Raw genomic sequence first — 461,373 nt, 5'->3', positions numbered from 1 at the left:
TTAGATAACGTAAGAAATTTTTATGCGAAGCTTTGGCAGACAAGCGCGAGAAAAGATACGCGCTTCCGATTTAATTTAATGCAAGTTAGTACGATTAAAGAAAACTCAATAACCAAAAATTAAGAGTCTGCTTTTTAGCAAAAAAAAGCGCGAGCTCTTAATCACTCACGCTATTTCATCGCTAAGCTGAACGATCCTCGTCAGTGGGATCTAAACAACTTAGTTTCTCCTAGTGCTTTGCTGTCTAATTTGACAATCTTCTATAATTTTCTAAGCACTTATTCGTTTCTTTCAATGATTTCAATTGCATTTCCTGCTGGGTCGCGCGCAATAACAATATTTAACCCTGGAGTTTGCGTTTTCACTTTACGGTAACCATAGTTTTCTTCGTCAAGCTGTTTGATGACATTAGCAAAATCGTTGGTGTAAATTGCGGTAACCGCAAAACGACTTTTTGGAAGTTGTGGTTCAGCCAAAGGTTCAAACAATGCCAAGAATGGCCCTTCACCAAATTCCATGAGCACTTCATCATAAACATTTTCAGCCTGATAAACCTGACCAGATTTCGCACCAAATACTTTTTTGTAAAATGCTTCTGCTTTATGACGATCCGTAACAATCAACTTGGATCCGCCAACACGATTTTTACCGGGGGCACCGTAAATTTCAACTCTATTTCCACTTGGGTCAGTAGCAATCGATATCTTCATTTTCTCAGTATCGATAAAGCGACGAATACCATAGCCTGCTTTTTCAATTCGAGAGGTAATGGTTTCCCACTCGTTGGTATAAATAAGCACAACAGGAAATTGGCTTTTAATAATTGGCAGTTCTGCTTTAGGGTTCGCGGCAAACAAGGCAATTGTTGGACCGCCATCTTCAAAGCCCATAATAGTTTCTTCGAATGTTTCTAAATCGTAATCGTAGCGGCGGACTTCTTTCATGCCGAGCATTTTTTCGTAAAACGCTTGAGTTTTTACCAAATCAACGACATTCAACTTAGCCGCGCCAATTATATGCTTTTGTTTTTTCGCATCTTCAGCAGTGCTGCTGGCGCTGTAAGCGAACACACTCACAAGCATTAAGAGTGATACGAAGTATCGATAGTTAAAAATTTTCATGGGCTCGATTCCTTTATTAATTATTCTCTAGTAAGTGCTTGAAACGTAAAAACAGTATAAATAATTCGCTTCAAACGTTTTCTACTTCATACCGTTAGCAACAAACTTACTTACGTCATTAATTTGTTGCTGGGTCAGCATAGTTTGCATCGGTGGCATTTCTACACCACCTTGAACAATCGCTTTTTGAACTTGATCAAAATTAGTCAAACCTTGCAAAGGTGGCGCGCTAGTGCCCGCAATACCTTTGCCATCTGCACCATGACAAACGGCGCAGGTATTTGCAAAAACTTGTTTGCCATTTGCGAGCTCCATCGCCGTTGCATTGATGGCTATCACCGATTGAGTAGCGCTCGTCGTTCTGTTAAGTATGGCGGCATTATTACTTTCGCCTTTTTCAGGCAAAGCAAGAGCGACCAACTCCGCTGGATGTTCTCGAGTCGCCACCGCGACAACAATATATTGTTTACCCTCATGCATATAAGTCATCGGTCCGCCGGATACTTTCGCTGGCATTTCGATTTCTGCAATCGTTGCTCCAGTCGCCTTGTCATATGCTCGGAAAAATTTACCGCCTGGATCACCGCTCAAGTTGCCGCTTTCAGACATAAACATTAGTGTCTTCGTCGTCATCGGCACTGGTCGCACACCCACAAAGCCCATATTGTCGAAATCCAGATCCAAGCCCTGTAAGGCTGGATGATTTTTTATGTTGTCGTCTGCACCACCGATAGAACGCCACCAGACGTGCTCACCTTTATTCATATCGGTACCCGTCACTTTGCTCCAAGGCGGGCGATTGACAGGTAAACCCTGAGGGCCCTGAACGCTAGCGGTAGTTGCACGAATATAATCCCAATCCGTAAGATTTGGATCAGCAATCTCAAGCCGTGAAATCATTGGGTTATTTCGCGTCGGCACGTACATCATGCCGGTCTCGGGATCAAAGGCGCCGCCATTCCAATTTGAACCGCCACCATAACCCGGCATTACCCAAGTCCCTTGTTTACCACCTTCGATACGACGACTCGTCGGTGTATACATTGGCCCGGTAACATATTGGCTCGCAATTTCGACGGCTTCGGCTCGAAGTTCTGGCGTGAAATCAATTAAGTGATCTTCGTCATAACCTAACAATTCATAAGGTGCTGGCTTTGTAGGAAATGGTTGCGTTGGTGACGTTCGCTCGCCAGGTACATCAGATTGCGGTACGGCTTTTTCTTCAATAGGCCACACCGGCTCACCCGTTACGCGATTAAAAACAAATGACATTCCCTGCTTGGTTAATTGCGTTACCGTCTTAATTTTTTTGCCGTCAACAGTTAGATCACCAAGAATGGGCGCCGCCGGTGGATCGTAATCCCAAACACCGTGATGAACCATTTGAAAATGCCAAACCCGCTTACCGGTTTTTGCATCAAGGCAAACTAAACTCTGTGAAAATAAATTATCGCCCAAGCGTTGGCCGCCATAAAAATCATGGGAGGGTGCTTCTACGGGAAGATAAACGTAACCAGTTTCTAGGTCCGCACTCATCATGGTCCAGACACCGGTGTTACCAATGTATTTCCATGAATCGTTTTCCCAGGTTTCGTTACCGAACTCGCCAGCTTGAGGAATGGTGTGGAAGGTCCACAATAATTTTCCAGTATGAACGTCATAACCACGAATGTGTCCCGGCGGTGCGGTTTTCATTGGCGAAGTAATGTAAGTCACGACTTGAGCGATCACTACGTCACCGACAACGATGGCGGGCGATGAAGAGCCGACAAAAGGTACATCTCGATCTGCTAAATTTTCTTTTAACCAAACCGCGCCTTGTTTGCCAAATTTCAAATCCGCTTTACCGGTTTTCGCATCAATGGAAATTAAACGACCATCGAGGGTGTTATGAAATAAACGTTTTTCTTTTCCATCAGTCCAATACGCAAGCGAACGACTACTAGAAGTTGGCGCACGTCCACCAATATCGGCCGGAGTCGGTGAAAAAGTCCAAATAGTTTCGCCGGTTTTTGGATTAATAGCCGCCGCTTGATGCACACCAGTTGGTGTATACAACACACCATCAATCATTAGCGGCGTCGCTTTTAAGTTGCTATCTTGACGATCACCGTGAGGCAACGATTGCCAACGCCAAGCAATTTTTAAGTCTTTAACATTATCTTTATTAATTTGATCAAGAGCCGAATACCGGGTAGAACCTGCGTCACCACCCCAATAATGCCACTCACCCTCAGGTGCACCATACTGTGCAAATGCGCCAGCTGTAAAAAACGAAGCGCCGGCAAAAACAGCACTTACATACAAATTTTTATTCATTATTATTTTCCAATTCTTTAATACGAATTTTTTAATTTCACGTTTTTCAATTATTAGTCTTCGAAAAATATTGTCTGGAAAACTATTCTGGGAAAGCCGGATACCCAGGCTCTACTTGTATCCCAAAACTATTAATTGCCAAACCTGTCATGGTATAACCGCCAGATGTATAAATGATTTCGACTAATTGTTTGGCATCATAATATTTTTCCAATGTCTGCCAAACGTCATCAGTAATAAATGCTTCGCTCCGCAACTGATCAACAGCCATAAGCACCGCTGCATATTCTTCACTCCAGCCCTCAGCTTCTGGGCCTTCCGCAATCCGTGCTATTTCTTCGTCCGTCAATCCTGCTTCTTTCGCAATGGGCACATGGTGTGACCATTCGTATTTAGCGCGAATTAAATATCCTGTGCGCATAATAATAAGTTCGCGAGTTTTTGCGGGTAAGCCGGAGTCGCGCAACAGGTAACTACCAAACAAATAGCGTGGACCATAAAGCTGAGGATGATTAATTAAGGTCGCATAAAGATTTAAAAAACTGCCGTCTTCATTAATTTGTCCCGCCGCTATTTCTCGTTGCTCTTCGCTAAGATCCGCAACCGCAAGAGGCGGCACGCGAGGAGTGCTTAAGCGCGGAGAGCTAGGAGTAGAAGCAAGTGCGGGCGCCGGAACATCGCTGGGTAAACGATATTCAAGATTGGGATCGAGTTGAATGCCAATACTATTTAACACCATTGACACCAATTGATATTGTGCTGCCGTAAATAATGCGTCCATGGTTTCTTCTACTGTGTATTTTGCCCGCAGTTTTTCCCAGGTCGCATCACTGATCATGGTGTCATAACGTAGCTCATCCACCATGTCCATCAAGGTTCTTTCAAAATCAGTCCACGATTCTGAATCCGGATCGGCAGCAATACGATGAATTTCTTCAGCTGTCATACCGATATTGTCAGCGCTTGCGATGCGTGCGTGCTGCGCCCATTCGTATTCCGCTTGGCACAGCCACCCCATCCGCAGCATGACAATTTCGCGATCTCGCGCCGGTAAGGTCGACGCATTCAACAGCACTCTGCCGAGAGGGCTCCAACGATTATAAAGTTCAACGTGGTGAACCAGTGTTTTGTACAAGTTAATGTCAGAGCGACTTTCTAGCATAGCGACTTGTGTCGCGTTCAGATTGGGATCATCTTTTGTCGTTGGCTGTATGCGGGGTTCGGATAGACGCTGAGAAAATCCAGTCATCGCAGTGCTTGCATCTAAACCCGGTGTAGCTGGTGCACTACTCGTATTTGAGGCAGCAACAGTATTTTCGGCAGGCGCGCTCGCCACCCCGTCGCTTTCAGAATTTTGTTGACTACATGACGCAAGACTTAAAGCGACAAGGCCAAGAGACATTCCAAGTGTACTTATCCTACTTAACGTTATTATTTTCATACTTCCCTCAAGGTAAGAGTCCTCTGGTTTAGAGTCCTCGGCGCTAGGCTGCGCGATGGTTTAATCGGACATTTGATTTTCAAACGATAAAATTAGATCTAGGCAAATTATTAGAATTAGATACTCGTGCAGATCGTGATCCCGAGAACAACGTTTAGCAAGTGGTAAAACTCACTTGAATCAATAAATGGGCGCCAATGAGCAACAAGCTGGGTGAGATTATCACTGCAACAAACTTGTTGGTCAACAAGCTTCTTTGTTCGCCATCTCTCTGACAAACAATGACCAACTCTGGCATTCTAGTCGCAAATACTTTATAGGTAGGTCAACCTATCTACACCGAGTTCTTTAAAGGGAATACACAAACACAAAACAGCAGAAGATTTTGCAGGAGAGACACAATGAAAACCCTATTAACATTACCACTGATCTTGTTAGTAAGCTTGAATGTACAGGCCGCTGATCGTGCCGATGGTGCGCGTAAGCACGCCAGAGTTGATGGTGCTCATCGCGCGCAAATGGATCGACGAGCACATGTGCAACGCTCACGCGAAGTTAGTCGCGAACGGCCTAACGGTTCTAGTGTGACTCGCGAACGATCTCGGGAGCGAAGCGATGGTGTTCTGACTCGCACAAACTCCCAAACACGAACTAACCCAGAGGGTGATACTCGTCAACGCACAGCGGTAACAACTCGCGACAGGGAAAATAAATTGCGTACTAAAGAAGTGACTCACACTAATCCCGAAGGTGAAACTCGCTCACGTAGCAACAATGTGCAACGCACCGAAGACGGATCGATTCGCACACAAAGCAGAACAAACTTTGACGGTGAAACTAGAGAACGAAATGTTGAAACCATTCGCGATCAAGAAAACCAAACCATTACCAAGAATGTCGAGCTTATTAATCCAGAAGGTGAAACTAAGGAATTTACTATCGTTAAAACACGCCCTTAGTCCTTTAATTCAGCAAAAAAATAGCAGCGTTTTAGGCGCTGCTATACTTAGTCTACACATTCTTTCGGAACATATTTTTAGAGCGCCAATGGATGCATGATGTTACGACGCCAAGCACTATCGATTCGTTTCTAGCTAATACTGAAAAACGCGCTTTTCGTATGGCGTTATTAGCAACGAAAGACAAATCAGAATCGTTAGATATCGTTCAAGATTCAATGATGAAACTTGTCGAGTATTACAGCGATCGAGATGCAAGTGATTGGGGTCCGCTATTCCACAAGATTTTGCAGAACAATATTATCAAGTGGTATCGACAGCAGCGGCGAAAAAAACGTTGGTTTTGGCAAGCACCACCTAACGATGACGAAGATAGCGAATTTATAGTACAAGTAGAAAGTCCCGAATGGGAAATCCCCGATGCAATTTGGGAGCGTAGTGAAAAAGTCGACGCGGTGGTTAATGCGGTCGAGCAATTAGCTATTCGTCAACAACAAGCTTTTTTGTTGCGCTGTTGGGAGGGCTACGACACAAGCACCACTGCAGAAATAATGGAGTGCAGTGAAGGTAGCGTGAAAACCCATTATTTTAGAGCATTGCAAAATTTACGCGCGCTCTTGGATGATCAAGAATTAAGAGACGTCGGTTAACTAAGGTTTTTAATTAAGCATACTTTGAAGGAAGCATGAACGTGTCAGACAAAAAATCTTCATCAAGGCCATTAACAAAACAGGATAAGTTTGCCCGAAATATCGCAAATAGCCTGGATGACAGCTTGTTATCCATCGACAGCGACACCCTAAAAGAGCTGAAAGAAAAACGAGACATCGCTTTAGCTCAAAAAAAGTCGCCGCGAATTAACTCGCCTTATGTTTGGTCGGGAATAGCCGCCGCGGTTATCGTAGCAATCGCGCTGCCAATTTATTTTAATCAGTCTTCCCAAAATGAACTAGAACATGACATTGCGAGTTACTACGATGTCGACCCTGAAATGCTAGAGATGATGGACATGTTACTGGTACTAGGTGATTTAATTGAAGAAGACCCGGATGCGATTTAGAAAAAATTTAGCCTTAGCTTCTATTCTCTGGATAAATGTTGTTTCGCTATGTCATGCTGCCGAAGAGAAAATTTCTGCAGAATTTTGGCAATGGTATTTGAAGTATGCCGATGAGAACGGCGAGGTTTTTGATCCTTTGGCACTACAAGAGCTCGACATAATGACGGCAACACTTAGCTCGCAAGAAGATTCACAAAACAAACAGAACGAGAACGCCAGGCAAGACAGCGAGCAGACGCAAAAATCAAATGAATCGCAAAAATCAACGAGTGAGCAAGATAAATTGAAACAAGAGAAAGACGAAAAAGAGACGAAAGTAGCGACTCAGGAGTTATTACAGCCATGATTAACCAGGATTTACTAGTGAAGAATAAGCATTATTTATTGTTTGCCTTAGTCCTTACGAGTTTAGTTTGGATTAGCGATGCCCACGCTCAAAACGCATCATGGCAGGATCTTAGTGACAGCGATAAAGCAATGTTGCAACCTTTCGCTCAGCAATGGGATAGCTTCGATGCAGACCGCAAGCAACAATTGTTAAAGCGCGCGCAACAATTTCAACAACTCAGCGCCGATGAGCGGGAGAGCTTAATGAAGCGGTTTCAACGTTGGCAGAATTTAGACACGACTCAACGTCGAGACTTAGAACAACGCTTTCAAAACTTTCAACGCCTACCAAGAACTCAGCGCCGGGAGATTCGTCGCAACTATCGTCGTTTTCAATCGCTCAGCGAAGTGCAACAACAAGCCTTAAGGGACAACTGGAACGATCTTAATCAAGCAGAACGGCGTGAACTACAAAATCAAATTCGCCGCGCTAATCAGGCTGAACGTAGAATTATTCGCAATCGTTTACTGCGAGAAAGAACACGTCGCCGTTAATTTACTATAGGGTAAAAGTTGTGATTCATTTACGAAGGTTCTACTTAATTTTTTCTTTTCTATCTATATATGGAATCGGACTACAAAACGCCAATGCTGAACTGAGCTTCGGCACTATTATTAGTGCTAGCTATGACTACCAATCTTTAGGTGACGATTATGCCGACCTTTCCACTTTGAGCTTGTCGCCGAACATGAGCGCAGGAAATTGGTATTTCGCAATTGACATTCCTTGGCAAAAAGTCGATGGGGATATCAGCCAGAATCAACGACCACGCCTTGATGAAATTTGCTCGCTACTAAATACAGGAAGACAATTACCTCCTAGGCTATCGAATTTACGGAATTCAATTTTACAGTATTGTACTACTCAATCGCTAAGCGACGGTTCCGGATTGAGTGATATCAGCGTAGTCGCCAGTTACGGTTTAAGTCACGGTCCAAGTTCAGCTTGGTTTTCATCATTCAGTTTTACCTACCAAGGCGACAACGGGGAAACTCAAAAAGGCTTAGGTAGCGGCACACAAGACGGTAGTTTCGAATGGACCTTGCAAGGCGATCACAGCTATATCAGTTCAAGTTTTAATCTTGGCTACAACTTTATATTAGGTGGTGAATATAAGGACTTCTACGATGATTATGCTTTTGCTTCTTTTTCTTTGTCATCACCGATACACAAACCCCTGATATTCGGCGCGAGTTACCAATTTCAACAAAGCTCGGCGGAACATATTGACGACTTGAGCTCATTGGATTTTTTCGGCGAATTTAATTTCTCGAAACGCTATGCCTTACGTGTATCCTATTTAAATTATTTGGATGCTGATTTTTATCCTGACTATAGTGTTAATACGGCTTTATATATAAGTTTTTAAATCAAGTTTCAGTAGTCATTTTCCACCAGCCTTTGTTAAAGAATCGATTAACCTATGTTAAGCCCTTTGTCACATATTAGTGCTTGGGGTAACATCTGCGTTCAGCTATTCACTCTCCTTATAGAATTTTGGATGTAGATTTATGTACACAAAAATAATCAACACAAGATTTTCGTTTTTCCTGTCGCTATTCTTAACAGTGTCTTTTTTAGTAGCAGGCTGTACGACGAACCCTTCTACCTCACTCACCAACCTTGCCTACTTAAGCGAACAGACCAAAGGCGAGGGTAGCTATCAAGTAGAAAGTTATAGTGATTTTCCAGATGCAGAAGAATATGGCGAAGCAGTAATTTATTATCCTGCAAATAAATCGGAAACATCAGGCGGTGTCGCTATTGCGCCAGGGTTTCGTGAATCAAAAGACAATATAGATTGGTGGGGGCCGCGTCTCGCGTCTCATGGTTTTTCGGTTTTGGTGTTAAGTACTAACACTTTAAATGACCGGCCCGACGTTCGGGCAAAAGCTTTAATGGCAGCGATAGACACATTAAGAAAAGAAAATCTTCGCGACGGTAGCCCACTAAAAGATAAGATTGACATCGATAGAATGGCCATCATGGGACATTCTATGGGCGGAGGTGGAGCACTACTCGCTGCTAATGAATTTAGTTCAGAACTAAAAGCGGCAATCCCGTTTACCCCATGGCAACCTAATGCAGATTTTTCGAACATTAGTATTCCCACGCTAGTGATCGCTGGAGAAATCGATAGGATAGCGGCTGCGAATACTCATGCCCTACCCCACTACGCTTTGATTCCGGAAGGTACGAAAAAAATGTATTTGGAATTTAAAGGCGGCAATCATTTTATCGGCAACAATATTATTCCCGTGAGTGAGCGCCTTGCTCCCAACATCGATGTTCACGAAGCGATTAGTTATTTTTCGGTATCTTGGCTTAAGTACTACCTTGACGGCAACGAAGCTTATCATGAGCTAATTTATGGAGAGCAATCAAAGCAATTTTCTGATCAATTATCAAAATTCCAGTACGCAGATTAGCAATCTCCAATAAAAATGTAATTGTTTGCTCCACCTTTTTTACCAAACACTAAAACAGGTGGAGCCATGGCGAAAAATGTTTTCTCTTAGGAATTATCTTCAAGGTACTGAGTCGTTGTTCGTCTGAACACTATTCTCGAATAAGGATATTTTCAACAATATCAGCTCGATCAATACGCGTATTGTTTGCCGGTACTGTTGTATCTTCGTAACCGAAGGCAATGCCAAAAAGAATTTTATTGTCATCGTTTAATTCAAACTCTTTCCGCACTAAATCCGGATAACTGCGCATCGACCCCATCGCACAACTGTGTAGACCGAAAGCGACTAAGGTTAGCATAAAATTCTGCGCCCACATGCCAACATCTAACGCTACTGTTGTTCCAAAATTCTTATCCATTCCGACGAATGCCATATAGGGCGCATCAAAAAATTCGTAATTCCGTAAAAAGGCCTGCTGTCGCTTTTCCTTATCGCCACGCTCAATGCCCATATTGCCGTAAAGTTCATAAGCGCAATCAACCTGCTTACGCCGATATTCGCCGACAAAATCTCCACGATAGTCATAATCTTGACTGTGGGGCACCTCGGCTTTTATATTTTCGATCATCGCGTGACTGATTCTCTTTTTAAGGTTTCCTTTTGCGACATAGACACGCCAGGGCTGAACGTTGCAATTCGAAGGGGCACGTTGGGCAATATCAAATACCCGTTGTAAAGTCTTCTCTGGAATTTCTTTGTCTAAAAACCCGCGTACCGAACGCCGTGCATAAATCGCCTCAATTAAGCTCATATTTGAGTCTTCGGTTTTAACAGCTGTTGTCATCTTAAAAAGAACCTCGCGCTAACACATTAATAAGAGTAGAAAATGCAAATTATAGCGGAAAGTTGTTAGCGCAGCGGTCTCCATTTGGTTGACGCTGATGAGCTTCTTTGGCTTTTTTGAATCAATATCTGGATTTGATACCCGATACTATGTTAAAAATATCGAGCACAGCGACAACAAAATTAATAATAAAGACGTGGGCATTGGGACGATCTTGTGGAAACAGCGGCTAATAACGAATTTATTCACCTTCAAACTGAAGAAACTCCACTTAAAAAGATTCGTGGTTCCCATGAACAACGCCGCACTGCGACCTATAACAAAGTTATTTCCGCTGGGATTTCAATCCTTTATAACCACGGGTATCAGGCAACAACTACCACATCAGTGGCAGAGAAAGCAGGCGTTAGCAGGGGCGCCTTGCTTCATCAATTCCCAACCAAAACTGAGCTAATTGTTGGTATTGCTGAATACCTTGTCGGACAATATGCAGAAGCAAGAAATGATGTTTTTACTGAAGCCTTATCTCCTCTAGAGCGCTTTAAGCGATTAACGGATTTACTTTGGGAAAAATCCAAACAAGAAAATACCATTGCACTAATAGAAATTCGCTTAGCTTCTAGAAGCGACCCAGAATTAGCCTTGGGTTTAAAAAGTCGCGTCAATGAAGCAGTACGAAGTCAAATGGATGATGCCTGCGAGTTGGCAAAACTTGCTGGCATCGAAGACCAAGATGCAGTCAAGACACTCTCAACGCTAACCACCGCCAGCGTTTGGGGCTTAGCGATTCTTAGGCTGGAATCGAGCTATCAAGAAGATATTGAAGATGCCTTTGAGTTAATGAAAAAGAATCGCGACCAACTCATTGAAAAATTAATAAAATAAATACCCTAGTCGCCGCTCATTAAAAAAGAAAAAGCCCAAAATTGGGCCTTTTCTTTTAGGTTGTCAGTGCGGACATCTAAACAAGTAACTCATTTAAAAACTATAATTCATCGATACACCAAAAGTACGTGGCTCCAAGACAAAGATATTCGTGAACAAACCCGCTGTCGAATCCGGGTTATGGTGTCCGGTAACATAATCGTCATCTTTAATATTTTTAATCCAAAACTGTAGATTCCAATTATCCGCGGGATTGCGAAGAGTAAATTGCGCATCGATCATACTCCACGAATCAATCGTATCTTTCTTGGTGTTAAAAATTCTCGAAAAATATTCATCTTGCCAGTAATACTGTAAGCGACTCGATAAACTATATCCGCCGCCCCAATAAAAAATATATTCAATATTGGCATTCACGCTAAACTCAGGAGAATTTGGCAACGAGTGCCCTTCTAGATCGATGCTAACACCAGGACTACTGCCGACGCACGAAGGTGTAACGATGTCGACTATCGGCGGCAAACAGTTACTACCCGCTATACTCACAACGCCTTGTGCGCTTCCTGTTTGCGCAGGATCTGAAGGATTGAACGTTTGAAAATCGCCGATTTCGGCTTTTAGATACGCAATGTTTAAACCCCCTCGCCAATTTTCATTTGGAGCGAACATCAATTCCACCTCAAAGCCATTGATAGTTGAATCAATATTTTCATTGATAGATGTTTGCTCAAAAATTTTCGATACTTGCAAGCCTTCATAATCATAAAAAAATGCGTCGATGTTCACTTGTACAGTATTATCGAACAAGGAATTTTTTGCCCCAAATTCAATCGAGTTAACATATTCTGGTTCAAAACTATTAGCAAAAACCGTTGCACCTGGCGGGTTAAACCCACCACCTTTATAACCCCGTGCGAAAGTCGCATACAATAAAGTGTCGTCAGTGAAGGACAGGTCAACGTTTGAATCGATAGCAATCTTACCTGTCACTTCCTGCCAGTCATTACGTTGATGGGCAAATGGATCAGTGAGACTTGACCTCCTGTCCAAAAGAATTTGTCTAGAATCAACTTTTTTCTCCTCATCTGTATAACGCAGGCCAAAGGTTAATTTTGTCGCGTCGCTCAGCTGCCAATACCCTTCACCAAACAATGCCCAGGTTTTAACTTGGTAGGATTTAGTATGAAGATCAAATAAAGACTGCTCTTCTGGTATCGCTATTAACTGTCCGAATTGGAATGCCACAGGAAATCGAATTGTGTAATGATTTTCGGTTTCAAAATTCATAGCGAATAAACCGACAGTAAAATTAAATAGGCTATCGCTATCGGAAGTAAGTCGAAATTCTTGGCTAAACTGTTCGTGATCATCCGAAGCGGTGTCAGTAGGAGCATCGCGCACTACGTCTAATCGTCGAACACCATTAAAAAAATTAACGACGGGATAATTAAAATCAGTACTTGGTACCGTCCAATCATAATCCGTCATGGCTTCAATATAGGCGTTGCTATAACCCGTTAACGACGTAAATGTCAGCTCCTCAAAACGCCAATTGAATTCCAGCGACGCCAGTGTTTCCTCTACAAAATAACGCGGATCGAAGTCGGTATATATTTTCCGAAAATCTGCTGGATTAATTGCGCTGGCAAACTGATCTACACCTGGGTCCAGTAAGCCAATGAGACCCGCGATAGCACTGCTTGTGGTCGCAGTGCTATTCGTCACATCGAAGCCTAAACCCGTTGGTAAACAGCCCAATACGCCGTCGGGATCTTTAATACACTGCTGCTTTGTCGCTCTGCTACGACTGTCATCCTCACGAAATTTCGAAACCATTAAGGTCGCATCTATATCTTCACTCAAATTAAACAAGGTCGTGCTTCGAACCGCGTACATATCACGATCGTCGACATCGTTACCGGTGAAAATATTGTCGGTATAACCATCACGGTCCAAAGAAAACACGGCGAAGCGCTGCGAAACTGATTCACTTAATGGAAGATTAACCATACCGTTAAGCTTAACGGTATTGTAATTCCCGAAGGTCAAACCAATATCGGCACCAAATTCTTCGTCTGGTTTCGCGGTAATAACATTTAATACACCGGCAGTGGTATTTCTGCCGTATAGAGTACCCTGTGGTCCACGCAGCATTTCAACACGTTCAACATCAAAAAACTCCGTTTCGAAAATTCGTGGTGCATTTAAATACACACCATTAACATGTACACCAGCGCCACTATCAGCACTCACGCCAACCGCCGAATTGCCAACACCCCGAATAGCTAAGTTAGCATCTGTAAAGTTGCCCCGAGTAAAGACTACGTTTGGAACAGAAAACTGAATATCAAGCACATCATCAATACCCGCACTCTTTAAAGTGCTCGCATCAAATGCGCTAATCGCAATAGGAATATCTTGAGCATTCCCCACACGCTTTTCTGCAGTAACTATTATTTCTTCAATTTGCGCATGTGCTGAGATGGGCAATACGAGGCCAGAGAAAAACGCCAGCAAGGTAAGCGAAATATTACGTACTCGTTTGCAAAAATAGTTCATCAAACTTCCCATTTATTATTAAATTTTTAGTTTCTCGACATCCACTATAAGCGGTCACTTCGATAACCCGCTTATCAACATCCGTGTTTTATAATGTTTACTATATGATTTCGAGGTAAATAGTAGACTGACTACAATATACAATTATGAATGAGTTATAAAACAAGAGTATTATTATTATTATTTTTTTTCTTATGAAGCTCTTTGATTTTATGGCGTAGATATTTTTCGCGGAGTATCTCTATTTTTCGGACATGGAGTCAAGCATTTCACTGATCATAATAGAAGAAAAATATCTCCATTAAATTGATGCTTAAAAATATCATTTAAAATTTACATCGTTAATATTCTAGCGAAAAACTAACTATCATTAATTCGACTGATGGTTTTCGATTAGGGTTTTTGAAATAGAATAAGAAAGCGATCTGTATTCCTGCCTAGTGAAGGGTCAAAAATTGGCCGTCGCTGCGAATCATTTTTATTTCTGAGTAAATCGCTCTCCTTAAGCAAAACAAATCCCTCGTCGACAAATGCGTTCGTAACATAATTTTTTGGGATTCTATGTAGACGAAGATTATCTCGATCTATCAAACCGTAGTGATCAATTAATCCTACCGTCCCACCAGGCTTTAAGAGATTTTTAACTTGTTTCAACATTTGCGCAGCGCGTTCTGGATCGCGATTAAAATAATCATGAAAGACCTGAAAAATTACAAGCATATCTAGTGATTCTGGCTCAAAGTGAATATCATTGAGTCTTTCATTAATTCTAATAACATTTGTTATTTCCAAAGCAGAAATTTTTTGGGTCAGGGCTTCGCCAGCTGTAATTTCTGCGCGATCTTCTTCGAAACGTAAAGCTCTTGGGGAATTCTGCGCAAATACCACACCTTCGTCACCAACAGCCGTGGAAAGTATCACGGTGTAATACCCACCTGCGGCGTAGAGTTCAAGAATTTTCATGCCCGGCTGAATGTTTAGAAACTTCACTACCTGCTCAGGCTTGCGAAATCGGTCGCGAATTTTATCTTCTACTTCCCGGCGCGAATCCACTAATAGTTCGGGCAACGTCGCCGGAGCTTCCGCTGACACCAGCGAAGTATTTGCAATAAGAATCAGTAACACTAAAGACGTGAAGATTTGTTTCCGTAACATCGATTTGACCGCTCTAATATTTTAGTAATGAGGAGGTTTTTCGTCATCATCGCTGCGCGGATCAGTTTCAGCGGAATCATTAATCTCCTTAGATTTATGCTCCAGTGCTTGAACACGTCGACTCAACTCATCAATAACAGTTTGCTGCCGCACAATGACTTTATCTAATTGCTGAATCGTATCTTCTTGAAACTGTAGCTTCATTTCGATATCGATTAATTGATCTTGCACCTGTTGTTTCATTATTTGACTTCCCGAATACACAATAAATCTTTTGATCAACGAAGAACGCTTCGCATTAATTGCGTTCGGTATTATTTAGAGGGCGCGTTTCAAATGCAAGGGAAAGCTAGACGTTAAAGAATACGGGCAAGGTGTAAGCGGAAGATGAAGTTTTTTTAAATTAAAGGATTTAATCGAAAATGCGTCACTACTACTCTATTAATTTAATAGTGGTGCTTTTTGTTGTTGTTCTTTTCTCAGTGCATCTCTTTGAATCTGCATGATACTGCGCTCCAGTTGGCGCGCTTCTTGGCTGGGGAGGTCAGCAAAAGCAGCACCAATTCTATAGGGCATTCCGGGCTCCACCTTTGTCTGCACGGTTTTTACAATAAGATCACACTCTAGATGGGCTCCAGCAAACTCGAAGGCCAAATCCAACAAGGTATCATTCTCCTGGAGATCACGAACGAAGCTTTCACGACTCTGCAAGCAAATACCACCAATCGAAATATCCGCAAGCCGACCACTGTGCTGACAGTGATCAGGAGCAAAAAATTGCAGATTAATGGCTTTTCTCGAATCAACTGGAATTCGGTAAGAGGCACGACGTTGATCATTGTTGAGCGAATGAGGCATGGCAATCACATAGACCGGTGTCCCATCGATCGAATGACGCTCCAAGATCGCGGATTCAAAACGGATACTGCGACCGCCTTTTTGACGCAAACAAAACTTTAATTTCTGCCCTGGCAAACCAAGAAATCCACGCGGGAAGAATTCATCAATGAGAATAGTTTTTTCATCGGGATCTATTTCTAGAATCAGGCTTTGCAAGCTGGTATTTTCACCGGGGATTTGAACGTCTAGAAACTGACGATTTCTCTGTAATTGGTTAAGCTCCAAATAAACGCGATTCAGCAGTAGATCTGTTGGTACAGGTTTATTCTTTTTAACGCTAAACAGAGACCCAAGCATAATTTTCCTCGGCTAAACAGATTATTAAAGTCACTCTGATGTTTATCGACAACTCAAAGTGAAACTTTAGTCAATCTTTAGCCTACTCAAGCGTCACACCTAGTGGCCAAACAAGGTTAGCTGAGGAGCGACAATCTGCGAAAACGAGAGCCCTACAAACTGTAATACGCCGTCCGCCACAGGAGCCAACTGCTTATCGACATAATGCTGATAATCCAACCCGTGGGTTTGATACCCAAGTGGCTCAGGACCACCCAGCGTAATAACGTATTCAATCCACTCGCCACGTTTAATCGTCGTACCTGTCATCTTTTGTAGTTTTCTCGCAGCTTGCACATGAGGAGGTACATTCTTTTGATAATCCTCCAATTTGCGACGTAAGCGTTTTCGATAGATGAGGTCTTCATCCAGTTCGCCCGCCATCACTTGCTCGGCCCTGGTTAAAATAAACGCTTCCAGCTCCTCTTCAGCAAACACTCGGCGATAAAGCTCTTCTTGAAACTGCTTTGCTAGCCGCGTCCAATCGGTTCTAACATTTTCCAAACCTTTAAATATTAGCTTAGCTTTGCCGTTTTTATTCACGATCCCTGCGTAGCGTTTTTTACTCCCCATTGTCGAGCCACGAATAGTCGGCATTAAAAACTGTAAGTAGTGGGTCTCGAATTCCATTTCTAGTGCGCAATCGATACCGAATTCTTTATCGAGCTTTTTTTGCCAGAATTTATTGAGCTGTTCCGCTATTTTATTGCCAATTTTACCCGCATCTTTTTCAGAAACTTGATTGCCAATCCAAACAAACAATGAATCGGTATCACCATAAATAACTTTATACCTTTGCGCTTCAATCCATTGTTTACTGGTTTGAATAATGTCGTGACCGCGTAAGGTAATGGAGCTACAAACACGGGGGTCGTAAAAACGACAACCGGTTGAACCAAGCACTCCGTAAAAGGAATTCATAATTATTTTAATCGCTTGCGACAAGGGCGCATTCTTTTCTTGCTTGGCACGATCACGGGCTTGCCATAAGGTTTCAATAATATTGGGCAACAGATGTTCATGTTTTGAAAAAGAAGCCCCTCGATACCCCTCAACAATATCTTCTGCTTTAAGGTCCTGATGCTGAGTCACACGATAACCGTAAGGGTCAATTCTAAAAGTGCGAATAATACTTGGGTACAAGCTCTTGAAATCGAGAACGAGTACATTTCGATAGATTCCCGGATCAGAATCAAGAACGTAGCCGCCAGGGCTCATTAACTCGGACTCAAACTCACCCAAGTTTGGAGCCACATATCCTTTACGATGCAATTTGGGCAGATATAAATAATCGAAAGCGGCGACAGATCCGCCGATTCTATCCATTAACAGACCGGTCAATTGACTCCGCTCTAAAATAAAATGAATGAGAGACTCCTGCTGAAAAATATCCCACACCAACTCACAATCTTTGATGTTATAACGAGCGAGTTTATTTTTATCTTCGGCGAAGAGTTCCGAGATCAGCTCGCCTCGATCGTTTCCTTTTAACAGCTTACCGTCATCGAGTAGAGAACGTGCGACATTTTCCAAGGCATAACTACTTAATTGATAAGTAGCCGCTTTTAGCACTTCTATACCGTCTAGAACAATCCGTCCTGGCATTTGCATATAGCGTCGGTTGTTATCATCTTCTCGCCAATGAACTTTCTGTTTGTTGCGACCAAAATTTGCAGCAATCTCACAACGCTTGCACAGTGTTTCCAATACCCAGAAATCAAACTGAATTACATTCCACCCAATAATAATGTCCGGATTATAATCATCGAACCAAGCAATTAATTTTTCTAGGCATTGTTTTTCATTTTCACACGCAATGGTCGTAAGCCCATCTTCTTGGCCATCGACACCACCAATCATAAATACTAAAGCGAGCTCATCGCTAAAAACTGCAGCCGAAAATAAAGTGGCTGCATCCATAGTTGTTTCTATATCAAGCGAAACAACCTTGAGCTGAGGGCGATATTCATTGGCTTTTAACTGCGGAGATTTCGCATGGAAATAACTTTCTTTTTTCTGAACTTCGCCCTGTATATCCACACCGCCAGTAATAAACCTCTCCATCAAATACCGTTGTGGTGGGCGAATATCTGCTTCCCAAACTGTAATATTTACTCCTGCGAGTTTTTGCTCATACTCCCTAGCAACACGCTGACTTGTAAAATAACAGGGCACAACGGTGTCATTATGAAAATTTAGGAAGCGTGCATCACCCACTCGAACAAAGGAAGCGTGCGTTTTTTGGATAATTTTTTTGAAACGAAGAACATCGGCTTCACGAATAAAAAAAACGGATTCCTGCTTTGGAATCTCCACCAGGACAGGCCCGCACTCTCCGGCAAACCAAAGTTCCAGCGTGATACCTTGAGGAGTGTCTCGCCATTGCCGGGTGAGCAAGAATGCTTTCATAATTAAAAACCCAGCACCAACAATGAGTACACAACGACGTTCGGAGACTTGTTAAAAAAGGAAATTTTCTAAGTTGGGAAGGCGAGAATATTATTAATCAAGTGCAACAACCTCTAACCTTGGGACAGTAATTCACGCAGATCTATAATCCCAGCATTCGCGCGAGAAATATAAGATGCCAAAACTAAAGAATGATTGGCAAGAAAACCAAAACCATCACCATTCAATATCATTGGACTCCAAATAGTAACTTGCGTCGCTTCAAGTTCGCGAATGATCTGTTGCAAACTAACAAGCGCATTTTTGTCTTCGAGCACATCGGCAAAATCTACTTCAACAGCGCGCAAAAATTGCGCCAAAGCCCAAGCCGAACCCCGTGCCTCATAAAAAACATTATCAATATCCATCCACGGGGTCTGTACGAGCTCATCTCTCGGCGCTGAAATCGAAGAAATTTCACCACTCGAACCTGAACTTATATCTAGATTGAGCCGTCGCTGCCCAACACTTGCGCTTAATCGCTGCGAAAGACTTCCTAGGCGAGTCTCTACATTACTCAACCAATAACGCAAGTTATCGGCGCGAGAAAAAAACTGTGCATTGGTTTGGTCAGCGTCCCCGAGTCTGCGTAAATAATTCTCAAGATATTCCGCGGCTTCCGCGTATTCAGCCTCGGGACGAGGGAAAAGCCAAGCAGAATTATCGACGTTAAATCTATTTTCAGCTAAGGCTAAATCTTCATCTTCAATTGATTGTGATTGCGAGCGGCTGAAACGCTCTCTCATCGCTTTACTGAGATCGCGAATCTGAATTAACGCACCATATTCCCAACTCGGCATATTATCCAACCAAAGTCCAGGCGGCATCACATCGTTACTAAGAAAACCACCCGGTTTATCGAGCAGGTATCGAGTTGTTACAATCATCGTTGCGGTCGTAGTCGTTCCGATAACAACTTGATGACCATTTTCTGTTGCATATTCTTCGGCGACAACTCTCACATCAAAAGGGTCTGGCTCAGAGCTCCAATACATTCCAACGCCAACAACAAATAAAAAGCAAAACAACAAAAAATAAATGATGAGCTTAGCTAGCCAACCGCCGCTTTCAATATCATCATTTATCTCGGCGGTATTGTCATTCACCGAACGACGAAATCCGAGCCATTGCCGTTTAAAAAAATTTTTAGCCATGTTGACAACTCTTATTTATCTATCTTAAAGATTAAGGAACCTTAGAATTCTTTTCTAATACTACGACTTAATTTGCACAGAACTATTCTATTGGCGGCAAGACAACAATCTTCGGTGTTTTTGCTAAACGAATATCGCCACGAAGACGATATCCCGGAATTCCTTCACTCATGGTTTTATATATCCAGCGGCCTTCTGAATCATTGCGCGCATAGATGAGTAATGATTCGTCAGACTCTTTTATATGTAAAGCTAAGATCTGTAATTGATTGACCACCTGCTCATTTCGTTGACTAAGAATGTAGGGGTCTAGAGAGATTTCTTTATCGTCAGCTTTTGGAATTTCGACGACGCGTGTTTCATTTAACCGCTGTTGCGCAATTGCGACTTCTTTTATCAACTGAGAGATTTCTGGGGAATTTTTGTCGACAAATTTCGCTCGCTCAATATACTCGCGAGCCTGATGCAGTTGACTAGATGCCAAGGCACTGCGAGTTAAGGCTGCATAGCGAGCAAATATCTGCTGTAACCCTGTCTTCGCTTGCTGATTGTTCGGTCGCAATAACAACACCGCTTGAAAGCGATCAAATGCGTTGTCATGTAGCGGTGTCGTTAATTTGTTGCTCGCTAAGGCTGCCTCAGCATCACTCAACAGTTGCCGCACATCATCTTCTAAGGTTCTTTTAGCCGGGGTCGATTGAAACGATTCAGCACTAAGCTGCGCTGAACTCGAAGTGCTAAACAAGACCAGGGGCACAAAGGAAAACAGTATCAACGCGAAACAAAAAAAATGCCTATTCAAAATCATCTTTTCATACCTATCTAAATATCCTGCTGACTTCCTACTAGGGAGAAACGCCATCACGTCATGGTCAAGCGCTTGAGTTGACAGCAAAAGCCACTTCCTCTAAAAGTCGCCAGTATATCGGGGCTTAAAGGCAATTTTTTGTGTAAGCCTACGCAAAAATCAGCTCCCAGACCGATAAACGCTCCAAAAACCAGCCGATAGGTTACACTTTCCAGAAACTAAACCTTTAGAATTAGGTCTATTCCGCACTAGCGAGTTTGCGACTAAATCAGCCAAAAATAGGCCATATGCAATAATGCGACTCGCCGCTGCCGTAAAAATTTAAGGTGAATCATATCATGCGCTCCCATATCGCAACCATTCTCGCCACGCTGATCATTGCACTAATGGCGCTCCCCACGACACTGCATGCGCAAGATCCATTGGCGAACGGTTCGTCCGCAACTAGCCCAGATCCACTTAGCTCTTCGACCAGCAACTCCCTTTCGAGTAATGGACTCGATCAACAAGACGATGAATACCTTGATCCTGAAGTAGCCTACCTCTTGTCTTTTGATTTGCAAGAGAATGCGATCGCGCTGCACTGGGACATTGAGCCAGAATATTATCTCTATCGAGACATGTTCAAGTTCAGGGCATATAGTGACGGGAAAGAAATTTCAATCCGGCCAGATTATTCAAAAGGTAAAGTTAAATACGACGAGTTTTCAGAAAGAGATCGAGAGCTGTATTACGTCAGCGCTGATGTGAACTTTACTGTTCCCGCCGATATCCGCTCACTGGAATTAGCCGTCGGCTTCCAGGGCTGTGCGCCAGGTTTATGCTTCCCCCCGAAAACCAATTATTTCGAGATCGACCTAGACCAAGGCACGGCGCAGAGCATTGCGGCATTAACGGCGAAACCTGAATCTTCCGGCGGAAATGGCAACGGCTTAATCAACTCGGGTGCAGCCAACAATAACTTCGAGGGCTCAACTTTTTCACTCTACACCCTGCTTATCGCCTTAATTGGCGGCGTGATATTAAATTTAATGCCCTGTGTATTCCCCGTATTGTCTATTAAAGCGTTGAGCTTTATTTCCTCTTCCGGCTCTTCTCATAGTCATCACGTTCACGGTTGGGTCTATACCGCTGGCGCGGTTGCTTCGTTTTTAGCAATAGGCGGAATCATTATTGGTATTCGTGCCCTAGGTGGAGATGCGGATTGGGGCAAGCAACTACAGTCGCCAATATTCGTTGCCCTGATGTTTTATCTATTTTTAGTCATGGGTTTAAGCTTGTCGGGTTTCGTTCATTTTGGCAGTAGCATGATGGGTATCGGTCAATCCCTTACAACACGCCAAGGTTTGCAAGGCTCATTTTTTACCGGTGTACTCGCCGTAGTGGTAGCAAGCCCTTGTACCGCGCCGTTTATGGCTCCCGCCTTAGGTGTCGCCCTGACTCAATCACCCCCAATAGCTCTATCGGTATTCGCCGCACTTGGACTGGGTATGGCGCTACCTTTCTTGCTATTGAGCTACAGCCCAAAACTCGCTGCCTTGCTACCTAAGCCCGGCGCATGGATGGAAACCCTGAAGCAATTTTTGGCCTTCCCTTTATATATCACTGCGGTTTGGTTGTTATGGGTATTGGGCAGACAAACCAGTGTCGATGCTGCAGCTGTAGTGGTGTTGGGTGCAATCGCGATTGCCTTCTCTATTTGGTTGATGCAACGCAAACCAAAAAATAACACAGCAAAAATGTTTGTTTACTCGCTCACACTTGTATCTGTTGTCACCGGTTTTGGTTTGGCCGTCAAAGCCAAAGAGTTTGGTAAAAGCGAATTTTGGCAACCATATTCAGCAGAACTGGTAGCGGATTTAAGAAATAGCGGACAGCCAGTATTCGTAAATTTAACAGCGGCGTGGTGCATCACTTGCCACGCGAATGAGCGCGTCGCCCTGAGTCGTGACGCCGTAAAAGAAGCGGCGAAAGAATTAAATATCGGCATGGTGAAAGGAGACTGGACAAACGAAGACCCTCGCATCACAGCCTTAATGCATGAGTATCGTCGCAGCGGTGTTCCACTTTACCTAATGTTCCCTGCCGACACCTCTTTACCCGCAGAAGTTTTACCGCAATTTCTAACCCAAGACACCGTGTTAGAGGCGATGCAACGAGCAGCTAATAGCTCCGTCGCCTCGCGTTGAGCAATTTTTGTTTCTAGACGTCTCGCCCAAGCCCCACTCGAACTCTCTGTTATCGTTGAATTTCTAATAGATAAAACTGAGTCGAGCCGGGCTTTAGGACCTTCCTTAAATTAGACTCTTTCCAGTTTTTCCGGCAAACTTCCCGCAATCAATTTCTCTGCTTGCGAGTATCGGGTAGTAATTTACTCGCGGTCAGATCTAGGGCAAAAGCACATGGCAACAATTTTAGTTTTGCACGGACCTAATCTAAACCTACTCGGTAGCCGCGAGCCTGAGGTTTATGGCGCAACAAGCCTAGAAGACATTAATCAGCGCTTAACTGATTTATGTTTAGCCGCAGGGCATCATCTGCATGTTCTGCAAAGTAATGCGGAGTATGAATTGATTGATCGAATTCATGAGGCTGCTAGTGACGGCGTCGATTTCATTCTTATAAATCCCGCCGCGTTCACACATACAAGTGTCGCCTTACGCGATGCGCTATTGGGTGTAAATATTCCCTTCATCGAAGTGCATCTTTCAAACGTTTATGGACGAGAGTCATTTCGTCACCAGTCTTTTCTATCGGATGTGGCGGTAGGTGTTATTGGTGGCTTTGGTGCACTCAGCTATGAGCTCGCGTTAACTGCTGCCTTCACGCAACTAAAAAAATAAATTCAACCTCGCCTTAACCTGCGCTGTTTTTTTCTATTTTCGGAACGCTCTTACCAATGTCCTGGTTACAACTTTTCGTCGATACTGACCCGAGCCATGCCTCGGCAATCGAGTCCGCCATTTTGAAACTTGGTGCTGCATCGGTGACTTTTACCCACAACGCCGACCAACCCATATTGGAGCCCGCCTTGGGGGAAACTCCCTTATGGCGAGCAACTCGGGTCACGGGTTTATTTGACGCTGGTGTCGATACATCCGAACTCGACAAGGTCTTAGCGCCGGTGATCGCTACCACCCAAGCGTCCTTCAAATGGGAGCAACTTGAAGACAAGGATTGGCAGCGAGAATGGATGAAACATTACCAACCTATCGACTGTGGTAACGGTGTGTGGATATGCCCCAGTTGGTGTCCGCCACCAGACCCACTGGCCCTGAATATTCTCCTCGACCCTGGTATGGCGTTTGGAACCGGCACTCACCCCACTACACTGCTCTGCTTACAATGGCTCGCCGAACAAGAGGTGAGCGAGCTGTCGGTTATCGATTACGGATGCGGCTCTGGAATCCTCGGCATTACTGCGCTTCGTATGGGCTCTGGTCCGGTAGATGCCGTCGACATTGACCCTCAAGCACTCATCGCGACTCAGGACAATAGTCGGCGCAATCACCTTCCCGAAAACAGCGTGAGAACTTTTTTGCCTGAACAATTTAACGATAAAAGTGCCGATCTCGTTTTCGCCAATATCCTTGCCGGCCCTTTAGTAGAACTCGCCCCTAGAATTACCGCACTAACCCACCCCGGTAGCTTACTTTGCCTATCCGGCATTCTCGACAGCCAGGCCGAGGCGGTTATGTCGGCATATCGGGAGCATTTTGACTTCGCTCCCATAAGAGAATTGGATCATTGGGTACAATTGGCTGCCACCCGTCGATAGCTAAAATCACGCCTATAATCAGAATGATTGTTGTCGCTGAGAAAGCGAAAGACTACACTTACAAGTTAATAATCAAGCTGTTACGTAATTTTCCTAAAGCACTATGGAAACTTCATTCAAAACAATATTTGCTGGCTATTAAGATTTCCCTATTGACGAGTGATCAAAGCTGAATGAATAGACCAGCGCGATAGATTGAAATCTGGGAAAATCGAAAACTTGAGATTGGAATTCAACGCGACATGACCGACATGATTACCCGCTGCCCATCTTGCGAAACCTCTTTTCGCATTACCGAAGCCCAGCTAAAAACTGCTAAGGGATCGGTGCGCTGTGGCTCATGTCTACAAATATTTAAAGCCGCCGACAACTTAGTGTTGAGAAAGAAGCCCGCAGCTGCGGCGGCTCCAGCAGCAGAGCCCACAGCGAAACATCCAAAAACTGACAGTGAAACAAGCGATACTCAAACTGCGAAGCCCGCGTCCGCCGAACCAGCAACGATAGCGGTCGCGCAAGCCCCTGAACCCACCCCTCAAGAAGAACACGAAGACCCTGAACCGAATAGTGAAAACATCGGTGAAGCGGAGTTCTCAAAGATGTTCGAATTTGAAGGCGAAGATCTAGCAGAGAATTCTGAAGCTGAGATTTCACATGACTTCCCAGTTGAAGACTTTGGGGCAGAAGATTCGACGGCCGAAGAAATTGATCAAGAACAGGCTCCGATTCAATCTGCGCGGGTAGAAGATTCCACTCCCATCTCTCGTGTTACAGAGGCATCCCCAACAATCAGCGAACCACCAGAAGATGAGCTCATCGACCAACCTTTACCAGAAGCGCAAGGCGAAGAATTTGCGACAAGTTCCGACCAAATCGACGATGATGATCTCGTTTTCGATGATGAGGAAGATAAAGCCGAGCCAATAGGAGAGCCTGGCCCTAAAAACACCTTCTTATTTGATCAGTCCGCTATCGACAATGACGAGGTAAGCGGTCCACAGACCTCCCTTGACGATGACAATTTACTCATTAGCGATGAGATGGAATTCGAAGATGACGAACCGCCAAAAAATAAGAGTGCCTACGGTGAAGATCTTGTCGAGAGTTTCTTAGATCTGGATTCTTGGCAACCTAAAAGCTCTTCGCTATTTGATCGTGGTGAATCATCAAAAAAGAACAAAGATGATGATGAAGACGAAAAAGATCCGGATGAATCTTGGGCCATCGATCTTTTGGAAGACGACGACGATGACGCCTACCCCGCATCGGCAAAGTCCATCGATTTAGAAAACCCCGATACAGAAGAAGATGCCATCGATTCCCTCGGCATGATTGGTGTTGTTGACGACCTAAAACGCAGCACTGACGATTATTCACGCGTTAATACCGGCAGTTTTGCAGCAGTAGAAGACGAAGACTTTGACGATTACGAACACGAAGACCACCTAGGGGAACATCTCAGCGAGCACGTGGAACCGAGCATCAACGAAGATGAAGTCATCGATTTTCAAGCGCCCTATTCGGAGCCGGATGAAGATGACTATGACGGTTACGATGATGAATATGATGATTATTCCGACGACCCTAAAAACCGAGGTGCTCTACTAAGACGCATTCAGCCTGAGCCTGTCGAATTCGCTTTTTATCAGGGTGGAAATCAATGGGGCAAGCGTCTTCTATGGGGGGGCGCCGTCAGCCTTGGGGTCTTAGTGTTGATCCTGCAAGTCGCCTGGCTTCAGTTCGACACCCTAAGTCGCCAGGAACCCTATCGCGCTTGGTACACCGCTTTTTGCCCTATCTTCGGCTGCACTGTACCAACACTCGATGCGCCGCAACTCATTCGCACTTCAAACCTCGTGGTTCGCTCTCACCCAAGTGTTGCCAACGCGTTGATGATCGATACGATTTTGCGTAACACTGCCCCCCACAAGCAACCATTCCCAGACCTCGTGTTGACCTTCAGTAACTTGCAAGGTGATACGCTTGCCGCTCGCCGCTTCACACCAGCTGAATACCTTGGCGGTGAACTGGCAGGCAAAACAAACGATATGCCCAGCAATCAGCCTATTCATTTATCACTCGAAATTGCTGACCCCGGCCCCGAAGCGGTTAACTACAGCGCCTATATTCCAAACTAGATCCCAAACTGATGATCGCGAATTCAAAACCCCAATTCAGCGACGAACCCCGTTTATTAACGATCTCGTCCTGCTCTCTCGGTTTATAAAAAATAAGTGGCGACATGTTGATTGAAAGTTAATACACACTTTCAATCAACACCACTAGAAATATCGAACTATAACCAGCAAGTAAATCAAATAATTTTTTTAGCACTTAAGTGTGAAGTCGCGATATGCACCTTGGCAAATTTAAATTACGTCTACTAATTCACCTATTTGTGCAAAATCCACTTCCCCAAGCCAAGCCTCAACGGGTATCATAGCCGCTCTTTACGGGATCATTTTGGGACGCACAATTCTATGCGATTGTGCAAAAAGGCGTAGATCGTTTGGGGGAAACTCTTGTTTCACATCGGCCACCACTGTTTAACCGGCCGGGTTTTACTCGCGCCAATGGCGGGAATTTCCGACACGCCCTTCAGAGCAATTTGCCAAGGAATGGGCGCAGCCCTTACCACTTCAGAGATGATAACGGCAGATACTCGCTTGTGGCATAGCCGCAAGTCGAGATTACGTTTGCTAGAAGAAACAGCCTCTGACTCAGAACAAATAATCCCAAGAAGCATACAAATTGCTGGTAGTGAGCCTGAGATGATGGCTTCTGCCGCTATTGCTTGCGCTGAACAAGGCGCAGAAATTATCGATATAAATATGGGTTGTCCCGCGAAAAAAGTATGCAGTAAAGCCGCTGGCTCTGCCTTACTTCGCGACGAAGACTTGGTTACAAATATTTTACGTGCAGTCGTTAAAGCAGTAGAGATTCCTGTAAGCTTAAAAATTCGTACCGGCTGGTGCCCGCAATCGAGAAACGCAACGACCATAGCAAAAATTGCTGAGGACGCAGGAATACAAGCGTTGACGGTTCATGGAAGAACTCGAGCCTGTCACTTCAAAGGTGAAGCTGAGTACCAAACCATCGCAGATATTGTCAACACAGTGTCCATTCCTGTGATTGCCAACGGTGATATTACTTCTCCTGAGAAGGCGGAGAGAGTGCTAAAGGAGACTGGCGCCGCGGCAGTGATGATTGGCCGAGCGGCACAAGGTCAACCATGGATGATTAAGATGATTGACGACTATTTAAAAACAGGCCTGCAAAGTGAAATGCCAGCGCTTGAAGAAATACAACTAATTGTCGAACAGCACTTATCAGCTTTACACGAATTTTATGGTGATTATTTAGGGCCTAGAATCGCAAGAAAACATATCAAATGGTATTTACAAAACTTGCCTCTAACGAAGCCAACAGATAGCGAATACCATAGAAAAAGCATAAAAAAAACAACAGTAAAATTTCAGCAACAAATTAACTCAACCGAATCAACTTCAACACAACATGCACTCGTTCAGGAATTATTTGAACGCTTAATAACAAGAGAGGATATTGCCGCATGAACTCAGCAGACACGCTTATTGCAGAAGATACATCAATGGAATTGGCTCCGACCAGTAACGTCACCAGCTTTTCAACAGTTAGTAAGAGCCAGTCTCTGCGAGATAGCGTTGAACAATCGATGGATAATTATTTTAAATTGTTGGATGGCCAGCCCGTCACCAATGTTTATGACATGGTACTCGCCGAAGTAGAAGCACCAATGTTAGAAATCGTTATGAAACACACTCGTCATAATCAAACAAAAGCTGCACAGGTTCTTGGTTTAAACCGGGGCACTTTACGCAAGAAATTAAAGCAGTACGGATTACTGTAACCGATCTGTACAATACTCAAACGCAAGTCGGCGGTTTTCACCGCCGCATTATTTTCCAAAAGCACTATCCGATACATTAAATCTAGGGAGCCTATCCGAGATAACAGCGGTGAATTTCACCTCTGTTGCTGAGCAGTTCAGAATGCCTCGGTAGAAAGTGTTTCATTGGAATTTTTTATCGAACCCATTTTTTATCGAACCCAAAGTATTCACAGCAAAACGTTTAATACCTTTCCGAGTAATTCTTCATGAGTAAAAATTCCGACAGCGGTCTCGTTAAAATCAACCGCGCATTAATCAGTGTTTCCGATAAATCTGGGGTTGTTGAACTAGCGCAGGCCTTACAAGAATTCGGAGTCGAAATTTTCTCCACCGGCGGCACATTTAAGCTGCTCAAAAGCGAAGGTATCCCGGCTATTGAAGTAGCAGATTACACTGGCCATCCTGAAATGATGGATGGCAGAGTTAAAACGCTACACCCTAAGATCCACGGCGGTATCTTAGGTCGTCGCGGCACCGATGACGACATCATGGAACAACACGGTATTAAAGCCATCGACATGGTGGTTGTTAATTTATACCCCTTTTCGCAAACCGTTGCCGATCCGAACTGCTCTTTAGAAGATGCTATCGAAAACATCGACATTGGTGGCCCAACCATGGTTCGTGCCGCAGCAAAAAACAATAAAGATGTCGCTATTGTCGTCAAGCCCAGCGCTTACTCAGAATTAATTAGCTCGATGAAAGAACATGACGGTTGTCTATCACAACAACAACGTTTTGATCTCGCCATTCAAGCGTACGAACATACGGCGGCTTACGACGGCGCTATTGCAAATTATTTTGGTCGTTTAGTTCCCGGTGGGAGCGAGCAATTTCCACGAACTTTTAATATGCAATTCGAAAAGAAACAAGAATTACGCTACGGAGAAAATCCGCATCAACATTCTAGTTTCTACGTTGAGCCAGGCATTAAAGAAGCATCGATTAGCACTGCAAAACAACTGCACGGTAAAGAATTATCCTATAACAATATTGCCGACACCGACGCCGCGTTAGAAGCCGTTAAACAATTTTCTGAGCCCGCCTGTGTCATAGTAAAACACGCCAACCCTTGTGGCGTTGCCGTTGCTTCATCAATTTTAGATGCTTATGAATTAGCTTTTGCTACCGACAGTGAATCTGCTTTTGGCGGCATACTAGCATTCAATCGAGAATTTGATGAAACCACCGCTCAAGCGATTTCACAACGCGGACATTTCGTCGAGGTGATTATCGCACCTAGCGTTAGCGATGCTGCTTTAGCGATCTGTGCACAGAAAAAAAATATACGCGTACTCAGCTGCGGCCAATGGCAAGCCAACCAAACTGCTTTGGACTACAAACGTGTTAATGGCGGACTATTAGTACAAGACCGAGATCTAGCGGTAATTAATGAGAGCGATCTCAAAGTCGTCAGCGAGCGTAAACCTACAACCGCGGAAATTTCCGATTTATTATTTGCCTGGAAAGTCGCTAAGTTTGTAAAATCAAACGCTATTGTTTATGCGAAGAATTTACAAACTATTGGTGTCGGTGCTGGACAAATGAGCCGAGTAAACTCCGCTCGAATTGCCGCAATTAAAGCCGAACACGCAGGCTTAGATGTTAAAAATTCCGTTATGGCATCTGATGCTTTTTTTCCATTTAGAGATGGCATCGATAATGCAGCATCGGTTGGCATTAGCTGTGTCATTCAGCCCGGTGGCTCAATGCGTGATGATGAAGTTATTTCTGCGGCCAATGAACACGAGATGGCCATGGTATTTACCGGCATTCGTCATTTTCGCCATTAACAGAAAATTGTTAACTGAATTAAATAACAAACAAGATAATCGAAACAAAGAATTTTTATGAAAATACTTATCGTTGGTAGTGGTGGTCGCGAACATGCTCTTGCCTGGAAATGCGCGCAATCTGAACGAGTTGAAAATGTTTATGTCGCGCCGGGAAACGCCGGTACAGATCTCGAGAAAAATATTGAGAATGTAACAATAGATGTAATGGATTTCGCCAACCTGGCAAAGTTTGCCAAAAAAGAAAAAATAGATTTGACTATCATCGGTCCCGAGGCACCCCTTGTCGCAGGTATCGTTGATTATTTTCAAGAACAAGGCCTTCGTTGCTTTGGTCCAAGTAAAGCTGCAGCACAGCTTGAGGGGTCTAAAGCATTCACCAAAGATTTTTTGGCCCGGCACAATATTCCGACCGCTGACTACCAAAGTTTTACCGAGATAGAACCAGCCCTTAAATACATCGATGAAAAAGGTGCACCGATAGTTATTAAAGCCGATGGGCTAGCGGCGGGTAAAGGTGTTATCGTCGCCGAAACTGTTGCGGATGCGAAAGACGCTGTCGAAGATATGCTGTCAGGGAATTCTTTCGGCGAGGCCGGTTGTCGTGTTGTCATCGAAGAATTTCTGGAAGGTGAAGAAGCGAGCTTTATTGTTGTCGCCGATGGTGACCATTTTCTTCCGATGGCAACGAGTCAAGATCATAAGCGAGTTGGCAACGGTGACACCGGATTAAATACGGGTGGCATGGGTGCCTATTCACCGGCTCCAGTGGTTAATGATGAAGTGTATGATCGCGTTATGAATGAAGTCATTGTTCCAACCATTAAAGGCATGGCAAAAGAAGGAAACTCTTTTACCGGATTCCTTTATGCTGGTTTAATGATATCTGCCGACGGCGCCCCAAAAGTTATCGAATATAACTGTCGACTCGGAGATCCCGAGACTCAACCAATATTGATGCGTTTAAAGTCTGATTTAGTCGAAATTTTTGAAGCAGCAATCGATAAATATCTGGATGAGATGCAAAGTAACTGGGATCCTCGTCCAGCTGTTGGTGTAGTTCTCGCTGCCGGTGGCTATCCTGCAAGTTACAAAAAAGGTGATGTGATTATTGGCTTACCAAAAAAGGAAATTTCGGGAGAAAAAGTTTTCCACGCAGGAACTCAGAACGACGGTGATAACATAGTCACCAATGGTGGTCGGGTTTTGTGTGTAACTGCTTTGGGAAATTCCGTAACTGAAGCGCAACAGCGAGCCTACAAACTAGCTAACCAGATCAGCTGGCAAGGTTACTTTAAAAGAGATGATATTGCCTATCGGGCAATTGAAAGAGAACAAAACTAGAGAATTCTAAGATTTAGAAATCGACATAAAAAAAGGGCAAGAATTAACTTGCCCTTTTTTTATGTCACCCAATTTATCTAAGCAGCGTCTTTCTGAACATGAACATCCATTTGTGGAAACGGAATTTCAATACCTAGGTCATCAAAACGGTTTTTAATTTTCTCATTCAAATCGAAGGTAGTTGGCCAGTAATCACCACTCTTCACCCAGGGACGAAAAACAAAATTAATCGAAGAGTCCGCAAGCTCTGCCAAACCAATAGTGACGTCACGAGTGGTTAACACTCTCTCGTCCGCCGCTGCGATTGCATTAAGTTCATCTTTAACCTGCTGAATATTAGAACCGTAGCCAACCCCAATCACCATATCTATTCGTCGTTCAGCTTGCGTCGAATAATTCACGATATTTCCGCCCATCAAAGAAGAATTGGCAACAGTAATAGTTTTATTATCACCGGTTAAAATTGTCGTTGCGAAAATGGAGATATCAGAAACGGTGCCTGTAGCGCCGCCCGCCTCCACGAAATCGCCCACCTTACAAGGGCGGAATAAAATTAACATTACGCCAGCAGCAAAATTCGATAACGAACCTTGCAACGCGAAACCAACGGCCAAACCAGCGGCACCAATAATGGCGACGAAAGACGCAGTTTGAATACCCAACTGACCTAATGCCGCAATACAAACCATCACAAGGAAAATGTAATACAGCAAATTTTTAATAAAAACAGTAATTGTTTTGTCGACAGATCGAACATCCATCGCTTTTTGAATCAATCCCGTTGCCAATTTGGCTAGCCATTTACCAATAAGGAAAATTACCAACGCCAAGGCGATTTTCGTACCGTAAACGATCAAAAGCTCAGGTGCCTGCTCGGCAAGCTTACTAATATCAAAATCCATTACTCTACCCCTTTATCTAATGTCATTCGTCTCACAAAATTGTCAACCGAAACCTGACGAGATGATATGTTCATTTGGGCATCTATTCAAATAGTTAACGATTGTAAAAAGGGCATGTTAGCCATGCCCTTCAAACGAACAATCAGTATTTTAGAATACTACTGGCGGGTTTCTACAGTCGCGCTGACAACTCCAACTACACGACGGTTACTTGCTCGACCTTCCGCTGTATCGTTCGTTGCGATAGGGCTTACTTCACCTTTACCAATCGCCGAGACGCGATCACTCGCGACACGAAGCTGATTAACCAACACTGCGGCTACCGCTTGCGCACGACGTTCCGATAATTGCTGGTTATAGCTTGCTGCACCACGATCATCGGTATGTCCTTCAACAACAACTTTCGTCAGTGGATATTCTCGCATGAAGTTAGCGACTTCTTGGATCTCAGGAACATATTGGGGCTGAATTTCCGCGGAGTTATTGGCGAAATTGATTTCCAGTTCAATCTCTCTGGTTTCCGTCAAAATAATATAACAGCCACGTTCATCGACCTTTGCTCCAGCACTTGTGTCTGGGCAATTATCCGCACTATTTACGACGCCATCATTGTCACTATCAAGTTCGCAGCCAGTGCTGTCTACTTGCCGACCGCTCGGTGTATTTGGACAGCGATCTGCCGAATCAAAAACACCATCGCCATCACTATCTACCGGAGCGGCAGTCGCTGGAGTCGAAATCGCAGCTGGTGCGGAACGACGAGCGCCAAAAATATAATTTAGACCAACACCAAGCCATACATCTTGATCTTCTTCATCAAGGCTATCGAAGAGTCTTACATCGCCGCGCAAAGATAATCGCTCAGTGAAAAAGTATTTTACGCCGCCGCCTATTCCCACAACGGTTTCGTCGTAATCTGTTCCGTTATTGTCAAACCTATTTTCACCAACACCTGCGGCGAGAAAAGGTTGAAATTTAGTATCAGTATCAAAGTTGTACAGCATATCGATTCGAATTTGATCGAGGTCAACGTCATTACCATTGCTGGCATCTACCTCTGTGCCCAAGGTTAGATAATTTAATTCGCTCGCCCAATGCTTATTAAATTGATAACCGACGCCCAAACCGAGTGTTCCCTGGTCCTTTAAATTTCGGTCAGTGCCAAAGGTGTAATAGCCGATATTGGGATTTATATAGACGCCACTATCAATATCTTGAGCACTCACACCTTGTGTGGCTAATACAGGTAAAGATAACGCGATTAAATAACAGCCTAATTTTTTTGATGCGTATTTCATTTTTAATTCCTCTGTTGAAGCAAATTTTTTCGGGGCGATTCTAACCCACTCGATGCCACAACAGCGATTATCTTCGATCGAAAATGAGAAGTGTGTAAAACATTGTCAAATCCACTGAGAGATTATTGATAAGACCTGGCATTCGTTGCTGGTAACTTTTACACCTGGTAAACGAGGGGACTTTGGCGGATGCTAATACTTTTTTCCAGTTCTGTGCTTGCCGGTATGAATTTAATGAAACCTGGCTTTTATTCTAGGGAATCAACTTCGACTAAAAGAGGGAAAGTAATGGTGAATTCTGTGCCACGACCAAAAACACTTGATACATTTATCGTTCCACCGTGCCTTTCAACAACCAAATGTACGAAAGCCAAACCCAAGCCCATACCACCGGGGTTTCCTTGCTTTATCGTTTCAAATCGCTCAAATAGCTTTGGCAGCAAGTCGTCGTGAATACCCACACCATGATCACGTACCGACAATTGAACTACATCCCCTGCCCCTCCTAATCGTTGACAACTTAGATCAACCTCAGACCCCTGCTCGCTAAACTTTATTGCATTACTCAGTAGATTTGATATCGCCCGCTCGATCAATTCCGCGTTACAACGGATTACAAAATCTTGTTCTGTACCGTGAACACGAATATTAATACCTTTGTGCTGAGCTAGCGGATACATTTGTTCTGCAGCATTTGCAACAATGTCACTTAAATTACTAAGCTCAAAATCTTCTCGCTGACTATCTTCCGCTTTTGCCAAGTGTAGAAATTTGTCGGCGTATGACAAATTTTTCTCTACATAGCTTTCAATTTGTTTCAAAATATTCTCAAAGCTAGTTTTATCTACCCCGTCACGGCCGATAGAACCATTGTCAACTTCGTACCTCGCCTTCTCTATCAAGGCCAATACCGAGGTCATCGGCGAACGCATATCGTGAGACAAAAATTGCAATGTATTCAACCTGGCACGCTCTATAGCTCGTAATGTAGTAATTTCTGTGAATGAAAAAACTAAAACTTGATCCTGTTCCGACGCTAGTGCCAGGCGTTGAGCCTGACAGACAAAAATCCTTTCACTTTGTGGCTGTACAACCTCCGTAGTAATCGCCAATCCCTCTGTCGCCAGCTTGTGTAATGATTCCGACCATGAAAAATCCGAAGATGTCCGCAGATCTAATAACGGCGATGAGATATTTCGACTGCTTTCAGGTGAGACGTTAAAATTTTGTTTAGCCTTTTGATTGAAATTCAAAAGTCTACCGGATAGATCACAGATCATTATTGCCTCAGGCAACTGATCAATACTTTTCTGTATCAACAGCTGTGCTCGCCATGCGCTATCACTGGCGTTCTTTAAATCAAGCACTGTTTGTTCTACGACTTCAACACCGTAATGGCGAGCCCTGCTAGCATCAACAGAGCGCATAATGCAACGATCCAATTGATCCTCTAATTTCGGAGCGGGTTTTTCAGAGCGGTAAACTTGCAACTCAAAGGAAGTCGATTTCGAACGAAATTGCCTTTTCGATAATTGTTGTGGTTTCAAATCATCCTGTTCGCTTAGCCGCGCCCACAACTCTAAGTCGTCGCCACTTTTAGCAACCGCCTCATTGGTATCGAGATTCAGAATTCGCCAATTGATCTCAGGATATTGAATTTCTATAAAAGGAAGAGCTGCAATAACTCGATCCACCAAATGAACTTTTTTTGCTCGATACATACGAGCAATAGTTTTTAATTCGAACTGCAAAAATCCCAATGCTTTCTCTAAGCGCTGCCAACTCCAAAAAGGGTAGAAAAGAATAATCGCTGCGACAACACCGCTAGGTGCGAACCAATACCGACCGATACTTAGGGCGGCAAAACAGGTCAACAGAACCGCTGCCAATACAGCCCAGGTATAAATTAAAAAGCGACGTGGTGATAACATACTAAGTAAAGCGATGAGCACGAAAATGATGACACCCGTTAACAATTGATGGGTTACGTGACTCGAAGGTGAGATAAACGCTTTCGTTCTTAACGCTTGAAAAATATCGACATTTATTTCTACGCCATTCATTCGACCCACCGGCGTCGCGAACATATCCCCAAGTCCAGTAGCCGTCATCCCAACAAAAATAATTTTATCTTCCAAAAAAGACTGAGGGAAATTACCATTTAAGACATCGACGTAAGAAAGCGTTGTTACACTGCCAGAATTTCGAAAAAACGGAATTAAATTATAGTAATTTCGAACAATCAGCATCGGAGATGTTCCCGTCGACAAGTTTTCCGAACTTACACCAACTCGCTCGATCGACCTACCTTCGATGGCCTCTAATAAACTCAAAGAAATATGTGGCCAGTAAGCTTGGCCAACACCTTCTTGCAAAAACAGCGCTCGACTTACACCATCTTCATCACGCTCGATATGAACGTGACCCAAAATTCCCGAGGCATAGGCGAATTCCGCGAGCGGCATTCGCTCAAGTACTTGGCCTTCATGTTGAATTTGTTCAAATATTACTGGTAGGGCTACTTTGTTGCTGTCGGATATTGCTTTTGCAAAAAGCGCATCATCGTCAGCGTATGCAGGGTCTTTATCAATAAAAATTACATCAAAAACAACCGCTAGAGAGTTCGCTTCCGTCAATCGATCCAGGAGGGTGGCGTGATAAGATCGGGACCATGGCCAGCGCCCCAAAGCTTGTATACTCCTGTCATCAATCGCAACAATAACAATATCTTCCGGTACAGCAGGTGATTGCCAATACATAAATCGATCGTAGATTAGGCGATCAAGTGGAAGCAACCAATTCCAACGTACAACACAAACGCCAAAAATTGCGATTAATAAAAGTAAGAATCCATGACGAAGATATGCGCGCATGAATTAATAAACTACAACATGCCAACGATAATAAAAAAAGTCACGATCAACGATAGTTTTTTATCCCATTGACTGGGCGACCACTCGCCTACTTTTCCAGGCAGGCTGCGAGCGCCAGCAGAGTTTACGCCGCGCACTCGTGCAAAATATTTCGATTTTTCTGACACTGGAATATCAACAGTAGTTGATGATGTTTCAAGCATAGTCACCACGTTTTTAAATTCTGCATCTGTAGCAAGCTCTATTTCATAGCTCTCCGCGCGATCGACCTTCTGCCACGACATACGTAATATTTTGTCGTCAACCATTTTTATTTTGTCATTCACATCTGGCCCTGCAAACAATGCTTCAATACAAACACGTTTTATCGCAGGCAAACCATGTAAGGTCTGCCGGTCAATGGCGCTGACGGAAATTCTGTAGCACTGCTCTCTTAAGTTGCTCCACTCGAAATTCGTCGTCGTTAAAATATGCGAATCAATCAAATCTGCGCTTTCAGTATCGGATAGCAGATCTAATTTGTAAGTAATCGCCCCCTCGACCGCAAGCCATTCGCTTCGCAAATCTACCATTTGAATATCTAAAGTGTCCTTCCATTCAGGAGCAGATAATAACTGGATGGGTGGAGGTGCAGGTTGGTCGCGATTAACGATAATCCCAAAGCCTCTATTTACTAGCTGATTATCCACACTCGAGGCAACATCGACCGCCCCTTCAATCACCTCGGATTGCAATACCTCCACATTGTCGTCATCAATTTTTGCGCTAACCCTAAAGTTTGTTCCGCGCACCGCCGCAACCGCACCAGGTGTTTCAATTTGAAAACGAATCTTATTTGTTTCTCGTTCCGGAACCCGGGTGGTTGCCGAGCCTTTTTTTAGTCGTAATCGAGAATCCACCATACCGGTCGCACCGTTCGCTGATAGCGCATTCAACTCTAACTCACTATTCTCCTCTAAAATAAGTATGGAGCCATCTGCGAACCTCAATGTTGCCGAGCTTTTCTCTCCAACGATAATACTTGTTCCGATGGTAAGTTTATCGCCCGCGACTGCAACACTTAACTCTGGGCTAGAAAATTTTCGATAGTGAACGACACCGCGAAAGAATGTAATGGTGACCGGATCAGGAACCGTTTTTAACCACTCAATAGGAAATTTGATAACCGTTCCTGGGGGGATTTGACGTTCATATTGAACATTATTGGCCCTTCCTATTTCTTGCCAGCAACTTGCGCGATTAGTATATTCAAGACACAAGTCCCAAAGCGTATCTCCTGGCCTAACTGCATACAGCCAGTCTTGCGCCTGTGAAATCATTGGCAGTAAGATTAGAAAACTATAAACAAACAATATTTTAATGCGATTCACTCATGCCCCCTGGCGAAATTCTTAGTTTACCCGCCGACAAGTAACTTAATCCTGAATTTAATTTTTAGACTATAAACAACAAACTTTAACGATATATTTACTTACAACACGAATCATATTCAAGGTGAAAAATATCAGAATTCGTAGCAGTTAATGTGTTTTTTCAAACCTGTAACCATGCTGATAAATTGTTTTTATTCGATAACCCATCTCGGGACCAATTTTTAACAAGCGTCGCACCTTACTCACGTGGCTATCGACAGTACGCGTATGAATAGCGGCGGAAACTCCCCACAATGTTTTCAACAGATAGTCTCGAGAAAATAATTTACCTTCATTCTGCAGCAGAAAACATGCAACCTGAAATTCTTTATCCGTTAATTTTATCGTATCGTCTGATACAGTGACTGATTCGGTTTTTTTATCGATCTTAATTGGGCCAACTTCTATTAGATCACTGGATTGCTCCAACCCTGCGCGCCGACTTAATGACTTAATTCTCGCCATCAACTCACCTTGACGAAGAGGCTTGACAAGATAATCGTCCGCCCCTTCCGTAAGTGCTTTAATAATATTTTCTTCGCTATCGCGCTGAGTCGCGAAAATTATTGGTGTTTTTAAAGATAATTCCTTACGCACATGGCGCAACACCTCGACACCATCTTTATCCGGCAACTCCCAGTCAAATATCATCAGATCAAAACAATCACTTCTCAATGCGTCCAGTAATTCATTCGCGGTTGCGAAATGACTCACTTCATAGCTCTCAATCTGTAACCAATTGCTCACCATTTCCGCTTGCGGAATATCATCTTCCAGTAGCGCTATATGAATAGCTTTATCCATTGCATTAGTCCCAAAATGTATATTTATTCAGCTGGCCTCGCGGCCTCGAAAATTCTTTAAATTTTAATTTGCACTGACTGTTCTACCATCGGCCCATTGTCGTAATCCCGCGATTTTTTCCGCCATCACAACCGAAAGCGGCGAAGTATTTCTAATTTCTTCCAAGACTAAAGAACAGCTTAAATCCTGCCCCTGGGCGGCTGAAGTATAAATTGCTGCAACAACCGCTTGCTCAATCTCTGCCCCAGAAAAACCGTCCGATGCTTCTGCTAGAACAGTTAACGCATCTGCATCCATCGAGTAGTCACGTTTAGCCAAATGAATAGAAAAGATTTCTCTACGCACATCAAGACTGGGTAAATCAACAAAAAATATTTCGTCTAAACGACCTTTTCTAACCAGCTCAGGGGGCAAGCGTGTAATGTCATTACTGGTCGCTACCATAAACACCTTCACTTTACGTTCCATCATCCACGTTAATAGAGTGCCTAATACTCGTTGCGAAGTGCCGGTATCATTCTGATCTTGAGAAATACCTTTTTCAATTTCATCTAACCACAATACACAGGGCGACATCACTTCGGCGAGCTTTAAAGCTTCGCGTAAGTTGCGCTCTGTTTCGCCAAAAAATTTATTGTACAAGGCACCAAAATCCATTCGTAGCAAGGGCAAACCCCAAACGCCAGCAATGCATTTCGCGGCAAGGCTTTTCCCTGACCCTTGTATTCCCATCAACATAATTCCTTTCGGAACATCAACGCTCACATCACCGTCTTTTAAAAACGGTTCTCGACGTTCTTCTAGCCACGCTTTTAATCGTGTTAGGCCACCAACGTTAGAAAATTTATCGGTATCGTATTCAAAACTTAATACGCCATCCATTTCCATCAAGTCAAATTTCGCTTTATTTATCTCGGGAATATCTTCTTCAGAAATCGCGCCATCATCAACAATGGCTCCTCGCGCTAAACGATGTACTTCGGCATGACTCATGCCACGAAGGTTTGCGACCAGCTTATCGATCGTTTCGGCATCAGTTTTTACGCGCTTATTTGCATGAGTCTCCGACCAATGTTTCGCCTCTTCTCTCACGATAGCCATAATTTCTTCATCGCTAGGCAATGACATTTTAACCACCGCACTATAGCGAGATAGTTCAGCAGGTACTTTTAATTGATGACTCAAAAAAACCAAAGTGTTGGGTATATGTGAGTGATGCTGAGCAATATCTTTTAACAGGCGAACATGGAGTGGCTCATCATTCAGGTAGGGGTGAAAATCGCAAAGCACGAAAATGGCGGGCGTTAGAGATGCCTTTATATGTTCGAGAATAGCCTTCGGATCCGTGTGCTCAGCGACGGAGGCGACTTGCGGTCCAAAGTTTAAGCGTATTAAACCATCGGTAACAGACCAACGAAATATATTTCGTTTTCGCTTTTTGGCAACTTTTATTATGGTGTCGGTCGCTCGTTTTTCATCGTAGGTTTCGATTACGATAAGTGGGACACGTGAATCCAGCATCAAACCTAAATCATATGTATCTTTCATTGCTTCACATTTTATTGTTGATTATTTTGATTCTTGGTTTTCGAGATAAGTGAGCCACACGTCGAGTCCTTGTGCATTTAGACGCAAATCTCCTTCCAGCAATTCTCTCTGTCGCTGAGCGGATAAAGAACTTCCAAACTCCATCAATTGTGTGAGAGTGTAATTTGTTAAAGCATGTTGAATTTCCATTTGACGATCAGGAAGACTTTGACACTGCAAAGCAATATCCACGTAAGCATCAATATGCTCTTTAAATTGCTGCGCATGCGCTTGCGATGCTTCAACCATTCCGTAATGGGTCAAGAAAAAATATTCCGGATATAAACCCATTAGCAAGTCGACTGATGCTTTCAAAGCATTGGGTTCAAACTGCACAGGAGTTGTGGTTGGGAGAATAAAATTTTTCCCATTTTCGCATAGCTCTTTATACACAACCCCCATTGTATCGCCAGAAAAAACACCTTTACTTAAGCTATCGAAAACACAAAAGTGGTGGAAAGCGTGGCCGGGAGTATCAAAAAACTTTAATTGGCGATCACCTAAACTCAATGTAAATTGATTATCTGCAATAATTACACGCTCTTCAGGAACCGGTATTAATTCTCCGTAATTCTCTTGAAAATATTCGTTACCATAAACTGCGATAGCTCCTGCTTGTAGTTTCGACGGCTCAATCATGTGGCGCGCACCGCGAGGATGAACAACAAGTTTTGCATTGGGCAATGCTTGTATCAATGCGCCCGCACCCCCGGCATGATCTAAATGGACATGGGTAACAATAATGAAGTCTACGGCTTCGCGCTCATAACCATGGGTTTGAATAAGATCAAGAATCGCAGGTACAGTATGAGTCGTTCCGGTTTCAATGACTGCGAGTCGGCCTTGATGCTCCATCAAATAACACGCCGCTAGACCAGGCCTGCCGAGACCGGTATCGATGCTACTTATTCCGTGAATTAGGCTTTGATATCGAGAGGTGTCCATTGCGACCCTTTTTGCGTCTTGGTATTCGGATTTTAAATTGCGAACTGTTATTCGCATCTATTTAGAGAATCAAGCTCTGATAATACGTGGATTATTACTGTCGATATGTTTTTTATATTGAAGGAGCAATAGTAACCAAGGCATCTGAGCGTGCCAAGAACTAGTGATAAGTTTTTAAATCGCAACCCAACAAAGAAAGGCACATGTAAGAGTTACTTTCAGGCGCTAAAAAGATTCCATATCCCACGAAAAGCTTATATACCGCTCCACCTTGATACTATTTCCCGCTTTTCAAATGGTTAAGCGATCAGAATTCAAGTAAACTCCTCCGTACCATGAATGAAGCATCTGACAATAACGCTCTGCGGCATAAATCTTTTCTAGATCGTGTGATACTCGAAGTCGATCACGCCTTAAAAACCATTGCGCCTCAAACGAGAAACAACTCTCGCCCTACCCCCACTCCTATTGAAAGCTCTCAACCACTTGATGATTGTGAAACAAATCACTCTGCTGGTTTAATGCGCGTCAACCACACCGGCGAAGTCTGTGCACAAGCGCTTTACCAAGGACAGGCTCTCACTGCTTCACTACCTGATGTGCGAGAAGAAATGAAATTAGCGGCGGAAGAAGAAATTGATCATTTGGCTTGGTGCGAAAATCGTTTAACTGAATTAAATAGTAGCCCCAGCGTCTTAAATCCTTTCTGGTACAGCTCTTCTTTTGTCCTCGGCGCCATGGCTGGATTGATTAGTGACAAAGTCAGTTTAGGATTTGTCGCAGCGACCGAAGAACAAGTTTGCGAACATTTGGAGGGCCACCTGCAAAGCCTTCCCGAAAAAGACCTAAAAAGTAGGACTATTGTGACGCAAATGCTAGAAGACGAACGCAAGCATGGTCACTCAGCACTAGCTGCCGGGGGAATTGAGTTTCCGAAACCCATTAAATCTGCGATGACTTTAGTTTCAAAAGTGATGACGACGATCAGCTATAAAGTTTAAGGCCTCTGAATAAAAGAGTGTGTTTTCACGCTAGCGCCGTGCTCGTATTCTCATTTACTCTTCGTAAACTCCGGTTCTCCGCGCCTTCCTGGCTAGCGTAAAAATCTCTCCTAACTCAAAGAACCCTTTGGCCTTTTAAAAAAAATTGTCATAGCGCGAGATAAGCAAAATTTTCATTTTTAGCTATTAGCTGCTTCCCAACAGAAATTAAATTCTTATTCTGATTCAACAATTTTATAGTCATGACTCAATTCAACGCCGGCGGCTTCTAGCATAATCGACGCGGAACAATATTTGGTTGCCGACAATTCCACAGCACGCTTAACCTGAGCCTCTTTCAGGGCTGAACCTTCAACAATAAAGAGCATTTCAATTTTTGTGTAGACAGCGGGAATGGCATCGGCGCGGGTCGCTTGGATTTCCACCTTACAGTCACGCACTTTCTGACGCGATTTTTGCAATATGCTCATTACGTCGAAAGTTGCGCATCCGCCCAAGCCTAAAAGAAACATTTCCATAGGGCGAACACCCATATTTCGGCCACCGTGGTCTTCAGGGCCATCCATCACCACGCTATGTCCACTACCGGACTCGCCAATGAACATCGCCCCATCGACCCACTTAACTGTTGCTTGCATCTCGCTTCCCAATAACTAATTTGTTGATTTTTGTGACAACATTGGCATTTCGCCTTTTTATCGCCCCAATTTGTATGGTTTATTTCGACAGATTTTTCAAATTGGCTAGAATAACATACCCGGCTTGGCAGAAAACAAGAAACCTAAGCGGTGTAAGTGGCATCAGAATACTCCAGTAAGTTCTTGTTTTTATTGTGGACAGACTGGATTCCCTACCCAATACCGGACATAATGCCGCACTTAAATCGACAAATAACTAATAATTTTAAAGGGCAATAGTAAAAAGTACGTAAGAGCAGCGCCGATACATTTCACCGTTATCGACATTGTCACAGCCCGTTGAAATTTACTTGAGGAACTGCACTTTGGTCGCTGTATCACTCACACCACATATTCGAAACGTCGAAGATTTTTTGGCCCATTGCCATAGAAGGCGTTATCCAGCAAAAAGCACGCTCATATACGCGGGCGATAAAAGCGATTCCCTTTACTACATCATTAAAGGCTCCGTCACCGTATTAATTGAGGATGACGAAGGTCGAGAAATGATTGTCGCCTACCTCAACGATGGCGATTTCTTTGGTGAGATGGGTTTATTCGGAGATGAAGACCCACGTAGTGCTTGGATTCGCGCCAAGACTGAGTGCGAAGTGGCGGAAATCAGCTACAACAAATTCGAAGAACTCACCGAAGAACACCCTGAATTCTTATTTGCCTTGGGCACGCAAATGGCCCACCGCTTACGCAACACGACCCGGAAAGTGGGCGATTTGGCGTTTTTGGATGTGACAGGACGAGTAGCAAGAACCTTGCTCGATCTTTGTAAAGAACCCGATGCGATGACTCACCCAGATGGCATGCAGATCAAAATTACTCGTCAAGAGATCGGAAGGATAGTGGGCTGCTCTCGGGAAATGGTTGGGCGAGTCTTAAAAACCCTTGAAGATCAAGGACTTGTATCTGTAAAGGGCAAAACAATGGTGGTATTTGGGACGCGTTAGCGTTGATTGAAAATTTCACCGAGAATTATCAGGCAATATCTTAAAGAGCAGTATGATGTCGCTCTTAAGCCCCCCAAAAAATCTTTACTGCGAAATTTTTACTGCAAAGTTCTAAGCTTCAGAACCCCGCAAGTTTCAAGGTCTGAGCTCCTCAACTAGCTACTTTCCTCAACAATAAGTGCCGCATTGGCATACCAACATCGTCTTCTACAACTTCAAAGCCGTGCTGATTAAACAATTCATTATTAGCGACCTTGTGCCAAGAATCGAGAAAAGGTTCGTGGATAAAACGCGCAACAATACAAAAATACAAAGCCTGCAAACCATACTTTTTACGCATCTGCCAAGCACCCTGATAGCGCTGGGTCGGAGAGGGCTCACAAACCGCCACCAAGCCACCCGGCTTCAAGATGCGTTTAAACTCATCAAGCGCCATGCGGATGTATCGGGGGGGAATTTCATGCAGCACAAAACAAGCTGAAATGCCTTCAAATCGCTCATCTTGGAATCCCGTGTCTTCGACTAATCCCTGGGTAAAACGAATCATAGGGTGATCTTTAGCGGCATGCTGTAATAGATAAGGCGACGCGTCTAAGCCCCACACATCCTTGACCCCCTCCTGATAAACTGCCTTGGCCGTTGGCCCCCCTGCACAGCCAACATCCAGTACCGAGACACAGTGCTTTAAACTATCCGCTATTCGCTTTCGCGCTGGCGCCATGGCACCCAACATGGAACGATCGAAACCCGTGATGTAACCGCGAGTAATTCGCTTGGAGTAATTGCCATTCGGCAAACCATGGAATTCTTGTAAAAGATATTTAGGTAGCTGGTACTTATCTGTGAGCTGCGGAGGGACACTAACGGGAGAGCGCTTGGAGCCTAAAAGACTGCGAATAAGCTGAAAAAAGTGATTGGGGCGCCACAATTGCAACTGGTCCGCCCATGAATCAGGCAATTCAATATTCGCCCAATCGGGTACATCCGGATCTGTGCCCGTAGTTGTAATGGAGTTCATCCTCAGCCCCAAGCCTTCCCAATCAATAAAGTCATTAGCTATCACAAATCACGAGGTCAAAATTTTCCATATTATAGCAACGTTCTATTTCATGCTGGAACTATGCTGATCAAGATCTTTAGCCGATCGTCCCCGTTATTTCACAGCCCGATAGAGCTCACGCCTTGCTCACTAAGGTTTAAATTTGTCAGGGCTTACCAACCACACTGCCGATCTTTATTTTGCTCGTCTAACCAGATTTTTAAAGGCGCAAAATAATCAATAATCGCAGAGGCATCTAACTCCCGTTGACCCGTTATGGCTTGCATCGCTTCTTGCCAAGGTTGACTGGATCCCATCTCTAACATTGCATTTAACTTCGCCCCAGCTTCTTTATTCCCATAGATAGAACAGCGATGTAAGGGGCCCTCATGTCCCGCCGTGTCGCAAAGTGCTCGATGAAATTGAAATTGCTGAATAAAAGCGAGGAAGTAACGCATATAAGGCGTATTCCCAGGGATGTGATATTTAGCACCGGGGTCGAAATCGGCTTCGCTACGTGATACTGGAGCGGCAACACCTTGATACTCTTCGCGCAAGTTCCACCACGCTTGATTGTATTCCGCCGGTGTCACTTCGCCGTTAAATACCTGCCAGCGCCATTTATCGACCATCAAACCCCAAGGTAAAAAAGCAATTTTATCTAAGGCCATTTTCATTAAATAACCCAAGTCTCCGCTTGCATCGGGCTGCTTATCCAACCAACCAATATCAACTAAATATTTGGGTGTAACTGATAAGGAAATCGTATCGCCAGTGGCTTCGTGAAAACCGTCGTTCGCGCTACCTTGAAATAATACAGACTGGTCTTTATAGGCACGCTGATAAAAATTGTGGCCTAGTTCATGGTGAATAGTTTCAAAATCTTCCGCGGTTTTGTCGATGCACATTTTAATTCGCAAATCGTCTTTGCCATCCATATTCCACGCGCTGGCATGGCAAACTGCTTTGTGGTCGACGGGCTCGACAAACATTGATCGCTCAAAAAAAGTTTCTGGCAAAGGATCAAAACCGAGTGAAGTAAAAAATGCCTCAGCGATTTTTACCATTTCTACTTCGTCAGTAATATTTTCTCTGACCAAGGCATCGAGATCAAAACCCAAATCTGTATTTTCTGGCTTAACTAGATCGTAAATGTTACCCCATTGTTGTGCCCATTGATTGCCAAGTAAATGCGCGGGAATTGGACCGGAGTCCGGAACAACTTCATCGCCATAATGCTCATTGAGTTCGGCACGAACATGGCAATGTAATGCGTCATAAAAAGGTTTAACTTTTAGCCATTGGTTATCGGCATCTAAAGCAAATTCATCCGCGCCCATATCGTATTTAGATCGCCAAAACACACTGAGATTTTCGTAACCGAGTTCTTGCGCGCCTTCATTTCCGATTTCAACTTGACGCTCATACAAGGGCTTCATTGGGCGAGAAATTTTTCGCCAACCTACCCAAACATCTTTTAGTTCTTCTGGGTCACGACTGGTGCTCATAATATTTTCGAGTTTGTCGCCCGACAAACACTCTTCTTGCTCGCCGTTTTGCCGACAATATTCTCCCGCACCATACATAGCATTCATTTTAGAACCGATTTCAGCCAGCTCTTTTGATTTCTCAGAGTCTTGTGGGGCAGGGAAAACCAATACTTGTTTTAGCGCTTCTAACTTTCTGCGGTCCAACGCATCAAGATCTAAGTCATTAAACTTCGCCGCTTGGCTTGCCAACTCTATCGATAGGTCGGTAAATCGCTGACTAGCAATGGATTCAACGATTTGACTATCGTAGCTAATATTAGTGTTGGCAAGCCAAGCAGCGTGAGATAGCTCTTCTCCAGCTTGCGCCAATCTCGTTTCTGCGTCAGCCAAAAATGCCACAGCCTCTTCAACAGTGGGCACCGGAGTATTCGAAGATGCATCAAGTTCCGCTTCATGCTCACCCACCGACCCGGAATCTTGTTCACAACCGACCAATAACGCAGCTAAAAAAACTGCTGAGAAATAAGCTAGATTTTTCATATAAATCCTCGCGTGATTTAATCGCTCAAATGTAAAAGACGAACTGGATCAGACAAACCACAAAAATTATTATTAGCATAACTTTAATCCTGAAGTTTGCTAACTAAACATTTCCATTAGACGCATGCCTGGGTCATCAGCACGCATTAGCTCTTCACCTACCAAGAAAGAGTGGACGTTATGGCCGCGCATTGCCGCCACATCATCGATAGTGCGAATACCGCTTTCAGTGACAACAATTTTATCTTCAGGAATCTTTCCCAACAAACCAAAGGTTGTTTCTAGGCTGGTATCAAAGGTCTTTAAGTTACGGTTATTAACGCCAATCAATTTATTAGAGACTTTTAGCGCTAGCTCTAGTTCGACGCTATTGTGAACTTCAATTAGCACGTCCATGCCCAACTCATGAGCGAGATCATTTAGGCGCTGCATTTGTTCAAACTCCAAAGCAGCAACAATTAACAAAATACAGTCCGCACCAATCGCTCTCGATTCAATGATTTGGTATTCATCAATCATAAAATCTTTTCGTAATACGGGCAGCTTACTCGCAGCTTTCACTTCTTTTAGAAAACTATCTGAACCTTGAAAAAAGTCTACGTCTGTCAATACTGACAAGCAGGCTGCATTGCCTTTTTCATAGCTTTTTGCTATTTCGGCAGGAAAAAAGTCTTCTCGTATAACCCCTTTACTCGGCGATGCCTTTTTTATCTCAGCGATTACCGCCGCATGCCCATTTGCTAGCTTTTTTTCAATGCCTCGAACAAATCCTCTTGGTTCAGCTTGCTCCGCAATTAGCGCGTATAACTCAGCGATGGATTTATTTGCCTTACGCTCCGAAACTTCTTCGTGTTTACGATTAATAATTTTATCTAATACCGTCGCAGATTTGCTCACGTTGTTTTCCCTAATCAATTATTCTTTGAAACAAGCGGTCAGTTCGACTAACTCGTTGAGTTTACCCAGCGCTAAACCGCTGCCGATTGCATCTTCTGCCATCGCGACGCCTTTTTGTAAATCATCCACTAAACCACTCACATAGATCGCCGCACCGGCATTTAGTGCAATAAGATCTGCCGCTTTTTGAAATTGCGAAGTGTTGCGTTTACCCAAAGCCCCTTTTATCAGTTTAAGTGACTCCTCAGCATTAGCCACCGATAAACCCTCTAAATCTTGACTATGTATGCCAAGATCTTCTGGACTCACTGAATACTCTTTTATTACACCATTATTGAGTTCAGCAACGTTGGTCGGTCCGGCAAGCGAAAATTCGTCAAGGCCGTCGTTAGAATGCACCACCAAAACATGTTCACTGCCAAGTATTTGTAACACTTCTGCCAGTGTTTTACATAAGGCTTTGTCGAATACACCTATTACCTGTCGCTTCACGCCCGCGGGATTTGTCATTGGCCCAAGTACATTAAATATTGTCCGTAGTGCTAATTCTTTTCGAGGACCAATTGCATGCTTCATCGCACTATGATGAGAAACCGCAAACATAAAGCCAACGCCAATTTCTTCGACACATTTTGCAACTTGCTCGGGAGAGATCGCTAAATTAACTCCCGCACACTCAAGTAAATCTGCACTACCGGTAGAACTTGTAACCGAACGATTGCCATGCTTTGCAACATGGGCACCGGCTGCCGCTGCAACAAATGCCGAGGCGGTCGACACATTAAACAAGTGTGAACCATCACCCCCTGTGCCGCAGGTATCCACAAGGTGCTTAGATTTTATTTCAACTTTGGTTGAAAGCTCTCGCATCACTTGAACAGCACCAACGATTTCTTCAACTGTCTCACCTTTAATTCTCAAGGCAACTAAAAAACCGGCGATCTGTGCCGGCGTAGCGTCACCCGTCATAATCTGACGCATGACGATTGCCATATCATTGGTACTTAAATTCTGAGACTCAACGAGCTGCGTAATGGCAGTTTGAATATTCATAAGGTAATCCAATTATTATAGTTTTATCAAACATCAAAGAAAAAATTCCTAGATGGTGATCGAATAATTTAATTTAACTTCATCTCCATGAAAGCCGCGAAAACCCCAATTACAGGGCACACTCTCATAAATGCAGATTTCAATATCTTGCTGCTTAATACCGACTTGCTCTTCGATACGATCAAAGAGCAAACGAATCAACTTTTTACGTGTTGATTCATTACGCCCTGTCATCATCGTAATTTCAATTATCGTATAAGCGTCACTTCTGTCTGCGGGATACAGCATGTCGTCTTTATCCATCGCAAATAAACGATGGGCGCGTTTGTCCTTCGGAAATTGCAAAGCCTCCACAATACAGTCATGAATAACCTGCGACAATTTTCCGCGATGTTTATTGAGTGATTCTTTAATTCCGTACACTTTAACTTGAGCCATAATGCTAGCCCTCGTTAATTAGACATGTTTAAGAAATTTCTCAATAAGTCATGACCGTGCTCTGTCAATATCGATTCGGGATGGAACTGCACCCCTTCAATTGCCAGTTCTTTATGTCGCACCCCCATGATCTCGTCAACTTCACCTGCTTCGTTTTGCGTCCAGGCGGTAATTTCCAAGCAATCGGGCAGGGTTTCTTTATCAATAACCAAAGAATGATAGCGAGTCGCCTCAAACGGATTATTAAGCCCCTCGAAAACCCCCGTATTGCTGTGATAAATCATCGACGTTTTACCGTGCATAACAGCACGTGCGCGAATAATTTTCCCGCCAAAGGCTTGGCCAATGCTTTGATGTCCTAAACAAATCCCTAACAGCGGAATCTTTCCCGCGAAAGTTTCTATTGCAGCAATTGATACGCCCGCTTTATCGGGCGTACAGGGGCCGGGGGAAACAACAATTCGCTCAGGTTTCAATGCAACAATTTCTTCAATACTTAATTCATCGTTGCGAATCACTTTTACATCAGCTTCTAGTTCACTTAAATACTGCACGACGTTGTAAGTAAAAGAGTCGTAATTATCGATCATTAATAACATGCTAAATCTCCTGAATGCCTATTGGACCATATCGACGGCGCGAAAAATCGCGCGGGCTTTGTTCATGGTTTCTTTCCATTCCAATTCAGGAATAGAATCTGCAACCACACCGCCACCGGCTTGTAGATATAAGACTTCGTCTTTTACCACCGCCGTTCGTATTGCAATGGCAGTATCCATATTGCCGTTCCAAGAGAGATAGCCAACGGCACCACCATAGATGCCACGTTTTTCTGATTCCAATTCATCAATTATTTCCATCGCCCGAATTTTGGGCGCGCCAGATAAAGTACCCGCCGGTAAAGCAGCACGCAGTATGTCCATTGCACCTAAATCTGGTTTTAATTTTCCTGTTACATTTGAGGTGATGTGCATGACGTGAGAAAAACGCTCTACTACCATTTTTTCCGTCAAGGTAACGCTGCCGGTTTCTGCGATCCGCCCCACATCGTTGCGGCCCAAATCAATCAGCATTAAATGTTCAGCGATTTCTTTGGGATCTTCAACCAACTCTTTTTCCATTGCCAAATCTTCTTCCTGTGTATGGCCGCGTCGGCGAGTTCCGGCAATCGGTCGCACGGTTACTTCGCCGTTTTCTAAACGCGCTAGAATTTCCGGACTGGAGCCCACCACATGGTGATCATCTAAATCTAAGAAATACATATAAGGTGAAGGATTTAAACAACGTAAGGCGCGATAAAGATTGAGTGGATCCGCATGAAAGGGCAAAGACAAACGCTGTGATGGCACCACTTGCATGATGTCTCCCGCCAAGGCGTACTCTTTAATTTTTTCTACCGCCGCAAAATACCGCTCTTGTCCATAATGAGAACGAAATTTCTGCTCCGAATTTCCATCCGGCTCTAACTTCATCGCCTGCGTTTTTGGTTCAGCACTTTGCAACTTGCTTTCTAATTCATCCAGACGCGCTTCTGCGTTCTCTAAAGCGTTGTCGTTCGCCGGATCAGCATGCACGACGATGCTTAACTTGCCCGCCAGATTATCAAAAACCAAAACCTCGTCCGATACCATCAACAAAATATCTGGGTTGCCGATCACATCTTCTGGTTGCGAATGTTTTAATTTTTCTTCGACGTAACGAACACAATCGTAACCAAAATATCCAACCAAACCGCCATTAAACATTGGTAAATTTGCTAATTCCGGAACGCGAAATCTTGATTGAAACTCTTCAACAAAAGCTAAGGGATCGCTCATTGTGTGAGATTCGATAAGATCGCCATTCTTCAACACCTGAATTTCTTCACCGAAGACTTTGATAATTGTTTTCGCTGGCAATCCGATCATTGAATATCGACCCCATTTTTCACCACCCTGAACGGATTCGAATAAATAGGAGTATGGGCCGCGAGCGAGCTTGAGATAACTAGAAAGGGGGGTTTCAAGATCGGCAAGTACTTCTCGCACCACGGGGATACGATTAAATCCTTGCTCTGTTAACTGTTTAAATTGTTTGGCATTCATTTTACTTCCTCATCACTCAATAGCCTTGCAATCACAGGAATGCAATTAGGTATTGAACGGCTTCTCTTAAAAAAGAGAGTTTTATATCGAGAGTTTTCGCATCGAGATTCGCTGCCTATTGTTAAGGGCAAAGTTGATGCGTACAAAGATGGGAGCCACGGCGGCGTCCCGAACAGTACTAGCGTCGCCAACGCCAGCGGATAATCGGAGGAAGGTCTACACTTGTGGTTATTGTTGAAAATTTCATTTTCATCACAGTCGTTATTAAACACTTGCTTCACTCGTTGTCTGAACGCTTATTTCTTTAGCTGAAATACAGAGCCAATTCGAGTGGGCGGCTATTTTAACCAAGCTTTACCGCTTTGACTAGCCCAATTCCCCGCTTGATCCGTTAAGCCTGATCTAACTCTGAACGCATCTCTTTGATCACGCTCGCGTAATCCTTCTGACCAAAGATCGCGGTTCCAGCAACGAAGGTGTCTGCCCCTGCCGCAGCAATCTCGCGGATATTGTCGATTTTGACCCCACCATCTATTTCCAAACGTATCGGCTTATCGATCGCATCGATCAACTGTCGAGCCTCACGGAGCTTGTCTAAGGTATAGGGGATAAACGATTGGCCACCAAACCCGGGGTTAACTGACATGAGAAGCAGCATATCCAAGCTGGGTAGAACATGCTTAATTGACTCCAGACCCATAGCAGGATTGAGTACCAAACCTGCCTTGCAGCCTGCTTCGCGAATCAGCTGCAGGGAGCGATCGACATGCTTGGAAGCATCAGGATGGAAAGTAATATATGAAGCGCCAGCCTTAGCAAATTCGGCAATCAGGTTGTCTACCGGTTCTACCATTAGATGAACATCAATCTCTGCGGTGATGCCGTAATTTCTCAACGCCTTACAAACGACAGGACCAATCGTTAAATTGGGTACGTAATGGTTATCCATCACGTCGAAATGAATCATATCCGCACCAGCCTCTAAGACCGCTTTCGACTCCTCGCCTAGACGCGCAAAATCCGCCGCCAATATAGAAGGTGCAATTTTAAAATCCGACATTTGTCTCACCACCCGAAAAAAAACGCCATTGTACTGAATTAGGCTCGGCGGAGAAAACTTTCGCTACTTTCTTTCATCACTAAGCGCTCCGATTCAAGTTTTGGATCTCGACTTGAAAATTGCCGTCTATACTCAAAGCATGATTAAAGGTATGCAAGAAAAACGGGACACCCTCTATAAGCCGCTACTGGCGCTCGCTACCGTGGCTGTCTTGCTTTTCGTACCCAGTGTTTTTGCCCAGACGACAAGCCCAGAATCAGATAATGCCGACAAGAGCCCAGTGGCTACGGCTCTAGAGAAAGAAAAGAAACATGCCAAGTTATTGTCTAACTTCTTCAAACCTGGCGTAGTCGTCTGGATAAAAAATGCCGACGAGCAATTTTTAGCACTGCACGAACCTGCACTTCAAGGTCAGCCAAAAGGAGTGGTGCTGTTAATACATGACGCCGGTCAACACCCTAACTGGCAGGGCCCACTTTCAACTCTGCGGGAATATTTACCTGAAAAAGGCTGGTCCACGCTCTCTATCACCCTGCCCGATCCCGAGACCCCCAAACCCCCTGCTCCACCGACAGCGGAAGCTTTGGCTGCGGCCGCGACTAACATCGGCACAGAAATTCAACCCACACCCGGGGAAAACGAAAGCAAGGAAGTCTTTAACGATCAAACCAACAGTATTGGCGACGGCACGTTTGTTCCCACCGGCCCTGGCGACATAACAACACGCGAACCGAGTGAAATCGAGAGTATTGCTAGCGATAGAATAATCGCCGCAATTGAGTACCTCCAGCAACAGCAAATAAACAAAGTCGTCATTTACGGACAGGGCATTGGCGCAACGAGAGCGGCCGCCTATGTGCAAGAAACCGGTGCTTTAAATGGTTCTATTCAAGCGATAATCATGGTCGATGCTTACAATACGACACCACTCAAAGAATATAATTTGCTCCTTGCGCTCAACAATCCAAGCCTTCCAGTATTAGATATTCAAACACTCGATACAGAACCATTACGCCGAGACGCAAAGTCACGTCAAAACCAAGCACGCCGCAATGATCTCGAAGCCTACCAACAAATTATCCTTTCAAATGATGATTCGGAATTAATAGCAAAAAGAATTTACGGGTTTTTATCTCGGCATTTTGACTAAAGAGTTTTTTAAAGAACATACTGTAAGAAATCGCTCCGCAATTTTTTGCGCTTAGTTCAATTTTAGAACAATCAAATCTATTCCTGAATGGAACAGTATTGCAATTCAGCGGAAATATTCGCAAAATGCCTCACATTCAGCCGTCATTGGAAGCGCGCAAAGGAATCTCTCATGCATATCATAATTGGACTTATAACCGCAGCTGCAGGGCTTATTTGGGCGATCGTCAGATTACAAAACTCCGGCTTTAACTTAGTTGGCTTTCTAAATGCAATAAACCCATTTTTTTGGTGGCGCCGAAAACAATGGCAACAAAAAGTCGGTGCCCGCCCTTTACATCAGATACAAAAACCAATGGAAGCGGTTGCAGTTTTATTAGTAGCGAGTGTAAAAACTGAAGGAGAAGTGAGTCGCGAACAGAAACAAGAAATCATCCAATTATTTATTAGTGAATTTAAACTCACCAATCAAGATGCGCAGGATTTATTTGCCGCAAGCGCTTTTATGCTACAAGACGTCAACGACATGGTTGCCGAAGTGAAAAATATTTTAACGCCCAACAAAGCGAGCTTTACCCAAAACCAAGCTGAATCTGCAATCGAGTTATTGCAAAAAGTTTCCATGCTCGACGGCGAAGTGTCCGCGATTCAACAAGCAATTATCGATGGCACTCGGAAAGAGTTAATAAGCGAAACCAAAACTAAAGATAAATGGGATTAACATTTTCTTCCAAAACTACCTAAGCACCAAAAATACAGCTACCAAATTATTCAGAAAGAAATTCTACCCAAGACCATGCTTCAATTAAATTCTAGTCATTATGTTGGCAAAGGCCTGCACCGCGTTTGTTATGTCCATCCAGACCAGCCTCGCCTCTGCGTTAAAGTTGTTGTAAATGGTAACAATCAAGAAACAAAGCGCGAGTATGATTACTACCAACACCTTCAAAAACGCAATATCGACTGGACTATGCTTCCTCAATTTTACGGTGAAACCCCCACAGATCAGGGTAATGCTGGAGTGTTTGATTTAATTCGCGACTACAACGGCGAAGTATCAAAAACCTTGGCAAGCTATCTCAGCTCAAATGATATATCCGAGCAGGAAGCAAGCGCTATCTGCGAGGCCTTCATGACCCTTAAAAGCTATCTACTGGATAATCGAATTGTCACGATGACAATTAAGCCTAAAAATATATTATTTCAAAAGAGTAGCGCTACCAGCGGCAAGCTCGTCATTGTCGACAACATTGGAAATTCCGATTTTATCCCTATAGCTAACTACCTCACCTTTTTTGCTCATAGAAAAATTATGAGAAAATGGCGCCATTTCGAGACCAACATTTTAAGCGCTTACAAAGATAGCCTGATCTCTCAAAAGATCGCCTTAAGCCGCTAATCTTTCCGTCTTCATTGAACACCATAAATCATTTCAAAATGTTATTCCGACCATCTACGGACGCGAGTATTTTTCGATACCCGTTTAGCGTGCTAGTATCCCTGCCATCAAAGGCTTTTAGATCAAACGTACTTCGATTGTGAATACCAACGTTGTATCAGTTCCCCATCACAAGAATAAATCACACACTATAAAAGATAATTAGAGGTCGCCCATGTCCCTAGAAAATCTCTTGCCACAATTTCTACCCGCCGCTAAAAAAAATTCAAAGCTTTCATGTGCGTGCTTCCTCGGTCTTTTTTACTTTGACCTGAGCCTTGCACAACCCATTGCCAGCGAAGGTTACATCGTTGATACGCTCGTTGCAGGATCGGAATTTTGTGGCGTTCACGGACTCGGCATCGATAGCGAAGACAAACTCTATGCAGGCAGCGTGGTCGGTCAGCGCTTATACAGTGTCGACCTCAGCTCAGGAAAAGCCTCAGTTTTCGCTGGGCCACCCAAAGGAATGGCGGATGACATGGAATTTTTGCCCGACGGTACCGTCGTTTGGACCAGTATTAGTCAAAACGCAGTCCGCGCAAAAAGCCCCAATGGCGAAGTGCGCGACCTCGCAACCAATCTAGCCAGCGTCAATTCCATTGCGTTTCGGGAAGCCGACGAAAAGCTATTCGTTGCTCAAGTATTTGGTGGCGATGGTTTATGGGAAATCGACACGAAGGGCGAAAAACCTCCACGCAATATTCTTAAGGATATGGGCGGCCTCAACGGTTTTGATATCGGCCCCGATGGAATGATCTACGGACCGCTATGGTTTAAAAAACAAATTGTGAAAATCAATCCAGATGATGGCGAACTGACGGTGATCGCCGATGGTTTTCATACCCCCGCTGCGGCAAATTTTGATTCCAAATGGAATCTCTACGTACTGGATACCGCAACCGGGAAAATTTTTTTGGTCGACTATAAAACTGGAGAGAAATCTGTCTTCGTCCAATTAAAAACCTCCCTCGACAACTTGGCTATTGACTCCAAGGATAGACTTTATGTTTCTAACATGGCTGACAATAGCATTCATGTCATCGACACAAAGACTAAAAAAACTGACCTTGTCGTTAAGGGTGGTCTATCCTGTCCCAACATGATCAGCGTTGTCGGCAATTTTGGTCAAAGCAAACAATCCAGCGAAAGTATTTTTGTAGCGGATATTTTTGCTTTAAGAAAAATTGATAGTGACACTGGGGTAATTACCGACATCAGCCGGGCTCATGATAAGGATGCCACGAGCGCTTACACTTCGGTTGTCGCCGCGGGCGAAAATTATTTCTACACGCTCAGTAATGGTGCTATTCAAACTCTGGATCGCAACACCAACAAAGTGGTTAACACCTGGCGCGGCATCAGGGGCATCCAGAACCTGCTGGAACTGGCCAATGGGGATTTACTCATCCTTCATAGTCGTGGATCCAAACTAACGCGATTGAATAAAAATAATTTCGATGAACAAACGGAAATTCAGCATTCTATCAATAACATTGCAGGAATAGCGGTGAGTGAAAAAGACGTCGTTTACATCACAAGGTCTGATGATAATAAAATTTATCAGCTTAACCTACGAAACGGCAGCATCGAAGTGTTCGCCGACAATCTCGACAAACCCCATAGCATTGCGCTAACCAGCGACGGAGAATTAGCCGTACTTGAGAACGGAAACCAAGCACTTAGACTAATCAATCTAAGCGACACAAAAGACTCAAAGATAATCGTCACCAATATCCCTCTAGGACGCTTCGGCAATAGTTCAAGCTCTGTAAGTTTGGGATTGGCTGCTGGAAACAATGGCAATCTATATGTTTTATCCGATAAAGAAAATTCGATTTATCGAATTAAAAAGCAGTAACCATTTAACAAAATGAACATTAGGATTCGCAAAGAACAGAACCGAAACACCCTGATTTGCACTCGTACAGATGGAAGCTACACCGTCGCCAATTTAGGGCTATCGCTTCCCCATCATGATTTAGCGCACTTCGTCATGGAAAACTTTTTACAACTAAATGAAGGTTTTTTGGCAACCTTGAACGAGGCTATTCGATTCAACAGCTATCTGACAAGGAATTCATTAAAACTCTCGGTTGGTAAACATGGCTAGCGGAAATCTCAGCGCGAGCGTTGCAGGCACTCGCCAGCGGATCATGCGCGCTCAAGGAATTTTCTGGACTTATTAACAGCGAACTCAGCGTGATGGGAATCACTAAAAAAGTGAATATTTATCAATCGATGGCGCTATCTCTTAGGCAGAAGCTCCTGGAGCTAAACCAGAATTTTGAGAATTTAGTCGAGGGTGAATCTTTAGAGTTAATATTCCAAGCAAAAGAATTTAACGAAGAAAGTAGGACTTACATTTCATTTTGATAAATTTTATTTTTTAATCTGCTTAACAAGCGCTGCTACGATGCCCGCTACGACACCCACCAATACTGTGGGCGCAAGATGAAGTTTTAATACATGCATAGGTTCGTACATACAAGCGAGCTGCATTAACACTGCAGGAATTAACGCTGAGGCGAAACCTACCACTATTCCCACCTGTAGCCAATGAGAAACATAACCTCTGCTCACCAAATAGAAACCAAGCAGAATCGAGGGCAAACTCAACAACAACACTTCGGTAGTACAGTGCTCCCTCTTACCGTGCATACTTGGCTCCAAAGCCGGGGAATTTAAACCGTAGATGTAACTTAGCAACCACAACCCCGCAACTGAAAAAGTGATCAGCAATAAAAAACGATTTTTCAAGCCCGGCACAGCCAAGCGCAAAGCAAGCGCGCCGAGTAATAAGCTCACCGCAACGCCCATCAAAGTTTCAATAGCAAAGTGAGGGGATTGGCTGAGTTGCTCTAAAGCATTTGATCGGAATGGGGCCAATACAAACATGAGGGCGGTGACTACGGCCCACGCAATAACACTCCAGAAGACCCAAAGCCTTGAAGCATTAAAAAGTTTGGTGCCCGAATGGTTGTCTGCCACCAACTGATCTATTAATTTTTGCCGAGATTCAGACATTAAATTAAACTCTAACAACGTTTATCATAGACGCCACGCATTGTTTACTCATCATTTTCTATTCATCTGCGTTAATAAAAACAAATTTTTAAATTGCTATAAATCTATGCATTTTTTATGAGACTTTCATATCTTTTTGCACTGCATTTATTGCGCGATGAACTCTTACCTTCATAGCCGCTTCAGAAATACCGGTTTCGCTCGCGGCTTCTCGTACACTCAAACCCAAGACTTTGGTCATAATGAGGGCTTGTCTAAAACTCGGTTTTAATTGACTAAAAATATCTTCTCTTTGCACAAGTTCATCAGCACGACTACCACTGCCGGTTGCGACCGGCTCATGTATTTCAATATCTACATGCTCATGCTGTACCGGTGTTGTGTAATGGCGCCGCCTCAACAAATCGATCGTTTTATGACGAACAATGGCAAAAAGCCAAGGTCGGAAAGGTCGATGAGATTGATAGGTGTGGCGACCTTGGTGAATAGCTAACAAACATTCCTGCACACAATCTTCCAAGAAGCTTAGCGCACCAAATCGTGTGCGCAAGTATGCAGTAATTGCATTCCCCAACGAATCCAAGAGCAAGTGATAGCTTTCATCGTCGCCCTGTTGTGCTGCATGCATCCAGCGCGACCATAAAATCTCATCATTTAATTTTGTTTTAGGAACTGTAGTCCTTTTATCTTCCGTCATTCCCGCCAGCAGTATTATCATCGCAGCAAGCGAGCATACAACAACTTGCTCTACCTTGCTGCGATACATAAAAATTATTTCAAGCGTGTGACAGTCACCAAGGCTACTGGGTTCCTCCAATCGTATGTTAGGGGGCCTAAAATTTCGTTACCTTCTTCATCCTCCGCTCCCAAATCATGAAAGCCGTTACTAACATAGGCGAAACCTTCGTCGCCCACGTTAGGACCTTCTGAAAATCCTTCACCTTGACAACGTGGCCCGGGCATATTGATACATTTTTGGTCATTCAATTCAGTACCTGCATCATAGGCAATTGCGACGTATGTTTTCGATCCACGAAAAGGTAAATTCACGCCTTCAAGCGCCACAAAAGTATCATTAGTTGGAATCAACATTGCCATGACACTCACTTTATTTTGATACCGTCCCGCCTTTACGACGATAGAAGATGTTTCTCCTGGCCCTAACAAACCACCTATTGTCTTGATGTCAGAAACCTTACGGCCTTTCGCCTCCAATTCTGAGGTTAGCGGTGCTGTGTTACCGTCTTCAGCAAGAATCTCAACACCTAAGCTAACTGGCGACCCTAAAGTAAACAATTCCACATTGGGGCTGTGTGTTGTCACCAGTTGCGGAGTAAACGTTTGCCCCTTTGTTATATTGGTGATTGTTACTTCATATTCTCTACCTCTATCGGCAAATGTTAATGATGATAACAACAAAGTGGAGGCCGCCAAGGCAAGCCTAAATGTGTTTTTTGCTGATATTTTTTTGTATGTTGGCATTGTATAGTTCCTTTAAGTTTTTATTCTGAAGGTTATTTTGAGTAGATAACTACGTGACGAGAATTGAAAAAGTTACGCTTTAAACCCTTCGCTCTAAATTTTCTTACTAGCGCGATTAAATAAATTTAAACTGATAAGACCGAAAGCTTTTATATTGTTTGTTGCTAATATGTCACTTACTTATTATTCGATAAAAGTATTAACAGGTTATTGAAATACATGTTTCCATTGCAAATATATAAAAAGAAAACTATCTCTGTAATAAAATTTAAATTTAGGATCCAAGAACGAAACTAAAACTCTGCCTCTAACTCTGATCCAAAAATCGTAAGAGAAAAACACATGACAAAGACCAACTCTCCAAACATAAAAATGCAGCGCGAGTTTTTTCAACCCGCCGTACTTTTTCTCGTCATTTCATGCTCGGTAGTTGGTGCCATCTCTTCCTGTTTTGCGGAAGAAGAAAGTGTATTCGCTAGCGGTGAAGATCGCGTTAAATTAATCGAACTCTATACTTCTGAAGGTTGCTCTAGCTGTCCGCCCGCCGACTTTTGGCTCAACAAATTGATCGACAATGAGAAGCTTTGGACGCGATTTGTCCCCCTCTCTTTTCATGTTGATTATTGGGACTATCTGGGATGGAAGGATAGATTTTCTCGCGCAGAGTTTTCACAAAGGCAAAGAAGATACAATTCACTTGGGCAGGCTCAAGGCGTTTACACACCCGGAATGTTTTTGAATGGCTTAGAATGGAGAAATTGGCGCAACATAAATACCGATGACCTGGCTAACGATACTGAAGACTCCAAAACTGGAAATTTGAAACTTCGCTACTCCGCAAAAACCATCAATGTCGAGTTCACCCCAACATCAGAACAAAAAATTGATCGTGTTTACATTGCATTATTAGGATTTGAATTAGCATCCTCTATAAAATCGGGGGAAAACAAAGGTAGAAATTTTACTCATAACTTTGTTGTACTTGAACTCTTGACTTCAGACCCTCAGTTTCAGCAAGGCAAATACAGTGCTAATTTCAACACCTTCGAACCAAAGCTTAACGAACAAAGCTATGCAATTGCAGCTTGGGTAACACATGAAGACGATAGTAAACCTTTACAATCTACCGGTGGTTGGCTACCTAATAACGACAAATAACACTTGGTAGAAAATACTGTCGGTTTTTCGCAAAGCTCTTAACTGAAAAGTGGCACCCTCTTTGCGAGTGTATTATCATCCACGCTCGTACACCTCGCTTAGAACCCACATGCACACGTCTTTTTTAGATACACTCAATTTCGCACTTGGCATTACTGCACCAATATTTCTGCTTGTGCTACTCGGCATCTTGCTTAAAAAATACCAATCAATAGATACTAATTTTATCGATATTGCCTCGAAACTCGTTTTCAATTTCGGCTTACCCACGCTCCTCTTTACGACGATTATCAAAACCCGTCACGATGATCTTATCAACCTGAAAATGTTACTAGTCGGCGCAGCTGGAACAATACTTTTTTTTCTGCTTTGCTACGTCGTTTCTTTATTGTTTGTAAAAAACAAAAGAGATCGCGGGGTAGTCGTTCAAGGGAGCTTTCGAGGGAACTTAGGCATCGTTGGCCTGGCGTTTAGCATTAATGCTTTTGGTGATATAGGATTAGCGACGGCTTCTCTATATATGGCGATATTAACTGTACTCTACAATGTGCTTTCGGTGCTTATTTTAACCCAAAGCCTTAACACACAAACTCACAATATCAGTACAACCATCTTTCTCAATATATTAAAAAATCCGATCATTATTTCAATTTGCGCAGCGCTAGCTTTCGTATACCTGGATTTTTCTTTGCACCCCATTCTAGCCGACTCGGGAGATTACATTAGCGCTTTGACCTTACCATTGGCGTTAATTTGCATTGGCGGCAGCATTAGCCTAAGAGAATTAAAACAATCATCGCTAATTTCATTCATTGCCGTCACCATGAAATTAATTATTGCGCCGGTGGTAATGGTCGCATTAGCTATTCCCTTTGATTTTAATCCGGTTGAACTAGGCGTGATATTTTTAATGGGAGCGGCGCCCACAGCGACGGCGAGCTACATCATGGTTCAAGCGATGAAAGGAAATGGTATTTTAGCCGCAAATATTGTGGTTCTTTCGACTTTGGGCTCGGTAATTTCCGCAAGTGCGGGGATTGCGATTCTCAGAAATTTTGGAATGATTTAATACAGAAAAAGCTTTGAACGAGCTCTACGAAACATACCCGATCAAAGCTTTTTTCTTTTTATAAATTTAATTTTTAAAATATCTACAGCTAATTAAGAAGACCATAAGCGCCAATTGAATAAGCGCGTTTCTTAGCCTCGCCCAACAAAGAAGATTTGCGAATAGAGCCACCTAATGATACATCTCTCGTCAAATAACGTACATCACTTGTGCCTTCATCAAAAGTTACACCAGCCACATCTGGGAAGTAATAACCCAAATAATCGCCCTTCTCAATTCCAACAGTCACAGGAAAGTTAACTTTATTTAATCCGGAAGTCCCGTTAATTGGTTTGCTTTCCCAAATGACGACCAATTGATCTCCAGCGGGGCGCAAAATTTTCACAACGAAAGGTGAAGGCTGTGTAATAAAAGCGCCAACACCCGTTAAGGTGCCATTGCGTGGAACCGGGTTTGCTAGATCAACAAGAAAAATTGATTTTTCTTCCACTAGAGAACGCTCTACCAATTCGCCCCCAACATAATCCAAAAGATCACCCAAGACCAAAAAGTTTTTTAAGGAATCTATTTGCTCCTGAACAAATTTTCTTACCTGCCCTCGCAGCACTGAGGACTCCTGGACCCGCGACGTTTTCTCCACATCAAGCACACCCAAAACTCGCTGTAGCTCTTCAATGTCCTGTTGTTTAACACGATTATCTGCTTCAAGCTGACCTATTTTAATATTGGTTTCCGCCAACTGTTCTTGTAAGACTTTATTTTCATTCATCAAGTCTTGAGTTTGCGGCGCAGATTGACAAGCAGTTATAGCAATTACAATAGCGACCAAAAATCCAATTTTTATATTCATAAATTCACCTTTAAAAACATTTTACTGATCAGATAAATACTCAATCAGCTTACAACTACACAACAACTAGGAACCGGCACTGGTAGTGCGAAGTTGTTCCACCTGAAAAGGTAGTGTTCCCAATGCATCCTGATTCAACATCAAATCAATATTGTAAATACCCTCACTAAAACCTTCGACAGGGCGATCAATTTGAAAATACTTTGTCCCTTCTGTTCCGCTAACCACAACCGGCACCTGAGCGATTTGCACGGTGCGGGTACCGTCATACAATATTGCCTGTACGACAGAAGTCTCCGGCGTAAAATTCGCATAGCTGAACGCGATATAAATGGTTCTATCAACCGCCAATGACTCAGCTTGCACAAGATTAATATTCGTTTGCTGCTTATTGGTGACTAATATACGTGGGATTTTTGGTTGGCTCGCGATAAAGTCCGCTTCGATTGCTCGATCTAAACTAACCTGTAAAGCCAAAAACCGATCACTAGTTGGGAACACTTCCCTAGATTGCAGCAATATATTACGAGCCTCGGCAAAATTGCTCGCATTGATTTCAGCTTCAACGTTCTGCGCCAATTTGCGCTCTATATCCAGCAAGCCTTTGTTTGCTCGCGCGTTCTTACTGTCGAGTTCTAGAATCTTTTGATACAGGTCGTAAGCACTCTCACCACGAGGAGAGATATATTTTCCTTCATCTACTTTTAACACCGCTTGCTCAAACGCTTTTTCAATGTTTTTTCGACGATCGATTTGTTCTGTGGCTTGGCTCAAAAGTTTTGCCAATTCCACGTGAGAGGCGTCAATACTCAAGCCTTTATCGGCGAGATTCTTTGCATCAAGGTATTCATTCTTGCCGATCTGTTCCCGCGCAAGGTTTGCATACCGATCAGCAATTTTAGCGATACCCTCGGCGGCCAATGGATTGTTCTGATCAATCGCCTGTGCAGCGCGATACTCTTCAAGTGCATTAGCACCTTCAGGAGACGTTAATGCATTTTCAGCTAAATACTGATTTCCTTTTTCTATAAAAACTTGGGCTTCAACAATATTATCGTAACGGCCAACTAGGCGTGTGTAACGCTCATCCTCTCCAACTTCTGGTAAGCTTACAATTGCCGAGTCCAAAAATGATCGCGTCAATTCCAAATCTCTCGCGCGCAATCCACCGCGAATCGATCGCAAATAAAACTCTTCTAAATCTTTGAGCCCCCAAGCAGCGTTTTCGTCTTCAGGGTTATCAATTAACATGTCTCGATACATTTGCGCGAGACGTGGGGCCACCGATAAGTCCGATTCCAAAGTTTCGCGTAAACTTCTCGCTTGCCCTAAAGGCGATTCATTCTCAGTATTAATCGAGTTGCTGTCTTGCTCTTCAAGCGCATTCGAATCTTGAATAGCCAATTCTTGATTCGGATTGACGGGATTAGTTTCCACCGTATCGGCTGCGACGTTTTGCGAATCGGCGTTCTCTGCCGGTGAACTTGCGTCTGAATTATGTTGAAGATTGCTATCTAAACTATTTTGTTCGCTAGGAGAATTCGCTATAGCATTAGGATCTGAATTATATGCATCGCGATCAACTTTGATTACCCCAAGTTCTTCAAACTTACCAAGTAACTTTGTTTTTGTGTCTTGGGTAAGGACAATCGCCTGATCAACAACACGCGCTGCTTCAGGTGGCAAAACGTCTTTAAAATAAACACTAGCACTTGCCGAAACGACCACCGCTGCCGCCAAACTCCAAGGCCAAATCCGTCGAGCCTTTTTTTCCTGGCTGTGATCTAAACGATCTTCTTCATCAATGCTAACAACAACCTGGCTATAACCCGTACTCATGTTTTGCGAGTCAGATATAGCCCGCATTTTCCCAGAGTTTTTTTCTTGCGAAGAAGTCTTTTTATTTTGAGAAGAGACGGTTTTATTTTTCTGAGCTGTTTGGACACCACTATTTCTTTTCGATGTCACCTTGTTTGCGACAATCATTCCGCTGTGCTCTTCACCGCTAACCGACTGCGACTGACCAGAAGACTTTTTATCTAATGCTTCAGTAGACACTGTCGTAAAATCTGAATTCGCCTGGGATTTATTGATTGCCTGTACACTTTGGCTAACAATGGTCGGCGCTTCGGTATCGTGAGTATCAACACGGGTGGTAAATTGTTTTGCACCGATACGCTGAATTGCTTCAATATCTTCATCGGTAATTTTTTCAATCGCTGCAATTAAGTCCGCACCATCTTGATATCGCTCATCCGGATCCTTAGCTAGCACCTTATCAATAATCGGCTGCAACAAAATTAAATTTTTCGGCATCCGCGGAATATCTTCTGATACATGCTTTATGCCGACAGCGACGGCTGAATCAGCATCAAACGGAACGTGCCCAGTTAGCAACAAGAAAAGTACAACACCCAGACTATAAATATCGGAACGCGCATCGACCGGGCGACCTTTTGCTTGTTCCGGACTCATATAATGCGGAGTCCCAATTGCCGTTCCCGTTTGGGTCATGCCGGAGGTCGAGTCCGCCAAACAGGCGATACCAAAATCCATCAGTACAGCTCGACCATCATCTTCGTGCATCATGATATTTTCGGGTTTTACATCACGATGTACGTAGCCCTTTTTGCTCGCAAAATCCAAGGCTCGAGCGACATCCTTTATGGCTTGTAAGCTTTGTTGTGGCGTTAAGAATCGGCGCTTGTATTTGAGGTCTCGTCCTGGGATATATTCCATTGACAGATAGTGCTTATCTTCATGCACGCCGACATCGTATACAGTAACGATATTCGGATGAACAAGCCGGCTAACCACTTTTGCTTCATGGAGGAAACGCTCGGTAAACTTCACGTCTTCCGCTAAGGAGGGATTCATCACTTTGAGTGCGACTTCACGCTCAAAGCTTTCCTGGATCGCGAGATAAACAGAGGCCATGCCTCCTTTTCCCAGCGGTCGAATTATCTTGTATCCAGTAATTTCAATCACAGTTATATCGTATCTATTCGTTGTTAGCGGTGATTTTGCGGCAACCTAAAAGACATCCTCATGCACTTTTAGCACTCACACCTTAATATTTAGACTATCACGCGAAATTTACATTAAATGACAGCGTCGCACTCGCCAGGTTCGACTCACGGAGCAGCAACCCGACCACTAACTATTCCATTGTTTTATAAGTGTTATCTCCAGCCGCAAACTCTGTCTTTCGCATCCATTTGCGGTGAACACCCACTCTCGTTTTGAACAAGCCATAGACAATTTGACTGGCAAACATCCAGACCTGGCAAGAAGTTGACGTCATAAGTCGCACGTCTTCTGCGGTGAACTCTCTAAATATCGTGAGTAATTGGCGATATTTAGAATTTGAGGGCTAACTATCTTGTCGTCGTGGCGTAATATTTCGCAGCGCCTTTATGCCCCTTTTGTAAAGTTTAGTCAACTCGAAAGCCCTGCTCAGCCAAAGCAATAGCGCACTTTTAGCCTGAAAGCCTAGGGCCAATTATGGTCAGGAACGTCGAGCTTTGCGCCGCCCTAAAGCCCAAATGATGACCCCAGATACGGCGGAGATCATGAACAAGAGAGCCATCAAGTCAACCAAGATAACGCCAAGTCCTCCCCCAATTCGGCCGCTGTGTAAATCTAAAATCCAGCGCTCCCAAGTGATAATTTGGCTACCTTGTCCAACCTGATAAAAAGCTTGGTCCTCCGCGCTAAGAACAACCGGCTGCAGCTCAGCGACTGAAGCGCGGGCCATTTCTACCCAAGCCAAAGTTTCGACATCGAGCCCATAACTTTTTTCTTCACTAATCCAACACAGCCGCTCTTCACAGTCTCCAAAGGCGTCTATGGGTATGGGTAAGCCAAATGCGGGGCCAAGGCGCTCAATAATCTCGCCTTCTTCGGTCACTTCAATCAACTCTCGCTCGCAGGCCAAAAAAACCTGCTCAATGAGCACAACAATACCGACAAGCTTGCCCTGACATTCGCCTAAAGATTTTCGATTCAAGAACAGTCGCCCACTATCGTCTTGCACAGCGACAAGGTCACTGAACTCATAGGCTAATATTTCAGGGAGTTGAATTCCGTAAAAAAATTTACTCGCGCTTGAAGAAAGAAATTTTTTGTCGAGGTCTAGATTTGATGTGTGATTTAACAGTAAACCGCTAGTCGCCAAGACAATAACAAACAGCGCTGAAACTATACCAATCCAGCGATGCCAGCTCAGGATATTCCGACGAGTTTTTAAAAGGGAGGAGTTGTTATTCGCTTGCTGTCGAGAGCTGTTCATTCAGGCGGCCATCAAATTCAATTTGCTCATGAAAATACAGCGCCAGTGTAGCGATTTTTTTCGCCGCTCGCACGGATAGCGTAGCGCCAGTAATTCCATCAATTGAATTGGTCAGACTCGCTTTAGATTTACTCTGATCTAAAGAGGCATTTATAAATTGTTTAGTGAAGAAGGGATAGCGGATTTCACCACCACGGCTTTCCCTGAATTCCAATACGACGACATCCAGTATTTGGCCATTCTCAACGGAGACCCCAAAGGTAATAGGATGCTCTTTGCCAATCTCATCAAGGACCCACGCCGTTCGCTTGCCATTAGTCCAATACCGAACACGCAAAGATGAGTATTTATGATGAAGAATTTCTTCAACTTTTTGCTTACGCTCTTCGTTTAGCCACAGCTTTTTTTGCTGAACTAAGGTGTGCGCTCCGTCGTTAAGTTGTTCGTCTTTTATTTCGAAACTTTGCGAAATAAAGTGTTGCGCCGTCATAAATACGCCTTTTTCGGCGTAAATATGCGGCGCAAAAGCGATAAATACAGCAATTGCTATAAAAGAAGAACGTCTTTTTAATTTATCGCTATTCATAATAGTTTTAGAAGGCCCAGCCAATTCCAAAATTGAAACCATCGAACTCATTTGAACCCGTTGGTGCTTTTTGACGCTGGTAGTCCGCCTTTAAAACCACGCCTTCCGTTAGCATGTAATTGATTCCAAAATCAATTTGATCATATTCACTGTCATTGCTCGCGCCCGCCTGTGTATCCCACTGACTGACTCTCACAAACAAACCGATCTTATCGTTGACATCAAAAGACGGCTCTACATACCACCCCTTTTGTTTGTCGGCGCCGACCGTAAGCATTTCGATATCATCATCAATATCCCACATTGCATATAAGGCTCGTATGCTAAAAGGACCGGTTTCGTAGATAGCATGCACCTCAGCAAGCAATGCAGATACATCGCTTGCACCACCAATATTTTCCCCCTGCAATACGTCCGTTTGCTGCTGTAAGGTTGCTGAAAGTTCTAAACCTGCGATTCCCGTGTAGCGAATTCGTCCGGTTGCTGCGAAGTCGTCAGCTTTTGCTTCCGATACTTTTTGACGCCCGCTACGCACGCTGCCATTTTCCATAAACAAACCAGAATGTAAGGCGAAGTCAAAACTTAAACCGGGAGCAATTTCTCCAGAAACTGCGCCACCCGCTTCCCACCATGTGGTTGGAATAATATTTTTTTCTACACTATTCCGCTCAACGCCATAAAAAGTATTTGGCTCATGAGTTTCATTCAAGATCCCAACAGGAATCAAAAACAAACCCGCCTTCGCACTAAGATCTTTGTTTATATCCCACTCAATATAAGCTTGCTCTAGCTCGATCTCACCATTTTGGCCTTCGCCAGCGATGCTGTGCTCAACTTCCAATTCTGAAAACATTCTTACTGAATCAGAAAATTCGTGGCCGAGAAATAAAACGAAACGATGGAAATCTATTTCGTCTTTATCTTCTCCGCCGCTAAGGTCGTTATCCAATTTGTTGTAGTGAAGTTCCGCATACCCACCCAGAGTCGTGGAGGAATTGCCCGAAGCTCCAGCGAATGCGTTACTAGAAATATTCTCAACAGCATCTGCGGTAATCGATACCTTTTCATCGTTATCGCTAATCTTTTCGTTAGCCTCATCTAGCCTTTCTTTTAAGCCTTCAATTTCAGCTTTTTGTTGCTGAAGAATTTCCCACATCTCTTCCTGGCTCGGTGCTTGTTGAGCCGAGACACTTCCGGACATGAGCCACATAGCGCCTGCGATGGCCCCGATGGATCGAACTAAACTTAGTTTCATAGTATTTCTCGCGTTATCTTAGGGTGTAGAAGTCGCGCAATATAATCTAAATGATAATTATTATCAATACTATTAGTAAAAATGATAGACTGCCGCCGCCTTGCTCAGGAGCCATTGAAAGTGTTTTATGGAGGGGGACTATCGGGGGTTACGTATTGAGGACACTCCAGCAACATGCCGACAAACCGATATAGCACGATGCTGGGTGGGATGTAGATGAACTAAATTTTGTTAGCGAGACTGAGGCACCTTTCGGAATCCCAAGCACTACTCCGCTTGGGATTCCGCTCCAGCAGCAGCATCAACAAGGGGCTTTAACTCACCTTTTTCATGCATCTCAGTGATAATGTCGCAGCCGCCAATTAACTCACCATTGACCCAAAGCTGGGGGAAAGTCGGCCAATTTGCAAATCCGGGTAATGTTGCTCGAATCTCAGGGTTAGCCAAGACATCAACATAAGCAAAACGCTGTCCGCAGCCCATCAGTAGCTGTGAAGTTCGCATTGAAAATCCGCACTGTGGGGCGGTTGGTGAGCCCTTCATGTATAAAATAATTTTATTGTCTGCAAGCTGTTGCTTGATTGTGTCCAAAGTATCCATAACGTGTAAAAACCTCTTTCAATAATTCTGGGGATAAGTGCGAATAATATCTATGTTGGGGTGTCTGCAAAAAATCCAAGGGAGGAAGTAAAGGCCAGACATTCTAGCGCAGCGCACTAGCCTTGTAATCAAGAGCGTCACCATTGACATGAAAACTGCCTCCATAACGAAGACAAATCGCAGCTTTATTCACTTCCCCCAACCGCCGCCGCCCGGTGTTTTCAAAGTTAATCGATCGCCAAGCTTCATTGATAAGCTCACTTTTCCCGCAACGACTTGGCCATTCACCAAGTTCTCCCCCTTCATGCCCGCCTCGCCACCGGATAACCCCCAGGGGGCTAGTGCCCTTCTTTCTGTTAACAATGTGACTTCGGCATCAGCCAAAAACTCATACTCCCTGATAATCCCGTCGCCGCCTCTATTTGCGCCGCTTCCACCTGATCGATCGCGAATCTGATAACGATCGATACGCAAGGGATAATGAAGCTCCAAGCTTTCAACGGGCGTATTCAAAGTATTTGTCATATGCGTCTGCACTGCACTCAAGCCATCATTATTAGCATTCGCTCCCATACCACCGCCGACGGTTTCGTAATAGTCCCAGGCTTGACGACCTTCTCCAGCATTCACCCCCATCGCAATGTTATTCATTGAGCCATGACTCGCGGCAGGGATCTGAAGTGGGATTGCTTGGCTCAAGGCTCCCAAAACGACATCAGTTATACGTGTAGACGTTTCGACATTGCCTGCAGCCACGGCTGCCGGTCTTAACGCATTCAACAAACTCCCCGGCTCAGCAATAATTTTGATTGGGCGAAATATCCCTGCACAACCTGGCGCTTGTGCGGGCAATAAACAACGAATCACATAAAACACTGCCGCAGCGGTTACGGGTAAAGGGCAATTGATATTCCCCTTTACCTGATCGTGGGTGCCGCTAAAGTCCGCTGTCACGCAGCCGTTGTTAATGTTGAGCTGCACTTTTATCGATATGTTGTGAGTGCCAAGCCCATCATCATCCATGAAGTCTTCGAAACTGTATTGACCATTTGGGATTTTCTTAAGCGCCTGAACCGCTAAGCGTTCAGCGTAATCGTTTAGCGCTTTCACCGAATTATCAAAAACCCCAGTGCCCAATTCTTTAATCAGTTTTTTTAGTCGCTCTACTCCCAAAGCATTGGCGCTAATTTGCGCCTTAAAATCTCCTGCTGATTGAGAATTTTGTTCAGCTCCACCGCAAAGCTGTTCAAATACAGCTAAGTCTAATTTGCCACATTTTAAAATATGGGTAGGAGGAATAATTACGCCCTCTTCATCTAGTCGACTCGAAATAGGCATTGATCCCGGAGTATCAGATCCGATATTGGCGTGATGAGCACGGTTCGCAACAAAGCCCATCAATATTTCATCGACGTATATTGGCGCAACAACCGTTACATCTGGCAAATGTGTACCACCAAGAAAAGGATCATTTACGACCAGCATATCGCCAGGTCGCCATTCACACTGATTAACGATATCGGCCATTGCATAGGCCATACTGCCGAGATGTACAGGAATATGTGCAGCTTGCGCGCTCAACTCTCCGGCAGAGTCAAAAACCGCACAGGAAAAATCTAAGCGATCTTTAATGTTGGGCGAAAACGCCGTACGTCTCAGCAACGCCCCCATCTCGTCACAAATAGCTTCGATACGATTGGCAAATAAACTGAGCTGAATTGGATTCACAATGACCTTTCTCTTTTCAATCTAAAGAAACTCGGAATATGGGAAATCTTTGCGGGTTCCCTAAGGAATTGCCAACACAATAATTTACTTATACTATTAATGTCCAAATATTTGGACAAATTTGATTTTTTCACAGGCAGCAAACGCTGCCTGTTTTCTTTTGGAGCCTATGATGAACGTACCAGAGCTAATGAACGCCTTTGCAAGAGGAGACACCGTTTTTGTAAAGGGTGAAGGCGCTCGGCTGTGGGACAAAGAAGGCAATGAATACTTAGACGCACTGGCCGGAATTGCGGTATGTGGCTTAGGTCATGCGCACCCTGGCATCACTCAAGCGATTTGCGATCAAGCGCATACGTTAACGCATTGCTCTAATTTGTTTTATAACGAGCCGCAGCAAAGTTTGGCGAAAAAACTTTGCGATCTATCTGGGATGGATAACGTGTTTTTTAGCAATTCTGGTGCCGAAGCGAATGAAGCAGCTTTGAAAATTGCACGCAAGTATGGGCATCAAAAAAACATCGATGTGCCTACCGTTATCGTCATGGACAACAGCTTTCATGGCCGAACCATGGCAACACTTTCTGCCACCGGTAACGCAAAAGTGCGCGAATGGTTTCAGCCGTGGGTCGAAGGTTTTATTCATGTGCCCTTTAATGACTTGCAAGCAGTGATTGACGCAGGAAAAAACAATCCCAATGTCGTTGCGGTTTTTGTTGAACCCATCCAAGGTGAAGGGGGTATCAATATTCCCGCAGAGAACTATCTTTCTGAATTACGCAAACTCTGCGATAGCAACGATTGGCTCTTGATGCTAGACGAAATTCAAAGTGGCATGGGGCGTACGGGAAAGTTTTTCGCCTACCAGCACAGTGATTTTTTCCCAGACGTGGTCACTGTAGCCAAAGGTCTGGGTAATGGATTCCCAATTGGCGCTTGCTTAGCAAAAGGAAAAGCATCTCGCGTTATCGAACCGGGAAATCACGGCACCACTTTTGGCGGCAATCCTTTAGCTTGTCACACTGCCGAAACGGTTCTCGATATTATCGCTAACGAAAACCTGATGGAACGAGCCACTGTGCTTGGCGATAAATTAATTAAGGGATTTAGAAAACGCCTTGCCAACAACACCATAGTCGCCGACATCCGCGGACATGGTTTATTAGTAGGTATCGAATTATCAAAAAACTGCGCTGAGCTAGCACAACGAGGTTTGACGCAAGGCATTGTTATCAATATTACCGCAGGAAAAGTGGTGCGTTTACTGCCGCCGTTAATAATTTCTGACGAACAAGCCGACATCATTGTTGAAAAAGTCTCTTCATTAATTGACGATTTTCAATAACCTAAAAAATCAGTTGTCGAAATCACCGGATTTTTACAACTGATTTAATACACAATCAACACACTTTTTTGTTTACTCGGTCCATTCAAATGACCGAATGCAATTTATTTATAATTGGTGATAGCTATGACACCCCGACACTTTTTGACTTTATTAGACTTGAGCGCCGACGAATTAAAAACGTTAATCAAACGAGCCATCGAGTTAAAAGCCTTACGGAAACAGGGCAACGAACCTAAACCAATGCAAAATAAAGTGCTTGGCATGGTGTTTGAGAAATCTTCAACGCGAACACGGGTTTCTTTTGAAGCGGGCATGGCGCAACTAGGTGGCCAATCAATATTTTTGTCTCCACGAGACACGCAACTTGGTCGGGGCGAACCCGTTGAAGATTCAGCTCGCGTCCTTTCCCGCATGGTCGACGTCATTATGATAAGAACCTTTGGACATGACGTTGTTGAAACCTTTGCGAAATACTCCCGTGTGCCCGTTATCAACGGACTCACAGATGATTATCACCCCTGCCAATTACTAGCAGATTTACAAACTTACACCGAGCATCGAGGTAACCCGCAAGGAAAAGTGGTTACCTGGATAGGCGATGGCAATAATATGTGCCACTCTTTTATCAACGCCGCGCGATTGTTAGATTTCGAACTACGCATCGCTTGCCCCGAAGGTTATGAACCTAATGAAAAACTAGTAAAAGCAAACGCTAATCGCGTGTCTGTGATGACTGACCCTAAACAAGCCGCAAAAGATTCCGACTGGATTGCAACTGATGTTTGGGCCTCAATGGGCCAAGAAGAAGAACAAAAAATTCGTTTAGCGAAGTTTGCAAAATATCAAGTGAATCATGATCTCATGGCGGTGGCGAATAGCGACGCTATTTTTATGCACTGCTTGCCTGCGCATCGCGGCGAGGAAGTTTCTGCGGAGTTAATGGATGACGAGAACAAATCCGTTGTTTGGGATGAAGCGGAGAATCGATTGCATGCACAGAAAGCCTTGCTTGAACTTTTATTATCCTAAACTCGCAAAATATTTCTTAACTTAAAGATGATGCTGGCGACAAAATAAGAAAGAATTTTTAATAAATCGATCCTTTAGTGCCATCAATTTTTCGCCTAATGCTTCTTCGTTAACAATTGATGGAATGTCGTTTTCAAATTTTTCACTGCGAAATAATATCAATTGATTTTTTTATTTCAGTTATTCATTTGTTCTGCCGCCAGCTCACAATAAAAACGCAAACTCGTTCGCAATTACAGCCGAAACACTCCCTCCCTGACTATCGATTCTCAAAGCTTAACGTATACTCGGCGGTTCTTTTTTTGAATCGGCTCAATAAATATTGATTCACAGCACCAATATTTTGACGGCGTTAGTATACGGAGAGACAGTCGTGTTAATTCTCAGTCGTCGAAATGGCGAATCTTTTTTTATCGGTGATGATGTAAAAATAACCATTTTGTCCCAACGCAGTAATCAGGTACGAATTGGCATCGACGCGCCTCGTTCCACCCCTGTGCATCGCGAAGAAGTTCTTCTCCGCAATCAGCAAAAAAATGCCGTTCCTGAACCGACAACTAAGCCCCGCGCTACAGAAACCAAAACGACTATCAAGAAAGTCGAGCTAGAAGAAAATTAAGGAGAAGCTGAAAGGACTTTGGAAGAATTCGATGTGGATAAATCGAGAGAAAACTCATCTAAAGAGGCTAAGTCATATCAACTATCCACAATATGTAAAAACAATCTAAAGTATAAGTTTTAACCACATGCCGAACTGGGCTTTTAATTGCGGTAAGCATAGGATTAGCGGCTACTGACAACGGACTTTACCCACATTTTATCCACAAGTAACTCAGTCATTTTTAGTCTTGCATTCCTCCCAAAACCGCATTATCTTGTACCACACTTTTTCAAAACCCCTATATATAGCGTTTTTCCCTAAATTAGCTTCAATTTAGGGAGCGGCTCTTTTACCGCAAATTTACGCATCAGCTCATAGCCGTATAGGCATCTCCAGGTTTTCGGGGGAATGAGCCTTATTCAGTAGTTTTGAAAGTCGAAAATACGAGCTTGGCATCAAAAATAGAAGACGAATGTTTCAATTTGATGAATGAACTGACTCAAAATAGGTAAACCCAGAGAATCGCTATTTAAACAAATGGACACTAAGCCAAGGGCCCTCTGGAAGAGGTATAAGAATCACTACACATAAAAATAATAATTTCGCTGTAAATTTTTCTGTCGGTACTCTTTTAACCGAAAACTTAATGTAAACCTTATTTTCTAAGCAGTAAGTGTTCTAGACATTGAGATCATATCGGGCTAACCCGCCTATATCAGCTCAGGTTCTGAAAGCTCGCAAGGATAGAGAAAGCAGGGTAAACACCGAATAAGTAACAACCATGTATTTTGACCAATGACGCACTTTGACCAACACCTAGTTTGACTAAATATAGAAACTCGTAAAAAACTAAAAACTAAAAACCAAAAATATAGCCACCGCACTTACCACCGGAGACCTGACATAAATGCATACAGAGCATTCGCAAACTGAGCAACTCGCTGAAACACGTACCCAATCTGCCCCTCAAAAAGCTACTCAAAGTTCAACCATTTCTGCAACAGCACCTGGCCAAATTCGCGTGATAAAACGCAATAGCACAGTGGTCCCCTATGATCACAGTAAGATTGCCGTCGCCGTCACTAAAGCTTTTTTGGCAGTAGAAGGTGGTACCGCTGCAGCATCTGGTCGCATACATGAATTGGTAGAATCCATCACGGATCAAATTACGGCTATTTTTAAGCGTCGTATGCCTTCCGGTGGCACGATTCATATTGAGGAAGTACAAGATCAAGTCGAACTGGCATTGATGCGATCGGGTGAACACAAGGTGGCCCGAGACTACGTTCTTTATAGAGAGAAGCACGCGCAACTTCGTGCAGAAAAAAATCAACAACAGGGCGTTGATACAGCGGGAATACCTTCGATAAATGTCACATTGGCTGACGGTTCAATTGCGCCATTAGACATGAATCGTATTCAAATCATTGTGAATGAGGCTTGTGCCGGCTTAACAGATGTAGAGCCTCAGGCCATTCTCGACGAAGCCATGCGCAATTTGTATGACGGCGTTTCAATTACTGATGTCAACACCTCCTTAGTCATTACCGCGCGGACTCTCGTTGAAAAAGAACCCAACTATTCTTACGCAACTGCTCGCCTCTTGCTTGACAAGTTACGTGCCGAAGCACTTAGCTTTTTAGAAATTGCCGAATCAGCAACACAAACTGAAATGGAAACCTTGTACGCGAAAGCGCTGCCCTCCTACATTCGCAAAGGCGTTCAACTAGAATTATTGTCTCCAGAATTATTGAATTATGATTTAGATAAGTTAGGTAGAGCTTTAGATGCTAGCCGCGACTTACAATTTGCCTACCTAGGCTTACAAACACTTTACGACCGTTATTTTATTCATAGCAATAACGTTCGCATTGAATTGCCACAAGTATTTTTTATGCGCGTGGCGATGGGCTTAGCTGCAGAAGAACAAGATAAAGAAGCGCGAGCAATAGAATTTTATAAATTATTGTCTTCTTTCGACTACATCAGCTCAACACCGACATTATTTAACGCCGGTACTTTACGCCCACAATTATCTTCGTGTTATTTAACGACTGTTCCCGATGATCTCCACGGTATTTATGGCGCGATTCAAGATAACGCGATGTTATCGAAATGGGCTGGCGGCCTTGGGAACGACTGGACACCAGTTCGAGGTCTTGGCGCTTATATCAAAGGCACTAACGGTAAATCTCAAGGTGTGGTTCCTTTCTTAAAAGTTGCAAACGATACTGCCGTTGCGGTTAACCAAGGTGGAAAACGCAAAGGTGCGGTTTGTGCTTACTTAGAAACATGGCACATCGATATTGAAGAATTTTTAGAGTTGCGCAAAAACACCGGCGATGATCGTCGTCGTACTCACGATATGAATACCGCAAATTGGGTTCCCGATTTGTTTATGAAACGTGTATTTGAAGATCAAGAATGGACCCTGTTCTCACCGAACGACACACCAGACTTGCACGATCTTTATGGTACGGCGTTTGAACAACGCTACGAAGAATACGAGCGCGATGCAGCAGCGGGCAAAATTAAACCCTACAAAAAAGTTAAAGCTTTAGACTTGTGGCGAAAAATGCTCGGCATGTTGTTTGAAACTGGGCACCCCTGGGTAACATTTAAAGACAGCTGTAATTTAAGAAGCCCACAACAACATGTTGGCGTGATTCACTCTTCAAACCTGTGCACTGAAATCACTTTAAACACAAAAGCTAATGAAGAAATTGCAGTGTGTAATTTAGGTTCTGTGAATTTGGCTCAACATATTGAGGACGGCGAATTAAACCTTAAGAAATTACAGTCGACAGTCAAAACTGCAATCCGCATGTTAGACAATGTTATCGACATTAATTACTACTCTGTTCCAGCAGCACGTACTTCTAACCTTCGACATCGCCCAATCGGTTTAGGGTTGATGGGCTTCCAAGATGCTTTGTATAAAAAACGAATCGCTTACGGCTCAGACGAAGCAGTGAAATTTGCGGATGAATCGATGGAAGCGATTAGCTACTACGCTATCGACTCTTCCAGCAATTTGGCGAATGAGCGCGGCAGTTATTCAACTTTCGAAGGATCACTTTGGAGCAAGGGTATCCTACCTATCGATTCATTAGAGCTTCTCGTTCAAGCTCGAGGCGAAAAGTATATCGAAGTCGATCGCGGCCAAACCTTAGATTGGGCAAGCTTGCGTAACAAAGTTAAAGCGCAAGGCATGCGAAATTCTAATGTTATGGCAATTGCTCCAACCGCGACGATCGCAAATATAGCCGGCGTTTCACAATCGATCGAACCGACGTACCAAAACTTGTACGTTAAATCGAATCTGTCAGGAGAATTTACCGTCGTTAATCCTTATTTAGTTCACGATCTTAAGGAACGAGGCTTATGGGATAACGTAATGGTCAACGATTTGAAATATTACGAAGGTTCAGCGCAAAAAATCGATCGCATCCCAGCAGATTTAAAAGCTTTGTATGCAACTGCCTTTGAAGTTGAACCACGCTGGATTGTGGATGCCGCTAGTCGCCGCCAAAAATGGATTGACCAAGCACAAAGCCTCAATCTTTATATCGCTGGCGCCAACGGCAAAAAACTAGACATTACTTATCGCATGGCTTGGTTCCGCGGATTAAAGACAACGTATTATTTACGTGCTTTAGCTGCAACAACCACAGAAAAATCAACGGTCGACACTGGCACCTTGAATGCGGTTTCATCTGGCCCTGCGGGTCCAGCGGAAGTCCCTCAAGCTTGCTCACTGGATGATCCAGATTGCGAAGCTTGCCAATAGTTCTGATATACAAAGTCGGCGAGCAAAGTTCAAACATGAAGTTGCTCGCCGCAAAGAACAAAGGCAAAAGCGATAAAAATGGAAAATACGAAAGAGATAAAAGAAACGAAAACCATTTAAATAATTTTCTCACGTTATAAGCCAGCGCGAATAACGTGAAACAAGCAATAGGAATTTATCACCATGTTGAATTGGGACGATTACCACGAAGACCCTGTACTTTCCCAGGCCAAAGCAAAGCCACAAGTTGACGAAAACTTTCCCGAGCCGAAAGCACCGGCACCGCAGCAAGCAGCATCCCCTGCACCAGCGGCTGAAACGAGCAGCGCCGAACCCATCGCCACAAAAAAACCAGCTGTTAGCACAGCAGCTGAAGAGCCCGCAGCGAAAGAAGACACTCTCATTGTAGAGAACACTAGTGCCATCGAAGCGGCCCGTGCATCTTTGGAGAATTTAGATCCGGCACCCGGATTGGCTGAATTAGAAATGGGCGCCGCGCGAGTAGAAGTCGACGATAAAGCGATGATTAACTGTCGCGCTGACTTGAACCAACTCGTTCCTTTTAAATATGACTGGGCCTGGCAAAAATATTTAGACGGTTGTGCGAACCACTGGATGCCGCAAGAAGTGAACATGACGGCAGACATCTCTGTTTGGAAAAATTCAGACATTCTTACTGATGACGAACGCCGTATTGTACTGCGCAGCCTAGGTTATTTTTCTACAGCAGATTCATTGGTCGCCAACAATCTTGTACTAGCAATCTACCGTTTAATTACAAACCCTGAATGCCGCCAATACATTTTGCGGCAAGCCTTCGAAGAAGCTATTCATACTCATGCTTATCAGTATTGTATTGAATCGCTAGGTATTGACGAAGGTGAAGTCTTTAACATGTATCGCGAGCTTCCATCTGTCGCCAACAAAGCCAGTTGGAGTTTGAAGCACACGCAAACACTGGGCGATCCCACCTTCACTACTGGCACTCCTGAAACTGATCAAGAACTCTTACGCAATCTTGTTGCTTTTTATGTTGTGACTGAAGGTATTTTCTTTTATTGCGGGTTCACACAAATTCTTTCAATGGGACGTCGTAACAAGATGACCGGCGTTGCCGAGCAATTCCAATATATTTTGCGCGATGAGTCTATGCATTTGAATTTTGGTATCGACGTTATCAACCAAATCAAATTGGAAAACCCTCATCTTTGGACTGAAGACTTCAAACAAGAAGTCATTCAAATGATCCTTGAGGGAACCGAGTTAGAAGTGCAATTCGCTCGCGATTCAATGCCACGTGGTGTGTTAGGAATGAACGCCGCGATGATGGAAGAATACTTACACTTCATCGCTAACCGACGCCTCGCACAATTGGGTTTACCTGAGCAATATGCTGGAACTCAAAACCCATTCCCTTGGATGAGCGAAATCATGGATTTACGTAAAGAGAAAAACTTTTTCGAAACTCGCGTTATCGAATACCAAACTGGCGGTGCGTTAAGCTGGGAATAAACTCGTTTTTAACTTTACGGATACAGGCGACATCTATAGCAGAGAAGAAAAATTGGGGACTTTTATCTCGTTCAACCGAAGGTAAAAGCCCCCTTAATAATTAACCTTGAGGTTCTAATCAAATATCCCAAGGTACGACTATCAGGAAAATAATATGAACGATAAGAAAAATAACTCAAACCCTGAGACACTCATCAAACAATTAGATCAGACTATGGTGGAGATGCGCCAAGCGATTGCGCGGCTACGCCACTGCGCCGAGCGCTCCAACGCCGCGCTAACAATTCAAGCGCAACAGAATGAAGTTCAACTACCGAAAGAAACTGCGATTCTCAATGGAACATTACTAACCGCGAAAAATGACTCTGCGATAGTTTTACACTAATTTCGCAGCTAACTTAATTTCTCAGCTAATATAGACCTCTGAAAACGCTGATTCGGATTAAAACATGTCTCCGATTACGCCAATTACATTTAGAAAACTCAGACCTCAAGAAACCGAAGCCTTGAGCGCGGCCAACGACGTAAATTTGCCTAGCTCGGCAAATATGCCCGCTCGTTTAAAACAATTGGCCAGTATAATCTGTCATTTACGTGACGAAATGCACCGTGAAAACCCCAAGATCGCGGTGCCGACGCGGTGGATGATTCACGCATTGTTGTATAACGTTATAGATGAATGCGATGCAAGTGATGATGATTGGCATAAACAGGTGGTTGAAGTTTTACAAAGAATCAAAAAATCCTGTCAGGACAGCTTTAAAAATCCTAGCAACTTCCTTCAAGTTGACGGTGAAAAGCCCCTATTCCCAAACCATGAGCTATTTGATGAATGGGACAGTTATCGATTTTGCCAAGCAATTCTTACTTACATCAGCGAACAATAAAGCTTCTACAGCTTTTTTGCTTCACTCTTTCTAGCTAAATCACGGCAGTCTCTCAAAACAAATTGAACCAAGCAGCCCTTACTCACCTCCTCTACCAGCTCGAAGCTTGTCAGGCGAAAAATTTACTCGCCGCTTGCAACACATTACCAACAACGGTCAGAAATTGGGCGACGAAGAACTTTTGCAAACTCGAATTAATTGGCGCTTCTGCTACTTTAGAGAATCTCGGGCGATTCGATTTAATAATGGTTGCCGATTATTTAGAAACGCTAGACAAAAAAGTAGCGATGCAGCATTTAGCTCAGTTTCGCAATATCCACGGCTCGAAAATATGGGTTCAAATAAACAAGAGTAGTGCGTTGTCATTCAATGATTTTATTGGCTTAGGATTTAAACGCTTAACTATAAATAATGAAGACGACGTTTTGGACGAAGCGTATTCTTACTTTGGTTTTGACCTCGCTTCTTACAATCATAAACGCAGCTGGAACAATTCTAAGTATTGGGCAAACCCAGAAAACTGGAACAAATTCAGATGGTAATAACGCCCTAAAACCACCGTCCTGCCGCAGTATTCCTTACTAACCAACTTGCCCTGTACCGTTCATACACTGATTATTCGTTTTTATCCTGTTTTGGCAATCAGTGCATCTTAGCGACTACTATGCCGAAAAATCGCTGCTACACTTCTTGGTAATTAGACGGCAATTGGTTTTGATATGACTGCCTCACTCAAATTCGATGGAGCGACACCAGGAGTAGTAAGGTCAAGGACAAAGGATTAACGACCAATTTAGTAAGAAGTAAAAAGGCCACATCGAGAGATGTGGCCTTTTTTAATATTTCGAATAAATTATTTTTTTCGAGATTAAATTTTATCGTTCCTATCAAACCACATGATTACAATCATCAAACTCCGCACTACCTAATCGTATTCTTCTGCTGATCCTGTGGCTTATCGCTATAGTGTGTATTACCTTCCGCATCGGTCCAGGAATACACCTTAGGTGGCGCCTTCTCTGGTTTCTTGGTGCGGTTCCGCAGTCGATCTAATAGCGATTCTGAACTTCCAGGATCAAGATCAATAGAGTTAACTGACTGCATTTCTACCTGTTGATTTTCTGCTGTCAAAATTATTTTGGCTAAGGCGATAAATTTATCGTTACTGAGTAAGGTCGTCGGATTTTTCGATTGCAATAGTAATTGGAACTCTGGATCTTGTAATATTCTTTGCGCTTCGGGGTTGGTTTGAACCGCTTGAACTCTATTCCATAAAGTCCCTATCTGCCCGGCCATTACCAACTCGTAATCTTCATCGCTATCGATCATTCCGGTAGACTCAACCAGATCTCGCATATCGGGGTTCTCGATGAGTTCTTTAAATGCAGGGAGCCGAGCAATTGCCTCGGGATGATTACGGCTCAAAACCATTTGATTGGCTTCAGATTGAAATAAGGTTTTGACCTCAGAACTTTTACTAATCGCCTGTAATTGAGCGATTACCTTGCCAGGATCTCGCGCAATTGCTGCACTGATTTTACTCGTTGTTAAATCCATGTCAGCCGCATTCGAAACGACTTCGACCACGTTCCCCGCAATAGATCGCGATAACGTTTCTATCGATGAAGGTTTCTTTTGCAACGCAATTTCCGTATCGTTTTTCGTCGCCAATACGTCTCTAAAATAAGCGACCATGAAAACCGCAACAAAACCAACAGCAACACCAAAACCTAATCCAGTTACCGCGCCAAAAGCTGATGAAAGCGTAGAAGGTTTTTCACCTTTTTGAATAAATTTCTTCAACAGCCAAAAAATAAAACTTACCACCAATCCCGTTCCAAAAAATAACGCGAGTCCGGCAACCAAGTATGAAGCGACGCCAAGGATTGCGAATTTATGAGAGACAAAATCCGCGACATCGGGAACGAAAAAAATCACCATCACATAACCAGCGACTAAACCGACCATTCTCGATAAGGCAACGAGCACACCCTGTTTGTAACCACGGTAGGCAAACACCAAAGACAATACTGCAAAAATCACCCAGGAATAATCCATTTTTAATCACCATGTCTTGCAAATTTCATTCGTTTGTTTAATTCCTATTGAGGAATACCCGTCAACACAAGATCAATCATCAGTAAATTCGTCTTAGCGCGCCGTCACCCATAAGACCAAGGCATCTTTGCGACTGACGGACACCAAGCAGTGGCCCATTGCTGCATCGTAATACATGCTATCGCCCTCGCTCAGTCTCACCGGCTCATAATATTCAGTGTAGACATCAATCTTACCTTCCAGTACCAACAAAAATTCCTCGCCAGCATGACGAACCCAATCATCAAAATCCGCAAAGGAGCGGGCCCTGACCCTGCACTTAAAGGGCATCATCTTTTTGAAGCTGATATTAGACGCTAAGAGCTCATGTTCGTAAGTTGTCGTCGGATGAGGCTGCCCTTCGTCGACACGAGTGATATCACGACGCCCGCTAGCATTCTGGCCGGGGGTAAGCGGTTGAAATAATTGAGGAATGTTGACACCAAGGCCAGCGGTCAACTTTTGAACAGCCTGAAAACTGGGAGAAATTTGCTCGTTTTCAATTTTCGATAAAGTGGATCTTGCCAAGCCGGTTTTCTTGCTCGCCTCTTCCAGAGTCAGCTGTAAAGACAAGCGTATTTCCTTCAACTTCTTGCCAAGTTCCAAGGGTGCCGTCTGCACCAAGCCGTCTTGATCACTAGAGTTAACCCCTACTTTCAGCAAGGGCGCTTTGGGGATTTTAGGTTTTTCGCTCACGTGCAATCTCTCTTAGTATCTTCTCTCGTCTACTCTCAAAGGCTGACTTATTGCCTTATACCAAGCTATGGGAGACGCTCAAACTTTCTCTGGGAGTCAGCCTCGGCGCCCAAAATCTCGCTGTGTACTTTGCCCTATTTTTCCCTTACAGGAAACATTTGTTTCTTATAAGAAATTTTTATTGGTGTCTCGCTCGCTTATTGGTAAACTTCACGCTTCCTTTTTTAGGCAATTCCATCTCCTAAATGCTCAATTTAGGTGCTTGCCAAATAACTCTTTACTCCACATTAATGCCGCCAAAGGGCGTCATTATCTGCATTATTAAAGGTCTTAATATGAGTTCATCGTCACCACTATCAGGCGTCCAAATTGATTCCCTCAAAGGATTCGCCCAACGCCACATTGGGCCAGACACCTCAGAAAGCGAAGCCATGCTAAAGAGCCTGAAATTGAACTCTCTCAGTGAACTCATCGCGGCGACAGTACCAAGCACGATTAGAAAAACGTCAGCCTTGGAGTTAGATTCACCTTTTAGTGAGCAAGAAGCTCTGGCAGCGCTCAAAACCATCGCTGAGCGAAATCAAATATTTAAATCTTACATAGGCATGGGTTACCACGACACCTACACACCACCGGTGATTTTACGCAATGTACTCGAAAATCCCGGCTGGTATACCGCGTATACACCATACCAACCAGAAATATCTCAAGGCCGCCTCGAAGGTTTATTAAATTACCAACAGATGATTATTGATCTTACGGGTTTACCGATGGCGAACGCCTCTTTACTCGACGAAGGCACCGCTGCCGCCGAAGCGATGGCCCTAAGTAAACGACAAGCGAAGAAAAATAAATCCAATGCATTTTTTATTGCCGACGATGTCCACCCACAAACAATTGCCGTGGTGAAAACCCGCGCTGAACATTTTGGTTTCGACATCATCATGGGCGACCCAGAAACAGATCTAGATAAGCATGAATATTTTGGCGTACTGCTTCAGTACCCCGGCACCACAGGGAAAATCCGCGATTTAAGCGTATGCGTAGAAAGTGCTCATCAAAAACAAGCTTTGGTTACCGTGGCCTGCGATTTAATGAGTTTGGTTTTATTGAACTCGCCAGGAAAAATGGGCGCTGATATTGCGGTGGGTACGAATCAGCGTTTCGGCGTACCGATGGGCTTTGGCGGTCCCCACGCTGGATTTTTCGCCTTTCGAGACGAATACAAACGTATCGCTCCCGGCAGAATTATCGGTGTCTCTATTGATAAAAAAGGTAAGCAAGCTTTACGCATGGCTATGCAGACTCGCGAACAACATATTCGCCGCGAAAAAGCGACATCAAATATTTGTACATCACAAGTTTTGCTCGCACTGATTAGCGCATTCTATGCGATGTACCACGGCCCGGCCGGGCTTAAAGAAATAGCTACAACAATTCATCAGCGTACCAAGAAATTAGCAACCTCATTGCAAGACAGCGGTTTTAATTTAGTGTCGAAAAGCTTTTTTGACAGCCTTGAAATTTTAGTCGGTACTCAACAAGAAAAAATCTACCAAAACGCGTTAAGCAAGAAAATTAATTTGCGCAAAATCGATGACGACAAGATAGGCCTTAGCTTAAACGAAACGACGAGCGAAGCAGATTTATTGGAACTGCTTTCCTGTTTTGCCGAACAAGCTCAGCTAGCAAATGATTTTGATATCGAATTAGGGATCCCAGAAGCGGCTGAACGAAACGAAGCATTTATGACTCACCCCATGTTCAATAGTTTTCATAACGAAACTGAAATGATGCGTTATTTAAAACGTCTGGAATCTAAAGACGTCGCTTTGAACCAATCAATGATCCCTCTCGGTTCTTGCACAATGAAACTCAATGCCGCGGCAGAAATGATTCCTGTCACCTGGCCAGAATTCGGACGCATGCATCCATTCGCACCTATCGAGCAAGCTGCAGGTTATTCGCAATTATTTGAAGAGCTACAAAAAATGTTAGAAGCCTGTACCGGCTATGCTGCTATTAGCTTGCAGCCCAACGCAGGCTCACAAGGTGAATACGCTGGGCTAGTCGCCATTAAAAAATATTTTGAAAGTCGCAACGAAAGCCAGCGCACGATTTGCTTAATCCCCTCCTCCGCTCACGGCACCAATCCCGCATCTGCACAAATGGCGAGCTTAAAAGTTGTCGTCGTTAAATGTGATGGCGAAGGAAATGTTGATATTAAGGATTTGAAAGCGAAAGTGGAGCTGTACCAAAATGAAATCGCTGCCTTGATGGTAACCTACCCTTCAACCCACGGCGTTTATGAAGAAGGCATTATTGAAATTTGCGAAATTATTCATTCCGTCGGTGGCCAAGTTTACATGGATGGCGCAAATTTAAATGCCCTCGTAGGCGTCGCGGCGCCAGGTGAATTTGGCAGTGATGTCTCTCATTTAAATTTACATAAAACTTTCTGCATCCCTCACGGTGGTGGCGGCCCCGGCATGGGCCCCATCGGTGTTGCTGAGCATTTAAAACCTTTTCTCCCCGGCCATCCCGTGCAAGCTGTGCCCAATACCGATGTGAGCAACGGCACGATTTCTGCTGCTCCCTGGGGCAGCGCAAGTATTCTTCCCATTAGTTGGATGTATATAAAAATGATGGGCAGCGAAGGCATGCTCGCCGCAACCGAATACGCAATTTTGAACGCAAACTATATTGCCAAGCAGTTAGAACCTTATTATCCCATTCTCTATAAAGGCAAAAACGGATTCGTTGCCCATGAATGTATTTTAGATTTACGTCCACTAAAAGAATTGAGCGGCATATCCGAAGAAGACGTTGCAAAACGCTTAATGGATTTCGGTTTTCACGCACCCACCATGTCATTCCCCGTTGCCGGTACATTGATGATTGAACCGACGGAAAGTGAATCAAAAGCGGAAATGGATAAATTTATCGAAGCGATGATTACTATTCGCCATGAGATTGATGAAGTAATAAAAGGTAATTACTCCGCCGATGATAACCCGCTAAAAAACTCCCCTCATACCCTGCAAGATGTCTTAAGCGATAACTGGGAACATTGTTATAGCCGAGAGAAAGCAACTCGCCCCGCAAGCTACCTAAAGGAATTCAAATACTGGCCCAGCGTCAATCGAATCGATAATGTTTACGGCGATAGAAATTTAATTTGCACCTGCCCGAGCATGAGTGATTTTGAAGATGAGACAATCTAGGCGATAGATTTGAGAAAATAAAAGGGGCTCATGTCGAGCCGTTTTTATTTTAATTTTTTATGTCCAGCATCAAACAAAGATTGTTGATTACGCTAACAATAACTTTCTCGTCTTTATCGATACGCGCTAAGAGCATAGCGCCTTCCATTGCAGAGAGGATCGTTGTCGCCATACTTTTTGCCTCTGTCTTCCGCCAGCCTTCTTCCACCAAGATTTCCACGATGATTTTTCGCCAGGCATCGAAGGAGTTTTTTATTGCTGCTTGAAGCTTTGGCAGCCCCGGAACGGAGCCCACTGCAGTGCTTGCCAACATTGTGCCCTGTTGCCATTTGGATTTTTTGCACCAAACAGCCATGTCTTTGGCGAGCTTTTTAAGAATTTCCGTGGCGGAAAGTTGGCGCTCTCGAAGCTCGCTAACATAGAGTAAAAACTCTTCACGAATAATTTCAACGGCGGCGATTGCAATTTGTTCTTTACCTTCAGGAAAATGGTGATACATCGACCCTTTCGGTGCTTTCGCAAGCGTTAAAATTTCTGCCGTACCAACAGCAAAATAACCTCGTTGTTGAAATAGCTCACGGGCCGCTTTTAAAATACGATCTCTCGCCGTCTTATTAGAATTATTTGATGTGCTCACAGTCGCTTTATTCGCTTATTCATTGGGTATTATTATTTTTTGAATTCTAACCAGATTAAAAGCGAAAGACCATTGGCAATGAGCTTCTATGTACCTCCCCTTGGCATCCTACTCACTGCCACGTAAACAGAAGGATCACACCAGGCTTCATGCGCTAGATCGAAGGGGAAAATTTTTGGATAAATTGCACTAGGATCAAACCCATTACTTGCACAGCAAAGCATCGCACCGTCTAAACCATGGCGACAGTTAGGACGACCCACTTTATAAGTGATTCCTTTTTGGTACAAAGCTAACATCGGGAATTCAGGACCTACAAAGGCTGGCGCAACAGAAATTACAAAGGCATCTGCCGCAGTACGATGCAAGCCCTCCAATAATTGCGCAGCGCTACCACTGGCATCTACGACAATATCGTAATCGCGACAATCACTTTCTTCTATATGATTAAAAACTCGTGCGCCGTAATTACACGCAAGATTTTTTCTCTCTGCGTCTTCATCAATATAATCGACAAGCTCAGCCCGCAAACTTACCGCCATACCCGCGCAGTAGATCCCAATTACCGGCGTCATACCTCCAAGCACTAGTACTTTCGCTTTCGGCCTCTCTTGCAACGCGGGACCAACTGCGCGCCAAGCATCGGTCGACATATCGGCGAGACCTATAATTGCGCATGGATCTGCGGCGGCAGGTAATGGTACGAGCATCGCTGAGGCAAAAGGAATACGCATAAGGTCAGCGAGCGCGGCCCCAAAATTTCCTTCACGCCCCATTCCATAACTCGCTGCAAACGGAACTCGCTGACAGCGTCCGGTTTGGCCACGCCGACACATAACACATTCGCCACAGCAAATTTGCGCAGAAACTAAAACTCTTTGACCGATATAAAAATGTCTCGCTGCCAGCTCTCCTAGCTCAACTATTTCAGCAATCACCTCGTGACCAATAGGCTCGCCTTCTTTTAAAGGCATTTGACCACTAACGAATAGAGAATCTAAATCACAACGTCCAACCACTATCGGTTTCACTATAGCTTGGTGGTCATTCTGCAGCGTCGGTGTCAAACACTCTCGCCACGCCAAATTTTCCGGTGAGACAAACACCAGCTGCTGCATCATTGATCTCCTTTATCTTCTTGCTAAAAACATAAACTGAATCTTCTCGAAAGCAAAAAACTAGAGTTTGAATTATTCGTTATCTAAACAAACTCTCTCTGCTTTTTGTAGACGTTTTTCAAACGAGGACTACAATATCCTGAAAAATATTTTGTTATACATCGTTAACTGATTTGTTTAGCTGAAAATTTCTAGTCGTCACTAAACCTGTCGCACACAATGTTTCTCTTCCGGTTTTAATCGCAAAGACATCAGCCGCGCCCACCGAAACTGTTTTCCCCGAAGATACGGCACGCCCGCGTGCAACAAATAATTCGCCATTTGCTGGAGCCAATATTTTGGTAGTGAAATCAATTGTTGAAAACGCCCAGTCAGACGGAAGTTTTGTCCCAATGGCACTACACGCAGCAATATCCATCAGCATACCGATTGGCCCTGCCTGAAAAGAACCTGGAGCAAAAGAAAGCTCCTCTCTATATGGAATCATGATTTCCACGCTACCATGGTTCAATTGCGTAAACTTCATTCCGATAAATTTTACGGCAGGCATTGCAAGCACTAATTTTTCAATTGCCTCCTTGAAATTTGGGTTCGCTGGTAGTTCTTCCATTTCTAATTCTAACTTTCTTATTACAAGAACGATTGCACGTGTTTTATTTTTGAAGCCGCACACGAAACGTTGCGTTTGCGCGAGCGATAGCTGTGTCCCCACACTGAACAAGCGCTTCGCAAAAACCTATATTGTTTCCTGCCCGTATCACTGTCGGCTCAATTAACACCAGCTCGCCAATATTGGCAGAGCCAATAAAATCTACGGACAGGTTAATCGTTACAATGCTAGGACGTGCACCCTCAAAACAAACCGCCAAAGACATACCCATGGTGTTATCACACAAGGCGGTTAACACTCCCCCATGTAAAAACCCTCGGGAATTACAGTGCGCGTCTTTAACCTCAAACAGCAAATCTATTGCTCGATCTCGTCGCCTTGCATAAAGCGGTTCCCAAGGTTTGGTAACTGGGCTACTGCGATCATGTACTTTGAAATTTTCAGGGATATTATTCATAGGCGAAACATACCACCACTAGACCTATCGGTCTAGCTGGTAAAAACAACAGGTGATTTGTTTATAGTTAGAAATAAAGGGAGTATTTAGATAACAAATGGAAAGCGCGTTGTGCTAGATGCTAGGCACATCTTTCACGGAGGTCCTGAACCGAATGGCCTAGGCTACTGTATTGATGGTCTCGAGCTAAAACCTATGCAAGAACGGCAAAGATAAACAGAACTAGTGGTTGCGATAAAACATATCCAGTTGTCTTTGTTGGCGATTAACCTGCAAATCAACAAGACGAACTCCCAAACCCAATAAGCGAACGGGTCGCGCGCCACGCTCATAGGCCTCTCGACATAAACTTTGATAGTCCGCCAATGCTACTCCTGTACCAAGCCGCTCCATCGTCGTGGTAGAAAAATCAGAAAATTTGACCTTAACGAAACCTTTTACCACCTGATAGCTTTCGTCTAAGCGGCGTAATCGGCTACGCAACTGTGCATACAAGGTAGGTAACTCTGCAAGACAACGTTTCACGTCCGGCAAATCATTTGGATAGGTGTGCTCGACACTCAAAGACTGGCGGCGCCAATTCGATTCAACTTCCCGTTCGTCTTCTCCTCGACTGAGCTGAATCAAGCGGCTTCCCATTGAACCAAATTTTTTGTACAAATCCAATTCATCGATTGATTGAATATCTTTACAGGTGTGCACCCCCATGGCCTTTAGTTTTTCTGCCGTCACCTTGCCAACACCAAAAATCTTCGACACCGGCAAACACTCTACGAATTCCTTTACCGCATCTGGCTTAATGACCGTTAAGCCATCCGGTTTTTCCCAATCACTGGCAATTTTGGCGAGAAACTTATTAGGCGCTACACCGGCAGAAACGCTGATACTAATTTTCTGACGAATTTTTTCTCGAATCTCTCTCGCAATTAAAGTTGCACTGCCTTTGCAGTGGGGTGAGCCGCTAACATCAAGAAAAGCTTCATCTAAAGACAAGGGTTCGACTTTGTCGGTATAGAAATGAAAAATCTCCCGCATTTGCAAAGAAGCTTCGCGGTACAAATTCATATTCGGTGGGACAATGATTAAATCTGGACAAAGCCTTTTTGCGAACGCCGAAGGCATAGCTGAACGGACACCATAAGATCTCGCTTCATAATTACAAGTAGAAAGAACACCGCGGCGTTGCTCAGAACCGCCCACTGCAATCGGACGATCGCGCAAGCTAGGATCTTCTCGTGTTTCCAAGGCCGCGTAAAAACAGTCAGCATCACAATGAATGATTTTACGGTCGTTTTCTTGGCTCAATGTCCCCCCCAGATTACCGTGCTTGTCTTTTGGTCTTCACTCTTCTTCATCGTCACGAAATTCGATGTATTCCTGAAGCAAATGAAGACATATAAAAATTTTAGCTAATCAATCAACAATCAAGCAGCTACTCAAAAACCAAGTTGAAATGTACTGTATCTTTATACAGATTTGCAAGTATTCAGGGCGAAAAATTCCCATAATTTGCGCAACGAAATCAACAGATAAACCATGATATTTTTTTAGATACAGATCAATCCAACACCTTAAACCGATGAAAGGACTTTTTAACTTAATTTATAAGATTAACAATTGCGAAAACTATCGGTATACTCGCCGCGAAATTATAGGTGTTGCCTATATTGTCGTAGGGCAAAGAAAATTTTTATCCGTTTTCGGGTCCGAATGTAGCGCCAAACTGATTCAATCTAGCGAAGTTTTGCACTTATATTTTGCAAACAACCAAGATCGAAGCGTTTTAGCGGGCGATACTTTGCGACGGTATTATCAACACCCTATAAGTTAGCACTTGAATCCACCGATAAACGTTTTACCTATTACTATCAATGACTAATTAAAGGATCAACAAATGGCTGCACGTAAATCTGCTAAATTGAACCCCGTTGCAAAGTTAGAGAATGAACTAGCGAAAGTTAAATCAGACCTCGCAAAAGCAAGAAGCAAACAAGAAGCTGAAGCAAAGAAATCACTTGCTAAGTTAAAAAAAGAAGCTGCTTCAGCTGCTGCTAAAGCCAAAGCAGCGCAGAAAAAGCTTGCCGCAGCACGCAAAAAGAAAGCCTCTAAGGCCCAGATTTCAGCCGCTTCAAAGGCACTTAGCTCAGCTAAAGCGCTTGCAAGCAAAGCGAAAGCATCAATTAGCGAGGCTGCTAGCCATTTAGGAAACCTTAAGGCGGCGAGTAAAAGAGCCTCTGCAATAGCGAAAATCGTTGCTAAAGAAGAAGCGAAAGCAGCCAAAAAATTATTGGCGCAAGAGAAAAAACTCGCTGCGAAAGCCAAGGTACTAGCGAAAAAAGCAGCTGCACGAGCAAAAGCACAAGAAAAGAAACTTGCCGCACGCGCTAAGATCGCCGCCAAGAAAGCCGCTGCAAGAGCGAAGGCAGCGGAAAAGAAAGCTGCTGCAAAGCTAAAAGCGAAAGCTAAAAAGCTTGCTCAACAAGCCAAGGCGTCTGCGAAAAAAGCAAAAAAAGCAGTAAGCAAGAAAAAACCTGCCGGTAAGAAGAAAGCTGCTGCGAAAAAACCAGCCGCGAAAAAGAAAACCGCGCCTAAGAAAGCCGCACCCAAGAAAGCAAAGGCGAAAAAAGCAGCGGCCCCAGTAAGCCCAGCACCTACCACAGAAACCGCACCGGCAGTATCTGCTTAATTCTGAATATGAATTAACAGAACAATGAGAAAACCCAGCAAGCATCTGCCCTCTGACGCTTGCTGGGTTACCTCTTCAACTTGCCTACACTTCAAATATTTCAGCTGGAAAATATCTTTCTACTGCTTATTGTTTTGCATCTTCAAGCACGGGCTCAGAATCAGGCTCGGGATCCAATACTAAATCTGTCTTTGCTTCCCGCTCGGTAATGAGAACGGGCTTCGCACCTTTGGAGTTTCCCAAAACCTCACCTTCAAGCGAGCTCTCGTCGATTTCTATGTGTTCGTCTTCAGGCGATACTCTTGGCATCAAGTTGCGAGCACGAATTTCGATTCTCTTCTCGTCTCCCTGAAAGTCGCAGTGCGCTCTAAACTCCAGTTTTTCACCGCTATCAGTTCGCGCGTTAAAGTCTACGTGGAATAGCAGCGAGGATTCAGTTTCTTCAACCGGATCAGGTTGCTCCTTATGTAACCACTCCAGAGATTTTAGCTCCCGAGACCTTTTTTCGACTTGAGAAAAACATAGCTGCCAAAATTTATCGCGTTTCGCTTGTCGAGCTTGCTGCTCAATTTCCGCAGGCGTTAGTTCCGCCTCTGGCTCAGGTTCTGCTTCGACGGGGGACGGTGGCAAATTCAAAATTTCGTTAGTGAACCCATCGACAACAGCAATGAAGGATATCCGGTTATTGTCACGACAAGTAATTTTAAAAATGGGATGTTCGATATCGCTTTCACTTTCACTCAAAGAAGCCGCGATAACTTGTGCGCAACGATCATGCTGTTCAACCGTGTTCGCGGCTCGATACAGGGTTTTGTAGTGGTGATTATAGTTTCGTGGCAACCATAAGAGCTCTGGGTCCACGTCGGCTACTAAGGGCATAGATGAATTAAATACCACCAAGGCCAGCAAAGCCTTTCTCCATTGAGCAGCGAAATTTTTAACGGGATTTAAACATTTAAGGTCGAACACACAGAATACCGATATCGAAATGGCGACTTTTAGTTAAGGAGGTTCTGATTAAGTGTAGTCTTGGGCGGGGATGATTCAACTCAAAAGCGATAGCATTTGAGTTGAATTTCTAATTGCGCACTGAGGTGGAATAAATTGTTATAAGTAACTTTGTTTCCAGAACGAGGCTTCAAAAATCGCCTTACTGACAACATGAACTTGCCAGCTGTTGTCGCGTTATTGTTCTTTAGGCCGATTTCAGTTCAGAGCCAGCTTTAAAGAACGCGAGAATATCTTTAATCAAACGCTTCAATCGCTGCGGAAACAACAGAAGTACGGGTGTCAGCAACAAAGTCAATAAGGTTGAAAAGGCCAGACCATAAACAATGGCACTCGCAAGCGGCACCCATTGGGTTGCAATCGGTCCACCATGTGCGATTGAGCGTCCCATCAAGTCGACACTTAATCCAAGGGCCATTGGCAACAAGCCTAGAATGGTCGTCACTGTCGTCAAAAACACGGGGCGCAAACGCTGCACACTTGCCATCACCGCCGCCTTCGACTGAGACATGCCAGGGTTTTCCAATCGCACAACATTATAAGTATCGATAAGAACGATATTATTGTTCACCACAATCCCTGCCAGTGCCACGATTCCCGTTCCGGTCAAAATAATACTGAAGGTTGAGCCAGTTAATAGTAAGCCTAGCAACACACCGATTGTTGACATAATAACTGCTGACAAAATCAAAATGCCCTGATAAAAACTATTGAATTGAGTCACCAACAAAATGAACATTAAAAATAGAGCCAACAAAAACGCTATCGCCAAGAAAGCCTGGGAGCCTTGTTGTTCTTCATTGCTGCCGCGGAATACCGCTCGCACCGCTGGGTGAAGCGGGTTCTCGTCCAAATATGCGGTGATCTCATCAACCATGGCGGTTTCTAGAACGTCTTTTTCGACGTTGGCTTTAACCGTCATGATCTGAATACCATCCACTCGACTCACTTTGTCGACACTGGGTCGAGGAACTCTCGTCACGAAAGTGCTCAGCGGGACAGGCCCTTGCGCCGTATTCACTCGCAGTAAGCCGAGCGCATTTACGCCGCGATATTGCTCGGGAAAACGCACCCGAATATCAACCGGATCGTCTGCATCATTGGGACGATACTCACCTATTTTTACACCCGTTGTAATCAACTGCACCGAGCGACCCACTTCGGTAATACTTGCCCCCAACTGCGACGCCAGGGTTCGATCAACTTCCAATTCCCAGGTTATGCCCGGCAAGGGCGTGCTATCAACAACATCAATCAAACCTGGAATATTGCTTTCCATGTGTCGCATCAAGCGTCGAGTTTCTGCAATCAGTAAGTCCGAATCGTTCGATTCCAGCTGCACATTGATAGGGCTGCCCACCGGTGGACCACCTTGCGGCAAATTAACAGCAACTTTAATTCCAGGGATACTACTGGTGGAATCGCGAATATCCAAGATGACATCCGCCGCCGAACCTGTTGGTGTATCGGCGCTGTCCGCTAACTCAACTTGAATGCTGCCGATAAGATCTTTCGCGGCACTGCCGCCACCGCCAAATCCACCGCCACCACCAGAAAAGGCATTCGTTACCAGTACACCAGGTACAGTAAGGATCCTTTGCTCAACCTCTTGTACCAATTGTCTTGATTCCGCCACTGACAAATTGCCCTGGGCACGAACAGAAACTTGAGCGTACTTTGGTTCAGACTCACCAAAAAAAACGCTTCCCTCGTTATATCTAATAAACAATACGAATATTGTGACTAGTACGATCATTCCCGTTAAAACGGTTCGACCTACCCTTTCGAGTAACCACGTTAATAAGCGACCATAGGCACCCGTCACGCCGCCTAATTCTTCTGGTGGTTTAGATTCTATATCACTGAGTCGCTTGCTCATTTCGATAGCGTTTTCATCTTTCGCCGCGCGACCAAACAAAGTACCAATCACTGGGGCAAATAATAGTGCGTAAAACAATGAGCCCATCAATACTGCAAAAACAGTGACGGGTAAATAACGCATGAACTCGCCCGCGACGCCAGGCCAAAACATAATTGGTAAAAAGGCAGCGAGCGTTGTCGCGGTCGAAGACAACACCGGCCAAAACATTCGTTTGACAGAAACAGAGTAAGCTTCTCGGCTCGTCATCCCTTCCGCCATTTTTCGGTCAGCAAATTCGGTAATCACAATAGCACCGTCAATCAACATACCCAGTGCCAACAACATGCCGAACATCACCATCATGTTGAAAGAAAAACCAACGGCATAAAGAAAGATTAGCGAAAACAATAAAGAGAACGGAATACCAAAACCAACAATGATGCCAGAGCGCAGACCTAAAGCCGCGACCACAATGATCATCACCAAGGCCATCGCAGTGAGAATATTCCCCTGCATTTCTGAAACCATACTTTTAGTAAATTCAGATTGATCGTTAGTAAAACCAAGCTCAACACCGTGAGGAATCGTTGCCCGTTCTGCCTCCACTAAGGCTCGTACGGTTTTTACGACTTCGATATCGTTTTCGCCGGTGCGTTTTACCACTTGAATAGCAATCGCCTTATTACCGTTCACGCTGTTAAAACCGCGAGGATCTTTAAACGTTCGACGAACATCAGCAACATCGCTTAACTTGACGGTGCCCGTTGATGTTGATTTCAAAGGCAAGCTGAAAATATCTTCGGCGGTTTCAATTAAACCCGGTACCTTTACGGAAAACCGACCCTGACTCGCTTCTAATTCGCCAGCGGGGACTAGGCGATTATTATTTTGAATTGCGCGACTCAACTCATCGCTAGTGATGCCGTATTGAATTAATCGGGCAGGATCAACAATGGCTTCTGCCACCTCTTCACGATGACCGACCATATCGGCGGAAAGTACTGTGCTAATAGAATCTATTTTTCGTCGTAAATCTTGCGCAACGTTATAAATAGTTCGTTCACTTACGGAGTCTCCGCCAATAGTCACAGTTAATGAAGGAAAGTCTTGCGCGGATATTTCGTTAATAACAGGCTCTTCAGACTCTTGTGGCAATTCCGCCTTTGCGCGGTTGACCGCTGCCCGCACATCTTCCAAGACGTAATCGAGATTAGCCGATGGTAAAAACTCAACAGCGATAGACACCATCGATTCACTTGCGGTAGCCGCTATTTGATCGACATCGTCTAAGGTTTGAAGCTCTTTTTCCAAGGGCTTTACTATCATGCGAGCGCCATCTTGTGGCGAAATTCCGTCATGAAAGACACTGACAACGACAACCGGAACGCTAACTTCAGGGTTTGCTTCGGTTGTCATCGCCAGACGTGAAGCCACACCGGCGACAATGATTAGAATCAAAATACAAAAGGTACTTCGCGAACGCGAAACTGCTTTTCCTAAAAAACTCATTCTGTATCACTCAAAGTTGGCACTTCTAACTCAAGTGTTGGAACTTCTATTTCAACAGCTGGCACTGCTATCTCAAGTTTTGGTGCTTTTTTTTCAAGGACTGGTGCATTGTCTTCATAGGCCACTTTCACCTCATCACCTTCACCCACGTATTGATGGCCTACAGTAATCAAGGTTATTACTTCGGGTAAACCGGTAACCCATACACCATTGGGTGCATCTCCGATTAGTTCAACAGGGCTGAATACAACTCGATTCGCGGAATCTAAAATTCGTATGCCGAGATCTCCATCATCATCCAAAATTAATAATGAAGCCGATATTAAATGTGCATCGACATCTCGTGTATATAAATTCATGTCTGCGGTAACACCATCGAATAGATTCATATCGTCGTTTTCGATTTCGGCCTCGATTCTAAAAGTTCGAGTAACGTCATCAGCACGTCGAGAAATATATTTCACCGTGCCGGACACCTGGTGACCGCCAACCAAGGTAGCTTGGACTTTTCCACCGACGGCGATTTTTACAACTTCGTCTTCAGATACTTGTCCGCTAACGATTAACGGATCCAAATCTAAAACCGTTGCGCAGATATCTCCTGCTCTGACAAGATCTCCAATTTCAACCGGGCGATCATCGATCACTCCATCAAAGGGTGCAGTAATCGCTGTTTTAGCCAGGTCTATTTCTCTGCGTAACAAATTCGCTTTCGCAGACTCCAATCTGGACTTTGCGGATGCAATGGCCGTTTCAGATTGGTAGCCGCCGCTTTTTAATCGCACCGCACCGTCATACTCAATTTGCGCTTGATCAGCCGCAGCCTTCGCTTCACTTACTCTCAATTCGCGATCTTCTACCGCTAGGCGACAAATCACTTCACCAGATTTTACTGTCGAGCCTTCGGACAAAGGTAACGCAACTATTTGACCACTCACTTCAGCGCGAATATCAATTCGGCGATTAGCTTCGGTTTGGCCTTTAACTGAAACAATGAGGGGGTAGGATTGAGCTTGGATTTGTCGTGCTCGCACTTCCGTTAATGCTTCGCTTGCTTGCTGCGCCGCTGCATCTTTATCTTCCGAGCTATTATCGCTTTTAAATATTCCACTCAATAACCACAGAGCGACTAAGCCCCCAATGATTATTGAGATACGATAATTTTTGTTACTCCAAATTTTTTCCATGGTAGTTCATCAACTTTAAAATTTTAGGTGAAAAAGAAACGCTTTTTGGCGAAGCAAAGCATAGTAAATCGATTACAGGATTTTGATTGCGTGTTTAGCCGAAATTTTTCACTAGATAAGTCACTTTGCTATAAATCGCGTCATCGCCAACAACGAGGCACTATGTGGCTGAGGGCTATTGCAAACAAGTTAAATAGTGTTAAAAACGAGTAGATTAATAGAGAGCTAATAACGAGAATATTCGGTTATTGAAGCGCGCGAACAGATGCATTCACTATCTTCAGTCTCTACAAGGAAAAGTCTAGCAGCTAAATGCCGCTACACAATTTGTATTCGGCCCATTGCAAAACATGGCCGCCAAACTGATGGCGGGCATTTTAAAGCTCCCAAACGTCGATCTCAAGCACTTTCAAACGAAAGACCAACGAGACTTCGACTTATAAATATACTCTTGGAAGTTTCTACGTGAGAGATTTAATTTAGCTCACAAAAAAGAATTTTCTAAGCTCATAAATACATAAATATTACAAAACTAAACAAAAGTTAAGCGGGCGCTTAAGCAAGCTGAATATGCGGTCGCCTTACGAAAAATTGACCGCTTTTTATCATTCAACTAATTATTCCACGTGTGCGACAAGCTTCGGATCAGGCACGGAAGTGTCAGCAGTCTCGACGGAGCCAAACTCAGAATTCCAATCAATCAATAATTTCGCCAATTGCACCGCTTGTTGATGCAACGAAACCAGTTCTTCATAACTGCCTTGCACACCACTAAACAATCTCACCTTATGATGATTTGAAGCTAATCGGTAATTGGAATACTTCATCCTGTAGACTTCCAATTTCCAACGTAGGCTGTGCACCGTGTTGCGGTAATAGGCTAATTTGGTTTGTAAACTGATCGCCCGAAAATCATCTATTTCACCAAAGACGGTGAAATCAGTAGCGAAGGCTGTTATTCGACGACAATTGGAGTCAGCGATTAAGGTGGCGGTTCGCGGCTCGCCCACCAACATGGCTAAATCACCGAATACTTCCCCAGGCGTGACGTAATTAATGATATTAGAGTCATCAAGATTATTACCGACATATACCGCTAATTGACCCTTTAATAAAAAATACAACCAACTGTCTTTGTCGCCGTTTTTTAAAACGATTTCTCCAGGGGAGAAATTCACTATCCGTGAATGCTGAAGTAATACCTCAAACTGCCACAGATCCTGCATTTTCACGGTTTTGTAAAATGGAATGGCAGCCAGCAGTTGCTCTACCGCGCTACGTGAAATTTGGTTGATTTGTTTAATGTCCATCAATTCCCCAATTAATAAAATCACCTGATTATGTTTCAACAACGGAGCAATATTTTGCCGTCGATGCGGTGATTGCATCCCCCCAATAGAATGGCAATCAATCTTGTTTATTCTAGCGGTATTTTTTCATTCGCCCTATGCCATCGCCGGGAACTGAGAACCAGTGCTTACTATTGGACCGGCATTTTTTATGCGAAACTCACGGGTCAAACTACTCGAGCAGACACTATGTTACATAGTGCGACGAGTGGCTTTTTGTAAAATTCCACTAAAATAGTGCATAAAAATAGTAAATATACTCACAAAATAGCTATTTATTAATAAATATTGAATTCTAGCAGCTTAAAATTGGTCTATTTTTATACAGAGGGTTGAGAAGTAAAACGCTTCTCTAATGACTCACTTTTCCCGCGGTTTACTCCCGATTGCAATTGATCTATAACATTTAACATTAAGCGTTGTAGAACTACTGGTAACTCGCGAATTTCAGCAAAAACTCGCATGTGAATGTGATTTTCGTGAACATCCTAAGCGTGATTTGTCGAACATTATTCTCATGCATCGTTCTGTTTCAATTACGACCGCGAACTTAATTTTTATAGGCGATTGAACGTTATGAAAACCCAAAAAACTTCCCGAACAGGCATCACTCTGATTTGGATTTTATCTTCCGCCCTCGCTTCTTTTTCGGCCAGCGCTGAACTCTTGTTAAATGGTTTATCAACTAGCTCTGAACTCGGTAAAGAACGCTTTGTTGCCGGCCTTTATACCGATCGTTTAAGTAGCGATGCCAACGATCTTTTAGGTCTAGATGGCGAACGAAGAATGGAACTCAAAATCACGGCTTCTCGGTTCTCGGCGAGAAATTTAAACAGCATGTGGATTCAGGGAATGGCAATCAATAACCCTGACTCAGTGCTGCAGCAACAAGGCGAGAACATCACACAATTTAGTAACATGATCCGTAAAGCATTAGTTGAAGGCGACGTATTAGTTCTCGATGCAGCACCCGGTAAAGGTCTTACCGTAACCTTAAATGACACGGAACTCGGAAATATCGAATCGGATGAGTTTTTCAGTGTTTTATTACGCAGCTGGATTGGCAACGTGCCTCTATCTTCAGAGTTCAAAGAAGAATTATTGGCAGAAGGGAAAGTAGACTCTTCTCTTTCAGGGCGCTATTCAGCGATAGCACCCAGTGCAACCAGAATTCAAACGGTTGCCAGTTGGGTGGCTCCTCAAGCTGCACCGCCGCCTCCGGTAACCGTGGCTAGAGCACCCACCCCTACTGTTTCTCGACCAGCGATTACGTTACCGAACCAGCCTGCGTTAAGACCCAGTGAAATTGCGACGCCAGCGATCGAAGCTATCCGCGAAAACCCTGAGCGTATTGCCTCTGCGTTACCCAGCCAGCGTGCTACCGATGCAGATAAAGATCAAAGCACCACTGCATCAGCGCCGGCCGCAATAGCAGCGAACAATCCGAATACGAATGCTCCCACACAAACACCTTCAACAACTGCATCAACGCCAGCGCCTGCCCCAGTAACAGCGCCTAATCAAGTAGCTGTCGCGAGCCAAACACCGACGGCGCAACCACTTGACGCTATTGAGGACGACGAAGAGGAGGAAGCTCTATTTACAATGGAAGCGATTTTGGGACAAACACGCTACATTAATGAAGTCGTCAGACACGCGACTAAATTCCAAGAATATCCCGCAGCGGCGGCGCGTAGAAATCAGCAAGGCAACGTGCGCTTATCTATTACCGTAGATCGCAGTGGTAATGTAGTAGATGTTCAAACTATTGAAGAATCTCGATACAGAGCATTAAACAAAGAAGCGCTCTCCCTCGTAGAAAAAGCCAGTCCCTTCCCAGAAGTACCAGCCGGCGTCGGAAGTGAGACTTATACATTTTCACTTCCCGTAGTATTTAGATTGCAGTAAGCCAAGGAGTGCCGACCCAATAGAGGACCCGGCCTCTTTAAATGATAAAAAAAGCCGCTATTTGTAGCGGCTTTTTTGTGAGTGAATTTGTATCTAAGACTCTATTTAATCGACGCCATCCGATCAATTATTACTTTGCGAATGCTTTGTTGTTCTATATTTGACAAGCTACTTAGCTTATCAAGATCAATTGAGTGAAGATGCAGGCAAGGCGTCGTCGCATTCAATTCTCTTAAATCACCTTTCATCAGGATCGGCAATAAGGGTTTTTGCGGCGGCCGTTGTTGATTGATAATGCGTAGGCCTACTTGAATCGGAACCGGGCGATAAGTTGTCTTGCCGCGCTTAAATGGAATCGTTAAGAATGCACCTTTTTTGTTGAGCATTTCTCCCGGTACGATATTTAACCCAGTCGCAACGATGGCTGATTCGGGAATGCCATTGTAATTATCATGATGGGCATATGGATTAGGAAGGATAACCAATTTTCTATTTTCTTCTTTCGGAAAAAATAAATTGTAATTTGTATACAACTGATTAACTGAATTTGAAAAAACACATAGTTTGTTTTCGAAGCCCATCACAAAATCAATAGCCAATTGTCTTTGCTTAAAGGTATCAAGGTCCCAAACCAAATCCCGATTTTCTGTGGCTAACTCCACTTTCTCTCCCCACCCAGACATTACTCACCAAGAATTCAAATTGTTGATCCATTCAACTACTCGTTTCGTGCTTCCTTCTAATCACCATTCTCTGATAATACAATCTTCGGCGATGACATTTACTGAGGAGCTAATTTCGAAAAATAAGTTGAAGCGACGCAGTATAATCCGCTGCTGGGGCGCTATCATCGCTCAATTATTCTCTAAAGTGCAAGCCTCTTACGCACCTAAAATTGATTCGTGCTTAAGACTTTGCGACATCGCTCAAATTAAGTGCAGCATTACTTAATTTCAGGCCTGATAAATTGCAGTTTTTGTTGGAAATTGGAGAAATCTAAATACAAGGATCATTAACACCCGTCGAGCGCTCAGTGCGGAGACGGTGTAATTTTTGACGTACCACCTTGGGCTGAAGGCCTGCCAAGTAATTCAGGCTGGTCAAAGTTTTCAATTTTTTCTAATCCCGTGAGCAAAAAACCATCCTGAAGATGTCTGTGGGTTTCGGTTACACAGTCTTGCATCAATTGCTCCAAGAAAACCTCGTGCTCCTCGCTCACTACCAATTGCGGGATTCGTTCCTTCACCAACTCTGCCATATCCTCAACAATGGTGGTAACCTCGTGCGCTACAATTGAATAAGCTTGTTCAATATTCGCGATAGTAATTCTTTGATCCTCAACCTGCGCACTCAATCGCAAATTATCTTCGCTTAAGTGTCGATGCGAATCTAAGAAATTTAACCTGGCATTCACGCCTTGTAATAAAGCAGGCAAATAATTTCTTATCGCATCATAACGCTTATCCTCAACTATCGGCATATCCCTTACCAGTAAACCGACATTTCCACAATTAAAGATTGAACGGCGACCGAAGGGAGTAAAATTGCCAATATGGCTGAGTTGAGACAAAAGCTCCGACTCCAAATCTTTTGCCATTCCATTTGCTTCCATATTCTTTACGCCAAACTGACTACGCATTTGTAAGCTGCAACTCAATTCGTAACGATCCAAAGCAACAAAAAACATTTGGCCTAGTTCATCAATATTTTCGCAAGTGTTGATATCTAAAAGAAATTGGATATGTGAACCCAAATCATTGTTATCAGCGAGTACTGATGTCGCTGTTTGGCTAGCCGTACGTAAACGACTTTTTAATTGCTCATTAGCAATGCTATTGAATATAGATTTACTAATTCTCGCCGACACTTCTTCCGGATTATCATCGAACGCAAGAACATCATCACAACCTAATTCGAACGCACGAAGTTTATCGGTAAGAAATTTACTAGGAGACAACAGTATGATCGGCAAGTCATCAACGCCCTCCTCGCTAAAAAGGAACTCTAGATTATCGAAATTCAATTCTTCTTTCGCCAAAAAATCGATAACAAGCACTTTGAACTCATCTCCCGCTGCTAGTGCTAGGCAACCGTCTTCGCTGTCAACAATCACTTGCGGAAAATCACCGCTTAAACCTTCGACCAAAGCCGAAGGACCAAATGGTTGATAAATTAAAATTTTATATTGCACATTAATCTCATTTACAAAAAGGCGAAAAGTTGTTTACCAGCAAAAATGAATCGCTTCCCTTAACAACCGCTTTTATGGGGGGTTCGCAAAAAAACATTATCTCTATTTAGTTGTAGACGAAATTCAGAATCGCTTCCATTTCAAGGGCAACTATCACGACGGCTTTAGTCATTTCGTAGCAATAAGTTCATCTCGTTCTATAAAATCATGCTTTTATGCTGATTTTGATTCCAAAAATAGCGGAATTTGAGTCTTTTATGGCATTTTCCTTCTATAAATTCTTAGCTCGTCTAGACTTTATTTAACGATGGCGATCAATCTACATTCACGAGTAAATGCGATAACCAATGGAAAATATTAAACAATCTACAGATTTTCAGCAGGTATACGACGAGCTGCAACGGTGCATCAGTGAGGATTCTCTAGCGGTTCCGATGTTACCTACCGCTGCGCAGCGCGTTATTGAACTGGTACAAAATCCCGACTCCGATGCCGCCGAACTCGCCCAACAGATTCAAAGCGATCAAGGCTTGGCTGCTCACGTTATGCGCGTCGCGAATTCCGCCGCTTACAGCCCCGCCTCGACATTAGTTTCTTTGCAGCAAGCAATTACGCGATTAGGAATGAACTTAATTGGCGAAATTGCCTTAACCGTTTCGATCGGCACGAAGGTTTTTCAGGTTCCAGGGTTCGAGAAATTTGTTGATGGCGTCTGGCGTCATGCCCTGCTAACCGCATTGTGGTCGAAGGAGATATCTAGAGTTTGCAGAAAAAACGTTGAGGCAACGTTTTTGTGCGGCCTTTTACACTCGATTGGACGCCCCGTCACCCTACAACTGCTTAAAGACTTCGAAAAATCACTGGGACTCTCGTTGACCGCAGATGAAAAAATTACTTTGGTGGAAGACTTCTCTCAAGCTGCCTCTATTGCCGCGGTAACTCAATGGTCAATGCCGGCGCTCATTATTGAAACTGTTAGCCATTTTAACGACTTCGAAAATGCTGAAAAATATTCAGAGCAAGCAGCGACGATAACAGCTGCTGCGGTTTTCGCTTCCTTCAGTATGGATTCGAATTTAACGCCTGAAGAAACTCTGCGCGAAGCTTCAGCACTAGAGATACTTAATATCTATCAGGATGACGTCACGGAATTACTTAAAATGAATTCGACAATCTACAATGCAATGGAATCTATGCTGCAATGAATGATACCCATACTGCCACAAACGACTTTGATATTATCGTTATCGGCAGTGGCCCTGCCGGACAAAAAGCAGCGGTACAGGCTGCAAAAGCAAACCAACGTGTCGCGCTAATCGAACGAGACAAATTTTTGGGCGGCGCCTGTGTCCATCGCGGCACTATTCCATCCAAGACGCTTCGTGAAAATGCCTTGCGTGTTAACAATATGCGACGTAACGCTAGTCTCGCGAATTTTAAGTTAGGTGAAGACGTTGAGATGTCTACCCTGATTGATCGCTTGGATATTGTCATCAAGGCTCATGACGAATACATGCAAAAGCAAATTAAACGCAATGGTATTGAATGTATTCACGGCCGTGCCCAATTTATTGATGCGACGACCTTAGAAATAACGCCGGTTAAAGCCGACAAATATCGTTTGACTGCTGCGCACATTATTATTGCCAGCGGCTCCTATCCTCGCACGCCAAATAATATCCCCATTGATCACGAACATATTTTTGATAGTGATTCGATCCTCTCGATACTTTACCTGCCAAAAAGCCTGACGGTGTTAGGTGGTGGGGTGATCGCCAGCGAGTACGCTTCTATTTTTCAAGCTCTGGGCGTTAAAGTCACCATGATTGACAAATACCCTTTGCCGCTCGGTTTCCTCGATCAAGATCTCACTGAAAAATTTATTCACTCTTTTGAAACCGCGGGCGGCACCTGGGTCGGCAACACTGAGGTTATTTCGGTTGAATGGAATGGAGTTGATTCGGTCGACTGCCGTTGTGGAGATGGCAGTATTATCAGTAGCGAAAAATTACTCTGTGCTGCGGGTCGAATTGCGGATGTTAAAAATCTGCAGATAAAAAATGCAGGCCTCAAACTCAATAAACAAAGTTTGATTAGCGTCGACGAAAATTTATGTACGTCTGTGCCCTCCATTTTTGCTTGCGGCGATGTGATCGGTCCGCCCTCTCTCGCCTCAACAGCAATGGAGCAAGGTAGAAGATCTAGTTGTAACGCTATTGGCTTAGATACAGGACAAATGGGGCAAGTTATTCCCAGTGGGATTTATAGTATTCCCGAGCTATCGGCTGTGGGTTTGAGTGAGCAACAAGCTCAAAAACAGCACAACAAAGTTATCGTCGGACGTGCCTTGTTTGAAGAAATCGCAAGAGGACAAATTTCTGGCATCCAAGATGGAATGTTAAAACTTATCTGCGATGAACAAGGGAAAAAAATTCTTGGGGTAATGATTGTGGGAGAAGGTGCTACAGAATTAATTCACATCGGCCAAATGGCCATGCTTCATGAAGCCGACGTTGACATATTTGTTGATACTATCTTTAATTTTCCAACCTTGGCTGAAGCTTATCGCGTAGCCGCTCTCGCCGTTATTGGCCAACGGAACGCGAAGGCTTAGCGAAATATCTAGCTAATTACGTTTTTTGTCCGAATGTTTTTTGTTTATTGATATTTGGGGTGACGTGCGACAAAGGTTGTTCGGCAAAACTGATGCAGTTCTTCCGCATCTGCATCGTAATCGCCGGTTGGCATCATAACTCTTGAAAATATAATTGCTTTTTTCTCGTAATCAAACCCCACCACTATCATCGGAACATTGGCTGCATGGGCCATGCGTGCGAATCCGGTTTTGAATTTCTTAACTTTTTTTCGTGTTCCCTCAGGGGTAATAACCAACCACATTTTTTCATGTTCTTGAAATTGCTTCGCTACTTGATTAATGACATTGGTTGGTTGTTTACGATCTATTGGAATTCCACCAATCCAAATCAGCCATGACTTAAATGGCCAAAAAAACGCTTCTTTTTTCATAATGTAAGAAGCTTTTAGTTTTAAAGCGAATTTGGCGAAACAAGCGATAAAAAAATCGATATTTGACGTATGTGGAGCAACGATAATAACGGCCTTTTTCTCATTTGGTACATCACCCAAAAAACGCCAGCCGATCAAACGAAATACGAAGCGAAAAATCCGGCTACTAATAGGATTGTTAGTCCTCGGCATATTTTCCGGTATCTCAGAATAGAAATTATGATTGGGATCCGACATAAAAATACTGCTCTAGTTTTTATTATTAAAGCAATTTCTTTAAGGACGCCTGAACGGCAGACGAAACCTTAATGCTCTCTCGTGGCTTGAAACCGCACTTCCTTGTGTCGCTCTTCCGACAAACTTAAATTGACACGCGTGGGAGCCAAATACGACAAATGGCCACCGCCGTCTATCGCGAGGTTGTCAGCGCATTTTTTCTTAAACTCTTCAAAGGCTTTAGGATCGTCACTATGAACCCAACGAACGGTATTGACGTTAATATTTTCATAAATCGCTTCGACTTTATATTCATCTTTAAGACGATAAGCAACCACTTCAAATTGCAGCATACCTACTGCCCCAACAATGATGTCGTTATTTCGCATCGGGAAAAATACTTGCGTCGATCCTTCTTCGGCTAACTGCTGCAAGCCTTTTTGCAATTGTTTGGTTTTCAATGGGTCTGACAAACGGATACGTCTAAATAATTCCGGCGCAAAATGTGGGATCCCAGTGAATTTTAGATTCTCACCTTCCGTAAAAGTATCACCGATTTGGATCGTACCATGGTTGTGCAGGCCGATAACATCACCAGAAATTGCCTCTTCTACCTGACTGCGATCTCCCGCTAAAAAAGTAACTGCGTCGGCAATTTTAATATCTTTATTCACTCGCACGTGACGCATTTTCATGCCTCGGGTGTAGCGCCCGGAACAAACTCGCATAAACGCAATTCGATCTCGATGTTTTGGATCCATATTGGCTTGAATTTTAAAAACAAAGCCACTAAATTTCTCTTCTTGTGGAGACACCACACGCTCGTCAGTTTCTCTACTAATAGGCTCCGGGGCCCATTCAACAAAACCATCAAGCATTTCCCGCACCCCAAAATTTCCCAGGGCAGTACCAAAAAATACCGGCGTTTGCTTACCTGCTAAATAAGCATCGCGATCAAACTGATGTGTCGCACCTTTCACCAATTCGATTTCATCTTTAACTTCGTCAGCATAAACGCCCAACAATTCTTTTGCTTCAGGGCTATCTAAACCTTTTATTTGTACATCTACCATCATTTCATGGCCGTGGCCTTTTTCGTACACATGAAATGTATCGGTATATAAGTTGTAAACGCCCTTGAATTCTTTACCCATGCCTATGGGCCAATTAATTGGTGCGGTTTCTATATTCAAAACATTTTCAATTTCGTCTAGGACTTCAATGGGATCACGAATATCTCTATCCATTTTATTGATAAAAGAAAGAATAGGTGTATCACGTAAACGACAGACCTCCATCAATTTTACGGTTCGATCTTCTACGCCCTTAGCACCATCAATTACCATCAACACGGAATCAACCGCCGTCAATGTGCGATAGGTATCTTCAGAGAAATCTTCGTGGCCAGGCGTGTCGAGCAAATTGACCGTGCGATTTTTATAAGGAAACTGCATCACCGAGGAAGTAACCGATATTCCTCTCTCTTGCTCCATCGACATCCAATCAGATTTTGCGTGGGGGCCACGTTTACCTTTAACGCTGCCGGCAATTTGAATCGCGTTACCCAACAATAATAATTTTTCTGTGATCGTAGTCTTACCAGCATCCGGGTGAGAAATAATCGCAAAAGTACGGCGGGTTTTTACCTGATTGAGAAAACTGGCATCTGCCATGGTTTTGATTCCTGAACAACACAAATACAATGCACCAATGGTACAAGCCAATGGTTACGAACTTTAAAAAGCCGGTAATTATACACGGGATACCCAGATGCGTTGCCGATTCTTTGTCGAATTGGTCTAGAACGATAGCCTAGCGCAGTGATGAGTACAGTTACTTAAAGCTAACTCCCTGAGTGTCGTATCAAGCCTTCCTGCGCAACACTCGCGACCAGTTCGCCCTCTCGAGTATAAATGCTGCCACGATTCAGACCGCGAGAATTTGCAGACCAGGGGGAATCCATAACATACAGCAGCCATTGATCCACTCTAAATTTTGACGAGTGTATCCAAAGCGCATGATCAATACTGGCCGTCGTCATCTCTCGATGCGTCCAAGTCAGACCATGAGGACGTAGGCAGGTACTCAACAAAGTAATATCCGAAGCGAACGCCAAGATCGAGCGATGCAAAGCAACTTCATCTCCCAACGACTCTTTCACTTTAAACCACAAAATTTGTTGCTGGCTGGGTTCGGCATCTAAAAAATGTGCCTCTCCTTTTAAAGGGCGGACTTCGATTGGACGATACTGACTAACAATGGAATAGATATCCGCTGGCAAATCATTTTTATGTTTTTCTATAAGCTGGCTTTCATTCAATAAATTTTCCGGCCCCTCTACACTCGGCGCCCCTTGTTGATGATGCAGCCCAGAAGACGGCGCTTGAAATGATGCTGTAAGATTTAAAATCGGCTTTCCATTTTGTGTCGCCACCACCCTGCGATTACTAAAACTACGGCCATCTAAATCTAGCCAAACTTGATAATCAATTGGCAGTGCGTTGTCGCCAGGGCGAATAAAATAATTATGCGCAGAATGCACTAGACGATCGACGGCGACAGTTTTCGCAGCAGCCATCAACGCTTGCCCAAGCACCTGCCCCCCAAAAACTCGTCCTTTTCCATGATCAAGTCGGTGACCTAGAAAATGAGTATCGTCAACTTGATCAACATCTAACAAGTCTTTTAATTGGTACTTCTCATTTGAATCACTCATACAACACCGTAACCGTTAATATATTTTAATTTTATTTCGAAAATTTTTTTGAATTGATATGCAGCTAGACTTCTAAACTAATAAACGCTTTTCTTTTGACAATGTAGTTTTTAACCAAATAAACGCAATGCAGCCCACGATTAAATTTGAAAACGCCGTCGCAACAAATAAACCCGTTAAACCCCAAAGCCAGTTTCCTAACAAAGCTAAGGGAAGATAGATGGCAATCACGCGAAAGAACGAAATCATCAACCCGGGGAAAGGTAAACCTAAGCCGTTAAACATCGCATTAACTGACATTACTAGGCCGTACAACCCGTAACTGATGGGAACGATCGACAAATAAGTAACGGCAACCGACAAAACCTCGGGTGACTGACTAAAAAAACGCGCAATGTGTTCGTTTACAAACCAAAAAATAATTGCCACAACAATTCCAAACATCACACAAAATTTTGTCACGACACTGAGTGCTTCAAATAATCGGTCGTATTTTCCTGCGCCTTTGTTCTGGCCACAAAAAGGTCCAACCACGCCGGATAGCGCATAAAACACAATAAGAGAAATGGGTTCGATGCGAACGGCGATTCCAAAGCCCGCAACCGCTAGGTCTCCGTGTCCTGAAACCAGCTTTATGACTATAGCGCTAGAAACCGGAATAATTAAATTACTGAGCATAGATGGCAAACCCACATGCGCCAAGGCCTGCCAAGATTTTTTAATCTTAGCCCACTCGACGAGAGGGTTAGTCAACATTTGCATACGGCCCTGAAGCACGTAGACAGCGACAATCAACGTAACGAAACGCGATATCAATGTTGCATACGCCGCACCTTCCATTTCTAAGCGCGGCAATCCAAACCAACCAAAAATAAGTATGGGATCAAGCACGCCATTTAAAAATGCGGCCACAATCATTAAGGAGCCTTGAATTTTTGCAAAGCCCAAAGCTCGCAAAGACGACAAGCTAATCATTGGAACCATTAATAGTGGCGCACTAAAATACCAAATAAACATGTAGTCATGGATCAATGGTAACAATTCAGGAGAAGCACCAAGCAAATCAACAAACACCCAGTCAATGGTCAACAAGCCGACAACAGAAACTATTAGAGAAATAATCGTCGCCAAGCTCATCGAATCGGTGGCAAGTCGCTTTACACCTTGTTCATTACCGCTTCCCATTGCTCTGGCGATTGCCGAAGAGGCGCCTGCTCCCAAGCCAATCGAAATACTAGTAATAATGAGCACCACCGGAAAGGTATAACTCATTGCCGCCAGCGCACGATCGCCCAAGCCAGGGCTTGAAACATTATCGAGAAATGTATTTCCCAGTTGAGAAACGAAGTATGTATCGGCAGCGTTAAACGACATCGTCGCTAATAAACCCCATACCATAGGCAATGCCATGTCACGCAAATGAGGCGCGACCGGCCCACTGGTGAGTTTTGCTTGCAAGGGAGAGCTCACAGATTATCAACCAAAAAAATTAGCAGGAAGTTTATAAAAAATTAAGTTTTAAATAATTGTATAAGCAAAAATAAGAGCATCTTCTCGCTCTGAAGACGCGTCACTCTTTGGGTAGTAATTAGATCTCAAGCCAACTTGATTAAATCCAATCTCATCATAAAGTGCAATTGCGGCTCGATTGGACTTGCGCACTTCAAGAAATAAATTATCTATTTTACCCGCAACAGACTCGATAAAATAATTAAGGATACTTTTTGCAATACCTTGTTTTCGCGATTCTTTAGCGACGGCGATATTCAATACCTCGGCTTCTCCACCACCAACAGAAAAAACTGCGAAGGCCAAAATCTCACCACCAATGCCTAACTTTTTATTTGCATTGTCTTTTTCTATCTTTGGCGACGATTCAGAAACCGCCTCCGCCACTAAGGTTTGATGACTACTACCAATGCTATTGATAAAATCACCAACACTCCAAGGGGACGCATTCGCCGAATTTTCTATCATAAGGATTGCGTCAAGATCATCCGCAGTCATTTCTCGAAATAAAATTTTTTTTCTCGAAGCCAACTCAATGACATGAGGCAAAGAAATTAACATGCAAACTGAAACCCTGAAATAGCATAGCGAAACATCATTTTGAAAAACCAAAGAGTTTATAAGACGACCAAATTAAAATTTTACACACAAATTGTTAAAGCCCACAACTCGCCGATTATCTCAAACAACTTGCAAGCTACCTGTAAATATTTCATGAACGACTAAACAAGCAAGGAGATACGCTAGCCAGAAGAACCGGAATTACACGAAGCAACAGAGAATTTATGAAAGCCATCCTGGTTTTCACCCTCCGAGTTACATTGGCAATCAAAAGTGTTCGAAACACATTTGTCGAGTAAGGAGCAGACACTGTTAGGTTGAAAATATCTGATTATTTAAGGGGTTCTTAGGCTTTTTATAGCTTGCCAGGTTATCGCTTTTAACTCCGGCTTCCGCAACATGGCCGCCAAACTAGGCACCACAATAGCTTTTTGACTCGTCGACAAATCAAAAACCTTACCAAGAAGATCCGCTTCTTTCTTGGGATCTTCTCCTGCATCCGACCATTGTTCACTCGACAAACCATATCGAGCCGCATGTGCTCCCATCAATAACACTATTTCGCTTGGGCGCTTTTCGAATTGGGCTTGCAAATATGCCTGAAAAAATCCTCTTGCTTCTTCTTCACTACTGCTCGTATTTCGACTGCGATCACTTGCCAAGGGCCAACGAACAGTATCAAATTTCGGCAGCGGATCAGCATAATCAATTGCCATCAGAATATTGGCTAGCAACGTTGTCGTTGGCAAGGCTAAGCGTGAGTTACGGCTATCAACAATCATTAATTTACTGCTCAAACGCCAAACCGCTAAAGAAAAATGGTGGACTACTGCTTTATTGTTTTGTGCAGAAACTAAAGTTGATCCGATATTGGCAAGTCTAGGTTTAGCACCCACATCAAAGTCTATTGGCACTTTAGCTACGCTTGAAGCCTTAGCTTGTTTATCTGACGATGGCTTGATTGCGTTCTCTACATCACCATCGAGATTTTCGATGCTTATTCTTGCAGACTGCTCCGCCTGACTTCTCGTCGTTGACTCAACATCTGCATCATCAAAAAATTCATTCTGGTCAGCATAAATAGGCGAAACCGCAGCACCCGGCAATTGATTGCGCGGAAAGTAACTATCGATGCCAAGATTTTGCAAATAATACTGGCGTGTTTGTTGAGAAATCATATCGTCATTTGTTTCGACTTATTAAGTAGAGAGTATTGTCGTGCGTCATTCTTCCGAGGCAAAAATAAACGCGAGCGTGCATTGGCAGACTTTGCACGCTTGCGTTGTCAGACCCCAGTCAGAAATCAAACGCCGTATTCCTGCCAGTGTACTTTGCTCGCACCCGATCGCAATAAATTAAGTGCATGCATGTAAGCTTTCGCTGAAGCGCAAATGATATCAGTATCGGCACCTACACCATTAACTATTACACCGTCTTTTTCCAACCTAACAGTGACGTCCCCCTGGGAATCAGTCCCCTGGGTGATAGCATTTACCGAATACAATTGTAAATCAGCACCGCTTTTGGCAATTTTTTCAATCGCTTTGAAGACTGCATCCACTGGGCCGCCGCCTTCTGATTCGGTCTGGAATGTCGTCGAGTCCACCGTCATTTCTAATTTAGCGAGAGGGGCCGTTCCGGTTTTCGAAATGACCTCAAGATTATTTAATTGATAGGTTTCACCCACTTTGCTTTCTTCAACATGGCCCACAATCGCCTGAAGATCCTCATCGAAGATTTCCATCTTCTTATCTGCCAACGCTTTAAATCGCTCAAACACAATATTCAACGCTGCCGGAGAATCGAAAGTGACACCCAAATCTTCAAGGCGCGCTTTCACCGCCGCACGGCCAGAGTGTTTACCAAGAACGATGCGATTGTTTTTCCAGCCGACATCTTGGGCACTCATAATCTCATAGGTTTCGCGATGCTTAAGAACGCCATCTTGATGGATTCCCGCTTCATGAGCAAAAGCATTGGCGCCGACAATGGCTTTATTTGGCTGAACCGCAAAACCAGTAATTGTCGATACCAAGCGTGAAGTCGGCACAATATGTTCCGTCGCAATCTGGGTTTCAACAGGAAAGATATCTTTCCGTGTACGAACGGCCATAACTATCTCTTCAAGAGAAGCGTTGCCGGCTCGCTCACCAAGTCCATTGATCGTGCATTCAACCTGCCGCACACCATTCATCACCGCCGATAAAGAATTCGCCACAGCCAAACCTAAATCGTTATGGCAATGAGTCGAAAATATCGCCTTGTCTGAGTTGGGAATATTCTCAATCAAGCGTTTAAACATCGCGCCATACTCCCCGGGTTCGCCATAGCCAACCGTGTCGGGAAGATTAATCGTACCCGCCCCGGCATCAATAGCAGCCTCAATAATGCGGCACAAGAACTCAAACTCTGATCGACTCGCATCCTCACAAGAAAACTCGACATCAGGAACATAGTTACGCGCATGCTTGATCGCGTCCACCGCTTGTTCGAGCACACGTTCTGGCGGCAAATTTAATTTGTACTTCATGTGAATCGGCGACGTTGCGATAAAAGTATGAATGCGCGGCGCATTAGCTGATTTTAATGCCTCGGCAGCGCGAATAATGTCAGGACCCACCGCTCTTGCCAAACTACAAACAGTTGAGTCCTTCACAACTTTCGCCACGGCTTCTACAGACTCAAAATCACCAGGGCTCGCGATCGCAAAACCCGCTTCGATTACATCGACACGCATTTTTTCTAACATTTTTGCAATGCGGATTTTTTCATCTTTAGTCATTGACGCACCGGGACTTTGTTCACCGTCACGTAAGGTGGTGTCAAATATAACTAATTTTTCTTTGTTACTAATCGTGCTCATGAGAATTTCTCCACGTAAATTTCTCAACTTCAATAAGTATCGAGACGAGCCAACTCATTTTGGACGCCACGGTAATGTGTAAATTTTTTAAAAGGAAGAATTAGCCGCGCAGCGGCAGCAGACCAAAAAGCACAGCTGGCAGGGGGATAGGAAAAACTAAACAAGACTGAACTAACAAATAACTTTTCATGGTGGCTGGAATGTAAATTCCTAAATCAGTGGCTAAATTAATCGATACCAGTTAGATCGACAGGCGCGTTCTATCTTCTATCTTATCTATCGCTTTACCTTTGATGCTGCTCAATTCAACACCAAGAAACGACGCCCAGATCTCAACAAGAGCTTGGCGGATACTATAGTTGCGCGAACCGCTCTAGTCAACAATCATCCTAACTTATTAATAATATTAGTATTATTTTCTATTTTTTTCGATTTTCAGTCTTATTTAGCTAATTATATACCTGAAAAACAAAAATATTAGGACAAATATTTCTCCGGATCACCTTGGCTAGGACATACTCAAGCTTTCGCCACCCTACTCACCCGAGTCGGCGCCGAAATTACCAAAACTCGACTACACTAATTTAAGGACAAATGACAAACAACCCTAAGTGATGGATGACGAGAGAATGCCGCTTTCACCTCCGTATCCATCGCAATATTACGGCTAAAATGCCCTGAGATTTCGTAATGTCACAATTTAGACGCCGCTCGGATGGCCCGACACCACTATCGATGAATCGCAGTATAAACCCAATATTTGGCGGTCTCGCAAAACGCTCGGAATCTCGCTGCAGCGCAGAAACTCCCAAGTCAAATTCGGAAAAAACACAAACCAGACCTTTATTTACTATGGGTGGTCATGACCAAGTCGACCCAAGCGATCTACATCTGGACATCACCAAGGGAATCAGAACCTTAATCGTAGAGGACAATCCAGTTGATCAAAGGATTATCGAAGATATTGCGAGCCGACTGGGCCTCCGTATTGAATTGGTGGATAACGGTAACGATGCAGTAGAGTTGTTGAAAAAAGCAGACGGCGGAGATTATTTTGATCTAGTGCTGATCGATTTTTCAATGCCAGAACTTGACGGTTTAACCGCCAGTAAGTACATCAAGCAAGAGCTAAAATTACGTCACTTACCCAAAATCATGATGCTCTCTGCATACAAGCAAGAAGACATTTTTCGTGGCTCTGTCGACAAGCAAAGCGTTGACAGGTACTTAGAAAAACCCATCCTTATCGAGGAATTAAACGAAGCGCTATTTGATCTATCTGAATCACTTGACGACGGCGAAATTTGGCCCAACCCACACCGACTTGACGACGAAATACTAGCCAACGCTCGTGTACTACTGGCGGAAGATAATATTATTAATCAGCGTGTTGCCGTTGGCATGCTGAGTTTGAAAGGTATTGATGTCACCATCGTAAATAACGGACAAGAAGCCGTTGATAAATTATTCGGCCTGCCGCCCAATACTTTTGACATTGTGCTCATGGATATGGACATGCCTAAAATGGATGGATATGAAGCAACCAGAATTATCAAAAATAACGACGCTTACTTAACTTTGCCCGTTGTCGCACTAACCGCACACAATAAAACCGAAGATAAGATAAAAAGCCAAACATCAGGCGTTTCTAAACATTTAACCAAGCCCGTTAAACCAGCGATCTTGTATGACACCTTATTAGAATTTTTAAGGGATGAAAATCAAAATTAGAAAACAGAATTTTTCTATAGACAATAATTCACAATTAAATTCACGCACGCAGATATTTTGCGCAAAGTTAAAAAGGGGGGCGAGATTATGAGTAATGATACATTGTTAGCTGCGCCTCCACTTTCTCAACCCGCTTCCTTTGAAAGCCGCGTACTGGATCTAAGTGAATTACTTTTGGTCGCCGACACCTTCAAAGAATTGCACCGAGTAAGCGCTTTCTGTAAATCCCAACTAAACATATCAGAATTTGTGATTCTGAACGTAGACCTCACACGGAAAGAACTATCCACGCTGTTTGATTCAAAAAATCCAAAATATGAAAACCCTGAAGATCGAAAAACACTTGCGATAGATGATTCGAGAATCCATGAGTTTTTTCATGGAGAATCGGGACACTCAAATGAACGGCATAAGACCTTAATAAATATAATGGAAGAACTTTTAAATACAGAATTGGCTGGGAATGATCACTATGAAATTGTGTCGTATATAGACAACAAAATTGACTCAGGAATTTGTCTATTTGAATCTAGTAAGGCCAATAAACCGCAACAACCCGTAGAAATCATAGAGTCACTGTGCGAAATATTATTCTTAAACATCCGTAGAATATCAAACAGTGAATCTAATCAATATTATTATGGATTATCTAAAAAATTACTGGAAAATTCCGGATCAATCTATACGAGCTGGGATCAACAGAGAAGCTGGCAATATCATAATTTTGATCGGCTTAGCGATATCGGACATAGAAAAGATAACATAAGCTTATACGCCGAAAATGAAATCAATCCGATTCATCCAGACGATCGTCTACCGATATTAACAGATTTTAAACGCGGCCTCGAAAGCGGCGAGAGTTACGAACACGATTATCGATTAATTGGGCCAAAAGGCAACGAATCTTGGTTTCACGCCAAATCTACTGTCGTAGGGAAAAACAAAGATGGCTCTGCGAGAGAAATCGTTTCTATTTCGAGAAATATCGAATCCATCAAGTCCGCCGAGCTTACTGCCAAGCTTGCCGAAGAATCAGGAAGGTGGCTATTAGAGCAAACTCAAAATATTTTCGATTGCAATAATTTCACCTCTTTAAACCGTTCACTGAAAGCAATAGCGAAAAATCTTGGCTTACAGCGAGCCAGTATACGAGTAGTGGACCCTGAAACACTCTACTGCAATCTAGTATCTGAATACCATGACAGCGAACTAGAATCCGTCGAGTCCCTATTTCCCAATCTTATCTCTTCCACTGGAACTGGTTGGATAGGTCGACTTATCGAACATGGTGACGCTTTCGTCTGCAATGATATCCACAGTGAAATGCCAAAAAAAATATCCGATCACTATAAGGCGATGGGATCTTCATCCGTAATCATTCAACCTATGCTCGAAGCTAAGGTCCTAATAGGCTTTCTTGTATTGATACACGAACAACCTCATGTTTGGACCGATGAAGAAATTAGCAACAGTAAAATCTTTTCCGATGCCATTCACTTAACCATTCAGCGTAACCGAGTCCTCGACGATTTACGCGCGTCAGAAGAAAGATTTCAATTGGCGATGGAGAACTCCACCCTTGGGCACTGGGAACATTGCGCAAAAACTAACACGATGACTAGAAGCCATCATTTAATTGAAGCACTTGGATACAAAAAAGAAGATTTTACGCACCAACTGCCATTGTATGAGCTTGTGCATCCTGATGATCGTCATTTAGTTCTCGATATTTTTTCAGATTGGTATCAGAGCCTCGATGATTTTAGAGAAAAAGAACTTCGGGTGATTAAAAGTAATGGCGAGTATATTTGGATCCTGGCGAGAGGAAAAATAATAGAGCGTGACGAAGATGGCCAAGTGTTACGTTCTGCAGGTGTAATTATGGACATCCACCAATTAAAAGGAGCTCAAACCAAGTTAAAGCAGGCCAGAAAAAAAGCCGAACAGGCCAACAGTTCTAAAAGTGAATTCCTTGAACGTATGAGCCACGAAATTCGTACGCCAATGAACGCCATCGTTGGCATGTCCTACCTAGCGCTAGATACCGAGCTTGATAGCGATCAAGAAAGCTACCTCCAGGATATAGAAGGCGCCGCTAAATCCCTGCTTCATGTCATCGACGATATTTTGGATTTCTCTAAGATTGAATCCGGCGAATTAGTCATTGTTAACGAACCTTTTAACGTCCGCAACGAACTCAAAAGAATCATGAAACTGTTTTCCGTTCGTGCTCAACAAACGGGGAATGAAATGCTGTTGTCGATCGGTGAGGACATACCCGACCTGTTAATAGGTGACCCCTATCGACTTAGCCAAGTCATCACCAACCTGCTGAGCAACGCGGTCAAATTCACCAAAGACGGCACAATCACTCTATCCGTTCAAAATGCGGATTCCAATCTGACCTTAAATACCTTAAGTCTTCTGTTTTCGGTGCAGGATTCTGGAATAGGGCTCAGTAAAGACCAAGCAAAAAATTTATTTGAGCCTTTTACTCAAGCGGAAATATCGACTACGAGAAAATTTGGCGGCACTGGTTTAGGTCTTTCGATCTGTAAACATTTAGTCGAAATGATGGGTGGCTCGATTCATGTGATTAGTTTGCCAAAAGTCGGGACAACCTTTCACTTCACGGTAGTCTTTAAACAACAGGAACACACTATACCCAACGAAGAGAACAGCGGCTTACCGCAAATCATTCCATCAAAAGACTTAAACACGAGCTTATTTGAAGGAAAAAAAGTTTTATTAACTGAAGATAATATTGTTAATCAACGAGTTGCAGCGGGAATTCTTGCCAAATTTGGCGTCATTGTAGTTACGGCAAATAACGGCAGCGAAGCTCTCGATATACTCAACCTAATGAGAAGTAAAGAGTTCGATGCGATTTTAATGGATATCGAAATGCCCGTGAAAGACGGTATCGAAACGACAAAAGAGATCCGAGAAAATCCTGACTTCGACCAAACCCCAATCATCGCGATGACTGCACACGCTATGGTGGGTGACCGAGAAAAATGCTTGCAGGCTGGCATGAACGACCATATTGCAAAACCCGTTAACCCCGGAAACTTGGCAGCGATTCTCGCGCGAGCATGGCAGATAAAATGACTCCGAGGGATCCAGAAATATTGATACCGGGAAATAAATTACCGGACGCCATTTCTAAGCAGAACCGTACTCACCTGCCCGATCAAGATACATTTGCACACGACGCGGTAACAAGTGCCAGCCAATTATCACGTGCAACTAGTTTTGCAAGCTTGCGCTCAACGCTATCTACCCTAGAACAACTTGGCGATAGCAGCTCCGTCAAAATATACGCGCCTCTGGGCAGAAAAAATCAGCTGATCGATTTGGAATTCTTATTTCAAGATACACTCAACGAATTCAGCATTGCGAGAAATAAAAGCGAAAAGCAGAACCTTCCCGAAAATGTACTCAGAATTTATCGCGAGTTATTGCAAGCTGAAACAGAAAATAAAGAAGAGTTCGCGCAAGTTTCTTTCGCCACAATGCAACCAAGAATAATTGAAGAAAACATTTACTGGCCAACCATCAATAACAAGAGATTCTTATGTCTGGTTGTTTTTAACAAGACAGCGAAAAATAACCAAGAAAGTTTAACATTTCAAAATAACTGGGAAATATTGTCTCGAATTATATGTCAACTGGTATCGACAATTTACCGACTGGGCAAACAGTACAACCTAGAACAGAAACAAAATATTTTAGCAAAATTGGTTTCAACAACCGAAGAAGCGTTTTCTACCTGGTCTCCTAAAACAGCGTGGGTCGAACACAATAAAACTATTTACTCACGTATAGGTTATCCGGAACCATCAAAGGCCGATGGAGAAAAATTCGATTACACAGACATTATTATTGAAGAAGATCTAGATCGATTCCTTAAAAATCTAGACAATTGCTTTAGTAATGGCGAGGCACACGAACAAGAATACCGTATTAAAGATCCCCAGGGGAACATACGAATAATTTCTTCAAAATTCAAATGCCAACTTAACGATGATGGAGAAGTCGAATTAATTACTGCGATCTCTGTCGACATAAGCGACAACAAACAAAAAGAAGTCGATATTTTAGCGCGGGCCGACTTAGATCACTGGCTACTTAAACAAACAAGTATTCTATATCACAGCAGAGATAAAATAGCAGTCACCTCGACCCTACAGGAGCTTGCGCAACGATTTGATTACTCGCGCTGTATTTTGCGTCTTTTTGACGGCGCAAACATCTACGTGTATGCCGAGTGGCACCAAGCAAATCAAAAATCTATTCACGAAGTTATCCCTAATATTGTCGTTCAACATGATGCACCAAGGGATCCAACTTACATATTTGACACCGAACAACTAGCTAAAAATCATCGAATGATAGAGCGAAGCCGACTCGCTAATTTTCGTGCGCAGATGATTATTCCACTCAAAGGAGACGAACAACTACTCGGGTATCTGATTTGCCAAAAAACTAATCCCCATCACTGGCAAGATCTAGAAAAAAAGGCAGCAGACGCAATCGCTGAAACCTTGACAAAACTCATCATCAAAGAAAGTCTTCTTCAAGAACTTGAAGTCAGCGAGAAACGCAATGATGTCATCTTGGATGCTGCGTCATTTGGCGTTTGGGAATACAACATCCTTGAGAAAACTGTTTTTATCGGCCCGCATTATTTCGAAATGCTGGGTTTCGATGCAGATAAAAATCGTGGTTTTGCGCCCATTCACTTTAAGAACGTTCACATCGACGATCGAGAGTTACTCGTCGATAACGAGAGAAAATTGGCCTCAGGAGAGGTCGACGAGTTTTCTTTGGAAGTAAGACACTTATCAAAAACAGGGGACCTAGTCTGGATATTAATGAGGGGTCGAGTAATCAAATGGGATGATACCGGGAAACCGATTCGCGCGACGGGCACCATGACCGATATCACCACATTGAAACGAACTGATGCAGACTTACAAATTGCTTACCAAGAAGCCGAAGCAGCGAATATTGCGAAAAGCGAATTCTTAGCTAGGATGAGCCACGAAATACGCACCCCCATGAACGCGGTTATCGGTATGTCTTATTTAGCTCTGCAATCTCCGCTAACCGACGAGCAGAGGGGCTACGTAGAGGATATCGATACTGCCGCAAAATCTCTATTACAAATTATTGATGACATTTTAGATTTTTCGAAGATCGAAGCGGGGAAATTAATTTTAGAACATCGTCGATTCAATTTTTCAAAACACATTGAGCGAGTGGCAAATCGTTTCAAGTCAATTGCTCAGAGAAAAAACCTAGTATTAACGACTTCCGTTGACCCAAATATTCCCGCATTTATTGCCAGCGATTCAACTCGTTTACGACAAATATTAGCGAACTTGCTCGACAACGCTTTTAAATTCACCAAAAGTGGTTCTGTCATATTAAGCACCAAGCTACTTGAAAATAAAGCGGGTAAATTAACGATAGAATATACCGTTGCCGATAGCGGAATTGGTTTAAGCAAAAAACAAATTAAAAATTTATTTGATCCCTTCACTCAGGCCGACGGCTCCTCCAGTAGAGAATATGGCGGCACCGGCTTAGGTCTCGCCATCGCCAAACAATTAGTCAACTTAATGGATGGCGAAATAGGCGTAGAAAGCTCGCCAGGAAAAGGCGCACGATTTAAGTTCACCATTGTTTGTAACGCGGAAAATGAAGAAGAAGAGCAACAGAATATTCGAGCAAGTATTTCCGCACCAATCGTCGACCAAGAATTTAAAGGTAAGAAAATTTTACTGGTGGAGGATAATAGGGTAAATCAAAAAGTTGCGACGGGAATTTTAAAACACAAAGGTTTGGATGTGACGCTTGCCAATAATGGGACTGAGGCTGTGTACATAATGAAAGCAAGTCACCCTGGACAATTCTCTGCGATTTTAATGGATATAGAAATGCCTTATATGGATGGCTTTGAAGCTACAGAGGCTATTCGAGCAATCAGTCAACATGCCAACATCCCTATTATCGCGATGACCGCTCACGCAGTACAAAATGAGAGTCAAACATATATCGACAAAGGAATGTCGAGCTGTATTTCAAAACCCATCTTACCGGCTGAGCTCTACAAAACGCTCGAAACTTATTTAAAAGAACAGTAGGCGCTCATCGAGTGATTATAAGCACCCAGAAAAATAAAACTAAATCGATACTTTTTTACCCAACGTTAAATATTCACCGTTGTAATACAAAAGCGCTTCGCTATTCTCATTTACCATAACTTCTTTTACATCACCAATAACAATTAGATGTGTACCATAGTGAATAGTTTTTTTAATCTCGCAGATAAAATTTACCAAACCATCAGACAAGTAGGGAGTCTTATTCACGCCAAAATCTTGCCACGCACCCAACTTCAACCGATTGTCATCTTCAGGCACAAAAGCACAACGCTGAGAAATATCAGCCTGTTGGTCGTTGAGGATGTTTAAACTAAAGTCATCACCGAGAGTCAGTGATTTGCAAGTCATCGAGTCGGAATGCAAACAAACCAAAAGAGAAGCCGGATCATCCGACAAGGAAGTAGTCGAAGTAACCGTCATGGCATGAGCTTGATCATTTTTATCACGAGAAGCGACCACGGTAACACCGCTCGCTAAAAATCGCATACCCGCTTTCATAGCCACCGCTAGTCTATTTTTTTCTGTCATTATCATTCAATCTTATTTAAAAATTTATATCCGATTAACTAAACGAACTTATCCGAATAGATGGTCCTACATTTATTTTAAGTGTAGCCTTTGCCGCCGAAAATTCGCTTCAATAACCCGATAAAACTACACGTCAGAACTATAGCGGTCGATTCTATCACAGACATACTCCCCTATCGGAAGACTTGATGTCGCTGCGGGAGAAGGTGCGTTGCAAACCAACAAACTACGGCGCGAACTCAAAAATAAAAAATCATGGGCCAAGGTACCATCTGGTAAAACCGCTTGTGCTCGAATTCCTGGTTTATAAGGTAATAAATCAGACGGCCCAATTGAGGGGCAATATCGTCGAACAAGACTCAAATATCGGCGCTTGGCCAGGGAATTCCACAATTCGGACAGCGCATAGCGCCAGTTGCTGCCGAACATTTTCCAAAAGCCGAAATAGCTAATACTTGACCAACAATCTTTAATGCTGAACTGGAATCCCGCATAGGCTTCGCGCTTCATCGACATGACTGCATTGGGACCAACAGTAAGATCCCCACTCATCATCGGCGTCAAATGGATTCCCAGAAAAGGCATCTCAGGATTCGGGACGGGATAAATAGCGTGCTTCACTACGTTTTGTTTTTCTGGCGGCAGACCGTAATACTCTCCTTTAATAGGAATAATTCTAAAATTAACAGGGATTTTTAACATCTTAGCTAAACGATCAGCTTGCAATCCACCGCAGACAACGAGAAACCGAGTAAAAAAAATTCCAGTTTTGGTCCGAACATCCACGCAACGATCAGATTCTGTCAACGCCACAACCTCAGTTGACAGTTTAATTTCTCCACCTAACGCCAAAAAATCTTCGGCAAAAGCCTTCGACACGGTGGCGTAATCAACAATGGCTGTAGACTTCACGAGTATGGCTTTGAGCCCGACAATATTTGGCTCTAACCGATGCAATTTTTCTGCAGGTAATAATTCACAATCAATATTATTTTCTTTACTTCGCTCAAACAGATTATGCAGACGCTCAAGTTCCGATTCTTCTGTAGCAACAATTAGTTTTCCTGTCGTCTTAAAAGGAATATTTTTTTCACGACAGTACGCTTTGATTTTTTGCTCACCAAGACGACAAAATTTAGCCTTCAAACTGGAGGGAGGGTAATAAATCCCTGAGTGGATCACACCACTATTTCGACCACTCTGGTGAAACGCCAGCTGGTCTTCCTTCTCGACCAGAAGAATTTTTTTATCGGGGTGACGTTCTTGTAATTGCTTGGCGGTTGATAGCCCAACTATTCCACCACCAACAATTAAAAAATCATACATAGTTTGCAAACCGGGGGAGCCATTCATTAATAAGTGGGGCGCTGCGCAGGTAATCGTTGTATGCATTCGAACGAATAATGGCTATCGACGAAAAATAACTGTTTTATTGCCATTCAACAAAACTCTGTGCTCAGCATGCCAACGTACGGCCCGCTGCAACACAACAGCCTCAACATCTCGCCCTATTGATACCAACTCTTCCGGCGAATTGGCGTGACTCACCCTCTCAACTGCTTGCTCAATGATGGGCCCCTCATCTAAGTCGCCAGTAACAAAGTGTGCGGTGGCACCGATCAATTTCACCCCTCGCTCAAAAGCTTGATGATAGGGTTTTGAGCCTTTAAAACCAGGCAAAAATGAATGATGGATATTAATTATTCGACCTGAAAAATCGTCACAAAAAGTGTCGCTAAGAATCTGCATATATCGTGCTAAGACCAAGAAGTCTGTATCAGTGTCAGTGAACAATCGGCGAAGTCGCTCTTCTTGTTCAATCTTCTGACCATTCACGATTTCTAAGTAGTGATAAGGCAAGCCATACCATTCAACTAGAGATTGCATATCCCGGTGATTGGAGACAACTCCGACAATGTCGATTGGCAAGGATCCCAGCTTCCAGCTATTCAGTAAATTATTCAAACAATGTCCCCATTTAGAGACTGCAATTATCACCTTGGGTCGGTAGTTCAGGTCGTGCATCTCCCAACGCATTTCATATTTATTAGCCAAACCACAAAACTCATTTCGCAATTGCTCAATCGAAAATCTTGGTGGCTGCTTAGCGGTTACGTTGAACACCGTGCGCATAAAAAATTGTTTCTTTTGCACATCTTCAAACTGAGATGACTCGCGAATATTAAATCCAATATCGTTAAACAAGCTTGCGACAGCCGCAACTATCCCAGATTGATCAGGACAACTAAATTTTATAACCAAATCCGAAATGTTATTGAGTTTACCGCCTGACATTATTTTTATACCTTTGTAATTTCTAACCAGTTTATATTTTACTTTTAATAAATATTTTCACGAGCACCACACCCTGGCAAATTCATCACTTTTTTAATTACTGAATGAACTGCACAATGCTCGATCGACGGGGTACATAACAGGATAATTCAAAGCACGAATCATTGAGCTACGCATTCATCGGAACAGGTTCACACAGAATCATCATCAAAAAAACAGTTCTGACGCTAAATTGACCGACTCAGTCATTAAGCAGGTATGCAAGCTAGATTATTTTGGGATAAAACCACGCGGACTTAGAAATATTATTCGCTCCTGAGCCCCCTTCACCGAGCTCGCCATTACGCCCAATTTAGCAACGAGCGACTTAAGTCATTGTTACTGCAATTTAATCTGCTCTGTAAAGCTAGCTACTCAGCTGCACCATCGACGAACAGAAATATGTAAAGATGGATTATTGCTTATTTTTATAATACTTCCCAGATTCATTCAGGATCAAACATAGGGAACGACAAGAGTTTGGCTATACTGAAAATAGCAGCCACTTCTCCAGTCCAGCGACCCTTTTCAATTCGGCCATGAAGACTAGGTACAAGCTAGAAAGCTGAAGTGTGCCCCGCTTTCGAGGCTTGCGCCCTTTTGTGACACGAAAATTGCGACCAAATGGTAGAAAACGGTGAATAGAATCAACTTTCCCGACTTTGGAAACGGCTATATTGGAAAGAAGAAAGCTAGCTGAGGTAAATGTCTACTTTTTATACTTTTCAAAGAATATTCACCAAACACCCTGCTTCAGCCTTAAGAAAAGTTACAGTCGTATGAAAGCATCGCAAACTTTTTATTGCCTACTTTGTTTTTTTAAATTATGCCCTTTAAGGCGTTATGTACAAGGAACTGAAACTAAATTAACCACTCTTACGTAGACTGTGCAATGGAATCACTATATTTTACACCGCTAAAGTCAATTCAAGGCTGTACTACATGGCTAAACAAAATATCGTTTAGCGCTATCGGTACTGCAAAACTAAAAGAAGACAACACTGTGCATCGGTTGAATACAGCATATTTAGTCACCTTCCTAGTTATGTTTACGGCAGCGTCACCAGTGTTGTCGCAGTCAAACCCGCAAGATTCCAACACTAAGCTTAAGCTGCCGGCAAATGAATCTATAGCGCTAGCGAGTGGAATGGCGGAAACGCCCACAATAGACACGGCAATTCCGGCATCGAATTCGCGACTAAGACCCTCTCCGAAAATCGAAAACTATCTTCGAGAAATCCAAGAAATTGAAGCCGAGAATGGCCCATGGAGCGACAACCTCTCAGAACAGCTGGGCGGTTTAGGGGCAGCTTATCAATCGCGTGGTCAACACAATGACGCTATTGAAGCTTTTGAGCGAGCAATCCATATCAGCCGAATTAATAATGGGCTTTACGATCTTGGCCAAGTCCCTATGGTCGAAAGCATGATAGACAGCCTATTGGCTAGAAATAGGCGTGAAGACGCTTATGATATGTTCGATTATCTCTATTGGTTGCATAAGCGCAGCTATGGCGAGAGCGACCCACAAATGTTGCCGGTTATAGATAAGCTGGGAAACTGGTATTTAAACGACTATGCGCACAATCCATCACAACGCCATTACTCTGAATTACTTGCCGCTCGAAACATGTTTGATAATGCCGATGCAATTGCCAACGCAACCTATGATGAAAATGATTTGAGGCTGATTTCCCCTTTGCGCGGTGTTGCCGTATCCAGTTGGTTTTTTGCCAATTTAAATTCTCATACCTTAACAAGCGCCATTGAAAAACGAAGACGCGAAAATGAGACAGGGCCAGAAATAAGCAAACGAGGCTTAGAAAATATGCTGTCTTCGGGGGCGGTTCAAGGCCCTGGGGTTTATTACCCAAACAACCCTGAATTGCCTAATCGATTGCTTCGTTATATTCGCACCAGCTATGTAGACGGTAAAGATGCCTTAGGACGAATGATCGACATTTACTCCAACAACCCGGAATCACCTCTAGGCGCCGCGACAATCGCAAAAATCGAGTTGGCAGATTGGCATCTACTTCACGATAGAAGACGCGAGGCAATGGACCTATACAAAGTAGCCTATAGCGCATTCCTCACGGATGAAGCCACCCAGCCTCTAGCCGAAAAAGTTTTTAACCATCCTGTTGCCCTGCCTGATTTAGCATTAGTCGATTCCTTAATCGAACAACAAAGCGATGATCCTGAAGTATTGGAGTTAGAAGATAGCGCAAACGAAATTCAATATGTCTTAGTGAGTTTTGATATTAACCGCTTTGGGGATGTCAAAAAGGTCGATATTATTGAGTCACAACCGAGTGACGCTGCTGGATTGAGATCAAGAGTTAAAAATGCGTTGGCTTCGACACGATTCAGACCTCGATTCGTCGACGGGGAACCCGTAGACACTGAAGGTTTAGTCCATAAATACATCCAAACAAATAATTAATATAAAGCAGGTTATTTTGGGACAGAGACAGCGAAACAATCTCGTTATTAGACACTCAAACAAGATTAGAGCTTGAGCGGCCACTGAGAAAATTAGCAAATAAAACGCCCAAGTTTGTTTGGGTTGTTAGTGCTCATATTGAAATTCAATACCAAGTAACGGCAGTGCTAAAGCCAAAAAACAATTTGGGTAAGTAAATTAACTTCCATAACTCATAGATTAACGGCGGGTGCCACCATGAAAATCGGTCAAAACGTTAGGCTTTATTCAATCGCCTTTGTTCTTGCGGGTTCATTGTTGAGCGCATGTAAATCCAGCACTTCTCAACCGCAAACACAATCAACTGCACTTCCGTCACCCCCAAGCAGCCCACAAACAAGCAGTACAAGTCCATCGACTCCATCAACACCCAGCAGCAATTCACCCAACACAATACCGACGTCTAACGGCTCTCCAAGTTCGGGAATCCCAAGCACCGGTGCTCCGAGCAGCGGGCTGCCAAGCCCAGGCAGTGGTTCTACAACAAGTGCAGGATCAACACAGCCGAGAGTTACCGTATCTTCATCTAGATCAAATGGCATTCCTGGTCTTCCTGGGCCGTCGATACCATCACCTTCCAGATCAAACCCCGGAAGCACGACGCCTGGAGGCTCATCATTACCCAATACAGGAAGCACTGGTCAAGCTGGCGGACTTCCTGGCTCTAGCTCCACCTCCTCTGCTCGTCCCTCTGACTCCAATGGTTTCCCTTCAACGGCAGGAACGGGGCTACCAGGCGATTCTTCAGTATTCGATACCGCCCAACCGGGCCAGCAAAATGGTGATGTGGACTTCTCTGAATCTTCGACGCCAAGCGGCTCGCCAAACGGTACAGCCCAAAATGGGACATCTCAGAATAGTGGTACTCAGAACGGCAGTTACGGCAGCGGGCCTTATTTACCGGGCGCGACAAGTCGAGAAGAACAAGTCGCAGTACTAGACGGCGAACTTGACGGATCTATGGGCGAATACGATGGGATGATATTACGTGAACGCAAGTATGTACTTGCTCGCGGTAACGAGGCCGGCAGTGAAGAAGCCGTTGAAGATTTCGATCGAACTTTAGCTTATTACGATGAAGGCGACGAATCTGGTGGCATACCTCAAGCCCCAGGAAACCCTTCTGGTGATGGCACTCAAAACACCGGTGGCACGGAAACTATTGAAGGCAGTGGTAGCGGCTCTGGTTCAGCCAGAGGAGGTCCAGGAAATGGCAAAGATGGACCCTTCCCGCCTCCCGAAGGTATCCCCAATGGCAACGATGATGACGTCGTCGCTCGGCAAATGAGAGAGGCGGCCTTGTTTGAACCAGACCCACAACTTCGAAAAGACTTGTGGGAAGCGTACCGAAAATATAAAGAAGATACTCGATGACCGCATTTCAACATTATTCTGCGATGAAAGCTTGTGCTCTTGCTTTAACTCTCAGCGCACTGACTGGGCTTATTGGCTGCTCAAGTCAAACAGTCAAAACAGCGAATCACGCCCCTCTCCAACGTGAGACAGCGGAGTTAAGAGAAGAGTACTTGCTGGACGTCGGCATTCAAGTATTCGACCCGGGTTTAGACAGGGCGGTCAATAACGAAGATCTGCTCATTTTTCCGGAAGTGCGTAAAGCTGAATCACGCTACATCCCCCTGCACCTTATGGAAGCTCTACAAAACAGTGCTGCATGGGGTGCTGTTCGTGTCGTTCCGAATGAAAAAACGATGTCCGATGTACTTGTTAGCGGCGAGATTCTGCAGTCGGATGGCGAGCTATTGCTGATTCATGTTTCGGTCAATGATGCGAGCGGTAGACACTGGTTCACAAAAGTTTACCAAGGCCTCGCGAGCAAATATTCCTATGACCGACAACGCTCCCACCAAGACCCCTTTCAAGGCATATACAATCGTGTTGCCAACGATATGCTGGAATATCGCAAGAAGCTGTCTGAACAAAACATTGCAGAAATTCGCACTATCGCCGAATTGCGCTTCGCGCAAAGTTTTTCTCCTGAAGCCTATGACCAACACCTCGTGCTAGACAAAAATGGCCGCTATGAGATAAGTCGTTTACCAGCAAGTAATGATCCAATGCTGGAAAGAATTCATCGTATTCGAGAGCGGGATTATATTTTTGTCGATACCTTGCAAGAATATTACGGAAGCTTTGTCCGAGACATGGATCGCCCTTACCAAGAATGGCGCAAACAAACCTACGAAGAAGTCATCGATATGCGTAACTTGCAACGCTCCGCGCGCAATCGCACGATCGCAGGTATCGCAGCGATCGTTGCAGGGATAGCGGCTTCAGGAAGCAGCAGTGGCGCATCTCGAGCGGCAGGCCAAGTCGGTATTGTAGGTGGAGCTTATACTGTAAAAAGTGGTTTCGATAAAAGAGCTGAATCGAAACTCCAAATTGAAATATTACAGGAACTCGGTGATTCTCTAGAATCCGAGATAGAACCACGCGTAGTTGAATTGGAAGATCGCACCATTACCTTGTCGGGAACGGTTGAAAATCAATACGATCAATGGCGAGATATATTACAAGAGATTTATCTTCTCGATACGCAAGGAACAATAGAGCAACAGTAAACCCAAGACATGAAACAATAACTATTATTGATCTCTTGGTTTGACCAAAAAAGTGCTGCTTCCCTAACTATCTACTTTTCTTCGCTCGTAGAAACCAGCTCCGCAATGAACATTTCAACCCTCAGACTGGTTAAGTTTTATTCAAAAATAAGACTATCTCATTGTGACAGTGAAATTCATTGCAACTATTTAATATTCTCGGCGTACTAAATTAAGGCCCAATAATCTTTGACGTACTATTATGTCGACTAGAATTAACGCATAACTAAGTGAATATCCACCGATAAACTAGCAAGATCCCGCAACCACTAATGAATAAACAAAATCAACATAGCGATGACGAGCAAATAATCGCACCGGCCCAAATTACCTTGAATGTTGCACCGCAAAATTCTGCGAGCATGCAATCTCAATCCGCTTTTTGGCGACGACATCTGTTTTTAATTTTTAGTCTCTTTTTGGCTGTAACAGTATTACTCGCCGTGGTATTTATATTACCCAAAAAGATCAGCGGTAACGCTGGAAACACCCAAGCGCCGCTGCTTACTAACGATACCAGTGACGGCGAAGGTGCAGCCGGCGCTTCCCCACTCCCAACAAGTAAAACGAGTAACTCAGCGCCAAACGAGTCGCCCTGGCAAGATGCCCAGTTTGCAAAAGAACGACGCGAAACCCAGGACGTTCTTGCCATCATGCTGGATCGGCAATCCCGCTTAGAAAAAATTCGAGTCGAATTATGGGCGCTAGAAGAATATGAAGCTGCCCAACAATTAGCTGTTGAAGCAGATCGACAATATTCGCAACAAGACTTTTTAAAATCGTCTCAACTATATAAGCAAAGCCTAGACAAGCTCGACGCCCTCTTGGAAAAAAGCGAAGCCGTATATGATCTAGCCCTTTTTGAAGGCAACGAAGCAATTTTGGCCGGGAACCAACTAGCCGCCGAACAGAACTTTCAGCTGGCTCGCCATATAAAACCGCAAAGCCCCGAAGCATCTAAAGGTTTAGCAAGAACCGCTGTATTGGAACAGGTACTAGACAAAATTAATCTCGGCAAAGCCGCGGAAAGAAATAAGCAACTCCGCGAGGCCCAGGAACACTATCAGCAGGCATTGGCTCTAGACACGCAATCTGAAATTGCCCAAGAAAACCTGAGTCGAATTAACCAAAGTATTATTGATGAAGATTTTCGTAAGGCGATGTCAGAAGGCTTTGCCGCCATTGCAAACGGGAACAACAATTCAGCAATCAGCGCCTTTAAAAAAGCCTTAACAATCAAGCCCAACGCCATTGATGCAAGTAAAGCGTTAAGCCAGGCACAAAACCAAGCAACCGAGATAAATATTCAAACGCATATTGAAAACGCCGCGAAACATGAAGCTAAAGAAGAGTGGGAGCTAGCGGTTTCAGAATATAAACTTGCGGAAAAATTAGATAAAAATGTGGTCGAAGCCAAAGTGGGACTCATTCGCGCTCAGACTTTTGCCAACTTTGATAACAAAATGAAAGCCATATTGGCAAACCCCGAACGCTTAACCAGCGCGAAGGTACATAATGAGTATCAACAATTTTTAGACGATGCGAAAAAAATAAAGAACCCTGGTAAGCGCCTACAACAACAGACCCAACAGTTAGAAGTCGAACTGCGCTATGCACTAGAGCCAGTCTCAGTTGCCTTCGTATCTGACAATGAAACAGAAGTAACACTCTATCAAATCGGCAATCTCGGCAAATTCGAAGCGACTGAATTATCTTTACAACCGGGCACTTATACTATCGTAGGTAGTCGTAATGGATATCGCGATGTCAGAGAAAACTTTGTCGTCTCAGCAAAAAAAGACCAGCCCACAACCGTTACCATTCGTTGTACTGAGAAGATATCGAAGGGATGAATAATAAACCTGAAAATACCGATGATGAGAATACTCAAGTGCGAGCGAGCGACATTTCCTTGTTTTCGAATTCATCCGTCAACGATCGAACGGATCCAATAAAACCTAGCGAGTTTGTGCCGCTAAAAGGTCTCCACACACGCTCGAAAAAAACCATTCGGCCCATCCATTTTGCGATCGGTATTCCGATGATTTTTTTAGCCGCAATCGCTAGTTTTTTATTCATCTCGAAGTCCGTGCTTATCACTACTGAACCTTTGGCATCAAATATAAATGTTAATGGACCTCTTGCCTTTAAAGTGGGGGGAAATTATTTACTTCTTAGTGGTGAACATGAAGTATCGATACAAACTGAAGGGTACTATCCCTTAACACAGAGCTTTAATGTAGGCCCTGAACAAAACCAAGAAGTCAATTTCGAACTAAAACCCTTACCAGGGAAGCTAACCGTTGTCAGCAATGTAAGCGAAGCAGGCGAAGTGTGGATCGACGGTGAAAAGGTTGGCTCACTAAACAAAGAAATTGATGGCATCGACGCCGGTCAACATGAATTACAAATTGTCACTAATCGCTACCAAGAATATTCTCAACAAATAGATATCGAAGGAAAAGAAAAATCACAGGCAATCGATATCAACTTGGTTCCAGCCTGGGCAGAAGTACAAATTTCTACCGTGCCGAATGGTGCCAGCATAATGGTGGATGGTGAAGAAGTCGGCAACACGCCGACGACGGCCGAGATCCTCCAAGGCGAACGAGAAGTTGTCGTCGCACTTACCGGCCATAAGACACACAGTGAAACATTATTAATCAAAGCCGGTGAACATCTAGATCTCGGCTCAATAATATTAGAAAAAGCAGACGGCTTAATTCGGGTTCAGTCAAAACCCGCCCAGGCTAGTATTACTATCAATGGTGAATACTATGGTCTTACGCCTCTCGATATTCCTTTGGCCTCAGGCAGTAATTATCAAATCACTTTATTCAAAGATGGCTATCAGCAAACGCAAAAAAACATCACCATTCAGTCAACTGACAAACAGATCGTTAATGTCGACTTAAGCGCTAACCTTGGCGAAATCACTTTTCAAACAAACCCCGAAGACGCGTTACTCTACGTTGATGGGCGCTTGATGGGGCGCGCTAACAAATCGCTCACTTTACCCACATCACAAGTTCAAATAAGTGTTAAAAAAGAAGGCTATGCCGATTATCAGACGATGGTGCTACCAAAAGTTAACTTTGACCAAATCATTTCAATTAACTTAAAAACTATAGAAGAAGCGAAGTGGGAAAATATAAAACCGCTTATATCCACTAAATTTGGGCACACACTAAAGTTATTCAAACCCAACGACACTTTTGAAATGGGCAGCTCTCGACGCGAACAAGGTAGGCGGGCAAACGAATCGCTGCGCACGGTAAAATTATCGAGGGCTTTTTATCTTGGCACAAAAGAAGTCACCAACGCACAATTTCGTGAATTTCAAAATGAACACTCGTCTAGTAATGTAAAAGGTCAGAGTCTCGATGGAAACAGCTACCCAGTAACAAATATTAGCTGGCAACAAGCGGCGTTATTTTGCAACTGGCTATCGGAACAAGAAAACCTTCCCGCATTTTATTTACTCGAAGAGGGTCTCGTGACCGGATTTAATCCGCAATCGCATGGATATCGATTACCCACTGAAGCCGAATGGACTTGGGCTGCCCGTGTCGAGCAAGGAAAGATGCTGAAATATTCATGGGGAGAACAATTACCACCAACAAAAAATTCGGGCAACTTTGCTGATAGAAATGCCGCACCTCTCGTTGGGCTCGTGCAGGTCTCCTATGATGATGGCTACGCTGCGACAGCGCCAGTCGGTAGTTTCCCACCGAATCAAAAGGAAATTTATGATTTGGCAGGCAATGTATCTGAGTGGATAAATGACTTTTACGACATTACAACTGGCCTATCGGTAAAAGCGGATGTCGATCCTCTAGGTCCGAGCGAGGGTGATTTTCATGTTATTCGTGGTTCGAGTTGGGCTCACGGAAACATTACTGAATTGCGCTTATCATTTCGAGATTATGGTGAAGACAAAAGAAATGACGTGGGCTTCAGAATTGCTCGCTTCGTTGAATAAACAAAAGCTGTATGAATACTAAATAACTATTTGTGGGTAAAACATCACGTGTTGACCTTTAAAAGAAAACCAAACATTGTTTTAGTCTTGGGACTAGTAGCGATTAGCTTAGTTTTTACTTGGCCCAGCTTGGCGCTTGCCCAGAAAAGCAGCGACGATGAAGCCGCGCAAAAAAAAACTTCTACAGAACAAAACGAAAACAAAGAAAGTTCAGAAAATGAATCATCAAACAACCAAGCATCAAATAATCAACAACAAAGTAATACGTCTACGCCACCTAAGTCGCCAGAAATATTTATTCCTTCAGAAGAAATATCGAAGGATCTTTCTGTTTCTTTCCCAGTAGACATTTAGAGTTTTGAGCCCCTTTTAAGGAAAGTCGATGACCAAATCAACTCACAAAGAATTTATCTATCAACTTTTTGCGTTGATTATTTCTTTTATTATTGTGCACGCCATATTTGTTGCGGTAATTCGCCCTAACGCCAATGCGATATTACAAGAGCAGCTGGAAAAGGAATCATCGGGTGAGCCATATGTTGTGCAGCGTTCTATTTACGTCGTAATGAAAGATTACGAGCAAGAAACGTGTTTTGTATTAATGTTTTGGGCTCTAGCCATCATGGGATTCAAAACCCGACGTGCCTTAGAAGAACGGAAAATGTTGTCAGAACCAATCATTAATATCAGCGAAGGAACCAGCGTTTTACCGGAGGATGCACGAGAGTTATCGCGGCCTGTGCAGGCCCTGCCCGAATCAAAACAACATTTATTAATACCGCGAGCACTGATCGTCGCGCTACAACGATTCGGTTCAACCCGAAACATCGGCGACGCAGGCCAAGCTATTAAAGAATTGTGTGATACCGAATCGGAACGTCTGGATAGTGAATTAGCCATGGTTCGCTATCTTGCTTGGGCGATTCCTTCAATCGGCTTTATCGGAACTGTACGAGGTATTGGTGAAGCCCTGGGACAAGCGCACAAAGCTGTCGAAGGCGACATCGCTGGCGTAACCGTTAGCCTTGGTGTCGCATTTAACTCGACACTCATCGCCCTCGTTATCAGTATTATTGTGATGTTTTTCAGTCATCAGCTGCAATTGCTGCAAGAGCGAGTTGTGCTAGACACACAGGCATATTGTGACAATAAATTGGTTCGCCACCTGCGTGTCAGAGATAAGGTCAGCCACAGTTAAAACTTTTAGAAATTATTCAGAGTGATAAATTCATGACGGTAGGCGTAATAGAATTAAATGATGCGGGCTTACGCTATGGCGTTGGCGACAATATCATTATCGAAAGCCCAGGCGTTTCACTCGTCAGTGAAAAACAAATTTTGCTGGGCGCCCAAGCTATGCAACAAGCGCGTTTACATCCCGTGCAAACCAATAATTTATTTTGGCATCGTTTGAGCGCAGAACCGCTCAACACCCACAGCAATTTTTGTCGACACCATGCGGATCTCGCTTACAGTCAACTGTTAGAAATTCACCAAGCGAAACCGGATTGCAATAACATTATTTTTGCGATCCCCAGCAGCTTTAGCCGTGAACAAATGTCCTTGCTACTTGGAATTGTCGGGCAGTGCCCATTTAAAGCTATTGGCATCGTTGACAGCGCTTTAGCAGCAGCTTCGCTTTACGCTTCGCAACAACATTCTCTTCATATCGACCTACAATTACATCAAAGTGTTTTCACCCAACTAACAATTGAGCAAGAATCCGGAACACCGCGTTTAAAACGAGGGCAAGTCGAAGTCTTGCCCAACACCGGCATGATTTCCATCCTCGATCAGTGGGCAAAAAAACTCGCTGATCACTTTGTCGACCAAACTCGCTTCGATCCTTTTTACAGTGCCGAGACAGAGCAATCGCTCTACGATCAGATTCCTCGCTGGTTGCAATTGTCGCAACAAAGTAACGAGCTAGTACTTGAGGTTAATGCAAAAACAATAAAACTAACGCGGGAACAATTTGTTAGCCCATTACTTCCGATTTACCAATCTATAACGTTTAAAGCGGAGCAATTGTTGCAACTAACCGGATCCACGGGTCAAGTTCAATTACTCATCAGTGATCGCCTCGCGACATTACCTGGCTTATTAGAAAGTTTAAACGCCAATCCAAAATTTAGATCAATTGCTTTGCCTAACAATGCGGTACTGCGTGGCGGCCATAGTCATGCGGACTTAATAGGCAATAATGGTGAACACCTGCAATTTGTCTTAAGCCTGCCAGCGCAATCGTCCCCAACAAATATTGAAGAGAATGTTAGCCCAACCGAGCTTGAGAATTCCCCATCAGAAAAAACCGCAACGCATTGCTTAATCGCTCACTCTGCTCACCCAATTGACGAATCTTTTATTTTTGTTAACGAAAACACAAACCACCTCGATCATTTAAGCATTAGTAAAAATAAAGAAAGCTCTAGCCTCTTTGGCCTTCAGAAAGATGCACAAGGAATATTGCTCACACCTTTTTCAGCGGATCGAATCAGCATCAACGGAAATGTAATTAACGACAATTGTAGCCTGAGTCTTGGCGATAAAATTTCGATTTCGAATCACGACACTCTCATTTCACTAATCAATGTAACAACTGACAATGGCGCGTAAACGACGTTTTACAACTTTTAGTTTATCTTTCCTAGACATTATGTCTTGCGGCTTTGGTGCGGCCGCTTTAGTTTTTTTGATTATAAAACACGAAGTAAACACGCGGGTCGAAGATGTTAACCAGGAACTGATGGCGGAAGTGAGTCTACTTGATGAGGATATTCGCGATGGCGAAGCGCAATTAGTACGCGCCAGAAATACGGTTTCGGAACTAGATCAGGAACTCGCCACCGCATTAGGGCTGGCACGAAAAATTAATGACGATATTCTTGCGCGTCGAAATAAGATTAGTGAGCTGGACAGCAATGATATCGATCAGCAAATTTTATCGCTTGAAGATCAGCTAAGGACTACGCAATTAGAAAAAGAAAGGCTTGAAAAAGAACAGGAACTGCGCGGCAACAACAATCGACGCTTTGTTGGCAAAGGCGAACGCCAATATTTAACCGGGCTTAAGTTAGGTGGTGCAAGAATTTTGATCTTAGTCGATGCATCAACCAGCATGCTTGACGAAACCATCGTCAATATAATTCGCAAGCGGTATATGTCGGACGAAGTAAAACTCAACTCACCAAAATGGTTACAAGTTTTAAAGATCGTCGAGTGGCTTACCGCCCAACTTCCTCGCGAAAGCTCTTACCAAATTTACACATTTAGCTCTGAATTTAGCGCCGCCATTCCAGGTACCGAAGCAACTTGGCTCAGCGTTGGTGATCAAGAACGAATGGAAGAATCCATCCTCAACTTACGAAAAGTTATTCCTGCTGGTGGCACGAATCTAGAAAACGTTTTTTCAAGCACGAGTCAATTTACTGTGCCACCGGACAACATCTACATCATCACCGACGGCTTACCGACCTTGGGGCCAAAGCCACCTCGTTCCGGCACGATTACAGGGAAAGAAAGAGAAAAACTTTTTTACCAAGCGCTTGAAACACTCCCTTACAACGCCCCAGTGAATGTGATTTTGCTTCCTTTAGAAGGCGATCCTATGGCTGCATCGGCATACTGGAAACTCGCGCAACGTTCGAACGGGTCTTTTCTGACACCTTCCGAGGATTGGCCATGAAACGGAATCGTCGCGATGACAATGAGATAAATGTTTCATTCTTGGATGTGGTCTGCTGTGGTTTCGGCGCGATAGTTTTATTGTTGATGATCACAAAAACAGTTGAACCCATAGTACTGGAGCAATCAGCCATAAACTTAGATGGTCAAATTGCCAACCTGCAAAAACAACTGTTCGAAATTCGTGGTGAAACCCGCGTCTACAATCGAGACATGAATGCAAAACACGAACAACTATCCCTCGAAGAGCAGCGTATAGCAATATTGAAAACAAGACTCGCAGAACTCGAAGCGAAAGAGGCAAAAGAATCACGCTCCACTGCATCAGACAGTGAATACCAAGGGCAACTAGAGATAGCGCTACAATCTTTGACCGCGGAAATGGAACGACTTTTCGCTGACAGCAAAGTGAAACAAAACGATTTAATTGGCGGGATTCCCGTCGATAGTGAATACATTATTTTTATCATCGACACTTCCGGCAGTATGTATCAATATGCATGGTCGCGCATGATGGACGAATTGGTGAACATCCTTGACATTTACCCGGAAGTTAAAGGGATTCAAATCATGAACGACATGGGAGAGTATATGTTCTCCACCACTCGTAATGAATGGATTCAGGACACCCCTGGTCGTCGGAATGCCATCGTCGAACGCTTACGATCATGGAGTCCATTTTCGAATTCAAGTCCGGTTGAAGGTATTCAAAACGCCATAAGAACTTTTTACGACCCCGATAAAAAAATTAGTCTTTACGTTTTTGGGGACGACTTACGAACCAACGCGTCGATCACGGAAGTCGCCAACACCATTGATCGCCTGAACCGGAGACGTAGAGGCAATCAAGATGAGCGTTTGGTGCGTATTCATGCTGTTGGTTTTCCCGTTATTTTTTTAGAAGCGCCTAGACAAGCAGACACCGCAAATCAATTTGCGGCATTAATGCGAGAAGTCACTCATCGCAATGGTGGCACCTTCGTTGGATTGAGCGACTATCGAAAAGAATGAAATGATTCCGCTAAATTAAATATGCTTTTTTGATATATGCAACAAACACATTAAAAAATAAATCGTGGATGGCCGAGCGAACTCAGGACACAAATATGAGTCAAAAAAAAATCTTATATCAAAGTTTGATAGCAATCCTTTCGCTGATATTTTTAAATGCTTGTACAAGCACGCTGGTGGTTGATGGGGATTTTCCCAGCCCTTTAATTTCGAAGCTGCCTTATAGTGTCGGTGTGCATTATCCTGAGAATTTCAAAAACTATACTTACAAAGAGGCAAGCAAAGACCGTCAAAAGTGGATCATTATCGCTGGCGATGCGCAGACAGAATTGTTTCAAACAGTATTACCTGGAATGTTTGAATCGGTTAGTCAATTCGACTCGCTACCACCCTATGAAATCCCAACCGACGTGGACATGATTATTTCGCCCACCCTAACGGCATTTGAATACACATTACCCACTGAGACCAGCATCAAGGTTTACGACATTTGGCTTAAATACAATATCCAAGTCTTTAGCAACCAAGGGAGCTTAATCGCTGATTACAACATGACTGCCTACGGGAAAACCCCAGTTGGCGGAATTCTTAGCACCAACGAGGCAGCGCTAAACTTAGCTATTGTTGCTGCGTTAAGAGACGCTGGCGCAAATTTAATTCTCGATTTTGCAAAGGTTCCTGAGATCAGAGCGTGGCTGGAACAGCATTAAGAAGCTATATTTATAAAGATCGCAAACCCCCAAAACAATGGAATACAAACCTTAAAATTTGCTTGCTGAAATAGAAATGAGAAACTAAGCGACTGATTTACCAACACATTTATCACCACCCTCGGTGGGAGACGAAACCCATGAAGAACGATTCGATAGTCACTCATATTACTAAGTTGTTCGCTAGAGACATAAAACACCTGTCCCACACCCCTAAGCTCTTCATATTAGGGATGATGTTTCTGCTACCCGCTTGCACTACGGTCACAATAGACCATTACACCAATGGAGATATCACCATTGAAGAAGATGAGGCGATAGTCGTATTGGGGCGCCGTTTTGCCGCCAGTTATGATACTGAGGTCGACCTCATCTCATGCGTTGGCAATTCACTCGGTAGCTCATCTGGTGGAATTAACGTTGTTCCCGAACAGCAGTTCATCGATAAGTTATACCCGTGGTTCGAACCTCGCTTAGCCCCGGTTCACACCAAGGCCCTAGAACGATTGGTGAAACAGGAAGAAGTTGCCGCCGTGATGGACGAGTACAACATCAGCCACATTGTTTGGATCGACGGAAAAACCGAAACAACCGGAAGCTCCGGCTCAATTGGATGCTCCATAGGAGCCGGTGGTGCGGGTTGTTTTGGCTTCGGCACCTGGGATGAAGAATCAGAATACGAAGCCACCATTTGGGATTACGAAGATCACGCTCTACTAGGCAAAGTAAGTGCCGACGCGTCAGGCACTTCCTACATGCCCGCTGTGATAATACCAATACCCATAATTGCCAATGTACAAAAAAGTGCCTGCAAATCGATGGCCGAACAATTGAGGATCTATTTCGAACCTACAGAACAAATTAGCCAACAATAAGTCTTAATTTGGTAAGGTATATCGCGGATGTCATACAAGTGTCGTATACAGGTGAGCATTCAGGCTTAACAATTCTATTTTTAGTTTGTTAACGTTAAGGAATGCAAAATGGATATGAAAATAGATTCGACCAAGATTATTAAGTTACGACGTCAACACGCATGGAGCCAGCAGCAACTGGCAGAAATTGCTTGTGTCAGCATGCGTACTATTCAGCGAATTGAGTCAACAGGTCAAGCGTCTCACGAATCTGCAAAAGCAATTGCTGCGGCGTTCGATACCAAAGTTCAAGAGCTGCTTAAAAAGGATGTACCCAAAAAATCCAGCGCAGTATTGAAAATAATTACCGCTCTTTTACTTGCTAGTAGCTTTTTAAGTTCAGTGCTTTTTATTGCAAAGGTAAGCGCCGAACCACTAATGATTAAGGTGCAGGTCACATCGAGCGACAAAGTAACAAATCTGCGCTTACTGCAAGACTCCGGTCAAAAAAGCGAAATGATTTTTGATGATGAGTTCCGAGTAGAAATAACGCCCAATATATTGGCAGACAAAAAAATACATATTCAGACACAAATCTTTGAGACAAATGAAACGGGCGATCCCAGATTAATCGCATCGCCATCAGTGATTACCGAGCATCGCACTAAAGCAACAATCACCTTCGATGCCAGCAATCTAGCTCACTATGAAATTGATCTCATACCGCATTTGTAACTGGCCCTAGATTAAAAATAATTTAGGTTTTTTAAATCGCGACCGCACGATATTTAGCTAATGGCAAAAAGCAGCCCATGAAAACTTACTTTAACAGCAGCCAAATCACTCGTGGCAATTTTAGAATTCACTCCGAAATTGTCTTACTTTCATTTTTGGTGTGTTGCTTTTTACTTTCGTCTTGCGCCGTAAATCCCGCCACGGGTTCAGCAGATTTCGTTTTGATGTCGGAATCACAAGAACTAAAAATTGGCAAAGAACTGCACGAAAAAATTATCGAAAGCTCGCCTATTTACCCAGACAAAGAATTGCAAGAATACGTCGACGGCATTGGCCAGCGAGTCGCCAAAACTAGTGATCGACCAGAGCTCACATACACTTTTACAATAATCGACAGCCCTGATATCAACGCCTTCGCGCTTCCCGGTGGTTATATTTATATTAATCGAGGATTAATAAATTATTTACAAACCGAAGCCCAACTCGCGGCAGTGTTATCACACGAAATAGCCCATGTAACAGCACGTCATGCAGTCAGGCGCGACGCTAGACAAAAAGGTTCTGGATTTGGCACAGGATTTTTGTCGATTCTATCAGTCATCGCGACGGGCTATACCGTTGTTGGAGATGTAGCAAGTTTGTACTCAACGGAAGCGGTTTTGGGCTATGGTCGTGAACTAGAATTGGAAGCAGATAAATTTGGCGCGGAATACTTGTTCAATAGTAATTACGACCCGCAAGCAATGGTCGAAGTAATTAGCGTACTTAAGGATCAAGAACGTTTTACACGTTTAAAAGCGAAGGACCAAGGTAAAAAACCTCAAGCTTACCACGGCGTTTTCTCTTCGCATCCTCGCAATGATCAGCGCTTGAGAGAAATAGTGAGTGAAGCCGGTGCTTTTGATAGCGCGAACACGGAAATTAATTCTGCGGAATTTAGAAAAAAAACCGAAGGTTTAGTGTTTGGAATTAACTATGACGCCCCACCTCCGTCCAAGAAAGATATAGAACCCAACCGTTACATCCATACCGGACTTGGATTTACATTATTATTTCCTGAAGGATGGACATTCACCAGCGAAAAAAATGCCATTACGGGGCAACCAGACAATGGCAACGCGCAATTGCAACTTACGGTATCGACCTTAAGAAAAAATATTTCCCCTCGCGATTACATTCGCGACGCGCTTGGTATCCCCTTGCTAACTAAATCGGAAGCGTTCAATCAGTTTGGTTTAATCGGACACACAGGAATAAAACCTGCTGAGAAGGGTGGACAACCAGAAAGAATCGCCGTTTTGTTTCAAGCAAACCGTGTGTATATTTTTTCTGGAACGATAAAAAAAGTAGAGAAAGATGTCGATTTCGATAGTTTATTTCTCGCCAGTATTCGCAGTTTCCAACCCGTCCGCGTTAACAACACCACCGCATTAAAAACGAAAACCATTCACTACGTCAGGGCTAACAACAACACAACCTTTGCAGCTCTCGCGCGTTTATCGAGTATCAGGCCTTATCCCGAAGAAGAATTACGCTTACTAAATGGCTATTACCCAAGAGGCGAACCAAAGCCAGGGGAGTGGATTAAGATCGTCCAGTAACAGAAATTCTTTATTCGCCAACAACTTATCCGCTTTCTATGTCCCAGCCGATATAAAAACTGAGCACGCGTGGGCTTGTCCTTCCTGACTTCCAGAAATTTTATCTATATACTTTCGCGAAGTGAAAAATGGGTAAACCTCGACTCAACTGTCAGCGAAACTCATCATTACTCATAAGCCAAAATGATACTTATTAAGCAGCGCCGCGATATCATTGGCCGAGAACTTTCACGTCCTTGCTTGTTTAAAACGTCAATATGCTTAATGAGCAGCGCATTAAAATAATTAACAAGGGTTATGAATTCAGGACCCCGCCTTGAAAAAGATTTGGAGATATTCATGCACAGCACAATGATGGACACCCCTCTCGTCCTCTCTTCGATAATGAACTTTGCCGAAAAAGTTTATGGGACGTCCGAAATCGTATCAGTTACCGCCGACAACCCGCTCCATCGCTACACCTACAGTGACGCATTCAAACGAGTGCGGAAATTAGGGAATGCGCTCAATGCAATGGGCGCTAAATTGGGAGACACAATCGGTACTCTTGCTTGGAATGATTACCGCCACTTTGAAATGTATTACGCGCTAGCGGCATCAGGCATGGTTTGTCATACCGTCAATCCACGACTCTTCGAAGACCAACTAGAGTTCATCATTAATCACGGCGAAGACAAATGGTTATTTCTTGATATTGCTTTCGTTGGCTTAGTCGAAAAGATTCAAGACAAACTACCCAATGTTCAAGGCTTCATTATCTTAACTAACGAAGCCAACATGCCCAAGCAAACCTCTTTGCGCAATGTCGCCTGCTACGAGAGCTTACTTGACGCGCAGAACGAAGACATTGACTGGCCCGAATTTGGCGAGAACCACCCTGTTGCAATGTGCTACACCTCGGGCACAACTGGCAATCCGAAGGGTGTTGTTTATAGCCACCGTTCAACCGTTTTGCACGCCTACGCCTCAGCACTCCCTGATACGCTGGGGATTTCCGTCCAGGATGTAGTGATGCCCATCGTACCCATGTTTCATGTCAACGGCTGGGGCTTGGTTTATTCTGCCCCAATGGTTGGCGCCAAAATGGTAATGCCGGGGCCGAAGATGGGCGATGGAGAAACCATCTGTTCGCTGATAAATGGAGAAAATGTCACGATTTCCGCCGCCGTTCCCACCGTGTGGCTAGCTTTAATCAATCACCTCGAAAAAACCGGCGGCGACGTCGAGAGTTTGAAGCGAGTCACTGTCGGTGGTGCGGCTTGTCCCTTGTCGATCATGACTACACTCAAGGACAAATACGGTGTCGAAGTACGACACGCCTGGGGTATGACGGAAACCAGTCCACTCGGCACCTACAACACCTTCAAACCGAAGATGGATAGCTGGACAGAAGAAGAGCGCAATGCCGTGCGGGTTAAACAAGGTCGTCCTATTTACGGTATCGAAGTAAAAATTGTCGACGACAACAATAAGGAATTGCCTTGGGACGGCGTAGCTTCCGGCGCCGTTAAAGTGCGCGGCCCCTGGGTAACCGGCAGTTATTATAAGCTCGACAAAAAAGCGACAGATGAAGATGGCTGGTTTGAAACCGGCGATGTGGCCAGCATGGACAGTGAAGGCTACATGCAAATCACCGACCGCACTAAGGATGTTATTAAGTCCGGCGGCGAATGGATCTCTTCCATAGAATTAGAAAACTGCGCAATGAACCATCCGAAGATTGAAGAAGCGGCAGTGATCGGCGTTTATCATCCCAAATGGACTGAGCGGCCTTTGCTTTTAGCCATTGTCAAAGCCGGTGAAACAATTACCAAAGAAGAAATGTTGGCGTGGTTCGAGGGTAAAGTCGCGAAATGGTGCCAGCCTTCTGCCTGTGAATTTGTCGATTCTTTACCCCACACCGCTACCGGCAAATTGAGCAAAAAAGATATGCGTGCGCAATTTGAAAACTACCAATGGCCTGATGAAAGCGCCTAACATTAAAAAGCCGACACAAAAATTTATTAGTTGAATTTACACTCTCTCGAATTAAGAAAGATACTCGGAGCAAATAATGACAGCACTCGTACAATCAATTAACAAAGAAGTATCAGCGGAAGAGTGGCAAGTACGCGTCGATCTTGCCGCGCTTTATCGCATCGTTGCGATGTTTGGCTGGGATGATTTAATTTTTACCCACCTCACCGCTCGTGTCCCTGGTGGCGACCACCACTTCCTCATCAATCCCTACGGCTGCTTGTTTGAAGAAATCACGGCATCAAGCCTGGTAAAAATCGACTTGCAGGGCAACAAGATTATCGATTCTCCTTACGACATAAACCCCGCTGGTTTTACCATTCATTCGGCTATCCATGAAGCACGTGATGACGCCAACTGTGTCATGCACTTACATACGCGCGGCGGTATCGGCGTTTCGGCACAAAAGAATGGCCTCTTACCAATTTCCCAGCAGGCTTCTATCGTTTTGCAGAACCTGACTTACCACGACTACGAAGGATTAGCCTTAAACCCAGATGAAAAAGTCAGATTGGTCAACGACCTTGGGGATAAACGTTTAATGATTCTTCGTAACCACGGCACCCTGGCACTGGGTAAAAGTATTCCTGGCGCATTCCTTGGCATGTATACCCTAGAAACAGCCTGCCAGGCGCAGATCGCCGCACAATCCGGCGGCGCTGAGCTAACCTTAATCAATCAAGAAGTCATTGATGGCGCGAGTGAAAATAGTAAAACAACCACCAAAGGCATGGGCGGCAGTCTCGCTTGGCCAGCGTTACTGCGCAAACTTGATCGGCTAGACCCCAGCTACAAGACCTAAACCACCACAAAATCTAAGGCGCAATCTAAGGTGCGCCAGAATCCTATACTGCCAGGGCTCAGATACTCTTAAACTAGGCATTTCACCAGCGACAATTCAAATCGCGCGGGTGATTTGCCCGTTGGCAGATTTAGGCGTCAAAATCTGTTGGAATTCTGAAAAAACAAAGGCTTAGTCCCCTAGAATGGGGGGCAATACTCGTTGACTAGAGCAATTAGCCCGATATAATCAGACCAGCTAGAAAGTACGTCTTATATTTATGCACACCTTTTCGATGTCCAGTAGTTAGTCCTCGTCCGGTTCTTCATAAGTAATAGCAACACTTCCAGCTACATTTGGCCCTAAAAGGCCGCAATTACTCATGAAAAAAGATAGGAATTACTATGTCTACTACTACCGGCACCGTTAAATGGTTCAACGAATCTAAAGGATTTGGCTTTATTTCTCAAGAATCTGGTCCAGACGTATTTGTACACTTCAGTGCAATCACTGGTTCAGGTTTCAAGACTTTAGCTGAAGGCCAAAAAGTTGAGTTCACTGTAACTCAAGGTCAGAAAGGTCCTCAAGCAGAGAATATCGTTCTGCTTTAACGGTCAAACTGCTACAGAAGGTGTAAAAAACTACTTCACGCCTTCGTTTCTTCCTCTTTGAGGACGATAGCAAGAAAAAGGGTAGGGTCTCCGGGTCCTACCCTTTTTTGTTTTACAGCGTATGACTTACTCAGCGTTCGCAGCAAATTGGTTTTGGCTCAGTTACTTTAGCGCCCTCAAAAGTTTCACCCATATTGCTCATTAAGCCACGCTTGATCACGCGCCCCCATTTAAAACTAATACTCAATATTGAAGAACCGCTGAGCATTAAACCCATCATCTTTCTTCGCGTTGATAGCCAAGCAACAAGCGCGAGGAAATTTTAATTAAAGATATAAATTTAGGAAATCAAAATGACTTTACTCGTAGGAGATAACTCCGTAGTTGCCATGCATTACAAACTAACCGATGGCGAAGGCCAAGTAATCGACAGCTCTGAAGGTGCGGAGCCATTAACTTATTTGCACGGTGCGGGCAATATTATTCCCGGCCTAGAAAAAGCATTGGTTGGAAAAGTAGAAGGCGCTAAGGTTGAAGTTGAAGTCCTGCCTGCCGAAGGTTACGGAGAAATTGTTCCGGATCTCATTCAATCGATCGACAAATCTGCCTTCCAAGGCGTTGAAACTGTAGAAGCCGGCATGTCTTTCGAAGCACAAGGGCCTGACGGTTCGATGCAACGCGTCGTGGTTAAAAGTGTCGAAGGCGATATGGTAACGATTGATGCGAACCACCCACTCGCGGGCATGACATTAAATTTCGACGTTCAAATAGTGTCGGTAAGAGAAGCGACTGAGCAAGAACTTCAGCACGGTCATGTTCATGCACACGGTCACGATCATTAAAAACTAGAAAAATCAAAGCGTCGTTTACGGCGCTTTTTCCTTATTTTTTGGAGATTGGTTTTTAGAGATAGGTTTTCAAGCGTTAGTTTTTATATATTGTTTTTTAAAGTGGGTTTAAAGGCAAACAAGATATGAAAATCGATAACAAAGAAAAGTTACGTGTACTTTACGATTTCCCCAAAGGGCGCAGTGAGGTAAAAGTACTTCCCACTCTTGAAAAGCACTCTATTCACTTCATCAACACCTCCCCTTTCCTGACACTCGCGACCATCGACGCAGAAGGTAAAATGGATTGCTCTCCCCGCGGAGGAACCCCAGGCTTCGTTAAAGTTATCGACAACAACACAATTATCATTCCAGACTCGAAAGGTAATAATCGCCTTGATAGCATCGTAAACATTATTGAAACGAATAAAGCGGGCTGTCTATTTATAATCCCAGGTGTTGATGAAACCTTACGTATCAATGGTAGCGCCTCTATTTCGACCGATGAAAACTATTTAAGAATGTACCCGAACGAAAAGAACCCACCTAAGTGCATCATCGAAATCAAAGTAAACGAAGTTTACTTGCATTGTGCCAAGGCATTTATGCGCTCAAAACTTTGGGCAGAAGAAAGTAAAATTGACAGAAAATCATTCCCCACCATGGGACAAATGATAAATGATCAAACTGGCGATCAAAGCGAAATAGAAACACAAGAAACTATGATCGAACGCTACAAGGAAAACCTGTAAGCGCAAAAGTGAATTTTTGAACGATGTTTTTTTAAATAGCCGGTTTAATCGTTAACCCGACAATAAACCGGTCAATTCGCACTCGAGAAAATCAATGATAGATCAAGGATTTGAAATTATTGAAAGCTTCATATCGAAGGAATCTAACGAGAAGATAAAAAACGAAATTGAGAAATACCCTATCCCATCAGGTGCTGGCGGCATTAGAAATGCTAACAAAAAGATTCCGGCGATCGATCAATACATTCACTCCCCGATACTACAGAAAAAAATTGCACCTTATTTTTCAAGAACACCACAACTTGTTCGAGCAATCGTGTTTAACAAAACTCACGAAAATAATTGGCTGGTATCGTGGCACCAAGACAAAACCGTTTGCGTATCCCAACAATTCAACAAACTCGGATGGGGCCCTTGGACGACAAAAGACAACACCTTGCATGTACAAGTGCCCATATATGTCTTAGAAAAAATGTTCACGTTTCGGATACATCTCGATACCGTGAGTAATGAAAATGGCTGTCTGAGAATTTTTCCGCACAGTGACCAGAATGGAATCATGACTCAAGAAACGATTGCATCTTATACTAAATCCAATATTTTTCTTGAATGTACCGGCGATGAAGGAAGCGCTTTAGTCATGCGCCCTCATCTGTTGCATTCCTCCCTAAAAAGTAATCGACCTGCGCAGCGAAGAATTTTACACTTAGAATTTAGCGACTATATATTGCCACCAGGAATTACATGGGCGTAAAGTCTCTGGCTTCACAGGTCGTTTTCTACGAATCTTAATCAAGCTCATCCAACTACAAAATTAAATCTCTCCGTTGCAATAACATCTTCCCTAGATTAAGGTTCATGCCTTGCAGATCACGGGCAGTGACGCTGTGTTCTGAAAAAAGCGGAATCATTGTACAGAGAATAAATGATGGAAATTTGGGTTGATGCCGATGCTTGCCCTGTCGTCATAAAAGAAATTTTGTTTCGCGCCTCCGAGCGCACGGGAATACATATTACCTTCGTCGCAAACCAAGCAATCCGCGTTCCTCCTCTCCCCAGCGTTAAAAGCCTTCAAGTGTCTTCTGGATTCGATGTCGCCGACAATGAAATCGTAAAACGTGTTGCACGGCAAGATCTAGTCATCACTAGCGATATCCCTCTTGCCGCTGAAGTGATAGAAAAAGGTGCGCTTGCCTTAAGTCCACGCGGAGAACTCTACACAAGCGAAAATATTAAAGGCCGACTCAATATGAGGGATTTTCTCGACACCATGCGTTCGAGTGGTGTACACACCGGTGGACCCTCACCTCTGGGGCAAGCCGAACGGCAGGCTTTCGCAAATAAACTTGACCAACTAATCACAAAGCATTCGAAATCCAATCAAACGAGAGAACAGTAAGCAATGTCACTTATCCAAAATTTTAAATTGAGTAAAACACTATGATCTGGGATATCGATCCTGTACTACTCAACTTGGGGCCCCTACAAATTCATTGGTACGGCGTTTTCTTTGCTACCGCTATTTTGAGTGGCTTTCAACTAATGAAATGGATTTATAAAAATGATGGCCGATCAACGGAATCTCTCGACTCACTTTTTATTTACGTCGTTGTAGGCGTTATTGTCGGCGCTAGACTCGGACACTGCTTGTTTTATGACCCCGTCTATTATTTATCAAATCCTTTAAAAATTTTAGCCATTCGAGAAGGCGGTCTCGCCAGTCATGGTGGTGGGCTTGGCGCCATTTTGGCGGTGATGCTTTACCAGAAAAAACATAAGGAGGAATTCCTTTGGGTGCTGGATCGACTCACTTTACCGACCGCATTATTTGGATTTTTTGTGCGCATGGGAAATTTTATGAATTCAGAAATTTTAGGAAAGCCCAGTGACGTGAGCTGGGCAATTACTTTTTCTCGCATCGATAATTTGCCGAGACACCCCACTCAACTTTACGAATCGATCAGTTATTTGCTGATATTTTTTGTGATGTTGATCCTCTACAAGACTCAAAAAATCAAAGAAAGAACCGGGGTTTTATTAGGCGCTTTCTTGTGTTTAGTTTTTAGCACTCGCTTCGCAATTGAATTGGTAAAAGAAGCGCAAGCTACTTGGTCAGCTGGGATACCTTTAAACACTGGGCAATTACTTAGCATTCCATTCTTATGTGTAGGATTATTTTTAGTTGTAAGATCGATAGGAAAACCCGAAAACGTTGCGAAATAGATACATGCCAGTATTTAAACCAACCCTTTCAATCATCGCCTTAACTATCGCGAATCTTCTGCCGCTACTTGGAGTGATCTATTTATCCTGGGACGCGACGATATTAGTTCTACTCTATTGGGTAGAAAATCTGATTATTGGTTTTTACAATCTATTAAAAATCGCCTGCCTACAAGTAAAATCTCCTCGGTTTAGCCTCGGAAAAATCTTTTCCATGTTATTTTTCAGCTTGCACTTCGGCGGATTCTGCGCGGTCCACGGCCTATTCTTGCTAGTATTTTTAAATGTCGGCGGAGAAGATGTCTCACTGTTACCTGAAGACTCGTGGCCACTTTTTTTAGTGTTTTTTCAATTATTGTTTTCTGTCATTACCGCACTATGGGAGAGCCACCCACCTGGAATGGAGTTAGCTTTTGTGGGACTCGTCATTAGCCACGGAATCTCTTTCGTCCAAAACTATATTATCGGAAAGGAGTTCCAGTCCTTGACTATTCCAACGCTCATGCAACAACCCTATAAGCGTATCGTCATTATGCACATCGCTATTATCGCTGGTGGTTTTCTTATCGCTTTCTTTGGCTCGCCCCTTGCGCTTGTTTTCGTGTTGGTTTTTCTTAAAATCACTATGGATATCTTTTTGCATATCAAAGAACATCAAGCGAAAGCGATGGTTGATAATCAGGAGCCCATAAACCTCGCTTAGTATTCCGTTGATATCCCCACTAATTTAATTTTTCCCTAGTAGATAGGGTATTAGTCCAGGAGATAGCATGTCGTTTATCGAATTTAGCAAACAAGAAAAAGAAACTATCGCCAGAAAAGTACAAATGTATTTCCGAGAAGAGCTAGAACAAGAGATCGGACAATTTGATGCAGAGTTTCTTCTCGATTTTTTTGCCGAAGAGATCGGCGCCTATTTTTATAATCGAGGTCTACAAGATGCCAACACTGTGTTAATGGATCGCATCGACAGCATTACCGAGGCAATTGACGAAATCCAGAAACCCACCGACTTCATTAAATAACGCTCGACCGCAAGGAGAATCAGCCCATGGCTACAACAAAAGGTATCAATCATCTCGGCCTAGCCGTTTCTAACCTCAATCAAACTAGAGACTTCTTTATCGAACTGCTGGGCTGGAGCGAATCAGGTCGAGATGATAGCTATCCAAGAACAGCGGTATCCGATGGTCACGTAAGATTAACCTTGTGGCAGGTCGACAAGAATCTGGATATCGAAGAATTCGATCGTCGAAAGAACATTGGTCTTCATCATCTCGCCTTGGACGTTCAATCGGAACAACAACTTATCGATATCTATGAAAAACTAAAGACCCAAGACGATGTCAACATCGAGTTCGCGCCAGAGTTAGTTGGGCAGGGGCCTCGCAAACACATGATGTGTAACGAACCAGGAGGAATACGAATTGAATTTATCTGGCAGGGAAGTTGATTTATGGGGTAAGGCCGACGGAAACTTACCTAGTAAAATTTTCTATCTTAAATTCGAAGACCAAACTAATACTTGAACAATTACATTGAGCTGTTTATAGTCGACGTCACTTTCGGAACAGCTTTTATTTTCAAACCCACTCGCTGAGTAACAATACAATGTTTTGCATAGCAGCTAAATTCAAGAACAAACCTTGCAAGTCAAATTTGGCTCCGGTTGCTATGTGTAGATAAAATATAAACTAATTTCATATACACAAAAGCCCGGTCGCTAGTTGCTACCGGGCTTTTTTTATCCCAACTTTTTAATCATTCACTAAACAGCAGGAAAAACCATGTACTCTGGATCTTATACGGCACTGCTCACCCCATTTAAAAATGGCGATCTCGATGAGCAAGCACTTCGCAAGATGGTCAATTGGCAGATAGAAAATGGCACTCAAGGGCTGGTGCCTGCAGGCACAACCGGAGAATCACCTACCCTAAACTCTAGTGAACATAAACGTACTGTCGAAATTGTTGTAGAAGAATCTAAGGGACGCGTCCCAGTTATTGCCGGGGCAGGATCAAACAATCCTGTAGAAGCCCTAGAATACGTGAATTTTGCCGAAGGTGTTGGCGCTGATGCCGTGCTTTGTGTCGCTGGTTATTACAACCGCCCCTCACAACAAGGATTATATGAGCATTTTAAAATGATTCATAACTCTAGCAGTATCCCCATTATTATTTACAACGTTTCACCAAGGACAATTGTCGATATCAATCCGGACACCATGGCTGAACTTTCGAAACTCCCACGAATACTGGGTGTGAAAGACGCGTCCGCAGATTTATCAAAAATTAGTTTAGAACGACAAAAAATAATAAAACAATTTAGCTTTTTTTCTGGTGAAGATATTACTGCACTCGCCTATAACGCTATGGGTGGTACGGGTTGTATTTCTGTCACCGCAAATATTGCTCCCAGACATTGCGCCGTATTCCAAAACGCCTGTGCAAAGGGAAACTATAAGCTCGCATTAGAGTTCCATGAAAAATTGGTACCACTACATCAAGCTTTGTTTTTAGAGCCTAGTCCTGCAGGAGTAAAATACGCAGCATCACTGTTAGGTTTATGTACTGAAGACGTGCGCTGCCCAATTCTTCCCTTGCAAGACAAAACCAAAAAACATATCAAACTATTAATGTCCGAACTCAATTTAATAAGTTAACACATAGCCAGGCCATTATTTCTATCTGTGATGATGAAGATATAGCGACCTTACTGGGTCGAAAAATTCCAAGGAGTTAGCCTATGCCAAAAATACTGATATTCGGGAATTCGGGATCTGGGAAATCAACTCTAGCCAAAAAATTAGCGTCTGAACACAAATGTGAACACCTTGACCTTGATATATTGGCCTGGCGCCAAACTATGCCGCCGGAAAGAAGTGATATTAAAGAGGTCTCTAAAAAACTCACTATTTTCTTTGATAAAAATTCTGATTGGGTTATCGAAGGTTGCTATAGCGACATCATTTGTTTGGCGACCAAACATGCAAGCGAAGTAATTTTTATGAATCTGAGCATTGAAGACTGCATAGAAAATGCAAAAAACAGGCCCTGGGAAAAACATAAATATGAATCAAAGCTAACTCAAGATAAGAATTTACCTATGCTTCTTGATTGGATTAAAAACTATAACAATAGGGAGGATGATTTTTCATTCACATCACACAATCATGTTTTTGAAACTTTCCCTGGCAACAAAAAAATGATCAATAAAAACAGCTCACTAACTCCCGCACTTAATATTAACAATAAATAGCTCGCACAAAAAAGGCGGCTTTGAAAGCCGCCTTTTTTACAAGAAAGTAATAATTAATTGTTTTCTGTTTTATCAATGATCTTATTGGCTTTAATCCAAGGCATCATCGAGCGAAGCTTAGCACCCACTTCTTCAATCTGGTGCTCTCCAGAAATACGGCGCTTAGCTTTCAGAGTTGGCGCACCGGCCTGGTTATCCAAGATAAAATCTTTAGCGAATTTACCTTGCTGAATATCAGTCAAAACACGCTTCATTTCTTTCTTAGTTTCTTCTGTAATAATACGCGGACCCGAAACATAATCACCGTACTCAGCAGTATTTGAGATTGAGTAACGCATATCAGCAATACCGCCTTGATACATCAAGTCGACAATTAATTTCAATTCGTGCAAACACTCAAAGTATGCCATTTCGGGCGCATAACCTGCTTCGACCAAGGTTTCAAAACCCGCTTGTACCAACGCAGAAGCACCACCACACAATACCGCTTGCTCACCGAACAAGTCTGTTTCGGTTTCTTCACGGAAGTTGGTTTCAATAATTCCAGAACGTCCACCGCCATTCGCAGAAGCATAAGACAGGGCAGTTTGTTTCGCCATGCCCGATGCGTCTTGATAAACCGCGATCAAACTAGGTACACCACCGCCCTCTAAATAGGTAGAGCGAACTGTATGACCAGGACCTTTTGGTGCAATCATAATTACATCAATATCTTTTGGTGGTTCAATCAATTGAAAGTGAACGTTGAAGCCATGCGCAAATGCTAGCGCAGCACCCGATTTTAAATTTGGTGCAACTTGCTCGTTATAGATTTTTGCTTGATGTTCATCCGGCGCTAGAATCATAACTACATCGGCGTCTTTAGAAGCACCTTCAATAGTGTCGACGTTCAAACCAGCTTTCTCAACTTTCGCCCAGTTTGCCGAACCCTTACGCAAGCCCACCACGACGTTTTTAACGCCTGAGTCTTTTAAGTTCTGTGCATGAGCATGGCCTTGTGAGCCGTAGCCAATAATGGCGACTTTTTTTCCTTGGATGATGGCAAGGTCGCAGTCTTTGTCGTAATAAATTTGCATGGGTCAGTCCTACTTACTGGGTTTAATTAAAAAATAAAAGTTAAAAACTAAAAAACATAAAATCATTTTAAAGGCTAAGCACTTTCTCGCCACGGGCTATACCGGAAATTCCAGTTCGCACAACTTCTAATATTGCGGCTTCACCTACGGCTTGCTGAAAGGCGTCGAGCTTGTCACTCGCACCGGTGATTTGTATAACATAAACATTCGCGGTCACGTCAACAATTTGTCCACGAAAAATATCAACACAACGCTTGATCTCTTCGCGCAATGCGCCGGAGGCTTTCACTTTAATCAACATCAACTCTCGTTCAATATGAGCACCTTCCGTTAAATCGACTAATTTAACAACGTCGATAAGGCGATTAAGATGTTTGGTAATTTGTTCGATAATATGATCATCACCGATAGTTGTTAAAGTTAAACGAGACAATGAAGGATCTTCTGTTGGCGCAACGGTGAGCGATTCAATGTTGTAACCGCGCTGCGAAAACAAACCAACGACACGAGACAAAGCACCGGGCTCATTTTCCATTAAAACTGAAATGATTCTTTTCATTTAAGTCCGCTCCTCCTTGCCCAACCACATATCGCGCATGGATCCATTCGGCGCGATCAGCATAGGATAAACGTGTTCTTCTGGGTCGACCATTATATCCATGAATACGACTCGGTCTTTTAAGCTAAAACATTCCTTTAATTTAGCTTTTAATTCTTCACGTTTAGTAACGCGAATACCAACATGGCCATAGGCTTCAGTGAGTTTCACAAAATCAGGCAGGGAATCTTCATACAAACTTTCTGAGTAACGGCTGTCGTATTGCATGTCTTGCCACTGCTTAACCATGCCCAAACTTTGGTTATTTAAACAAATAATTTTTACCGGCAGATGATATTGAGTGCAGGTCGACAATTCCTGAATACACATCTGAATGCTACCTTCGCCAGTAACACATGCAACCACCGCATCACGATCGGCAAATTGCGCGCCCATCGCTGCGGGCAAGCCAAAGCCCATCGTCCCAAGACCACCGGAATTAATCCAACGTCGTGGCTTATCAAATTTATAATATTGCGCGGCAAACATTTGATGCTGACCGACATCGGAGGTTACGTAAGCTTCACCTTTCGTTACTTCATACAACGCTTGAATAACTTCTTGCGGCTTAATGAACTCACTCTTGGTATCGAAGCGATCTTTAGTATAAATACCGTGCTTATCTCGCCATTCATTGATCTGCTTCCACCAATCCGTTAAAGCGGAAACATCTGGGCCCTTGTTCGCGCCCTCTATCAATTCCAACATATCTTTTAATACGCTAGAAACAGAGCCGACAATGGGAACATCAGCGGTCACGGTTTTAGAAATCGAGGCAGGATCAATATCGATGTGAATTATTTTTGCATTCGGACAAAATTTATTTGGGGTATTGGTAACTCGATCATCAAATCGCGCGCCCACCGCAAGAATAACGTCACTGTGATGCATCGCAGTATTTGCTTCAAATGTACCGTGCATGCCAAGCATGCCAAGAAATTGTTCATCGGTTGCCGGAAAACTACCTAGCCCCATCAAAGTATTGGTCACTGGGTAATTCAAACCTTTAGCCAACTTAATGAGTAAGTCGCTAGAGTTCCCCAACACGACGCCACCGCCGGCATAAATCACCGGACGCTTCGCGGATAATAGTAATTGCGCTGCTTTTTTTATCTGACCGCTGTGGCCTTTGCCTGCAGGTGTGTAGGAACGAATTTTTATTTTCTTTGGATATTCGTACTCAAATAAGTTTTCAGGTGCAGTAATGTCTTTGGGAATATCCACGACCACAGGGCCTGGCCGCCCAGTAGCAGCAATGTAATAAGCTTTTTTTATCGTCTCAGGAATTTTGCGGGCGTCCGTTACCAAGAAGCTATGCTTTACGATTGGTCGCGAGACGCCAACCATGTCGGTTTCTTGAAAAGCGTCTTCGCCAATTTTATTGGTTGGAACCTGCCCAGAAATCACCACCATTGGAATTGAATCCATATAGGCAGTTGCGATGCCCGTTATCGCATTGGTCGCGCCAGGGCCAGAAGTGACTAAGACTGTACCAACTTTACCGGTTGCACGAGAGTATCCATCGGCAGCATGAGTAGCGGCCTGTTCGTGACGAACTAATATATGCTTTACGTCTTTTTGACGATAAAAAGCGTCGTAGATATGCAATGCTTGGCCACCTGGGTAGCCAAAGACAATATCTACACCTTCATCTTTAAGGGAGCGAACAATCATATCGCCACCCGATAACATCTCCACGCTGTATCCTCTTCTCTAAAACTTTAAAAATAGTTGTTTTGGCACCGAGCGATTACTCAGCTCATTATTCCTAGCAAATTGGATGCTCTTAAAATGCCTAAATTCGCCCTTTAGCGCTGCCGTTTCGCGCCCTCATATAACTCAAAATCGATGAAGTGAGCATAGTCTAGGGAGTTACATGAATTGTCAGGCGTATAGCGCTACGCTAAGCACATTGCTTTTATAGCCTGATCGGGAAACGTTGATAGACGATTCTCTGATGGATTGACTCCAAGGTTTTGACTTGGGGACAGCTTGGCCTTAATTTTGTCAGCAGGAGCTAATGGTCCGAATAGGAAATTAGCCACCAAATTCAGCTCTTCATGGAGGTTTACTCACTGGAGACTGAGCGCTGGGAGGATCAGAGCAGGTAAATCAATGCTGATTCCCTTTTCACGACCAAAATCTCAATTTATACAGGCGGTTTACCACCCATCCAGCGAACCCGGCATTTTGGCAATTTTGTGTGGTTTGTCAAGGTTTTACACTGTTAGACTGGGAAAATAGTCAATTCGGCTGGCCCTGGCTTATTTTGTGTTTATAGTGAGAACTTAATCACTAAGCCGAGTTCTCAAATACAAGAATTCAGGCCCCCAAGCCAACGCCTGCTACACTTAGCTGCAGTGTAATCGCTCAAAGCGACAAGAATGTCGAAACAATACAATTCCATCACAAATAAGGTTTTTAGGTATGAATAGGGTAAAAGTTCTCACATTAGCAATTGCTCTTACCAGTGTCGTTGGCGTAACCGGCGCAATGGCTGCCAAGAGTTACTACAAGTGGACGGATGAAGATGGCGTCACCCACTATTCCGCTCAAAAACCTCACGACAAAGAGTCTGAAAAAATCAGTGTAAGCACCGGTCTTCCTACACCAACGTCGACTGAAGGACAAAAAATACCAGCGAAAACTACTGCGAGCGACCCTGCTCCTGCGCTGCCAAAGAAAGATTATGTTAGAGCGAAAGACCCTGAGCGTTGCGCTGCTGCGACTGAAAGACTAAAAACCTTAACTGATTACGAACGCGTTAGAGTTGTTGGAGAAAACGGTGAAGCGCGGATTTTGAGCAAAGAGGAAAAAGCGGAAAAAACAGCGGAAGCCAAACAAGCCATAGAAGAAGATTGTTAAACCCAAAATTGCTTCCAAATAAACATCATTAAAAGGGCTCACCAAGAGCCCTTTTTTGTGGATAAAATACTACGTCATATTGGTTACAGAAATTCTATTTTGTCGTCCACCAGGTTTCCTTGAATTGTTTCGCCTGGCGCAAACTTTCCTGCCAAAACCTGCTGAGCCAAAGGGTTTTCAATAAATTGCTGAATCGCCCTCTTTAACGGCCTGGCACCATAAACAGGGTCAAAACCCGCTTCAACTAATTTATCCATGACTGCTTCACTGAGTTCTAAATTTAAATCCTGTTCAGCTAAGCGTTTTTGTAATATTTCTAATTGAATATTGGCAATACCGCGAATCTGTGATTGCGCGAGAGGATCAAATACCACAACCTCATCAATACGATTAATAAACTCGGGGCGGAAATGCCCACCCACGATTTCCATCACTGCATTTTTTACCGACTCTTGTCGCGCGCTTTCGGAGTCAAAACCAGCAGATTTAGTGAGCTCTTGAATCACGTCTGATCCCAGGTTTGACGTCATTACAATAACCGTATTTCTAAAATCAACAGTACGTCCTTGGCCATCAGTTAAGCGGCCATCTTCCAACACCTGTAACAAAATATTAAATACATCCGGGTGCGCTTTCTCAACTTCGTCGAGCAACAAAACGGAATAAGGTCGACGCCTTACTGCCTCGGTTAAATAGCCGCCTTCTTCATAACCAACGTAGCCCGGAGGCGCACCAACCAAACGAGAAACCGAATGTTTTTCCATAAACTCGGACATATCAATGCGCACCATCGCGTCATCGCTATCAAATAAAAATTCCGCGAGTGCCTTACATAATTCAGTTTTACCAACACCGGTAGGACCTAAAAACAAAAATGATCCGTTAGGTCTGCGCGGGTCTGAAAGACCCGCCCTTGATCTTCTTACTGCGTTCGCGACGGCTTTTACTGCCTGCTCTTGACCAATCACTCGGCGGTGTAAACCCTCCTCCATACGCAATAATTTATCTCGCTCGCCTTCGAGCATTTTTGACACGGGTATGCCCGTCCACTTCGAAACCACTTCAGCAATTTCCTCATCGCTAACTTTATTGCGCAGCAGTTTCATTTCTTTGACATCAACATCACTCGCCGTTTCGAGCTGTTTTTCTAAATTAGGAATAACACCGTATTGCAATTCAGACATTCTTGCCAAATCACCTGCGCGTCTTGCGGATTCCATATCTAAACGAGCTTTCTCCAAGTTGGATTTAATATCGTTGGAACCTTGCAGAGTTGATTTTTCTGCTCGCCAAATCTCTTCTAAGCTCGCAAATTCGTGCTCTGCTTTTTCAATTTCAGAATTGAGTTTATCTAATTGTTTTTTAGCGGTTTCAGAATCTTCTTTTTTAACGGCTTCTCGCTCAATTTTTAATTGAATTAAACGCCTCTCCAATCTATCCATTTCCTCAGGTTTGGAATCAATTTCCATGCGAATACGACTCGCTGCCTCATCGATAAGGTCAATTGCCTTATCCGGTAATTGGCGATCAGTAATATAGCGTTGCGATAGTTTTGCTGCAGAAATTATTGCTGAGTCAGTAATATCAACACCATGATGAACCTCATAACGCTCCTTCAAACCGCGAAGGATCGCAATGGTATCTTCTTCGTTTGGCTCATCCACCAACACCTTTTGAAAGCGTCGCTCAAGCGCAGCATCTTTCTCAATAAATTTTCGGTATTCATCTAGGGTAGTCGCACCAACACAATGTAATTCGCCGCGTGCTAATGCGGGCTTTAACATGTTACCTGCATCCATCGCCCCTTCCGCCTTGCCAGCGCCAACCATGGTATGAAGCTCATCGACGAACAAAATAATTCGGCCTTCTTGCTTACCCAATTCATTTAACACTGCTTTCAGGCGTTCTTCGAATTCTCCTCTGAATTTTGCACCCGCCAGTAACGAGCCTAAATCCAAGGAGAGTAGTCTTTTATTTTTTAATCCCTCTGGAACCTCCGCATTCACAATGCGTTGCGCCAAACCTTCAACAATCGCGGTTTTACCAACACCGGGCTCGCCGATTAATACCGGATTATTTTTAGTTCGCCGTTGCAACACTTGAATCGTACGTCGAATTTCATCGTCGCGACCAATAACAGGATCGAGTTTTCCCGCCTCCGCACGAGCGGTTAAATCGATCGTATATTTATCTAAAGCTTGACGGTTTTCTTCCGCATCAGGGCTTTCCACTTTTTCGCCGCCTCGCAATTTTTCAATTGCATCTACAAGTCGTTGAGAATGGCCAAATTGTGTCAACAGCTTGGCCATCGCGGTGGCTTTGTCGTTTAATGCTGCCAACAATACTGTTTCGCTAGAAATAAATTTATCGCCACTTTTCTGTGCCTGCTTGTCCGCCAAATTAAACAGACGTGCCATGTCTTGAGACATGTGAATGTCGCCGGTAGGGTTTTTTACGCTAGCTAAATTTTCAAGCTCCTTATGCAAAGCGTTGCGCAAACCATTAACATCAAATCCACTTTGCGCCAATAATGGCCGCACACTACTGCCTTCTTGATCGAGCAGTGCAAGCAAAAGATGCACCGGCTCAATTTGACTGTGGTCACGACCAACAGCCAATGATTGAGCATCGGATAATGCAGACTGTAATTGGTTGGTAAATTTGTCAAAGCGCATGATCACCTCAGCTTCAAAGTTATTACTATTGCTTCGGATGATTTTGGGACGAAAGTTGGAAATTCAACTGATTCAAATCAAGTTTATGTACAAATTGGAGAAAGGCTCTTTCAGTATTTTTAAATTATTACTCTATCCAAACCAAACTTGCCATTCGGCCGGTGACACCTTCTCTTCGATAAGAATAAAAGTAGTCGCTTTCTTGAAATACGCAGCGGTCACCACCAAAAACTCTTGTTACGCCAGCGAGTTGTAGCTGAGCTTTAGCAACAGCATAAAGATCAAGTAGATAATGATTTGGCTTGCCTGCAACAGCCTGACTTACGGAGAAACTTGGCGCCGTTTTCGCCAACGCCAACTCAACATCAGCGCTCACTTCATAGTATTTTTGACTGATAGCCGGGCCTAAATAAACGATAAGCTCCGCGGGATCACAATCAAAATGTTTTAATGTTTTGCCAATCAAGCCAGCGGCCAAACCTTTCCACCCACAATGAATTGCGGCGACCTGGCGCCCAAACTCGTCCGCAAATAACAACGGCAAGCAATCGGCGGTCATCACCACACAAGGCATACTCACCCCAGTCGCGATGCAACCATCGGCTTTTAGGGCGGGTGCATTTTTTAAATATAGGTGTTGTGTATTAATGTCGAGTGTCACCAACTCAGTACCGTGCACCTGCTCTAGCCAAAGTGGATCTGTTTTTAATTGTAGGGTTTTAGCAAGAGCCTCTCGATTCTTTATAACCTGTTCAGGATCATCACCAACATGTAAAGCAAGATTATTACTTTGATAGGGAGCACGACTGTGGCCGCCCGTGCGATAGGTGACAAATGACTTTACCTGCGCCGGAACAGGCCAGTCGGGAACAAAACCAACCTCACTCATCAAATGCTCCAGGTGCACACTTAAAATCTGTAGCAACCGACGCCAAACTATTTATTCGCGATTTACCCAGCACCCTAGCTTTCATCTAAGTCAAAGTCCTCGCTCTCAGCCAGTGCGTCCAAAAGTGTTTTTAGATCCGCAGGCAATCCAGCCTCCCAAGACATCGATTCACCGCTGTGCGGATGATTTAAACGCAACCGTTTTGCGTGTAAGGCCTGCCTGGGGAATTCAGTTAAGCACTCAAATAGCGCTGCAGAACAGTTTCTCGCGACTTTGCTCTGGGGGGAGGGTTTCCGGTAACCGTAGCTACTATCTCCCACCAATGGATGGCCTAAGTGGCTCATATGCACCCGAATTTGATGGGTGCGGCCAGTTTCCAGCTTGAGCTCTATGTGTGAATGATCCGAGAACTGCCTTAGTGTTTGATAGTGAGTAATCGCTAGCTTGCCGGCATTTTTCACTACGGCCATTTTCTTACGTTGCTGCGAGTGGCGGCCTATTTGCGTACTTACCGATCCTTGCGCTGGCTTGAGAGTCCCAGACACTATCGCCTCATATTCTCGTCCAACACTGCGTTCTTGCAACTGAGATACTAGGTGTTGATGGCTTTGAAGTGACTTTGCGACAACCATGAGGCCTGTGGTGTCTTTATCCAAACGATGCACAATTCCTGCTCTAGGCAATTTAATCTGTTCGGGGAGGTGGAACAGCAAAGCGTTTAGTAGAGTTCCATCCCAGTTACCTGCGCCTGGGTGAACAACGAGATCCGCCGGCTTGTTAAGCACTAAAATGTGTTCATCTTCAAACACTATATCGAGAGTAATGTCCTCTGGTAACCAGTCTCCCTGCGCTAACTCCTCGGCATTGAGCTCTAACTTCTCCCCGCCAAGCAACTTGGACTTTGGCTTTTCTGACTTACCATCCAACAATAAATCTCCGGCACGTATCCAGTGCTGAATCTTCGCCCTAGAATATTCCGGAAACAAAGAACTAGCCGCCTGGTCAAAGCGCTGGCCAAAAAATTCGGCGGGGACAATAGCGACGTGATGAATAGCTTTTTTAGTAGCTAAGTTGCTCATAGACACATAGGAGTTGATGGGGGTTTTCGCGCTTAGCGCTGTTTCACTAGAATCTCTTTTCTCCGGTGCATTCGCCCTGTAGCTGTGGAATAATGCGCGGCTGTCTGACAATTCGTTTTGACGAGTATATCAGCGATTAATTAAAACGATTAACTAGGTTTCATCTTTATGCGTCTTTTGAAGTTACCCTGCTCCACTTGGTTGTGCGTCCTGTTCATCCTCGCCTCAGGCTGCGCCTCGAAGAAGGAGGAAGATCTCTCCGAGTTAATACGAGAAACAGAAAGACAGCTCTACGAGTCAGCTCAAGATAGGTTGCGCTCGCAGCAATGGGATCTGGCAATTCAAAGCTTACAAGCATTAGAGGAAAACTTCCCTTTCGGCACATATGGTGAACAAGCGCAATTAGAGCTTATCTACGCTTTTTACAGAAATCACGAGTTTCAAGCCGCCATCGCTAACGCCGACCGCTTTATTCGTTTACACCCTCGCCACCGCGATGTCGACTACGCGTACTACATGAAAGGTTTGGCATCGTTTAGCAGTAGCGGCGGTTTGTTTGAACGTTTTTTACCATCGGATATCAGCGCTAAAGACCCCGGTGCAGCGCGCGAGTCATTCGCTTTTTTCAGTCAATTGTTAGTTTTATTTCCCGACAGCGAATATGCACCTGATGCGGAAAAACGCATGATTTACTTACGTAACTTACTGGCGCGGAGCGAAATTCATGTTGCCAACTATTACTTTAAACGCGGCGCGTATTTAGCATCGGTTAATCGCGGTCGTTACGTCGTAGAAAATTTCCAAATGACTCCAGCGGTTCCAGATGCCTTAGCGGTGATGGTTCAAGGCTATAGCTTGTTGGGTCTCGAGGAGTTAATGCAATCAACTCTAAAAGTCCTTAAAGAAAATTACCCTCAGCATCCTGCGCTTGATAAAAACGGGAATTTTAATTTCCAATTTAGCTCCAGGGAAACCGGCCGCACTTGGTTAAACAAAATGACTTTAGGTTTGTTTGACAAAAAAGAACCTCCTGGCTTTGATAGCCGAAAGGTTTTTAATCCGCAGTACAGAGCAGACAATAACGAGTAAGTTTGTTACCCGCGACTTTCAAACTGACTAGTCTCCAATCTTCCAACCTGATGTGATCGGATAACGCCGATCACGACCAAAACCCCGCTTTGTGATCCTTGGCCCTATTGCTGATTGTCTACGCTTATATTCATTTAGATCAACTAGCCGCAAAACTTTTTCCACATCGGCGCGAGAAAAACCCTTCGAAATTATTGTCTCAGCACTTTCATCTTGCTCAATATAAGCCGCAAGAATTTGATCTAAGACCTCGTAAGGCGGCAGGCTGTCTTCATCAATTTGATCCGGTGCCAACTCTGCAGAGGGCGGCCGGTCAATAACGCTCTGAGGTATCACGTAACTCACGCTGTTTCTGTATCGAGCAAGGTCAAAAACCGTTGTTTTTGCAACATCTTTAAGAACATCAAAGCCACCGGCCATATCCCCATAGAGCGTTGCATAGCCCACCGCCATCTCACTTTTGTTGCCGGTTGTGAGAACGAGATAACCTTTCTTATTTGAAATAGCCATCAAGAGGTTGCCGCGACAACGCGCTTGCAGGTTTTCTTCTGTGGTATCTTTTTTCAAACCTTCGAACTGTGACGACAGAGCCTCGGTAAATGCATCGACTATTTTCTCAATGCTAATCGAATCATATTCAACGCCTAACAAATGAGCTTCTTCTGCTGCATCGTTTTGACTCATCTCCGAGGTATAGTGAAACGGCATCATTACTGCGTGAACACGGTCTTTGCCAAGTGCATCCGCAGCAATTGCGAGTACCAGCGCCGAATCGATACCGCCAGACAAACCTAAAACAACTCCGCTAAAACCATTTTTTTCAATATAGTCCCGCACTCCCAATACAAGCGCCTGATATATTGACTCTAGTCTTGTTAACGATGGAGGAATGTCTTGTTGCTTTATCGAAACTCGGCCGGTATTGCTAGAGATTTTATTTTCAATCTCAACCGGATATAAACCCACCTCGTAACTGGGAGCCTGGAAACACAATTGACCATCTGCGCCCACTGCCATCGACCCACCATCAAAAACCAGTTCATCTTGACCGCCGATTTGATTCACATAGATGATACCGATCTGACTTTCGTCAACTCGTTGAGATAACACGCTAATTCGTTCACTTTGTTTTTCCACATGGAATGGCGAGGCATTTAGGCTAATTACTAATTCGGCACCAGAAGCTTTTGCTTTTGCAATAGGCTCCGGCTCCCAGAGATCTTCACAAACGAGAATTGATGTCGGTATGCCCTTAATGTCAACGATGCAATTAGAATCGCCCGGTGTAAAATACCGCTTATCATCGAAGACGAGATAATTCGGCAAGCACTGTTTCGCGTACTCCGCTATTAACTTCCCGTTCTCTATCACCCCAACCGCATTAAATACTTTTTTGCCATCGACTCGGGGGTAGCCAACGATAACTGTGATCTCCAATTGAGCCGCAATGATTTTATCTATGGCATCTGAAATACGATGCTCAACACTACTTCGTAACAAAAGATCTTCAGGTGGATAAGCCATTAGCGTCAATTCTGGAAAAACGATGACATCAGCACTCATTTCAGTTTCGGCTCGCTTTGCCGACTTAATGACTAAATTAGTATTCCCCGGAATATCGCCCACCAAAGGATTAACTTGTGCAATGACCACCGTTAAACTTGACATACTTATTTCTTACTCCACTATTAACTTTCTTTGCGATAAGGAATAATTGCGCTCTTATTTTCCCAAGCGTTCAAACAGCTATTCGAACATTTAGCTCAATATGATGACCAAATGAATAAGAATTCCAAGGGCCTCAATACGACACCGAGTAAACATCTAGGTGCCGACCTCTCGTTTGAAAGCAATTATAAACTGTTAAAAATATATGCCTACTACCGAACACTTCTAGGCAGCCTTTTATTATTGATGTTTAGCTCTCAGTGGGCCGATCGAATATTAGGCGTTACCTCGGCAAAACTATTTGCCTATTCAGCATTTCTGTACACGCTCATCAATGTCGCCACTTTACTCGTTCTATGGAAAAAACAATTCGAGCCCAAAACTCGCCAAATCCTTGTCATATTATTTATCGATATTTGCACCATTACGATCTTAACCCATGCAACCGGCAGCATGGACAGCAGCATTGCGTATCTATTATTAATTTGTGTAGCCGCTGGCGGGGTTTTTCTTCGCAGCCAACTAACCTTCGCTCTCGCGGGTTTATCAACAATATTACTGTTGGCCGAAACAATATTCAGCATCACTATCGACTTGATCGAGATTAAAGCACTTTTTAAAGCTGGGACACTCGGTTTACTATTGTTCGCCACCGCCTACATTTTTAACGTTTTAAGTGAAAAAATTCGCAGCTCAAATATCCAAGCGCTGCTCCAAGCACAACAAGCAGCCTACTTAGAAAACTTATCACAGCTCATACTCGAGCGAATGCGTACGGGCATCTTGGTCGTAGACAATGATAATAACGTCGTTTTAGCCAATCACTCTGCCAAAAGCCTTCTGGGATGCGCCGAATCAGACAATCTCGATTCTTTGCTAGCCAAAAAATTCCCGTCCATTTCTGAACACTTGAAAATTTGGCGAGCATATCCTCACACACGATCACCTCACTTAAAGATCAATGCCGATGAACCAGAGATTCGATTAAGCTTCGCCAAACTAGAGGCGTATGATGATTCCGACACGCTTATTTTTGTTGAAGACAACAGAAAACTTTCTCAGCAAGCGCAACAATTAAAACTAGCATCATTAGGTCGACTGACTGCGAGCATTGCCCATGAAGTTAGGAATCCTCTTGGTGCAATCAGCCATGCGGCGCAATTACTTGGCGAATCTGAACAAGCTCAAGACGACGACAAACGACTCAGCCAGATAATACAAAATCATTCAAGGCGCGTTAATCACATCATTGAAAATGTTTTACAGTTATCGAGTCGTCAGGCGGCACGACCTGAAACCATCGACCTTGTCATCTGGGTAAATGAGTTTCTAGAGGTTTACAAGCAGAGCAAAAATGCGAACATTCTCATTGAGTGTAATAGCGATACAATTAAAACAAGAATTGACCCCAGCCAACTCCAACAAGTTCTCACAAATTTATGTGATAACGGATTAAGATACAGTCTTGAGCGCACTGGTGAAGAGACCTTGAGCATTCAAGCAGGTATTGATCTAGACAGCGAACTTCCCTATATTGAGGTCGTTGACGATGGCGCCGGTGTTCCAGATCAAGATGTCGCGCAGATATTTGAGCCCTTCTTTACGACAGAAACAACTGGATCTGGTTTAGGTCTTTATATATCAAGGGAGATTTGTGAGGCCAACCAGGCCACGCTGGATTATAAAAGAACTGATAAATATAAAAGCTGTTTTCGAATCACTTTTGCTCATCCCGATCGGATTTTTTAAATTTACATTTTAGACTAACAAGCAGACGTAAAATAAATTATGGCGAAATCTCTTGCGCTCGTTATTGATGACGAACCTGACATACGCGAACTACTTGAAATCACTTTGGGACGCATGGGTATTGACACCGATAGCGCGAGCGATCTGAAGCAAGCTAACGCCATGATAAGCGAAAAAAATTATCATCTTTGCCTCACAGACATGAAATTACCCGATGGCAATGGGATCGATTTCGTTAAAAAAATTCAAAAAGAATATCCTCACATTCCTGTCGCCGTTATCACTGCGCACGGCAATATGGACACCGCAATTGATGCAATGAAGGCTGGCGCATTTGATTTCATCTCCAAACCAGTGGAACTTGAAGACCTCCGCAAAATCGCTGCCGCCGCACTAAAATTACAACCCGGCGAACAAAGCAAACCCTCACCCAACTTATTGGGGGAAGCCGTAAACTTTCAGAATTTAAAAAAGAAAATTTTTAAACTTGCACGCAGCCAGGCGCCCGTTTATATCAGTGGCGAATCAGGAACAGGAAAAGAACTTGTCGCTCGCGCTATTCACGAACAAGGTCCTCGCGCTAATGAAGCGTTTATCCCTGTCAATTGCGGCGCCATACCTAGCGAGCTCATGGAGAGTGAATTTTTCGGTCATAAAAAAGGGAGTTTTACCGGAGCGAACACAGACAAACAAGGTTTGTTTCAAGCTTCAAATGGTGGCACTTTATTTTTAGATGAAGTCGCGGACCTTCCTTTAGACATGCAAGTAAAATTGTTACGCGCAATACAAGAAAAAGCAGTGCGCCCTGTCGGCTCTCAACAGGAAGATCGCATCGATGTTCGTATCCTAAGTGCTACGCATAAAGATCTGAATAACGAAATCAGCAGTGGCAGGTTCCGGAGTGACTTATTTTATCGCATTAATGTTATTCAACTCGATATTCCGCCACTCAGAGAAAGGCGAGAAGACATCGCAATTTTGGCTACACACTTCTTAGAAAAATTTGCTTTGGAACTCGACCTACCTGCAGCAACCCTATCTAAAGAATGCCTCAAAGATTTACAAAACTACCCTTTCCCTGGCAACATTCGAGAATTAGAAAATATTTTAGAGCGTGCTTACACACTTTGTGACAACGATGTAATTGGCAGTGAAGACTTGCAGTTACCTGATCCCAACCAGGAATCAAGTAACTCTTCCGGATCCAATAGACCTGGCGCATTAACAGGATCGCTCGATGACTTCCTCGAAGATATTGAACGTGACGTAATTACCAAGGCACTGGATGAAACTCGCTGGAATCGAACAGCGGCAGCAAAAAAACTAGGTGTTTCCTTTCGATCGCTACGTTATCGATTAAAAAAACTTGGCTTAGAAGACGGCGAAGATTAGTAAAGCAATAAGTCATCTCTTTTTCCTACAGTAATTGCAGTCGATCTCCCACAATTACCGATGTATTTCGCGTATTTTCATTACCGAAGAATGATTTTAGACTCATTGAAAACCAAAAATTAAAATCTATTTAAAGGACTTCTTATGAACGTAAAAGGATTTACGTTAATCGAATCTTTGATGGTGCTGGCTATGATAACGATTATTTTCGGTCTCGCGCTCCCATCATTTCACGTCTTTTTTTCCAGACACCAATCTAGAATCGTTGTCAACGAAATTGCTGGCAACTTTAATTTTGCAAGATTATCTGCGGTAACGACAGGCAGTACAGTCACCGTATGCCCACGCTCAAACAATGATAAAGAATGTGGTAAAGATTGGACAAAAGGAACTATGTCATTTACAGACAAGAATACCAATGGCGTATTGGATGAAATGGAAATGGTATTACGGGTTACCAAAGTTTTACCAAAAAATAGCGCAGCAAAATGGGTATCTTTTGGCAGCAACAACTACATTCGTTTTAGAAATGACGGTACGACAGTAAACCAAAATGGCAGTTTTACTTATTGCCCCCCGGACAAAGACCCAATCTACGCAAATCAGATCATTGTCAATCGAAGTGGAAGGTTACGATTTGCAAAAGATAATGACGGGAATGGAATCAAAAACACCGCTCGCGGCGGTGATATTAGATGCAACTAAATTGAGGCTACCAAGTTCCATTTGCCCAGAATCTTACACCAGCGGAGTTGAGCGTCATATTCCCATCGCCAGCTTGCGCATTCACAGGTGTTGCTTGGAGAGTATAAGAGTTTGCAGTCATCGTGCTTATTGTGAGCTGGTAATACGTCTGTGCTCCATCAACGGGGGACTTAGTAGAGAATATGGTGGGTGCACCGGAAGTGGCGGTCCCCCCGGCAGCACCAATATATGTCCCATTTTGAGTGTAAAATCTCTCCATTGCCTGTGCGAAACTTTGCAGAGTTCCTTGAGCATCCGATCGACGACTAGCGGTAATTTGATTTTGATAACCCGGAACCGCGATTGCGACTAATATCGCCACAATCACAACCACGATCATAACTTCAATTAAGGTAAACCCACGCATTAATTTCACAGTCAAATCTCCAGGCTAAAACTAAGCTCAAATAAAAACGCCAATTCGATAATATCTATTGACGATAAACTTCTTCCCAGGACAGCCGCCCTGCGACACCACTACCACCAGCATCAATTGCCCTACTGGTAATACTGCCGTCACTACCAGGAGTATATTGACGCTCGCCTAAAAGACCGGATTTAGCAGGTAAGCTCTCGCCAAAATATTCACCGACATAACTCAAATCGCTCGAATCAATTTGACCGTCATCATCAGCATCAAAAACCCCGAAATTGACCGGCGCCAAACCTGTGTCGTAGTCAAGCGACATTAACCAACCAGTACCACCAGGAGAGCAGGTCGAATCATCTGGGATAATTGAGTTGAAAAACACAATTTCCCCTCTTACCTGCGGATCAGCGACAACTCTCTCTCCAGACGAAGGTAAATTCATAAACCAGCCTTTGGTAGTTCCATCATATGTAAATGCAGTACCACTGACTGTTCTAACGTCAACCTCATTGGGCAAACTCGCATTGAGCGTGGTTTGCGTTAAGGTTCTGGGTGCTAGATCAGCACGCTCCAAACCGGAAGCACCAGCGTCCCAAACAGAATAAAAGGATTGCAAGTCAGTTGTATCTGGGTCAGTCGGCTCTAGAAATTGTCCAGTACCAAAGAGAACCAATACGTTTGGCTCATTTCCCGTCGTCGTTGTTGAAGGGTTCCTCACCAATATTGGCGCAGAGGTAATCGGCTGGCGATTAAAGGAAGTACAAGGATCACTATCACAAGCGGTAAATAACGGAGCACCAGAAAAATCAACCGCCCATGGCGTTACCGTAGGGTCTGTCGAAATATCGAAAACCCACATATTGCCGCGCAAATCACCCGCATAAACCCTATCTGCAACAAAGTCACCGTCGGTATCGGCTACTCTTGGTGACGTTAAACCATTATTCAACTCAGTCCCTGCCTGAATAACCAGATAGTCAGTTCCTAAGGTCCAAACACCGTCTACACCACCATCCAAGAAAATAATGAATAATTGAGCGTACCCCGTATTGCTGTTGTATCCATTACCCGTAATGGCGGCCCATCGTCCATTTGCCATTTTTACAATGGTCGGCTGGCTAAAAGTATAGCCAAGTTCAGGGTGCGTAAACTCCCACAGAACAGTGTCTGCTGCTCTGGTGTTGGCGGGAGTAGCGACATTCCCATAAACAGCCGGATCAGTAATATCCAAAGCAAATAGCCCGCGGCCACCGCCACGCAGACCGCCGACTAAGACCGTACGCCAATCTGTTGTAGTTCCATTGGTGATAAATACATCCGACACTGTCGGCGTCAGATCAACATAAAATTTGTGAGCATAGTCATGCTGAGCTAAGTAGTGCAGCCCTTCGTCCACATTAGAAGAAAATATAGTGCTAGGCATATAAGCAAACAACTCTTCCCCAGAGCCCGCAAGGTCCGCGTTGAAACCATGCAACATTCCATCATTAGCGCCGACATAGATCACCGGTGTTCTGTTGGCAATATTTGATCGATTGCGAAAATCAGAATAGCTATTACCTGAAGCCCCAAATTTAATGGGCGCACTAGCGCTCCAGCCAGGCCAATTCAGCTCGGGCGCGCCGACGAAAACAGGGGTTGAATTAACGATATCCCCTAATCGATTTCTAATCGCTAAGCCACCGCCATTGGGGTGCCCAACTGGAGTTTGTTGTCCGGTGTCTCTCACACGGTAATTGGTTCCAGCGGCACCTTCGTTTGAATTATCGCCCAGCAAGTATTGCAATAAGAGCATTGCCTCCGGATCATCTGCAGCATCTGAATCACCATCAATGTCTAAACCAGCATATAGATCGGCCTTTAACTCGTGGGGCAAATTCGCCCAATTCGCCAATGCTAGAGACGTACCATCTGCGGCGCCAGAACCGGGGGTGGGGTCGTAGGTAAATACATTCCTCCCTTCAGTTGCAGTGAAGGCTCCGGCAGGATTTGCTCGTTGATCCAAAGTAACAGCGGCGTCCCAAATGAACGGGGTTTGAATCACACCTGTAATATCATCTAAGTTAAAGGCGACTAAATTTCCTGACCAAGGATTAGTATTAAATTTCGCCTGGAATACCGCGCTATCACTAGCTAGCTGTCCCGAGTTGAACGAGACTGACGCAACCGAGCCTTCTTGCGCAAAAATATCAGCAATAATCTGCTCAAAAGACGTGTTTAGTTCATCTAAACTGGTTGGGAAATAAGGGCCTGTCGCACCACCACTACCCGCATTCGCTGTATCTAAAAATAGTTGTGAATTTTGAATACCTGGGTCAGCAAAACCAATTAAATAAGTTTTTATGTTATTCAAGTATTCTTGGGTTTGAGTGAAATTATCAACATCGGGGCGTATATCCATCTCATAGAGCGCTTGCGCAACATCATCCATATGCTGATCGGTACCCCCATCATTCAAATAGTTTTGAAAGACGGAACCAATATCAGTTGAGTCATTGGTCGGCAAACCATCGGTCATAGCAATAATAAAATTTTTCTCGCAAAATGCTGCCTGCTCTATCGGAGAGGGCAATGAATTATTTCGACCACGCTTAAAAACATCGGAAACATCACGGACTTGCTCACTGGGCGTGCCAGGGTGAGTGATTAAGGGGTTGCTATCAGTACTGGGGGTGGCAGGACTTTGCCCATATGGGCCAAGAAAATATCCACCAATATCAATCATTGACTCGGCAATTGGTGTATTGCCATCAGCAGTAAAATTATTCATCGCCGCCTTCACTGCACCTTTGTGTCCAGTACTTGGCGACGGTGTGGGCGTGCTTGAAGGCCCAGTCAATAGACTAATCCCCTCTACTATGAGTGCCCCGTTATTGTTAGGGTTAAAACGAGTGATACCCAGATTAATTGAGTCATCATCTCTGGCATCAATAAAATTGTTGATGACTGTTTTTCCCACTTCAACTCGTTTTAGTTGATCGGGGTGAACACGGCTTCCGATTGTGTCCTCAGCGCCATTAACCCAAGAACCATCAAGCTTCGACCCAAAATAATAATTCAAATAATGGCCAGTATAGGACGCGCTACCTGTCGGATAACTCGTTGTTGTTAACTCAACATTGGTATACGTGACATTAGGATCAAAACAAGCTTTACGCTCCGTCTCATACGAAAATATGGTTTGGCCACGTCGATTTACTCGAGAACCAGTTACAAAGGATCGATCTCGGGCGCTATTGGTATCTGCAGAAACCGAGTTCTCATCATCAGAGTAAAAATATTCACTACCGTCAACATCGATTCTTGGGTACCCGCCGCTGGTAATTTCCAAACGTATTCGATCCCAACTATTTAAACCAACAACATTTGAAGATGAGCTGGGGCATGTATTCCAAGTAGAGTCATTAGAATCATAAGCTCCTCCAGGCGTAACATGTTGCATCGACCCAGAAGTATCAAAAAGAATCATGATATTAGGTGGCGCCACCTCAGCCACCACCAAGGGCACCTCAGTTAAATTCACTGCGCTGACGCAAGTCGAGAATGCTAATGAACCCGCAAAAGTTGCTACTGCGGCTTTCTGAATTAATTGAACCTTCATGATTTACTACTCCTCTCGTAGCTATACAGCCACTTACAAACTTTTGGCGTAATAAGCGATAACTATCCGCTCCGCTGTACCACTAGTACCCATCGCTCTGGATACCACTCTAAAACCGTAAATATTGCTACTACCGGAAGTAATCCCGTAACCACCCAGATTTAGATCTTCTACGCCACTTGCGGATTCCGGAATCACACCAACAGATTCGATAAAATATTTAACTTCATTACCTGCGATCGTAACTGTCGCCACATTACTGGAATTCCAGGTAGCGGAATCCCAGAGGTCAGCAAGACCAGTATTTTCAGCATAAAGGCCGTTGGTGCCATCAAAGCCAGTTAAACCAACAATCCCGCCAAGGCCGTTGGCGCCATAAAGCACGGTTTCCGCTTGCTTTAGGCCCGCCTCCGCACCCTGCAATGAAATATGAGCGTCTCTTACCGCCGAGGCCATCCGCTCTTGAACAACAACGTTTTGCGTTGAAGACACAACAACCAGAGTCAAGACCAATAAGATGATCAATGAAATCGCTAAGGCAACTCCAGACTGTCGTTTTAAATTGCTGTATTTGTTTCTCATTGTGTTATTTCCTAAAACTGCTATTCAGGTGTTTACTCGATTGATTTATTACGAATATTAGCGGTCGCAAAATAGGTTCGCTGTAAAGGCGCGCCGCCATTCAAATTATCTTGACTATCCAATGTTAGCTGGACGCGCATTGAAATAATCTGTTCAAATTCAGCAGCTAACGGAGCATCAATAAATTTACTCGCCGAACCATCAGTACCGACACCATATGTCACTTGCATATCCGTTACGTTTCTCACGAGTTCATCTGCATTGGGGTCGTTATTACGAAGACGAAAAAGCGAAGAGCCACCAGCATTATTGTCGGCGATAAAAAATTCGTGAGTAAATGGGATAGCAATACGAGAATTCGCGGTATACACGCCTCGTAAATTAGCAGCATGTGAAATCGTGCCGCTGTTTTCAGTGTCAAGCTCTGTATTTGCAAAAATATCAGCGCCGGTACAATCGCTAATGATGATCTCTGTACCCGCCGGTATGCTTGTCGACCCCGTATTAATAATGATGTCGGATGCGGTACTACCTCCATAGGGCTGCCGCACCTGGGCGTTTCCGACCCCGTAGGCACCATGAATCTTGAATCTATCGGTTCCTGCTATTGTGGTTTTACCACCAACCGTTGAGCTTGCTGCGTTATTAAAAGCTTCAACACTGCTTCTACCCCAGTCTGCTTTTACACCCGTAGGTGCAGAATGCAGTTGGAGATTAGTGCTTGAGCTCGTATCGACGCCTTGAACATAGTAGCAACCCCAAGAGCCCGCCATTCGTATATCACGGGTCAGCATTTCAACGGCGATACGGCCGCCTTCTTGGACCTCGCTAAACCCCGCTTGCATACGCGAGCTCTGACGATTCGAATCAAAAATTTGCAAGACGCCAAACAAAAGGCCTGCGCTTAAGCCAACCGCAATAATTAATTCAACCATGGTAAAACCTGACTGAGACGCTTTTGATTTACTGGCCAATTTTCTAGTTACCTTCATCGGTGACACCATTTTTACATTTCTACCGTAAGAGCAAAGGATTCATTACTAATGCCAGCCACAGCTGCATTCTGATCTTGTTCGTCCCAAGTAATTGTTATAGTGAATACCCCACCATTGTTTGAAACAGTGCCATTGCCGCTTGGCAAAGACCCTTGGTCAACACTGCCATTCACGCCAGTCTTTATTAACTGATTCCATTCATAAGCATCTTTTTGAGCGACAACACTTGGTATACAAACTGAAACACAAGAAACTGCTGTTTCAGTCCCTGTAATATTGTCGTAAGCACCGGACTGAACCCCAGCTTGATTAGAGCGCATACGTTCCGCCATATCATAAGCATATAGAGTCGCCAAACTTCGAAACTGAGTGTTATTTATGTTCTTCATTGAAGTAAGTTGCAGGGCACCGAGCCCCAGCAGACCGATTGAGGTAATGACGATCGTTATCAATACCTCTACCATTGAAAAACCTTGAGACCCTCTATTCTTCATATCATCAATCCACTACATAAATTTACTAAGAGCACGGGAAATCAGCACGCGAAACACTGCCTGAAAGTAACAGGGTATATTGACTACCTCGCTCTCCTGATCGGTCATCGCAAACAGTGATTGTGTCGTTGGCATTAACTTCTCCAGTCCCGCGGAATGCATAAAAGGTTCGTGCGTTACCAGAAGTAATTGAGACAGACGCAGCAGAAACTGGCCAGGTGCGAAGAAGCTCTTCAGTCGGATCCCAATCATTGCCACCATCTGCATCAATCCAAACAACGAAGTCAGTAGTGGCGTCACCAAAACCAACATGAACCGTACCGCCTCTTTTAACGGCTTCGGTGCGAGCGTAACCGATTGCACTCGCCACACCATTTGATGTAGCGACAATTCGATTATTCTTAATGGTCTCCTGAAAACTAGGTATCCCGATCCCCAACAAAATACTGGCGACCACTAAAGTGAACATAAGCTCAATAATCGTGAAGCCCAATTGCCGCTCAGAAGCCATTCGTCTATTGCCGCGTTTTTTATAGCCAAGTTCAGTCACGTGAATTCTCTTTTTAGAAATTCGATATGCTTAGACTATCGTACGTTTTTTGACTAGTCGCCTCGGTAGGGATAAACGGGCGGCTTGTTCGACTAGGTGACGAAAAGTGTCGGAGGGGGTGACGATTTGTGTCTGATCTCTCAGAAGAAGGTATGACTAATTCGATTTTTTTTGAGCGTTTTGTTTAAAAAAAATTTCAAAACAGAAAGCGCTTTAAGTTAAGTTAGCTAACTCACTGATTAGTTAAGAGTAATAAAAATTAAGGGGGTATGAACGGTCGTTAAGAGCGAATCACTTGTCATTTATCTTACTTTTAGTGCCACGCTTAACAATTTTTTAGCGCAAAGTTTTTGGCAAAGAAAAACGAATGTTTTCAACTTGACCATGCATTTCTTCTGGTGGCAGCGCGCCTAATACTTTTAACTTATCTACGACTTTTTGCACTAAAACTTCGGGCGCAGATGCGCCTGCGGTTAAACCAATAACTGAAATTCCTTGCAACCATTTACTATCAATATCTTTTTCATCATCGATCAAGTACGCCATTGTCCCACAACGTTCCGCAAGTTCTCTTAAGCGGTTTGAATTAGAACTATTAGGTGATCCTACGACCAACACTAAATCACATTCCAATGCCAATTGCTTAACCGCGTCTTGTCGATTTTGAGTTGCGTAACAAATGTCGTCTTTACGTGGACCATGTATCGCGGGAAATTTATTTTTTAAAGCAACAATAACTTTTGCAGTATCGTCAACGGATAAAGTTGTTTGAGAGACGTAAGATAATTTCTTGGGATTTTTAACACTTAATGCTGAGACATCGTCTTCGTTTTCAACAAGATAAATTTCCCCGCCGTAACTATGGTCGTATTGCCCCATGGTACCTTCGACTTCTGGATGACCTGCATGACCAATCAAAACACACTCTTGACCTTTGCGACTGTAGCTCAATACTTCCATATGAACTTTCGTTACCAAAGGGCAGGTAGCATCAAAAACATGAAGCTTACGAAACTCTGCATCATTTTTTACCGCTTGTGAAACACCGTGAGCGCTGAACACAACAATTGCGTCGGAAGGTACTTGCTCCAACTCGTCAACAAAAATCGCGCCGCGCTGGCGTAAATTTTCGACAACGGTTTTATTGTGGACGACTTCATGGCGCACATAAATGGGCGCGCCATGAATATCCAAAGCACGATTAACAATGTCAATTGCACGATCGACTCCAGCGCAGAAACCGCGAGGATTAGCTAACTTAATTGAAATAGACATAAAGAATAACTTTTAAGTGCTGTCAAAAAATCTTAATGAGTAATGGCTGGTTCTACGGAAAGAATTTCAACATCAAAAATAATATTCCTACCTGCCAATGGATGATTAAAATCGACCACCACAATGTCATCATTAAATTCACTAACAACACCGGGGAGCTCTTGTTTGTTCGCATCAGCAAAAGACACCACAAGCCCTTCGCTTAACTCAACATCGTCTGCGAAGTCTTCACGCTTTAGCTCTTGAATATTGTTTGGGTTGCGCTGACCAAATGCGTCCTCTGGGGGAACAGTGAAACTATCTTTGTGGCCGGAATTCAATCCGATTAACAATTTTTCAAATCCGACTAGCAAGTTTTCATCACCAACCACAAACGTGGCAGGTTTCGCATCAAAATTTGAATCAACGATAGAACCATCTTCTAACTTTAGCGAGAAATGCAAAGTAACTTGTGTGCCTGGACCAATACTTAAGGGATTCATCAGTTCTATCTCGCCATCACTTTGTCGATTGCTGATCTGCGTTATTGCTATTCTTCTCTTTTTGCAAAAACAGCATGTCAAAAATTAAAATTGCCGCCCCTAGACTAATTGCCGAGTCAGCAATATTAAACGTTGGGAATTGATGATGTTCGTAATGCCAAACAATAAAATCCACGACATGTCCCAGAAAAATACGATCATAGACATTACCAATCGCACCTCCCAACACCAAACTCAACGCCAATAGCTCCCATTTTTTACTGCTGTCTTTGAGGGCTACTGTTTTAGCAATCCAATAAGTAATGCCCGCGCTTACAACCAAAGCAATGATGCTAAAAAACCAGCGTTGCCAGCCACCTGCATCCTGCAAAAAACTAAAGGCGGCGCCGGAGTTGTAGGCCAATTCAAACTTAAAGAATGGCAACACAACAATAGTTTTGTACCCAACTAAGCTCGCCTCAGCCCATGCCTTGGTTAGCTGATCAATAATAATGACTACGATCGAAATGCAATACCATCGCAACAGACTGCTTGTGTTAAAAAGTTTCAATGAATTCCACCACGCTCTTGTTAATAATACCGTTTTGCTAAACGAACTTTCTGACTTCACCCGCACCGTCAATATTGTCGATACAACGCCCGCATATCTCTGGATGTGAATCGCTTGCACCGACATCTTCAATAAAATGCCAGCAACGTTCACATTTTTTACTCGCAGACTTTTTAATAGCTAACTTAATACCAGGAATTTTAGTTTCTTTTGCGGCTCCTGTCGCAGCTGATAAAGGTTCCACCAATGCTTTAGAGGTTATTAGCGCAAAGCGTAGCTCTTCTCCCAAAGTGTTCACACATTCAAGCCACGCATCGTCGCAATAGAGAACCAATTCGCACTCCAGAGAACTGCCAATCTCACCGCTTTTACGCAAACTTTCGATGACGATATTCACTGCTTCTTTTACTTCTACAATTTTCAGCCAGTATTTTCGTCCGAGCTTTTCATCAGCAGGTAATTTTTCCAATGAATGCCAATGCGCCGTAAAAACCGATTGTTGACGATCGCCGGGCATGAACTGCCAAATTTCGTCAGCCGTAAAACTTAAGATAGGCGTAATCCAGCGCACAAAAGCTTCAGCAACATGAAAGATTGCGGATTGCGCTGAACGTCTTGCCAAGCTATCTGCCTGCGTCGTGTACTGCCTATCGCGAATAATATCCAAATAAAAACCACTTAAATCTACTACGCAAAAATTATGTAGCTTCTGATAAATACTGTGGAACTGGTATTTGTCATACAGAGCGATAATTTCTTCTTGCAATTGCGCGGTACGATCAACCATCCAGCGATCCAGCGCTAGCATCTCTTTATTCGCGAGAAGATTTTTATCGGGATCAAAACCTTCCAGATTCGATAACAAGTACCGCGTTGTATTACGGATACGACGATAAGAATCCGCGGCACGATCTAGAATTTCCTTCGACACATGCATCTCAGAAGAGCAATCAGTGCTCGCCACCCACAAACGCAAGACATCAGCACCGGATGTTTTCGTCACATCATCGGGAACAATAATATTACCGAGAGACTTCGACATTTTTCGGCCGTTTTCATCAACGGTGAAGCCGTAGGTCATGACTTCTTTGTAGGGTGCTTCACCGTACATTGCCATCGCGGTTTTCAGAGAAGATTGAAACCAGCCACGATGCTGATCCGAACCTTCGAGATAAAGGTCGGCGGGATATTGCAAATAATCACGGCGCTTGAGCACCGCATAATGAGTCACACCCGAATCAAACCAAACGTCTAAGGTGTCAGTTACTTTTTCGTACTGATCAGCGTCTGCACCCAGCAAGTCCGCAACATCTAACTCGAACCACGCATCCATCCCTTTAGCTTCAACAAGTTTCGCAACTTCTTCAATCAAACGCGGTGTTTCTGGATGTAATTCTTGTGTATTTTTATTGACAAGCAAGGCGATAGGCGCACCCCAGGTTCTCTGCCGAGAGATACACCAATCTGGACTCGAATCGACCATCCCTTCAATTCGTGCTTCACCCCAAGCCGGAATCCAATCAACACCTTTAATCGCTTCTTTAACGGATTCTGCCAAATTATTTTTTGTCAGACTGATAAACCACTGTGGCGTCGCGCGAAAAATTAATGGCGTTTTAGTTCGCCAACAATGGGGAAAGCTATGATTGATTTTTCCCTGATGGTAAAGATTGCCGTGCTCCTGCAATACTTCAACCACTGGCTCATCGACTTTGTAAACATGCTGCCCTGCAAACAATTCAACAGCATCGCTATAAATACCGTTTGCATCGACATAATTCAGCGTGCCAATGTCATATTTTTGGCCAACCAAAAAGTCGTCCATGCCATGATCAGGTGCCGTATGAACACAGCCGGTACCTGCTTCAGTGGTCACGTGTTCACCTAAAATAACGGGAACCGTGCGAGAATAAAACGGATGGTTTAAGTATAAATTTTCAAGCGCCGCACCTTTACAGCGACCCACAATTTCAGAGTTCTCCACACCACCACGTGAAAGCACAGATTCTGCTAATGCTTCCGCAACAATAATACGTTCACTCTTCTCGCCTTTATTTGAAGACTCAATTTGCACGACCACATAATCTAATTCGGGATGCAAACTCACCGCCTGGTTGGCCGGTAAGGTCCAAGGCGTTGTAGTCCAAATTAATACGGATAAATTTCCTTCGCCTGCCAAATCTGGAATCGCTTTTTTAAACTCAGACTCATCAACAACAGGAAAGCGAACATCTATTGAATAAGACGTTTTATCTTGATACTCGACTTCCGCTTCCGCCAAAGCCGAACCACCAACCACGCTCCAATAAACGGGTTTAAACCCCTTAACCAGATGACCATTCTCAGCGATTTTTCCAAGGGCTCGAATAATGTCCGCTTCGAATTTAAAATCCATCGTTAAATAGGGATTATCCCACTCGCCGAAAATGCCTAAACGAATAAAATCTTTTTTCTGACCTTCAACTTGCTTGGTCGCATATTCACGACATTTTTTTCGAAAAGTCGGGTAATCAACTTTAACGCCAGCTTTGCCAATTTTTTTCTCAACCTGATGCTCAATTGGCAAGCCATGACAATCCCAACCCGGCACATAAGGCGCATCAAAACCACTAAGCGTTTTAGCTTTAACGATCATATCTTTTAAGGTTTTATTAACCGCGTGACCCAAATGAATATTGCCATTCGCATAAGGAGGACCGTCATGCAAAATAAATTTTTCGCAACCTTTTCTAGAATCACGGATTGTTTGATAAACGTTTTCCTGCTGCCACTTTTTTAAGATGCCCGGCTCACGCTGGGCTAGATTCGCTTTCATTGGAAAGGCAGTTTTAGGAAGATTGAGAGTAGATTTGTAATCAGTCATAAAATACTTATTTTGGCGTTACCGTTCTAAAGTGTCGAAAAATGATTTTGTTTCACTTACATCCATTTGGATTTGTTTTTTTAGTTCATCTAACGATGAGAATTTTTTTTCATCTCGCAGTTTTGTTAAAAAATCTACGGAGATACGGCGACCGTACAAGTCGCCTTTATAATCTAGTAAATGGGTTTCTAACAATGGCCGCAACTCATCGTTTACCGTTGGACGCAGACCCACATTGGTTACCGCATCAAACACTTTATCGCCGAGATGCACGCGCGTTATAAAAGTGCCTGTAATTGGTGACACATTGCGACGCATAAACAAATTCGCAGTGGGAACACCCAACTGCCGTCCCAATTGTTTTCCAAAACACACTTTACCCGCTACGGTAAATCGTCGTCCCAACAAGCGCGCTGCTTGATCGAAGTTATTCGCCGCAAGCAATTCGCGTAGCCTTGTACTGCTAACTCGATCACCATCAACATCAACCGTATCAGCACGACTTAGCGAAAATCCTTTTAGCTTTCCCTGCTCATTTAAAAACTCAAAATCACCGCAACGATCATGGCCAAATCGAAAATCATCGCCGATGACTAAATGTTTGACACCGAGCCCCGAGAGCAACACATCATCAACAAAATCTAATGAGCTTGCCTGGCTAAATTTTTCGTTAAACCGAACACACAACACTCGGTCAATACCCGCAGCAAACAACGCGCTTAATTTTTCACGAAAAGGCTGCAAGCGCGGAATTCCTTCCCCGCATTGAAAAAACTCTCTCGGCAGCGGCTCGAATATTATTGCCGCCGAAGCAAGATTTAACTCCCTCGCCTTGTCCGTGACTTGTCGGATAATCGCCTGATGGCCGATATGCATCCCATCAAAGGCGCCAACGGTAACCACATTCCCGCCATTGTCCGGGCCTTTATGTTCAGGCCGTAAATTAATTAATCCACGTATGAGGTTCCGCTGACTCACAATCCTTAGCTCTTACTCAATTTAATTTGCTCTGAGTGAATTTAGTTTATTTCGTTAACTTCGCACCCGAATTCTTACTGCCTAAAAGTTCTATCCAGCGCTAAATACAAAAACATTCGAATGAGCCGTATTTGGCTTCAGACAGGATTTTTATCGAGCAGGGAGACTGAGCAAATAACAAGGGCGGGAGTATACCGCAGGGATGTGACAAACCCTACCCAATAAGGCTTTACCAGGCACTTTCACTCATTAACCTGGGTGTGGAGATCGCATATCCTTTATCCGCAAACCAAACACGAAAAGCGCAATCAGGTAGCTCGCCATGCCGGCGGCGCAAACCGCAAGTAAATGATAACAACGCTGCCAAATACTCCAGTCCGCCCATGCCACCCACACCTGCATGAAAACAATCAACACCAGCGCCATAACCAATGACGCGACACCCAAAATAAGAGAGAACTTAAGCCACCCTGACTGAGGCTTAAAGACCCCGGCTTTACGCAAACCGAGAAACAACAAACCCGCGTTGATAAAAGCAGACAGTGAGGTGGCAAGAGCCAACCCCATATGGCCGACCTCGTATCGCATCAACGGCAGCACCAACGCGATATTCAAAATCATATTCGACACCATCGCAATAATGCCTATTTTTACCGGTGTTTTTGTGTCTTGACGGGCAAAATAACCAGGCGCAAGCACTTTGATCAACATAAAGGCCAGCAAACCCAAGGTATAAGCACGCAAGCTAAAACTTGCCATAGTGATGTCGTGGACTGTCATTTTTCCCGATTGAAACAAGGTCATCAAAATCGGCTCAGCCAAAATAAACAAGGCCACGGCAGCGGGTACGGCGACGAGAAAAATCATTCGCAAAGCCCAGTCCAATGTCGCAGAAAAATGCTGGGGGCTTGAAGCGCTATGCTGCCTAGACAAGGTGGGCAAAATGACTGTTGCGATCGCAATACCGAACACCCCCAAGGGCAACTCCGACAAACGATCTGAAAAGTACAACCAGGTAACACTGCCCGTCGGTAAAAACGTTGCCAAAATTGTATCTATCAATAAGTTAATTTGACTGACCGAGACCCCAAAAATTGCCGGCAACATTAGGGTGAGGATTCTCTTAACGCCTTCATGCTTCCAATCAATTACTGGAGTTGGCATTAATTTTAATTTCAACAAAAATGGCAACTGGAACATCAGTTGCGCGACACCTGCCGCCAATACGCCCCAGGCTAATCCCAAAGCAGGAGGATCAAAATAAGGAGACACCACTACCGCCGTGACAATCAAACACACATTCAACAATACCGGTGTCATTGCAGGTACAGCGAAACGTCCGTAACTATTCAAAATAGCGCCGGCGAAACCAGTCATCGAAATCAAAAATAAATAGGGGAAGGTAATACGCAAAAACTGACTGGTTAGCTCGAACTTATAGGCATCTGCAACGAAACCCATAGCAAAAACTGCCGTGACTAAAGGTGACGCTAATACCGCAAAAATTGTTACCACCAAGAGTATCGAACCAAGGCAGCCCGCTACGCGATTTATTAATTCTTGAACAGCGGCTCGCGATCCTTGTGTACGATATTCAGAAAGAACTGGCACAAATGCCTGGGAAAAAGCACCTTCCGCGAACAGGCGGCGGAGAAAATTCGGAATTTTAAAGGCAACATAAAAGGCATCTGCATCAGCGCCTGCGCCGACAAACTTTGCAAACACGATATCACGGATCAGCCCCATGACCCGTGAAGCCATCGTCATTGATCCTGTCACTGCACTAGATTTCAGTAGCTTGTGAGAACGCTGGGAAGATTCAACTTCAGAGGGCGACATTAATTATCCAAAATAACGGTAAAAGTAAATTCGCTGGAGCAGCCTTCATTGACCCACAGCACCAAAGCGCTAAGTCAATACTCTGCGCAATTGTAACGCTTACAACGCTGAATAAGATTTTTCGATGAGATCAGTAACCGAACGAAATTCGAGCAACCACAATCGCAAGCAAGTGCGAATGATACGCTGTTTTAGTAAAGAAAAGTTGGTCTTCGCGAGCAAGTGATTGAATTGTGTGGCCGCAGTAAGCTTGGCTCAATCGCGGGGTGTGTTTATGCTTGAATGTTCCAAAAATGTGGTTTAGTCTCGATCTCCTCTGGACCCATTACGATAATAAATAAGGGCCTTCTAAGAGGATTCAAAACAAGCCGACGGGCTTCGAAAACCAGCTTAATCACACCAACAAAACTTTCATCCAGCTTTGCTAAGCTGCGCTTGTTGCAAATAGAAGCTGCAAAACAACGTATCGATTTAAGATTGATTCAATAAAAAGATAGAACCTTCAGCACTTGGGATAGCGAATCGTTTCATTCTCGCTAAAAAGCTAATCAACATAATAATATGAGGTTTTGTAGATCGTGAATGAGAAACTATCACGCCGACGCTTTATAAAAGGGGTTATTGCCTCTAGCGTTACCGTCTCCACTGCATCGCTTTGGTACTCTGCGACTTCAAATGCACAGGCAAAGCCCAACGGCGTTGTTGAGCGCTTACTGTCGATCGAAGTGAACGGCAGAACTCGTCGAGTTGATGTCGCCCCCCAAGAAACACTTGCTCATACCTTACGCTACAAACTCGGCCTCACCGGCACCAAACTTGGCTGCAATCGCGGTGAGTGTGGCGCCTGTACCGTAATGGTAGATGAAGTCGCGGTATACGCTTGCTCGATGCTGACTCACAGCGCTCGAGGTAAAGCGGTAGTAACCGTTGAAGGTTTGCAAGGTCCAAACGGTGAATTCCATGTCGTCCAGCAAGGCTTTATTGATGAACTAGCGCCTCAGTGCGGCTACTGCACACCAGGGCAAGTCATGTCAGCGGTGAGCTTATTAAAGACCAACCCAAAACCCAGCCGCGAAGAAGTCAGAATGGCTTTGTCGGGTAACATTTGTCGCTGCGGCGCATACGAGTCCTACATCAATGGCGTAATGCGAGCGACTGGACAGACCGAAGAATTGACAACATTGGTGACGGGAAATTCGGACGTTTCTTAGTTAACAAACCCGCCGTTAAACAGTGGGCAACTCATTCATAAACCAATAAATAGCACCAGCGAATTACTGGGATAAAAATCATGAGCTACATGCATATCGGTAAAGACTATGTACCCGATGACGCCCTCGGCAAGGTCACAGGTAAAGCGAAATACGCCGAGGATTACGGATTCCAAAAAGACGGCACCGTTTACGCACGCCTCTTAACCAGCCCGGCTCCCCACGCTCGAATTACTAACATCGACGCGACAGAGGCCCTGGCAATGGAAGGCGTCGTGGGAATTCTCACTGCTGATGACGTTTACGGTGATGAGCACCCAACCAATGTCAGCCTGCCCATTCTTACCAACCATCCCACTTTAGTCGGCGAGCCCATATTGGCAGTCGCTGCAATAGACGAAAAAATCGCTGAAGATGCCATCGCGAAGATTAAATTCGACATGGAGTTTCTTCCCTTTACCGTCGACCCGCTGCATAGCTTAGATCCCGATGGTCCCAACGCTTTCCCCGAAGGAAATTATTTTGCTCGCACCCGAGAAGGTGGCGAATTCAAAACCATCAAATGGACCAAACAGCAAATAGAAGCCTTTCGGAACGGACAAGACCCAGAAGCAGAAGTGTCTTCTGAATCAGATTACGGCGATCTCGACGCTGGCTGGGCCAACGCAAAGGTCGTTGTAGAACAACCTTTCACCACTGCCGGCTATCCGCACATGTCGATGGAGCCACGTAGCGCTTTTGCCTACTGGGAAAATGGGAAATGCTATCTTCACTGCTCATCCCAAAGCCTTACCAACATGATTCCTGGCATGGCTCGCTTAGTCGGTTGTGAAGCGAAAGATTTAATTCTTATCAATGAATGTACCGGCGGCGGCTTTGGCCAGAAGGCACGCTCTAGCGCGATGTCCACGGTAGCAATCCCAGCCCACTTCTCGAAAAAACTCGGCCGCCCCGTCAATCTACGAATTACTCGCGAAGAAGAGTTCACCATCGGCGGTGCTCGTGTTGGTTTCCAAGGCTGGATAAAAGTGGGCTTCCGCGAAAATGGCATTATGTCTGCGGTTGATATGTTTATCGTTGCCGATTCCGGCGGCCACAACAGTTCAACCGATGCCTCATCAGCTGCAGGCTCTATCGCAACACTTTATCAAGCTGAATCTATGCGCCTACGTTACGTCGCGCTTAACACCAACACACCACACCGCGGCGCCCAACGGGGGCCGGGGCAAAATCAGATTGCTGCCATCATCGCTCCCATCGTCGACAAAGCCGCCCGCGAACTTAATTTGGATCGCCTAGCGATTCGTAAAATTAATGCGCCGGACAGTGATGAAGGCGATACCGAGGGGATGCGACGCACACCTTTTACCAGCGCTTATATGAATCGCGCTCTCGATCAAGGTGCCGCGCAGTTTGGCTGGACAGCAAAGCAAAGCGCCAGCGGCCTAAAGTCCGCCACCGGCAACAAAGTTAGAGGCATCGGTATCGGCCAGGGTTATCACAACGCAGGCCGCAGCGGCAAAGACGGCTTGATTGTCTTGGCACCCGATGGACGCCTTAAATTACACAGCGGGGTCGGCAATCTCGGCACTTATTCATACTCTTCTACAACCCGAGCTTCTGCCGAAGTATTAAAAATGCCGTGGCAGAAATGCGATGTGGTCAGCGGCCGCACCGACCGACATCTACCCTGGGCGGAAGCACAAGATGGCAGCAACTCAATATTTACCCATACTCGAACCAGCTGGTTAGCAGCGGAAGATTTGCTCGCAAAAATGAAAGCTATCGCCGCAATGGATTTAGGTGGAACAGCCGATGACTACAATATCGGCGACGAACAAGTCTTCAACAAAAACAATAACGCCAGCTCCATGACTTATGCGCAAATCGCGACCCGTGCGATGGAGCTGGGCGGGGCTTACAGTGGCCAAGAGTATCCGGAAGAAATCAACGACATCACCAAACGTGCTGTTGAAGGTCTCGCAGGAAGCGGCTTAATCGGCGTTGCGAAAGATCCCAACTTACGCGGCATGGTACCACCGGGGCTGGGGGTGTCTTTCATCGAAATCGAACTCGATCTAGAGACCGGCAAGTACGACATCCTCGACCTTGTCAGTATTGCTGAATGTGGCACTGTTGTTCATCCGCAAGGCTTGGTGGGTCAACTTCGCGGCGGCGCAGTGTGGGGCATCGGCATGGCTTCCCATGAACGCCACCTATACGACCCACAAAATGGCTTACCGGCATCGGCGGGCTACTGGCAAAGTAAAATCCCCACTAATCTCGATGTGCCTTCGCAGATGGCGACCGGCGCAACAAACATTCCAGATCCGCAAAACCCAGTGGGAGCGCGAGGTATTGGCGAACCAGCAATGGGCTGTGTAACCGCTGCATTGCTTTGCGCGATTTCCGACGCAATGGGCGGACATATCTTTAGTCGCGCTCCGGTCACCCTGGACATGATCGTTAACCATACTGCCGGTATCTCAACGAAAGCTGAGAAACTCGCACAAAATAATTATTGAGGTTGGTAGACATGGCAATTTCACATGACGTAATGCCCAGCGTAGAACTGTATCAACCGGCTAGCGAAGAAGACGCTCTCAGTATCGCCAAAAAACAAGGTAAAGATGGCTGGCTAGTAGGTGGCGGACAAGACACTTATGGCTGGCTAAAAGACCGCGCGAAATCTCCTGCGGCAATGATTGAAATTACTCATATCGACGCTTGGAAAGGCATCAAAGAAATCGATAGTGGTGTGGAAATTGGCGCTACTACAACGCTTTCCGAAATCGCTGCTCACCCGTTAATTCGCTCGCGCTACGATTTGTTAGCGACAGCAGCGAACAAAGTGGCGAGCCCACAAATTCGGAACATCGGCACCATTGCCGGCAATGTTTGCCAAGATACACGTTGCTGGTATTACCGTCGCGGTTTAGATTGCTATCGCGCTGGCGGTAATCTTTGTTATGCAGACTCTCCAGAAGGCCTTAACCGCGAACATGCCTTATTTGGCGCTAGCCGCTGTGTTGCTGTGAGTCCTTCAGACACCGCACCCGCGTTAGTTGCGCTCGACGCATCAATGGTTATTTCCAGTGAAGGTTCTCAACGTGTTGTTAAAGCCGAGAAGTTTTTCGTCGGCCCCGCCGTCAACATTACTAGCATGACCGTATTGAAACCCGGCGAAATTCTTACCGCCATTCGCTTGCCAAATGAATGGGCTAACGCGGAATTTTATTTTGAAAAAGTTGCCGACAGAAACGTCTGGGACTTTGCACTCGTCAATCTCGCAGCAGCAATAAAAATGAATGGCGACACCATAGAAAATGCACGTCTAGTTTGTGGTGCGGTTGAATGCGTACCACGCCGATTGAAGCAAGTTGAAAGTGCCTTGCGTGGAAAGCCGCGTTCAGAAGCAACCGCAAACGAAGTCGCCGCACTCGCTAGCCAGAATGCTAAACCCCTCAACTATAACCAATTTAAAATGCCGCTGATGGACAACTTGGTTCGTCGCGCCATTCGGGGAGCTTAAACCATGGAAACTATTGCAAGTTACAAACACGGAGTCTGGGGACAAGAAGTTCTTCTCGGTGTGTCTTGGGATAAATTATGGTTGGTCTGCACCACCGTGTTAGCCCTTATTATCATTCACGCCATTGTCATGGCAGTGCTGCGGAAAAAAGCTCAACCATCCGCTGAAGGCAAGCGCATACGTCGCCATGATGCGTTCGATCGCGCTTTTCATTGGATTATGGCCGCCAGTGTTATCGTCTTACTTATAACCGGCGTACTGCCCATCGTAGGCATTCACTTTAACTGGTTAAATCTGCATTTGATTGCCGGTTTGATTCTTACCTTTGTGATCGCTTTGCACATCATTCGCGCGGTTATCTGGCAGGATTTCAAATCCATGCTGATGGGGCCAAGCGATCTCGTCGAACCCTTAGACGCAAGTAAAAAACCCGGGAAATATTCTTTTGCACAAAAAGGTATGCACTGGACAATGACAATATTAGTGCTTGGCGTTATTTACACCGGCATTATATTGTTCCTACAAATCCAAACGCCTTGGTGGGAGCGCACCAACGCCATGCCCGAAAGTGAATTAGGTATGATGTTTTTTCTACACGGCTTAGCAACACTCGGTTTGATAGCGCTTAGTGCCATTCATGTGTACTTTGGCTTGCGGCCAGAAAAACGTTTTTATACGCGCTCGATGATTAAAGGTTGGATTTCAGAGAATGAATACACCGCAAATCATGACAGCAGCAAATGGGCGGCAGAAGAATCCAGCAAATAATTATTTTGTGGCCTCGAGTTTGAGGCCACAAAACAAGCAACCTGAAAAATCACTATAAGTAATTTAATAAGAGAGAATACGTGAGCCCAGAAGTTTCCCAAGCCATTGAGGCTGTAGAATCCGGTTATGAATATTTACTCGCTTTCGCAGCACAGGGGCGCGAACCGTCTTCCGACGACAGCGGCCCAAGTCAACAGATCCGCAATACTCTAAACGCCATGCATGATTCAATGACCGTCATCATGACGACACTGATGCAAGGTGTTAGCAGTAACGGCTTCAATGAATTACTCAGCGCCGACTTAAAAAAAGCGCAAACCATTCTATCTTTTGTTATCGATCAAGAAAAAATTGGTTCTGAGCTTATCGACAATCTCAATGCGTCTAATCATCTTCGAACCGCGCTGACAGATTTGTTTTTACTGAGCGAAGCGAAAGATTCCTGAGCAATAACGAAAGGCACCACGCGGCAGAGTAAATTAATCTAGATCAACACATAAGTAATTGATGAGCTAGATAGCGTCTCGTCACTAGACGACGACAGTTATCTGAGTAAACTAGAAGCTTTCTTACTTCCCACTTCAACTCAGAAACTTAAGTGAGTCTCTTATGCCTAGCGAAGCTTCCTACGCCAAAAAACTCGTTGCCAACGCAATGCAAGATGCCGAAAACGAAAAAACTTTCGACAAAGATTCTATGGGCCGCGCCATCATCCACGCTGTTATTGAAGAATTCGCTCAGTACCGGAAGATTTCAGACATTGCCAGTGAACTACAATATACCGTCGACAATTTAGACGAAGACGAGTTTGTCATCACCCGTGGCTGCTAAGCTAGAAGATCTAATTTCATAGAAATGAAATAACACAATCCAGTTCAAAATATATTTCGAATCTAAAAGCAACAATGAACATTAGAGCAACGAACATTAGAACAATGAATATTAAAACAATAAAAAAAATCTTAGTTAAAACAATTGCTGCAAGTGCGCTCGCCGTTGCACTCACGGCTTTATCAGTATCAATTTATGCTTACGAACCACCGCGTATGGCCGACGGCAAACCTGAACTACAAGGCTTATGGTCGAACTCTTCAGTCACAGATCTTGAACGTCCATCGGGAATTAATAAATTAGTTCTTAGCGAAGAAGAGGCCTTAGCAATGGCCGCGGGTGACGACTTGGTTGGACGAGTGATCAGCGATGCTCGTCCCACCGATCCAAACGCAGGTTTACTCGATGGTTCCGATCTACTTGCAGGCCGGGGCTACAATACTTTTTGGATCGATCCGGGCATGCAAGTTGGAAAAGTAAAAGGCGAATATCGATCTTCATGGATTGTTGATCCAAGTGATGGAAAGATTCCTTATTCGAATGATGGAAAAAAAATCGCCACACAATCTCGTTCTTATCGAAACAATTTTGACGGCCCAGAAATTCGCCCTCTCGGTGAACGTTGCTTGGCAACCACAGGCAGAACCGGTCCACCAATGATTAACGGCTTGTACAACAACCACTATCAAATCGTTCAAGCACCGGAGCATATTTTAATTCTGTCAGAAATGGTTCAGCACGCACGCGTAGTAACGCTAAAAGGTGAACACCCACCCAAGGAAGTAAAATTTATGTTTGGCCACTCTATTGGCTGGTGGGAAGGCGACACCCTAGTAGTCGAGACGACTAATTTTCATCCCATGCATTTGCGGTATGCCCACCCTCTTTTTCACACAGAAGATTCAAAAGTAATCGAACGTTTTACTCGCTATTCAAAAGATCAACTGCTCTATGAATTTACGATCGAAGATCCAAACCTCTATACGCAAATATGGCACGGCGAATCTCGATTTAATCAATTGGATAAGCCAATTTACGAATACGCTTGTCATGAAGGAAACTATTCCATGCCCGGGATACTTTCTGGAGCGCGACGCGAGGGGAGTTAGAATAAAGCGCACAGCACTAACCGCCTTGAGATACATAACAAATAGGTGTGGCAGTTAAAAATTTCGATTAAACGAAAATTTTTCCATCTCTTTTTTAAGGGCCTTATAGTACAAGGGTATTCCTACCCAAGAATATACCACTAGAATTAACCAAGCGTTTGAAACCAAGCCTGCCAATCCCGGATTCCCGAAATCTCGTGTTATTTGAGAAGCCAAATTAAAAAATAGAAAGCCGCCAATCAACACAAGGCTCGCTTTTGTATCGCTAAGCGATGCCATCTTACTGTTGAAGCGCCACCACAAACCAAGGAACCAGTTTCTTCGCATCTTGATGTTTGAGAATAAACGCAGAGCTTCCCTAGATTCTGGGTTTTGGGAGATCACAAACTTAGCATGATATTCCGCCTCATCAACATTACCCTTCGCCAACTGCACTTCGCCCATCAAGATATTTGCTTCTTCGTCATGAGCGTCAACCCCTAATGCTGACTCAGCATAAGCTAAGGCATCCTGTAGGCTCCCAATCGCATAATAATATTTGCCGTAGGCACTAATTATCTCGGCACTATCAGGCTCTATACGTGCTGCATCGTGGATGAAATCCAGGGCTTGCTTGCGCTTACCTTCCAACAAAAAAACCGAACTTTTCAACAAATATGCGTCAGAAGAATTCGAATCCAAGCGGAGCGCCTGATCACAAAACTCGTGAGCCTTTTTGTAACGCGCTTTAAGAAGGTTTAATCGAGCAAGGACAAGAAAAAAATAAGCTTCACTAGGATCCAAATTAAGTGCGATTTTGATTTCAAACTCAGCGGCATTAAGACGAAATTTTTCTATTAAACATGATGCCAGAAACCCATGATAAATAGCTTTCTGAGGATCTCGCCCCAAAAGCTCTTTCAACTTCTCAATCGCCGAATCAATTTGACCTCGATCAAGAAATGCTTTGACTTGCTCTAATTGATACTCACTCATCGAGTTTGCCCCTGTTCTTTAATATAAATGAACAACTCATAGGGCACCATTTGTTTAAAAACGATTAAATACAAGGTAATAAAAAATTCTGCTTGCATCACTATTCGCAAATAGGGAACAGCAGCATTAGTATATTCCTCAAATCCAAAGGCTGAACTTGCGAATACAAATATGTATGGCAACGCAAAATACAAAGCTAAACCAACAATTGCGAATACGAGCTCTCGAAAAAAGCTAGGGCTGCCAATTAACCAACTGTTTACTATCAACCACACCAATGGGATCCAGAGACGACCGTAAAAAGGAGGAGTCCAAACGAAAGGTAGCAACATTGCGAGCAACAAAATCCCAATGGGATTGAAAATAAGAGAATCCCAAGGCTTTGGTTTTGGCTCATCGATTATTTGATAACTAGAATTATTATTTTCCATGTTTTTTCAGAAACTCAATTACGTCATTATATCGACCACCATCATTTGCGTATCGCGCATAATTTCGAGCCGTTGTCAGCCACTCGCTTGTGGTCGCCTGACTATCTTGAACGCTTTGCTTAAAATGCCTCATCCCAATTAAGACTTCCTGCTCATTCTCAATCGATTCATCTATTGCCTCATCCGCAGCCATTTCAACCAAATTAGCGAGATCAGCGCCAGAGTACCCTGAGGTTTTGCTTGCTAGCATTTTGAAGTCTATATTGTCTTCACAGGGCCGCCCTTTCATATGATGAACTAAGATCGACTGCCTGGCTCGCTGATCAGGGGGAGGAACAAAGAACATTCGATCAAAGCGACCAGGACGTAAAAAAGCAGGATCGATAGACCAAGGAACGTTAGTTGAAGCGAGCACCAGTACGCCCTCGTTATTCTGGGAGAAACCGTCAAGTTCCGTTAAAAACTGGCTAATCGTATTACTTATCGAACTATTTCTCGCGTGCTCTCGCTTACCAGCTAAAGCTTCTAATTCATCGAAAAATAATACACTTGGAGTTTCCGCTCTTGCTTTCTCAAAAATCGCGCGTAACTTCTGTTCAGACTCACCAATATACATATCCAACACATCGGCGATTTCGATATTGTAAAATGAAGCCTTACATTCACCGGCCGTTGCACGAGCCAACAAGGTTTTCCCACAGCCGGGCGGCCCAAATAATACAACCCCTCCACCAACTTTCTTTTTAAATTTTTGAAACAAACTAGGTTTTTGAAATGGCAATATGATTTTTTTACTGATTTGTTTCTTTATTATATCTAGCCCAACCACATCCGAAAAAGTAGTGGTAGGTTGTTTATAGCGTGTTAGCTCAACAACTTCTGAAAAATCGATTTTCTCAACTACTCGCAATTTTGGCTTCGAATCGATCGCTTCACCAGAAAAAAAATTTTCTAAATCCGCACGCTTTAATGAGGGTTTCTCTTTCACAATTCTTCGATAAATTTCACGAGCTTGCTGATCCTGGTTTTCGGCCAAAAGAATATCTACCAATAAAATCTCCTGATCTATATTTTCTTGGTCGATGAGTTTTTTAGCCGCATCTCGCTCGTCAATTTCGAGCAAAGATGTAATAATTTTCAACAAATCCATATCGCCTAATGGCAATGAAAGTGACTCCAAAAAAACTAATTTGTCTGCCAGCGACCCATTGTCAGCATGAGCTAACACAATGATTTTGGCCAGCTCCGGCGATGGGGCAACACCAAACGCCACTTCCAGGTCTGTTAAAGCTTTGCTATCCATTTATCGACTCCGTCATTCTTTTTCTGCGCGACAACTAATTCGGCATCTTAGCACGGAAAATAAATATGTTGGCGTCACTTAGGAAAAAACCATGAAGAAATTTTCGCGGGAAAATAATAATTCATTACTTGCCTGAGCATGCATGCGGTGGGACTCACAACCCAAATCGCTGGGCGGTTCTGGCCCACGGATTCACGGGTTTTTCTATTTTAGTGTTAACTATACTTTTCGTTACGATCCGAAAAGAAGAGCACTAAATAAATATTTACGTAAAACAATAAAAATCCAACGACGCCTGAATGTGCGAGCAAGCGTCACTGGATTTGGGCTTACTGAACTTACACCATGCAAAAAACAGCGAGTTTATTCCCGTCTAAATCACGAAAATAAGCACCGTAAAAATTATCGGTTCGATTTCCTGGCGCACCTTCGTCTGTACCACCTAACTCCAGCGCCTTAGCATGAGCGGCATCGACCATGGCGCTATCGCTTGCAGGTAAAGCTATCATTGTTCCGTTCCCCACTGTCGCCGTCTCTTTATTAAATGGCGTTCCGACACCCAGCATTGGTTTACTCATATCGACGCCAAAATAAACCTGCTCGCCGAATGCCATGAGCTGCTTTGCACCGAGCAAAGCTAACACTTGCCCATAAAACGATTTTGCTTTTTCTACATCGTTACTACCTAAAGTCGCGTAACCAATCATCTTTTTTACCCTCTGCTAATTTATTTATAAAATTATTCGTTTATAAGCTTACCCTGTTCGCCTTCTCCAAATTGGGCTGAACGGCCACCAAATTCGAAATGATTTAGCATCTATATCTGCTTTACCTACAACTGTATTAAAATACAGTTGTAGCGAGATTACACGAACCTCATTTAGGGCGTCAAGCTATCAACTAAAATAAACCTCTAGCCCCAATGTTGATCCCAGCCAAATTTTAGACAAAAAAAAGCCGCGAATTAATTCGCGGCTTTTTTATTTTTCAAAGTGTAGATTTTATTAAACAGTAAAACCTTCTTTGCTCAATGGGAGAGTTTTAACACGATGTCCAGTAGCGGCATAAATCGCGTTACACACCGCTGGCGCCAATGGGGGAAGCGTTGGTTCACCTAAACCCGTTGGAGAGTTATCGCTTTGAATAAAGTAGGATTCGACTTCTGGAGTACTTCTCATTCTTAGAGGCTGATAGTTATGGAAATTAGATTGCTCTACCATGCCGTCTTCAAAAGTAATTTCCAATCTCGCCATAGTGCTTAAACCATCTACAACACCACCTTGAGCTTGGTTTTCCGCACCACTCATATTCACGATGGGTCCAACATCCGCTGCAAGAACAACTTTATGCACGGTGACTTTCTTATTCGCGTCAACGCTCACTTCAGCAACTTCGGCAATATGGCCAGCATGGCTGTAATGGAAGGCAAGACCTAAGGCACGACCTGCGGGCATTGTTTTACCCCAGCCAGCTTTTTCAGTCGCCAATTTGATAACGTCAACCGCGCGCTGAGCATTCAGTCCGCCAGTGTTGTCATCAAACTTCTGCTCCATTAAATCGATTAAGAAATCTCGGTGATCTTTTCCAGCAGCTACAGATAACTCATGAATAAAACTTTGTGTTACCCAACCAAAACAGTTGGCACCGGGTGCGCGCCATGCATAACAAGGAACGCCCAATGGCAATGCCGTCTGAGTTAGTTTGTAGTTTTCAACATTTGGCCCAGGAAATTCTGTCGGCCGCAGTGAACCACCACTGACTGGGCGCTTACCATTGTTGCTGAAAGTGATGAAATGATTTTGCCAAGCAGAGACTTTACCGTCAGCATCAAGCCCAGCTTTAAACGAATGGAAACCACCAGGACGATAAAAATCGTGGGCCATATCCATTTCACGAGTCCACTGTACTTTCACCGGCCCGTCAACTTTTTGCGCAATGGCTGCCGCTTCACAGGCGTAATCGTTTAATAAACGTCGGCCAAAACCACCACCGATACGTAATTGATTTAGGGTGATTTTATCGGCGGACAAACCTGTTACCGCTGCGACTGAAGCGATTGCACTGGTTGGCGTTTGCGTTGGTGCCCACAATGTAAGCTGACCATCTTTGAATTCCGCCGTACAATTTTGTGGCTCTAAGTTAGCGTGAGATGCGAATTGGTAAGTGTAAAGAGACTCAACCGTTTTAGATGCGCTAGCAAAAGCGCCCGCGACATCACCAGATTCTTTTACAGAATCTTCGCCATCTTGCTTAGCCAATTCCTGCGCTTGCTTGACGATACCAGTCCAACTATCGGTGGCACCACTTTGATCCCACTTAACTTTTAACTTTTGCTTAGCTTGGAAAGCAGCCCAGGTTGAATTGGCGATAATAGCGACACCAGAAGCGAGTTGTTCTTGGTTGCCGTTACCTTCCAAAATAAATGCGTCTTTAACACCTGGCATTTTCTTAACTTCTTCGAGGTTTGCACTCACTGCCTTCGCGCCAAAAGCGGGGCTCTTGGTATAAGTCGCGTAAACCATGTCAGGGAATTGTTGATCAATACCAAACAGTGGCTGACCAGTAACGAGCATATTGTTATCAACACCGGTGATACGCTTACCCAACAAACGAAATTCGCTGGTTTCTTTCAACTTCAAGGAGCTTGTTTCGGGAACGGATTCTTTTGACGCAGCCAAAGCTAGTTCGCCATAACCCAGGCTCTCACCATTACCATTGATAACTTTTGAATCTTCAGTGCGAAGCGTATCAACAGAGACACCCCACTGTTTGGCAGCGGCGGCTAACAACATGGCGCGAGCTGCAGCACCCGATTGACGCAAGGCATCCCAGTTACTTGGAATCGACCGAGAACCACCGGCGAACTGAGCACCAAATTCACGACCAATTGGGGATTGCTCAACCACAACATCTTCCCAAGCGGCATCTAATTCCTCAGCGACAATCATTGGCATAGATGTCTTCACGCCTTGGCCGATTTCGGGGTTTTTAGAATAGATATAAATTTTGCCTTCAGGAGAAATACGAATGTAGGTATTAACCTTCATCAAGGCTTCACTTTCCGCATCAGCGCTCAGGCTCATCGGCCCCACGCTCATTGCTAAAGTCAAACCACCGCCAGCAATACCGGCTAATTTAAGAAAAGAACGGCGATTCACGCCAACGGCGCCTTGCTTGGCCCACTCAGACTCAGCCTGAGCAAAAATGTCGTTCATGATGTCGTCCGAATAGGACTCAGAATTTGTGGCTCTCATGCTTTCTCTCCTTTCTGAGCGTCAGCGGCTGAATGGATAGCAGCTCGAATTCGGGTATAGGTACCACATCGACAATAGTTGCCGGACATAGCGGCGTCGATATCAGCATCAGTCGGAGATGGATTCGCCTTTAAAAGTGCAGTAGCAGACATGATTTGCCCAGCCTGACAGTAGCCACATTGAGGAACGTCTAGCTCAACCCAAGCTTCTTGAACTGGGGTCAAATCGCCATTAACCGCTAAACCTTCAATTGTTGTGATTGCCTTGCCTTCAACAGCGGAGATAGGCGTTGAGCACGAACGTACTGGTGAGCCTTCAAGGTGGACTGTACACGCGCCACATTGAGCAACACCACAGCCATACTTGGTGCCAACTAAGCCTAGATTGTCTCTTAAGGCCCAAAGTAGAGGTGTAGTTGGATCGATATCTTGAATAGTTTCTTCTTTACCATTGACGGTGATTTTAATTGTCGACATGAGAGAGTCCTGTTCTATCGCTAGCGGGATAAGCGCACTGTTCTAAACCCCCCGGTCATCAAAGTCAAGCAGCTAAACACATCCTAACAGCAGACAGCAAATAGCGAATGATTCGAGGAGAAAAACAGTGCTTTTTTGAAATTATTTGTGCTGCATTCTCGCAAAATACTGGGGAATTGTGAATGATAAATGTAAGAATTTTGGCAGTATTAACTCAGCTAATGATCCATCAGCAACAGAGCTTTGAGCGGAATTTTTGTAGGGTCGGATTATTATCTCGCCACAAGTGTCATTTCAAAACAAAGTTGATCGTCCACAATGAATAATTTAGCGACAACGGACTCTTTTGTGGCAGCCCCTATTAACTATTTATGAATCCGCGAGCTTTCTGAAACATCGGACAAAAACCCCACTAAAAGCATTGATTAAGCATTCCAAATAAAACACGAAAAACATTTGCCGTGACCCATTTGGAAAACTCAGTTAGGGTATTGCTCCGAATTCAGAAGCCACTAGAAAACCAAGTAATAAAGATGATCAAACTAAAATTCGACACCCCCAGCGACTGGACAAAAAAAGTTATTGGAGATTTTGACGCCTTCCTTATCGATCACGCCGCAGCAGAAAAAAAAGCATCAGGAATGGCGATGTCAATGTTGTCCCACTACCCCGATCGTCCTGCACTCGTCAAAGCCATGGTCGATCTCAGTATTGAAGAAATGACCCACTTTCGAGATGTCATACGCCTCCTTCAGCAACGAGGCTTACAGTTGGCTACTGATGAAAAAGATCCTTACATTAATCAATTTAGAAAATTAATGCGTAAAGAAAGTGATGAGTATTTGATGGATAGATTACTTGTCGGCGGTATCGTTGAGGCACGCGGCTACGAACGCTTTAGTCTCGTTGCTGAAGCCCAGGATGATCCAACCTTGAAACGTTTTTATACCGCAATCAGTAACTCGGAATCTCGTCATGCAGAATTATTTGTAGATCTTGCGGCGAATTACTTCCCCAAAAATATCATCGAAAATCGCCTCGAAGAATTGTTAGAAGCGGAAGCGCGCATCGTCGCGCAACTGCCGATTAGAGCCGCTCTACACTGACATGCCAAGGCAAACCACTGCGTTAGGAATTTACCAACACTATTTGGACAATTATGCCGAAGCGGAAAGTCAGTACGCGCTAGAAAACATCAACGTCATTACTTTTGATCACATAGTCGCCGTACCTGCGTATAACGAAGACATCGCCTTTTTAAAACGTTTAAAAGTTCACTGCGAAAACGAAACCAAGGTTTTAGTCATTCTTATTATCAACGAACCTGACGACCCCGAAACCAAGCAAGTAGCGCAATGCCAATTAAACTCTGAGCTTTTTGACTACGGGCTTAACTCGGGAAAGCTACACTGGCAAAACAAAAACTTGAGCCATATACGTTGGAAAAATAATTGTCATTTAATCCTCATCGATCGTTTTAGTGAAGAACGAAAGATCCCCTACAAACAAGGCGTTGGGCTCGCAAGAAAAATCGCTTGCGACGTTGGGGTTGCGCTCATCGCCAAAAATAATTCGCAACAATCAAAGCGAACTATTGTTATTCACAGCACCGATGCGGACGCCGCTTTACCAGCCGACTATTTTAAGCGCACTCTGGATGTCGAATCTCATAGTGCCGCTACTTTTCCATTTGTTCACCGGGGCGAATGTGATGAGATTACAGCTGCAACATATTTGTACGAACAATCACTACACTATTACGTGAACGGCTTACGCTGGGCCGGATCGCCTTATGCCTTTCACACAATAGGTAGCTGCCTCGCATTTTCCGCAACGCACTACTGCCAAGTAAGGGGCTTTCCAAAACGTTCTGGCGGTGAAGATTTTTATTTACTCAACAAGCTCGCTAAACTCGCGCCCATAAAATTATTAGATGGCGAAGCAATTATCTTAGCATCTAGAAATTCAAACAGAGTTCCCTTTGGCACCGGTCCGGCCGTTGACAAAATATTAAAATTAAAACGTCAGAGTGAGTTCCAAAGTTATGACCCGATTGTTTTTAAAGAGCTAGCGACGCTACTTAAACAATTCAAGCAATATTGGAATTTACGCAAAAGCCCTTCTCACTGGCTAGCGCAATTGACACTCCCAAGCCGAAACACACTAAGCAACTTAGGCATTCACCGCCTGTTCGAACATATTGATAATAATGTCACTTCCGAATCCCACTGCAGACAACAGATTCAATTTTGGTTTGATGGGTTCAGAACTTTAAAATATATTCATGAACTGCAAAATAATTTTTACCCATCAATTACCTTAAACGAAGCTTTGCGTCGTGCGCGTTTTCTACTTGAAGATGGAGAAAACGAAGCCTAGTCCATCCAAAGTTAATTGCATGACCCAGGTCTAAGCGTTAAAGTCGAACTGCTCAAACATACCTGTAAACATTGAAATTTTGATATTGAGGAAAGCAACATGAGAAGAAACTCTGTTTTAGCGTTTATCGCTTCTCTTTCCATAGTATTTACTGCATGCCAAAGTACACCCGCGGACTCTGAAGATAAAATCGCCAAAGCACTGGATGATATGAATCTAAGCGTTGAAGGCAGCAAGGCAGAGATCCTTGTCTATCGCATTAACGGCTGGCGCTATGTCGATAAATACAATGTCATTTTAACCTTGGGAAACCGAGATAATTACCTTGTAGGTTTACGTCACCCTTGCCCCGGCCTGAATGGTGCATTCAAGATAGGTTTTACTAGCACTGGAAATAAAGTCACTAAATTTGACGATATCGTTGTGAGCAACCGAGGACCTGGCGCTATGGACGAACGATGTGGAATAAAAGACATAGTGCTGTTAAAGCCTAGAGAATAAAGTTTCTAGGCGTTTACTTGTCATATAGCACTGCTCACAAAACGCAGAAAAGAATTATGAAAAATCTACTCATTACTGTGCACTGCCCATCAGAGAATACAAAATTACTACGCGACTCACTTGTTCGCGGCGCGTCTCATGAAGACATGAATGGAATTGAACTTCGTGTGACGGAACCATTACAAACAACTGCTGAAGATGTTCTTTGGGCAAATGCAATCTTACTGGGAACTACCGAGAACTTCGGCTATATGAGCGGTGCAATGAAGGATTTTTTTGATCGAATTTATTATCCTTGCCTCGAAAAAAAACAAGGTCTCCCCTATGCCATTGCAATTCGTGCAGGACTTGATGGCACCGGTACAAAAATAGCCATGGAAAAAATTATTACTGGTCTAAAATGGAAAGCGATCAAAGAGCCTTTAGTTTCAAAAGGTGATTTCTCAACCGCGTTTTTGTCTGATTGGGAAGAATTGGGCTTAACAATGGCAGCGGGGTTAGAAGCTGGAATCTATTAATCGCGAGAAGCGCCTATGGATGCCTTAGGGCGCAAGATATTTATTTTTTCAACCACTAAACGAGTTGCTTATAATCCGCCAACAGACCCACCAAGTGAGTTAGAAAACGTCCCGCGTCTGCGCCGTTTACCGCACGATGATCATAAGACAAACACAGCGGAAGCTGCGTACTTGGTACAAAATTTTTGCCGTCCCACTCTGGTTTAATCGCCGCTTTAGAAATACCGAGAATACCAACTTCAGGAGTATTAACGATGGGGGTGAAGCCTCGCCCGCCGATAGCGCCCAAACTAGAAACGGTAAAACAACCACCTTTCATTTCTCGAGGCGTAAGCTTTCCATCGCGGGCCTTCGTCGCCAGACTTAATGTTTCTTCTGCAATTTCCCAAATATCTTTTTTATCGACATCGCGAATAACTGGCACCATTAAGCCAATAGGTGTATCAACGGCCATACCGATATGCACATAATCTTTTTCAATCATGTGCTCGCCGTCCGGATCGATCGAAACATTAAAACTGGGCTCTGCGCGCAAAGTTAATGCGCAAGCTTTTAAGATGAAAGGAATTGGCGTTAGTTTTACACCACGCTTTTCTGCTTCGCCTTTTTGTTTTTTACGGTAACTTTCTAATTCAGAAATATTCGCGTCATCAAATTGGGTAACGTGGGGAACGTTGAGCCAACTCCGATGCATATTCGCAGCTGTTAATTTTTTAATTTTGCTGAGCTTTACTTTTTTAACATCGCCAAACTGAGAAAAATCTACCGCAGGAACCTCAGGAATAGCGGCACCGCCACCACCTGCAACTATTTCCTTCACATAATTACGCACATCATCTTTCGTGCAACGACCCCGGGGACCAGTCGCTTTTACCTTGCTAAGATCAACACCGAGCTGTCGCGCCAACTTTCTTACTGCGGGACCAGCATGTGCATTGCCATCAGCTGGGATAACGCCTGAGCTTGCGGGAATTGGGCGCGGCGATTGCGTCGCGGTAGTTTTTGTCGGTACAGGCGTAGGAGCTGCTTCAGTAGATTTAGTTTCCTCAGGCGCTTTTTTTGCGGTACTCGTTCTCGCCGTTGCGCTTTTTTTCGTTTGGAGAACAACAATATTTTGGCCTTCGTTGACCTTGTCGCCCTCTTTAATTAACCAACTGCTGACAACACCGGCAGTGGTTGCGGGCACTTCCATCGAGGCTTTGTCGGATTCTAAAACGAGGAGTGAATCACCTTCTTCAACACTGTCACCAACCGCAACACAGAGCTCGATAACTTCAACATCGGCTGAGCCACCAATATCAGGTACGGATTCAATGATCTCCCGACTAACTTCCGGTGCTTCAATTTCATTTTCTACTTCTTCTGAATCACTTGTATTGCTCGCGTCCGTCGAAGCTTCCGCGGAAACCGCTTCGCTATCATTTTCTGCAACTTCATTGGAACCTGTTTCTAATTCCAAGATTGGCGCACCAGTCTTTAATTGATCACCTTCCTTCACAAGCAGTCCGACAACTTTTCCTGCATGACTACAAGGCACTTCAACCGAGGCTTTGTCGGTTTCCAAAACAATAATAGATTGCTCAACTTCCACAGTGTCGCCAACTGCGACGCACACCTCGACGACTTCTGCCGGGTCATCGGAACCAATATCTGGAACAACTATAGTTTGTTTTGACACAGTATTTCCTTTCTCAAAAAACCGCTATTTTCTGGTATGAAATTTTAGGTATCGCTTTTCAATTACAAATGGATTGGATCAATTTTTTCTGGGTCAATTTTAAATTTCTTCATCGCGCCAATAACCACCTGTACATCAAGCTTGCCTTCATCCGCTAATGACTTGAGTGCCGCAATAACAATATAGTGACGATCAACCTCAAAGAAGCTTCTTAATTTTTCACGGCTATCACTGCGTCCAAAACCATCGGTCCCCAACACTTTATAACGACGCGGGATAAAATCACGCAACTGCTCAAAATAAAGTTTTATATAATCTGACGCGGCGACAACCGGTCCTTCATGGCCTTTTAGCTGTTGCTCGATATAACTTTTTCGTGGTGTCTGGTCTGGATGCATCAGATTCCAGCGTTGCACGCTTTGACCTTCGCGGGCCAATTCGTTCGCGCTGGTGATGCTCCACACTTCCGAGGTCACTTGAAATTCTTGTCGCAGAATTTCCGCGGCGTATTCGACTTCGCGCAAAATAGTTCCAGAACCCATTAACTGAACGGTTTTATCTGATTTCACATCACAGCGATGTAATAAATAAGCGCCTTTAATAATGCCTTCTTCCGCACCCACTGGCATCGCAGGATGCTCATAGTTTTCATTCATCGTCGTGATGTAATAAAAACAATTTTCCTTTTTCTCATACATTCGATGCAGACCATCTTGAATGATCACCGCCAACTCATAACTATAGGTAGGGTCATAAGTACGGCAATTAGGCACTGTGTTCGCGAGAATGTGACTATGGCCATCTTGATGCTGCAAGCCTTCGCCGTTTAAGGTAGTTCGACCAGCAGTCGCGCCGATCAAAAATCCTCGCGCCTGACTATCCCCTGCGGCCCAAGCCAAATCGCCAATTCGCTGGAAGCCAAACATCGAATAGAAAATATAAAATGGCACCATTGGGCAAGCAAAATTACTGTATGCAGTTGCCGCAACCAGCCATGCAGACATAGAACCCGCTTCATTAATTCCTTCTTCTAGAATTTGGCCTTTTTTATCTTCCTTGTAATACATTATTTGGCCAGAGTCCTGAGGGGTATATTTTTGACCTGCGGAAGAATAAATCCCGAGTTGACGGAACATACCCTCCATACCGAAGGTTCGCGCTTCATCAGGGACAATAGGCACAACGCGCTCACCCATTTTTTTATCTTTCACTAATGTCGATAACAAACGGACGAAGGCCATCGTGGTAGAAATTTTTCTGTCGCCACTACTTTTTAATTGCGCACTAAACGCGTCTAGCTCTGGAACATCAAGTGCTTTAAATTCGCTTTGGCGGGAAGGCAAAGGCCCGTTAAGTTCAGCGCGCTTCTTGCGCATATAAGTAATTTCAGGAGAATCATTTGGTGGACGATAGTAAGGTGTAGATTTTAATTCTTCGTCGGAAATCGGCACTCCAAATCGATCGCGGAATCGCTTTAGCGATTCCATATCCAACTTTTTAACGGAGTGAGTTTCATTCTGCGCTTCACCGGCATCACCCAAACCATAACCTTTAACGGTATGGGCGAGAATCACGGTCGGCTGCCCCTTATGTTCGACCGCTTGCGCATAGGCTGCGTAAACTTTATAGGGATCATGTCCACCACGATTAAGATACATAATATCTTCATCGCTTAAATCTTTAACTAGCTCCAACAATTCTGGATATTTTCCAAAGAAATGTTCGCGAGTATAGGCGCCGCCGTTAGCTTTATAGTTTTGCAACTCGCCATCGCAAACTTCGTCCATGCGTTTTTGCAATAAACCGGTCGTATCTTTTTCCAACAAAGGATCCCACAGCCTACCCCAAACAACTTTCAGGACATTCCATCCTGCGCCGCGGAAGACACCTTCCAACTCTTGAATAATTTTTCCATTGCCGCGCACCGGGCCATCGAGTCGCTGCAAATTACAATTAACCACAAAAATTAAGTTTTCGAGCTGCTCTCGACCCGCTAAAGAAATTGCACCTAAAGATTCCGGTTCATCACATTCGCCATCACCAAGAAAGGCCCACACGTGTCGATCGCCTCGCGGTGCCAATCCTCGCGCTGACATATACCGCATGAAGTGTGCTTGATAGATTGCTTGAATAGGACCAAGTCCCATAGAGACGGTTGGGAATTGCCAATAGTTAGGCATCAACCAGGGGTGAGGATAAGAAGACAAACCCTTGCCATCGACTTCACGTCGAAAATTATCAAGCTGCTCCTCGGTTAAACGGCCCTCCAAAAAAGAGCGCGCATACATTCCCGGCGAGCTGTGACCCTGAAAATATATTAAATCGCCCAAATACCCTTTGTCGTTACCGTGAAAAAAATAATTGAAGCCAATATCATAAAGTGTCGCCGCTGATGAAAACGTGGCGATGTGGCCACCCAAGGCATCGTCGTTATCATTTGCACGCATGACCATTGCCAGTGCATTCCAACGAATCAAAGAACGTATTCGACGCTCCATGAATAAATCGCCTGGCATACGTTTTTCTGCGTGGAACGGAATGGTATTTCTAAAAGGAGTGATTATCGCCGCTGGCATCGAGACATTTTCAGTGATCGCACTGTCAGCTAGCTGTTTAATTAAATATGCCGCTCGCTCTTTGCCGGAGTGTCGGATGACCGAATACATCGCATCAAGCCATTCTTTGGTTTCGAGGGGATCAATATCCTCTTGCATCCAGGTCTCCTTTAGAGCGGAAAGGTTTTTAATTTAAGTAATCGAAGAGTAAGCGTGAATTCCGTAATTGTAGTACTAAGATGAATCGAAAAAAACATTTCAACGTGAAATGTTTTGAAAAGATTAAATATTCTTAAGCTTTGATATATTTTCTACATCCGCCACAAGAAGAAAAACCACGAAATTACTAACCAAGGTGGTGCAGAATTCTTGTAAGCAACTGATCTATAGCGAAGCATAAGTGCTGACAACATCCATCAAGACAAAAAGTTATACATACACAAAAAGATTCCGCTCGAAGGAATCCTCGCTACAATTCTTTAAACGGTATCACCCTCTGCTGGCTTAGCATCTTCTGCTTCTCTCTCATGATAGTGTAGAACTTGCTCACGAGTTGGCCAGGCAGTAATAATTGCCTTGGTTAAGGTTGCTAAAGGGATCGCAAAAAACACACCCCAGAAACCCCAAATACCACCAAAAAATAAAACTGCCAGAATTATTGCAATTGGATGTAAATTTACCGCTTCAGAAAAAAGTAAAGGCACTAAGACATTGCCGTCTAGCATTTGAATGACACCGTACACAATGATTACCGTCATTAATTCCGAAGACCAACCCCATTGAAAGAAACCAATAAGTGCAATAGGAATCGTCGCAACCACAGCACCGATATAAGGAATTAAAACAGACATACCCACAGTAATAGCCAACAATAGTGCGTAGTTTAGCCCTAACAAGGCAAAAGACAGATAGCTAACGCTGGTAACAATTAAAATTTCTATCGCTTTCCCGCGCACATAGTTTGCGATTTGAATGTTCATCTCAACCCAGATTTGTGTCATCACCGGGCGGTTATTCGGCAAGAACCTTCCCAACCATGACAAAATTTTCTTGCCATCCTTAAGAAAAAAGAACACCAAAATCGGGACCAAGACAATATAAATTGCTACTGCAATTAACAACGGCAATTTCGCGACTGAAAACGACAATACTGAATTACTAAAAGTGCTCAGCTGGCGGTTGGTGTTAGTGATAGATTCATCCACAAAGGATTCACTAAAAACATTTGGATATTGCTCTGGCAACAACAACGCGACACGACGCATTTCCGAAACCATACCCGGCACTTCCGCCACCAGATTTGAAATCTGATTCCACATACCAGGCAAAAGCACAAATAACAAAACTATAATTGCACCAACGACGACCAACAAGGCAATAACCACCGCAACAATATGCGGTACGCCAATACCTTTTAAGCGCGCCACCATCCCTTCCATAAGAAAAGCAATAATGACACTAGCAATAATGGGCGCAAGAATATCCCCGAGCGTCATCATTAATACGACCGCTGCGGCTAACAGTATTACAACCAAAACCGCCTCTTCGTCGGCGAAGTAACGATTCATCCAATTGCGAAAAATATTTATCATAACGAGAAATTACTCAATGTTTATTACGAAAATCTTGCTAGGTGCTTCTTTAACAAATACTTTATTCAAGCCTTCTGTAAAACGAAGGTATAAATTTCACCACTCTCATTAAATTCCAACAAGCGATTACCGCTCAACTCCGCAAAAACTTTAAAATCTTTTACTGATCCCGGATCTGTGGAAATGAGTTTCAGGCACATCCCACTTTGCAGCGGCTTTAATCCTTGCTTTGCTTTCAATAAGGGCAAAGGACAAGTCAATCCCGACGCATCTATTGTTGTATCGATTGATTTAACATCATTATCCATCGTCGAATTAACTCTCTCTTCTATTAATATCTTGTTATGTTCACGCTGCCACGCCCAAACTAGCTAGCCGGTTTCGATCGCTACTTGTACCAAGAGTTTTATTTACCGTTTCGCGAAGTAAAAGCTTTACAGATTTAAACAAACAACGCTTTGCTCAAAATTAGCACTAAAAACTACAGCAGGAACTAATTCGGCCTCAAAACCTCGAATTGCTAACGAGGATATTTGGGAAGCCGGGCACTTAATGGTTAGAAAATGGGTCCACAGAGTCATCCAAAAATAGACTAAGGTCTCTGATGACTATAGATTATTTCGATCTTCCCTAGCATACTTTGATCCAAGCGATTTTGGCTCCCGCCGCTAAAAACGTTAGATGATACTCATTAGGTTGGTAATTTGTGACTAAATTCTTCAAACTCTTCTCTGGCGTCCACCCAGAATATGCGCAGACTCTGATATCGATGTTTCTGATCTCGGCGCTGTTAATTCCTTCTCCAGCGAGCTATTCCGCCGAGATTGAAGTACCTGAGCTTGGTGATACAAGTTCATCGGTTATTTCCAGAGAAGAAGAATATGAACTGGGCCAAAAAATATTGAAATTGTACCGCAGTCAGGTGCCCACGTCCTCAGACCCTATCATATATAGCTATCTAGAAAACTTAATTACCGAACTAGCCGCCTACAGCGAACTAGACAACAAAAGCTTCGACCTCATAGTGATCGAAACTCCCGTCTTAAACGCATTTGCGGCGCCAGGCCGAGTGGTAGGAGTCAATACGGGAGCATTTTTGAAGGTTGAATCTGAAGACCAGCTTGCTTCAATTCTAACTCACGAACTTGCCCATCTAAGTCAGCGCCATATTGCCAGACAACGAATTGCCCAAAAAAACGCCACCATTCCTACCATGGCGGGCTTACTAGCGGGTATTGTTCTAGCGGCTGCAGGCGGTGGTGATGCTGGCATTGCGGCAATTTCAGCTACTCAGGCCTTAGCCTTAGATAATCAACTGCGGTATAGCCGATCTTTCGAACAAGAGGCCGATCGAGCCGGTATCCAGAATCTCGTGAAAGCAGGGAGAAATCCTGAAGCCGCCGCTGAAATGTTCGAAGTAATGCTCAAGCAATACCGCTACACGCGTCGCCCTCCCGAGTTTCTTTCTACCCACCCTGTTACCGAGAGCCGAATTGCCGACGCTCGCTCACGAGCAATGCAATATCCCGCAAAAGAGTACGCGGACAATCTAGACTTTCACTTAGTCAGCGCCCGAGTTCGCTTGCATTACGAAACCACCCCTCAACAAGCAGTGAAGCGATTTCAGAGTGAAATCGATGGGCAATCTTTGTCCCAAGAAGCAAGCCGCTATGGTTTAACATTAGCCCTCATTGCCACCGGAGAAACAACAAAGGCACGAAAAGAACTCGATATTTTATTACAGCAGCGCCCCGAAAAAACAATTTACCTGCTAGCAGCTGCACAACTCGACGCCAAAGAAAAAAATTACACTACCGCTATTAATAGCCTGGAAAATTTACTCAAGTATTACCCCAATAACTACGCCATTAATATTCAATTGGCAGAAATACTCATGGAAGCCGGTGAATATCGTGCGGGTGAAATTTTATTGAATCGCCTAGTCAGACTAAAACCGAAAAGCGACTACGCATGGTATTTACTTGCGGAAACAAACGGGCTTGTGGGTAACATCCTTGCCGTACATTTATCTCGAGCAGAATATTTTATTCTTACAGGAATCTACGATCGAGCGGAGCTTCAACTACAAAATGCTCTACGCCTAACAAAAGATACGCGACAGGTAGCGCTTATAGAACAACGCTTAATAGACATAAGAGCATTACAAAAAGATTCTGATTTTTAACTATTCCTTATTTGTCTTTTACCGCTTCGTCTAGGTTTGGGAGCTTTACGCCACAAAAACGACAATAATTCGCATCCATTTCATGCCCAGAACGATTACAGTTCTGGCAATTTTTTATCGTCCGCGTGCGCTGCATTTCTGTTGCCAACTCTGCCGTCAATATTCCAGTTGGCACCGCAATAACCGAATATCCGATTAACATCGTCAGCGCTGCCAAGGTCTGCCCCAATACGGTATGGGGAGTTATATCACCATATCCGACCGTTGTAATTGTCACGATTGTCCAATAGACGCTTTTAGGGATGCTGGTAAAACCATTTTCGGCACCTTCGATGAGATACATAAAGGAACCGATGATAGTTGCTGCAACAAGTATCGAACTAAAAAACACCAATATTTTTCGTCGCGAAGCCAATATCGATCGAATCAATATATTTGCCTCACCCGTTAACCTGACGAGTTTTAGAATTCTAAATATTCTCAGCACACGCAGTAAGCGTATTATGAGCACATAACTGGTTCCCGGGAAAAAGAAACTTAGGTAGGTTGGCAACACGGAAAGCAAATCAATAACACCATAACCACTGCGCATATAAGCAATAGGCTTTGGAGAACAATAAATTCTCACCCCATACTCGATGGTGAATGCGAGTGTAAAAATCCATTCGAGCACCGTTAAGTATACGCCATAGGATGCTGAGACTGACTCAATTGAATCCAGCATGAAGGCGGCAACGCTGAGTACAATTGCACAAATAAGCATTAAATCAAATCGCTTTCCCGCCGGCGTATCAGTGCCAAAAATTACGATATAAATTCTCTGTTTAAGATCTGTTTCAGTCATATTTAAGGCTACTCACAGCTTCTTCAATCGTTCGCGATTGCTTTCACTTTAATCGCAATTATCAAAAACTTTACACTCAAGGCCACAAAAAAGTTACTTGCAGTCGCACCGGCCGCAAAGGACAATACCACATTATTTATGTAGACGTGAATTAGCTATATTGGCGAACACCAAACTGTAAACTAAACGCGTCACATTCAACTTACTTCAGGCAAATAATGAGCAAAGATTCACGACTCGTATACTCTACAGAAACGGGCAGAGTAAAAGCACCAGCAGACAAATCACAAGCGTCGCCCGCTGGCGATGGCATTGTCCGACTGAGACTAGAAACCAAAGGCAGAAAGGGTAAAGGCGTAACTACTATAAGCGGCATCGAAGAAACAGAATCATCGTTAAAAGACCGCGCAAAAAAACTAAAACAGTTTTGTGGCACCGGTGGTAGCGTTAAGAATTTCGTCATCGAAATCCAAGGTGATCATCGTGACAAATTGAAGACTCATCTCGAAGGTCTGGGCTTTAAGGTCAAGATAGCCGGTGCTTAGTTCGCCTCCCTCGTCAATCACGCTTCGCGCGTCGTCAAATTTCCGTCGTATTATTGCCTTTCCCTGCTCTCTGACTTTTTCGCAAAGGTACCCTCCTCCTCAGCGAACTAAGTCATCAACTCAGCACTCGACGCATTTAATTTACTTGGCCTGAGTATTGCTTTTCTTCAGGTAATACAAGAATTTGACGGTTTGTTGACAGCAAATGAACCAGAGGAACAATTTATGGAACAAGATACTATTTGGCAACTAATCGACGCCACCCTGAAGATCGGCCTCGGAGCCTTAATCGCGATGTTCTTTAGTTGGATTATCACCACCAAACGATCCACAGCTCAGTCGTACCCTAGACTAAATCGCCGCCTAGAGTTATTCGAAGGTATTTCAAAGGATGTTGGCAATGTTAATCACGCTTTTGCAAAATACTCTTCCCTAATTATCGAGTCGACTCGCTTTGGAATTCGTTGGCCGCAAGCGAGAAAAGATGAGCTGGATCGAATTAATAATGAATTGGTCGCGGCGTTTAACAAAATTGCCGATGCTGAATCTAACTTATTAATGCTCGGCGAAAAGACTATGGAAAAGACCCTACGTTTATACGGAGCTAAAATAGCCTATTTTCGTAAACACGTTTATGTCGGACGCCAGGATATTAGCGACGAAGAGATTGGGCAAATTAAAAGAGAAATCACCCGATTACGCGAGCAGTTTTACGATATATTGAGTCGAAAATACGATCGTTTGTTGGCGGCAGCTTGAGGCAACTGCTTAATACGAAGTTATTCATTCACAATATTGTGAACAACTCGGATAAATTTCTAATTCGGTATCGTGCGCCGGTAAAGTCATGAGTTTTCGTAAATTCATTATCGACAACGGCGCAATCAATTCCAGCAGCAATTGCGGAACGTAAACCCCGCGCAGAGTCCTCAACAACCAAGGCTTCATTTTTAAGAACAGAAAATTTTTCTAAGGCTTTTAAATAAGGCTCAGGATGCGGCTTTGCATTTTCATAATCTTCGAGGGTCAAAACAAAATCCATATACTGGACGATGTCTCTATTGTCATGAATTAATTCGAAATCCACACGTTTGGAGGTGGTAACAATAGCCATTCGATATTTTTCCGACAATTTCTTCAATACTTCGAGAACATCTGCAATTTCAATTTCTTCAGTTTGCAAATATTCACGGTAATAAAGATTTCGTTTTTCGCGCTGCTCGGCGATGACCTTCGCACTGTATTCTTTACTTATAAATTCCCAAATACTTTCGCCTCGCGCCATAAAATCTAGATAAGGTTCAAGTTCAAGATCAAGCCCAATCTCGCGGAACGCTCTTTTATTCGCCAGAAAGTACCATTGCTCGGTTTCAACGAGAACACCGTCATGATCAAATAAAACAACTTTTTTCTTCATGAATCGAGATACTCTCTTATTACCGGTTTTAAATATCTAGTGCAGCATCGATGAATATTCGCGGCCGTTAGTGACGCAGATGAATCATAGCAAATGAGCCGCAGGCGTCGCCCCCTCCCTGCTCCGAGTTAAAAAACTAAGCCATATTTTTTCGTGAAAATAAAAAGCAACCGTATTGATGGCGGGTTCCACTAAAGCAATTGCACCCCCTAAGACCAAACTTCCCGTCAAAATATAAGTCACTGTGAACGCGACACTAAAGTGTAATACCGCGAATGTGAATGTCTTAATCATAATAAACCTCATGACCGATCAATATTTTTGCGAATGATAATTATTCTCAAAAAATACTAACAGCCATTAATGACAATGATCTCGATAGCCAAGGACAATCATTATTAATAAAACTTGGCTATCGAAGTAATAAACATAGTTATTTTCTATAAATCTCGAATTTCAGATAGTCTTTTAGGCGTTTTTAGATTTATTCAATACGTACTTCATTGGGAGGCACTATGAGCAATATCGACCACATGGGCATCAACAAGAATGAACGCGAAGAGATTGCCAATGGTTTAAAAATCCTTTTGGCAGACTCCTACACGCTGTATTTGCAAACGCATAATTTTCATTGGAATGTTACCGGCCCTCAATTCAGAGAACTGCATTTGATGTTTGAAGAACACTACACGGAATTAGCTTTGGCGGTTGATGAAATCGCAGAGAGAATTCGAACTTTGGATGTATTCGCACCCGGCACTTACAAAGCTTTTGCCCAGCTAAGTCAGATTAAGGAAGTTGAAAACATTCCAACCGCCGCGGAAATGATAGAAATTCTGACTGTAGGCCATGAGCAAGTCGTGAAAACCTGCCGCGAAGTGTTGAAGCCGGCACAAAAAGCAGATGATGAATCAACAGCGGCGCTGGTGTCAGACAGAATGAGGATTCATGAAAAAACTGCTTGGATGCTACGAGCGCTAAAAGCAGCATAAACTACTCACTAGCTCTCGCAATGTCCGAGTGGAGAAATAAACAACGCGCTGGGAAATACAAAACTAGCGCGTTCTTTTATTTTATATAGTTTTATATTGTATGGTTTGAGTTGCATCTCGTTTAGAAACCGGGGTTCAAATAGCTTAATTTCAACTGGCTATGCTTCGAGTATTTTTTGCATTGGTATACAATCTATGCGCAGGTTTTTATTTCTAGATGGGTAAGCCTGAATCTTGTCACCAACAAATCCACACGCTCTGTAGAAAGGTGCGGCATTAATTGTTGACTCTAACCATAATTTTTTAAGCCCAATACTTTGGGCGATACTATCTACATGCAGCATCAATTTTTTTCCGATACCTTGTGCCATAAAACCTGGCTCAACAAACAGGCCATCCACCCTCCCATTCGAATAGTCGAGTTTGACAGTACCAATAATTTCACCCTCAATTTTTGCGACATAACACCCTTCATCGACGAATTGCGTGAATGTAGCGGGCATTGCACTGCCTATCCAAATAGCTAGCTGTTCGTCTGGATAAACATTTTTACAACCGACCAAAATGGCCTTGCGCCGTATTTCCCAAGCTACATGTGCATCGCTGGTGCACGCTTTAGCAATTGTTACGCGAGCTTCTAGAAAAGTGCGGTTTGTCACAGCGCCACCTGAATGCAATAAATAATGTGTTTTAAAACTTTATACGCGAGCGCATACTGACGGTCAATTGCCCACACAAAGTGCTTTTGTTTATCGCTATGGAATTTTGGTTATCATTTACTGCAATCGTCATATCACTGGCTTCAATGTTTGCCGTACCAATCATTATTATTTATTTGCCAACCGACTATTTTACGAAGGAAGAACGGGGGAGATTATATTACTTTGATCTACACCCGGTCTTTCATTACGTTTTAGTTATTGCAAAAAATCTCTTGGGGCTCGTATTGTTAGCGATAGGAATAACCTTGCTAGTGTTGCCAGGTCAAGGCCTACTAACGATGTTAATTGGTTTGCTGATGATGGACTTCCCCGGAAAATATAAAGTCACGCGGATATTAGTAAGTAAAAAAGTTGTACACGAACCCATTAACTGGCTTAGGTCCAAATTTAATCGCGATCCTATTTTACTTGATCAGGATTCTTAGTAAGACTTACAAAATGATTTCTAGATAAGCACTCTACCGCGACGATCTAGAAACTAATCGTCAATAATAAAACGTGATAAGCGTTGCTTTAATCGCAAGTTTTCTGCCTGTATCCGTTGTTTTTCTTTCAATAAATCCAATGTTAAAGCAATACCTGCCCAGTTAATTTCAAGATCCCTACGCATACGAATTGCCCGCTGTGCGATTTCCACGGCAGACTCATCAAACAACCACTCATCAGGTGCTTCACCTTGAACATCAAGTATTCCATGCTCCACGATCTCAATCACCGTATCAGTTGTTTCATTAATTTGCTCACACAACTCAAGGGTCGTTATTTGGATCAACAAGGTTGAATTCATCCGCCTGCGCTCCACTCTTTTCTCGGGTCAAATTTGACTTTGGTGGCCAGCTCTTGCCAAAGCTTCTCGGTAGTTTCATTTACTTCCGGCGGCATAACGACATTAAGCACAGCATAAAGATCGCCATACCCAGTTTGAGTTTTCAAACCTTTGTTTTTTATTCGCAGACGTTTACCCGACTGGCTGTTTTTAGGAATCGTCAGTTGAATTTTACCGGACAGTGTCGGCATCGTTATTTTCGTCCCCAACGCGGCCTCCCAAGGAGCAAGGGGAACAGTAATTATCAGATTATGTCCCTCGATATCAAACAAAGGGTGAGGAACCAAACGAATTCGTAAATATAAGTCACCGTTTAATCCCTCGCCTATGGCGGGACCACCCTGACCCTTGAGGCGTATGCGCTGGCCATCGACAACCCCGGCTGGAATTTTTACATTTAGATTTTTTTTAATATCTGCGAGGCGACTGCCATTCAGATCATAACGAGGTAGTTGATAAGCTATTTTTTTTGACTCGGTCGATAAAGTGTCCTCTAAAAAAATGGGCATTTCAATTTCAACATCTTGACCGCGACCACCAAAACCAGATCCCTTACTAGATTGACGGGTACGTTGACCACCACCAAAAATCGATTCAAAAAAATCTGAAAAATCACCTGCCGAAAACTCTTCACCACCTTGCGGCTGCCAGCCCGGTGGAGGACGAAAGGATTGCCCCTGTTGTCCACCATACTTTTTTAATTCGTCATATTCCGCGCGCTTGTTAGCATCATGAAGCACTTCATAAGCTTCTGTTACTTCCTTAAATTTATCTTCAGCATCGGTTTGGTCGCTTACATCTGGATGATATTTACGCGCGAGCTTTCTATAAGCGGTCTTGATCGCCTTAGCATCCGCCGTTTCTGCGACACCTAAAATTTTATAATAGTCTTTGAATTCCACGCCTAAATCCTATACGCCCGAACATTTTAACTTTATATTATTGGAATCAAGAGAATGTCAGAACAAACCTGAGAAGTTGTTATCAGAATCCCGAACAAGGTGATTAATACTATTAAAAATAACGACTCATTGTCTTTCTAGATTTGAATCAGGTCCATAGATCTAGATCAAATCCTGACGCTAAAATCTAATTTTGAACAGATTTATAACTGCTAATTTCTGCGGACTTACGCCGCTCATAATCTCGCGCTGCGCCTGCTACTCCGCCGCTATTTCCCGTGGTGATCCAGCGCTTAACTCTGCCCGCGTCGCCTATTGGTGTCATTTTTCCAAATGAATCTAGCAAAACCATGGCGACTGGCTTACCTTCTATTTCGCTAATCATCACAAGGCAACGACCAGCTTCATCGAGATAACCTGTCTTACTCACTTTTACTTTCCAGCTTTGACGGTGAACCAAGCGATTCGTGTTTCCGTAACCCAGTGTGTGGCGTGGGTTTTTAAATCGCGCGGTATAGTTTCCCGTCGTCGTGAACTCTTTGATTTGTTCATAAGCGTACGCGGCAACTAGCATCAAGGTGAGATCCGAGGCAGTTGACACATTGTCGATGGACAAGCCACTCGCATCGACAAATCGCGTTCTGTGCATTCCTAAGTCTTCGGCTTTTTTATTCATCGCTTGAATGAAAGCTTCAAATCCGCCTGGATAGTTATCCGCTAAAGATGACGCAGCTAAATTTTCGGATGCCATAAGAGCGAGGCGAATTAAATCTCCGCGACTTATTTGTGCACCTACTCGCATCCGGGAATAAGCGTTTTTACCGCTTTTTCTTTCTAATGTTAGGATTGTAATCAACTCGTCGAGTGGTTGATTTGCATCGAGAACAACCATCGCGGTCATTAGTTTTGTAATTGACGCAATTGGTCCAGGGATATGAGCGTTTTTAGAATATAGCGTGACATTTTCAGTTGGATCAAAAATACTGACTCTCACCGAGCCCAATTGGATCTTTGCTGGATCTAATCCTTCGGAGTAGCCTATCGACGAGAATAACAACAACGACCCAACGAAGATAACTTTCAACATTCGAACAACTGCCAATTCTCTAACCCGCATAATACTCTCTCATTTTTTATTTGTGATCCGACTAAAGCTCTATACGTATCTTGATAGAGATCTGCAAAAGTTCGGATCTTATAAAACCTGCGAGTTAATTACAAATTTGTAACCAGCCTAGAATCTACAAGAAGATGGCAACAAGGAAAGATCGGCGTCGGTTTTATTTTCGCCGACAAACTCCATCCCCGCAGGCGCTTCTGAGTTTCCACACACCCAAGAGAAGGGACTTGCCGGTGAGCCCGTAACAACAATCGGACGAACTGTTAAATACTTCCCAGCTAACTGAGCGTTACTTTTGTTGCCAAAACGTATGTGAAAGGCGCCATTTTCCATAGCGATTGAATCTACGTAGTTACCTAACAACAAATTTGCTTCAGGGATTCCGGCCGCCTGATTCGTCGCGGGAAACCTGCCTGAGTATTTATATTGCTCGGCGACGGAGTTCTTAAGCTCACCAACAATAACCAGTGATTCTACAACTTGCGCTCGAACCACATAAGATTGATAAGCTGGCAAAGCGACAGCTGCGAGAATCCCAATAATCGCGACCACTATCATCAACTCTATTAAAGTAAAACCCTTATCATATTTCATATCTGCTCCCTAAATGACAGAACCTATACTAAAAATTGGAAGATACATGGCAATTATCACGGTACCGATCAGTAATCCTGTTGCAACTTGAATACCTATAGTCATGTTTTCTCGCAATCGAACCACCTCAGTGTTAACCAAAGCAATGCTATTTTTACTTTGAAACTCGACTTCTTCCGTCAAGCAATTCATCAGGGTTGCCGCTTTCGCCGCCTGGTACCACGTATTAAAGCGACTCAATCTTCTCTCTTTGAGGCCAGATAAATCTGCAGCGGCCTGAAAACTTACTTCCTCTTTAACACCAGAATTTACCAATGCCTTAACGTAATGGACAAACAAATGATACGCATAAATTTCTGAAAAGGTTTTAACACCAGGAATGTAAAAACATACGGGATGTAAGGCCGCAAATCGTGATATGCAGCGCTTAATATGTAAGGACGATATAAATGAAACAATAACAACGATCAGCAATAAAACAATAACGCCGACAAATATTTCCTTATTCCCGAAAACAAAACGAGTAAACTCAGGAAGATCTGAATTCATCTCGGAAAAAAACCCAGAAAAAACGGGTGCCACTTTAAAAATAAAAATTGGTAATACTATCGCAGCAATTATACAAATTGAAGAAACGTAAGTTAATATACTATTAAACCCGCTCCAAAACTCCTTCGCAGTAATAATTGCTTCTTTTATTTGGTTTTGCGTTTCCAAGAAAAGTTTTTCTAGGCTTGCGTTTTCTTTTTCGACGCAGGCCGCCAATTTTGACATCGCTCCAGACAAACGAGACTCCTGGCCATGCGCAACTCTGTTCCCGCTTACCAGCATTAAAACAGCATCAATATCCTCGGAGTAATCCACAGGAAGCGCATTTTTAATTTTACTAATCGCATCGGCCGTTTCGACATTATTTTTGCGTTGATAAGATAATAGCCTACTGACCGTTGACATTCGTTCAATGGTGTTTCCATTTGCGGACATTCACTTTCTCCTACAAAGGGGATCAGTTATTAATTGGGGAATCTCGCTATAACTATCATGTGCTTTTCGATAAGGCGATGGATTTTCTGCCCCGCCACAACGCCAACTATGAAATACAAAACCCTGCTCTGTAACATACTGATTCAATACGAAACTCAGCGCCTTACCATCTAAATCTGAATAGCGAGACTTTAATATTATTTTTATATCGCCATCTGAATCGATTACCGCGGTTTTCACTGAAGGCTCAAATTGATCGACATCGCTTTCGGAAAGTAGTACCTCGTCGGGCCAACGTCCTGTAAATGCGTAGTGGGACGACATGTCGACGCGAAGGTGCAGGGCATAAAATGCAGGCTCAACTAGGGATACCGCACGAAAATAAACTTTCGAATAATCCAAAAACAAAGCGGATGACACTCCAACAACAAGCATTACCAGTAATAATTCTATGTGAAAACGCTGCCCAAAATTCATTTCTTACAATCCACCCTAAAGAACTAAACTCGCACAAACCAAATCGTTCACACTTACGAGACAAACACCTTATAAAGGCACTAACAAAAAAGGCTAGTACGTTACCGTACTAGCCTTTTTTGTCAGAGAACAAAGATAACACAAGTTAGCTGCGCTCCCGTTATCAAATGTATTCGAATCGCTTTATTTTTTTGCAAAACCCAGCTCTTCGAATGCATCGAGCATATCCTTGCCGGCTGAATTTGGTTTAACCTTCTGATCGATTTTCTGCACTACTCCCTCCTTGTCGATATAGATCGTCCAACGATTCGCAAAACCGCGTGGAGAAAGCACACCGTAGGCTTGCGTCATTTCTTTTGCCGGGTCACATAACAAAGGAAATTTCGCTTTTTGCTCTTTGGCAAAACGTTTGTTATCCGATTGCGTATCTACACTAGCCATAAAATAAGCTACGTCATATTTTGCAAGTTTTCTACCACTGTCACGCAGCGATTGGACTTGCAGACTTCAGCCACCGGTAAATGCTTTCGGAAAGAAAGCGATAGCAACAGCTTGCTTTCCTTTGTAATCAGAAAGTGAATATTGCTCACCATCAGAGCCAAGCAATGTGAAGTCTGGCGCCATATCTCCCACTTTAAGAACCGCATCTTGGGCAAAAGCAGACAACGCAAAAAGCATTGAAGCAAGGCCTAGAAGAGTTCTCGATAGCATACGATTCATAATAAACTTCTCCTCTTTTATCAACATTTTCATTGAGACCGTTGAGATCAACGAATAAGTTTAGTGCATCCGTTGAAAATCGCCTGGCCGATTCTACACGAGCCGTCCTTTCAACACTAATCGCTGTTAGATATTAAAACAGCTCGCAATATTATGGCCGGTTTTGCAGCATCGCCCTCTCATGGAATTCCCAAATACCCGGAAATAGGTCGACACTAGGAATGGCGCCTCGCTTAGTTTCGCTATTGAACTCGATATAGTTCCTGTTATCTTTTTTGTATGGCTGCCATTCAGGTAATTTTTTTGAATTCGGGGTACCGTCGTAAGCAAACGAGACCCAATAATCAGACATTATATTAGCCATTTTCTTTTCGTATCTTGGAGAGCTGGGGTAATTATTAAAAACATAAGATATTTCTGCGGCATGATAGGCACCTAAGGTATCCTGATCTGGCCCAGAAGGGCGATGAGAAAAATAATATAAATACGCGGGTTGATTGACGTTGGCTGTCATCATTGCCCAAGACTGCATACTCCAGGTTACAAAGCCGTCTCGAAAGGAATCAAAAGTCGATTTCTTTAAATTTTCCGCAGGATACAATGTTAAAAAATCTTCAGCCATAGAACCGTATTGAACTTTCACCGTTTCTAAATATTTCTCTACACTCTCGGGGATTCGAGCTGCAACACCCAGTGTCGTTCCCTCGTCTGCATTAAAACCAACAATCACGGGAACGGCGTTTTGTTTACCTTGTTCAAATATAGAATAAATTTGTTGCGGGAAAAGCCAGCCATCGACCACCGCAGCACTTCGGAATCGGCTTTTACTTGAAGCAGACAAAATTTCATGAGCCGGTAAAGCGCGTAACTCTACTAAAGAATTTACACCTGCAGCTTGCATAAAACTGTTTCCCGACATTTCCGCAGACGGCAATGCATTCAAAGGACGCGTTAGTTCAGGCATAACGCCCAACACTGTTCCACTCTGACCAATCGCCTTATGAAATAAATTTTTCGCCAAGGGTGATGCAACGAGATGCGTCACACTCCAGGAACCAGCGGATTCACCAAAGATAGTGACGTTGTTTTTATCGCCACCAAAGGCACCGATATTTTCTTGCACCCATTTCAGCGCTTGAATCTGATCAGTAGTAGCATAATTACCCGATGCCTTATTCGCAGACTCTGCAGACAATTCGTTGTGAGCAAGATGACCGAACACATCTAAGCGATAATTAATTGTTACGACCACAACATCTTTTTGCGCTAAAGCCGCACCATCATAAGCGGGCGCATCACCGCCCCCTCGCGTTAATGCCCCACCGTGAATCCAGACCATCACCGGTAGTTTTTTCTCACTCTTTGTAGGAGCCCAAACATTTAAATACAAACAATCTTCACTCATTGGTAAACTTGGGCGATAAAAAAATCCACCTTCTAGACGGGGTTCTTGCATACAATTAAATCCAAACTGTGTCGCTCTGCGAACACTTGTCCAGGCAGGCGCGGGTTCTGCTGGCTTCCAACGGCGCTCTCCAACAGGTGGTAAAGCATAAGGAATCCCTTTAAAAACCTGAACGTTATTTTTCGCGACGGTTTCACCCAGCAATTTACCCTGAGGAGTATTTAGGGTGATCGGATCGGCGATCCCGATAAAAGACATCGAGAATAAAATAATGGCGACAAGAAAATATTGCATAATACATCCCACTTTTTAGAAAATTATTATTAAGAGTAATGATTAAAAAGAACGAGTAATTCCCAGAATAAACTTACCCTTTATTGAATACGTTGTTGAAAATTTGTTTCTAATTCATTGACGAACTCCGACCAAGGTTGCTGGGTCAGTATAGGATGAGGTCTCTCCCCAGATCGTATCGCTGGCATTCTCGTTTCAAATAATTCGTGGGGATGGCCATTTAAATAAATGTCAGGGCTTATCGTTTTCAAACGCTGGTAACCCAACAGGGTATCTTCCACTAAATTCGGAAATTTTTCGTTGTCAGTAATTTTCACGCCGTTGTTCGGTCCGCTACACCCAAAAAAAGCCAGCTCAAACGTTTTCTTATTATCTTCAACGTTCATCGTCCAAACTGTGCAACCCTGGGTGTGCCCCGGAACGTTGATAGCAGTTAAGCTCGTCGCTCCGAGACTGACGACATCGCCGTGTTTTAAAACGGTATCAATTTCTACCGGATCCCAACCTTCGAAACCCAAGGGCGACAAATCTTTGCCTTCCTGCAAAGCCTTAGCATCGTCTCCGACGGCCATCACTTTCGCTCCGGTAGCTTTGCGCATCTCTTCATGCCCTTGAACATGATCAAAGTGGGCGTGGCTCGATAAAAGAATTTTTATGTCACGAGGCTCAAAACCAAGTTTCTTTATATTTGATCGTATCGAATCTCCCATTTCCCTCACACCGGTATCCAGTAAAAAGTGGCCATCGGGCGTTGTAATTAAGTATGAAGCAATATTTTTTGCACCAACATAGTGAACATTGTCGATGATTGTGAAGGGCTCTACGGATTCACTGTGCTCTAAGTGAAATGGCTTTGCTCTGTCGATTTTCTCCGCCATCGTTAATTGATCCAGAGAACGCGTTGACTGAGCAAGTGAGAGGCAGCTCAACAAAGGTACACAGATGCCGAGCATGAATGTGAGGGTGCTGCAGGGTCTTATCGACCTAGCTGCCGTATTTAAGCGAAATATGATCATTAGAACATCCTGAGTGTGAAGTGCGAACTCGCTCTAGGAGAGAGTGTTTGTCGCCTAAATTCTCCTGAAGATCGCGAATTAGGCGCATGAATCTACGTTTTTATACCATTATTCATGTTAATTATGACAAGTATCACATAAACGCGAATAAGTCGTCGCCAGCTAATTATTAAACTTTGTATATTCAATACAACTACTTAAGGCGAGTGGCTCAGATATCACTCAAAATAACCGCGCTAAATCAGCTAGTTATTTTTTGATCAACAGTGATTGCAGTCACACTTTTTACGCTATACTTCGTTTTATGACTGAGAAACGGACTTGAATCCCGTTTTTGATTACTTCTAAGCTTTCCCAGGATGGCAAGATAATGAAACAAATTACTACCCCAAGCCAAACCATACAGTGCCGGCAGAATGAAGAAGCCAAAGTTTGGTATCGATCCCGCCGATTCTTCACCATCAATAACGAGTGGTTTTTTTCAACTCGGGAAAACATGGATATCGGCCCTTTCGAGTCTGAAGAACAAGCAAGAAGTGGTATGCAATTATTTGTTGATAGCATCAAACAAGATAACGATTACAACCGTGCAGAGAACGTCGCAAAGAATGGCCAATGGGCTGTAACTTACTACCATTAATTAATCCCCGCGAAAACATCGTTCTCTCCTTTATTATTCTAAGGTCATTTTAGTTTCACACTAAAATGACCTTTTTGTTTGCACCTTTAGTTTTTCTTTCTTGTCACGACAAAAGTTTCATCATTAAACCAAAGCGAACCGCGCTTATTCAAGATCTCGCGCGTCGCCTCCAAGTATTGTCCGGACTTCACCGCCCCCTCCAATTGATCATCTTGGATTTGATTCACATAAATAGCAGCATTCCACGCCGCAAATAAAGTCGAACTACCGATATGCTCGCCGATTTCTGTCGGCAAGGTGTGCATTTCATAGCGGAAAACAGACTTCGCATCGCTCATAGTATTGAAACTAAAGTTACGGGATTCTGGGCCCAGCTCATCTTTAAGTACTTTCAATAAGATATGTCGATTAATGGTAAAAGGATTTTCATTCGGCCAAATACGCTGAACGATTTCTTGAGCGGGATCATCACCATAACTTTGCACGCCGAGCATCCGCCCTCCACTCGCCAAACTTTTAGCTAGCGGTGCAAGAATTCTTTTTATTTTAAATTCCGCGGAGACTCGCGCCTGCCAAGGTTGTGCCGCCAAAATAAAATCATACTCGCCTTCAATCGCTCCAACTTGCGGAATAATATTATCCAGCATGAATTGATGATCTCCCCGATAGAGAACCAAAACTGAAGGCGTCTCATACAAAGGGTTACCCGTTTTATCACTCAATTTAGTTCGCCAACCTTGATCCAGTACGCTGTGTAAACCTTCGATCTGCTCTCTATATTCATGGGCACAATTCCCATGGAGTGGCACAGCATGCCAGTTTAATGGCAGCTGTTGCTTTGGTGATAACCAGGGCGCTTCGTCATAAGCCATATTACTAACAACAAACACCGTCGCTGGATGCTCCACGAAACGATCAGGTAATTTTTCTAAGCCTAAACGAACATCTTCAACACTCATTTCTTTTGCGTTTATAAACAATGGAACGGTTGGAAACTGACGATGCAAGTTTTGCATGATGTAAGTTAGTACCGTGCCATCACCCATCCCCGCGTCGAAAATTCTGAGCGCAGGAAAGTTCGGTTCCAAATGTTTTATTTCACGATCAGCCCGTTGCGAAATCGCCCATTTTTCATTGCAGGTATGCACGAAAAATAAATACTTTTGACGATTTTCATAAAACCTAAAAGGTCGTCTTGCATGAGTTATAGAATTATTGTTGTCTTCTGACAGTAGGTTAGTGTCAGCTTGGGGAGCCGGAGCAGAAACACTTGGCTGGCTATATTCTGAATCTACCAACTTTAGAGTGGCGTCCTTCTCAGAAATTGAATCGGGGCCTGGAGGATTGTTTCGTATAAATGTTCGTGTTTTATTTAGAGTTTTTAAGGTAACGCCTTTACCATTTCGCAAACGACTGACGAACTTCCCATCATTAACGACTTGACGACCAAACGTAGATTCAGAAATTTCTGCCTGTCTACAGTAGCCTTCTATTTCAACGATAAGTTCAGCGATTTCATCCATAGGATAATGACTGCATTTAATTGAACACGAGTTAAAAAAAGTTCGATGGGAGATAGTGGTCTTTACTAGTACATCAAACTAACGGATTCTCGCCCATACGTTTCTCTTAATCTTTGCACCAGTTCTTCAGTTGGCTTTACACGCCATTCTTCTCCTAGATAGATTTGTCCGCTTGCGTCTTTTCGAGAATAATCAATTCGAACCGGGCAGCCCTGATTAAGATAAGGAGTAAGGATGGTAGAAAGCTTTGAAGTAAAGCTATTATCTATACTCGCCGAATTTACTTTTAAACAAAGGCTTTTTACGAGGTTTTGTCGCGCCTCATCTATCGTCATAACATTTTCAGCGCGGACTTTTAAACCACCACTATAATCGTCATTACTGACATTGCCTTCAATCATCAGCAATGTATTTTTAATTAATTTTTCTCGGTATTCATTGTAGGCATCGGAAAACATCGCCACCTCGATGCGGCCGGTCCTATCATCAAGTGTTAGGATCGCCATCGTGTCGCCGCGCTTCGTTTTCATTACCCTCATACTGACAAGTAAACCAACGACCTTTTGATTACCTTTATCAGACTTTAAATTAGCAATGCGTGCAGACACCAAATGCTTTACTTCGCCCTCGTACTCATCAATAGGGTGATTCGTTAGAAACAAACCGAGAGTTTCGTTTTCGCCCTGCAAGCGTTCTTTCATACTCCACATGCGGCAATGGAGATACGGTGCATAAACATTTTTTCCCGCATCATTACTCGGCACTAAAGTGCCGAACATATCTTCCATGCCGGCGGCTGTATTCGCACTTTGCTGCTCCGCAGTTTTTACTGCTTCACCTAAAGCTGAGAACAGCACCGCGCGAGTATGATCCAATTTCTTTTCTTCTTGATCAGCGTCTGGACCAATCGTGTCCATTGCGCCGCTGCGCACTAATGCTTCTAAAGCACGCTTATTCACTTTCTTTGGATCGACTCTCGAACAAAAATCAAATAAATCACTAAAGTTTCCGCCGTCACTTCGAGCAGCGATAATACTACCCACCGGACCTTCCCCTAATCCTTTGATTGCACCGAGCCCATAAATAATTTCACCTTTATCTACTGTAAAGGCAAAAGCTCCTCGATTGACGTCTGGGGGCAACAAGGTCAATTTCATTTCACGGCATTCTTCAATAAAGGTAACGACTTTATCTGTTTTGTCCATATCCGATGACAACGTCGCCGCCATGAAGTGCGCTGGGTAATGTGTTTTCAACCACGCTGTCTGATACGACACAAGCGCATAAGCAGCGGAGTGCGATTTATTAAAACCGTAACCAGCAAATTTCTCTACCAGATCAAAAATTCGCGTAGCAAGTTCTGGATTAATTCCTTGCTCTTGTGCACCTGCCGCAAACGTTTCTCGCTGCTTTGCCATTTCTTCGGGTTTTTTCTTTCCCATCGCGCGACGAAGTAAGTCTGCTTGCCCCAATGAATAACCAGCGAGAGCCTGGGCAATTTGCATTACTTGTTCTTGGTAAACGATGACGCCGTAGGTTGGCTCGAGAATTGGCTTCAATCTGTCGTGTTGATATTTTGCATCGGGATACGCCACTTTCGCACGACCATGTTTACGATTAATAAAATCGTCAACCATTCCCGATTGCAATGGACCCGGACGGAAAAGCGCGACCAAGGCAATCATGTCTTCGAGATTGTCAGGTTGTAGACGTTTGATGAGATCGCGCATACCGCGAGATTCCAACTGAAAAACCGCAGTAGTTTCTGCACGCTTTAACAATTTAAAAGTGGCCAAATCATCGAGTGGAATTTTTGCAATATCAATTGGATCTTGACCTTCAAGAGCGCGCTCTTTATCGATCATTTGAATTGCCCAATCGATAATTGTCAGCGTCCGCAAGCCAAGAAAATCGAACTTAACAAGGCCCGCATCTTCAACATCATTTTTATCAAATTGAGTAACAAGATTGTTGCCCGCCTCATCGCAATATAGCGGCGAAAAGTCAGTGAGTTTTGTCGGTGCAATAACAACACCACCGGCATGTTTACCCACATTACGCGTCATGCCTTCTAGCTTTAACGCCATGTCCCAAATTTCTTGCCCATCGCCATCCGACTTTAAAAAATCACGAATAATTTCTTCTTGCTCGAAAGCCTTCGACAGCGTCATTCCGACATCCATCGGAATCATTTTGGAAAGTTTATCGGCGAGGCCATAACTTTTTCCTAATACTCGCGCTACATCGCGCACCACCGCTTTTGCGGCCATGGTACCGAAAGTAATAATTTGCGAAACAGCATCGCGCCCATAATTTTCTGCCACATAGGCAATAACGCGATCACGCTTTTCCATACAGAAATCGATATCGAAATCAGGCATAGAAACACGTTCCGGGTTGAGAAAACGTTCGAAAAGTAAATCGTATTTAAGTGGATCCAGATCGGTGATATTTAATGAATAGGCGACTAACGATCCGGCACCCGAACCGCGACCCGGCCCAACGGGTACATTATTCTTAATTGCCCAGTGAATAAAATCCATAACGATAAGAAAATAACCTGGAAATTCCATTTGATTAATAATATCTAATTCAAAGCGAATCCGGTCTTCATAGACTTTTCGTTTTTCTTGATAACGGGGATCGTCTTTATCAAGAATATTAAGCAAACGTTTTTCTAAGCCCTCTAGCGAAACTTGCTCAAAAAATTCTGCTTCCGTCATTCCTTCGGGGATAGGATAAGCGGGTAAAAAATTCTTCCCCAAGGTGATCTCCAAGCTGCAACGCTTGGCGATTTCGACAGTGTTTTCTAATGCTTCTGGAATATCGCTAAATAAAGCCGACATTTCTTCCGGGCTACGTAAATATTGTTGTTCGCTATAACGTCGCTCGCGGCGAGGATCATCAAGAGTTCTCCCCTCAGTAATACATACCCTCGCTTCATGAACTTCGAAATCATCCCTGTGTATGAAACGCACATCATTTGTCGCGACAACTGGGCAGCCATACTTTTCAGCTAGCGCTACGGCTTGATGTAAGTAGTCTTCTTCATTATCTCGACCGGTACGATGTAACTCCAAATAAAAACGATCGGGGAAATCTGACATCCACTCCTGCAACAAAGATTCTGCTTCCGGTTGTCTTCCGCCGAGAATCGCTGCGCCAATATCGCCAAGCCTGCCACCAGACAATACGATCACATCACTGCTCGCTTGTTTTAACCATGCTTTTTGGATCGTCGCGAGACCTAAATGCTGTCCCTCTTGATAAGCCTTTGAAATCAAATTGGTTATATTTCGATAACCCACTTCATTCATCGCCAGCAAGGTTATTTTGGAAGCCTGTCCTTCACTATCAGAATTATCTAGCCAAAAATCGCAACCGCAAATAGGCTTAATACCGCGGTTTTGCGCGGCCTTATAGAATTTAATCAGCGCGTAAAAGTTGGTTTGATCGGTAATCGCACAGGCAGGCATGCCCATTTCAGCCGTAGCAGCAACCAAAGATTTTACGGTAGCAATGCCATCGACTAGGGAATAATCCGTGTGGACGCGGAGATGTACGAATGAATGTGTCGTCATTATTGTGAGTCAATTAATATTTGTCGGAGGTGAGATTCTAGCCGAAACACCGCCAAGCTACCTAGGCTGAAAGCCATTGCTTTCTGCCAACTTTGTAATTAAGTTACGGATCACTCACTTCCCCCGATCAAATCAGATCACTAATTGGCCTTCAGCCTCAACCGAATCCAACGGGACTTCTCGGAATGGCAACAGACAATATGAAAATCGACATGATGGAAACGACGGCACAGGAAAACCCTGCGAAGCGATATAAATACTACGATTTCGTCATGGTCGGCTTCGTCGTGGTCCTTCTGTGTTCCAACTTTATTGGCCCCGGCAAAACTTGCGTCTTAGATTTAAGTTGGCTCCCGTTAATTACCGGCCCTTTAGTATTCGGTGCCGGTAATTTATTTTTCCCTATCGGCTATATTTTTGGTGACATCCTCACAGAGGTTTACGGATTTGCCCGCGCTCGAAAAGTGATTTGGGCGGGTTTTGGCGCGATGATTTTTGCCAGCGGCATGGCTTACATTATTATTAATCTTACGCCCGCACCTCACGAATCTTATAACGATGTACTTCAACCTGCGTTAGAAGTTGTGTTTGGCAACGCTTATCGGATTGTTATCGCCTCAATCATAGCGTTTTGGGCTGGTGATTTTGTCAACGCATACATTCTCGCAAAAATGAAAATTTGGACTAAGGGAAAGTTTTTGTGGATGCGTACCATCGGTTCAACCCTGGGCGGACAATCAGTCGACAGTCTAATTTTTTATCCACTGGCTTTTTATGGGATATGGGAAGGAAAAACAATCCTTGCAGTCATCGTTTTTAATTGTGCCTTCAAAATTTTAGTGGAAGTATTTATGACACCAATAACATATCTCATTGTCGCTTTTTTGAAAAAACATGAGCGGGTTGATTATTATGATACTGAAACCAACTTCACTCCTTTTTCATTAAAAGACTAAACCAAAAAAGTAGCAGATGAATCTTTTTTCTTCAAAACGCACGCGCTTACTAGTCAACGCTTTCGGTTCTGCAATCGCTTATGGCTTGTGGACCTTATTCGTCAACTACGACACCTCGATGTGGCTGATGTCAACACTGGTTCAAACTTCGAGTAGTTTCTTTGCCGGATTCGCCGTCGCTTATTTAGTTGAATTAGTGTTTGGCAAACTTAATCGCCCTTGGCGTTTTTGGGTCGCTTCGTTGCTGCCCTATTGGGTCATTCTTTGCATGATTGCAGTGTGGCATTACACGATAGGTACGGAATACATACTCGCGACATTAGCGCCAAACTTCTTCTTCGGTACCGGTTGGCTTTTGTATTACTGTTCTCAACTTGAAAAGCAAGAAACCCAGCCCGACTCGGAACCAATCTAAATTTCTTCAGCGTGAACTTGAGGGCGACGAAGCCACTCACCGCAACATTACAGATAGTGCTAATCGCCACAGCTCTGGTAACCGGCGGATACAGGCACGTGAAAAATGTGAAAGACTCAGCAGCCCTCGGTGATCCTCACGAAGAGTCTAGCGGTTCCATCAAGCGCTGCCGATCGCTCAAACGAGTGAGATGAATAGTTAAGTCTTTACCTGGATTTAGCACAGCATGACTTCACGCTTCAAACCTAGCGACTTATTTTTTATTTTTGTTAAAATCTGACAACCCAACCGTCTAATCTCACCGACAGTGGGTGGAGGCTAGCGCCGAAATGGTGCTAGAATCGGCCTGTTTTTCCGTAGAAAAAAGGCTGCTGAATCGCGGATTCAGTAAGCCTAACTCTTAAACACCGACCATCGAATGGCAATGTTTTAATACATGCTCAATATTGAATCGGTAATGAATTTACAGAAAGCCAATTTTCAACGAGGGAGTGACACATTATGAAACAAATTCGAACTCTAGGCGCAGCCGCTGCTTTGATCAGCGCAGTGACCTTATCCACAACTGCCATAGCACAATCAACTAAAGATCTAGTAAAAGAAGACGGCGTTTACACTCTCGTCAACTTACACCCAGATGAAGGCAATCGACGTCTTTACGCGGTTAATTATCAACAGCCCGGCCTTATTCCGGTGTGCACCCAAGTTAAAATCACCAAGATGTCTCGCAAAGCCATTATTTTCGAAATTCCAGAAAGAAATAATCGCAAGTACGAGTACCTACACTACAAGAAGCTGCCGGAATCTTTAGATGAACATGGAACACAGATTTTTGGCAAAACTTGCCCCAAGGACGCGATTGCCAAAATGTCCAAGATCGACCAAGAGGGAATCAAAGAAGGTATTGCGAAAGTCGGGATGACAAAAGCTGGCGTATTGATCGCAATGGGGCCTCCTCCAAGCCATGCGACTTATTCACAAGATTTAGATGAGTGGATGTACTGGCAACACAAATTTGCCCGGCTACGCGTCGACTTCAAAGACGGCAAAGTTTCTGAGGTTGTCGACTAATAATTTTTTAAGACTTTCATTTTGCATAATAAAAAGGGCGCCGCACTCCAATGCGCGCCCTTTTTTATTAGCCAAAGAAAATGACAATAATTGCTTAAGCAAGCGTAAGCGCTAGACACCATAGTTAATTCAAAAAATGAGTGTGATAACCACTATTCACCAAAGATATATAGGCTCACATAATAATAGTTAACTTGAATTCTATAATGCCTCGGTGACATAATAGCGCCCCCTTGATCAAAGGCGGTGAGCCTCTTCATTTGAAGGGCTAGGGTGATTCGGCAGAAGCGATTGCGCCACTCGATACGTTCACTAAACCCAATACCATGTCATCGATTGCTTGAGCTCTGTCGAGCGTATTCGCGATTTAGTCCTTTCTCGCTAGCAGCGAGATAAACCGGACATTATCATGGCTGCCTTTACTAATTTGACGCGCTCCTAAAAGAGCTCCGAATGACTTTCTGCATTATTCAGAACTGAGATTGTTTCTTTATTTTTAATTGTCGAGTGCTGCAGCTCCACACATACACGAGGTATTTATAATGGCGACCAATAACAAAAATCTACTGAAGTGGGTAGATGAGATGACCACACTTTGCCAACCGACGAAGGTGGTATGGTGCGATGGTTCAGATGATGAATACAACGCGATGTGGGACCTCATGGTCAAAAGCGGCGCCGCCAAGAAACTCGACGAAGCCAAACGCCCTAACAGCTATTACGTTCGTTCCGTTCCTGAAGATGTTGCTCGGGTAGAAGATCGCACCTTTATATGTTCTGAATCAGAAGAAAATGCCGGCCCCACCAATAACTGGTGTGAACCCAACGAAATGCGCGGCACTTTAAACGGTCTTTTCGAAGGCTGTATGAAAGGGCGCACTATGTACGTCATCCCTTTCAGTATGGGTCCTATTGGATCGCCCATTGCTCATATTGGTGTCCAGCTTTCTGACTCACCTTATGTTGTCACTAACATGCATATCATGACCCGGGTTGGGGAGAAAGTTTTAGCGCAGCTCGGCGAGGACGGCCGCTTTGTTCCCTGCGTTCATTCAGTGGGTGCTCCACTAGAAAATGGCGCTAAAGATGTTGCATGGCCTTGCAACCCCGATAACCGCTACATCGTTCACTTCCCAGAGTCTCGTGAGATTTGGTCTTTCGGCTCTGGTTATGGTGGCAACGCACTCCTGGGTAAAAAATGTTTTGCCTTACGTATCGCATCAGCTATGGCAAGAGATGAAGGCTGGCTAGCAGAGCACATGCTGATTCTTAAATTGACTAGCCCCGAGGGCGAAGCGAAATATGTTGCCGGCGCGTTCCCGAGTGCTTGTGGAAAAACCAATCTCGCGATGCTAACCCCAACACTTCCCGGCTGGAAAGTTGAAACTGTCGGCGACGATATTTGCTGGATGAAGTTTGGTGATGATGGCCAACTTTATGCGATAAATCCTGAAGCTGGCTTCTTTGGTGTTGCTCCAGGAACCGGCATGGATTCAAACCCAAATGCAATGCTTAGCTTAAAAGAGAATTGTATTTTCACCAACGTTGCCGAAACAGATGATGGCGATGTGTGGTGGGAAGGTATGACTGACGAAAAACCTGCTCACCTAATTGATTGGAAAGGCAAAGACTGGACTCCTGAATCGAAAACCGCTGCGGCTCACCCCAATGCACGCTTCACGACTCCCGCTAGCCAATGCCCCGTTATTGCTGACGAATGGGAAGCCACGCAAGGCGTTCCTATTAGCGCAATATTATTCGGTGGCCGTCGTGCTTCGGTTGTTCCTCTGGTTAACGAAGCGAGAGATTGGACTCACGGAACTTTCTTAGGAACAATTATCGCAAGTGAAATGACCGCTGCAGCATTTGGAAAAATCGGCAAGCTGCGTCGTGACCCGATGGCAATGTTACCTTTTTGTGGTTACAACATGGCTGACTACTGGGGCCACTGGTTAAACATCGGTAAAACAGCCGGCGCAAAATTACCAAAAATCTTCTACGTAAATTGGTTCCGTAAAGATGACCAAGGCAAATTTATGTGGCCTGGTTTTGGGGAAAACTCCCGCGTACTGAAATGGGTTTTCGAACGTTGTTCGGGTACAGCCGACGCAATCGAAACACCAATTGGTAACTTACCCGCTATTGACGGCATTGACTTTAGCGGCCTAGGTTTAAGTGAAGAACGCATCGCTGAATTATTACGCGTTGAGGTTGATGGTTGGTTACAAGAAATTCCGCTAATCAAAGAATACTACGCAAAATTTGGCAACCACTTACCCGCCGCGCTAATGGACGAGGTAGAAAAACTTGAGCAACGCTTGCAAGAAGCGAAAACAAACGTAGCCTAAAATGTTCGTTAGTAGGAAAAGCAAAAAAGGCCGGGTTTATTTAGATCCGGCCTTTTTTATCAACCATCCCTTACTTTACACAATAATTTTGGCTCTTCAGCTTTCGCAATATGAACAAGACAAGCTAGTTCAACACCAAACTTCGTCGCAAGTTATTCTCTAGTTCTCGCGCATCGTAAACTTTAGTCGGGTCGTCAGGCTCGCCCTTCCCCAAAATTATTTCCATACTCGTTTGGTAGCGATCAACATAACGCTCACTGTCAAGCCTAACACCCGTATACCAACGCGAGCCTATCACTCGACAACCGAATGGATGGCAGCCAGTTGCAACACCAATTGAAATTCTCGGCTCGGTATTTCGAGATCTACCAATCGTTTCTCTATCGACAATCTGAAACCATTCATATTCATTTAATAAAGTAAGTTCAGCTGCTCGCAACAAGGCCAGATTTTTTACTTTGTTACTCGACGTGCTTGCCTGACCGACAAAACTTACTCGATACCGTGTGTCTGTTAGTTTAGTTTCGGAATATCCCGGCCCATCAGCACGAGTGGCAGGAGAATAGATTGGCTGACTTGTACAAGCGGTCAACGCTAGCAGCATCCCCGCCAAAACTACTATTTTAAAATGTCTCATAACCACTCCTAATATTTTTGGATATCTTGGGATACTGCGCAACAACACATCACTAAGCAATGACTTACATCAAGATTCTCTCAGATTTGAAAACGGTTTAAAGCTTAACTCTTCAGGAGTAGTATACGAACAGCTACAACAAAAAATGCACAAGTAACGCTACTAAAACTCTTCGATCGCTGACTATCAAAATAATTTACTGATCTCAGGAAGGGTTATATTGTGAAACTATTACTGCGCTGAAAAATAACCAACTTGATGAAATAGTTTTCCAAGATACCTATGTTGCACTTCCAGAGTAAATTTAAATTGCTGATTTCTCTCTGCGGATTGACTCACGATTGTTTTACCCGGAGTCAGCAAGTCTGGGATAGGAATTTTAAATCTACCTAAAGTCCAAAAAAATCCTTTGCTCTCGAAAAATAATGCGGAATTCTCTTCAGACAATTTCAAATACATACCAAAACCGAAACCAACGACCTCAATCAAACCTGATTCTTGCCGTATACACTTGGTTGATCTAACTCGATCAACGGAACCATTAGGAAAGAAATAAAATCGATCCCAGGTCATCCCATCTAAGATCTCATCTCTATAAACTCTTACGGTAATCGGAATATTTTCACCATCATGTAAGGCTAAAGGTGAACCGATTAATCGAAAACAATTTGCCAATATCTTGCCAAGAAAAGAAGCCCGTACTTCTTGCATAACTCCCCGGTAGGTAACGTCCCTGTGAACATTTTTCTCCATAAATCGTTCCCGAATATCGGGGTGAAGGTTTTGCCAGGCATGCTCTCCAAGCAAAGTCCTGTAAGTTGATCTTTCTAGAGCAGGAATGGGAGGTGGATTTCTAGTCATATGGCCTCCTTTATTTAATAGACTTTCGAATAACCTAAAATATTAAAAAAACTATCTGCAAAACACTTCTGGATCTTAAAAGTAAACAACTTACATATCGTCTCGTCGCACTCAACGACAATAGGAGGGTTAAATCAAAACTTCGAAACCTCTAATTCACCGCCATACCCAAGCACAAAACCGATCAGATGCATTTTTACTTCAACTTGGAAAAAGTATTTATCCTCTCTCGCCTCTTCGTAAGCCACGATTATCGGCGAAAGTAATCTTGGCATAGGAACACCGAAAAACTTAGTTCCAAAAAACTCATACACTAACGTTCCGCCTTTTGAACGCGCCTTGGTTGCCATGGCCAAGGGGCCTAATTTTTCAACGAGGTTGTCGTTTTCTAAATAGAAACTAGATTCCATAATTAACCCGTCAAAATTCCTAAGCCAGCCCATTGAATCCAGGTCATGGCGGCAGTCAACAATCAAATGGCAATTAGAAAGTTGTTTGGGAAATTTGAAAATTCTACATATAATTTTGGCCAGTAAATTTCCGTTCTTCACTTGAACGAAACCCTGCAGACGGGTACTGCCATCGTGAACTCGCTGAAGCAAGGGTGGCAAGGTAAAATAATCTCTACCCATATGAACCTTCATGATGCTGTCAAGCTCGTTCATTATTTAGCTCGCTTTTTTCAAATTTAGTGTTAGCGTTTCTATAAACCGTATTTTTGCTAATCTGCTGCTTACCGAGCAGCTTTAACAATATTTTTCTTAAAAAAACCAGGATTGGATTTACCAATTTAGCTAGGCGGGGATATTTAAAAATACGACCGATAACAAAACCAATCGGACCTGGAAAATGTTGCCTATTCACCAATTGAACCATCGCGTCTTCGGCAAAATAAAAACTTTCTCCAACGACGAGAACTATTCCATTATTAACATCGAAGTTTCGATCTGCTGCTCTCTTCAATATTGCACTTTGTTCTCTCGCATTAACCAGCTCTATATGATCATTTGTTAGCTCATATGTATCTGCGAAATAACGGCATACAGGGCACTGGCGGTCGTAAAGCAAACATATCTTTTCTTCGGTTCGATTTTCAGGGGTAAATTTTTCATTGCTTTCTAATAACATTATTACCTTTCAGCTATCAATAGCTTGCCTCGACAAGATCTTAATAAAGCACAGTGCATCTTTAGCTACTTTTCCCCGGTAACAACTTGGCGACGGCGGAACCCATTTTCATTAAGTTAATTAGTGTGCTTTTAGGTAGCGTTTTTACGCGATCAAACCAATCCGTTAGTGTCGTAACGAAGGTCAGCATTGATGAAATTTTTATCTTTACCTCTTTAGGGGTTTCGGTATCGTCTTCCATTTCTAGCACACACTGTCTCAACAAAGTCAGCGTTGGTTCTAACTCTCGCTTTTTGCGCTCTTCCATTATCGTCATCAACATTTCCCAGGTATCTCCTTTAGCAGTAAAGAAGTCTCGCCGATCTCCCATTACTGGTGTCAAAGAGATCAAACCCCAGGCTTGCAGTTCTTTGATGCTGGTACTGACGTTAGAGCGCGCGACAGACAACATTTCTGAGATGTCTTCCGCCGTCAAGGCAGTCGGGGACAGATATAACAAAGCGTGAATCTGGGACACAGTTCTATTCACCCCCCACCGTGTACCCATCTCTCCCCAATGAAGAATATATTTCTGCATTACGGGCGTAATTGTCATGGTCACTATCTCCAATGGAAACCGAGTTATATTTCAGTAATTTCTGTATTTACAGAAATTACTGTAGTGACTAGCGGAAGCATTGTCAAGCTGAATAGTATTTATTCACGGGGTACGAGAATGGTCGAGAGTCACCAATTGATTTGGCGCTGAATTGACGGCGGAAAAAGCGCTAAACTAGAGTTAGCGAGAACTATTGAAATCCAACATGCGCTGTAACGGAACCATTGCTCGCCTTCCTAGCTCAGGATCAACATGGATCTCATCACCCCCGAACTCCAGCACGTGAGCAAGACGCTCGAGATCATTCATCGCCATCCAGGGGCAATTTGCGCAACTCCGGCAGGTGGCGCCGGTTCCCGCAGTGGGCGCAATATAAAATTCTTTGTCAGGGCAAGTCTGCTGCATTTTGTAAAAAATGCCCTGATCAGTTGCAACAATAAATCGTTTATTCTCTAGCGTTTTCGCGGCATTAATAATTTGCGAAGTTGAACCGACAACGTCCGCCATATCCACAACCGCTGCCGGAGATTCTGGATGGACCAAAATTGCGGCATCAGGATATTGAGCTTTTAAATCGATAATACCTTGCGCCTTAAATTCTTCATGAACAATACAAGCGCCATCCCAAAGCAAGACATCTGCACCGCTTTGCTTTTTAACATAGGCTCCGAGATGCTTATCAGGCGCCCAAAGGACTTTCTTACCTTGGCTATCGAGATAATTGATTACATCTAGTGCAATGCTTGACGTCACTACCCAGTCTGCACGTGCTTTCACGGCAGCAGAAGTATTCGCATAAACAACGACGGTACGATCTGGATTCGCATCACAAAAAGCGGAAAACTCATCGATGGGGCAGCCCAAATCTAGTGAGCAGGTTGCCTCCAAAGTCGGCATGATAACCCGCTTCTCTGGGCTCAGAATCTTGGCGGTTTCACCCATAAATTTAACCCCAGCTACCACTACGGTTTCGGCATCGCTATTCTTGCCAAATCGCGCCATTTCTAGAGAATCAGAAACACAGCCGCCCGTCTCTTCCGCCAGCTCTTGAACCAAGGGGTGGGTATAGTAGTGAGCGATCAACACGGAATTGTGCTCTTTTAACAATCGCTTTATTTTCGATTTATACGCTGAAATCTGCTCCGGCGAATAATGAGTCGCATGCGGATTCGCAAAAACCACCGCCGAGGTGGTTTCGATAATTTCAGTTTCTGGGCGTTCGCTTGTCTGGGGCATATTCGCTTGTCTGTGGGATAAGAGGTAAGGCTACAAAATTTCTAAAGAGCTAAGGGCCGGAAATATTACCACATTATTAAAGCCGGTCGAAATTCAATAACAACTATCACAAACACCGCGGAATCTCGTTCTTAAACAACCTATGATTTCTTTAGCAGTATTAAGCAGGATCTGACCAAACGGCCAATTCATTTCCACTGGGTTCCGCAAATTGAAAACGCCTACCACCGGGGAAGCTAAATATTGGTTTGATTATTTTTCCTCCTGCAGACTCAACTTTTGCTAGGGTTTCTTCCAGGTTACTGCTATAAAAAACCACCAAGGCACTACCTTTGTCGACCGAAGCCTTTAAGTCAGATTGATAGAAACCACCGTCCAAACCTTGATCAGAAAAAGCTGTGTACTCGGGGCCGTAGTCGACAAACTGCCAAGAAAAGACTTTCTCGAAAAATGCTTTGGTTGCCACCAAATTCTTAGCTGGAAATTCAATATAATTTATTTTTTCATGTTGATTCATCAGTTTTCCCTTATTTATGGATTACATACAGCATGACTTCACCTTGAAAAAGCAAAGCGTTAAAAGCCTAAATTTTTCGACAGGAGGAATATAACGCAGCTAAGTTGAGGAGCCAAATAACAAGACGAGAAAAGCGTATGAAGAATCCAAGATACTCTAGAAAGTTGAGCATCTTGGTTTTAGAGAAAAGATTATTTAATGGTGATGATTATCCAATGAATTTCCTTCAGCGTCGTAAAACCCTGAGGCCCCATGCTCAACAAAACCCAAATGAATCATTTTTAAAAAGAAAGGATCGGATTCATTATCTCCGATGTCAATATAATCGGTTGTTTGGTAAGACGACAAAACAGAAAAATATTGATTCACGACCTCCTGAGAATCTATTAAATCGCGTAGCTTCCATTCGATCATTAGTTCTCCTTGTCGGTAGCTCAAATAACTGAAGAAACTTTGCTTCGGTACCCAAGTAAGCTTTCGCGTTTTGTCAGAGGAAATATAGTGTTGCGATTCAATACAATTTTCTTTCTTAGTTGAAACTAAATTTAGCTTCGAAATAAAAGCTTTCGAAATGAGTTGATTCTTAAGATCCCAATCACTTTCACCACGCCCTTCATTGATCTCGCTAGGCTGGTATTCAATACCGCGCCGATCCGTTTCAAAATATCGCACTAAGCGAAGTTTCCCAACAGAAGTTTTCTCCCATAGCTCAGCAACTCCAATATCGGGATATTGAATAGCAACCTGCTCACCATTTCTCCACAAAACAACGGTTCTTTCACTGGTCTTTCCGGACTGACTATCAACAACTTTTTGAAGATAATTAATCGCAAGCTTATCCTGATTTTCAATACAATCGGACTCGGCAGCACTTAGCGCCAAAGAAAAAAGAAAGAGCGAAAAAATCATTCCCAAATAAATAGTTTTCATATGTACTCACATCAATTTATTTATAAAGCGCCAACAAAAATACGGGCACCCTTGAGACGCCCGTATCAGTTTTGCCTAGACAATTTATTTCAATCGTCGAGCTGCAGTTTTTTCTAACAAACCAACTTTATTCATAATATGAAAAATAATACTTTGCTCGTTGGTACCGCTAACGAGATACGAACCAGGTCCTTTACCGTAGATTGCCACATCTTCACCTGAATGGGTTTCGGAACCGAGAGGAACCAAAGCTTCCTGATGATAACCGCTGGATTCTGTATCCACACCAGACAGATCAACACGCCCTGCATCAGCCGGTAATCCATAAGACGCATCAGCATCAGTTTCGTTGCCTAAATCGCGAAAACCTAAACCGTTGGCATAACCCAAAGTCGTATATGGCATACCATCACCAGCCAGCGCTGGGCTATCCGCTCCGACACCAACAACCTTACCCAAAATTGGATTTCCTCGCTTAGGGTAACCCGCAATCGTAAATACGTGGCCGTGATCAGCTGTCACAATGATAAGTGTTTCGCGCATATCAACAGAATCAACCACCGATTGAATTGCATTTGCAAATTCAATTGTGTCCGTCAAGGCGCTGTAAGCACTGCCCGCATGATGCCCGTGATCAATTCGGCCAGACTCTACCGTTAGAAAATATCCTTTGCGATTTCTCCGGAGAATATCAATTGCTTTGTCCGTCATTTCAGTCAGTGAAGGTTCTCCAGCAATATCGTTTTCTCTATCCTCTTCATACTGCATATGGGATTCATTAAACAATCCGAACACCTTTTCTGCTCGATAAGGATTTATTTCATTGAATCCAGCCTGATCGAATACGTATTTTCCTTTAGGGTATTTTTCTTGCCACTCTGCCGTTAAATCTCTTCCGTCGGTACGATCCCCTTCAACACTGCTCACTGCATCAGGACTGTTATAAGCAGAATCTTTTGGCAAAAAATGTCTGCGGCCACCACCGAACACGACTTCGATTCCGTCAATTTGTTTTGCGCCAGGAAATCGCATTTGCAAATTCTCTTCAAAATTCACCAACTGGGAAGCGATATCTTCGCAACCGGCCTCGACTGCAGCAGCAGGCATATCTGATACATCTTCCCAATTTCTGTCGGCAGATTTTGCATAGGTTGCTGCAGGTGTTGCATGAGTGATTCTTGCGGTAGAAACAACACCCGTTGATTTTCCAGCGAGCTCAGCCAACTCTAAAGCGGTGACTAATTCATTACCAAATACTGTTGAACAATCCCCACGTACAATATCTTCATCGACGCCAATAACACCAACGTCAGTCTTAACGCCCGTCATCATTGCAGTCATAGTCCCGGCAGAATCAGGTGTTTGCGCGTCGACGTTATAGGTTTTGGCTAAACCCGTGAATGGGAAAAGATCAATACTTAAATTATTTTCTTCACCTTCCATGCCTTTCTGCTGCCCTTCCAATATTCTTGCAGCCGTAACGGTGGACACCCCCATTCCGTCACCAACAAACAAAATGACATTTTTGGCTCTACTGGGAAAAACTGTTTTCGAATCAACACTTGTTTCACCATCTAAAAACCAAGGGCTGTTTAATTGATAACTAGGAAGCACTTGTTTTTTGGAATAATACTTATAGTGATTTCCGCCAGCATTTGCGTTGGCCAAGGTAAGCAGGGTGAAACTTGCAGCAACTATTGTTTTAGTAAACTTCATCAATAAGACTCCTGCCAGACATTCGTTGTCTAGCGACGCGGTAAATTTATCGTTAGGGGTTTCAAAAATTGAAACTAAGCGGACTTTACCGGGAAGTTCTTACATTTAGATGGAGGGAAAATTTCAATTTTGTTGCAGTAAGAAGTCTTAGAATTATTATTAAGTTGATCGAACACTGCCTGCTAGACAATGTGAACAAATCTTAGCTAGCGAAGATTAATCGCCCACTACACTTTCGCAATAGTACCCTGAGCTACCGCTACCAATACCTCACCTTTATCGCCTTGCGCATAAACTTTACATTCGCAGACTGCTTGTCGTTTTCCTGACGACAAAACCGTAGCCTTAGCGATCAGAGCATCGCCAATTGCAGGACGAAGATAATTAATTTTGTATTCAGAAGTCACCGAATTGCCCAAGGTTGAAGCACCTGCAAAAGTGAGACAATTATCCGCCAAATAGCTAACTGCTCCACCATGAACAAATCCGTGTTGTTGTTTTAACTCTTCACGAACTTTCAGTGCAAGCTCAGCACTGCCCTCTTCCCACGCAATGAGTTCAGCGCCTAACAAAACGCTAAACGGTTGTTCTCTAATTACATCTTTGCCGCGCTTTAGTAATTCACTCATCGAAGGAATCCTTTAGATATTTATGTAGGTAATGTTTTTCTCGAATCCGTACTTGAACACTGACGGCAGCGAAAATAAATAGAATTTATAACCTTGTTGATGATAAAGATTTTATACCGAGCCACAAAAAAAGGCGTACTAACAAGTAGTACGCCCTATTCAAACTCGACTTTAGAATTCGATACTTCACACGTTCAAACTAAGGGGCTGGGGCTGGTGGAGGCACAGGTACAACGGGGAAAATTAGTTGGCTTTCGCAAGAATCCTGTGCAATAGCAGGGTTAAAGTCTGGCCCTACAATTCCGGAGGTAAAACCAGAATTACAAAACAGGGCTAATTGGGTATTAACACCAAAATTAGGCAATCCAAACAAACCCACACCATCGTCGCTCAAAGCCAAATCAGTTGTGGAATTGGTTGTATTAACAATACCAATATTATTCCCAGAAATTTCATTACCTGCAATCCGCGCTGATGCGGTTCGAGCAATCACAACACCAATATTGGTATTGTTTATAATTTGATTGCCGGAAATATTTGCAAATGCGCGAGCTATTGTAATACCGTTATTGTTATTTTCAATCACATTTGGCAGCAACTCGTTAGCCGCCATCGATTTAAAACCAACGCGAAGTGTGGACGTTTCAACAGCAAATACACCAGTTCCATTATTGTAGATGTTGTTTCCAACGATAGAGGCGGAACTCATATCAAAAGCTGCCACACCATAAATAGTCGCGTTGCCAATATTATTATTTTCAATTGTTGCTAAAGAACGGTCAGTAATTAATATTTGCGTACCTTCTTTGGGTGCATCAATTGTGAGGCCTTTAATTGTGGCATTTCTAGCAGAAACACGAATTGTGGGAGCAAGTGAATCTGCCGGAACAATAACTCCAACGCCGTTACCGTTAAGTGTTACGCCTTTGTTTAAATCCACATTTTCGAAACAAGTACCGCGAATCAAAATAGTGTCGCCTGGATTAGATTTATTGATTAGCTTATTAATAGTTTTATTATTGTTGCCGTCACAGTTAATCCTGCGAGTTTTGGAATCTTGTGCAGAAACAGATGTCGCCAAAAACATCGATAATAAAACTCCACACCCAACAATTTTCTTAGCCAGCTGACTTTTTCTTGTAGTAAACATAAACTTTCCCTTTAAAGTATTAATTATTTTTTATACCTTTCTACAAAAAGAATCCGGTGGATTCAGAACAGGTACGCCAACATATCGCAAAAACGCATAATAGAAAGTCTAAAAGCTTGAGACACGCTCACGGAAACTAAGGCTTTCTGATAATCTCAGAAAACTTACCAGCGCTTCAGCTTTTTAGAATGCGCAGTCGATTATGAATATCGAAATAAGGCTTACAACAGGGGAATTTTTATCGAGACCAAAAACGAGAACTAGATCACAATTTGACTTGCTAAGACATCAACAAACGCCCGTCTCTTCACCTCAAAAGCAGCACAAATAGAAACTGAATGCAGAAAGCGATTAGTCCACAATCGAATATAGGCATTTACACCCTTCTCATAGCAACTGAACTTGCTGGCAATAGCCTTAAAAAACTTAATAGAAAAGGTAAGTGCTAGCTTCTTAATTAAGATGCTAAATCATCCTTAATTTAGAATTAAAAAAGGGGTAGGCATTCCATCAAGAATTCATCTTATCGTTAGCGCATAAAACATTATTTTGACCTTTAATATAACGTTCTACAAACAATGGCTTAAGACATTTGACGTCAATGTAGCTCAGGAATCACACCAACTTGCGGCATATTCGCCAGTCCAATGTCTCTTGCATGCTGCTCGAAGCCTTTGTTTTTCCAAAAGAAAGCGCCGGGCATAGTCGTGGGAATGACTAATATATAAAAAAGCGCTCGGCCAACGAGCGAAGCAACGACGCCAGTTACCAACAATAGAGATACCATTACCAGCGACAGCGTAGATGGAAACTCTGCAAACACTAGAACGCCCGCTAATATTACTGAAATTAGCAAAAGCGCGTTACGTAGATAGTAAGTTTTGCCAAAGGTTGTACATTGAATGTAATGTGCTGCGGCACCCTCACCGGCTTCAGAATCCAAGTACTTCGCATGAAACAACAAGCCGATACTTTCACAGGCATACCCGATGAACGCCAAAGCCCCAATTAATGCAATCGCAGTAGGTAGCATTTCATTTGCATTGAGCAGAATCGCCGGAATTAAAAACACCCCTAATAAAATCCCACCAAAACTAAACATCGTTCCGAAGAAGCTAGTGATAACTTGCCAATGATTCCAAAACGGCCGCGCCTTAATGCGGTAAATATTGTGCATAAACCACATGCCAACAACACCGGAAATAATGGCGAGGGATGCCGATACGTTTGCAAACACGCTCAAAATCTTGATTTCTAACCAGCCATTTAAAATAGAGAAGAAGGTGTATGCACACAACATAGCGAGGAACATGGCAACGCCCAACGCCTCTCTACTCAAGGGCGAGTGACGTAAATTATTAAAGCCCCGATAAAAGCGCAAAGGTTTACCGAGATGAATCGTCGAAAGAATTAAACCGCCAAGCTGCAAAGCGATAAGCGCAACTAAAAAGAAGGGATACCAAGCAGTAAGCTGAAAACTGGCAATACTACTCACCCCAAACCAAGGTGCTAAAAAGGCCATCATAAATGCACCGATAACGCCTTGAGTTGATAAGGTAAAAAACACTAAAGGATTTTCTCTAGAACTTAATTTAGATAGATTCCAGAAAGTTTCTTTACCTTGCTTTTCATCTACCACCGAACGGAAGTTTCCCTCATCATCCTTCGCATACTTTAAGGGCATAGAATCAGTTCGAGTTACCTCATTGGGCATGGTTTTAGTTTGTTGAAATCGGATATTGGGCTGGGTGATTAAGGGATCGGGGAAGCCGGGGATTTTCGTTAGAGTTTGTTCGCGATTTTGTGGGGTGTTATCGACAACACCAAAATCTAATGCATTACCTAAACAAGCAGAAACGCAAGCAGGCTTTAAACCCTCTTCGAGACGATCAACACACATATTACATTTTGAAACTTGGCCTTCTACTGGGTCGAGTTGCGGCGCATTGTAAGGACATACCCAAGTGCAATAACCACAACCAAAACAAGTATCTGGATCTTGTAACACGGCGCCATATTCCAAATGTTTTGTATAGGCTCGCGTTGGACAACCTTTTAAGCACACCGGATCATCACAATGATTACACGCCATGGAAATATTCATGCGTTTGTAATCAGGAAAAGTTCCGCCCTCAACATAACCGACGGAACGAAAACTGATGTGCGCCGGGTTGCCATTTTTTTCACTACAAGCCGCCTCACAAGCATGGCAGCCGATGCAGTTGTCCGCGGTAAAGTGAAAACCGTGTTGCTTATATCGATTAGGGTTTTCACCAATGGCGGGGTTTGCGTTAATAAACAGTGCTTCGTTCGCGGGTAATTTGTGGCCCGTCAATTCCAACAAATCAATTTTTTGTCCATAACAATTTGCTTCCTTTGTTGTTGGGTCATTTAGCTTCGCATAGCTTTGCTCATTGGGGCGATGCTCCCACAATTTTTTGGGTTCTGTATAAATCGGATCTGGCTCTCGACCAATATTGTCTAAACGATCTCGAACCGAACGAAGCAAAGCTAACATCTGCAACCTCTAACAAATTATTTACTAAATATATTTCAAATTAAACCGCAAAATAACAACGACAAAATTTAGTACGTTCTACGCTGTGCATTTAATTTTGCAGCAAAAGTCTGATCAACATGCTCAATCCGCACTGAACATTGTTTAAATGCAGGCTGGCGAGAATGGGGATCTAACAAACCCAAGGACAAACGATTAACGCAATCATAAAAATGAAAAGGAATAAATACCATTTCTCGTGATACGCGTTGCGTAAGCTGTACCATGACAACCGCATCACCACGACGAGAAACTAAACGCACGTAGCTTTGGTGTTTTACTCCAAGTTCCGCTGCGGCATCTGGGTTCATTTCCATGTAGGGAGTTGGACTAAACTTATTACAGTTGCCCAGTTTCCCGGTTCGCGTACGAGTGTGAAAATGCTCAACGACACGCCCACTGTTCAACCAAAAAGGATAATCATCACAAGGCTTTTCATTGTTATCGATAAATGGCAAAGGGATTAAATTTGCTTTCCCATCACTGGTTTGAAACTTCCCATCAACATAAAGTCGCTGATCGCCTTTTTCATTACTTGTTCCTTCGCGATATGGCCACTGGATGCCACTTTGTTTTTCAATGAGATCATGACTCATGCCGGAAATATCTAAAGTGCGATCATCGCCTTTAGAAAGCAATTTCATTTCATCAAATGCCTCTGAGGGTGTTTCAGGAAATTTAATTTTTTCTCCGTTGGGGAAACGCTTCGCCAATTCAGAGAAAATCCAAAAATCAGGTTTTGATTCTTCGTGTGGTTTTACTACCGGACGAATCAGATTCACTCGCCTTTCCGTATTGGTAAAACATCCAGTTTTTTCCGCCCAAACAGCAGCAGGAAAATAAACATGGGCATATTGATTTGACTCGACATCTTGATACGAATCTTGCACAACGAGAAACTCTAACTTTTCAAGCGTTTTGCGAATTCTCGGCGTATTAGGCATTGATGTCATCGGATTCGTAGCGACCAACCACAGACCTTTTATCTGCCCGGTTTCAATAGCTGGGAAAATATCCGTCATCGCTAAGCCACGCTGTGTTGGGAAAAAGTCTTTTTCAATGCCCCAAAAATCCGCAATCTCTTCGCGATCACTTTCATTTTCTAAATAGCGATAACCTGGCAAACCGGAACACGAAGACCATTCCCTCGTTCCCATCGCATTACATTGGCCAGTAATCGACAAGGAGGTTCCGCCTGGCTTACCAACATTGCCGGTAATTAAATTTAAATTATTAATGCCCACAACACCGTCGGAACCATGAGTACTCTGATTGATTCCCATTGTCCAAATACCCATTGCGTTATCGGCTTTTGCATAGAGACGGGCAACGTGGCGAATCGTGTCTTCGTCGATGCCGCAAATTTTTGCAGCACTGGTGGGGTCAAAATCTTTTACGCAGGCTTTTAGCTCTTCTATACCGTTGGTATGCACATCGATATAGTCTTGATCTTGTAAATTCTCAGCGAGAATCACATGCATTAACGCATTTTGCAGTACCACATCTGTGCCGGGAGTAATTGCCAAATGAATATCAGCGAATTGCGCAAACATTGTCACTCGTGGATCAACCACGATGACGGGGAATTTGCGTTTTTCTAACGCTTCCTTCAATCGCCAATAAATGATCGGATGCTGTTCCGGTAAGTTTGAACCCCAAGCCATTAGGCAATTGGTATGTTCAAAATCTTCATAACAACCAGGGGGGCCATCGGAGCCGAAGGATCGTTTATAGCCTGAAACCGCAGAGGCCATACATAGAGTGGTATTGCCGCAGTAATTATTGGTGCCGATACAACCGCGCACTAATTTGCCCAGCGTATAAAATTCCTCAGTCATGATCTGACCAGTAGAAACGACGGCGAAGGCATCGCGACCATAGGTACTTTGAATACGTTTTATTTCACTGGCGGTTTTATCCAGCGCACTATCCCAATCTGTTTTTTGCCAGGGATCCCAAAACTTATCGCGAATAATAGGCGTAGTGCCTCGACCCGCCGCGTCAAACAACTCGTGTTCAAAAATTCCCTTGATGCACAGCTTGCCTCGGTTTACATCGGCATCAGCTTTCCCGCGGGTAGCAACAGCTTTTCCCGCCTTATCTAGGCCAACTTCTATCGAACACCCGGTAGAACAATAGCCGCAGGTGGTGTACTTCCACTCGACAACTTTTTTATCAAGTATCTTAATTTTGTTACGGTCACTACGGCCAAAAAGCATTATTTTGGTTCCTTTGTGAATAAATTGGCGTTAATTTGGTGCGAAAAAAAATGGACTCAAGCACTTTTTGGCACCTAGGCAGTGCGCATTCACTAAAATTTGCTTAAATTTGATGTTTTTCTACATTTTTACTCGGCTTTCATTCAGCTTTCACACAGAGATAACAAGAAATATGCCATCACAACACCACACTTTATAAGTGTTTGGTGTAAGCGCTAAAAATGGAGGGTTTTTGGCAGCAGACGAGCAATAGAAAGCTCGATCGGAGGTGTATCAGTCGGCCAATTTAATTGCACTAGTATCGGGTGGAGGGGGAGGAGGAGGTTTTTTCTGCTGGTTCATATCACTACCAACTGGAGCAAGATCAAACTCGCCGACTTCGATCTCAACACTTGCTAATGGCAGCTTATCCGCGGGATCAATCATATCTGACCCCACTTCAGCAATATCAAAAACCAAATCATCAAGCTGAACCGGTACAACCTGTTTACGCTCTTCTTGCTTCAACAAATCTGACCCCGCTTCAGCGAGATCAAAGTCTGCATCCGCAACCTCTGCTTGAGGAACCTTAGGCTTCTCGGACTCTTCGAGCAGATCGCCACTCATTGGCTTAATGCTAATTCCACTGGTATCAATCTCTAGCGGCACTTGATGCTTTTTATCTGCACCTTCTAATAGATAGGAGCCAACCGGCGCCAAGCTCAAACCTTCAGACTCTGGCGGTTTGTTTGCCGATGATTGCTGTGGATTGCTTTGAACAAGAGATTCCTCTGGCTGGTCTTGCCGAGGTGGTTTTGGGGTCGGTGTTTGCGAAGCATCTTGATGCAGCTTGGGTTTCGGGGCTGGCTTGGGCTTGGCAGCGGCTACCCCCGCTGGCCGTATTTGAACTTGCGCTCCAGACTTGGTCAGCACAGCTTTATACTTTTCCGCAGCTGCGGCATCGACGTTACGCTTCAAGGACACAGCCCCGCCGGTAAACAGAGCGTCAATCTTCGCTGGATCCGTTTTAAACAACTGACCTAAACGTTGTTTTACGTCCTGAATATTGTGACCAAGAACGATGTCGCCACGAAACACAATGTCAAATAATGGTTCTGCCACCAATTACCGCCTTTCAAGCAAATTTAATCGCCACAATCCTAACGTAATTTTTTTAAACTCGCGATTACGGAGCTTACATTTGAGACAACTAATTGACGATCGACGCCTGATTAGTCTTTGACGGTAAGTTTAGTTCAGAAAACATTAACTGGTGCCATTATTTTGGCCGAAAGCATTACTTGCATCGTCGCTTTTTTTATTCGCTAAATAGTGTCTTACAGGTTTTTTGCATTGTAACTGGCTTTCTTTATTCGCAGATATTCCATTGGATAGACGAGGGTCTGCTAGGGTAAATATATAAGCGTTAAATGTGCTCACAGATCTTATGTAATGGAGCTAAGCGGAGTAAAACGATGTCCTCAGCGCAACCTAGTAACAAAGCAAATCGGGAAGTCATTCCACACGACAATGACTCTATGGCAAAAAAAGTGTTATCTGATATAGCCTTTCTTGAAGATCGACTTATCCAGCTAGAAAAACAAAGAACCCCAAACACCGTTGTCATTAAAACCTACAAAGATATGTTACAAAGCCGACAAAGTGTTCTGAATTGGCTAAAGGAGCATCGTGCTTCAAGCTTGAAAAACATCCAATAACTGCCTTCCAATTTATATTCAATTCCCCAAGTATTTTCCAAACTCTGAGAAATATTATTAAGATTCTGAGAGTTTAATCACAATCCATTTTTTTCCAAAGATGTTGCATCGACAATGCAGGCTGCTGCTCATTGGTTTGCCCAATTATTTGCGCCGGGACGCCGGCCACCGTTGTATGTGGAGGGACATCAGCAAGTACCACACTTCCGGCACCAATTTTAGCGCCGGCGCCGATCACAATATTTCCGAGAATTTTTGCGCCGACACTGATCAGAACACCATCGCCAATTTTTGGATGACGATCGCCTTGACTACAACCGGTTCCACCTAAAGTAACCGAATGCAAAATTGAAATATCATCGCCAATCACGCAAGTTTCACCAATAACGATTCCCGTTGCGTGATCCAACATGATGCCGCTACCCACCACCGCACCGGGATGAATATCCACTGAAAAACTTTCTGAAATTTGATTCTGTAAATACAAAGCCAAAAATTCTCGCCCCGCCAACCAAAGCTCATGAGCGATACGATGTGCTTGTAATGCGTGAAAACCTTTAAAATAAAGCAAGGGGGTTAGAAATAAATGGCATGCGGGATCCCTTTCCTTATGTGCAACAATATCTCGAATAATCGCGCTTTCAATACTCGGATTTTTTATCATTATTGCAGTAACAATCTCACGTATCGTCATCGCCGGTAAGGTGTCACTATCTAACTTATTCGCCAGTAAAAAACTAATGGCATCCAACAAAGAGTCATGCTTCAAGATCGCCGCATAATAAAAGCTGGCGAGCGCCGGCTCTTCTTTTACAACAAGCGAAGCCTCATCACGAATTTTTTGCCAAACTAATTTGGTTTCCATTTTTATATTCTCAATTATAGTGTCGATAGATCAGATCTAACATTATAGCTAAGCGCAAAAAAATTTATAAATTGGCGCTCAAGTTACATTCTATGTTTGTGCTTTCGGTGGCCTTAATAACAATAAGAATGGAAAAACAAACACACAAAGCCACATGATGAACCTGAAATCCTGTAAATACGCCAATAAAAAAGCCTGCTGCGACACGCCGCCATTCAATGCCGCCAAACCTTGCACCGTTGACAGATCGACAGAACCCGCCTCAACCGCTTGGCGCAAACCGATATTCGAGAAATTTAAGTCTTCAACAAAAACAGCGTGATTACTCTGAGTGTTTCGCGACAGCAAAGTAATAACCACAGACACGCCGATACTGCTTCCCAAATTTCGAATCAGATTATAAAGCGAAGTAGCCTCATTTCGAAACTTCGCCTCCAGTGTCGAAAATGTCAGCGTCGATAAAGGAACAAAAATACACCCTAAACCCAAGCCCTGCAGGAACCCAGTGGTGAATATTGCCGTACTGTCGACCTCATGAGTAAATCTAGACATTTGCCACAGCGAAACCATGATAGCCGCTAGACCAATGAAAATGTAAATCCTCGGATCTGTCTTCGAGATGACTCGTCCCATAATCATCATGCTTATCATGGTGCCTAATCCTCGAGGCGCCAACAAAATACCCACATCTAGAATCGGATACCCCATCAGCCCTTCCATAAAAGGCGGTAACAAGGTCATCACGGTCATTAAAATAACGCCAACGACAAACATAAAACCAATACCAACAACAAAATTCTTATCCGCAAACATTCGCGGATCGATAAATGGCTGATCGGTGAGAAAGGTATGGCTTAAAAACAAATAAAAGAACAACAAGGACATCAATCCCTCGATAATAATCTCTCCGCTATCAAACCAGTTTAGAGAATTCCCTCTATCCAGCATCATTTGCAGCGCGCCGATAGCAATTGCTAGATAAAAAAATCCCATACCATCAAAGTGTTTCTTTTTATCAACGGCGGTTTCTTTTACGAACATCGTCAAGCCAAGCCAAGTCAACAACCCAATGGGTAAATTAATATAAAAAACTGCACGCCAGGTAAAATATTCCGTCAGCCATCCACCCAAAGTAGGACCGATAATTGGCCCCAACATCACCCCCATTCCCCAAGCAGCCATTGCCGACCCATGTTTTTCTTTTGGATAAGTATCTAACATGATTGACTGCGACAATGGAATTAACGGCGCGCCGAATACCCCTTGGATAAATCTGAAAATTACAATTTGATAAATATCTTGCGCAGCACCACAAAGCATTGACGTCAGCGTAAACCCAATCACCGCAGTGATAAAAACACGGCGACGACCAAAGCGGCCAGATAAAAAACCCGTCAGAGGAATAAAAATCGCGGACGCGAGAATATAAGAAGTCAGCACCCATGAAATTTGATCTTGAAACACCCCCATCGATCCTTGCATCTGCGGCAAAGCAACGTTAGCAATAGTGGTATCTATCGCCTGCATAATCGTGGCTAGCATGACCGATAAGGTAATTAAAACTCTTTGCTTGTTATTAAAAGCAGAAGATGGATGCTCATCAACGAATGTCGATGAAGAAGAGTGGTTTGATGATGGTCCAGGTTCGTCAGCCATCGCTCACTACCAATGAAACCCTAATAACTCTCGTTGTTTTTTCGTATCAACTCTAACAACTGCGCTAAGACCTGATCGCAAGCCCGGCGAATCTTCTGTATTTTTAATTTTAATTTTAACCGGTACCCGTTGTGCCACCTTTACCCAATTACCGGTCGCATTTTGTGGCGGTAAAATTGCAAATTCTGCGCCTGTCGCTGGGCTGATACTTTCAATAGAACCTTGCCACCTCGCGTCGGGATAGGTATCAACTCTAATCGCGACTTCTTGCTCCATTTCCAAATTTGTTAAATCTTTTTCTGTAAAATTAGCTTCAACCCAAAAATTATCGTCGGCAACTAAAGCCATCATCATATTCCCTTCACGAACATACTGACCTGATATCGGCACATTACTAACAACTCCTGAACTCGGCGCTAGAACCTCAGTGTAAGTTAAATCGAGCTCCGCGGAATTTAATTCCGCCAAGGCTGCTTTATAGGATGGGTGTGCGCTCAGTGGCGCATTTATATCACCACCAAGTGAAGCCAAAATTGTTTTTAAATCTAGATTGAGCACATTAATTTGTTGTTCGGCAGTTTCCACCGCATGACGCAAATTATCCAATACAGAAGCGGAAACGAAATTTTTACCTTGTAAATCAATCTGTCTTTGCAATTCTCTTTGTGCAAACTCTAAATTTTTTTCAGCGAGAACAATGCCAGCTTGTTTTTCTTCGTAGCTGCTTCTCAGCGATTCCAAATGCGCTTTGACTTCGCCCAGTTTCGCGTCGGACTTCGACACGGCCACTAAATATGGTTGTGGATTAATTTGAAACAACAAATCGCCCTTATCGACTCGCTGATTCTCACGTACGGCTAGAATATTAATAATTCCAGATACTTCCGCGCTGATTGGGATAATATCAGCGCGCACGTAAGCATTATCAGTTTCAACATAGCGCCCACCACGCAAGTAAACGAATACGCAAAGTAAAATAAAAACGACCGGGACGATCCCGAGTAAGGTTATTTTTTTTATTTTTTTATTTTTCATAGCACATCAAGTCTTTAGTTGTAGAGAGTATCGATTTGCTTTTTTTCTGTTAGCCGTCCTGCAAGTTATCACGCATCCGATGGAGTACGTTGAACACCATATCAACTTGCTCAGGATTTAAATCCGCCAATGCATCTGCGCGAATCCCAGTAATAACGCGTTCGATATCAGTAATATAACGATCAGCTTTTTTGGTTTGATAAAGTTTATAAGCACGGCGATCGCTCGGATCTGGCCGACGCTCAACAAGACCAGTGCTTTCTAGTTGATCGATAAGCCGCGCAACCGTAATTGGCTGCAACTCTAATACTTCCGCCAATTCGACCTGCCTTAAACCAGGTATACGAGATAGATACAGCAAAGCCCTTGCCTGCGCGAGAGTCAGCTCGCTGCCGATAATTCTCACTTGGAATGCATGCCGCAAGCGGCGAGATACGTCGGTTATTAAGAAACCCAAACCTTCATGGTCTTTGTAATCTAACACTCACCACCTCTGCTATTTATTTATCTGTCTTGTTGCTATTTGGAAGAGCGAGCTCATGGACTTATAAATTAATAAGTATTACTCACTATAAGCGTAGTAGAGCAACTCTAAACGAGCGAATCAGAGAAGGAAAGGTGAGATTTTTAAAGGTTTATTAAGGACAATTTAGTCAGGAATCAGTGCAGGTTGATAGATCACGCTAAGTTAGCGCTGATATACCGCTGGTGAATCTCAGGTAAGTTCTTCAGTACCTCATCACCAAGAGATAAATCCGCTTTGCTTATCGCCTTCCATAACAAATCGGCACTGAGGGCTTTCTCGAATTGTTTTGCCACTGGCTTATAGCTAATGTGCCAAGGCTCGCAAGCAACACCACCCCTGTCTACGGCATAAGGACGCACAAAATCGCAGGCTTGCTGACTATCGATTTGCGCCGTTAGCCATTGGTGAAACCTAACGAAAGGACCGCCGTCTTTAGTCTCGGCAGCCGTTAGCTGTAATTCATACCCATTGACCATAGCGGCCTTATCGTAAACATCAAGATCCGTCCCCCAATGATGGCGAGAAGCGCCAGGCAATGCGGACCACCGTAGAATTGATTGAACCAGGGACCAGCCATTAAGCCGGGAGATATCGACTTCCCGCTCTTCATCATCCAACACTGGTCGAGAACCTGTGGCTTTCGCATTCCAAATGTCTCTTTGACGATCAAAGCTTCTGAAGCTACTTGCTACTGCCAGCTCGAAACCCGCCTTTTTGGCCAAACTTGCCAATTGTCGCAGCGGGGAGACCACATCGATATGAAGCAAACAATCAAATTCAGGGACAAAGACCAAATGATCTTCAGATTGCCCCAATACCTGGACATCAGTAATTGCTGTCATCATAAATAAAACGCTGGAAAATTAACGAAGGCTGCATTTAATCACTAGTCCGCACTCCTGTCATTGTCGTTAACACTCACCTATATAAGATAAAAGTCGGAAAGTTCAAACAAACCCGCAAGGTCATACAACTGGATTCGACTCCATCAATGTTACCGAAGTACACATGGGCGACTGAATTTCATACAAATTAAAAAAATGATTACCGCGCCAACTTTAATATGATTAAGTAGTGAACCGTTTCATAAAAACAAATTGCAGTCGTTAAACGATCATGTATTATAACCGCTGGCTATATGCAGCCTCTGAGTAATGAATCAGGAGTGTATTGACAATTGGTATCCTCAACAGGGCCAACATCAATATGTTCATTTGTTTGGGGACTCGAAGTTTTGGCTGAAGTTGATAGTGACCTACTTCAATTAAAGAACCTTGGCGTTGCGTCGGTGAATATCCTGCGCGCGGTCGGAATTAGCAGCTACGCAGATCTGAAAGAAGTGGGATCTGTTGAAGCTTATACCCGTATAAAACGTCGCGGTATTAGCGTTTCAAAAGTGATGTTATATGCGCTTGAAGGAGCGCTAATGGACACGCACTGGAAGGAACTTGAACCCGATCTGAAAAAGCGTTTAGTCGCTGAATCGGAGGCAAAGTCGAGCGCTGAGCTCAACGAGAATTAGCGTTTATTTGCAGTTCATACATCGCTGCGCTAAACAAAGTGAGCTAGGCACACTAGCTCACTTAAGAACGCATGTTCTCTGCGTGCGGTCGTAACAGGCCTTTCTTATTAAACCACTCCAAATAGGCATAATCTCGCAAAGCCCTGCGCCAAGGCCACGGATTTTTTGCCAAACAATTTAATTAGCCTGTGAGCTAAGTCACGCCTCTTCAACTCCTCCAATGTTTTGATCCCTGCTAAATCGCTCAATCACGACTACACTCTTTCTCCAAGAAGCGACCATAAAACCGAGCGCAAATACCAACCGTCGGGATTCCCTTATGAGACCGGCACAAAGCGCTTTACCATCGTTTATCGAATTCGAACCACTATTTTTTTAACAGCTGGCTGACGTAATACATCATGCGACTTCCCGACAAACAAAACGCCTCTCTATCCCATATCGCTGAACAACTTCGCGGCCTTACCAAAGAGCTGCTTCAGGGCCTTAAGGCTAGTGGCGATGCGATAGAAGTCAGCAATAAAAACGACGTGTTTGCGTCACTTGCCGCTACCCAACTGTTTTTAGTGGAAGAAGGTCAGCTACTCTGCGAACAAAACCAAAAAAACATCTGCATTATCGAAGCCGGCGATCTCATCGGACTCGGTAGATCATTGCAACTTCCTGAAGGTCTGATCCGCGCGGAAGACCCGGTCCGCTTGATCCCTTACCATCGTGACGAGTTATTTAAACACGTCAACAGCAGTGAATTACTACAAAAACATTGGGCGTTCTATTTGGTGTGCCAGGCCGCTTATTATCGTGAAGCGCTAGCTCAAGAAATGCCAAAACAATTTAAGCCGGCGACGGGATTTTTAAATTTCGATGATGGTGATGTAATTATTTCTCAAGGTGACGAAGCAGAGTGTGTTTATACCATGCTGGAAGGCAGCGCTGACGTTTTCCATGATGACATCAAGGTCGGAGAAATCGGCAGCGAAGAAATATTTGGTGCGATGGCGGTATTCACTCGCCAACACCGAAATGCAACGGTAAAAGCGACCGGTAGCTGTAGCGTTTTAGCCGTTAAAAAAGGGGAGTTTTTAGATTTAGTTGCTCACCAACCGCAGGTTTGCCTAAGCCTCGTTGAAGAAATGGCAGACAAAATAAATCAATTAAATAAACAAGTTTTGAAGCTACAAAAATAATAAAGCATTCTCCCTTCATCGCCATATGAGCCTACCAAACGACGCCGATTTAATTCTTTGCCATATTTCAGACATTGATCCGAAGACAGGCAAAGGCTTCGACCAAAATGGCCTGCAATTATTTGCAATTAAAACTCAAAAAGATTTTCAAGTTTATCTGAACCGCTGTCCTCATGTAGGGCTACCATTAAATTGGGTCGCCGATCAATTTATGGATGCCGACGGAGAACTCATCCAATGTAAAAGCCACGGGGCTCTATTCAGAATCGAAGATGGCCAGTGCGTGGCCGGCCCATGTATTGGACAATCATTACAAAGAATTGAGAGTCACACCAATGCCGATAACTTTCTATGCGTAAAAGAAAATTCCCTTCAAAAAGTAAAATAGTTGCACCGCCTTATTTATTCTTAAACGGAATGGCCTCTTTAAGTACTATTTCATTCGCTGAAAGTGTCGCCCGATAAGCATAAACTTCGACACCGGCATCCACTGCTTCGTGAAGTGACGCCGCATAGCTAGGATCAACATTCGCGGCGACCTCTACCCATTCGATTCCAGAATGCTGAACACAATATAGCAACACTGCACGCTGCCCCTGCTCTGCCATCGACTTTAATTCACGCAGGTGTTTCTGGCCTCTCACACTCACAGCATCGGGAAATAACCCTTGGCCACTCACTTCACCATAAGTAACATTTTTAACTTCTAGGTAACACGCGTGGTGGTTGCGTGTGGGATGGCCTGACAACAAAAAGTCGATGCGGGAATTTTCCTCACCATAAGGGACTTCTTTGGTAATCGAGGTATAACCTTGTAACTCTTTTATCAATCCTCTATCAAGCGCCTCTGCGACAAGGGCGTTTGCGCGGCCGGTATTTACTCCGGCTTTCTTCCCTGCCAGTACTGTCGCAATTTCCCAGGTATAGCGATATTTTCGTTTTGGATTGTCCGACGATGACAACCAACAATCGCTGTTTTCAACTAAACAATTTTTCATCGATCCTGTATTGGGGCAATGAACTGTCACAATACTGCCATCGTTAAATTGGACGTCAGCCAAAAACCGTTTGTAGCGTTTTAATAATTTCGCCTTAATCAATGGCGGATTAAATTCCATAATTTTCCTAAATACTCGCTAACCAATACCCTGACATTCTTTGGCGAAATATTGACGGTTCTCCCCGCCCAAGAGCCTTGCAAGACACTATTAACATTTTTCTGAGATCCATAGCTAGTTTCGATAAATAAAGACTATCTTGGGTAGTTTGGACACCAAAAATCGCTGGCACAGGGATAAGAGTTCTGGTAGGTTGCACGGTTCAAAAACCGGGGTCCCGAAGGCATACTATTTGGCCTCTGGACCACTAAAAAATATTGTGTTGAGAAAGAGGCCTGCTCACATGCCCAAGTCTGCAACTAAAGCGGCTCCTAAAAAAACCGCAGCAAAGACGACTAAAACTGAAAGCTTTAGCATGCATGGATTCACCCCCTACAAAGAAAAAAAGGGTGAGGAATACATGAGTGAGACCCAGCGAGAACATTTTAAGGGTCTATTGCTTGCGTGGAAAAAAGAACTTATGGAAGAAGTCGATCGAACCATGAGTCACATGAAAGATGACGCCTCCAATCCCCCAGATCCGGCAGATCGGGCTAGCCAAGAAGAAGCTTTTAGTCTTGAGCTCAGAACTCGAGATCGCGAACGTAAACTAATCAAAAAGATCGATAGCACCATAGAACTTATCGATGCTGATGATTACGGCTTCTGTGATGCTTGTGGTGTAGAGATTGGCATTCGGCGCTTAGAAGCGCGGCCAACTGCCACGCTTTGTGTGGACTGTAAAACCCTCGACGAAATCAAAGAACGGCAAATAAGCGGCTAGTTCTTGATTTACCCGACGAATACCTACGGCTAAGCAGCTCGCTTAGCCGTAACCCCCCCCACTTAAAATTAAACGGCAACTTCGACCGCAACCTTACCTGTATTCTTCTCACCAAATTTATCTCAGTAATCCAAGTACTTTAATTTTTGCGCTTGCATCTAACACTCGACCAGCCAAAATAGCGCAACGACAATAACTGTACAGAGCAACAATGGTCGAACAAGAATTACCGACACAACCACAGCAGGCAAGCCCTCAGTACATAGGTCGCTTTGCGCCTTCTCCTAGCGGACCATTGCATTTTGGCTCCTTGGTCAGCGCAGTGGCGAGCTACCTAGACGCAAAATCAGAAGGGGGAATATGGTTAGTGCGAATGGAGGACTTAGACCCGCCCCGCGAGATTCCAGGCGCCGCGAACGAAATATTAAACTCTCTTGACGCCCATGGACTTCATTGGGATGGCGACATTCTGTACCAAAGTCAGCGCAACAGCGCATATTTAGACGCAATTAAATTTTTACAACAACAAGGTTTACTTTACCCCTGCTACTGCACCCGTAAGGCAGTCGCCGCACAAGGCAACATCTATTTGGGTAAATGCAGAGACAAAACCGACCCACTGGCATTTTTAAAGCAAGATCTAAGCTTGGTGAAAGAATCCGAGAAAGCATCTGCCTTACGATTAAAAGTGAGTGACTTAGGGGATCGATATAAAAACATTCCTACGACGATAAATTTCTCAGATATATTTTTTGGCGAGCAAGCGTTTGACCTTAAAAAGGAATCTGGGGATTTTATTGTTAGGCGCAAAGACAGATTGTTTGCCTATCAACTAGCCGTCGTCGTTGATGATATTTTTCAAGGAATAACCCATGTGATTCGAGGAAGCGACTTACTCGACTCAACACCACAACAACTTTTTTTATTTCAATTACTGGCCGCAACACCACCTCGTTTTGGTCATGTGCCAGTTGCTACTAACGATCGCGGCCAAAAACTCAGTAAACAGCATGGTGCAACATCCATCAGCGATAAAGATGCGGAATTAAATTTAAAGCGCGCATTAAAATTTCTCGGGCAAACACTACCTGACACCGACGATCAGCTAAAGGTAAGCGAATTATTAACCTGGGCTTGCAAGCATTGGAATAGAAAAAATATTCCACAAACAATGGCAATACCTGTAAAAGAATAAGTGAACCCAAATAGCACTCATTTTAGCAATCTTAAAAACAACACCGAGCAATAAAAAATATGAAAACTCGTCCGCTCATTTTGTTGCTGTTAGCGCTTTATATTTTCTCGCCCACTTTATTTACCTGGATGATCGATCCAAATGGTGCATGGTACCGACCTTATTTAATCTGGGTTGTCGCGATCATTGTTGCTTACTACATTCAAACACGGCAAAAAAATAATGGCATTTAATATTTGGGCCATCGCCTTAATTTGCATCAGCTATCTATTGGTCTTATTTGGTATCGCTTACATTACCGAAAAAGGCTGGGTGCCCAATTCAGTGGTTCGACACCCTATTACTTATATTTTATCCCTAGGTGTATTCGCCAGTGCCTGGTCATTTTATGGCGTGATAGATTTAGCATCTGAATACGGTTACGGCGCACTAGCCTACTACCTAGGAACCGGCGCAGTTTTTCTATTTGCACCTGTCGCGCTTTCACCTTTAGCAGAAATTGCGCGACGACATCAAATTCATTCCTTAGCGGATCTATTAGTCTTTCGGTATCACAGCTTGACTGTAGGCACGATCGCCACACTGGGAATGTTACTAGCAGTTTTACCTCTACTCGGCTTACAGCTGCAAGCGATTGCAAACAGTTTTAATTTACTCACCGCAAATCCCGCATCTACACTCAGTCTTGAAAATACAGGTTTCACTTTCCGCGAAGTTCTCGCCTTAGCTTACTGTTTAGTGCTGGCAATTTTTACCATTTTATTTGGCTCAAAACGTGAAAAACATCGCGGCTTAGTTACCGCGCTAGCTTTCGAATCACTAATAAAAGTATTTGCGATATTATCCATAGGAATATTTTCTTTATGGGGCGTGTTCGGCGGCTTCGATGGTTTAGATAACTGGCTGCTAGAAAACCCCGAGAATTTACAATCGTTACAAACGCCCGTGCGTGAAAGTTCTTCACATACCCTGCTCCTCGTATTTATTGCAACCGCTGTGGCAATGCCCCACGTCTTTCACATGAGCATTGTTGAAAGCCCCGGGAAAAATGCAATGGACAAAGTAAGCTGGGCGTTCCCGCTGTTTTTATTGTTTTTAGCCTTACCTATTTTTCCAATCTTGTGGGCCGGCATAGAATTAAAAAGTTTAGTACCCAAAGAATATTTCACTATCGGTGTACCGCTGCAAGCTAATTCAATGAGCTTAACCCTACTCGCCTTTATTGGGGGTCTTTCTGCTGCTACCGGCGCTCAAGTCGCGATAACTTTATCGATCACCACCATGGTGTTAAACCATTGGTTGCTACCTGTATTGCGACTAGATTCCCGGCAGGGAATTTATTCAACAGTATTGTGGTTGCGACGATTTTTAATTTTGGCGATATTTATTGTCGGCTATTTGTTTTTCTTATTGCTCGGCGACAAATACTCCTTAACGAATTTAGCCTTACTCGCTTTTATCCAAGCGCTACAATTTTTACCCGGCATCATCGCAATCGCTTACTGGCCGAGGGGGAACAGCCTAGGTTTTATCGCAGGTCTAGCTGTTGGCACCGGTATTTGGTTTTTTGGTCTATTGGCACCGATGCTGTCCGGCACTAAATTAATTTTGATTCCCGGAATCGAAACACAAATCCCCCTGGGTTTTGAATATTGGAATCAAATTACGCTATGGGCACTCGGACTAAATGTATTAACTTTTATCTTATTTTCCTTAGCTCGAAAATCCAGCCCAGAAGAACAATACAGTGCTGAATTGTGTACCGCAGATGAAACCATTCATCACGTGCGCTCCATTCTAGATGTTCACAAAGTCAGTGAATTCAAACAACGTCTCGGGGATGTAATTGGTAGCGATACCGCCACTCAAGAAGTTGATCGCGCTTTAAAACAATTAAACTTACGGAACAATGAAAGACGCCCGTATGCATTGCGTCGCTTACGCGATCGCCTTGAAGCAAATCTCTCTGGCTTACTCGGCATTTCTGTGGCAACTGAAATTATTGAACAAAGTCTTCCTTATAAATCGCCTTCAAGTTCAAGAACCGCAGACATTAATTTAATCGAAACACAATTCTCAAACGAACGTGCTTTTAGTGGTGTCGCCGCAGAATTAAATAACTTGCGATTGTATTACCGAAAAACCTTGCAAGAATTGCCCATGGCAATTTGTTCTCTCGGTCCTGATCACGAAATCCTCATGTGGAACGACGCAATGGCCGAACTCACCGGCATTAAAAGCGATGATGTCAGCGGCTCCCACCTGAAAAATTTACCTGAGCCCTGGCAAACCTTAATTACGGAATTTACAAAAAATAAGAACGCACATGCACGCGAAGAATCCGCAACGATTAATGATGAGTCTCGTTGGTTTAGTTTGCATAAAGCCATTATTGAAGGACCAGTGCTTAATAGCGCTGATGGCCAAGTCATCATGGTGGACGAAGTTACCGAAATTAAAGAATTAGAAAATGAATTACTTCATAGCGAACGTCTCGCTTCTGTTGGTCGTTTAGCGGCGGGAGTGGCACACGAAATTGGTAACCCGGTTACCGGCATCGCCTGTTTGGCGCAAAATATTTTGTACGAAACAAAAAACCCAGAACTTTTAGAAGCAGCGCAACAAATCGTTTTCCAGACCGAACGAATCGATCGCATTGTGCAATCATTAGTGAGCTTTTCGCATTCCGGCCGACAACAACGCGGAGAAATGGAAACGGTTCAAGTTCACGCCTGCGCTGACGAAGCAATTCACCTCCTTTCCTTACAAAAAGATAAAACCAGTGTCCGCTTCGTAAACCAGCTTTCGCAACAAACGACCATGCAGGGCGATAGCCAGCTAATGATTCAAGTGTTCATTAATTTATTGTCCAACGCCCGAGATGCAAGCCCCGAAGATTCGCCCGTAACAATCGCCGCAACAAGTAATGAAGAGTCGTTATTTTTAACCGTGACGGACGAGGGTGACGGTATCGACCCCTCTCAAATCGATAAAGTCCTTGAGCCTTTCTTCACCACCAAAGAACCCGGTGAAGGAACGGGACTGGGCTTATCGATGGTGTACAGCATCGTCACTGATCACAATGGCTTGGTAGACATTACTAGCCCTGTTGATACCCACCGTGGCACAGGAACCCGCTTCACCTTGCGTTTCCCACGAACTCCCTCCTAGCCTATGCGCTATCGCGAGCACTATCTGCGCTCGCTGTTCTAGGCTCACCATAACTAGAATCGGCTATTTTCCGATACCGAACGAAAGCCCCCGCTGGCACCTAAAATAGCTTCTTCGAGAAATTGTCCTTGGATACCACGGATTGTTACCGGTATTATGTTACGCCTCTACACGCCTACACGACTTAGAATGAGTCCTGTGGAAAAACGTAACGAAATCTGTATTTTAGTCATGAATAGAATTCTAGTTGTTGAAGATGAGATTATCATTCGAACCGCACTGCGAAAGTTACTGGAGCGCAACAAGTATGAAGTTGCCGTCGCCGCGTCTGTAAAAGAAGCCTCTAACAAACATGTCTTAAGCGATTTCGACCTAATTATTAGTGACTTACGTTTACCCGGCGCACCGGGAACCGAGCTAATAGGCCTTGCAGAAGATGTCCCGGTTTTGATCATGACCAGTTACGCGAGCCTGCGATCGGCCGTCGATTCAATGCGCATGGGGGCTGTCGACTATATTGCCAAACCCTTTGATCATGAAAAAATGATCGCCGCCGTCAAACAAGCCATCGGTAAAGCCACTGCCGCGGCGCAGAAAAAGCACAAATCAAAAACATCCAGCGCTGCCATCAACGGTATGATCGGCAACAGCAGCGTCATGAAAGACATCTACAACCGCATTCACAAAGTCGCCCCGACAGGTGCTACCGTGCTGATTCAAGGTGAAACCGGCACAGGTAAAGAACTCGCCGCAAAAGCAATCCATGCCGAAAGCCCCCGCAAAGACCAAGCAATGATTTCAGTGAATTGCGCAGCGATTCCAGAAACACTGATCGAGTCTGAATTATTCGGCCATGAAAAAGGCGCTTTTACCGGTGCTGCCAGTACTCGAGAAGGCTTAGTGGCAGCGGCGGACAATGGAACCTTATTCCTCGATGAAATTGGCGAACTCCCACTTGAGGCACAAGCCAGACTATTAAGGGTGCTACAGGAAGGCGAAGTACGGCCGATTGGCTCAGTCGAGTCACGCAAAGTTGATGTACGCTTAGTTGCCGCAACACATCGCAATCTCGCAAGTCTCGCCCGCGAGGGGAAATTTCGAGAAGATCTGTTTTATCGGATCAATGTTATCCAGCTTTCCCTACCCGCCTTGCGCGATCGAGGCCGCGACATCATTGCGCTAGCGGAAACCATGCTCCAGCAGTACTGCAAAAGATTCGAAAAGCCCTCTCTGCGACTTTCTCCCGAAGCCATTCAAGCCATTACCACTTATACCTGGCCGGGCAACGTCCGAGAAATGGAAAACGCAATTCAGCGAGCCGTCATTCTCTGCGAAGATGACAATGAAATTAGCTATGATCTGCTCGGAATTGACTTAGATCTAGTCAATGTTGAAGAAGATGACAGCAACCCTTTCGCTCAAGCCAAAGACCAAGTAAAAACCAAGCCCTCCTCCCCCAGCAACTACGATACCGACCCCACCGAAGACTTATCACTTGAAGATTACTTTCAGCGTTTTGTTCTTGAACACCAAGATTCAATGAGTGAAACCGAACTTGCCAGGAAATTAGGGGTAAGCAGGAAGTGTCTTTGGGAACGTAGACAGCGTTTGGGCATACCTAGAAACAAAGCAGGTAGCACAGATATCAAATCTGTCAGTTAAGACTCACCCACCTTCGAACGAAATTCGTACAAGCGGTAATTTTTGCCGATAAGCTGTTACCAATTTCGACTTACGTAACGTTTTTTGACACCATCGGTAACGAAAGCAAATAATTAGCTCGCGCCGAGGAACTTTCGAAATTACTTAACTTGTTGTTTTGCATGCCCTTTCTTAACCTGGCACACACCGTGCTTTATCGATCTTTACAATAAAAACAACAAATAATAATTAAAAAGCAAAAACAGAAAACAACAACAAAAAACAATAAAAATAAATAAGAAATACTGACTTAATAAGTTGGAGAGGGTTTGCCAGTTAGCAAATTCAAGCAAGGAAGCCGACTAATAACAATATTGATTGAATGTAACAACAGTTAGATGTGAAGTTACAATTGACGGGAAAGCCTAGGCTTTCCCGTTTTGCTATCTGCGATATGCCATTCACCCCCCCCCCCTTCAACCACCCTACCTTGTTCAACCTAGTGCGTACTTCATCACGGATCATTGCCACATCGAGCGCATGGGACGAGGATTCACCGACGTGCTAGAATCCCCCACTTTGCGCCAACTGGGCGCCATACCCTGCGTCCGTTATTTATGCTTAAAAAGCTGTTTTCGAAGAAATCCCCCGTCACAGATCTCGCTCCCAATCTTCTGTCAGCATCAGATCTGGGTGTGCACTCTTATCAAGTCAGCTCCAGTGCGCTGCAAATAATTGAGCAGCTAGAAAAGGCCGGCTACCAAGCGTATCTAGTCGGGGGCGGCGTCCGCGATCTTTTGGTTGAAGGCAGACCAAAAGATTTCGACATTGCCACCAGCGCAACACCTGAACAAATTAAAAGTCAGTTTCGCAGTGCCCGAATTATTGGTCGACGATTTCGTATCGTGCATGTCCGCATGGGTCGAGAGGTCACCGAAGTCACCACGTTCAGAGCCCATCATGACGATGGTAACAAGTCGCAAGCAACGCAAGCCGCCAACGGCATGTTGATTCGCGATAACGTCTACGGCGATATTCAGTCCGATGCCTTGCGTCGTGATTTCACCATGAACGCACTTTATTACTCGCCAGGGCGAGATGAAATCATCGACTACGCCAACGGCATCGACGATGTGAAAAACGGCTTGGTAAGAATGATCGGCGACCCAGAAACTCGCTACCAAGAAGATCCCGTGCGAATGCTAAGAGCGGCAAGACTCGCCGCAAAACTTGGTTTTACTATTGAAGCTTCAACGGCGAAACCCATCGAAGCCTTGGGGCAACTACTCATTAATATCCCCCCGGCACGCTTATTTGATGAGTCGCTAAAATTGTTTATGTCCGGCTATGCCGAGGTAACTTACCAAGAACTGAAACAGCAGCGGCTATTTCGCTACCTGTTTCCAGCGACTGCCCATTTACTCGACGCAAAACCGAATGAAGCAGAAAGCGAGCTACCTATAAGCCAGCATAGTGGCTATATCGACCAACTCATTCAGCAAGCAGCGGCAAATACTGATTCAAGAATTCATACCGGTAAAAGAGTCACCCCCGCCTTTATTTTTGCCGTCATTCTCTGGCCAGCGGTCGCTCGCGAGCAACACCAGCTCAACAAACAAGGCGTGAAAGGCTTGCCCGCCATGCAACAAGCGGGGCAAATAGTATTGCGAGAGCAAGTGCAGCGAGTCGCCATCCCCCGCCGCTTTACCCAAACCATCAAAGAGATTTGGGATATGCAGCTGCGCCTGCCAAGACGTGCCGGGAACCAAGCCTATCGCGCACTTGAACATCCTCGCTTTCGTGCCGCCTATGACTTTTTGTTGTTGCGCGAGCAAGCCGGAGAAGATCATCAGGGTTTAGGGCAGTGGTGGACGGACTTCCAAGCAGCGAACGAAGATCAACGCGCTGCTCTGGTCAGCGAACAAGACGCGCAGACCAAAAATAATGGCGGCCCAAACCGAAAGCGACGTTCAAGACCCCGTCGTCGCAAGCCCGCCAGCAGCGAATAGTCTGCTCAACTGAAGAACTTTGAATCATGACAGTTGATGCCTACATTGCCCTCGGCAGTAACCTCGATGACCCAATGCGTAAGGTATGCGACGGCTTAGATGCCCTGAATAGCATCCCGGATACACAACTCGTCGCGCAGTCATCCTGGTATGGCAGTAAGGCCATAGGCCCCGGAGAACAGCCCGACTATGTCAATGGCGTCGCAAAAATCACAACCGCTTTGAGCGCGCAGCAATTATTAACCGCACTACAAGCCATTGAAGCTAAGCATGGCAGAGAGCGACGAGTACGCTGGGCGGCGCGAACATTGGATCTAGATATCCTGCTTTTCGGTAGCGACACCGTCGCTGACGAAAATTTAAGCATTCCTCACCCTCGCCTAATGGAGCGCAATTTTGTACTCTACCCACTGGCGGAGATTAGCCCGGAATTAACACTTCCCAATGGCCTATCTCTTCAGTCATTATTAGCGCGCTGCCCTGCTGAGGGACTCGTTAAAATTAGGATTTAACCGTGGCCACCGCTCTCAATTTACAAATTGATCACGACCCAGATTCAATACCCCGTTACATCGCTGTAGAGGGTCCGATTGGTGTTGGCAAAACAACACTCGCAAAAAATCTCGCCAAAAGTTTTGGTTATGAAACCTTATTAGAGAGCACCGAAAACAATCCTTTTTTAGAGCGCTTTTATGAAGATCAAAAAGCTTCTGCACTTCCTACCCAATTACACTTTTTATTTCAACGCGCCAAACAATTACAAGAATTACGCCAAGGCGATATGTTCGAACCTGTGCGAATTGCCGATTTCTTAATGGAAAAAGATCAGCTGTTTGCACAAGTCACTTTAGACAACGACGAGTTTCGACTTTACCAACAAGTTTATGATCAACTCACTATCGATACCATCACCCCAGACATCGTTGTCTATTTACAAGCGCCCATCGAAACCTTGTATGAACGTATTCGCAAACGCGGCACACCCATGGAACAGCAAATCGACTTCGATTATTTGCGCAAACTAAACGAAGCCTACACACGTTTTTTTCATTACTACAATGAATCTCCCTTACTCATCGTCAATTCAACCGATATCGACTTGGTAGATAATCCCGATCACTATAAAAAGTTTGTCGCTTATTTATTGAAAATAAAAAGCGGCCGACATTACTACAATCCTGCTGTTATTTAAGCTCTTCTGATTTTTCATTTGTTATAGGAAAACTCCCATGCCCTACGGAAAAATTTCCTCAGAATCGGCACTCGATAAAGTTATCTCAATTAATACCTTGCGAAAAATGAAAAGCGAAGGCGAAAAATTTGTCACCGTCGCACTCTACGACGCGCCCATGGCCGCGATGGCGCAAAAAACTGGTGTCGAGGTTTTATTAGTCGGCGATAGTTTAGGTATGACAGTCCTCGGCTACGACAGCACCATTCCCGTCACCATGGAACAGATGATTTATCACATCGAAGCGGTAAAACGCGGCAACAATAAATCATTAATCATGGGTGACTTACCTTTCATGACCTACGCCACCCCCGAACAAGCACTTAGCAATGCAGCAAGAGTCATGCGCGCCGGTGCGAACATGGTAAAAATTGAAGGCGGCGAATGGCTTGCCGACACCGTGAGAATGTTAGGCGAACGTGGCATACCTGTTTGCGCACACTTAGGCTTAACGCCACAGTCAGTAAACAAATTCGGCGGCTTTCGCGTGCAAGGAAAAAATGAAGAACAAGCCGATAAAATTTTACGCGACGCAAAACTTTTGGACGAAGCCGGCGCGGATTTATTAGTCCTCGAATGCGTACCCATCGCGCTCGCAAAAAAAATAACAGAATCCGTAAAAATGCCAACAATCGGAATTGGTGCAGGTCGCGATACCGATGCTCAAGTCTTAGTAATCAACGACATCCTAGGCTTAACTCCACAACCTCCAAAATTCGCAAAAAACTTTTTGGCTGAAGCGGATGATATTCCAAATGCCTTACTAAAATATGCAGACGACGTTAAAAAAGGAACTTTCCCGAGTGATGAACATCACTTTGGTTAAGGGTAAAAATGTTAATCAATAAACCTTTTTGAAAATACGTCGCATGGGCATGTAGGTATTCTGCCTACATGCGCACATTTATATCTAGATGTAGGAAGAATACCTACATCTGACCATGTTATTTATTAAGTTGTTAAAGGTAAGGGTATGCCAAACTATTTGCCAACATCTGTTCCACCAAATAGCAGATTCATGGTATTCGTTGATGGCGAGAACTTAGCTATTAGATATAAAAACTATATCTTAAAAAATGGAATTGAAATTCCTCAACATGTGAAACATCTAGAAAATATTTATGTGTGGTCACAATACGCAAATAGACATAATCATAGGCATTGCACATTAATCAGAAGTTTTTACTACACCTGTGCGCGAGGCGACCTGCAAAAAATTGAAAGCATTGAAGATGAACTTCTAGCGTTGGGTATATCAGATCCTAGAGTCTTCAAGAAGAATAGTAATAATCGCTCTAAACGTGTTGATATAACGTTAGCTACTGAAATGCTTAGCAATGCCTATTACAACAATTATGATGTGGCTATTTTAGTTGCTGGTGATGAGGACTATGTTCCGTTGATTCAGGAAGTAAAACGGACAGGGAAGCAAGTTGCAGTATGGTTTTTTTCGTCAGGGTTAAGTAAGTATTTGCGAAAAGAGTCCGATGTGTTCCTTGATATCGAATTTTTTCTATGTCGGAAATCAGATGATATTACAAAATACTTTTAACAATCCAATCTTGGCCGACACAACAAGCATCGGCCTTAAAAAGCGGGCCTATCAACTACGCTCCCGTTTGTCGCCGGACCTCGCGAAGCTCCCGGTTATTGGGGCATTATGCATCAATTAGCATGAAGATAATCGCATTTCTCTTACTATCGTTTTATTCAATATTCGTGTTTTCACACCAAGATACGATACTTACATTTGAAAATAAAAATTTGCTAGGGTTACCAGATAAGTTTTCTCCAAGCATGTTTGATATAGAAAAAATGGAACTGTCCATCGGTGGCAAGTCTCTTGTATTTCCACCTTGCGTATCTAAATATTTTCTAGACAATGACGATTACATATTGGAGATATCAGCTTCTTGGTATCATGATTTGAGAAATATCCCCCCATATATTAGCTTTTATTTAAAATTTACTAATAGAGATTACGCTTACAATCTGCTTTTTAGCCTAGATACTTTGGAGGCAATCGAGTTTGAGGTGCAAACCTACGCAGATAGTGGATTATTCTTGCATACAATAGAAATAGGAAGTTACTGTATGGAATCAATTAGAAAAAATCTAACAAAAGCCAAAAGTACCTAACAAGCGACTGTGGTAAAAACCAAGCCCAAGACAACGATGGATAGGAGACAGATTTAAGCTGTTATACACACAAGGAGAAACCATGGACTTAATATCATACATACATCTTACATTTGCAATTACAGGACTTCTTAGTGGACTTACAGTTCTCATAAGGAAAAAAGGAGATGTTTTTCATACTTGGCTAGGAAAGATATTTGTAGCAAGCATGATACTGGTTAACCTGACGGCATTTGCGTTTTGGCCAGAATATGGTTTTACTTTTTTTCAGCCTCTCGCTGTTTTAAATTTAGTTTGGGTGCTATTGGGTTATTACTACGCTGTTAAAAAGCCACATAAAAAATGGCTTACCTATCATTACTACTTTTTTACCTATGCATATTTAGGAGTTCTTGCTGCTGCGACTGCTAGAATTCCAATAGTCTTGGGGCTTTCGCTCGGTATATCTACTCTTATCGCAATGGTGGCTGTTTTTGGTATAGGTGCATTTTTTATAGAAAAAAATGCGAAAAAAATTGCTGCTATCAGTGTATAACAATGCAATCGTGCGAACTTTTATAAGCTCTGGCTTCGCCTGCACTTACAAAACCCTTACATCGCGGCGTTAGACGTATCGGTACAAAGTTTCGCGACAACAGGACTGGTCCTTGCTGAAATGGACATTAAAATATTTAGTCTGAAAGATGACTTAGAAAAAGTCGCTTCAGAAATAAATAATGCTGCCTGGGATGCTGCAAATGAAATCCCAGAGTACACAGCGACGGCTTTAAAAGCTTATCTATTACGAGAGGACACTATATTTCTTGCTTGTTATGAGACAACAAGGAATCGATCTACATTACTAGGTATTGCGTCTTCACGAATTGAAATTAAACCCTATGGTGAGGAGCTTTGGCTTTACGTTGATGAGATTGACGTTTGCGCAGATCAAAGACAAAAGGGAGTCGGCAAGTTCATTATGCAGAAGTTGTTGGAAATAGCGACAAAGCAAGAATGTGAAGAAGTTTGGCTAGGCGCTGAAGCGGAAAATCGTGCGGCCAATGCGCTTTATAGATCTCTTAATCCAGACGAGATTACAGACGTTGTTGGCTATACCTATGAGACGGAAAATTAGCTAAGCCTGTTGCCAAAAGAAGCGCCTAACAAGCCATCAAAAATCGGCTGAGAAAAACAGAAGCTTAAGACCTGTTAAGACTTCATTTGCGAAATAAATTTATCCGCTTCGCTAATCGCTTCTTCCATCGCCGCTAACAATCTATCGACATCACGATTTATGGTAACAACCTCACCTTTAAGTGACTTAATGGCGCTCGCATTTAGATTATGTTTTAAAAATAAAACCTGGTCGCGCATGGCGTCTAAGACTGGATCAAGTTTAGCTTCCGCGCTACGCATTGCAGATATTAATTGGTCGTACTGACGTTGAGTCGCGTTGAGTTGTTCTTGGCTCTGTCGTCGCAAACTTGCGCTTGAATATTCTGCTAGCTCACTCTTCCATTCTTTAAAAAGTGCTTTGGCGACTGACTCGATTCCATCCACTCTTTCATGTATTTCTTCAGCGGAATCTTCACTGGCTTCGAATTCTTTGTTCAATTTGTTGTAACGTTTTTCGAGATTACCGCCATCAAAATCCACTACAGACTTAAATTGCTCTAACGCTGATCGGAACTGCTTTTGAGCATCTAACTGTGACTCACGTCCTTCTTGAACACGGTCAACCAAAATGTCTCGCTTGTGAACACCGACTTGTTCCATTGCACTGTAATAGGTTGTTTCGCAAGCCAATAAAAAACAAGTAAGGGGGATAAGGAATAATTTCTTCATAGGGCTCTCTCAGCTTTGGTTGCTATTCAACGTCAGTCCGTTTCTGCGCCGGATAATAACATAATTACCCCGCAAATTTATTAGTCCGGAATGAAGCAATTGTGGAACTGGACCAGTATTGTGCTTAGGGAAAATCTGCTAGGCTAAGCACTTTTTGGATCTACGGGATGCTCCGATTAGATCGGAGACGGGCATTAACCTTATGGTGAAACAAAAAGTAGATAGCTGGCTTGTTCAGATCGACACCTGGATGTGGCAGGCAGAAACCGAGCGCAAAACTCGCCTATCCAAAGCCCTGTGGCACGCTGTTCGCGTGGGATTTGCCGTAATCCGCGATGTCCTTAGCGGCCACATCACACTCCATGCAATGAGCCTGGTCTTCACCACAATTCTTTCTCTTGTCCCTTTTCTCGCATTAACCTTTTCAGTCCTCGTCATTTTTGGTATTACCGATACTCTGGAGCCGATTCTCGAACAGTTTGCGGCGCCGCTAGGGAGTGCCGGCCTTGAGTACGTCGAGAAGATTTTGGGCTTTGTGAATAATATTCGCAGTGGCGCTTTAGGTGTAACAGCCCTCGGTCTCGCTATTTATACGGCAATCTCTTTAGTACAAAAAATAGAGCGCTCTTTTAACGAAATTTGGCGTGTTAACCAAACGAGAACATTTGGCCAACGCTTCACTAACTACCTCAGTATTATTACCTTTGGACCCGCTTTGGTGTTCGCTGCGCAAAGCCTTTTTGTTTCTTCCGACATCGTGAAGCAGCTAGTCGAGATACAACCCTTAGGATGGGCGTACGGAATTCTATCCCGCGTGATGCCCTACATTGTGATTATGGGTCTGTTTACTTTTCTCTACGTGTTTATTCCTAACACTAAAGTGAAAGTTAAATATGCATTAATCGGCGGGGTAATAGCTGGTCTAGGATGGCAAACCAGCGTTTGGGGCTTCACACTTTTTGTGAAATTTTCTACCACCTATACAGCCATTTATTCTAGCTGGGCGGTGGCTTTATTTTTTATCATTTGGCTCAATCTTTCTTGGCTTATATTACTGGTCGGTGCATCGGTTTCTTTTTACGCGCAACACGCCCATCAAATTACCAGATCCCGCCGATACCTGCCCAGTGCTGTGATAGATGAATATACCGGATTAAATATTGTCTACCGCGTTGCCAAGCAATTCGATAACGATGGCGGTGGCGCATCTATTAGTGAGATGGAATCTCGCCTATCTGTTGGCCCCGAAGTTATCCAACGGATCACCAATAAACTTATTTCTCACAAGATTGTCACAGTGTCCATCGATGGCGACCAGTTATTACCTGCTAGATCACTCGACAAGCTACCGCTGACAGAAGTATTGGCAATATTGCGCGCACCCGAATCAAGCATGCCTGCCTCCTTGATGACAGATGCTAAGGTCGTCAAGGTGATGACGCAATTAACAGATTCATTTGATCAGACCATTAAGAATAAAACCGTAATGGATTGGATAAGAGAGAATGAATAGCCTCGCGAAATTAATTTTCTCAAACAGTGTTTAATTAGACTTACTGAAAGATCCAAAAGGAGTTGTCATGGAAAATTCAAAAAAAACAATTGCTAAATTTATCAAAACCTCGCTACCCTGCCTATTTGCAGTCTTATTCTGCAACTCAAATTACGCAGCAGAAACCAAGATCCAACCTGGATTTTGGCAACACACTTTTAAAATTACTAGTCAAAGCGGACAAATTGAAGCCGCGATTGCCCAGGCAAAACAAATGTTGGAAAGTATGCCTGCAGATCAGCGGGCGATGATCGAAAACATGATGGCCTCGCGAGGCATCAATCTAAACTTACAAAGCTACACCGCCAAGGTTTGCATCACTGAAGAAGAGGCAAAAAATAACATCCTGCCAAAACCCAGCGATGGTTGTGAACAAACAATTACGGAAGAAACCGCTGATGGCTTTAAGGTAAATTACAGCTGTTCTGGCACCCCTCCCGTTACTGGAAGCGGCGAGCTAAAAATAATTGACAGCAAAAATTTCACGATTAACGCCACGATCAATACTGTTATGAACGGCCAGAACGAAGAAATGACTGTCGACCAAAGTGGGAAGTGGCTGCAAACCGAATGCACCAGCCAGTAACTTAGAACATCTAAAAAAACAATAGCATCAAGATCAATATGGATACGACACTTCCGTTAGAGAATTTGACATTCGCCGTTAGGAATTAATGATCAGCTCATCAAACATATTAGAAAATCACCCTGCACTCAAAGTAGACCAATTACAAAAGCAATTTGGTAAAACTGAGGTATTGCGCGGAGTAAATCTAACTATTGAAACCGGCGCCATTCACGGCTTGGTGGGACTCAATGGGGCAGGCAAAACAACTGCGCTGCAATGTATCCTAGGCCTACAAGCGTATAACTCTGGAGAAGTACGGGTTCTTAACTTCAAACCAAATAAACTTTTTCAATCGAATGGACGCGTCGCTGTTGTTTTTGATGAACCCTGCCTTCATGGGCACTTAACGGTGAGTCAAGTGCTAGAACTTGCGCAAATATCTTCTGGTTTATTGCCTACCAAATACGATCGCAAGAAAAACTCTAGCGAGCTCGAAGAATTACTGGGCATTACTAAATACCATAACTTCAAAATTCGTAATCTTTCCTTAGGCAACCGCAGACGAACATCAATTGCTCAAGCCTTGGTTGGCAATCCAAAACTTATTATTCTGGATGAACCTTTTAATGGCTTAGACGCAGGCGGAGTCGATGATGTACTAGCGTTAATTAAACAATTAAACCAAGAAAAAGGCATAACTTTTTTACTCGCGAGCCATCAATTATCTTATCTGGAAAAAATTTGTAGCCACATGGCGTTTTTACACCACGGCAAAATCATTATTTCAGACACTGTATCAACATTATTAAGTTCGAAACGAACCCGCATCACCTTAAACACTAACGACAACGAACGGTGCTGCACGATATTGGCGAAATTACCAGGTGTCCGAGAAATAAGTCTGCAGGATTCTCTCAGCTGCGAACTCGAAGGCAAAAGCAGCGCAGAGGTAAACCGCTTCTTAATCGAAAATAACATCGACGTATTTGAATTGGTACAGCAAAAAACGTCGCTTGAAAATTTATTCCGAGAACTTACGCGGGATAGTTAGTTTGGTAACCATGAATTTAACTCTCAGCCTGGCTAACAAAGTATCGCCAAATCTCTAAATCAAAAATGTAGATACCACAACGATGAACAATGGATTTCTGACAGCCATACGGACTGAGTTTTATGTGATATGCCGCGGAACCGGGCTTTGGCTTTTAATCAGCCTTCCCGCACTGGCTGTACTTGTTCGCCTTACTCTCGTCAAACTCAGCACCCTATCAAGTGCATTGCAAAATTCCGACGGTGAATCTGCCAACGCATTATCTGGCTACGGCTTCATGGTGGATGGAATGTCGACAGGATTGATGTTGCTGTATTTAATCTTTGTCGCTTATGCGGCTTATGTTTTTGCCATCGATCGAGATTCAGGCGTATTGCGGCATTTAATTATTCGCCGGGTCAGCCGACGCGCACTAATCGCAGCGAAGTTCGTCATATTATCTGGCTTAGCTTTTACATCTGCGGCTATTGTTATTGCGGTCGCGGTTTTTTCTAGTTCATTCTTTTGGGAATTAGGCCCCGTTGTCGAAGATAGTTATGAATTAATTAGCGTGGCTGAAATCCATCAAGAAATTTATCTTGGCCTTAAACTCGCTCTTTTGTCGCTGCCTGCTTGTCTGAGTTTAGGGCTACTTATTTCTGTCATTAGTGGATCCGCCACGCAAGCGGTATCTATCGCCATTGGCGTTTCGCTCGTATTCGATGTCTTCAAAAATGTATTTGGTGATTTGGCGAATTATTTTTATGCCACCTTCCAACCATCATTGATTGACCAATCTTATTTAAAAGACGTCGCGCAAATTGTTCGCGGCTTTTCGGATGTGCTTATCGACGAGCGCGTGTATCAACTGAATCTGTGGCTGCCTCTGCCGCAAGCCTTGCTATTTTTTGTGCTCACTTTATTTGTCGTCAGCCGGAGACAGTTATGACAAACATTCTTCAGCGGAAACTTGAATTACTATTATTTCCAGCCTTGCTGTTGAGTTCCCTGCTAACTGGGTGTGTTAGCACTGAAACTCTCACTGCGCCTGCACATATTAATTTATCGCCAGAAAATATGACCTTTACGAGCAGCTCAGACGATCGTCTTGATTTCGGCTTCGATGTTTCGCCGAATGAAAGTGATTCATTGGACAATCTAGAAATTTTACCAGGTGTGCGCGTGCGATCAGTAAAAAGCAACAGTGTTGCGGAGCTTGCCGGAATTCGTTCGGGCGATGTGCTGTTAGAAATGAACGCTATAAAAACCAATTCCCCCGATGTTATCGCTACCATCGCAGAAGCCGAACCAACGGCAGATATTTTTGAGCTACTTGTCCAACGAGGTACCACAGTATTCTCCACCAAGATGGCCAAGCCCAAGGTGCTTAATCGAGCCACGCCTGAAGAACGTTACCGCGTCGACGCTATAAAAACGCGTGCCGGATACCGCAGCGAGTTAATAGGCAGCTCTAACCAAGTCGAACCGCAAAAAAGCGTCGCACGAATCGTTGAAATTTTTCCAGATAGTCCGTTTTTAGAAAAGAACATAAAAAAAGGGGATGCGATAATCTCAATCAATGGTACCGCAATCACTTCTGCGCAATCTCTGGTCACTCAACTCAGTACCGAGTTTGATTTTGGAGAAAAGGTCACACTTGAGATGTTGCGCGGAAATGAATCCGACATGCTGACAAGTGAGCGAGTCACCGTTACTTTGTGGCAACCAGAACGCAAGATTACAGGGCTCGGCTTATGGCCATTGTTTAATTACAAAGCAAGCGTAACGCCGTCAAGCAGCAAACTAACCGTATTCGATTTAATACTTTTTTCCTTGTTTTCATACGAACGCGTTGAAGGAGAAAAAATTTATCGTTTATTCAGCATATTTGAGTTTTCTTCGGGATACGGAGAGCTCGTGGATGAATCAACCAGCGACGCACGGCCATGAAACTAGATTACATTTTTTTGAAAGTGGACTTAAAAAAATTCTTTTTCTTTTTAACGGCGCTTATTACCAGCCTTGGTAACCCCGCACACTTAAGCGCGAATGTAAATTACACTGCAACGGTCATCGAAGCCAAGGAAGATATACAAGACATTCTCCAGGCTGATTTCAATGGCGATACCCTTGGCGATATCGCACTTATCGTATGGAGTGACGATTTAGGTCGCGAACTACTGGTTTATTTTCAAAGCGCTAGTGGTCAGTTTTCTTCAACGCCATCTCGACGAATCGAGATAAAGACCGACATTATCGCAATGGCAACAGGGGATGTCCGAGAACAAGCGGGTGATGAAATCATTTTTTTTACTCGATCTGCGAGCTACAGTTTTTCCACCACCAGCCAGGATTACGGCAATAACCTTAAAAAGTTATTTAACTCTGAACTCATCAACACCGTTCCCCATCGAAAAGAAACTTTGTTCCTTGGGCAACTTCAAGATTACAACGCCGACGGTAAAGTAGACATATTATTGCCCGGAGCGGAAAGCTATGCTGTGTATTTTGGTAAGGGCTCAGATACTTTTACTGAAGCACAAACATTACCAAAGGCCTTTCACAACCCAACCAAAGCCAATAAACGGGCTGGCGGATTAACCTTAACAATCGACGGAGAAAATGGCTTAGCATTTTCACGATCAGCACCACCAAGCGCATTTGCAGACATCCTAAAAGATCATCCCGCGCAACAGAGCGACGCACCACGAAACGGTGAGACCAACGAAAACATTCTTGAGCGCAGAAACTGGATACCCGCCGTTTTACCCGTAAAAATAAACCAAGACGAGCTTATCGATTTTGCTTTTATCGATGACCCTAAAGACAATAAGTTAGCGCTACAACAACTGAACTTGCTCAGCGCGACTAAAGACGGCAGCTTTAGTCGAGAAAATCATTGGAAAAGTGAGTTTGAGCTGAAAGACACTTTCTTCTTTGTCGATTTTACCGGCGACCAGCTCGATGATATTTACGGCATGGAAACGAGTGGTAATGATCAGATTAGTTTTTATTTTTATGTCAATAAGGGTGGCCGCTTCAACTTATCGGCGCCAGATCAGGTTATAAAATTTTCTGGTTACGCCCCAACAGCGAAATTTTTAGATCTCAATGGCGACGCTATTCCAGAGTTCGCTCTCAGCTATTACGCAGTTTCCAGCGTTGAAGCTTTGCGAGGCGGAAGCTTGATTAGGAATCTAGTCGTCTATCTCGGTGAACACTCAGGTGAGGTTACCAACGATGGAAAAAACGCCTCAGTATTTTCAAGACGCCCCAGCTTAAAGCACGAAGAGAAGTTTTCTTCCAATGCATTTAAAGGCTTGTCACAGCCTTTAATTATGGATGCAGATATCAATGGTGATCAGATTTACGATGTGGTTTCCATCGATAATGATGGAAAACTTGTTGCCCACAGCATCGACTCTGCGCTGCAGCGATCTAAGGATCCTTTTTGGCAATTTGTTCCGTCTCACGTCGTCCAGGAAATCATAACAGCAACACTAAATACCGACAGATCCAGTGATTTTATTTTGTCTCACCAGAAATCTATAACCGTATTGGTATCGAGACCATGAATATGCTTCATTCTTTAAAAGCAACGATCAGTAAAACATTGTCTTCACCATTTCGAGTTTTTGTACTGTCAGCGATGTTACTGTGCCAATCGAACGCTCTGTGGGCACAATCAAACGCTACAGTTTTATCTAACTATCTTTCACTCCCCTTTACCCTCAACAATACGGTCGATCGCGTTACTACTGCCGACCTAAATAAAGATGGCTTGGTAGACATATTGACGGCTAACACAAAATATTTATCGGTTTATTTACAAAAAAACAATACATTTAATTTCAATAAAGCCGATGGCGAGATTGAATTGCCGGGAGTGGCAACCGGATGGGGTGTAGAAGCAGGTCGTATATACGCCTTGGTAGATGGCAAAACATTACTTGCCTGGTCATTCGAGAATGCTAAGTTATCCGTAGCGAAAACAATTCTTGAATCATTACCTGGACATCTACCGAACGGGTTTTACCCTCTAAAACTACACCAAGATATAAATGATGACGGATTGCCTGATTTAATGATCCCCGGCACAACTTCGATTTTTACTTACTTGCAAACCTCCATCGATAACTATGAGCAAGGATTTGAAATTCACTCGCGCATACGAAATTATTCACGTCTCGTTTCCGATGGTGACCTCTCCAACAACGTCGGCCAAAGTATCGTCATTCCCACTATGGCAATCAGGGATGTAAACAATGATCAGCGCAAGGACTTAATTGCGCGCAGTGACGAACGCCTGGAGGTTTTTATTGCTGATAGCGAAGGTAATTTTGCCTTACAAGCCAGTTACAACATTGATCTAGAAGAGATCGAAGAACGCGTTGGCGAAGTTGATTTTGATACGATTGATTACGGTAATCTTAGTGGTCTTTTAGCTCACACTTACGATGTCAACTTGGAAGATACGGATGGCGACGGAATCGAAGACTTGTTGCTAAGAGAGGCTGGAAAGATTTCCGTTTTTTCTGGAACGAAATACGGCATGAATCTAGATAGACCCAAACAAGTTCTAAAATCCGGCGGCAATGTATTAACTGCCCTCCTCATTGACGAAGATGGAGATGGTCTTAAAGAACTCTGCCTAATGCGACTCGAAGAAATTTCCATCGGCAACTTATTTGTTTGGCTAGCGATATCGGGCTCCGTCGATATCGAAACATTTATTTATAAAAATAATGGCAATAAATTTTCCAATCGACCACATAGAAAATTAACTCTGTCGGTCAAGTTTCCGTCCATATTAAAAACATATAACTTGGTGACGGAAACCAGAGAAAATAGCGCGGAGAGTATTGTACGTACCGCGCTCGGCAACAGCGACGAAAACACTCAGCAGTTAGACGTGTTCGCGCTGGGGAAAAAACACATATCCGTTTATCTAAACGGACTACAAAGACCCGCTGCGGTCGCGCCCGATATCGATTTTGAAGACATAGGCCACAAGGGATATTCGGCCAAGCGTGATAACTACGAACTGGACCTCGGCGATTCTTTGCGAAATACCAGTATCGGCGATAAAAAATCACTGCAGGTTATCAACAATCAACAAGCATCTTTCAACATCGCGATTGCGCCACAGACCGAAATCGCGATAGATACTGAAATCGCCGACCTCATCGTAGGCGATTTAAATGGCGATAAACGCGATGACATAATGGTGTTTAACGCGAGAAGCGAATCTAGCGTGTCCGGATACTTGCTGCTATCACAGTAAGACTTATAAAATAGACAAATTTCATTGCGCCACTGAAGTGATTGCGCCTAAATCTAAAGTCGAGAAGCCTCTAATGAAAAGTCGCGCTTTACTATACTCAATGGTCGCTGCACTGGCAGGTCTGATTATTTTAGAATTATGGATGCGAAACTCGAACGACGGCGAAACAGACAAAGAAGAACTTGCCTATGCAACAAGTGATGACGTAGAACTGCAAGCCGCATTTGATCAAGCTCGATCAACACTAAATTATTTTTTTAAGACCGCGAATAATCCCCCGCAAGACACACAGGGCTTTTCTGTGAAGATTGCCCTCAGCGATGAAAACGCTACTGAATACTTTTGGGTCTACCCCTTTTCTCCCGAAGCCGAAGGCTTTAGTGGAAAAATTGTTGCTGAGCCAAAGCTAATTAGCAATACCTTCAAAGGGGAAATCGTTCAATTTAGACAGGAACAAATAGTTGATTGGACCTTTGAAGACAATGCCACGGAAAAAATGCACGGCAACTTTACTGCCTGTGTAGAACTCGCCAGAGTAGCGCCGGAAAATTTCGAGCAGTTCCAAAAACTCTATGGTCTAGATTGCAGAAAGTAGTCGGCGTGACCCGCAAAAACCTCAATGTTACGAATGTTGCAGACCACGATTTCTTCTTACCTGACCTTTCGCTTGCGTCTTTTTTAGCCGAAAACGTTGTTGTCAGAGGCGTTTTTATCTATTATCCGTCCAAGATGACTCTGACGCTAAGTCATGCTAACGCGTGTTCGAGCGTTACTTGAGCTCTACGAAAATCAATTGGGCTACACAACAAAAACACCTAGACACGAATCGCTTCCACACATAAGTCACGATGTTTTAATAATGATCACATATTCACAAACGACAACGGTATTACAATGACTATAAACGCCTACGAATCGCCAGAGAGTTCACCGCAAGATATTAATCAGTACTCTCAAGAACCCACCCAGTGCGGACTGGGGATTTCCGCATTCATACTCACCATTCTTGTATTTACTGGGCTCATCGGCTTCATCATATTTGCTGCGTCTCTTGGCATGAACAACCCAGAAGCTATGAATGAATCATCTCCGCAAATGATCATGGCGGGACTCGTTATTATTGTTTCTTTAATATTATTACTAGTGAGCCTTGTTTTGAGCCTCATTAGCGTATTTAGGAAAAATAAGAAAAAGATTTTTGGAATATTATCTTTGATCTTAAATATCATTTTAATTTTATTGGTGGGCACAATAATGCTGGTCGGCATTCTCGCCGGATAATCAATCAAGCAAATTATTATTCCTCAAATGACTACTCTTCAAGTAAAAGAAGCGAACACATATTCGCTATTTTGACGGAAGATCATCTGCTTAAGAAATATCGACAATTATTTAATAATAAATAACCAGAAAAATAACGGTATTACAATGACTATAAACGCATACGAATCACCAGAAAGCTCATTACAAGAAAACTTTCAACATTCACCTGAGATTACACATTGCGGTATTGGAATTTCAGCGTTCATTATGACGATGCTTTTATTAATAATTATCATTTGCCTAATCGGCTACGCCGGCTATTTAGAGGTGACCACACCCGGAGGCGTAGACGAGACCTCTCCTCAGGCAATCATCGCGGGTTTAGGGTTAATATTATCCGGCGTATTAGTGCTGGTAAGCTTAGTTTTAAGTATTGTGAGCATCTGTAGGAAAAATAAAAAGAAATTGTTTGGGATTTTAGCCTTATCCTTGAACATCATTTTATTTTTATTGGTCGCTGGGTTAATGGTAATAGGAAGCCTTGCGAGCTAAGTTCTCGCGTTCTACATTTTTAAACAAAAATGTAGAACGCCCAGTTAAATTTACTATTAACACACCCATTCTCTTAATTACTCAAATAATACTCTGGGAAATATCTACCATTTGAGGTTTTCCCTATAGTTATATACCTCGCCTATTTGACCGACCGATCTTCCACCGTACGGCTCCTCAGGTAAATTTTTGTCAATATCGGTAAAGTCTCCTGTCACGCTATATCTCTTCGTTCCTATTTTTAGTTCGAAGCCTTTGAATTTATTTAACTCTTGTTTGCTTAAGGCAAATTAATTTTTTTGGCTTGTAGCGATATAGATAATGCACTCTTGTTTTGTATGCTTCTTGGCGGCAGAATACGCGACTACTAGGTTTCAAAACAGGACAACACCATGGCCAAACTAAAATGGTTAAGCGCGACTTTACTGAGTTTCGCGTTAATTTCTTTGCCTGTCTGTTTCGCGCAGGCCGCAGACAACTACACGGTGCCCAAACTCGCGGACGGCACACCTGACATGCAAGGAGTCTGGACGAATGCCTCTCTTACTCGCATGACGCGTAACAATGAATTCAAAGATCTTGTTATTCCTTCCGAAAAACTAGAAGAACTCAACTACAACTCTTACTACAATCGTCGCTTACGCGAGGACAATAAAGTCACCGACCCGAATGCTCCAGCGCCAGAAGTTGGCGGTGATGTAAAAGGCTATAACAACTTTTGGATTGATCCCGGTGATTCTTACGGGAAAGTGAAAGGTGAATATCGTTCTTCTTGGATTATTTCACCTAAGTCTGGACAAGTTCCCTATTCTAAAGAAGGGCGTGCTGCTCGCATGCGCGCATTTCGACAAGGTGGAAGTGAAGAATCGGGTAGTGGCGGTGCATATGATGGCCCTGAAATTCGCTCTTTAGGTGATCGTTGTTTAATTAGCTTTGGAAGCTCTGCGGGGCCGCCAATGAATAATGTTATGTACAACAATCATTATCAATTTGTGCAAACTCCCGATCATGTGATGATAAATGTTGAAATGAATCATGATGTGCGCATTATCGACATTAATGGCGAGCACAATCCTGCTGAGATTAAGGAGTGGTTCGGTAGTTCAGTCGGTCATTGGGAAGGTGATACGCTTGTGGTAGAAACAAGGAATGTGCATCCCATTCAAGCATCTAAAGGTGCATTTCCTTTGTCGGAACAAGGGCGGGTCATCGAAAAATTTACACGAACTTCTGAGAGCGAAATGCTTTACGAATTTTCCGTTGAAGATCCAAAATATTATTCCGAGACATGGAAGGGTGAAATGAGTTTCACCAAAGATGATGAAACCATTTATGAATACGCCTGCCACGAAGGTAATTATGCTCTGGAAGGTATTCTTGCTGGCGCAAGGCGACAGGAAGCAGATGCAGCCAAAGAAGGAAAATAGGCGCCTACTTAATCATTTACCAAAAAAAAGGGCTTCATAGCCCTTTTTTATTGCCTGGTAATTTTGTAGGCTAAACCACACATATTTCGACACTGTATTGGTTCAGTACAGCTCTTGTAAATCAACAGAGATGACTTTACGTGGATTACCAAGCAACTAAGAATTATTTACTTAACAAACCGAATGCCCTACTTGATTTTCCTTTTGGTCCACAAGCGGCAGTTTTTAAAGTCAAAGGGAAAATGTTTGCGCTTCTCACTGTCCAAGACGGTGTCGCAAAAATGAATTTAAAGTGTGACCCAGACGAGGCGCTAGCTTTACGCGATATTTTTCCGTCGGTCATACCGGGGTATCACATGAATAAAAAACATTGGAATACAATTATTCTCGATCAAACCATCCCAAGTGGAGAGATAGAACGAATGATTGATCGATCTTATGGTTTGGTGGTTAAAAGTTTAAAGAAATCCCTACGCTTATCCTTGGAATTAAGCGTAGGAACTGAAGTGCTTTATCGATAACGCCTTAATTCACAAGAGTAATTAATATGTCTGAAGATAGCTTCGCAATATCGATACGACTCATCGATAAATTTATGTTTGAAATAGACTTTGGAGAATTTGGCGACTTAATTACGGATGAGCCTCCACCCCTAGGTGAAGGTGAAGGCCCAAATCCTTCACAGCTTTTAGCCGCCGCCGTCGCAAATTGCTTATGCGCTAGTTTATTATTTGCGGTACGAAAATTTAAAGAAGATCCGGGTGAAATTAAAGCTAATGTCACCGGTTTGATGACACGAATCAACAAGCGACTACGGATTGAAAAAATTCAAGTCGATATTTACCTGTCTGCAGAGCAATCGAGTATTCAACATTTAGAACGCGCGGTTTCTCAATTCGAAAACTTTTGTGTGGTGACGGAAAGTGTTCGCAATGGTATCGAGGTTGATGTAGCGATATATGATGGTAAAAATGAAAAAGTACCGGGAAAGAAAGATTAAGCGAAAAAAAGCAATCTTCCCACCGCGAAATTAAATATTTCTTCAGTTGTACGATTCGATAACATTACTCAGTTGATGTTCGATAATTACCGCACTCACCAGCTTCCCTTTATACATAAACACTAGTAACGCATCCTCATTTGGATTTATTTCCGTAGCGTCATCGCCACTGAGCTCAATATAAATATTTTGTCCTAGTGGTGACACGAGACGCTTGGCTTCCAGTGGAAACGATTTCGAGGGTGTCCGCAGTATTATAGATTCCACGCGTTCTGTTTCTTCCGTCTGAATCAGAATTTGATAACTGATGACCCGTTCTCGACTAAGGCTGGCGCCATCATTTACAGCGCCTCGACTCGCTGGCAATACGGCAGCTCTCAAACTGAGGGTGGCTTTACGGCTATCAAAAAAAAGCGCGGACTCTCTATACTGAGGCTTCTCGACATTCTTTTTTATCCATTCTTCCTGACGCCTTTGTTGCGGAGACTCCTCGACACTCGTCGATATGACTGGCTCGCTTACGAATACTGTGCGGGTTACGCAAGCACTGAGCGAACTGCAGATCACTATGATGAGAAAAATATTTCGCATTTTTCCAATACCGGTATTTTTTGATTTTGCTTAAGAACAGCAAGGGCGAGAAAGCTACTTCAAGCTTATTATTCTAGTACAGCTAGCACGCTTATCAATCTACACAGTAAGCGTATGACCGTTGAGCTTTAGCCAAGTTTGGTGAGATTTATAATCTGGGAAGAGTTTTTCTACATGCCGCCAAAATCGCACACCATGATTGGCATGCACAAGGTGACTCACTTCATGGGCGACCAGGTAATCCACGACCTTTTCTGGCGCCGCAATGATTTGCCAATTGAATTGAATGTAGCCTTCGCTGGTGCAATGTCCCCATTTGCTCTTAGTCCGACGCAATTGAATTCCTTGACATTGGCGCTTAATTCGCGCCGTTAAATTATTCGTTTTTTCAGTGAGAATTTGCAAGGCCTGCTCTTGATACCATTGCCATAATGCTTTTTTAACGCGCTCTGCCTTATCTGTTTTGGCGCTGGCTTTGATACCAACATAGAGCGAATCATTCAACAATTGCACGCTGGCCTTTTTCGCCAGGTATATTTTTAAAGGATAGCTCTTCCCTAAAAACTCAAACGGCTCGCCTTCTTGATAGCGCTTCGGGACTATCTCATTTTCATGCTGCTTATGCTTTGCAATGGTTTGTAGTATCCAATCTTCCTTGTCTCGAACAAAGGCTTTCCCTTCCGCATCGCCTACACGCGTGGGCAACATTAATTGCACTTCGCCAGTGCGAATGATAATTTCTATGGTTTTGCGGCGCGGCGAGCGCTTTATCACTAGGGGAAAGCTGAACTCATCTTCGCTGTTATTATCCGCGGAAAATAAGGCAAGTTGAGCATTTGCTGGGGGTTTAGGCTTCATAGTAATTTTGGCGCTAGTTTTTTAATTCGATAAAACTGACATCATCGTAGAGGTAAACACCGGTATCAATGAAATGCATGTTACCTATTTGCTGAGGTTTTTTGACGATGGTATGACCGTGGAAAGTTTTATCCACACCTCGAACCTTGTTATTTTTACGCTGGCGAATTATTTCTCGACTCCACATCGCTTTCCATATTTCATCGCCAGTCAGACGCTTGTCATCAATCAAACGACTCCAATCCATAATAGGAGGCTGTGCGTGGCTAATCCCGACGCGCTCTCCCCATCGCGTTTCTACAATGCATGTAATAGGTAGCGAAGATATTAACGGTAGTAGGTCTTTAACTAACTTAAGCTCATTTTTTGAAAGCTTGGAATACCACTTCCCGCCGTTACTCATCCAACCAAACCAGGAATCGGAGTCCTCTCCGGCGCGCAAACTTGCCAACATCATGTTCTCATGATTCCCTTGCACGGCATGAAACCACGGCTCACAGAGCAACTCTAAACACGCTAAGCTATCATCGCCGCGATCAATCAGATCTCCCACCGAAAAAACGCGATCAATTTCTTTATCAAAATCAACGGCTTTCATCGCACGCTTCAAGGATTTATAACATCCATGCAGATCAGCTAAGACGAAATCGCGGCCATAAGGATTGGCGGAGACCTGCTGACAGTGAACATATTTAGGCATTGATTCGTCTATCCATAACTTCAAAAAAAAGCAGGCGCTATTTTTACATTTTTTATAGCTGATACAAAGTCCAAATGCCGATAAAAATAAAACCAACACCGGCTATACCTGTTAACACTTTGGGGTTTATGTAATGCGCTAAGACACCTCCAGCCATAATTCCCAGTGCCGTCGTCGCCATTAACGCTAAGGAGGCGCCAATGAATATTGTCCACTTACTGGTGTTGGAATCACTCGCAAACAACATTGTTGCGATTTGAGTTTTATCACCTAGCTCTGCGATAAAAATCGCGGCGAAAACTGTTGCCAATACTTTTAAATCCATAGCTCTCATCTTCTTGAAAAATATTTAAAAGATTAAATAAATAACCCTGTGGAGTAGTTTCTTGAATATTATCTTCTGCGTATAATCACACAATTGTAACGTCACCAACATCTTCTCGTGAATCTTCTGTTACAAATCATTCAATTTAAATAGTGTCTGAGGTAAATACGTGTATCTAGAGCAAGCTGATTTGGCGCAATGCCAAGCGTGGGAAAGCGAATTACTTAAAGAATATCAAAACCTAAAAGGCCAAGGTCTCAACTTAGACCTCACGCGGGGTAAACCCTGCTCTGAACAATTGTCACTGTCTGATAAATTGGACGGTATCCTCGCGGGTAAATATATTAGTGCCGATGGCACTGATTGTCGAAATTATGGTGGACTTGATGGCCTGCCAGAAGCTAAAACCCTGGGTGCGCTACTTCTCGGCACCGAAGCAAGCAAGGTGCTCGTTGGTGGCAACAGCAGTTTGACTCTAATGTTTTACGCCGTACTTATTGGCCACCAGTTTGGCTACGGTGATTCGAGCACCGCTTGGAGCAAGCAAGGCACAGTGAAGTTTTTGTGCCCTGTACCGGGTTACGATAGGCATTTTTCAATCTGTGAGAAATTAGGCATCGAAATGATTTCTGTTGCGATGACAGATAGCGGTCCCGATATGGATGCAGTAGAAAGGCTAGTTAAACAAGATCCATCAATTAAAGGCCTTTGGTGCGTACCGAAGTATTCCAACCCAACGGGGGTAATATACAGCGATGAAACCGTCGATAGGATTGCCAAACTTGGATTGATAGCAGGAGACGGCTTCAAAGTATTTTGGGATAACGCTTATTCCGTTCATGATCTCGAATCTTCAAGCGCTACGACGCTGGCAAATATAGAAAGTTTTTGTCAGCGCTATGGCACCGAGGACTCTGTCATTCAATTCGCCTCGACTTCAAAAATCACACACGCGGGCTCTGGTTTGTCATTTTTAGCAAGCTCAGCAAATAATCTCGCCGCCATCAAAAGTGTACTGGCAATTATCACGATCGGCCCGGACAAAGAAAATCAATTGCGACACTGCTTATTACTGCCCGATCGTGAAGCAATTAGCCAACTCATGATCGCTCATGCCGCAATCATTAAACCGCGTTTTGATACCGTGTTGTCACAACTTCACGAAGCGTTTGCAGAGAGCGATCTCGGTCAGTGGCAAAAACCTAAAGGCGGATATTTTATCGCATTTGATACCGCACCCAATTGTGCAAAAGACGTGGTGAAGTTATCTGCAGAAGCCGGTGTGAAATTGACACCAGCAGGAGCAACATTCCCCTACGGTAAAGACCCTGAAGATCGCAATATCCGCATAGCGCCGACAGTTCCTTCGGTTGCGGAACTTGAAAAAGCAATGGCGGTATTTATTTGCTGTGTAAAACTCGCGTCGGTACAACGAAAAATTAGCACCTTATAAATCATCTACCAACCTCTGCAAACGCCGCCTTGCACATATAAACAACGCGCACAAAAAAAGCCCGATAGCGAAAACGCTTACCGGGCTTTTTATTAGCTTGTTTAACTCTTATGTATTAAACCAATTCACCTAATTGTTCTTTATCAAAAGATTTGAGCTTGGTCATATCTCCTGCTTGTACTACGGCGGGCCAATCTGGGTTTGCTATTAATGCACGACCTACTGCGATTAAATCAAACTCCTCCGCTTCCATCCGCTCAATCAAATTATCTAGACTCGCAACTTCCGCTTCGCCGCCAGAATACGTCGCAATAAACTCTTGGTTTAACCCAACACTACCAACACTAATGCAAGGCTTGCCAGTGATTTTTTTTGTCCAGCCGGCAAGATTCAACGTCGAACCTTCAAACTCTGGTTCCCAAAATCGTCGCGTACTGCAATGAAAAATATCAACGCCGGCATCACTCAGTGGTTTCAAAAAGCGTTCTAGCTCTTCAGGTGTTTCCGCTAATTTCGCCTCGAAGTCGGTTTGCGTCCACTGGGAATACCGCAAAATGATGGGGAAGTCTTCGCCGCATAATTCACGGATCTTCTTGACAATCTCCACGCCAAATTGTGTTCTCTTTTCGATACTGCCGCCGTATTTATCATCTCGTTCATTAGTACCGTCCCAAAAAAAGGTATCAACTAAATAACCGTGGGCACCATGAATTTCAACACCATCAAAACCTAATTCTTTTGCAGAAAGTGCAGCTTCTGCATAGGCAAGTATAAGTTTCTCAATTTCTTCAACACTCAGTGCCGGTAATTTCTTCTTACCTCTTGCCACCAAGCCAGATGGAGATGCGGTGACCGCATCAGGTTCGTGCCCTGTTCCCGGCTTACGCATAGAACCCAGATGCCAAATTTGCGGGACCATTTTTCCGCCTTCTTTATGCACCGCGTCAATGACTTTTTTCCAACCCGCTAAACTTTCTTCACCCCAGTATTTTGGGTAGTTGGTGTTATCAGTCGCAGAAGGATGATTAATCGTCGTGCCTTCAGAAATAATTAAACCCACTCCGCCCGCTGCGCGACGTCGATAATATTCTACGACATTATCTCCGGGAACCCCGTTGGGAGAAAATCCCCGCGTCATCGGCGCCATTACAATTCGATTTTTCAGTTGTAGTTTCGAAGATTCAAAAGGTTTAAAAAGTACATCATTAGCCATCGTTATTGCTTCCCAGTTTAATTAGTTAATCTTTTCTATTACTAAAATTAATCGGCGTCAAATTTATGATTGTAAAAACTCGATGACTAAATTAGAAAACTGCTCCGGCTCCTCCGCATGCAACCAGTGAGAGGCACCTAAAATAGTATCTATTTTTGCATTTGAAAATTTGGTATGTATCTCTTGATAATTTCGTTCTTGAATGTAATTTGATTTTTCACCACGGATAAATAATGTCGGCACTGAACAACTTACGGTTCTTTCTCCGCCATCTGACTCACCAATGGCCAATCGCAGACTATCGTAATTTTCAATAATTGCTGGAACGTTGAGTCGCCAGTAATAATTTTGATTTTCATCTCTGGCCAAATTCTTGAGGATAAACTGCCGCACTCCCAGTTCTTCGACATATTCAGACAGCAAAGTATCTGCATCTTTTCTCGATTTCACTTCAGCTAAAGAAATCTTCGCAAATGCATCGAGAATGGCATTGTGGTGTTGTGGGTAGCTTACCGGTGCGATATCAGCAACAATTATTTTGTTCACGCGTTCCGGATGAGACCAAGCCAACTCCATTGCTACTTTGCCACCCAAGCTGTGACCTAAAATATTTGCCTTGGCTAGATTTTGCGAATCCATTAATTCGACAATGTCATCGGCCATTTCAGCAAAGGTCATCGTGCTCGCGTGAGGTGAACGGCCATGATTGCGTAAATCAACACGATAAAGACAATAGTGATCCGCCAGGATTCTACATACCGCGCCTAAATTTTCTAGAGAGCCGAACATGCCATGCATGACGATAAGCGGCTCACCTTGACCCAAAATTTCGAAATGGAGTTTCATACGGGAGGCTTACTTCTCGAAAAGTTTATTTCTAGTAATGAAAATTTTAAAATCAGCAGGCACCGAAATACTTGCTGATTTTTTAATGCGGGAGTTTTCTTTATATCGGTAATTAATTACGAATCGCTAGTCGGTTTCGGCGCAAGACCTTTAGAAAGCGGAAAATGCGCAATCTTATCGCTAGCGGAAATCTCAGAAATCTTACCTGGGCCTTCTTTCGCTACTTCATCAATCCGGATAACAGAGTGCATCGGTATATAAGAGCGATTGACCTTGCTGAATTCACTTTTAAGCTTTTCTTCACCGGGATCGACGATCATTTTTGAGCGCTCGCCGAAAACAAATTCCTCTACTTCGATAAATCCATACATCTCACTTTGATAAATGGCTCGTGCATAGACCTCATAGACCTGCCCTTGGTTGTAGAAGATAACCTTATAAATTGGATCTGACATAAATCGTACTCTGAATTTCCTAATGATGTGTTGATGTCACTTCGTTCATGGCTTGGCCATCTAAGGGAAGTGGGGACCAAAACGTTCTCAAATCGCCCCTAAATCTGTCGACGAGAATAGCATAGGTGGGGACAAAACCACGAAAAACAAGCGTTCGGGGCTTTAGATCATTTTCTGTAAGCCCAAGGATTAAGGCCGAGATCGATAGGAATTATGAAGCCTGATCGCTATAATCCCGCCCCACGATACGGTAGGCAAAAAGGCGCTCAAGCCCCTACTCTTCCCGTGGCTTTACTCTCTTTACGAGATATTTACTTTCCCCTTTTATGACAGACAGGTACACGACCAATGACCGCTCCTAAAGCCGTCAAAAAGCTCTACATCAAAACTCACGGCTGTCAGATGAATGAATATGATTCATCGAGAATGCGTGACCTATTGGGCGAATCCCACCAAATGATCGCCACCGATAGCCCAGAAGATGCTGACGTATTACTCGTAAATACCTGTTCAATCCGAGAAAAAGCCCAGGAAAAACTCTTCCACCAACTCGGTCGCTGGAAAAAACTAAAAGACAAAAACCCGGACTTGGTCATTGGTGTAGGTGGCTGTGTCGCTTCCCAAGAAGGCGAGGCAATTGCCGTGCGAGCGCCCTATGTTGACTTAATCTTCGGCCCACAAACTCTGCATCGCTTGCCAGAAATGCTCGAAACCCCCAAGCAAAACGGCGCTGTGGTTGTCGATATCAGCTTCCCAGAAATCGAGAAATTTGATCGCCTGCCACAACCAGAAAGCGACGGAGTCAGTGCCTTTGTGTCGATTATGGAAGGTTGCTCAAAATACTGTACTTTCTGCGTCGTCCCCTATACTCGCGGTGAAGAAGTTAGCCGTCCACCGGAAGACGTATTGAAAGAAATCGCCCACCTTGCCAGTCAGGGCGTTAGAGAGGTCAACTTACTCGGCCAAAACGTCAATGCTTATCGCGCCGAAGATGCCAACGCAAACTTAGTTGATATGGCGGATCTGATCACCCTGGTAGCAGACATCGAAGGCATTGACCGAATACGCTTCACCACCTCTCACCCGGTAGAGTTTACGGATAGCTTGATCGAGGTCTATGGCAAAGTACCGGAACTCGTAAGTCACTTACACCTGCCAGTACAGAGCGGTTCTGATCGCATACTGTCAGCGATGAAGAGAGGCCACACCGTTCTTGAATACAAATCGAAGTTAAGACGACTAAAAGAAATACGTCCCAACATCTGTTTTTCTAGCGACTTTATTATCGGCTTCCCCGGTGAGTCTGATGCCGATTTTGCGGCAACCATGAAACTGATTGAAGACATCGGTTTCGATATCTCCTTTAGCTTTATTTACAGTCCAAGACCAGGTACGCCAGCGGCGGACTTGCCCGACACAACCCCTATGGATGTAAAAAAGCAGCGCCTGCAAATTCTACAAACCCGTATCAATCAACAGGCGATGATGATCAGCCGCGGCATGGTCGGGAAAACATTCTCTGTCCTAGTGACAGGCGTATCCAAAAAACAGCCAGACCAACTGTCCGGTAGAACCGAGAATAACCGGGTAGTGAATTTCCAATGTGACGACATTAAATTGATCGGCACCTTCGTCAACATCCTTATTGAAGAGGCTCTCCCCAATAGCTTGCGCGGCACCCTGATTCAGTAACAATTTGGCCGGTAACTTTTGGCCAGTAAGGTCTTGGATCATGATGCGCCCACATTGGCTTGTTAAGTGAAAGCCTCCACCTCGGCCCTATTTTTTTCGTACGCGATGATCACTTCTAGACTTGTCGACGCCTGAATACTCACATGTCACAAAACTCCCCTAGTATGAACTCAGCGTTTAGCTATAAAAGATGTAGGTTTTAGTACCAATTTCACATACTCCAGGGTTCCAAGATTCTTGGTATTGGAGTAGGCTTAGCACAAGTTTTCGACTCAAAAGGTATTTTTTAAACACTTGGACAGCAACCCGATACGTCAAGATTCCACGCAAATTCAGACTGATTCCTTCAGGATTTTCCTCGAACCTAATAGCGCTCGCCGATTAGCTAATCTCTGCGGGCAATATAACCAGCATCTGCGACAAATCGAAAAACGCCTAAACATCGAGATACGCAATCGTGGCAACGCCTTCGTCATTGACGGCACGGAAGACGATAAGCGTGCTGGCGTCGGCGTGCTTGAATATTTATATCGCGAGACTGAGAGCGATTCGGAATTAACACCAGACAAAATTCATTTGGTTTTACAGCAATCTGGGATGGAAGTATTAATGGAAAGCGAACAGAAAAAAGCGGACTCGGGCAATGCGCAAGAAAGTAGTGCGAGCGCAGATAATGTAGAAGACCTGACGCTCATTCGCACAAAAAAATGTTCGGTAAAAGCCCGCGGGCGAAACCAACAGTATTATGTAAGAGCCATTCAAACCAACGACATTAATTTTGGCATTGGACCCGCGGGAACAGGGAAAACCTATCTCGCAGTCGCATGCGCGGTTGAGTCCCTATTAAACAATCGTGTAGAAAGAATTTTATTAGTTCGCCCAGCGGTAGAAGCCGGGGAAAAATTAGGCTTTTTGCCCGGTGACCTTGCACAAAAAGTCGATCCTTATTTGCGTCCACTATATGATGCGCTTTATGAAATGCTCGGCTTCGAAACTGTAGAAAAATTAATTGAACGTAATGTTATCGAAGTAGCGCCGCTCGCCTACATGCGTGGCCGCACCTTAAATAATTCTTTTGTCATTCTTGACGAAAGTCAGAACACGACGCGCGAGCAAATGAAAATGTTTTTAACCCGTATCGGCTTCGGTAGTACCGCTGTCGTGAACGGAGATCCAACGCAGATCGATTTACCTCGTGACCATGCATCAGGACTTAACCATGTCGCAACCGTACTGAAAAATGTCGACGGTATCTCATTCACTCACTTCACCGCTAAAGATGTCGTTCGCCATCCATTGGTACAACGTATCGTCGAAGCTTACGAGAAATTCGAAGACGATTCTTCGCAAAAAAACAAATGAATATCGTAGTTGACACACAAATAGCGAGTGAAGACGACGACGCACCCGACCCGGCAACGGTTACTCATTGGGTCAGTCAAGTTATTCAACACTTAGCAATCTCTGGTGATATCGAAGTCAGTGTAAGAATTGTCGATCAAGAAGAAGGTCAGCGACTTAACTCCCAGTATCGCCAGAAAGATTACGCCACCAACGTCTTATCATTCCCTATCGAAAAAAATGATGACATTCCCTTTCACCATCTAGGTGATATCGTCGCTTGCCATCCGGTTATAAAAAGAGAATCTGCAGAACAAAATAAAACCCTTGGACAACATTGGGCGCATATGATTATTCATGGCAGCTTACATTTACTTGGCTATGATCATATTAACGACGATGAAGCAGAAATCATGGAAGCAATTGAAATTAAAATTTTATCAGAGCTTGGCTACGGCAACCCCTACACCAGCCAAGAACAACTGGCCTCCAACTTACCTTACTAGACAAAACTAGAGATCAACAAAAACTTTGAACACAAAAAGCGAGAACAGAAAAATGGGCAGCGAAGACTCCGAAAGTAGCAACTCTACCAACGGTAATCGACACGAAAAATCATGGTTAACAAAGATTTTGGACGGCTTTTCAGCGGAACCAAAATCCCGAGATGAATTACTTGAAATTATTAAAGAAGCTGCCGCCAATCAGTTACTTGATCAAGAAGCTTTATCCATCATTGAAGGTGCTCTTGATGTAGCGGATCAACAAGTGCGGGAAATTTTAATCCCTCGATCGCAGATGGTAGTCATTAAGATCGAACAAGAACCAAAAGATTTCTTACCTATCGTTATTGAATCTGGGCATTCACGCTTCCCCGTGATTGGAGATTCTATTGATGACGTAAAAGGGATTTTGCTTGCCAAAGATTTAATTAGTTTACTAGTCAACGGAACCGACAATTTTGTCTTAGCTAACATTATTCGCCCCGCGAATATCATCCCCGAAAGTAAACGCCTCAATATTTTATTACGCGAGTTCCGCGAAAACAGATACCACATGGCAATGGTTATAGATGAGTACGGTGGAATTTCTGGCTTAGTTACGATTGAAGATATTCTCGAAGAAATAGTTGGCGAGATCGAAGATGAAACCGACGAAGACAATCATGACGCTTTCATTCGTACAGTATCGGACAATGAATTTGTCGTTAAGGCGCTGACGCCGATAGAAGAGTTTAATGAATATTTTACGTCGGGTTTTAGCGATGAAGAATTTGACACCGTCGGTGGCATTGTCACCAAAGCTTTTGGGCATTTACCGCTAAGGAACGAAACCACGGAGATTGACGGCTTTCAGTTTCGCGTTTTATATTCTGACAATCGACAAATTCATTTGCTGCGTGTCATTAAAGTCGAATAAATTTCTATATCAACTCCAAGAAATTAAACAATCGATAAAGAATAAAAATAACCTGCTCAGGAAATTCACAGCCAGTGTCGAGCGCCGCCAGCCAGAAACAAATACACTTATCTAGAATAACTCAGTCCCCGCTGGGTTATTTAGTTTCGCTAGCGGCTGGCGCCTTAGTTCCACTTTCATTCGCCCCCTACAATATTTGGCCCGCTGCAATTTTAGGTATCGCGGTTTTGTGTGCGCTTATTCAAAACCAAAATGCCAAACGCTGTTTTTTCCTAGCCAGCATGTTTGGCTTCGGCATGTTTGGTTTCGGTATTTCGTGGGTATTCGTCAGTATTAATGTCTACGGTAATCTTGGCGGCTTGCTCGCAGTTGTCGCGACTTTTCTTTTTATATGGCTAGTAACGACAGCGTTCGCGCTGCCCTTTTCTATTTACGGACTTTTTTTAAGGCAACATCATCTCGGTTTATTACTAGGTATCCCAGCACTGTGGGTATTGAGTGAATGGATTCGCACTTGGCTTTTTACTGGCTTCCCTTGGTTGTTTTTAGGTTACGGTCATTTACAAACGCCACTTTCTGGTTGGGCGCCTATCACTGGCGTTTTAGGTTTAAGTTTTGCTACGGTCTTATCGGCTGCATTGTTGGTTTATTACTGGCAAGTTAGACAAAACTATAAACTTTTTTCCTTCGCAGCACTTTTAATTGCCAGTCTTTGGGCTATTGGTTTTGTATTGCAAACAGTGCAATGGACAAAAACCTATCGAGAACCGGTCAGCGTTGGTTTAGCTCAGGGAAATATTCCTCAAGAAAAAAAATGGGCGCTCAGCTTTCGGCAAGAAACCTTGTCGCGTTATTACGGTATGACCCAGCAACTCTGGGGACACGATTGGATTATTTGGCCAGAAGCGGCGATCCCCATGCTTTACAACGACCCTGCCGCAAAACCAGTCATTGAGTCTTTGCAAGTTGAGGCCGCAAAAAATAATGCTGGTTTGATTACCGGGATTCTTTATGACTCACCCATATTGTCACAAGCTGCTAACGAATTAGTTGTGTTTAACAGCATTATCGGCCTTGGCGCTGGGAGCGGTAGTTACTATAAACAACGCTTAGTTCCCTTTGGTGAATATCGTCCATTAGAAAAATGGACGGGGAAAATTTTCGATTTATTTAATATGCCGGAATCGATTACCAAGGGTTCATCTGAACAAAGAGGTATTCAAATTAAAGACGCTATGCTCGCGCCCTCTATTTGTTATGAAATTGTTTATCCCGATTTAGTCGCTCGGGGTGCGCGAGATGCTCATGCTTTAATAACCATAAGCAACGATGCCTGGTTTGGTTCTTCAATTGGGCCTCTTCAGCATATGGAAATTGCACAGATGCGCGCTTTAGAAACTCGACGTTACTTAATTCGTAGTACCAACAACGGTGTAAGCGCCCTTGTTGACGACAAAGGTAATATCCTCAAGAAAACTGAACAGTTCGTCATGCAAACACTCAGTGGCGAAATTGAATTGCGACAAGGCATGACGCCTTTTATGCGCTTTGGCAGCGAGCCTATTGTTTTTCTTTGTTTAGTTATCGTCGGATTTATCGGATGGCGAGGACGGCCGGCACGCAATTAACTGTACGCGTTTTGGTTTTGGTTTTGGTTTTGGCAAAAAAAATGCCGGACATCTTTCGAAATCCAGCATATAAAGGTTCTAGCGCTTTTAGGACTAGAGAGGAATACTTTAGCTTACGCCACTTCTCGCGCAGTAACTTGGTCTTGCAAGTTAACGCTTTCGGTAGCATCAAGAATTTTTGAAACACTTTGTAGGTCGTCTATGTTCGTCAACATTTGAAACTTGTAGCTCGGCCCCGCTTGATTTTCCCAATCAACATTAAACTGCCCAAATAAACTGCCCATTTGTTCTTGGTAAATATGGCGAAAGAATACAGAATTTTTGTCTTCTAAATTCAAGCGCTTTGAAATCTTAGCGAAGTAATAAACGGCGTCTTGTGCCAATTTAGAAGTACCGAGCTGATGAGTATCACTCAAAAACACATAAATCTGTTCATCTGACTTTCGCACTTCAATCCACATCGCGAATTCTTCGCCTTGGCGATCAGTCATTTTTACTTTACGCATGTTCGGTAATAAATTCTTTTTCATCGTCTTCCCTCACACAATACTTGTCTAGCTCAATATTTTTTGATTGCTGGCTGTTGGCACTGGCTGAATTCAGGTTTCTGACTACAAATCAATCAGAGGTTTCGTGAATCAGTCTTCCTTAGCAACCGGACTTGCGTCACATAATACGGTTTTTATTTTACTTGCCAAGACTAAGCAGTGACCTGGAAATAACCAGAAGTCATTAAAATAAGGGGCATTTTCCTAAAATTGTGCTTTTTTTGGCCAAAACCGCTGTTTTTAAAATGAAAATTGAAAGGGTTTCGTAGATCTAGAGGAAAAAGCTATTAAAAACTACTTTTTTGAGAATAAAAAGGAGCAAAACTATACAAACATATTCTAATGCTTTTGTATTATTTTTCTGTGTCAGAGCGTGTTTCGAAGCAAAACCGTCGATTTTCCGAGATGGGCGTACCAATGGCTCCTTCTAACACCTTTTTACCCTAACGAAATTGCCGCACCAGCATGGCGACTATCGCGAAAACACAAAGACACAGAGTGCCGATACGCATGGGTCTCTCTTTTATATGGCTACTAAAGCGGTAACCCAACCATGTTCCGAATACGGAACCCAGTAGCAAAGGTATAGCCAGCCTTATCTCCTGCCAGCCCAAATAACCCATGGGCAAATAGATAATCAGGGAAATTAAGCAGGAAAATATGAAAAATGCGGCGAGATGGCTACGGATGGAATTCGCCGCTTGGCTCTGCATCAAAATTGCCATGGGCGGACCTCCGATTGACGTAGAGGTACCCATCACACCAGAAAGAAAGCCCGCAATGCCCAGGTTGCGCCGATTGACCAGAAAGGGCGTTCGAAGATAAGTACTGGCAAGCGCCAGCAAGATGACCAAGCTGATAAATATTGCCAGTAATTTGGTCGAAACAACTAGCAATAAAGCAGCACCTACAATACTGCCTGGAACCCGCCAAATAATCGCTGGCCACAAACCCCGTAGCGACAAATGCGAACGGTATAGCCACGCCATCATCGCGCAATTACTCAAGGTCGCCAAAATCATAGGCGCGGGTACATAGCTAGGATTCAAATAAAACAAAATCGGCGCCGCTACCACTGCCATACCAAAACCAATACTGGTTTGTACGAAAGCGCCTATGCACGCTGCAAGTAATGCGATTAATAAATTTACTTCGATAATGGAATTTTCTCCCGCCGACACCGAATTAATTTTTTTTTATTTACTCTCAATACAACAAGCCACAAATTGATCATTTGCGATCACATTAAATTTAACTTCGATGCTCACTTCATTTTTTGATTATAAGAACTCAAGTTTATAGCACCTGAAAACCTTAAGAAAGAATTCACTTACTTGCCAACCATGCGAGCTTAACTACGCTAGATGAATAGGACTGTAAAAATTAGATCAAAACATGATGTTAAAAATTTCCTCTTTCAGCATTTCGTGGCGCTTGCGTTTACTTATCGCCATTCTATTGCCAACGATTGTTGCAATAGGCTCCGTAGCGCTCACAGCGACAACAATATCTAAGCAGAATGCTAACCTGACCGAGCAATTGAGTGCGTCAGAATTACGACAACAACGTGCAACGCAAAGCTTGGTGTCAATTTTAGAATTGCAGAGAAGCTTAGAAACTCTCATTGCCGTATCAGACGAGCAGGCGATCCGCCGTGCGGCCATCGCTACTATCCGAACTTCCTCTGCGCTAGATGAAGCCATTCAATTAATGGAAGCTGAGCTAGTCGATGACGAAAATGTTGCCCGCTTAAAACAAGAGCTTAGTGAAATTCGCCCTTTGCAAATGAAGGTAATCAGCCTTGCAAGAAGCAACAATGACAGCGAAGCTCTAGAAACAGTTGAAAGTATTTCCAATCAAGCAACTAATATTCTAGATCTCGCACGATTAATTCTTACCTTAGAGCAGGAAGCTCTACAAAAACTCGCTGCTGAAAATACATTGCGCGGTAAGCAAGTCACGCAATCAGTTATTCTTTGGACAGCTCTGGGGTTAATTTTCAGCGGGATACTCGCATTTTGGCTGATCCAATTATTACTTAAGACGCTGAATGAAATTCGCCACAGTATGCAACGTTTTGCTGCCGGCGAACTCAACGACCACTTGTTAAAAACCAGCAGCGATGAATTAGGGAAAACATCAGCCGCAATTCAGCATGCTGTTAACGAAACTAGTCATTTTGTTGGACAAATTCAAAAACAAGCCCTGCACTTAGAAAGCACTGCAGATAAAGTCAGTCAATCATCACAACAATCGTCTCAACAATCTGATCAGTTAAAAAAACGTATTTCCTCCATCGACGGAAACCTCAACGCGATGTTAGAACACGCGGATTCAGTGGAGCAGCTTCTGAATTCCAGCACAGAAGGCGCTCAAGCAACTGCCGATGAATGTATCTCCGCCGGGGAACGAATACAAGAATCTCTCAATCAATTTGCAAATTTCCGTGAAAGCATGGAAGACCTATCCAAACAGATTAACAAGTTCTCTAACTCAGCAAACTCAATTACAGAAATTACACACGCGATTCGAACCGTATCCGATCAAACCAACTTACTTGCACTCAATGCTGCTATTGAAGCGGCGCGCGCCGGTGAGCACGGAAGAGGTTTTGCAGTTGTGGCTGACGAAGTTAGAACTTTAGCAATTCGCAGTGGAGACGCGGTTCAAGAAATTTCTGATCTGGCGACAGAGATGCGTGACAGCGTTGAAGACGTCGTCTCGTCACTAAATTCAGCCAGCGATTTAATTGAAAGCGGTATTCAAAACTTTAATACAACAATGGAAAAAACGCTGGCCGCGAGCGAGTCCTCCGTATGTACAAAAGAAAAAATGCTGGTTGTGAATAAAACCAATCAACTACAAAAACAAAGCGTCGAAGAAATTCACGAGTTAGTTGTTGATCTCAACAAGCTATCTGTCCAAGCCACCGAAAGTGTCCAATCCATGGACGAATTGGCCAATGGACTTTCGCAGTCTTCTAAATCGCTTACCGAAGTCGTTAATCATTTTAAAACTGGATAAAAAAGTCATGAACATGAAAGCCTCCATAGCTTGTGCCGTTTTTTTTATAAGTGCTTTAGGCGTTCTGTCATTTGCCGGAGCGTCTGAACAAGAATATACCTATAAAGCAGGACACGAATCACTACAAGTATGGCTAATGCCAAAACAAGTTCCCGCACCTGAAAACAACAAACTATCAGACGAACGTGTAGCGCTTGGCAAAATGTTATTTTTCGATACTCGCCTTAGCGGTGATGGCAATATGTCATGTGCAACTTGCCACAACCCACTATTCGGTTGGTCTGATGGTCTACGAACCGCTAAAGGTTTCAAGAGTAAGGTATTACCGAGAAGCACACCCACTATAATCAATACAGCTTACAACCCATTTCAAATGTGGGACGGTCACTTAGATTCCTTAGAAGCTCAAGCCATTGGACCCATGCTCAATAGCAACGAGATGAATATTGCATTAGACCAAGCGATAGAATTCTTAACTACCTCGCCAGACTATCAAAAAGCTTTTTCAAAGGCTTACCCAAACGAAGAAATTAGCGTCGACACACTGGCTAAAGCCATTGCTAGTTTCGAGCGAACTGTTGTGAGCCGTAATTCACCATTCGATCGTTGGGTTGCTGGCGATAAGAAGGCACTTAACAAACAACAGGTTCAAGGCTTCGAGCTTTTTGTTCGTGCCGACAAGGGAAATTGTGCTGTATGTCATTCCGCGCCTAATTTTACCGACAATGGTTTTCATAACGTTGGTCTAGATTCTTTTTATAAAAATGATCCAGATCTTGGTCGCTACTCAGTAAAACCCATTGGCATAATGAAAGGGGCTTTTAAAACGCCAACCCTACGCGATATAAGCCTGACTGCTCCTTATTTTCATGATGGTTCAGCTAGCACGCTAAGCGAAGTTGTCGAGCACTATGCAGAGGAAAATTCACACAAAGAAAACCTCTCTCCGAACATGAAATCAATAAAATTATCTGATGAAGAAACACTTGCCATCGTAGAGTTTATGAAGGCGCTCAGCTCACCTCAACAACCTTTTTTACTACCTATACTTTCAAACCCGGAGGACGGATATGTATCTAACAAATAGGATTTGGGGAGTATTATCTAGACTTCTCCTGTTAAGTACTTGCTTTCTAGCGTTTACTACAAGTGCAGAAGTTATCGAAGTCGCTCAAAAAGATAAAAAATTCACTAAGACTACGATTGAGATTAAAAAAGGAGATACTGTTCGATTTGTTAACAGCGACCCGTTTTTTCACAATGTTTTCAGTCTGTCAGATATAAAATTATTTGATCTAGGATCATTTCCACAAGGCGAACACCGCGACGTAGTATTCGACACGGTCGGTAAAGCGCAAGTCGAATGTGCATTACATCCCTCGATGATTCTCGACATTACGGTAACAGAATGATATGAAATTACTCGAAAAAACTATTGTCGTAAGTTTCCTACTGTTGTTAAGCGTGTATAACTTCGCTTATGACAACAACAATCCAACACCAACCTTGGAGCGCGGCGCAGAAGTTTTTTCTTCTTACTGTATTTTATGTCACGGAGCGAGAGGGGAAGGAGATGGTATTTTACCCTTGAATATTTCTGATTACCCCGATACGAATTTACGGGGCAAGGGAAACGAGAAGAAAAATAATACTCTTTTGGAAACGATAATTTATGGCGGCATATTGAAAGATGTGTCTACGTTCATGCCGCCTTACGGAAATGAACTCTCTTGGTCCGAAGTCGAATCAGTTGCAAAATTTGTCGTCACACTGCAGAACGATACGGATCAAGCCCTAGCGTTACTGGATACTGTTAGTCACTCAGAATCTACATCATTAAGAAACGGCAGCCGTCTGTTTTCTTATCGCTGTGCGCTGTGTCATGGTGAAGTTGGCGAAGGCGACGGGCGAATGGCAAAGGTTATTCGTAGCCCCCCACCGGCTGACTTGACCGCAAGCCGAGTACCGGATGATTATTTAAGAAAAATTATCATGGGCGGTGGTGTTAGCGTCAATCGGTCGCCACAGATGCCGCCATGGCAAGATGAGCTCAATAGCGCCGAGCTAAATTCAATTATCATTTTTATTAAATCAATTCGAGATTAATCTAAATCGACTTCGTTTAACCAAGAAATATTTTTTGAAGAATAACGCTGCCAAAGCTCAGGTATCGTCAAATTTTCTACGGGATGAATCAGTTTAGGGGCTAATTCGCTGAATGGTTTTAATACGTGTGGGCAATCAAGAATATCCCTATGCGGAAAAATTTTCCCTTCAACTTCGCCAAGCAGATCACCATAAATCAAAACATCCAGATCGATAGTTATTCTCTTATTGCCGTCACTTTCCTTTTTTCCCAAGCCTTCAGAATCCCTCGTTTTTGACTCAGACTTTACTCGCTCTCGGCCTAAACTATCTTCAATAGTCTTTAGAAGTTTCAATAGGTCACCGACGTGTCTATCTGTATAAAACGAAACAACAAGATTTAGGTAGTTCTCGCCCGGGTTTTTCATCGGCGGGCTGCTATATACTGGCGACTGCTTCAGCTCACCAAAATATTTACGCAGCTCGGTTAACGCAGACTTAATGTTTTTCACGCTATTCGTATTGCTGCCAAGTCCCAGAAATACTTGAACACTGCGGTTATTCAAACGATTCGACCTTGATTTTATTTTCTAGACAAGATAATTGGGTATTGCAAGAGCGGGAAATAATATAATATACATCGATAAAATATTATGCCTAATAATCTAAAAATCTAATGATTATATATTTATCAGGGCATGGCAACCTCTTAAGGATTACGCTGAAAACGTTATGATTCAACTTCTATTCCAGGGACAAGTTACGCTTTTCTTACTCATCGTTATTGCCATCATCATTTCCCTCTCATTTCATGAGTTCGGCCATGCTGCTACGGCGAAAATATATGGCGATGACACCGCGGAAAAAATGGGACGACTTACTCTAAACCCACTTGTCCATATTGATCCCGTAGGTTTGTTAATGGTCGTACTCATTGGTTTTGGATTCGCGAAACCCGTACAAACCAACCCAAGTAAATTTAATTCGATATGGGCCGACCTATTTGTGTCAGCGGCTGGTCCGGGAATGAATCTAGTCCTCGCAATATTATCAGTGAACTTCTATTTATTTGGCATAAATCAAGGATGGGGGTTTTTACAAAGCGAATCGGCTAGCTTCTTTTTTATCTACTTGGCTTTAATTAATTTATTATTGATGATATTTAATTTACTACCAATCGGTCCTTTAGACGGCCATTATATTCTGCCCTATTTCTTACCTAAAAAAATGGCCCGGACATATCGAGAATATAACTACCGGTATGGAAGTTATGCACTACTTGGATTGGTTGCGTTAAGTCTTATGGGAGTCCCTATATTTAGCTATGTCATGAGCTTTGGTGAAAGCATCTTACCTTATATAAGCTTTTTATAACTTTAATAAGACTGGAGTAATTTTTTCATCTCAATCTTCTGCTTTATTTAGTCGCCAATCATAGTCCAAATATTCGATATCGATCTGATTATTTTTCAATTTTGTCGCTTGGCTCTGTGACAAACCCAAGGCGTCTTTATAAGACAGTAGAAATTCTTCCAAACTTTTTCCACCCCGCCAAGCGCTTTCAAAATCGTCGCGATACCATTTAAAAATACTAGAAACGTGCAACTCATCATCTCGTATTCGATTTCTAGAAATGTCACTTAAAAAACTGTTGGTCGCTTCTTCGAGCTGCTCCTCAAGCTTTTCTCCTTGATAAGCTTCGGAGCGCAGTGCAGGACAACCAATGCTCGCGCAATTTACCGCAAAATGAATTCTCGGTTCGTTGTAGCGACCCGAGCCCCGTATCAAGTTATGTTCAATGTCGTCTAGGGACCGAGTTTCCCCCAATAAAACAACAAACTTCTTTTTCCAAGGCGACTTGAATATTGACCCCAAATCTTTTATTGATTCAAGGTCAGGGTATTTCGTCAGAATTAACTCCACCGTCCACGCGTTGTAGGCATTGATTAGAAATGCCAACTGCTCAGGTTTAGCCCAAGTGTCAAACTCCTCCTGCTGAACCGCTGATAATAAATCAAGATAGCTTTTTAATTTTTTTCTATCTTTTAGAAAACCTTCATAATCTACCCCAGTACTTGCACCTTCATTTATGGACAGCACATACTCGCCCAACATGCGATCCCAACTGAGGTGGCTAATGTTTTGCGCGAACGCGTCTATTGAAACCATTAGAAAAATTAAAACTGAAGTAATTAATTTCATCTTACTTTCTCATCCAATCGTGATAACGTTTTGCATACCCTAAAAGTTTTTCAGGCTTATTCGCTTGCTTCCAAACCCCCGCCGCGAATTTATTCGCTTCAGCCAAAGTCGGGTAAGTATGTATCGTACCCAGGATTTTGTTTAATCCCAGACCATGTTTCATCGCCAACACGTATTCCGCTAACAAATCGCCCGCGTGTGCGCCAACAATAGTGACTCCCAAAATTTTGTCCTTTCCCGGAGGCGTCAGCACTTTTACGAAACCCGCAGTCGTGCTGTCTGCAATCGCCCTATCTAAGTCGTCAAGAGGATAAGTAGAAACTTCATAAGGAATATCTTTTTCTTTCGCTTCTTGCTCATTGAGCCCGACACGCGCAACTTCGGGATCAATAAATGTTGTCCAAGGAATAACTGAGTAATCCGCTTTGAATCGTTTAAATTGGCCGAACAAAGCATTTACCGATGCATACCATGCCTGATGTGATGCGGTATGAGTAAATTGATAGGGTCCAGCGACATCACCTGCCGCGTAGATATTGGGATAAAGCGTTTCTAAATAATCGTTGGTAACAACGGTACGCTGAGTTTCTATACCCAGCTCTTCCAAACCGTAACCTGACAGTCTTGCGCTACGACCCACAGCACACAACAATTCATCAAACTCAATCCGCGATTCCTGGCCTTGATGCTCAACAACGAGGATTTTTTTCTCGCCTTCTTTTTCGCAACGCAATGCTTTGTGATCGGTTAAGACATTTATGCCGTCTGCTCGAAGTGATTCTTCCGCTAGCGCAGCCACCTCCTCATCTTCGCGGATCATTATGCGCGGCAACATTTCGATCTGGGTGACTTGTGAGCCCAAGCGCGCAAAACTTTGCGCTAATTCGCAGCCTATCGGTCCACCCCCTAACACGACTAAACGCTTTGGAGGCTGTTCAAGTTCAGAAAACTTATCCCATAAAGTATCACTAGTGACGTATCCAACTGCATCAATACCGGGTAACGGAGGAACGAAAGGTTGCGCGCCCGCAGCGATGATAATGTTCCGACTCGTTAATTTTCGAACACCGCCATCTTCGCAAGTAATTTCTACAGTCCAGGGGTCAACTATTTTCGCGTACCCTTGCACAACACCCACTCCCAAGCCGGTATACCTCTCAACGCTATCATGAGGCTCTATGGTTTTAATAATGTCATCTACTCGCCGCATAACTTGTTTAAAACTAAATTTTGCTTCTGCTGAATCAATTCCGTATTTTTCACCATTGCGCATTTGATTGACGAGTTTCGCGCTCTTGATCAAAGCTTTACTAGGCACGCAGCCGTAGTTCAAACAGTCACCGCCCATCTTATGAGCTTCAACTAGGGTGACCTTCGCTTTTACTGTTGCCGCGATAAGCGCACTTACCAAACCTGCTGCCCCGGCGCCAATAACAATCAAGTTACGATCGTAAGATTTAGGGCGTGTCCATTTAGCATAGACTCGGCGCTTTTTAACAAAATCGATAATTCGTTTCGCTATAAGTGGGAAGAAACCTAAGAGAACAAACGAAGCGATTAAATTGAAACTCAAAATATCACCAACGCTTTCTAATTGCCCTAGTTGCGTTCCAGCATTGACGTAAACGACAGTTGCCGCAAACATCCCCAGCTGACTAATCCAATAAAATGTCGTGGCTTTTATCTTGGTTAAGCCCATCAGTATATTGATAACAAAAAATGGAAATATCGGCACGAGGCGTAATGTAAAAAGGTAAAAAGCCCCTTCTCTTTCGATCCCTTCATTGATTGCTTTTAGTCGATTACCGTACTTCTCTTGCATGGAATTTCCGAGCACATAACGCGAGACCAGAAATGCACACGTCGACCCAATAGAAGACGCAAAAGAAACCAGTACGGTACCCAGGACTAATCCAAATAATGCGCCCGCTGCGAGAGTAAGTAAGCTTGCCGCAGGAATTGAAAATGCGGCCATCAACACATAAACAATAAAAAAGGTCGAAGCAATTAACCAAGGGGACTGCTCAAACAAATCTGAAAATTTTTCCTGGCTCGCTTTGAGGTTGTCAAAGGTAAAATAGTCGTCAAAACCTAAAACGAAAAACATAGCTATTCCGACGATAAAGACCAGAAGGATTAACAACTTCTTCATAAATTTTCCTAATATTGATGGCAAATTAGCATCGGTATTCATTAAAGACTTAAAATTAAATTTCCAAATGCTTTAACACTAAACAACCAACTGACCCAGCAGTATTCACCACACAAGTCAATATGAAATTATTTGTAACTTGGCGGGGGAGCACCCTTTGAGCGGTGATAGTCATCCTGATCATTACGCCGCATTTAGACAAAGGGTTACAAACTATCATCACTAAGTTAATGAAGACTATATAGAACCGCTATGGGATAGACGAGAGGACAAAAAGAAATACCCGTCGCACTTGAACACATTGACGGGTATTTTGTATGAAAACCGGTAGCTATATCTCCGTTGCGCTTACTGTTTCTGCGCCGCTTCTAAACGCGTAGATACATTGCGACCCCATTGACGAAATTGCTCAGCAAAACTATTGGCTTGATTAAACTCCGTGTTTTCCTGGTATTGATCACCAACCTGCTGAACTCCTTCATACATCGCTAGCAGATCACCGGTTTGCGCATCTCGTAATTGCGCTTCAAAACTGAGCTCGCCGTAACCCTTAGTAGTCAGGTTCTTATCTCTCGGCGCGTATGGCGACAAAGACACGATCTTTATTTCTAACTGCAATGTTCCATTTGTTGCATTTCGCACCACGTTAAACTTGCCGCCTTCTTCTAGACCAACTCTCATGGCCGCTCGAAACGCTACTTTTAAAAACTCTCTATTGCTTTCACTCAACACCCATTGGCGGGGGTCGGGATTGTCTACCCAAGCCGGTGGAACAATTCTGGTATCCGAAAGATCGAGCGGTCTAATTATAAACTGATCATACTGGCGCAAATTAATATTCGGTTTTAAATAAGTCGTTTTTAACTCATCCGTATTTGGTGCAACCTGCGCAAACAAAGTATTTGATAATAAGGTCGCTAAGAAAAATGATATAGCAACTGTAAACGAAAATCTTTTTTGAATTTCAAACATCATAAACCCCTTATTAAAATTAAAAACAGTTTAATGCGTCACCCTATTGATCGAGAATGACACTAATCAATCGAATTAGAATCTTCGAGACCTAATTGCTCCAGTAAAACTCTTACTTGGCTTTCCAGTTTTTCGACTCTCTTTTCTAGATCATTCTCTTCACGAGAGTTATGAGCTTCGGCTTTCACAGTAGAAGAGTGGCTGCTGACTGGGTTGTTGACGGAAGGCTTTAACTCGACATCCGGTTCGCCACAGAGTAAGTGTGTATACCTATCCTCTCGCTGCCCAGGCCGCCGAGGAATATGCAGAACTACCGGAGAAGTTTTAGCACACATACTACGAAGCGTTTCTTCAAGTGCTGTTATATCTTTGAACACAGAACTACGTTGTGTTCGACTAAAAAGTTCGTTAATTGTTTGCGGCCCACGCAATAACATAATTGTCACTAAGGCTTGCTCGGGCTTCGGTAAAAACAAGATACGCGTCAAAAGTTGCGCGAAGCGATTCGCCCTAGAACCATATTCGATTTCGACTAATTTGCGCTGCTGTAGATCGTTCAATGCAGCCTGAACCTCACCACTAGCCAAGTTCATGATCGGCTCTCGACTGCTTTTTTGATTGCAGGCCAAAATCAAACTGTTGAGTGTTAATGGGTAAGCTTCTGGCGTGGTGAGTTGCTTTTCCATTAAGGAACCGAGAACCCTCGCTTCAATTTCACTTAGAGTAACGGCCACTTTATTACTTTGGCTTTCTGGATTATCAACATTCTCACTTATCATTAATTTTCACACCAGTTTAAAATTGCTAGCGCCCATTTATTGAAACCAACTAATCAAAAGCCGTTTAATAATCCAAATCTTTTTTAGTAAAAGGTCGTTTGGGTTTTTTACCAAGAATTCGCTTCATCATATCGTTCAATGTATTAGGGTCATTATCGAAACCACCATGACTTGTACTTGATGTTTTTCCAGTCTTAGCCCCTTTGCTGTATACGAATTTAAACGCTGGATGGTTTACTCCTAATCGATCATTATATTTTTCCATGCCTAGAATGGGGGCGTTCCCCTCCTCTTCAAAAGAACGAGACACCAAATAAAGTAATGATTTACGGTAAATACCGGCAACGGTGTCACCGAGTTCTAACTTATCTGTCAAATTGTAAATACTAAGATCTTTTATGACCTTACTATCGAGTAATGGTTTGTATAGTTTTATAAAGAGTTCATTAGTGGCCGCTGGTGCTAATAAAGTACAGCTTGATATCTTTAACTCATCGCGTTGCTTGACCGCACGATCCAACATATAAGCTTGTAAAATTGCGCCTGTGGAATGTCCAGCGACGTGAACGCCAATTTTTCGATCTAACTTTTCCAGCTGGCTCAGCACGCGGTCTATTGCGTCACTGCCATCACTAGTCGCTCTTGAAAAGGGCGTTGATGCGCCGCGTTTCATTTCTCGCCATAAAGCACGACCAGGAACTTGGGTTAAGTTTTCTATCCGCCGATCAAACCAATCGCTTACCCGGCCGGTTACGGTTTCAGCACTCTCTTTTTTGCCAAAAATAACATCTTTTAGCTCTTCTGCTAGACCTGTGTCGTACATAAAATGAAAAGGATAAATACCATTGTCGAGAAAAATATTTTTCATTGTCGCAATGCGTTTTGCAGAATCTTTAACGCTATTTAATCCGCCATGAGCATAAAATAAAAAATGTTCGAAATCTGTTTCCGTTAATCGCTGTTGAATAAGCTCCATATGATTAACATTACTCCAGTAACGCCCATCATCTTTATAATCGCCATCATCCAGATGAACGAAATGATCTTCGATAGCGGCTCGTGGCGGCGACCCCATGGTTGCGCCATGATTTCCCGCTGCGCTCTTACCCGCCAAAACTTGGTGATCGAAAATTTGCGGTGTTGGCAGAGCAAGCTGTACAACCCATGCATCTTTTACATTCACCGCCCAATCTTCATAAAGCCAAAGAGCTAATCCATATCTACCCCAGCTAGGCCCCCAAGAATTTTGCACCCAAAAACCTTTTTCGTTGTAACCAACAATCGCAAAAGCATGGCCACCTTCCAGGACATTATTCTGAACAATAATTGGATCGTCGTCGTCATCAATCTGTGTTTTAAACCAACCACCATGAACAGCGGCAGACACATAAATCACGCCGGTTTCATTAATCGCCGCATGCATGTGTGAAATTTCCGGTCGAATACGGTAGTAAGCGCCAATCGTTCGGTTACGTGCATCTTTCGAAATATCAGCGGTGATAACAAAATTTTTGTCCGCCTCTTTGTAGGGTGCCAAATCTTCGAGACAAACGCCTGAATTCCGCCAGCCTTTAATAGCGCCGCGACAACTTGAGCCTTCGTAGTCTTCCCCCACCCATTGGTCATAACGCTGCGCCATTGCATAAAGCATTCTGGGGCTCACTTCGATCTCAAAGCCCTGCTGCCGATAGAGAAGATTAATGACCGCAGACAAACCAAAGCCAGTACAGGCGCCCTCAACACCTTGATTACGGATATTGAGGTCTGCAGGTGGTGACAACTGTGGTTTGAGTGTTCGCAAATTCGGCTGGTAATACAGGTCGCGCATATCCGGCGCATCTTCCATAACGTTTAATACTGGCTGAGGTTTTTTTTTGGCCACAACGCAACTCCTTTTGTTTTCGACAGTTGAATTTATATACAGAGAATAGGTTTCACTACGGTGAATAGTTTGCAGCACTAGCTTCGCTCAAGCTGATTAGTTTCTTTTATATTCAAAGACTTGGCTTTATATGTAAGCACTGCGACTGGAACTCTAACTCAATCTAGAAAGTTGTGGTAGGAGAAGACGCCACAATTTTCCAATTTATCCCAAAATGGCGTCATTGGTATCTAAATATCTTATTAGAAAAGCCAGCCGCAAACTTAGGTGGACTAGTTTCGTGCTTGCGTGATTGGCGAAAATTGAACGAATTGTGGGAATTCGTTCGGCTCCTTACATTGAAAGTAAGGCTTTTATTTCCCTTAACTTAGTTTGAATACGACGCGTATTTTCCGGCCCCATGCGTAACAATAATTTTTGTGAGCCTGGCAGCTCTTCCAAAGCAATTTCTTGAAACTGATAAAACACTTTGGGCTGCACTAGTATCAGTTCTTCTTCAACGATTGGAGTAGCGAGAAAATTATCAATTACTCTCAACACCACCTGATTAAAACCACCAGTATCCAAACCTTGTTGCGCATAGGCCTCCTCGAATAATGGTAAAAAACGGCGGTATGCCTTTACGGCTGCACGACTATCCAACTCTTCTAACACCGTCACCATACCGTCATAACGCAAATAATTTTCCGGCGACAAGCGATAGCGCTGCCCCACTTGTTCAATCAGGGGCTCATTAATTTTGTCTGTTTTAAATGGCGGTGGTGGTGATACAAGAGGGCGATAATCATTCACCACAGTACCTTCATCTAAGGCGATGATCGCGCGAGTAAATTTCAAAATAACACTGTCGGGAACAATCAATTTAAGTAATTTATCACCAACCGCCAGCTGTTTAACTTCTTCAATAACGGCGGGATCGCTCTGATGCAATTCTGGAAGTGGCTCCGGTGGAGGTGCAACAGGTAAGGTTGGCGATATCACCGCAGTATCGGCTTGGGGTTTTTCTGCAATCGGGGCAAGCACTTCGCGCAAAGTTTCTGGCGCAGTTTCCGGTTCTGGCATATCGCGTTCAACGGAAGTCACTGCGGGAAGATTAACTACCGCCGTCTCCTGTTCAGCTTCATCTTGCTGAGTTAGAAAAAATAACCCTGCAACCGCAGCAATAGCAATAATCAACACCAGTAACTTAACGGTTAAGTCGGATCGTTCTCCCGTATCTTCACTCATCTTTGCTTACCTACTTCTTTTAAAAATAAAATTGAATAAATTTTGCTTACCGTTCGTTTCGAGAGGAAGCAAGCGTTCAGCGCGTAGAACAAGTTATTACGCATACTTTTACAAACTCATGTCGCGAGAGAAGCTTAAAGTAAAGCGAAATAAAACGCTCAATTTTTTTCACCTAATACTGCAAAACAAAAGTGGCATTAAGGTGGCTTAAATGTGGGATCAACAAGCCCAAAACATCGCCAAGTGTGGCAGCGAGATAAAGCAACACCAGGGTCGCCTTCATTGTCATCATGCCAGATAGAACCTTAAGCAAATACGACCGCTCATGGCTGAATAAATTCACTATACGAAGGATAAATTTCCATTCAACATATTGACAAAACACGACAAATTACAAATTATTCTGCAGATGCACTGACAATAAAGTTCCAAAATAGCTTATTTTCCTGCTAACCTTGAGGCCGCAATAAACTCAAACACTAAATCACCCAACTGCTTTCTACACTTTGGAAGCTAGATCAATGGCTTATATTACTTGCACTTCCCATCTCGAAAGCGTTGGCCCCTGTGAGCCAAGATACTATGAAGGGGACAACCTTAAGGTATTACTGGAGAAAGCCAGGGCAGACTTTCCACGTTTACCAAATTATTTATTAGATGATCACGGCAAGCTTCGTAAGCATGTTGCTGTTTTTATTGATGGTGATTTACAAAATAAAGAAACAGCGCTTGATAAACCCCTCATCGACACCAGTGAGGTCTATCTTATGCAAGCCTTGTCCGGTGGTTAATGGTTTGTTTGTAAAGGTACTTGTGAAACCAAAATTCAAAGGAGGAAGACAGAAATATGGACACTCTTCAACCGAAAAGTAATCGCTTACTCGTCGCGAGTCGCAAAGGTTTATTTGAATTTAATCGAAACAATACAGATCACTGGGAAATCGCTCAGCGTAGTTTTCTGGGTGATCCCGTGAGCATGGTCTTAAACGATACCAACAATCAAACACTTTATGCCGCACTTAATCTAGGACATTTTGGTTGCAAGTTACACCGCTCGCTTGATGACGGAAAATCATGGACTGAAATCCAAGTTCCATCTTATGGAAAAATAAAATCCGACGAGGAATTAAATTTAGCGCTGATCTGGTGTTTAGCACCTGGCAAAGATGACTGTCTGTGGGCAGGAACCATCCCAGGTGGACTGTTTCGGAGCGATGATAACGGCGAAACCTGGCAGTTAATAGAAAGTTTATGGAACGAACCCCTTCGAGAACAATGGTTTGGTGGCGGCTATGACCAGCCCGGCATTCACTCTATTTGCGTCGACCCCTTTGATCAAAACAAAATCTCCGTCGCCGTTTCGTGTGGTGGTGTCTGGTTAAGCGAAGATAACGGAAACACTTGGAAAATTTCTACTCAGGGGATGGTCGCCGAATACATGCCACCGGATCAGGCTGAAAATTCTGCCACCCAAGACCCTCATCGGATGGTGCAATGTAAAACATCACCAAAACATTTTTGGGTTCAACACCATAACGGCATTTTTAAATCGGACGACTATTGCCAAAATTGGCAGCGCATCTATGCCCAGCCATCAAGCTTTGGCTTTGCCGTCGCGGTACATCCTAGTGATCCAGATACCGCGTGGTTTGCACCGGCAATCAAAGATGAAAAACGCTACCCCACAGATGGAAGACTGGTCGTAACCAAAACACAAGATGGCGGAAAGACGTTTTCTACCCTCGACGCCGGATTACCCGACACGGAAAGCTACGACCTGATATATCGCCATTGTCTTGAGGTTGATGCCAGTGGTGAACGCCTAGCGATGGCCTCGACAACGGGAGGTCTTTGGCTGAGCGATGATGGCGGCAACAGTTGGCAAACTCTCTCTAACAATCTGCCCCCGGTGTACGCCTTACAATTCACTTAGTTTTTAAAAAACTTAAAACGCGCCGTTAGTTTTTAATAAATCAAAAATATTTTCAGCAAAACGCGCATACCCTTCTCGATTCAAGTGTACGCTGTCAGATTTGTAGCGAGGATTTTTTAGAAGTGTAGAAAGCAATTCGTCTTCGAAAACCAGCTCATACTCTTCAGCCAATTCTCGATACAAAGGAGCACTCTTCGAAAATAGATTTTTCTCCGGGACACCAATCAACACCACCGAAATATTATTTAGCTGTGAAATTTCAATCATTTTTGAGAGATTCGCTTTGGTAGATGCGGTGTTATTTCTCAGTATGTCGTTACCACCTTCCATCAATATCAGCAGCGACGGTTGATGCTGATCGAGGACATCAACAAAACGCTCTAACCCTTCTTCAGTTGTTTCTCCAGATATTCCCGCGTTAATCACTTCACAGGAACAAAGTCCTGCCAGTACAGCAGGGTAACTCTCACTAAGCTCAGCTCCATAACCGTAAGTAAGGCTATCACCAAAAGCCAAGACAAGCGCTCCTTGATCGAGTTTTGGCAAATCATTGCCACCACATCCACCGAGCAACAGAATCGTAAAGCTGAGAAGTAGCGAGAAAACTTTTATCTGATTATCACTTTGCAATTAACACCTCTTAATCATGGACACTTAAAAAGATCTAAAACAAAAAATGCGCTCGCGGTCATATTTTCGATTGCCTAGGCAACTGTCCGGGCACATTCGCCACCAATCTATTAATAACCCCGTTAACTCACTTGATTCTAGCCTAACTAATCTAAACCCATACAATACGGGCTCAAAGTCTCCATTGCGACAACTTGGAAGAAATTAACTTGCGGGGGCAAAAAGATTTTGCCAAACCAGGTCACAACACTAAGCCGACATTGAAATGGATATTTTTAACCAGGACATACAAGCGCAAAATTCGGCGGAAAAACTTGGGCAAGAGAGCGACAAACTAAGCACCCATCGCACCAGAACCTACCTTTTGTTACTTACCGTCGCATCGGCAAGCTCAGCGCTTTATACCCTTACCGTTATTAGCCATCTCGCGAGCTTACTTGGAGCAGGTATAAATACCTGGTTAATCCTCGTCGGTATATTCTTTACGAGTATGATTATTGGCGCAAAATTGGCGAGCTATTTTAGCAAGCGAATTTTCAACCCCTTAAAGCTGTTCGCTCTTCTCCAAGCTGGTACGGGTTTTCTAGCCGTCGGTTTATTTTCTGCATTTATTTTTCTCGCCAGTAAACCAATAATGAGCCATCAATTTACTTGGCTAGCTGCTCTCTTGTTAATTACACCGCAAGCGATACTACTGGGAGTTATTTTTCCTTTACTGTCTTTTGGTATTCTTCGTTGTGGTCCAGTTAAGACTGGTCGCTCAATCAGTTTGATATATTTTTGTTACGGTTCTGGCATGGCGACGGGATTAGCCCTTGCACCCTTATTGGCATCTATGACTACTGGTATCGCAGCCACTATTCAATTAAGTTGCCTAGTTCATATAATGACAGCTTTTTTTGTTTGCAGCTTATCGGTAAAGGATGGCAGAAACCCATTACCGCTAGAGCATCCTCTCAGTAGAAACTTATGCAAAAAGCCTCTACACCCTCGTCTGATTTTTGTTTTTTTGGTTTCAATCGGCGTAGTGACATCGCTATATGAGATTATGTGGATCCCTTTTTTATCTGCGATTAATAGCAAATTGCCTTACAGTGCAGAATTAATTTTTGGAAGCGCCATCCTCGGATTAGCCTTAGGTGCCTTCGCGACTAAAAATAAATCAAAAAAGAAAATCGTTCCGCTTCACTTACTCGTCAAACTCAAACTTTTTATTTTATTTTTGCTGACGACCTCATTGGTTCTGAACAATACCTTTACGGGCGATAGTACCAGCGCCCAAGTACTGACAAGTTTTGCCCAGCAAGCTCCGCTCGCAAGTCTTTTTTTCGCCTGCTTGATTGCAATGATAGGAACCTTGAGTCTTGGCGCGACTATGCCCTTAACGATCTACATGGAACGAAATAAGCGTTGGGATGAAGCAGTATTTGGCAACCACTATGCTCATGCGCTAGTCGGCGTTGTGGCAGGAATATCTTTTAGTTTCTTGTTGTTATATTAAGATTTTTTCTGGTGCCTTTCGGAGTTTTCTAAACGCTTTTTTTCAGATTTTTTCAGCAAAACATAGGTCGATCCGGTTCCACCATGATGTTTTTGCGCGGAACTATACGCCATTACTGAGTCAATCTGCGGTAGCCAATGAGCGACGTGGCTTTTCAGCAAAGCGGGTTGCGGTTGGCGATTCTCTCCTTTGCCATGTGTAATGAGAGCACAACGAACATCGTGCTCGACGCAGTCATCGATAAACTGCACGATCGAAGAGCGAGCAACAGTTACCGTCATGCGATGCATATCTAATCGCGCTTCGATTGTGTATTTCCCTAGTCGTAAGTTTCGAAACACACCGTGTTGAATTCCATCGCGTTTAAACTCCAGCAAATCGTAAGGCGTCAACGCGGGAACATTGCTCTCCGACAAACCATCAGCTTTCTGCTCACCAAGAGCAGTCGCCGCTTGTCTTCTTGCTTCAAGACCTGGCGTTGTTGCGGACACTTTTGCGCTCTGAATTCTTTTCTCAGCCTTTAAGGGTTGCACATCACCCATCGCCTCAAGGAATATCTTGTCTTCGTCTGACATAATGTGGGCACTTCGACCAATCTAGTAGAGTTATTCGCAGAATAAATGTTGGAAGGATTATACAAAATATATTGGAGAATTGTTTGACGTCTTCCTGCGATGCCTTACTTAGATTAGACATCGGACAACAATCTCACTCCATCATACAGTGATCACATCATTGGTATGGCATCTGAAATAACAGTTAGAATTTAAAGCAGGGGAAAATTAATTCGATCTAATCTGGGTAGATAGTAATTATCATAATTTAATGACAGCAAAATTTTACGCGAACGGCCAACAATCTCGCCACGGGAAACAAAACCAATGAATCGAGAATCTCGGCTATTATCTCGGTTGTCACCCAACACGAAGTAGCTCTCTTGCGGAACCACAATTTCACTAAAGCTTCCATATGGACTGGTGAGATGAGCATCCGTTTGCAAGAGATGTGATTGACCGGAAATGGTTTCGCGAAATGTTAGTTTATCGCTGCTCTTATTAAGCTCCGGATGGAGATCTTCCACGTCAACCCGCTCATACGGTAGTGGCTTTCCGTTCACAATCAGTTGATTGTTGCGCATCGAAATCACATCGCCAGGCACACCAACAACACGCTTAATCAAACGAATATCCGCCACTGCTGATTCAAAAACGATAACGTCACCTGGTTTCGGATCAGACAATCTCAACACCGAGTGGGTAGAAAATGGTGGATGTAAATCATAAGCGAGCTTATTCACAAACACATAGTCGCCTTCAAGAATGGTTGGCTTCATCGACCCGGTTGGAACATGATACCAATCCGCCACCGCTCCCCTCACTACAAACATCAATAGTAAGAAAGCGATAAAACCACGATTCCTATGCAATACTTTTTTGATTTTCATTTAAGTGTTCCAAAAAAAACCACTGGCCGCATCTTTTTTGGGGGAGCGATTACGGCCAGCGGTAACAACAAAAAAGTGTTTAAGCGATACGGATAAAATTAACTAAAGACTGTTGGCATCTTTGCCACTGAGCGTAGAATCGCCCAGCGCTCCCAGTATTCTCGACTCCCGCGAAAGCCATCGTCGATTTCACCGCCCCATTCTGGATTCGCTTTTATGGAACGCTTTAATTGCTCGTAGTGAATACGATTGATGCGTCTTGGCTCCCATTCCAGCACTCTTCCCTGAGTACTAATTAGCCGTCCTGTCATTAATTTATTATTGAGCATCCGAAACGGTGGCAGCACACCAAAAAAACAGGCCGCTTCAACAAATAAAAAATATCCAAGCTCAACACGAAAAGGGCCAACCGGACTTGTCACTCCGTCCTCAAGAATTTCACGAAATGTATATTCTATTTCCATATCAATATCCCCTTAAATTAACTTATTTTTCAAAACAAATTTAAATTTCATAACGATTATTTCGAAGCCACACCGCAGCGGATAAAAAGCCAGCGGTTACCGCCAAAGAAACCATCATCAACACCGGACTCGTATTTAAAAAAGCGTCTGTTATTCGTGAGACTCCATCTCGCAACAGGCCTGAATCCATATTAGAAATATTTATTTCGTTCTCATCCAAACCCATCACAAAAATGAGATCAGCCAAAAACGAAACGAAATAGGTGGTTCTAAAAATAAGCGACTCCAAAGCAATTATTGCCAAAGGTGGTATTACTGCTACCAAGAATGGAGAACGCTTGGCCCAAGCCGAAGCAAACATTAACCAGGCATACAAGGGAAGTGCTTTGAATGCACAATACAAAATGAACAAGCAACTGACCGATATTAAATTAACAAAATCTATATCTGAGAAAATTTCAAAAAATGAATTGTCGCCAACACCAGCAGCGCTTAACGATAAGGCTATCGCTGTCGCATATTGCAGCGCCAGGGAAACTAAAAAAGCAACAAGTGGTATAAGAAAAATTGCGAAGCTAAATTTCACTAAAGCACTTTCGCCCTCTCGAATCGGAAGGGACTTCCAAAACAATATACTTCTATCTTTACGGTCCACAAAAAGACATGAAAGCAAATAGAACACAATGACAAAAAATGCTACAACCTGAAAACCAAAGAATATCGCAAAAACACTAGCCCTAATAATATTAGAATGTGACAAGCTGCTCGACTCTGAATTCGGAAATAACCGATCACTGATGACAATTGTACCGCTCGAAAAGTCTATCACTTGCTCAGGTTCCTGAGCGCTTTCAAAATACTCGCCCGAATCGCTTGCAGAAACACCGATTTCATAACTATATAGGAAGTAACTACAAGTCATGAAAAATACAGCGACACCGGCAAGAATGACGGGAGTCCAAAATACACCGCCGATATGCTCCCAGAATTCCCGGCGCAGTAAATATGTAATCTTTGTGAATCTCTCGTTCATGTGATTCCCTATTGCATCTTCGCTACAAATAAATCCGCAATTTTTGCCGAGCGAACTTCCCCAAACTGAGCAACTTCTTTTTTATTCAAGTTCTCGAAAATAAATTCCGTTTTCCCCAGACCAGAATTCTCATAGATAGGATTTAGCTTTCTCGCCTCATCCAATAGGTCAGGACCTACACTAACTTCAGTGAAGTTTTCTGCCACCTCTTCCATGGTCGAATTAAGCACAATTTTTCCATCTCTAATAAAAACAAGATCCGTTAAAATTGTCTCGATCTCTTCAACTTGGTGGGTCGTAATTAGGATTGTTTTTTCTTGATCAAAATAATCATTTAACAAACTCGTGTAGAACTGTTTTCTATACAGAATATCCAAGCCGAGGGTAGGCTCATCCAACACTAGCAAAGGAACATCGATTGCCATGATCAAGGCTAAATGCAACTGCGTAATCATTCCTTTCGAAAGTTTGCCGACTGTTTTGTCGAGTTTGATATCGGTTTTCTGTAAAAACATTTCTGCTTTTTTGCGATTGAATTTAGGATGAATTGCATCCATAAAATCCAACGATTTATTCGGTGTAATCCAACGTGGCAGAATTGCGGTGTCCGCGATAAAACACACTTTTTCCATTAAGCCTGCTCTATTTCGATTCGGCTCCATGCCAAGCACGCTTAGCTCCCCCTCACAAGGCGCCAAACCCAAGATACATTTGAGCGCTGTTGTTTTTCCCGCGCCATTGTGACCGATCAGGCCGACAATCTTTCCTGGTTCGATCTCTAAATCGATACCATCGAGGACTGTGGTTTTACCGTACTTTTTTGTGAGATTTTTTGCTGATACCAAGGCGCTCATTATTCTTCACCTTTTTGCGTTTGTTTTTCCAACAGCATCAACAACTCTTCAGAAGTAATACCTAATTGCTTCATACGCTTCCCCAAATTTTCAACTTCCGTATCCAGAAATCGAGATCGCTCTCGATCGAGCAGTATTTTTTGTGCACCCTCTTCAACAAACATGCCCAGACCACGTCGTTTTTGTAGTAGACCTTCATCAACCAACTCTTGATAAGCTTTTGAAACGGTTATGTGATTGATTCGATAATCACTCGCGACCTGTCTTACTGACGGTATCGCTTCACCTTCTTTTATGACGCCTTCGATAATCAACGCGATAATTTTTTCGCGAAGCTGGCGATAAATAGGTTGGGAATCATCCCAATCGTCAATGCCACTCATTTAAAATATCGCCTTTCGCTATTGCTTAATTGATCGAACATCGCCCGATCCTTTGATGTCTCTATCAATTTCTGCAGGATTTCCGAGATAGAGAACATCGCCACTTCCGTTAATATCGACTTCGAGACGCTCGCTAGCGTTTACTCGGACGTCCCCCGATCCATAAATCGACACCTCCACAGAATCTGCCACGACTTCTTGCGCATTAACGTCCCCGGAAGCCCGAATGGAGATCTCTAAATCTTTGCTGTAACTTTCCCCGCCCTTACCTAAGCTAATATCGGACGAACCATATACGCCCACTTCTATTTCATCGGCCTTAAGTTGGTCAACGTCGACATCGCCCGATCCGCGAGCGCTAATTTCAATATTACTCGCGCTGATGCTCTTTACTTGCGCATCGCCAGAACCTCTTGAATTCAATTCAACTTTACGCGCTTGAATTGATTCAATATTAAGATCACCCGAACCGCGATTTTCAATTTTTAGTCGCCCATCGGAAACAATCTGGTTTACTTTTACGTTTCCCGAATCACGGTTTTCGATACTCTTAATTTCTTTTATTTGAATCTCAAAATCAGCTTCTACATTTCTTCCTATACCCCAAAGGCCGCTCGTGTGCTTACCATCGATTCGCAAGGTTTCGCCTCGCACCTTTGCTTCAAGCTTGTCTAGGTTTTTCTCCTCGGTAGTAACACGAACAAATTCCGGCTCACCTTGAGTGACGACAACATTAAAATGGCCGCCAATTCTTAGATGTTGTACGTCCTCTAACTCAATAGTAGAGCTCACCACCTCCGCATCGACCAATGCACTCGCCGCTAGTGCTGAGATTAGTGCCGTACTCTGTAATGTTTTCTTCATCAACGCTTTCATGTATTGGCCTTCCACTTATTACTATTGATTAGCTAGCTCTTGATTGACCTATTGACTTGTAATGCGAGCTATAGTGTTATGCATAACTATAACACTATATTTTTGTAGAGCAAGCCTCGAATGTTAAGCAGTGTTAATTTAAGCGATGTCGTAGTTTTTTACATTTATTCAATAAAAACAATCGCTTGGAATAGATAAGACCTAGTAGTAAACGATGTTTTCGGTGTTTTTCATAAATTTTGTCGCCCGATTTATCTTTGCTTGGCAATCATCGGGCTCCTAAGAATTGACAAAGTGTCGAAGGCTGTTAGTATTCCAACATGTTGGTTTTCTGGCATGTTAGGAAATTTAGAGTGTTCTTACAAGTCAGCAACGGAATTTAAAGGCTTGGGCGAGAATCCAGATTCAGAGAAGAGACACCACGACCATTTAATTTTAACGAAAGACATTTATCAGCGAGACCAGCCATGTCAAAAGATACACAAACGGAATTTTCCCGACGCGAGCGGCAGATAATGGATGTTATTTACCGTTTTGAAAAAGCAACCGCACGGGAGATTCACGAAGCGATTAACGATGCTCCAAGTTATACCTCAATAAGATCTCATTTAAGAGCGATGGTCGATAAAGGTTATTTGGATTATTCGCAAGAGGGTATTCGTTACGTTTATACGGCGGTGGTTCCCAAAACCAAAGCAAAATCGTCAGCCTTGCAGAATGTATTAACTAATTTTTTCGGCGGATCACATCAAGATTTAATTGCCACCCTTATCGACACTGAAGCCAAAAATTTATCTGAACATGACCTAGATCAGCTTTCAAACCTTACCGAAAAAGCAAAACAAGAGGATCGATAAATGGAAACGATTACTTCGCTACTCAACGTAAATGGATTGTCCTTAAGTGGCTTGGAACTATTAATACGCATCACTTTACTCTTGAGCGTTGCATCGCTCGCCGCCGTTTTACTCCGATATCAATCGGCGGCTTTACGTCGTCTAATATGGGTGGGTGCATTTAGTTTAATACTATTGATACCTTTACTCAGTGTCGCCTTGCCAAAAATCCCATTACTGGCAACCGAACAAGATACCACCGCGGCCATCGCCAATGAAATCGTTGGAATAAATAACGAGGCGAAACCTCTCAACAAGCTTGAAGAGATTAACAATTCGACGGGCGTCAACCACGAGGCAAAAACAAACGTAGAAGTTTTGGACGTGCCAGCTGACAACAGCTCAACTATCACACCGGGGATAATTGAGAATAGTGGACAAGACAGCTTGGCGATAAATCTGGAACTCAGTTTGTTTTTATTGTGGGCAATGGGATTCGTATTTTTTTCCTTGCGACTATTACGCCACACGTTGATGGCCCGTGCTTTATTTAGACGATCACAAGCGCTAAACATGGATGACCCTCTTTACCTTTTCACCCAAAACATCTCACGAGAAAACCGGATTTCTCTCTATAGCTCTGATGAATTATCGACACCAATAGCGCTTGGTATCATAAGACCCTCGGTAGTTCTGCCTGCGGATTATATTTCTTGGTCAAGATCAAAACAGGAATCAGCCATTCTTCACGAGCTTGGCCATATCAATAATGCTGACAGTTTTACGCGAATATTGGCCTACATTAGCTGCACAATTTATTGGTTCCATCCACTTGCTTGGTATGGATTTAGAAAACTTAAAGAAGAGCAAGAAAAATCGGCTGACAATTTTGTATTAGATAAAGGCGTGGCGGCTTCTACTTACGCGCAAGACTTATTAGACATAGTAAAAACTATTCAAAGTAAACAACTTAACAGCGGGGTTATGACAGCCATGGGAAGTTATTCATTTTTTCCTCAACGTATGCGTTCCATTTTATCCACATCACAATCAAGGCGCGGACTGAGTCGCGGTCAAACAACTATTACATTACTCGCTTTAATCGCAATAGCGACGGTATTAGCGATTTTTTCCGCGCGCCCAGACGCCCAACAAACTAATTCGGAAGACAGAAGCGAAATACAACAAACCATTAACGCCTTAGAGAACGAGCTGGAGCTTGTTAGATCCGAAACAAAAAGCCAGACACAAACTCCCGAAGGTAAGCAAGAAAAAATTGTCGACCTAGAAACAGAAATTAAAACATTAAAAGAAAACCTACCGACAACACCAGAAATAGAAGAATTTACAGCCATTAATAAGGCGTGGTCGCAGGCTTTCGCAGCGGGTGATCTCGACAAGTTAATGGAATTCTACGCAGAAGATGCGGTAGCCGTTACTCCAGACAAAACCTATCGCGGAAAGAATGAAATTCGCCGTTACTTTGGTGATATGGCGGGCAGCGGCGTGAATATCACCATGGACATTAACAGTGTCGATGTCAAAGATAACCAAGCGACAGAAATCGGAACCTATCATGTCACGATTAATGAAGGAATCGATCTCACTTTATCTGGGGATTATCAAGCGCAATGGCGTAAGCAAAACGGTCGTTGGTTAATTACCGAAGACGAAAGCCACATGCCAGATCTTTCACCTATCGGTGACTATGTAGCAGGATTCATTGGCGAATTCGTCGACAATTTTGATTTCGACTTTGACTTTGATTTCGATCGTGACCGAGGAAATATCGACTTTAGCAAGGGCCAGAAAAATTACGATCAAAACCGCGGTCGATATAGTGAAATCTGGGCGAATGCTAAGGACGAGCTGGCAAAAGCTTCGAAAGAAATTGAACGCGAAATGAAGTTTGCCAAGAATCAATACAGCTCGAATCGAAGAAATAGAGAAGATACTGCGCTTAACGCTGCTGCAAGCAACGGCCACAAAGACGTCGTAAAAATGCTGCTAGAGGGCAACATAGACGTCGACAAGACTGGAGCCAACGGTAACACTCCGCTTTACAGCGCAGCAGAAAATGGGCACAAAGCAATCGTTAAAATGTTACTAGACGAAGGCGCTGACCCTAATGTCAGCAACGCAAGCGGACTAACACCACTGTATTCCGCGTCGAAAAACGGTCACTCCGATATTGTTAAGCTGCTAATAAAAGGTGGCGCCAATATCGATAGTGCGAGTAACAATTAATTAAACATTCTATTTAAGGACAAAACCGGGGATCTTAAGACGCAGTCAATCTTTGTTTTAAGATTCCCAATTAGCTCGACAAGAGTTGCTAACCATTCAAATGTTTTGATTTTTCCCTGCGTCGTTCGCGTATCTGTTTGGCCACTTCAAACCTCCCTCTCCGCTAAAGATACACGCCAAAACAAGTCCAACACGGATTCTGTCTCGTATATTGATGTTTAAATCTGCTAATCTGCATGCTTCTAAAATATTTATGCGGCTCATCAATGAAATTTCTGTGTCCTATACTCTTGATCATCATTAGCCTCACTTCAGGATGCACCAACGTGAGCTCAGCGGACAAAAAAATAATTTCCGATACGATCGTCACCGGCCCGCCAGAATTAATCCGTGGCACCATGGGCTATGCAGATTCAAAGGGAGTGAAAATTTGGTATGAAGTGCTAGAACCAAAAGGTGAGGTGAAGGGAACTCTATTATTGATCATGGGGATCGGACAAAGCGCTTTAGTCTGGCCAACATATTTCACTCAGCCCCTGATCGATCAAGGTTATCGCGTTATTCGCTTTGACCATCGCGATGTCGGCATGTCCGATAGAAGTCTCGAATGGAATAAGGAAAACGCTTACACACTCGATGATATGTCGGCAGATGCCATCGCGATTCTCGACACTTTAGATATTTCAGAGGTTCATGTGTTGGGTGTATCGATGGGCGGGTTGATAGCACAAAATATTGCGCAGAATCACCCCAATCGAGTCAGCTCCCTAAGCTCTATCATGTCCGCAAAACTCGATTTCGAATCTGAATTACCGCAAATATCGAGCACACTGTATTTAAAAATATTCTGGGCTTTCGCACGATACGGCTGGCGAGATAGTGAAGCGGGAGCCATCAAATTAGAGCTAGCAATGCTCGATATAATTAATGGGAAAAGTGATCAGCATCGCGACACTAAACACGTTGCGGAGCGAGTACTGTATGAAATCAGGTTCCGCAATGGGATCAATACTCAAGCAATACAAAAACACAGCATCGCCATTGCAAAAATGGAAAATATCGTAAGGCCTGAAAACGCCGTTACCAGTCAAAAGAATATTCCTACCCTCATCGTTCACGGTAAACTCGATCCGGTTATTCCATTTTCTTCCGGCGTACATCACGCCGATTTAACACCTAAAGCAACGACGCTTTGGATAGACAATATGGGGCACGATATCGCCCCTTCCCATGCGGTATTAATCCACAATGAATTGTTTTCACTTTTTGAGCGAGAAACAGATCTTCAAGAAGATATTAAGTAATTCACTGACAAGCTATTACGCACGGATCTAACTTTGGTGATAGACTGACTCGACTCTTTAGACCCCTCTATCCAATAACTTCTTTTAAGTAGACATTCATGCATTCCATTACTGGTCGCTGGCGTCTTGGCCTCAGTCTCTCTTTGTTAACAGCTATTGTCTGGGGCCTATTGCCAATCGGATTGAAGGGTGTACTAACAAACATGGACCCTATCACCGTCACGTGGTATCGCTTTCTAGTTGCGGCGATGTTAATCGCTCCTTATCTTGCTTATCACAAGTCGCTTCCAAACATTAAAAAATTACGCGGCGGTGTTTTGCTGATGGCGATAGTTTGCATTCTAAGTTTGTGTTTCAACTACAACTTTTATGTCTTCGGCCTCAATACAATTCCCGCTAGCAGCGCCCAAGTGATGATTCAGTTTGCACCAATGTTGTTATTGCTTGGCGGCCTGATAATTTTTAAAGAAAAATTTAGTGCGGTTCAGTGGTTCGGATTTTTTATTTTCTTATGCGGTATATTTTTATTTTTCAATCAACGACTCCATGAACTATTCACTTCATTATCTGATTACACGATAGGCGTCGCATGGATTGGTGCTGCGGCGATTACCTGGGCGGGCTACGCCTTAACGCAGAAGCAACTACTTGTGGAATTGGGGTCAGCGGGAATTATGCTGTTGATCTATGTGGTCGGCGTGATATTGATGCTGCCTTTAATCGACGCAATGCAAATCTTTAACCTAAATCACATCGAGCTATTTTCATTATTGTTTTGCTGTCTTAATACCTTAATAGGTTATGGTGCTTTCGCTGAAGCGCTGAATCATTGGGAAGCCTCCCGCGTTAGCGCCGTTCTCGCCACGACGCCGCTCTTCTCGATTATCTTTATGAATATACTCGAACAACTAGTACCGGGTTTTTTACCGGTAGAACAACTGAACGTTTGGAGCATCGTCGGCGCATTATTGGTTGTATTTGGCTCGATGATCACGGCCCTTTACCGAAACAAAGAATTGAAAGCTTCTTAATAGGCTCTTGAATCTAAGTGTCGCTATACCAGTACCACCCTGACGCGTTATCAATCATATTGATTCGCGCTTCGATACATGACTTATGGTTACATCTTTGCAGCTAAACTCAGCACATAATATTTGTTAATTTTTCTAGAATTCCAAGAATTCATCTAAACTCTTCGCTATACTTCGGTCACAAATTTAGATTCAACTGTCCGTATAGTCAATGTCGACGAGCTGACAAGTCAACTAAACCACTAGTGATTTTGTTAACGAATAAACTATAAGGATACGCTCTGTTTTTAGGCCAACTTGTTTGGCGCTTAGTTTAAAACCAGAGAGTCGAACATAATTGATGTATTTATCGCTGCAAATCCAATAAATTTGCGCGAGCTAAATATTAAACTAGTCAATACAATTCAAGGTCGTATTTAAAATGAAAACTATTAACAGACAGCGTTTGATCAGTTTTTCCAAAATAGTCCTTTCGCTTTTCACCACAGCACTCGTTCTTTTATCTTTTAATACGATGGCAGATGCCCCTCGAGTCAGTAACTTTCTATTGATCGACCAGGAAGGTCTGTCCCATGAATTACATTACTACAGCGACTCCGAAGCCATTGTTATTATGGGTCACAATGCGAAGGCCAAGAATATGCAAAGCTTGGTCTCGCAATATAAAAACATCGCCACTGAATTCGAAAACAAAGGCATAAAGTTTTATTTGTTAAATGCGAGCGGCGATTCACGGCAAAGCATTCAAGATTTGGGTTTGGGCTTGGCTACCCTCCTCGACGAAAGTCAGTTGGTGTCGAACACTATTGGCCTTAATCATGTGGGTGAAGTTATTGTTATTGCACCTCAGCAAAAATGGCAGCGTGTTTATCTGGGACCGATCAGCACCGATACAAATGAGTTGTTAAAATCTGCGCTAAACTCTCATCTAAATGGAAGCAAAATAAACAGCCCAACAGTAGCGATGCCAAAAGCCAGTATCGCACTTCATGATATAAAAACTCACACGCAAAATATTTCTTACAGCGAAACCGTTGCACCCATACTCTTAGATAAATGTGCTACGTGTCACCGACCTGAAGGCATCGGCCCTTGGGCAATGACCTCATACGAAATGATCAAAGGTTTTGCACCAATGATTAAAGAAGTTATTTTAACGAAGCGTATGCCACCTTGGCATGCCGACCCCCACGTGAACAGCTTTCAAGAAGATTTAAGTTTAAGCATTGAAGAACAACAAACGATCATTACCTGGGTAGATGCGGGTGCAGAGCGAGGTAAAGGCAACGACCCCTTGAAATCCGTAGTTGCGAAACAAACTGAGTGGGATTTAGGAGAACCAGATCTTATCGTTGAATTACCTGAATTTGATATTCCTGCAACGGGTGTTCTTGATTATCAAAATTTTGAAGTTGCCAACCCTCTTGATAAAGACGTATGGGTTCGCGCGGTACAGATCATTCCCGGCGACAGAAAAATTCTTCACCACGCCATCGCTTCATTTGGTGACCCGGTGAATCCTGGAAATATTAAAAACGAATCCAATGATGCGGTAAACGAAACTAATAGCTCCATCTTGCAACAACAGCTGATGACTTTTGTGCCTGGTAATGAAAAATATGTTTACCCATCCAATACGGCACTGAAGGTTCCCGCTGGCTCTAGCTTCTTTACTCAGATGCATTACACGCCAAGTGGCAAAGCGACTAAAGACAAGACCCGTATCGGTTTATATTTTCGCGATGACGCGCCAAAACATATACTGCGACACTACGCCATTATTGATCCCGCGATAAACATACCCGTGATGGACGGTAGTCACGAAGAAGCGGCGTATTATAAATTTGAGCGCGACGCTGTTATCTTTGCTTTATTCCCTCACTCACATTACCGGGGTAAAAGCTCAAAGTTTTTCGCGCTTTATCCTGATGGCAAAAAAGAACTGCTGCTCTCTGTACCGAACTACGATTTCAATTGGCAGCGTTACTTCAAATTAGAAAAGCCCTTAGAAGTGCCCGCCGGAACTTTAGTAATTCATAGTACGGTATACGATAACTCGCCCCTAAAACTCAGCAACCCTGATCCTAAAATTAATGTTCGCTGGGGATTACAAAGTTGGGAAGAGATGCTCTATGGTGGCGTGTCGTACCGTTATGCCGAAGAACCAGAAGATGGAGGAGCACTAGATCCTTTTCAAAACCGCGTTAATTTAGCAATGGGTTATATGGATACAGACTTCGATGGAAAAATAACTATCGATGAACTTCCAGAAGCGAGCCGTGAACGCATGATGAAATTAATTCCCTGGTTCGATGCAAATAAAAGCGGCGGCATAGAAGTCGACGAATTAGCCAACCTGCTAAAACCCAGAAACCCAACAAACACTGAAAAAACAGAATAAATTCTCAGCAAGATTTTCAACAGAAAAGTAAAAACCCCGACCAGGAATGATCGGGGTTTTTTTATGGATAAAAAATTTAAAAACCTTCGTGGGCCTTTGGAAATATTGAAGATTTTTGCGAGACCAATGAAATACACTGCCTATTCAGGCGCTCCCGCCTAGAAGTCACGTTTCGAGAACACTAAGTACCCCAAACCCACGCTCGCAACCAACCAAACAAAAGAAACCACAAATGGCTGTACCTGGAAGGCCGGTACATTTAATACCGAAGCCACGGCTTGATCTTTTAATATATCGAAGTTCGGCAAGACATTCCGCAAAACCGAACAAATAGCATTAACCTTTTCCCAACCAAAACTCGCAAATACGTCTTGGTAACTTAACAACAGGGCGATTGACGAATCGATAACGGCGTACAGAACAAAACCCAGCAACACCGCCATTGTCGAACTTTTCGTTACAGTGCCTATTAGAGAAAGAATGCCATATAAAACCATCGCCGTGAAAATCATCAAAGGTGCACAATAAAATATCCGTGCATGCCAGATACCTGTTCGCATACCTATACCAACAAATAAAAGCGCGCTAAAAACCAGAATAGCAAAAGAATACAATGCAACACCACCAATGTATTTGGCGATATAGATTTTAAAACGGCTAATAGGTTTCGATAAAACAATATCTACCGCACCACTACTTAATAGGGCAGGAAAATATCCAGAACATGCGGCAATAAACAAGAACATCGTCAAGGTGAACATTACACCCATCACTAGATAAATATAATACTCGACCGCTCGCTGATAATTTGAAAGATCCGACGCTCTCTCAACAGCCAGCTGTCTTTGTTGTCGATTCTGCAAACGTTGTTCACGACGCCTCTCAACATACTCCTCCATACTGAATCGCGACGCATCAAGATCTTCTGAATTATTGCCTAAATTTAAAGATTCAGAATAAACATCAACCCACTTTTGGGAAAAGTAAGAAATAGGACTATTAATAATAACTAAACCGAATTGTTTTTCACCGTTCGGAGAAACAAAGGTTTTAGGTAATGCAATACTGACCAACAACAATAAAGCCATCATCGCCAACATGAAAATAAAAACGCCCTGCTGTTTCGATTGTTGCCAAGTATCACCAATGAGAGCGAGAATCATAGTTGTGCTCCCATATTTTGATTGCTGGTCTCTCCTGGACCTTTAACCAATTCCATAAAGGCATCTTCGAGATCTATCCTTTGCGGCTGCACACTAAATATTTCAATATTCTCGGCACGCAATTGATCGATAATTGTTGTGATGTCAGTTTCAGATTCTAAAGCCAGTTGAAAGGCATCCAGCTTTTCTTCTTGACTGTCGAGAAACGAAAGCGTTTCTATTTGGTTCCGATTAATCGGAGAGGTACGGAACTTAACAACACATCCTTTGCCACTACCTTCTGCCGACGTTTTTATTTCATCAATCGTTCCTTGCTGCACCAATTTACCTTTGTGCATGATTGCAATCTCATCACAAATCTCTTCAACTTCAGAAAGCAAATGAGAATTTAAAAATATGGTGCAACCTTGTGCTTTAATTGACGCAATGACCGAACGCAACTCATGACGACCCACAGGGTCAACGCCATCGGTCGGCTCATCAAGAAATAATATTTCCGGGTCGCCGATCATCGCCTGCGCCAAACCTACGCGCTGCATCATCCCCTTGGAATACTTTACGATCTTGGTATCGGCCCATTCACTCATATTGACTAGCGCCAGTTTTTTTTCAATATCAAGATCAAGCGCTTTCCCAGAATACCCCGCTAGGCGACCAAAATATTTACATACACCGCGGCCGGTTAAATAGTTCGGAAAACGATGGCCCTCCGGTAAATAACCAACACGTTTACGAGCAAGAGGAGAACGCGAATCTAAGCCTAAGAGAGTAGCTGACCCGCCACTGGGATGGACAATAGATAGCAAGGTTTTTACGAGTGTCGATTTACCCGCACCATTTGGCCCTAACAGGCCAAAACATACACCGCGATTAACTTTTAGATTGATAGAATGGAGCGCTTTTATATTACCCTGATAGGTTTTGCTAAGACCTGACGTTTCTATCGCGTATTCCATTCGCACCTCTTTTTATAATTATTGTAATTTCCGAGCCAACACAGCTACTATTTTTCTAAATTAAAAACTAAGCAATATCACTGTACTGCTTTAGGCGTTTTTATCTACAAAGAAAGGCCCCTACGGGGCCTTTCTTTACAAAATTTAAATGCTAACGAATCAAGCGATTTTCTATTAAGGCATCCACCACCGAGGGATCGGCCAGTGTCGAGGTATCACCCAAGCTATCGATTTCATTCGCAGCAATTTTTCGTAAAATTCGGCGCATGATTTTTCCTGAACGTGTTTTCGGTAAACCCGGCGCCCATTGTATGTAATCGGGTTTAGCAATGGGGCCTATCTCACTCACACATAAGCCAATTAACTCTTTCTTTAATTCGTCGACATATTCTTCGCCACTCATTAAAGTGACGTAAGCATAAATACCTTGGCCTTTAATATCATGAGGACAACCAACAACTGCCGCTTCGGCAACTTTTTCGTGAAGCACTAATGCGCTTTCAACTTCAGCCGTTCCCATCCGATGACCGCTGACATTTAACACATCATCAACGCGGCCAGTAATCCAATAATAACCATCTTCATCGCGACGCGCGCCGTCGCCGGTAAAGTAATAGCCTTTATAAGTTGAAAAATAAGTCGTGATACAACGCTGATGATCGCCATACACTGATCTAATTTGTGAAGGCCATGAACTCTTAATGGCCAAGTTTCCTTCACAAGCGCCACTCATTTCTTTTCCGTCTGCATCTAAGATAACAGGCTCGACACCAAAAAACGGCACCGTCGCTGAACCCGGTTTTAAATCCGTCGCGCCAGGAAAGGGCGTCAACATAAACCCGCCAGTTTCAGTTTGCCACCATGTATCAACGATGGGGCAACGAGAATCACCGACTATTTTGTAATACCACTCCCACGCTTCAGGGTTTATTGGCTCGCCCACTGTGCCTAATAATTTTAAAGAATCACGTTTTGTGCGGGTGACGAAATCATTTCCCGCTGCCATTAACGCGCGTATCGCTGTGGGCGCCGTGTAAAAAATATTAACCTTGTGTTTATCAACGACGTCCCAACAACGAGACGCACTTGGGTAATTGGGCACACCCTCGAACATTAAGGTAATCGCACCATTCGCTAGCGGGCCATAAACAATATAAGTGTGGCCAGTAACCCAACCAACATCCGCCGTACACCAATACACATCACCTTCGTGATAATCGAAAATATATTTGTGTGTTATTGCCGCCTGGAGCAGATAACCTGCAGTAGTGTGCAAAACACCTTTTGGCTTACCCGTTGAGCCGGAGGTGTACAAAATAAATAGTGGATCTTCTGCATCCATACTTTCTGGCTCACAACTATCGGCAACATTTTTGATAGCTTCGTGATACCACAGGTCGTGTTTTTCATTCCAAGCAACTTCGCCACCGGTACGCTTTATAACTAAACAAGTATGCACATTGGGGCAACTTGCTAACGCTTTATCGGCATTGTTTTTTAAAGGAATTAATTTACCACCGCGCAATCCTTCGTCGGCGGTAATGAGCACTTGGCAATCTGAATCGAGAATTCGATCTTTAAGCGCTTCCGGTGAGAAACCGCCAAACACGACAGAATGAATTGCTCCGATGCGTGCACAAGCCAACATCGCATATGCGGCTTCTGGAATCATCGGCATATAAATACAAACGCGATCACCCTTGTTTACGCCTCGTGCTTTTAACACGTTGGCAAACTTGCACACAGCAGCATGTAATTCTGCATAGGTGATTTTTTTGTCTTCGCTGGGATCATCTCCCTCCCAAATAATTGCTGTTTGATTTGCCCGCTCGGGCAGATGGCGATCTATACAATTCGTGGTGACATTTAATTTACCACCACCAAACCATTCTGCTTCGCAACGCTCAAAATTATATTGCCGAACACGATCCCAGGGTTTATCCCAACTCAGAAAAGCTTGGGCTTGTTCGGCCCAAAATGTCTCTGGTGATTCAATCGATTGACGATAAAGTTCATCGTATTGGTCTTTGTTGATATGAGCTTGCTTGGCAAACTCAGCGGGGACTTTATGAAGCTTGGGCAAATCAGACATAGCGATTCTCGTATATAGGTTTGATATTTATTCTTTGTAAGTCGGCCGAGATAGTTGGCGCTAACGAAATAGCAATTCGCCGATTGTAACACCGTGAATGCTTTTAGAAAGGGATGGAGTGGCGACGATTGATCAAGAAAAATTAATTTTCAACTGTGATGCAGATTACATCACAGGCTGAAAAATAAGAGGCATTTATAAAACTAATGAGGGGCTATTACTAGCAAGAACGCAGCTCTTTCAGCTGGACTGGAATGGTATTGGTGGTGCGCTCTACAGAATTGTCTTCGTTAAGGTAAACCAGTTTGGGTTTAAAATCTTTCACTTCTTGTTCAGAAAACTGGCCATAAGCCGCGATAATAATACGATCACCGACTTGGACTTTACGGGCCGCTGCACCGTTCAAAGAGATCGTTTTAGATCCCGCTTCAGCAAGAATGACGTAGGTCGTAAAACGCTCGCCATTGTTTACATCAAGCACATCAATTTGCTCAAATTCGCGCAAACCCGCCAGTTCCACGAGATCGGCATCAATTGCGCAAGAACCGTCGTACCACAACTCAGCCTGGGTCACACAGGCCATATGCAATTTGCCTTTTAGAAGCGTTGTATTCATAGCTTTCTCTCTTGGTAACGCTGTTACTCAATATCCAATTAGAGGTTTTTACAAAACGAGTGAAACATTGTCAATCAAACGTGCGCCTTCGGTATAAAGTGCGCCCAATACGGTGATTTCCTTATCATCGTGAACCGCTGGATCTAAGGTTTTACTGTTACAAATATTGATGTAATCGACCTTAAAACCACTTTCTTCAATTTGTTTCGCAGCGCTAGTTTCTAACTGCAAAAACTCACGCTCACCCTGCTTAATTTGCTCACAAACCCAATTCAAACTCTTATTGAGCTGATTCACAAAGGGCCGCTCTTCTGGGGTGATAAAAGCGTTCCGTGAACTCATCGCCAAGCCATCGGCTTCGCGGAAAATCTCTCCGGCAGTAATCTTTACCGGCATACATAAATCTTCGACCATCCTACGAATTATCGCCAGTTGTTGGAAGTCTTTGATGCCAAAAACTGCTTCATCCGGCTCGACGATATTGAACAGCTTGGTCACTACTGTCGTCACGCCTTCAAAATGTCCAGGACGGCTCGCGCCACATAGGACATCGGTCATGGTTGGCAAGATAACTCGGGTCTGCTCAGCCATGCCATTAGGATAGATCTCGTGCTCATCTGGGTAAAACAGATAATCACAATTGGCTTCTATCAACCGAGCCGTATCTGCTTCGTAAGTCCGCGGGTACTTATCCCAGTCCTCATTTAGGCTGAACTGCAAGGGGTTAACAAAAATACTCACCACAACCACATCGCAATTCGCCTGAGCAATTTTTACCAGCTCGATATGCGCTTGGTGGAGATTACCCATCGTCGGCACAAAGCCGACTGTTTTCCCCGCGGCCCGCTCTCTATCGAGGGCCTCGCGAACTGATGCAATATGATGAAAAATCTGCATACGCTTGCATGCCTCGCGATTCATTAATGGCGGCGAAAACCTCGTTTTCATCCGAGCTGTTGCCGCTATCCAGCAAAAACGTTACCGGAATTATCAAAGCGGGCGGCGATAATACACCGAGATGTTACGATTGTACACGCGAAACCGGTCAATATTTATACAGAAAAACACAAGAATTAGCCTAAATACAGGCCTCTCGGACGACTGGTAGCGAGGTTTTAGTGCCCTTTTCTTATCGAGTCACCTATGTTTAAGGTTCTTCTAGAGCGCCCATCTAATTGCGCGTTAATCAATTCCAGTAATAATCTTACATTGGTAAAACCCCAATTTTGGGGGCTTTAACGTGGGCGTCCCGATTAAATTCGAAAGTGGATATGCAAGAAGTTCAATCCAATATCATATCGACAAGCTTCGGCAATGCCTCTCGACTACCACTTCGATCTGTTACATAGCGGGCATGCGTTTGATTATCAGCACCAGGAAACAATTCAATTGCCCACAAAGGGTTTATGTCATTGGGCAACTGCGAGTAACGGACATCGCCAATTCGATTGCGATTGTTTGGGTCAAGGGCTAGAAAATCACCAGAGAATTCTCGAAAACGTTCGATATCTTTAGCTTGTTGATCATTAATATCCAGCCACGGAAAGTCTCGGTCGATATCTAACTTAGGCAGGCTTTCCCCCGCCCAGTGACGCGATTGAAAAAAACCGGGTTTATAAGCATCAACGTAAAATACCTGGTCACTTTCATAAACAATCTTCCAAACAATAATATTACCGAAACTGGGTTTAACCTGAAGGCGCTGAACTGTATGTGCGCGCTGTTTTGCCAATTCGTAACCAAAATTTAAAGCACGCTGATGTTGAATGGCGGCCACTGATAGATAAATCCCAATCCAGGCAACAGCAAGTAAGGTGAAAATCTTTTTCTTTAATGCAATCGCAGCGGCCATTAATGTTAATAAAATCCCGCTAAACAGCGGATCAATAACCGACACCATATCCCAGGCAAATCGCTCCCCAGTTAATGGCCACAATAATCGCGTGCCATAAGAGGTACAGCTATCTAATAAGCCATGGGTCGCAAATCCCAGCACGCTCCATAACAGAAATTGCCGTAAAGGAATTTGCCAACGCTTGCCCAATAAAAGAAAGAAAAATAATCCACAAATCCCCCCGCCAAAGGGCACAAATAACAAGGAGTGGGTAAAGTGGCGGTGAAATTCTAAAAACAATAAGGAATCTTTGGAGGATCGAATCAGCACATCTAAATCTGGCGCCATGCCTGACAAAGCACCCACAAGTGAGGCTTTAGCGATAGTTGTTTTGTTAGCAGGAACTTGCCCAGCAATCGCACCGAAAACGCCTTGAGTTATTGGGTCCATATATGTCTTAACAAGCCCCTTTAGCTTTTCTTAAAAATAAATCCGTTTATTTTATTAACAGCATAAAAAATCAATTTCTTACTACCGTTAAATAAATCTGTCCCTTTTCTTTTAACTTTCAACTTCCCAAAATAAGTTTCGGAAGAAAGATTGAATTCGCCAATATTTACTTTCGCAGCATCTTTTTTCACTTAAGATTCCCGCGCTCTATCAAAACTCCCACGTCTTTCGCGGATTTAATGACGCTGAATTTTGAGACTCGCAAACACAGCCAGGTTGCCCGCGTCCCTGATTAAGAGACCCATGTCTTTGTTTCTTCAACTAAAATTCGAATTTAACTACCGTGTTTGGAATTTGCCTGACCGCTCCAGCCTTACCATATACTTGGAGAGCCTCTTTGAGCAGTAAAATTGCGTCGTCGTAAGTAATTTCTTCGTTATTTTTAGGCTCTAAAGAAATCAACTGCCAAACAATTAGGTAAGATGACTTGGATCTACGCTTTGAACTCGAAGCGCCCAGTTTTAGGCGTACTTCAAAATTTCGCCCTTTGATTGAAAGCAACCAGATGATTTCACCTGTCGGTTCAGCCAATCCACTTCGCCCGCCTGAATCTGTCACATGTGTTACAAAAAGCAAAAAAACATCTCGCTCACGATCAATTACCCATAATCGCGGGAACATTGTCGCGTCAGTTTTGATAGGGTCATACGGAAGATATTTATCGAGTATTTCTTTTGTCTTGTATCGGGCCTGGTCTTCGCCTGATAACATCTCATTTTTGAAGGACATAATTTAAACTCACATTGATAATTAAAAATAATTAACCAAGGTTAGCGTCACATTTTCTTATCGAGACACCCACCACTCTCCAAAACGAGAGATAATGTTTCGTAGCTTTGGAAGATCATCTATTGTTTGAATGCTCGCCAATTCTATGTTTGCCTCATCGAATGATATACCCATTGTTAATAATCCTTTTTAACTAAAATTCGAATTCAACTACCGTGTTTGGAATTTGTCTGAACGCTCCATATTCGCCAAATAATTGAAGAGCCTCTTTAAGCAGCAAAATTACATCTCTATTAGCAATGTCTTGGGATCCTTTAGGTTTTAATGAGATCAACTGCCAAACAATTAGATAAGGTGAATCGGTTGTAAGCTTTGAACTTAAGGGTCCTTTTTTTAGACGCACTTCAAATTCATGCCCTTTTATTGAAAGCACCCAGAGGACTTCCCCTGTCGGCTCAGCCAATCCACTTTGCCCGCTTGAATCCGTCACATATGTCACAAAAAGTAAAAAAATATCTCGCTCACGATCAATGACCCAGTATCGCGGAAATGTAGTGGCATCAGATTTGAGCGGGACATATTTATCAAGCATTTCCTTGGTTTTATATCGAGCCTGATCTTCGCCAGTTAACTTTTCATTTTCGAAGGGCATAATTTGAACTCACATTGATTATTAAAAATAATTAAACAAGGTTAGCGTTACTTTCTTGTCTGTTCTGCGCTTTGGTTTCCAATTAAATGTCTCTTGCAAAAAGTATTTCAAAATCCAAAGTAGCTTTCTCACAAATGAATTACCTCTATCAACACGCCCACAACTTTGGTGCTAAGGCTTAACCCCTCTCTCTATCAAAACACCCACATCCTTCGCGGTTTTAATTGCGCTGAGTTTTGAAACTCGCAAACGCAGCCAAGTTACGCCGAACTCATCCATCAAAATACCGGCAATCTCTTCGGCTACGGTTTCCACCAAATTGAAATGTCGGCTATTGAGGAATTCACTGATGCGGTCGGCGATGGTTTGATAATCCAAGGCATTATCCAAGTCGTCAGTCTGGGCGGCTTTTAAGGTGGTGGTATTAACTTCGATATCCAAGCTGATGGGCTGCTTAACATTCTTTTCCCAATCGTAAACACCAATTTCGGTATCGATCCTTAGCCCACGTATAAAAAGAATATCCATAGTTTTTCCAATCGTAAAAAATTAATTTAAAGCGCTGCTAGAGTATCCAGGGGCCAGCGCGCGTGGACTTTTATTCCTAAATCCTCTTCCTGCTTTGCCAATAAACGCTGGCACCCCGCGTAGGCGATCATCGCGCCGTTATCGACACAGAACTCTGGTCGAGGATAGGAAACCGACACACCTTTTTTGGCCATGACGATTTTCAATTTTTCTCGCAACTGAGTATTTGCCGATACACCACCGGCCATGATCAAAGTCTTTAAACCAGTTTGCTCCATAGCTCGGCGACATTTAATCATCAGGGTATCCACTACGGCGTCTTGAAAAGCGCAGGCGATATCTGCCATGCATTGATCATCGGGCAAACCATCTTCACCGGCATGTTTCGCAACGGTATTCAAAGTAAAGGTTTTTAAACCTGAAAAACTAAAATCGAGACCTGGGCGATCCGTCATTGGGCGGGGGAACTTAAAACGCCCGACCTGACCTTTTTCAGCGAGCTTGGCAATGGCGGGGCCGCCGGGGTAATCCAAATCCAACATTTTGGCCGCTTTATCAAATGCCTCTCCCGCCGCATCATCAAGCGACTCGCCCAGCAATTGGTACTCACCAATACCATCGACGCGCATCAATTGCGTGTGACCACCGGAAACCAACAGGGCGACAAAAGGGAAGGCAGGAGGGTTGTCTTCGAGCATCGGTGCAAGCAAATGCCCTTCCATGTGATGAACACCTATCGCCGGTACGCCCCAAGCGTAGGCTAAAGAGCGACCGATACAGGAACCTACCATGAGCGCGCCAACAAGCCCTGGGCCTTTAGTGAATGCGACACCATCAATATCTGATGCATCCAATCCGCTGGTGGCAAGCACTTCTTTTATGAGCGGCAAAGTCTTTTGGATGTGATCACGGGAGGCCAGCTCGGGTACCACGCCGCCATATTCCGCATGGACAGCGACTTGGCTATATAGATGGTGGCCCAGCAAGCCTCGTTCACTGTCATAGATAGCGACTCCGGTCTCATCACAAGAGCTTTCGATACCTAAAATCCGCACATTAGTGTCCTCATAACTAGACCCAAGGGCCGTAATCACCCTTGGGGAGGCGAAAAAGCAGGCATGATAATCAGCCTCCCTCCGCATTACCACGCTAATCCGCACTTCTCCGTTGATTTTATTGGCAAGCCCTTTGGTTTGACGAACTACGCTGAGCTCGCCAGGCTAGACGGCACTTTTAACAACCATCAAATTGCCTAGCAACGACTAGACTTAATTAGTTGAACTTAGGGCTGGAAGTGTTTATCATCTGCGCCCCTCACCAGAGGTAGGCCTGCTATTGACGTAGCGTATATGAGCTGCAAGATTCGAAAGGCCCCGAATATAGAATTGACCCAACAGGAAGAGCTATGCCTTCAGTAAAGCTGAAAGAAAACGAACCATTTGATATCGCATTACGTCGCTTTAAGCGCTCATGTGAAAAAGCCGGTGTCCTCGCAGAAGTTCGCCGCAGAGAATTCTACGAGAAGCCTACTTCGGTTCGTAAGCGCAAAGCCGCTGCCGCTGTTAAGCGTCACGCTAAAAAAGTACAGCGCGAGTCTCGCAAATTCCAGCGCATGTATTAATAGCCCTCGGCTAGTTATATGTGCTTTGCCTAGATTGATTTAGCAACCTAGGCACACGCTAGAGATCCTACGAATCCGAGCCCATGCTCGGATTTTTTGTTTCCGAATCTCACATTTTTGAACCAACACCACAATAACGACTACAAAAGAGGAAATCCCATGGCCGACCATCCCCTCAAAGCCTCACTCACCGAAGCAATGAAAACAGCCATGCGTGCCAAAGACAAAGAGCGCCTCGGCGTTATCCGTTTGATGCTTGCCGAATGTAAGCGAATCGAAGTTGATGAGCGAATTGAGCTCCCCGATGAGCGCGTACTCGCCATCTTAGACAAGATGCTAAAACAGCGAAGAGATTCAGTAACCCAATACGAAGCGGCGGGCCGACAAGAATTAGCGGATCAAGAACACTTCGAAATTGGCGTAATTCAAGAATTTTTACCCGCGGCACTTTCGGAACAAGAGCTGGCAGAATTAGTCACAAAAGCGATCGCGGATAGCGGGGCTGAAAGCGCCCGCGACATGGGCAAAGTGATGGCGATCATCAAACCGCAAGTACAAGGTCGAGCGGATGTAGGTGCGGTGAGTCAGCTGGTAAAAGCGAAATTGAGTTAATTTATCTAATCATCAACGATTAGCGCTTCTGGGGTTCTCAGATGATTTTGAGTACAGATATAAAACATGCGTACTCAATGTTTAAGAACATCCCGGAATTCTCAAACTACCTCAGCCTTGAGAAAATGTTATCTCGAATAGGAGAAGCAAATTATCTATCACTTGTTTTTCTTGTTGATAACCAACCCGTTGCTTTTAAACTGGGTTATGAAATTGATAACAATGAATTTTATAGTTGGCTGGGCGGTGTCATACCAGAACACCGAGCTCGAGGCATCGCCAAGCAACTGATGTTCAAACAAGAAGCGTGGGTTGCCGAGAACGGGTATAACAAATTAAGTGTTAAATCTATGAACAAATTCCCGGCGATGATGTGTATGCTTATTGCGAACGGGTATCTCATAGAAAGCATCGAGCCCGATAATTCTGTTAATGAATCAAAAATTCTTTTTTCCAAGAAAATTGGACGAAGTCTTAACTCATAAAACTGGCGAAAGCTCTATCCACATTTAACTTTTTTCTCGCCAATCAAATCGGAGACACATAGCGTGCCCATTCCACAACCCTTCATTGACGATTTGCTTGATCGCGTCGATATTGTCGAGTTGGTTGATGGCCGGGTAAAGCTAAAAAAGAGCGGTAAAAACTACAGCGCTTGTTGTCCATTTCACGACGAGAAAACTCCCTCCTTTACTGTTAGCCAAGACAAGCAGTTTTATTATTGTTTCGGTTGCGGCGCTAGTGGTAACGCCATTGGCTTTTTAATGAATTATGATCGCTTCGGATTTCGCGAAGCGGTTGAACAGTTGGCGAAGCTTTGTGGTCTCGACTTACCAGATGAAGAACGCAATCGCTCTCCCGAACAAATTGCCAAAGAGCAAGATCGTAAAACCATTTATTCTTTGCTCGAAGCCGCAGCAACATTTTACAAACAACAATTGCGCAGTCATCCCAACAAACATAAAGCTGTCGGCTACTTGCAAAACCGTGGACTTAGCGGTGAAATCGCACGAGATTTTTGTTTAGGTTATGCCCCACCCGGATGGGATAACTTATTACAAGCACTAGGACAAAATCCAGAAGACCAACGCTTACTCATCGACGGCGGCATGTTAATTAACCGTGAAGAAGATCATAAACTGTATGATCGTTTTCGTGATCGAATTATTTTCCCCATTCACGATATCCGTGGCCGCGTTATAGGCTTTGGTGGGCGCGTCCTCAGCGACGAAAAACCCAAATATTTAAACTCACCCGAATCTCCTGTTTTCCACAAAGGTGAAGAACTTTACGGCTTATATGAAGCGCGACAACGCAATTCCCAGTTAAAAAATCTTCTCGTTGTTGAAGGTTATATGGATGTCGTTGCCCTCGCTCAATTCGGTATCGACAATGCCGTCGCCACTTTAGGCACCGCATGCCGCGAAGATCACCTCATTAAAGCGTTTAAATATGCGGGAGAAATCGTGTTTTGTTTCGATGGCGATAATGCGGGAAGAATGGCCGCACGCAGAGCATTAGAAGCTAGCATCCCAGTAATGACCGATGGTCGCCAAGTAAAATTTTTATTTTTGCCGGAAGGTGAAGATCCCGATACCTTGGTCAGACAGATTGGTGCAAAAAAATTCAACAATCTAATTGACCATGCTCTTCCTTTAGAAAGTTTTTTCTTCGATGCATTAACCGAAGACTTAGACCCACAATCCATGGAAGGACGAGCACGGCTTAGTAAACTCGCAGCACCTTGGTTAAACAAATTACCCAAAGGCGTATATCGCGAACTTATGTTTGACCAACTAGCGAAGCGTACCGGTTTAGAAAAAAATGTCTTAGTCGAACTAGTTGAAGAAGTTCCCATTCAAACACTTGCACCGGAAACCGAAAGCCAAGACGACAATAAAGTTGATTCGCAAGAACCGCCACCGGAAGATTACGAAAGCTATTATGAAACCCATGGATTCGAAGACAGCCAACCCATTCAACGTAAGGCGCAAAAATTTTCTGCGTCAAAAATCAAATTACCGCCGCAGCGCTTACTCGCCTTGCTATTACTACATAACCCGGGATTGGCGAAGCTTGTTGAAGAGCTTGAGAAAATCGAAGTTATTATTGCGGCAGACCAATCGCAAGACAATAACTCCTCATCAGCGCCTTCGGAAAAAGACTTAGTCCTTTTTGTGGAGCTGGTAAAACTTTTACAACAACGACCAAAATTTACCACAGGGCAAATTATCGGCCACCTGCAGGGTACCTATGGCGACGAACACACGGCATTTCTTAATGAATTAAACGAACAAGGGGCGGTCATTCGCAGCGCACAACTAAAACCAGACTACGATGCCAGCAAAGAATTTTTAGACGCGTTGAAAAAAATAACTAGGCAATTTGAACAACGTGATCATACAAATTTTCTAGATGAAATTAAGAAAAAACCTTTCGCTGAACTCAACGAAGAAGAAAAACTACGTTATAAACAAGCATTGCTGGAGCAAGCGACGCTAAAAGATTCTTCTAAGTAACTTTCACTTCAATCTTCGAGAACGCGCCACTGGCGTTTACCCACCATCTATCATCGCTTGCCGTAATACACGGAATAATTGCAGTGAATAATGCCCCCAGACAAGCCGCAACGGTATAAACAGCTCAGGCACTAACGCTTATCGGAATAGATCGACTACTCACTTTTGCAATACATCCCAATACCTTTAAGTTTCATCGTGATTCGCTGCATTTTTGTCCGATAGCTATGCTAGAATGCGCGCCCTTTTCAAGGTAAATCCTTTACAGCAAACCCCAGAAGACGAGTAACATCATGGCCTTACATTCAGTACCCGCTGGAAAAAATCTCCCAGACGAAATCAATGTCATTATCGAAATTCCGCTTAATGGCGAACCTATTAAGTACGAAGTGGATAAAGACAGCGGTGCGATTTTTGTCGACCGCATGTTAGGCACCTCGATGCACTACCCCTGTAATTACGGTTATGTCCCGCACACACTTTGCGGAGATGGCGACCCTGTTGATGTACTGGTTATTATGCCCTTGGCCTTGATACCCGGTTCAGTGATTCGCTGCCGCCCTATCGGCGTATTGAAAATGACAGATGAAAGCGGCGAAGATGCAAAAATTGTCGCCGTACCCATCGACAAAGTAACGACTTTGTATCGTGATATCGAATCAGTAAGAGATTTGCCCTCTATTACACTAAACCAGATCGCTCATTTCTTTGAGCACTACAAGGATTTAGAAGAAGGTAAATGGGTGAAAATCGAAGGTTGGGACGGCCCCGTTACCGCACGAGAGGAAATTCTCGAATCAGAAAAGCGTTATCAAGATATTCCAGATAAACCAAATTTTTAAACGCGTAAAATACAAAGTCTCAAACGAAAAAACGCCAATCATTGGCGTTTTTTTATTCCTGCTTATTATCCCTACCTATCATCGATACTTTTTGAGCTGCCAAAAAGTCTAAAAATTTATGTTCTGATTTAGGGACAAATCGCCACCGACACAATCCAATCGCTTATTAACATCACCGCGTTCGCATCAACCACATCACTCGCCAAAGGCGGCATTCGCGTTCCATCGAGACGAGACATACGCTCAAGCAAAATTGATAAATTTGGATTCCCTGGCTCGAACAAACTCGCACCAGTGATTCCCAAATCGTCAACCGGTGCCACACTACATATATTCATATTTTGTAAACTTGTTTCAAAACGTAAATCCATTGCACTAGCACCAGTTCCGCCTGGCTGATGACATTGGGAACAATTGCTATGTAAATAACTTTTCGCACGCTGCTCTATAGTCGCACTCGTATCATCAAGTGCGAAATACTCTTGATCTAACAATGCTGCATCTGGTGACGCTGAAAAATATCCGATAGCGTCCAAAGTATCAATTTGATTTGCAGTGCGTTGCGTTGCCGAATACGTGATTGGATGATTTAACTGCAAAACCTCGGGGCCAAGCGCGAAATCTTTTATCGTCGTATGACATTGGCGACATTCAGACGCGCTGGGGTAATGCCATTGTAAACCTGCCATCATTTTATCTTTGGCAGAATTTAGCAGCGTTGCATCCGTTTGCGCATTATCCCATTCGTAACTGTAGCCAGCCCAACCCGTTGCGTGATGCATCAACAAGCGGGTCTCAATAAAAATATTATTATTAATAAAATGTTTTGCCAAAACTGTTCCCACAGGAAATTGGAAATCACCGCTAGCATCGGTACTGATTGTCGTGCCATCTGGGATCGCCATAAACCGCTGCTTATCAGCGCCATCGGACCATAAGGGTGCAATGACTTCGTAAGGAATCAAACCGGAAGCGGGAACACTCGGATTAACCGCGTCAAAACACCCCGTCGCAGACAGCTGGCTGGCAACATTCAAGGTAACCGCTCCGCCACTCGTATCCGGTACAACTTTTAAAATACTTTGACCTGCTGAAGAGTTTAAGGTGATGACGTATACCTCGCCTTGATCATCGTTGGCGAAGGCAACAATATTCCCAGGCGTGGTCGTTATTAAATTTCGAACGAAACCGCCACTGCTATTTTTTAAGGTCCAAATATTTCTTGAATTAAAATCACCAAAAATATATGCGCCGTTCAAAGCAGGAATCGTTGCCCCTCGATAAACAACACCGCCGGTAACTGAGGTGCCCTCACTGCGCGGATAATCATTCACCGGCAAATCAAAATCATTCGGATTACAGCCTGCGTTTCCCGGCCCACAAATAAAACCTTCCGTTAAAGGCCAGCCATAGTTTCCGCCAATCGATACTTGGTTCACCTCCTCTCGCGTAGATTGGCCAACGTCGCCCATCCACAAAACACCGGTTTGTGAATCAAAACTCCAGCGAAATGGATTTCTAAAACCGTAGGCAAATATTTCTTCCGCATCACCATTTACATTTCCCGCGAAAGGATTTGTAGGAGGAATCGTGTAATACGGCGGCATAGTCGCTACCGGATTTACATCGACACGCAACATTGCGCCATAAAAGTTATTGGTGTCCTGAGATTCCGTTCTTTGGCTACCACCATCGCCAAAACCAATATAAAGAAGACCATCATTGGGGCCAAAGTTTATTGCACCGCCGTTATGATTCCCCGCTGGTTGTGTGAGTTGCAATATTTCTTGTTCTGAATTTGGATCGATCAAACCATTATTAGCCATTTGAAATCTGGAAATGATCGAGCGATTTGGCCCAGCCGAGGTATAGGAAAGATACAAGATATTATTGCTGGCAAATTGCGGATGAAAAGCTAAACCTAGCAAGCCACCCTCAGAACCAAGATCGCTCACTTGGGTAGAAATATTTAACACTTCAGTAACAGAAGAGACGTTAGGGCTATTCGCAAAACGTAAAATCCGCCCCTCACGCAAAATGACGTAAAAATTATTACTATCCCCGGGCGCCTGAAACAAACCCAAAGGAAAACCTAAACTAGGCAAATTCGGGAACGCCGCTTGTAATTCAAAATCCGCCGAGCCCGTTGTTGGATTATCCGGTGCCAAACAAGTCGTATTGCTCGGGCGCGCGTCCAAACCGAGATTATTTCCTCCGGGAGGTGGTGGCGGTGTTGTTACAACAGGATCAGGATCATCACCGCTACTGCCGCCACCACAAGCTTGAAGCAAAAAAGTGCTCAGCAAAAAAGCCGCCATCGTTCGCGAGGCAACCATTTGTTTTAAGAACAGATTCATATCGTTCACGCGCCCTTTAAATATTCACATGTATCAATAGATACATAAATTTACCCGCGAGGTTAACACACCTAGACAAGAGAATTTTCTACACTCGTCACGAAAATCTATCCACTTTTTCCCGCCACACTTTCGCCTCTAGCATTTCGCCCTGCAGTAAGCTCGGCAACGAAAAGTAAGCAACGCCTATCGAAAAATACCGTCGGCCTGATCAAAAATCGTTTGGTGGGAATACCCAAAACACTCTACCCATGCAAAGGGATCGTCTATCTCAAACCCTTGTTCAGTCGCCCCATTCCTAGTATCTCGGTTTTTAACGATAAGCAATTGATTATTATGAATAAATAAATTATTGCCTCATTCCACATATCTAAAATATGTTGATGGGCTTCTTGTATTTCCCGAGTGGAATTTCCGCAAACTCACCCCAAGCGTTTGAATTTAAAAAAATAATTAGCTTTTCATAAAACTGCTTGAGCAGAAATACTCACCATGTAAATATAAGAAACTTTCAAATGATTAAAACTGTTAGTTGTACTATCAAGCATGGAACAAGAACAAATAAAATCACATGTAGCTAACTTCGAGAAACTTCTTTCAGGTGAAAAGATCGATGTTTACGAAAATGGAATTAGTTTTTTCTTCGAATATGCTTGCGGATCGCTTTTTAAAGATTTGAGGGATCGCGATATTTGGTATGACGGAATCACGGAACCGTCTATCCGCAAGCGCAAAACTAAACAATTAGAATTCACAGGAAAAATATGGCTTGCAAAGGGCGGTAACGAACAATGGCTAGAGCCTTTTCGAGCACTAGTCACAGATAAGCGTGCTACTAAACAAGGCATATGGCTTTCCGTAGATGTCGGCGAGTATCATGCCGAAGGTGACATATGCAGTCTTTAATAAGTAAACAACTAACAAGTAAAGCCACAGGAAAATTTAATGTTTCGCTTTCGCTACACATTAATTTTCCTGTGCTTTAGGCGTTAGGCATATATCAGGAGTCAACTCTTAAAATGAGCATGTCGGTATATTATAAATTTGAGCTCTCTCAAGAAATTGAAGAAGAATTTAGGGAGCATTACCGCTCAGAATGGGATAATGAATTTAATGGAAAGCCGTATGAGAGCTGGTATTGGGATAAACCAAAAATAGAAAACAATAAATATAGTTACGAAGGCGCAGTTAAAATGCCGCCAAAAATGGACGCTGCATGGGAAGCTATACAGGTTGCAGTTGCACTTCTGACTTTAGTGCGGAGAAGGTACGGCGGCTCAAACTGGCAAGTCTCTCTTGACGACCATGAGTTTCAGTGGATTGAAAGCGAGGAAGCTTTTGATCCTACGCAATAAAAAGGCTATAAAAAATGCCTAACAAAAACATCATGTCGCCGCTAAAAAGCGCGGCTGGGACCTCCGTAAATTATGGCCTTGAAAAACAGGCCATAATTTACTCCGGCCCCATATGTTGGCGTTATGTTTGATATGAAATGTCCTCAATGCCAAACGATTCCAGAATCGCTGAAAGTAAAATTACTTTCAGACCGTTTCAATCCAGCTTTTTGTCAAGGCTGCGGAGCTAAGTATTATGTAAGCAGAGCCTTGTCTGGATTCGTTTTTCACGGGATCGTAGGTTCTGGAATAATTTTTATACTTTTACTCTTAGGCTTTTCTGAGCTTCGGTGGCTTGGGCTAGCCTTGGTGCTAGTGGGGGTCGTATTAGCTTGGGTTGTATCGGCAATGATTGAATCCAAATTTTTTGATTCAAAAATATTGACGAAAGAAATGCAAGCTAAAGACCGGAGATTTCAAAATTGGCTTAGAATCATTGTTCTTTCAATAATTATTGCATTGTCTGTCATGGTTTTAATTTAACTAAAAACATAACAAGGCGGTGTTGTATGCCGCTAAACGCGGCGGGACGCTCCTGGCGTCGCGCCCCAAACCTTGGCGTTATGCATAAATAGAGAATGATGCGAGTATTTAAAGAAAAAGATATTGAATTTACCAACCCTGTTATTTTAACGGTAGCTTCGGAAGATTATTCTATGCCCGTTGCAGTTGGGTTGCTCGCATGGCTTGAAAGTAATGCAGCAGAGATTAAGGATTCGAGCTGGACTTCCAAAGATTATGGTAATTTGGTTGAAAAAGGTATTGAAGTAGAGTTTGAGAATGTTACTTTTTCAGTATCGTGTAGCTACCAGCACGTCTATTTTGAGCGTACCGGTGGTAACAAAACTAATTTTTGGGGGCTGTGCAAATTATTCTGCGAAACAGAATTGTAAAAATGCATAACAAAGCCATCAAAAACCGGCCGCAAAAGGCGCGGCCTAGGACGCTCCTGGTGTCGCGCCTTTTATGGCGGCGTTAGGTGCACATAAGTGCTAAAGAAAATAATAATCTTTGCATCAATAATCATAATCACATGTGTCATCGCGCTGGCGGTTTTAATTCAGCCTTACATTGCCACACCAAAGGTAAGAATTGAAAATATCTCTGGCGAACCTGTGCAAGTTACAGCAAAGTGGAGAGATAAAGAAAAGTTAGTGGGTGAAATTAAGTCTGGTGGTATTGTCATGTTTGAAGTGAATGATGAAGCGGCAATGTCATTTAATATCGCTTACAATGATGGCACCGTTGAAACTACCCAAGGTGTTTATTTTACATCTGGCACAAAAATATATGTGCAAATAAATAGCAGTGGAGTTGAAGTAAGTGTCGGCACCTAACAAGTTACTGTTGTCGCCACTGCGTGGCTGGGACAGCTTACACGTCGCTTCGCTATGTTCCAGCTGCCCCAAAGTAAAGCGTTAACCCCAAAAAGGAGATCGTACTTTGCCCCAAGAATTTTGGCGGTGGTTCGAAAATAATATAGATACGCTTAATAATTTCGAGCCAGGAATGGAAGATGTACTTGACTCAGTTAGTGGGGCTTTGAATTCATACAATCCCAACTTGGCATTTGAGATATCGCAACCTACTAATGGAGTACGTGAATTTGTTATAAGCGCCGAAGGTGTAATTGACGAATTCAAATCTGTTATCGACTTGTATGAAGCGAGGCCGGAATTAGATGGATGGGAAATAATAGCTTTTCGTCCGCGTATGCCTTTAGAGTATTCCATTGATTTTAACGGCTTGAAGCTTCATCCAGATGATTTATGGATATATTGGAGAGAAGATGACGGTAATTTCGACTTAATAGTATACTTTCCGACTTATGATGAAGAACAAAAAAATACCTTCGTTGAGGCTGCCTATATTCTTCTTGATATGGCGATTGGCGAATACTATGTTGCGGCAGGTATTCGGTATATTGACCATCAGAAAGTACCAGAAAATCCTGAAGAGCATGGTTTGTTACCATTTAAATCACTGCCGGAAATATTTTTTGAATACATTGATAGAAAGGGTTAACAAAGCCATCAAAAACCGGCCGCAAAAAACGCGGCCTACGACGCCTGAAAAGCGGCGCGTTTTATGGCGGCGTTATGTGTAAATTATGAAATTTAAAATTGATTCTCACTCATATCTTGCAAAGCAAGAAGTTTTCACAGGTGAAATGATCGCTCGCATAGCAGATCATCTAGAAAATGCTGGCATTAAAGACACGCAGCTTAAAGGATTGACTGGTAAAATCGCTTTTGAAATCGCGACCATGATTGACGATACGGCAGGTCTGGAATTTGATGGTGTTGAAGCAAACCCATACTTAACCTTTGTTTCCGAAAATGACAACGATGAAATTATTCACCTGGGTGGTAATTCTTACTGTCACGAGCTGGTATATGGAATTCTAAATGCAATGTTTTCAAATCAGGATAAAAACACATAACAAATTTAGCCACCGCGAAAACCAGTCGTTTCGCTTTCGCTACACAACTGTTTTCGCGTGCTAAAGGCGTTAGCTTTCCAGCGGTTTAAGTAGGAAATATGAAGAATGTAGATCTTGAATATGAATCTTCGTATTACTTAAGGCAATACGAATCCAATGAGCTAAAAATTTCCGAAACAGCTGAAGAGCCGTATGCATATATGGCATTTGGTGAAGGTGATAGCGGCTTCGATATATATCTTCCACTATCGAACGGTAAGGTATCTGTCCAACATATGGAGGCAGCTAAATTCGTATTATCACAAGTAGTTGAAATGGATCAGGTAGCTAAAGCGGTGCCTAGTGAAGAACCTGTATATCAGCGTCTTATTTTCATACAAATAGGCGAGGAAATTGAGTTTCGCTACGCATCAGTGGATGTTAATGCAACTTGGAGTGCCTTTTGGGTTACTAATCAAAACGGCAATTGGGAATTTGATGGGCTGGGCTAGTCCAAAAGCTAACAAGTCAAAGCACGCGGACTTGGTAAAGCTGTCACCTTTTTCGCTTGCGCAAAAAAGCCGCCAACTTCACCAAGCCGTTGTTTGAGGCGTTACGTGTATTAAAAATCATAATTTAGTGTCGCCGCAAAAAACAAATGTGCATTCTTTAAGTTACAAAGGATGCTAGAGGGTGCGGTAGTAACTCAAACCCTGTCGCAGGGTAGAGAAGCCACGGAGCAAGGTTAAAAATTTCATTCTATAAGTATCGTAGTTAGCGGCTCAGTAAATTTCATCGCAAGTACTTTTTGCAGCAACAACGTTCTAATCGGTAGCTTGCTAAAGTAAAACAATCGCGGTAGTTTCAAGTTTTTTATTTGTACGTATCGGCAGTAACGGTGCCTTAAATGAAATACAAACTAAGTACACGTAACAAGGCGGTGTTGTATGCCGCTAAACGCGGCGGGACGCTCCTGGCGTCGCGCCCCAAACCTTGGCGTTAGGTATATATGAGCCAAGTAGTTGTAGCAACGCATGATTACGGACACGGTGGTGTTGGAATGTTAGTGCGTTGTGAAAACCCAGATGAATTAGCGTTCGCTCTAGGGGCATCTTGGAAAGTTGTTTCAGAAAAGGTTAAAGAAAATGCGTACTACAAACATGCAGTCGCGAATGGTGAAGTGATATATGATTTTTCTAACCCAGACGGGCTTTTAGCAAGAATGCTAAAAATATCTCTTAGCCAGTCTCAAGGCAAAAAAGCATTTCCCATCCGGGTTGGTAGCAATGGGAATTATGCTTCCCGCTATGTCTGGGCTAGATCAGCGGAAGAAATTAAAAGTAAATTTCCCAGCTGTGAATTTTTGTATGGTCAAGTATTAACTGAGCCGTTAAGAGAAAGCGATATTGATGTTCCTGACGACTTTATAGATAAATATGGTAAATAAAATACCTAACAAAGTGGTCAAGTTCACTCCGGCCGCCAAAAACGCGGCCTGCGCGGGACACGCTACACGTTGTTTCGCGTGCCCCTTACCACGGCGTTACATGTACTAAGTATGGATAATCGCATTGACGAAGTATTTGACGAAATAGTCAAGAATGGTTTCGACCCAAATTCTGCGACTGAATTCGAAAAAACTATAGTCATGGTGGTATCTGCTCAGGGAATTATTGATAACGGGGGATTTCAGTATTTTTTCGAGAATACATTCGAAGGGAACCCAAGTTTACAAGATTTCGTTGTCGCCTATCGGGAAATAGGAATGTTAGATTGCGCCGTAGCATTTAAGAAGGCAATAGCAAAAAATTTGTCGAAACTAACTGACTTTGAAGAACTAGATAACGTGATGTATAAAAATAGCAATAAAGTTTTCCAGGAATTGAGTTGTTATATTCAAAATCATAAAAACATGTAACAAGCGTAGGCACCGGGAAAACTTTTCCGCTACGCTACAAATTTTCCCGTGCTACGGGCGTTATGTTTCTTATGAGTAAAACTATTCTGCCAGTTATAGCGTTGTCCGTATTTTTATATGGGTGTGGGGCTGATGACACAGATGATCGTATGAATTTGGCAATCTATAGTGGTGATGGAAATCTCGAAGGCGTCCAAAAATATATGCCCAAAGTAAGTACTTTGAATTATGTCAGCCTAAAAGGTTCAACACCGTTACACTCAGCAGCACACAATGGCCATCTTGAGATGGTTAAAATTTTAATTAGTAACGGCGCTTCTTGTGATTACGAAAATAGTGAAGGTAAAACTGCGCTTGTCGTAGCTATTGAACAAAAACAAAGTAAAGTGCAGCGGTATTTACAAACTATAAACGGGTGTTCAATTTAGTGAAACATAACAAGGTAGTGTTGTTCGCCTTCGGCTGGGACAACCATTCCGTTGCACTACATGGTTGCCCCAAACTACGGCGTTAAGTGGAAAACATGAGAAGGGATTTTGAAGTTATCTGGAAAAATTGGTTAAAAAAAGCAATTTTGCCAAATTTTATAATGATAATTGTGCTTGTAGTAATAGATTTTCTGTTTCCCGAGAATCAGTTACTTTTTTTGATTGGTATAGTCGTATTTATTATTTCTGTACTTTGGTCTACATATTTCACAAACAAATATTACTTATGTCCAAAATGCGGAAAAATTCCATACATCGATAACTTTGGTCGTATTGCTCTTTATCCAAAACAATGCAGACACTGTGATGAAAAACTACTTGGTAAATAAGTCACTTAACAAGGCGGTGTTGTATGCCGCTAAACGCGGCGGGACGCTCCTGGCGTCGCGCCCCAAACCTTGGCGTTAAATTGCACTAGAAATATCGAGGTTAAATGGACGTTCTTACTTTTATATCGGAACTAATCAAAGCTGCGGCCTGGCCAGCTACGGCTATTGTCCTCGTTGTTTTGCTCCGAAAACCAATCGTTGAACTTATACCTTTGCTACGCAAGTTGAAATATAAGGAACTTGAGCTTGAATTTGCTCAAGAGGTGTCTGAACTAAAGGCTGAAGTTGAGGCAATAGCAAAGGAGAAGGGGGAAGAGGCACCATCTATCGCTTCTGCGTCCTCTAACCTTTTAAATCTAGTTGCCTTTTCAACTCGTGCAGCAATCATGGAAGCTTGGCTAGAAGTCGAGTCTGCAAGTGTAGCTGTAGCGAGTTCATTCTGGGGGCAATCTCCAAATGAAACCTTCAGAAATATGCCAAGACTTGGAGAATACTTGCTTCAGTGTAAAGTAATTGATGAAAAGCAGCTTTCTGTTTTCAATAAGTTGAGGCAGCTAAGAAATAAAGCCGCACATGCACAGGAATTGGATCTTAGCGAAAACGACGCGAGGTCTTATGTTCAACTTGCTTCTGATCTCGCAAAACACATTAGAGAGGCTTAGTGCAGGTGCAATTTAACAAGCGGCAGCAATCGCTCCCTATGGTCGCTGGGACAGCCAAAACGCTGCGCTTATTTGTCTGCCCCTGTGCCGGGCGTTATAGCTGCTCATGAAAAAATACGTTCCCATATTTATTTGCATTTGGTTAGGACTGGTTTCTTGTTCGTCCTATAGAAATGTGAGGATTGTTGATGCTGCAGTAAATAACGAGCCTTTGGAATGTCAGTTTTTAGGGGAGGTTAGTATTCGTCAGGGATGCAACTCGTTTGAGGATATAGTAAATCAACTATCCAAGGATACACACAGATTGGATGGTAATATTCTTCAGTGCTGTTGGGAAGAAGACTACATTTCGGGGCATGGCACAGATACTCGAACCGGCCGTACTTGCGGCATTGGTGCACTTGTCTCTGGTCACGCTTATTTTTGTGAAGAAAGCTATAACAAACCGCTCAAAAACGACGCTGAAAAGCGCGCGTTTTAGCGGGGCGTTATTACACAAATTCGCGAAAATATAGAATGCCTATCGTAGCTATTAAAACAGAAAGTGATGAATTGCTAGCATTCCTGCTTCTAAATAACGAGAAATATATTGAAGAAGGAAAATCAGACTGCATTATTATGACTGCTCCCCAATCAACTGAAGTGATGTATTCAAAGCTGGGGGACTTTATATACGGACATAGAGCCACTGAGACTATTGCTGATGTCATAAAATGTGAAGATGAAATTACGATTAAACTTAAATACGAATCTGGTTTCAATGTAGTGTTCGAATTGCCTTTAGACAATATCGGAAAATTCACTGCAACGTCGCCAGAAGGTATTGTTACAGAAGGCAAGTGTGAGATTCCACCCCCAAAAAGTTAACAAAGCCACCAAAGGCGCATTAGTTGCAAAAAACGCAACTAATGCGGCCGTTATGAGTAAAAAGGAAAAGATTGAAAAACGACGAAATGAATGACATAGCCTACGATTTCGATGATGATAAAGACCAGAGTGAAAAGTTAAGCTTTATCTTAAACGAAGCTTGTCATGTTTTTCGTCACCATGTAGATGGAAATTGGAAAGAAATATACAAGCCAAAATATGCAAATATGCTCGCAGAACATATCTCAAAAAAACCATCATTAATAAAAAAGCTTTTAAAGTTAAAAGACTCAGTAGTAAGTAATGTCACGTATGCAGCTATTGAAATTACCAAAAACTCATAACAAAGCAATCTTGTTTGCCTCGAAAAGACGCGGCGGGACGCTCTTGGCGTTAGCTATATAAATATGGATTTAGATATCGATACAGGAACAATGGGAATCTTTAGTATCGGCGAAGAATCAGATATACCTGATAGATACTTAAAGGGTCCAGGTTATATCATCTCAATTCGAGATAATCTCGTTAAGAGCATTTCGATTTTTTTTACAGGAATCATGGAAAGCGATGAAGTTGACTTACGAGTAGCAAATAAAACACATAAGTATGTTTCTGACACCCCCCGAATAATATTTCAGGACAAATTAATAAAGAATGGAAAGAGCGTAGAAATAAACTCAGCAACATTTCCTGAAGATATTTCAAAGATTTTTGAAACCCCATGTGATTTCTGGGACGATGGCTCCGGTATCGGAATGACTTTTGTTTCACGAGGGATGGAAATTGAATTTAGCTGGCGTTGGACTAGTGGTGATCGTAAGCAACTCGACTACATGTTTATTGAAAGTGTCTCGAGCAAACATAGCTAACAAACACAGGTACAATCGCCCGCAAAAAGAGCGGGCTGGACTCGCTATCGCTCGCCTGTGCTTTGGGCGTTAGTTTTGTTGCGTAGCAATCGAAATTGAGAGCTATAGGAAGAAGGAAATGAACAGTTTTATAATCAAAATAGGCATAGTTATATATTCGCTTGCTATAGCAAACCTAATCTTTGCAAATGAAAACGCTGTATCACCAGCTAGATTTTTTGAAAACGGTGAAGAATTACTATCAAAAATGGATTTCCCAGAAGATAGTTTTGACGGCACTGTTATTGTACGAGGTGCCGCAGACATATCGAGAGGGGGCAGATCTACAACTTTAGTGTTTTATTCAGACTCAAATAATAGAGGCATTTTTAAACCATACGAAAACGCAATTAGGAAGGCCTTTGGCCGAAGACTCAAGGTAGCTCCGGCAATCGTAAATGGAAAGAAAAAACGAGTTTGGTTTAACTTTTCTGTTGTATTTGAAAACAACCAAGGATCAAAATCCATAAGTATTCATCAAAACTTACTTTATAACACAGACAGTTACGGAAGAAATTATATAGATCCACAAAGATATGATTTTGAGCCATTTCCCGATAACTGTCGAAGAAAAAGTTTTAGAGAGCCAGCTATGGTTTGGGCGGCTGCAAATATTGATGAATACGGTAACCCGACAGCTCCGAGGATTGTTGCCGGAGAAGCTTCCGATAGCTGCAAGAGAACGTTGATTGAATTATTGTTAAATAGCTCGTTTATACCAGCAATGCACGGAGACAAATTTGTTAGCGCTAATTATGTTGAGGCTTGGTTCACTTCATACTAATCCGACTTGGAGACAAAAGCTAACAAGGTCATAAGCTCAGACATTTTAAAGCATGGTTTCGCTTCGCTGCGCCATCATTTAAAATTTTGGTTATTACGGCGTTAGCTTTATTGGGGAAATATGAGTACTGAATCAATATACAATGAACCACAGAGTCGCTTAGATAACTTAAATGAATTTACGTGGTCTGGTGAAACAATAAGAATTCAAAGCCCTGGAAAACTTCCAAAGGTATGTGTAGGTTGTGGCACAACAGAAGGCCTCAACAACATTAATGGCACATTATCTTATGTGAGTCCGGTAATATTCTTATGGCTCTTATTAAGCCCTATTGCTCTTATAATTGCGCATTTCCTGACTCGAAAAAAAGCCTCAATTGAGTACAGCCAATGTGGGGCCTGCACCAGGAAATCTAAATTATGGGGCAACGTGTCTATTGTATTTTGGCTAGTATTTGTAATTGCAATACTTGTACGTATTTTCGTGGGCAAACAACTATTAGGGGTTCAAGTTGCAATTATTTTAGGTGCGCCAATATTGGCTTTATTTGCAACAGCAATGAAAGATACTCAGCTGTCTGTGAAGCAGTTTACTGAGCCACATTTTTATATAAAAGGCTTCAACAAAAAATTCAAAGAAAAGCTAACAAAGCCAGCAACCTGAAACAGCAAGTAATAGCCTTGAAAAGCAGGCCATTAAGCGCTTGCCAGCGCCCACTAATTACGGCGCTACGACCCTGTAATTACCTATAAATATAGTTACACAAGGAAATTTATGAAAAATTTATTCATATCAACAGCAATCATTTTTATTGCTCTTATATGCCAATCTTGCAGTACAGCTAAAACTAATAATACCCAACATGATATTGATCGTAAGCTATTGTCTATCGCGGCAACGGCGGGGGCTAATATAGATGATATTGAAAAATTACTTATTGAAAATGCAAACCCAAACTATGAAACATCCGAGAAATTAACACCACTTCTATCAGCAGTTCATGTAGGAAACTTAGATGTCGTTGAGCTGCTAGTAAAACATGGTGCCAATATTGAGCACGCAACCACCAGTGGAGTAACCCCCCTATCAGCTGCAGTTATGTCGGACAGATTAGATATTCTACAATATCTATTAGAAAATAACGCCAATCCTAGTCATTATGTAGAACCAACATTATCTCCCATCTATACAGCTGTTTTAGATGAGAACATAAAGGCACTAGAACTGTTATTAAACTATGGAGCAGATCCTAATGTATCAATAACGCTCAACAACAGCATCTCCGATACTGCATTACACAAAGCAGTCTGGAATGAAAACATAGCGATTGTGGCTCTTCTGGTCAAAGCCGGAGCAAATAAGGAAATTAAAATAGCAGAGGGTTTATCGGCGTTAGACATTGCTATTTATAAAAAAAATACTGAAATAATTACTATTCTTAAGCCATAAAACATAACAAACCCAGAGGGAACAAAAACCCGTCGCCTCGCGCTGCTTTTTCGTCCCTTGCTAACGCTCAGTTTAAATCAAGGAATCAAATATGGCGATTGGATCAAAAAGACCACTAATACTACTATTCCTAATCCTTGCCGCGTTATTAAGTTATGCCATAGGCTTTGTAGTTGGCATATCTTTTTTTATCGCTGTTGGAGTTTTTTTCGAATTATCTTTTTGGGTTAACTACATTAAGAATAAATCTAAAAACAAGTAACTAAGAATATTACTGCTCCGTACTTTTTTCAACTTGCTCTGAATTACTCCTTATAAAAAATATAAAAAGGGTAAACATATGAGAATTTTATTCAAAACAATAAAATGGTTAATTCTTGCCTGCCTTGTTGTTATTGCATTGGCCGCTGCCTATACCGCGTATGTTATTTATTCCTTCGATACCGAAACGCTGCCGAAAAATCACGGGCGTGTTAACACTGAACTTTTTCTAGGTGAAGATGCTAACCAACCTTTAATAGTCGGTCTCGGTGGCTCTGAAGGTGGCAATGCATGGGCCAGCGATTATTGGAAGCCGCAGCGTGATCGTTTTATCGATCAAGGTTACGCGCTTTTAGCATTGGCTTACTTTGGTGAAGCAGGTGTACCTAAATCTCTCGATAGAATTTCGCTTAACGCAATACACGATGCAGTTTTAGAAGCCGCGAACGACCCTAAGATTAATCAACGTTGTATTGCCATCATGGGGGGCTCACGAGGGGCAGAGTTGGCGCTGTTACTTGCCAGCCACTTTCCGGAATTTAAAACGGTTATAGGCATAGTACCTGGCCATGCAGTGTTTACCGCTCAGACCACCGCGATGACGACTTCGGCTTTTAGCCTTAACGATGAACCCCTTCCCTTTGTGCCAGTACCCTGGAGTGCAACACCAGCGATTATTAAAGGCGATCTGCGAGCCGCTTGGGTTGAAATGCTGAAAGATAAAACAGCGGTTGCAGAAGCCGCTATTGCGGTTGAAAAAATAAACGGCCCTGTATTTCTTTTGTCGGGAACGCAGGACGAACTCTGGCCATCAAGCGAAATGTCTGAGCTTATGATGAAAAGATTGGCAGACAAAGACTTCCCTTATGTTTACGAACACACCGCAATTAACGGTGGACATACGGCACCTCAAAAACACATGAACTTAGTTGAAGATTTCTTACGGACACATTTTTATTCAGACAATGAAAGCAATTGTTCTCGATAGACATCTTCGCGGGTACAACAATTTCTTAAAGGTGCATATACTCGCGAAAAAAAGAAGCAAGCTTAAATATATCGCGGCTTTACTGTGCTCGTTGTTTTCATTTAACACCTTCGCGGTAGACATTCCTACGAGCGCGCGTGCGGAGCAATCCATCACTAAAGTCGAGTCGAGATTGCAGAGGGAAATGAAAGAAAAAGGACTTGAGTATGGTGCGCCGATATTTATTAGAATATTTAAAGATCCGGGCGTACTTGAACTCTGGGTTGAGTCCGCAGACGGTGATTTTTTACATTTTAAAAGTTATGACATATGTACATTCTCAGGAGACTTGGGGCCAAAACGTAGGCAAGGCGATAATCAAAGTCCCGAAGGGTTTTATTTTGTCAATGCGGGTCGGCTAAATCCCTGGAGCCAGTTTCACCTTTCTTTTAATTTGGGCTACCCCAATCAATACGACCGTCATCATAATCGTACTGGCAGCGCGTTAATGGTACATGGTAGCTGTGTTTCGATCGGTTGTTACGCGATGACTGATGACTATATTGAAGAAATTTATGCCCTCGCTGCCGCAGCGCTTCAATCAGGCCAAGCGTTTTTTCGAGTTCACGCGTTTCCTTTTAAACTTGAGCCAGAAATACTATCCACTTATAGTGCGCACCCATGGCATCCTTTTTGGTTAAACCTGAAAGAAGGCTACGATTATTTTAAAAAATACAATAGACCACCCAATGTCAACGTTGTTAACGGACAATATGTCTTTGGAGATTGACCAGGGTATCAGCAGTGGTACCTCGGCTAGATTTACATAGTGAAAGGATCAAGCGTTATGAATAACAAAAGGAAAACAAATGTTATCAATGTAATTTTTTTTGCATTTGTCTCCAGTTCACTGTTAATAGCATGCGAAGAATCCAAGTCCGATCCCATAACTCGAGCCGACTTAATTATTAAAAATGTTCGCATTGCTTCGGCAGAACAAAGCAAGGCGTCTATCCCATCTGACGTCGCAATTAAAAACGGAAAAATAATAGCTATTGAAAAAGCTGGCGAGAACATCCTTACTGAAAGCGACGAAGTAATAGACGGTAGTAATTATTTTCTTTCTCCTGGCTTAATTGATGGCCATACGCATTTGTATTCCATTCCCGGCATGCGAGCCGATCAAGAAGCGAAATTCCCCGAGATAGCACAAGCAGCACGAGAACAACTTCCCTTAAGTTATCTTTATTTTGGCTTTACCACCATTGTGGATTTAAATTCAAATAGTGCGCTTATTCAGCAATGGAACGAGGCGGCGTTAAGACCACAAGCTTATTTTTGCGGTGCTGCGCCAATCATTGACGGTTACCCAACAAATAATATTCCAAAGCCAATTCGATACGCCGTAACACCAAATTATTTGGTGGAAGACCCCGCGAGTTACCCTGACTTAGAAAACTTTGACCCCGAGGCACACACAGCCAAGTCAGTTGCTGAGAACATTGACGCTAGCGGCGCTATCTGCATAAAAACACATTACGAGTCCGGCTTTGGCGGTCGTGGTGATTTACCAATCCCCTCAATAACGCTGATTCAAAACTTGGTCGCCGAAGCTCATCTGAGAAAATTGCCAGTACTGCTGCACGCCAACTCTCAAGAGGCCCAACAGTTTGGGCTTGAAACCGGCGTCGATGCAATTGTTCACGGCATGTGGTCTTGGGCGGACAATACGGAAACAGAATTAACTCCTGGAGTTACTACTATTCTTGAAAATATTATTAACCAGAAAATAGGCTGGCAGCCTACGATACAGGTGCTCTACGGTGAACGAGACCTGCATGACCCTGACTATCTCGCGCAAGCAGAATTACAACACGCCCTGCCCCAAAACCTAATTGAATGGTACGGCAGTGATGAAGGTCGTTGGTTACAAAAGCGCGTGAGTGCGGCTCCTTATATCGCTCAGCACCTGCAGTCGGGCAATTGGCAAAGTATCGATGCGGACGCGATTCAGCGGGTTAAGGCGAGTTTATCTTTTATTGCTGAGCACGAAGGTTTATTGCTGTTTGGAAGTGATACACCTAGCGATGCAACTTACGCAAACCCTCCTGGCTTTAATGGCCACTTAGAGATACTGCGCTGGCAACAGTCCGGTGTATCCGCACAACAATTATTCGAAGCGGCGACGATTAACAATGCGAAATTTTTCGGGCTGGATGATCGTCTGGGAACGGTCGAAGTAGGGAAACAAGCCGACCTACTCTTACTCAGAAAAAACCCGTTATTGGATTATGACGCCTATGATGGTATCGAAGTTGTTATCGTTAACGGCAGGGCCCTAAGTCGAGAACAATTATCGGCGACCTATCGAAATTAGACACTTCGCGTTATCGCAGAAAATTAAACTGGCTCAACACTACTGACATAAACTGACATTATCGTGATATATCCTCTCCGAAATATTCAGCTAAGCAATGGAGATTTGATTATGTCGGGTATACGAACAATTTTATTGTCAGTGAGCTTTTTTCTATTTTCAAATATTTCAGGCGCGGCCTCTCTTACCATGGTTTCTGAGTTATCGGTGAAGCCTGAATTGGCTAGCGAGTTTTTAACTTGGATTACCACGGATTTAGAACTCAGCCGAAAATCTAAAGGAAATTTGCAGTTTGATATCTATATTGATCCCTACGAAAGTGGAAAATTTTTATTTATTGAACGATGGGAATCTAAAGAATTACAAACAGAGTATATTAACTGGCGTTCGCAGCGAGGTGATTATTTAAAAATGCAAGACTACTTATTGGCACCTCCAAAAATGTCAACTTACTTAAATTCTTCAGATAATTAAGATTAGCCTCTCAGTAAAAAATATATGGGGAAACATGCAACACAAATTCTTACTTAATCCTTCACAAGAAAATATAGATCTTATTTTAAATGGGCTAATAGGTTTTAATCAGCCCTTTTTTCCAAAACTTGACAATATAAGTTTTGGATGTTTCTTAGAGGATGAGTCTGGTGAAATTCAAGGTGGTGCGACCGGCAGCTTCATACTTCAAACTGCTCATATCAATTATTTTTGGCTCTCCAAAAATTGCCGTAATAAAGGTTTAGGTACACAGCTGATCGCCGCAATTGAGCAAGAAGCTTTATCTCGTAATATGATCTCAATTACTTTAGATACCTATTCATTTCAGGCACCCGGATTTTATGAAAAACAGGGATTTGTCTGTTCCGGTCAATATCGGAATTCGCCGGTAGAGGGTGTCAACAAATTATTTTATCAAAAACATTTGGCGTACTAAAAATTCGTATTGCTAAGAAACAAGGATTTAAAGTGTCGACAGATAACTACGATGAAATTACTGCATTTCATTACGCGGCTTATCGGCCCTCACTACACGAAAAAATTTTATCGTTGGCAATACCCCACGACTTAAAATTTAATCGAGGCTTGGATATAGGCTCTGGGACCGGCTACTCAGCTTCCGCTCTGTCCGCCTATTGCGATCAAGTTATTGGATTAGAACCTAGCAATGAAATGAGAACGCTTGCCACACCCCACCCTAGCGTCCGTTATATTGAGGGCAGCGGAGAGTCTATCCCGTTTACTTCCGAACTTTTCGACATCGCAACCTTGGCCGGGTCTCTTTTCTATATTGATAAGACCAAACTGTTGGCGGAGTTAAATAGAGTGTGCCGAAAATCGGCCTGTTTTATTGTGTATGATTTCGAGCTTGATCTCACAGCCGCTTTATCATTCTTCGGTTTAAAAACTGGGCCAAGGGATTCAGCTTCCAACCACAATTATGATCATGAAATCAACTTGTCTAGCTGCGATGAACTCAGAAAAACGGGCGGTCTTAACGATAAAATATTACTTTCTTTAACTCATTCTGAATTAGCACACATTTTGCTTTCTTCGTCAGAGCGGTTTCAGGCGATTAAAAAAGTACATACCTCAAATGATTTACACTCTGAAATAGAAAACAAACTTTCTTTTCATAATTTTTCTACCGTATTAAGCGTAAATATTTTTTCCTCATCTTACACATTTCGATAGCTCTTCAATTGCATTCGCAGGCAATCTATGTCTCCGAAAAATAACAGCTATTCGTAATATTCAAAAAACACGACAAAAACCTCGCTAATCATTTTACTTCTCTGGTGGGAAGAGTAATATTTGCGCTTAATTCAATATGTTATTGAGGAGTAGAATGCATGTACAAAACAATCCTTTGCGCCATCGAGGCCTCAAAAGAGGGTAGACAGGTTCTCGGCAAAGCCGCTGAACTAGCCAAGGCCTGCAACGCCAAACTTGTTGTTATTCACGTGATTGCCTACACCTTGCTACCTAAGGACTACCAAAAAGCATTGACAGACGAGGTTTCTCCTAAATTTAATAAAATCGCGGATTCATTCTCCATTTCAAAAAAGAATCGCGTCATTAAAGTTGGCAAACCCTATGACTTAGTCTGTAGGGAAGCAAAAAAACGCAAGGCAGATTTAATTGTATTAGGCACACACTCAAAAAAAGGGATTCAGTCTTTAGTCGGTTCGACAGCAAATGGTGTCGTCAACTATGCCAAATGTGATGTCACTTTAATTCGTATCGCGTGATCATCAACTTACTTTTATCAAATCTATAGATGAGTACTCTGTTAAGACCTATAAGCTGTCAACAAATGGATACGCTTGAAGAACTATTTCGATCGTATGTCAAGGAGATGACACCCTACGTTGATCAGCCAATTTCGGCGTCTTCTTTAAATTTATCGGAGCGATTAAGCCATTATTGGGTTAGTGACAAACACTGGGCCTATTTCATTATTTACCGTGCTGAAATCGCTGGGTTTTGTTTTATACGCCACTACCCAAAAGAAGCAGATAGTTTCGACATTGATCAGTTTTACATTTCTGAGGACTATAAGCGCAAAGGTATTGGCCGCGAAACGTTGCGATGTGCAGTAAATTTGCATCCGGGAAAGTGGATCGTGAGAGTACTAACGAACAACTCCCGCGCGCTCGCTTTTTGGCTAAGTTCGATTTACTCAATTTGCGGTGAAGAATACAATCAAAGTCGCGAGCTAGATGGAAAAATTGAAATGGATTTTATCCGTTTCAGCTATAAGATTTGATAGACCCCGGAGTTAGGAATGGAAGAAGAATTTCAGGCGCTCGCAGCCCTCGGCGCCGGCGAGTTTGAGCATCTCGATGGAAGCTTAATACAGCACCTTAAAGGCACCCAACAACTGCTCGAATCCTGGGGAGCGAGTAAAGCTCTCCAGAATGCAGGTTTATTTCATGCTGCCTATGGAACAGCCGGTTTTGAACAAAGCTTAGTTTCAGCAGATCAGCGCACTAAAATTGCGGATATTATTGGATCCGCCGCTGAAGAAATTGTTTACCAATACTGCGCCTGTGATCGTGAGGATTTTTTCGCAAAGATCGGGCGAGACAACAAGCCAGAATTTAAAAACAGATTTACTAAGGAGAGTTATTATCTGTCCGCGCAAACATTTAGAGATTTTTGCGAGTTAACTGCGGCAAACGAAACTGAAATTGCAATCGATAACGAAGAATTTTTAGGTAAATACGGAAACGAGCTGAATCGTTTGTTTGCAAGAATGGCACCTTTCTTATGCGAAAGTGCACAGCGGAAAACTAAGGAAATTTTTTCTGACTGGTAGACTAATAGTATCGAATTAATTACGAAGCCTTGGAGCGACATGATAGGACCTCAAAAAGAATTTATTAACTCATTTTTAAAAATGGAATCCGCTGGTGGAATATTATTATTCTTCGCCGCTTTTTTAGCTATTGTATTAGCAAACACCCCTCTGGATCGCTTTTATGATTTACTACTCTCTACACCAGTTGCAATTCAAATTGGTAACTTAGAAATTGCAAAACCGTTACTACTTTGGATCAACGACGGCCTCATGGCGGTGTTCTTTTTTCTCGTTGGTCTGGAATTGAAGCGTGAACTTATAGAAGGGGAATTATCCAATAAGCGTAATATTATACTGCCGGGTGTCGGAGCTATCGGAGGTATGCTGGCACCAGCGCTAATTTATCTGTATTTTAATATGGATGACTCAATCGCACTAAAAGGGTGGGCCATTCCCGCTGCGACAGATATTGCGTTTGCCTTAGGTGTGTTGACTTTACTGGGTTCGCGCGTTCCGGTTACGATTAAAATATTTCTAACTTCGTTAGCTATCTTTGATGATATCGGAGCGATCGTAATTATTGCTCTTTTTTATACTTCAAATATTTCTATTACTGCTTTAGTCATCGTTGCGCTTTGCATCCCAATTTTGGCTACTCTCAACAAGAAAAATGTATTGTCCAAAAGCCCCTATATATTAATAGGGATCATCATGTGGGTCGCAACATTGAAATCCGGTGTTCACGCAACACTTGCCGGCGTAATCTTAGCGATGTTTATCCCTTTACGCTCGAATCAGGATCCAAGTATTTCGCCTTTAAAAAGTTTAGAGCACGATCTTCATTCCGTTGTCGCATTCTTTGTTCTACCAATTTTCGCCTTTGCCAATGCAGGAATAAGTTTTAAAGGTGTCGGGGCGGAGCAATTACTTCACAGCGTCCCAATGGGAATCGCGCTCGCGCTATTTTTTGGAAAACAAATTGGCATAGTGGGAATTTGCTGGATTTTCATAAAGCTGAAGATTACCGAATTGCCTGCAGGGATGAACTGGCTTAGCCTGTATGGAACTGCAGCACTATGTGGGATAGGCTTCACAATGAGCCTATTTATCGGCTCACTGGCATTTGAAGAGACTGGGGTTAACTTACTTTTTGATGAGCGACTGGGCATTATTGTCGGTTCACTAGCATCTGGCATTGCGGGCTTTCTAATTCTAAAGATAAGCTTTCGTTCAAAGGCTGAACAAACCAATACTTAAGCGCTAACTAATACCTCTTAAACGCTAAGATAATAAATATAAAAATGTAGAATAAAAACTATGTCCGATGATCAGAACTCGGAACTAAGCTCGCAAAGTTGGCTAGGTCGGATCGGGGGTGCTATTAAAGGCTTATCTATTCGCTTAATGCTTTTTGTTGTTGCATCCCCTCTATCATTCTGGAATAAAGGTCGGGCGCTTGAACGATATCAAACAAACACACAAACAGGATAAGAAGTCCACACTTCCAACTTAGATAACTTTTATGACTGATAGAACACATTTTGAAAAATTGGTAAGTATGTACAAAGCCGCTCCTATACATGATATTTTTCAACCATCCATGATAGTGACACAAGGAAGTGCTGAAATTGAAATGGATATAGGAGAGAGATATCATCATTCCGCCGGGGGTGTACACGGCGCAATTTATTTTAAAATGCTGGATGATGCTGCTTTTTTTGCCGCTGCATCACTAGAAACAGAGCTTTTTGTGTTAACCACTTCTTTTACGACTTATATTACGCGACCAGTTTCGACAGGAAAAATGAGAGCCGTCGGGAAAGTGGTTAATAAAAACAAAAGTCAGTTTATTTCTGAATCAATTGTATATGATTCAGAGGATAGAGAAATCGGGCGGGGCAACGGAGTTTTCGTTCGCGGTAAACTCGCTCTCAAAGATGCAACTGGGTATCTCTAAAGAACTTTGTTTTAATAGAGACGAGAAAAAAATATAAAATCTGCGAGGTATTATGGATCAGTTTGACAATGTAAGTGTGGTACTTAAAGCCAATATGTATTTTTATGGTCAAGTGACCAGCCGAACAATTATCTTCCCGAGCGGTGAAAGAAAAACGTTGGGAATTATGAATGTTGGCGATTATACTTTTGGAACAGAAAAGAAAGAATTAATGGAAATTTTGGCAGGAAGAGTTTCAGTCCAACTCTCTGAGAATGGCGACTGGCAAATCTTTGAGGCCGGTTCAAAGTTTGAAGTAGACGCCAACTCTAGCTTCAAGATAAAAGTACAGGAATTGTGTGATTATTGTTGTTCATATCTAGATTAGGCTTAAAAGGAACGCTTATGAAAACCTTAAAAAACGAAGCAGATCTTGTTGCCGAAGCAATACGGGTTGGCGCGGTATACGCGGAGAAACGAGGGGCAGGGAAAATTGATGCGAATGATTCAGCAAAGAATAAAATTAAATTTGTCTATCGACTACTGGCTCATGACAAATTAATTCAGCCCTTAGCTACTGGTCAAGAAAACGAACCGAATATGAAACACAAACTGGCACTTTGGATTTCTAGGCAATTGCCAGAAGATCATCCTTTACTTAAATAAACTCTGCCACCCCATTGGTTTTTAGCGATGTGTTCTATTCGCGACAAAACTTTCAACCAACAATAGCAATCCCACCACCAACAACAACCACCACCAAAACCGTTGCGGCTTTTCTAACTCAGCTTTCTTTAACTGATCACGTACCGCAGCACTTTGTGTCGGCGTGGTTTCGGGGTTAATCACTTTATCTAGAATGTCTGCTGGATCTATCGATGTGAAATTCGATTCTTCGATAGGTCGGTTCACCGCGTAAAAGATATCTTGTCCATCTTGAGACTGTTTGTATACGCCAGGTTTAGATAGGTTGAAACCCGTGTCCCCTTCTTTTAAAGCGACTCTAGCACCAAAAGGATCGAGTACATTTGCAGAGGTCGGAATGCTGTCGGGTAAAGTAACTTTTTCACCAACGACATAAGACGGTTTTTTCTCTGGCGTGTGCGCCAAGTATTTTAATATTTCATGTACGAAAGGCAGATACATACCCTGTAAAGGCAAGTTATTCCACTCCATGTCTAACGAGGAGGCAAATAAAATTGTCCGGCCCTTCCCAACTTGGCGCTCAATTAAAGTAGGGCTGGAATTATCAAAACGCATTAAAACGTCGGCAGACTCGTCTGGCTTTGTCGCCCAATGGCCATCAAACCTGACACTCCAATCTACTTCTAAAGGCCGTAAGATTGGATGCCGTTTTTCAACATCTGCGATGAGCAAGTAATCGTTAGCGGATAAATTACCGCGATCGATAATGGTCGCTGGGCTTATCGATGCGAATTGACGATTAAATTCGCCCGCCTGTACTCGATCTCCCGGAGCGAACAAGATACTACCGCCCTGCTCAACATAAGAAGTTAATGCATTGGCTTGGCGATTACTCAATTCACCAGTGTTCAGTAACACAACCACATTATGCTCGTCTAGCTGGCGCTGGCTCAGTTGTGCCTGCTCGATATCGGTGACTTCAAAGGGTGATTCTTGGGCGCTATTCACCGCCAACTCGAACCAATGACTTTCATCATCAAACCAATTGTTAGACGATTCACCATTGACCACTAAAACTTTAATTTTAGGCAATACGTCTACAGTAAAATAAAAATCATTGTCGAGTGTGAAACGACTATCTAGCACACTAATTTTACCTACATGAGAACCTGCGTCCGAAAAGGTAATGGGTACGCTAACGACGGATTCTGATTGATCTTGTAAATCAACAACCTTACGCAATTGCTCTTTATCATCTATCGAGACGATTATCTCCGCCCGATTTTGACGAACACTACCCATACTGCGCACACGAACAAATAATTCTTCTTGCTGGTTTTCACCTCGCAAATACGCAGGAGATTTAACTCCCGTTATCGCCAGGTTCGATGTGCTTTTTTCGCTGACGTCGTCGGTTACAAAATCTACGCCGGGCTTTAATTTCCAATTTTCATCGAAATCTACCATGCCGTTTTCTTGGAAATCTGAAATCAAAACAATTTCTTTACGGTCAAACTGACTATCGGCAAGCACTTCATCTGCCAAACGAATAGCGGGAAAATAACGGGTACCCTGAAAGCTCGTCGAATTAACGCCGTCTATTGCTACTGTTAAGGATGCTAAATCGCCGGTTAAACCATGAACGGTTTCCGCCGTTTCGGAAAATAATATTATCGACGCTTCATCCCCGGGCGCTAGGCTATTTACCAGACGTTTCGCATTTTGCTTTGCTTTATCTAAATTATCTTCGTAGCCCATACTCATCGACACATCGACGAGAACGACAACAGAACGGGGAGCAAGATTCGCCCAACCGGAAAGGGATTCATTCATGAATGGACGAGCAAAAGCAAAAGCAATCAAACATACCGCGAGGGCTCGCAATAACATCAACAACCATTGCTGAAACTTCTGAAACAAAAACTGCTTGCGGGTGGTTTTTTTAAAAAAGCGTAAGGTACTAAACACCACCTTCGGCGGTTTATCACGACGAATTAGGTGAATCGCCAGTGGTATTAACACAGCGAAAAGACCAAATAAAAATAAAGGAGCTAAAAACGCCATTCTTACCCTACTAAATATTTTATGGCTAACTTGCTATTTCGTTTTAAATCGTAACTATCTATTGCAATAAATCGAATCAAAAACCTTTTGAGCGCCGAGTTAAATACGCGAACAATGCTTTGTCTAACGGTTCGCTGGTATTTAACAAACAATAATCAACGCCGTGGGTTTGGCAGTGTTTTTTACAGTAATCAACAAACTCATTGACCGCAGCTAAATAATTTTTCCGGATTGCGCCGGGAGAGGTTAGCAAGCTGTCTTCAGTTTCGACATCAACAAATTCTGACATTTCCTCAAAGGGAAAATTTAATTCAGCATTATCCATAACATGAAATAAAATAACTTCGTGTCCTGATGCCCGCATTTGCTGCAATAATTTGATGCTTTTCTCTTCACCGTCAAGCATGTCGCTGATCAACACAACAAAACTCTTACTCTTTAAATTTACGGCTAAATCTTTGAGGGGGCGTTCAACATCCGTGGTTTCTGCTGCACTGACTGCCGATAGGGTACGCAAAATTTGCATCAGATGACCTTGCCGGTACAAAGCGGGGATTACGTTATTTACTTTGTGGTCAAACGTCATGAGGCCAGCGGCATCGCGCTGACGCATAATAAAATGTGCCATGGCCGCTGCCAAGGTTCGGCCGTATTCTAACTTTGAATTACCTTCAGATGCGTAACCCATAGAGGCGCTAGTATCCAAGAGAATAAAGCAGCGGCTATTAGTTTCATCTTCGAACTGCTTTATATAAAGTTTTTCCGAGCGCGCATAAAGTTTCCAATCTATATGTCGAATATCATCGCCCTGGTAGTAATGGCGATAGTCCGTAAACTCAACACTGAAACCCCGATGAGGACTTTTATGTAAACCGCTTAGAAAACCCTCCACAGCAAGACGCGCACGCAATTCAAGGTTGCTTACGCTCGCCAGCACATTAGGATCGATAAAATTTGCAGATTCCGCCATTAAGAGTCAGCCATTAAATATTCATCGTCATATTAAATTAATTGCCGCTAGGGACTGGGACAGTTTCTATCAAACGTTTAATGACATCTTCTGTTGTCACTCGCTCAGCCTCGGCGTGAAAATTCAAGATAATACGGTGGCGGAATACGGACATCGCTAGGCTTTGAATATCGTTATAAGAAACATTAAATCGACCGAGTAATAAAGCACGTACTTTGCCGGCCAAAATTAAATTTTGTGATGCACGTAAACCGGCTCCCCAGCTCACCCAGTTTTTAATAAAATCCGGAGCTGTTTCTGATTGCGGTCGGCTAGCAGCGGCTAAGCGTACTGCGTAACGAACTACAGATTCTGCCGCGGGCACCTGACGTGCGACAGTTTGGAAATCAAGAATATCCTGCCCCGTTAAAGGATGTGAAAATTCGACATTCTGTGTTTGCGTGGTGCTGGTGACGACTTTCATTTCGTCTTCTTCAGGTAAGTAATCGATGACCAACTTAAACATGAAGCGATCAAGCTGCGCCTCTGGCAATGGATAAGTACCTTCTAGTTCAACGGGGTTTTGCGTCGCCAGTACGAAAAATGGTTTAGTCATTTTATGGGTAATACCAGCAGCCGTAACTTGTTTCTCTTCCATCGCCTCAAGTAGCGCAGACTGCGTTTTTGGCGGTGTTCTGTTGATTTCATCTGCCAATAAAATATTGGTGAAAATTGGGCCTTTCACAAATATCATATTTCGATCGCCGTTCTCTTCCTTAACGATCTCGGTACCAACAACATCGGCTGGCATTAAATCCGGGGTAAACTGAATTCGACTAAAATCTAGTTGCAAAATATCTGCAACAGTTTTGATCAGTAGGGTTTTCGCGAGACCAGGGACACCAGAAATCAAACAATGGCCGCCGGCAAACAATGCAATTAACAGCTCATCAACAATGTCGTGCTGACCGATAATAACTTTTTTCAATTCCGCAATTAATTGCTCGCGCCCGGCTTTCATCCGCTCAACTAAAGCTAAGTGATCTTGCTCAATACTTCCCATTTGCTGTCGCTCTGAATCAGATTCAGAGCTAGATTCTGTATCGAGCCCAAATCCAGGTTTATCTAAATCACTCATATTTTCCTCTCTTATTAGCACTCTCAGCGCGTAAATCAATCGTGATCATATTTTGTATTTTGTTAGTGGCTTCTAGTTTTTTAAAATTTTTACCTCAATGACTCAAGGCATAAATAATATAATTGATTCCCAGCTTATACGCCTCGTTACAATACTTCGTGGGATAAGGTTGATAAAAAGTATGTTCCCAACCGTCACCGAGATCTGTGTTGAAATTTGCCACCATCATCACTCTTCCATCATCATCTAGTATCGCGTGAACTGAAGGTGGGAAATCTGGATCATCTAAATAAAACGTGCCCCCCAAGTTCCAAGTAACAGAGCGACCAGGTACTTGCGGCACTTCTTCGATGTCGAAAAAACTATGGAATATCGGATGGCTCGTATCGAGTTTAACTAACTCACGATCCGGAAATATTTTTATTAATTCAATTAAAAAGTCATTCCAATGATTTTCACCCCAAAAATCATCTAACAATACAAAACCACCACGCAACATAAACTCGCGCATCGACTCGGCTTCTTCGAGAGAAAAATTGGGCCCGGTACCAGAATAATCAATCGGCACCCTTTTCATATTCATATATAAGAAGGTGTGCTCAAACAATTCTGGATCAGTCAGCCGAAGTGGCTTATAGCTAAAACTATTGGTATCGAGCTTGGTGTAGCGCTGTACGCCGCGCAAAAAATTTCTGTCAGAATCTTCGAAGTCAGTATCCCACCAGCCATTGCCGCGCATATTGGTGCCGGCCCCAGGATAATTCGTGTAAATTCCTCTGATAAAAGTAAACTCAGATTGGCCAAGACGGTCATCTGGAATTTCATCATCGTAATCAAAACTGGGCTCGCCGCCACGAAATTGCGCGGCGGATATCTGGCTAAGTGAAACAAGAAACAAACCTAGCGATAACACACATAGCGTTTTGCGTATCTTCAAATCGGTTTTAATCATTCTCCTACCGCCTCTAGCAAAATTTCTTGAGCTGGCTTATACGTGGGTGCAATTTCCAGTGCCCGTAAGCTAGTTTGTTTAGCATTACTTTCATACCCACCCCGTAAATAAGCCCCAGCTAAATCAGTATAGGCGCTGACAGGATCAGTATTATCCAACACCGAAAGAATTTCATATTCTCGGATACTATCGTTATGCTTCTTTAACTGATCCGCTAGGGTCGCAAACGTGCTGTGCGCTTTTAAGTTATAGGGGTCTACAGCGATTGCTCTTTGTAAATAATATTGCGCTTTTTCAAAGTCATTATTTTCTATTTCATACTCAGCTAATTGAAGTGCAGAATTAACATCGTGCTGGTGGTACTTAACCACGTACTCTAACTCTTTTATCTGCTCCTCCCGCTCTCCCGTCGCCTCATAAATCTGGGCGAGAACTAAAGGCGGGCTGGGGTAACCGGTATATTCAGGAAGAATTTCTTTCGCTTTATTCAGGTACCGTTTTGCTTCAGCGTAATTTTTTTCTTTAAATAACACGATACCTAACTGTAGCTGTGCCTGAAAATCGCGAGGCTCTTTTTTAATGCGGTCACGCATATGATTTTTAACTGAGTCCGCACTGTACAACTCCGCCAACACTGAAGAAGAGTTATTCCGCACACCATGGCCATGGGCTTCGCCTTCATCAGCCGTATCTTCCAAATGCACATACACATCGACTTTCGCCATGCGTTTTTCAATCCACGAGGAAAAACCTTGGTTAAACTCCTTAGCGGAAAGATCAAAAACGGTTTTTATATTTTCTTCTGTAGTGGCATGAGTACCGTAGGCCTCAATTAATCTCTTCAGCTTATCAATACCTAAATCATCGGCGATGTATTCCACAACCAAATAAGACTGTAGGTACGCGAGATTGAGATCATCATTAGAACGCGCTTGAAAAAACGCATCGTCAATTCTTTCTATCGGTAAAATCTTTCCTTGGTTTAAGGCTCGCACTACATCAAGATCTTGTCTTTGCCCCCACTCATCTCGACCCTGGTGCTCCTCATAAACAGAAATTCCTTCGGACAACCAGCGGGGAATACGGTTTTTTGTCATCTGCAAAGTGACGACATGAACGAATTCATGCCAAACAATTTCTTGCCAGTTTGCCGTTAGGGAGCTTGGCGAAATTAATGTAATCACCTTGCCAAAACAAATTCCTACTAAGGGTCCGATATCGGGAAGACCCACGGAGCGCACAGAAAAATCTTCGCGACGCTCGAATACTTCAATAAGTACTGGCGCCTCAGGAGTAAAACCATATTTTTTCTCCATGGTGTCCCAAGCTTCTTCAAGGAAGGGCTCAAGATAGGGCCAAAATACTTGCGAATCAGTCTCGCTCATTTTTACTGTAAAGTGTTCGCTGTTTTTGGTGATGTAGGTATCCAAGGTATCGAAGACTTTCAACATATTGGAGGTATGTAAATTCAAGGGGTCTTTATCGAAAGCGAGTTCCAATACAGCTCGCCCCTCTTCTTCTTCGCCCAAACGAATTAAATTACTACCGAGTACCGTATGAGCGGGCCAATACTCTGGCTCCAATTCAATGGCTTGTCGCGCAAACTCTACGGCCTCGGTAAACCGATAATCTTTGCCAAAATAATCGCCTATTTTGCTGTAAAACTCGGCACTATTTGGGCGAATCGATTCAGCGCGCTGGCGCATAGCCTCGTATAGCTCTTGATCTTCCTGAAGCGCCGCAATGCCGGCAAGTGGAGTAATAATTTCAAGAGCTTCTGAGTTATTAGGCAGCGCCGCGTTGAGATAGCTCCGAGCTTCACCAATTTTACTTTGCGCCAACGCTAACTCTGCAAAGGCCGCAAACACTTGGACTGATTTCGGATTGGTAAACAAAGCTTTATCCAAAATGTTTCTTTGATGACTGACCTTTGCCAGGCCAACAATTGCCGGCACGTAGTAGGGATTGTATTCAAGTACTTGCTGATAAGATTGTTGCGCTTCGGCATCGTTAAATTTTTCCGCAAACAGATCGCCCCACCAAACTTGGGCTTCCATGTTCGTACGATCTAAGCGTGTCGATTCCCTAAAGAGCCGATTGGCTTCTTGATGATTACCACTCAACCATTGTGCCCTAGCAACCAAACTAACTTCTTCTGAATTTACATTAATACGGCCTGAGTAATCCGCTATCGCCGCCAAAAAATAAATGTCAGCGCCATCGCGACCGCGATACTTAAGTATTTCTCCGTATTTCACTAATGCGCGTAAGTTAACTGAGGTACTGTCGACAACTTTTTCTAGAATTTCCAAGGATTCATCTGAACGGCCAACTTCAAATAAAACTTCGGCCAATTGAGTTAGAAGAACAGGTGAGTCAGTTGATTTCTTTAAAGCATCACGACAGACCTTCTCTGCTTTCTCGTACTCACCGACCAGAGCATAACTACGACTCGCTCCCACGGCGGCTTTAATTTTTGCATCTTCTACTTCGAGATACATCTCAGCGGCACGAGAAAAATCTCCGCGCTTATAAACCTCCTCCGCTTCGAGTAAAGAAACCGCTGAGCACAGCGGTGACGCAACAATTAAGCCTATACAGGAAAGGACCAAATGACGTTTAAAATTACGGCGCTTGTAATGCATCGAATTCTCTCGTTGTCTTCGCAAGTTGAATTAATAACGGTTCTATTCTTCCCCAATACTCTTCTTCAGTTAGCGCTTTCTTCCCTGCCCGCAAGATAAAAATATCTCTTTCTATATTATCCATTTGCACTCGTAGCTTTGCAGCCTCAGGAGACAATGCCTGCCCTTCGCCGCCGATAGAATCCAAATAGGCTACTTCTGCTAGACGGCCATCGCCCTGTACACCAGGTTTAATACTGAACACGCCATCGCCGTTATCGTCCAAGCCGGCGTGTTCCGACGCCAATGCATCGTTATCACGATAAAAATTATTTACCTGGGAACTCGCGTAATCAAAAGCTTCGAGAACAGAAACCCGTTTATTCTTATCTCGATCTGCATTTTGATTTTGCAGGCCTTCGACGAAATATAAAGGAAAAATAGTATCGTACTTTTCCGCCCTTGATCGCGTTGCTGATACGACGATACGCCCGGCCAAAGAGACTTTCTGACTAAAATCATGGCTAGCGCTAGCAGTATTCACAACGACGATATTTTTGCTCGCGATGGGCTCCAACATTTTTGCAAAATCCACACCCGTAATATCTGGACCGACAATATTAAACTTCGCTTGATCGCCAGAACCAGTGCCGTGACCGATAAGAACAACAAGTAATTGATCATTCGCTTTGATTTTTTCTGACAAGTTACTAAAGACAGATTTAATAGACTCAACTCTACTCGAACCATCGATGCTAAAACTATTTTTGTCTTCATCACCAAGTAAGAGCGTTAACTGTTTAACCGGATAACCGTAATCGTCTTTTAAACTGGTCCGCAGCGTTAAAGCCCATTCTTTAAAACGTTCTGCATGCTCCTGATCAGCACTCGCACCAACAATGATTAGTGCATACTTTTTCGTATCTGCAGAATTGACAAAACTACCAACCTCATCGGCGAGCAATACCGTGGACAGCGATGTGCCTATCAGCAATATTAAAAGGGCAAGCGATACGCGTTTTGTTTTCAGCATAATGAGAGATTTTTTCTTAGTTTGGCTTTTTATCATCACGACAAACCTTTATAGCGTCGAGTAAACCATTCGATACAAATTAGCGCTAGTAATAAATACAAGAAAAACGGTTGATCCCAAAAGCTATGCACTTCTGTCTGCGAATAAGCATTGGGATTAAAAGTAATATCATTCACAATATCATTTGCGTCATCGCGAGTATAAAATTTTCCGCCACTCGCAGCGGCCATGCGGCGCAGCAGGCCGCTATCCATACCTGCTTGTAAAAATTCTCGTCTTGAAGGCGTTACGATTAGTGGACGCTGCGCTTGTAAATTACTATTTGCTTCGCTCGGCACCTTTACCGTTAAATCAAAAACGCCTTCTTGCTCAACAAGCATTTTTGCTACATAAGTCCCATCTTTTTCTAACTGCCAATTCATCGGCAATTCGTCGAAAGCACCATCAGGTTTGTTAATTTCCAGCCACAACAAACCATCGTTATCACTTTCAAATTCTTCGTTGAGCAAGTGAGCTGATACTTCTACAGTATCGCCAACATTATAATTTTCCTTATCCAAGGAAATCGTTACTCGCTGTTGAGACTCAGTTGCTAACCAACGTAAAATTTGTCGCCATAAACGTTCGTGAGATTGATCCGCGACTGGTTGCAGCATCTGCCAACGCCATGAACTAGCCGTAGCCAGCACCATAGAACGCCCCGCACCATAACGTTGCGCACTTAATATCGGTAGTGGTGAGTTCTGATAACTCAGGGTCGGGTGCTCCATCAATACGGTAGCACCTGGTTTTGCTCGACCAGAAACATACACACCTTCTAGCTCCGGCATCTCACGCCACAATTCACGATTCTTTTTATCGTCAGAAGCCAAACGAAGAATTGGTGAATATTCGCCATCGCGAGTTACCCGGGCGGGGAATTTTGCGCCGGTTGGATGATCGCCTCGACGCGCGCCGCCTTGAAGGTAACTGGGCAATCTTGATTCACGAACGAGATCCACCGGAAGCATGTCATCAATTGCGGAATCAATAAACGCCTCATTTAAACCACCAACTGATAAAAAGCCTCCGCCGCGCTTGCCAACAAAATCTTGCGCCAATTGAAGCTGCTCATCATTGAAAAATGAACGCTCAACATTGCCAAACACAATAGCTTCGTATTCAAACAAGGTTTCTGCATCACGAGGAAAACCCTCGCTGAGTTCTTGAGGGGAATTGATACCTTGGCGTAAATATTTTCTTGGCCCCGTTTGCACATAACTGACTAAGCGCAACGAGGTATCAGCATCCAAGGCACGACGAATAAATTTATATTCGTTTCTAGGCTGACCTTCGATATAAAGAATATCCAAAGGTTTTTTTTTGCGGTTATCAATAAAGAATGTGTAGTGATTATTTTGCTTTATCGTTTCACCGGGCTTTTCTTCAACGGCAACATTGTAAACGACGATTTCCTCTTCTTCTGGCTTAAGTTCCAAAGAGAATCGCTTGGTATTACCATCGTCTGCTAACGCGACAGATTGTTGTGCGACTTCGACACCATCAGAAGTAATAGAAAGTTTCGCTTGCTGTCCTTTATAGCCACGCTGATTAACATTAATGTCAACCGTGTAAATAGAGCCTTCCAGTAAAGATTTAGCTGCACTCACATCGACGATATTGATATCTTTTTGTAAATCTTCCTCACCAATTCCGACTGTATATAATGGAATGTTATTTTCGGCTAAGGTCTGCGCATTCTGCAGAGGATCGACCTCGCTATTGTCAGCGCCATCGCTAACAACAATCATCGCTGCGGTTGGGAAGCTAGCCAATTCACCCATCACATGATCCAAGGCAGAAGATAACTGTGAACGACCGCCATCTTGAGTCAGAGCTTCTGGGCCAGCGAGGCGTTCGGCGAGATCAGAAAAACGATAAGTTCTTACCTGAAAATTTTCTGCCAAACGTTCGATAATTTTTTCATCACGATATAAAAGATCAAGAGTTTGATCGTGGCGGGACGGTAAGCTCGAGTTATCTTGAATACTCATACTTTGTGAATCATCCACCAGCACAGCGACATAGGTTTGCTGGGGAATAACTTCAGAAACGAGAACACCCGGCTCAAGTAGAAAAAATGCAATTAGCAATAAGCTAGAAGCACGCAAACAAATTAAAAAAGCCTTCCAAGTTTTGGAAATGGGTCGTGTCGTTCGCCAGTAAAAAGCAAAAGCAAGCCCCACCAAAATTACGGCAATCGAGGTAAGTCCAATAGCACCTATCGAGTATCCGAAAGTAAATTGACCATCAAGTATGGCTTGAATGTAATGATCTTCTATCAACTATACATATTCCAATAAAAAGTATTCCGCTAAACATTTAGCTGAAAAAATGCTCGTTAGTTTCGAGGGCTCGTAGTTGTGGTTTTGCTCTCGGACAAAACTCGATAATAGGTTTCAACTAAATTCTTATATTCTTCCGGTACATCTTCCTCTAGCGAGGAATAAAGTTTGTTATCTATTTGATTCAACTGGGATTGCATACGCAACTGATTTTCTAAATCAATAATGGGCTGCAACAACTCTTTTAATAACTCCGGTCGATTCATAAATTCTTCGACGTTTTGACGCGTTAGCTGGGAACGAACCGAACGTGCGCTACCAGCCCAAGCATTTTGCCCGCCCTGGCCCATCTCCGCTAAGCCTTGAGCCAGTTCCCTACTCTGCTCCAATGTTTCTTGCATTTGCTGTCTAGTCGCAGGAGATTGTGAATTAGCTTGCTGCCCGGTTCGGCCACCAGCGCCACTGCGCTCACCTTGTCGCACGTCATTCGTGTCGGGAAGCTGACCCGGTAATTCGCCATTTTGTCGCGCTCCGGCTTGCTGAGAACCCTGTTGCGCTGAACCAGGCTGCGAACCCGGCTCTTGCGAGCCAGACTGCTGAGAACCTTGCTGAGAACCTTGCTGCGATCCATCTTGTTGTGCCAGTTGCTGCTGAAGCTGCTGTAAACTTTGGCGGAGGTTTCTCACCTGATTCTCGAGATCATCGTCTTCATCTGCTGCCGCAACAGCACTTTGTGAACGACCAAGATTTTCAACGCTCCGCTGTAAATCAGCGAGCTGAGATTCAATATCATTTTCTAGTTTCAAACTCAAATTCACCATGCCGCGCTCAAGAATTTGATGGCTCGTATCCATTTTTTCTTGAATCGGTCGCAATGATCGCGACAGCTCGTGAGCACTTTCCATTGCACGCGCCTCACTTTCGTCGGCGCGCGTTGCTATCTCTCTTAATTTTTTTCCAACATCAACAATTGTATCTTTTAATTCTTCTTGCTCTTCCAAAAGCTCCGCAGTGCGCTCGGAGTTCGCAGATTCATAACGGTTATTACCCAAACTTTGCTCACGACTAAGGTTTTCGATTTGTTTTTTGAAATCACGCTGCTGCTGAACCAACTCTTGGGTTTGCTTTTTAATTTCTTCCTGCATTTCGGCAATTGACTGCTGTCCGTTTTGGCTCATCTGCTCAGCTTGTTGTCGCAAACTATCCAATGCCTTTTGACTTTTGGCCGCCGCTTGGCCAGGAGATTCACTTTCAGCTGCCTGTTGCATTTCTTGCAATGCTTGCTGCATTTGTTGTGGCAAGCTCTGTTGAGATGAAGACTGCTGCGCCGAAGATTGCTGTGACGTACTCTGCCCCGAAGAAGATTGTTGACTCTGTGACTGTTGTCCTTGAGAAGATTGTTGCTGAACAGACTCGGCCAACTGCGCCAAATCACGACGCAACTCTTCTTGTTGTCGCTGTAAGCGCTCCAATTCTTTGCGGCGAGGCTCTTCCTCCATTTGATTTTGACGCCGGGCTAATTCTCTTTGCGCGCGAGTCAAACGTTCTTGGCGACGCGCTAATTCTTTTAGTTTATCCAGGGTTTCATTTTGCTGCTGCTGTTGTTGGCCGCCTGCTTGCTGCTGGGGCATTTCATAACGATTTTCTAACTCTCCCATTTCCATTTCAAAAAGCTCGCGCAAATCAGCGTTTTCTTGTTGACCTCCACCACCACCGCCACCGCCTTGGCGGTTCATTGCCACTTGAGATTTATTAATTTGGGCTTCAGCTTTTAAAATTGATTGCAGCGCTTTCTGCTCAGATTGCAAAGCCGTCGACAAAGATAAATCATCAAGCTCTGCAACCGCCGCTTCCATTTCACCAATTGCTTTGGTCAGCGCTTCAACCGCTATCTGATAGTTTTCATCGGCAAAATCACCACGCTCCGTCAGTCGGTTTATCGACATTTGTGCACGCTGCGCAACTTCAGCTTGCGACTCGCGAATTATTTCACCATCTTCAGCCAAACTTTCTGCGGTGACTTTATCTTTTCGGTTTCTCAACTTCCACGTCGCGGCAATCACATCTTTTTGATTGGTGATAAGAGCGCTGCTGTCTCCACCACCACCTCCGCCGCCACCGCCACCTCCGCCGCCAGCGTTTGCGCGACTAAATTCGTGATCAGTGGGAACAACTTCAAGAAAATAGATATCGGAAATAACTTGTGCAGGACCATTCAAACCGTTGTTGTCTGAGGCTGTAATTGAATAACTCACCACATCACCAGGCTCAACTTTTAAATCTTCTAAATAGACCATGGTATCGCCAGTTATTTTTGCAATTTTTTTCTGGCCAGACTGCTTTAAAAAATTTACTTGCTTATCATCAGCACCGATGACGCTGTAATTTAATTCAAATTGCGTTAACCCATAGTCATCGCTAGCATCAACCTGGATTGCAACTTCTTCTAAAGGCATTACGCGCTGGTCTTTACCAGGCAGCTTTAAGGTGATTTCCGGTTCTTTATCTTTAATTGCACGAACATAATATTCTAGTGGGTTTTTATTTTGGTAGTCTTCACCATCTAACAATTCAATCTGATAACTAGCGTCTTCGCTAACAGTAAACTCTCCTTTCGCTTTGTCGTTTTCAATTTCAAGATTGAGAATCGTCCCGTCATCAAAAACAACTTTAGCCTCTTTTACTGATTTATTTAGCGAGGCAAGCAAAGAAATTTTTGTGCCTTCGGGTGCAACAATATCGCCACCCGGGGTTTCAACTTTGTCTTCAATTCCTGTGTAATCGGGAAAATCAAAAGCAACAGACAAATCCTCAACCCTAGGAAGATCAAACAAATTAATTTGAAATTGAGGAGAACGAACAGGTTCAGAATCCAGGCGATCGAGATCTTGATACTCAACATAATAAACAAGATCTTGACTGAGTTGATTTAAATTCACGCTAAACGCTTTCGCGTCGTTCGCGTCTTCGCCGCTCTCCGGCAACATATTCAGTCGACGCCAATTAACATTGTCATCTTGTACATAAAGTGCGAGTTGCCGACCACTGGCATTATCGAGAGACGCAGAAATTGTAATGTCGTCGCCACGTTGCATAGAAATATCGCCAGGGTTGACGACAATCGCAATTGGCAAATTTGGCATTTCGACTTCAACAATCAGATCTTCGCTTTGCAGCCAGGGCCAAACCAGTTGCTTTGCAGAGCCAAGAAAGCCTTCAGAAAAATTAAGTAAAAAAACTGTAAAAGTTATCGAAGCTATTGCCATAGCGCTCGCCAAGGTTGCTGACGAGGTTGGAATCGCCGTTTTCAGCGGTTTATCTTCGACATAAGAATTGGCATCTTCCCACAACTGATCAACAAATTGCTGAGAAACGCCTTCACGTGACTCACCCTGAAACTCGATGGAAGTTATTAGTCGCTGTTCAATATCAGGAAGGCGGGCTTCAATACTGTGGGCAAAACGCCGGTCGCTTTGTAGCTGGGAAAGAAATCGCCAAATCACCGCGAAGCTGATGAGGAAAACACTGGCCACCCATATCAAAAATAAGGTTTTCCAGGCGGGGCTGCCTAAATCGAAAAACACCCCAATAAAGACAAAGGTAATAAACGCCACTGAACAGGCCAATATCCAACGGCCTAGCTGGGTCAATACGAGTAATAAGTTTTGCCTGCGCCTGGTTGTTTTTAGGCGGTCACGAATAGATTCCAATGCTGAATAAGGCATAAAGATACCACAGGGCAGTTCAATGGATTTGGATCCGCCTAGTGTATTGAATTGGGCGGATTATGAAAGCGAAAAAAAATTGATGAAAATCAAGATTAAGCTTCGCCGCTATTTATTCACCTGAACCCTTAGATCGCGCCACTTTAGCCCGGCTTAACTGACACTCTACCTTGCCGTCTCGGCGCGCAAATACGGGTTATTTCCCTTATATAGTTATAGTTGATTACGCGGTGAATTTAACTTAAAACCTTAATTTCTTTTGCTGCTTGAGGGGTAGATCGCTCGGCAAGCTTTGGCCTATCAAGGTCGAGGGGAATAAGTGCTCCTATTGCCTGCCTTGATTATAATCACCCCCACTTTAAGTACATCCACACAGTTAGCGTTTTACACATTTTTACACGTCGCATTTTGACTCGAAAAGTGTTCCGTAGTTCCCTAAATTGCGAGGCCAATGTAGCAAGAAATATGGCAATTCAATGGCCACTGGTGATCCATCACCATCCCGCAAGCCCTCACAAGACCACAGAAGAGCGTTTTATCTTTTAAATAGGAAGTTAAATGGCGATTAAAGATAGACAGTCATTGAAGATTCGTCGCTGCTGAAGATAGTCGGCCAACACTCCAAGATTTATTTAGTAGATTCTGGTGATGGGCGCACAAAAAAAGCGAGGCCGGCTTGCACCAACATCGCTTTAAAAATTTCTATTTAGGAATTCTTACTTTTTAGTTAATTTCAAAAGAAAGCGGTCAGTCTTACCTCGAACCCCAGGAGCAAAAACCAACGCCGAGCCGTCATCTTCGCTATTGGCAAGAATGTCACTGACTTCAACTTCGAAGCCCGCCGCTTTCGCTGCATCAATCGCTTGCTGAACTGGCATTCTATGCAAGGCATTATTGTCGGTGCCCTCTTTACCGTTATGATCGATCAGACCTAAAACACCGCCGGGTTTTAAAGCGGCCTTAATATCTTTCAACATCGCAACGCCGGCTTCTGGACTACGATTATAAATATCGTGAAAATTTAAAGCGGTAATTGCAACATCGACACTGTTGTCGATATTCATCCCACCAAATTCTGAATTGATTCGCTCTACATTTGGCAAGCGATTATTAGCCAAGCGCGCTGAAATTGCTTTTTCATTTGCACCATCACGGTATTGAAGAAAAGCGGGCGAATTCTGCGCGTACACTTTTCCCTCGCTGCCGACAGCGAAAGACAATACTTCTGTATACCAACCACCCGACGCCGCAACATCCAAAACCGTCATTCCCGGCTTCACACCTAAAAACGCCAACACTTCCGCTGGTTTTCGCCCCGCATCCCGGTCGCTTTCTCCAGCAGTACGCTTGTCGCTATTAATAGCCGCCTGAATATCGCTAACACTTCCGACAGCAAAGACAGACAGAGAAAAAAGTAGGCTTATTACACAAACTGTGCATCTATAAATAATTTTCATTTATCACTCCTAATTATTTTTATGAATTCATTTTTAAAAGTATTTTTAAAACTGGTGTGACTATTTAATCTGAGTACAACTTAGGCACAATTTAATCTAAGCACAACTTAAGCACAATCAAAGTGATGAAGCATATTATTTGCTCAAGTAATTTCGGCCAATGAGTAAATGATGACTCTAGAAATTCAACTCGCTAATGATCAAGTTGAGCTATCAAGTTGGACAAGAGCAAGGCTTAACAAGAACGCAAGCGAAAAGCGCCGAGCAATAAAAAATAGAAGTATTTATACACAAACCCAGATAAAAATTAAGCCGCATATGCTAACGAACAGGCTAAGAAATAGTTTCGCTAATATCCTGGACCCAAATTTTGGCGGATTCTAGCTCCGCAAAAACTGCAACCTGTAGCGCGTCATGTTCCGCATAGAATCGCCATAGACGAACCAGGCTCTCCAATAGTCCGTTATTAACAATGATTGCCATTGCTAATCCACCGCTATCCTTTGCTGCTGCTACACTTTTTGCGGCTAATTGCTGAATTTGTTCCGGTGTTGTATTAACACTATCAACATTAGTGAGGTCGACAACTTGATACTTCAATTTCGACAATACAACAGGGCGATAGATCTTCGCGCTAACGCTAGAAAATTCCCCATCTAACAACTCACCAGCCGCAGTAACAACAACACCTTGACCATTATTCTCAAATAAAAACGAAACTGGCACGATGTTTACTACTCCCGAGAAAACTACATTATTATTATTTTGCTATTTTTATTGTCCTTTTTAGAATTCTTATCGTTTCGGGATAATATGATAAAAACTGATTAAATAGAAAGGGTTTATATTAAAAAATGATAAGTTTTTTATGATATGGGATTAAAGAATGATGGCGCATACATGGAGTTAATTTTTAACAATAAAAATTGCACTATTTCAGATCACTCGGCTCATCAATATCGCGTAAAATTCCAGCATCTTTAACCGGCAGCTCAGTAACTGCTTGCGGGTTTTCGGAAATAATTGACCTTCCACCCCGATCGCCGCGTAATAATTTTAATTGATCAAACCAAAGACGACCAAACCAGACAGGATGACCTAATTTTTTAACCCCTTCTTCATTAAACACCGAAGGCACAATAATTCTTTTCGCCGACTTTGACGCCAGAATTTTTTTCATTGTCGTCAAACGAATAAAAGGCATATCTGCCAAACCCAACAATACACCAGTAAACTTCTGATTATATTTTGCCTCGAAAACATCAAGAAAGGTAATTGCATCACTCAAACTGCTACCCATACCTTGCGCAGAGCCGTCAGAATAAACAAAGTGAAGATTTACTTTTTCTTCGAGCTTAGCGAACAGCAACTGTTCGTTTTCTTTATCACTGGGTTTAAGAACAACAAAAACGTCATCGCAGCACTGCAAGAATAAATCAGTGGTGCGTGTGAGCAAGGTATGCGAATCATCAAATTTTGCCAAGCGCTTATCACTACCAAAACGACTTGCTTTTCCAGCAGCCAAGATGACACCGGCGGTTTTCATAGCACTATCTGCTGAGGTCATATAGAAAATTTGCCTTTGACCGAACAAAGTCAGCAAGAATTAAGAATAATTTATTATTTGAAGTTAAACACTTTTCGATTTGCGGATGGGGCCTAAGAATGTAATTTCGCACGCACTTGAGTTAACTCAGCCAAAATCGCAATCGCTATTTCCGACGGCGTTTTACTACCAATGCTCAATCCGATCGGTGCATGCAAACGATCCAAATCCGCCTTACTAATATCCAATTGCTGTAACCTATCACGGCGTTTTTTCGAAGTCGCCATTGAGCCCATCGCTCCAATATAAAAAGCTTTACTATTAAAAGCTTCCAACAAGCCCATATCGTCGATGCGCGGATCATGCGTCAACGCTAATATTGCAGTACGAGTATCGTTAGCGTGTTTTTCAACGGCATCATCTGGCATCGACTGTATTAACTCGACATTCTCGATATTCCACGCTTTGATTTGTTCCGGGCGAGGATCACAGACGCTGACGCGATAATCCATCAACAAAGCGAACCGCGCCAGCGCGCGGGTGACTTCGCTTACACCAACTAAAAATAAATGAAACTGAGGACCCAAAATTTGGTGCAAGTTAAGCGGAGTGTTTTCATCCCGTTCAAAAATAAATCGCTCGCCATGCGAACCAGGGATAAGCTCGCGTCTATTTTTTTGGAAGTCGACGTTACGGACAACACACTCTCGAGCTTCGAGATGTTGTAATATTTTTTTTAACCAGGAAAGATTTTCTTCTGTAGCACTTTGCGGTTCAATCAATACACCTAAAGTTCCACCACAGGGCAATTTTAAACGCTCAGCTTCTTCCTTTGATTCTCCGTAGAGCATGTGTACGGATTTGTCAGAGGCGATTTCACCGCGAGAAATTTTCTCCAATAAATCTTCTTCGATACAGCCACCTGATAAAGAGCCACACTGTCCTCCTTCTGCGTTGCAAGCCATTAAAGAGCCAACATCTCTTGGCGCGGAACCCCAGGTTGAAGTGACGGTACACAACCAAGCCGCTTTCCCCTCTTCTAACCAACCAATTAAGGTAGAGAAAACTTCTGAATCCAAATTGAACATAGTTTTTTAATCAAAAAATTATTTGTAAATATTTAGCGAAGTATCGAGTATCGAAATACCAACTTAAGACTTTAACACCAAAGGTAAATCTCTAAGTCGTTGCCCCGTCGCCGCGAAAATTGCATTCGCCAAGGCTGGCGCCAATGGCGGCAAGCCAATTTCACCGACGCCCGTTGGCGCCTCTTGGCTATCAATTAGCACAACTTCAATTGGCGGGACCTCATTTATTCTTAGCACTGGAAGATCATGAAAATTACTTTGCACTACACGCCCATCATCAATTGTTACGGGCGGTTTTAGCGCCGCCGATAATCCATAAACAACAGCACTTTCTATTTGCGCCGTAACATTATCAGGATTAACAACAAAACCACAATCAACAGCGCAGACAACACGCTCGATTTTATATCCAGAGTCTTGTAACGAAACCTCTACGACCTCTGCAACATAAGACAAAAACGATTCATGAACGGCGACACCTTGAAAACGGCCCGCTGCGGGATTACCCCAGTTTGCAGCTTTTGCGACAGCCTCTAATACACCCTTGTGTCGCGGATGATCTGTTAAATGCTTTAAACGAAATTCGACAGGATCTTGATTCGCTGCATGAGCCATTTCGTCGGCAAAACCTTCTGCGACAAATGCATTGTGTGAATGGCCCACGGAACGCCAAAAACCTAAAGGAATACCTGGATCATAAAGTGCAACATCCACTTTTTTATTTGCAACGTGATAAGGAACAACCGCACCTTCCGCCATACTTGTATCAGCACCCGCGGCAAAATTTCCGGCTAAGCGGCCAATGCCTTTCGCCATTGCCTCTGGCAACCATGTAGGCAGGTAGCCGCTGGCCAAAGTCGTCGCAAAGCCTTTTATAATACTGGCGGACGCCAAGCGATGTCGCCACGAACTTAGGTGGCCTTGATCATCTAGAGTGGCATCGAGTTTATGTAAAGTGGAAGGGCGATAAAAATCATGTTGCATATCGTCTTCACGAGACCACATCACTTTGACAGGAACACCAGGAACTTGCTTGGCAATGGCAGCCGCTTCTCCGGCAAAATCGCACATCGCTCTGCGACCAAAACCACCGCCCAAAAATGTTGAGTTTACTTTTACTTTGCTTGCCTCAAAGCCACCAAATTGTGCCGCCATTTGTCGCACAATATCTGGCGCCTGATTCGATGCCCATACTTCACAACTATCATCGGTCACTAATGCGGTACAGTTTTGCGGTTCCATTGAACTGTGGTGCAAAAAAGGTGCACTGTATTCTGCACTAATAACTTTACTAGCAGCGTCAATCGCGCTATCGGCATCGCCTTCATTTGCAGCTTCAACAAGGTCATCAGGCTCTTCAATGAAATTGCGTTGTGCCTCTAAAATTTTGTTAGAGCTGAGATCCGCCAGCGGTCCTTTATTCCACTCAACAGTTAATTGATTGGCGGCCTGTCGCGCTTGCCAATAGGAATCTGCAACGATAGCAACGCCATTATGAATTTGGAAAACTTTTTTCACGCCCAATAATTTATCGATACTTCCAGCATCAAAACTTTTTACGGTGCCTCCGAAATGTGGACACCGCACAACGACGGCGATTTTTAAATTCGGTAAATCAACATCGGTACCAAAAATTGCACTGCCATTGGTTTTTTCTCTAGAATCTAAACGCTTAGTTGATTTGCCGAGCCATTTAAAATCTTTAGTGTTTTTCAGTGTGACTTGCTCAGGAATCGGTAAGCTTTTTGCCGCTTCCGACAATTCACCATAAGATAATTTTTCTCCTGAGTGTTTATTGATGACGTAACCGTTATCGGTATCGCACTGCTCCGCCGATACACCCCAGTGCTGCGCCGCTGCGGTCATTAACAAACTACGTGCCGATGCACCTGCATTCCTTAGCGGCAACCAGGCACTATTAACGCTGGTACTGCCGCCAGTCACTTGCATACCAAGCGCAGCATTAGCATAGGCAGAGTGAGGTGGTGCCATTTGAACTTGAATTTTTGCGGGATCGTAATCTAATTCTTCAGCAATAATTGTGGTCAAAGCAGAATAAACATTTTGCCCCATCTCTGCTTTATCGAGTTGAAAGATCACGTTGCCGTCTGTAGTAATTTGCAACCATGCGTTTGGTTGAAAACTATTCTCAACAGTTTGCGGAACTGGACCTTCGTCGCTTCCGGTCAATGCAATCCCAAGAACTAACCCACCACCAACAACACCGGTACCAATGAGAAATTTTCGGCGAGTGAATTTCATTGCTCACCTCCTTCTGGGTCAAATATTTGGACAGGGCTAGCCATTAAGGTGGAGGCTTGATGAATGGCTTTGCGAATTCGTGAGTAGGTTCCGCAACGACAAATATTTCCTGCCATTGCCGCATCGATATCTGCATCACTGGGCTTAGGATTTCGCTCTAACAAAGCTGCCGCCGACATAATCTGCCCCGATTGGCAGTAGCCGCACTGCACGACATTAATATCTTGCCATGCTTGTTGAACCGGATGATCGCCCCCTAGGCCCTCAATGGTTGTTACGGTTTTCCCAGCTATCGCGCTAATGGGCAAAACACAGGTTCTCATCGCTTGGCCGTCGACATGCATCGTACATGCACCACACAAACCCCGACCACAGCCAAACTTAGAACCCGTTAATGCGAGCTGTTCTCGTACCGCCCAGAGCAAGGGCGTCGAAGGGTCGACGCGCTCATCAAGGGATACCGATTTACCGTTGAGCTGGAAATCAATCATAGAGCCACCTGTTACAAATATGGGTAAGAAAATTTTTTAAACGATTCCAAATATTATGGCGCCAAATGATACTGCTTAATTCAATACGCTTACAGTGCCAGTACGAGCTTAAGAGTCTCGGTCCTTATTCTCGCTTCATCTATATACATCGCAGTGATTAAGTAGACGCAGTGTCACCTTCTTTACCGAGCGGCTTGGTCATCATAATTAATTTAGGCAACAAGGTAAGCGAGCCTAAAATCGCCGCGAACATTGCCAGACCAGTAAGCAAACCAAAATAAATTGAGGGAATAAATTTTGATAAAGCCAAAATTGAAAAGCCCACAATAATAGTTAATGCAGTGTAATACATTGCACGCCCTATCGATGCATGGGAGCGGTGTATCGCCTGAACATAACTTCTATCTTTCGCAAACTCCTGCTTAAAACGATAAATATAATGAATCGCATGATCGACACCGACACCCACCGTAATCGCAGCAATGGTGATCGTCATCATGTCGAGAGGAATTTTTGCAATACCCATACTACCCAGCACAAAACCAGCAGCGAGAATATTCGGAATAATAGCAACTATCGAAAATGTAAAAGAGCGGAACAACACCAGGAACATAACCATGATGCCAAGAAAAACTGCACCCATTGTTACGATTTGCGAACGAAACAAACTTTGCAACATATTGTTATACAAAACCAATAAACCAGTGAAATGAACTTGCTCAGCTTTCAAGCCCACATCATCAATGGCGTAATCACGAATTTTTTCAATGAGTTCTGCACGTCTTAAATTCGGATTGGTTTCTTGTGCGCGTAAAGTAATACGAGTTTGATTAGCCTCATAAGACAAATGCGGCGACACTAAAAAATCGTCAATTTCTTTTGGTAGGCTTTGTTTCATTACTGCCAATTCAAAATCATTCAACGGGCCTTTATTAATATCTTGAGCAACTTCGTAAGCCGTTGCCAAAGATTGTACTCTGCCAATTTCTGGCAAGGACTCTAAATAATCATGAAGCTGTTTTATTTCGCTTAAACCGGCAACAGTAAACCAGTAACTGGATTGTTGAGCACTTTCTTCGTCGCCGCCAAAAGGATCACCATCACCGAAGGGATCGTCATCTTCAAAGGAATCGTCGTATGCGAAAGGATCTTCCTCACCAAAGGGATCATCTTCGCCATAATCATTGGCAAAATCATCATCGCCGCCACCAACTTCACCGGCAACGCCAGTGTCTAATGCCTGACTATTTTCTTGATTGATTAATTCGCTAGGCGCGGCTTCGGATGGCGTATTTTCCGCTTCAACATCTAAAATAATATCGAGCGTTATTGTCCCACCTAAACGCTGATCGATCGCCGACATGCCTTGGTAAATTTCTGTCGACTTGTGAAAGTAATCAATAAAACGGTTTTCCACGACTAAATTCGAAATACCATAGACGCTGGCTGTAGCGGCGACAAAAGAAATCCCCAAAACTATTGATCCATACTTTTCTGCAAACTTGGAAAACCGAAGTGTTAAAGCAGCGGAATTGTCACCCTTATCTTTTGCTTCACCTTTCGGCAAAATCATTAAGCCCGCTGGGATAATAGTAAAGGCCAAGACAAAGGCAACGCATAGGCCGATCGTCATCATCCAACCAAAATCGATAACCGGTTTGATGTCGCTCACCACCAATGAAACGAAAGCAACGATGGTGGTCAGCGCAGTGTAAAAACAAGGCAAAGCCATCAACCGAACGGTCTTTGAAACTAATTCTTTTTGTGTCCAGTCGATATTTGCGGCGTGCAATTCACGATAGCGAACGATCAAGTGAATAGTTATAGCCAATGCGATAATCAACAGTAGCGCGACAAAATTAGAAGAAATGACCGTTAGCCGCCAATCAATCCAACTGGTATAACCCAACATCATCACCACGGAAAATATACAGGTTATCAGCGGAAGAAATACAAATCGCGGTTGGCGAAAAATGATCACCAGCATTCCGATAATAAAAACCAAAATGCCGAGACCAAAAACCACCAGATCACTTTTGATAAAGGCAATCATATCAGCGGTAATCATACTGACACCGCCCAAAAAGATTTCCGCTTTATCTTTATAACGATCAGTAATTTCTCGGACCTGCGCAACCCGCGCATGATCACTCGCATCACGTTCTGTGCGATACACTAAAAATTCTTCGCTAACGCGCTCCAGCTCCACTTGTTCTTCAGCGCTTAGCCCAGATTCATCTCGCTTTAATCGTAGCTCGTCGCGATGCCTAACCAATTCCAAATATTTGTTGTCAACTTCAAAGTTTAAAAGCAAAGCGGTTGTAAGCTTGTCCGGGCTCAACAAAGTATCGCGATAGATAGGGCTTTCAAGAAATTCTTGTGTTGCCAACTCCCGGTCAACATCGCTGTTTTCTAGCGTGCGTAAACCACTGCCAACCTGTGTCAGCGTTTGCAAGGGGCTATACAGTAAGGGAACATCTAAAATGCTATTCGCACTTGCAATGCCCTCTAGCTGCAATAACTCATCACGCATAGATTTAAGCGCATCTAAAGATTCGTCAGACATTAAGGGCGCTTTAGGCGTATAAGTGATCACGAGAAAATCACCGCTTTGATAACGCGCAGTAATTTCTCGAGAGTAATCGATCGCGCGATCATGCTCTAACGTTAACGATTCAGCAGAGGCATCAAGCTTAAAACCCGGCAACCCCATAGCTAGACCAACCAAGATTAACACTATGACGCTTAAAGTGATTTTAGGGCGATCGATTACTGCGGCTTCATACAAGGCTGCAAATTTATTTATCATCTAGTTTGCCTATCGTGCTTTTTCTATGGAGGTAATTCGTCACTCGGAATTTTTATCGTTATTGGCCGTACTCAGCCCAGCGTTTACTTACTCGGCGTATTGTAATGAATTCGAGCAGAGAGTATAGCGAACTCACTCCATTTCTAGAGGCGTAATTCTTTACGATGAATGCAAGCCACCTGGGAGTGTCGTCAGACAAATACTACAAGAATAAGTTTTATGCCGTAAACGATTAGATATCGAACAAAGAAGGGGGTTTAGATAACAGGAAGGCTACAAGTCTACATCGCTCGCCCAATGAAAAAGGCCGCGACAACTAAGACCATAACGAGGCCAATGCTCAGTACTTTCTTAAAATGCGAAAAACTTGAACGCTCCGAGCTTTCGCGGTTTTCAGGGACCGAATTGCACACGAGTGTCGGCATATCGCCCAGCTGTTGATCTAGACTTGCAGCGATACTTTCAAAACTGCTTGGTCGCTCAGTCAATTGTCGGTTTAACATACCTGCCAATAGGCTTTGAATATCGTCTGGTAAACGGCGAAAATGTCGCGATTGATGCAAGGCCTGACCTTTAAAGAGTGGAAAATGCCCCACCAACATTAAATAAAAAATTACCCCGCACGCGAATATATCCGATTGCGGACACAGCGGTTCACTTTCAATGTAGAACGCCGGTGGATTGCGGGAGCTCTTCGAATCACGCTTCGATTTCTGCATATCACTTTCTTCGCGATGATGAAGCATGCCGAAATCAGCTACCTTAACTATGCCTTGCTCATCAAAGAGAATATTCGATGGCCGTAAATTCCCGTGTATAACACCGTTTTTATGCGCATAACTTAAGCCATTTACAATCTGCTGAGCAATAATAAAAAACTCTTCTACGCTATAGTTACGAACAAGTCGTTCCTGCAAGCTGCCGCCCTTCAAATAATCCATCACCTCAATAAAGGCATTTTTATTTTTTGAAACACCGTGAAGACGCGCAATATTTTTGTGACTTAACTTCGACATGGTTTGGCAGGTTTGAAAACCGTGGAATTGTCCAATAGTTTTTTTAACCACAAATTGTTGACCGCTATTTTTCTCAATAAAAAGATACACCGCGCCCTGTTCGTTTTCCCAAAGAATATCGAGCAACGAAAAGGTTTTGCGATTATTGACCGCAGCATTCGCGCGCTTTACCCGTTGTGTATCTAGATGTGAACCTTGAGACTGAAGCAACAAACGATCATAAACAGCGGTCATTGAAGGTGGTCGTTGATTTGCGTCATGTGCCAGACAACTCATAACCAAATTTGCAAGTTTAGCGGGCAACGCGGTATCGCTAGGTTTTTTTTGACGCTCTTCTTCACCAGGAAAATATCCGGCAAACAATTCATACATAACAACGCCTAGAGAATAAATATCGGTTTTAATACTCGCATTCGCTGTTGAGTTTACCAGCTCTGGCGCCATGTAAGACTCTGTTCCCAAAACAAAAGAATTTTCGCTTTCTGGTTTAGCTTCGTGATCCGTCTCTGCGCTCTTATCTGCTTGAAACAAAGCGATACCAAAATCTAAAACTTTAATCGTAAAATCGCGATCGACAATAATATTGGCGGGTTTAATGTCACGATGAATAACAGAATTTTTATGCGCATAAGCAAAAGCCTTACAAAGTTGCAAACAAATATCCAGTTTATTGCGGAGGCTTAGCTCCCGACTTCGTATCACGCTCGCTAGATCAGCGCCCTCAACATATTCCATAATAAAATATGGCGTGCCTTGAGGCGTCATACCACGATCAATGACGTTAACGATATTGGGGTGATTGAGTCGCGCAATGATGACGGCCTCACGCTCAAAAGCCTCATGAATCTGGCCATGTTCGCACATCTGTTGATTGAGAATTTTAATGGCAACAGGACGCGCCAAGGAAAGCTGCTGGCCGCGGTAGACTTCTGCCATGCCGCCTTCACCAATTTTTTCGTTAAACTGATAACCTTCGAGCTGAACCACGCTCATTGAATATTCCTATCTAAAACTTTCACTCAAAGCCGTCGATATCGACGGTGCATTAAATTAAGCCTAGCTGGAAATTTCAATTTTTAAACATATCTCTAGGAATTGAAATTGAGGCGTTTAGGGGATGCCTAATTTTGCTCGTGTCGAGGTGCGACGAAGCTGCAGGGTAGCCCCCATTTCGGGAGGAGAAACGATGGTAGAAATCGAAGGAGGGATGTAATCGGTCGCTCTCAAACGCGACGGGTATCTTATTCGCCCCAGCGAGGCATAATATTTTGCTCAATGTCTAGATGATCGAGAATACGCCCAACCACAAAGTCCACAAGATCTTCAATGCTACGAGGCTCATGATAAAAACCGGGGCTAGCGGGCATAATAACCGCGCCCATGCGAGTTAGCTTGAGCATGTTTTCTAAATGGATTTCTGAATAAGGCATCTCGCGAGGAACAATAATTAATTGGCGTCGTTCTTTTAACGCGACATCCGCCGCGCGCTCAATCAAATTATTACTTGCACCACAGGCGATCGACGACAAAGTCCCGCCGCTGGCAGGACAAATCACCATCGATGATGGCGAGCTAGAACCAGAAGCCACAGGTGAAAACCAGTCTTGCTTATCCAGCAAAATAAGTTGCTCTTCAGCAGCATTATAATTTTTTGCTAGCAGACGCTGCTGGGCCAGTAAGGTATCGGGCAAATCCAGTTCTGTTTCTGTGGCAATAACAGTTTCTGCTGCGTTCGACATCAAAAGGTAAACTTGACAATCTGCTGCCAACAAACATTCCAACAAACGCAGACCATAATGGGCGCCAGAAGCCCCCGTCATTGCCAAGGTAACGGTTCGATAATAATTGGCCATAATAATTACCTTTTAGTTGCGAGATTTTGAACCGACTAGATCGTTAATTTCTTAAAATAAACCTGAAACAACACGTCAACATTACGATTGGCTTTGAGCGAAGCGCTAATCGCCTGTCGAGACTAACTACATCAATTAACTATACAAATTAACCGCATAATTTAACGACGTAAATTACGAACTGGCTTTTAATGTTTCTACTAATTTTCGATGAACACCGGCAAAAGCACCATTACTCATAATGACAATATGTGAATCCCTGTCCGAGGCTGCGATCGCATCTTGAATTAATACATCTATATCGTTACGCAAAAAAGCAGGAGATGAACTCGTATCAATAACATCTTGCAGAGACCAATCCATATTCGGTGGCTGATACCAAAAAACGCAATCGGCGTCTTCACAAGCCTTGGCAAGTGCTGCTTGATGCACCCCCATTCGCATGGTATTTGAACGAGGTTCAATCAACGCGATAATTTTTTGTTTGCCAACTTTCGCACGCAAGCCCGCCAAAGTTGTTTTAATTGCGGTTGGGTGATGAGCGAAATCATCGTACACAGTAATACCGTGATAAGTTCCCAAGGATTCCATACGGCGTTTTACGCCTTGGAATTTCGCTAAAGCTTGTGCTGCCGTTTCCGGCTTAACACCAACGTGACGAGCTGCTGCGGTTGCGGCAAGCGCGTTAAATACACTATGTGTTCCGGTTTGTGCCCAATTCACCTCACCAACACACTCGCCTTCAAAATAAATCTCAAATTGACTACCATCTTCACTGAGTAATTTTGCCTGCCATTGGTCAGGTGTTTTTAATATTTTATTTTCGCCAAGCGAGAGTGTTTGCGTGGGCGTCCAACAACCTTTCTCGATGACCTCATCAATGCTCGCTGTTTTTTCAGGACAAATGATCAAACCATTGCTGGGAACTATTCGCACAACGTGATGAAACTGTTTTTGAATTGCTGCAAGATCATCAAAAATGTCAGCGTGATCAAATTCGAGATTGTTAATTATTAAAGTTCTCGGCAAATAATGCACAAACTTTGAACGCTTATCAAAAAAAGCGGTGTCATATTCATCCGCTTCAACAACAAAAAATGGCGAGGTCTTACTCAAGCGAGCCGACTGGGTGAAATTACTGGGGACACCGCCAATTAAATAACCCGGATCCATTCCCGCGTACTCAAGAATCCACGTCACCAAGCTGCTAGTTGAGGTTTTGCCATGAGTGCCCGCAACGGCAATGACCCATTTATCCTGCAGCACATTGTCATGTAGCCACTGCGGACCAGATACATAGGGGATACTCGAATTTAACAAAGCTTCAACTATCGGATTGCCACGACTCATGGCGTTGCCAACAACGACTAAGTCAGGCGCAGGATTTAACTGTGAGGGATCAAAACCTTCGATCAGCTCAATACCCGCCTGTTCGAGCTGCGTGCTCATTGGTGGATACACATTGGCATCACAGCCAGAAACACGATGCCCCAAATCCTTCGCCAACTGCGCCAGGCTTCCCATAAAAGTGCCACAAACGCCGAGTATATGAATATGCATAGCTGAATTAATCTATCTTTGAGTGGGTTATTTGCGGATCGACAGCTTACCACGGTTGAGATTCTAGCTAACAGCCGCCCAGTTCATAAAATTTTCATTTATTGTCATTACCCTAAGGCGCCGTTTTTGGCTATCATGTGCGCTGCAAATTTCCACCTACAACTCAAGTCTTTGGAATTTTTAACGAAGTTCCCGATTAAGCGAAATCCTTGGAGAAATAATGGCTAAGAAGAACGCCTTTTACGCACAATCTGGAGGCGTAACTGCCGTCATCAATGCAAGTGCCTGTGGAGTAATTGAAACTGCTCGCAAACATAAAGATAAAATTGGCAAAGTATACGCCGGTCGTAACGGAATTATTGGCGCACTACGAGAAGAGTTAATTGACACCTCGAAAGAATCCGCGAAAACAATCGCCGCATTAAAATTTACACCTTCAGGTGCCTTTGGTTCTTGTCGCTACAAATTAAAAAGTATCGAGGACAATCGCGCTGAATATGAACGCTTAATCGAAGTTTTCAAAGCCCACAATATTGGTTACTTTTTTTATAACGGTGGTGGTGATTCTGCTGATACCTGTTTAAAAATTTCACAGCTTTCGAAAACGATGGGTTACCCCCTGCAAGCAATCCACATCCCAAAAACCGTCGATAATGATTTGCCGATTACCGATACCTGCCCTGGTTTTGGCTCGGTAGCAAAATACGTTGCCGTTTCAATAAAGGAAGCGGGTCTTGATGTCGCATCAATGTGTGACACATCAACGAAAGTATTTGTTATGGAAGTGATGGGTCGTCACGCAGGCTGGATTGCAGCCGCTGGCGGACTGGCTGCTCAACAAGAAGGCGACGCTCCGCATATTATTTTATTTCCCGAACTTGCTTTTGATCGTAAGAAATTTTTAAAGCGAGTTGATGAGTGTGTTAAAAAATATGGTTATTGCGCCATTGTCGCATCAGAAGGCTGCCAAGATGCGGATGGGAAATTTCTCGCCGATGCAGGAACAAAAGATGCGTTCGGACACACTCAGCTCGGCGGAGTCGCGCCAACACTAGCCAATATGGTTAAAGATGAATTCGGTTACAAATACCACTGGGCAGTTGCCGATTATTTACAACGTGCAGCACGGCACATTGCTTCACAAACTGATGTTGAACAAGCTTACGCTGTTGGTAAAGCCGGTGTCAAAATGGCATTGGCTGGCAAAAACGCAGTGATGCCGGCCATTAGCAGAACATCTTCTAAACCCTACAAATGGAAAATCAAAGAAGCGCCCTTGAAAAAAGTTGCCAATGTCGAGAAATTTATGCCTCGCGACTTTATTAGCAAAGATGGTTTTTCCATTACCAAAAAATGTCGAACTTACTTAGAGCCTCTGATCAAAGGTGAGAGCTATCCCACCTACAAAAACGGCGTACCTGTGTACGCCCGCTTGAAAAAAATATTGGTGAAAAAGAAACTAGACACCTCATTCGATATCTAAAGCAGAAGAAGACCACCTGCGAACCAACACGTCGGGATAATTAGTTGTTATGAAAGGAAAAGTCGTCGCCGTCAGTTTAAGCCCCAACCATTCTTTTAGTAAGCCGAATACGTTTTCAATTCGCTTAATTGAAGGTCTTGGGGTGGAAGGTGATTCACATTTCGGTGAAACGGTTCAACACTTATCTCGAATTAAAGTCGATCCGACTCAGAAAAATCTGCGGCAAGTGCATTTAATCACTCAGGAATTAATCGATGAATTACAGGGCAAAGGTTTTATAATCACGCCAGGCACGATCGGCGACAACATCACAACACTTGGCATAGACTTAATTAATTTACCTACCGCGACACGCCTTAAAATTGGTGAGCATGCGGTGATAGAAATTACCGGGCTGCGCAACCCTTGCTCGCAACTCGACAAATATCAGCAAGGCTTAACCGCCGCGGTTCTCGACAGAGATGAGAATGGAAAAATAATTCGTCGGGCCGGCGTTATGGCAATCGTCATATGTGGCGGTGATATTTCCGCAAACGATGAAATAACCGTTGAATTGCCGCCAGAGCCCTTTATTCCTCTTGAACGCGTCTAGGATATTCAAGCATGAACAAAACTTCCCAACTCGCATTTTGTTTTATCTTGTTAATTCTCTCCGCTTGTTCACGAAATTCTCCTGAACAGGTTGCCAATGACTATTGGCAGGCATTATTTATCTCCGACGAAGCAAGCATTTCAACACTGGTATTCGATCAAGAAGCCTCTAGCCTCCATAAAATTCTCGATCCCGGCGACGAAAGCAAGGTAGTGTTCGGTGATATTAAAATCGAGGGAGATATTGCGAAAGTCGATACCCTGCTTACTTGGAAAGATTCGGAAAAAGAATCCACTTTTGGCACCAAGACAATTTTAAGGAAGACCGATGACGGCTGGAAGATAGATACCGAACAAACGCAAAAAGTGTTTTTCGATAGTGTTTACGCATCCACACTATCGGGTTTAGAAGCTGCGCTTGCCGATAGCGCCAATGCATTTTTAGAATTAGGCGACTCAATCACCAACTCGATGGCAGAAGAATTGTCTAATGCCAGCCAAGCCCTACAGCAGCAAAGCGAAGAGGCCAACCAAGAGATACAAGCCTTTCTACAAAAACTCGATGAAAACTTAAAAAAAGAATTAGAAAAACATCAGTAGATAAAATTTTATTTGTCGCCCCACAATTCTTTTAAGCGCATATCTCGTCCACACCCTCGTCGATAAAAACGATATCTGATCGGATTTTTTTAGTAATAATTTTGGTGTTCTGGCTCGGAGGGATATAACTCTTTTACGCAGCAATCTCAGTCACAATCGAATAGTCGAACTTATAAAGTCGCGGTTTTTAACTAAGCCAAAGCTGTAGGCGAGTTCGCGAAATAAAATAGAAGCAGGGTAATTGTTTTTAAAAAGGGTTTAGAAACCATAATAAACCTACAAGATAAGCCTCCGCTGCGATTAACCCGCGTGTCTTATATCTTTCGCCGGAGCGATCCCTTCAAAGATAGAACAATTCATCCAGGACGATATATTTTTAGTCAAGGCCGTCGGCCCAACAATAGTGAATTTTTTATCTGCAATCGCGCTCGAATAACTCAGGTCACCCATCCAGAGTTCAATCATGGTTCGTAAATCTGTGGTGATATAAACATCGATATCTTTCCCTGGATCACTAATGCAAGCATCGACTTCATCACCTTTAATCACCAACCACCACGTTTTAATATCCTCGAGATCGGTGAATTGAAAACGGATTACAGATTCATTACCTATCAATTTGTCTGTAACAATACTGCGCTCTAAATACATAATTAATAATTCAGCATCCAAGTCTGATTCTGGCATTCCATCTCGTGCCCAGCGCATCCCCCAGGTACCGAATTCCTTTACCAGCGGCAGCAACTCCTTTCCGCATTCTGTTAAAAAATACTCGTAACCTTTCTGGCCCTGAATTTTCTTTTTAATCAATATGCCCTGCGCCGCAAAATCGTTGAGGCGCTTTGTCAGTATGGTTGGCGAGATACCACCTAAGCCGCGTTGCAAAACATTAAATCGGTTCCCACCCATCAGGAGCTCTCGCACAATAAGTAAGGACCATTTATCTCCGAGGATTTCTGCCGCTTTAGCGATCGGGCAAAATTGGCCATATTGCATATATATTTCTCCTCGCCCCGAAATGTCTAAACCAATGGATAGACTGTAAAGCTCCCTACAATACCCAATTCGAGTCTTTAACTCCAGTTTATGAAGTTAACAACTACACATTACGTAGTTGGTTACTACTGATTGAGGAGTATCTATCGATCACCGCGCCCCCTAAGATGCGTCCATCTGATCAATACCGCAGCCAAATAGACGGTATCTGATGCGTTTCACATATTCACTTAATGCTAGATTTTCAGGAGGAGAAAATGTCATTCACAAATACGGTCCGATCATCTCAACAGCCGAATCAACCACGGGAAGATTTCGTATATAAGAACCACTTATCAGGAAGACAAGAAATGGGAATTGCTCAAAAATCAGGGCTCGCCTTGTACGGCTTAAGCTCTTACGCAATCGGCTTTAGTGGCCTACTGGCAATAATTTTTTCAATGGCTGGCTTCATTCCACTGGGTAGCATGTTCGTGATTACAGACAATGCCGCCCTCGCCATAATTATTAATATCGCGCTAACACTGGTATTTGGTTTACAGCATTCAATAATGGCGCGACCAAAATTCAAAGAGTTTTTTAAAAGCGTGTTTGGCGAAGCAAGCGAACGAAGTACTTTCGTTTGGACCAGCGGTATTTGTGCCTTCATTATGGTCGCCTTTTGGCAACCGCTTACTGGCTTTGCTTGGCAAGTAGAGTCACAAACAGCACAAATAGTACTGTGGGCAGGTTTTGCTATCGGTTGGACATATTTGGTCGCAGCAACTTTTGCGATTAATCACTGGGATTTATTTGGGCTTCGGCAAGTGTGGTTTGCGCTGCAAAATAAAAGCTACGTAAATCCTGAATTCAAAGAAAATTGGATGTATCGCTTCAGCCGCCACCCAATAATGCTCGGCGTTCTTATCGGTATTTGGTGTGTTCCGGTAATGACAATGACAAAACTGGTTCTCGCCCTTTGCTTTACGGTTTATATTTTTATTGGTGTAGGCTTTGAAGAAAAAGATTTAATCAGAGAATTTGGCAAGACCTATATCGATTACAAAAAACGCGTGGGCATGTTTTTCACTGTGAAGAAATCAACGCAGTAACAAAAAATAACACGCATAAAAAAAGGAAGCCTAGGCTTCCTTTTTTGTTTCGTTCTTAGCTTTGAAATCTAGCCCAATAAAGGCGCGATAACCAAGCTAACAATTGCCATCACGTTGATCAAGATATTCATCGCTGGCCCAGAGGTATCCTTAAAGGGATCACCAACAGTATCGCCAACAACAACAGCTTTATGGGTGTCTGAACCTTTACCACCCAAGTTGCCCTTCTCGACAAACTTTTTGGCGTTATCCCAAGCGCCACCCGCATTTGCCATCATTAGCGCCATCAATACGCAGGTGATCAAAGCGCCGCCTAGCATTCCACCCAAAGCTTCAGGGCCGATGCCGAAACCGACAACAACAGGCGCGGCAACAGCCAAGACGCCGGGTGCAACCATCTTCCGCAAAGCGGCTTTAGTCGCAATATCGACACAGCGTGCACTATCGGGTTTCGCAGTGCCTTCCATCAAACCAGGAATTTCTCGGAACTGTCGGCGAATTTCTTTAATCATATCGAAAGCCGCATCACCGACAGCACGCATAGTTAAGGCGCTCACCAGGAAGGGGAAAATACCGCCGATGAACATTCCCGTTAGTACCAAGGGATTACTGATATCCAATGCGAAACCATCAACATTGTTTTCAACGGTTTCAATAAAAGCGGCAATAATTGCTAAGGCAGCAAGACCTGCCGCTCCAATCGCAAAACCTTTACCAATGGCGGCGGTAGTATTACCAACTTCGTCAAGACCATCAGTAATTTCGCGAGTTTCTTCGCCCAGCTCAGCCATCTCAGCGATACCACCCGCGTTATCTGCGATTGGGCCGTATGCGTCAATTGCCATAGTGATCCCGACAGTTGCCAACATCCCTACGGCCGCTATACCAACCCCATAAACGCCAGCGCCATCTGGCAACAGCATACTAGTCGAGAAGATAATGCCGGCAATGATTAACACCGGTACCACAACAGATTCCATACCTGTCGCCAAACCAGAAATCATTACCGTAGCCGGACCAGTTTCACCGTCCGCCGCTAGTTTTCGAACGGGTTTACCGCCGGTGTAGTACTCAGTAACCAAACCAATACCGATACCACCCACAGCACCGCAGACCACACACCACCATACGCTGGTGGCAACACCGAGCTGAGCTACCAAGAAAAACGCTGCGATGATAAATAAAACCGCCGCACCTATGGTTCCGATTCTTAAGGCCACATCTGGCGCCTTGCCGGACATAAGCTTGACGATAAAGATACCTAATATTGAACAGATTAATCCGCTAGAAGCCAAAGCCAATGGCATGAACATTAGTTGCTCGCTGTTACCACCCAACGCTTCGACAGCGACAATTCCCATAGTCGAGGCAATCGCGATGGTCGCGATCATTGACCCACAGTAAGACTCAAAAATATCCGAACCCATACCGGCAACATCGCCCACGTTGTCGCCAACGTTGTCGGCAATTACACCAGGGTTTCTTGGGTCATCTTCAGGAATACCTGCTTCAATTTTGCCCACCAAGTCAGCACCAACGTCGGCACTTTTGGTGAAGATGCCACCACCGACACGACTGAACAGCGCAACAACCGATGCCCCCATACCGAAACCGTGAATCGCCTCAGCGTGTTCAGCGCCAAAGAAATAATAGAGTCCGCCAAGCCCGAGCAAACCCATGGACGCAACCACCAAACCCATGATGGAGCCGCCAAAAAACGCGACACTTAAGGCCGTTGCCGCACCGTGAGTGCTAGCCGCCATAGTGGTTCTCACGTTTGCTTTGGTAGCAGTATACATACCAATGTAACCAGCAATCGCTGAACACAAAGCGCCAGCGATAAAGGCAACTGGGGTATGCCAAGATTTAAAACCGACAAACAATAGCGCCACGACAACCAGCGCGAAAGCACCCAAAATCATGTATTCCCGGCGCATAAAAACCATTGCGCCTTGGTGAATTGCATCACCAATCTCGGCAACTAAGCCATCTCCAGCGGGATATTTCTTTACGATCTGATAGACAATAAATGCCGCGATCAGGCCAGCGACCCCTAAGGCCGGTGGCAACAGCAACTGATCCATATACACTCCTCAAATAATTGTTATTTTATAATTTTGACTCGTTTAATCAGCGCCTGCATAAATCACCCAAGAACCGCGCTTACGCAAGCGACAGATTCCAACAACCGACGATAAAACTTAATCTTTCGACCAAGTCATCACGCCCGTGTAGGCGAAAGATTTGATAAGCAAAACGCGTGGAGATGGCTAGCAACGGCAAAACCGTGTAGCAGCGGAAATGAACTCGATCCCCCATTTCCCCGACGAGTGATTCTATGCGACCTCAGTGCCAACGGCAAACACCCAGGGAACTCGAGCTCACTGGGTAGTTCAAAGGTTACAAATCACCCCAAATCAAACATTTATTGCCCGGGGCAGCGCTTAAAAACCTTGAACAATCTAGATCAATCCCCCATATATCGTTATACTTGCCTGTTACCTTTTGCCACTCTCTGCTATCAGTTCTAGATCACACCCAAAGGACCCGAATGTCTGCTACTAAACAATCCCGTATCAAAGAGTTAATCGCCCGCGGTAAAGAGCAGGGCTATCTAACTTATGCCGAAGTAAATGACCACTTACCGGAAGACATTTCCGATCCAGATCAGGTCGAAGACATCATCCAAATGATCAATGACATGGGGATTCGCGTTTTTGAAACCGCCCCCGATGCAGAAGCATTATTGATGGCGGATGGCGACTCCTCAGCTGATGAAATCGCCGCTGCCGAAGCCGCCGCAGCGCTAGCCGCTGTTGAAACTGAAGCCGGCCGCACCACCGACCCGGTTCGCATGTATATGCGCGAAATGGGAACGGTTGAACTACTTACCCGCGAAGGCGAGATCGCCATCGCAAAGCGTATCGAGGAAGGCATTCGCGAACTGATGCATGCGATGGCCTACTGGCCAAATACGGTCAGCCTTATTGTTGATGAATACAACCTCGTTGAAAAAGAAGAGCGACGTCTCGTTGATATTATTGCCGGCTGGCTTGATCCCGCTGACAATGTTCCTTCGCCGATGCAGCAACAGCAAAATATTGCCGAAGCGGCGGCCAAGAACAACAAAAATAACGACGACGATGACGATGATGGCGACGAGTCTGAGGATGAAGAAGAAGCCAACACTGGCGTTGATCCGATCGAAGCGAAAGAAAGGTTTACCAAGCTCGCCAAACAGCTCGCAAAATCCGACAAGATCTTAGCCAAGCATGGCCAAAACAGTAAACAAGCCGGAAAAGAATTAGACGCGCTAGGAGAAATCTTCAAGTTCTTCAAATTACCGCCGCGCCAGTTCGATCCGATTTACAACCGCATCCGCGATATCCTTCATCGGGTACGCCGTGAAGAGCGCACTGTAATGACTTTATGCGTGCGTGATGCGGGCATGCCTCGCAAGACCTTTATCAAGGAATTCCCCGGCAACGAAATCAATGAAGCCTGGATTCCAGACATCATTAAAAAGAAGCGCGATTACTCAGACGCCTTAAAACCTTTTGCGGATGATATTTTGCGTTCACAGCGCAAACTTCAGCAGATTGAAGAAGACATCAACCTCGATCTTGCAACGATAAAAGAAATCAACCGTCGCATGTCAATCGGTGAAGCGCGAGCGCGTCGCGCGAAAAAAGAAATGGTTGAAGCGAACTTGCGCCTTGTAATTTCTATCGCGAAAAAATACACCAACCGCGGTTTACAATTCCTCGATTTAATTCAAGAAGGCAATATTGGTTTGATGAAAGCCGTCGACAAATTCGAATATCGTCGCGGTTATAAGTTTTCAACTTACGCGACATGGTGGATACGTCAGGCGATTACACGTTCGATTGCAGATCAGGCTCGCACGATTCGTATCCCTGTTCACATGATTGAAACGATTAACAAACTCAATCGTGTATCGCGTCAAATGTTGCAGGAAATGGGACGCGAACCAACGCCAGAAGAATTAGGCGAGCGTATGGAAATGCCCGAAGACAAAGTTCGTCGCGTTTTAAAAATTGCCAAAGAACCGATCTCTATGGAAACACCAATTGGTGATGACGAAGATTCGCATCTTGGTGATTTTATTGAAGATGGCACCATCGTTTCTCCGGTGGAATCTGCGACCGGCGAAGGTCTAACAGAATCAACTCGCGAAGTACTGGCAGGCCTCACCGCCCGCGAAGCGAAAGTATTACGCATGCGTTTCGGTATCAATATGAACACCGACCACACCTTAGAAGAAGTTGGCAAACAATTCGACGTAACCCGTGAACGAATTCGTCAGATCGAAGCCAAAGCCTTACGTAAACTTCGTCACCCTTCGCGCTCAGATCATTTGCGCAGCTTTTTGGACGAGTAATTACGCCGAAAATTGCTGGGCAAAGGTTGTTTTAAAAAGGTCGGATCATCCGACCTTTTTTATTTCTCCAATCGCCAACGCTTATTTTCAGTTACAATGCCCAGCACGCGAATGAAACATAATTAAAAATCAGCAAGCTTGAACACAATCATTTTCAAATCCTAATTGACGATCGCCAACACGCAAGTGTTCGCGTTAAAACAAACAGGGAATCCATTATGAGTTCTATCTTCGAAGACAACAGCCAAACCATTGGCAACACGCCACTCGTAAAAATACAGCGCATCAGCAAAGGCAAAATCTTCGCCAAAATTGAAGGTCGCAACCCAGCGATGTCAGTTAAATGCCGCATCGGCGCGAATATGATTTGGGAAGCCGAGAAAAGCGGCGCATTAAAACCTGGCATGTCGATAGTTGAACCCACCAGCGGTAACACCGGCATCGCCCTCGCCTTCGTTGCCGCATCCCGCGGCTATCCGGTAACGCTCGTCATGCCAAACACCATGAGCCTAGAGCGAAGACAATTAATGAAAGCCTTGGGCGCAACTATTGTCCTCACCGAAGGTGCGAAAGGTATCCCTGCGGCAATCGCCAAAGCCAATGAAATCGCCGCGGAAGCACCAGATAAGTTCTGGAAACCCAGCCAATTCGACAACCCCGCAAATCCAGCAATTCACGAAAAAACCACCGGCCCTGAAATCTGGAACGACACCGATGGCGAAATCGACGTACTCGTCTGCGGCGTCGGCACCGGCGGTACCCTTACCGGAATTTCTCGCTACATCAAAAAGACCCGGGGTAAAGCAATCACCTCTGTCGCCATTGAACCCAGCTCTAGCACTGTGATCACCGCCGCGAAAAAAGGCGAAGAACCGACTCATGGCCCCCATAAAATCCAAGGCATCGGCGCCGGTATCCTTCCTAAAAATCTTGATTTGGAAATGGTTGACCAAGTCGAACAAGTCAGCAACGAAGACGCCATCGCCTGGGCTCACAAACTCATGAAAGAAGAAGGCATACTCACCGGCATCAGCGGTGGCGCCGCCATGGCCATAGCCGACCGCGTATCACAACAACCCGAACACCAAGGCAAAAACATCGTCGTGATACTACCGGACTCCGCCGAACGCTATCTCTCAACCGCCCTCTTCGAAGGCCAGTTCAGCGAAAACGAAACCGTTCAATAGCACCAAGGGATGAGGGGTGGCATAGTCAGTTGCTGCCCTTTATAATGCGCGGCCTCGTGGTAAGTAGAAAGGTGAGCGAGAATCTCCCAGGGCCACCTTCACTACTTTAACAAAGCCTGTTTCACACATGATTTCAGTGCGAGAGTTAACGCAAGAATTTTTTACGAGGGCAAGGCGCGGCGTAGGCGCATTAAAGAAATTGTTGCTCATCCCAATAGTCGGGTTGAGCACAGGGTAGATCCTCAAGACAAGGAGCAGCGGAAGTGAAAGCGGGAGCATACGTAAAAGTATGTGACCAATAGAGCTGAGCACGCGACGCAGCATTGAGGATCTAACCGAAGCTCAAGGTCCCTTAGCTCAGTTGGTTAGAGCAGTCGACTCATAATCGATTGGTCCACAGTTCAAGTCTGTGAGGGACCACCATCCATAAAGAAACCACCTTCGGGTGGTTTTTTTATATGGTGGTCCCTCACAGACTAGTTCGCACATTGGCACAGTTCACTAAACGCGCCAGCGTTTTGCAACCAGCCAAACAGCTTCACCGATTGGCGCAGCCCGAAGGGTCAAAAACACTAAAGTGTTTTTGATTCACTCTGTGAGGGATGCTTTAAGCTCAGATAAAGTTCTAACCAAACGCAGTCGACTCAACTCTTTATAAAATCAGGATTGGTCCACATTCCAAGTCCACGAAAAACCACCATATAAAGAAACCACCTTCGGGTGGTTTTTTTATATGGTGGTCCCTCACAGACTAGTTCGCACATTGGCACAGTTCACTAAACGCGCCAGCGTTTTGCAACCAGCCAAACAGCTTCACCGATTGGCGCAGCCCGAAGGGTCAAAAACACTAAAGTGTTTTTGATTCACTCTGTGAGGGATGCTTTAAGCTCAGATAAAGTTCTAACAAAACGCAGTCGACTCAACTCTTTATAAAATCAGGATTGGTCCACATTCCAAGTCCACGAAAAACCACCATCCATAAAGAAACCACCTTCGGGTGGTTTTTTTATATGGTGGTTCCTCACAGACTAGTTCGCACATTGGCACAGTTCACTAAACGCGCCAGCGTTTTGAAACGAGCGAAGCAAAGCCCCGCGTGGTGTCAAAAACACCAAGGTGTTTTTAATTAACTCTGTGAGGGCTTCAAACACGAAAACCAATTAAACCAGCCACCTCAACGCTCAATGATCTTCTCTCTAAAAATAATGGGGGTGGCTCACAATTCCAATCCGCGAAACACCATCATTTAAATAAAAACCCCAACAATAAATCCTCCTTCAGATCTATTGTTGGGGTTTTTATTGACAACGTTCTTTAAAACTTTAGTCGTCTACAGGTCGAAAAAGCTTCAGAAACTCTCCATAAATTTATTGCTATTGATTAACACTATATTGGCGAGTAACTTTTGCCACTTTGATCGAATAGTTCTTGTACCAACCATTCTTTCCTTTTTCCTGCGCCACCTGGTGCCTACTATTATTCTTCCAGTTCTTTATCGCTTCTTCGGAGCCCCAATATGAAAGGGTAATTGAAGTATCGCCCATTTGGGCATGCTCAATATTTAAAAACCCTTCTTGCTGCATAGCTAAACTCACCATCTCCATGGCCATCTCATCATAACCTTCCGTATTCTCGCCCCTGGTAGCAGTAAATATTACAACGTAACAATCATGCTCACTTTCCATTCTATTTCCTTAACTATCGAATAGTTTAATCTGTAGATCTAAGAGGTTTTGAAACTGCAACATTTCTAGCCCTCAGGCAAGGCATCAAATTCTTTTCTTTTGCTTTCAAACCATTCAGCCATCGCTTCAGGTTTTTGCATAAGCGCCTGCATATCATTCATCGCTTTGAGGTGAGCTTCGTCACGCTTCTGAAACATCTCTATTCCGTGCTGTTTACTCAATTCAGCTATTTCATCAAAGGTATTTGCCTGAAACTCTTTGTCGCAAGCTCCACCGAGTTCTTTACATCGCATAGTTTTCATTAGGACCTCCGTATTATATTAAAACTAAAAAAATTGTTATCTTCTCTATGCATGGCCTGGTTCCCACTCGTCGTATTTGGGAATATCACTATCATAAACTAACCACGCCGCTTCTTGCGATTTCCAAATTTGAAACTCGGCAACCTTTCCAGGATCTTCGTCCAATGTCGCAACGCGTAAAACTACGTATGGTTTTCCTGGATATTCGGCGACTAGCTGTGAGCCGCATATCGAACAAAAACGACGCCTTTTGCCAGGGGATGATTCGTACGTGCTTAATAAACCTTCTCCGCTCACCCACTTAAAGTTCTTTAACTTTACACCTGCAGCTGTATTAAATGCAGCGGAGTGAGCCTTCCTGCAGGTAATACATGAACAGTGTTCTATGGGCCCATCCAAACTAGCCACTTCATACTGAACGGCCCCACAAAGACAACTTCCATTCATGCTATCTCTCCGAAATACTACGCACATAACTATTGGTTAGAAAAAATTCATATTTACATGATGGATAATTCCTCTCAAGCAACTTTACCAAAGCTAAATATATCCATTTCAAACACCTAGGGTCGCTCAGAATATTTGAACGAGGCCTCAAAGCAGCTTATTAATACGGGACATACCAGGTAAAATTATTCTCCAAAATAATTTTCACCGCGAAGCAAACTCTTCATATTTTGATTTTCTGATTGCGGTAAAAACCCCAAAAGATCTACATTCATAAGCTTAGCTTTGGCATTAAAACCACGGGTAATTGGTCAAACATAGAATGTTGGCGCTTCATTTTGACTGTTATATACTCCGCGACTCCGATCCAATTTAGAATTATCAATCTCCGTCTTCGATTTCGCGACTTTCCTCAAACGAATAATTTATCGTGATTTAAGGATGAATGACTAGGACAATTATCATGCGAACTCTATCGTTACTTGTATTGTTTTTACTATCCGCTCAGATAGCGGCCCAAAATACCGCGACCATCTCTGGTCGGGTGGTCGACGCCAACACACAACGGCCTCTCGCCTTCTCAGAAATCACTTTAAAAAACGCCGCTAACGGTGAGGCAGTCACCGTATTTCTTTCTGATGCGACGGGTGTTTTTATCCTTGAAGACATTCCAAGGGGTAACTATCGGGTAAGTGCGGCGAGTGTCGGTCATTCTCCAGCAGAAGTGGAACTCACTGTTGGCCTCGCCAACGATATTTTCAACTTAGGTGATATTCGATTGAGCTCAAATAGCGATGTAGAAGAAATTGTCGTCACCAGCTCCACCATTGAGCTAGAAGAAGGCATTCGGTCATTTAATCTAGCCGATAACGCCGCCTTTACCGGCGGCTCTATCTTAGATGCCATGAAGGGACTGCCAGGGGTTTCGGTTGATCAAGATGGCAAAGTATTATTACGCGGTAGTGATAAAGTTTCAGTTTTAGTTGATGGAAAAGTTTCGAGTTTGACAGGTTACGGAAATCAATCCGGTTTAGGTAGCATTCCCTCCGCCAACATTGAACGTATCGAAATTATTAACAACCCTTCTTCACGTTATGATGCATCCGGCTTAGCGGGCGTTATCAATATCGTTTACAAAAACGAGAAGAGTTCTGGCTGGACCGGAGATTTGAGTTTCACCGCCGCTGTTGGACAACTTGAAAAACGGAAGAAAGATTTGCCGACGGAGCTCGGCAGTTACTCAAACAATCAAAAATATACGCCTGCCATAAGCCTCAATTACGGTGCAGATAATTTTGATTATTTTTTACAAGCCGAAGTACTCACTCAAGATCACTTGCCTAACAATGAATTCACGACGCGTTTTTATGACAATGGCGACGTTACACTTTCGCAAGTTCCTGAAAATCGTGAGCAAGATCATTACATCGTAAAGACTGGCGTGAGCTGGACTGCCAGCTCGAAGGATACAATCAATGCTTCTCTATTATGGGATTACGAAGAACACACTGATCGCGCCCAAGTCCCTTTTATAGATCAAGCCACGGGGAACCGATTACGTTATTGGTTTTGGACCGAAGAAGAAGTGACTGGATTTTTTAATATTAATGTTGATTGGGAACGTCAGTTTTCCGAACCCGGACATAAAATTAGCGCGAGCTTGCAATACACGCGCGGCTGGGAGGATGAATCTTATTTCTTAAATGAGGACTCTCTCGTTCGTGTTGGCACCGATGAAACACATCTCGACGCTCGCGAAAATACAGTACCCTTACAAATCGATTATGTTCGACCATTACAAACTGGCCGGCTCGAACTGGGTGGCAAGTTTCAAAAACGTTGGCTGCCTGTAGAGTATGACATCGTCCCTGGAACAAATTCGGTTATTTATCCTGGCCTTGGCGATGAATCTGAATGGGGAGAGACCATTTACGCAGGCTATGTAAACTATGTTTACGAACAAAGTAATTTCGGTGTCGAAGCCGGCTTGCGTTTGGAACAAACAGACGTGTACTACGACGTGCCACCAACCAATATTTATTATGCAGAAAATGATGAATACGATTATTTTGAAGCGTATCCAAATGTACGCTTCACCTATAACTTAAACTTAGACAACATCATTTCTCTACACTACAACAATCGCGTAGATCGCCCGGGGGAACCTGAACTAAGAGTGTTCCCGAAGTATGATGATCCAGAGCTTTCTAAAACCGGAAACCCTTATTTACGGCCTCAATTTACATCTACGTTTGAATTTGCGTATCAACGTTTTTGGTCAAACGGATCAGCTTTTATTGCGCTCTACCATCGTGATATCGAAGATACTTTTCAGCGCCTATACGCACCCGATACGACCAACCCGATTTATCCTGTTACTCATAAAATCTACCAAAACACTGGTGACTCTACGAACGATGGTATTGAATTCAGCCTCGCGCAAGAACTGAACGAAACATGGTCGGTAAATGCGAGTTTGAATTGGTACAAAAATGACATCGACGGCGACACCGTAACCGTATTATTTCCGTTTGTTCGCGATTTAACAATTGACGCATCCGATGATGACACATGGGACTTCAAACTCAACACGCGAATTGCACTGACTACCAACACTGACGTGCAACTCAGTTATATTTATTATGCAGATCGAAATATTCCCCAGGGTGAAGCTTCTTCACGATCATCATTTGATATTGGGGTGAATACTTTGATATTCGATGGCAGAGGTGAATTAAATTTCTCTTTCGCAGACGTTTTCAATAAATTTGGAATCAAAGAAGAATATGACGCTGCAGGTTATACCGCGCTTTACGAAAATTATTACGAAAGCCAAGTTGCACGTTTAACGGTGAAATACAATTTTTAGTAAACTTTATTTTATCAGTACTTTGTTCGGGCAGCTGAAATTGCTGAAAGACCGATGCCAATAACGACAGCCTGCTTAGCTAGGATCACTGCGGCCTGTTTTAGCATGAAATCTCCATCGCGAAAAAACGCGTACAGCGGAACAGTCGAAAATAACAAATAAAATTAGAGGGAATTAAAATGCGAATAATTGTTTTGTTACTTTGTATCTCAACGATAACCTGTAAAGTCTACGCCGTTGAAAAACTACCTGTGGAAGCGTTTGGTCGCTTACCAGACGTCAGTCAAATAGTGTTATCAGATGATGGATATCGATTGGCGAATTTGGTTCGAATCGATGCCGATGGTTATGAGGGATCACTTATCTCCCTCTATGATACCCGCAGCCAAACGCATAAAGCCCTCCTCCGCACCAGCAATGAAAAGTTTATTATCAACTCGATTCGTTGGGCAAACGATGACACCTTACTGATCGGCGCCAGATTCCCAGGAAACCGATACGGGACTCCTACAACGGAAACCCGATTAATGAAGATCAACGTCGAAACAGCTGAGGCTAGCCCAGTCATTTCTGACCGCACTACGAAAAAATTCAAATGGGTTCCGCAATTTCAGCACAACATTATCGATATGCTCCCAGATGAGCCGAATTTTTTTCTGATGACTCTCGATACAGAAGGCACAGGCGATGCTAAGGTTTATCGAGTTAATTTAAACAATGGTCATATTAAACGATACCATCGACATCGCCGTCATGTGCGAAATTGGATTACCGACCAAGATCATAATATTCGCGTGGGAATTTATCAGGATGGTACGGATCTGCGCGTCTTAACTAGAAATTCCGAATCAGGTTCTTGGTTTGAACGCTGGCGCTTTGAAAGTTTCGATGAGGCAGCAATTGCCCCACTCGGCTTTGGGAAAGACCCCAACATTCTTTTCGTCCGCGCCTATCACGATGACCGCAAAGCAATTTTTAAAGTGGATCTCAGCAAAAAAAACAGTGAGCTAGAGCTAGTATTTTCCGACCCCAATTTCGATGTGAATGGAAACCTAATTTTCTCCAAATCTACAAGGGACGTGGTTGGTATAAGCTACGCCGAAAATGGTGGCTTTACATTTTGGGATCCCGAACTTGATAAAATTCAAGACAGTGTTAATGCTGTGCTACCTGACACTAAAAATTTCATCTACGGGATGGCTATAGATCAGCGTCGCTATCTCGTTCTATCGCTTAGCGACACTAATCCCGGAACCTATTACTTAGGTGATAGAGATAAAGGCACACTTGAAGCTGTTGGGAGACGCTATGAAGCTTTGAATCCAGAATTAATGAGTGAAAAGCAGGTAGTTGAATATGAAGCGCGCGATGGTTTAAAAATACAGGCGTATTTAAGTTTACCAAAAGGTATCGAACACAAAAATCTCCCCGCAATTGTTTTCCCCCATGGCGGCCCAATTAGTTTCGATGATGGGGGTTTTGATTACTGGACTCAGTTTTTTGTTAATCGTGGATACGCAGTGCTGCAAATGAATTTTCGCGGCTCTAGTGGTTACGGTTTTGATTTTATGAAAGCGGGACTGCAAAATTGGGGCAAGGAAATGCAGGATGACGTTGAGGATGGCGCACATTGGTTAGCAGAACGCGGCGTTGTCGACCCACAAAGAATATGTATTGTGGGCGCAAGCTATGGAGGCTACGCGGCGTTAATGGCTACCGTTAAGTCACCCGACCTGTTTCGTTGTGCGATTAGTTTCGCCGGTATTGGTGATGTTGAAGCGCTGGTGAAATCACATCGACGGTACAGCAACTTTGAAGTTGTGCAAGAACAAATCGGAGATGACTATAAAGAATTACGAAACCGTTCACCCGTCAATTTTGTTGAAAAAATAACTACACCTGTTTTATTGGTGCACGGAACTGATGATCGTTCGGTAAAAGTCGAACAAAGTCGGGACATGGAAAAAGCAATGCGAAAAGCAGGAAAACATGTCGAATACATTGAGCTAGATGGAGGCGATCATCATCTCAGTAACAATGATCATCGTTTAACAACGTTTAGTGCAATGGATGAGTTTCTCGCGAAACATTTGCCCGTTGAGAAATAGTGTCGCGCTTTAAAAAACCAGAGCAATAACAAAATTATTAATTAGGACTTGCTTTACCTTTCGCACAGCGGGGGCAAAATATCTTGCCTTCAACAATTTGCCACCCCGCCTTGTGCGCCTTTAAAGCCGAAGGTAAAGATGCCGCATCTCCCTCCAGCTCTTCATTTATTTCATCGACAAATTGCTCTTCGCATCCTTCATTTTGACAAATAAGTAATTGTTTAACTTGTGAGTCAGACAACGACGGCCTCCAAATCTGTTTTATTCAATATTACGCTTTTAAAATTTTTATCAATCATTATCCCAGCCAGCTTTAATATGCTCTATCATGCCGGTCTTATCCAATGAGTCAAGCTTCATAATCATATCGATCAATATCATGGCGTCGTGAAAAAAACAGGACCAAGAACCGCTAGGGAACTGAAATTTAAGTTTTTTTTAACTTGAAAGCTAACGAGAGTAATAGTTCTCAGTAAGATATTTCGCCCAAAAAAATGATTGTTCAGTTAATCTTAAGTAAGAATAATCTATCCTACAACTAAGCGTTCGGCATCAAAACTAATCTTCATTAAAAAACATCTTCGCTATCTTTACATTGTTCATACTGTGCTTTGTAAAGTTCATTGCGCCTGTGCCGCTCCTGTAATATATTTTTAACAATAACAATAACAATAACAATAATAATGGCACCAAAGTGAAAACCTCCAAGCCGTCTGGCGCCTTAATCAAAATATCTTTATCTGAGATGGACTTCTATCATGGCAATAAAAGTCATATATGAGAACGATTATCAAGGCGTCTTACTAACTGCTGAGTCGGACTTCAATGGCGGGGACTTGTATAGAGTAAGTCAGCAAATTTATCAGCATGAGTTTATTCACCTACTTAGATATCAAATTGTCGACTTTACCCAAGTCGACAGTGTTGATATTGATATTGAAACGGTCCAAAAAATTGCGGATCTTGATCGTGCTGCCGCAGAAAAAAACAAAGGTATGAAAGTAGCGATAATTGCCGAGGATAATTTATTAAAATATTTAAGCGAAGCTTGGGAAATTTTTTCCGAAAACCCTTGGCTAGAAACGAAAATTTGTAGCACGATGGGAGATGCTAGAGAATGGCTCATAAAATCAGAACTGAACCGAGAAAACAAAACGAAGAATATCCAAATAGAAAAAAAAGATTAGAAACATTCGTTTATTCTATTGAAAGCTCACAGTTTTCTAATAATATTTGAACTACGGATTCGTTCGATCCAGTAAACTGATTCACTAACAATATGTTTTTATCCTGAGATACGGTTGCTGATTTTATTAGCGAAATATCTACGCTGCACCTCAGGTTTTTTTTCAAATTTGTTATACAGATAGGACCTTCCCAGATATCGGGTTTCGCCAAATCATTTGGGTTAAAAATCTTAACCTGATAGTCATCTACTTCAATAGTAGTGTACTGTCCTTCGATATGGCAGGCTTGGTTTTGCTCATCTGAAGCCTGGTTCTGAGCTATAGGTTGCTCACAGGCAGTTAAAACTGCGACGGAAAAAACAAACCCAAACGCTATCGATACCATTTTTATTTTCATTCGATTAGCCTATAGCTATAAATAACCTTATCTCGATCTGCTTTGTTCCATGACCAGTTTATAGTTGTATTTTTCTTTGGCACTCCACCAAGACTGCCCCAATACGGTGAAGGGTACTTGCCGTGGGATAATTGCCCGTCAACAATGACAACCACATGTCCATGAGGGTCGCTCTTGAGCCCCGCAACGACGAACATGCCATTAGCCGCATGAAGCTGTGCCTGCAAACCGGATTCAATTGTTTTCCAGAGCGGTTTCTGAATAGCATCGACAATATCATTTGCCTGCCCATGAACCGTTATTGTTAACTCTTTGGCGACCGCTTTTATGAAGCCACTGCAATTCTTTTTATTACTTTCCCAGTGCTTTTCACACAATTCAATAACTTTAATTGCGTTTCTGTTTTTCGACATAATCATATCCTTATGAGATGAAGCGGTGTATTGAATAATAATCGCTCAATGTAGCGGGCTAAAATATCACGGTTCCAGCAATCAAACCGTGCTGAATGTCGGGTTTTTTGCTCATGTTTCTGCTATACGAGTCGCTTTTGGTGCTAGACGGAATATCAGCACTCTATACTTGAACAAATATTTATAGTTGAATGAGCTACTGGGGCTTTAACTGGAAAACGCTTTCCTACAACGAGCGCTTCCAGTAAAAATATCAAATAAACTATCACACGCTTTAGGAACAATATTTAAAACATACATCGCACCTCAACGCTTAAAGGAAAATAACAATGGTTCTTATAACACCAATCAAAAAAAACATTTTTAACCTAGGGTTGATAGCGATACTAATTAACCTTTCCGCTTGCGACTTATTTTCGTCTCCGGCGGAAGAAGTAAGCTTTCTAAATAATAAATTTTCGGTTATCAAACCTGCTACCTGGTCTATTCGCACAGATTTGAATGACGCTGCAGACTTACAAATGGCGAATTTATTTAAAGAAGCTTATGTAGTGATATTGTCAGAAAATAAAGATGATTTTGAAGATATCACATTGGAAGAACATAGTGCTTTGACAAAGTCTTATATATCCGAAAGCCTAGAAAACTATAAAGAAACTGAGCCCGAAAATAATTTGAGTAAAAAATACAAAATGATACGTTACCAGATATCTGGGACAATCGAGGGTTTAAACGTTATTTATTGGCACGTCTCAGTTGAAACTGATCACCATTTTCATCAACTTCTGTTTTGGAGTTTGAATTCAAAATTTGAAAGCAATGCTGCGGATTACAATTCGGTGATCCAATCTTTTAAAGCGAATGGGTAAAAATCATTTTTTACAAAACTGACAAGATAAAAATAAAAACCCAAACCAGTTGGTTTGGGTTTTCTGCCGACGAAAACTCAAATTATTTTTTATAAAATTTAGTTAAACCCTTAATAGGGCCAACTTCACCAGCGTAAATAATACCGTCCTTATCGACAGTCACACCTTCTCCCATTGAGCCCACACCTCCCATACCAGAAGCTCGCTCAGATTCATGAGCCGGAATAAAATATTCAACTTTACCCGTTTTAGCACTACCGATACGCAAACCCTTACTCCAACCTGGATTGTAGTTGTCATCTGACTCCGAATCGATCGCATAAATCGTATCGTTTGCATCGATAAATAATCCGCTGATACGGCTAAATTGATACCAGGTATCTAGGTGATTTCCGTCTTGATCCATAATTTGTATGCGTCGATTACCACGATCCGCAACAAATATGCGTCCCTGAGAATCCATCGCTAATGCGTGAGGCGAACGAAATTCGCCGTCTTTAAATCCCCATGAACCAAAACTTTTTATAAATTTTCCGTCAGCCGAAAATTTAGAAATGCGACTAATAGAATTTGGACCTGGCTCATTCTGAAATTGCGCTCCGTGAGTTTCGGCGACAAAAATACTGCCGTCAGGTGCAACTACTACGTCATTTGGATCGGTGAAATGTGTTGGGGGGTTACCGGCTTGGCCTGGTGTTCCCAAGACCATAAGGACTTCACCTTCGGGACTAAATTTAATTACCTGATGCCCTATATTCGTGGCATCGGGAAACTCTTTTAACTCATTGGCCCGAGCACCGCGCGCATCGACAATCCAAACATTCCCTTCTTTATCAACTTCTATTCCATGAGGCCAAGCGATTAGGCCCTTACCAAAACTTTTAACGACTTTGCCGCTAGGATCAAGTTTCACAATTGGATCAACATCCGAACCGACACAAGAATTGTTACCGCAACGATCAGCCGCCCAAATGTGTTTCCCATCAATATCAACATGAACCGCACTCACCGAGCCCCATACACGCTCATCAGGTAAGGTGCCAAAATTTCTCATCGTTTGATAAGGGTTGGGTAGATCATTGATTGGTTTAACATCAGCATGTTCCGCCGGCCCTACTGCTCCGCGCTGAGCCCATGTCGGCATACTCAACATCATCGGTAGAGATAGTGCCATTAGAGTCAAGATCGTGGATTTACGTGTTTTCATTAATCACCTCTAGTTTTGATTCTAATTATTGTCTTGAAAATATTTTAATTTGGTTTTTTAAAAAGGTGCGCTGTTAGCGCAATCTGAGTAGTTGGAGCGTTGCTTTATTATTAATGTTCCAGTTATCGGATTAGCTTGCCATTGTACTGATGATTCCGAAAGCAGACTGATAATAATTGTTATTCCCATACGTGGTCGTTACCTTCATAACTACAAGATTTGCTAAACCACGGGTCAGCAACCTATAATTACTGACCCATAATTCAGCAAGGTGGATTTAAATGCCACACCCCACACACACAGATTCCCCTAGTAAACAGCCACGCTACCGACGCCGAAAAGAAGACAGACCGGAAGAGATTGCCGATGCCGCTCTTCAGGTATTTTCAGAAAAAGGCTATTCCGCTACCAAGGTCGAAGAAGTCGCCCAGCGGGCAGGGGTAAGTAAGGGCCTGCTTTATCTCTATTACAAAACCAAGCAAGATCTGTTCAAAACGGTGGTTCGCAAATATATTGCACCCAAAGTTGATCATTTGCTGGACGTTGTCGAAACCACTGATTTACCTGCAGAAGAATTTTTGCGCGGGCCATTTCTGCATTTAGCGAAACAAATTCCTCACACCCCCGCGAGTATACTCATTCGTTTGATGATATCTGAGGGGCACAAGCATCCAGATCTTGTGGCTTACTATTGGGAAACGGTTGTCTCCCACGGCATCTTAGCGCTCAAAACAATTATTAGGCGCGGAGTTGCAAGTGGTGAATTTCGAGAAACGGCTATCGAAAAATTTCCGCAACTTATCGCTTCACCCGTTATATTTTCTGTGATTTGGAATTCCATTTTTTCAAAACAAGAAAAAATCGATAGTGACTCATTTATTGAAACACACATTGATATGTTAATTGCCTGGCTTAAAGCATGAGAAACTAAAATGAAACAACATCGTTTGCTTCAATCATCATTACTTTCCTCTATTTACTTGCTCACTGTCATTCTTAGTACCGGTTGTGAAAATAAAGAACAAGGTCTACTGCTTGGGCAACTAGAATCTGACCGTATAGAAATCAACGCCGAGGTTTCTGAACCTATAACAGCCATCCTAGTGCGAGAAGGCGAAACCGTCAAAAGCGGTCAGGCGCTCATTCAATTGGATGCACAGCGGTTTGAAACCAAAATTCTAGAAACCAATGCCTTGCTCGCGCAACATCAAGCACGACTAGAAGAATTATTAAGAGGGCCCCGATTAGAAAAAATTAGCGCAGCTCGTGCTTCATTGCAAAGCGCTGAGACCGAGCGAGAATTTCGAAAAATAGAGTTCACTCGGGCACAACGTTTACTCGATCAAAACCTCACCTCTATCGCAAGTAGAGACTCAGCTAAAACCGCTTTCGATGAGGCCCAATCAAATGTTGATTTTCGACAAGCACAACTTGACGAACTAATTGCGGGAAGTACTAACGAAGAAATTAGCCAAGCAAGACAAGCCGTGAAACAAATTGAATCAAAACTTCAGTTATTAGAAATTGATCGTGATCGGCTTACGCTAAAAGCACCTAGCGACGCCATCGTCGATAATATTTTGTACGAAAAAGGTGAGCGCCCACAAGCAGGACAAACCATCATTGTTTTATTGTCCGGTGATCAAGCTTATGCACGCGTTTATATCTCTGAGACAATGCGCTCGTCGGTCAGCGTTGGATCAACGGCGACAATAAATTTTGACGGAGCGAACAAAGTACTAAGCGGCAGAGTACGCAGTATTGCCAATGAAGCCGCTTTTACCCCCTACTATTCACTCACCGAACATGATCGCGGTCGACTGTCCTATCTTGCAAAAATCGATATTCTCGATGCGGACGAACGACTACCCGATGGCCTGCCGGTTCAGATAGAACTTATCGATGAATAATCATCTAGAAACGAACCACAAATTCGCAATCCGGGCCCGAGGCTTAAGCAAACAATTCGGTAATCTATTAGCGGTAAATAACTTAGATCTCGATATTCCTCATTCACAAATTTTTGGTTTCTTAGGGCCCAACGGTTCCGGAAAATCGACAACCATCCGCTTACTTTGCGGCTTATTGTCACCGTCCCAAGGTAGCGCAGAGGTGTTGGGATTTAAAATACCCGAGTCCGCAAAAAAACTTAAACCAAAAATCGGTTATATGACGCAGAAATTTTCTCTCTACGGCGACTTAAGCGTTATCGAGAATTTGCAATTTATTTCGAATATCTATTGTTATGAACGTAAGGCCCGCAAGGTTCGAATCGAAGAATTACTTGAACGGTACGATCTTCGAGAACTCAGTCGGCAAATGGCGAGCACATTAAGTGGCGGGCAAAAACAACGGCTTGCACTAGCTTGTGCGGTACTCAATAAACCGGAATTATTATTGCTCGATGAACCCACTAGCGCGGTCGACCCTAAAAGCCGCCGGGATTTTTGGAAAAAATTATTTGAACTCGCTGATTCCGGTACGACAATTTTAGTCAGTACTCATTACATGGATGAAGCTGAGCGCTGCCACCGCCTTGCTATTCTCGATCACGGAAGAAAAGTTGCTGCCGGTTCTCCGCAGGAATTACAAGAAAATATCGGCGTCTCTGTCGTAGAAGTGCAATCAACTAATACTTCCGCCATTCAAAATATCTTGGAAAAAAACCAAAATATACTCAGCGTGACCCAGCTAGGCGTTCGACTTCGTGTCTTGGTTCCCGCTTCAATTGCAAAGCCTTTAGCTCTGGTAGAGGAGCAACTAGGCGATTACAAATTAGCTGCACAAGTAAGCTTGGTGCCCCCGTCGCTGGAAGATGTTTTTGTCGTCACCACCTATAAAAAACCATCGCAAGATAACATCACCATCGAAAAACAATTGGGCGCATAAAAACACCTGAGGACGAATTAAGTGAATTGGCTGATACGTTTTTTCGCCATAATGATCAAAGAATTTCGACAATTACGTCGAGATAAAATTACTTTTGCAATGATCATAGGAATTCCTGTGGGTCAGATTCTATTATTTGGTTATGCAATTAATACCGATATTAGAGATTTAAAAGCCGCCGTCGCCGACCAATCTAACTCTCACTTATCACGAGAGTTTATTTCCGAGCTAGGCCAAACCCAAGTAGTAGCATTTCAATCACAAGTACAAAGCGCTGATGATTTGGAGCAGCTACTAAGAGTCGGTGATATTTCTATCGGTGTTTTCATACCCCATGATTTTGATCGTCGTACACAAGATTCATCCCGACCCGCTGCACATCTTCTGGTCGACGGAACAGATCCCACCGTGGTAAACGTTGCCAATCAATTAGCGTCATTTCCCGTAGGTTTTAAAAATAATATTCGGCGAGAAAATTTACGATCATTAGAAGTAAAAGCCTATTACAACCCGAACAGACGTACCGCCGTTAATATCATTCCCGGCTTGCTAGGTATCATCTTAACCTTAACGATGACGCTATTTACCGCAGTAGCAATTGTAAGAGAGCGAGAGCACGGCAACCTCGAACTCTTAATTAACACGCCAGTCAGTACGGCGCAGTTAATGTTGGGGAAAGTTGTACCCTACATTCTTATTGGTCTTATTCAAGTGGCGCTAATTCTTGCTGTCGGCCAATTTCTTTTTAATGTTCCGCTACGCGGAACACTGCTAGACTTATACTCTGCAGCGATTGTCTTTATCGCTGCCAATTTGGCGCTCGGCCTGTTTATTTCTACGGTTGCAAAAACGCAGTTTCAAGCGATACAAATAACAATCATGTTCTTATTGCCCTCAATATTATTGTCAGGTTTTATGTTTCCTTTTGATGGCATGCCAACATTTGCTCAGTATCTCGGAGAAGTTTTGCCAAACACCCATTTCATTCGTTTAACGCGGGGCATCATGCTACGTGAGGCGGCATTACTAGAATTAAAATCAGAAATTATTGCACTAATGGTATTTACACTACTTGCTATGGTCGCCGCAATACTGCGTTTTTCACGGCGCCTTGATTAGCCACTTCCGAAAACTCAGATAAATGTTTTGAAATTCTTTGTTTATGTGATGTCTTGGCAGAGGAGACGAGTAATGTCTGCTGCTGATTTTTCCTGGCAATTTTGGTACTGAGATCCACACCATAACGAGCTGAAATCATCTCGATCGATTTTCTCCGCTGCCTTTTTCAATGGCGAAAGTGCACTGCCCGCTAAAGGAAAATCCGGAACTTCAGGATTTAAGGGTCCAATATCTTTCATCAGTTGATTGATGATTCCGCGAGCTGGTCGCCCAGAGAACAAATTGGTAAGTGCCGTCTCGCGTATTTCTTTATTTTTTAAAGCCGAGCGATGAATGGCAGAAATTTTTGCTTCGGGACACAGAAGATATGCGGTACCGACTTGTACGCCAGCCGCGCCAAGAGACATGATTCGTGCAACGGATTTTGCATCACTGATCCCACCTGCGGCAACAACAGGGATGTCGATTTTCGACAGCAGTTGCTGCACTAAACTTACGGTATCCATTTGCAAACCTAATTCCATCGACAAAAAGTGGCCTCGATGTCCGCCCGCCTCCAAACCTTGAGCGATTACTAGGTCAACTCCACGTTCCTGCAACCACAATCCTTCTTCCACTGTTGTTGCCGTGGACATTATTTTCGCGCCGCTGGATTTAACCCGAGCCAATAGCGAATGCTTCGGCAGCCCGAAATGAAAGCTCACCACCGGCGGTTTAGTTTTTTCAACCACTTCTACTGCGCGCTCATCAAAGGGCATTCGAATACCGCCAGGTGGAGAATCAATATCTTCAACACCAAGGTCTTGATAATAGTGATCGAGTGATTGCTTCCAGGCCTTTATTTTTTCACTATTATCTCCGGGCTCCGCGTGACAAAAAAAATTGAGATTAAATGGTTTAGATGTAAGTTTAGTGATCGCTCCAATCTCGTCAGTTAAGGCCTCGGCACTCAATAAGGCCGCAGGCAAAGAGCCAAGGCCACCTGCATTGGAAACAGCTACAGTTAAGGCGTGATTTTGCGCTCCAGCCATCGGCGCTTGAATGATGGGCAACTCGATGTTCAATAAGTCTTGTAATAACATGGGATTCCGCTTCACCTAGGATATTTTTTACGGTAGTTTACCGGCATTCACATAGTCTATTCCCGCTGAGCTAGATTTAGGATTATTTTTTTTAATCTTCGTTATTCAAAGGGTTTATAACCTGTTCTGTTCCTCTCAATAACAAGAATAATTGGACCTATTATGAAATTCGCAAAGTATTGGCAACAAATCATCGTTCCCGCTAACAAATCAATATTTGGTTCAGACAAAATACCAATCTGGGGAGCTTCCAACGAGAGTGAGGAGCAGGCACTAAGTGAAGCGCAGCAACGCGCCAATCGCTTTAAGGCATTCTTTAGTGAGGGATTTAATAAACAGGACGAATATGAATATTCCGTCGGATTTATACGCGAAGAAGTCATCGAGGAAATTAAGAACCCTCACGGTGACACTCTCGCCGTACTCACCCGCAATAGTTATGGGGCATGCGTATTAAACACCGAGCAGGTATTGATTGGGGATATCGATTACCCTTCTCCGGGAATGCTTGATCGAATCTTGTCGATATTTGGTAAAAAACCGAAAGACAAAGCCTGTTTTTTAGATCTAATAAAAACTTACCAAGAAAAAAATACCCATTTTAAAATTAAAGTCTATGAAACCTTTGGCGGCTTGCGTTTTATCATCTGCGATAAACTGTTTACCAGTGGCGCTGATACGGTCTATCAAATTTTTAAAGATTTGGAAGTTGATCCCTTGTACGCCCAACTCTGTAAACGACAATCTTGTTTTCGCGCGCGTCTCACGCCCAAGCCATGGAGGATGGATATCGAAAGGCCGCCAAATCGTTTTCCTCGGCAGAATGAAAACGAAACTCAAAAATTTAAGTCGTGGCTCGAAAACTACCAACATGCCAGCAAACATAAGTGTGCGGCCAGAGAAATTGCCACCTATGGAAGTGCCAGTACGCATCCAGATGTAAGAATGGTAATTGAGTTGCACGATAAAATTGCTTGTCCCAGCGCTGAAACATTGGCGTAGATCAAACGACTGAATTAGACATCAATAATGATTAATCAAACGATAATTAAATCCTTACAGCAGCGTATTCATAAGATTATTCGCGATCATAGCCAAGGAATTAGTGAGTACGAGCTGTTAAAGCAACTTCAGAACGAGGATGTTTTCCCTGAGCTTGACGGCAAGGAAAACCTATTGATGTTCAGACAACACTTTTTATTGATGCACTGTTTATATACTCTACAAGAAAAAATGATCACCGAGGAACAACTCTATTTAACTATTAGCCCAATAAAAATCAACATAACAGCAACCAAAAAATCCACGTCCAGCGGTACCGAAATCAGCGCTACCGAAATCAGTGAACATCATTCTGAACAAGCGTTGAAAGAATATTATATGGATTTGAATTATTTTTATGACACTAGCAGCGGAGATGTCGAAGGATTACTAAAAAGCTTCTGGCAGGAATATGCACGCCAAATTAACGGTGGCGATGCGCTAGGCATATTGGAACTACCAGCCGGTGCGAGCAAGGAAAAAATTACCGTGCGTTATCGCCAACTTATTGCAAAACACCACCCCGATAAAGGCGGTGATAAGGAAGAGTTCATTAAAATACGCGCTGCCTATGAGGTACTTACAGCAAAACCCTAAAAGATCAGATCTTTCAGATTGACTACAAGAATCAATTCAGTACCAGGGTAAATGCCATTTGCCAAGCTGGCATTTTCTTTTTTTAGAAGCCTTCGAATAATTTACAATTCAAACGGAGTTAGCATGAAAAATATTTTTATTTCTTCGGCGTGTCCATTCTTATTGTTAATCCTTAGCGCTTGCTCAGAAAAAGAATCAGCAACCAACGACGCCAACATAAAAAATAATACCGCGATCAGCGATTCAGACGCTTGGATTCAGCTATTCGACGGTACTGACCTTGATCACTGGAACACAACAGGCGATGCAAACTGGATAGTTGAGGACGATACCGTAAGTGCTAACAGCGGCAGCGGCATGTTGGTAAGTAAAATTCCGTACACGGATTTTCATCTGACACTAGATTTTTGGGTAGACAGACCGGCCAATAGTGGCGTCTTTATTCGTTGCTTGGAAGCCAGCAATATTACCGCGAGCAATTGTTATGAGGTGAATATCTTTGATACACGACCGGATCAAACCTATCGTACTGGGGGCATTGTTGATATCGCGCCACCTAATTCCATCGTAAATGCCGCAGACCATTGGAATCGTTATGAAATTATCGCTAAAGGATCGCGCCTGACAGTTAAATTAAACGACATCCTTATGGTGGATACAGAAGATACAAAATTTTCCGAAGGCGTGATTGCTTTGCAGTATGGCGCCGGGGTCGTCAAATTTCGAAACATTGCCATTAACAATACACTGTGATTGTTTTGGAAGCAGTTACAAGTTTGAAGAGGAGCAGGAATTAAGTCTACTTTCAGGCATTGACCATGGTCTATACACCACGGTTTATGATCGGCTCACATACAACATAATAATTAGGAGCCAGACCATGAAATCGTTTTCAGACTATAAAAAAATAATACGCGTTATCGCTTTAAGTAGTGCTGTGCTGTTTTTATTCGTATCGCCATTCTCTTTCGCCGCTGAAGAAGCGAAGTACTCCAAAAATATATCATTCAGTGTTCTTTTAGATGAAGAAGCGGCTAAAGCCATTATGGAAAAGCATGCGCCTGCATTGATGAGTAATCCCGATATTGACATGGCCCGCGGCATGTCCCTAGGTGAAGTTGCCTCCTTTCCTGAGGCCGGTCTTTCTAATGAGATCGTTGAAAAAATTCTCGCGGATCTCAACCAACTAGAAGGTTAAGGAAACTCTTAATCGCTTTTTTTTCTGTTTTCAGCAAGGCCGTGACTATGCCACTACATAGTTTATGGCCTTGCTGATTTTTTTGCGTCTCAACATCCACTAAAATCAGATTTCATTCAATTTCCACATTCGCACAGCGGTGAAAGTAAAAACAAGCGACATTCTTACCAAAGGAGGTAGCCATGTTTATCGGAGAATTGGCGAAGAAATCCGGCTTTACCAGAGACGCAATTCGTTACTACGAAAAAATGGGCCTGATTAATTGCAAAGGCCAAGGCTCGGCTGAAAACAATTACAAAATATATTCTGATGAAACCTTGCAAACCTTAGAACATATCTCCCAGTTGAAGAATATGGGGTTTTCTCTTAGTCAAAGCAAAGAGGTGTTAGCTATGGCTAATAAAAGCCAACTGGACATGGTAGGTATTAAAAGAACGCTAATAAATAAAAGAAGAGAAATAGAAGGACAAATTAAAACCATGCATCAACATTGCTCAAACATTGATGGAATTCTAGATCAATATTTTCAAGATATCTAAGTCACCACTATTAAAGCCACTCTCTAGGATCCAGTCGATAATATTTCTCTAACTCTTCAAACAACGCTTTGTGGTTTTTATACAGCTTGTCAGGCTCTTCAAAAAATGTTTCCGTCGCAACGGCAAAAAATTCTGCGGGGTTAGTCGCACCATAGTGATCAATAATACTCTCTTTTCTAGGATCACTCTTCTGGAGTTTTTCAAACTCTTTACCGAGTACGTAAGCCCAGCTTTTATAGGCGGCTTTGGTATAGAGAAGCGGAGCGCCATTAGTGACACCAGACTCGTGGTCTAGTTGATGAGCGAATTCATGTAAAACCACATTGAACCCATCGGTAAAATTACGCACGCCCTTTTCGACATCATCCCAAGCTAAAATAACTTTGCCATTACTCCAGGATTCACCCAGTAGATCATGGCTTTGGTGTGAAACCAAACCAAGCTCATCCCTCACCTCTCGCGTCGCTCGAAAAGTGCTGGGATAAAGATAGATAGTTCTTAAATCGACATATTCATGAGTTGGTCTATTTAACAATAAGAGGCAAGCTTGTGCAGCGATCAACACTTTCATCTCGTCATTGACTTCTAGATCTGCACAACCAACGAATTCTTTATTCTCGATAAACACATTTACAAGTTGTTGAAGCTGTTTTTTTAACTCAGCAGGGAGTTTTAAATAGACAGGAAACCGCTCTACCAATATTTTTTCCCAGGTATCAGGGAAGGGTTTACTGACCGTTCGATGACGAAACAAGCGCGGCAATATCAGTAGATGTACCGCTACCAACAAAACGATTATAAATAGAATAGAAAAAATAATTACTGTTTGCATACGACGTCAAATTTCAAAGAATAAAAATCAAAGTGCTACTAAGATCACAAACTAAAAATATGCTGTGTTAATGTCTATATCGGCGTATTGCCAAGCACGTTTAAATCTGCGTTCGGCGTCTGCTGCCGGTCCCGCTTTGTTTTGACCTCGCATGCTCGCTAACAAGCCGTAAAGCGCCCACCCGTTCTCTTGCAACAAATTCAAATCTTCATTAAATATTAGTTCCGCATCTGAGAATCGCTTTAACGATAAATACAGCTGACCTAAACTCAAACGTGTTGATTGTAACCAGTCCGGCGGCTCCATATACCGCAATTGATCTTGAATCAAAATCGCCTGTTTGTACTCAGAAATAGCGCTACGAATATCACCTTTTCGCTGAGCGATATCTCCGGCCAAGGTGTGCTGTGCAATCGACAATAAATCGCCCGCGGAATTTACTACTACGCGTAACGTTTTTAATTTCGGATCGCTTTGTATCCCTCGCAAACGAACTAACGCTTGCTCTGCATTTTCGACATCACCTTTCCTCAAAAGGGCACTACCGCGCATAAAATGCCACATGCCTAGCAAATAAGGTGTGTTTTGCGGAGGAGATTGCAAGGCAAGGATGTCATCCCAACGGCCAAACATTCTCAAGGTCATCCAATAAGTCGCAATCGCGCGTTGCCCACCACCTGTTGTTATTCTATTTTCACTAACGCTCTCTGCCATTTGTTTTGCCGCGGGAATTGCTCTCGCACTATTTCCCTGTAAGACAGCGGCCCAGTGAATAAAATTAGTGGCATGTCCCGCGTGGCCACGATGAGAAAGCCCATAGGTTAATCCACCCGGAAATTCTCGCTCACCCCATACCTCGGCAAAATATTTGTCGGCTTCTAAAGATCGCTCATTCGTTAAAATTGCGTCTTGGTAGCGACCGACACGCATATAAATATGTCCGGGCATATGCACCATGTGCCCGGCTTTTGGTGTTAGAGATTCAAGCCTATCCGCAGAGGCTTCTGCTTGCTGGGGCGCAATCGAATTTTCCATAAGGTGAATATGAAGATGAGTTAAGCCAGGGTGGCCAGGTTCAATAGAAAGTGCTTTTTCTATAATTTCTTGCGCTTTATCGCCTTGGTTTATTGGGCTGCCGTCGCGTGGCGAAAAATATTGCCAGGGTGTCGCCATCATGATGGCATCAGCCGCTAGAAATGCGACCTCAAGATCTTGTGGATATTGAGCATACAAGTCTTGCGTCGCAACAATAAATGCCTGACTGCGCGCTTCTCTGCTCGTGTAAGTATCGGTATCAAAAAGAACTGCTAAGGCTTCGATTAAACCCACTTCAAAAGCACTGTAAGCGTTTGGATTCTTGTTAATTTTTTCTTTTGCACTTGCTAGTGCGGCTTTACCTAAGCCTTCTGGGTCATCTTTCGCTCTGCCATAACGGCTGTTTGGGTTAGGACCAATTGCTAATGCCCTACCCCACTGCACCATGGCATTATCGGGATCGAAACAAAGCGCCGCGTTAAAAGATGCTAAGGCTTCTGGAAAATAAAAACTAAATGTTAATCTCAAGCCTTGGTCAAAATAAAGTTGCGCCATTTCAGAAGAGGTCGATATTTTTCTGCTGTAAACTCCTGCATTCTCGACAATTGCCGCCTGTTCATTCGCGCAGGAAAGTTTTTCGTGAAAATTTTCTTGTGTGTCGTTGTTGACGCTAACGATTGAAAGCGGAGCGCCGCGCTCTTGCGAGCTACAAGCAAAAAGAAAACACGTTAGTATCGATAAAATTACTACAAGCTTTGTCCTGATGGATCTTCGGCAATTAGTCATACATCTCTCCAGAGTATTTACACTCGTGTCACTTCATTACTTGGTCGCTACATAAACAGTATTGGTCGATTCACAATTTTGAAAGGGATTATAAAAGCTCACTACGTGGCATTCTACTGAAACGAATACTTGCCTCAATAAAGCAGTAAAAGTTTTGTCTTCAGGCTCATTCGACCACATTGCGAACACACCTTTATCTCGCAATTGTCTGGTCATTTTTTTTAGTTTTTCAGGCGTATAAAAACTGGCATTCGCGCTATTTAAAAATGCACTCGGAGAATGATCGATATCGAGTAAGATTGCATCGAAAATTTTATTGGCTTGCTCGGGGTCAAAACCCGATTCCTCTGCTACCGCCAGATCAAAAAAATTACCCAGAACAAAGCGACAACGTGGATCCTCGCTCAAGGTCTTACCAAGAGGTACCTTGCCATTGCGATGCCAAGAGATTACCGGCTCCAGTGCTTCAATGACCAACAATTCCTCCACGCGCCTATCTTGCAAGGCCGCTTCAGCGGTATGCCCTAAACCCAAACCACCGACTACAACTTTTAACTTATCACCTTCGATAGCGGCCAAGCCAAGTTCAGACAACGCTTCTTCGGCGCGTACAAACATGCTCGACATGAGAAATTCGTCGCCGAGTTTTACTTCATAAATATCCCGATCACCGAGCGCTGGAATTCGTCTGCGACGCAGCGAAATTTCGCCAAGTGGCGAAGCTTGACTATCAATTTCTTCGAACATTGCACTCATAAACGATCCGGTGGCGTAGATACTGAAGGGTAAATATCTTTCTCGAAATAAAAATCAATTCCAACCAAAAATAGCGAGTATTGTAACGAATTCTACTTATAAATACCCTTCTTCGCGAGAAGAGACAAAATACATTAAAGCAGAAAACGTTTGATTTTCTTGAGCGAGGCCTAGAATTATTTGCATTGCCTTCGTATAAACTGCGCATTCTAAAAAGAACGCAACGCTACTAATAGCGTTAGTAAACTCCAAGGGTGAATTATCCAATATGCTTTAGGTCTCTGATATGCAAAAATTACTTATATTTGATATTCAAACTCATAATAATGTTGCTGGTCTTCAATTTTTATTGTCATAGTTCCCGATAACCCAACTAGATCGCCGGCACCGGAATCGGGAACAACTTCTAACACCAAGCGGCTTTCGCCTTTATTCATGATGCCAAAATGTTGTAACACAAAACTTCCTGATCTTCCGTCCAGCGTTCCTTCCACTTGCTCTATTGCTACATAACCCGCAGAACCTGGTACCGTCGTCCTCGCGCTGATCATTTCTCCTTTGCTCTTAGCGTTTAGTTCACCATGAAAAGTTTTATCGATTGACAGCCTACTCAGTGTGATTTTATCAACACCTTGTACAGAGAATTCCAAAGGGTCGAGTGACACATCAAATTTTCCAGAAATTTTCATCTTATCCCCCATTAACTAGTTAGAGTTTATTTCGTTGAGTATCTGAGCCTGAATTTTCTTTGGCAATGAACGTCGGGCTTTTTCATATGACCAAGTGATTAGCTCTTTTAAATACGCATCAAAAATTGAATTCAAATTTACGACACTGACCCAATGAAAACGATGCATATAACGAGCGGGCTTAATGCCGCTTTGATCAGTTAGTTCAAGGAAACGTTCCGGGGTAACCCGAAAGCTGAAGCGCCATTTTTCGGGATCACTGGTTTTAAAATAGGCGAATTTCTTAGCTCCGACGGAATAACTCAAAATATTGGCCGGATCACCAACTTGCTTTTCTTCTACACCGGCAAAGGTCAGGCAAAACTTTTTGATTTTATTAACTGATTGCGTACTCACTTTGGACACTAAAACTACTTCTCCCCTTCAGACACTCGCCGCTCTAAGCTCGAAAGAATATTGGGTACGAAGCGCTCTGAATAACCAGAGAGGAAACACCACACCAATAACTTGCCAAAATCTTGAACTGAGCCAGGTCGGATACTCAATACGGTTTTGATATCGAGAACTGAGCTTGGATCCGTTTCAGGCCTGGTAAAATTTGGGAATAAATTACTCGTAAACAAGCCGCTACCGCCGTCGCCCGTTAAAATTCCCGCAAAAAATACGATATAGATTAATCCAGCCATAATTTGGCCGATCAGAATCGGCATTAACATCGCCCACCAAGATGTCGTTAAAAACTTAAGTTCGACTTCCTGAAGCTTTGGAAAGCGTCTAAACAGCGATGTTAAAGCACCGACACCGCCGATCAATAAGGCAAACAACAATGTCCCCATCACTTCTGTCATTAATGCAAAAATAATGACAAATGCGGTGGAAATACCAACAAGTAAGGTGAGCGTAATTCCCGCCCGAAACAACAACAATTTCTTTAGTTCAAGAGTATCCATAACCTTGCGCCCTTATTTTTATATGGCGGTAAGTCTATACGATTTCGGAAAGAATTTGTGGAGGACAAGAATTAATGCGACGCCATTATCAGTCTACTGACAATGGAACCACACAATCGAGTAAATTATAGTTTGAATTCGATTGGGGGTAGGTCTTTAGAGGTACTAGCAGTATCGGTGGATGTGTCTTCATTCTTTTCAGGTTCGAGTTCAAATGTAGACTTTTTAGTAAATGCTTCTGTGGGCTTTACACCAGCCCCACTTTCGCTCGACTCGCTTGTTTCGTTCGGATCTTTCGCACCGGCTGCAAGTTCAAAAGTGGGTTTTGCGCTTTCCTTGTTTTCACTGGGCGGATTTTTCTTCTTTAACTGCTCGACTAGCAATCTACATTTTTTCGCTTGTTCTTGCTTATGGGGGATATCGTCAAGTGCGTCTGCCATTAATTCATATGCTTCAACGAGACCTTTAAACTCCGGAAATTCTTTATGCAGACCATTAATCAGCTTAACCGCTGAGATCGAATCCCCATTTTTCTTACAAGCATTTGCTAATATGCAACGCAAATTAGCTGTATCAGGTTTGAATGTTGGCATTTGCTGCAAAACACGTTTATAAACAATCGTAAGTTGGTGATCTTGCTTTGAACGCACCAAAAAGCTTAAGTAACGTGTCGCGGATTCTTCGATAACTTGGGTTCTCTTCGATGCGTAGAGAAATTCAAAATACTGTTTATTAAACTCTTTATCATTCGGGTATTGTTTTAACGCTGTATCAAATAATTTCACAACATCGTTATATCGCCCTTCTTTCAAAGTAACATCGAGCTTAGCCGCGAGACGGTCTCGATCACTCCGATACGCTTTGCCATCTCCGAAATCTTCTCGCGCGGTAAACCCTAACTCGCCTTGATACTGAAAAATTGTATACCCCATTATGTGAAACATGACGATCATATAGTAATTGGATACTATCGATTGTAGTGAACTGGAAACTACCGTAAATTCGTAACCGATCAGTTCATTAATAACGCCTACAGATGCCGACATTACCAGGATAAATCCTAGAATTAGGCCGTAAGGAAGCCCAATCGAGGTAATAAGCTGAATGATGCTAAGCGGGTTTAAGGCTTCCAATAAATTATTTGTCATACCAAAAATAATAAAAACAGCCGGCAATGCAACCGCAAGTAAAAACACGAACAGCCCTGCGAATTGCGGACCTAAAAAACGATCTGCAGAATAAATAACGGCCCCCATAGCGAACACAATCACCAACAGTTTCGCTATCAGCGCAATTCCACCACCATAGGAATCTGAAATTTCTGGAGGCACCAATAAACCTTGAGCTGTGCTTTCTAAACACTTGAAACAATACTGAAGAAAAATGCCTGTCAGTATTAGATAGCCAATAAATGCAAACGGGATAAAGCCAACCACTGTAATCGCGAATGACATAAACACGATGAAAATAATAGTGCTCAGATTTAACGGATATTTAAAACTTTCTTCAAGACGCCGCCAAAAGGGTGCCGCTTCATTAACTGCGCCGAGATGTTCAACCGGCTGCGAACAGTGAAAGCAACTTTCCTCTTCGCGGCCACTTCCCTCGTCAATACATCGATCACAATTTAACGTAAAACAGTGGTTACAACGAAATGTCGCAGGCGATAAAGGGTGATATTTACAAGTGTCCATATTTACTCATGCGCCCCAGTTATACTGCTTTTAGAGAATCAGCGAATTGACTGTAGTTTCTCTTTTGTGCATCTAGCTTTAGTGATGAGGCAGCTTGAGCAAGCTTTCTTGCAAACAAGCCCAAATTGGGGTGCTGGCTTCCCCTCTCATGGAGTATCTTAAAAATCTCTTCCGCAGTATTAAAATGGTGCTCATTGGAAAAATTCATACCCAACTGAACAGCGATATCATCGTTCATACCGTTTTGCAGTTCGGGATTTTCTTTCCATACTTTCTCCATTTGAAATTTCTGCTCTGCTGAATTCCCTCTCGCACTTAGTATCTCCATTACTAGGTTTTTGTATTCTTTAGGCTTATCGATTTTTGATAAATTATATTTTAGGACAATCAATTCAAACCTGGATCCAAACTCTTCAATTAATAGCTGCACCTGTTTTTGTGCCGACTCAAACTGATAATTTCCAATTGCATCGTATACTTTTGCGAGTTTTCCTAGCATCGGGTCGACAGCTGACTGGTCGGACTCTACATATTCTTCATTAATTTTTTTCGGAGCAAAGATAAATGTCGCTGCCATTAATATCGACCCAGATATAAATCCACCGGCATGCGCCATAAAAGCCACGTTCGATTCCGTATCACTGAAAAAACTAAATAATTCTTTGCCGACATATATCGGTAGTATTAAAAGTGCGGGAGCGCGAAAATAACCGACAAATATAAAGAACCAATAAAAAAATTCTATTTTTTTAAATCGGAATATCCCTAGATACATTGCCATAACACCAGAAATAGATCCCGATGCACCGACTAAAGGCGTAGAGGAATCGGGACTTATCAATGCGTGAGCGAGCCCACCTACAACCCCGGTGATCAAATAAAACAACAGAAAACGCAAATGGCCTATTGCGGCCTCAACTGCAAAACCACAAACCACTAGGAAAAAGAGATTTCCTATAAGATGCATCAAATCACCATGCAGAAATTGATACGTCAAAGGAGAGATAAAATCTAAATCGTTGGGAAACAAACCGAAACGCCGAAAGCTCACCGAATCTAGCTCTTTATAGATCTCAGCTTTTGCATTTTTCCACTTAAAGTAATCTTCGTCTTTCTTAATTAGATCGGGCGCTTGCTCTTTTAAATATGACTGAAAAGGCTCATCAAAGAACATTGCTCCCGCAATATCCGAAAAATAGCCTTCTTCCATGTCTAGTTGATAGGTTTCAAGTAATTCCTCGTCACCTTGACCAACTAAAAATGATTCATAGAGAGGCCATTCGATATCAAACAGTTCGTTATGGTCGTAGGTATCGAAAGCTGATTGGAATTTTTGTGCGTCGCCAGATTGATAGAAAAAAAACACGAGGATATTAAGAAGAACTAGCGAGATAAGCACGACAGGAGCATGCTGCCAATCAAAACTTTTTTCTGTGGGGATAATGACCATAGTGCGTGCTCGAAGCTATATCCGTATGTTGACTACGACGATTGACGATATTCTTGGCTACCTCAACTGCGTATATAGAAATTAGCTAGTCCAGAAAGTAGCAGATATCAGGGTATTACCTGAGTTCAGTCTCTAAAAGTCTAGCATCTAGACTACGTTTTATTGACACAGGGGGGATGGGTGGTGGTTATTTGAGATAGATCAGATGCTTACAAGCAAACTTGGACATTAAGATAGAAAGGTAGGGTAAAGAACCGAGCGGCATTGTCTCTGGAAGAAATGGCTTGCCTGAGTCCTTATTTCAATTAAAGCAAGGCCCTTAAAGTTCTAACATTCGATGTTTCTACAATACTAATTTAAAAGCCGAGTCATATATACGCTATAAGGATCTTCCACATAATCAGCAAATGGTCCGCAATAGTTGAAACCAAAGCTCTCATAGAGTTTTCTTGCCGGTAAAAAAATTTCCATCGAGCCAGTTTCAAGACTCAGTTGCTCAATCCCCATTCGTTTCGACTCATTAATAATATGCTCTAGAATATTCGCGGCGACGCCTTTTCTTAAGTGTTGTGTAGCGGTGCGCATCGATTTTATTTCACCATGTCGGTCGCTCAATATTTTAAGCGCACCACAACCCAACAACTCTCGCTCGTCCCAAGCAGTCCAGAAATTTACTTCCGGTTGCTTTAATGCAGTTAGATCTAAAGCATGAACACTTTCAGGAGGCGAGTGTTCCGCCATAGAACTAAGATGCTCTTCAAGCAATGAAAAAACTTCTGGGCCAGTTAAATCATCAATTTTAATTTTCAAACGGTGGCACCTTTAAAAATAGTCTACGATTGACCCATCTACACAACGCTAATAATAGATCGATTTTTAACTGGTAAACCCTGAAATATTTTTAGATTATTCAGTTAACAATTTAGTAATTTTGTCTTGATCAGCATACTTTACATAATTTGTAATCGTCGTTGTGACATTCTGATTTGTCATAAGTTCTTGCATCGCCACCTGGCCGACAAGCTCAAACGCTTGTTCGATCGCACGTGGATTTGCACGATTCGCGGCCTGCAATTCCTTTGGGCAATCTTCCGTCATTAGCCTTGTTACTAGGGAACCAACAAATCGATCGCTTTCAGTCACATCCGCCGAAGTGGCGCTCGAATATTTGTTAATTTCTGGGTGTGCGGCAATCGCAAAAAATATCCATTTCGCAAGATTTTTTCTCTCTTTTCCATCTAAATGATCCACCAAACACGAGCCCAAATCATCCGAAAAAGCGACGGGATTAACCAAAACAGCCAAACTAATAACAAATACTCTTAGTATATTCTTCTTAATGCCTCCAATTTTTGGCGATAGTAAAATTAACAAATAAAAAATGCGCTGACATAGCGTTTTACCCGATATCGGCAAAAGTAAAAGCCAAAATGGCTCATTCGCTTATTAGCGCGATGGGGAACATAAATAGTCGATAAAAATCGAGATATAGCGGTAAATAATCTTTGCTTGCACAATCTCGACAACAACATAGATGCCCAAACTGCATTCTTCCCCATTCGCTTTGGGATAATATTAGTAGAACAGTACTAAAAAGGTGCTTTTATCCATGGGAACTTCATATTTATACACTAAAACACAATACGCGATTTTCAAACGCCTCGTCACCCAGAATAAAATCATAGCGGCCAATATCTTTAAAGCCATATTTCTTATAGAAATCGATAGATTTATTTTCTACCCAGCTGTGTAACCAGAATTTTTCTCCATAACGCTTTCTTACTTCAGATAACAAACTAGCGCCGATACCTTTTCCCTGAAAGGGGCTTTGCACATAAAGCTTGTCAATCTCAAAACCGTTACTCTGATCATCATAGAATGATTCAAAATTAAGAAGCACATAGCCGCGAAGATAGTCATCTTCAACACAAACTAATAATTTGTATTTCGATTCAGATAAAATATCTTGGAATTTTTCTTCAGTAAATGTAGCAATAGCATAGCGCGAGGCATCAGAATAAATGCCATTAAGAGCATAGGTACTGAACCACACTTCTAGCGATAAGGCCGCAAGATTTATACAGTCCTTCTCAAGTGCCTCGCGGATCATGAGCTTTGAGAATTTGACGGCTGACCATAAGACCATGGGTAGCCGTCCGGATCAGTGAATGTGAATTTACGCTCTCCCCAAGGCTTCTCACTGATATCACCCACCTTCACACCAAGCACTCGTAAACGCTCATGTTCAGCAACGATATCATCGACTTCAACTTCAACATGCATTCCTCCAGCATACTGGCGCTCAGGAACAGGTCTACTTTCCGCCATCAAAACTAAATAACCTGTACCGAAGAAAAAGCCCGCCACTTCTGGCAGATCAGTATTTAATTTCCAACCCAGAGTTTCCTGATAAAATTTTTTGCTATTTTCAAAATTAGAAACATAGGCTTCTATATAAAAAATACCTTTCGCCATCATTTGAAGAATTCCTCACCCAAATTATTCTTTTATCCAATGCAAAACTAAATATCTTTCTGTTCCGTGCCCTCTCCTGGCGTAATAAATAGCAACTTCGTTTTCTCGCTAATTTTCGCTGTGTGCCAGGTATTTCTGGGCACTACAACATAAGCTCCTTCGTCTTGCAGGATTACTGATTTATCCTCCGCGCCGATTTGCAATATAAAAGTCGCTTTACCGCGCAGCAAAATCACAACCTCATCACCGTTCGGGTGGATTTCCCAGGTCGGCCAATCGCAATCAAATTCATAGCTAGAGATCAACTCACAGTTTTTGAATCCACCATAAGATTTATCAATCCTTTCGTACAATGCTGAATTTGCAACTTCTATATGTGCATTTTTGTCTGAATCCAAAACCACAAATTCTCTATCCAATGACGAAGTTAATTTTGACATATAAACACCTCGTCTAGGCTTACAGCGCTCATCGACTTTTCCAAATATTTGCAACTGCCTTATCGCTCCCTAAAAACCCAACAATTTCACACACCACGCCCACAGCTAGAAAAACTAGAATTGGGACGACGCCTCCATATTGACCAGTATTCACAGTAACTATGAGTGAAATTGTCGAGATCATTAAGAACAAAGCGCCAACCGCTTTTAATATCGTCCGATGTGATTCTTTATACGAGTAGGAATCTTGCCCAGATTCAAAATAATTGAGGATAGGAAAGGTAATTTTTATCAGTAGGTTTTTCATAGTTTATTTCTTTAATCTAAATTATCATTTTTTTAGTTGCTGAATGTTGCAGATAGCTTATCGGGTCAGTCTCCTCATATGCCACGATTGAGGATAAACCGCGAAATACATTTACTCCCAATTACTTGAATTTACTCATAAACGCATAACACTCCAACCTATATAGCTTGGGCAAACTTGTTACTATTATTTTATTGCGTTTTAAGTTTCGCGAGTTCGGTCAAATTTTTCCGAGGAGCAGAACTGTGATTGATAGAATCTGATTGTTCGGCCGCTTTTTTGAATTGAACTTCGGCTGCATCATATTCACCTAACTGCATCAGCACCCAACCGTAATTATTTTGGTACAAGGCGTTGCCCGGCTCTACCGTCAACATTTCTTCATAAGCTTCTTTTGCCTTGGTAAGTGACTCAATTCCAGCTGCGACATCTTCACTAGCAATAAGAGCCACACCGGTCCTCGATGCCTCAATAGCATATTCAAGTTTTTCTTCACATCCCATTGCTAACAAAAGCACGCTAAGTATAAATATTTTCTTGATCATGGTTATCTCTCGTAGTTACAAAGTAATGTTAGTTCGTCCAGTCACGAAATGGTGCTACTGCCGCGATTTATTAGCGTTTTTAAATATAAATACCATAAGAGCTGCCGACAATAAAATAATTGCGATACACGCGATTAAGAGTGCATTGTATATTCGGTAGATTGCTTCACTACTGTGATCAATTATTGAGTTTGCGTAATACCCCATTGAGATATATCTCGTGATAAGGTCTTCCGCATTCTCATTTCTGTAATTTTCTGGGTTAAGCCCCTCTACTCTTGCTAGGGCACCAACGTAGGAATCAGCCACATAATCAGATGAATAAACCAAATATGCCGCCAAGAAAACCGACATAAATAAAATTAATATTGCGATTATTTTTGATTTCATATTGCAACTCTAACGCCCAAAGCACAAGTGACCGACAGCGAGTCCAGCCCGCTTTTTTTAAGCGTTTGCGCCTTTATTTATTATCTGTTTTTTATGGTTTTGAGAAACACTCTTGAAAAGTTTCAAATTGTTTACAGTATTCAAATATTCTTTTTAGTAGCCAAATATGTGTGATTTTACTGGGCTCTCTAGAGCTCGGTATCGAAGCACATGATATTGATATCCCTTCAAGAACTATACTTTCACTCGCTTTATAAATGTGACCTTCAAAATCATAACACCCTCGCTCTATTCCAGGATCCGAAGGTGGTGCTGCAAAAATATTCAACGATCTAAGCAACTTCTCCTCTTTCGGACTCATTGGTTCAACCTGCGATTGGGCAGGATTAGTGGACAAGGCAGCTAGAAAAAAGATAAATAGTTTTTTATTCATGGTTTATATTACCCACGGTGGTGTGACCCACAAACCGCGTTTTTCTGCAATTAATGCGCGCTTGGTGTGTTTGTTAGGCGTATATACTACACATTTGAATGTGATTGCTACTCCACACATTTTTTTGGAGAAAGATACCATTCAATGAAGTCATAAAATGTTTCCCATGATGGTTTGGGATCTTTAATAAATACTTCTCTTTCGCTTAAAGAAAAGTCATATACCGACCTTGTTTTCTTTGAATATAAATAACAACCTTCGCCCTCACACGTAGTGATGCAGACGAACTCAGGCGGAACTTTCCAAACTTCATGGACAAAGTTTGTACCGACTGCCACCTGAGATGAGGGCTCAGAAACATCAGACAACTCCTCATATGAAGATTCACTGTGTAAATTTATTACACATACAGATTTATAGAATTCAAAAAACTCACTTGACGGTTCAATTCCCAATTTGAGCATTTCTAATTTTGCTAATTCAACATCGCTTCGGTTGAAATTAAATGCTTGATTTGAGAGTAATACTTCGATCTTACTTGGAATCATGGCATCGACTCTGCGTTACGCCTAACGCCTCGAACAGTCGTGGGTTTTTTACATCGCTGTTTGATTTGTTAAATCATTTTTCATAGTGATACCTGCAAGAAATTATTGTTATTTGTTTTTTGTCGATCGTGTAAACCAATCTGTTGGTATCGTCAATTCGCCTAGACCAAAAGCCTGCTAAATTTTCTTTCAATGGTTCCGGTTTTCCGATACCTTCGAAAGGACTGCTTTGCGCATCAAGTATTAATTTATTGATGCGCTTAAGAGTTTTCTTGTCCTGGCTTTGCCAATACACATAATCGACCCAAGCTTCTTTGGTCCAGGTTAGAAGTTCAATCATCAGTCAGATTACGCTTCTGAACTTTGCCCGCTCGATATTGTTTAATGGACTTATTCAAGTGCGCGGCATTCGCTGGGCTTTTTAGTAAATGAACAGTTTCCATGAGCCCATTAAACTGGTCGAGAGACATCACTACAGCGTCATCTGCATCCCGGCGAGAGATAATGGTGTAGTCAGCATCGCTAACCACTTGATCTAAAACACTTTTTAGGTGGTTTCGGGCATCAGAAAAATTTACAACTTTCATTGGGGTTCGACCTACTTGTACAGAATGTAGCCCAAGTATAACTTGTTCAATAAATTGTGCAAGTAGTGGGTGTGACGAGGATTTAACGCCCAAAGCACGGGAAAATTTGTAGCGCAGCGGAAAAATTTTCCCGGTGCCTGCGATTGTTAGGAGTATTTTTCGAATTCATCTTGCTACTCTTTGGATAACCATATGTCTCGGTTATCTGCTTCAGATAGGCGTGGGACACGTCCAATTTTTGCGAAAACTAAAAAGCACACCAATGTACCTACAATGGGAATTACCCACATAGGTAAAATAAGTTGTTTTTTTATGATTGGTTCGATTCCTTCGTGCTTCTTTACTCTGATAGTTAAAATAGCTGCGGGAACAAACCATAAAATGGAAACTAGCAAAGCACAAATAATATAGACCGAGATATTTTCCATGTTATTGTGAACTCCTAACGCCCACGCCAGGGGCTGCCGAAGTGAAACGTAGGCAGTCCCGTCGCGCTTTTTGCGGCACGCTGCGCGTGTTTGTTATATGGAATAACTATTGATGATGCGTTCATATTCTTCTCGAGCATCATCGTCTATTTTTACGAAGGTAGACTCTGCCCAATGTGTGTTTGAGCCGCGCTTCTTAACGCCAGAAACCCAATATTCTTCGCCAGTAGCTTCATCCATGTGGTTCCCAGATATTCCGCCACCCTTCATTCGATTTAAGACTTTATTTTTGTAGTAAACAGTTTTACCCGTTTTGGAGAAGGTTACCCACCCAATATGCGCAGCGAATTCGTCAATGCAGCCTTCTTTATTCTCGACATACATTACTCGCTTACTTTCTCCGCGGGTTAATTGATTTTCCATGCTGCATCCATATAACGCCGCCAGCAGGGGCTTTTGTGAAGCGCAGCGGAACAAAAGCCCCTGGCCACGTTTTTTGTGGCCACCTGGCTGGCTTTGTTATAGGAACATTTTACATTGTTTTTTTTCATTACTTATTTTTACATTGCCATTATTTATATTTATAACAATATTACGACCTAATACGTCATTTAAATATAATGAATTATCTGCCTGGAAGATGGCCTCATCCCAACATATCCAAGGCTTTTCAGGCGTGCACCAATCAGTTGATTCATATTTCTCACGCGCTGATTCTAACTCTTTTGAAGAGAGGACATCTTCACCACTAATGGTATAAATTAATTCGCCATCTTTATTGTAGATTTCAATTTTATCTGATTGAGTGTCTGTAAAGGATTCACCCAATACAAGCAAATTACCTGTGTCGCTAAGGTACAAATCAGTACTTGGGCCAGTGGCCCGCTTTATTTTACCTGTGTTAATAAAATCTTCTTTGCTCTTATGGTATTGATTTATCCCATCAATATCACCAATAGCTAGATATTTTTTATCCCAACTTTCAGCGTATTTTGTTTCAACCTTCCAATTATAAAATACGCCCTTAGGACATTTACCTAGAGGTTCTTGGGCAAGAGCGATGTTTGAAAAAATTAGCAGTAAAAAGCAAATTCTGTTCATTGCTACTACCTATAACGCTTTGCTAAGGGGCAACCGAAACGCAGTGTAGGTTGTCCCGCGGAGGCCACGCCTTTTGTGGCCGGAGTGTACTTGAGTAACTTGTTATGCTTTTAGAGCTCGTTGAAATATGAGCTTTCAGGATCTTTCTCTAGATGGCTTGAAATCGTATCCCAGTTTCCTGACTCAACTACACCAGCAATGTGCTTTTTATGTGCATCTTCTGAATCCCAGTTTTCTACAAGCGTAAATACATTGTTATTTTTACTATCAGAAAAAATATGGATTCCATTACAGCCTTCGACAGATGGTAGATCGATTTTTACAGAATTAAGAATATTTACAAAATCAGATATTTTTTCAGGCTTTACAGTAAATGTGATTATTACATTGGTTGTCATAATTTATCCTTAAGTTAAATACTGGTTTATTGATGAGCATAACGCCAAGGTTTGGGGCCCGACGCCAGGAGCGTCCCGCCGCGTTTAGCGGCATACAACACCGCCTTGTTACGTGTACTTAGTTTGTATTTCATTTAGGGCACCGTTACTGCCGATACGTACAAAAAAAAAACTCGAAACTACCGCGATTGTTTTACTTTAGCAAGCTACCGATTAGAACGGTATTGCTGAAAAAAGTACTTGCGATGAACTTTACTGAGCCGCTAACTACGATACTTATAGAATGAAATTCTTAACCTTGCTCCGTGGCTTATTTACCCAGCGATAGGGTTTGGGTTACTACCTTATTCTCGAGCATCTTTTGTAACTTAAAGAATGCACATTTATTTTTTGCGGCGACACTAAATTATAATTTTTTATACACGTAACGTTCAAGTAATGCGGCCAATTGGAGTTGCGTAGTGAAACGAAGCAACGGAAATAGGGTCGCATTGACTTGCTTGTTAGGCTTTTTTAGCCGCATTCGATTTTACTCCAGGCTTCTAGAATACTTTGAATTTCTTCGTCAATCGGATTTTCTGGAATGTATTTTTCTTTTACCGACTGGCGGTACTTGTGAATAATTTTATGTATTTCACATGCTTCGGTCTTCATTACCGAATAAGACTCAATTGGTTCCAGGTTATAAACGAGTGAACTAGAAAGCGATAACACCTCTTCTCGAGCCTTATCAAATTCACCTTTATCTAGATGCTCTAAAACTATTTGCGTAAAAGAGAGGTTTTGTAAACGATCTTCCTCGCGTTGTTGATCCAATACATTCAAAAATATATTCTTACCAAAATAGCTCCCGAGGAGACCGGAAACGATGGCTGTAAATAAGAATAAAAATAACAAAATAATTTTGTTCATGCGAATTGAAGCCTAACGCCCGCAGCACGGGAAAATTTGGAGCGCAGCGGAAAAATTTTCCCTGTGCCTGCGTTTGTTATGTGTTTTTCTCATTTTTTATAGGGGTAAGATCAAAGGCCAACGTAATACCTATATTTTCAAGGTTTTTTTCACATTTGCTTAAAGTAGATTTTAAATAGGAGGATCTCTTTATTATCTTACTCCGCCATCTTTCCCAATTTTTCTCGATTCCTCCCTCGACGGCTCCTGAAGATGCGGATGGCGCATCATCATAGCCATACTCAAACCCACACGAACACATTTGAAACGAAGGGCGACCTTCGCTGTCATATGCCGGCGAAGCAAGTTCTGCGCTACCGCAAACAGGACAAATATGAGTACCTTCTTTATTTTCAAAAAGAGAAAAATACTCACCTAGCTCAGTTACACAATGATATTCTTTCATTTACACATAACGCCCCAACAAGCGGCGAGAGGAGCAACGCGGAACGAGTCCAGCATTAATTGCGCCTTTTGCAATTAATGCGCGCTTGGTTGGTTTGTTATGACTGAAGTGACTGCCAATATTGGCCAAGCTGCCCCCTATTTACGAAATTTGATTTATTAAGGCCTGCTGAATTCTCTCCAGAACTTATTTGGCTAGCTGATAAGATGGCATCAGCTTCCACTTCCTTTGGAATATACCATTCGGCTATTTGATAATAATAGGGAAGCATATAAGCTAGCTCTGAGTCAATTTGCTCCGAGGTAATGAGTTTATTTAAATGCTCTAAGGTTGATGCTACGGCCTGAACATTTAAATCTTTTAATCCGCTCAAAGGCGCTGGCTCACAAGTTTGATACCACAAGAAAAATACGGCTCTTTTCAAGGCTTCGATATTTCCTTCTAGAGCCAGTTGAGAATAATGCTCAAAGATTTTTTGCCACTTTTTATAGATACCATTCTCATCAAGAAATTTTTCTCTATCATTAAAGTGCCCACCTTGGGGCATTTTCGCCAAAAGGTCTTCTTCCATTTTTGTGAGTGCATCGATATTCATGAGTCATAACGCCCAAAGCATGCGAAAACGGAGCAACGCGTAGGTTTTCGCATGGCTTTGCTTGTTACGTGTTTATTGCAATAAAAAACCATAATCTTTAATGCTTGCTTCTTTAGTGTATTGGCCGGTTTGATTATTTAAGACAGCAAGGTCATTTATAAAATTTAGTTGGCTATCTTTATACTTAACTACAATACCTGGTACATAGCTGGCAGGAGATTTTTCCCAGCCTTTTTGATTTGCATACAACCAAAAGCGTAAACTCTCAAAGCTCTCTGTGCCAATGTTAATTTTAAACTCCCTTTCTGCGCCCATCGTAGAGTGAATTTTGACGGAGTAACTCTTAACCCCGTCAAGATCATTTACGACTTCTTGCTTACATGCAACCGAGAAAAATACAATAAATATATAAACAACGTTTTTCATACGATTACACGTAACGCCCAAAGCACCCGAATTGCGGGCGTTTTAATGGCTTGTTTTTCAAAGCCATTGCCCGCAGTTTCGGGTGGCTTTGTTTGTTAACTACCAATTACCTCATTGTATTTATAAGTAACACTAAGACGCCGCCAAAATGGGAAAAATATAAGGCCGGTTGTGCTGTCAGCTTGCCACTCACCTTCATGTAAATACTCCACTATCCATTTGTAGTCCATCCCGCCACGCGAATATATTTTAAGGCGACATTCTTTGCTTAAGCCAAATGCGAAACAATTTAGAGCTTCGTCTTCAGATGCAAATTCTTCATGCCACCCATCGTATCCTACAGTATAATCATCTGTACTTTCATATAGAGAAACTGTAAATCCATTTGGTGGAGTGACTGAAATAGAACCTTCTTCCTCTTTAGAAATAAGCGAAGGGTATTTTCGCAATTTTTCTTTTATTTTATCGATGGTGCTCATAGCTTGATGTGTAGTTAACGCCTAAAGCACAGGAAAATTGATGTGTAGCGAAAGCGAAACATTAAATTTTCCTGTGCCTTTAATTGTTAGGTTTTCTGATTAATTTCAAACCACGAGCAACTGCAAGATCTAATAAATGACTTACTCCACCTTGGTTTTTGCAAAAAATATACGCAGTAAAGTCCCAGGTGATACTAAAAATTGCATTTACACTTGGGATTAAAAGTGGCCTCATAAAAAAATGATGATCAGTGAGGTCTTCTATAAGTTGAGTTCTTGAGCGAACACTCTTGATACCCCCTCTCCCATAGAATATTCCGTATACCTCATATTCTCTGACAATATCAGCTGCTAACCCATAAAATAGTTTGTATCGTTCACGTTCCTCTTTATCTGAACAGTCAAACTTGATCTGATTCTCTTTATCTTCAATGTCCTTATACCATTTATCCCATAATGAAATTGGCAGTTTAATTATTGAATTATCGTCATGTAATTCATCAAGATAGAAAGTAGGGAACAATTTCCTAAGTTCACTTTCTTCCTTTTTGGATATATGTTTGAACGCACGCATTTATAAACCTAACGCCTTTATTACCGGAAAATTTGCATAGCGAGTGAAACGAGTGACGCAAAATTTTCCGGTAAATATACTTGTTATAGCCGCGACAGTTTGCAGCTAATTTAAAACACGTACCGGAGCCACTGCGAAGGCAATTTTGCTAGTGGCACCCCTCGGAACGCGAACGAATAAATAATGCTGAAACTTACCACAATTTTAAACACCAGCGAACGAACAAAAAGATGTTTAAGGTGCCGCGCTGCTAATTGCTGATTACCTGAAAGAACACCGTACTTATTTTTATACTACGTACTCAATCGATTGCTGTTTAAAACACTTATCGCGAAGAAAATTAATTCTTTAACCCTAGAGCGCAATAACGCCGCCAGCATGGGCGAGCAACTTGTTGCGAGTCCAGCGTAGCGACATGGCTGGCCTTGTTAGGTACTCCGGTGTAAATATTTTGGCCCAATATTGATATGAAGCAATTGATTAAGCACATGGCTCCAGACCACCAAAAGTTGCTTGCTGTTATAAAAAAATTCCGTTTCGGATAATTGGTCTTGCCTATAAAATTTATTAACGTCATCGGGTTTACCAAAACGGTTGGATATACTTTCAGCGCCTTTAAAGACCAATGGAGTAAGTGCACCTTGAAACAGACCAAATTGTACAATTTGATTTTTTGAAACTCGAAAATTAATGCCACCTTTTGTTTGTACCCAGCCTTCATTGTTGGTTAAGAGGTGAAATTTATGCTTAAGAGGCAATATATCAAATTCCAGTTGTTCTTTAATTGGTATATCTAGCCTCGTAGTATTCAAAACAGTATCAAATTGGATTTTGTCGATTGAATCACCAAGCATACATTGCCTAAGACTTATTTCCTCAGCCTTCCAATCTGAATTATCCAGTTCGTCCAAATTACTTGAGATTTCCATCATTCTTGGTGTGCCTAACGCTTACAGCAGTGGCGCCGCGTCTTTTGCGGCGTCCTGCTGGCTGTACTTGTTAGCATTTTTGTGAAGATACACCATATGGAGATATGGTATTAGAGCTGGCGCAGAAATAGATAAAAGCCCAAGTGATCCGGCGCCGTCCTTAGATTGTGGATCAACCAATAAAGCCAGCAGCGAAAAAATACTCAGCGCAGATATTGATGCACCAAGGTGCATGGCAACCCGGAATGGCCAGATACCCATGATACTCTTCCTGATTATTCGGCTAGTAACTTCTATAACCAAAACCGCCAACCCAATAAGTGATATTAAAATAATTATGATATAGAAGAATGAAATCCAATCGTAACGAAGCTTTTCGAAAATTAGCGTGCGAAGCAATATTAAACCTCCAATTACGGAAATGCCCGAAATAGGAATTAATATAAATAGCAGTTCTAGAGTAAAGATCGATTTTCTATTCATTGATAATGCTAACGCCGCAACCAACGGCGAGCGCAACGGAGTGAAGGAGTCCAGCCCGGCGGCTTTTTGCCGGGCGATGTTGCGTTGCCTTGTTAAGCTTTGCCACGTGCTTTTGTCTTGACGGTTTTTGAAAGAAAAGCTAAACCAACCAATAGAAAAGCAGGCAATAAAACAAGACAAAAATAGCCCCATTTTATCCTTAGGATCGGCGTTACTTCTCGACTGCTTGCTTTTGACAGCTGTAAATTGGCGTTCGCTAATTTGCGATCACAATGATATGTAGACTTGTACTGACGATATGATTCTGGAGTAATGTAAATTTCCTTACCAGTCTTATTGTCGTACCAAGCTATGAGATTTACCCACTCTTTCCTCGAAATCGTAGCCATATTCAGAGAACGCGGGAGCACATGAATATTAAGACTCGGACATGTTCCTCTTAATGCCTGCTCGAACGAACCAGCGGTAGCGAACGCTGAAACATAAGAATATATAACAAAAACGAACCAAATTGACGCAGCCCCAATAAGCAATTTATCAATCATCCCCATAAAACATTGCTCCTTTGTCGATTTAATGCTTAACGTCGCCATAAAAAGCGCGACGCTAGGAGCGTCGTAGGCCGCGCGCTTTTTTGCGGCCAATTTTTAATGGCTTTGTTATGCATATTTTTCAGGCTTGGTATGCTCTTTAAGCTCACCAGACAAATTCTCTAGCTCCTCTTCTTTAACCAATCCCTCACCGCGCAGCATCATTAGTTGAATTGCTGCTTTAGACCGGCTGTGATCATTAAACAATAATGCGATCTGTTTATCGTAGTTCTCGATTAGCCTATACAGATACAAGTACTTGCCATGATTTGTCGTGTTTTCTTTATTGCTTAGGCCTTCAGATACATCGTTGAGCACCGTTTCACAGAAGCGTTCTAAAGCCGCTTCCTTTATCCTTTTAAATTTTTTCCAATCAGATTCTGAAATCATTTATTCTCATTCATGCATAACGCCCCAAGCAGCAGAAAAGTGGGCGCTTTAATGGCCTGCTTTTCAAGGCCATTGCCCACATTTTCTGCTGGCTTGGTTTGTTAAGTTTTTGTTTAATTAATTGGAAAACCATTTGAACCTACCAGCCTTTGAACACACTCCGTTGTTGATGAACCATGATACTCAGTTTCATCGAGATTGTAGAAGATGCTATACATTGGCTCATCACTCTCAGCTTCTTTACGATTTACGTAAACCTCTCCTAATTTTGTTTTATCTCTTGTGATATAGAAGTATGCGCAGGTTGGATCATTAAGATTAAGCTCTACATTTAAACTAGAATCATATTCAATTAAAACAGACGCTAAACGGCTGAGCATTTCAATTTCCCATTCTCCATCGGAATCCGGGTGCCAATCAGTTGGACATTTCCATTCTTTTGGTTGGTTCATGCTCTGTAAACTTAACGCCGCTATAAAAGGCGCGCGTTAGCGCGTCCAGTGGAGGCCGTTCTTTGGCCGGAACGATTTTTGATGGCTTTGTTAAATTTTATTTAGCTCACCACTCTCAGTAAGGATGGGTTGTGCCCATTGATAGAATTCCGATTTGTCCTCACTCCAAGGCCATACACCGTCAGTTGTAGGCCACACCATTTGTAGTACTTCGAAATCACTTCCATCGTGCAGCCAGAGTCCCCAACCGAAATACTCTTTGAAGTACTTCTTTGCTACTTGAACAAAGCATACGTCGAAGTCTCCTAGAAAGTCAGGATAAAACTTACCAGGTTCGAAGACTTCGCCAGAAAGAAGGCGGTCTTTGTAATTGTTGGCCATGGAATGAGCCAGCTCTGTTTTAAGGCCGAGAATCACTACATCTGGTTTGTTTTGCTTTTTATTGATACCAATGGAATAGGTGAATGAAGGTTCACCCTCACCTTCAGCGACGTTGAGAACATGGCATCCATATTCTTCAATATCGCTTAATGCCTTTTTATCTCTGTCGTCCAACTCGATACTTCCTTGAAATTTAACGCCCACACAACCGGCGAGCGGAACATCGTGGAGCGAGTCCAGCACAAGTTGCGTTTTTTGCAATTTGTGCGCGGTTGGTGTGTTTGTTAGCCTTTTTACGCACACTCACAAGAAACAACTTCCACTAACCCGCCAGTATTTGAATTTTTAACTAAAACTGTAAATGTATCGAAGAAGTCTTCTGGGTTTTTAACTCCTTCTTCGACTAAGTCTTCGTAGTTTTCAACTCCTTGGTATGAATAGTTTACATATACTTCACCCATGCCTGGGCTGTACGGCATCAATTCGACCTCTTGGGGTGTACCAAGACTTTCTTCAGTTTCACCGTTCCACCCGTGTACTTCGGGATTGAATATTGTTGTCGAATTGTTGCATTTGGTGCAGCTTACTTTAACTGGCGGGTAGTATTCGGTAACTTCCTTCTTTTTGAAAAAACCTTTCGAAGCTTTCCGTTGGGCCGTGTGAAGTTCTAGCTCTTCATTTCCACATTTGCATGAAATTAATTTTGTTGTAAATAACGGGCCTGAATTCCAGCTACGCGGAAGCTGTACATCGGACACTGAGGTTTTCAACTCGGATAGGCATTTTGGCGTTTTTTCAAATAGCTCTTTTATTAATTGCTCCATTGTTTCTCCTGTAAGGCTAACGCCGTAGTTTGGGGCAACCATGTAGTGCAACGGAATGGTTGTCCCAGCCGAAGGCGAACAACACTACCTTGTTAGGTGCCCCACTTATTTTTTAGACCTTGTAAACGGAAGCCCAATCAAAGCAAGAAAGCATGCAAGAGGTATTGTTACCACAAATCCGAAAGCTCCATAAATGGCACTAAGCTCTGCCAAAGTATCGTTATTACCAATGCCACCACCAGACGGCTTACAGTCTGCGCCAAAAGCAAAGCCAAAAAACGAACACATGCCGTTGATTATTAAACTGAGACATAAAGGTGCTAGGGGAAGCAACGCAATTGCACGAACAAACTTAGAATAGAAAGAGCGGCCTTTCTTGGCCTTAGCTGTATTCGTTGCTACCTTAGTTTTTGTGAACCTAGGGTAAATTGTTCCCTTATCCATATAATTGATCCGTCGATTGATTTCCGAATACACCTAACGCTGCGAGCACATGAAAAACAGTTGTGGAGTGAAACGCAACGACTGATTTTTCATGTGCCTGGCCTTGTTATGTGATTTTTGTAATTTTTACTTTTATATTTTTATGTGAGAGCAACCATGTTTCGAAATCTCTCATATCACTACTTGAAATTTTACACATTATTTCTTTTTCTGTTTTTTTATCACTCGCATCAATCTCTTCGATCCAGGCTCCATATCTATTTAGACAACCTAATACGTCTCCAATATTATTTTCTTCAGTAGCCACTAAATAGTTGAGTAGGTCCTCATTCACCTTTACATATTCCCTTTGCGGTCACATAACGCCCCGCTAAACGGCGAGCGGTAGCGAGTCCGGTGGAGGCCACGCTTTTTTTGGCCGTAACGAATTTGAGCGGCTTGTTATGAATTTTACAGCAACCCAAAATTATCCATAAATGACTCATAAAACTCCACCTCTTCGTTGCTGAACTCTTCATCGGAATCCAATAGGGCATCAATGGCTTCGCTAATACAGAACCTCTCGTCTGAATTGGAAAGTGATAATTCAGTTGCAGCTAGTTCAAGTAGATCTACGGCGATGTCTGGGGCTATATCTGTATCACTTGCCAGCTCTATAGCTGCTAGTAATTTGATAATTGTAGTTGCATTCGCATTAGTCATTTTGATTCATAACGCCGCAACCAGCGGCGAGCGAAACATCGTGTAGCGAGTCCACCACAAGCCGCGCTTTTTGTGGCTTGTGGGCGCTGGGTTGCTTTGTTAAGTGTTTTTACTGTTGATTCCATAAGTACGGTGACTCGTTCTGTACCGCATAATACTTGGTGTTTAAGGTACTGATTGTTTGTGGATTTGTAAATTCTTCTAAAAGTACATACCACTCTTTGGTAACTGACTTGATAAAGTATGTATGCTGCAAGTTTGCAAAGACCACTTCTTTACCACTGAATTCACCGCTTATCACATCCAGGACCTCGGCCTCGTATATAAACCAAAAATTAAACGGGATACAGTTATTAGGGTCACACTCGTATGGAAAATAGTCGGTGTACTTAGCAGATTTTACCCGTAATGCTAAAAGAATTTGATTAGGTTGAACTTCAAAGCTTTGTACTATTTCAGTATTGGGCTGCTTATAAGAATTAACACAACCCGATAGACCTAGAATAGCAACTATAAGTAGTAGTGCTCTCATACACTTAACGCCAAGGTTTGGGGCGCGACGCCAGGAGCGTCCCGCCGCGTTTAGCGGCATACAACACCGCCTTGTTACGTGTTTTTAGTTTGTGTTTCATTTAGTACACCGTTGGCGACGATACGTTAAACCAAAAAACTGAAACTACCGCGATTGTTTTAATTTAGCAAGTTACCGATTAGAACGTTGTTGCTGCAAAAAGTACTTGCGTTGAACTTTATAGAGCCGCAAGCCACGATGCTTATAGAATGAAAATTATAACCTTGCTCCGTGGCTTCTTGTCCCCTGCGATATTGCTCGGTTTACCGCCGTACTCTCTAGCATCTGTTGTAACTTAAAGAATGCATATTTATTTTTTGCGGCGACACTACATTATTATTTTTTAGACACGTAACGCCAAGCCAAGGGGCACACGGAGTGAAGCGTAGTGTGTCCCGCGGAAGCCGCGCTTTTTGCGGCTGGAGCAAACTTGGGCGCCTTGTTATGCATTACTTTTTACCCCATTTCTTTGAAAAACACGGCAGTACTACACCAATTATTATTAATACGGCGCCAACACCTAGAGTGTACCAAGCGCTTAAACTTTTTTTATCTGTAGCTACTACCTTGTAATGATTTTGTGTTTCGCTAAACATTGATACTGGTAGTAGGTCTGTAATTTCAGGAATACCAAATAGCATTGCCAACAATGTATAGAGAGAAACTAATATTCCAGCTACTAAAATAACTTTATTCATAGCTTTTAAATGCATAACGCCCGCATTTGCGGCTGGTTTGGAGCGCAGCGGAAAACCAGTCCGACAACATGCGCTTGTTAGGCCTTGATTGGCAATTTGCCATGGACCGCCTCCCATGCTCTAGATAATAAAGCAACTTCATCACTTGAATATTTCTGTTGATAAGCAATGGCCATTGCTGCACACAAAAAACTGTTACATGCTTTTGACCACACATCATCTAGTGACAGGTTACCTTCGTCATCAGAAAGTATGGCTTTACCATCTGTTAGCTTATTAGCTTGATCGAATACTTGGGAATAGATAATTTTGAAGGCGCTATTTATAGGAGAGCAACCTTCATCACCGGGCATTGCAATCGTATTTTGATGATCACGTCCGTAAAAGGGAGGCTGGTCGGTTTTAGTACCTCCATATATATTCCAACCTTTGGAGTAAAGCTCTATAGCCTCATCTGGAAAAGCACTTACCAATGTTTCAACTGAATCAGGACTAATAGCACTAGCTGATTGAATAATCTTTAGAATGCCAGACCCAAAATCTCCAAAGAGAACATTAAGCGGTAGGTTTTCGATGATTTTTACGCCATTAGCTCTTGTGTATTTTGCGTATTCAAGAAGACCGGTATTCTTTGCCTCATCTATAACCTCTGCACGCCAAAGTGATCCAGGCCACTTGGCGATAGTCATATGTTCGAATCCATGGTCTACGACGATCCAAGGCGGGCCTTTCTTCTTGTTCTTGATAGTTTGACCAGCACTGACATTTTTGAGTATACCTTCGTCGCTATCGGCTACATAAATGTACCCAACGATTCCTTGTTCTTTTTTTCCAAATAACTTCGATAACATCACGATTTCTCAAAGAGGCCTAACGCCTGTAGCACGGGAAAATTTGGAGCGCAGCGGAAAACTTTTCCCGGTGCCTGCACTTGTTAGGGCTATTGGTACTCGGCGATAAACTCATTGTATGCCTTAATATTTTTCTCATATCCATCTTTAGATCGCGAACTTAAAACAAATATTACATAGTATTTGTTTCCGTCTTTATCATGATCTTCAGCGTAAGACACTTGCTCCCAGTTTCCTTCACCTTTTGGGAAGAATGAGTAACTTTCAAATTTATGCTTACCTTTTGAAGATAGTTCGCCTGTTTTTGTAACATTAAGCTCAGAAGGCGCGCCACTTATAAATTGGTTCTGAGAAAATGCTATAAATTCTTCAAGAGTTTGTTCTTTTGATGATTTATCTTGATACTCAGCCTTTGCATAAATTACTGCTTCAGCGTTAGCAAAAGTATAATTTTCCGGCGCTTGTGTATTCATTCTATAGTGGTAGCTATGATCGATATCTTGGTGCCAGCCTTTTACTTCTGGTAGTTCAGGCCACCAAAAGAAACAGATTTGCCCGCTTTCTTGGCATATTTGAGCTTCTTTATGAATTTCGGCCATCACAATTGATGGGATTAGTAGTATCAGTAGAAGTATTGATTTCATAGTTGCCCTAACGCCCCAATAACCGGGCGCGCGCTTTTTGCGCGTCCGGCGCCGAAGGCGCGAAGTTGATTGGTTTGTTAGGCATGTCTAGCAACCTCGAAAATATTCTGCGGCTATATAAGCAACACCAGTTCCTTCCACTAACTTTGGTACAGCTGGCTCTGCTTTAAAACACCAACGTTCAGTATTACCTTTAGGAACCATTAAAGCATGCTGTACTACTAGGATTTGATTTAGCTTCGCTCCCTTCACGGATTCCAAATTCACAACGTAGATTTGACCACCATGCTGTATGCATTCAACACCCGCCTTCCGTTCCTCAGTGCAGTGATCGATATCCCAGCCAGAATACTCTGCAGACGTAGGTACTCCAGACACCTTTTGATAATTTGCCGACTCACAACCTATTAATACTAGGGCGCTCAAAATACAAAATATTTTCTTCATACGAGCATGCCTAACGCCCAAGTAATGCGGCCAATTGGAGTTGCGCAGTGAAACGAAGCAACGGAATGCGGGTCGCATTGACTTGCTTGTTATGCATTTAACTCACGCAAATAAATGATTACTTCATTATAAATTTCTATTAGCTCCGCAACACTCAGCATTACTACCACCTGCTTTTCCCCTCTAAACTCAAATGTTAATTTTGCCTCGTTATTTATAAACGCAACTTTTCCGTAAACATCATCTGTAGTTGGACCGTGATTAAAATAAATAAATTCTTCCGGAATACCACCCTTTTTAATGGTATCTAATTCGCGCTCTAAGGATGCAATGAAAGAAGGCAGATAGGCGTGTTTATCAAACGGTGTAACTGATTCTTTTGCCGCATAGATTTCCATGGGTAAAAGACCGCCAACCTTTTTGTCGCCAACTTCAAAACAGAGCCTATCTTTATCGCCGAAGCTTTTCATTAATATTTATGCATAACGCCCGTAGCACGGGAAAATTTGTAGCGCAGCGGAAAAATTTTCCCGGTGCCTGCGATTGTTAAATGTTTTTTACCTTAAGCTTGAATATTCGGCAAAGCCGTTATTATATAGTTTAAGCACAGCTTCATTGCCCCTATAGTTACAATTAAAAATTGTTACTTTTTTCTGGTGTTCTATTATTTGGCAATTGTCTATAACTGAGGACTTGTCCTGTTGCTCGTATTCAAATGTTGCATGCACAAAATTCGTATCTATATCATGCTTCTCTCTTATATTTGTAGCAGATTTTGGTAGATACGGCGGTAGCCAACCTGCTTCAAATATTCCCGATGTTTCCATCCCTTGATAATTATCAAACCTGGAGTGCACCCTTTCTATAGATATCAGCCACATAACACCAACTAAAGAACATAAAGATAAAACAACTAACCCAGCAATTGCTTTTTTCATGCGAGACATTTAACGCCGCCAGCAGGGGCAATTGCGAAGCGCAGCGTAGCAATTGTCCCGCGCAACGTTTTTTGTTGCGCAAACCTGGCTGGCCTTGTTAGGCATTTTTAGCCTCCACAATTTTTGCGCTCGGCTTTTTATTCGATAGAACATGGAGAAGGTCATTCATTGAGATAAAAGCAAAGTGCGATACGTTGTGATTTTCATACTCTTCGGCTGTGCAAATTCGAGCAGCATAAGTATTTGCCCAATTCGAATTTGGAATAATTAATGTTGGATAAACCCAAGGACTAAATGCTTCATTTTGACATTTGGGCAAATTATTTGGAAGCTCGATAATACCGTAAGATTCGTCTTCCCATTGCACCGCTATAGGATTGTCAAAGGTAAGACACACATCATTTTTGAAACCACCTATAACCCGAGAAAAATGCATAGTAATCTCAAGGAATCCATTTTTCCCAGATATCCATTGATACGAAATATCCGCGCAAGGCACTTCAAGTTGTTTATATATTTCCCACTTAATACCGCGATCTCCTTGTATGCCTAACGCCTTGCTAAGGGGCAACCGAAACGCAGTGTAGGTTGTCCCGCGGAGGCCGCGCTTTTTGCGGCCGGAGTGAACTTGAGCAATTTGTTAGGTGTTTTATATGAAAGTATATATTTCATCTGTATACACCCCGACGGCCTTGTTATTTTTTCCGATTTCTATTTCAAAATATACGTCTGCGGAACCCATTCCAAGCATATAAGCTCCATTATTTACCCAGCCTACATACGCACCAAGTGATTCAGGTTCAACGCAGCCTTGTTTAATGCTGCTTAATTCTTCTTTCAATTCCGAGCAGGAGAGATAGCGATAACTTATTTCATTCTTCTTTAAGGATTTTTCAATATCGCTTGAATCCATGCCTTGTAAAATAGTTTTATCAAAGGTATCGAAATCGGTTTTGCACCCAGCGAGCACCATTAAAACACTGATTGAGATTGCTACTTTTACTATTCGGAAGCTGATGCTCATTTGACACCTAACGCCGCCACAACCGGCGAACGGAGCATCGCGGAGTGAGTCCAGCATTAGTTGCGTTTTTTGCAACTAATGCGTGGTTGGTGGCTTTGTTATGGTGCTTTTCGAACCAGGGTTGAAACATACGTGCTCTCGATGATTAACGCGTTGCCGTCAAAGAAATCGGCGGGAATCTTAATTTCATAAGTTTCCCCAATGTCCGAAGATAACTGAGGTATGGTATTTTCATGATCGGCAGACTTAAACAAAATCTTAACTTCCTTATTGCCGCACCCTATGGATGGCTTTATTGAAAATACCACCAAAGGAGCAATTCCATCACTGTGGGCACCATCGATTTCGTCATACCACGCGTATTCAGCAACGTAGTCGGTAAGGATTGCATCACACGTTACTGATTTAGTCTCACCGAGTACGTCATTACTGAACAATAAAATAGTAACTATAAAATTTGATATTTTAAACTTTATCATTTAATGCTCGAAATGCTGACATCACCATAACGCCTCAAACACCGGCTTGGTTAAGTTGGCGGCTTTTTTGGAACAAAAAAAATGACAGCTTTACCAATTCCGAGTGATTTGACTTGTTACGTGTTGGTATTAGCACTGCCATAAAAATTTTGCAGAACCATTACAACGACAACGGAACGAATACGCTACCCCACCGCCTCCAAAGTTCATTTCAGTTTTCCAGTCTGGCCCTTGCTCCAATTGAGCTACAAATTCCATTGGCTTGTTACACGCTGTGCAATTTGGTGTTTCATTACCTTGAATCCAACAGGGCTCACCAGAAACTTGGCCTAATACCTCTCTAGGGCTAATGCCATTCTTTTCTGCCCATTCACTTCTTGCTGCTTCATAGTCGTTTCCATCAACCGAAACAACCTTCGCAGAGTGCTCTGTTTCTCGTAGAGTTTCACCTTCTGTTGGTTCTTGGACAAATGCAACCTCGAAAGGCTTTATTACGACTACAGTATTGCCCCCGCCATTAGCATCCCAATCGTCGCACATTCCGGGATCGTTTTGGCACATGAATATTTGATGTAATTCTTCATCAACTCTTAGCTTCCCTAAAAATTGCATTGGAAGTTTACAGCAAGAACACTTAGGCCAATGAAAATCTTCGCCTATATTTTTGACTGGCTTACCGCCAAAAGAGGTTTCGCTCATTTCGGCGCGATCCGAATTATTTACCAATAGTTTAATCATGGGGACGATTTCCCTTGTACACGTAACGCCAAGGTTTGGGGCGCGACGCCAGGAGCGTCCCGCCGCGTTTAGCGGCATACAACACCGCCTTGTTACGTGTTTTTAGTTTGTGTTTCATTTAGCACACCGTTGGCGACGATACGTTAAACCAAAAAACTGAAACTACCGCGATTGTTTTAATTTAGCAAGTTACCGATTAGAACGTTGTTGCTGCAAAAAGTACTTGCGTTGAACTTTATAGAGCCGCAAGCCACGATGCTTATAGAATGAAAATATAACCTTGCTCCGTGGCTTCTTGTCCCCTTCGATATTGCTCGGTTTACCACCGTGCTCTCTAGCATCTGTTGTAACTTAAAGAATGCACATTTATTTTTTGCGGCGACACTAAATTATGATTTTTTATACACGTAACGCCCGTAGCACGGGAAAATTTGTAGCGCAGCGGAAAAATTTTCCCGTGCCTGCGTTTGTTATAGGATTTATTCTTTAAAATTGTTCAGAACTATCTGCAGCGCATTTACCATTAACTCTGCTTCTTCAATATATCTAGTTCGAAGTAAATGCTGTTGCTTTTTACCAACCAGCGAGACGATATACCACTGCTTAAATTTTCGTTTCCAAGAGTACAGTACAACTTTATTAGTTGATTCATAGTACACACGCTCGCCTGCTGCTCTGGTGTTAGATGAACTAGAACCTATTACCACGTTCTCATTTAGGACTACTGCGCTACCTCCACCTCGTGTCACAGTTCCGTACCCGAGCAAAATGTACTGATCATTTATTTCAACGAAATCGGGCCTCCAAGCTGGATGCTGTTCCATAATTAATCTATCTATCACTCTGCCAGCTTCATCTAGAGACATATCAGTTTCGGGTTCATATTGAATCACGAAAGAACCGCATCCTGAGAGAAAGGAAAGAAGTGTAGAAATCAATATGGCCTTGAAAATATTTTTCATAATCGATTCTCTAGTTGTACCTATAACGCCGTAATTTGGGGCGCGACGATAGGAGCGTCCCGCCGCGTCTTTTCGCGGCGTACAAGATTACTTTGTTAAGCATTTTTGGCTGCCAGTTTTGTTTTTGGAAACAATACCAAAATTATTGTAAAAATAGAGACTGTCATCATATACAAACCCATGAAAATATATTTGTATGTAACTAAACTGTTATTGAAAATACTACTAAGCTGACCGACAACAACAAACACTGAAAAAACGGCAACTGGGACAGCAATGATACAAGCTGTTTTTTTTGTAAAATATACTACGAATCCCTCTACAATAAAGCCCAAACCCACAACAACAAAGATTTTTTCTGCTGACTCAGAGGAATATGCAATGTTTGCCTTAACATCACCTAACAAGCTAATAAAGACACCAATAAACACCAATCCAATAAGCACCCACATGATTGCTAATAAATACTTTGCGGTATTTGTAAATTTCACACAATTCTCTTTATATGCTTAACGCCAAGGTTTGGGGCGCGACGCCAGGAGCGTCCCGCCGCGTTTAGCGGCATACAACACCGCCTTGTTATGTTTTTATTTAGATTAAAACCATGACAGCCAATGCAATAATTATTAAAAGAACAATGATTCTAATCCAATTTTGAAATCTCCGGTCTTTAGCTTGCATTTCTTTGGTCAATATTTTTGAATCAAAAAATTTGGATTCAATCATTGCCAATACAACCCAAGCTAATACGACCCCCACTAGCACCAAGGCTAGCCCAAGCCACCGAAGCTCAGAAAAGCCTAAGAGTAAAAGTATAAAAATTATTCCAGAACCTACGATCCCGTGAAAAACGAATCCAGACAAGGCTCTGCTTACATAATACTTAGCTCCGCAGCCTTGACAAAAAGCTGGATCGAAACGGTCTGAAAGTAGTTTTACTTTCAGCGATTCTGGAATCGTTTGGCATTGATAACATTTCATATCAAACATAACGCCAAGGTTTGGGGCGCGACGCCAGGAGCGTCCCGCCGCGTTTAGCGGCATACAACACCGCCTTGTTAAGCATTGTTGCCATATATTTCGTTATTTAACTCGCTGACGATGGGCTTTACGCTTGGATTTTTTTGCAGCCAAATATCGCCAATATATTGTGATGCCCTACGACCATTAAGTATTTTTTTCATATTTTCTGCACTACGAGCCTGCAAAAGATTATGACCTAGGCTCATAATTATTTCTGACTCTTCGGCTTCGGGCTCGCCTGCTTGCTCGCTCCAAACTTTTTGTATTGTTGAAATCAGCTTTCCTGCCAATTTTTCAGATCTACTTTTTTCTCTAGGCATATTGATTTGAATGCTTAACGCCCAAAGCACGGGCGAGCGGCAGCGAGTCCAGCCCGCGCTTTTTGCGGGCGATTGTGCCTTTGTTTGTTATGTTTTCTAATCAAATTTAGCCGATAGTTTTGGAAACAGTTTCTCCAAATCATCTTCATCCCAATCTTTACCCTCAGGATTGGAGGGATACTTTATTTCCAGTACTATTTCTTGGCCAAATTTTTCTTCATAAACTTCATCGATTGCGTACAAGAATCCCTCATAAAAACAATCCTCGACAGTTGGATCAGTAGCTGGGCCAACTAAATCATCAGGGCTATTTATACCCAAATAATACACCTCTTTTCCCATTGAAATTAGCCACGATCTAAAATCCATAAAACTATCATCAGAACAGCCACCACCGATGACGTATGCCGCACCCCATAAATCCCAACGATATGCTTTGATATTTAATTCATGGGAAATTTTGTAAAAATCTTCTAATTCACCCTTGGTCAAGGACTCTAATTTTTCGCGCAAGTTTTCAGACTGTACCTCCATATTTCCGTCTATATCGGAAGTCTTTAGACCAGTTCTTGATTCTTCAATAATTTCCCAAAATAGCTCTTCGTTCATGAGTTCTCTCTCTTGTAAACATAACGCCTTGGTTTGGGGCACGCGAAACAACGTGTAGCGTGTCCCAGCCGAAGGCGAACAACACCAACTTGTTAGGTGTTTACTTTGCCCTGGCTAGTTGTTTGTATTTGATTGCGGAGCCGATAAACACAATATGCTGTGATAATAAGGAACGCAAAATTAACTATAAATAAAACCGAATAAAATATTGCACCAGCATCACTGGAAGGCAACCCTATGCCAAATACCCAAACTACCAGGGATACCAAAAATATAAGTGAAGCAATTTTATAAGGTTGAAAATTACCAGTTTTAGTTTGATCAATGCTTAACTTATAGGCTTTAACCTTGAAATATAACCACGATGTTAACCAAACCACAGTTGTAGCTAAAAAAATAATCTGTAACCCGATAACTGCAACTTTATTCATTTTCGCAAAAACACCTAACGCCAAGGTAATGGGCAACTTTGCTGCGAAGCAGCGCTTAAAGTTGTCCAGCCGTAGGCGAGCATTGACCGTTTTGTTATGTTTTTAGTTTGCACTTTGATCAGCGTCCGTACACGCACCGGGGTGTTTTTTGCATTGGGCAAGGCTGAATTCTTGCCATGTGATGTAATAGTAACCTGACTTATTTAAATTATTAAGGAAAGGGGTATAGATAACTGAGAACAAATCACTCCAGAAGTAGCTAGGTTGCTCCTTACTATAGTTGGAAAGCATAGATGGCAACATCACGAATGGGCCAACTAAATATATTGCAGCGATCAGAGCACTCGATGCCAACCAAATTGATATTTTCTTTGTAGTACTCATTCTCTCCCTGAAACATAACGCCTGGATTAGGCGACCTTAAAACGTAACAAAGTGAAGTTTTAGGGGTCGCCTAGATTCACTTGTTATGTGTTTTTGCATATCTATTTTTTATTTGCAAAAATTGCATTTTTTATTTCAGTGCAGTTGGATTCATATCCATGCAAGGGCAGATTTTGCAGTCGATCATTTAACAATTCCAATTCTTCTGCACTTGCCCCTTCGGCTTCGTCTCTGATATGTGAAAGAACTTCGGAATAACACATGTTTTCATCGAAAGAGGTGGTAAAGACTCCCGCGTAAAAAGCGACACCAAGTAATGTGAAAAAACCGATACCGTAAATTAGTGCTATTACCTTATCCGTCATTTTATTTTAGATCTTCCTTTACACACATAACGCCGCCACAACGGGCGAGCGAAACGTAGTGTAGTGAGTCCAGCATTAGTTGCGCTTTTTGCAACTAATGCGCCGTTGGTGGCTTTGTTATATTTTGATTGCATGTTTAAATTATTTAGCCTTTGTATTTAGATGTGCCCGGAAGGAAACCAATAATGCTCCACCGTACACACAGAATTGCTGAGACTAATATAAAAAATACACCAATCGTACCACCTAGCTTTTTACTTAATGCCCTATCTATTTCAATTGCTTCTTGTCCAGTAGCTACGCTATTTGCGTATACAGACACCAATTCAGCCATGGCAAACACAAAAACAATATTTACAATTAAAAACCAACTAAGACCAATCAAGCCTCGCAAAATTTTTGACCTTTTAATTTGTTTATTCTGGTCATCCATACTTGAGTCTCTAGGAAATATAACGCCCGTAGCACGGGAAAATTTGTAGCGCAGCGGAAAAATTTTCCCGGTGCCTGCGTTTGTTAAGTGCCATTGCTAAAAAATATTTCGAGATCTTCAATAGCTTTTATAGAGCTAGGCCCTAACCAACATTCGAATAGCTCGGGTCGTAAATCTTTGTGAGAACCTACAAATAAAATTCCCTCAAGAAATCCCGTTACTGCCAACTCTGACACGTTTCGATTCTTTGAATTGACTCCGCGTTCTACTAGATCGAAGACTGGTTGAAATTCTACCGTATCCTTCGCCTCAAGTTTATTAATAACATAGTGAACAATTACAGATATTTCATTAAAGATTCCTGGCTCGTCTCCCTCCCAAAATTCAAGATGTTCCAACCATGGTTTCTCAATGTCGGAACATAAACGCCTTAACTCTTGAAGGAAATCGGTTTCGGTCATATTGCACTTAACGCCTTTAGCATGCGAAAAATAGTTGTGTAGCGTAAGCGAAACAACTAATTTTCGCATGGCTAAACTTGTTATGGTTCTTTACGTTTAAGCTCATAGATTACAAGGATAAATAATAAGCTTAATCCGATTGCAACGCTTAGCATAAATGGTTTGTAAGTAGGCATGTACGCCATGGGGTGACTTTCCGGGTAGTATGCTGGGAAAGCAAAACTATATGCTAAAACTAGGCCTATTAAAAACACAAAAACTATATTATAAATTTTGTAGTATGGCGCGACATACCAAGTAAACAACAAGCCAATAGCTGGTAATAAAATGCTAAATATATGGTAGTTCCATACCCCAAAAATATTCGATAACAATTCACCAATCAACAAACCTGCTAACAAATAGATAGGTATAAGTATTATCGTTGCAATTTGCCTAAATGATTGCATATTCATTCTAGGGAACCATAACGCTTTTATTACCGGAAAAATTTGTATAGTGAGTGAAACGAACGCCGCCAAGTTTTTCCGGTAAATATACTTGTTATGCAATTACCCCAACCTTTTTAGGAACCCAACCATAATTACCGTTCTCCGCCAAACACCAGACCCACCCATTGTGCTCTTTTAAAATTTCGAGGATTTGGCCTGGGGCAACATCTAGTTCTTTTGCGGAATACTTACATACTGCTTTGCCTAGAGACTTATTCGTAATTATTTCGATATAGTCAAGAGGTGCCCAGCCTTCATTTCCGTCTTTTGTTGCCGCTCGAATCCACCCTTCGAATTCTTTATCCATTGTTCCAAGTTTTAGAATATCACCAATGTTGAATTCAATTGGGTTTGGGTAATTTGATTCGTGTTTTTCAATTACTCGTAGTTTCATTCTAAATTTGCATAACGCCCAAGTAATGCGGCCAAATGGAGTTGCGTAGAGAAACGAAGCAACGGAATGTGGGTCGCATTGACTTGTTTGTTATAGGCTGAGATATTTTTTAATTTCATCACAACTTGATTCGTAACCATGTAATGGTAAGTCATTTAACAATTTCTCTACATTCTGTAACTCTTCAGTATCTTCCGAATTTATCGCGCTACCAACTTCTGCTTTTATCTCCCAAAAGACCTCCGAATAGCACATATTGGTATTAAATGAAGTTGTGAATACGCCCCAATAATACGCAATCATTAAAAATACTAAAAATATTAATCCGTATATCATCCCGCCCACAATATTTTTCTTTTTCATTTAGGCCCTATAACGCCAACAGCAGAGGCGCAGCGTCTTATGCTGCGTCCTGCTGGCTGTTTTTGTTAAGTGCTTTTCCATTTATATATTTCTCTATATATTGCGGGGCACTTAAGGATAACATTGACCCGAATATACCCAATAACATTAGCCAAAAGTACCTACTATCATCTGGTTTTATGGCGCTAAACTCACTTTCCATAGAAAATTCTATATTTTCTTTTATCCTAAGTATTTCTTCCGATTTCAGACCATCGAAATCTTTTCCATCCAATACTTCTTCATATAGCGCTATTAGTTTATTTTGCTTTTCAACATAGCTTACATAGTTCAAGTGATTTCGCGTGAGAATCCCTGAATTATGAATAGCAATAAAGAGAAATATAAATCCCAAGAAATAGCTTGTAGATTTTAAAGCATTGATCATATTCATACGCTTACACTTAACGCCGCAATTTGGGGCGCGACGCCAGGAGCGTCCCGCCGCGTCTTTTCGCGGCAAACAAGATTGCTTTGTTATACATTACCAATACCAAAACTGCCACCATTTTGCATTTTCCTTTTTTATCCGTTGTTCTTCGCGATATCTCGCGATATTTTCTCTAACCGCGTCATCGGAAATTGGAGGCTTAATTGTTTCTTTTTCTTTGTTTATAAG

General features: G+C 43.2%; 456 protein-coding genes and 1 tRNA gene (2 of these 457 running past the window's edge). 200 read left to right on the top strand and 257 right to left on the bottom strand.

All coding sequences use genetic code 11. The annotated features are described in order from the left end of the window. Window positions 1–123 carry the 3' end of an efflux RND transporter permease subunit gene (locus ACYUCY_RS03530; protein WP_460225065.1) on the top strand. It extends 3,030 nt beyond the left edge of the window, so the window shows 123 of its 3,153 coding nt (coding positions 3,031–3,153); the start codon falls outside the window, past its left edge; its stop codon occupies window positions 121–123. 155 nt (window positions 124–278) lie between these two features. Here the strand turns inward: ACYUCY_RS03530 and ACYUCY_RS03525 are convergent, their stop codons facing one another. The 4 genes from ACYUCY_RS03525 to ACYUCY_RS03510 form a co-directional block, all read right to left on the bottom strand. Next, window positions 279–1,121, bottom strand: a complete 843-nt coding sequence (locus ACYUCY_RS03525; RefSeq protein ID WP_460225064.1) for a VOC family protein — start codon at window positions 1,119–1,121, stop codon at window positions 279–281. A gap of 81 nt (window positions 1,122–1,202) precedes the next feature. Continuing rightward, window positions 1,203–3,440, bottom strand: a complete 2,238-nt coding sequence (locus tag ACYUCY_RS03520) for an outer membrane protein assembly factor BamB family protein (protein WP_460225063.1) — start codon at window positions 3,438–3,440, stop codon at window positions 1,203–1,205. Between the two features lie 82 nt (window positions 3,441–3,522). Next, window positions 3,523–4,881, bottom strand: a complete 1,359-nt coding sequence (locus tag ACYUCY_RS03515) for a carboxymuconolactone decarboxylase family protein (RefSeq protein ID WP_460225062.1) — start codon at window positions 4,879–4,881, stop codon at window positions 3,523–3,525. Between the two features lie 154 nt (window positions 4,882–5,035). Further along, on the bottom strand, window positions 5,036–5,179 hold the full coding sequence (locus ACYUCY_RS03510) for a hypothetical protein (RefSeq protein WP_460225061.1): 144 nt from the start codon (window positions 5,177–5,179) through the stop codon (window positions 5,036–5,038). A gap of 103 nt (window positions 5,180–5,282) precedes the next feature. Here ACYUCY_RS03510 and ACYUCY_RS03505 point away from each other — a divergent pair, with 103 nt between their 5' ends. The 7 genes from ACYUCY_RS03505 to ACYUCY_RS03475 all read left to right on the top strand — a co-directional run bounded on the left by ACYUCY_RS03505 (window position 5,283) and on the right by ACYUCY_RS03475 (window position 9,717). Beyond that, complete coding sequence (locus ACYUCY_RS03505) at window positions 5,283–5,840, top strand: hypothetical protein (RefSeq protein ID WP_460225060.1); 558 nt, start codon at window positions 5,283–5,285, stop codon at window positions 5,838–5,840. A 92-nt stretch (window positions 5,841–5,932) separates the two neighbouring features. Next, window positions 5,933–6,490 (top strand): RNA polymerase sigma factor, encoded by a 558-nt coding sequence (locus ACYUCY_RS03500; protein WP_460225059.1) that lies wholly within the window; start codon window positions 5,933–5,935, stop codon window positions 6,488–6,490. A 41-nt stretch (window positions 6,491–6,531) separates the two neighbouring features. Continuing rightward, window positions 6,532–6,900, top strand: a complete 369-nt coding sequence (locus tag ACYUCY_RS03495) for a DUF3619 family protein (protein ID WP_460225058.1) — start codon at window positions 6,532–6,534, stop codon at window positions 6,898–6,900. Beyond that, entirely contained in the window at window positions 6,890–7,246 is a 357-nt protein-coding gene (locus ACYUCY_RS03490; protein WP_460225057.1) for a hypothetical protein, read from the top strand. Before ACYUCY_RS03495 ends, ACYUCY_RS03490 begins: the two co-directional genes overlap by 11 nt. 17 nt (window positions 7,247–7,263) lie before the next feature. After that, complete coding sequence (locus ACYUCY_RS03485) at window positions 7,264–7,782, top strand: DUF3106 domain-containing protein (protein WP_460225056.1); 519 nt, start codon at window positions 7,264–7,266, stop codon at window positions 7,780–7,782. 20 nt (window positions 7,783–7,802) lie between these two features. Then, window positions 7,803–8,657: a hypothetical protein gene (locus ACYUCY_RS03480; RefSeq protein WP_460225055.1), complete on the top strand. Its 855-nt coding sequence runs from the start codon at window positions 7,803–7,805 to the stop codon at window positions 8,655–8,657. A gap of 142 nt (window positions 8,658–8,799) precedes the next feature. After that, window positions 8,800–9,717 (top strand): alpha/beta hydrolase family protein, encoded by a 918-nt coding sequence (locus ACYUCY_RS03475; protein ID WP_460225054.1) that lies wholly within the window; start codon window positions 8,800–8,802, stop codon window positions 9,715–9,717. Window positions 9,718–9,847: 130 nt separating this feature from the next. Here ACYUCY_RS03475 and ACYUCY_RS03470 read toward each other — a convergent pair whose 3' ends face one another. Then, complete coding sequence (locus ACYUCY_RS03470) at window positions 9,848–10,543, bottom strand: nitroreductase (protein WP_460225053.1); 696 nt, start codon at window positions 10,541–10,543, stop codon at window positions 9,848–9,850. Between the two features lie 216 nt (window positions 10,544–10,759). Between ACYUCY_RS03470 and ACYUCY_RS03465 the strand changes: the two genes are divergently transcribed. Then, on the top strand, window positions 10,760–11,428 hold the full coding sequence (locus ACYUCY_RS03465; protein ID WP_460225052.1) for a TetR/AcrR family transcriptional regulator: 669 nt from the start codon (window positions 10,760–10,762) through the stop codon (window positions 11,426–11,428). A 93-nt stretch (window positions 11,429–11,521) separates the two neighbouring features. Here ACYUCY_RS03465 and ACYUCY_RS03460 read toward each other — a convergent pair whose 3' ends face one another. The 7 genes from ACYUCY_RS03460 to ACYUCY_RS03430 all read right to left on the bottom strand — a co-directional run bounded on the left by ACYUCY_RS03460 (window position 11,522) and on the right by ACYUCY_RS03430 (window position 20,875). Then, on the bottom strand, window positions 11,522–13,987 hold the full coding sequence (locus tag ACYUCY_RS03460) for a TonB-dependent receptor (protein WP_460225051.1): 2,466 nt from the start codon (window positions 13,985–13,987) through the stop codon (window positions 11,522–11,524). A 393-nt stretch (window positions 13,988–14,380) separates the two neighbouring features. After that, window positions 14,381–15,142, bottom strand: a complete 762-nt coding sequence (locus tag ACYUCY_RS03455) for a class I SAM-dependent methyltransferase (protein ID WP_460225050.1) — start codon at window positions 15,140–15,142, stop codon at window positions 14,381–14,383. Window positions 15,143–15,163: 21 nt separating this feature from the next. Continuing rightward, complete coding sequence (locus tag ACYUCY_RS03450) at window positions 15,164–15,385, bottom strand: SlyX family protein (protein WP_460225049.1); 222 nt, start codon at window positions 15,383–15,385, stop codon at window positions 15,164–15,166. Window positions 15,386–15,583: 198 nt separating this feature from the next. Continuing rightward, on the bottom strand, window positions 15,584–16,339 hold the full coding sequence (locus ACYUCY_RS03445; protein WP_460225048.1) for a flagellar brake protein: 756 nt from the start codon (window positions 16,337–16,339) through the stop codon (window positions 15,584–15,586). Between the two features lie 99 nt (window positions 16,340–16,438). Continuing rightward, window positions 16,439–18,787: a DNA polymerase II gene (locus ACYUCY_RS03440; RefSeq protein WP_460225047.1), complete on the bottom strand. Its 2,349-nt coding sequence runs from the start codon at window positions 18,785–18,787 to the stop codon at window positions 16,439–16,441. Between the two features lie 113 nt (window positions 18,788–18,900). Further along, window positions 18,901–19,980, bottom strand: coding sequence for a DUF2333 family protein (locus ACYUCY_RS03435; RefSeq protein ID WP_460225046.1), 1,080 nt, complete (start codon window positions 19,978–19,980; stop codon window positions 18,901–18,903). 82 nt (window positions 19,981–20,062) lie between these two features. Further along, window positions 20,063–20,875: a hypothetical protein gene (locus ACYUCY_RS03430; protein WP_460225045.1), complete on the bottom strand. Its 813-nt coding sequence runs from the start codon at window positions 20,873–20,875 to the stop codon at window positions 20,063–20,065. A 251-nt stretch (window positions 20,876–21,126) separates the two neighbouring features. Between ACYUCY_RS03430 and ACYUCY_RS03425 the strand changes: the two genes are divergently transcribed. The 8 genes from ACYUCY_RS03425 to purD all read left to right on the top strand — a co-directional run bounded on the left by ACYUCY_RS03425 (window position 21,127) and on the right by purD (window position 31,631). After that, complete coding sequence (locus tag ACYUCY_RS03425) at window positions 21,127–22,977, top strand: protein-disulfide reductase DsbD family protein (protein ID WP_460225044.1); 1,851 nt, start codon at window positions 21,127–21,129, stop codon at window positions 22,975–22,977. A gap of 213 nt (window positions 22,978–23,190) precedes the next feature. After that, a complete protein-coding gene (gene aroQ / locus ACYUCY_RS03420; protein WP_460225043.1) occupies window positions 23,191–23,631 on the top strand; it encodes a type II 3-dehydroquinate dehydratase in 441 nt (146 codons plus the stop codon). A gap of 56 nt (window positions 23,632–23,687) precedes the next feature. Next, window positions 23,688–24,566, top strand: a complete 879-nt coding sequence (gene prmA, locus ACYUCY_RS03415) for a 50S ribosomal protein L11 methyltransferase (protein ID WP_460225042.1) — start codon at window positions 23,688–23,690, stop codon at window positions 24,564–24,566. A gap of 242 nt (window positions 24,567–24,808) precedes the next feature. Then, complete coding sequence (locus tag ACYUCY_RS03410; RefSeq protein ID WP_460225041.1) at window positions 24,809–26,701, top strand: DUF3426 domain-containing protein; 1,893 nt, start codon at window positions 24,809–24,811, stop codon at window positions 26,699–26,701. Between the two features lie 384 nt (window positions 26,702–27,085). After that, on the top strand, window positions 27,086–28,138 hold the full coding sequence (dusB, locus tag ACYUCY_RS03405) for a tRNA dihydrouridine synthase DusB (RefSeq protein ID WP_460225040.1): 1,053 nt from the start codon (window positions 27,086–27,088) through the stop codon (window positions 28,136–28,138). Further along, complete coding sequence (gene fis / locus ACYUCY_RS03400; protein WP_460225039.1) at window positions 28,135–28,452, top strand: DNA-binding transcriptional regulator Fis; 318 nt, start codon at window positions 28,135–28,137, stop codon at window positions 28,450–28,452. The genes dusB and fis overlap by 4 nt, the downstream gene beginning before the upstream one ends. Before the next feature lie 248 nt (window positions 28,453–28,700). After that, complete coding sequence (purH, locus tag ACYUCY_RS03395; RefSeq protein ID WP_460225038.1) at window positions 28,701–30,287, top strand: bifunctional phosphoribosylaminoimidazolecarboxamide formyltransferase/IMP cyclohydrolase; 1,587 nt, start codon at window positions 28,701–28,703, stop codon at window positions 30,285–30,287. 57 nt (window positions 30,288–30,344) lie between these two features. Next, the gene (gene purD, locus ACYUCY_RS03390) at window positions 30,345–31,631 is read left to right on the top strand and encodes a phosphoribosylamine--glycine ligase (protein WP_460225037.1); all 1,287 of its coding nucleotides are present in this window, start codon (window positions 30,345–30,347) and stop codon (window positions 31,629–31,631) included. A gap of 77 nt (window positions 31,632–31,708) precedes the next feature. On the opposite strand, the gene ACYUCY_RS03385 is transcribed toward purD, so the two are convergent. The 7 genes from ACYUCY_RS03385 to ACYUCY_RS03355 form a co-directional block, all read right to left on the bottom strand. Next, window positions 31,709–32,533, bottom strand: coding sequence for a mechanosensitive ion channel family protein (locus ACYUCY_RS03385; protein WP_460225036.1), 825 nt, complete (start codon window positions 32,531–32,533; stop codon window positions 31,709–31,711). Between the two features lie 158 nt (window positions 32,534–32,691). Next, the gene (locus ACYUCY_RS03380) at window positions 32,692–33,831 is read right to left on the bottom strand and encodes an OmpA family protein (RefSeq protein ID WP_460225035.1); all 1,140 of its coding nucleotides are present in this window, start codon (window positions 33,829–33,831) and stop codon (window positions 32,692–32,694) included. 248 nt (window positions 33,832–34,079) lie between these two features. Next, on the bottom strand, window positions 34,080–36,704 hold the full coding sequence (locus tag ACYUCY_RS03375) for a CHASE2 domain-containing protein (protein ID WP_460225034.1): 2,625 nt from the start codon (window positions 36,702–36,704) through the stop codon (window positions 34,080–34,082). An 11-nt stretch (window positions 36,705–36,715) separates the two neighbouring features. Continuing rightward, window positions 36,716–38,074 (bottom strand): FecR family protein, encoded by a 1,359-nt coding sequence (locus ACYUCY_RS03370; RefSeq protein WP_460225033.1) that lies wholly within the window; start codon window positions 38,072–38,074, stop codon window positions 36,716–36,718. Between the two features lie 150 nt (window positions 38,075–38,224). Beyond that, on the bottom strand, window positions 38,225–38,920 hold the full coding sequence (locus tag ACYUCY_RS03365; protein WP_460225032.1) for a response regulator transcription factor: 696 nt from the start codon (window positions 38,918–38,920) through the stop codon (window positions 38,225–38,227). Window positions 38,921–38,983: 63 nt separating this feature from the next. Continuing rightward, window positions 38,984–40,468: an AAA family ATPase gene (locus tag ACYUCY_RS03360; protein ID WP_460225031.1), complete on the bottom strand. Its 1,485-nt coding sequence runs from the start codon at window positions 40,466–40,468 to the stop codon at window positions 38,984–38,986. A 21-nt stretch (window positions 40,469–40,489) separates the two neighbouring features. Further along, a complete protein-coding gene (locus ACYUCY_RS03355; RefSeq protein ID WP_460225030.1) occupies window positions 40,490–41,452 on the bottom strand; it encodes an MBL fold metallo-hydrolase in 963 nt (320 codons plus the stop codon). Window positions 41,453–41,787: 335 nt separating this feature from the next. Here ACYUCY_RS03355 and coq7 point away from each other — a divergent pair, with 335 nt between their 5' ends. Beyond that, on the top strand, window positions 41,788–42,453 hold the full coding sequence (gene coq7 / locus ACYUCY_RS03350) for a 2-polyprenyl-3-methyl-6-methoxy-1,4-benzoquinone monooxygenase (protein ID WP_460225029.1): 666 nt from the start codon (window positions 41,788–41,790) through the stop codon (window positions 42,451–42,453). A gap of 215 nt (window positions 42,454–42,668) precedes the next feature. On the opposite strand, the gene ACYUCY_RS03345 is transcribed toward coq7, so the two are convergent. Next, entirely contained in the window at window positions 42,669–43,091 is a 423-nt protein-coding gene (locus ACYUCY_RS03345) for an OsmC family protein (protein ID WP_460225028.1), read from the bottom strand. Window positions 43,092–43,456: 365 nt separating this feature from the next. Between ACYUCY_RS03345 and crp the strand changes: the two genes are divergently transcribed. Then, window positions 43,457–44,092: a cAMP-activated global transcriptional regulator CRP gene (gene crp / locus ACYUCY_RS03340; protein ID WP_460225027.1), complete on the top strand. Its 636-nt coding sequence runs from the start codon at window positions 43,457–43,459 to the stop codon at window positions 44,090–44,092. Window positions 44,093–44,243: 151 nt separating this feature from the next. Here crp and ACYUCY_RS03335 read toward each other — a convergent pair whose 3' ends face one another. From ACYUCY_RS03335 to rpe, 8 genes are all read right to left on the bottom strand, one after another. Beyond that, the gene (locus ACYUCY_RS03335) at window positions 44,244–45,110 is read right to left on the bottom strand and encodes a class I SAM-dependent methyltransferase (RefSeq protein ID WP_460225026.1); all 867 of its coding nucleotides are present in this window, start codon (window positions 45,108–45,110) and stop codon (window positions 44,244–44,246) included. A 194-nt stretch (window positions 45,111–45,304) separates the two neighbouring features. Then, window positions 45,305–47,161, bottom strand: a complete 1,857-nt coding sequence (locus ACYUCY_RS03330) for a M2 family metallopeptidase (RefSeq protein WP_460225025.1) — start codon at window positions 47,159–47,161, stop codon at window positions 45,305–45,307. 99 nt (window positions 47,162–47,260) lie between these two features. Beyond that, window positions 47,261–48,058: an indole-3-glycerol phosphate synthase TrpC gene (trpC, locus tag ACYUCY_RS03325; protein WP_460225024.1), complete on the bottom strand. Its 798-nt coding sequence runs from the start codon at window positions 48,056–48,058 to the stop codon at window positions 47,261–47,263. Between the two features lie 18 nt (window positions 48,059–48,076). After that, a complete protein-coding gene (gene trpD / locus ACYUCY_RS03320) occupies window positions 48,077–49,111 on the bottom strand; it encodes an anthranilate phosphoribosyltransferase (protein ID WP_460225023.1) in 1,035 nt (344 codons plus the stop codon). A 48-nt stretch (window positions 49,112–49,159) separates the two neighbouring features. Next, the gene (locus ACYUCY_RS03315; RefSeq protein WP_460225022.1) at window positions 49,160–49,549 is read right to left on the bottom strand and encodes a tautomerase family protein; all 390 of its coding nucleotides are present in this window, start codon (window positions 49,547–49,549) and stop codon (window positions 49,160–49,162) included. Between the two features lie 14 nt (window positions 49,550–49,563). After that, complete coding sequence (locus ACYUCY_RS03310; protein ID WP_460225021.1) at window positions 49,564–50,148, bottom strand: anthranilate synthase component II; 585 nt, start codon at window positions 50,146–50,148, stop codon at window positions 49,564–49,566. A gap of 18 nt (window positions 50,149–50,166) precedes the next feature. Continuing rightward, window positions 50,167–51,633 carry an anthranilate synthase component I gene (trpE, locus tag ACYUCY_RS03305; protein ID WP_460225020.1) on the bottom strand — a complete coding sequence of 489 codons (1,467 nt, stop codon included), beginning with the start codon at window positions 51,631–51,633 and terminating at the stop codon, window positions 50,167–50,169. A 391-nt stretch (window positions 51,634–52,024) separates the two neighbouring features. Then, window positions 52,025–52,693 carry a ribulose-phosphate 3-epimerase gene (rpe, locus tag ACYUCY_RS03300; RefSeq protein WP_460225019.1) on the bottom strand — a complete coding sequence of 223 codons (669 nt, stop codon included), beginning with the start codon at window positions 52,691–52,693 and terminating at the stop codon, window positions 52,025–52,027. Between the two features lie 112 nt (window positions 52,694–52,805). On the opposite strand from rpe, the gene ACYUCY_RS03295 reads away from it, so the two are divergent. The 4 genes from ACYUCY_RS03295 to ACYUCY_RS03280 all read left to right on the top strand — a co-directional run bounded on the left by ACYUCY_RS03295 (window position 52,806) and on the right by ACYUCY_RS03280 (window position 57,141). Next, entirely contained in the window at window positions 52,806–53,843 is a 1,038-nt protein-coding gene (locus tag ACYUCY_RS03295) for a DUF3530 family protein (protein ID WP_460225018.1), read from the top strand. 171 nt (window positions 53,844–54,014) lie between these two features. After that, the gene (locus ACYUCY_RS03290) at window positions 54,015–54,563 is read left to right on the top strand and encodes a TerB family tellurite resistance protein (protein WP_460225017.1); all 549 of its coding nucleotides are present in this window, start codon (window positions 54,015–54,017) and stop codon (window positions 54,561–54,563) included. 75 nt (window positions 54,564–54,638) lie between these two features. Continuing rightward, window positions 54,639–55,241, top strand: coding sequence for a YrbL family protein (locus ACYUCY_RS03285; protein WP_460225016.1), 603 nt, complete (start codon window positions 54,639–54,641; stop codon window positions 55,239–55,241). A 214-nt stretch (window positions 55,242–55,455) separates the two neighbouring features. After that, on the top strand, window positions 55,456–57,141 hold the full coding sequence (locus tag ACYUCY_RS03280; protein WP_460225015.1) for an SMP-30/gluconolactonase/LRE family protein: 1,686 nt from the start codon (window positions 55,456–55,458) through the stop codon (window positions 57,139–57,141). Between the two features lie 521 nt (window positions 57,142–57,662). Here the strand turns inward: ACYUCY_RS03280 and ACYUCY_RS03275 are convergent. The 3 genes from ACYUCY_RS03275 to ACYUCY_RS03265 all read right to left on the bottom strand — a co-directional run bounded on the left by ACYUCY_RS03275 (window position 57,663) and on the right by ACYUCY_RS03265 (window position 59,789). After that, the gene (locus tag ACYUCY_RS03275) at window positions 57,663–58,307 is read right to left on the bottom strand and encodes an NrsF family protein (RefSeq protein WP_460225014.1); all 645 of its coding nucleotides are present in this window, start codon (window positions 58,305–58,307) and stop codon (window positions 57,663–57,665) included. Between the two features lie 115 nt (window positions 58,308–58,422). Then, complete coding sequence (locus tag ACYUCY_RS03270; RefSeq protein WP_460225013.1) at window positions 58,423–59,073, bottom strand: sigma-70 family RNA polymerase sigma factor; 651 nt, start codon at window positions 59,071–59,073, stop codon at window positions 58,423–58,425. 5 nt (window positions 59,074–59,078) lie between these two features. Further along, window positions 59,079–59,789: a spondin domain-containing protein gene (locus ACYUCY_RS03265; RefSeq protein ID WP_460225012.1), complete on the bottom strand. Its 711-nt coding sequence runs from the start codon at window positions 59,787–59,789 to the stop codon at window positions 59,079–59,081. A gap of 342 nt (window positions 59,790–60,131) precedes the next feature. On the opposite strand from ACYUCY_RS03265, the gene ACYUCY_RS03260 reads away from it, so the two are divergent. Both ACYUCY_RS03260 and ACYUCY_RS03255 read left to right on the top strand, forming a co-directional pair. Next, entirely contained in the window at window positions 60,132–60,947 is an 816-nt protein-coding gene (locus tag ACYUCY_RS03260) for a DUF1223 domain-containing protein (protein WP_460225011.1), read from the top strand. A 109-nt stretch (window positions 60,948–61,056) separates the two neighbouring features. Next, entirely contained in the window at window positions 61,057–62,016 is a 960-nt protein-coding gene (locus ACYUCY_RS03255) for an AEC family transporter (RefSeq protein ID WP_460225010.1), read from the top strand. A gap of 88 nt (window positions 62,017–62,104) precedes the next feature. Here ACYUCY_RS03255 and ACYUCY_RS03250 read toward each other — a convergent pair whose 3' ends face one another. The 7 genes from ACYUCY_RS03250 to ACYUCY_RS03220 form a co-directional block, all read right to left on the bottom strand. Continuing rightward, window positions 62,105–62,866, bottom strand: a complete 762-nt coding sequence (locus tag ACYUCY_RS03250) for a hypothetical protein (RefSeq protein ID WP_460225009.1) — start codon at window positions 62,864–62,866, stop codon at window positions 62,105–62,107. Between the two features lie 66 nt (window positions 62,867–62,932). Continuing rightward, on the bottom strand, window positions 62,933–65,854 hold the full coding sequence (locus ACYUCY_RS03245) for a protein kinase domain-containing protein (protein ID WP_460225008.1): 2,922 nt from the start codon (window positions 65,852–65,854) through the stop codon (window positions 62,933–62,935). A 520-nt stretch (window positions 65,855–66,374) separates the two neighbouring features. Further along, on the bottom strand, window positions 66,375–67,157 hold the full coding sequence (locus ACYUCY_RS03240) for a PepSY domain-containing protein (protein ID WP_460225007.1): 783 nt from the start codon (window positions 67,155–67,157) through the stop codon (window positions 66,375–66,377). Continuing rightward, complete coding sequence (locus ACYUCY_RS03235) at window positions 67,129–67,794, bottom strand: FMN-binding protein (protein WP_460225006.1); 666 nt, start codon at window positions 67,792–67,794, stop codon at window positions 67,129–67,131. The genes ACYUCY_RS03240 and ACYUCY_RS03235 overlap by 29 nt, the downstream gene beginning before the upstream one ends. Beyond that, entirely contained in the window at window positions 67,751–68,998 is a 1,248-nt protein-coding gene (locus ACYUCY_RS03230) for a porin (protein WP_460225005.1), read from the bottom strand. The genes ACYUCY_RS03235 and ACYUCY_RS03230 overlap by 44 nt, the downstream gene beginning before the upstream one ends. A 267-nt stretch (window positions 68,999–69,265) precedes the next feature. Beyond that, window positions 69,266–69,598 carry a Grx4 family monothiol glutaredoxin gene (gene grxD, locus ACYUCY_RS03225; RefSeq protein WP_460225004.1) on the bottom strand — a complete coding sequence of 111 codons (333 nt, stop codon included), beginning with the start codon at window positions 69,596–69,598 and terminating at the stop codon, window positions 69,266–69,268. 189 nt (window positions 69,599–69,787) lie between these two features. Continuing rightward, window positions 69,788–71,326 (bottom strand): hydantoinase B/oxoprolinase family protein, encoded by a 1,539-nt coding sequence (locus ACYUCY_RS03220; RefSeq protein ID WP_460225003.1) that lies wholly within the window; start codon window positions 71,324–71,326, stop codon window positions 69,788–69,790. A 172-nt stretch (window positions 71,327–71,498) separates the two neighbouring features. Between ACYUCY_RS03220 and ACYUCY_RS03215 the strand changes: the two genes are divergently transcribed. From ACYUCY_RS03215 to ACYUCY_RS03180, 8 genes are all read left to right on the top strand, one after another. Continuing rightward, window positions 71,499–72,671, top strand: a complete 1,173-nt coding sequence (locus tag ACYUCY_RS03215; RefSeq protein WP_460225110.1) for an acetylornithine/succinylornithine family transaminase — start codon at window positions 71,499–71,501, stop codon at window positions 72,669–72,671. Between the two features lie 126 nt (window positions 72,672–72,797). Further along, complete coding sequence (argF, locus tag ACYUCY_RS03210) at window positions 72,798–73,703, top strand: ornithine carbamoyltransferase (protein ID WP_460225002.1); 906 nt, start codon at window positions 72,798–72,800, stop codon at window positions 73,701–73,703. 373 nt (window positions 73,704–74,076) lie between these two features. Further along, window positions 74,077–74,322: a carbon storage regulator CsrA gene (gene csrA / locus ACYUCY_RS03205; RefSeq protein WP_460225001.1), complete on the top strand. Its 246-nt coding sequence runs from the start codon at window positions 74,077–74,079 to the stop codon at window positions 74,320–74,322. Between the two features lie 889 nt (window positions 74,323–75,211). Then, window positions 75,212–78,094, top strand: a complete 2,883-nt coding sequence (locus tag ACYUCY_RS03200) for a ribonucleoside-diphosphate reductase subunit alpha (RefSeq protein WP_460225000.1) — start codon at window positions 75,212–75,214, stop codon at window positions 78,092–78,094. 183 nt (window positions 78,095–78,277) lie between these two features. Next, complete coding sequence (locus tag ACYUCY_RS03195; protein ID WP_460224999.1) at window positions 78,278–79,606, top strand: ribonucleotide-diphosphate reductase subunit beta; 1,329 nt, start codon at window positions 78,278–78,280, stop codon at window positions 79,604–79,606. 154 nt (window positions 79,607–79,760) lie between these two features. Further along, window positions 79,761–79,991, top strand: a complete 231-nt coding sequence (locus tag ACYUCY_RS03190) for a hypothetical protein (protein WP_460224998.1) — start codon at window positions 79,761–79,763, stop codon at window positions 79,989–79,991. Window positions 79,992–80,055: 64 nt separating this feature from the next. Next, window positions 80,056–80,493 (top strand): hypothetical protein, encoded by a 438-nt coding sequence (locus ACYUCY_RS03185; protein WP_460224997.1) that lies wholly within the window; start codon window positions 80,056–80,058, stop codon window positions 80,491–80,493. A 62-nt stretch (window positions 80,494–80,555) separates the two neighbouring features. Further along, entirely contained in the window at window positions 80,556–81,035 is a 480-nt protein-coding gene (locus tag ACYUCY_RS03180; RefSeq protein WP_460224996.1) for a DUF6231 family protein, read from the top strand. A gap of 379 nt (window positions 81,036–81,414) precedes the next feature. Here the strand turns inward: ACYUCY_RS03180 and ACYUCY_RS03175 are convergent, their stop codons facing one another. From ACYUCY_RS03175 to ACYUCY_RS03165, 3 genes are all read right to left on the bottom strand, one after another. Beyond that, window positions 81,415–82,551, bottom strand: a complete 1,137-nt coding sequence (locus tag ACYUCY_RS03175) for a CvpA family protein (RefSeq protein ID WP_460224995.1) — start codon at window positions 82,549–82,551, stop codon at window positions 81,415–81,417. 93 nt (window positions 82,552–82,644) lie between these two features. Next, window positions 82,645–83,286 carry a helix-turn-helix domain-containing protein gene (locus tag ACYUCY_RS03170; protein ID WP_460224994.1) on the bottom strand — a complete coding sequence of 214 codons (642 nt, stop codon included), beginning with the start codon at window positions 83,284–83,286 and terminating at the stop codon, window positions 82,645–82,647. A 277-nt stretch (window positions 83,287–83,563) separates the two neighbouring features. Next, a complete protein-coding gene (locus tag ACYUCY_RS03165) occupies window positions 83,564–83,719 on the bottom strand; it encodes a hypothetical protein (protein ID WP_460224993.1) in 156 nt (51 codons plus the stop codon). Between ACYUCY_RS03165 and gcvP the strand changes: the two genes are divergently transcribed. After that, complete coding sequence (gcvP, locus tag ACYUCY_RS03160; protein WP_460224992.1) at window positions 83,718–86,510, top strand: aminomethyl-transferring glycine dehydrogenase; 2,793 nt, start codon at window positions 83,718–83,720, stop codon at window positions 86,508–86,510. The genes ACYUCY_RS03165 and gcvP overlap by 2 nt on opposite strands. 49 nt (window positions 86,511–86,559) lie before the next feature. Here gcvP and ACYUCY_RS03155 read toward each other — a convergent pair whose 3' ends face one another. The 5 genes from ACYUCY_RS03155 to dinB all read right to left on the bottom strand — a co-directional run bounded on the left by ACYUCY_RS03155 (window position 86,560) and on the right by dinB (window position 90,637). Next, window positions 86,560–87,147, bottom strand: coding sequence for a TetR/AcrR family transcriptional regulator (locus ACYUCY_RS03155; RefSeq protein WP_460224991.1), 588 nt, complete (start codon window positions 87,145–87,147; stop codon window positions 86,560–86,562). A gap of 86 nt (window positions 87,148–87,233) precedes the next feature. Next, window positions 87,234–88,268 carry an alcohol dehydrogenase catalytic domain-containing protein gene (locus ACYUCY_RS03150; RefSeq protein WP_460224990.1) on the bottom strand — a complete coding sequence of 345 codons (1,035 nt, stop codon included), beginning with the start codon at window positions 88,266–88,268 and terminating at the stop codon, window positions 87,234–87,236. 151 nt (window positions 88,269–88,419) lie between these two features. Next, on the bottom strand, window positions 88,420–88,875 hold the full coding sequence (locus ACYUCY_RS03145; RefSeq protein WP_460224989.1) for a PaaI family thioesterase: 456 nt from the start codon (window positions 88,873–88,875) through the stop codon (window positions 88,420–88,422). A gap of 43 nt (window positions 88,876–88,918) precedes the next feature. Further along, window positions 88,919–89,332 (bottom strand): PaaI family thioesterase, encoded by a 414-nt coding sequence (locus ACYUCY_RS03140; protein ID WP_460224988.1) that lies wholly within the window; start codon window positions 89,330–89,332, stop codon window positions 88,919–88,921. 222 nt (window positions 89,333–89,554) lie between these two features. Further along, complete coding sequence (gene dinB / locus ACYUCY_RS03135) at window positions 89,555–90,637, bottom strand: DNA polymerase IV (RefSeq protein ID WP_460224987.1); 1,083 nt, start codon at window positions 90,635–90,637, stop codon at window positions 89,555–89,557. 589 nt (window positions 90,638–91,226) lie between these two features. Between dinB and ACYUCY_RS03130 the strand changes: the two genes are divergently transcribed. Further along, entirely contained in the window at window positions 91,227–92,018 is a 792-nt protein-coding gene (locus ACYUCY_RS03130; protein WP_460224986.1) for a hypothetical protein, read from the top strand. A 126-nt stretch (window positions 92,019–92,144) separates the two neighbouring features. Here the strand turns inward: ACYUCY_RS03130 and ACYUCY_RS03125 are convergent, their stop codons facing one another. From ACYUCY_RS03125 to ACYUCY_RS03110, 4 genes are all read right to left on the bottom strand, one after another. Beyond that, on the bottom strand, window positions 92,145–92,987 hold the full coding sequence (locus ACYUCY_RS03125) for a hypothetical protein (RefSeq protein ID WP_460224985.1): 843 nt from the start codon (window positions 92,985–92,987) through the stop codon (window positions 92,145–92,147). A 226-nt stretch (window positions 92,988–93,213) separates the two neighbouring features. After that, the gene (locus tag ACYUCY_RS03120; protein ID WP_460224984.1) at window positions 93,214–96,396 is read right to left on the bottom strand and encodes an efflux RND transporter permease subunit; all 3,183 of its coding nucleotides are present in this window, start codon (window positions 96,394–96,396) and stop codon (window positions 93,214–93,216) included. Continuing rightward, window positions 96,393–97,583, bottom strand: a complete 1,191-nt coding sequence (locus tag ACYUCY_RS03115) for an efflux RND transporter periplasmic adaptor subunit (RefSeq protein WP_460224983.1) — start codon at window positions 97,581–97,583, stop codon at window positions 96,393–96,395. The genes ACYUCY_RS03120 and ACYUCY_RS03115 overlap by 4 nt, the downstream gene beginning before the upstream one ends. A gap of 617 nt (window positions 97,584–98,200) precedes the next feature. Beyond that, a complete protein-coding gene (locus ACYUCY_RS03110; protein WP_460224982.1) occupies window positions 98,201–98,893 on the bottom strand; it encodes a cyclic nucleotide-binding domain-containing protein in 693 nt (230 codons plus the stop codon). A gap of 615 nt (window positions 98,894–99,508) precedes the next feature. Here ACYUCY_RS03110 and ACYUCY_RS03105 point away from each other — a divergent pair. Then, on the top strand, window positions 99,509–100,840 hold the full coding sequence (locus ACYUCY_RS03105; protein ID WP_460224981.1) for a TonB family protein: 1,332 nt from the start codon (window positions 99,509–99,511) through the stop codon (window positions 100,838–100,840). Window positions 100,841–100,941: 101 nt separating this feature from the next. On the opposite strand, the gene ACYUCY_RS03100 is transcribed toward ACYUCY_RS03105, so the two are convergent. Both ACYUCY_RS03100 and ACYUCY_RS03095 read right to left on the bottom strand, forming a co-directional pair. After that, entirely contained in the window at window positions 100,942–101,502 is a 561-nt protein-coding gene (locus ACYUCY_RS03100; RefSeq protein WP_460224980.1) for a hypothetical protein, read from the bottom strand. A 368-nt stretch (window positions 101,503–101,870) separates the two neighbouring features. Next, window positions 101,871–103,031: a response regulator gene (locus ACYUCY_RS03095; protein WP_460224979.1), complete on the bottom strand. Its 1,161-nt coding sequence runs from the start codon at window positions 103,029–103,031 to the stop codon at window positions 101,871–101,873. A 347-nt stretch (window positions 103,032–103,378) separates the two neighbouring features. Here ACYUCY_RS03095 and ACYUCY_RS03090 point away from each other — a divergent pair, with 347 nt between their 5' ends. After that, window positions 103,379–104,236, top strand: coding sequence for an HDOD domain-containing protein (locus ACYUCY_RS03090; RefSeq protein ID WP_460224978.1), 858 nt, complete (start codon window positions 103,379–103,381; stop codon window positions 104,234–104,236). Beyond that, window positions 104,233–105,645: a Si-specific NAD(P)(+) transhydrogenase gene (gene sthA, locus ACYUCY_RS03085; protein ID WP_460224977.1), complete on the top strand. Its 1,413-nt coding sequence runs from the start codon at window positions 104,233–104,235 to the stop codon at window positions 105,643–105,645. Before ACYUCY_RS03090 ends, sthA begins: the two co-directional genes overlap by 4 nt. A 44-nt stretch (window positions 105,646–105,689) precedes the next feature. On the opposite strand, the gene ACYUCY_RS03080 is transcribed toward sthA, so the two are convergent. From ACYUCY_RS03080 to ACYUCY_RS03050, 7 genes are all read right to left on the bottom strand, one after another. Then, window positions 105,690–106,295: a lysophospholipid acyltransferase family protein gene (locus tag ACYUCY_RS03080; protein ID WP_460224976.1), complete on the bottom strand. Its 606-nt coding sequence runs from the start codon at window positions 106,293–106,295 to the stop codon at window positions 105,690–105,692. Window positions 106,296–106,363: 68 nt separating this feature from the next. Continuing rightward, entirely contained in the window at window positions 106,364–107,947 is a 1,584-nt protein-coding gene (locus ACYUCY_RS03075) for a peptide chain release factor 3 (RefSeq protein ID WP_460224975.1), read from the bottom strand. A 170-nt stretch (window positions 107,948–108,117) separates the two neighbouring features. Next, window positions 108,118–108,990, bottom strand: coding sequence for an acyl-CoA thioesterase (locus tag ACYUCY_RS03070; RefSeq protein ID WP_460224974.1), 873 nt, complete (start codon window positions 108,988–108,990; stop codon window positions 108,118–108,120). Between the two features lie 72 nt (window positions 108,991–109,062). After that, the gene (locus ACYUCY_RS03065) at window positions 109,063–110,460 is read right to left on the bottom strand and encodes an MATE family efflux transporter (protein ID WP_460224973.1); all 1,398 of its coding nucleotides are present in this window, start codon (window positions 110,458–110,460) and stop codon (window positions 109,063–109,065) included. 48 nt (window positions 110,461–110,508) lie between these two features. Beyond that, complete coding sequence (gene rimI / locus ACYUCY_RS03060) at window positions 110,509–111,060, bottom strand: ribosomal protein S18-alanine N-acetyltransferase (RefSeq protein ID WP_460224972.1); 552 nt, start codon at window positions 111,058–111,060, stop codon at window positions 110,509–110,511. Between the two features lie 335 nt (window positions 111,061–111,395). Beyond that, window positions 111,396–112,238, bottom strand: a complete 843-nt coding sequence (locus ACYUCY_RS03055) for a uracil-DNA glycosylase family protein (RefSeq protein WP_460224971.1) — start codon at window positions 112,236–112,238, stop codon at window positions 111,396–111,398. A gap of 125 nt (window positions 112,239–112,363) precedes the next feature. Beyond that, window positions 112,364–113,923 (bottom strand): 2-isopropylmalate synthase, encoded by a 1,560-nt coding sequence (locus ACYUCY_RS03050; RefSeq protein ID WP_460224970.1) that lies wholly within the window; start codon window positions 113,921–113,923, stop codon window positions 112,364–112,366. A 690-nt stretch (window positions 113,924–114,613) separates the two neighbouring features. On the opposite strand from ACYUCY_RS03050, the gene ACYUCY_RS03045 reads away from it, so the two are divergent. From ACYUCY_RS03045 to ACYUCY_RS03035, 3 genes are all read left to right on the top strand, one after another. Further along, the gene (locus ACYUCY_RS03045) at window positions 114,614–115,654 is read left to right on the top strand and encodes a response regulator (protein WP_460224969.1); all 1,041 of its coding nucleotides are present in this window, start codon (window positions 114,614–114,616) and stop codon (window positions 115,652–115,654) included. Between the two features lie 87 nt (window positions 115,655–115,741). Further along, on the top strand, window positions 115,742–118,765 hold the full coding sequence (locus tag ACYUCY_RS03040) for an ATP-binding protein (protein ID WP_460224968.1): 3,024 nt from the start codon (window positions 115,742–115,744) through the stop codon (window positions 118,763–118,765). Continuing rightward, window positions 118,750–121,806 (top strand): ATP-binding protein, encoded by a 3,057-nt coding sequence (locus ACYUCY_RS03035; protein WP_460224967.1) that lies wholly within the window; start codon window positions 118,750–118,752, stop codon window positions 121,804–121,806. The genes ACYUCY_RS03040 and ACYUCY_RS03035 overlap by 16 nt, the downstream gene beginning before the upstream one ends. 39 nt (window positions 121,807–121,845) lie before the next feature. Here the strand turns inward: ACYUCY_RS03035 and ACYUCY_RS03030 are convergent, their stop codons facing one another. From ACYUCY_RS03030 to purU, 3 genes are all read right to left on the bottom strand, one after another. Next, entirely contained in the window at window positions 121,846–122,355 is a 510-nt protein-coding gene (locus tag ACYUCY_RS03030; protein ID WP_460224966.1) for a flavin reductase family protein, read from the bottom strand. Window positions 122,356–122,481: 126 nt separating this feature from the next. Then, window positions 122,482–123,747, bottom strand: coding sequence for an L-2-hydroxyglutarate oxidase (lhgO, locus tag ACYUCY_RS03025; RefSeq protein WP_460224965.1), 1,266 nt, complete (start codon window positions 123,745–123,747; stop codon window positions 122,482–122,484). 15 nt (window positions 123,748–123,762) lie between these two features. Beyond that, on the bottom strand, window positions 123,763–124,650 hold the full coding sequence (gene purU / locus ACYUCY_RS03020; RefSeq protein ID WP_460224964.1) for a formyltetrahydrofolate deformylase: 888 nt from the start codon (window positions 124,648–124,650) through the stop codon (window positions 123,763–123,765). Between the two features lie 931 nt (window positions 124,651–125,581). Between purU and ACYUCY_RS03015 the strand changes: the two genes are divergently transcribed. Next, window positions 125,582–127,135 carry a hypothetical protein gene (locus tag ACYUCY_RS03015; RefSeq protein WP_460224963.1) on the top strand — a complete coding sequence of 518 codons (1,554 nt, stop codon included), beginning with the start codon at window positions 125,582–125,584 and terminating at the stop codon, window positions 127,133–127,135. Window positions 127,136–127,458: 323 nt separating this feature from the next. On the opposite strand, the gene ACYUCY_RS03010 is transcribed toward ACYUCY_RS03015, so the two are convergent. Further along, window positions 127,459–127,812, bottom strand: a complete 354-nt coding sequence (locus tag ACYUCY_RS03010; RefSeq protein WP_460224962.1) for a hypothetical protein — start codon at window positions 127,810–127,812, stop codon at window positions 127,459–127,461. 148 nt (window positions 127,813–127,960) lie between these two features. On the opposite strand from ACYUCY_RS03010, the gene ACYUCY_RS03005 reads away from it, so the two are divergent. From ACYUCY_RS03005 to ACYUCY_RS02880, 26 genes are all read left to right on the top strand, one after another. Next, complete coding sequence (locus ACYUCY_RS03005) at window positions 127,961–128,548, top strand: hypothetical protein (protein WP_460224961.1); 588 nt, start codon at window positions 127,961–127,963, stop codon at window positions 128,546–128,548. Beyond that, a complete protein-coding gene (locus tag ACYUCY_RS03000) occupies window positions 128,545–129,753 on the top strand; it encodes a hypothetical protein (protein ID WP_460224960.1) in 1,209 nt (402 codons plus the stop codon). Before ACYUCY_RS03005 ends, ACYUCY_RS03000 begins: the two co-directional genes overlap by 4 nt. Before the next feature lie 311 nt (window positions 129,754–130,064). Further along, complete coding sequence (locus ACYUCY_RS02995) at window positions 130,065–131,645, top strand: tetratricopeptide repeat protein (RefSeq protein WP_460224959.1); 1,581 nt, start codon at window positions 130,065–130,067, stop codon at window positions 131,643–131,645. After that, window positions 131,642–133,774, top strand: coding sequence for a PEGA domain-containing protein (locus tag ACYUCY_RS02990; protein ID WP_460224958.1), 2,133 nt, complete (start codon window positions 131,642–131,644; stop codon window positions 133,772–133,774). Before ACYUCY_RS02995 ends, ACYUCY_RS02990 begins: the two co-directional genes overlap by 4 nt. A gap of 48 nt (window positions 133,775–133,822) precedes the next feature. Continuing rightward, a complete protein-coding gene (locus ACYUCY_RS02985; protein WP_460224957.1) occupies window positions 133,823–134,128 on the top strand; it encodes a hypothetical protein in 306 nt (101 codons plus the stop codon). Window positions 134,129–134,156: 28 nt separating this feature from the next. Then, window positions 134,157–134,972 carry a MotA/TolQ/ExbB proton channel family protein gene (locus tag ACYUCY_RS02980; protein WP_460224956.1) on the top strand — a complete coding sequence of 272 codons (816 nt, stop codon included), beginning with the start codon at window positions 134,157–134,159 and terminating at the stop codon, window positions 134,970–134,972. 32 nt (window positions 134,973–135,004) lie between these two features. Next, window positions 135,005–136,390 (top strand): hypothetical protein, encoded by a 1,386-nt coding sequence (locus ACYUCY_RS02975; RefSeq protein ID WP_460224955.1) that lies wholly within the window; start codon window positions 135,005–135,007, stop codon window positions 136,388–136,390. After that, on the top strand, window positions 136,380–137,459 hold the full coding sequence (locus tag ACYUCY_RS02970) for a vWA domain-containing protein (protein WP_460224954.1): 1,080 nt from the start codon (window positions 136,380–136,382) through the stop codon (window positions 137,457–137,459). The genes ACYUCY_RS02975 and ACYUCY_RS02970 overlap by 11 nt, the downstream gene beginning before the upstream one ends. Next, complete coding sequence (locus ACYUCY_RS02965; RefSeq protein WP_460224953.1) at window positions 137,456–138,469, top strand: vWA domain-containing protein; 1,014 nt, start codon at window positions 137,456–137,458, stop codon at window positions 138,467–138,469. Before ACYUCY_RS02970 ends, ACYUCY_RS02965 begins: the two co-directional genes overlap by 4 nt. Window positions 138,470–138,564: 95 nt before the next feature. After that, window positions 138,565–139,179, top strand: coding sequence for a hypothetical protein (locus ACYUCY_RS02960; protein ID WP_460224952.1), 615 nt, complete (start codon window positions 138,565–138,567; stop codon window positions 139,177–139,179). 140 nt (window positions 139,180–139,319) lie between these two features. Next, the gene (locus ACYUCY_RS02955; RefSeq protein ID WP_460224951.1) at window positions 139,320–140,054 is read left to right on the top strand and encodes a hypothetical protein; all 735 of its coding nucleotides are present in this window, start codon (window positions 139,320–139,322) and stop codon (window positions 140,052–140,054) included. Window positions 140,055–140,162: 108 nt separating this feature from the next. Further along, complete coding sequence (locus ACYUCY_RS02950) at window positions 140,163–140,768, top strand: helix-turn-helix transcriptional regulator (RefSeq protein WP_460224950.1); 606 nt, start codon at window positions 140,163–140,165, stop codon at window positions 140,766–140,768. Window positions 140,769–140,845: 77 nt separating this feature from the next. Next, a complete protein-coding gene (locus ACYUCY_RS02945; RefSeq protein ID WP_460224949.1) occupies window positions 140,846–142,369 on the top strand; it encodes a M48 family metalloprotease in 1,524 nt (507 codons plus the stop codon). 339 nt (window positions 142,370–142,708) lie between these two features. Further along, window positions 142,709–144,346: a long-chain-fatty-acid--CoA ligase gene (locus ACYUCY_RS02940; protein WP_460224948.1), complete on the top strand. Its 1,638-nt coding sequence runs from the start codon at window positions 142,709–142,711 to the stop codon at window positions 144,344–144,346. A 76-nt stretch (window positions 144,347–144,422) separates the two neighbouring features. Continuing rightward, complete coding sequence (locus ACYUCY_RS02935) at window positions 144,423–145,187, top strand: class II aldolase/adducin family protein (protein ID WP_460224947.1); 765 nt, start codon at window positions 144,423–144,425, stop codon at window positions 145,185–145,187. Between the two features lie 383 nt (window positions 145,188–145,570). Beyond that, the gene (cspE, locus tag ACYUCY_RS02930; protein ID WP_460224946.1) at window positions 145,571–145,777 is read left to right on the top strand and encodes a transcription antiterminator/RNA stability regulator CspE; all 207 of its coding nucleotides are present in this window, start codon (window positions 145,571–145,573) and stop codon (window positions 145,775–145,777) included. A 353-nt stretch (window positions 145,778–146,130) separates the two neighbouring features. Continuing rightward, window positions 146,131–146,619 carry an FKBP-type peptidyl-prolyl cis-trans isomerase gene (locus ACYUCY_RS02925; RefSeq protein WP_460224945.1) on the top strand — a complete coding sequence of 163 codons (489 nt, stop codon included), beginning with the start codon at window positions 146,131–146,133 and terminating at the stop codon, window positions 146,617–146,619. A gap of 131 nt (window positions 146,620–146,750) precedes the next feature. Then, window positions 146,751–147,356, top strand: a complete 606-nt coding sequence (locus ACYUCY_RS02920) for a pyridoxamine 5'-phosphate oxidase family protein (RefSeq protein WP_460224944.1) — start codon at window positions 146,751–146,753, stop codon at window positions 147,354–147,356. A gap of 94 nt (window positions 147,357–147,450) precedes the next feature. Beyond that, window positions 147,451–148,110, top strand: a complete 660-nt coding sequence (locus tag ACYUCY_RS02915) for a phytanoyl-CoA dioxygenase family protein (RefSeq protein WP_460224943.1) — start codon at window positions 147,451–147,453, stop codon at window positions 148,108–148,110. A gap of 174 nt (window positions 148,111–148,284) precedes the next feature. Then, window positions 148,285–148,755: a YaiI/YqxD family protein gene (locus tag ACYUCY_RS02910; RefSeq protein WP_460225109.1), complete on the top strand. Its 471-nt coding sequence runs from the start codon at window positions 148,285–148,287 to the stop codon at window positions 148,753–148,755. Window positions 148,756–148,796: 41 nt separating this feature from the next. Continuing rightward, on the top strand, window positions 148,797–149,579 hold the full coding sequence (lgt, locus tag ACYUCY_RS02905) for a prolipoprotein diacylglyceryl transferase (protein WP_460224942.1): 783 nt from the start codon (window positions 148,797–148,799) through the stop codon (window positions 149,577–149,579). A gap of 4 nt (window positions 149,580–149,583) precedes the next feature. After that, on the top strand, window positions 149,584–150,282 hold the full coding sequence (locus ACYUCY_RS02900; RefSeq protein ID WP_460224941.1) for a DUF6498-containing protein: 699 nt from the start codon (window positions 149,584–149,586) through the stop codon (window positions 150,280–150,282). Window positions 150,283–150,349: 67 nt separating this feature from the next. Beyond that, entirely contained in the window at window positions 150,350–150,604 is a 255-nt protein-coding gene (locus ACYUCY_RS02895; protein ID WP_460224940.1) for a DUF2164 domain-containing protein, read from the top strand. A gap of 26 nt (window positions 150,605–150,630) precedes the next feature. Further along, on the top strand, window positions 150,631–151,032 hold the full coding sequence (locus tag ACYUCY_RS02890) for a VOC family protein (protein ID WP_460224939.1): 402 nt from the start codon (window positions 150,631–150,633) through the stop codon (window positions 151,030–151,032). Between the two features lie 334 nt (window positions 151,033–151,366). After that, a complete protein-coding gene (gene dapA / locus ACYUCY_RS02885; protein ID WP_460224938.1) occupies window positions 151,367–152,242 on the top strand; it encodes a 4-hydroxy-tetrahydrodipicolinate synthase in 876 nt (291 codons plus the stop codon). A gap of 83 nt (window positions 152,243–152,325) precedes the next feature. Then, window positions 152,326–152,838: an AAA family ATPase gene (locus ACYUCY_RS02880; protein WP_460224937.1), complete on the top strand. Its 513-nt coding sequence runs from the start codon at window positions 152,326–152,328 to the stop codon at window positions 152,836–152,838. Between the two features lie 53 nt (window positions 152,839–152,891). On the opposite strand, the gene ilvC is transcribed toward ACYUCY_RS02880, so the two are convergent. The 3 genes from ilvC to ACYUCY_RS02865 all read right to left on the bottom strand — a co-directional run bounded on the left by ilvC (window position 152,892) and on the right by ACYUCY_RS02865 (window position 156,210). Beyond that, the gene (gene ilvC / locus ACYUCY_RS02875; protein ID WP_460224936.1) at window positions 152,892–153,914 is read right to left on the bottom strand and encodes a ketol-acid reductoisomerase; all 1,023 of its coding nucleotides are present in this window, start codon (window positions 153,912–153,914) and stop codon (window positions 152,892–152,894) included. A gap of 67 nt (window positions 153,915–153,981) precedes the next feature. Then, entirely contained in the window at window positions 153,982–154,473 is a 492-nt protein-coding gene (gene ilvN, locus ACYUCY_RS02870; protein ID WP_460224935.1) for an acetolactate synthase small subunit, read from the bottom strand. Next, window positions 154,474–156,210: an acetolactate synthase 3 large subunit gene (locus ACYUCY_RS02865; protein ID WP_460224934.1), complete on the bottom strand. Its 1,737-nt coding sequence runs from the start codon at window positions 156,208–156,210 to the stop codon at window positions 154,474–154,476. It abuts the gene before it with no gap. Window positions 156,211–156,939: 729 nt separating this feature from the next. On the opposite strand from ACYUCY_RS02865, the gene ACYUCY_RS02860 reads away from it, so the two are divergent. Next, window positions 156,940–157,377 (top strand): DUF4124 domain-containing protein, encoded by a 438-nt coding sequence (locus tag ACYUCY_RS02860; protein ID WP_460224933.1) that lies wholly within the window; start codon window positions 156,940–156,942, stop codon window positions 157,375–157,377. 83 nt (window positions 157,378–157,460) lie between these two features. Here ACYUCY_RS02860 and clpB read toward each other — a convergent pair whose 3' ends face one another. The 3 genes from clpB to rluD form a co-directional block, all read right to left on the bottom strand. Beyond that, a complete protein-coding gene (clpB, locus tag ACYUCY_RS02855; protein ID WP_460224932.1) occupies window positions 157,461–160,052 on the bottom strand; it encodes an ATP-dependent chaperone ClpB in 2,592 nt (863 codons plus the stop codon). Window positions 160,053–160,179: 127 nt separating this feature from the next. Beyond that, on the bottom strand, window positions 160,180–160,941 hold the full coding sequence (pgeF, locus tag ACYUCY_RS02850) for a peptidoglycan editing factor PgeF (protein WP_460224931.1): 762 nt from the start codon (window positions 160,939–160,941) through the stop codon (window positions 160,180–160,182). 74 nt (window positions 160,942–161,015) lie between these two features. Continuing rightward, on the bottom strand, window positions 161,016–162,020 hold the full coding sequence (gene rluD, locus ACYUCY_RS02845) for a 23S rRNA pseudouridine(1911/1915/1917) synthase RluD (RefSeq protein ID WP_460224930.1): 1,005 nt from the start codon (window positions 162,018–162,020) through the stop codon (window positions 161,016–161,018). 168 nt (window positions 162,021–162,188) lie between these two features. On the opposite strand from rluD, the gene ACYUCY_RS02840 reads away from it, so the two are divergent. Continuing rightward, the gene (locus tag ACYUCY_RS02840) at window positions 162,189–163,109 is read left to right on the top strand and encodes an outer membrane protein assembly factor BamD (RefSeq protein WP_460224929.1); all 921 of its coding nucleotides are present in this window, start codon (window positions 162,189–162,191) and stop codon (window positions 163,107–163,109) included. A 27-nt stretch (window positions 163,110–163,136) separates the two neighbouring features. On the opposite strand, the gene ACYUCY_RS02835 is transcribed toward ACYUCY_RS02840, so the two are convergent. Then, window positions 163,137–164,777 carry an NAD+ synthase gene (locus ACYUCY_RS02835; protein WP_460224928.1) on the bottom strand — a complete coding sequence of 547 codons (1,641 nt, stop codon included), beginning with the start codon at window positions 164,775–164,777 and terminating at the stop codon, window positions 163,137–163,139. A 111-nt stretch (window positions 164,778–164,888) separates the two neighbouring features. Between ACYUCY_RS02835 and ACYUCY_RS02830 the strand changes: the two genes are divergently transcribed. The 3 genes from ACYUCY_RS02830 (at window position 164,889) to ACYUCY_RS02820 (ending at window position 168,623) form a co-directional block, all read left to right on the top strand. Further along, the gene (locus ACYUCY_RS02830) at window positions 164,889–166,526 is read left to right on the top strand and encodes a sensor histidine kinase (protein ID WP_460224927.1); all 1,638 of its coding nucleotides are present in this window, start codon (window positions 164,889–164,891) and stop codon (window positions 166,524–166,526) included. Between the two features lie 39 nt (window positions 166,527–166,565). Further along, entirely contained in the window at window positions 166,566–167,918 is a 1,353-nt protein-coding gene (locus ACYUCY_RS02825) for a sigma-54-dependent transcriptional regulator (protein ID WP_460224926.1), read from the top strand. 144 nt (window positions 167,919–168,062) lie between these two features. Further along, on the top strand, window positions 168,063–168,623 hold the full coding sequence (locus tag ACYUCY_RS02820) for a GspH/FimT family pseudopilin (RefSeq protein ID WP_460224925.1): 561 nt from the start codon (window positions 168,063–168,065) through the stop codon (window positions 168,621–168,623). Between the two features lie 7 nt (window positions 168,624–168,630). Here ACYUCY_RS02820 and ACYUCY_RS02815 read toward each other — a convergent pair whose 3' ends face one another. From ACYUCY_RS02815 to murJ, 12 genes are all read right to left on the bottom strand, one after another. Next, complete coding sequence (locus ACYUCY_RS02815; protein ID WP_460225108.1) at window positions 168,631–169,029, bottom strand: type IV pilin protein; 399 nt, start codon at window positions 169,027–169,029, stop codon at window positions 168,631–168,633. 64 nt (window positions 169,030–169,093) lie between these two features. Further along, window positions 169,094–172,633 carry a pilus assembly protein gene (locus tag ACYUCY_RS02810; RefSeq protein ID WP_460224924.1) on the bottom strand — a complete coding sequence of 1,180 codons (3,540 nt, stop codon included), beginning with the start codon at window positions 172,631–172,633 and terminating at the stop codon, window positions 169,094–169,096. A 33-nt stretch (window positions 172,634–172,666) separates the two neighbouring features. Beyond that, window positions 172,667–173,215, bottom strand: a complete 549-nt coding sequence (locus ACYUCY_RS02805) for a pilus assembly PilX family protein (protein ID WP_460224923.1) — start codon at window positions 173,213–173,215, stop codon at window positions 172,667–172,669. A gap of 32 nt (window positions 173,216–173,247) precedes the next feature. Beyond that, window positions 173,248–174,207 carry a PilW family protein gene (locus ACYUCY_RS02800; protein ID WP_460224922.1) on the bottom strand — a complete coding sequence of 320 codons (960 nt, stop codon included), beginning with the start codon at window positions 174,205–174,207 and terminating at the stop codon, window positions 173,248–173,250. Window positions 174,208–174,221: 14 nt separating this feature from the next. Continuing rightward, window positions 174,222–174,704: a type IV pilus modification protein PilV gene (gene pilV, locus ACYUCY_RS02795; protein WP_460224921.1), complete on the bottom strand. Its 483-nt coding sequence runs from the start codon at window positions 174,702–174,704 to the stop codon at window positions 174,222–174,224. Window positions 174,705–174,729: 25 nt separating this feature from the next. After that, window positions 174,730–175,254 carry a GspH/FimT family pseudopilin gene (locus ACYUCY_RS02790; protein WP_460224920.1) on the bottom strand — a complete coding sequence of 175 codons (525 nt, stop codon included), beginning with the start codon at window positions 175,252–175,254 and terminating at the stop codon, window positions 174,730–174,732. Between the two features lie 336 nt (window positions 175,255–175,590). Continuing rightward, a complete protein-coding gene (gene ispH / locus ACYUCY_RS02785) occupies window positions 175,591–176,523 on the bottom strand; it encodes a 4-hydroxy-3-methylbut-2-enyl diphosphate reductase (protein ID WP_460225107.1) in 933 nt (310 codons plus the stop codon). Window positions 176,524–176,561: 38 nt separating this feature from the next. Then, window positions 176,562–177,011: an FKBP-type peptidyl-prolyl cis-trans isomerase gene (gene fkpB, locus ACYUCY_RS02780; protein ID WP_460224919.1), complete on the bottom strand. Its 450-nt coding sequence runs from the start codon at window positions 177,009–177,011 to the stop codon at window positions 176,562–176,564. A 16-nt stretch (window positions 177,012–177,027) separates the two neighbouring features. Continuing rightward, a complete protein-coding gene (gene lspA, locus ACYUCY_RS02775) occupies window positions 177,028–177,561 on the bottom strand; it encodes a signal peptidase II (RefSeq protein ID WP_460224918.1) in 534 nt (177 codons plus the stop codon). Window positions 177,562–177,598: 37 nt separating this feature from the next. After that, the gene (gene ileS / locus ACYUCY_RS02770; protein WP_460224917.1) at window positions 177,599–180,424 is read right to left on the bottom strand and encodes an isoleucine--tRNA ligase; all 2,826 of its coding nucleotides are present in this window, start codon (window positions 180,422–180,424) and stop codon (window positions 177,599–177,601) included. 18 nt (window positions 180,425–180,442) lie between these two features. Beyond that, window positions 180,443–181,402, bottom strand: coding sequence for a bifunctional riboflavin kinase/FAD synthetase (ribF, locus tag ACYUCY_RS02765; protein ID WP_460224916.1), 960 nt, complete (start codon window positions 181,400–181,402; stop codon window positions 180,443–180,445). 249 nt (window positions 181,403–181,651) lie between these two features. After that, on the bottom strand, window positions 181,652–183,241 hold the full coding sequence (gene murJ / locus ACYUCY_RS02760; protein WP_460224915.1) for a murein biosynthesis integral membrane protein MurJ: 1,590 nt from the start codon (window positions 183,239–183,241) through the stop codon (window positions 181,652–181,654). A 578-nt stretch (window positions 183,242–183,819) separates the two neighbouring features. Between murJ and ACYUCY_RS02755 the strand changes: the two genes are divergently transcribed. From ACYUCY_RS02755 to ACYUCY_RS02725, 7 genes are all read left to right on the top strand, one after another. Continuing rightward, window positions 183,820–184,452, top strand: coding sequence for a (2Fe-2S)-binding protein (locus tag ACYUCY_RS02755; protein WP_460224914.1), 633 nt, complete (start codon window positions 183,820–183,822; stop codon window positions 184,450–184,452). An 80-nt stretch (window positions 184,453–184,532) separates the two neighbouring features. Further along, window positions 184,533–186,977, top strand: coding sequence for a xanthine dehydrogenase family protein molybdopterin-binding subunit (locus ACYUCY_RS02750; RefSeq protein WP_460224913.1), 2,445 nt, complete (start codon window positions 184,533–184,535; stop codon window positions 186,975–186,977). An 11-nt stretch (window positions 186,978–186,988) separates the two neighbouring features. Then, entirely contained in the window at window positions 186,989–187,984 is a 996-nt protein-coding gene (locus tag ACYUCY_RS02745; RefSeq protein WP_460224912.1) for an FAD binding domain-containing protein, read from the top strand. A gap of 3 nt (window positions 187,985–187,987) precedes the next feature. Beyond that, window positions 187,988–188,752 carry a cytochrome b/b6 domain-containing protein gene (locus tag ACYUCY_RS02740; RefSeq protein ID WP_460224911.1) on the top strand — a complete coding sequence of 255 codons (765 nt, stop codon included), beginning with the start codon at window positions 187,988–187,990 and terminating at the stop codon, window positions 188,750–188,752. A gap of 80 nt (window positions 188,753–188,832) precedes the next feature. Next, window positions 188,833–189,198, top strand: coding sequence for a hypothetical protein (locus ACYUCY_RS02735; protein WP_460224910.1), 366 nt, complete (start codon window positions 188,833–188,835; stop codon window positions 189,196–189,198). Between the two features lie 163 nt (window positions 189,199–189,361). Continuing rightward, complete coding sequence (locus tag ACYUCY_RS02730; RefSeq protein WP_460224909.1) at window positions 189,362–189,583, top strand: hypothetical protein; 222 nt, start codon at window positions 189,362–189,364, stop codon at window positions 189,581–189,583. A 104-nt stretch (window positions 189,584–189,687) separates the two neighbouring features. Beyond that, entirely contained in the window at window positions 189,688–190,692 is a 1,005-nt protein-coding gene (locus ACYUCY_RS02725; RefSeq protein ID WP_460224908.1) for a hypothetical protein, read from the top strand. Between the two features lie 54 nt (window positions 190,693–190,746). Here ACYUCY_RS02725 and ACYUCY_RS02720 read toward each other — a convergent pair whose 3' ends face one another. The 6 genes from ACYUCY_RS02720 to ACYUCY_RS02695 all read right to left on the bottom strand — a co-directional run bounded on the left by ACYUCY_RS02720 (window position 190,747) and on the right by ACYUCY_RS02695 (window position 197,131). Beyond that, on the bottom strand, window positions 190,747–191,667 hold the full coding sequence (locus tag ACYUCY_RS02720) for a tetratricopeptide repeat protein (RefSeq protein WP_460224907.1): 921 nt from the start codon (window positions 191,665–191,667) through the stop codon (window positions 190,747–190,749). Continuing rightward, on the bottom strand, window positions 191,664–192,098 hold the full coding sequence (locus ACYUCY_RS02715) for a hypothetical protein (protein WP_460224906.1): 435 nt from the start codon (window positions 192,096–192,098) through the stop codon (window positions 191,664–191,666). Before ACYUCY_RS02715 ends, ACYUCY_RS02720 begins: the two co-directional genes overlap by 4 nt. Continuing rightward, window positions 192,088–193,401 (bottom strand): ATP-binding protein, encoded by a 1,314-nt coding sequence (locus tag ACYUCY_RS02710; protein WP_460224905.1) that lies wholly within the window; start codon window positions 193,399–193,401, stop codon window positions 192,088–192,090. The genes ACYUCY_RS02715 and ACYUCY_RS02710 overlap by 11 nt, the downstream gene beginning before the upstream one ends. Window positions 193,402–193,739: 338 nt before the next feature. Then, window positions 193,740–194,108 carry a VOC family protein gene (locus ACYUCY_RS02705; protein WP_460224904.1) on the bottom strand — a complete coding sequence of 123 codons (369 nt, stop codon included), beginning with the start codon at window positions 194,106–194,108 and terminating at the stop codon, window positions 193,740–193,742. 297 nt (window positions 194,109–194,405) lie between these two features. After that, a complete protein-coding gene (locus ACYUCY_RS02700) occupies window positions 194,406–196,655 on the bottom strand; it encodes a xanthine dehydrogenase family protein molybdopterin-binding subunit (RefSeq protein ID WP_460224903.1) in 2,250 nt (749 codons plus the stop codon). After that, window positions 196,652–197,131, bottom strand: coding sequence for a (2Fe-2S)-binding protein (locus ACYUCY_RS02695; protein ID WP_460224902.1), 480 nt, complete (start codon window positions 197,129–197,131; stop codon window positions 196,652–196,654). The genes ACYUCY_RS02700 and ACYUCY_RS02695 overlap by 4 nt, the downstream gene beginning before the upstream one ends. 533 nt (window positions 197,132–197,664) lie before the next feature. On the opposite strand from ACYUCY_RS02695, the gene ACYUCY_RS02690 reads away from it, so the two are divergent. The 4 genes from ACYUCY_RS02690 (at window position 197,665) to ACYUCY_RS02675 (ending at window position 200,529) form a co-directional block, all read left to right on the top strand. Continuing rightward, window positions 197,665–198,237, top strand: a complete 573-nt coding sequence (locus ACYUCY_RS02690; protein ID WP_460224901.1) for a MiaE family protein — start codon at window positions 197,665–197,667, stop codon at window positions 198,235–198,237. A 1-nt stretch (window position 198,238) separates the two neighbouring features. Further along, window positions 198,239–199,510, top strand: a complete 1,272-nt coding sequence (locus ACYUCY_RS02685) for a hypothetical protein (RefSeq protein WP_460224900.1) — start codon at window positions 198,239–198,241, stop codon at window positions 199,508–199,510. A gap of 99 nt (window positions 199,511–199,609) precedes the next feature. Continuing rightward, the gene (locus ACYUCY_RS02680; protein ID WP_460224899.1) at window positions 199,610–200,011 is read left to right on the top strand and encodes a DUF6491 family protein; all 402 of its coding nucleotides are present in this window, start codon (window positions 199,610–199,612) and stop codon (window positions 200,009–200,011) included. 56 nt (window positions 200,012–200,067) lie between these two features. Next, window positions 200,068–200,529, top strand: coding sequence for an NAD(P)H-dependent oxidoreductase (locus ACYUCY_RS02675; protein WP_460224898.1), 462 nt, complete (start codon window positions 200,068–200,070; stop codon window positions 200,527–200,529). A gap of 55 nt (window positions 200,530–200,584) precedes the next feature. On the opposite strand, the gene ACYUCY_RS02670 is transcribed toward ACYUCY_RS02675, so the two are convergent. The 4 genes from ACYUCY_RS02670 to ACYUCY_RS02655 all read right to left on the bottom strand — a co-directional run bounded on the left by ACYUCY_RS02670 (window position 200,585) and on the right by ACYUCY_RS02655 (window position 206,662). Further along, window positions 200,585–202,207: a dihydrolipoyllysine-residue acetyltransferase gene (locus ACYUCY_RS02670; RefSeq protein WP_460224897.1), complete on the bottom strand. Its 1,623-nt coding sequence runs from the start codon at window positions 202,205–202,207 to the stop codon at window positions 200,585–200,587. Between the two features lie 62 nt (window positions 202,208–202,269). Continuing rightward, window positions 202,270–204,921, bottom strand: a complete 2,652-nt coding sequence (aceE, locus tag ACYUCY_RS02665) for a pyruvate dehydrogenase (acetyl-transferring), homodimeric type (protein ID WP_460224896.1) — start codon at window positions 204,919–204,921, stop codon at window positions 202,270–202,272. A gap of 320 nt (window positions 204,922–205,241) precedes the next feature. Beyond that, window positions 205,242–206,354 carry an AI-2E family transporter gene (locus ACYUCY_RS02660; RefSeq protein ID WP_460224895.1) on the bottom strand — a complete coding sequence of 371 codons (1,113 nt, stop codon included), beginning with the start codon at window positions 206,352–206,354 and terminating at the stop codon, window positions 205,242–205,244. A 65-nt stretch (window positions 206,355–206,419) separates the two neighbouring features. Continuing rightward, window positions 206,420–206,662, bottom strand: coding sequence for a sulfurtransferase TusA family protein (locus ACYUCY_RS02655; RefSeq protein ID WP_460224894.1), 243 nt, complete (start codon window positions 206,660–206,662; stop codon window positions 206,420–206,422). A 398-nt stretch (window positions 206,663–207,060) separates the two neighbouring features. Here ACYUCY_RS02655 and ACYUCY_RS02650 point away from each other — a divergent pair, with 398 nt between their 5' ends. Beyond that, on the top strand, window positions 207,061–208,539 hold the full coding sequence (locus ACYUCY_RS02650) for a M48 family metalloprotease (RefSeq protein ID WP_460224893.1): 1,479 nt from the start codon (window positions 207,061–207,063) through the stop codon (window positions 208,537–208,539). 7 nt (window positions 208,540–208,546) lie between these two features. On the opposite strand, the gene ACYUCY_RS02645 is transcribed toward ACYUCY_RS02650, so the two are convergent. Beyond that, entirely contained in the window at window positions 208,547–209,383 is an 837-nt protein-coding gene (locus ACYUCY_RS02645; protein ID WP_460224892.1) for an ion transporter, read from the bottom strand. A 218-nt stretch (window positions 209,384–209,601) separates the two neighbouring features. Between ACYUCY_RS02645 and yciH the strand changes: the two genes are divergently transcribed. Next, window positions 209,602–209,928: a stress response translation initiation inhibitor YciH gene (gene yciH, locus ACYUCY_RS02640; RefSeq protein ID WP_460224891.1), complete on the top strand. Its 327-nt coding sequence runs from the start codon at window positions 209,602–209,604 to the stop codon at window positions 209,926–209,928. 225 nt (window positions 209,929–210,153) lie between these two features. Beyond that, the gene (locus ACYUCY_RS02635) at window positions 210,154–210,687 is read left to right on the top strand and encodes an energy transducer TonB (RefSeq protein ID WP_460224890.1); all 534 of its coding nucleotides are present in this window, start codon (window positions 210,154–210,156) and stop codon (window positions 210,685–210,687) included. A gap of 28 nt (window positions 210,688–210,715) precedes the next feature. Here ACYUCY_RS02635 and ACYUCY_RS02630 read toward each other — a convergent pair whose 3' ends face one another. Both ACYUCY_RS02630 and ACYUCY_RS02625 read right to left on the bottom strand, forming a co-directional pair. Further along, window positions 210,716–211,345 (bottom strand): HAD family hydrolase, encoded by a 630-nt coding sequence (locus ACYUCY_RS02630; protein WP_460224889.1) that lies wholly within the window; start codon window positions 211,343–211,345, stop codon window positions 210,716–210,718. A gap of 84 nt (window positions 211,346–211,429) precedes the next feature. Continuing rightward, complete coding sequence (locus ACYUCY_RS02625; protein ID WP_460224888.1) at window positions 211,430–211,639, bottom strand: DUF2061 domain-containing protein; 210 nt, start codon at window positions 211,637–211,639, stop codon at window positions 211,430–211,432. Between the two features lie 221 nt (window positions 211,640–211,860). Between ACYUCY_RS02625 and ACYUCY_RS02620 the strand changes: the two genes are divergently transcribed. Next, window positions 211,861–212,337, top strand: coding sequence for a Dps family protein (locus ACYUCY_RS02620; protein WP_460224887.1), 477 nt, complete (start codon window positions 211,861–211,863; stop codon window positions 212,335–212,337). A gap of 158 nt (window positions 212,338–212,495) precedes the next feature. Here the strand turns inward: ACYUCY_RS02620 and ACYUCY_RS02615 are convergent, their stop codons facing one another. Further along, complete coding sequence (locus ACYUCY_RS02615; protein ID WP_460224886.1) at window positions 212,496–212,996, bottom strand: GNAT family N-acetyltransferase; 501 nt, start codon at window positions 212,994–212,996, stop codon at window positions 212,496–212,498. Window positions 212,997–213,094: 98 nt separating this feature from the next. Here ACYUCY_RS02615 and ACYUCY_RS02610 point away from each other — a divergent pair, with 98 nt between their 5' ends. Beyond that, complete coding sequence (locus ACYUCY_RS02610) at window positions 213,095–213,484, top strand: PGPGW domain-containing protein (protein WP_460224885.1); 390 nt, start codon at window positions 213,095–213,097, stop codon at window positions 213,482–213,484. A gap of 53 nt (window positions 213,485–213,537) precedes the next feature. Here ACYUCY_RS02610 and ACYUCY_RS02605 read toward each other — a convergent pair whose 3' ends face one another. From ACYUCY_RS02605 to bla, 9 genes are all read right to left on the bottom strand, one after another. Continuing rightward, window positions 213,538–213,846 carry a chaperone modulator CbpM gene (locus ACYUCY_RS02605; RefSeq protein WP_460224884.1) on the bottom strand — a complete coding sequence of 103 codons (309 nt, stop codon included), beginning with the start codon at window positions 213,844–213,846 and terminating at the stop codon, window positions 213,538–213,540. Continuing rightward, complete coding sequence (gene cbpA / locus ACYUCY_RS02600; protein ID WP_460224883.1) at window positions 213,843–214,787, bottom strand: curved DNA-binding protein; 945 nt, start codon at window positions 214,785–214,787, stop codon at window positions 213,843–213,845. The genes ACYUCY_RS02605 and cbpA overlap by 4 nt, the downstream gene beginning before the upstream one ends. A gap of 187 nt (window positions 214,788–214,974) precedes the next feature. Continuing rightward, on the bottom strand, window positions 214,975–215,904 hold the full coding sequence (gene pbpG / locus ACYUCY_RS02595) for a D-alanyl-D-alanine endopeptidase (RefSeq protein ID WP_460224882.1): 930 nt from the start codon (window positions 215,902–215,904) through the stop codon (window positions 214,975–214,977). A gap of 117 nt (window positions 215,905–216,021) precedes the next feature. After that, the gene (locus ACYUCY_RS02590) at window positions 216,022–216,501 is read right to left on the bottom strand and encodes a pilin (RefSeq protein WP_460224881.1); all 480 of its coding nucleotides are present in this window, start codon (window positions 216,499–216,501) and stop codon (window positions 216,022–216,024) included. A gap of 9 nt (window positions 216,502–216,510) precedes the next feature. Continuing rightward, on the bottom strand, window positions 216,511–217,485 hold the full coding sequence (locus ACYUCY_RS02585; RefSeq protein WP_460224880.1) for a type II secretion system F family protein: 975 nt from the start codon (window positions 217,483–217,485) through the stop codon (window positions 216,511–216,513). Beyond that, window positions 217,486–217,962, bottom strand: coding sequence for a hypothetical protein (locus ACYUCY_RS02580; RefSeq protein ID WP_460224879.1), 477 nt, complete (start codon window positions 217,960–217,962; stop codon window positions 217,486–217,488). It abuts the gene before it with no gap. A 183-nt stretch (window positions 217,963–218,145) separates the two neighbouring features. Continuing rightward, window positions 218,146–218,586 (bottom strand): redoxin domain-containing protein, encoded by a 441-nt coding sequence (locus ACYUCY_RS02575; RefSeq protein WP_460225106.1) that lies wholly within the window; start codon window positions 218,584–218,586, stop codon window positions 218,146–218,148. 247 nt (window positions 218,587–218,833) lie between these two features. Continuing rightward, on the bottom strand, window positions 218,834–220,381 hold the full coding sequence (locus ACYUCY_RS02570) for a carboxylesterase/lipase family protein (protein ID WP_460224878.1): 1,548 nt from the start codon (window positions 220,379–220,381) through the stop codon (window positions 218,834–218,836). Window positions 220,382–220,461: 80 nt separating this feature from the next. Continuing rightward, the gene (gene bla, locus ACYUCY_RS02565) at window positions 220,462–221,397 is read right to left on the bottom strand and encodes a metallo-beta-lactamase (protein WP_460224877.1); all 936 of its coding nucleotides are present in this window, start codon (window positions 221,395–221,397) and stop codon (window positions 220,462–220,464) included. A 370-nt stretch (window positions 221,398–221,767) separates the two neighbouring features. Here bla and ACYUCY_RS02560 point away from each other — a divergent pair, with 370 nt between their 5' ends. Continuing rightward, window positions 221,768–222,037, top strand: coding sequence for a DUF6316 family protein (locus ACYUCY_RS02560; protein ID WP_460224876.1), 270 nt, complete (start codon window positions 221,768–221,770; stop codon window positions 222,035–222,037). Window positions 222,038–222,123: 86 nt separating this feature from the next. On the opposite strand, the gene ACYUCY_RS02555 is transcribed toward ACYUCY_RS02560, so the two are convergent. Further along, window positions 222,124–223,560, bottom strand: coding sequence for a hypothetical protein (locus ACYUCY_RS02555; RefSeq protein ID WP_460224875.1), 1,437 nt, complete (start codon window positions 223,558–223,560; stop codon window positions 222,124–222,126). Between the two features lie 65 nt (window positions 223,561–223,625). Further along, window positions 223,626–227,141, bottom strand: coding sequence for a DNA polymerase III subunit alpha (dnaE, locus tag ACYUCY_RS02550; RefSeq protein WP_460224874.1), 3,516 nt, complete (start codon window positions 227,139–227,141; stop codon window positions 223,626–223,628). 185 nt (window positions 227,142–227,326) lie between these two features. Between dnaE and ACYUCY_RS02545 the strand changes: the two genes are divergently transcribed. The 4 genes from ACYUCY_RS02545 to ACYUCY_RS02530 all read left to right on the top strand — a co-directional run bounded on the left by ACYUCY_RS02545 (window position 227,327) and on the right by ACYUCY_RS02530 (window position 231,931). Further along, complete coding sequence (locus ACYUCY_RS02545) at window positions 227,327–228,097, top strand: queuosine precursor transporter (protein ID WP_460224873.1); 771 nt, start codon at window positions 227,327–227,329, stop codon at window positions 228,095–228,097. A 16-nt stretch (window positions 228,098–228,113) separates the two neighbouring features. Beyond that, complete coding sequence (locus ACYUCY_RS02540; RefSeq protein ID WP_460224872.1) at window positions 228,114–228,512, top strand: hypothetical protein; 399 nt, start codon at window positions 228,114–228,116, stop codon at window positions 228,510–228,512. Between the two features lie 501 nt (window positions 228,513–229,013). Then, complete coding sequence (locus tag ACYUCY_RS02535) at window positions 229,014–229,583, top strand: hypothetical protein (protein WP_460224871.1); 570 nt, start codon at window positions 229,014–229,016, stop codon at window positions 229,581–229,583. Between the two features lie 542 nt (window positions 229,584–230,125). Then, entirely contained in the window at window positions 230,126–231,931 is a 1,806-nt protein-coding gene (locus tag ACYUCY_RS02530) for a phosphoenolpyruvate carboxykinase (GTP) (protein WP_460224870.1), read from the top strand. A 124-nt stretch (window positions 231,932–232,055) separates the two neighbouring features. On the opposite strand, the gene ACYUCY_RS02525 is transcribed toward ACYUCY_RS02530, so the two are convergent. From ACYUCY_RS02525 to ACYUCY_RS02460, 14 genes are all read right to left on the bottom strand, one after another. Further along, entirely contained in the window at window positions 232,056–232,568 is a 513-nt protein-coding gene (locus ACYUCY_RS02525; protein ID WP_460224869.1) for a CC0125/CC1285 family lipoprotein, read from the bottom strand. Between the two features lie 231 nt (window positions 232,569–232,799). Then, a complete protein-coding gene (locus ACYUCY_RS02520; RefSeq protein ID WP_460224868.1) occupies window positions 232,800–233,429 on the bottom strand; it encodes a DUF4166 domain-containing protein in 630 nt (209 codons plus the stop codon). Window positions 233,430–233,563: 134 nt separating this feature from the next. Continuing rightward, window positions 233,564–234,094: a DUF4166 domain-containing protein gene (locus tag ACYUCY_RS02515; protein WP_460224867.1), complete on the bottom strand. Its 531-nt coding sequence runs from the start codon at window positions 234,092–234,094 to the stop codon at window positions 233,564–233,566. Further along, entirely contained in the window at window positions 234,081–234,557 is a 477-nt protein-coding gene (locus ACYUCY_RS02510; protein ID WP_460224866.1) for a DCC1-like thiol-disulfide oxidoreductase family protein, read from the bottom strand. The genes ACYUCY_RS02515 and ACYUCY_RS02510 overlap by 14 nt, the downstream gene beginning before the upstream one ends. A 61-nt stretch (window positions 234,558–234,618) precedes the next feature. After that, window positions 234,619–235,152 carry a GbsR/MarR family transcriptional regulator gene (locus ACYUCY_RS02505; RefSeq protein WP_460224865.1) on the bottom strand — a complete coding sequence of 178 codons (534 nt, stop codon included), beginning with the start codon at window positions 235,150–235,152 and terminating at the stop codon, window positions 234,619–234,621. Window positions 235,153–235,335: 183 nt separating this feature from the next. Continuing rightward, on the bottom strand, window positions 235,336–236,391 hold the full coding sequence (gene nadA, locus ACYUCY_RS02500) for a quinolinate synthase NadA (RefSeq protein WP_460224864.1): 1,056 nt from the start codon (window positions 236,389–236,391) through the stop codon (window positions 235,336–235,338). 160 nt (window positions 236,392–236,551) lie between these two features. Further along, a complete protein-coding gene (locus ACYUCY_RS02495; protein WP_460224863.1) occupies window positions 236,552–236,908 on the bottom strand; it encodes a VOC family protein in 357 nt (118 codons plus the stop codon). A gap of 195 nt (window positions 236,909–237,103) precedes the next feature. Then, window positions 237,104–237,838, bottom strand: a complete 735-nt coding sequence (locus tag ACYUCY_RS02490) for a hypothetical protein (protein ID WP_460224862.1) — start codon at window positions 237,836–237,838, stop codon at window positions 237,104–237,106. 84 nt (window positions 237,839–237,922) lie between these two features. Beyond that, on the bottom strand, window positions 237,923–239,554 hold the full coding sequence (locus ACYUCY_RS02485; protein ID WP_460224861.1) for an alkaline phosphatase: 1,632 nt from the start codon (window positions 239,552–239,554) through the stop codon (window positions 237,923–237,925). 227 nt (window positions 239,555–239,781) lie between these two features. Beyond that, entirely contained in the window at window positions 239,782–240,183 is a 402-nt protein-coding gene (locus ACYUCY_RS02480; protein WP_460224860.1) for a PaaI family thioesterase, read from the bottom strand. Window positions 240,184–240,382: 199 nt separating this feature from the next. Beyond that, window positions 240,383–241,333, bottom strand: a complete 951-nt coding sequence (locus ACYUCY_RS02475) for a right-handed parallel beta-helix repeat-containing protein (protein ID WP_460224859.1) — start codon at window positions 241,331–241,333, stop codon at window positions 240,383–240,385. Between the two features lie 598 nt (window positions 241,334–241,931). Next, on the bottom strand, window positions 241,932–243,851 hold the full coding sequence (locus ACYUCY_RS02470; protein WP_460224858.1) for a DmsC/YnfH family molybdoenzyme membrane anchor subunit: 1,920 nt from the start codon (window positions 243,849–243,851) through the stop codon (window positions 241,932–241,934). Between the two features lie 68 nt (window positions 243,852–243,919). After that, on the bottom strand, window positions 243,920–246,109 hold the full coding sequence (locus tag ACYUCY_RS02465) for a molybdopterin oxidoreductase family protein (protein ID WP_460224857.1): 2,190 nt from the start codon (window positions 246,107–246,109) through the stop codon (window positions 243,920–243,922). Window positions 246,110–246,382: 273 nt separating this feature from the next. Beyond that, on the bottom strand, window positions 246,383–247,210 hold the full coding sequence (locus tag ACYUCY_RS02460; protein ID WP_460224856.1) for a hypothetical protein: 828 nt from the start codon (window positions 247,208–247,210) through the stop codon (window positions 246,383–246,385). A gap of 353 nt (window positions 247,211–247,563) precedes the next feature. On the opposite strand from ACYUCY_RS02460, the gene ACYUCY_RS02455 reads away from it, so the two are divergent. Next, window positions 247,564–247,806, top strand: a complete 243-nt coding sequence (locus ACYUCY_RS02455; protein ID WP_460224855.1) for a hypothetical protein — start codon at window positions 247,564–247,566, stop codon at window positions 247,804–247,806. A 73-nt stretch (window positions 247,807–247,879) separates the two neighbouring features. Here ACYUCY_RS02455 and cysE read toward each other — a convergent pair whose 3' ends face one another. The 5 genes from cysE to ACYUCY_RS02430 all read right to left on the bottom strand — a co-directional run bounded on the left by cysE (window position 247,880) and on the right by ACYUCY_RS02430 (window position 252,733). Then, the gene (gene cysE, locus ACYUCY_RS02450; protein WP_460224854.1) at window positions 247,880–248,671 is read right to left on the bottom strand and encodes a serine O-acetyltransferase; all 792 of its coding nucleotides are present in this window, start codon (window positions 248,669–248,671) and stop codon (window positions 247,880–247,882) included. Window positions 248,672–248,761: 90 nt separating this feature from the next. Further along, a complete protein-coding gene (locus ACYUCY_RS02445; protein WP_460224853.1) occupies window positions 248,762–250,327 on the bottom strand; it encodes a DHA2 family efflux MFS transporter permease subunit in 1,566 nt (521 codons plus the stop codon). A gap of 6 nt (window positions 250,328–250,333) precedes the next feature. Beyond that, window positions 250,334–251,362, bottom strand: coding sequence for an HlyD family secretion protein (locus ACYUCY_RS02440; protein ID WP_460224852.1), 1,029 nt, complete (start codon window positions 251,360–251,362; stop codon window positions 250,334–250,336). Between the two features lie 49 nt (window positions 251,363–251,411). Beyond that, complete coding sequence (locus ACYUCY_RS02435) at window positions 251,412–251,846, bottom strand: MarR family winged helix-turn-helix transcriptional regulator (RefSeq protein ID WP_460224851.1); 435 nt, start codon at window positions 251,844–251,846, stop codon at window positions 251,412–251,414. A gap of 194 nt (window positions 251,847–252,040) precedes the next feature. Further along, window positions 252,041–252,733, bottom strand: a complete 693-nt coding sequence (locus ACYUCY_RS02430; RefSeq protein ID WP_460224850.1) for a M15 family metallopeptidase — start codon at window positions 252,731–252,733, stop codon at window positions 252,041–252,043. 389 nt (window positions 252,734–253,122) lie between these two features. Here ACYUCY_RS02430 and ACYUCY_RS02425 point away from each other — a divergent pair, with 389 nt between their 5' ends. The 3 genes from ACYUCY_RS02425 to ACYUCY_RS02415 all read left to right on the top strand — a co-directional run bounded on the left by ACYUCY_RS02425 (window position 253,123) and on the right by ACYUCY_RS02415 (window position 254,985). Continuing rightward, window positions 253,123–253,410 carry a TfoX/Sxy family protein gene (locus tag ACYUCY_RS02425; RefSeq protein ID WP_460225105.1) on the top strand — a complete coding sequence of 96 codons (288 nt, stop codon included), beginning with the start codon at window positions 253,123–253,125 and terminating at the stop codon, window positions 253,408–253,410. Window positions 253,411–253,811: 401 nt separating this feature from the next. Continuing rightward, entirely contained in the window at window positions 253,812–254,597 is a 786-nt protein-coding gene (locus tag ACYUCY_RS02420; protein WP_460224849.1) for a cyclic nucleotide-binding domain-containing protein, read from the top strand. Between the two features lie 25 nt (window positions 254,598–254,622). Further along, window positions 254,623–254,985 (top strand): Rieske (2Fe-2S) protein, encoded by a 363-nt coding sequence (locus ACYUCY_RS02415; protein ID WP_460224848.1) that lies wholly within the window; start codon window positions 254,623–254,625, stop codon window positions 254,983–254,985. Between the two features lie 10 nt (window positions 254,986–254,995). Here ACYUCY_RS02415 and sfsA read toward each other — a convergent pair whose 3' ends face one another. Beyond that, complete coding sequence (sfsA, locus tag ACYUCY_RS02410) at window positions 254,996–255,715, bottom strand: DNA/RNA nuclease SfsA (RefSeq protein WP_460224847.1); 720 nt, start codon at window positions 255,713–255,715, stop codon at window positions 254,996–254,998. A gap of 283 nt (window positions 255,716–255,998) precedes the next feature. Here sfsA and dksA point away from each other — a divergent pair, with 283 nt between their 5' ends. The 12 genes from dksA to ACYUCY_RS02350 all read left to right on the top strand — a co-directional run bounded on the left by dksA (window position 255,999) and on the right by ACYUCY_RS02350 (window position 268,978). Then, window positions 255,999–256,478 (top strand): RNA polymerase-binding protein DksA, encoded by a 480-nt coding sequence (gene dksA / locus ACYUCY_RS02405; RefSeq protein WP_460224846.1) that lies wholly within the window; start codon window positions 255,999–256,001, stop codon window positions 256,476–256,478. A 211-nt stretch (window positions 256,479–256,689) separates the two neighbouring features. After that, complete coding sequence (gluQRS, locus tag ACYUCY_RS02400) at window positions 256,690–257,673, top strand: tRNA glutamyl-Q(34) synthetase GluQRS (protein ID WP_460224845.1); 984 nt, start codon at window positions 256,690–256,692, stop codon at window positions 257,671–257,673. Between the two features lie 59 nt (window positions 257,674–257,732). Beyond that, complete coding sequence (locus ACYUCY_RS02395) at window positions 257,733–257,906, top strand: hypothetical protein (RefSeq protein ID WP_460224844.1); 174 nt, start codon at window positions 257,733–257,735, stop codon at window positions 257,904–257,906. Beyond that, window positions 257,896–260,844, top strand: coding sequence for an ATP-binding protein (locus ACYUCY_RS02390; protein WP_460224843.1), 2,949 nt, complete (start codon window positions 257,896–257,898; stop codon window positions 260,842–260,844). The genes ACYUCY_RS02395 and ACYUCY_RS02390 overlap by 11 nt, the downstream gene beginning before the upstream one ends. 231 nt (window positions 260,845–261,075) lie before the next feature. After that, on the top strand, window positions 261,076–262,506 hold the full coding sequence (locus tag ACYUCY_RS02385) for a sigma-54-dependent transcriptional regulator (RefSeq protein ID WP_460225104.1): 1,431 nt from the start codon (window positions 261,076–261,078) through the stop codon (window positions 262,504–262,506). A 596-nt stretch (window positions 262,507–263,102) separates the two neighbouring features. Next, entirely contained in the window at window positions 263,103–264,494 is a 1,392-nt protein-coding gene (pcnB, locus tag ACYUCY_RS02380; protein WP_460224842.1) for a polynucleotide adenylyltransferase PcnB, read from the top strand. Window positions 264,495–264,520: 26 nt separating this feature from the next. Then, window positions 264,521–265,006: a 2-amino-4-hydroxy-6-hydroxymethyldihydropteridine diphosphokinase gene (gene folK / locus ACYUCY_RS02375; RefSeq protein WP_460224841.1), complete on the top strand. Its 486-nt coding sequence runs from the start codon at window positions 264,521–264,523 to the stop codon at window positions 265,004–265,006. A gap of 2 nt (window positions 265,007–265,008) precedes the next feature. Continuing rightward, entirely contained in the window at window positions 265,009–265,686 is a 678-nt protein-coding gene (locus tag ACYUCY_RS02370) for a deoxynucleoside kinase (protein ID WP_460224840.1), read from the top strand. Window positions 265,687–265,723: 37 nt separating this feature from the next. Next, a complete protein-coding gene (gene panB / locus ACYUCY_RS02365) occupies window positions 265,724–266,551 on the top strand; it encodes a 3-methyl-2-oxobutanoate hydroxymethyltransferase (RefSeq protein ID WP_460224839.1) in 828 nt (275 codons plus the stop codon). 147 nt (window positions 266,552–266,698) lie between these two features. Next, window positions 266,699–267,277, top strand: coding sequence for an NYN domain-containing protein (locus ACYUCY_RS02360; protein WP_460224838.1), 579 nt, complete (start codon window positions 266,699–266,701; stop codon window positions 267,275–267,277). 669 nt (window positions 267,278–267,946) lie between these two features. Continuing rightward, a complete protein-coding gene (locus tag ACYUCY_RS02355; RefSeq protein ID WP_460224837.1) occupies window positions 267,947–268,399 on the top strand; it encodes a DUF2306 domain-containing protein in 453 nt (150 codons plus the stop codon). 120 nt (window positions 268,400–268,519) lie between these two features. Further along, a complete protein-coding gene (locus ACYUCY_RS02350; RefSeq protein ID WP_460224836.1) occupies window positions 268,520–268,978 on the top strand; it encodes a GNAT family N-acetyltransferase in 459 nt (152 codons plus the stop codon). 74 nt (window positions 268,979–269,052) lie between these two features. On the opposite strand, the gene ACYUCY_RS02345 is transcribed toward ACYUCY_RS02350, so the two are convergent. After that, a complete protein-coding gene (locus ACYUCY_RS02345) occupies window positions 269,053–269,688 on the bottom strand; it encodes a DUF2959 domain-containing protein (protein WP_460224835.1) in 636 nt (211 codons plus the stop codon). Window positions 269,689–269,890: 202 nt separating this feature from the next. Here ACYUCY_RS02345 and ACYUCY_RS02340 point away from each other — a divergent pair, with 202 nt between their 5' ends. The 13 genes from ACYUCY_RS02340 (at window position 269,891) to ACYUCY_RS02280 (ending at window position 282,364) form a co-directional block, all read left to right on the top strand. Next, entirely contained in the window at window positions 269,891–271,201 is a 1,311-nt protein-coding gene (locus tag ACYUCY_RS02340) for a YihY/virulence factor BrkB family protein (protein WP_460224834.1), read from the top strand. A 67-nt stretch (window positions 271,202–271,268) separates the two neighbouring features. Then, on the top strand, window positions 271,269–271,826 hold the full coding sequence (locus ACYUCY_RS02335) for a DUF3617 domain-containing protein (RefSeq protein WP_460224833.1): 558 nt from the start codon (window positions 271,269–271,271) through the stop codon (window positions 271,824–271,826). 88 nt (window positions 271,827–271,914) lie between these two features. Beyond that, window positions 271,915–272,859, top strand: a complete 945-nt coding sequence (locus ACYUCY_RS02330; protein WP_460224832.1) for an ABC transporter ATP-binding protein — start codon at window positions 271,915–271,917, stop codon at window positions 272,857–272,859. Window positions 272,860–272,941: 82 nt separating this feature from the next. After that, window positions 272,942–273,787, top strand: a complete 846-nt coding sequence (locus ACYUCY_RS02325; RefSeq protein ID WP_460224831.1) for an ABC transporter permease — start codon at window positions 272,942–272,944, stop codon at window positions 273,785–273,787. Next, entirely contained in the window at window positions 273,784–274,788 is a 1,005-nt protein-coding gene (locus ACYUCY_RS02320) for a PDZ domain-containing protein (protein ID WP_460224830.1), read from the top strand. Before ACYUCY_RS02325 ends, ACYUCY_RS02320 begins: the two co-directional genes overlap by 4 nt. Then, window positions 274,785–276,413, top strand: a complete 1,629-nt coding sequence (locus tag ACYUCY_RS02315; RefSeq protein WP_460224829.1) for a hypothetical protein — start codon at window positions 274,785–274,787, stop codon at window positions 276,411–276,413. Before ACYUCY_RS02320 ends, ACYUCY_RS02315 begins: the two co-directional genes overlap by 4 nt. Continuing rightward, on the top strand, window positions 276,410–278,122 hold the full coding sequence (locus tag ACYUCY_RS02310) for an FG-GAP repeat domain-containing protein (RefSeq protein WP_460224828.1): 1,713 nt from the start codon (window positions 276,410–276,412) through the stop codon (window positions 278,120–278,122). Before ACYUCY_RS02315 ends, ACYUCY_RS02310 begins: the two co-directional genes overlap by 4 nt. 73 nt (window positions 278,123–278,195) lie before the next feature. Then, window positions 278,196–278,717 (top strand): DUF2314 domain-containing protein, encoded by a 522-nt coding sequence (locus ACYUCY_RS02305; RefSeq protein WP_460224827.1) that lies wholly within the window; start codon window positions 278,196–278,198, stop codon window positions 278,715–278,717. Window positions 278,718–279,016: 299 nt separating this feature from the next. Next, window positions 279,017–279,403, top strand: coding sequence for a hypothetical protein (locus tag ACYUCY_RS02300; protein ID WP_460224826.1), 387 nt, complete (start codon window positions 279,017–279,019; stop codon window positions 279,401–279,403). Between the two features lie 147 nt (window positions 279,404–279,550). Continuing rightward, the gene (locus ACYUCY_RS02295) at window positions 279,551–279,937 is read left to right on the top strand and encodes a hypothetical protein (RefSeq protein WP_460224825.1); all 387 of its coding nucleotides are present in this window, start codon (window positions 279,551–279,553) and stop codon (window positions 279,935–279,937) included. A gap of 392 nt (window positions 279,938–280,329) precedes the next feature. Beyond that, entirely contained in the window at window positions 280,330–281,364 is a 1,035-nt protein-coding gene (locus ACYUCY_RS02290; RefSeq protein ID WP_460224824.1) for a hypothetical protein, read from the top strand. Between the two features lie 140 nt (window positions 281,365–281,504). Beyond that, the gene (locus ACYUCY_RS02285; protein WP_460224823.1) at window positions 281,505–281,885 is read left to right on the top strand and encodes an MmcQ/YjbR family DNA-binding protein; all 381 of its coding nucleotides are present in this window, start codon (window positions 281,505–281,507) and stop codon (window positions 281,883–281,885) included. Between the two features lie 26 nt (window positions 281,886–281,911). Next, window positions 281,912–282,364, top strand: a complete 453-nt coding sequence (locus ACYUCY_RS02280; protein ID WP_460224822.1) for an OsmC family protein — start codon at window positions 281,912–281,914, stop codon at window positions 282,362–282,364. 42 nt (window positions 282,365–282,406) lie between these two features. Here the strand turns inward: ACYUCY_RS02280 and ACYUCY_RS02275 are convergent, their stop codons facing one another. From ACYUCY_RS02275 to ACYUCY_RS02260, 4 genes are all read right to left on the bottom strand, one after another. Beyond that, window positions 282,407–282,955: a hypothetical protein gene (locus ACYUCY_RS02275; protein ID WP_460224821.1), complete on the bottom strand. Its 549-nt coding sequence runs from the start codon at window positions 282,953–282,955 to the stop codon at window positions 282,407–282,409. Window positions 282,956–283,054: 99 nt separating this feature from the next. Further along, the gene (locus ACYUCY_RS02270) at window positions 283,055–283,813 is read right to left on the bottom strand and encodes a M48 family metallopeptidase (RefSeq protein WP_460224820.1); all 759 of its coding nucleotides are present in this window, start codon (window positions 283,811–283,813) and stop codon (window positions 283,055–283,057) included. Window positions 283,814–283,826: 13 nt separating this feature from the next. Further along, window positions 283,827–284,513 (bottom strand): metallophosphoesterase, encoded by a 687-nt coding sequence (locus tag ACYUCY_RS02265; RefSeq protein ID WP_460224819.1) that lies wholly within the window; start codon window positions 284,511–284,513, stop codon window positions 283,827–283,829. Between the two features lie 52 nt (window positions 284,514–284,565). After that, entirely contained in the window at window positions 284,566–284,838 is a 273-nt protein-coding gene (locus tag ACYUCY_RS02260) for a TMEM165/GDT1 family protein (protein ID WP_460224818.1), read from the bottom strand. A gap of 169 nt (window positions 284,839–285,007) precedes the next feature. On the opposite strand from ACYUCY_RS02260, the gene ACYUCY_RS02255 reads away from it, so the two are divergent. Then, window positions 285,008–286,291, top strand: a complete 1,284-nt coding sequence (locus tag ACYUCY_RS02255) for an aminotransferase class I/II-fold pyridoxal phosphate-dependent enzyme (protein WP_460224817.1) — start codon at window positions 285,008–285,010, stop codon at window positions 286,289–286,291. 115 nt (window positions 286,292–286,406) lie between these two features. Here the strand turns inward: ACYUCY_RS02255 and ACYUCY_RS02250 are convergent, their stop codons facing one another. The 3 genes from ACYUCY_RS02250 to ACYUCY_RS02240 all read right to left on the bottom strand — a co-directional run bounded on the left by ACYUCY_RS02250 (window position 286,407) and on the right by ACYUCY_RS02240 (window position 288,805). Then, entirely contained in the window at window positions 286,407–287,504 is a 1,098-nt protein-coding gene (locus ACYUCY_RS02250; protein ID WP_460224816.1) for an NADH:flavin oxidoreductase, read from the bottom strand. 63 nt (window positions 287,505–287,567) lie between these two features. Beyond that, complete coding sequence (locus ACYUCY_RS02245) at window positions 287,568–288,350, bottom strand: alpha/beta fold hydrolase (RefSeq protein ID WP_460224815.1); 783 nt, start codon at window positions 288,348–288,350, stop codon at window positions 287,568–287,570. 116 nt (window positions 288,351–288,466) lie between these two features. Continuing rightward, window positions 288,467–288,805, bottom strand: a complete 339-nt coding sequence (locus ACYUCY_RS02240; protein WP_460224814.1) for a DUF1820 family protein — start codon at window positions 288,803–288,805, stop codon at window positions 288,467–288,469. Window positions 288,806–289,153: 348 nt separating this feature from the next. On the opposite strand from ACYUCY_RS02240, the gene miaB reads away from it, so the two are divergent. The 5 genes from miaB to lnt all read left to right on the top strand — a co-directional run bounded on the left by miaB (window position 289,154) and on the right by lnt (window position 294,885). Further along, the gene (gene miaB / locus ACYUCY_RS02235; protein ID WP_460224813.1) at window positions 289,154–290,497 is read left to right on the top strand and encodes a tRNA (N6-isopentenyl adenosine(37)-C2)-methylthiotransferase MiaB; all 1,344 of its coding nucleotides are present in this window, start codon (window positions 289,154–289,156) and stop codon (window positions 290,495–290,497) included. A gap of 309 nt (window positions 290,498–290,806) precedes the next feature. Further along, window positions 290,807–291,859, top strand: coding sequence for a PhoH family protein (locus ACYUCY_RS02230; RefSeq protein WP_460225103.1), 1,053 nt, complete (start codon window positions 290,807–290,809; stop codon window positions 291,857–291,859). Then, window positions 291,856–292,344 (top strand): rRNA maturation RNase YbeY, encoded by a 489-nt coding sequence (ybeY, locus tag ACYUCY_RS02225; protein WP_460224812.1) that lies wholly within the window; start codon window positions 291,856–291,858, stop codon window positions 292,342–292,344. Before ACYUCY_RS02230 ends, ybeY begins: the two co-directional genes overlap by 4 nt. A gap of 52 nt (window positions 292,345–292,396) precedes the next feature. Then, window positions 292,397–293,257 carry an HlyC/CorC family transporter gene (locus tag ACYUCY_RS02220; RefSeq protein ID WP_460224811.1) on the top strand — a complete coding sequence of 287 codons (861 nt, stop codon included), beginning with the start codon at window positions 292,397–292,399 and terminating at the stop codon, window positions 293,255–293,257. 74 nt (window positions 293,258–293,331) lie between these two features. Next, window positions 293,332–294,885: an apolipoprotein N-acyltransferase gene (gene lnt / locus ACYUCY_RS02215; RefSeq protein ID WP_460224810.1), complete on the top strand. Its 1,554-nt coding sequence runs from the start codon at window positions 293,332–293,334 to the stop codon at window positions 294,883–294,885. 113 nt (window positions 294,886–294,998) lie between these two features. On the opposite strand, the gene ACYUCY_RS02210 is transcribed toward lnt, so the two are convergent. Both ACYUCY_RS02210 and ACYUCY_RS02205 read right to left on the bottom strand, forming a co-directional pair. Beyond that, window positions 294,999–295,415, bottom strand: a complete 417-nt coding sequence (locus ACYUCY_RS02210) for a hypothetical protein (RefSeq protein ID WP_460224809.1) — start codon at window positions 295,413–295,415, stop codon at window positions 294,999–295,001. A 461-nt stretch (window positions 295,416–295,876) separates the two neighbouring features. Then, window positions 295,877–296,614, bottom strand: coding sequence for a sulfite exporter TauE/SafE family protein (locus ACYUCY_RS02205; RefSeq protein ID WP_460224808.1), 738 nt, complete (start codon window positions 296,612–296,614; stop codon window positions 295,877–295,879). 214 nt (window positions 296,615–296,828) lie between these two features. On the opposite strand from ACYUCY_RS02205, the gene ACYUCY_RS02200 reads away from it, so the two are divergent. The 4 genes from ACYUCY_RS02200 to ACYUCY_RS02185 are packed head-to-tail and all read left to right on the top strand — an operon-like array spanning window position 296,829 to window position 300,563. After that, window positions 296,829–298,457 carry a methyl-accepting chemotaxis protein gene (locus tag ACYUCY_RS02200; protein WP_460224807.1) on the top strand — a complete coding sequence of 543 codons (1,629 nt, stop codon included), beginning with the start codon at window positions 296,829–296,831 and terminating at the stop codon, window positions 298,455–298,457. A 7-nt stretch (window positions 298,458–298,464) separates the two neighbouring features. Further along, on the top strand, window positions 298,465–299,544 hold the full coding sequence (locus tag ACYUCY_RS02195; RefSeq protein WP_460224806.1) for a cytochrome-c peroxidase: 1,080 nt from the start codon (window positions 298,465–298,467) through the stop codon (window positions 299,542–299,544). Continuing rightward, on the top strand, window positions 299,528–299,869 hold the full coding sequence (locus tag ACYUCY_RS02190) for a plastocyanin/azurin family copper-binding protein (protein WP_460224805.1): 342 nt from the start codon (window positions 299,528–299,530) through the stop codon (window positions 299,867–299,869). Before ACYUCY_RS02195 ends, ACYUCY_RS02190 begins: the two co-directional genes overlap by 17 nt. Window position 299,870: 1 nt before the next feature. Next, on the top strand, window positions 299,871–300,563 hold the full coding sequence (locus ACYUCY_RS02185) for a c-type cytochrome (RefSeq protein WP_460224804.1): 693 nt from the start codon (window positions 299,871–299,873) through the stop codon (window positions 300,561–300,563). Here the strand turns inward: ACYUCY_RS02185 and ACYUCY_RS02180 are convergent. Continuing rightward, window positions 300,560–301,108: a 2-amino-4-hydroxy-6-hydroxymethyldihydropteridine diphosphokinase gene (locus tag ACYUCY_RS02180; protein WP_460224803.1), complete on the bottom strand. Its 549-nt coding sequence runs from the start codon at window positions 301,106–301,108 to the stop codon at window positions 300,560–300,562. The two genes, ACYUCY_RS02185 and ACYUCY_RS02180, sit on opposite strands and share 4 nt — an antisense overlap. 166 nt (window positions 301,109–301,274) lie before the next feature. Here ACYUCY_RS02180 and ACYUCY_RS02175 point away from each other — a divergent pair, with 166 nt between their 5' ends. Beyond that, window positions 301,275–301,916, top strand: coding sequence for a site-2 protease family protein (locus ACYUCY_RS02175; protein ID WP_460224802.1), 642 nt, complete (start codon window positions 301,275–301,277; stop codon window positions 301,914–301,916). Between the two features lie 30 nt (window positions 301,917–301,946). Here ACYUCY_RS02175 and ACYUCY_RS02170 read toward each other — a convergent pair whose 3' ends face one another. The 6 genes from ACYUCY_RS02170 to ACYUCY_RS02145 all read right to left on the bottom strand — a co-directional run bounded on the left by ACYUCY_RS02170 (window position 301,947) and on the right by ACYUCY_RS02145 (window position 309,756). Next, the gene (locus ACYUCY_RS02170) at window positions 301,947–302,744 is read right to left on the bottom strand and encodes a DUF547 domain-containing protein (RefSeq protein ID WP_460224801.1); all 798 of its coding nucleotides are present in this window, start codon (window positions 302,742–302,744) and stop codon (window positions 301,947–301,949) included. 1 nt (window position 302,745) lies between these two features. Further along, window positions 302,746–304,896 (bottom strand): FAD-dependent oxidoreductase, encoded by a 2,151-nt coding sequence (locus ACYUCY_RS02165; RefSeq protein WP_460224800.1) that lies wholly within the window; start codon window positions 304,894–304,896, stop codon window positions 302,746–302,748. Window positions 304,897–305,244: 348 nt separating this feature from the next. Next, window positions 305,245–305,871, bottom strand: a complete 627-nt coding sequence (locus ACYUCY_RS02160) for a DUF3313 family protein (protein ID WP_460224799.1) — start codon at window positions 305,869–305,871, stop codon at window positions 305,245–305,247. A 59-nt stretch (window positions 305,872–305,930) separates the two neighbouring features. Continuing rightward, window positions 305,931–306,647, bottom strand: coding sequence for a YceH family protein (locus ACYUCY_RS02155; protein WP_460224798.1), 717 nt, complete (start codon window positions 306,645–306,647; stop codon window positions 305,931–305,933). A 64-nt stretch (window positions 306,648–306,711) separates the two neighbouring features. After that, window positions 306,712–308,529 carry a C1 family peptidase gene (locus ACYUCY_RS02150; protein WP_460224797.1) on the bottom strand — a complete coding sequence of 606 codons (1,818 nt, stop codon included), beginning with the start codon at window positions 308,527–308,529 and terminating at the stop codon, window positions 306,712–306,714. A gap of 333 nt (window positions 308,530–308,862) precedes the next feature. Then, window positions 308,863–309,756 carry a DUF3014 domain-containing protein gene (locus ACYUCY_RS02145; protein ID WP_460224796.1) on the bottom strand — a complete coding sequence of 298 codons (894 nt, stop codon included), beginning with the start codon at window positions 309,754–309,756 and terminating at the stop codon, window positions 308,863–308,865. A 521-nt stretch (window positions 309,757–310,277) separates the two neighbouring features. Here ACYUCY_RS02145 and ACYUCY_RS02140 point away from each other — a divergent pair. Both ACYUCY_RS02140 and ACYUCY_RS02135 read left to right on the top strand, forming a co-directional pair. Further along, entirely contained in the window at window positions 310,278–310,547 is a 270-nt protein-coding gene (locus tag ACYUCY_RS02140; protein WP_460224795.1) for a ubiquitin family protein, read from the top strand. Between the two features lie 56 nt (window positions 310,548–310,603). Next, window positions 310,604–311,689, top strand: a complete 1,086-nt coding sequence (locus tag ACYUCY_RS02135) for a WD40/YVTN/BNR-like repeat-containing protein (RefSeq protein ID WP_460224794.1) — start codon at window positions 310,604–310,606, stop codon at window positions 311,687–311,689. Between the two features lie 12 nt (window positions 311,690–311,701). Here ACYUCY_RS02135 and ACYUCY_RS02130 read toward each other — a convergent pair whose 3' ends face one another. Then, window positions 311,702–312,319, bottom strand: a complete 618-nt coding sequence (locus ACYUCY_RS02130; protein ID WP_460224793.1) for a GDSL-type esterase/lipase family protein — start codon at window positions 312,317–312,319, stop codon at window positions 311,702–311,704. A 265-nt stretch (window positions 312,320–312,584) separates the two neighbouring features. Here ACYUCY_RS02130 and ACYUCY_RS02125 point away from each other — a divergent pair, with 265 nt between their 5' ends. After that, complete coding sequence (locus ACYUCY_RS02125) at window positions 312,585–313,820, top strand: spermidine synthase family protein (RefSeq protein WP_460224792.1); 1,236 nt, start codon at window positions 312,585–312,587, stop codon at window positions 313,818–313,820. On the opposite strand, the gene smrA is transcribed toward ACYUCY_RS02125, so the two are convergent. From smrA to ACYUCY_RS02090, 7 genes are all read right to left on the bottom strand, one after another. Beyond that, window positions 313,817–314,395 carry a DNA endonuclease SmrA gene (smrA, locus tag ACYUCY_RS02120; RefSeq protein ID WP_460224791.1) on the bottom strand — a complete coding sequence of 193 codons (579 nt, stop codon included), beginning with the start codon at window positions 314,393–314,395 and terminating at the stop codon, window positions 313,817–313,819. The genes ACYUCY_RS02125 and smrA overlap by 4 nt on opposite strands. Window positions 314,396–314,586: 191 nt before the next feature. Continuing rightward, on the bottom strand, window positions 314,587–315,264 hold the full coding sequence (lepB, locus tag ACYUCY_RS02115) for a signal peptidase I (protein ID WP_460224790.1): 678 nt from the start codon (window positions 315,262–315,264) through the stop codon (window positions 314,587–314,589). 98 nt (window positions 315,265–315,362) lie between these two features. Beyond that, the gene (locus tag ACYUCY_RS02110; RefSeq protein WP_460224789.1) at window positions 315,363–315,728 is read right to left on the bottom strand and encodes a hypothetical protein; all 366 of its coding nucleotides are present in this window, start codon (window positions 315,726–315,728) and stop codon (window positions 315,363–315,365) included. 40 nt (window positions 315,729–315,768) lie between these two features. Further along, a complete protein-coding gene (locus tag ACYUCY_RS02105) occupies window positions 315,769–316,761 on the bottom strand; it encodes a hypothetical protein (RefSeq protein ID WP_460224788.1) in 993 nt (330 codons plus the stop codon). An 8-nt stretch (window positions 316,762–316,769) separates the two neighbouring features. After that, a complete protein-coding gene (locus tag ACYUCY_RS02100) occupies window positions 316,770–317,615 on the bottom strand; it encodes an ABC transporter ATP-binding protein (RefSeq protein WP_460224787.1) in 846 nt (281 codons plus the stop codon). After that, window positions 317,615–317,998: a GntR family transcriptional regulator gene (locus ACYUCY_RS02095; RefSeq protein WP_460224786.1), complete on the bottom strand. Its 384-nt coding sequence runs from the start codon at window positions 317,996–317,998 to the stop codon at window positions 317,615–317,617. The genes ACYUCY_RS02100 and ACYUCY_RS02095 overlap by 1 nt, the downstream gene beginning before the upstream one ends. 18 nt (window positions 317,999–318,016) lie before the next feature. Next, window positions 318,017–318,874, bottom strand: a complete 858-nt coding sequence (locus ACYUCY_RS02090; protein ID WP_460224785.1) for a GIN domain-containing protein — start codon at window positions 318,872–318,874, stop codon at window positions 318,017–318,019. A gap of 467 nt (window positions 318,875–319,341) precedes the next feature. Between ACYUCY_RS02090 and ACYUCY_RS02085 the strand changes: the two genes are divergently transcribed. From ACYUCY_RS02085 to ACYUCY_RS02065, 5 genes are all read left to right on the top strand, one after another. After that, window positions 319,342–319,731, top strand: coding sequence for a BlaI/MecI/CopY family transcriptional regulator (locus ACYUCY_RS02085; RefSeq protein WP_460224784.1), 390 nt, complete (start codon window positions 319,342–319,344; stop codon window positions 319,729–319,731). After that, window positions 319,732–321,957, top strand: coding sequence for an ankyrin repeat domain-containing protein (locus ACYUCY_RS02080; RefSeq protein WP_460224783.1), 2,226 nt, complete (start codon window positions 319,732–319,734; stop codon window positions 321,955–321,957). It abuts the gene before it with no gap. 326 nt (window positions 321,958–322,283) lie between these two features. After that, window positions 322,284–323,261 (top strand): alpha/beta fold hydrolase, encoded by a 978-nt coding sequence (locus ACYUCY_RS02075; RefSeq protein WP_460224782.1) that lies wholly within the window; start codon window positions 322,284–322,286, stop codon window positions 323,259–323,261. 98 nt (window positions 323,262–323,359) lie between these two features. Beyond that, entirely contained in the window at window positions 323,360–324,292 is a 933-nt protein-coding gene (locus ACYUCY_RS02070) for a DMT family transporter (RefSeq protein WP_460224781.1), read from the top strand. A 421-nt stretch (window positions 324,293–324,713) separates the two neighbouring features. Next, window positions 324,714–326,693: a hypothetical protein gene (locus ACYUCY_RS02065; protein ID WP_460224780.1), complete on the top strand. Its 1,980-nt coding sequence runs from the start codon at window positions 324,714–324,716 to the stop codon at window positions 326,691–326,693. A gap of 158 nt (window positions 326,694–326,851) precedes the next feature. Here the strand turns inward: ACYUCY_RS02065 and ACYUCY_RS02060 are convergent, their stop codons facing one another. The 11 genes from ACYUCY_RS02060 to tsaD form a co-directional block, all read right to left on the bottom strand. Continuing rightward, window positions 326,852–327,856 carry an ABC transporter permease gene (locus ACYUCY_RS02060; RefSeq protein ID WP_460224779.1) on the bottom strand — a complete coding sequence of 335 codons (1,005 nt, stop codon included), beginning with the start codon at window positions 327,854–327,856 and terminating at the stop codon, window positions 326,852–326,854. After that, window positions 327,853–328,812, bottom strand: a complete 960-nt coding sequence (locus ACYUCY_RS02055) for an ABC transporter ATP-binding protein (RefSeq protein ID WP_460224778.1) — start codon at window positions 328,810–328,812, stop codon at window positions 327,853–327,855. The genes ACYUCY_RS02060 and ACYUCY_RS02055 overlap by 4 nt, the downstream gene beginning before the upstream one ends. Window positions 328,813–328,963: 151 nt before the next feature. After that, window positions 328,964–330,904: an acetate--CoA ligase gene (gene acs / locus ACYUCY_RS02050; RefSeq protein WP_460224777.1), complete on the bottom strand. Its 1,941-nt coding sequence runs from the start codon at window positions 330,902–330,904 to the stop codon at window positions 328,964–328,966. Between the two features lie 220 nt (window positions 330,905–331,124). After that, the gene (gene panD, locus ACYUCY_RS02045; RefSeq protein WP_460224776.1) at window positions 331,125–331,520 is read right to left on the bottom strand and encodes an aspartate 1-decarboxylase; all 396 of its coding nucleotides are present in this window, start codon (window positions 331,518–331,520) and stop codon (window positions 331,125–331,127) included. Window positions 331,521–331,568: 48 nt separating this feature from the next. Next, window positions 331,569–332,417, bottom strand: coding sequence for a pantoate--beta-alanine ligase (gene panC, locus ACYUCY_RS02040; RefSeq protein WP_460224775.1), 849 nt, complete (start codon window positions 332,415–332,417; stop codon window positions 331,569–331,571). A gap of 385 nt (window positions 332,418–332,802) precedes the next feature. Further along, on the bottom strand, window positions 332,803–333,804 hold the full coding sequence (locus ACYUCY_RS02035) for a metal-dependent hydrolase (protein ID WP_460224774.1): 1,002 nt from the start codon (window positions 333,802–333,804) through the stop codon (window positions 332,803–332,805). A gap of 20 nt (window positions 333,805–333,824) precedes the next feature. After that, complete coding sequence (locus ACYUCY_RS02030; RefSeq protein WP_460224773.1) at window positions 333,825–333,995, bottom strand: hypothetical protein; 171 nt, start codon at window positions 333,993–333,995, stop codon at window positions 333,825–333,827. Window positions 333,996–334,125: 130 nt separating this feature from the next. Then, on the bottom strand, window positions 334,126–334,593 hold the full coding sequence (locus ACYUCY_RS02025) for a hypothetical protein (RefSeq protein ID WP_460224772.1): 468 nt from the start codon (window positions 334,591–334,593) through the stop codon (window positions 334,126–334,128). 193 nt (window positions 334,594–334,786) lie between these two features. Continuing rightward, entirely contained in the window at window positions 334,787–335,245 is a 459-nt protein-coding gene (locus ACYUCY_RS02020; protein WP_460224771.1) for a hypothetical protein, read from the bottom strand. Window positions 335,246–335,416: 171 nt separating this feature from the next. Beyond that, window positions 335,417–335,773 (bottom strand): dihydroneopterin aldolase, encoded by a 357-nt coding sequence (gene folB, locus ACYUCY_RS02015; RefSeq protein WP_460224770.1) that lies wholly within the window; start codon window positions 335,771–335,773, stop codon window positions 335,417–335,419. A gap of 26 nt (window positions 335,774–335,799) precedes the next feature. Then, on the bottom strand, window positions 335,800–336,828 hold the full coding sequence (gene tsaD / locus ACYUCY_RS02010) for a tRNA (adenosine(37)-N6)-threonylcarbamoyltransferase complex transferase subunit TsaD (RefSeq protein WP_460224769.1): 1,029 nt from the start codon (window positions 336,826–336,828) through the stop codon (window positions 335,800–335,802). Window positions 336,829–336,891: 63 nt separating this feature from the next. Between tsaD and ACYUCY_RS02005 the strand changes: the two genes are divergently transcribed. The 6 genes from ACYUCY_RS02005 to ppa all read left to right on the top strand — a co-directional run bounded on the left by ACYUCY_RS02005 (window position 336,892) and on the right by ppa (window position 341,367). Beyond that, a complete protein-coding gene (locus tag ACYUCY_RS02005; protein ID WP_460224768.1) occupies window positions 336,892–337,029 on the top strand; it encodes a hypothetical protein in 138 nt (45 codons plus the stop codon). Between the two features lie 149 nt (window positions 337,030–337,178). Next, on the top strand, window positions 337,179–337,394 hold the full coding sequence (rpsU, locus tag ACYUCY_RS02000; protein ID WP_460224767.1) for a 30S ribosomal protein S21: 216 nt from the start codon (window positions 337,179–337,181) through the stop codon (window positions 337,392–337,394). Between the two features lie 159 nt (window positions 337,395–337,553). Beyond that, on the top strand, window positions 337,554–338,006 hold the full coding sequence (locus ACYUCY_RS01995) for a GatB/YqeY domain-containing protein (RefSeq protein WP_460224766.1): 453 nt from the start codon (window positions 337,554–337,556) through the stop codon (window positions 338,004–338,006). 77 nt (window positions 338,007–338,083) lie between these two features. Beyond that, window positions 338,084–338,491, top strand: a complete 408-nt coding sequence (locus tag ACYUCY_RS01990) for a GNAT family N-acetyltransferase (protein ID WP_460224765.1) — start codon at window positions 338,084–338,086, stop codon at window positions 338,489–338,491. Window positions 338,492–338,554: 63 nt separating this feature from the next. After that, complete coding sequence (dnaG, locus tag ACYUCY_RS01985) at window positions 338,555–340,525, top strand: DNA primase (protein WP_460224764.1); 1,971 nt, start codon at window positions 338,555–338,557, stop codon at window positions 340,523–340,525. 293 nt (window positions 340,526–340,818) lie between these two features. After that, a complete protein-coding gene (ppa, locus tag ACYUCY_RS01980; RefSeq protein ID WP_460224763.1) occupies window positions 340,819–341,367 on the top strand; it encodes an inorganic diphosphatase in 549 nt (182 codons plus the stop codon). Window positions 341,368–341,495: 128 nt separating this feature from the next. Here ppa and ACYUCY_RS01975 read toward each other — a convergent pair whose 3' ends face one another. Further along, a complete protein-coding gene (locus tag ACYUCY_RS01975; RefSeq protein WP_460224762.1) occupies window positions 341,496–343,724 on the bottom strand; it encodes a PQQ-dependent sugar dehydrogenase in 2,229 nt (742 codons plus the stop codon). Between the two features lie 546 nt (window positions 343,725–344,270). Between ACYUCY_RS01975 and ACYUCY_RS01970 the strand changes: the two genes are divergently transcribed. The 32 genes from ACYUCY_RS01970 (at window position 344,271) to ACYUCY_RS01815 (ending at window position 364,450) form a co-directional block, all read left to right on the top strand. Beyond that, window positions 344,271–344,630 carry a hypothetical protein gene (locus ACYUCY_RS01970; protein ID WP_460224761.1) on the top strand — a complete coding sequence of 120 codons (360 nt, stop codon included), beginning with the start codon at window positions 344,271–344,273 and terminating at the stop codon, window positions 344,628–344,630. Window positions 344,631–344,743: 113 nt separating this feature from the next. Next, on the top strand, window positions 344,744–345,079 hold the full coding sequence (locus tag ACYUCY_RS01965; RefSeq protein WP_460224760.1) for a hypothetical protein: 336 nt from the start codon (window positions 344,744–344,746) through the stop codon (window positions 345,077–345,079). A gap of 123 nt (window positions 345,080–345,202) precedes the next feature. Continuing rightward, window positions 345,203–345,601, top strand: a complete 399-nt coding sequence (locus tag ACYUCY_RS01960) for a hypothetical protein (protein WP_460224759.1) — start codon at window positions 345,203–345,205, stop codon at window positions 345,599–345,601. Window positions 345,602–345,696: 95 nt separating this feature from the next. Continuing rightward, window positions 345,697–346,011 (top strand): hypothetical protein, encoded by a 315-nt coding sequence (locus tag ACYUCY_RS01955; protein ID WP_460224758.1) that lies wholly within the window; start codon window positions 345,697–345,699, stop codon window positions 346,009–346,011. Window positions 346,012–346,107: 96 nt separating this feature from the next. Continuing rightward, complete coding sequence (locus ACYUCY_RS01950; RefSeq protein ID WP_460224757.1) at window positions 346,108–346,455, top strand: hypothetical protein; 348 nt, start codon at window positions 346,108–346,110, stop codon at window positions 346,453–346,455. A gap of 106 nt (window positions 346,456–346,561) precedes the next feature. Further along, a complete protein-coding gene (locus ACYUCY_RS01945) occupies window positions 346,562–347,143 on the top strand; it encodes a hypothetical protein (RefSeq protein ID WP_460224756.1) in 582 nt (193 codons plus the stop codon). Between the two features lie 85 nt (window positions 347,144–347,228). Then, on the top strand, window positions 347,229–347,561 hold the full coding sequence (locus ACYUCY_RS01940; protein ID WP_460224755.1) for a hypothetical protein: 333 nt from the start codon (window positions 347,229–347,231) through the stop codon (window positions 347,559–347,561). Between the two features lie 98 nt (window positions 347,562–347,659). Further along, on the top strand, window positions 347,660–348,052 hold the full coding sequence (locus ACYUCY_RS01935; protein WP_460224754.1) for a hypothetical protein: 393 nt from the start codon (window positions 347,660–347,662) through the stop codon (window positions 348,050–348,052). A gap of 497 nt (window positions 348,053–348,549) precedes the next feature. Continuing rightward, complete coding sequence (locus tag ACYUCY_RS01930) at window positions 348,550–348,987, top strand: hypothetical protein (RefSeq protein WP_460224753.1); 438 nt, start codon at window positions 348,550–348,552, stop codon at window positions 348,985–348,987. Window positions 348,988–349,098: 111 nt separating this feature from the next. Beyond that, window positions 349,099–349,458, top strand: coding sequence for a DMP19 family protein (locus tag ACYUCY_RS01925; protein ID WP_460224752.1), 360 nt, complete (start codon window positions 349,099–349,101; stop codon window positions 349,456–349,458). Between the two features lie 71 nt (window positions 349,459–349,529). Beyond that, a complete protein-coding gene (locus tag ACYUCY_RS01920; protein WP_460224751.1) occupies window positions 349,530–349,886 on the top strand; it encodes an ankyrin repeat domain-containing protein in 357 nt (118 codons plus the stop codon). 493 nt (window positions 349,887–350,379) lie between these two features. Continuing rightward, a complete protein-coding gene (locus tag ACYUCY_RS01915; RefSeq protein WP_460224750.1) occupies window positions 350,380–350,937 on the top strand; it encodes a hypothetical protein in 558 nt (185 codons plus the stop codon). A gap of 304 nt (window positions 350,938–351,241) precedes the next feature. Continuing rightward, the gene (locus ACYUCY_RS01910) at window positions 351,242–351,418 is read left to right on the top strand and encodes a hypothetical protein (protein WP_460224749.1); all 177 of its coding nucleotides are present in this window, start codon (window positions 351,242–351,244) and stop codon (window positions 351,416–351,418) included. Window positions 351,419–351,453: 35 nt separating this feature from the next. Further along, on the top strand, window positions 351,454–351,804 hold the full coding sequence (locus tag ACYUCY_RS01905; protein ID WP_460224748.1) for a hypothetical protein: 351 nt from the start codon (window positions 351,454–351,456) through the stop codon (window positions 351,802–351,804). Window positions 351,805–351,875: 71 nt separating this feature from the next. Further along, window positions 351,876–352,148, top strand: coding sequence for a hypothetical protein (locus ACYUCY_RS01900; RefSeq protein WP_460224747.1), 273 nt, complete (start codon window positions 351,876–351,878; stop codon window positions 352,146–352,148). A gap of 63 nt (window positions 352,149–352,211) precedes the next feature. Further along, complete coding sequence (locus ACYUCY_RS01895; RefSeq protein ID WP_460224746.1) at window positions 352,212–352,673, top strand: hypothetical protein; 462 nt, start codon at window positions 352,212–352,214, stop codon at window positions 352,671–352,673. Between the two features lie 118 nt (window positions 352,674–352,791). After that, entirely contained in the window at window positions 352,792–353,496 is a 705-nt protein-coding gene (locus tag ACYUCY_RS01890; RefSeq protein ID WP_460224745.1) for a hypothetical protein, read from the top strand. Window positions 353,497–353,616: 120 nt separating this feature from the next. Then, window positions 353,617–354,159, top strand: coding sequence for a hypothetical protein (locus ACYUCY_RS01885; RefSeq protein ID WP_460224744.1), 543 nt, complete (start codon window positions 353,617–353,619; stop codon window positions 354,157–354,159). A gap of 111 nt (window positions 354,160–354,270) precedes the next feature. Continuing rightward, window positions 354,271–354,945 (top strand): ankyrin repeat domain-containing protein, encoded by a 675-nt coding sequence (locus ACYUCY_RS01880; RefSeq protein ID WP_460224743.1) that lies wholly within the window; start codon window positions 354,271–354,273, stop codon window positions 354,943–354,945. A gap of 340 nt (window positions 354,946–355,285) precedes the next feature. Beyond that, complete coding sequence (locus ACYUCY_RS01875; RefSeq protein WP_460224742.1) at window positions 355,286–356,194, top strand: acyl-CoA thioester hydrolase/BAAT C-terminal domain-containing protein; 909 nt, start codon at window positions 355,286–355,288, stop codon at window positions 356,192–356,194. Window positions 356,195–356,378: 184 nt separating this feature from the next. Continuing rightward, complete coding sequence (locus tag ACYUCY_RS01870; RefSeq protein ID WP_460224741.1) at window positions 356,379–356,963, top strand: L,D-transpeptidase family protein; 585 nt, start codon at window positions 356,379–356,381, stop codon at window positions 356,961–356,963. 57 nt (window positions 356,964–357,020) lie between these two features. After that, the gene (locus ACYUCY_RS01865) at window positions 357,021–358,550 is read left to right on the top strand and encodes an amidohydrolase family protein (protein WP_460224740.1); all 1,530 of its coding nucleotides are present in this window, start codon (window positions 357,021–357,023) and stop codon (window positions 358,548–358,550) included. Between the two features lie 111 nt (window positions 358,551–358,661). Then, window positions 358,662–359,024 (top strand): putative quinol monooxygenase, encoded by a 363-nt coding sequence (locus ACYUCY_RS01860; protein ID WP_460224739.1) that lies wholly within the window; start codon window positions 358,662–358,664, stop codon window positions 359,022–359,024. 34 nt (window positions 359,025–359,058) lie between these two features. Beyond that, the gene (locus tag ACYUCY_RS01855) at window positions 359,059–359,481 is read left to right on the top strand and encodes a GNAT family N-acetyltransferase (protein ID WP_460224738.1); all 423 of its coding nucleotides are present in this window, start codon (window positions 359,059–359,061) and stop codon (window positions 359,479–359,481) included. Window positions 359,482–359,513: 32 nt separating this feature from the next. Further along, the gene (locus ACYUCY_RS01850) at window positions 359,514–360,239 is read left to right on the top strand and encodes a class I SAM-dependent methyltransferase (protein ID WP_460224737.1); all 726 of its coding nucleotides are present in this window, start codon (window positions 359,514–359,516) and stop codon (window positions 360,237–360,239) included. A gap of 158 nt (window positions 360,240–360,397) precedes the next feature. After that, the gene (locus tag ACYUCY_RS01845; RefSeq protein WP_460224736.1) at window positions 360,398–360,796 is read left to right on the top strand and encodes a universal stress protein; all 399 of its coding nucleotides are present in this window, start codon (window positions 360,398–360,400) and stop codon (window positions 360,794–360,796) included. 65 nt (window positions 360,797–360,861) lie between these two features. Next, entirely contained in the window at window positions 360,862–361,314 is a 453-nt protein-coding gene (locus tag ACYUCY_RS01840; RefSeq protein WP_460224735.1) for a GNAT family N-acetyltransferase, read from the top strand. An 18-nt stretch (window positions 361,315–361,332) separates the two neighbouring features. Further along, window positions 361,333–361,866 (top strand): DUF6817 domain-containing protein, encoded by a 534-nt coding sequence (locus ACYUCY_RS01835; RefSeq protein ID WP_460224734.1) that lies wholly within the window; start codon window positions 361,333–361,335, stop codon window positions 361,864–361,866. 39 nt (window positions 361,867–361,905) lie between these two features. Beyond that, window positions 361,906–363,105, top strand: a complete 1,200-nt coding sequence (gene nhaA, locus ACYUCY_RS01830) for a Na+/H+ antiporter NhaA (protein ID WP_460224733.1) — start codon at window positions 361,906–361,908, stop codon at window positions 363,103–363,105. Window positions 363,106–363,370: 265 nt separating this feature from the next. Next, window positions 363,371–363,805, top strand: coding sequence for a PaaI family thioesterase (locus ACYUCY_RS01825; protein ID WP_460224732.1), 435 nt, complete (start codon window positions 363,371–363,373; stop codon window positions 363,803–363,805). A 52-nt stretch (window positions 363,806–363,857) separates the two neighbouring features. Continuing rightward, complete coding sequence (ppnP, locus tag ACYUCY_RS01820; protein ID WP_460224731.1) at window positions 363,858–364,172, top strand: pyrimidine/purine nucleoside phosphorylase; 315 nt, start codon at window positions 363,858–363,860, stop codon at window positions 364,170–364,172. 17 nt (window positions 364,173–364,189) lie between these two features. Continuing rightward, complete coding sequence (locus tag ACYUCY_RS01815; protein ID WP_460224730.1) at window positions 364,190–364,450, top strand: DUF5062 family protein; 261 nt, start codon at window positions 364,190–364,192, stop codon at window positions 364,448–364,450. Window positions 364,451–364,471: 21 nt separating this feature from the next. On the opposite strand, the gene ACYUCY_RS01810 is transcribed toward ACYUCY_RS01815, so the two are convergent. The 18 genes from ACYUCY_RS01810 to mpl form a co-directional block, all read right to left on the bottom strand. After that, window positions 364,472–366,493, bottom strand: a complete 2,022-nt coding sequence (locus ACYUCY_RS01810; RefSeq protein WP_460224729.1) for a BatA domain-containing protein — start codon at window positions 366,491–366,493, stop codon at window positions 364,472–364,474. A gap of 76 nt (window positions 366,494–366,569) precedes the next feature. Then, entirely contained in the window at window positions 366,570–367,463 is an 894-nt protein-coding gene (locus ACYUCY_RS01805) for a DUF58 domain-containing protein (protein ID WP_460224728.1), read from the bottom strand. Between the two features lie 37 nt (window positions 367,464–367,500). Beyond that, window positions 367,501–368,580 carry an AAA family ATPase gene (locus ACYUCY_RS01800; protein ID WP_460224727.1) on the bottom strand — a complete coding sequence of 360 codons (1,080 nt, stop codon included), beginning with the start codon at window positions 368,578–368,580 and terminating at the stop codon, window positions 367,501–367,503. Window positions 368,581–368,674: 94 nt separating this feature from the next. Next, window positions 368,675–369,532, bottom strand: a complete 858-nt coding sequence (locus ACYUCY_RS01795) for a DUF4159 domain-containing protein (RefSeq protein WP_460224726.1) — start codon at window positions 369,530–369,532, stop codon at window positions 368,675–368,677. Next, window positions 369,529–372,177 (bottom strand): peptidase MA family metallohydrolase, encoded by a 2,649-nt coding sequence (locus tag ACYUCY_RS01790; RefSeq protein WP_460224725.1) that lies wholly within the window; start codon window positions 372,175–372,177, stop codon window positions 369,529–369,531. Before ACYUCY_RS01790 ends, ACYUCY_RS01795 begins: the two co-directional genes overlap by 4 nt. Beyond that, window positions 372,158–373,225 carry a hypothetical protein gene (locus ACYUCY_RS01785; RefSeq protein ID WP_460224724.1) on the bottom strand — a complete coding sequence of 356 codons (1,068 nt, stop codon included), beginning with the start codon at window positions 373,223–373,225 and terminating at the stop codon, window positions 372,158–372,160. Before ACYUCY_RS01785 ends, ACYUCY_RS01790 begins: the two co-directional genes overlap by 20 nt. Continuing rightward, the gene (locus ACYUCY_RS01780) at window positions 373,225–375,513 is read right to left on the bottom strand and encodes a VWA domain-containing protein (protein WP_460224723.1); all 2,289 of its coding nucleotides are present in this window, start codon (window positions 375,511–375,513) and stop codon (window positions 373,225–373,227) included. The genes ACYUCY_RS01785 and ACYUCY_RS01780 overlap by 1 nt, the downstream gene beginning before the upstream one ends. A 56-nt stretch (window positions 375,514–375,569) precedes the next feature. After that, window positions 375,570–379,238, bottom strand: a complete 3,669-nt coding sequence (locus tag ACYUCY_RS01775) for a DUF4175 family protein (protein ID WP_460224722.1) — start codon at window positions 379,236–379,238, stop codon at window positions 375,570–375,572. Between the two features lie 716 nt (window positions 379,239–379,954). Then, window positions 379,955–380,695: a class I SAM-dependent methyltransferase gene (locus tag ACYUCY_RS01770; protein WP_460224721.1), complete on the bottom strand. Its 741-nt coding sequence runs from the start codon at window positions 380,693–380,695 to the stop codon at window positions 379,955–379,957. A 333-nt stretch (window positions 380,696–381,028) separates the two neighbouring features. Continuing rightward, complete coding sequence (locus ACYUCY_RS01765; RefSeq protein ID WP_460224720.1) at window positions 381,029–381,421, bottom strand: hypothetical protein; 393 nt, start codon at window positions 381,419–381,421, stop codon at window positions 381,029–381,031. A gap of 205 nt (window positions 381,422–381,626) precedes the next feature. After that, a complete protein-coding gene (locus tag ACYUCY_RS01760; RefSeq protein WP_460224719.1) occupies window positions 381,627–382,262 on the bottom strand; it encodes a nucleotidyltransferase family protein in 636 nt (211 codons plus the stop codon). Window positions 382,263–382,354: 92 nt separating this feature from the next. Then, window positions 382,355–383,329 (bottom strand): XdhC family protein, encoded by a 975-nt coding sequence (locus tag ACYUCY_RS01755; RefSeq protein WP_460224718.1) that lies wholly within the window; start codon window positions 383,327–383,329, stop codon window positions 382,355–382,357. A gap of 63 nt (window positions 383,330–383,392) precedes the next feature. Further along, window positions 383,393–385,591 (bottom strand): xanthine dehydrogenase family protein molybdopterin-binding subunit, encoded by a 2,199-nt coding sequence (locus ACYUCY_RS01750; RefSeq protein WP_460224717.1) that lies wholly within the window; start codon window positions 385,589–385,591, stop codon window positions 383,393–383,395. Continuing rightward, complete coding sequence (locus ACYUCY_RS01745) at window positions 385,588–386,082, bottom strand: (2Fe-2S)-binding protein (protein ID WP_460224716.1); 495 nt, start codon at window positions 386,080–386,082, stop codon at window positions 385,588–385,590. The genes ACYUCY_RS01750 and ACYUCY_RS01745 overlap by 4 nt, the downstream gene beginning before the upstream one ends. Window positions 386,083–386,239: 157 nt before the next feature. After that, window positions 386,240–388,891 (bottom strand): efflux RND transporter permease subunit, encoded by a 2,652-nt coding sequence (locus ACYUCY_RS01740; RefSeq protein WP_460224715.1) that lies wholly within the window; start codon window positions 388,889–388,891, stop codon window positions 386,240–386,242. A 281-nt stretch (window positions 388,892–389,172) separates the two neighbouring features. Further along, a complete protein-coding gene (locus tag ACYUCY_RS01735) occupies window positions 389,173–390,900 on the bottom strand; it encodes a protein kinase domain-containing protein (protein ID WP_460224714.1) in 1,728 nt (575 codons plus the stop codon). A gap of 248 nt (window positions 390,901–391,148) precedes the next feature. Continuing rightward, the gene (locus tag ACYUCY_RS01730; RefSeq protein ID WP_460224713.1) at window positions 391,149–391,760 is read right to left on the bottom strand and encodes a flavin prenyltransferase UbiX; all 612 of its coding nucleotides are present in this window, start codon (window positions 391,758–391,760) and stop codon (window positions 391,149–391,151) included. A gap of 174 nt (window positions 391,761–391,934) precedes the next feature. After that, complete coding sequence (mpl, locus tag ACYUCY_RS01725) at window positions 391,935–393,320, bottom strand: UDP-N-acetylmuramate:L-alanyl-gamma-D-glutamyl-meso-diaminopimelate ligase (RefSeq protein WP_460224712.1); 1,386 nt, start codon at window positions 393,318–393,320, stop codon at window positions 391,935–391,937. A gap of 220 nt (window positions 393,321–393,540) precedes the next feature. On the opposite strand from mpl, the gene ACYUCY_RS01720 reads away from it, so the two are divergent. The 3 genes from ACYUCY_RS01720 to ACYUCY_RS01710 are packed head-to-tail and all read left to right on the top strand — an operon-like array spanning window position 393,541 to window position 395,994. Next, window positions 393,541–394,803: a 6-phosphofructokinase gene (locus ACYUCY_RS01720; RefSeq protein WP_460224711.1), complete on the top strand. Its 1,263-nt coding sequence runs from the start codon at window positions 393,541–393,543 to the stop codon at window positions 394,801–394,803. A 49-nt stretch (window positions 394,804–394,852) separates the two neighbouring features. Beyond that, a complete protein-coding gene (locus ACYUCY_RS01715; RefSeq protein ID WP_460224710.1) occupies window positions 394,853–395,395 on the top strand; it encodes an MOSC domain-containing protein in 543 nt (180 codons plus the stop codon). An 11-nt stretch (window positions 395,396–395,406) separates the two neighbouring features. Further along, a complete protein-coding gene (locus ACYUCY_RS01710) occupies window positions 395,407–395,994 on the top strand; it encodes a nuclear transport factor 2 family protein (protein WP_460224709.1) in 588 nt (195 codons plus the stop codon). A 300-nt stretch (window positions 395,995–396,294) separates the two neighbouring features. Here ACYUCY_RS01710 and ACYUCY_RS01705 read toward each other — a convergent pair whose 3' ends face one another. Beyond that, window positions 396,295–396,990, bottom strand: a complete 696-nt coding sequence (locus ACYUCY_RS01705; protein ID WP_460224708.1) for a winged helix-turn-helix transcriptional regulator — start codon at window positions 396,988–396,990, stop codon at window positions 396,295–396,297. 257 nt (window positions 396,991–397,247) lie between these two features. Between ACYUCY_RS01705 and ACYUCY_RS01700 the strand changes: the two genes are divergently transcribed. Further along, on the top strand, window positions 397,248–398,081 hold the full coding sequence (locus tag ACYUCY_RS01700; RefSeq protein ID WP_460224707.1) for a methyltransferase family protein: 834 nt from the start codon (window positions 397,248–397,250) through the stop codon (window positions 398,079–398,081). Window positions 398,082–398,149: 68 nt separating this feature from the next. On the opposite strand, the gene ACYUCY_RS01695 is transcribed toward ACYUCY_RS01700, so the two are convergent. Further along, window positions 398,150–400,165 (bottom strand): sodium-translocating pyrophosphatase, encoded by a 2,016-nt coding sequence (locus ACYUCY_RS01695; protein ID WP_460224706.1) that lies wholly within the window; start codon window positions 400,163–400,165, stop codon window positions 398,150–398,152. Window positions 400,166–400,596: 431 nt separating this feature from the next. Between ACYUCY_RS01695 and rpoD the strand changes: the two genes are divergently transcribed. The 3 genes from rpoD (at window position 400,597) to ACYUCY_RS01680 (ending at window position 404,093) form a co-directional block, all read left to right on the top strand. After that, window positions 400,597–402,483, top strand: a complete 1,887-nt coding sequence (rpoD, locus tag ACYUCY_RS01690) for an RNA polymerase sigma factor RpoD (protein WP_460225102.1) — start codon at window positions 400,597–400,599, stop codon at window positions 402,481–402,483. A gap of 218 nt (window positions 402,484–402,701) precedes the next feature. After that, entirely contained in the window at window positions 402,702–403,670 is a 969-nt protein-coding gene (gene cysK, locus ACYUCY_RS01685; RefSeq protein ID WP_460224705.1) for a cysteine synthase A, read from the top strand. 346 nt (window positions 403,671–404,016) lie between these two features. After that, window positions 404,017–404,093: transfer RNA gene (locus tag ACYUCY_RS01680), tRNA-Ile, on the top strand. A 950-nt stretch (window positions 404,094–405,043) separates the two neighbouring features. Here ACYUCY_RS01680 and ACYUCY_RS01675 read toward each other — a convergent pair. The 3 genes from ACYUCY_RS01675 to ACYUCY_RS01665 all read right to left on the bottom strand — a co-directional run bounded on the left by ACYUCY_RS01675 (window position 405,044) and on the right by ACYUCY_RS01665 (window position 406,104). Next, window positions 405,044–405,355 carry an antibiotic biosynthesis monooxygenase family protein gene (locus tag ACYUCY_RS01675; RefSeq protein WP_460224704.1) on the bottom strand — a complete coding sequence of 104 codons (312 nt, stop codon included), beginning with the start codon at window positions 405,353–405,355 and terminating at the stop codon, window positions 405,044–405,046. A gap of 65 nt (window positions 405,356–405,420) precedes the next feature. After that, window positions 405,421–405,657, bottom strand: a complete 237-nt coding sequence (locus tag ACYUCY_RS01670) for a DUF1059 domain-containing protein (protein ID WP_460224703.1) — start codon at window positions 405,655–405,657, stop codon at window positions 405,421–405,423. Window positions 405,658–405,702: 45 nt separating this feature from the next. Beyond that, the gene (locus ACYUCY_RS01665; protein WP_460224702.1) at window positions 405,703–406,104 is read right to left on the bottom strand and encodes a GFA family protein; all 402 of its coding nucleotides are present in this window, start codon (window positions 406,102–406,104) and stop codon (window positions 405,703–405,705) included. A 463-nt stretch (window positions 406,105–406,567) separates the two neighbouring features. On the opposite strand from ACYUCY_RS01665, the gene ACYUCY_RS01660 reads away from it, so the two are divergent. Then, window positions 406,568–408,973, top strand: coding sequence for an outer membrane beta-barrel protein (locus ACYUCY_RS01660; RefSeq protein ID WP_460224701.1), 2,406 nt, complete (start codon window positions 406,568–406,570; stop codon window positions 408,971–408,973). Between the two features lie 179 nt (window positions 408,974–409,152). Then, a complete protein-coding gene (locus tag ACYUCY_RS01655; RefSeq protein WP_460224700.1) occupies window positions 409,153–411,081 on the top strand; it encodes an alpha/beta hydrolase family protein in 1,929 nt (642 codons plus the stop codon). 37 nt (window positions 411,082–411,118) lie between these two features. Here the strand turns inward: ACYUCY_RS01655 and ACYUCY_RS01650 are convergent, their stop codons facing one another. Continuing rightward, a complete protein-coding gene (locus ACYUCY_RS01650; protein ID WP_460224699.1) occupies window positions 411,119–411,322 on the bottom strand; it encodes a hypothetical protein in 204 nt (67 codons plus the stop codon). A 517-nt stretch (window positions 411,323–411,839) separates the two neighbouring features. On the opposite strand from ACYUCY_RS01650, the gene ACYUCY_RS01645 reads away from it, so the two are divergent. After that, window positions 411,840–412,268 (top strand): hypothetical protein, encoded by a 429-nt coding sequence (locus ACYUCY_RS01645; protein WP_460224698.1) that lies wholly within the window; start codon window positions 411,840–411,842, stop codon window positions 412,266–412,268. 10 nt (window positions 412,269–412,278) lie between these two features. Here ACYUCY_RS01645 and ACYUCY_RS01640 read toward each other — a convergent pair whose 3' ends face one another. Beyond that, window positions 412,279–412,665 (bottom strand): hypothetical protein, encoded by a 387-nt coding sequence (locus ACYUCY_RS01640; RefSeq protein WP_460224697.1) that lies wholly within the window; start codon window positions 412,663–412,665, stop codon window positions 412,279–412,281. Further along, the gene (locus ACYUCY_RS01635; RefSeq protein WP_460224696.1) at window positions 412,662–413,078 is read right to left on the bottom strand and encodes a hypothetical protein; all 417 of its coding nucleotides are present in this window, start codon (window positions 413,076–413,078) and stop codon (window positions 412,662–412,664) included. Before ACYUCY_RS01635 ends, ACYUCY_RS01640 begins: the two co-directional genes overlap by 4 nt. Window positions 413,079–413,407: 329 nt before the next feature. Between ACYUCY_RS01635 and ACYUCY_RS01630 the strand changes: the two genes are divergently transcribed. After that, complete coding sequence (locus ACYUCY_RS01630; protein ID WP_460224695.1) at window positions 413,408–413,947, top strand: hypothetical protein; 540 nt, start codon at window positions 413,408–413,410, stop codon at window positions 413,945–413,947. Between the two features lie 82 nt (window positions 413,948–414,029). On the opposite strand, the gene ACYUCY_RS01625 is transcribed toward ACYUCY_RS01630, so the two are convergent. After that, complete coding sequence (locus tag ACYUCY_RS01625; RefSeq protein WP_460224694.1) at window positions 414,030–415,154, bottom strand: peptidyl-alpha-hydroxyglycine alpha-amidating lyase family protein; 1,125 nt, start codon at window positions 415,152–415,154, stop codon at window positions 414,030–414,032. A 281-nt stretch (window positions 415,155–415,435) separates the two neighbouring features. On the opposite strand from ACYUCY_RS01625, the gene ACYUCY_RS01620 reads away from it, so the two are divergent. From ACYUCY_RS01620 to ACYUCY_RS01605, 4 genes are read left to right on the top strand one after another with little or no spacing between them, the layout of a single operon-like run. Next, window positions 415,436–416,077 carry a TetR/AcrR family transcriptional regulator gene (locus ACYUCY_RS01620; protein ID WP_460224693.1) on the top strand — a complete coding sequence of 214 codons (642 nt, stop codon included), beginning with the start codon at window positions 415,436–415,438 and terminating at the stop codon, window positions 416,075–416,077. Window positions 416,078–416,086: 9 nt separating this feature from the next. Further along, window positions 416,087–417,064, top strand: a complete 978-nt coding sequence (locus ACYUCY_RS01615) for an HlyD family secretion protein (RefSeq protein ID WP_460224692.1) — start codon at window positions 416,087–416,089, stop codon at window positions 417,062–417,064. Then, complete coding sequence (locus ACYUCY_RS01610; protein WP_460224691.1) at window positions 417,057–418,043, top strand: ABC transporter ATP-binding protein; 987 nt, start codon at window positions 417,057–417,059, stop codon at window positions 418,041–418,043. Before ACYUCY_RS01615 ends, ACYUCY_RS01610 begins: the two co-directional genes overlap by 8 nt. 21 nt (window positions 418,044–418,064) lie before the next feature. Next, window positions 418,065–419,162, top strand: a complete 1,098-nt coding sequence (locus tag ACYUCY_RS01605) for an ABC transporter permease (RefSeq protein WP_460224690.1) — start codon at window positions 418,065–418,067, stop codon at window positions 419,160–419,162. A gap of 41 nt (window positions 419,163–419,203) precedes the next feature. Here ACYUCY_RS01605 and ACYUCY_RS01600 read toward each other — a convergent pair whose 3' ends face one another. Then, window positions 419,204–420,244: an NAD(P)H-dependent flavin oxidoreductase gene (locus tag ACYUCY_RS01600; protein WP_460224689.1), complete on the bottom strand. Its 1,041-nt coding sequence runs from the start codon at window positions 420,242–420,244 to the stop codon at window positions 419,204–419,206. A gap of 162 nt (window positions 420,245–420,406) precedes the next feature. Here ACYUCY_RS01600 and ACYUCY_RS01595 point away from each other — a divergent pair, with 162 nt between their 5' ends. The 5 genes from ACYUCY_RS01595 to ACYUCY_RS01575 all read left to right on the top strand — a co-directional run bounded on the left by ACYUCY_RS01595 (window position 420,407) and on the right by ACYUCY_RS01575 (window position 423,619). Then, the gene (locus ACYUCY_RS01595) at window positions 420,407–421,246 is read left to right on the top strand and encodes a hypothetical protein (RefSeq protein WP_460224688.1); all 840 of its coding nucleotides are present in this window, start codon (window positions 420,407–420,409) and stop codon (window positions 421,244–421,246) included. Between the two features lie 27 nt (window positions 421,247–421,273). Then, window positions 421,274–421,882: a DNA-J related domain-containing protein gene (locus ACYUCY_RS01590; RefSeq protein ID WP_460224687.1), complete on the top strand. Its 609-nt coding sequence runs from the start codon at window positions 421,274–421,276 to the stop codon at window positions 421,880–421,882. A gap of 123 nt (window positions 421,883–422,005) precedes the next feature. Further along, window positions 422,006–422,635 carry a 3-keto-disaccharide hydrolase gene (locus ACYUCY_RS01585; RefSeq protein WP_460224686.1) on the top strand — a complete coding sequence of 210 codons (630 nt, stop codon included), beginning with the start codon at window positions 422,006–422,008 and terminating at the stop codon, window positions 422,633–422,635. A 127-nt stretch (window positions 422,636–422,762) separates the two neighbouring features. After that, window positions 422,763–423,080, top strand: coding sequence for a hypothetical protein (locus ACYUCY_RS01580; RefSeq protein WP_460224685.1), 318 nt, complete (start codon window positions 422,763–422,765; stop codon window positions 423,078–423,080). Window positions 423,081–423,262: 182 nt separating this feature from the next. Next, complete coding sequence (locus ACYUCY_RS01575; protein WP_460224684.1) at window positions 423,263–423,619, top strand: MerR family transcriptional regulator; 357 nt, start codon at window positions 423,263–423,265, stop codon at window positions 423,617–423,619. Between the two features lie 10 nt (window positions 423,620–423,629). Here ACYUCY_RS01575 and ACYUCY_RS01570 read toward each other — a convergent pair whose 3' ends face one another. The 65 genes from ACYUCY_RS01570 to ACYUCY_RS01250 form a co-directional block, all read right to left on the bottom strand. Then, entirely contained in the window at window positions 423,630–424,451 is an 822-nt protein-coding gene (locus tag ACYUCY_RS01570; RefSeq protein ID WP_460224683.1) for a M90 family metallopeptidase, read from the bottom strand. A 51-nt stretch (window positions 424,452–424,502) separates the two neighbouring features. Beyond that, window positions 424,503–426,272 carry a tetratricopeptide repeat protein gene (locus ACYUCY_RS01565; RefSeq protein WP_460224682.1) on the bottom strand — a complete coding sequence of 590 codons (1,770 nt, stop codon included), beginning with the start codon at window positions 426,270–426,272 and terminating at the stop codon, window positions 424,503–424,505. Between the two features lie 36 nt (window positions 426,273–426,308). Continuing rightward, window positions 426,309–427,028, bottom strand: a complete 720-nt coding sequence (locus tag ACYUCY_RS01560; protein ID WP_460224681.1) for a polyamine aminopropyltransferase — start codon at window positions 427,026–427,028, stop codon at window positions 426,309–426,311. A 299-nt stretch (window positions 427,029–427,327) separates the two neighbouring features. Next, entirely contained in the window at window positions 427,328–427,717 is a 390-nt protein-coding gene (locus ACYUCY_RS01555; protein WP_460224680.1) for a DUF3224 domain-containing protein, read from the bottom strand. 15 nt (window positions 427,718–427,732) lie between these two features. Next, window positions 427,733–428,113, bottom strand: coding sequence for an MmcQ/YjbR family DNA-binding protein (locus tag ACYUCY_RS01550; RefSeq protein ID WP_460224679.1), 381 nt, complete (start codon window positions 428,111–428,113; stop codon window positions 427,733–427,735). Between the two features lie 14 nt (window positions 428,114–428,127). Continuing rightward, window positions 428,128–428,667 carry a hypothetical protein gene (locus ACYUCY_RS01545; protein WP_460224678.1) on the bottom strand — a complete coding sequence of 180 codons (540 nt, stop codon included), beginning with the start codon at window positions 428,665–428,667 and terminating at the stop codon, window positions 428,128–428,130. Between the two features lie 125 nt (window positions 428,668–428,792). Continuing rightward, window positions 428,793–430,361 carry a hypothetical protein gene (locus ACYUCY_RS01540; protein WP_460224677.1) on the bottom strand — a complete coding sequence of 523 codons (1,569 nt, stop codon included), beginning with the start codon at window positions 430,359–430,361 and terminating at the stop codon, window positions 428,793–428,795. 19 nt (window positions 430,362–430,380) lie between these two features. Further along, on the bottom strand, window positions 430,381–431,811 hold the full coding sequence (locus ACYUCY_RS01535) for a rhomboid family intramembrane serine protease (RefSeq protein ID WP_460224676.1): 1,431 nt from the start codon (window positions 431,809–431,811) through the stop codon (window positions 430,381–430,383). 351 nt (window positions 431,812–432,162) lie between these two features. Next, a complete protein-coding gene (locus ACYUCY_RS01530) occupies window positions 432,163–432,621 on the bottom strand; it encodes a GNAT family N-acetyltransferase (RefSeq protein WP_460224675.1) in 459 nt (152 codons plus the stop codon). Window positions 432,622–432,717: 96 nt separating this feature from the next. Then, window positions 432,718–433,116, bottom strand: coding sequence for a hypothetical protein (locus ACYUCY_RS01525; RefSeq protein ID WP_460224674.1), 399 nt, complete (start codon window positions 433,114–433,116; stop codon window positions 432,718–432,720). A 319-nt stretch (window positions 433,117–433,435) separates the two neighbouring features. Then, window positions 433,436–433,957, bottom strand: coding sequence for a GNAT family N-acetyltransferase (locus ACYUCY_RS01520; protein ID WP_460224673.1), 522 nt, complete (start codon window positions 433,955–433,957; stop codon window positions 433,436–433,438). Next, complete coding sequence (locus tag ACYUCY_RS01515; protein WP_460224672.1) at window positions 433,918–434,289, bottom strand: VOC family protein; 372 nt, start codon at window positions 434,287–434,289, stop codon at window positions 433,918–433,920. Before ACYUCY_RS01515 ends, ACYUCY_RS01520 begins: the two co-directional genes overlap by 40 nt. 44 nt (window positions 434,290–434,333) lie before the next feature. Next, on the bottom strand, window positions 434,334–434,726 hold the full coding sequence (locus ACYUCY_RS01510) for a cupin domain-containing protein (RefSeq protein ID WP_460224671.1): 393 nt from the start codon (window positions 434,724–434,726) through the stop codon (window positions 434,334–434,336). A gap of 28 nt (window positions 434,727–434,754) precedes the next feature. Then, a complete protein-coding gene (locus ACYUCY_RS01505; protein ID WP_460224670.1) occupies window positions 434,755–435,033 on the bottom strand; it encodes a hypothetical protein in 279 nt (92 codons plus the stop codon). Between the two features lie 191 nt (window positions 435,034–435,224). Next, on the bottom strand, window positions 435,225–435,578 hold the full coding sequence (locus ACYUCY_RS01500) for a tetratricopeptide repeat protein (RefSeq protein ID WP_460224669.1): 354 nt from the start codon (window positions 435,576–435,578) through the stop codon (window positions 435,225–435,227). Window positions 435,579–435,632: 54 nt separating this feature from the next. Beyond that, window positions 435,633–435,968: a hypothetical protein gene (locus ACYUCY_RS01495; RefSeq protein WP_460224668.1), complete on the bottom strand. Its 336-nt coding sequence runs from the start codon at window positions 435,966–435,968 to the stop codon at window positions 435,633–435,635. 91 nt (window positions 435,969–436,059) lie between these two features. Then, window positions 436,060–436,401: a hypothetical protein gene (locus ACYUCY_RS01490; protein ID WP_460224667.1), complete on the bottom strand. Its 342-nt coding sequence runs from the start codon at window positions 436,399–436,401 to the stop codon at window positions 436,060–436,062. Between the two features lie 107 nt (window positions 436,402–436,508). Next, window positions 436,509–436,949, bottom strand: a complete 441-nt coding sequence (locus ACYUCY_RS01485; RefSeq protein WP_460224666.1) for a hypothetical protein — start codon at window positions 436,947–436,949, stop codon at window positions 436,509–436,511. Between the two features lie 73 nt (window positions 436,950–437,022). Continuing rightward, complete coding sequence (locus ACYUCY_RS01480; RefSeq protein ID WP_460224665.1) at window positions 437,023–437,289, bottom strand: Txe/YoeB family addiction module toxin; 267 nt, start codon at window positions 437,287–437,289, stop codon at window positions 437,023–437,025. Then, window positions 437,282–437,536 carry a type II toxin-antitoxin system Phd/YefM family antitoxin gene (locus tag ACYUCY_RS01475; RefSeq protein ID WP_460224664.1) on the bottom strand — a complete coding sequence of 85 codons (255 nt, stop codon included), beginning with the start codon at window positions 437,534–437,536 and terminating at the stop codon, window positions 437,282–437,284. Before ACYUCY_RS01475 ends, ACYUCY_RS01480 begins: the two co-directional genes overlap by 8 nt. A gap of 173 nt (window positions 437,537–437,709) precedes the next feature. Beyond that, window positions 437,710–437,964 carry a hypothetical protein gene (locus ACYUCY_RS01470; RefSeq protein ID WP_460224663.1) on the bottom strand — a complete coding sequence of 85 codons (255 nt, stop codon included), beginning with the start codon at window positions 437,962–437,964 and terminating at the stop codon, window positions 437,710–437,712. A gap of 93 nt (window positions 437,965–438,057) precedes the next feature. Continuing rightward, window positions 438,058–438,387, bottom strand: a complete 330-nt coding sequence (locus ACYUCY_RS01465) for a hypothetical protein (protein WP_460224662.1) — start codon at window positions 438,385–438,387, stop codon at window positions 438,058–438,060. Between the two features lie 96 nt (window positions 438,388–438,483). Next, window positions 438,484–439,065: a hypothetical protein gene (locus tag ACYUCY_RS01460; protein WP_460224661.1), complete on the bottom strand. Its 582-nt coding sequence runs from the start codon at window positions 439,063–439,065 to the stop codon at window positions 438,484–438,486. Between the two features lie 110 nt (window positions 439,066–439,175). Then, window positions 439,176–439,463, bottom strand: a complete 288-nt coding sequence (locus ACYUCY_RS01455) for a putative quinol monooxygenase (RefSeq protein ID WP_460224660.1) — start codon at window positions 439,461–439,463, stop codon at window positions 439,176–439,178. Between the two features lie 513 nt (window positions 439,464–439,976). Next, window positions 439,977–440,375, bottom strand: coding sequence for a hypothetical protein (locus tag ACYUCY_RS01450; RefSeq protein ID WP_460224659.1), 399 nt, complete (start codon window positions 440,373–440,375; stop codon window positions 439,977–439,979). A 76-nt stretch (window positions 440,376–440,451) separates the two neighbouring features. Next, entirely contained in the window at window positions 440,452–440,820 is a 369-nt protein-coding gene (locus tag ACYUCY_RS01445; protein ID WP_460224658.1) for a hypothetical protein, read from the bottom strand. 97 nt (window positions 440,821–440,917) lie between these two features. Next, window positions 440,918–441,415: a hypothetical protein gene (locus tag ACYUCY_RS01440; protein ID WP_460224657.1), complete on the bottom strand. Its 498-nt coding sequence runs from the start codon at window positions 441,413–441,415 to the stop codon at window positions 440,918–440,920. A gap of 72 nt (window positions 441,416–441,487) precedes the next feature. After that, window positions 441,488–441,841: a hypothetical protein gene (locus ACYUCY_RS01435; protein ID WP_460224656.1), complete on the bottom strand. Its 354-nt coding sequence runs from the start codon at window positions 441,839–441,841 to the stop codon at window positions 441,488–441,490. A gap of 95 nt (window positions 441,842–441,936) precedes the next feature. Next, on the bottom strand, window positions 441,937–442,320 hold the full coding sequence (locus ACYUCY_RS01430) for a hypothetical protein (protein WP_460224655.1): 384 nt from the start codon (window positions 442,318–442,320) through the stop codon (window positions 441,937–441,939). 79 nt (window positions 442,321–442,399) lie between these two features. Next, the gene (locus ACYUCY_RS01425; RefSeq protein ID WP_460224654.1) at window positions 442,400–442,894 is read right to left on the bottom strand and encodes a hypothetical protein; all 495 of its coding nucleotides are present in this window, start codon (window positions 442,892–442,894) and stop codon (window positions 442,400–442,402) included. A gap of 428 nt (window positions 442,895–443,322) precedes the next feature. After that, window positions 443,323–443,826 carry a hypothetical protein gene (locus tag ACYUCY_RS01420; RefSeq protein WP_460224653.1) on the bottom strand — a complete coding sequence of 168 codons (504 nt, stop codon included), beginning with the start codon at window positions 443,824–443,826 and terminating at the stop codon, window positions 443,323–443,325. 18 nt (window positions 443,827–443,844) lie between these two features. Then, complete coding sequence (locus tag ACYUCY_RS01415) at window positions 443,845–444,498, bottom strand: hypothetical protein (protein ID WP_460224652.1); 654 nt, start codon at window positions 444,496–444,498, stop codon at window positions 443,845–443,847. A gap of 467 nt (window positions 444,499–444,965) precedes the next feature. After that, complete coding sequence (locus ACYUCY_RS01410; protein ID WP_460224651.1) at window positions 444,966–445,286, bottom strand: hypothetical protein; 321 nt, start codon at window positions 445,284–445,286, stop codon at window positions 444,966–444,968. Window positions 445,287–445,399: 113 nt separating this feature from the next. Further along, window positions 445,400–445,738, bottom strand: coding sequence for a hypothetical protein (locus ACYUCY_RS01405; protein ID WP_460224650.1), 339 nt, complete (start codon window positions 445,736–445,738; stop codon window positions 445,400–445,402). A gap of 90 nt (window positions 445,739–445,828) precedes the next feature. After that, on the bottom strand, window positions 445,829–446,362 hold the full coding sequence (locus ACYUCY_RS01400) for a DUF4262 domain-containing protein (RefSeq protein ID WP_460224649.1): 534 nt from the start codon (window positions 446,360–446,362) through the stop codon (window positions 445,829–445,831). 50 nt (window positions 446,363–446,412) lie between these two features. Further along, window positions 446,413–446,943 (bottom strand): hypothetical protein, encoded by a 531-nt coding sequence (locus ACYUCY_RS01395; protein ID WP_460224648.1) that lies wholly within the window; start codon window positions 446,941–446,943, stop codon window positions 446,413–446,415. Window positions 446,944–447,048: 105 nt separating this feature from the next. After that, window positions 447,049–447,387: a hypothetical protein gene (locus tag ACYUCY_RS01390; protein ID WP_460224647.1), complete on the bottom strand. Its 339-nt coding sequence runs from the start codon at window positions 447,385–447,387 to the stop codon at window positions 447,049–447,051. 106 nt (window positions 447,388–447,493) lie between these two features. Next, entirely contained in the window at window positions 447,494–447,721 is a 228-nt protein-coding gene (locus ACYUCY_RS01385) for a hypothetical protein (protein ID WP_460224646.1), read from the bottom strand. Window positions 447,722–447,837: 116 nt separating this feature from the next. Beyond that, entirely contained in the window at window positions 447,838–448,089 is a 252-nt protein-coding gene (locus ACYUCY_RS01380) for a hypothetical protein (protein WP_460224645.1), read from the bottom strand. 109 nt (window positions 448,090–448,198) lie between these two features. Then, window positions 448,199–448,681 (bottom strand): hypothetical protein, encoded by a 483-nt coding sequence (locus ACYUCY_RS01375; RefSeq protein WP_460224644.1) that lies wholly within the window; start codon window positions 448,679–448,681, stop codon window positions 448,199–448,201. A gap of 428 nt (window positions 448,682–449,109) precedes the next feature. Continuing rightward, a complete protein-coding gene (locus tag ACYUCY_RS01370) occupies window positions 449,110–449,373 on the bottom strand; it encodes a hypothetical protein (protein ID WP_460224643.1) in 264 nt (87 codons plus the stop codon). A gap of 62 nt (window positions 449,374–449,435) precedes the next feature. After that, a complete protein-coding gene (locus ACYUCY_RS01365; protein ID WP_460224642.1) occupies window positions 449,436–450,209 on the bottom strand; it encodes a hypothetical protein in 774 nt (257 codons plus the stop codon). A gap of 89 nt (window positions 450,210–450,298) precedes the next feature. Continuing rightward, the gene (locus ACYUCY_RS01360; RefSeq protein ID WP_460224641.1) at window positions 450,299–450,853 is read right to left on the bottom strand and encodes a hypothetical protein; all 555 of its coding nucleotides are present in this window, start codon (window positions 450,851–450,853) and stop codon (window positions 450,299–450,301) included. Window positions 450,854–450,940: 87 nt separating this feature from the next. After that, window positions 450,941–451,300 carry a hypothetical protein gene (locus ACYUCY_RS01355; RefSeq protein ID WP_460224640.1) on the bottom strand — a complete coding sequence of 120 codons (360 nt, stop codon included), beginning with the start codon at window positions 451,298–451,300 and terminating at the stop codon, window positions 450,941–450,943. Between the two features lie 89 nt (window positions 451,301–451,389). Continuing rightward, complete coding sequence (locus tag ACYUCY_RS01350) at window positions 451,390–451,770, bottom strand: hypothetical protein (RefSeq protein ID WP_460224639.1); 381 nt, start codon at window positions 451,768–451,770, stop codon at window positions 451,390–451,392. 87 nt (window positions 451,771–451,857) lie between these two features. After that, window positions 451,858–452,247, bottom strand: coding sequence for a YbbD family protein (locus ACYUCY_RS01345; protein WP_460224638.1), 390 nt, complete (start codon window positions 452,245–452,247; stop codon window positions 451,858–451,860). Window positions 452,248–452,335: 88 nt separating this feature from the next. Continuing rightward, window positions 452,336–452,809, bottom strand: a complete 474-nt coding sequence (locus ACYUCY_RS01340; protein ID WP_460224637.1) for a hypothetical protein — start codon at window positions 452,807–452,809, stop codon at window positions 452,336–452,338. Window positions 452,810–452,887: 78 nt separating this feature from the next. Then, window positions 452,888–453,262 (bottom strand): hypothetical protein, encoded by a 375-nt coding sequence (locus ACYUCY_RS01335; RefSeq protein ID WP_460224636.1) that lies wholly within the window; start codon window positions 453,260–453,262, stop codon window positions 452,888–452,890. 98 nt (window positions 453,263–453,360) lie between these two features. After that, entirely contained in the window at window positions 453,361–453,741 is a 381-nt protein-coding gene (locus tag ACYUCY_RS01330; protein WP_460224635.1) for a hypothetical protein, read from the bottom strand. A gap of 129 nt (window positions 453,742–453,870) precedes the next feature. Next, a complete protein-coding gene (locus ACYUCY_RS01325; protein ID WP_460224634.1) occupies window positions 453,871–454,557 on the bottom strand; it encodes a hypothetical protein in 687 nt (228 codons plus the stop codon). A gap of 401 nt (window positions 454,558–454,958) precedes the next feature. Next, window positions 454,959–455,441 carry a lipoprotein gene (locus tag ACYUCY_RS01320; RefSeq protein WP_460224633.1) on the bottom strand — a complete coding sequence of 161 codons (483 nt, stop codon included), beginning with the start codon at window positions 455,439–455,441 and terminating at the stop codon, window positions 454,959–454,961. Window positions 455,442–455,536: 95 nt separating this feature from the next. Further along, window positions 455,537–455,932 (bottom strand): hypothetical protein, encoded by a 396-nt coding sequence (locus tag ACYUCY_RS01315; RefSeq protein ID WP_460224632.1) that lies wholly within the window; start codon window positions 455,930–455,932, stop codon window positions 455,537–455,539. 100 nt (window positions 455,933–456,032) lie between these two features. Beyond that, entirely contained in the window at window positions 456,033–456,485 is a 453-nt protein-coding gene (locus tag ACYUCY_RS01310; RefSeq protein WP_460224631.1) for a hypothetical protein, read from the bottom strand. 14 nt (window positions 456,486–456,499) lie between these two features. Further along, complete coding sequence (locus ACYUCY_RS01305) at window positions 456,500–456,784, bottom strand: hypothetical protein (RefSeq protein WP_460224630.1); 285 nt, start codon at window positions 456,782–456,784, stop codon at window positions 456,500–456,502. A 96-nt stretch (window positions 456,785–456,880) separates the two neighbouring features. Beyond that, window positions 456,881–457,393 (bottom strand): DUF4240 domain-containing protein, encoded by a 513-nt coding sequence (locus ACYUCY_RS01300; RefSeq protein WP_460224629.1) that lies wholly within the window; start codon window positions 457,391–457,393, stop codon window positions 456,881–456,883. Between the two features lie 92 nt (window positions 457,394–457,485). Continuing rightward, window positions 457,486–457,824, bottom strand: a complete 339-nt coding sequence (locus ACYUCY_RS01295) for a hypothetical protein (protein WP_460224628.1) — start codon at window positions 457,822–457,824, stop codon at window positions 457,486–457,488. Between the two features lie 102 nt (window positions 457,825–457,926). Further along, window positions 457,927–458,208 carry a hypothetical protein gene (locus ACYUCY_RS01290; RefSeq protein ID WP_460224627.1) on the bottom strand — a complete coding sequence of 94 codons (282 nt, stop codon included), beginning with the start codon at window positions 458,206–458,208 and terminating at the stop codon, window positions 457,927–457,929. A gap of 101 nt (window positions 458,209–458,309) precedes the next feature. After that, window positions 458,310–458,573 (bottom strand): hypothetical protein, encoded by a 264-nt coding sequence (locus ACYUCY_RS01285; protein ID WP_460224626.1) that lies wholly within the window; start codon window positions 458,571–458,573, stop codon window positions 458,310–458,312. Between the two features lie 145 nt (window positions 458,574–458,718). After that, the gene (locus ACYUCY_RS01280; protein WP_460224625.1) at window positions 458,719–459,006 is read right to left on the bottom strand and encodes a hypothetical protein; all 288 of its coding nucleotides are present in this window, start codon (window positions 459,004–459,006) and stop codon (window positions 458,719–458,721) included. An 83-nt stretch (window positions 459,007–459,089) separates the two neighbouring features. Further along, entirely contained in the window at window positions 459,090–459,467 is a 378-nt protein-coding gene (locus tag ACYUCY_RS01275; protein WP_460224624.1) for a DUF7674 family protein, read from the bottom strand. Window positions 459,468–459,547: 80 nt separating this feature from the next. Then, window positions 459,548–459,922, bottom strand: a complete 375-nt coding sequence (locus ACYUCY_RS01270; RefSeq protein ID WP_460224623.1) for a hypothetical protein — start codon at window positions 459,920–459,922, stop codon at window positions 459,548–459,550. Window positions 459,923–460,010: 88 nt separating this feature from the next. Next, entirely contained in the window at window positions 460,011–460,352 is a 342-nt protein-coding gene (locus ACYUCY_RS01265; RefSeq protein WP_460224622.1) for an SH3 domain-containing protein, read from the bottom strand. A gap of 90 nt (window positions 460,353–460,442) precedes the next feature. Further along, the gene (locus ACYUCY_RS01260) at window positions 460,443–460,697 is read right to left on the bottom strand and encodes a hypothetical protein (protein ID WP_460224621.1); all 255 of its coding nucleotides are present in this window, start codon (window positions 460,695–460,697) and stop codon (window positions 460,443–460,445) included. 55 nt (window positions 460,698–460,752) lie between these two features. Next, window positions 460,753–461,148, bottom strand: a complete 396-nt coding sequence (locus ACYUCY_RS01255) for a hypothetical protein (protein ID WP_460224620.1) — start codon at window positions 461,146–461,148, stop codon at window positions 460,753–460,755. A 90-nt stretch (window positions 461,149–461,238) separates the two neighbouring features. Continuing rightward, window positions 461,239–461,373, bottom strand: the 3' end of a protein-coding gene (locus ACYUCY_RS01250) for a hypothetical protein (protein ID WP_460224619.1). Its footprint extends 204 nt past the window's final position; only the last 135 of its 339 coding nucleotides appear in the window; its start codon lies off the right edge, out of view — the gene reads right to left on this strand; its stop codon occupies window positions 461,239–461,241.

This window comes from Aurantivibrio infirmus (assembly GCF_054767315.1).
Note: the sequence above shows the minus strand (reverse complement) of the source record. Positions and strands in the feature narration are given on the sequence as shown.

Coding starts and splice junctions, on each gene's coding strand:
- ACYUCY_RS03525 (WP_460225064.1), bottom strand. CDS start 1,121: ATGAAAATTTTTAACTATCGATACTTCGTATCACTCTTAATGCTTGTG.
- ACYUCY_RS03520 (WP_460225063.1), bottom strand. CDS start 3,440: ATGAATAAAAATTTGTATGTAAGTGCTGTTTTTGCCGGCGCTTCGTTT.
- ACYUCY_RS03515 (WP_460225062.1), bottom strand. CDS start 4,881: ATGAAAATAATAACGTTAAGTAGGATAAGTACACTTGGAATGTCTCTT.
- ACYUCY_RS03510 (WP_460225061.1), bottom strand. CDS start 5,179: ATGCCAGAGTTGGTCATTGTTTGTCAGAGAGATGGCGAACAAAGAAGC.
- ACYUCY_RS03505 (WP_460225060.1), top strand. CDS start 5,283: ATGAAAACCCTATTAACATTACCACTGATCTTGTTAGTAAGCTTGAAT.
- ACYUCY_RS03500 (WP_460225059.1), top strand. CDS start 5,933: ATGCATGATGTTACGACGCCAAGCACTATCGATTCGTTTCTAGCTAAT.
- ACYUCY_RS03490 (WP_460225057.1), top strand. CDS start 6,890: ATGCGATTTAGAAAAAATTTAGCCTTAGCTTCTATTCTCTGGATAAAT.
- ACYUCY_RS03475 (WP_460225054.1), top strand. CDS start 8,800: ATGTACACAAAAATAATCAACACAAGATTTTCGTTTTTCCTGTCGCTA.
- ACYUCY_RS03470 (WP_460225053.1), bottom strand. CDS start 10,543: ATGACAACAGCTGTTAAAACCGAAGACTCAAATATGAGCTTAATTGAG.
- ACYUCY_RS03460 (WP_460225051.1), bottom strand. CDS start 13,987: ATGAACTATTTTTGCAAACGAGTACGTAATATTTCGCTTACCTTGCTG.
- ACYUCY_RS03455 (WP_460225050.1), bottom strand. CDS start 15,142: ATGTTACGGAAACAAATCTTCACGTCTTTAGTGTTACTGATTCTTATT.
- ACYUCY_RS03450 (WP_460225049.1), bottom strand. CDS start 15,385: ATGAAACAACAGGTGCAAGATCAATTAATCGATATCGAAATGAAGCTA.
- ACYUCY_RS03445 (WP_460225048.1), bottom strand. CDS start 16,339: ATGCTTGGGTCTCTGTTTAGCGTTAAAAAGAATAAACCTGTACCAACA.
- ACYUCY_RS03440 (WP_460225047.1), bottom strand. CDS start 18,787: ATGAAAGCATTCTTGCTCACCCGGCAATGGCGAGACACTCCTCAAGGT.
- ACYUCY_RS03435 (WP_460225046.1), bottom strand. CDS start 19,980: ATGGCTAAAAATTTTTTTAAACGGCAATGGCTCGGATTTCGTCGTTCG.
- ACYUCY_RS03425 (WP_460225044.1), top strand. CDS start 21,127: ATGCGCTCCCATATCGCAACCATTCTCGCCACGCTGATCATTGCACTA.
- aroQ (WP_460225043.1), top strand. CDS start 23,191: ATGGCAACAATTTTAGTTTTGCACGGACCTAATCTAAACCTACTCGGT.
- prmA (WP_460225042.1), top strand. CDS start 23,688: ATGTCCTGGTTACAACTTTTCGTCGATACTGACCCGAGCCATGCCTCG.
- ACYUCY_RS03410 (WP_460225041.1), top strand. CDS start 24,809: ATGACCGACATGATTACCCGCTGCCCATCTTGCGAAACCTCTTTTCGC.
- fis (WP_460225039.1), top strand. CDS start 28,135: ATGAACTCAGCAGACACGCTTATTGCAGAAGATACATCAATGGAATTG.
- purH (WP_460225038.1), top strand. CDS start 28,701: ATGAGTAAAAATTCCGACAGCGGTCTCGTTAAAATCAACCGCGCATTA.
- purD (WP_460225037.1), top strand. CDS start 30,345: ATGAAAATACTTATCGTTGGTAGTGGTGGTCGCGAACATGCTCTTGCC.
- ACYUCY_RS03385 (WP_460225036.1), bottom strand. CDS start 32,533: ATGGATTTTGATATTAGTAAGCTTGCCGAGCAGGCACCTGAGCTTTTG.
- ACYUCY_RS03380 (WP_460225035.1), bottom strand. CDS start 33,831: ATGAAATACGCATCAAAAAAATTAGGCTGTTATTTAATCGCGTTATCT.
- ACYUCY_RS03375 (WP_460225034.1), bottom strand. CDS start 36,704: ATGCGCGCATATCTTCGTCATGGATTCTTACTTTTATTAATCGCAATT.
- ACYUCY_RS03365 (WP_460225032.1), bottom strand. CDS start 38,920: ATGGATAAAGCTATTCATATAGCGCTACTGGAAGATGATATTCCGCAA.
- ACYUCY_RS03360 (WP_460225031.1), bottom strand. CDS start 40,468: ATGAAAGATACATATGATTTAGGTTTGATGCTGGATTCACGTGTCCCA.
- ACYUCY_RS03355 (WP_460225030.1), bottom strand. CDS start 41,452: ATGGACACCTCTCGATATCAAAGCCTAATTCACGGAATAAGTAGCATC.
- coq7 (WP_460225029.1), top strand. CDS start 41,788: ATGAATGAAGCATCTGACAATAACGCTCTGCGGCATAAATCTTTTCTA.
- ACYUCY_RS03345 (WP_460225028.1), bottom strand. CDS start 43,091: ATGCAAGCAACAGTTAAGTGGGTCGATGGGGCGATGTTCATTGGCGAG.
- ACYUCY_RS03335 (WP_460225026.1), bottom strand. CDS start 45,110: ATGAACTCCATTACAACTACGGGCACAGATCCGGATGTACCCGATTGG.
- ACYUCY_RS03330 (WP_460225025.1), bottom strand. CDS start 47,161: ATGAAAAATCTAGCTTATTTCTCAGCAGTTTTTTTAGCTGCGTTATTG.
- trpD (WP_460225023.1), bottom strand. CDS start 49,111: ATGAATATTCAAACTGCCATTACGCAGCTCGTTGAGTCTCAGAATTTA.
- ACYUCY_RS03315 (WP_460225022.1), bottom strand. CDS start 49,549: ATGGCTCAAGTTAAAGTGTACGGAATTAAAGAATCACTCAATAAACAT.
- ACYUCY_RS03310 (WP_460225021.1), bottom strand. CDS start 50,148: ATGTTATTAATGATCGATAATTACGACTCTTTTACTTACAACGTCGTG.
- trpE (WP_460225020.1), bottom strand. CDS start 51,633: ATGAATGCCAAACAATTTAAACAGTTAACAGAGCAAGGATTTAATCGT.
- rpe (WP_460225019.1), bottom strand. CDS start 52,693: ATGTCGGATTTTAAAATTGCACCTTCTATATTGGCGGCGGATTTTGCG.
- ACYUCY_RS03290 (WP_460225017.1), top strand. CDS start 54,015: ATGCATATCATAATTGGACTTATAACCGCAGCTGCAGGGCTTATTTGG.
- ACYUCY_RS03285 (WP_460225016.1), top strand. CDS start 54,639: ATGCTTCAATTAAATTCTAGTCATTATGTTGGCAAAGGCCTGCACCGC.
- ACYUCY_RS03280 (WP_460225015.1), top strand. CDS start 55,456: ATGTCCCTAGAAAATCTCTTGCCACAATTTCTACCCGCCGCTAAAAAA.
- ACYUCY_RS03275 (WP_460225014.1), bottom strand. CDS start 58,307: ATGTCTGAATCTCGGCAAAAATTAATAGATCAGTTGGTGGCAGACAAC.
- ACYUCY_RS03270 (WP_460225013.1), bottom strand. CDS start 59,073: ATGTATCGCAGCAAGGTAGAGCAAGTTGTTGTATGCTCGCTTGCTGCG.
- ACYUCY_RS03265 (WP_460225012.1), bottom strand. CDS start 59,789: ATGCCAACATACAAAAAAATATCAGCAAAAAACACATTTAGGCTTGCC.
- ACYUCY_RS03260 (WP_460225011.1), top strand. CDS start 60,132: ATGACAAAGACCAACTCTCCAAACATAAAAATGCAGCGCGAGTTTTTT.
- ACYUCY_RS03255 (WP_460225010.1), top strand. CDS start 61,057: ATGCACACGTCTTTTTTAGATACACTCAATTTCGCACTTGGCATTACT.
- ACYUCY_RS03250 (WP_460225009.1), bottom strand. CDS start 62,866: ATGAATATAAAAATTGGATTTTTGGTCGCTATTGTAATTGCTATAACT.
- ACYUCY_RS03240 (WP_460225007.1), bottom strand. CDS start 67,157: ATGAACAGCTCTCGACAGCAAGCGAATAACAACTCCTCCCTTTTAAAA.
- ACYUCY_RS03235 (WP_460225006.1), bottom strand. CDS start 67,794: ATGAGTTCGATGGTTTCAATTTTGGAATTGGCTGGGCCTTCTAAAACT.
- ACYUCY_RS03230 (WP_460225005.1), bottom strand. CDS start 68,998: ATGAAACTAAGTTTAGTTCGATCCATCGGGGCCATCGCAGGCGCTATG.
- grxD (WP_460225004.1), bottom strand. CDS start 69,598: ATGGATACTTTGGACACAATCAAGCAACAGCTTGCAGACAATAAAATT.
- ACYUCY_RS03215 (WP_460225110.1), top strand. CDS start 71,499: ATGAACGTACCAGAGCTAATGAACGCCTTTGCAAGAGGAGACACCGTT.
- argF (WP_460225002.1), top strand. CDS start 72,798: ATGACACCCCGACACTTTTTGACTTTATTAGACTTGAGCGCCGACGAA.
- ACYUCY_RS03200 (WP_460225000.1), top strand. CDS start 75,212: ATGCATACAGAGCATTCGCAAACTGAGCAACTCGCTGAAACACGTACC.
- ACYUCY_RS03195 (WP_460224999.1), top strand. CDS start 78,278: ATGTTGAATTGGGACGATTACCACGAAGACCCTGTACTTTCCCAGGCC.
- ACYUCY_RS03190 (WP_460224998.1), top strand. CDS start 79,761: ATGAACGATAAGAAAAATAACTCAAACCCTGAGACACTCATCAAACAA.
- ACYUCY_RS03185 (WP_460224997.1), top strand. CDS start 80,056: ATGTCTCCGATTACGCCAATTACATTTAGAAAACTCAGACCTCAAGAA.
- ACYUCY_RS03175 (WP_460224995.1), bottom strand. CDS start 82,551: ATGGATTATTCCTGGGTGATTTTTGCAGTATTGTCTTTGGTGTTTGCC.
- gcvP (WP_460224992.1), top strand. CDS start 83,718: ATGCTAAAGAGCCTGAAATTGAACTCTCTCAGTGAACTCATCGCGGCG.
- ACYUCY_RS03165 (WP_460224993.1), bottom strand. CDS start 83,719: ATGGCTTCGCTTTCTGAGGTGTCTGGCCCAATGTGGCGTTGGGCGAAT.
- ACYUCY_RS03150 (WP_460224990.1), bottom strand. CDS start 88,268: ATGATGCAGCAGCTGGTGTTTGTCTCACCGGAAAATTTGGCGTGGCGA.
- ACYUCY_RS03145 (WP_460224989.1), bottom strand. CDS start 88,875: ATGGAAGAACTACCAGCGAACCCAAATTTCAAGGAGGCAATTGAAAAA.
- ACYUCY_RS03140 (WP_460224988.1), bottom strand. CDS start 89,332: ATGAATAATATCCCTGAAAATTTCAAAGTACATGATCGCAGTAGCCCA.
- ACYUCY_RS03130 (WP_460224986.1), top strand. CDS start 91,227: ATGGCTGCACGTAAATCTGCTAAATTGAACCCCGTTGCAAAGTTAGAG.
- ACYUCY_RS03120 (WP_460224984.1), bottom strand. CDS start 96,396: ATGAGTTTTTTAGGAAAAGCAGTTTCGCGTTCGCGAAGTACCTTTTGT.
- ACYUCY_RS03115 (WP_460224983.1), bottom strand. CDS start 97,583: ATGGAAAAAATTTGGAGTAACAAAAATTATCGTATCTCAATAATCATT.
- ACYUCY_RS03110 (WP_460224982.1), bottom strand. CDS start 98,893: ATGGACATTAAACAAATCAACCAAATTTCACGTAGCGCGGTAGAGCAA.
- ACYUCY_RS03105 (WP_460224981.1), top strand. CDS start 99,509: ATGAAAACCCAAAAAACTTCCCGAACAGGCATCACTCTGATTTGGATT.
- ACYUCY_RS03090 (WP_460224978.1), top strand. CDS start 103,379: ATGGAAAATATTAAACAATCTACAGATTTTCAGCAGGTATACGACGAG.
- sthA (WP_460224977.1), top strand. CDS start 104,233: ATGAATGATACCCATACTGCCACAAACGACTTTGATATTATCGTTATC.
- ACYUCY_RS03080 (WP_460224976.1), bottom strand. CDS start 106,295: ATGTCGGATCCCAATCATAATTTCTATTCTGAGATACCGGAAAATATG.
- ACYUCY_RS03075 (WP_460224975.1), bottom strand. CDS start 107,947: ATGGCAGATGCCAGTTTTCTCAATCAGGTAAAAACCCGCCGTACTTTT.
- ACYUCY_RS03070 (WP_460224974.1), bottom strand. CDS start 108,990: ATGAGTGATTCAAATGAGAAGTACCAATTAAAAGACTTGTTAGATGTT.
- rimI (WP_460224972.1), bottom strand. CDS start 111,060: ATGTTAATTTCTTTGCCTCATGTCATTGAGTTGGCTTCGAGAAAAAAA.
- ACYUCY_RS03055 (WP_460224971.1), bottom strand. CDS start 112,238: ATGATTTCTCAACAAACACGCCAGTATTATTTGCAAAATCTTGGCATC.
- ACYUCY_RS03050 (WP_460224970.1), bottom strand. CDS start 113,923: ATGAGCACGATTAGTAACAAAGAAAAATTAGTTATATTTGACACCACC.
- ACYUCY_RS03045 (WP_460224969.1), top strand. CDS start 114,614: ATGTCACAATTTAGACGCCGCTCGGATGGCCCGACACCACTATCGATG.
- ACYUCY_RS03040 (WP_460224968.1), top strand. CDS start 115,742: ATGAGTAATGATACATTGTTAGCTGCGCCTCCACTTTCTCAACCCGCT.
- ACYUCY_RS03035 (WP_460224967.1), top strand. CDS start 118,750: ATGGCAGATAAAATGACTCCGAGGGATCCAGAAATATTGATACCGGGA.
- ACYUCY_RS03030 (WP_460224966.1), bottom strand. CDS start 122,355: ATGACAGAAAAAAATAGACTAGCGGTGGCTATGAAAGCGGGTATGCGA.
- lhgO (WP_460224965.1), bottom strand. CDS start 123,747: ATGCATACAACGATTACCTGCGCAGCGCCCCACTTATTAATGAATGGC.
- purU (WP_460224964.1), bottom strand. CDS start 124,650: ATGTCAGGCGGTAAACTCAATAACATTTCGGATTTGGTTATAAAATTT.
- ACYUCY_RS03015 (WP_460224963.1), top strand. CDS start 125,582: ATGGAATCACTATATTTTACACCGCTAAAGTCAATTCAAGGCTGTACT.
- ACYUCY_RS03000 (WP_460224960.1), top strand. CDS start 128,545: ATGACCGCATTTCAACATTATTCTGCGATGAAAGCTTGTGCTCTTGCT.
- ACYUCY_RS02995 (WP_460224959.1), top strand. CDS start 130,065: ATGAATAAACAAAATCAACATAGCGATGACGAGCAAATAATCGCACCG.
- ACYUCY_RS02990 (WP_460224958.1), top strand. CDS start 131,642: ATGAATAATAAACCTGAAAATACCGATGATGAGAATACTCAAGTGCGA.
- ACYUCY_RS02980 (WP_460224956.1), top strand. CDS start 134,157: ATGACCAAATCAACTCACAAAGAATTTATCTATCAACTTTTTGCGTTG.
- ACYUCY_RS02975 (WP_460224955.1), top strand. CDS start 135,005: ATGACGGTAGGCGTAATAGAATTAAATGATGCGGGCTTACGCTATGGC.
- ACYUCY_RS02970 (WP_460224954.1), top strand. CDS start 136,380: ATGGCGCGTAAACGACGTTTTACAACTTTTAGTTTATCTTTCCTAGAC.
- ACYUCY_RS02965 (WP_460224953.1), top strand. CDS start 137,456: ATGAAACGGAATCGTCGCGATGACAATGAGATAAATGTTTCATTCTTG.
- ACYUCY_RS02960 (WP_460224952.1), top strand. CDS start 138,565: ATGAGTCAAAAAAAAATCTTATATCAAAGTTTGATAGCAATCCTTTCG.
- ACYUCY_RS02955 (WP_460224951.1), top strand. CDS start 139,320: ATGAAGAACGATTCGATAGTCACTCATATTACTAAGTTGTTCGCTAGA.
- ACYUCY_RS02950 (WP_460224950.1), top strand. CDS start 140,163: ATGGATATGAAAATAGATTCGACCAAGATTATTAAGTTACGACGTCAA.
- ACYUCY_RS02945 (WP_460224949.1), top strand. CDS start 140,846: ATGAAAACTTACTTTAACAGCAGCCAAATCACTCGTGGCAATTTTAGA.
- ACYUCY_RS02940 (WP_460224948.1), top strand. CDS start 142,709: ATGCACAGCACAATGATGGACACCCCTCTCGTCCTCTCTTCGATAATG.
- ACYUCY_RS02935 (WP_460224947.1), top strand. CDS start 144,423: ATGACAGCACTCGTACAATCAATTAACAAAGAAGTATCAGCGGAAGAG.
- cspE (WP_460224946.1), top strand. CDS start 145,571: ATGTCTACTACTACCGGCACCGTTAAATGGTTCAACGAATCTAAAGGA.
- ACYUCY_RS02925 (WP_460224945.1), top strand. CDS start 146,131: ATGACTTTACTCGTAGGAGATAACTCCGTAGTTGCCATGCATTACAAA.
- ACYUCY_RS02920 (WP_460224944.1), top strand. CDS start 146,751: ATGAAAATCGATAACAAAGAAAAGTTACGTGTACTTTACGATTTCCCC.
- ACYUCY_RS02915 (WP_460224943.1), top strand. CDS start 147,451: ATGATAGATCAAGGATTTGAAATTATTGAAAGCTTCATATCGAAGGAA.
- ACYUCY_RS02910 (WP_460225109.1), top strand. CDS start 148,285: ATGGAAATTTGGGTTGATGCCGATGCTTGCCCTGTCGTCATAAAAGAA.
- lgt (WP_460224942.1), top strand. CDS start 148,797: ATGATCTGGGATATCGATCCTGTACTACTCAACTTGGGGCCCCTACAA.
- ACYUCY_RS02900 (WP_460224941.1), top strand. CDS start 149,584: ATGCCAGTATTTAAACCAACCCTTTCAATCATCGCCTTAACTATCGCG.
- ACYUCY_RS02895 (WP_460224940.1), top strand. CDS start 150,350: ATGTCGTTTATCGAATTTAGCAAACAAGAAAAAGAAACTATCGCCAGA.
- ACYUCY_RS02890 (WP_460224939.1), top strand. CDS start 150,631: ATGGCTACAACAAAAGGTATCAATCATCTCGGCCTAGCCGTTTCTAAC.
- dapA (WP_460224938.1), top strand. CDS start 151,367: ATGTACTCTGGATCTTATACGGCACTGCTCACCCCATTTAAAAATGGC.
- ACYUCY_RS02880 (WP_460224937.1), top strand. CDS start 152,326: ATGCCAAAAATACTGATATTCGGGAATTCGGGATCTGGGAAATCAACT.
- ilvC (WP_460224936.1), bottom strand. CDS start 153,914: ATGCAAATTTATTACGACAAAGACTGCGACCTTGCCATCATCCAAGGA.
- ilvN (WP_460224935.1), bottom strand. CDS start 154,473: ATGAAAAGAATCATTTCAGTTTTAATGGAAAATGAGCCCGGTGCTTTG.
- ACYUCY_RS02860 (WP_460224933.1), top strand. CDS start 156,940: ATGAATAGGGTAAAAGTTCTCACATTAGCAATTGCTCTTACCAGTGTC.
- clpB (WP_460224932.1), bottom strand. CDS start 160,052: ATGCGCTTTGACAAATTTACCAACCAATTACAGTCTGCATTATCCGAT.
- pgeF (WP_460224931.1), bottom strand. CDS start 160,941: ATGAGTGAGGTTGGTTTTGTTCCCGACTGGCCTGTTCCGGCGCAGGTA.
- rluD (WP_460224930.1), bottom strand. CDS start 162,020: ATGAGCAACTTAGCTACTAAAAAAGCTATTCATCACGTCGCTATTGTC.
- ACYUCY_RS02840 (WP_460224929.1), top strand. CDS start 162,189: ATGCGTCTTTTGAAGTTACCCTGCTCCACTTGGTTGTGCGTCCTGTTC.
- ACYUCY_RS02835 (WP_460224928.1), bottom strand. CDS start 164,777: ATGTCAAGTTTAACGGTGGTCATTGCACAAGTTAATCCTTTGGTGGGC.
- ACYUCY_RS02830 (WP_460224927.1), top strand. CDS start 164,889: ATGAATAAGAATTCCAAGGGCCTCAATACGACACCGAGTAAACATCTA.
- ACYUCY_RS02825 (WP_460224926.1), top strand. CDS start 166,566: ATGGCGAAATCTCTTGCGCTCGTTATTGATGACGAACCTGACATACGC.
- ACYUCY_RS02820 (WP_460224925.1), top strand. CDS start 168,063: ATGAACGTAAAAGGATTTACGTTAATCGAATCTTTGATGGTGCTGGCT.
- ACYUCY_RS02815 (WP_460225108.1), bottom strand. CDS start 169,029: ATGCGTGGGTTTACCTTAATTGAAGTTATGATCGTGGTTGTGATTGTG.
- ACYUCY_RS02810 (WP_460224924.1), bottom strand. CDS start 172,633: ATGAAGGTTCAATTAATTCAGAAAGCCGCAGTAGCAACTTTTGCGGGT.
- ACYUCY_RS02805 (WP_460224923.1), bottom strand. CDS start 173,215: ATGAGAAACAAATACAGCAATTTAAAACGACAGTCTGGAGTTGCCTTA.
- ACYUCY_RS02800 (WP_460224922.1), bottom strand. CDS start 174,207: ATGAAGGTAACTAGAAAATTGGCCAGTAAATCAAAAGCGTCTCAGTCA.
- pilV (WP_460224921.1), bottom strand. CDS start 174,704: ATGAAGAATAGAGGGTCTCAAGGTTTTTCAATGGTAGAGGTATTGATA.
- fkpB (WP_460224919.1), bottom strand. CDS start 177,011: ATGAATCCCTTAAGTATTGGTCCAGGCACACAAGTTACTTTGCATTTC.
- ileS (WP_460224917.1), bottom strand. CDS start 180,424: ATGACTGATTACAAATCTACTCTCAATCTTCCTAAAACTGCCTTTCCA.
- murJ (WP_460224915.1), bottom strand. CDS start 183,241: ATGTCGCCCTCTGAAGTTGAATCTTCCCAGCGTTCTCACAAGCTACTG.
- ACYUCY_RS02750 (WP_460224913.1), top strand. CDS start 184,533: ATGAGCTACATGCATATCGGTAAAGACTATGTACCCGATGACGCCCTC.
- ACYUCY_RS02745 (WP_460224912.1), top strand. CDS start 186,989: ATGGCAATTTCACATGACGTAATGCCCAGCGTAGAACTGTATCAACCG.
- ACYUCY_RS02740 (WP_460224911.1), top strand. CDS start 187,988: ATGGAAACTATTGCAAGTTACAAACACGGAGTCTGGGGACAAGAAGTT.
- ACYUCY_RS02730 (WP_460224909.1), top strand. CDS start 189,362: ATGCCTAGCGAAGCTTCCTACGCCAAAAAACTCGTTGCCAACGCAATG.
- ACYUCY_RS02725 (WP_460224908.1), top strand. CDS start 189,688: ATGAATATTAAAACAATAAAAAAAATCTTAGTTAAAACAATTGCTGCA.
- ACYUCY_RS02720 (WP_460224907.1), bottom strand. CDS start 191,667: ATGAGTGAGTATCAATTAGAGCAAGTCAAAGCATTTCTTGATCGAGGT.
- ACYUCY_RS02715 (WP_460224906.1), bottom strand. CDS start 192,098: ATGGAAAATAATAATTCTAGTTATCAAATAATCGATGAGCCAAAACCA.
- ACYUCY_RS02710 (WP_460224905.1), bottom strand. CDS start 193,401: ATGGATAGCAAAGCTTTAACAGACCTGGAAGTGGCGTTTGGTGTTGCC.
- ACYUCY_RS02705 (WP_460224904.1), bottom strand. CDS start 194,108: ATGATTGGTTACGCGACTTTAGGTAGTAACGATGTAGAAAAAGCAAAA.
- ACYUCY_RS02700 (WP_460224903.1), bottom strand. CDS start 196,655: ATGAGAGCCACAAATTCTGAGTCCTATTCGGACGACATCATGAACGAC.
- ACYUCY_RS02695 (WP_460224902.1), bottom strand. CDS start 197,131: ATGTCGACAATTAAAATCACCGTCAATGGTAAAGAAGAAACTATTCAA.
- ACYUCY_RS02690 (WP_460224901.1), top strand. CDS start 197,665: ATGATCAAACTAAAATTCGACACCCCCAGCGACTGGACAAAAAAAGTT.
- ACYUCY_RS02685 (WP_460224900.1), top strand. CDS start 198,239: ATGCCAAGGCAAACCACTGCGTTAGGAATTTACCAACACTATTTGGAC.
- ACYUCY_RS02680 (WP_460224899.1), top strand. CDS start 199,610: ATGAGAAGAAACTCTGTTTTAGCGTTTATCGCTTCTCTTTCCATAGTA.
- ACYUCY_RS02675 (WP_460224898.1), top strand. CDS start 200,068: ATGAAAAATCTACTCATTACTGTGCACTGCCCATCAGAGAATACAAAA.
- aceE (WP_460224896.1), bottom strand. CDS start 204,921: ATGCAAGAGGATATTGATCCCCTCGAAACCAAAGAATGGCTTGATGCG.
- ACYUCY_RS02660 (WP_460224895.1), bottom strand. CDS start 206,354: ATGATAAATATTTTTCGCAATTGGATGAATCGTTACTTCGCCGACGAA.
- ACYUCY_RS02655 (WP_460224894.1), bottom strand. CDS start 206,662: ATGGATAATGATGTTAAATCAATCGATACAACAATAGATGCGTCGGGA.
- ACYUCY_RS02645 (WP_460224892.1), bottom strand. CDS start 209,383: ATGACTGAAACAGATCTTAAACAGAGAATTTATATCGTAATTTTTGGC.
- yciH (WP_460224891.1), top strand. CDS start 209,602: ATGAGCAAAGATTCACGACTCGTATACTCTACAGAAACGGGCAGAGTA.
- ACYUCY_RS02635 (WP_460224890.1), top strand. CDS start 210,154: ATGGAACAAGATACTATTTGGCAACTAATCGACGCCACCCTGAAGATC.
- ACYUCY_RS02630 (WP_460224889.1), bottom strand. CDS start 211,345: ATGAAGAAAAAAGTTGTTTTATTTGATCATGACGGTGTTCTCGTTGAA.
- ACYUCY_RS02625 (WP_460224888.1), bottom strand. CDS start 211,639: ATGATTAAGACATTCACATTCGCGGTATTACACTTTAGTGTCGCGTTC.
- ACYUCY_RS02620 (WP_460224887.1), top strand. CDS start 211,861: ATGAGCAATATCGACCACATGGGCATCAACAAGAATGAACGCGAAGAG.
- ACYUCY_RS02610 (WP_460224885.1), top strand. CDS start 213,095: ATGGAATTTTGGTTATCATTTACTGCAATCGTCATATCACTGGCTTCA.
- ACYUCY_RS02605 (WP_460224884.1), bottom strand. CDS start 213,846: ATGAATTCAACCTTGTTGATCCAAATAACGACCCTTGAGTTGTGTGAG.
- pbpG (WP_460224882.1), bottom strand. CDS start 215,904: ATGCGGGTTAGAGAATTGGCAGTTGTTCGAATGTTGAAAGTTATCTTC.
- ACYUCY_RS02590 (WP_460224881.1), bottom strand. CDS start 216,501: ATGAAATATGATAAGGGTTTTACTTTAATAGAGTTGATGATAGTGGTC.
- ACYUCY_RS02585 (WP_460224880.1), bottom strand. CDS start 217,485: ATGTCCGCAAATGGAAACACCATTGAACGAATGTCAACGGTCAGTAGG.
- ACYUCY_RS02580 (WP_460224879.1), bottom strand. CDS start 217,962: ATGAATTTTGGGCAGCGTTTTCACATAGAATTATTACTGGTAATGCTT.
- ACYUCY_RS02570 (WP_460224878.1), bottom strand. CDS start 220,381: ATGCAATATTTTCTTGTCGCCATTATTTTATTCTCGATGTCTTTTATC.
- bla (WP_460224877.1), bottom strand. CDS start 221,397: ATGATCATATTTCGCTTAAATACGGCAGCTAGGTCGATAAGACCCTGC.
- ACYUCY_RS02560 (WP_460224876.1), top strand. CDS start 221,768: ATGAAACAAATTACTACCCCAAGCCAAACCATACAGTGCCGGCAGAAT.
- ACYUCY_RS02555 (WP_460224875.1), bottom strand. CDS start 223,560: ATGGATGAAATCGCTGAACTTATCGTTGAAATAGAAGGCTACTGTAGA.
- dnaE (WP_460224874.1), bottom strand. CDS start 227,141: ATGACGACACATTCATTCGTACATCTCCGCGTCCACACGGATTATTCC.
- ACYUCY_RS02545 (WP_460224873.1), top strand. CDS start 227,327: ATGGCAACAGACAATATGAAAATCGACATGATGGAAACGACGGCACAG.
- ACYUCY_RS02540 (WP_460224872.1), top strand. CDS start 228,114: ATGAATCTTTTTTCTTCAAAACGCACGCGCTTACTAGTCAACGCTTTC.
- ACYUCY_RS02535 (WP_460224871.1), top strand. CDS start 229,014: ATGAAACAAATTCGAACTCTAGGCGCAGCCGCTGCTTTGATCAGCGCA.
- ACYUCY_RS02530 (WP_460224870.1), top strand. CDS start 230,126: ATGGCGACCAATAACAAAAATCTACTGAAGTGGGTAGATGAGATGACC.
- ACYUCY_RS02525 (WP_460224869.1), bottom strand. CDS start 232,568: ATGAGACATTTTAAAATAGTAGTTTTGGCGGGGATGCTGCTAGCGTTG.
- ACYUCY_RS02520 (WP_460224868.1), bottom strand. CDS start 233,429: ATGACTAGAAATCCACCTCCCATTCCTGCTCTAGAAAGATCAACTTAC.
- ACYUCY_RS02515 (WP_460224867.1), bottom strand. CDS start 234,094: ATGAACGAGCTTGACAGCATCATGAAGGTTCATATGGGTAGAGATTAT.
- ACYUCY_RS02510 (WP_460224866.1), bottom strand. CDS start 234,557: ATGTTATTAGAAAGCAATGAAAAATTTACCCCTGAAAATCGAACCGAA.
- ACYUCY_RS02505 (WP_460224865.1), bottom strand. CDS start 235,152: ATGACAATTACGCCCGTAATGCAGAAATATATTCTTCATTGGGGAGAG.
- nadA (WP_460224864.1), bottom strand. CDS start 236,391: ATGCCCCAGACAAGCGAACGCCCAGAAACTGAAATTATCGAAACCACC.
- ACYUCY_RS02495 (WP_460224863.1), bottom strand. CDS start 236,908: ATGAATCAACATGAAAAAATAAATTATATTGAATTTCCAGCTAAGAAT.
- ACYUCY_RS02490 (WP_460224862.1), bottom strand. CDS start 237,838: ATGAAAACTATTTATTTGGGAATGATTTTTTCGCTCTTTCTTTTTTCT.
- ACYUCY_RS02485 (WP_460224861.1), bottom strand. CDS start 239,554: ATGAAGTTTACTAAAACAATAGTTGCTGCAAGTTTCACCCTGCTTACC.
- ACYUCY_RS02480 (WP_460224860.1), bottom strand. CDS start 240,183: ATGAGTGAATTACTAAAGCGCGGCAAAGATGTAATTAGAGAACAACCG.
- ACYUCY_RS02475 (WP_460224859.1), bottom strand. CDS start 241,333: ATGTTTACTACAAGAAAAAGTCAGCTGGCTAAGAAAATTGTTGGGTGT.
- ACYUCY_RS02470 (WP_460224858.1), bottom strand. CDS start 243,851: ATGTTAGCTTTGCTTCGTTCGGTTCGAGATCGTTTAGACAATATTGGT.
- ACYUCY_RS02465 (WP_460224857.1), bottom strand. CDS start 246,109: ATGCTTTTTGGCCGTAGTGACCGTAACAAAATTAAGATACTTGATAAA.
- ACYUCY_RS02455 (WP_460224855.1), top strand. CDS start 247,564: ATGTCCTCAGCGCAACCTAGTAACAAAGCAAATCGGGAAGTCATTCCA.
- cysE (WP_460224854.1), bottom strand. CDS start 248,671: ATGGAAACCAAATTAGTTTGGCAAAAAATTCGTGATGAGGCTTCGCTT.
- ACYUCY_RS02445 (WP_460224853.1), bottom strand. CDS start 250,327: ATGGCTGACGAACCTGGACCATCATCAAACCACTCTTCTTCATCGACA.
- ACYUCY_RS02440 (WP_460224852.1), bottom strand. CDS start 251,362: ATGAAAAATAAAAAAATAAAAAAAATAACCTTACTCGGGATCGTCCCG.
- ACYUCY_RS02430 (WP_460224850.1), bottom strand. CDS start 252,733: ATGATGACAGCAATTACTGATGTCCAGGTATTGGGGCAATCTGAAGAT.
- ACYUCY_RS02420 (WP_460224849.1), top strand. CDS start 253,812: ATGCGACTTCCCGACAAACAAAACGCCTCTCTATCCCATATCGCTGAA.
- ACYUCY_RS02415 (WP_460224848.1), top strand. CDS start 254,623: ATGAGCCTACCAAACGACGCCGATTTAATTCTTTGCCATATTTCAGAC.
- sfsA (WP_460224847.1), bottom strand. CDS start 255,715: ATGGAATTTAATCCGCCATTGATTAAGGCGAAATTATTAAAACGCTAC.
- dksA (WP_460224846.1), top strand. CDS start 255,999: ATGCCCAAGTCTGCAACTAAAGCGGCTCCTAAAAAAACCGCAGCAAAG.
- gluQRS (WP_460224845.1), top strand. CDS start 256,690: ATGGTCGAACAAGAATTACCGACACAACCACAGCAGGCAAGCCCTCAG.
- ACYUCY_RS02395 (WP_460224844.1), top strand. CDS start 257,733: ATGAAAACTCGTCCGCTCATTTTGTTGCTGTTAGCGCTTTATATTTTC.
- ACYUCY_RS02390 (WP_460224843.1), top strand. CDS start 257,896: ATGGCATTTAATATTTGGGCCATCGCCTTAATTTGCATCAGCTATCTA.
- ACYUCY_RS02385 (WP_460225104.1), top strand. CDS start 261,076: ATGAATAGAATTCTAGTTGTTGAAGATGAGATTATCATTCGAACCGCA.
- pcnB (WP_460224842.1), top strand. CDS start 263,103: ATGCTTAAAAAGCTGTTTTCGAAGAAATCCCCCGTCACAGATCTCGCT.
- folK (WP_460224841.1), top strand. CDS start 264,521: ATGACAGTTGATGCCTACATTGCCCTCGGCAGTAACCTCGATGACCCA.
- panB (WP_460224839.1), top strand. CDS start 265,724: ATGCCCTACGGAAAAATTTCCTCAGAATCGGCACTCGATAAAGTTATC.
- ACYUCY_RS02360 (WP_460224838.1), top strand. CDS start 266,699: ATGCCAAACTATTTGCCAACATCTGTTCCACCAAATAGCAGATTCATG.
- ACYUCY_RS02355 (WP_460224837.1), top strand. CDS start 267,947: ATGGACTTAATATCATACATACATCTTACATTTGCAATTACAGGACTT.
- ACYUCY_RS02350 (WP_460224836.1), top strand. CDS start 268,520: ATGGACATTAAAATATTTAGTCTGAAAGATGACTTAGAAAAAGTCGCT.
- ACYUCY_RS02345 (WP_460224835.1), bottom strand. CDS start 269,688: ATGAAGAAATTATTCCTTATCCCCCTTACTTGTTTTTTATTGGCTTGC.
- ACYUCY_RS02340 (WP_460224834.1), top strand. CDS start 269,891: ATGGTGAAACAAAAAGTAGATAGCTGGCTTGTTCAGATCGACACCTGG.
- ACYUCY_RS02335 (WP_460224833.1), top strand. CDS start 271,269: ATGGAAAATTCAAAAAAAACAATTGCTAAATTTATCAAAACCTCGCTA.
- ACYUCY_RS02330 (WP_460224832.1), top strand. CDS start 271,915: ATGATCAGCTCATCAAACATATTAGAAAATCACCCTGCACTCAAAGTA.
- ACYUCY_RS02325 (WP_460224831.1), top strand. CDS start 272,942: ATGAACAATGGATTTCTGACAGCCATACGGACTGAGTTTTATGTGATA.
- ACYUCY_RS02320 (WP_460224830.1), top strand. CDS start 273,784: ATGACAAACATTCTTCAGCGGAAACTTGAATTACTATTATTTCCAGCC.
- ACYUCY_RS02315 (WP_460224829.1), top strand. CDS start 274,785: ATGAAACTAGATTACATTTTTTTGAAAGTGGACTTAAAAAAATTCTTT.
- ACYUCY_RS02310 (WP_460224828.1), top strand. CDS start 276,410: ATGAATATGCTTCATTCTTTAAAAGCAACGATCAGTAAAACATTGTCT.
- ACYUCY_RS02305 (WP_460224827.1), top strand. CDS start 278,196: ATGAAAAGTCGCGCTTTACTATACTCAATGGTCGCTGCACTGGCAGGT.
- ACYUCY_RS02300 (WP_460224826.1), top strand. CDS start 279,017: ATGACTATAAACGCCTACGAATCGCCAGAGAGTTCACCGCAAGATATT.
- ACYUCY_RS02295 (WP_460224825.1), top strand. CDS start 279,551: ATGACTATAAACGCATACGAATCACCAGAAAGCTCATTACAAGAAAAC.
- ACYUCY_RS02290 (WP_460224824.1), top strand. CDS start 280,330: ATGGCCAAACTAAAATGGTTAAGCGCGACTTTACTGAGTTTCGCGTTA.
- ACYUCY_RS02280 (WP_460224822.1), top strand. CDS start 281,912: ATGTCTGAAGATAGCTTCGCAATATCGATACGACTCATCGATAAATTT.
- ACYUCY_RS02275 (WP_460224821.1), bottom strand. CDS start 282,955: ATGCGAAATATTTTTCTCATCATAGTGATCTGCAGTTCGCTCAGTGCT.
- ACYUCY_RS02270 (WP_460224820.1), bottom strand. CDS start 283,813: ATGAAGCCTAAACCCCCAGCAAATGCTCAACTTGCCTTATTTTCCGCG.
- ACYUCY_RS02265 (WP_460224819.1), bottom strand. CDS start 284,513: ATGCCTAAATATGTTCACTGTCAGCAGGTCTCCGCCAATCCTTATGGC.
- ACYUCY_RS02260 (WP_460224818.1), bottom strand. CDS start 284,838: ATGGATTTAAAAGTATTGGCAACAGTTTTCGCCGCGATTTTTATCGCA.
- ACYUCY_RS02250 (WP_460224816.1), bottom strand. CDS start 287,504: ATGGCTAATGATGTACTTTTTAAACCTTTTGAATCTTCGAAACTACAA.
- ACYUCY_RS02245 (WP_460224815.1), bottom strand. CDS start 288,350: ATGAAACTCCATTTCGAAATTTTGGGTCAAGGTGAGCCGCTTATCGTC.
- ACYUCY_RS02240 (WP_460224814.1), bottom strand. CDS start 288,805: ATGTCAGATCCAATTTATAAGGTTATCTTCTACAACCAAGGGCAGGTC.
- miaB (WP_460224813.1), top strand. CDS start 289,154: ATGACCGCTCCTAAAGCCGTCAAAAAGCTCTACATCAAAACTCACGGC.
- ybeY (WP_460224812.1), top strand. CDS start 291,856: ATGAATATCGTAGTTGACACACAAATAGCGAGTGAAGACGACGACGCA.
- ACYUCY_RS02220 (WP_460224811.1), top strand. CDS start 292,397: ATGGGCAGCGAAGACTCCGAAAGTAGCAACTCTACCAACGGTAATCGA.
- ACYUCY_RS02210 (WP_460224809.1), bottom strand. CDS start 295,415: ATGAAAAAGAATTTATTACCGAACATGCGTAAAGTAAAAATGACTGAT.
- ACYUCY_RS02200 (WP_460224807.1), top strand. CDS start 296,829: ATGATGTTAAAAATTTCCTCTTTCAGCATTTCGTGGCGCTTGCGTTTA.
- ACYUCY_RS02195 (WP_460224806.1), top strand. CDS start 298,465: ATGAACATGAAAGCCTCCATAGCTTGTGCCGTTTTTTTTATAAGTGCT.
- ACYUCY_RS02190 (WP_460224805.1), top strand. CDS start 299,528: ATGTATCTAACAAATAGGATTTGGGGAGTATTATCTAGACTTCTCCTG.
- ACYUCY_RS02185 (WP_460224804.1), top strand. CDS start 299,871: ATGAAATTACTCGAAAAAACTATTGTCGTAAGTTTCCTACTGTTGTTA.
- ACYUCY_RS02175 (WP_460224802.1), top strand. CDS start 301,275: ATGATTCAACTTCTATTCCAGGGACAAGTTACGCTTTTCTTACTCATC.
- ACYUCY_RS02170 (WP_460224801.1), bottom strand. CDS start 302,744: ATGAAATTAATTACTTCAGTTTTAATTTTTCTAATGGTTTCAATAGAC.
- ACYUCY_RS02165 (WP_460224800.1), bottom strand. CDS start 304,896: ATGAAGAAGTTGTTAATCCTTCTGGTCTTTATCGTCGGAATAGCTATG.
- ACYUCY_RS02160 (WP_460224799.1), bottom strand. CDS start 305,871: ATGATGTTTGAAATTCAAAAAAGATTTTCGTTTACAGTTGCTATATCA.
- ACYUCY_RS02155 (WP_460224798.1), bottom strand. CDS start 306,647: ATGATAAGTGAGAATGTTGATAATCCAGAAAGCCAAAGTAATAAAGTG.
- ACYUCY_RS02145 (WP_460224796.1), bottom strand. CDS start 309,756: ATGAGTGAAGATACGGGAGAACGATCCGACTTAACCGTTAAGTTACTG.
- ACYUCY_RS02140 (WP_460224795.1), top strand. CDS start 310,278: ATGGCTTATATTACTTGCACTTCCCATCTCGAAAGCGTTGGCCCCTGT.
- ACYUCY_RS02135 (WP_460224794.1), top strand. CDS start 310,604: ATGGACACTCTTCAACCGAAAAGTAATCGCTTACTCGTCGCGAGTCGC.
- ACYUCY_RS02125 (WP_460224792.1), top strand. CDS start 312,585: ATGGATATTTTTAACCAGGACATACAAGCGCAAAATTCGGCGGAAAAA.
- smrA (WP_460224791.1), bottom strand. CDS start 314,395: ATGTCAGACGAAGACAAGATATTCCTTGAGGCGATGGGTGATGTGCAA.
- lepB (WP_460224790.1), bottom strand. CDS start 315,264: ATGAAAATCAAAAAAGTATTGCATAGGAATCGTGGTTTTATCGCTTTC.
- ACYUCY_RS02110 (WP_460224789.1), bottom strand. CDS start 315,728: ATGGAAATAGAATATACATTTCGTGAAATTCTTGAGGACGGAGTGACA.
- ACYUCY_RS02105 (WP_460224788.1), bottom strand. CDS start 316,761: ATGAACGAGAGATTCACAAAGATTACATATTTACTGCGCCGGGAATTC.
- ACYUCY_RS02100 (WP_460224787.1), bottom strand. CDS start 317,615: ATGAGCGCCTTGGTATCAGCAAAAAATCTCACAAAAAAGTACGGTAAA.
- ACYUCY_RS02095 (WP_460224786.1), bottom strand. CDS start 317,998: ATGAGTGGCATTGACGATTGGGATGATTCCCAACCTATTTATCGCCAG.
- ACYUCY_RS02090 (WP_460224785.1), bottom strand. CDS start 318,874: ATGAAAGCGTTGATGAAGAAAACATTACAGAGTACGGCACTAATCTCA.
- ACYUCY_RS02085 (WP_460224784.1), top strand. CDS start 319,342: ATGTCAAAAGATACACAAACGGAATTTTCCCGACGCGAGCGGCAGATA.
- ACYUCY_RS02080 (WP_460224783.1), top strand. CDS start 319,732: ATGGAAACGATTACTTCGCTACTCAACGTAAATGGATTGTCCTTAAGT.
- ACYUCY_RS02070 (WP_460224781.1), top strand. CDS start 323,360: ATGCATTCCATTACTGGTCGCTGGCGTCTTGGCCTCAGTCTCTCTTTG.
- ACYUCY_RS02065 (WP_460224780.1), top strand. CDS start 324,714: ATGAAAACTATTAACAGACAGCGTTTGATCAGTTTTTCCAAAATAGTC.
- ACYUCY_RS02060 (WP_460224779.1), bottom strand. CDS start 327,856: ATGATTCTCGCTCTCATTGGTGATACTTGGCAACAATCGAAACAGCAG.
- ACYUCY_RS02055 (WP_460224778.1), bottom strand. CDS start 328,812: ATGGAATACGCGATAGAAACGTCAGGTCTTAGCAAAACCTATCAGGGT.
- acs (WP_460224777.1), bottom strand. CDS start 330,904: ATGTCTGATTTGCCCAAGCTTCATAAAGTCCCCGCTGAGTTTGCCAAG.
- panD (WP_460224776.1), bottom strand. CDS start 331,520: ATGAATACAACGCTTCTAAAAGGCAAATTGCATATGGCCTGTGTGACC.
- panC (WP_460224775.1), bottom strand. CDS start 332,417: ATGCAGATTTTTCATCATATTGCATCAGTTCGCGAGGCCCTCGATAGA.
- ACYUCY_RS02035 (WP_460224774.1), bottom strand. CDS start 333,804: ATGGACCCAATAACTCAAGGCGTTTTCGGTGCGATTGCTGGGCAAGTT.
- ACYUCY_RS02025 (WP_460224772.1), bottom strand. CDS start 334,593: ATGTCCTTCAAAAATGAGATGTTATCAGGCGAAGACCAGGCCCGATAC.
- ACYUCY_RS02020 (WP_460224771.1), bottom strand. CDS start 335,245: ATGCCCTTCGAAAATGAAAAGTTAACTGGCGAAGATCAGGCTCGATAT.
- folB (WP_460224770.1), bottom strand. CDS start 335,773: ATGGATATTCTTTTTATACGTGGGCTAAGGATCGATACCGAAATTGGT.
- ACYUCY_RS02005 (WP_460224768.1), top strand. CDS start 336,892: ATGATAATCAGCCTCCCTCCGCATTACCACGCTAATCCGCACTTCTCC.
- rpsU (WP_460224767.1), top strand. CDS start 337,179: ATGCCTTCAGTAAAGCTGAAAGAAAACGAACCATTTGATATCGCATTA.
- ACYUCY_RS01995 (WP_460224766.1), top strand. CDS start 337,554: ATGGCCGACCATCCCCTCAAAGCCTCACTCACCGAAGCAATGAAAACA.
- ACYUCY_RS01990 (WP_460224765.1), top strand. CDS start 338,084: ATGTTTAAGAACATCCCGGAATTCTCAAACTACCTCAGCCTTGAGAAA.
- ppa (WP_460224763.1), top strand. CDS start 340,819: ATGGCCTTACATTCAGTACCCGCTGGAAAAAATCTCCCAGACGAAATC.
- ACYUCY_RS01975 (WP_460224762.1), bottom strand. CDS start 343,724: ATGAATCTGTTCTTAAAACAAATGGTTGCCTCGCGAACGATGGCGGCT.
- ACYUCY_RS01970 (WP_460224761.1), top strand. CDS start 344,271: ATGGAACAAGAACAAATAAAATCACATGTAGCTAACTTCGAGAAACTT.
- ACYUCY_RS01965 (WP_460224760.1), top strand. CDS start 344,744: ATGAGCATGTCGGTATATTATAAATTTGAGCTCTCTCAAGAAATTGAA.
- ACYUCY_RS01960 (WP_460224759.1), top strand. CDS start 345,203: ATGTTTGATATGAAATGTCCTCAATGCCAAACGATTCCAGAATCGCTG.
- ACYUCY_RS01955 (WP_460224758.1), top strand. CDS start 345,697: ATGATGCGAGTATTTAAAGAAAAAGATATTGAATTTACCAACCCTGTT.
- ACYUCY_RS01940 (WP_460224755.1), top strand. CDS start 347,229: ATGAAATTTAAAATTGATTCTCACTCATATCTTGCAAAGCAAGAAGTT.
- ACYUCY_RS01935 (WP_460224754.1), top strand. CDS start 347,660: ATGAAGAATGTAGATCTTGAATATGAATCTTCGTATTACTTAAGGCAA.
- ACYUCY_RS01930 (WP_460224753.1), top strand. CDS start 348,550: ATGAGCCAAGTAGTTGTAGCAACGCATGATTACGGACACGGTGGTGTT.
- ACYUCY_RS01925 (WP_460224752.1), top strand. CDS start 349,099: ATGGATAATCGCATTGACGAAGTATTTGACGAAATAGTCAAGAATGGT.
- ACYUCY_RS01920 (WP_460224751.1), top strand. CDS start 349,530: ATGAGTAAAACTATTCTGCCAGTTATAGCGTTGTCCGTATTTTTATAT.
- ACYUCY_RS01915 (WP_460224750.1), top strand. CDS start 350,380: ATGGACGTTCTTACTTTTATATCGGAACTAATCAAAGCTGCGGCCTGG.
- ACYUCY_RS01905 (WP_460224748.1), top strand. CDS start 351,454: ATGCCTATCGTAGCTATTAAAACAGAAAGTGATGAATTGCTAGCATTC.
- ACYUCY_RS01895 (WP_460224746.1), top strand. CDS start 352,212: ATGGATTTAGATATCGATACAGGAACAATGGGAATCTTTAGTATCGGC.
- ACYUCY_RS01890 (WP_460224745.1), top strand. CDS start 352,792: ATGAACAGTTTTATAATCAAAATAGGCATAGTTATATATTCGCTTGCT.
- ACYUCY_RS01885 (WP_460224744.1), top strand. CDS start 353,617: ATGAGTACTGAATCAATATACAATGAACCACAGAGTCGCTTAGATAAC.
- ACYUCY_RS01880 (WP_460224743.1), top strand. CDS start 354,271: ATGAAAAATTTATTCATATCAACAGCAATCATTTTTATTGCTCTTATA.
- ACYUCY_RS01875 (WP_460224742.1), top strand. CDS start 355,286: ATGAGAATTTTATTCAAAACAATAAAATGGTTAATTCTTGCCTGCCTT.
- ACYUCY_RS01870 (WP_460224741.1), top strand. CDS start 356,379: ATGAAAGAAAAAGGACTTGAGTATGGTGCGCCGATATTTATTAGAATA.
- ACYUCY_RS01865 (WP_460224740.1), top strand. CDS start 357,021: ATGAATAACAAAAGGAAAACAAATGTTATCAATGTAATTTTTTTTGCA.
- ACYUCY_RS01860 (WP_460224739.1), top strand. CDS start 358,662: ATGTCGGGTATACGAACAATTTTATTGTCAGTGAGCTTTTTTCTATTT.
- ACYUCY_RS01855 (WP_460224738.1), top strand. CDS start 359,059: ATGCAACACAAATTCTTACTTAATCCTTCACAAGAAAATATAGATCTT.
- ACYUCY_RS01845 (WP_460224736.1), top strand. CDS start 360,398: ATGTACAAAACAATCCTTTGCGCCATCGAGGCCTCAAAAGAGGGTAGA.
- ACYUCY_RS01840 (WP_460224735.1), top strand. CDS start 360,862: ATGGATACGCTTGAAGAACTATTTCGATCGTATGTCAAGGAGATGACA.
- ACYUCY_RS01835 (WP_460224734.1), top strand. CDS start 361,333: ATGGAAGAAGAATTTCAGGCGCTCGCAGCCCTCGGCGCCGGCGAGTTT.
- nhaA (WP_460224733.1), top strand. CDS start 361,906: ATGATAGGACCTCAAAAAGAATTTATTAACTCATTTTTAAAAATGGAA.
- ACYUCY_RS01825 (WP_460224732.1), top strand. CDS start 363,371: ATGACTGATAGAACACATTTTGAAAAATTGGTAAGTATGTACAAAGCC.
- ppnP (WP_460224731.1), top strand. CDS start 363,858: ATGGATCAGTTTGACAATGTAAGTGTGGTACTTAAAGCCAATATGTAT.
- ACYUCY_RS01815 (WP_460224730.1), top strand. CDS start 364,190: ATGAAAACCTTAAAAAACGAAGCAGATCTTGTTGCCGAAGCAATACGG.
- ACYUCY_RS01810 (WP_460224729.1), bottom strand. CDS start 366,493: ATGGCGTTTTTAGCTCCTTTATTTTTATTTGGTCTTTTCGCTGTGTTA.
- ACYUCY_RS01805 (WP_460224728.1), bottom strand. CDS start 367,463: ATGGCGGAATCTGCAAATTTTATCGATCCTAATGTGCTGGCGAGCGTA.
- ACYUCY_RS01800 (WP_460224727.1), bottom strand. CDS start 368,580: ATGAGTGATTTAGATAAACCTGGATTTGGGCTCGATACAGAATCTAGC.
- ACYUCY_RS01795 (WP_460224726.1), bottom strand. CDS start 369,532: ATGATTAAAACCGATTTGAAGATACGCAAAACGCTATGTGTGTTATCG.
- ACYUCY_RS01790 (WP_460224725.1), bottom strand. CDS start 372,177: ATGCATTACAAGCGCCGTAATTTTAAACGTCATTTGGTCCTTTCCTGT.
- ACYUCY_RS01785 (WP_460224724.1), bottom strand. CDS start 373,225: ATGATAAAAAGCCAAACTAAGAAAAAATCTCTCATTATGCTGAAAACA.
- ACYUCY_RS01775 (WP_460224722.1), bottom strand. CDS start 379,238: ATGCCTTATTCAGCATTGGAATCTATTCGTGACCGCCTAAAAACAACC.
- ACYUCY_RS01770 (WP_460224721.1), bottom strand. CDS start 380,695: ATGAAAATTATTTATAGATGCACAGTTTGTGTAATAAGCCTACTTTTT.
- ACYUCY_RS01760 (WP_460224719.1), bottom strand. CDS start 382,262: ATGACCTCAGCAGATAGTGCTATGAAAACCGCCGGTGTCATCTTGGCT.
- ACYUCY_RS01755 (WP_460224718.1), bottom strand. CDS start 383,329: ATGTTCAATTTGGATTCAGAAGTTTTCTCTACCTTAATTGGTTGGTTA.
- ACYUCY_RS01750 (WP_460224717.1), bottom strand. CDS start 385,591: ATGAAATTCACTCGCCGAAAATTTCTCATTGGTACCGGTGTTGTTGGT.
- ACYUCY_RS01745 (WP_460224716.1), bottom strand. CDS start 386,082: ATGATTGATTTCCAGCTCAACGGTAAATCGGTATCCCTTGATGAGCGC.
- ACYUCY_RS01740 (WP_460224715.1), bottom strand. CDS start 388,891: ATGATAAATAAATTTGCAGCCTTGTATGAAGCCGCAGTAATCGATCGC.
- ACYUCY_RS01735 (WP_460224714.1), bottom strand. CDS start 390,900: ATGAGCGTGGTTCAGCTCGAAGGTTATCAGTTTAACGAAAAAATTGGT.
- ACYUCY_RS01730 (WP_460224713.1), bottom strand. CDS start 391,760: ATGGCCAATTATTATCGAACCGTTACCTTGGCAATGACGGGGGCTTCT.
- mpl (WP_460224712.1), bottom strand. CDS start 393,320: ATGCATATTCATATACTCGGCGTTTGTGGCACTTTTATGGGAAGCCTG.
- ACYUCY_RS01720 (WP_460224711.1), top strand. CDS start 393,541: ATGGCTAAGAAGAACGCCTTTTACGCACAATCTGGAGGCGTAACTGCC.
- ACYUCY_RS01715 (WP_460224710.1), top strand. CDS start 394,853: ATGAAAGGAAAAGTCGTCGCCGTCAGTTTAAGCCCCAACCATTCTTTT.
- ACYUCY_RS01710 (WP_460224709.1), top strand. CDS start 395,407: ATGAACAAAACTTCCCAACTCGCATTTTGTTTTATCTTGTTAATTCTC.
- ACYUCY_RS01705 (WP_460224708.1), bottom strand. CDS start 396,990: ATGCAATATGGCCAATTTTGCCCGATCGCTAAAGCGGCAGAAATCCTC.
- ACYUCY_RS01700 (WP_460224707.1), top strand. CDS start 397,248: ATGTCATTCACAAATACGGTCCGATCATCTCAACAGCCGAATCAACCA.
- ACYUCY_RS01695 (WP_460224706.1), bottom strand. CDS start 400,165: ATGGATCAGTTGCTGTTGCCACCGGCCTTAGGGGTCGCTGGCCTGATC.
- cysK (WP_460224705.1), top strand. CDS start 402,702: ATGAGTTCTATCTTCGAAGACAACAGCCAAACCATTGGCAACACGCCA.
- ACYUCY_RS01675 (WP_460224704.1), bottom strand. CDS start 405,355: ATGGAAAGTGAGCATGATTGTTACGTTGTAATATTTACTGCTACCAGG.
- ACYUCY_RS01670 (WP_460224703.1), bottom strand. CDS start 405,657: ATGAAAACTATGCGATGTAAAGAACTCGGTGGAGCTTGCGACAAAGAG.
- ACYUCY_RS01665 (WP_460224702.1), bottom strand. CDS start 406,104: ATGAATGGAAGTTGTCTTTGTGGGGCCGTTCAGTATGAAGTGGCTAGT.
- ACYUCY_RS01660 (WP_460224701.1), top strand. CDS start 406,568: ATGCGAACTCTATCGTTACTTGTATTGTTTTTACTATCCGCTCAGATA.
- ACYUCY_RS01655 (WP_460224700.1), top strand. CDS start 409,153: ATGCGAATAATTGTTTTGTTACTTTGTATCTCAACGATAACCTGTAAA.
- ACYUCY_RS01645 (WP_460224698.1), top strand. CDS start 411,840: ATGGCAATAAAAGTCATATATGAGAACGATTATCAAGGCGTCTTACTA.
- ACYUCY_RS01640 (WP_460224697.1), bottom strand. CDS start 412,665: ATGAAAATAAAAATGGTATCGATAGCGTTTGGGTTTGTTTTTTCCGTC.
- ACYUCY_RS01635 (WP_460224696.1), bottom strand. CDS start 413,078: ATGTCGAAAAACAGAAACGCAATTAAAGTTATTGAATTGTGTGAAAAG.
- ACYUCY_RS01630 (WP_460224695.1), top strand. CDS start 413,408: ATGGTTCTTATAACACCAATCAAAAAAAACATTTTTAACCTAGGGTTG.
- ACYUCY_RS01625 (WP_460224694.1), bottom strand. CDS start 415,154: ATGAAAACACGTAAATCCACGATCTTGACTCTAATGGCACTATCTCTA.
- ACYUCY_RS01620 (WP_460224693.1), top strand. CDS start 415,436: ATGCCACACCCCACACACACAGATTCCCCTAGTAAACAGCCACGCTAC.
- ACYUCY_RS01615 (WP_460224692.1), top strand. CDS start 416,087: ATGAAACAACATCGTTTGCTTCAATCATCATTACTTTCCTCTATTTAC.
- ACYUCY_RS01610 (WP_460224691.1), top strand. CDS start 417,057: ATGAATAATCATCTAGAAACGAACCACAAATTCGCAATCCGGGCCCGA.
- ACYUCY_RS01600 (WP_460224689.1), bottom strand. CDS start 420,244: ATGTTATTACAAGACTTATTGAACATCGAGTTGCCCATCATTCAAGCG.
- ACYUCY_RS01595 (WP_460224688.1), top strand. CDS start 420,407: ATGAAATTCGCAAAGTATTGGCAACAAATCATCGTTCCCGCTAACAAA.
- ACYUCY_RS01590 (WP_460224687.1), top strand. CDS start 421,274: ATGATTAATCAAACGATAATTAAATCCTTACAGCAGCGTATTCATAAG.
- ACYUCY_RS01585 (WP_460224686.1), top strand. CDS start 422,006: ATGAAAAATATTTTTATTTCTTCGGCGTGTCCATTCTTATTGTTAATC.
- ACYUCY_RS01580 (WP_460224685.1), top strand. CDS start 422,763: ATGAAATCGTTTTCAGACTATAAAAAAATAATACGCGTTATCGCTTTA.
- ACYUCY_RS01575 (WP_460224684.1), top strand. CDS start 423,263: ATGTTTATCGGAGAATTGGCGAAGAAATCCGGCTTTACCAGAGACGCA.
- ACYUCY_RS01570 (WP_460224683.1), bottom strand. CDS start 424,451: ATGCAAACAGTAATTATTTTTTCTATTCTATTTATAATCGTTTTGTTG.
- ACYUCY_RS01565 (WP_460224682.1), bottom strand. CDS start 426,272: ATGACTAATTGCCGAAGATCCATCAGGACAAAGCTTGTAGTAATTTTA.
- ACYUCY_RS01560 (WP_460224681.1), bottom strand. CDS start 427,028: ATGAGTGCAATGTTCGAAGAAATTGATAGTCAAGCTTCGCCACTTGGC.
- ACYUCY_RS01555 (WP_460224680.1), bottom strand. CDS start 427,717: ATGAAAATTTCTGGAAAATTTGATGTGTCACTCGACCCTTTGGAATTC.
- ACYUCY_RS01545 (WP_460224678.1), bottom strand. CDS start 428,667: ATGGATACTCTTGAACTAAAGAAATTGTTGTTGTTTCGGGCGGGAATT.
- ACYUCY_RS01540 (WP_460224677.1), bottom strand. CDS start 430,361: ATGGACACTTGTAAATATCACCCTTTATCGCCTGCGACATTTCGTTGT.
- ACYUCY_RS01535 (WP_460224676.1), bottom strand. CDS start 431,811: ATGGTCATTATCCCCACAGAAAAAAGTTTTGATTGGCAGCATGCTCCT.
- ACYUCY_RS01520 (WP_460224673.1), bottom strand. CDS start 433,957: ATGGTCTTATGGTCAGCCGTCAAATTCTCAAAGCTCATGATCCGCGAG.
- ACYUCY_RS01515 (WP_460224672.1), bottom strand. CDS start 434,289: ATGATGGCGAAAGGTATTTTTTATATAGAAGCCTATGTTTCTAATTTT.
- ACYUCY_RS01510 (WP_460224671.1), bottom strand. CDS start 434,726: ATGTCAAAATTAACTTCGTCATTGGATAGAGAATTTGTGGTTTTGGAT.
- ACYUCY_RS01505 (WP_460224670.1), bottom strand. CDS start 435,033: ATGAAAAACCTACTGATAAAAATTACCTTTCCTATCCTCAATTATTTT.
- ACYUCY_RS01500 (WP_460224669.1), bottom strand. CDS start 435,578: ATGATCAAGAAAATATTTATACTTAGCGTGCTTTTGTTAGCAATGGGA.
- ACYUCY_RS01495 (WP_460224668.1), bottom strand. CDS start 435,968: ATGAAATCAAAAATAATCGCAATATTAATTTTATTTATGTCGGTTTTC.
- ACYUCY_RS01490 (WP_460224667.1), bottom strand. CDS start 436,401: ATGAATAAAAAACTATTTATCTTTTTTCTAGCTGCCTTGTCCACTAAT.
- ACYUCY_RS01485 (WP_460224666.1), bottom strand. CDS start 436,949: ATGATTCCAAGTAAGATCGAAGTATTACTCTCAAATCAAGCATTTAAT.
- ACYUCY_RS01480 (WP_460224665.1), bottom strand. CDS start 437,289: ATGATTGAACTTCTAACCTGGACCAAAGAAGCTTGGGTCGATTATGTG.
- ACYUCY_RS01475 (WP_460224664.1), bottom strand. CDS start 437,536: ATGAAAGTTGTAAATTTTTCTGATGCCCGAAACCACCTAAAAAGTGTT.
- ACYUCY_RS01470 (WP_460224663.1), bottom strand. CDS start 437,964: ATGGAAAATATCTCGGTCTATATTATTTGTGCTTTGCTAGTTTCCATT.
- ACYUCY_RS01465 (WP_460224662.1), bottom strand. CDS start 438,387: ATGGAAAATCAATTAACCCGCGGAGAAAGTAAGCGAGTAATGTATGTC.
- ACYUCY_RS01460 (WP_460224661.1), bottom strand. CDS start 439,065: ATGAACAGAATTTGCTTTTTACTGCTAATTTTTTCAAACATCGCTCTT.
- ACYUCY_RS01455 (WP_460224660.1), bottom strand. CDS start 439,463: ATGACAACCAATGTAATAATCACATTTACTGTAAAGCCTGAAAAAATA.
- ACYUCY_RS01450 (WP_460224659.1), bottom strand. CDS start 440,375: ATGAACAAAATTATTTTGTTATTTTTATTCTTATTTACAGCCATCGTT.
- ACYUCY_RS01445 (WP_460224658.1), bottom strand. CDS start 440,820: ATGAAAGAATATCATTGTGTAACTGAGCTAGGTGAGTATTTTTCTCTT.
- ACYUCY_RS01440 (WP_460224657.1), bottom strand. CDS start 441,415: ATGAATATCGATGCACTCACAAAAATGGAAGAAGACCTTTTGGCGAAA.
- ACYUCY_RS01435 (WP_460224656.1), bottom strand. CDS start 441,841: ATGAAAAACGTTGTTTATATATTTATTGTATTTTTCTCGGTTGCATGT.
- ACYUCY_RS01430 (WP_460224655.1), bottom strand. CDS start 442,320: ATGAGCACCATCGATAAAATAAAAGAAAAATTGCGAAAATACCCTTCG.
- ACYUCY_RS01425 (WP_460224654.1), bottom strand. CDS start 442,894: ATGCGTGCGTTCAAACATATATCCAAAAAGGAAGAAAGTGAACTTAGG.
- ACYUCY_RS01420 (WP_460224653.1), bottom strand. CDS start 443,826: ATGATGGAAATCTCAAGTAATTTGGACGAACTGGATAATTCAGATTGG.
- ACYUCY_RS01415 (WP_460224652.1), bottom strand. CDS start 444,498: ATGGGGCTATTTTTGTCTTGTTTTATTGCCTGCTTTTCTATTGGTTGG.
- ACYUCY_RS01410 (WP_460224651.1), bottom strand. CDS start 445,286: ATGATTTCAGAATCTGATTGGAAAAAATTTAAAAGGATAAAGGAAGCG.
- ACYUCY_RS01405 (WP_460224650.1), bottom strand. CDS start 445,738: ATGAACCAACCAAAAGAATGGAAATGTCCAACTGATTGGCACCCGGAT.
- ACYUCY_RS01395 (WP_460224648.1), bottom strand. CDS start 446,943: ATGGAGCAATTAATAAAAGAGCTATTTGAAAAAACGCCAAAATGCCTA.
- ACYUCY_RS01390 (WP_460224647.1), bottom strand. CDS start 447,387: ATGGATAAGGGAACAATTTACCCTAGGTTCACAAAAACTAAGGTAGCA.
- ACYUCY_RS01380 (WP_460224645.1), bottom strand. CDS start 448,089: ATGACTAATGCGAATGCAACTACAATTATCAAATTACTAGCAGCTATA.
- ACYUCY_RS01375 (WP_460224644.1), bottom strand. CDS start 448,681: ATGCCGCTAAACGCGGCGGGACGCTCCTGGCGTCGCGCCCCAAACCTT.
- ACYUCY_RS01370 (WP_460224643.1), bottom strand. CDS start 449,373: ATGCATTTAAAAGCTATGAATAAAGTTATTTTAGTAGCTGGAATATTA.
- ACYUCY_RS01365 (WP_460224642.1), bottom strand. CDS start 450,209: ATGTTATCGAAGTTATTTGGAAAAAAAGAACAAGGAATCGTTGGGTAC.
- ACYUCY_RS01360 (WP_460224641.1), bottom strand. CDS start 450,853: ATGAAATCAATACTTCTACTGATACTACTAATCCCATCAATTGTGATG.
- ACYUCY_RS01355 (WP_460224640.1), bottom strand. CDS start 451,300: ATGAAGAAAATATTTTGTATTTTGAGCGCCCTAGTATTAATAGGTTGT.
- ACYUCY_RS01350 (WP_460224639.1), bottom strand. CDS start 451,770: ATGAAAAGCTTCGGCGATAAAGATAGGCTCTGTTTTGAAGTTGGCGAC.
- ACYUCY_RS01345 (WP_460224638.1), bottom strand. CDS start 452,247: ATGTCTCGCATGAAAAAAGCAATTGCTGGGTTAGTTGTTTTATCTTTA.
- ACYUCY_RS01335 (WP_460224636.1), bottom strand. CDS start 453,262: ATGAGCATCAGCTTCCGAATAGTAAAAGTAGCAATCTCAATCAGTGTT.
- ACYUCY_RS01330 (WP_460224635.1), bottom strand. CDS start 453,741: ATGATAAAGTTTAAAATATCAAATTTTATAGTTACTATTTTATTGTTC.
- ACYUCY_RS01325 (WP_460224634.1), bottom strand. CDS start 454,557: ATGCCGCTAAACGCGGCGGGACGCTCCTGGCGTCGCGCCCCAAACCTT.
- ACYUCY_RS01320 (WP_460224633.1), bottom strand. CDS start 455,441: ATGAAAAATATTTTCAAGGCCATATTGATTTCTACACTTCTTTCCTTT.
- ACYUCY_RS01310 (WP_460224631.1), bottom strand. CDS start 456,485: ATGCCGCTAAACGCGGCGGGACGCTCCTGGCGTCGCGCCCCAAACCTT.
- ACYUCY_RS01305 (WP_460224630.1), bottom strand. CDS start 456,784: ATGCCTAGAGAAAAAAGTAGATCTGAAAAATTGGCAGGAAAGCTGATT.
- ACYUCY_RS01300 (WP_460224629.1), bottom strand. CDS start 457,393: ATGAACGAAGAGCTATTTTGGGAAATTATTGAAGAATCAAGAACTGGT.
- ACYUCY_RS01295 (WP_460224628.1), bottom strand. CDS start 457,824: ATGAATAAAGTTGCAGTTATCGGGTTACAGATTATTTTTTTAGCTACA.
- ACYUCY_RS01290 (WP_460224627.1), bottom strand. CDS start 458,208: ATGAGTACTACAAAGAAAATATCAATTTGGTTGGCATCGAGTGCTCTG.
- ACYUCY_RS01285 (WP_460224626.1), bottom strand. CDS start 458,573: ATGACGGATAAGGTAATAGCACTAATTTACGGTATCGGTTTTTTCACA.
- ACYUCY_RS01280 (WP_460224625.1), bottom strand. CDS start 459,006: ATGGATGACCAGAATAAACAAATTAAAAGGTCAAAAATTTTGCGAGGC.
- ACYUCY_RS01275 (WP_460224624.1), bottom strand. CDS start 459,467: ATGACCGAAACCGATTTCCTTCAAGAGTTAAGGCGTTTATGTTCCGAC.
- ACYUCY_RS01270 (WP_460224623.1), bottom strand. CDS start 459,922: ATGAATATGCAATCATTTAGGCAAATTGCAACGATAATACTTATACCT.
- ACYUCY_RS01265 (WP_460224622.1), bottom strand. CDS start 460,352: ATGAAACTACGAGTAATTGAAAAACACGAATCAAATTACCCAAACCCA.
- ACYUCY_RS01255 (WP_460224620.1), bottom strand. CDS start 461,148: ATGAATATGATCAATGCTTTAAAATCTACAAGCTATTTCTTGGGATTT.